Annotated in this window: 377 protein-coding genes, 1 tRNA gene and 11 pseudogenes (1 of these 389 cut by a window edge); 247 read left to right on the top strand and 142 right to left on the bottom strand. The window is 74.0% G+C overall.

The features are described from left to right. The 5 genes from T328_RS08935 to T328_RS08915 form a co-directional block, all read left to right on the top strand. Nucleotides 1–336, top strand: the 3' end of a protein-coding gene (locus T328_RS08935) for a serine hydrolase domain-containing protein (protein ID WP_496495358.1). 864 nt of this gene lie to the left of the window's left edge; 336 of the gene's 1200 nt are visible here — the last part of the coding sequence; its start codon lies off the left edge, out of view; the stop codon is at nt 334–336. 248 nt (nt 337–584) lie between these two features. Then, the gene (locus T328_RS08930) at nt 585–2405 is read left to right on the top strand and encodes a serine/threonine-protein kinase (protein ID WP_496495357.1); all 1821 of its coding nucleotides are present in this window, start codon (nt 585–587) and stop codon (nt 2403–2405) included. Further along, nucleotides 2402–4327, top strand: coding sequence for a serine/threonine-protein kinase (locus T328_RS08925; protein ID WP_496495356.1), 1926 nt, complete (start codon nt 2402–2404; stop codon nt 4325–4327). The genes T328_RS08930 and T328_RS08925 overlap by 4 nt, the downstream gene beginning before the upstream one ends. 71 nt (nt 4328–4398) lie before the next feature. Continuing rightward, nucleotides 4399–5868: a DUF2201 family putative metallopeptidase gene (locus T328_RS08920; protein WP_496495391.1), complete on the top strand. Its 1470-nt coding sequence runs from the start codon at nt 4399–4401 to the stop codon at nt 5866–5868. Further along, the gene (locus T328_RS08915; protein WP_496495355.1) at nt 5868–7817 is read left to right on the top strand and encodes an ATP-binding protein; all 1950 of its coding nucleotides are present in this window, start codon (nt 5868–5870) and stop codon (nt 7815–7817) included. Before T328_RS08920 ends, T328_RS08915 begins: the two co-directional genes overlap by 1 nt. Here T328_RS08915 and T328_RS08910 read toward each other — a convergent pair. Both T328_RS08910 and T328_RS08905 read right to left on the bottom strand, forming a co-directional pair. Then, nucleotides 7763–9640, bottom strand: a complete 1878-nt coding sequence (locus tag T328_RS08910; RefSeq protein ID WP_496495354.1) for a hypothetical protein — start codon at nt 9638–9640, stop codon at nt 7763–7765. The genes T328_RS08915 and T328_RS08910 overlap by 55 nt on opposite strands. Next, the gene (locus tag T328_RS08905; RefSeq protein WP_496495353.1) at nt 9637–10605 is read right to left on the bottom strand and encodes a hypothetical protein; all 969 of its coding nucleotides are present in this window, start codon (nt 10603–10605) and stop codon (nt 9637–9639) included. The genes T328_RS08910 and T328_RS08905 overlap by 4 nt, the downstream gene beginning before the upstream one ends. A 270-nt stretch (nt 10606–10875) precedes the next feature. Between T328_RS08905 and T328_RS08900 the strand changes: the two genes are divergently transcribed. The 4 genes from T328_RS08900 to T328_RS08885 all read left to right on the top strand — a co-directional run bounded on the left by T328_RS08900 (nt 10876) and on the right by T328_RS08885 (nt 22937). Continuing rightward, nucleotides 10876–18621, top strand: a complete 7746-nt coding sequence (locus T328_RS08900) for a non-ribosomal peptide synthetase (protein WP_496495352.1) — start codon at nt 10876–10878, stop codon at nt 18619–18621. A gap of 78 nt (nt 18622–18699) precedes the next feature. Continuing rightward, nucleotides 18700–21147, top strand: a complete 2448-nt coding sequence (locus T328_RS08895; protein WP_496495351.1) for an ABC transporter ATP-binding protein — start codon at nt 18700–18702, stop codon at nt 21145–21147. A 96-nt stretch (nt 21148–21243) separates the two neighbouring features. Continuing rightward, nucleotides 21244–21468, top strand: coding sequence for an MbtH family protein (locus T328_RS08890; protein WP_496495350.1), 225 nt, complete (start codon nt 21244–21246; stop codon nt 21466–21468). Beyond that, a complete protein-coding gene (locus T328_RS08885) occupies nt 21465–22937 on the top strand; it encodes an acyl-CoA dehydrogenase family protein (RefSeq protein ID WP_496495349.1) in 1473 nt (490 codons plus the stop codon). Before T328_RS08890 ends, T328_RS08885 begins: the two co-directional genes overlap by 4 nt. 7 nt (nt 22938–22944) lie before the next feature. On the opposite strand, the gene T328_RS08880 is transcribed toward T328_RS08885, so the two are convergent. Continuing rightward, nucleotides 22945–23130: a hypothetical protein gene (locus T328_RS08880; protein WP_496495348.1), complete on the bottom strand. Its 186-nt coding sequence runs from the start codon at nt 23128–23130 to the stop codon at nt 22945–22947. 243 nt (nt 23131–23373) lie between these two features. Between T328_RS08880 and T328_RS08875 the strand changes: the two genes are divergently transcribed. Continuing rightward, on the top strand, nt 23374–23583 hold the full coding sequence (locus T328_RS08875; protein WP_496495347.1) for a DUF5132 domain-containing protein: 210 nt from the start codon (nt 23374–23376) through the stop codon (nt 23581–23583). Nucleotides 23584–23656: 73 nt separating this feature from the next. After that, on the top strand, nt 23657–24739 hold the full coding sequence (locus tag T328_RS08870; RefSeq protein ID WP_496495346.1) for an NAD(P)/FAD-dependent oxidoreductase: 1083 nt from the start codon (nt 23657–23659) through the stop codon (nt 24737–24739). A 143-nt stretch (nt 24740–24882) separates the two neighbouring features. Here the strand turns inward: T328_RS08870 and bla are convergent, their stop codons facing one another. Further along, nucleotides 24883–25839, bottom strand: a complete 957-nt coding sequence (gene bla / locus T328_RS08865) for a class A beta-lactamase (RefSeq protein WP_496495345.1) — start codon at nt 25837–25839, stop codon at nt 24883–24885. A gap of 303 nt (nt 25840–26142) precedes the next feature. Between bla and T328_RS08860 the strand changes: the two genes are divergently transcribed. Further along, nucleotides 26143–27102: an NmrA family NAD(P)-binding protein gene (locus T328_RS08860; RefSeq protein WP_496495344.1), complete on the top strand. Its 960-nt coding sequence runs from the start codon at nt 26143–26145 to the stop codon at nt 27100–27102. A gap of 160 nt (nt 27103–27262) precedes the next feature. On the opposite strand, the gene T328_RS08855 is transcribed toward T328_RS08860, so the two are convergent. Continuing rightward, nucleotides 27263–28780, bottom strand: coding sequence for an MFS transporter (locus T328_RS08855; RefSeq protein ID WP_496495343.1), 1518 nt, complete (start codon nt 28778–28780; stop codon nt 27263–27265). 109 nt (nt 28781–28889) lie between these two features. Between T328_RS08855 and T328_RS08850 the strand changes: the two genes are divergently transcribed. From T328_RS08850 to T328_RS08825, 6 genes and pseudogenes are all read left to right on the top strand, one after another. Continuing rightward, nucleotides 28890–29759 carry a helix-turn-helix domain-containing protein gene (locus T328_RS08850; protein ID WP_496495342.1) on the top strand — a complete coding sequence of 290 codons (870 nt, stop codon included), beginning with the start codon at nt 28890–28892 and terminating at the stop codon, nt 29757–29759. Between the two features lies 1 nt (nt 29760). Further along, nucleotides 29761–30576: a class I SAM-dependent methyltransferase gene (locus tag T328_RS08845; RefSeq protein ID WP_496495341.1), complete on the top strand. Its 816-nt coding sequence runs from the start codon at nt 29761–29763 to the stop codon at nt 30574–30576. Between the two features lie 63 nt (nt 30577–30639). Next, complete coding sequence (locus tag T328_RS08840; protein WP_496495340.1) at nt 30640–31326, top strand: DUF899 domain-containing protein; 687 nt, start codon at nt 30640–30642, stop codon at nt 31324–31326. Between the two features lie 32 nt (nt 31327–31358). Next, a pseudogene (locus tag T328_RS08835) lies at nt 31359–31478 on the top strand (SDR family oxidoreductase); the annotation flags it as partial. A 141-nt stretch (nt 31479–31619) separates the two neighbouring features. Further along, nucleotides 31620–32531, top strand: coding sequence for a helix-turn-helix domain-containing protein (locus T328_RS08830; RefSeq protein ID WP_496495339.1), 912 nt, complete (start codon nt 31620–31622; stop codon nt 32529–32531). Nucleotides 32532–32641: 110 nt separating this feature from the next. Further along, a complete protein-coding gene (locus tag T328_RS08825) occupies nt 32642–34072 on the top strand; it encodes a dihydrolipoyl dehydrogenase family protein (protein ID WP_496495338.1) in 1431 nt (476 codons plus the stop codon). Nucleotides 34073–34262: 190 nt separating this feature from the next. On the opposite strand, the gene T328_RS08820 is transcribed toward T328_RS08825, so the two are convergent. Next, nucleotides 34263–34805, bottom strand: coding sequence for a tellurite resistance TerB family protein (locus T328_RS08820; protein ID WP_496495390.1), 543 nt, complete (start codon nt 34803–34805; stop codon nt 34263–34265). A gap of 196 nt (nt 34806–35001) precedes the next feature. On the opposite strand from T328_RS08820, the gene T328_RS08815 reads away from it, so the two are divergent. The 6 genes from T328_RS08815 (at nt 35002) to T328_RS08790 (ending at nt 42168) form a co-directional block, all read left to right on the top strand. Next, the gene (locus T328_RS08815) at nt 35002–35913 is read left to right on the top strand and encodes a hypothetical protein (RefSeq protein ID WP_496495337.1); all 912 of its coding nucleotides are present in this window, start codon (nt 35002–35004) and stop codon (nt 35911–35913) included. A gap of 138 nt (nt 35914–36051) precedes the next feature. Continuing rightward, nucleotides 36052–37344 (top strand): glucuronyl esterase domain-containing protein, encoded by a 1293-nt coding sequence (locus tag T328_RS08810; RefSeq protein WP_496495336.1) that lies wholly within the window; start codon nt 36052–36054, stop codon nt 37342–37344. Nucleotides 37345–37604: 260 nt separating this feature from the next. After that, nucleotides 37605–38723 (top strand): FUSC family protein, encoded by a 1119-nt coding sequence (locus T328_RS08805; RefSeq protein ID WP_496495389.1) that lies wholly within the window; start codon nt 37605–37607, stop codon nt 38721–38723. A 193-nt stretch (nt 38724–38916) separates the two neighbouring features. After that, on the top strand, nt 38917–40791 hold the full coding sequence (locus T328_RS08800) for a transketolase (RefSeq protein WP_496495335.1): 1875 nt from the start codon (nt 38917–38919) through the stop codon (nt 40789–40791). Between the two features lie 85 nt (nt 40792–40876). Next, the gene (locus T328_RS08795; RefSeq protein ID WP_496495334.1) at nt 40877–41530 is read left to right on the top strand and encodes an HhH-GDP family DNA glycosylase; all 654 of its coding nucleotides are present in this window, start codon (nt 40877–40879) and stop codon (nt 41528–41530) included. 65 nt (nt 41531–41595) lie between these two features. After that, on the top strand, nt 41596–42168 hold the full coding sequence (locus tag T328_RS08790) for a GNAT family N-acetyltransferase (RefSeq protein ID WP_496495333.1): 573 nt from the start codon (nt 41596–41598) through the stop codon (nt 42166–42168). 176 nt (nt 42169–42344) lie between these two features. On the opposite strand, the gene T328_RS08785 is transcribed toward T328_RS08790, so the two are convergent. Next, nucleotides 42345–42899 (bottom strand): DUF4360 domain-containing protein, encoded by a 555-nt coding sequence (locus T328_RS08785; RefSeq protein WP_496495388.1) that lies wholly within the window; start codon nt 42897–42899, stop codon nt 42345–42347. A 342-nt stretch (nt 42900–43241) separates the two neighbouring features. Then, nucleotides 43242–43889 (bottom strand): DUF4360 domain-containing protein, encoded by a 648-nt coding sequence (locus tag T328_RS08780; protein WP_496495332.1) that lies wholly within the window; start codon nt 43887–43889, stop codon nt 43242–43244. A 769-nt stretch (nt 43890–44658) separates the two neighbouring features. On the opposite strand from T328_RS08780, the gene T328_RS08775 reads away from it, so the two are divergent. After that, the gene (locus T328_RS08775; protein WP_496495331.1) at nt 44659–45195 is read left to right on the top strand and encodes a GAF domain-containing protein; all 537 of its coding nucleotides are present in this window, start codon (nt 44659–44661) and stop codon (nt 45193–45195) included. A gap of 56 nt (nt 45196–45251) precedes the next feature. Then, nucleotides 45252–46289, top strand: coding sequence for a Ppx/GppA family phosphatase (locus tag T328_RS08770; RefSeq protein WP_496495330.1), 1038 nt, complete (start codon nt 45252–45254; stop codon nt 46287–46289). 70 nt (nt 46290–46359) lie between these two features. Here T328_RS08770 and T328_RS08765 read toward each other — a convergent pair whose 3' ends face one another. Together T328_RS08765 and T328_RS08760 are read right to left on the bottom strand one after the other, a co-directional pair. Next, complete coding sequence (locus T328_RS08765; protein ID WP_496495329.1) at nt 46360–46938, bottom strand: dihydrofolate reductase family protein; 579 nt, start codon at nt 46936–46938, stop codon at nt 46360–46362. Between the two features lie 74 nt (nt 46939–47012). Then, nucleotides 47013–47414 carry an SseB family protein gene (locus T328_RS08760; RefSeq protein WP_496495328.1) on the bottom strand — a complete coding sequence of 134 codons (402 nt, stop codon included), beginning with the start codon at nt 47412–47414 and terminating at the stop codon, nt 47013–47015. Nucleotides 47415–47573: 159 nt separating this feature from the next. Between T328_RS08760 and T328_RS08755 the strand changes: the two genes are divergently transcribed. The 9 genes from T328_RS08755 (at nt 47574) to T328_RS08715 (ending at nt 56278) form a co-directional block, all read left to right on the top strand. Beyond that, nucleotides 47574–47897, top strand: coding sequence for a plasmid stabilization protein (locus T328_RS08755; RefSeq protein ID WP_496495327.1), 324 nt, complete (start codon nt 47574–47576; stop codon nt 47895–47897). Between the two features lie 255 nt (nt 47898–48152). Continuing rightward, nucleotides 48153–48830, top strand: a complete 678-nt coding sequence (locus T328_RS08750; RefSeq protein WP_496495326.1) for a lytic polysaccharide monooxygenase — start codon at nt 48153–48155, stop codon at nt 48828–48830. A 286-nt stretch (nt 48831–49116) separates the two neighbouring features. Next, nucleotides 49117–50310 (top strand): hypothetical protein, encoded by a 1194-nt coding sequence (locus T328_RS08745; protein ID WP_496495325.1) that lies wholly within the window; start codon nt 49117–49119, stop codon nt 50308–50310. 34 nt (nt 50311–50344) lie between these two features. Then, complete coding sequence (locus T328_RS08740) at nt 50345–51160, top strand: SAM-dependent methyltransferase (RefSeq protein ID WP_496495324.1); 816 nt, start codon at nt 50345–50347, stop codon at nt 51158–51160. A 350-nt stretch (nt 51161–51510) separates the two neighbouring features. Next, nucleotides 51511–52410, top strand: coding sequence for an aromatic prenyltransferase (locus T328_RS08735; RefSeq protein WP_496495323.1), 900 nt, complete (start codon nt 51511–51513; stop codon nt 52408–52410). Nucleotides 52411–52575: 165 nt separating this feature from the next. Next, entirely contained in the window at nt 52576–53802 is a 1227-nt protein-coding gene (locus T328_RS08730; RefSeq protein ID WP_496495322.1) for an FAD-dependent monooxygenase, read from the top strand. A 135-nt stretch (nt 53803–53937) separates the two neighbouring features. Further along, nucleotides 53938–54444 carry a PhzA/PhzB family protein gene (locus tag T328_RS08725; RefSeq protein WP_496495321.1) on the top strand — a complete coding sequence of 169 codons (507 nt, stop codon included), beginning with the start codon at nt 53938–53940 and terminating at the stop codon, nt 54442–54444. Between the two features lie 114 nt (nt 54445–54558). After that, nucleotides 54559–54915 (top strand): DUF1330 domain-containing protein, encoded by a 357-nt coding sequence (locus T328_RS08720; protein WP_496495320.1) that lies wholly within the window; start codon nt 54559–54561, stop codon nt 54913–54915. 214 nt (nt 54916–55129) lie between these two features. Continuing rightward, nucleotides 55130–56278, top strand: a complete 1149-nt coding sequence (locus T328_RS08715) for a methyltransferase (protein ID WP_496495319.1) — start codon at nt 55130–55132, stop codon at nt 56276–56278. Nucleotides 56279–56569: 291 nt separating this feature from the next. Here the strand turns inward: T328_RS08715 and T328_RS08710 are convergent, their stop codons facing one another. Next, nucleotides 56570–57466, bottom strand: coding sequence for a S1 family peptidase (locus T328_RS08710; RefSeq protein WP_496495318.1), 897 nt, complete (start codon nt 57464–57466; stop codon nt 56570–56572). Between the two features lie 759 nt (nt 57467–58225). Here T328_RS08710 and T328_RS08705 point away from each other — a divergent pair. The 7 genes from T328_RS08705 to phzG all read left to right on the top strand — a co-directional run bounded on the left by T328_RS08705 (nt 58226) and on the right by phzG (nt 64466). Continuing rightward, nucleotides 58226–58687, top strand: a complete 462-nt coding sequence (locus tag T328_RS08705) for a PhzA/PhzB family protein (protein WP_496495317.1) — start codon at nt 58226–58228, stop codon at nt 58685–58687. Between the two features lie 56 nt (nt 58688–58743). After that, entirely contained in the window at nt 58744–59913 is a 1170-nt protein-coding gene (locus T328_RS08700; protein ID WP_496495316.1) for a 3-deoxy-7-phosphoheptulonate synthase, read from the top strand. A gap of 92 nt (nt 59914–60005) precedes the next feature. Beyond that, entirely contained in the window at nt 60006–60629 is a 624-nt protein-coding gene (locus tag T328_RS08695; RefSeq protein ID WP_496495315.1) for an isochorismatase family protein, read from the top strand. Further along, the gene (locus T328_RS08690) at nt 60626–62587 is read left to right on the top strand and encodes an anthranilate synthase family protein (RefSeq protein WP_496495314.1); all 1962 of its coding nucleotides are present in this window, start codon (nt 60626–60628) and stop codon (nt 62585–62587) included. The genes T328_RS08695 and T328_RS08690 overlap by 4 nt, the downstream gene beginning before the upstream one ends. Next, nucleotides 62584–62919, top strand: a complete 336-nt coding sequence (locus tag T328_RS08685) for a hypothetical protein (protein WP_496495313.1) — start codon at nt 62584–62586, stop codon at nt 62917–62919. Before T328_RS08690 ends, T328_RS08685 begins: the two co-directional genes overlap by 4 nt. A 33-nt stretch (nt 62920–62952) precedes the next feature. Further along, nucleotides 62953–63792, top strand: coding sequence for a PhzF family phenazine biosynthesis protein (locus T328_RS08680; protein ID WP_496495312.1), 840 nt, complete (start codon nt 62953–62955; stop codon nt 63790–63792). A gap of 32 nt (nt 63793–63824) precedes the next feature. Further along, entirely contained in the window at nt 63825–64466 is a 642-nt protein-coding gene (gene phzG / locus T328_RS08675; protein WP_496495311.1) for a phenazine biosynthesis FMN-dependent oxidase PhzG, read from the top strand. Nucleotides 64467–64596: 130 nt separating this feature from the next. Here phzG and T328_RS08670 read toward each other — a convergent pair whose 3' ends face one another. After that, nucleotides 64597–65604, bottom strand: a complete 1008-nt coding sequence (locus T328_RS08670) for a methyltransferase (RefSeq protein WP_496495310.1) — start codon at nt 65602–65604, stop codon at nt 64597–64599. Between the two features lie 87 nt (nt 65605–65691). After that, nucleotides 65692–66630 (bottom strand): sigma-70 family RNA polymerase sigma factor, encoded by a 939-nt coding sequence (locus tag T328_RS08665; protein WP_496495309.1) that lies wholly within the window; start codon nt 66628–66630, stop codon nt 65692–65694. 193 nt (nt 66631–66823) lie between these two features. Between T328_RS08665 and T328_RS08660 the strand changes: the two genes are divergently transcribed. Further along, nucleotides 66824–67345: a pyridoxamine 5'-phosphate oxidase family protein gene (locus T328_RS08660; RefSeq protein ID WP_496495308.1), complete on the top strand. Its 522-nt coding sequence runs from the start codon at nt 66824–66826 to the stop codon at nt 67343–67345. Between the two features lie 51 nt (nt 67346–67396). On the opposite strand, the pseudogene T328_RS08655 reads toward T328_RS08660, so the two are convergent. Next, a pseudogene (locus tag T328_RS08655) lies at nt 67397–68263 on the bottom strand (TIGR03619 family F420-dependent LLM class oxidoreductase); the annotation flags it as partial. A gap of 246 nt (nt 68264–68509) precedes the next feature. Between T328_RS08655 and T328_RS08650 the strand changes: the two are divergent. Continuing rightward, a complete protein-coding gene (locus tag T328_RS08650) occupies nt 68510–68776 on the top strand; it encodes a winged helix-turn-helix transcriptional regulator (protein WP_496495307.1) in 267 nt (88 codons plus the stop codon). 128 nt (nt 68777–68904) lie between these two features. Continuing rightward, nucleotides 68905–69411 (top strand): lamin tail domain-containing protein, encoded by a 507-nt coding sequence (locus T328_RS08645; RefSeq protein WP_496495387.1) that lies wholly within the window; start codon nt 68905–68907, stop codon nt 69409–69411. Between the two features lie 388 nt (nt 69412–69799). Here T328_RS08645 and T328_RS08640 read toward each other — a convergent pair whose 3' ends face one another. After that, nucleotides 69800–71170 carry a hypothetical protein gene (locus tag T328_RS08640; protein ID WP_496495306.1) on the bottom strand — a complete coding sequence of 457 codons (1371 nt, stop codon included), beginning with the start codon at nt 71168–71170 and terminating at the stop codon, nt 69800–69802. A 110-nt stretch (nt 71171–71280) separates the two neighbouring features. Then, nucleotides 71281–71865: a dihydrofolate reductase family protein gene (locus tag T328_RS08635; RefSeq protein ID WP_496495305.1), complete on the bottom strand. Its 585-nt coding sequence runs from the start codon at nt 71863–71865 to the stop codon at nt 71281–71283. Nucleotides 71866–72092: 227 nt separating this feature from the next. On the opposite strand from T328_RS08635, the pseudogene T328_RS08630 reads away from it, so the two are divergent. After that, nucleotides 72093–72788: pseudogene (locus T328_RS08630) on the top strand (AfsR/SARP family transcriptional regulator); the annotation flags it as partial. Between the two features lie 847 nt (nt 72789–73635). Further along, entirely contained in the window at nt 73636–74436 is an 801-nt protein-coding gene (locus T328_RS08625) for a tetratricopeptide repeat protein (RefSeq protein WP_496495386.1), read from the top strand. A gap of 7 nt (nt 74437–74443) precedes the next feature. On the opposite strand, the gene T328_RS08620 is transcribed toward T328_RS08625, so the two are convergent. Continuing rightward, nucleotides 74444–74920: a DUF8820 family protein gene (locus T328_RS08620; RefSeq protein ID WP_496495304.1), complete on the bottom strand. Its 477-nt coding sequence runs from the start codon at nt 74918–74920 to the stop codon at nt 74444–74446. Nucleotides 74921–74977: 57 nt separating this feature from the next. Beyond that, the gene (locus tag T328_RS08615) at nt 74978–76234 is read right to left on the bottom strand and encodes a DUF6745 domain-containing protein (RefSeq protein WP_496495303.1); all 1257 of its coding nucleotides are present in this window, start codon (nt 76232–76234) and stop codon (nt 74978–74980) included. Between the two features lie 271 nt (nt 76235–76505). Here T328_RS08615 and T328_RS08610 point away from each other — a divergent pair, with 271 nt between their 5' ends. Further along, nucleotides 76506–77162: a maleylpyruvate isomerase N-terminal domain-containing protein gene (locus T328_RS08610; protein WP_496495302.1), complete on the top strand. Its 657-nt coding sequence runs from the start codon at nt 76506–76508 to the stop codon at nt 77160–77162. A 23-nt stretch (nt 77163–77185) separates the two neighbouring features. Here the strand turns inward: T328_RS08610 and T328_RS08605 are convergent, their stop codons facing one another. The 3 genes and pseudogenes from T328_RS08605 to T328_RS08595 form a co-directional block, all read right to left on the bottom strand. After that, on the bottom strand, nt 77186–77782 hold the full coding sequence (locus T328_RS08605) for a DUF4291 domain-containing protein (protein ID WP_496495301.1): 597 nt from the start codon (nt 77780–77782) through the stop codon (nt 77186–77188). Beyond that, nucleotides 77779–78648, bottom strand: coding sequence for an alpha/beta fold hydrolase (locus T328_RS08600; protein WP_496495300.1), 870 nt, complete (start codon nt 78646–78648; stop codon nt 77779–77781). Before T328_RS08600 ends, T328_RS08605 begins: the two co-directional genes overlap by 4 nt. A 101-nt stretch (nt 78649–78749) precedes the next feature. Next, nucleotides 78750–78839, bottom strand: a pseudogene (locus T328_RS08595) (TetR/AcrR family transcriptional regulator); the annotation flags it as partial. A gap of 213 nt (nt 78840–79052) precedes the next feature. On the opposite strand from T328_RS08595, the gene T328_RS08590 reads away from it, so the two are divergent. Together T328_RS08590 and T328_RS08585 are read left to right on the top strand one after the other, a co-directional pair. Beyond that, complete coding sequence (locus tag T328_RS08590) at nt 79053–80408, top strand: ABC transporter substrate-binding protein (RefSeq protein ID WP_496495299.1); 1356 nt, start codon at nt 79053–79055, stop codon at nt 80406–80408. A 224-nt stretch (nt 80409–80632) separates the two neighbouring features. Then, nucleotides 80633–81211 carry a TerD family protein gene (locus T328_RS08585; RefSeq protein WP_496495298.1) on the top strand — a complete coding sequence of 193 codons (579 nt, stop codon included), beginning with the start codon at nt 80633–80635 and terminating at the stop codon, nt 81209–81211. Here the strand turns inward: T328_RS08585 and T328_RS08580 are convergent. After that, nucleotides 81198–82499 (bottom strand): MFS transporter, encoded by a 1302-nt coding sequence (locus T328_RS08580; protein ID WP_496495297.1) that lies wholly within the window; start codon nt 82497–82499, stop codon nt 81198–81200. The genes T328_RS08585 and T328_RS08580 overlap by 14 nt on opposite strands. A 239-nt stretch (nt 82500–82738) precedes the next feature. Continuing rightward, complete coding sequence (locus tag T328_RS08575) at nt 82739–83527, bottom strand: MBL fold metallo-hydrolase (protein ID WP_496495296.1); 789 nt, start codon at nt 83525–83527, stop codon at nt 82739–82741. A gap of 85 nt (nt 83528–83612) precedes the next feature. Here T328_RS08575 and T328_RS08570 point away from each other — a divergent pair, with 85 nt between their 5' ends. Continuing rightward, nucleotides 83613–84212 carry a CGNR zinc finger domain-containing protein gene (locus T328_RS08570; RefSeq protein ID WP_496495295.1) on the top strand — a complete coding sequence of 200 codons (600 nt, stop codon included), beginning with the start codon at nt 83613–83615 and terminating at the stop codon, nt 84210–84212. Here T328_RS08570 and T328_RS08565 read toward each other — a convergent pair. Further along, nucleotides 84179–84724: a SigE family RNA polymerase sigma factor gene (locus tag T328_RS08565; protein ID WP_496495294.1), complete on the bottom strand. Its 546-nt coding sequence runs from the start codon at nt 84722–84724 to the stop codon at nt 84179–84181. The two genes, T328_RS08570 and T328_RS08565, sit on opposite strands and share 34 nt — an antisense overlap. 213 nt (nt 84725–84937) lie before the next feature. On the opposite strand from T328_RS08565, the pseudogene T328_RS08560 reads away from it, so the two are divergent. After that, a pseudogene (locus tag T328_RS08560) lies at nt 84938–85711 on the top strand (SGNH/GDSL hydrolase family protein); the annotation flags it as partial. 34 nt (nt 85712–85745) lie between these two features. Here T328_RS08560 and T328_RS08555 read toward each other — a convergent pair. Beyond that, entirely contained in the window at nt 85746–86630 is an 885-nt protein-coding gene (locus tag T328_RS08555; protein ID WP_496495293.1) for a peptidoglycan-binding domain-containing protein, read from the bottom strand. 593 nt (nt 86631–87223) lie between these two features. Between T328_RS08555 and T328_RS08550 the strand changes: the two genes are divergently transcribed. After that, entirely contained in the window at nt 87224–88306 is a 1083-nt protein-coding gene (locus tag T328_RS08550) for a glycoside hydrolase family 5 protein (RefSeq protein ID WP_496495292.1), read from the top strand. A 110-nt stretch (nt 88307–88416) separates the two neighbouring features. On the opposite strand, the gene T328_RS08545 is transcribed toward T328_RS08550, so the two are convergent. From T328_RS08545 to T328_RS08530, 4 genes are all read right to left on the bottom strand, one after another. Further along, on the bottom strand, nt 88417–89103 hold the full coding sequence (locus T328_RS08545; protein ID WP_496495291.1) for a glycoside hydrolase family 11 protein: 687 nt from the start codon (nt 89101–89103) through the stop codon (nt 88417–88419). Nucleotides 89104–89386: 283 nt separating this feature from the next. After that, a complete protein-coding gene (locus tag T328_RS08540) occupies nt 89387–92170 on the bottom strand; it encodes a protein kinase domain-containing protein (RefSeq protein ID WP_496495290.1) in 2784 nt (927 codons plus the stop codon). Nucleotides 92171–92185: 15 nt separating this feature from the next. Next, the gene (locus T328_RS08535; protein WP_496495289.1) at nt 92186–94429 is read right to left on the bottom strand and encodes a bifunctional serine/threonine-protein kinase/ABC transporter substrate-binding protein; all 2244 of its coding nucleotides are present in this window, start codon (nt 94427–94429) and stop codon (nt 92186–92188) included. After that, nucleotides 94429–95343 carry a hypothetical protein gene (locus tag T328_RS08530; protein ID WP_496495288.1) on the bottom strand — a complete coding sequence of 305 codons (915 nt, stop codon included), beginning with the start codon at nt 95341–95343 and terminating at the stop codon, nt 94429–94431. The genes T328_RS08535 and T328_RS08530 overlap by 1 nt, the downstream gene beginning before the upstream one ends. A 383-nt stretch (nt 95344–95726) precedes the next feature. Here T328_RS08530 and T328_RS08525 point away from each other — a divergent pair, with 383 nt between their 5' ends. Continuing rightward, nucleotides 95727–97001, top strand: a complete 1275-nt coding sequence (locus T328_RS08525) for a PP2C family protein-serine/threonine phosphatase (protein WP_496495287.1) — start codon at nt 95727–95729, stop codon at nt 96999–97001. Here T328_RS08525 and T328_RS08520 read toward each other — a convergent pair. From T328_RS08520 to T328_RS08510, 3 genes are all read right to left on the bottom strand, one after another. After that, entirely contained in the window at nt 96944–98341 is a 1398-nt protein-coding gene (locus T328_RS08520; RefSeq protein WP_496495286.1) for a cation:proton antiporter, read from the bottom strand. The two genes, T328_RS08525 and T328_RS08520, sit on opposite strands and share 58 nt — an antisense overlap. 4 nt (nt 98342–98345) lie before the next feature. Next, on the bottom strand, nt 98346–98819 hold the full coding sequence (locus tag T328_RS08515) for a cation:proton antiporter regulatory subunit (RefSeq protein WP_026276345.1): 474 nt from the start codon (nt 98817–98819) through the stop codon (nt 98346–98348). Between the two features lie 158 nt (nt 98820–98977). Then, complete coding sequence (locus tag T328_RS08510; protein ID WP_496495285.1) at nt 98978–100378, bottom strand: MFS transporter; 1401 nt, start codon at nt 100376–100378, stop codon at nt 98978–98980. Nucleotides 100379–100468: 90 nt separating this feature from the next. On the opposite strand from T328_RS08510, the gene T328_RS08505 reads away from it, so the two are divergent. Then, entirely contained in the window at nt 100469–101080 is a 612-nt protein-coding gene (locus T328_RS08505; protein ID WP_496495284.1) for a TetR/AcrR family transcriptional regulator, read from the top strand. A gap of 49 nt (nt 101081–101129) precedes the next feature. On the opposite strand, the gene T328_RS08500 is transcribed toward T328_RS08505, so the two are convergent. Continuing rightward, nucleotides 101130–102125 carry an extracellular catalytic domain type 1 short-chain-length polyhydroxyalkanoate depolymerase gene (locus tag T328_RS08500; RefSeq protein WP_496495283.1) on the bottom strand — a complete coding sequence of 332 codons (996 nt, stop codon included), beginning with the start codon at nt 102123–102125 and terminating at the stop codon, nt 101130–101132. A 26-nt stretch (nt 102126–102151) separates the two neighbouring features. On the opposite strand from T328_RS08500, the gene T328_RS08495 reads away from it, so the two are divergent. Then, nucleotides 102152–103492 (top strand): PucR family transcriptional regulator, encoded by a 1341-nt coding sequence (locus T328_RS08495; protein WP_496495282.1) that lies wholly within the window; start codon nt 102152–102154, stop codon nt 103490–103492. A 244-nt stretch (nt 103493–103736) separates the two neighbouring features. On the opposite strand, the pseudogene T328_RS08490 reads toward T328_RS08495, so the two are convergent. The 8 genes and pseudogenes from T328_RS08490 to T328_RS08455 form a co-directional block, all read right to left on the bottom strand. Then, nucleotides 103737–104702, bottom strand: a pseudogene (locus T328_RS08490) (alpha/beta hydrolase); the annotation flags it as partial. A gap of 563 nt (nt 104703–105265) precedes the next feature. After that, on the bottom strand, nt 105266–107653 hold the full coding sequence (locus T328_RS08485) for a phosphoinositide-specific phospholipase C-related protein (RefSeq protein ID WP_496495281.1): 2388 nt from the start codon (nt 107651–107653) through the stop codon (nt 105266–105268). A 272-nt stretch (nt 107654–107925) separates the two neighbouring features. Continuing rightward, a complete protein-coding gene (locus T328_RS08480; RefSeq protein WP_496495280.1) occupies nt 107926–108765 on the bottom strand; it encodes a carbohydrate ABC transporter permease in 840 nt (279 codons plus the stop codon). Further along, nucleotides 108755–109708, bottom strand: coding sequence for a carbohydrate ABC transporter permease (locus tag T328_RS08475; RefSeq protein WP_496495279.1), 954 nt, complete (start codon nt 109706–109708; stop codon nt 108755–108757). Before T328_RS08475 ends, T328_RS08480 begins: the two co-directional genes overlap by 11 nt. 10 nt (nt 109709–109718) lie before the next feature. Then, complete coding sequence (locus T328_RS08470) at nt 109719–111014, bottom strand: ABC transporter substrate-binding protein (RefSeq protein ID WP_496495278.1); 1296 nt, start codon at nt 111012–111014, stop codon at nt 109719–109721. Nucleotides 111015–111072: 58 nt separating this feature from the next. Then, a complete protein-coding gene (locus tag T328_RS08465) occupies nt 111073–112671 on the bottom strand; it encodes an FAD-dependent oxidoreductase (RefSeq protein ID WP_496495277.1) in 1599 nt (532 codons plus the stop codon). Between the two features lie 58 nt (nt 112672–112729). After that, nucleotides 112730–113752, bottom strand: a complete 1023-nt coding sequence (locus T328_RS08460; protein ID WP_496495276.1) for a LacI family DNA-binding transcriptional regulator — start codon at nt 113750–113752, stop codon at nt 112730–112732. A 337-nt stretch (nt 113753–114089) separates the two neighbouring features. Continuing rightward, nucleotides 114090–115193: a beta propeller lectin gene (locus T328_RS08455; RefSeq protein ID WP_496495275.1), complete on the bottom strand. Its 1104-nt coding sequence runs from the start codon at nt 115191–115193 to the stop codon at nt 114090–114092. Nucleotides 115194–115510: 317 nt separating this feature from the next. Here T328_RS08455 and T328_RS08450 point away from each other — a divergent pair, with 317 nt between their 5' ends. Then, entirely contained in the window at nt 115511–115936 is a 426-nt protein-coding gene (locus T328_RS08450) for an FAD-linked oxidase C-terminal domain-containing protein (RefSeq protein ID WP_496495274.1), read from the top strand. 24 nt (nt 115937–115960) lie between these two features. Here the strand turns inward: T328_RS08450 and T328_RS08445 are convergent, their stop codons facing one another. Further along, nucleotides 115961–117016: a hypothetical protein gene (locus T328_RS08445; RefSeq protein WP_496495273.1), complete on the bottom strand. Its 1056-nt coding sequence runs from the start codon at nt 117014–117016 to the stop codon at nt 115961–115963. Nucleotides 117017–117399: 383 nt separating this feature from the next. On the opposite strand from T328_RS08445, the gene T328_RS08440 reads away from it, so the two are divergent. Genes T328_RS08440 through T328_RS08425 form a run of 4 tightly spaced genes read left to right on the top strand, consistent with a single transcriptional unit; the run spans nt 117400 to nt 119781 of the window. After that, entirely contained in the window at nt 117400–117615 is a 216-nt protein-coding gene (locus T328_RS08440) for a hypothetical protein (RefSeq protein ID WP_281620537.1), read from the top strand. Next, nucleotides 117612–118073, top strand: coding sequence for a Clp protease N-terminal domain-containing protein (locus tag T328_RS08435; protein WP_496495272.1), 462 nt, complete (start codon nt 117612–117614; stop codon nt 118071–118073). The genes T328_RS08440 and T328_RS08435 overlap by 4 nt, the downstream gene beginning before the upstream one ends. A 38-nt stretch (nt 118074–118111) precedes the next feature. Continuing rightward, a complete protein-coding gene (locus T328_RS08430; protein ID WP_496495385.1) occupies nt 118112–118945 on the top strand; it encodes an ABC transporter ATP-binding protein in 834 nt (277 codons plus the stop codon). Beyond that, the gene (locus T328_RS08425) at nt 118942–119781 is read left to right on the top strand and encodes an ABC transporter permease (protein WP_496495271.1); all 840 of its coding nucleotides are present in this window, start codon (nt 118942–118944) and stop codon (nt 119779–119781) included. Before T328_RS08430 ends, T328_RS08425 begins: the two co-directional genes overlap by 4 nt. An 81-nt stretch (nt 119782–119862) precedes the next feature. Here T328_RS08425 and sigJ read toward each other — a convergent pair whose 3' ends face one another. The 3 genes from sigJ to T328_RS08410 form a co-directional block, all read right to left on the bottom strand. After that, nucleotides 119863–120810 carry an RNA polymerase sigma factor SigJ gene (gene sigJ / locus T328_RS08420; RefSeq protein ID WP_496495270.1) on the bottom strand — a complete coding sequence of 316 codons (948 nt, stop codon included), beginning with the start codon at nt 120808–120810 and terminating at the stop codon, nt 119863–119865. Nucleotides 120811–121038: 228 nt separating this feature from the next. Further along, nucleotides 121039–122922: an ABC transporter ATP-binding protein gene (locus tag T328_RS08415; RefSeq protein ID WP_496495269.1), complete on the bottom strand. Its 1884-nt coding sequence runs from the start codon at nt 122920–122922 to the stop codon at nt 121039–121041. After that, the gene (locus tag T328_RS08410) at nt 122919–124721 is read right to left on the bottom strand and encodes an ABC transporter ATP-binding protein (protein ID WP_496495268.1); all 1803 of its coding nucleotides are present in this window, start codon (nt 124719–124721) and stop codon (nt 122919–122921) included. Before T328_RS08410 ends, T328_RS08415 begins: the two co-directional genes overlap by 4 nt. 264 nt (nt 124722–124985) lie before the next feature. Between T328_RS08410 and T328_RS08405 the strand changes: the two genes are divergently transcribed. From T328_RS08405 to T328_RS08375, 7 genes are all read left to right on the top strand, one after another. Next, the gene (locus T328_RS08405) at nt 124986–126206 is read left to right on the top strand and encodes an FAD-dependent monooxygenase (protein ID WP_496495267.1); all 1221 of its coding nucleotides are present in this window, start codon (nt 124986–124988) and stop codon (nt 126204–126206) included. Nucleotides 126207–126498: 292 nt separating this feature from the next. Further along, complete coding sequence (locus tag T328_RS08400; protein WP_496495266.1) at nt 126499–129003, top strand: sensor histidine kinase; 2505 nt, start codon at nt 126499–126501, stop codon at nt 129001–129003. Next, the gene (locus T328_RS08395; RefSeq protein ID WP_496495265.1) at nt 129003–129407 is read left to right on the top strand and encodes a roadblock/LC7 domain-containing protein; all 405 of its coding nucleotides are present in this window, start codon (nt 129003–129005) and stop codon (nt 129405–129407) included. The genes T328_RS08400 and T328_RS08395 overlap by 1 nt, the downstream gene beginning before the upstream one ends. A gap of 213 nt (nt 129408–129620) precedes the next feature. Next, entirely contained in the window at nt 129621–130835 is a 1215-nt protein-coding gene (locus tag T328_RS08390) for an ABC transporter substrate-binding protein (protein WP_496495264.1), read from the top strand. 1 nt (nt 130836) lies between these two features. Then, entirely contained in the window at nt 130837–132969 is a 2133-nt protein-coding gene (locus T328_RS08385) for an ABC transporter permease (RefSeq protein ID WP_496495263.1), read from the top strand. Nucleotides 132970–133271: 302 nt separating this feature from the next. Continuing rightward, nucleotides 133272–134168, top strand: a complete 897-nt coding sequence (locus T328_RS08380) for an ABC transporter ATP-binding protein (protein WP_496495262.1) — start codon at nt 133272–133274, stop codon at nt 134166–134168. Between the two features lie 8 nt (nt 134169–134176). Next, the gene (locus tag T328_RS08375) at nt 134177–134902 is read left to right on the top strand and encodes an ABC transporter ATP-binding protein (RefSeq protein ID WP_496495261.1); all 726 of its coding nucleotides are present in this window, start codon (nt 134177–134179) and stop codon (nt 134900–134902) included. Nucleotides 134903–135086: 184 nt separating this feature from the next. Here the strand turns inward: T328_RS08375 and T328_RS08370 are convergent, their stop codons facing one another. Beyond that, nucleotides 135087–135614: a hypothetical protein gene (locus tag T328_RS08370; RefSeq protein WP_496495260.1), complete on the bottom strand. Its 528-nt coding sequence runs from the start codon at nt 135612–135614 to the stop codon at nt 135087–135089. 15 nt (nt 135615–135629) lie between these two features. Here T328_RS08370 and T328_RS08365 point away from each other — a divergent pair, with 15 nt between their 5' ends. Together T328_RS08365 and T328_RS08360 are read left to right on the top strand one after the other, a co-directional pair. After that, entirely contained in the window at nt 135630–136250 is a 621-nt protein-coding gene (locus tag T328_RS08365; protein WP_496495259.1) for a hypothetical protein, read from the top strand. Nucleotides 136251–136280: 30 nt separating this feature from the next. Beyond that, nucleotides 136281–136823, top strand: a complete 543-nt coding sequence (locus T328_RS08360; RefSeq protein WP_496495258.1) for a hypothetical protein — start codon at nt 136281–136283, stop codon at nt 136821–136823. A 10-nt stretch (nt 136824–136833) separates the two neighbouring features. Here T328_RS08360 and T328_RS08355 read toward each other — a convergent pair whose 3' ends face one another. Continuing rightward, entirely contained in the window at nt 136834–137460 is a 627-nt protein-coding gene (locus tag T328_RS08355; protein WP_496495257.1) for a hypothetical protein, read from the bottom strand. A 277-nt stretch (nt 137461–137737) separates the two neighbouring features. Here T328_RS08355 and T328_RS08350 point away from each other — a divergent pair, with 277 nt between their 5' ends. Together T328_RS08350 and T328_RS08345 are read left to right on the top strand one after the other, a co-directional pair. Then, on the top strand, nt 137738–138226 hold the full coding sequence (locus T328_RS08350) for a hypothetical protein (RefSeq protein WP_496495256.1): 489 nt from the start codon (nt 137738–137740) through the stop codon (nt 138224–138226). A gap of 12 nt (nt 138227–138238) precedes the next feature. Then, nucleotides 138239–138598 carry a hypothetical protein gene (locus T328_RS08345; protein WP_496495255.1) on the top strand — a complete coding sequence of 120 codons (360 nt, stop codon included), beginning with the start codon at nt 138239–138241 and terminating at the stop codon, nt 138596–138598. Nucleotides 138599–139291: 693 nt separating this feature from the next. Here T328_RS08345 and T328_RS08340 read toward each other — a convergent pair. Continuing rightward, nucleotides 139292–139882, bottom strand: a complete 591-nt coding sequence (locus T328_RS08340) for a TetR/AcrR family transcriptional regulator (protein ID WP_496495254.1) — start codon at nt 139880–139882, stop codon at nt 139292–139294. A 19-nt stretch (nt 139883–139901) separates the two neighbouring features. Next, nucleotides 139902–140033, bottom strand: coding sequence for a hypothetical protein (locus T328_RS08335; RefSeq protein ID WP_496495253.1), 132 nt, complete (start codon nt 140031–140033; stop codon nt 139902–139904). A gap of 161 nt (nt 140034–140194) precedes the next feature. Between T328_RS08335 and T328_RS08330 the strand changes: the two genes are divergently transcribed. After that, nucleotides 140195–141319, top strand: a complete 1125-nt coding sequence (locus T328_RS08330) for a M24 family metallopeptidase (protein ID WP_496495252.1) — start codon at nt 140195–140197, stop codon at nt 141317–141319. 84 nt (nt 141320–141403) lie between these two features. Here the strand turns inward: T328_RS08330 and T328_RS08325 are convergent, their stop codons facing one another. Beyond that, complete coding sequence (locus tag T328_RS08325) at nt 141404–142057, bottom strand: DUF427 domain-containing protein (RefSeq protein WP_496495251.1); 654 nt, start codon at nt 142055–142057, stop codon at nt 141404–141406. Nucleotides 142058–142367: 310 nt separating this feature from the next. Between T328_RS08325 and T328_RS08320 the strand changes: the two genes are divergently transcribed. The 7 genes from T328_RS08320 to T328_RS08290 all read left to right on the top strand — a co-directional run bounded on the left by T328_RS08320 (nt 142368) and on the right by T328_RS08290 (nt 150091). Further along, nucleotides 142368–143921 (top strand): glycoside hydrolase family 3 protein, encoded by a 1554-nt coding sequence (locus T328_RS08320; protein ID WP_496495250.1) that lies wholly within the window; start codon nt 142368–142370, stop codon nt 143919–143921. A gap of 38 nt (nt 143922–143959) precedes the next feature. Continuing rightward, a complete protein-coding gene (locus T328_RS08315) occupies nt 143960–145084 on the top strand; it encodes a phytanoyl-CoA dioxygenase family protein (RefSeq protein WP_496495249.1) in 1125 nt (374 codons plus the stop codon). Next, nucleotides 145066–146382: a DUF6271 family protein gene (locus T328_RS08310; RefSeq protein ID WP_496495248.1), complete on the top strand. Its 1317-nt coding sequence runs from the start codon at nt 145066–145068 to the stop codon at nt 146380–146382. The genes T328_RS08315 and T328_RS08310 overlap by 19 nt, the downstream gene beginning before the upstream one ends. Before the next feature lie 89 nt (nt 146383–146471). Continuing rightward, the gene (locus T328_RS08305) at nt 146472–147653 is read left to right on the top strand and encodes a type III PLP-dependent enzyme (protein ID WP_496495247.1); all 1182 of its coding nucleotides are present in this window, start codon (nt 146472–146474) and stop codon (nt 147651–147653) included. After that, entirely contained in the window at nt 147616–148158 is a 543-nt protein-coding gene (locus T328_RS08300; RefSeq protein ID WP_496495246.1) for a GNAT family N-acetyltransferase, read from the top strand. The genes T328_RS08305 and T328_RS08300 overlap by 38 nt, the downstream gene beginning before the upstream one ends. Nucleotides 148159–148163: 5 nt before the next feature. Continuing rightward, nucleotides 148164–149318, top strand: a complete 1155-nt coding sequence (locus tag T328_RS08295) for an MFS transporter (RefSeq protein WP_496495245.1) — start codon at nt 148164–148166, stop codon at nt 149316–149318. Between the two features lie 62 nt (nt 149319–149380). Next, nucleotides 149381–150091 (top strand): 4'-phosphopantetheinyl transferase family protein, encoded by a 711-nt coding sequence (locus tag T328_RS08290; RefSeq protein WP_496495244.1) that lies wholly within the window; start codon nt 149381–149383, stop codon nt 150089–150091. 28 nt (nt 150092–150119) lie between these two features. On the opposite strand, the gene T328_RS08285 is transcribed toward T328_RS08290, so the two are convergent. Further along, the gene (locus T328_RS08285; RefSeq protein WP_496495243.1) at nt 150120–150626 is read right to left on the bottom strand and encodes a DUF4188 domain-containing protein; all 507 of its coding nucleotides are present in this window, start codon (nt 150624–150626) and stop codon (nt 150120–150122) included. 442 nt (nt 150627–151068) lie between these two features. Between T328_RS08285 and T328_RS08280 the strand changes: the two genes are divergently transcribed. The 26 genes from T328_RS08280 to T328_RS08155 all read left to right on the top strand — a co-directional run bounded on the left by T328_RS08280 (nt 151069) and on the right by T328_RS08155 (nt 182532). Then, nucleotides 151069–151737: an HAD-IA family hydrolase gene (locus tag T328_RS08280; RefSeq protein WP_496495242.1), complete on the top strand. Its 669-nt coding sequence runs from the start codon at nt 151069–151071 to the stop codon at nt 151735–151737. A gap of 91 nt (nt 151738–151828) precedes the next feature. Next, nucleotides 151829–153436: an acyltransferase domain-containing protein gene (locus tag T328_RS08275; RefSeq protein ID WP_496495241.1), complete on the top strand. Its 1608-nt coding sequence runs from the start codon at nt 151829–151831 to the stop codon at nt 153434–153436. Beyond that, the gene (locus T328_RS08270; RefSeq protein WP_496495240.1) at nt 153429–158750 is read left to right on the top strand and encodes an SDR family NAD(P)-dependent oxidoreductase; all 5322 of its coding nucleotides are present in this window, start codon (nt 153429–153431) and stop codon (nt 158748–158750) included. Before T328_RS08275 ends, T328_RS08270 begins: the two co-directional genes overlap by 8 nt. Beyond that, nucleotides 158747–159676: a 3-oxoacyl-[acyl-carrier-protein] synthase III C-terminal domain-containing protein gene (locus T328_RS08265; RefSeq protein ID WP_496495239.1), complete on the top strand. Its 930-nt coding sequence runs from the start codon at nt 158747–158749 to the stop codon at nt 159674–159676. Before T328_RS08270 ends, T328_RS08265 begins: the two co-directional genes overlap by 4 nt. A gap of 61 nt (nt 159677–159737) precedes the next feature. Next, the gene (locus T328_RS08260; RefSeq protein ID WP_496495238.1) at nt 159738–161135 is read left to right on the top strand and encodes a preATP grasp domain-containing protein; all 1398 of its coding nucleotides are present in this window, start codon (nt 159738–159740) and stop codon (nt 161133–161135) included. Then, a complete protein-coding gene (locus T328_RS08255; RefSeq protein ID WP_496495237.1) occupies nt 161132–162445 on the top strand; it encodes a type III PLP-dependent enzyme in 1314 nt (437 codons plus the stop codon). The genes T328_RS08260 and T328_RS08255 overlap by 4 nt, the downstream gene beginning before the upstream one ends. A gap of 61 nt (nt 162446–162506) precedes the next feature. Continuing rightward, entirely contained in the window at nt 162507–162788 is a 282-nt protein-coding gene (locus T328_RS08250; RefSeq protein WP_496495236.1) for an acyl carrier protein, read from the top strand. 3 nt (nt 162789–162791) lie between these two features. After that, complete coding sequence (locus T328_RS08245; protein ID WP_496495235.1) at nt 162792–163778, top strand: hypothetical protein; 987 nt, start codon at nt 162792–162794, stop codon at nt 163776–163778. Then, on the top strand, nt 163775–164863 hold the full coding sequence (locus T328_RS08240; RefSeq protein WP_496495234.1) for an acyl-CoA dehydrogenase family protein: 1089 nt from the start codon (nt 163775–163777) through the stop codon (nt 164861–164863). Before T328_RS08245 ends, T328_RS08240 begins: the two co-directional genes overlap by 4 nt. Beyond that, nucleotides 164860–166083 carry an acyl-CoA dehydrogenase family protein gene (locus tag T328_RS08235; protein WP_496495233.1) on the top strand — a complete coding sequence of 408 codons (1224 nt, stop codon included), beginning with the start codon at nt 164860–164862 and terminating at the stop codon, nt 166081–166083. Before T328_RS08240 ends, T328_RS08235 begins: the two co-directional genes overlap by 4 nt. Then, a complete protein-coding gene (locus T328_RS08230) occupies nt 166076–167458 on the top strand; it encodes an MATE family efflux transporter (RefSeq protein ID WP_496495232.1) in 1383 nt (460 codons plus the stop codon). The genes T328_RS08235 and T328_RS08230 overlap by 8 nt, the downstream gene beginning before the upstream one ends. Further along, entirely contained in the window at nt 167459–168202 is a 744-nt protein-coding gene (locus T328_RS08225) for a 4'-phosphopantetheinyl transferase family protein (RefSeq protein ID WP_496495231.1), read from the top strand. Continuing rightward, the gene (locus T328_RS08220; protein ID WP_496495230.1) at nt 168187–169659 is read left to right on the top strand and encodes a condensation domain-containing protein; all 1473 of its coding nucleotides are present in this window, start codon (nt 168187–168189) and stop codon (nt 169657–169659) included. Before T328_RS08225 ends, T328_RS08220 begins: the two co-directional genes overlap by 16 nt. After that, nucleotides 169656–171413 (top strand): hypothetical protein, encoded by a 1758-nt coding sequence (locus tag T328_RS08215; RefSeq protein WP_496495229.1) that lies wholly within the window; start codon nt 169656–169658, stop codon nt 171411–171413. The genes T328_RS08220 and T328_RS08215 overlap by 4 nt, the downstream gene beginning before the upstream one ends. Nucleotides 171414–171453: 40 nt before the next feature. Then, nucleotides 171454–172755, top strand: a complete 1302-nt coding sequence (locus tag T328_RS08210; protein ID WP_496495228.1) for a PIG-L deacetylase family protein — start codon at nt 171454–171456, stop codon at nt 172753–172755. Between the two features lie 11 nt (nt 172756–172766). Then, complete coding sequence (locus T328_RS08205) at nt 172767–173645, top strand: methionyl-tRNA formyltransferase (RefSeq protein WP_496495227.1); 879 nt, start codon at nt 172767–172769, stop codon at nt 173643–173645. Between the two features lie 293 nt (nt 173646–173938). Next, nucleotides 173939–174682, top strand: coding sequence for an ABC transporter ATP-binding protein (locus tag T328_RS08200; RefSeq protein ID WP_496495226.1), 744 nt, complete (start codon nt 173939–173941; stop codon nt 174680–174682). Between the two features lies 1 nt (nt 174683). Beyond that, nucleotides 174684–175532: an ABC transporter permease gene (locus T328_RS08195; protein ID WP_496495225.1), complete on the top strand. Its 849-nt coding sequence runs from the start codon at nt 174684–174686 to the stop codon at nt 175530–175532. A 39-nt stretch (nt 175533–175571) separates the two neighbouring features. Beyond that, nucleotides 175572–176690 (top strand): ABC transporter substrate-binding protein, encoded by a 1119-nt coding sequence (locus T328_RS08190; RefSeq protein ID WP_496495224.1) that lies wholly within the window; start codon nt 175572–175574, stop codon nt 176688–176690. A 52-nt stretch (nt 176691–176742) separates the two neighbouring features. After that, nucleotides 176743–177894, top strand: coding sequence for an FAD-dependent oxidoreductase (locus T328_RS08185; protein WP_496495223.1), 1152 nt, complete (start codon nt 176743–176745; stop codon nt 177892–177894). Nucleotides 177895–177918: 24 nt separating this feature from the next. Further along, a complete protein-coding gene (locus T328_RS08180; RefSeq protein WP_496495222.1) occupies nt 177919–178530 on the top strand; it encodes an amino acid synthesis family protein in 612 nt (203 codons plus the stop codon). Between the two features lie 15 nt (nt 178531–178545). Then, the gene (locus T328_RS08175; RefSeq protein WP_496495221.1) at nt 178546–179286 is read left to right on the top strand and encodes a class II aldolase/adducin family protein; all 741 of its coding nucleotides are present in this window, start codon (nt 178546–178548) and stop codon (nt 179284–179286) included. A 59-nt stretch (nt 179287–179345) separates the two neighbouring features. Then, nucleotides 179346–180278 (top strand): 3-hydroxyacyl-CoA dehydrogenase NAD-binding domain-containing protein, encoded by a 933-nt coding sequence (locus tag T328_RS08170; RefSeq protein WP_496495220.1) that lies wholly within the window; start codon nt 179346–179348, stop codon nt 180276–180278. A gap of 137 nt (nt 180279–180415) precedes the next feature. Next, nucleotides 180416–181258, top strand: coding sequence for an alpha/beta fold hydrolase (locus T328_RS08165; RefSeq protein ID WP_496495219.1), 843 nt, complete (start codon nt 180416–180418; stop codon nt 181256–181258). 4 nt (nt 181259–181262) lie between these two features. Beyond that, a complete protein-coding gene (locus tag T328_RS08160; RefSeq protein ID WP_496495218.1) occupies nt 181263–181724 on the top strand; it encodes a YbhB/YbcL family Raf kinase inhibitor-like protein in 462 nt (153 codons plus the stop codon). A gap of 43 nt (nt 181725–181767) precedes the next feature. Continuing rightward, entirely contained in the window at nt 181768–182532 is a 765-nt protein-coding gene (locus T328_RS08155) for an IclR family transcriptional regulator (protein ID WP_496495217.1), read from the top strand. A gap of 5 nt (nt 182533–182537) precedes the next feature. Here the strand turns inward: T328_RS08155 and T328_RS08150 are convergent, their stop codons facing one another. Then, a complete protein-coding gene (locus T328_RS08150) occupies nt 182538–183071 on the bottom strand; it encodes a TerD family protein (protein ID WP_496495216.1) in 534 nt (177 codons plus the stop codon). A gap of 368 nt (nt 183072–183439) precedes the next feature. Then, nucleotides 183440–184570 carry an LLM class flavin-dependent oxidoreductase gene (locus tag T328_RS08145; RefSeq protein WP_496495215.1) on the bottom strand — a complete coding sequence of 377 codons (1131 nt, stop codon included), beginning with the start codon at nt 184568–184570 and terminating at the stop codon, nt 183440–183442. Between the two features lie 278 nt (nt 184571–184848). Here T328_RS08145 and T328_RS08140 point away from each other — a divergent pair, with 278 nt between their 5' ends. Then, the gene (locus T328_RS08140; RefSeq protein ID WP_496495214.1) at nt 184849–185763 is read left to right on the top strand and encodes a LysR family transcriptional regulator; all 915 of its coding nucleotides are present in this window, start codon (nt 184849–184851) and stop codon (nt 185761–185763) included. A 166-nt stretch (nt 185764–185929) separates the two neighbouring features. Here the strand turns inward: T328_RS08140 and T328_RS08135 are convergent, their stop codons facing one another. Further along, complete coding sequence (locus T328_RS08135; RefSeq protein WP_496495213.1) at nt 185930–188875, bottom strand: glycoside hydrolase family 2 TIM barrel-domain containing protein; 2946 nt, start codon at nt 188873–188875, stop codon at nt 185930–185932. A 337-nt stretch (nt 188876–189212) separates the two neighbouring features. Here T328_RS08135 and T328_RS08130 point away from each other — a divergent pair, with 337 nt between their 5' ends. From T328_RS08130 to nhaA, 7 genes are all read left to right on the top strand, one after another. Continuing rightward, the gene (locus T328_RS08130; protein ID WP_496495212.1) at nt 189213–189989 is read left to right on the top strand and encodes an ABC transporter ATP-binding protein; all 777 of its coding nucleotides are present in this window, start codon (nt 189213–189215) and stop codon (nt 189987–189989) included. Nucleotides 189990–190027: 38 nt separating this feature from the next. Continuing rightward, nucleotides 190028–191227: a hypothetical protein gene (locus tag T328_RS08125; RefSeq protein ID WP_496495211.1), complete on the top strand. Its 1200-nt coding sequence runs from the start codon at nt 190028–190030 to the stop codon at nt 191225–191227. Nucleotides 191228–191360: 133 nt separating this feature from the next. Further along, complete coding sequence (locus T328_RS08120; protein ID WP_496495210.1) at nt 191361–192179, top strand: SAM-dependent methyltransferase; 819 nt, start codon at nt 191361–191363, stop codon at nt 192177–192179. A gap of 11 nt (nt 192180–192190) precedes the next feature. Then, nucleotides 192191–192979 carry an ABC transporter permease gene (locus tag T328_RS08115; protein ID WP_496495209.1) on the top strand — a complete coding sequence of 263 codons (789 nt, stop codon included), beginning with the start codon at nt 192191–192193 and terminating at the stop codon, nt 192977–192979. Nucleotides 192980–193123: 144 nt separating this feature from the next. Further along, the gene (locus tag T328_RS08110) at nt 193124–194038 is read left to right on the top strand and encodes a DUF5753 domain-containing protein (protein ID WP_496495208.1); all 915 of its coding nucleotides are present in this window, start codon (nt 193124–193126) and stop codon (nt 194036–194038) included. Nucleotides 194039–194226: 188 nt separating this feature from the next. Next, entirely contained in the window at nt 194227–194481 is a 255-nt protein-coding gene (locus T328_RS08105) for a DUF397 domain-containing protein (protein ID WP_496495207.1), read from the top strand. A 291-nt stretch (nt 194482–194772) separates the two neighbouring features. Then, a complete protein-coding gene (nhaA, locus tag T328_RS08100) occupies nt 194773–196680 on the top strand; it encodes a Na+/H+ antiporter NhaA (RefSeq protein WP_496495206.1) in 1908 nt (635 codons plus the stop codon). Nucleotides 196681–196930: 250 nt separating this feature from the next. Here the strand turns inward: nhaA and T328_RS08095 are convergent, their stop codons facing one another. From T328_RS08095 to T328_RS08085, 3 genes are all read right to left on the bottom strand, one after another. Then, the gene (locus tag T328_RS08095; protein WP_496495205.1) at nt 196931–198457 is read right to left on the bottom strand and encodes an MGH1-like glycoside hydrolase domain-containing protein; all 1527 of its coding nucleotides are present in this window, start codon (nt 198455–198457) and stop codon (nt 196931–196933) included. Further along, nucleotides 198454–199254, bottom strand: coding sequence for a sugar phosphate isomerase/epimerase family protein (locus tag T328_RS08090; RefSeq protein WP_496495204.1), 801 nt, complete (start codon nt 199252–199254; stop codon nt 198454–198456). The genes T328_RS08095 and T328_RS08090 overlap by 4 nt, the downstream gene beginning before the upstream one ends. 88 nt (nt 199255–199342) lie before the next feature. Further along, on the bottom strand, nt 199343–200389 hold the full coding sequence (locus T328_RS08085) for a zinc-binding dehydrogenase (protein WP_496495203.1): 1047 nt from the start codon (nt 200387–200389) through the stop codon (nt 199343–199345). Nucleotides 200390–200545: 156 nt separating this feature from the next. Here T328_RS08085 and T328_RS08080 point away from each other — a divergent pair, with 156 nt between their 5' ends. From T328_RS08080 to T328_RS08045, 8 genes are all read left to right on the top strand, one after another. Beyond that, nucleotides 200546–201949 carry an ABC transporter substrate-binding protein gene (locus tag T328_RS08080; protein WP_496495202.1) on the top strand — a complete coding sequence of 468 codons (1404 nt, stop codon included), beginning with the start codon at nt 200546–200548 and terminating at the stop codon, nt 201947–201949. A gap of 48 nt (nt 201950–201997) precedes the next feature. Continuing rightward, a complete protein-coding gene (locus tag T328_RS08075; protein ID WP_496495201.1) occupies nt 201998–203014 on the top strand; it encodes a carbohydrate ABC transporter permease in 1017 nt (338 codons plus the stop codon). Further along, nucleotides 203014–203880, top strand: coding sequence for a carbohydrate ABC transporter permease (locus T328_RS08070; protein ID WP_496495200.1), 867 nt, complete (start codon nt 203014–203016; stop codon nt 203878–203880). Before T328_RS08075 ends, T328_RS08070 begins: the two co-directional genes overlap by 1 nt. 14 nt (nt 203881–203894) lie before the next feature. Continuing rightward, nucleotides 203895–205094, top strand: coding sequence for an ROK family transcriptional regulator (locus T328_RS08065; RefSeq protein WP_496495199.1), 1200 nt, complete (start codon nt 203895–203897; stop codon nt 205092–205094). An 88-nt stretch (nt 205095–205182) separates the two neighbouring features. Beyond that, nucleotides 205183–205953: an FHA domain-containing protein gene (locus T328_RS08060; RefSeq protein WP_496495198.1), complete on the top strand. Its 771-nt coding sequence runs from the start codon at nt 205183–205185 to the stop codon at nt 205951–205953. Nucleotides 205954–206070: 117 nt separating this feature from the next. After that, nucleotides 206071–207987 (top strand): serine/threonine-protein kinase, encoded by a 1917-nt coding sequence (locus tag T328_RS08055; RefSeq protein ID WP_496495197.1) that lies wholly within the window; start codon nt 206071–206073, stop codon nt 207985–207987. A gap of 134 nt (nt 207988–208121) precedes the next feature. Beyond that, the gene (locus T328_RS08050) at nt 208122–208910 is read left to right on the top strand and encodes an FHA domain-containing protein (RefSeq protein ID WP_496495196.1); all 789 of its coding nucleotides are present in this window, start codon (nt 208122–208124) and stop codon (nt 208908–208910) included. Nucleotides 208911–208972: 62 nt separating this feature from the next. Beyond that, nucleotides 208973–209482, top strand: a complete 510-nt coding sequence (locus T328_RS08045; protein ID WP_496495195.1) for a MarR family winged helix-turn-helix transcriptional regulator — start codon at nt 208973–208975, stop codon at nt 209480–209482. Nucleotides 209483–209538: 56 nt separating this feature from the next. Here T328_RS08045 and T328_RS08040 read toward each other — a convergent pair whose 3' ends face one another. Continuing rightward, nucleotides 209539–209934 carry a nuclear transport factor 2 family protein gene (locus tag T328_RS08040; protein WP_496495194.1) on the bottom strand — a complete coding sequence of 132 codons (396 nt, stop codon included), beginning with the start codon at nt 209932–209934 and terminating at the stop codon, nt 209539–209541. A gap of 280 nt (nt 209935–210214) precedes the next feature. Next, the gene (locus tag T328_RS08035) at nt 210215–210550 is read right to left on the bottom strand and encodes a winged helix-turn-helix transcriptional regulator (RefSeq protein WP_496495193.1); all 336 of its coding nucleotides are present in this window, start codon (nt 210548–210550) and stop codon (nt 210215–210217) included. Between the two features lie 64 nt (nt 210551–210614). On the opposite strand from T328_RS08035, the gene T328_RS08030 reads away from it, so the two are divergent. The 4 genes and pseudogenes from T328_RS08030 to T328_RS08015 all read left to right on the top strand — a co-directional run bounded on the left by T328_RS08030 (nt 210615) and on the right by T328_RS08015 (nt 213809). Next, complete coding sequence (locus T328_RS08030; protein ID WP_496495192.1) at nt 210615–211460, top strand: SDR family oxidoreductase; 846 nt, start codon at nt 210615–210617, stop codon at nt 211458–211460. Between the two features lie 132 nt (nt 211461–211592). Then, a pseudogene (locus tag T328_RS08025) lies at nt 211593–211956 on the top strand (ABC transporter permease family protein); the annotation flags it as partial. A gap of 130 nt (nt 211957–212086) precedes the next feature. Next, nucleotides 212087–212931 (top strand): annotated as a pseudogene (locus tag T328_RS08020) (glycoside hydrolase family 16 protein); the annotation flags it as partial. A gap of 296 nt (nt 212932–213227) precedes the next feature. Next, nucleotides 213228–213809 (top strand): hypothetical protein, encoded by a 582-nt coding sequence (locus tag T328_RS08015; protein WP_496495384.1) that lies wholly within the window; start codon nt 213228–213230, stop codon nt 213807–213809. Nucleotides 213810–213839: 30 nt separating this feature from the next. Here T328_RS08015 and T328_RS08010 read toward each other — a convergent pair whose 3' ends face one another. The 3 genes from T328_RS08010 to T328_RS08000 all read right to left on the bottom strand — a co-directional run bounded on the left by T328_RS08010 (nt 213840) and on the right by T328_RS08000 (nt 218489). Next, nucleotides 213840–215348 (bottom strand): arylsulfotransferase family protein, encoded by a 1509-nt coding sequence (locus tag T328_RS08010; RefSeq protein WP_496495191.1) that lies wholly within the window; start codon nt 215346–215348, stop codon nt 213840–213842. Between the two features lie 127 nt (nt 215349–215475). Then, on the bottom strand, nt 215476–216591 hold the full coding sequence (locus T328_RS08005; protein ID WP_496495190.1) for an isoaspartyl peptidase/L-asparaginase family protein: 1116 nt from the start codon (nt 216589–216591) through the stop codon (nt 215476–215478). 32 nt (nt 216592–216623) lie between these two features. Further along, nucleotides 216624–218489 (bottom strand): WD40 repeat domain-containing serine/threonine protein kinase, encoded by a 1866-nt coding sequence (locus T328_RS08000; RefSeq protein ID WP_496495189.1) that lies wholly within the window; start codon nt 218487–218489, stop codon nt 216624–216626. Between the two features lie 173 nt (nt 218490–218662). Between T328_RS08000 and T328_RS07995 the strand changes: the two genes are divergently transcribed. Continuing rightward, nucleotides 218663–220939 (top strand): S8 family serine peptidase, encoded by a 2277-nt coding sequence (locus tag T328_RS07995; protein ID WP_496495188.1) that lies wholly within the window; start codon nt 218663–218665, stop codon nt 220937–220939. Further along, a complete protein-coding gene (locus tag T328_RS07990; RefSeq protein ID WP_496495187.1) occupies nt 220936–222489 on the top strand; it encodes a hypothetical protein in 1554 nt (517 codons plus the stop codon). The genes T328_RS07995 and T328_RS07990 overlap by 4 nt, the downstream gene beginning before the upstream one ends. Nucleotides 222490–222602: 113 nt before the next feature. On the opposite strand, the gene T328_RS07985 is transcribed toward T328_RS07990, so the two are convergent. Beyond that, nucleotides 222603–223619: a helix-turn-helix domain-containing protein gene (locus tag T328_RS07985; protein WP_496495186.1), complete on the bottom strand. Its 1017-nt coding sequence runs from the start codon at nt 223617–223619 to the stop codon at nt 222603–222605. Between the two features lie 242 nt (nt 223620–223861). Between T328_RS07985 and T328_RS07980 the strand changes: the two genes are divergently transcribed. Further along, a complete protein-coding gene (locus T328_RS07980) occupies nt 223862–227191 on the top strand; it encodes a S8 family peptidase (protein ID WP_496495185.1) in 3330 nt (1109 codons plus the stop codon). Here the strand turns inward: T328_RS07980 and T328_RS07975 are convergent. Continuing rightward, complete coding sequence (locus tag T328_RS07975; protein WP_496495184.1) at nt 227176–229029, bottom strand: ABC transporter ATP-binding protein; 1854 nt, start codon at nt 229027–229029, stop codon at nt 227176–227178. The two genes, T328_RS07980 and T328_RS07975, sit on opposite strands and share 16 nt — an antisense overlap. 74 nt (nt 229030–229103) lie before the next feature. Between T328_RS07975 and T328_RS07970 the strand changes: the two genes are divergently transcribed. Beyond that, complete coding sequence (locus T328_RS07970) at nt 229104–229679, top strand: TetR/AcrR family transcriptional regulator (protein ID WP_496495183.1); 576 nt, start codon at nt 229104–229106, stop codon at nt 229677–229679. Between the two features lie 195 nt (nt 229680–229874). Beyond that, on the top strand, nt 229875–230636 hold the full coding sequence (locus T328_RS07965; RefSeq protein ID WP_496495182.1) for an SDR family NAD(P)-dependent oxidoreductase: 762 nt from the start codon (nt 229875–229877) through the stop codon (nt 230634–230636). A 54-nt stretch (nt 230637–230690) separates the two neighbouring features. Here the strand turns inward: T328_RS07965 and T328_RS07960 are convergent, their stop codons facing one another. Next, nucleotides 230691–230939, bottom strand: a complete 249-nt coding sequence (locus T328_RS07960; RefSeq protein ID WP_496495181.1) for a hypothetical protein — start codon at nt 230937–230939, stop codon at nt 230691–230693. A 276-nt stretch (nt 230940–231215) separates the two neighbouring features. On the opposite strand from T328_RS07960, the gene T328_RS07955 reads away from it, so the two are divergent. From T328_RS07955 to T328_RS07900, 12 genes are all read left to right on the top strand, one after another. Continuing rightward, nucleotides 231216–232085, top strand: a complete 870-nt coding sequence (locus tag T328_RS07955; RefSeq protein ID WP_496495180.1) for a Sco1979 family transcriptional regulator — start codon at nt 231216–231218, stop codon at nt 232083–232085. Nucleotides 232086–232088: 3 nt separating this feature from the next. Next, entirely contained in the window at nt 232089–232337 is a 249-nt protein-coding gene (locus tag T328_RS07950) for a DUF397 domain-containing protein (protein ID WP_496495179.1), read from the top strand. 168 nt (nt 232338–232505) lie between these two features. Further along, nucleotides 232506–233315 (top strand): SAM-dependent methyltransferase, encoded by an 810-nt coding sequence (locus T328_RS07945; RefSeq protein ID WP_496495178.1) that lies wholly within the window; start codon nt 232506–232508, stop codon nt 233313–233315. A gap of 399 nt (nt 233316–233714) precedes the next feature. Beyond that, nucleotides 233715–234722 carry a hypothetical protein gene (locus tag T328_RS07940; protein ID WP_496495177.1) on the top strand — a complete coding sequence of 336 codons (1008 nt, stop codon included), beginning with the start codon at nt 233715–233717 and terminating at the stop codon, nt 234720–234722. Between the two features lie 62 nt (nt 234723–234784). After that, complete coding sequence (locus T328_RS07935) at nt 234785–236308, top strand: amino acid permease (protein ID WP_496495176.1); 1524 nt, start codon at nt 234785–234787, stop codon at nt 236306–236308. A gap of 80 nt (nt 236309–236388) precedes the next feature. After that, entirely contained in the window at nt 236389–239049 is a 2661-nt protein-coding gene (locus T328_RS07930) for a nitrate- and nitrite sensing domain-containing protein (protein WP_496495175.1), read from the top strand. Then, complete coding sequence (locus tag T328_RS07925; protein WP_496495174.1) at nt 239046–239486, top strand: roadblock/LC7 domain-containing protein; 441 nt, start codon at nt 239046–239048, stop codon at nt 239484–239486. Before T328_RS07930 ends, T328_RS07925 begins: the two co-directional genes overlap by 4 nt. Further along, nucleotides 239486–239842 carry a DUF742 domain-containing protein gene (locus T328_RS07920; protein ID WP_496495173.1) on the top strand — a complete coding sequence of 119 codons (357 nt, stop codon included), beginning with the start codon at nt 239486–239488 and terminating at the stop codon, nt 239840–239842. The genes T328_RS07925 and T328_RS07920 overlap by 1 nt, the downstream gene beginning before the upstream one ends. Then, nucleotides 239829–240437 carry a GTP-binding protein gene (locus T328_RS07915; protein WP_496495172.1) on the top strand — a complete coding sequence of 203 codons (609 nt, stop codon included), beginning with the start codon at nt 239829–239831 and terminating at the stop codon, nt 240435–240437. The genes T328_RS07920 and T328_RS07915 overlap by 14 nt, the downstream gene beginning before the upstream one ends. Nucleotides 240438–240453: 16 nt before the next feature. Next, entirely contained in the window at nt 240454–241974 is a 1521-nt protein-coding gene (locus T328_RS07910) for an FGGY family carbohydrate kinase (RefSeq protein WP_496495171.1), read from the top strand. After that, nucleotides 241967–243349 carry an NAD(P)/FAD-dependent oxidoreductase gene (locus tag T328_RS07905; protein WP_496495170.1) on the top strand — a complete coding sequence of 461 codons (1383 nt, stop codon included), beginning with the start codon at nt 241967–241969 and terminating at the stop codon, nt 243347–243349. Before T328_RS07910 ends, T328_RS07905 begins: the two co-directional genes overlap by 8 nt. Before the next feature lie 76 nt (nt 243350–243425). Further along, nucleotides 243426–244673 (top strand): NAD(P)/FAD-dependent oxidoreductase, encoded by a 1248-nt coding sequence (locus tag T328_RS07900; protein WP_496495169.1) that lies wholly within the window; start codon nt 243426–243428, stop codon nt 244671–244673. 108 nt (nt 244674–244781) lie between these two features. Here the strand turns inward: T328_RS07900 and T328_RS07895 are convergent, their stop codons facing one another. Continuing rightward, nucleotides 244782–245960 (bottom strand): endonuclease/exonuclease/phosphatase family protein, encoded by a 1179-nt coding sequence (locus T328_RS07895; protein WP_496495168.1) that lies wholly within the window; start codon nt 245958–245960, stop codon nt 244782–244784. 190 nt (nt 245961–246150) lie between these two features. Here T328_RS07895 and T328_RS07890 point away from each other — a divergent pair, with 190 nt between their 5' ends. Together T328_RS07890 and T328_RS07885 are read left to right on the top strand one after the other, a co-directional pair. After that, nucleotides 246151–247002, top strand: coding sequence for a glycerophosphodiester phosphodiesterase (locus T328_RS07890; RefSeq protein WP_496495167.1), 852 nt, complete (start codon nt 246151–246153; stop codon nt 247000–247002). A 183-nt stretch (nt 247003–247185) separates the two neighbouring features. Further along, nucleotides 247186–248133 carry a beta-ketoacyl-ACP synthase III gene (locus tag T328_RS07885; protein WP_496495166.1) on the top strand — a complete coding sequence of 316 codons (948 nt, stop codon included), beginning with the start codon at nt 247186–247188 and terminating at the stop codon, nt 248131–248133. A gap of 116 nt (nt 248134–248249) precedes the next feature. Here T328_RS07885 and T328_RS07880 read toward each other — a convergent pair whose 3' ends face one another. Beyond that, entirely contained in the window at nt 248250–249014 is a 765-nt protein-coding gene (locus T328_RS07880) for a bestrophin-like domain (RefSeq protein ID WP_496495165.1), read from the bottom strand. A gap of 32 nt (nt 249015–249046) precedes the next feature. Beyond that, complete coding sequence (locus tag T328_RS07875) at nt 249047–249694, bottom strand: hypothetical protein (protein ID WP_496495164.1); 648 nt, start codon at nt 249692–249694, stop codon at nt 249047–249049. Between the two features lie 214 nt (nt 249695–249908). Here T328_RS07875 and T328_RS07870 point away from each other — a divergent pair, with 214 nt between their 5' ends. The 6 genes from T328_RS07870 (at nt 249909) to T328_RS07845 (ending at nt 258535) form a co-directional block, all read left to right on the top strand. Then, the gene (locus T328_RS07870) at nt 249909–251210 is read left to right on the top strand and encodes a sulfite oxidase (RefSeq protein ID WP_496495163.1); all 1302 of its coding nucleotides are present in this window, start codon (nt 249909–249911) and stop codon (nt 251208–251210) included. Between the two features lie 224 nt (nt 251211–251434). After that, a complete protein-coding gene (locus T328_RS07865; RefSeq protein WP_496495162.1) occupies nt 251435–252673 on the top strand; it encodes an ROK family transcriptional regulator in 1239 nt (412 codons plus the stop codon). Between the two features lie 56 nt (nt 252674–252729). Continuing rightward, the gene (locus tag T328_RS07860; RefSeq protein ID WP_496495161.1) at nt 252730–253323 is read left to right on the top strand and encodes a 3'-5' exonuclease; all 594 of its coding nucleotides are present in this window, start codon (nt 252730–252732) and stop codon (nt 253321–253323) included. 182 nt (nt 253324–253505) lie between these two features. Further along, a complete protein-coding gene (locus T328_RS07855; RefSeq protein ID WP_496495160.1) occupies nt 253506–254438 on the top strand; it encodes a dihydrodipicolinate synthase family protein in 933 nt (310 codons plus the stop codon). A gap of 99 nt (nt 254439–254537) precedes the next feature. Next, on the top strand, nt 254538–257570 hold the full coding sequence (locus T328_RS07850) for a 3-keto-alpha-glucoside-1,2-lyase-like domain-containing protein (protein WP_496495159.1): 3033 nt from the start codon (nt 254538–254540) through the stop codon (nt 257568–257570). A gap of 221 nt (nt 257571–257791) precedes the next feature. Further along, entirely contained in the window at nt 257792–258535 is a 744-nt protein-coding gene (locus tag T328_RS07845; RefSeq protein WP_496495158.1) for a YqeB family protein, read from the top strand. Nucleotides 258536–258625: 90 nt separating this feature from the next. Here the strand turns inward: T328_RS07845 and T328_RS07840 are convergent, their stop codons facing one another. From T328_RS07840 to T328_RS07805, 8 genes are all read right to left on the bottom strand, one after another. Further along, a complete protein-coding gene (locus tag T328_RS07840) occupies nt 258626–261367 on the bottom strand; it encodes an FAD/NAD(P)-binding protein (protein ID WP_496495383.1) in 2742 nt (913 codons plus the stop codon). A gap of 495 nt (nt 261368–261862) precedes the next feature. After that, nucleotides 261863–262792: an LLM class flavin-dependent oxidoreductase gene (locus tag T328_RS07835; RefSeq protein WP_496495157.1), complete on the bottom strand. Its 930-nt coding sequence runs from the start codon at nt 262790–262792 to the stop codon at nt 261863–261865. A gap of 68 nt (nt 262793–262860) precedes the next feature. Continuing rightward, nucleotides 262861–263391: a winged helix-turn-helix domain-containing protein gene (locus T328_RS07830; RefSeq protein ID WP_496495156.1), complete on the bottom strand. Its 531-nt coding sequence runs from the start codon at nt 263389–263391 to the stop codon at nt 262861–262863. A 42-nt stretch (nt 263392–263433) separates the two neighbouring features. Further along, nucleotides 263434–264840 carry a sulfatase family protein gene (locus T328_RS07825; RefSeq protein WP_496495155.1) on the bottom strand — a complete coding sequence of 469 codons (1407 nt, stop codon included), beginning with the start codon at nt 264838–264840 and terminating at the stop codon, nt 263434–263436. A 105-nt stretch (nt 264841–264945) separates the two neighbouring features. After that, nucleotides 264946–265473 carry a hypothetical protein gene (locus T328_RS07820; protein ID WP_496495154.1) on the bottom strand — a complete coding sequence of 176 codons (528 nt, stop codon included), beginning with the start codon at nt 265471–265473 and terminating at the stop codon, nt 264946–264948. Nucleotides 265474–265486: 13 nt separating this feature from the next. After that, on the bottom strand, nt 265487–266620 hold the full coding sequence (locus T328_RS07815; RefSeq protein WP_496495153.1) for a PQQ-dependent sugar dehydrogenase: 1134 nt from the start codon (nt 266618–266620) through the stop codon (nt 265487–265489). Between the two features lie 313 nt (nt 266621–266933). Next, on the bottom strand, nt 266934–267899 hold the full coding sequence (locus T328_RS07810; RefSeq protein ID WP_496495152.1) for a pectate lyase family protein: 966 nt from the start codon (nt 267897–267899) through the stop codon (nt 266934–266936). Nucleotides 267900–268115: 216 nt separating this feature from the next. Next, nucleotides 268116–269141: a LacI family DNA-binding transcriptional regulator gene (locus T328_RS07805; RefSeq protein WP_496495151.1), complete on the bottom strand. Its 1026-nt coding sequence runs from the start codon at nt 269139–269141 to the stop codon at nt 268116–268118. Between the two features lie 139 nt (nt 269142–269280). On the opposite strand from T328_RS07805, the gene T328_RS07800 reads away from it, so the two are divergent. From T328_RS07800 to T328_RS07785, 4 genes are read left to right on the top strand one after another with little or no spacing between them, the layout of a single operon-like run. Then, nucleotides 269281–270582, top strand: a complete 1302-nt coding sequence (locus T328_RS07800) for an ABC transporter substrate-binding protein (RefSeq protein WP_496495150.1) — start codon at nt 269281–269283, stop codon at nt 270580–270582. 7 nt (nt 270583–270589) lie between these two features. Beyond that, a complete protein-coding gene (locus T328_RS07795; RefSeq protein WP_496495149.1) occupies nt 270590–271537 on the top strand; it encodes a carbohydrate ABC transporter permease in 948 nt (315 codons plus the stop codon). Further along, nucleotides 271537–272355, top strand: a complete 819-nt coding sequence (locus tag T328_RS07790; protein ID WP_496495148.1) for a carbohydrate ABC transporter permease — start codon at nt 271537–271539, stop codon at nt 272353–272355. Before T328_RS07795 ends, T328_RS07790 begins: the two co-directional genes overlap by 1 nt. Continuing rightward, nucleotides 272352–274820, top strand: a complete 2469-nt coding sequence (locus T328_RS07785) for a beta-xylosidase/alpha-l-arabinosidase (protein WP_496495147.1) — start codon at nt 272352–272354, stop codon at nt 274818–274820. The genes T328_RS07790 and T328_RS07785 overlap by 4 nt, the downstream gene beginning before the upstream one ends. 256 nt (nt 274821–275076) lie before the next feature. Here the strand turns inward: T328_RS07785 and T328_RS07780 are convergent, their stop codons facing one another. Continuing rightward, nucleotides 275077–277326: a HelD family protein gene (locus T328_RS07780; RefSeq protein ID WP_496495382.1), complete on the bottom strand. Its 2250-nt coding sequence runs from the start codon at nt 277324–277326 to the stop codon at nt 275077–275079. A gap of 212 nt (nt 277327–277538) precedes the next feature. Between T328_RS07780 and T328_RS07775 the strand changes: the two genes are divergently transcribed. Further along, on the top strand, nt 277539–279200 hold the full coding sequence (locus T328_RS07775) for an acetolactate synthase large subunit (RefSeq protein ID WP_496495146.1): 1662 nt from the start codon (nt 277539–277541) through the stop codon (nt 279198–279200). 21 nt (nt 279201–279221) lie between these two features. On the opposite strand, the gene T328_RS07770 is transcribed toward T328_RS07775, so the two are convergent. Beyond that, entirely contained in the window at nt 279222–280109 is an 888-nt protein-coding gene (locus tag T328_RS07770) for an SIS domain-containing protein (RefSeq protein ID WP_496495381.1), read from the bottom strand. 98 nt (nt 280110–280207) lie between these two features. On the opposite strand from T328_RS07770, the gene T328_RS07765 reads away from it, so the two are divergent. The 3 genes from T328_RS07765 to T328_RS07755 are packed head-to-tail and all read left to right on the top strand — an operon-like array spanning nt 280208 to nt 284506. Next, on the top strand, nt 280208–281017 hold the full coding sequence (locus tag T328_RS07765; protein WP_496495145.1) for a DeoR/GlpR family DNA-binding transcription regulator: 810 nt from the start codon (nt 280208–280210) through the stop codon (nt 281015–281017). Beyond that, complete coding sequence (locus T328_RS07760; RefSeq protein ID WP_496495144.1) at nt 281014–282231, top strand: Gfo/Idh/MocA family protein; 1218 nt, start codon at nt 281014–281016, stop codon at nt 282229–282231. The genes T328_RS07765 and T328_RS07760 overlap by 4 nt, the downstream gene beginning before the upstream one ends. A gap of 31 nt (nt 282232–282262) precedes the next feature. Further along, nucleotides 282263–284506, top strand: coding sequence for an alpha-N-acetylglucosaminidase (locus T328_RS07755; protein WP_496495143.1), 2244 nt, complete (start codon nt 282263–282265; stop codon nt 284504–284506). A 61-nt stretch (nt 284507–284567) separates the two neighbouring features. Here the strand turns inward: T328_RS07755 and T328_RS07750 are convergent, their stop codons facing one another. Beyond that, a complete protein-coding gene (locus T328_RS07750) occupies nt 284568–286574 on the bottom strand; it encodes a GTP-binding protein (protein ID WP_496495142.1) in 2007 nt (668 codons plus the stop codon). A 292-nt stretch (nt 286575–286866) separates the two neighbouring features. Next, nucleotides 286867–288741 (bottom strand): family 20 glycosylhydrolase, encoded by a 1875-nt coding sequence (locus tag T328_RS07745; protein WP_496495141.1) that lies wholly within the window; start codon nt 288739–288741, stop codon nt 286867–286869. 535 nt (nt 288742–289276) lie between these two features. Here T328_RS07745 and T328_RS07740 point away from each other — a divergent pair. Together T328_RS07740 and T328_RS07735 are read left to right on the top strand one after the other, a co-directional pair. Further along, entirely contained in the window at nt 289277–289711 is a 435-nt protein-coding gene (locus T328_RS07740) for an STAS domain-containing protein (RefSeq protein WP_496495140.1), read from the top strand. A gap of 98 nt (nt 289712–289809) precedes the next feature. Continuing rightward, entirely contained in the window at nt 289810–292047 is a 2238-nt protein-coding gene (locus T328_RS07735; protein ID WP_496495380.1) for an ATP-binding cassette domain-containing protein, read from the top strand. A 48-nt stretch (nt 292048–292095) separates the two neighbouring features. Here the strand turns inward: T328_RS07735 and T328_RS07730 are convergent, their stop codons facing one another. Both T328_RS07730 and T328_RS07725 read right to left on the bottom strand, forming a co-directional pair. Continuing rightward, the gene (locus tag T328_RS07730; RefSeq protein WP_496495139.1) at nt 292096–293649 is read right to left on the bottom strand and encodes a sulfatase family protein; all 1554 of its coding nucleotides are present in this window, start codon (nt 293647–293649) and stop codon (nt 292096–292098) included. Further along, complete coding sequence (locus T328_RS07725) at nt 293639–293863, bottom strand: hypothetical protein (RefSeq protein WP_496495138.1); 225 nt, start codon at nt 293861–293863, stop codon at nt 293639–293641. Before T328_RS07725 ends, T328_RS07730 begins: the two co-directional genes overlap by 11 nt. 154 nt (nt 293864–294017) lie before the next feature. Here T328_RS07725 and T328_RS07720 point away from each other — a divergent pair, with 154 nt between their 5' ends. Next, a complete protein-coding gene (locus tag T328_RS07720; protein ID WP_496495137.1) occupies nt 294018–294926 on the top strand; it encodes a LysR family transcriptional regulator in 909 nt (302 codons plus the stop codon). Between the two features lie 189 nt (nt 294927–295115). On the opposite strand, the gene T328_RS07715 is transcribed toward T328_RS07720, so the two are convergent. From T328_RS07715 to T328_RS07675, 9 genes are all read right to left on the bottom strand, one after another. Then, a complete protein-coding gene (locus T328_RS07715; protein WP_496495136.1) occupies nt 295116–296756 on the bottom strand; it encodes a monocarboxylic acid transporter in 1641 nt (546 codons plus the stop codon). Further along, complete coding sequence (locus tag T328_RS07710) at nt 296753–297127, bottom strand: DUF485 domain-containing protein (RefSeq protein WP_496495135.1); 375 nt, start codon at nt 297125–297127, stop codon at nt 296753–296755. The genes T328_RS07715 and T328_RS07710 overlap by 4 nt, the downstream gene beginning before the upstream one ends. Nucleotides 297128–297390: 263 nt before the next feature. Beyond that, a complete protein-coding gene (locus tag T328_RS07705) occupies nt 297391–299196 on the bottom strand; it encodes a sodium/solute symporter (protein WP_496495134.1) in 1806 nt (601 codons plus the stop codon). 49 nt (nt 299197–299245) lie between these two features. Continuing rightward, entirely contained in the window at nt 299246–299641 is a 396-nt protein-coding gene (locus tag T328_RS07700) for a hypothetical protein (protein ID WP_496495133.1), read from the bottom strand. 1 nt (nt 299642) lies between these two features. After that, nucleotides 299643–300434 (bottom strand): LytR/AlgR family response regulator transcription factor, encoded by a 792-nt coding sequence (locus T328_RS07695; RefSeq protein WP_496495132.1) that lies wholly within the window; start codon nt 300432–300434, stop codon nt 299643–299645. 47 nt (nt 300435–300481) lie between these two features. Further along, nucleotides 300482–301732 carry a histidine kinase gene (locus tag T328_RS07690; RefSeq protein WP_496495379.1) on the bottom strand — a complete coding sequence of 417 codons (1251 nt, stop codon included), beginning with the start codon at nt 301730–301732 and terminating at the stop codon, nt 300482–300484. A gap of 80 nt (nt 301733–301812) precedes the next feature. Then, entirely contained in the window at nt 301813–303072 is a 1260-nt protein-coding gene (locus T328_RS07685; RefSeq protein ID WP_496495378.1) for a DUF4032 domain-containing protein, read from the bottom strand. Next, the gene (locus T328_RS07680) at nt 303072–304793 is read right to left on the bottom strand and encodes an ABC transporter ATP-binding protein (protein ID WP_496495377.1); all 1722 of its coding nucleotides are present in this window, start codon (nt 304791–304793) and stop codon (nt 303072–303074) included. Before T328_RS07680 ends, T328_RS07685 begins: the two co-directional genes overlap by 1 nt. Nucleotides 304794–304975: 182 nt before the next feature. Then, nucleotides 304976–306196 carry an NAD(P)/FAD-dependent oxidoreductase gene (locus T328_RS07675; protein WP_496495131.1) on the bottom strand — a complete coding sequence of 407 codons (1221 nt, stop codon included), beginning with the start codon at nt 306194–306196 and terminating at the stop codon, nt 304976–304978. Nucleotides 306197–306330: 134 nt separating this feature from the next. On the opposite strand from T328_RS07675, the gene T328_RS07670 reads away from it, so the two are divergent. The 10 genes from T328_RS07670 (at nt 306331) to T328_RS07625 (ending at nt 316239) form a co-directional block, all read left to right on the top strand. Then, nucleotides 306331–307410, top strand: a complete 1080-nt coding sequence (locus T328_RS07670) for a sigma-70 family RNA polymerase sigma factor (protein ID WP_496495130.1) — start codon at nt 306331–306333, stop codon at nt 307408–307410. Nucleotides 307411–307856: 446 nt separating this feature from the next. Next, nucleotides 307857–308510, top strand: a complete 654-nt coding sequence (locus T328_RS07665; RefSeq protein WP_496495129.1) for a response regulator transcription factor — start codon at nt 307857–307859, stop codon at nt 308508–308510. 9 nt (nt 308511–308519) lie between these two features. Next, a complete protein-coding gene (locus T328_RS07660; RefSeq protein WP_496495128.1) occupies nt 308520–309815 on the top strand; it encodes a sensor histidine kinase in 1296 nt (431 codons plus the stop codon). A 149-nt stretch (nt 309816–309964) separates the two neighbouring features. Next, nucleotides 309965–310168, top strand: a complete 204-nt coding sequence (locus T328_RS07655) for an MbtH family protein (RefSeq protein ID WP_496495127.1) — start codon at nt 309965–309967, stop codon at nt 310166–310168. 143 nt (nt 310169–310311) lie between these two features. Continuing rightward, nucleotides 310312–310863, top strand: a complete 552-nt coding sequence (locus T328_RS07650) for a hypothetical protein (protein WP_496495126.1) — start codon at nt 310312–310314, stop codon at nt 310861–310863. After that, nucleotides 310860–312242 carry a peptidoglycan-binding protein gene (locus T328_RS07645; RefSeq protein WP_496495125.1) on the top strand — a complete coding sequence of 461 codons (1383 nt, stop codon included), beginning with the start codon at nt 310860–310862 and terminating at the stop codon, nt 312240–312242. The genes T328_RS07650 and T328_RS07645 overlap by 4 nt, the downstream gene beginning before the upstream one ends. Beyond that, complete coding sequence (locus tag T328_RS07640) at nt 312239–312967, top strand: ABC transporter ATP-binding protein (RefSeq protein WP_496495124.1); 729 nt, start codon at nt 312239–312241, stop codon at nt 312965–312967. The genes T328_RS07645 and T328_RS07640 overlap by 4 nt, the downstream gene beginning before the upstream one ends. Then, complete coding sequence (locus tag T328_RS07635; RefSeq protein ID WP_496495123.1) at nt 312964–314220, top strand: ABC transporter permease; 1257 nt, start codon at nt 312964–312966, stop codon at nt 314218–314220. The genes T328_RS07640 and T328_RS07635 overlap by 4 nt, the downstream gene beginning before the upstream one ends. A gap of 215 nt (nt 314221–314435) precedes the next feature. Then, nucleotides 314436–315089 carry a response regulator transcription factor gene (locus T328_RS07630; protein ID WP_496495122.1) on the top strand — a complete coding sequence of 218 codons (654 nt, stop codon included), beginning with the start codon at nt 314436–314438 and terminating at the stop codon, nt 315087–315089. Then, entirely contained in the window at nt 315070–316239 is a 1170-nt protein-coding gene (locus tag T328_RS07625; RefSeq protein ID WP_496495121.1) for a HAMP domain-containing sensor histidine kinase, read from the top strand. The genes T328_RS07630 and T328_RS07625 overlap by 20 nt, the downstream gene beginning before the upstream one ends. A gap of 9 nt (nt 316240–316248) precedes the next feature. Here the strand turns inward: T328_RS07625 and T328_RS07620 are convergent, their stop codons facing one another. After that, entirely contained in the window at nt 316249–317280 is a 1032-nt protein-coding gene (locus T328_RS07620; RefSeq protein ID WP_496495120.1) for a DUF8094 domain-containing protein, read from the bottom strand. A gap of 231 nt (nt 317281–317511) precedes the next feature. Here T328_RS07620 and T328_RS07615 point away from each other — a divergent pair, with 231 nt between their 5' ends. Then, nucleotides 317512–318369, top strand: coding sequence for a phytanoyl-CoA dioxygenase family protein (locus T328_RS07615; protein WP_496495119.1), 858 nt, complete (start codon nt 317512–317514; stop codon nt 318367–318369). A 181-nt stretch (nt 318370–318550) separates the two neighbouring features. Here T328_RS07615 and T328_RS07610 read toward each other — a convergent pair whose 3' ends face one another. Together T328_RS07610 and ligD are read right to left on the bottom strand one after the other, a co-directional pair. Then, a complete protein-coding gene (locus T328_RS07610) occupies nt 318551–319450 on the bottom strand; it encodes a Gfo/Idh/MocA family protein (protein WP_496495118.1) in 900 nt (299 codons plus the stop codon). Nucleotides 319451–319542: 92 nt separating this feature from the next. Continuing rightward, nucleotides 319543–320553 (bottom strand): non-homologous end-joining DNA ligase, encoded by a 1011-nt coding sequence (gene ligD / locus T328_RS07605; RefSeq protein ID WP_496495117.1) that lies wholly within the window; start codon nt 320551–320553, stop codon nt 319543–319545. A 49-nt stretch (nt 320554–320602) separates the two neighbouring features. On the opposite strand from ligD, the gene T328_RS07600 reads away from it, so the two are divergent. Both T328_RS07600 and T328_RS07595 read left to right on the top strand, forming a co-directional pair. Continuing rightward, nucleotides 320603–321697 (top strand): ATP-dependent DNA ligase, encoded by a 1095-nt coding sequence (locus tag T328_RS07600; protein WP_496495116.1) that lies wholly within the window; start codon nt 320603–320605, stop codon nt 321695–321697. A gap of 128 nt (nt 321698–321825) precedes the next feature. Continuing rightward, a complete protein-coding gene (locus T328_RS07595; RefSeq protein WP_496495115.1) occupies nt 321826–322311 on the top strand; it encodes a hotdog family protein in 486 nt (161 codons plus the stop codon). Between the two features lie 43 nt (nt 322312–322354). On the opposite strand, the gene T328_RS07590 is transcribed toward T328_RS07595, so the two are convergent. After that, complete coding sequence (locus T328_RS07590; RefSeq protein WP_496495114.1) at nt 322355–322900, bottom strand: type 1 glutamine amidotransferase domain-containing protein; 546 nt, start codon at nt 322898–322900, stop codon at nt 322355–322357. A gap of 151 nt (nt 322901–323051) precedes the next feature. On the opposite strand from T328_RS07590, the gene T328_RS07585 reads away from it, so the two are divergent. Beyond that, complete coding sequence (locus tag T328_RS07585; RefSeq protein ID WP_496495113.1) at nt 323052–323546, top strand: Dps family protein; 495 nt, start codon at nt 323052–323054, stop codon at nt 323544–323546. Between the two features lie 170 nt (nt 323547–323716). After that, a complete protein-coding gene (locus tag T328_RS07580) occupies nt 323717–324706 on the top strand; it encodes a zinc-binding alcohol dehydrogenase family protein (RefSeq protein ID WP_496495376.1) in 990 nt (329 codons plus the stop codon). A 36-nt stretch (nt 324707–324742) separates the two neighbouring features. On the opposite strand, the gene T328_RS07575 is transcribed toward T328_RS07580, so the two are convergent. The 3 genes from T328_RS07575 to T328_RS07565 all read right to left on the bottom strand — a co-directional run bounded on the left by T328_RS07575 (nt 324743) and on the right by T328_RS07565 (nt 326888). Beyond that, a complete protein-coding gene (locus T328_RS07575; protein ID WP_496495112.1) occupies nt 324743–325756 on the bottom strand; it encodes a DUF3048 domain-containing protein in 1014 nt (337 codons plus the stop codon). A 68-nt stretch (nt 325757–325824) separates the two neighbouring features. After that, on the bottom strand, nt 325825–326265 hold the full coding sequence (locus tag T328_RS07570) for a hypothetical protein (protein WP_496495111.1): 441 nt from the start codon (nt 326263–326265) through the stop codon (nt 325825–325827). A gap of 140 nt (nt 326266–326405) precedes the next feature. Continuing rightward, nucleotides 326406–326888: a phosphatase domain-containing protein gene (locus T328_RS07565; protein ID WP_496495110.1), complete on the bottom strand. Its 483-nt coding sequence runs from the start codon at nt 326886–326888 to the stop codon at nt 326406–326408. A gap of 82 nt (nt 326889–326970) precedes the next feature. Between T328_RS07565 and T328_RS07560 the strand changes: the two genes are divergently transcribed. The 3 genes from T328_RS07560 (at nt 326971) to T328_RS07550 (ending at nt 332367) form a co-directional block, all read left to right on the top strand. Beyond that, the gene (locus T328_RS07560) at nt 326971–328269 is read left to right on the top strand and encodes a DUF5005 domain-containing protein (protein WP_496495109.1); all 1299 of its coding nucleotides are present in this window, start codon (nt 326971–326973) and stop codon (nt 328267–328269) included. Further along, on the top strand, nt 328269–328907 hold the full coding sequence (locus T328_RS07555; protein ID WP_496495108.1) for a mycothiol-dependent nitroreductase Rv2466c family protein: 639 nt from the start codon (nt 328269–328271) through the stop codon (nt 328905–328907). The genes T328_RS07560 and T328_RS07555 overlap by 1 nt, the downstream gene beginning before the upstream one ends. 70 nt (nt 328908–328977) lie before the next feature. Beyond that, on the top strand, nt 328978–332367 hold the full coding sequence (locus T328_RS07550) for a hypothetical protein (RefSeq protein ID WP_496495107.1): 3390 nt from the start codon (nt 328978–328980) through the stop codon (nt 332365–332367). A gap of 103 nt (nt 332368–332470) precedes the next feature. Here T328_RS07550 and T328_RS07545 read toward each other — a convergent pair whose 3' ends face one another. Then, nucleotides 332471–333667: a saccharopine dehydrogenase family protein gene (locus T328_RS07545; protein WP_496495106.1), complete on the bottom strand. Its 1197-nt coding sequence runs from the start codon at nt 333665–333667 to the stop codon at nt 332471–332473. 211 nt (nt 333668–333878) lie between these two features. On the opposite strand from T328_RS07545, the gene T328_RS07540 reads away from it, so the two are divergent. From T328_RS07540 to T328_RS07525, 4 genes are read left to right on the top strand one after another with little or no spacing between them, the layout of a single operon-like run. Next, nucleotides 333879–335018, top strand: coding sequence for a CaiB/BaiF CoA transferase family protein (locus T328_RS07540; protein WP_496495375.1), 1140 nt, complete (start codon nt 333879–333881; stop codon nt 335016–335018). Next, nucleotides 335015–336157, top strand: a complete 1143-nt coding sequence (locus tag T328_RS07535) for an acyl-CoA dehydrogenase family protein (protein WP_496495105.1) — start codon at nt 335015–335017, stop codon at nt 336155–336157. Before T328_RS07540 ends, T328_RS07535 begins: the two co-directional genes overlap by 4 nt. Nucleotides 336158–336171: 14 nt before the next feature. Beyond that, nucleotides 336172–337407, top strand: coding sequence for an acetyl-CoA C-acetyltransferase (locus tag T328_RS07530; protein ID WP_496495104.1), 1236 nt, complete (start codon nt 336172–336174; stop codon nt 337405–337407). 34 nt (nt 337408–337441) lie between these two features. Further along, nucleotides 337442–339631 (top strand): 3-hydroxyacyl-CoA dehydrogenase NAD-binding domain-containing protein, encoded by a 2190-nt coding sequence (locus T328_RS07525; protein ID WP_496495103.1) that lies wholly within the window; start codon nt 337442–337444, stop codon nt 339629–339631. Nucleotides 339632–339704: 73 nt separating this feature from the next. On the opposite strand, the gene T328_RS07520 is transcribed toward T328_RS07525, so the two are convergent. Both T328_RS07520 and T328_RS07515 read right to left on the bottom strand, forming a co-directional pair. Further along, on the bottom strand, nt 339705–340745 hold the full coding sequence (locus T328_RS07520) for an N-acetylmuramoyl-L-alanine amidase (protein WP_496495102.1): 1041 nt from the start codon (nt 340743–340745) through the stop codon (nt 339705–339707). Nucleotides 340746–340906: 161 nt separating this feature from the next. Next, nucleotides 340907–341704 (bottom strand): MerR family transcriptional regulator, encoded by a 798-nt coding sequence (locus T328_RS07515; RefSeq protein WP_496495101.1) that lies wholly within the window; start codon nt 341702–341704, stop codon nt 340907–340909. A 170-nt stretch (nt 341705–341874) separates the two neighbouring features. Between T328_RS07515 and T328_RS07510 the strand changes: the two genes are divergently transcribed. Next, nucleotides 341875–343203 (top strand): M14 family metallopeptidase, encoded by a 1329-nt coding sequence (locus tag T328_RS07510; RefSeq protein ID WP_496495100.1) that lies wholly within the window; start codon nt 341875–341877, stop codon nt 343201–343203. Between the two features lie 127 nt (nt 343204–343330). On the opposite strand, the gene T328_RS07505 is transcribed toward T328_RS07510, so the two are convergent. After that, nucleotides 343331–344293, bottom strand: coding sequence for an FAD-dependent oxidoreductase (locus T328_RS07505; RefSeq protein ID WP_496495099.1), 963 nt, complete (start codon nt 344291–344293; stop codon nt 343331–343333). 128 nt (nt 344294–344421) lie between these two features. Here T328_RS07505 and T328_RS07500 point away from each other — a divergent pair, with 128 nt between their 5' ends. Beyond that, the gene (locus T328_RS07500) at nt 344422–344976 is read left to right on the top strand and encodes a TrmH family RNA methyltransferase (protein WP_496495098.1); all 555 of its coding nucleotides are present in this window, start codon (nt 344422–344424) and stop codon (nt 344974–344976) included. Between the two features lie 17 nt (nt 344977–344993). Continuing rightward, nucleotides 344994–345695 (top strand): TSUP family transporter, encoded by a 702-nt coding sequence (locus tag T328_RS07495; protein ID WP_496495374.1) that lies wholly within the window; start codon nt 344994–344996, stop codon nt 345693–345695. Nucleotides 345696–345871: 176 nt separating this feature from the next. Here T328_RS07495 and T328_RS07490 read toward each other — a convergent pair whose 3' ends face one another. Continuing rightward, nucleotides 345872–348427: a Tex family protein gene (locus T328_RS07490; RefSeq protein ID WP_496495097.1), complete on the bottom strand. Its 2556-nt coding sequence runs from the start codon at nt 348425–348427 to the stop codon at nt 345872–345874. A 133-nt stretch (nt 348428–348560) separates the two neighbouring features. Further along, entirely contained in the window at nt 348561–349424 is an 864-nt protein-coding gene (locus T328_RS07485; RefSeq protein WP_496495096.1) for an SCO6745 family protein, read from the bottom strand. Between the two features lie 111 nt (nt 349425–349535). Between T328_RS07485 and T328_RS07480 the strand changes: the two genes are divergently transcribed. Both T328_RS07480 and T328_RS07475 read left to right on the top strand, forming a co-directional pair. Further along, nucleotides 349536–350486, top strand: coding sequence for a GlxA family transcriptional regulator (locus T328_RS07480; protein WP_496495095.1), 951 nt, complete (start codon nt 349536–349538; stop codon nt 350484–350486). Between the two features lie 85 nt (nt 350487–350571). Next, on the top strand, nt 350572–351219 hold the full coding sequence (locus T328_RS07475; RefSeq protein ID WP_496495094.1) for a DJ-1/PfpI family protein: 648 nt from the start codon (nt 350572–350574) through the stop codon (nt 351217–351219). A 39-nt stretch (nt 351220–351258) separates the two neighbouring features. Here T328_RS07475 and T328_RS07470 read toward each other — a convergent pair whose 3' ends face one another. Beyond that, nucleotides 351259–352047: an enoyl-CoA hydratase/isomerase family protein gene (locus T328_RS07470; protein WP_496495093.1), complete on the bottom strand. Its 789-nt coding sequence runs from the start codon at nt 352045–352047 to the stop codon at nt 351259–351261. Nucleotides 352048–352099: 52 nt separating this feature from the next. Further along, nucleotides 352100–353725: an ABC-F family ATP-binding cassette domain-containing protein gene (locus tag T328_RS07465; protein WP_496495092.1), complete on the bottom strand. Its 1626-nt coding sequence runs from the start codon at nt 353723–353725 to the stop codon at nt 352100–352102. A gap of 404 nt (nt 353726–354129) precedes the next feature. On the opposite strand from T328_RS07465, the gene T328_RS07460 reads away from it, so the two are divergent. Beyond that, nucleotides 354130–354660 (top strand): ATP-binding protein, encoded by a 531-nt coding sequence (locus tag T328_RS07460; RefSeq protein WP_496495091.1) that lies wholly within the window; start codon nt 354130–354132, stop codon nt 354658–354660. Here T328_RS07460 and idi read toward each other — a convergent pair. From idi to galE, 3 genes are all read right to left on the bottom strand, one after another. Next, entirely contained in the window at nt 354593–355153 is a 561-nt protein-coding gene (gene idi / locus T328_RS07455; protein WP_496495090.1) for an isopentenyl-diphosphate Delta-isomerase, read from the bottom strand. The genes T328_RS07460 and idi overlap by 68 nt on opposite strands. Nucleotides 355154–355261: 108 nt before the next feature. Then, entirely contained in the window at nt 355262–356191 is a 930-nt protein-coding gene (locus T328_RS07450) for a cation diffusion facilitator family transporter (RefSeq protein ID WP_496495089.1), read from the bottom strand. Between the two features lie 177 nt (nt 356192–356368). Then, complete coding sequence (gene galE, locus T328_RS07445) at nt 356369–357340, bottom strand: UDP-glucose 4-epimerase GalE (RefSeq protein ID WP_496495088.1); 972 nt, start codon at nt 357338–357340, stop codon at nt 356369–356371. 192 nt (nt 357341–357532) lie between these two features. On the opposite strand from galE, the gene T328_RS07440 reads away from it, so the two are divergent. From T328_RS07440 to T328_RS07410, 7 genes are read left to right on the top strand one after another with little or no spacing between them, the layout of a single operon-like run. Next, nucleotides 357533–359347 carry a DUF5941 domain-containing protein gene (locus tag T328_RS07440; protein WP_496495373.1) on the top strand — a complete coding sequence of 605 codons (1815 nt, stop codon included), beginning with the start codon at nt 357533–357535 and terminating at the stop codon, nt 359345–359347. Next, nucleotides 359344–360081 (top strand): phosphocholine cytidylyltransferase family protein, encoded by a 738-nt coding sequence (locus tag T328_RS07435; protein WP_496495087.1) that lies wholly within the window; start codon nt 359344–359346, stop codon nt 360079–360081. The genes T328_RS07440 and T328_RS07435 overlap by 4 nt, the downstream gene beginning before the upstream one ends. Further along, the gene (locus tag T328_RS07430) at nt 360069–361133 is read left to right on the top strand and encodes an iron-containing alcohol dehydrogenase family protein (protein WP_496495086.1); all 1065 of its coding nucleotides are present in this window, start codon (nt 360069–360071) and stop codon (nt 361131–361133) included. Before T328_RS07435 ends, T328_RS07430 begins: the two co-directional genes overlap by 13 nt. Continuing rightward, nucleotides 361111–361890, top strand: a complete 780-nt coding sequence (locus T328_RS07425; protein WP_496495085.1) for a CDP-alcohol phosphatidyltransferase family protein — start codon at nt 361111–361113, stop codon at nt 361888–361890. The genes T328_RS07430 and T328_RS07425 overlap by 23 nt, the downstream gene beginning before the upstream one ends. Nucleotides 361891–361895: 5 nt before the next feature. Further along, nucleotides 361896–362819 carry a glycosyltransferase family 2 protein gene (locus T328_RS07420; protein WP_496495084.1) on the top strand — a complete coding sequence of 308 codons (924 nt, stop codon included), beginning with the start codon at nt 361896–361898 and terminating at the stop codon, nt 362817–362819. Between the two features lie 58 nt (nt 362820–362877). Beyond that, nucleotides 362878–363789, top strand: a complete 912-nt coding sequence (locus tag T328_RS07415; protein ID WP_496495372.1) for an ABC transporter permease — start codon at nt 362878–362880, stop codon at nt 363787–363789. Further along, the gene (locus T328_RS07410; RefSeq protein WP_496495083.1) at nt 363776–364588 is read left to right on the top strand and encodes an ABC transporter ATP-binding protein; all 813 of its coding nucleotides are present in this window, start codon (nt 363776–363778) and stop codon (nt 364586–364588) included. The genes T328_RS07415 and T328_RS07410 overlap by 14 nt, the downstream gene beginning before the upstream one ends. 68 nt (nt 364589–364656) lie before the next feature. Here T328_RS07410 and T328_RS07405 read toward each other — a convergent pair whose 3' ends face one another. Beyond that, nucleotides 364657–366870 carry an MMPL family transporter gene (locus T328_RS07405; RefSeq protein ID WP_496495082.1) on the bottom strand — a complete coding sequence of 738 codons (2214 nt, stop codon included), beginning with the start codon at nt 366868–366870 and terminating at the stop codon, nt 364657–364659. An 85-nt stretch (nt 366871–366955) separates the two neighbouring features. Between T328_RS07405 and T328_RS07400 the strand changes: the two genes are divergently transcribed. The 9 genes from T328_RS07400 to T328_RS07360 all read left to right on the top strand — a co-directional run bounded on the left by T328_RS07400 (nt 366956) and on the right by T328_RS07360 (nt 377895). Next, nucleotides 366956–367615 carry a TetR/AcrR family transcriptional regulator gene (locus T328_RS07400; protein ID WP_496495081.1) on the top strand — a complete coding sequence of 220 codons (660 nt, stop codon included), beginning with the start codon at nt 366956–366958 and terminating at the stop codon, nt 367613–367615. 321 nt (nt 367616–367936) lie between these two features. Further along, nucleotides 367937–368866 carry a squalene synthase HpnC gene (gene hpnC, locus T328_RS07395; protein ID WP_496495080.1) on the top strand — a complete coding sequence of 310 codons (930 nt, stop codon included), beginning with the start codon at nt 367937–367939 and terminating at the stop codon, nt 368864–368866. Between the two features lie 7 nt (nt 368867–368873). After that, nucleotides 368874–369809, top strand: coding sequence for a presqualene diphosphate synthase HpnD (gene hpnD, locus T328_RS07390; RefSeq protein WP_496495079.1), 936 nt, complete (start codon nt 368874–368876; stop codon nt 369807–369809). A 252-nt stretch (nt 369810–370061) separates the two neighbouring features. Next, nucleotides 370062–371510, top strand: coding sequence for a hydroxysqualene dehydroxylase HpnE (gene hpnE / locus T328_RS07385; RefSeq protein WP_496495078.1), 1449 nt, complete (start codon nt 370062–370064; stop codon nt 371508–371510). 24 nt (nt 371511–371534) lie between these two features. Then, nucleotides 371535–372629 (top strand): polyprenyl synthetase family protein, encoded by a 1095-nt coding sequence (locus T328_RS07380; RefSeq protein WP_496495077.1) that lies wholly within the window; start codon nt 371535–371537, stop codon nt 372627–372629. 50 nt (nt 372630–372679) lie between these two features. Further along, nucleotides 372680–374737 carry a squalene--hopene cyclase gene (gene shc, locus T328_RS07375; RefSeq protein WP_496495076.1) on the top strand — a complete coding sequence of 686 codons (2058 nt, stop codon included), beginning with the start codon at nt 372680–372682 and terminating at the stop codon, nt 374735–374737. Continuing rightward, nucleotides 374737–375396 (top strand): phosphorylase family protein, encoded by a 660-nt coding sequence (locus T328_RS07370; RefSeq protein ID WP_496495075.1) that lies wholly within the window; start codon nt 374737–374739, stop codon nt 375394–375396. Before shc ends, T328_RS07370 begins: the two co-directional genes overlap by 1 nt. Nucleotides 375397–375401: 5 nt before the next feature. After that, the gene (gene hpnH, locus T328_RS07365) at nt 375402–376454 is read left to right on the top strand and encodes an adenosyl-hopene transferase HpnH (RefSeq protein WP_496495074.1); all 1053 of its coding nucleotides are present in this window, start codon (nt 375402–375404) and stop codon (nt 376452–376454) included. A gap of 61 nt (nt 376455–376515) precedes the next feature. After that, nucleotides 376516–377895 (top strand): aspartate aminotransferase family protein, encoded by a 1380-nt coding sequence (locus T328_RS07360; RefSeq protein WP_496495073.1) that lies wholly within the window; start codon nt 376516–376518, stop codon nt 377893–377895. Between the two features lie 49 nt (nt 377896–377944). Here the strand turns inward: T328_RS07360 and T328_RS07355 are convergent, their stop codons facing one another. Further along, entirely contained in the window at nt 377945–378736 is a 792-nt protein-coding gene (locus tag T328_RS07355; protein WP_496495072.1) for a tyrosine-protein phosphatase, read from the bottom strand. A 114-nt stretch (nt 378737–378850) separates the two neighbouring features. Between T328_RS07355 and T328_RS07350 the strand changes: the two genes are divergently transcribed. The 7 genes from T328_RS07350 (at nt 378851) to T328_RS07320 (ending at nt 386639) form a co-directional block, all read left to right on the top strand. After that, on the top strand, nt 378851–380977 hold the full coding sequence (locus tag T328_RS07350) for an alpha-galactosidase (protein WP_496495071.1): 2127 nt from the start codon (nt 378851–378853) through the stop codon (nt 380975–380977). A gap of 174 nt (nt 380978–381151) precedes the next feature. Beyond that, on the top strand, nt 381152–381829 hold the full coding sequence (locus T328_RS07345) for a phosphoribosyltransferase (protein WP_496495070.1): 678 nt from the start codon (nt 381152–381154) through the stop codon (nt 381827–381829). A 166-nt stretch (nt 381830–381995) separates the two neighbouring features. Then, on the top strand, nt 381996–383666 hold the full coding sequence (locus T328_RS07340; RefSeq protein ID WP_496495069.1) for an ATP-binding protein: 1671 nt from the start codon (nt 381996–381998) through the stop codon (nt 383664–383666). Between the two features lie 19 nt (nt 383667–383685). Continuing rightward, on the top strand, nt 383686–384072 hold the full coding sequence (locus T328_RS07335; protein ID WP_496495371.1) for a roadblock/LC7 domain-containing protein: 387 nt from the start codon (nt 383686–383688) through the stop codon (nt 384070–384072). Then, the gene (locus T328_RS07330) at nt 384069–384422 is read left to right on the top strand and encodes a DUF742 domain-containing protein (protein WP_496495068.1); all 354 of its coding nucleotides are present in this window, start codon (nt 384069–384071) and stop codon (nt 384420–384422) included. Before T328_RS07335 ends, T328_RS07330 begins: the two co-directional genes overlap by 4 nt. Beyond that, complete coding sequence (locus T328_RS07325) at nt 384403–385023, top strand: GTP-binding protein (protein ID WP_496495067.1); 621 nt, start codon at nt 384403–384405, stop codon at nt 385021–385023. The genes T328_RS07330 and T328_RS07325 overlap by 20 nt, the downstream gene beginning before the upstream one ends. Before the next feature lie 152 nt (nt 385024–385175). Then, the gene (locus tag T328_RS07320; protein ID WP_496495370.1) at nt 385176–386639 is read left to right on the top strand and encodes a cytochrome P450; all 1464 of its coding nucleotides are present in this window, start codon (nt 385176–385178) and stop codon (nt 386637–386639) included. Nucleotides 386640–386646: 7 nt separating this feature from the next. Here T328_RS07320 and T328_RS07315 read toward each other — a convergent pair whose 3' ends face one another. Continuing rightward, nucleotides 386647–387609 carry a terpene synthase family protein gene (locus T328_RS07315; protein WP_496495066.1) on the bottom strand — a complete coding sequence of 321 codons (963 nt, stop codon included), beginning with the start codon at nt 387607–387609 and terminating at the stop codon, nt 386647–386649. Nucleotides 387610–387965: 356 nt separating this feature from the next. Between T328_RS07315 and T328_RS07310 the strand changes: the two genes are divergently transcribed. From T328_RS07310 to T328_RS07295, 4 genes are all read left to right on the top strand, one after another. Then, nucleotides 387966–389570 carry an alkaline phosphatase D family protein gene (locus T328_RS07310; protein WP_496495065.1) on the top strand — a complete coding sequence of 535 codons (1605 nt, stop codon included), beginning with the start codon at nt 387966–387968 and terminating at the stop codon, nt 389568–389570. Between the two features lie 118 nt (nt 389571–389688). Further along, complete coding sequence (locus T328_RS07305; protein ID WP_496495064.1) at nt 389689–390537, top strand: GNAT family N-acetyltransferase; 849 nt, start codon at nt 389689–389691, stop codon at nt 390535–390537. Nucleotides 390538–390660: 123 nt separating this feature from the next. After that, nucleotides 390661–391590 carry an alpha/beta fold hydrolase gene (locus T328_RS07300; protein ID WP_496495063.1) on the top strand — a complete coding sequence of 310 codons (930 nt, stop codon included), beginning with the start codon at nt 390661–390663 and terminating at the stop codon, nt 391588–391590. Between the two features lie 21 nt (nt 391591–391611). Then, nucleotides 391612–391968: an MmcQ/YjbR family DNA-binding protein gene (locus T328_RS07295; protein WP_496495062.1), complete on the top strand. Its 357-nt coding sequence runs from the start codon at nt 391612–391614 to the stop codon at nt 391966–391968. 18 nt (nt 391969–391986) lie between these two features. Here T328_RS07295 and T328_RS07290 read toward each other — a convergent pair whose 3' ends face one another. The 8 genes from T328_RS07290 to T328_RS07255 all read right to left on the bottom strand — a co-directional run bounded on the left by T328_RS07290 (nt 391987) and on the right by T328_RS07255 (nt 400791). Then, complete coding sequence (locus T328_RS07290) at nt 391987–392913, bottom strand: transketolase family protein (RefSeq protein ID WP_496495061.1); 927 nt, start codon at nt 392911–392913, stop codon at nt 391987–391989. A 37-nt stretch (nt 392914–392950) separates the two neighbouring features. Further along, the gene (locus T328_RS07285) at nt 392951–393679 is read right to left on the bottom strand and encodes a thiamine pyrophosphate-binding protein (protein ID WP_496495060.1); all 729 of its coding nucleotides are present in this window, start codon (nt 393677–393679) and stop codon (nt 392951–392953) included. Nucleotides 393680–394050: 371 nt separating this feature from the next. Continuing rightward, the gene (locus tag T328_RS07280) at nt 394051–395448 is read right to left on the bottom strand and encodes a sulfatase family protein (protein ID WP_496495059.1); all 1398 of its coding nucleotides are present in this window, start codon (nt 395446–395448) and stop codon (nt 394051–394053) included. A gap of 32 nt (nt 395449–395480) precedes the next feature. Then, nucleotides 395481–396299: a carbohydrate ABC transporter permease gene (locus T328_RS07275; RefSeq protein ID WP_496495058.1), complete on the bottom strand. Its 819-nt coding sequence runs from the start codon at nt 396297–396299 to the stop codon at nt 395481–395483. Further along, nucleotides 396299–397237, bottom strand: coding sequence for a carbohydrate ABC transporter permease (locus T328_RS07270; protein ID WP_496495057.1), 939 nt, complete (start codon nt 397235–397237; stop codon nt 396299–396301). Before T328_RS07270 ends, T328_RS07275 begins: the two co-directional genes overlap by 1 nt. 6 nt (nt 397238–397243) lie before the next feature. After that, nucleotides 397244–398545, bottom strand: coding sequence for a sugar ABC transporter substrate-binding protein (locus tag T328_RS07265; RefSeq protein WP_496495056.1), 1302 nt, complete (start codon nt 398543–398545; stop codon nt 397244–397246). 59 nt (nt 398546–398604) lie between these two features. Continuing rightward, nucleotides 398605–399615 (bottom strand): LacI family DNA-binding transcriptional regulator, encoded by a 1011-nt coding sequence (locus T328_RS07260; RefSeq protein WP_496495055.1) that lies wholly within the window; start codon nt 399613–399615, stop codon nt 398605–398607. Between the two features lie 102 nt (nt 399616–399717). Beyond that, nucleotides 399718–400791 carry a M23 family metallopeptidase gene (locus tag T328_RS07255; protein WP_496495369.1) on the bottom strand — a complete coding sequence of 358 codons (1074 nt, stop codon included), beginning with the start codon at nt 400789–400791 and terminating at the stop codon, nt 399718–399720. A 219-nt stretch (nt 400792–401010) separates the two neighbouring features. Between T328_RS07255 and T328_RS07250 the strand changes: the two genes are divergently transcribed. Then, nucleotides 401011–401475: a Dps family protein gene (locus tag T328_RS07250; protein WP_496495054.1), complete on the top strand. Its 465-nt coding sequence runs from the start codon at nt 401011–401013 to the stop codon at nt 401473–401475. A 141-nt stretch (nt 401476–401616) separates the two neighbouring features. On the opposite strand, the gene ggt is transcribed toward T328_RS07250, so the two are convergent. Continuing rightward, nucleotides 401617–403422: a gamma-glutamyltransferase gene (gene ggt, locus T328_RS07245; protein WP_496495053.1), complete on the bottom strand. Its 1806-nt coding sequence runs from the start codon at nt 403420–403422 to the stop codon at nt 401617–401619. Between the two features lie 144 nt (nt 403423–403566). On the opposite strand from ggt, the gene T328_RS07240 reads away from it, so the two are divergent. From T328_RS07240 to T328_RS07225, 4 genes are all read left to right on the top strand, one after another. Next, a complete protein-coding gene (locus T328_RS07240) occupies nt 403567–404736 on the top strand; it encodes a threonine synthase (RefSeq protein ID WP_496495052.1) in 1170 nt (389 codons plus the stop codon). Next, a complete protein-coding gene (locus T328_RS07235; RefSeq protein ID WP_496495051.1) occupies nt 404733–405356 on the top strand; it encodes a helix-turn-helix transcriptional regulator in 624 nt (207 codons plus the stop codon). The genes T328_RS07240 and T328_RS07235 overlap by 4 nt, the downstream gene beginning before the upstream one ends. A 435-nt stretch (nt 405357–405791) precedes the next feature. Then, nucleotides 405792–406859, top strand: coding sequence for an NUDIX hydrolase (locus T328_RS07230; RefSeq protein WP_496495050.1), 1068 nt, complete (start codon nt 405792–405794; stop codon nt 406857–406859). Nucleotides 406860–406953: 94 nt separating this feature from the next. Further along, on the top strand, nt 406954–407715 hold the full coding sequence (locus tag T328_RS07225) for a crotonase/enoyl-CoA hydratase family protein (RefSeq protein WP_496495049.1): 762 nt from the start codon (nt 406954–406956) through the stop codon (nt 407713–407715). 55 nt (nt 407716–407770) lie between these two features. Here the strand turns inward: T328_RS07225 and T328_RS07220 are convergent, their stop codons facing one another. From T328_RS07220 to T328_RS07205, 4 genes and pseudogenes are all read right to left on the bottom strand, one after another. Next, nucleotides 407771–408820, bottom strand: a complete 1050-nt coding sequence (locus T328_RS07220; RefSeq protein ID WP_496495048.1) for an acyltransferase domain-containing protein — start codon at nt 408818–408820, stop codon at nt 407771–407773. 12 nt (nt 408821–408832) lie between these two features. Then, entirely contained in the window at nt 408833–409708 is an 876-nt protein-coding gene (locus T328_RS07215; RefSeq protein WP_496495392.1) for a hypothetical protein, read from the bottom strand. A gap of 193 nt (nt 409709–409901) precedes the next feature. Beyond that, nucleotides 409902–410219: pseudogene (locus tag T328_RS07210) on the bottom strand (protein kinase domain-containing protein); the annotation flags it as partial. 56 nt (nt 410220–410275) lie between these two features. Next, nucleotides 410276–410689 carry a protein kinase domain-containing protein gene (locus T328_RS07205; protein WP_496495047.1) on the bottom strand — a complete coding sequence of 138 codons (414 nt, stop codon included), beginning with the start codon at nt 410687–410689 and terminating at the stop codon, nt 410276–410278. Between the two features lie 256 nt (nt 410690–410945). Between T328_RS07205 and T328_RS07200 the strand changes: the two genes are divergently transcribed. Further along, nucleotides 410946–412043 (top strand): hypothetical protein, encoded by a 1098-nt coding sequence (locus tag T328_RS07200; protein ID WP_496495046.1) that lies wholly within the window; start codon nt 410946–410948, stop codon nt 412041–412043. Between the two features lie 248 nt (nt 412044–412291). Here T328_RS07200 and T328_RS07195 read toward each other — a convergent pair whose 3' ends face one another. The 3 genes from T328_RS07195 to T328_RS07185 all read right to left on the bottom strand — a co-directional run bounded on the left by T328_RS07195 (nt 412292) and on the right by T328_RS07185 (nt 416291). After that, nucleotides 412292–413827, bottom strand: a complete 1536-nt coding sequence (locus tag T328_RS07195; protein WP_496495045.1) for an ATP-dependent DNA ligase — start codon at nt 413825–413827, stop codon at nt 412292–412294. A gap of 129 nt (nt 413828–413956) precedes the next feature. Further along, a complete protein-coding gene (locus T328_RS07190) occupies nt 413957–415438 on the bottom strand; it encodes an LLM class flavin-dependent oxidoreductase (RefSeq protein ID WP_496495044.1) in 1482 nt (493 codons plus the stop codon). Then, a complete protein-coding gene (locus tag T328_RS07185; RefSeq protein WP_496495043.1) occupies nt 415431–416291 on the bottom strand; it encodes an LLM class flavin-dependent oxidoreductase in 861 nt (286 codons plus the stop codon). The genes T328_RS07190 and T328_RS07185 overlap by 8 nt, the downstream gene beginning before the upstream one ends. A gap of 105 nt (nt 416292–416396) precedes the next feature. Here T328_RS07185 and T328_RS07180 point away from each other — a divergent pair, with 105 nt between their 5' ends. The 4 genes from T328_RS07180 to T328_RS07165 all read left to right on the top strand — a co-directional run bounded on the left by T328_RS07180 (nt 416397) and on the right by T328_RS07165 (nt 421052). Next, nucleotides 416397–416888: a MarR family winged helix-turn-helix transcriptional regulator gene (locus T328_RS07180; protein ID WP_496495042.1), complete on the top strand. Its 492-nt coding sequence runs from the start codon at nt 416397–416399 to the stop codon at nt 416886–416888. 109 nt (nt 416889–416997) lie between these two features. Then, nucleotides 416998–418110, top strand: a complete 1113-nt coding sequence (locus T328_RS07175) for a WD40/YVTN/BNR-like repeat-containing protein (protein WP_496495041.1) — start codon at nt 416998–417000, stop codon at nt 418108–418110. A gap of 135 nt (nt 418111–418245) precedes the next feature. Then, nucleotides 418246–418319, top strand: a tRNA-Pro gene (locus T328_RS07170). A gap of 546 nt (nt 418320–418865) precedes the next feature. Further along, nucleotides 418866–421052, top strand: a complete 2187-nt coding sequence (locus T328_RS07165; protein ID WP_496495040.1) for a ThuA domain-containing protein — start codon at nt 418866–418868, stop codon at nt 421050–421052. 129 nt (nt 421053–421181) lie between these two features. On the opposite strand, the gene T328_RS07160 is transcribed toward T328_RS07165, so the two are convergent. Further along, a complete protein-coding gene (locus T328_RS07160) occupies nt 421182–422162 on the bottom strand; it encodes a helix-turn-helix transcriptional regulator (RefSeq protein WP_496495039.1) in 981 nt (326 codons plus the stop codon). Nucleotides 422163–422244: 82 nt separating this feature from the next. Between T328_RS07160 and T328_RS07155 the strand changes: the two genes are divergently transcribed. Continuing rightward, a complete protein-coding gene (locus T328_RS07155; protein WP_496495038.1) occupies nt 422245–423438 on the top strand; it encodes an epoxide hydrolase family protein in 1194 nt (397 codons plus the stop codon). Between the two features lie 143 nt (nt 423439–423581). Here the strand turns inward: T328_RS07155 and T328_RS07150 are convergent, their stop codons facing one another. Then, nucleotides 423582–427496: a S8 family serine peptidase gene (locus T328_RS07150; protein WP_496495037.1), complete on the bottom strand. Its 3915-nt coding sequence runs from the start codon at nt 427494–427496 to the stop codon at nt 423582–423584. 113 nt (nt 427497–427609) lie between these two features. Between T328_RS07150 and T328_RS07145 the strand changes: the two genes are divergently transcribed. Both T328_RS07145 and T328_RS07140 read left to right on the top strand, forming a co-directional pair. Further along, nucleotides 427610–428638: a helix-turn-helix domain-containing protein gene (locus T328_RS07145; RefSeq protein ID WP_496495036.1), complete on the top strand. Its 1029-nt coding sequence runs from the start codon at nt 427610–427612 to the stop codon at nt 428636–428638. After that, nucleotides 428635–429582, top strand: a complete 948-nt coding sequence (locus T328_RS07140; RefSeq protein WP_496495035.1) for a helix-turn-helix domain-containing protein — start codon at nt 428635–428637, stop codon at nt 429580–429582. Before T328_RS07145 ends, T328_RS07140 begins: the two co-directional genes overlap by 4 nt. A 114-nt stretch (nt 429583–429696) precedes the next feature. On the opposite strand, the gene T328_RS07135 is transcribed toward T328_RS07140, so the two are convergent. Next, nucleotides 429697–431676, bottom strand: coding sequence for an ATP-binding cassette domain-containing protein (locus T328_RS07135; RefSeq protein WP_496495034.1), 1980 nt, complete (start codon nt 431674–431676; stop codon nt 429697–429699). A 705-nt stretch (nt 431677–432381) separates the two neighbouring features. Beyond that, a complete protein-coding gene (locus tag T328_RS07130) occupies nt 432382–433170 on the bottom strand; it encodes a hypothetical protein (protein WP_496495033.1) in 789 nt (262 codons plus the stop codon). Nucleotides 433171–433397: 227 nt separating this feature from the next. Here T328_RS07130 and T328_RS07125 point away from each other — a divergent pair, with 227 nt between their 5' ends. Further along, a complete protein-coding gene (locus T328_RS07125) occupies nt 433398–433646 on the top strand; it encodes an SCO4226 family nickel-binding protein (protein WP_496495368.1) in 249 nt (82 codons plus the stop codon). Nucleotides 433647–433952: 306 nt separating this feature from the next. Here the strand turns inward: T328_RS07125 and T328_RS07120 are convergent, their stop codons facing one another. Further along, nucleotides 433953–434249, bottom strand: a complete 297-nt coding sequence (locus tag T328_RS07120; protein ID WP_496495032.1) for a hypothetical protein — start codon at nt 434247–434249, stop codon at nt 433953–433955. 437 nt (nt 434250–434686) lie between these two features. On the opposite strand from T328_RS07120, the gene T328_RS07115 reads away from it, so the two are divergent. From T328_RS07115 to T328_RS07105, 3 genes are read left to right on the top strand one after another with little or no spacing between them, the layout of a single operon-like run. Further along, complete coding sequence (locus T328_RS07115; RefSeq protein ID WP_496495031.1) at nt 434687–435046, top strand: UBP-type zinc finger domain-containing protein; 360 nt, start codon at nt 434687–434689, stop codon at nt 435044–435046. 19 nt (nt 435047–435065) lie between these two features. Beyond that, nucleotides 435066–435998, top strand: a complete 933-nt coding sequence (locus T328_RS07110; protein WP_496495030.1) for a DUF5996 family protein — start codon at nt 435066–435068, stop codon at nt 435996–435998. 12 nt (nt 435999–436010) lie between these two features. Continuing rightward, on the top strand, nt 436011–436490 hold the full coding sequence (locus T328_RS07105; protein WP_496495029.1) for a VOC family protein: 480 nt from the start codon (nt 436011–436013) through the stop codon (nt 436488–436490). 107 nt (nt 436491–436597) lie between these two features. Here the strand turns inward: T328_RS07105 and T328_RS07100 are convergent, their stop codons facing one another. Then, nucleotides 436598–437839, bottom strand: a complete 1242-nt coding sequence (locus tag T328_RS07100) for a PP2C family protein-serine/threonine phosphatase (RefSeq protein ID WP_496495028.1) — start codon at nt 437837–437839, stop codon at nt 436598–436600. Between the two features lie 756 nt (nt 437840–438595). Between T328_RS07100 and T328_RS07095 the strand changes: the two genes are divergently transcribed. The 6 genes from T328_RS07095 to T328_RS07070 are packed head-to-tail and all read left to right on the top strand — an operon-like array spanning nt 438596 to nt 445785. Continuing rightward, nucleotides 438596–439867 carry a choice-of-anchor M domain-containing protein gene (locus T328_RS07095; RefSeq protein WP_496495027.1) on the top strand — a complete coding sequence of 424 codons (1272 nt, stop codon included), beginning with the start codon at nt 438596–438598 and terminating at the stop codon, nt 439865–439867. A gap of 21 nt (nt 439868–439888) precedes the next feature. Next, nucleotides 439889–441568, top strand: a complete 1680-nt coding sequence (locus tag T328_RS07090) for a TIGR03773 family transporter-associated surface protein (protein ID WP_496495026.1) — start codon at nt 439889–439891, stop codon at nt 441566–441568. Next, nucleotides 441565–443154 (top strand): anchored repeat ABC transporter, substrate-binding protein, encoded by a 1590-nt coding sequence (locus T328_RS07085; protein WP_496495025.1) that lies wholly within the window; start codon nt 441565–441567, stop codon nt 443152–443154. Before T328_RS07090 ends, T328_RS07085 begins: the two co-directional genes overlap by 4 nt. Continuing rightward, nucleotides 443151–444095: a TIGR03773 family transporter-associated surface protein gene (locus T328_RS07080; RefSeq protein ID WP_496495024.1), complete on the top strand. Its 945-nt coding sequence runs from the start codon at nt 443151–443153 to the stop codon at nt 444093–444095. The genes T328_RS07085 and T328_RS07080 overlap by 4 nt, the downstream gene beginning before the upstream one ends. A gap of 5 nt (nt 444096–444100) precedes the next feature. Further along, complete coding sequence (locus T328_RS07075; protein ID WP_496495023.1) at nt 444101–444859, top strand: anchored repeat-type ABC transporter ATP-binding subunit; 759 nt, start codon at nt 444101–444103, stop codon at nt 444857–444859. Further along, entirely contained in the window at nt 444856–445785 is a 930-nt protein-coding gene (locus T328_RS07070; protein ID WP_496495022.1) for an anchored repeat-type ABC transporter permease subunit, read from the top strand. The genes T328_RS07075 and T328_RS07070 overlap by 4 nt, the downstream gene beginning before the upstream one ends. 70 nt (nt 445786–445855) lie before the next feature. Here the strand turns inward: T328_RS07070 and T328_RS07065 are convergent, their stop codons facing one another. Both T328_RS07065 and T328_RS07060 read right to left on the bottom strand, forming a co-directional pair. Further along, the gene (locus T328_RS07065; protein WP_496495021.1) at nt 445856–446500 is read right to left on the bottom strand and encodes a choice-of-anchor M domain-containing protein; all 645 of its coding nucleotides are present in this window, start codon (nt 446498–446500) and stop codon (nt 445856–445858) included. 58 nt (nt 446501–446558) lie between these two features. Beyond that, nucleotides 446559–447017 (bottom strand): MerR family transcriptional regulator, encoded by a 459-nt coding sequence (locus T328_RS07060; protein ID WP_496495020.1) that lies wholly within the window; start codon nt 447015–447017, stop codon nt 446559–446561. Nucleotides 447018–447081: 64 nt separating this feature from the next. Between T328_RS07060 and T328_RS07055 the strand changes: the two genes are divergently transcribed. Continuing rightward, nucleotides 447082–448512 (top strand): MFS transporter, encoded by a 1431-nt coding sequence (locus tag T328_RS07055; protein WP_496495019.1) that lies wholly within the window; start codon nt 447082–447084, stop codon nt 448510–448512. Between the two features lie 2 nt (nt 448513–448514). On the opposite strand, the gene T328_RS07050 is transcribed toward T328_RS07055, so the two are convergent. After that, nucleotides 448515–448937: an ArsR/SmtB family transcription factor gene (locus tag T328_RS07050; RefSeq protein ID WP_496495018.1), complete on the bottom strand. Its 423-nt coding sequence runs from the start codon at nt 448935–448937 to the stop codon at nt 448515–448517. 104 nt (nt 448938–449041) lie between these two features. On the opposite strand from T328_RS07050, the gene T328_RS07045 reads away from it, so the two are divergent. Next, complete coding sequence (locus T328_RS07045; RefSeq protein ID WP_496495017.1) at nt 449042–451075, top strand: heavy metal translocating P-type ATPase; 2034 nt, start codon at nt 449042–449044, stop codon at nt 451073–451075. Here the strand turns inward: T328_RS07045 and rpmF are convergent. Together rpmF and tnpA are read right to left on the bottom strand one after the other, a co-directional pair. After that, complete coding sequence (gene rpmF, locus T328_RS07040; protein ID WP_496495367.1) at nt 451042–451233, bottom strand: 50S ribosomal protein L32; 192 nt, start codon at nt 451231–451233, stop codon at nt 451042–451044. The genes T328_RS07045 and rpmF overlap by 34 nt on opposite strands. Nucleotides 451234–451325: 92 nt before the next feature. Next, nucleotides 451326–451731: pseudogene (gene tnpA / locus T328_RS07035) on the bottom strand (IS200/IS605 family transposase). A gap of 78 nt (nt 451732–451809) precedes the next feature. On the opposite strand from tnpA, the pseudogene T328_RS07030 reads away from it, so the two are divergent. From T328_RS07030 to T328_RS07015, 4 genes and pseudogenes are all read left to right on the top strand, one after another. Further along, nucleotides 451810–453010, top strand: a pseudogene (locus T328_RS07030) (RNA-guided endonuclease InsQ/TnpB family protein). A gap of 716 nt (nt 453011–453726) precedes the next feature. Beyond that, nucleotides 453727–453918 (top strand): hypothetical protein, encoded by a 192-nt coding sequence (locus tag T328_RS07025; RefSeq protein WP_496495016.1) that lies wholly within the window; start codon nt 453727–453729, stop codon nt 453916–453918. An 827-nt stretch (nt 453919–454745) separates the two neighbouring features. Next, nucleotides 454746–455675, top strand: coding sequence for a DUF6895 family protein (locus T328_RS07020; protein WP_496495366.1), 930 nt, complete (start codon nt 454746–454748; stop codon nt 455673–455675). A gap of 21 nt (nt 455676–455696) precedes the next feature. Continuing rightward, the gene (locus T328_RS07015) at nt 455697–456740 is read left to right on the top strand and encodes a serine hydrolase domain-containing protein (protein WP_496495015.1); all 1044 of its coding nucleotides are present in this window, start codon (nt 455697–455699) and stop codon (nt 456738–456740) included. 18 nt (nt 456741–456758) lie between these two features. On the opposite strand, the gene T328_RS07010 is transcribed toward T328_RS07015, so the two are convergent. Beyond that, a complete protein-coding gene (locus T328_RS07010; RefSeq protein WP_496495014.1) occupies nt 456759–457784 on the bottom strand; it encodes a helix-turn-helix transcriptional regulator in 1026 nt (341 codons plus the stop codon). A gap of 100 nt (nt 457785–457884) precedes the next feature. Here T328_RS07010 and T328_RS07005 point away from each other — a divergent pair, with 100 nt between their 5' ends. Then, nucleotides 457885–459159 carry an ATP-grasp domain-containing protein gene (locus T328_RS07005; protein ID WP_496495013.1) on the top strand — a complete coding sequence of 425 codons (1275 nt, stop codon included), beginning with the start codon at nt 457885–457887 and terminating at the stop codon, nt 459157–459159. 12 nt (nt 459160–459171) lie between these two features. On the opposite strand, the gene T328_RS07000 is transcribed toward T328_RS07005, so the two are convergent. Both T328_RS07000 and T328_RS06995 read right to left on the bottom strand, forming a co-directional pair. Then, nucleotides 459172–460617 (bottom strand): hypothetical protein, encoded by a 1446-nt coding sequence (locus tag T328_RS07000; protein ID WP_496495012.1) that lies wholly within the window; start codon nt 460615–460617, stop codon nt 459172–459174. Nucleotides 460618–460720: 103 nt separating this feature from the next. After that, complete coding sequence (locus T328_RS06995; RefSeq protein ID WP_496495011.1) at nt 460721–461209, bottom strand: glutathione peroxidase; 489 nt, start codon at nt 461207–461209, stop codon at nt 460721–460723. Nucleotides 461210–461373: the final 164 nt, after the last annotated feature.

The following is a 461373-nucleotide window of genomic DNA, read 5'->3' as shown; positions in this document are numbered from 1 at the left end:
TCCGCCACCCGCGACCTGAACCGCTTCTACCGCGCGCTGCTGCGCGGGGAACTGCTGCCCCGTGAGCAACTGGACGAGATGCTCACCACCGTGCCGATCGACGAGGAGGAGTCGGGTACGGGCGGCGTACCCACCGCCGCCTACGGCCTGGGCATCCGGTCCGACCGGCTCTCCTGCGGCGTCACGGTGTGGGGCCACGGCGGCCAGGTCCCCGGCTCCCTGTCCCGGGCGGCGGCCACCCGCGACGGCCACCACGTGCTCACCCTGAACCGCAACGGCGACTGGGGCGGCCAGGGCGGGGAGGACGCGGTGCTGGAGGCCGAGTTCTGCGGCTGAGGCAGCCGGCGGTTGCGGGGCCGTGACCGGCGGCCCGCAACCGGCGGTCGGCGCCCGGCGTCCGAGGTAGGTACGGACCGGGGGTGCCGCCCGCGTCCGTGTGGGTAGCCTGCTGCCGGCGGACGCCGGACGCCGGACGCCGGACGCCGGACACCGGACACCGGACACCGGACACCGGACACCGGGCGGCAGCGGCGGCGTGGCGGGGCGACTTGGGGGGAGTGCCGGGGATGGCGGGGGAGTCACCGGTGGGGATACCGGCGGCCGGGCCGGACGAGATCGGGCCGTACCGGATCGTCAGGCGGCTCGGCTCGGGCGGCATGGGGCAGGTGTATCTGGCGCGCTCCGCCGCCGGCCGCCCGGTGGCGGTCAAGACCGTCGACGCCGGCGGCCCGGTCACCGACGACGCGCGGCGCCGGTTCGCCCGCGAGGTCGACCTGGCGCGCCGGGTCGGCGGGGCATACACGGCGGCGGTCGTCGACGCCGACCCGGAGGCGCCGGTGCCGTGGATGGCGACCGAGTACGTCCCCGCCCCGTCGCTGGCCGAACTGGTCCGTACCCGCGGCCCGCTGCCCGTCGAAGCCGCGCTGTGGGTCGCGGCGGGCACGGCGGAGGCGCTGGCGGCGCTGCACGACCGGGGGATCGTGCACCGTGACCTGAAACCGTCGAACGTGCTACTGCCCGTCGACGGCCCGCGCCTCATCGACTTCGGCATCTCGCGCCCGGCCGACCTCACGCGCACCACGGTCAGCCTGGGCAGTGTGGCCTTCAGCGCCCCGGAGCAGGCGCGCGGCGAGGCCAGCTCGCCGGCCGCCGACCTGTACGCGCTCGGGGCCACCCTGTTCTACCTCGTCACCGGCCGCCCGCCGTACGCCGACACCGCCGACTTCTTCCGGCTGCTGCCCCGCGTGGCCCGGGCCGAGCAGGACCTGACCGGGCTGCCGCCGGAGCTGGCCGACGCGGTGCTGCCGTGTCTGCGTGCGGAGCCCGCGGAGCGGCCGGACGCGGCGGCGGTCGTCGCCGAGTTCGGCGGGCGGCTGGCGGCGCGGCCGGGTGCGGCGGGCGGTGGGGACTGGCTGCCGCCGGAGTGGCTGGCGGCGATCCGGGAGCGGGAGGCGCGGGAGCGGGTCGCGGTGGAAGAGCCGGGCGGTACGGAGACCGGCGGTCAGGAGCCGGGCGTGGCGGAGCCGGGCGGCGCCGGTGCGACACGGGCGGCCGGGGACGTGGCGCGTACCACGGTTCTACCGGCCGGCAGCGCCCCGGAGTCCACTCCCACCGCCCCGGACGCGGCGGTGCACGACCGTCCTCCGGCCGCCTCGCGCCGCCGGCGCAGGCTGACCTGGCTCGTCGCCTCCGCCGCGGTGGTCGCCGTCGCCGCCACCTCGATCACGCTCGCCGCGCTGGCACAGGACGACGGCGGGCAGAGCCCGCCGTCGTCCGCCGGTGACGGCGCCAACGGCAACGGCGCGGCGGACCGCGACCCGCCCGCCGACGACGCGGCCGACCCGGACGGCGAGGACAGCACCACCAAGGACCCCTACGCCGATCTGGAAACGGAAGAGGACGTGGCGAGCGCCAAGCTCATCGACTCCGTACGCAAAGGGGACTGCCTGACGGTCCACTACGACGTCGTCGGCTTCGCACCCGAGAAGGCCGCACCCGAGAAGGTGCCCTGCGACTCGGCGCGCGCCGCCACCCGCGTCACGGGCAAGTCCGAAGGCCTGTCGGACGACTGCCCGACGCGCCAGGACAGCCTGGAGTGGTCGCTGTACGGCTACGACACGGGGCTCTGCCTCGACCGCAACTTCCAGGTCGGCGACTGCTTCCCGGTCCGGGAGTACATCGGCGGGCAGCGCGACCGCGGCTACGCCGTCTCCTCCTCCCGCCGCTGGGTCGCCCAGCTCGCGTCCAAGACCGACTGCTCCGGCGGCAGTCCGTCGCGGATCTTCGAGCGGCTGGCCCGGGTGACCGCCGTGCACCCGGCGTCGGCCGCGGACGACGGCGTGTGCGCCGACGCCTGGACCGCGCAGAGCGGCACCAGGACCATCTGCACGGAGGTGATCGTGTGAGCGCGGGCGAAGTCGCCGGGCGGGGCGACCGGTTCGGCCCGTACGAGGTGCTGCGGCTCCTCGGCCGCGGCGGCATGGGCGAGGTGTACCTGGCCCGTTCGCCCGCCGGCCGGCCGGTCGCGGTGAAGACCCTGCTCTCGGAGACGGCGCCGCTGGGCGCGGAGGATCGCGCGCGGTTCGCCCGCGAGATCGCGCTCGCCCGCCGGGTCGGCGGCGCGCACACCGCCGCCGTCATCGCGGCGGACCCGGACGCGGCGGTGCCGTGGATGGCGACGGAGTACGTGGCCGCGCCGTCGCTCGGCGAACTGGTCCGCGACTGCGGGCCGCTGGACGATCCGGCGGCGGTGGCCTGGGTCGGCGCGGGCGTGGCGGAGGCGCTGCTCGCCCTGCACGCCGCGGGCGTCGTCCACCGGGACGTCAAGCCGTCGAACGTGCTGCTGCCCGTGGCCGGCCCGAAGGTCGTCGACTTCGGCATCGCGCACGCCGCCGACCTCACCCGGACGCAGGCGACGCTGGGCACCATCGCCTTCACCTCGCCGGAGCAGGCGCGCGGCGAGCCCAGCACGCCGGCGTCGGACGTGTACGCCCTGGGCGCCACGTTCTTCCACCTGGTCACCGGGCGGCCACCGTACGCCGAGAGCGAGCCGCTGCAGCTGCTGGTCCGGGTGGCGGAGGCGCGCGTCGAACTCGACGGGCTGCCCCCGCAGCTGGACGACGTCGTACGCCCCTGCCTCCGCCTGGCGCCGGCCGACCGGCCCACGGTGCCGGAGGTGCTCCGCGCCCTGACCGCCCGCGTCGCCGGCCGGCCGGACGCGGTCGGCGGCGCCGGCCTGCTGCCGGGGGAGTGGCTGGAGCGGATCGCGGGCTACGAGCGCGCGGGCGCCGCGGCGGCGGCGGAGGCGGAGACGGCCCCGGCGCTTCAGGATGCGCGCCCGGCGGAGCCGGATGAGTCGGCGGCGGCGCCCGGCGCCGTGGGGACGGGTGAACGGACCGGGCCGGCCGGGCCGGACGGCGCCGGGGCCACGGCCGCCGACGCCGCCGGGGGCACCGGAACGCTCCCCCTTGGCGCCGCAGGTTCCGACGCCGACGCCGAGCCCGACACCGACGCCGCCGACGACCCCGCCGTCGCGCCCACGGCGCCCACCGCGCCCACCCCGTCCCGTACCGCCGGCAAGCGGGCCGCCACCGCCCCGCCGCAGCCGTCGCGCGGACCGGCCTTGGTCGGTGCGCTCATGGTCCTGCTGTGCGTCGGCGTCGCCATCGCCCTTGTCGTCGACCGTCTGCCCGGCGACTCCCCCAGCGCGCGCGGCTCCGCCCCGCCGGCCTCCCCGGCCGACGGCACGCCCGCCGCGCAACCCCCGTCGCCGCCGCCCACCCCGACTCCCGGCCCCACCCCGCCCAAGGCCGAGATCGCCGGGGTGGACGAGGGCGACTGCCTGAACCTGCGCCATCCCCCCGACCCCAACCTGGCCATCTGGGACCCGTGGTACGGCGCGGCGGAGCTGGACCCCGTGTCCTGCTCGGCGGACAACGCGTACGTGAAGGTGACCGACCTGCGCTGGAGCGAGTCCTTCGCCGACCCGGTGTGCCCCCGCGGCGAGGGCCGCGACGAGTTCTCGGTCAACTACGACACGGAGGACGGCGTCGACAGCATCGCCGCCGTCGCCGTCTGCGTCGCGCGGGAGTTCCGGACGGGGCAGTGCTTCCCCGGTCTCCACGCTCCCGACAAGCCTTCGGACAGCCGCGCGAGCTTCCTGTCCGTGACGCGCTGCAGCAAGACCGAGATCCCCGAGGTCGACAACCGTATGTACCGCATCACCGGCGTGGAACCGCTCGTCGATCCGCAGACCTGCCCGCCCGGCACGACGAGCTACTGGTCCTTCGAGGACCGCGGCCTGGCGCTCTGCGCGACCACGCTCTGAACCCGCGTCACGTCCGCCGGGCGGCGGCGGGTAGCGTGCCTGCGAGCGGCGAGGGGAGATCACCGGTGCAGATGCGGTCGGGCACGCACGGTTCGCCGGACCTGCGCGGGCGACCCGGCGCGGACCCGGGAGCGGAGCCGGCCGACCCGGAGGTCGTGGCCGAGGCGCGGCGCCGCAAGGAGGCCGCGCTGCTGGACTTCGGGGTCGGGCAGAGCGTCGTGGCCTCCTGGCTGTACGCGAAGTGCCACCGCCACATCGCCACCACCGCCGTGCCGACCGCCGCGGTCACGGCCGGCGGCGACGGCCGCTGCGCGCTGCTCTACAACCCGTACTTCTTCGCGTCGCTGGACTTCGACGGCGTCAAGTTCGTGCTGTTCCACGAGGCGCGGCACCTGATGCACCGGCACCTGTACGTGGACGAGGAACTGCGCTCCGACCCGGTGTTCACGCTCGCCGCCGAGGTGGCGGTCAACCACGTCGCCCTGCGCCGGCTGGGCCGCTCCGGGCTGCCCGAGGCGGTGCCCGCCGGCGGCGGGGCGCCCGAGCCGGTGGGCGTCGACCCGGACGCGGTGTACGGCGCGTACCGGGACGACCTGCGGCGGCAGGGGCTCGCCCCGCTGCCGTACGACGAGTTCGTCCGCACCGACCTGACGGTGTACGGCGAACTGCGCCGCATGCAGGCGCACGAGACGCCCCGGTCCGCCGCCTACTGCGTCCACCTCGCCGGAGACGCCCCCGGCCCCGACGTCCCTCTGGACCCCGAGACCGTCGGGCAGTTGGGCGACGACGTGCTGCGCGAGGTGATGCAGTCCGCGCTGCGCGGCGGCCGGGCCGCGCGCGAGGAACTGCTCGGCCTCGCCGACCGCAGCGCCGACGGCGGCGAACGGCTCACCCGGCTCTGGGGCCGCCTGGGCCTGGACAAGCTGCGCGGCACCACGCCCCGCACCCGCCGGGTCGACTGGTGGCAGCGGTGGCTCACCGACGTACTCGCCTCCAAGCTGACCGAGAGCGAACGGCTGGTCTACCCGAAGAAGCACGGCGCGGTCGTGCTCGCGCTCGGCCACGAGCCGATGCTCACCCGCCGCGGCCCGGAGCGTACGAAGGTCGTCCTCGTCGCGTTCGACACCTCGGGGTCGATGCCCGACGCCGTCGTCGAGTGGCTCACCACCCTGGTCGGGCAGACGGACGGGGTGGAGAGCCACTGGCTCGCCTTCGACGGCGTCGTGGTGCCGTTCGTCCCCGGCGAGCGGGTGACGGGCGGTGGCGGCACGAACTTCCAGAACGTCGTCGACTACGCCGAAGGCCGGCTGGAGGTCGCCGGCAAGACCTTCGCGCACGAGCCGGACGCGGTCGTCGTCGTCACCGACGGCTACGCGCCGCACGTCACCCCCGCCGACCCCGATCGCTGGATCTGGCTGATCACCGACGGCGGCGACGACTGGCCGGAGCACCACCACCGTCCGATGGCCTGCCACCGGGTCACGTCACCGCGACAACCGAAGAGCCCGGAGAGCCCGGAGTACCCGAGGAGAAGCACATAGTGGCCGCCGCGACACCGTCCCGGGCGACGACGCCCGCACCACCGCCCGCGGACCGGCAGTGGAGGGCGAACGCCACCTACCCGGACCCGCCGCCGGAGGGCCCGACGGCCAAGCTGGAGAAGTTCATCGACGCGATGATCGCCACCGGCCAGACCGGTCAGATCTTCGGCGAGCACGGCATCGGCAAGACGTCCACCTTCGTGTCGTACGTGCCGAAGCGCTACCCCGGCACTCGGCTGGTGGTCCTGCCCGCGGCCAACCTCGCCCCGGACGACCTGTTGATCAACGCCCCCGTACGGGACGAGCGCAGCGGCGAACTGGCGCTGCGCCAGCTCGTGATGCGCCAGCTCGCCCCCGGCACGCCGTTCGTCCTGCTCGTCGACGACTCCCTGCAGGCGGGCAACACCGTGCAGTCGCAGCTCATGCAGATGGCCTGCAACTGGACGCTCGGCGAGTACGACCTGCGCGAGCTGGGCTGCGTCGGGGTGTTCCTCACCGACAACGAGTCGCTGGCCGAGACCAGCGTGCGCCGGTCCGACCTGGCCATCCTGGACCGGATGGTCACCCTCCGGTTGACCGCCAACGACACCGCGTGGCGGCACGCGCTGGCGGCCCGGTTCCCCGACTGGGACCTTCGCGAGGTGTTCCGGCAGTGGGCCGCCCTCGACCCGCACCTGCGCGGCCTGTTCTCGCCGCGCACCCTGCAGCACGTACTCGACTGCGCCCGCGCCGGCTTCCCGCTGGCCTGGGGGCTGCCGCTGCACAACGGCCGCCGGCTGGCGCTGGTCGAGCACGGCGCCGAGGGCACCGGCGGCGCGCCCGGCCGGGACCGTACGGAGGAGGTGCTCGACGCCGTCGCCGCGGCGGTCGGCGCGGCCAACCCCGCCACGGTGAGCGATCCGGTGCGCCGCATCCTCAAGGCCGCGGCGGCGCACCGCTGGGCGGTGCTGCTGCAGGGGCCGCCCGGCTGCGGCAAGACGGAGATCGCCAAGCAGGTGGCCAGGGAGGAGACCGGCCGCGAACCGGTGTACTTCTCGCTGCCGGTGACCAACGTCGAGGACCTGTGCGTGCCGGTGCCGACCGCGGACGGGGCGCTGGAGGCGATGCTCGCCAGGTCGCTGCTCGACCCGGAGCCGAAGGTGCTGATCTGGGACGAGTACAACCGGCCGAAGGACAAGGCGACGTACGCGAAGCTGATGGAGATCACCCAGGAGTGGACGCTCGCCGGCCGCCCGCTGCCCGGGCTGCGGGCGCAGGTCGCGCTGCAGAACCCGCCGTACCACCTCGGCCGCAAGATGCTGGTCAGCAGCAACAACGTCGCCCAGGCCAGCCGGTTCACGGTCAGCTACGAGGTGCGGCCGGAGGACATCCCGGCCAACGAATGGCTGATCTCGACCTACGGGGAGACGGCCGAGACCGTCCTCGAATGGTGGAAGAACGACATCGATGACGAGGGCCGGGACTGGGTCACCAAGCGCACCCTGGAACGGCTCATCAAGCTGCACCGCGCGGACATGCCGCTGGAGCAGGGGCTGATCTACCTCGGCGACGGCGAGTACGCGCCGGTGCCGCTGTCCGGGCTGGAGGCGCGCCTCGCGGAGCGGCCGCAGATCGGGCTGGCGGAGCTGGCCGCCGACCTGACGGGCTGGCAGGCCCGGCTGGCGGCGGCCGTCGAGACGTCCGCGGAGGGCACCAACGACACCGACCTGGTGCACCAGGTGTTCTCCAACGCGGAGGTGTCGCAACTGAAGCGGCACATCGACGTGGTGGCGCGGCTGCTGCCGCACCTGCCGCCCAAGCTGCGCGCCACCTACCTCGTGGGGCAGGCCAAGCCACGGCAGCGCTTCTGGATCGCCGCCCTGGCCCGGATGGGCGAGCTGGCCCCGGCGCCCTCCTACTCCTCCTCTTCTTCGTCCTCCTCTTCCTCCTCCTCGTCTTCTTCGTCGTAGTAGTCCTCCCAGTTCTCGTCGATGTCGTCCTCGCTGAACGGGCGGACCATCGGCACGGAGACGGTGGACTGCTCGTGGTCCACCGTCCAGGAGTTGCGGAAGAAGTCGAACTTCAGGTGGAAGAGGCCGTCGTGCTCCGCGAACAGGATCGGCGGCACGAGGAAGTGCGCCACCTCGACGGTGGCCGCGGTGGTGACGAAGTCCTTCGCCGGCGGTACCGGCGGACCGCCCTGGCAGGCCGCGAAGTTGACCGGCGCCGGCGCCTGCTTGCCCAGCACGTGGATGCGGTTGCCCTCGACGACGAACCGGTCCGGGTCGAGCACCACCTCTTCGCCGAGCATCATGACCGGCGCCGGGAGGACGTCCGCCTTTGCGGAGTCCTGCGCGCGCACGTAGTGCTCGATGATGTCGGCGTTGCGCGTGGTGTCGAAGCGCGGGCCGAGCACTCCGCCGTCGCAGATGCCGCACGCGCAGTCGGGCAGCTCGTGGGTGGCGGGCCGCTCGGGCTCCGGGAACAGCATGCTCTTGTCGAACGGGGCGATCGGTGACGCGCCGCCCCAGTCCGTCAGCAGTGCCGGTATCCAGTCGGTGCCCTCGGCCTCGACCACCGTCGTGTCGCACTCCGCGCGGAACGCGCTGTTGCCGACCTTGCAGTTGAAGTAGTCCAGCAGCGTGATCGCCGCGCACTCGGCCGGCGACAGGCCGCCGGCCGCGGGGAACCAGAAGTCGTGACCGTTGGCGACGAAGTCCAGCCCGCGGAACCGCTTGTGCAGGAACGGCTCGCCGGCCGTGCCCGCGCCGAGGTCGCCGCTCCAGTGCGCCGCGGCGACGCGGTTGTAGTAGTCGTCGGCGTGCCGGGCGAGTTCGGGGGCGAAGACGCTCTCGCCGGTCAGGTAGGTCGCCTTGGCGAACAGCGCGCCGATCTCCGGGTCGTGGGCGACGTCCGGTTCGGTGAAGACCAGCTCCGTACGGAGGAAGACCTTGCGCCCGTCGCGGTACGGGGCGCCTTCGTGCTCGTACCGCTGGTCGAAGACGATGCAGGTGAAGGGCTCGATCTCGGTGAGTCCGGCGCCGCCGGTCAGGTCGAGGACGGGCGCGCCGGAGCCGCCGGTGAGGTACAGCAGGAGGGTGTGGCGGGAGACGTGGCCGCGCGAGGGGTCGTAGTACGGCGTGTCGAGGTGGCGGTGGAAGTTGGCGTCGTCCGGCTTGAAGCGGTTGCACCGGAAGACGGGGTTGACGTGCGAGAAGCCGTCGCGTCGCGTCCCCGGCACGGCCTTGGCCACCGCCTCGGTGAGGGCCTCGGCGAGCAGGGCCGAGTGGAAGATGAAGCGGTCGCCGCCGCGGGAGCCGGCGTTGAGCGGCGGCACGTAGAGGTCCAGGGCGTCCAGGCTCTCCAGCCGTGCGCGCGCCGCCGCGGGCAGGCGGACCGAGAACGTGTACGCACCCTTCGCGAACTCCGTGCGGTCCGTCAGCTCGAACTCCAGCCCGGCGCCGGCGAAGTGCCGGTCGAGCGGGAGGATGTTCTCGTACGTGCGGAACGACAGCTCACGCGGGTCGGCGAAGACGGCCGCCAGATACGGCGCCGTCTCGCTGGGCCGCGCGAACAGCTCCCGCACGTCCGCGTCGATGCGCTCGGCGTCGACGAAGCGGACCGACTTGAACCGCGCCGTCGGATGCCAGGAGACCGCGAGCCCGTCAAGCACGGTGGTGGGCTCGGTGTCGGTGGCGTCGACCAGGGCGCGGTACCGGTCGACCTCCTCAGCGGGGGCCTGCCCGCCGGCGGCGGACAGGGCGAAGAACCGGTCGCGGAGCTCGGTGCTCACACGCTCCTCCAATAGCTGCGCAGTGCGGGCGGGAGTCGGGGTGCGGACGCGAGTCTGCGCGCGCCGGCGTCGCCGACATCGGCGGCGTAGAGCAGCAGCCGTGCGAGCGAGTCGAGGAACGGCGCCGCAAGCAGGGCCTCGGCGCCCTCCTCGCCGATCTCGTTGTAGCGCAGGTCGAGTTCGGTGAGATCGGCGAAGGCGTACAGCGCGCGCACGCCCTGCGCGGTGAGCTCGTTGCGCTGGAGGTGCAGCCGGCGGACGCCGGTGAAGAACGGGTTCGCGGCCAGGGCGGCCAGGCCGCTGTCCCCGACGTGGCAGTACCGCAGATCGAGCGAGTCGATCCGGCAGGCCGTCGACGGGGCCGGGGCCGCGAGGGTCTGGCCGTCGGCCGCTTCGCTGCGGAAGTACGGGGACACCGCCAGGGCCTTGGCGCCGAGGGCGCCGATGCGGAGGTAGGACAGGTCGACGGAGGTGAACGGGGCCAGGTCGAGCGTCGCGAGCTCACCGGCCTCGACGGAGGCGGACGGCAGCGGCTCACCGTCCTCGTCCGTGTCGTCGTCCCAGTGGTCGTACTCCTCGTCCTCGTCCCGCTCGGGCGGCGCGATCCGCAGCGCGGTGGCGAACGGCGCGGCGCGCAGGGCCCGTTCGACCAGCCTGGGCGTGTCGTCGTCCTCGTCCCAGGTGACGGCGATCCCCGTGGCGAACCCGTGCCGGCGCTCCGTGGCGGTGACCCCGTCCGGCAGCTCCGCGTCCCAGCTCTCCCGGTGCTCCGCCACCAGCGCGTCCATCTCCCGCTCGACGGCCTCCCGGCCGCCGCCCGGGGCGACCCGGGCGCGCCGCTCCGCCAGCCGGATCAGCTCCGCGCGGGGGTCGCCGCGCTCCCGTAGCCGGTCGCCGTACGCCACCCAGGACGCGAGGTCGTCCGGGCGCTCCCGCAGTGATCTTTCAAGGGCCCCTAAGGTCATGGCCGGAGGCTAACAGCGGCGACTGACACACCGGTTCGGGCCCAGGAACATCGCTTCGGCCCCGGGCTGTTGACGACCGACGGACGCGCTGCACCAACTGAAATCCACCTATCAGACTGGATATCCCTCCTTCGAGTGGTACATGCCTCCAGGTGCAGGAATGAGCCGTCACCGCTGGCACGATGATCCACATCTTCCTCCCCGGACCGCACGGGTCCGAAGCCACCGTTCTCCAGCAGAGATTTGCCGGCACCCGCAGGAGGTACCTCGTTGTCCCCTAGCCAGGTCTCCGCCGAGCACGGCAGCGGCGACGCACCACCCCGCGACCACCCGCCCGGTCCGACGTCCGACACCCTCCCGGTGACCGCCGGGCAGCGGGAGGTGTGGCTCGCCGAGCAGCACTCCCCGCGACACCGCTCGGCCCTGCGGCTCGGCGAGTACCTGGCGATCGACGGGCCGGTGGAGCCGGGTCTGTTCGAGGCGGCGCTGCGCCACGTCGTCGGCGAGGCCGACGCGCTGCGGGTGCGGCTGGTGCCGGGCGCGGACGGTCCCGTACAGGTGCTGGAGCGCGAGCTGCCGTGGACGCTCGCCTTCGCCGACCTGAGCGACGCCCCCGACCCCGAGGCGGCCGGGCGGGCGTGGGCCGACGCCGACGTGGCCCGGCCCATGGACCTCGCCGCGGGGCCGCTGTTCAGCTTCGCGCTGCTCAAGCTCGCGCCGGACCGGTTCTGGTGGTACCACACGTACCACCACGCGGCGGTCGACGCGTTCGGCTACGCGCTCGTGGCCCGCCGCGTCGCCGAGGTGTACACGGCGCTGGTCCACGGCCGGGACCCGGGCCCCTCGCCGTTCGGCCCGCTCGCGGCGCTGGCCCGGGCCGACCGGGAGTACCAGCGGTCCGCGGAGCGGGCCGCGGACCGCGCGTACTGGACCCGGCAGCTGGCCGGCTGGACGCCCGGCGCCGCGCCCGCCGCTGCCGCGGAGGCGGCGGATCCGATGGATGCGGGGGACGCGGCGGACGCACGGGACGGGTCCGACGAGGGTGCGCGGCTGCCGAAGCAGCGGCCCGCGGCCGAGGGCCGCGCGCCCGCGCACCGCCCCGTGCCGCGGACCGCGCTGCTGCCCCTGCCGCGCCCGCAGGCGCTCCGCGTCGCGGCCAGGCGCGCCGGGATCTCCCGCTTCCGCCTGGTTTTCGCCGCCGTCGCGCTCTACGAGCACCGCCGCACCGGCGCCCGCGACATCGTCGTCGGCCTGACCGTCGCCGGCCGGGTGGGCGAGGGCTCCCGCGCCACTCCGGGGATGCTGGCCAACAGCGTCCCGGTACGCCTGACCGTGCGGCCCGGCATGCCGCTGCGCGACCTGCTGGCCCAGGTCGACGAGCGGATGCGCAAAGCGGTGGAGCACCAGCGCTACCGCGCGGAGGACCTGCACCGCGACCTCGGCCTGTCCCGCGGCCCCGGCACCGCGTACGCGCCCATGGTCAACCTCATCGGCTTCGACTACGACATCTCCTTCGCCGGCCACCGCTGCACCGCCCACAACCTGTCGTTCCCGCTCGGCGCCGACCTGATGATCATGGTGTGGGACCGCCGGGACGGCACCGGCCCGCACATGCGGCTGCACGCGCCGCCCGGCGCACCCGGCGCCGCGGACCTCGCCGGCACCCAGCGCAGGCTCCTGGACTTCCTCGCGCGCGTCGCGGACGCCGACCCCGACCTCCCCGTCGGCAGGCTCGACGCCCTGCCCGCCGGCGAGCGGCGGCAGTTGCTCGCCCTCGGCGACGCGGCCCCGGCCGCCGCGCCGGCCGCGCCGGTGGGGGCGCTCTTCGAGGCGCAGGTGCGCCGGACCCCGGAGGCGCCCGCGCTGGTGTCCGGCGCCACCACCGTGTCGTACGCGGAGCTCAACGCCCGCGCCAACCGGCTCGCGCACGCGCTGGCGGCCCGCGACATCGGGGCGGAGGACGTCGTCGCCCTCGTCCTGCCGCGGTCCGTGGACCTGGTCGTCGCCGAACTCGCCGTGCTGAAGGCAGGCGCCGCCTACCTGCCCCTCGACCCCGGATACCCGCCCGCGCGGCGGGAGTTCATGCTCGCCGACGCCCGCCCCGCCCTGGTCCTGGACGACCCGCGCACCCTGGCGGGGATGGCCGCCGCACAGCCCGCCACCGACCCGGGTACCGCGGTGGACCCACTCCGCCCGGCGTACGTGATCTACACCTCGGGCTCCACCGGGCGCCCGAAGGGCGTCGTGGTGCCGCACACGGGCGTCGCGTCCCTCGTCGCGTTCCACACCGAGCGGCTGCGCATCACCCCCGGCAGCCGCTTCCCGCAGCTCGCCTCGCCCAGCTTCGACGCCTGCACCTGGGAGATGTGCGTCGCGCTGCTCACCGGCGCCGCGCTCGTGCTCGCCCCCGAGGACGACCCGCTCGCCGTCCTCACCGATCCCGGCTTCGGCATCACCCATGCCTTCGTGCCGCCGTCCGCCCTCGCCGTGGTGCCCGAGCCGGACAGCCGGGTGGGGACGCTCGTGACCGGCGGCGAGCCGGTGCCGGCGGGGCTGGTCGCGCGGTGGGCCCCCGGCCGGCGCATCATGAACGTCTACGGGCCGACGGAGACCACCGCGATGGTGACCACCAGCCGCCCGCTCACGGCCGACGGCACCGCTCCGCCGATCGGGCAGCCGCACTCCGGCACCCGCCTCTACGTCCTCGACGGCGCGCTGCAGCCGGTGCCCGTGGGCGCCGCCGGCGAGCTGTACATCGCCGGCGTGGCCCTCGCGCGCGGCTATCTGCGCCGGCCCGGGCTGACGGCGCTGCGGTTCGTGGCCGACCCGTACGGCCCGCCCGGGACGCGGATGTACCGGACCGGAGACGTGGTGCGCTGGCGCGACGACGGGCAGCTCGACTACCTCGGCCGCGCCGACCGCCAGGTCAAGATCCGCGGCTTCCGCATCGAGCAGGAGGAGGTCGAGGCGGCGCTGCACGCCTGCCCCGGGGTGGCCCGCGCCGCGGTCCTCGCCCGCCGCGACCCGCCGGGAGGCGACCTCCGGCTCGTCGCGTACGTCGTGGCGGCCGAGGACGGGCTGCGGGCGCCCGTGCTGCGCGAACGTCTGCGCGCGCGGCTGCCCGACTTCATGGTGCCCTCGGCGTTCGTCATCCTCGGCGACCTGCCGCTGAACGCCAACGGGAAGATCGACCGCGACGCGCTGCCGGCTCCCGAACCGGACCCCGGCGAGGCCGTGGGCGCGCCGCCGCGCACCCCGCGCGAGCGGCTGCTGTGCGAGCTGTTCGCCGACGTGCTCGGCGTGCCGCAGGTCGGCGCGGACACCGACTTCTTCGCCGCCGGCGGCCACTCGCTGCAGGCGATCCGCCTGGTGGCCCGGATCCGCACCGCCCTCGGCGCCGACCTCGCCCTCAGCGCGCTGTTCGAGGCGCCGACCGCCGCCCGGCTCGCGGCCCGGCTGGACGGTGCGGACCGGGCCCGGCCCGCGCTGACCGCGCAGCGGCGGGCGGAGGCCGTGCCGCTGTCGTACGCGCAGCAGCGGCTGTGGTACCTGCACCACGCGGAGGGCCCCGGCGCCACGTACAACATCCCGCTGGCGCAGCGGTTCACCGGCGAGGTCGACCCGGACGCGCTGGAACGGGCACTGGGCGACGTGGTGGCCCGGCACGAGAGCCTGCGCACCGTCTTCCCCGACCCCGACCCCGACCCCGACCCCGACCCCGACCCCGACCCCGACCCCGACCCCGACCCCGACCCCGGCACCGACGCAGACACCGGCACCGGCACCGGCGGTGCGCCGCGGCAGCGGATCCTCGGCGCCGCCGCGGCCCGGCCCGCGCTGCCCGTCACCGAGGTCGCCGGCGAGGCCGAGCTGCAACGGCGGCTGGCGGAGGCCGTACGGTACGCCTTCGACCTCGCCGTCGAACCGCCGCTGCGCGCCGAGCTGTTCGTCCTCGGCCCCGCCGAGTCCGTCCTGTGCCTCGTCATCCACCACATCGCCGCCGACGGCTGGTCCATGGCCCCGCTCACCCGCGACCTGGCGACCGCGTACGCCGCCCGCCGCCACGGCCGGGAGCCCGACTGGGAGCCGCTGCCGGCCCGCTACACCGACTACACCCTCTGGCAGCGCCGGCTCCTCGGCGCCCCCGACGACCCGGACGGGCTGCTGCACCGCCAGCTCGCCCACTGGACCTCGGCGCTCGCCGGTCTGCCCGACGAGATCGCGCTGCCCCGCGACCGCCCCCGGCCCGCCCTCGCCTCGTACCGCGGCGGCCGGGTCGAGCTGCACGTCGACGCCGAACTGCACGCGGCGCTGGCGGAGTTGGGGACCCGCTCGGGCGCCAGCCTCTTCATGGTGCTGCACGCGGGCCTGGCCGCGCTGCTGACCAAGCTCGGCGCGGGCACCGACCTGCCCGTCGGCAGCGTGATCGCCGGCCGCACCGACCAGGCCATGGACGACCTGGTGGGCTTCTTCGTCAACACCCTCGTGCTGCGCACCGACACCTCCGGCGACCCGGCTTTCGCGGAGCTGCTGGCGCGCGTACGGGACACCGCGCTGGCCGCGTACGCCCACCAGGACGTGCCCTTCGAGCGGCTCGTCGAGGCGCTGGCCCCGCCCCGGTCCCCGGGCCGCCACCCGCTGTTCCAGATCGCGCTGTCCGTCGACGCCGACGAGACCGCGGAGTTCACGCTCCCCGGGCTGCGGACCACCCGGCTCCGGGTGCCCACCCAGACCGCCAAGTTCGACCTGGACATCGGCATCGGCGAGCGGCGCTCCGCGACGGGCGAACGCCTCGGCCTGACCGGCACCCTCGACTACGCCACCGACCTGTTCGACCACGGCACGGTGCAGGACCTCGCCGACCGGTGGGTGCGCCTGCTGCGGGCGGCCGTCGCCGAACCCAAGCTGCCCCTCAGCCGTCTCGACGTGCTGTCCGCCGGCGAGCGCCGCCTGCTCACCGGCGGCGGCGCCGGCACCGCCGCGGCCCCGGCGCCGCCCGCGCGCACGCTCCCCGAGCTGTTCCGCGCGCGGGTACGCGCCACCCCCGGCGCGGTCGCCGTCGCGGCGGGCGGCACGGCGGGCACGTACACCGAGATCACGTACGCCGGGCTGAACGCCCGCGCCAACCGGCTCGCGCACGCCCTGGCCGCGCGCGGTGCCGGCGTCGAGGACGTCGTGGCCCTCGCCCTGCCGCGCTCGGCCGACCTCGTCGTGGCCCTGCTCGCCGTGCTCAAGGCCGGCGCCGCCTACCTGCCGCTCGACCCCGGCTACCCGGCCCCGCGCCTCGCCGCCGCGATCGCCGACGCCCGGCCCGTGCTGCTGCTCACGGACACCGCCACCGCCACCGTCACCGCCGCCGCCGGCGGCGCCCTCGGCGCCGGGATCCCGCGGCTGCTGCTCGACGCGCCCGAGACCACCGCGGAGCTGGCGGGCCTGCCCGACGCCGACCCCGAGCCCGCGCTGCGGCCCGACCACGCGGCGTACGTCATCCACACCTCCGGCTCGACGGGGGCGCCCAAGGGCGTCGTGGCCCGGCACGCGAGCGTCGCGGCGGTGGCCGAGCGGTACCGGGAGCGGGTGTTCGGCCCGGCCGCGCGGCGCGCCGGCGGCCGGCCCCTGCGGGTGGCGCTGACCGCCTCGGTGTCCTTCGACGCCTCCTGGGGGCAGCTCGCGGCCCTCGCCGGCGGCCACGAGCTGCACGTACCGGACGCCGCCACCTTCACGGACGCGGACCGCTTCGTGGCGTGGCTGATGGAACGGCGCATCGACGGCGTCGACGCCACGCCCTCGTACCTGCGGGTCCTCTGCGACCGCGGCCTGTTCACGAACGAACGCTGGCGGCCCGGCCTCGCCGTCCTCGGCGGCGAGGCGCTGCCGGAGGGGCTGTGGCGCGAGCTGCGCGCGGTGCCCGGACTGACCGCCCACAACATGTACGGGCCGACCGAGTGCACCGTCGACTGCGTGCAGGCGCGGCTCGACGACGCCGACACGCCCGTCCTCGGCCGGCCCGTCCCCGGCGCCCGCGCGTACGTCCTGGACACCGCGCTGCAGCCGGTGCCGCCCGGGGTGCCCGGTGAGCTGTACGTCGCCGGGGCCGGCCTGGCCCGCGGCTACCTGCGCCGCCCCGGCGAGACGGCCCGGCGGTTCGTGGCCGACCCGTACGGCCCGCCCGGTACGCGGATGTACCGCACCGGCGACCTCGCCCGCCGACGCCGCGACGGCCGGCTCGACTTCGCCGGGCGCGCCGACGACCAGGTCCAGGTCCGCGGCCACCGCGTCGAACCCGGCGAGGTCGAAGCCGCCCTCGCCGCCCACCCCGCGGTCGCCCACGCCGCCGTGACCGCCCGCGCCGACCGCCACGGCGACATCCGGCTGGTCGCCTGCACGGTGCCCGCCGCCGGCGGCGACCCCGACCCGGCGGCGCTGCGCGCCTTCCTCCGCGAGCGGCTGCCCGCGCCCGCCGTGCCGGCCGCGTTCGTGGCGCTGCCGGCGCTGCCGCTGACGCCGAACGGCAAGGTCGACCGCCGCGCGCTCCCCGCCCCGCCCACCGCCGCCACCGCCGGCCGCTCCCCGCGCACCCCGTACGAGAAGGCCCTGTGCGAGCTGTTCGCCGAAACGCTGGAGCTGCCCGCGGTTGGCGTCGACGACGACTTCTTCGAGCTGGGCGGCCACTCCCTGCTCGCCACCCGGCTCGCCGGCCGCATCGGCGAGCGGCTCGCCGTTCCCTTCCGCCTCTCCGCGCTCCTGGAGGCCCCCACCCCGGCCGGACTCGCCCGGCAGCTCGGTGCCGACGGGCCGCGGACCACCCCCGCATGGGTGCCGGACACGGAGGCGAAGCTCAGCCCCGCCTTGCGCTTCGCCGCCGCCCCGCCGCCGCCCGGCGGACCGCGCGAGGTGCTGCTCACCGGCGCCACGGGGTTCGTCGGCGCGTTCCTCCTCGCCGAGTTGCTGCGCGCCACGCCGGCCCGGGTGCACTGCCTCGTGCGGGCGCGCACCGCCGCCGAGGCGCGTGCGCGGCTGGCCGCGGCCCTGCGGTCGTACGACATCGACATCGACATCGAGACCGACATCGACGCCGACGTCTCTGCCGCCGACGACGCGCGGACCGTCGTCGTCCCGGGCGACCTCGGCGCCGTCGACCTCGGCGTCGGGCCGGAGACCTGGGCCCGGCTGCGCGACGGCGTCGACACGATCGTCCACGCCGGCGCGCGCGTCCACCACCTCTCGCCGTACGCCCGGCTGAAGCCGGCCAACGTCGAGGGCACCCGCACCCTGCTGGGGCTGGCGGGGGAGGGGCGGCCGAAGGCGTTCCACCACCTGTCGACGCTCGGGGTGTTCCGGGCGGACGGCCCGGACTCCCCGCCCGTCACCGAAGAGTCGCCGACCGGCGGCGAGCAACACCCCTATGGCAAGGGCTACTCCGCGAGCAAATGGGTCGCCGACCGGCTGGTGGAGCGGGCGTTCGACCGCGGCGCGAGCGGCGGCATCCACCGGCTCGGCCGTATCTGGGCGCACTCCGCGACCGGCGCCGTCAACCGCGACGACATGTTCTCCCGGCTCCTCGCGAGCTGTGCCGCCCTGGGCTGCCACCCCGCCGACCCGGCGCTCGACGAAGCGCTGCTGCCCGTCGACGTCCTCGCCCGCGCCCTCGTCGCGCTGGTGCTGCGGAACGACGGCGGCCCCGGCACCGTCCACCACCTCCACCACCCGCACCGCACCGCCCCCGGCGCCGTCATGGCCGGTCACGACCGGCTGCACGGCACGTGCTCCGCGGAGGTGCCGCTCGCCGGGTGGCTTGAGCGCCTGCGCGCGGCGGGCGAACGCGGCCGTGAGCTGCCGATCGAGCCGTACCGCGAATACCTGGAGGGCCTTGCCGGGACGGCGGCGGAGAAACGGCCGCCGCAGCCGGTGTTCGACAACGGCAGAACCGTCGGGCGGCTGCGGCGGTACGGGATCGACATCCCGGACGTCGACAAGACCGCCGTGGCCGCGTACTGGACCTTCATGAACCGGTAGCGCGCGCCCGTCGTACGAGTACCGATCGTCCGCGCCGCCGCGGCGGCGCACCGCTTGAGAGAACCGGTGGTTGACCCGATGACCTCGACCCTGGCCGCAGGCCCGCACGCCAACGGCGTGGCGGTGGCGGCACCGCGCACCGTCAGCCGTACCGGGCGGCGGGAGCGGGCCAGACCGCGCCCGCGCTCAATCCTGCCCGGCCGGCAGCGCTGGGAGGTCGACCTCTTCCGTGGCAGACCCGGGCTGGCCCGGGTGGCGGAGGCGTCGCTGCGCCAGGCCCCGGGCATCGAGGACGTACGCGTCAACCCGGTGACCGGCCGCGTGCTCCTGCGGCACGACCACACCCTCGGCCCGCGTGACGCCGCCCGGCTGCTGCACCTGGCCGTCGATCGTGTGCTCACCGCCCTACACACGCCCTCCGCGGACCTGCTGGGCCGCGACCCGGCCGCCCCGCCCGCCGCCCCGCCCGGCGGCGCCGGGGCAGGCTCGTACCTTCCCGAAGCACGCCCGCGCCGGGGTACCGAAGGCGTGTCCCGCCGGCTGCCCAGAATCCTGGGCCTCGGCTGCGCGGCGGCGGCCCTCGCCGGCGGGCCGCTCCTGCTGCGGCTCCTGCGGCGCCCCCTGCTCACCCTCGGCGCCGCCGCCGTCGCGACGACCGTCGTCGTCCGGCGCGCCTGGCGCAGAACCGACCGGGCCCGGGAGGGGCCCGACGGGGCCGGCCCACCGAGCCACGCCGTGCGGCGCATCGTCGGCCGGCACCGGCGCAAGTTCGGCCTGGCGGCGCTGCTTTCCGCGCTGTCCACGCTGGCGGAGATGGCGCTGTTCGCGCTCACGCCGTCGATCGTGCTGCTGGTCGCCCGCGGCGGCAGCGCCACCCTGACCCGGTACGGCATCGTCGGCATCTCCGCCCAGCTGGGCACCCTCGCCGCCGCCGGCGCGCTCGCCTGCGGCGTCATGGCCGGCACCGGCTACGCCGCCGGCGTCGCCTGGCGCGGGGTGGCCCAGGACGTCGAGGACGACTGGCGCACCCGGACCTACGCCCACGTCCAGAGCGTGGCACCGGCCGACCTGGAGAACGAGCGCGTCAGCCGCGTCAACGCGGTGCTGTCCGAGGACATCGGCCAACTCGGCACGTTCGTCGGCACGAACATGCACGACGTCGTGCAGATGGGCGCCGGACTGGCGCTGCTCGTGCCGATGTTCCTGCTGCTCGCCCCGCAGCTCGCCTGGATCGCGTTCGCGCCGATCCCGCTGGTGGCCTGGCTGTCGTTCCGCTTCCACGAGCGTGCGGTGGCCGACACCGCCGCCTGCGGCGAGCGCCGGGCGCAGCTGAACAGCCGGGTGACCGAGAACCTGTACGCCCACACCACCATCAAGTCCGCGACGACGGAGGCGCACGAGATCGCCCGCATCGGCGAGCTGAACGGCCGGTGCAGCGAGGCCAATCGGTCCGCCGGCCGCAGCGCCGCGCTGCCGCCGCAGATCCTGCGGCTGGCCGGCGGCTCGGCGCTGGTGGGCACGGTGCTGCTGGGCGGGCGGGCCGTGCTGCGGGGCGAGTTGGCGACGGCGGCGTTCGGCCCGTTGATCGAACTCCCGGGCATCGCCATGCTGAAGCTGTCCCGGGTGGGCAGCGCCTCCGACCACTACCAGCGCACCCTGGCCGCGCTGGACCGGATCGAGCGGCTGCACGAGCTGCCGGTGGAGCCGGTCGGGACGGCCACGGAACCGGTCGGGGCGGACGACCCGGCCGCGGCGGGCCGCGAGTTGCCGCCGCACCGTGTACGCGGGCGCATCGAGCTGCGGAAGGTGACCTTCGCCTACCCCGGCCGCCCGCCCGCGCTGCGCGACACCTCGCTGGTCATCCCGCCCGGCCGGACCACCGCCCTCGTCGGTACCACCGGCGCGGGCAAAACCACCGTCGCCAAGCTCCTCATGCGCTTCCGCCACCCCGAGCGGGGGCAGGTGCTGCTCGACGGCACCGACGTGCGCACCCTGGCCCTGCCCGAGCTGCGGAAGGCGATCGGGTACGTCACGCAGGAGCCGTTCCTCTTCGACGCCACGATCGCGGAGAACATCCGCTACGGCACCTTCCACGCCAGCGAGGACCAACTCGTCGCCGCCGCCCGGACGGCGGGAGCACACACCTTCATCGACAGCCTGCCCGACGGTTATGACACGAGGGTGGGGGAGCGCGGCGCGGCGCTCTCCGGCGGGCAGCGCCAGCGCGTCGCGCTGGCCCGTACCGTCCTGCGCGACCCGCCGGTCGTCATCCTCGACGAGGCCACGTCCGCCGTCGACAACGAGACCGAGGCCACCATCCAACGGGCCCTGCAGGTCTTCGGCATGGACCGCACGATGCTCGTCATCGCCCACCGGCTCTCCACCGTCCAGGGCGCGGACCGCATCTACGTCATGGGCGCCGGCGGAGTGGTCGCCGAGCGGGGCACGCACGACGAACTCGTCGCGTCCGGCGGCGTCTACAGCTCCCTGTGGAAGCTGCAGTCCGGCGGGCCGGCACCCGCATAACAGGTGGTCATTCCTTCGGGTGGTGACGACACGCGAGACCGACAGAAAGCCGCTGAACCGAGACAATGGATGTCCGTTGAGAACCAGGAGCGTGGAATGACGCACGCGACCACTCCGTTCGAGGACGACGAAGCCCGCTTCCTGGTGCTCGTCAACGTCGAGGGCGAGCATTCGCTCTGGCCGGCCTTCGCCGAGGTGCCGAAGGGCTGGACCGTCGCCCTTCCCGAGGACTCCCGGCAGGCGTGCCTGGAGTACGTCGAGAGGACGTGGACCGACATGCGGCCGCGCAGCCTCGCCGAGGCAGCGGACGGTGGCCGATGACGCCGCCGACCGCGCCGGCGCCGGCCGGCTCCGCGCCGGCCGGCGCCGAGCCCGAACTCCCCTCCGCCGGCACCCCGTACGCGGCCTCCCCGGAGTTCCGCGCCGTGCTGGCCCGCTATCCCGCGCTCGCCGGCTTCGCCGCCCGCGTCACCGACTTCCTCGACCGGCACCTGCCCGAGCCCGTCACCGAGGGCGCGGCCCGGCCGCCCTGGCTCGAACTGCGCGGGCACGCGGCCCGGGCCGGCCTGACGGGCTTCGACGTGGCGGGACCGGCGGGCGCCCGGGCCCGCGGGCGGGCCGGCGGCACGGACCGCGGCAACGGCCGTGCCGGCGCGGCCGGTCGGGGCGGGGACGCGGAGGTGCCCCCGGGACTGGAGCGGGTGGCGCAGGGGCTCGCGATGTTCCTGGCCGGACGGCGCGACTGCGACGCGCGCGAGGTCTTCAGCTCGGGCCACGGCGCGATGGCCCTGCGGTACGGCTCGCCCGCGGTCGCCCTCGCGGTACGCGACCGGGTGGTCGAGCGCGGCGAGTTGGCGGGCGTCGCCTCCAGCGAGCCGCACTCCGGCTCGGACCTGCGCGGCCTGCGCACCGTGGCCGTCGACCACGGCGACCACCTGGTGTTGTCGGGGACCAAGGGCCTGGTCAGCCGAGTCGAGGAGGCCGTCGGCTTCGTCGTCTTCTGCAAGGTGGTCGCGCCCGAACGGGCCACCGCCCTGGCGGTCGGCGGCGACGGCATCGACGGCGACGGCACCGACCGGGACGGCGCCGACGGCGCCGACCACGCCGACCGCGTCAACGGGGACGGCGCGGGGCTGCGCGAGGTGCCGCTGTCGGCTCTCTGGCTGCCGATGGACGCCCCCGGCGTCCGCACCCGGACCGCCGCCCCACTGGGCCTGCGCGGCTGGAGCCTGGGCCACCTGCACTTCGACGGCGTACGTGTCGAACGCGACCGGCTGCTCGGCGCCCCGGGCGACGGCCGCCGGATCTTCGACGCGCACTTCGCCGGCTGGCGCGTGATGATGGCGCTGGTCTGCCTCGGCGCGGCCACCGCCGCGATCGACGAGGCGATGGCCCGCACCCGCCGGCGGAGCGTCGGCAGGACGTCGCTGTCGACCATCCCGTCCGTGGCCTCCCGGCTCGGCACCGCGGCGGCAGAGCTGCAGGCGGCCACCGCCTGGTGCTTCTCGCTGCTGGAGAGCATCGACCGGGACGCGGACGCCGTGGACTTGGCGGCCTGTTCCGCCGCGAAGGCGCTGGCCACGGACGCGTCGTACCGCGCGGTCGACCTCGGGCTTCAGCTCCACGGCAGCGACGGGTACACGTGCCACACCCCGATGGAGAAGCGCCTCCGCGACATCCGCGGGCTCCGCATCGCCGACGGCCCGAACGACATCCTGTACAGCGTGCTGGCGCACTCGCTGCTCGAAGGCTCCCGGGCGGGCGCGCGCGTCGTGCGGCAGCGGGTGTGAGCGGCGCTCAGGGGAGCTTGCTCCGGAGCGCGGAAAGATAGAAAGGGATTCTCTTCACGGCCTTACGCGATACCGGGAAGACCTCGATCTGACCGCAGCGGTGGTCGTTGATAGTGAGCGTATATTCGCCGTCCGCGTGACGCAGTTCTGCGGAATAGATGATTCCGTCACGCCGGTTTTCTTGTCCGTCCACGCGGGAAACGATAGGCCACGTGGAGATGCGAAAGACCGACTCAATCCCGCGGCACTCGAAAGAGTGAATATTCGCAGGTCAGGATGGTGGTGAGTCCGCTTCATCCGCTAAACTCGAAAATGGCAGACGGGGAACGTGTAACGACATCGTGAACGAATTCGAGAGGGGCGGGCACCGACAATGCTTCCTGTGCTTCCCGTGTTTTTGGTCGGGGCGGCATCGGCGCCGCTTATCAAGAAAGTGGTGAGGCCGGTTGTTCGCGGCACCATCAAGACGTCCGTGAAGCTGGCGGTCGATGTGAAACGGGCCGCGCACGAGATCAACGAGGACATCAGCGACATCGCCGCCGAGGCGAGCGCGGAGGCGTTCGCCGCGGACGTCCGGGGCGACGCGGACGTGCCGCGCCAGGGCACCAAGAAGGCGCGCGCGGGCAAGGCGGTCGCGGCCGACTGAGGCGGGCCGGCCGACCCGACATCCCGGGCCCGCGCCCTGTTCCGGCGCTGGACCCGGATGCCACACTGCTGACGTGATCGCGTCGCCCGTGGAGCCGTCTCCGTTGCGGAAGGGCGTGGTCGTCGTCGGTGCCGGGGTCGTCGGCGCCTCCGTGACGTACCATCTGGCGCGCCTCGGTGTCCCGGTGGTGCTGCTCGACCGTGAACCGGCCCCGGCGTCCGGCGTGACCGGCGCCTCCTTCGCCTGGATCGGCGGCACCGGCGGGGACTGGCCCGGCGGCGCCGAGGACCTGCGCGGGTCCGTGCTCGCCGACCACCGGCGGCTGGAAGCCGAGGTGCCGGGCTACGCCGTCCGCTGGACGGGCTCGCTGACGTGGACCGGCGAGACCGCGCCCGACCCCCGGCCGGTGCCGGGCGGTCGCCGGGTCGTACGGGACGACATCGCGGCGCTGGAGCCCCACCTCCGCGACCCGCCCGCGCACGCCCTCCATATCCCGGGCGACGGGGGCCTCGACCCGGTGGCGATGACCCGCGCGCTCATCGCCGCCGCGTGTGCCCGCGGCGCGACGGTGATCGCCGGTACGGCCGTGACGTCGCTGGAGACGTCGGGCGGCCGGGTGGTGGGCGTGCGGTCGCCCACCCGTTTCCACGCCGCGGACACCGTGGTCCTCGCTGCCGGCACCGGCGTCGCCGCGCTGTGCGCACCGCTCCCCGCCGAGGTGCGCGTCCCGGTGTCGCCGGCGCTCCGGGTGCGGGTCGCGGCGCCACCCGGCCTGGTCAAGACCATCGTGTCGGCCCCGGAGTTCGAGGTCCGGGAGGTCCGCGACGGCGAACTGCTCATGACCCTCCCGCGCGTCGACGACCCGTCGCCACCGGCCCTGGAGCGGGCCGCCCGCGACGCGCTCCGCCTCCTCGAAAACGCCTTCCGCGGCGCCGGCACCTGCTGCCTCCTCGACCACCGGCTCGGCCACCGCCCGATGCCGGCCCACGGACCGCTCATCGGCCCCGTGGCACCCGACCGGTCCGCCTACGTCGCCGTCATGCACTCGGCCATCACCCTCGCCCCCACCGCCGGCCGCCTCGTCGCCGCCGAACTCACCACCGGCGAACCGGCGCCCGAGCTGCACCGCTGCCGCCCGCCCGGCGCCGCCCCGTAGCGCGCCACCCGGCGGGCGGGTCGGTGGGCAACGCGGTGGACGACGTGATCCCGATCGGCCAGATCCTGGGCTGGGTCGTCAACCTGGCGGTGGTGGAGGTGCTGATCAGACGGCGCCGAGCCGGTGACGCCGGCGCGCGCGGCTCATGAGGGGCCGTCGGCGGGCGGCAGGGCGGCGACGACTTCGGCGGCGGCCCCGGCGAGGAGTTCGTCGTCGGGAGCCGCGTCCCGTGCGGGACGGTGGGACGTGATCGCCATGACGAGGGGCGGGCGGTCCGGGGGCCAGACCACGGCGATGTCGTTGCGCGCGCCGTACGTGCCGCCCGTGCCGGTCTTGTCGCCGACCACCCACCCCTCCGGTACCCCGGCGCGGATCAGGGTGTCGCCGGTGGTGTTGGTGCGCAGCCACGTGGTGAGCTGCGCCCGGCCCGGCCCGTCGAGCGCGTCGCCGAGGACGAAGGCGCGCAGGTCGCGGGCCAGCGTGCGCGGCGTGGTCGTGTCCCGGGTGTCGCCCGGCGTCCAGCGGCTCAGTTCGGGTTCGTCGCGCACCATGCGGGTGACGTCGTCGCCGATGGCCGCCAGCTCGGCGTCCATGCCGGCGGGGCCGCCGAGTTCGGCGAGGATCAGGTTGGCGGCGGCGTTGTCGCTGAAGCGGACGGCGGCCGCGCAGAGTTCGCGGAGGGTCATGCCCGTCGCGACGTGCTCGGCGGTCACGGGGGAGTGGGCGACGAGGTCGTCCGCGGAGTACGTGATCACCTGGTCCAGCTCCCGCGCCCCGCGTGTGCGCAGCACCACACCCGCGGCCAGCGCCTTGAACGTGGAGGCGTACGGGAAGCGTTCGCCGGCGTGGTACGCGACCTCGCGCCCCGTGCCCGTGTCGACGGCGTAGACGCCGAGGCGGGCGTCGTACTCGCGCTCCAGGGCGGCCAGTTCGCGGACGTACGGCTCCGCGGACGGCGACGGAGACGGCGCGGGAGAGGACGCACGCGCCGCCGGCGGGGCCTTCGCGGCGGGGCCGTCGTCCCCGCAGGACGCCAGCGGTACGAGGACGAGCGCGCAGAGCGCGCCGACCGCGGCGCGGTGGGGGCGGGTGAGCCGCATGCTCCGGGACCTCCGGGGGTGATCTGTGCCGCCACCACCCTCACCCATCGGGCGATCACACGTCCACCGGTCACGCCGCGGCCCAGCTCGACCAGTTGGCCGCCATCGCGCACACCCTCGCCGCGGACCGCAGACCGCGCTGACGCCCGCGCCCGTCGGGCCGGACTTCACCGCGAGCCGGTCCGAGGACACGGAGAGCCGGCCGCCCGGCCCCGCGCCTCGCCGGCCGGGGAGAAAGAGGGCGGGAACTGTCCGCTTTCGCTTCTACGGTGACGGGGAGCCGACAAACGAGAGGCACCACCCATGACCATCGTCGTCACCACCCCCGCCGGCCGCGTCGGATCCCGCGTCGTCCGCCTCCTGCTGCAGGCCGGCGTACGCCCCCGGGTGCTCGTCCGCGACCTCGCGCGGCTGGACCGGGCGACCGGCGACCTCGTCGACGTACGGCGCGGCGACCTGACGGACACCGCGTTCGTCCGCGAAGCGGCGGCCGGCGCGCGGACCGTCTTCTGGGTCGACCCGACCCTGCCCATCGATGCCGACCCGGTCGCGGCCTCCGAGCGGACCGCAGCCGGCGTCGTCGAAGCCGCCCGCGCCGGCGATGTCGCGCGGGTCGTACTGCTCAGCAGCGTCGGGGCCGAACTGCGCCACGGCGCCGGGCACATCGATGCACTCGGCCGGATCGAGGAGAGCCTCGACGCCACCGGCGCCGACGTTCTCCACCTGCGCTGCGGCTACTTCTTCAGCAACCTCGTCATGTCCCTGGACGACCTGGCCCGCGGTGTGCTGCCCACGCAGTTCCACCCCGAGCGCCCCATGGCGTGGGTCGACCCGCGCGACATCGGCGACGTCGTCGCCGCGCGGCTGCTCGCCGAGGACTGGAGGGGGCGCGTGGTGCAGGGCGTGCACGGGCCCGAGGACCTGAGCTTCGTGCAGGTCGCGGAGATCCTCACCGGGGCGCTGGGCCGGCCGGTGCGGGTGCGGGCCGTCAGCGACGACGACGTACGCGCCGCGCTGACCGCGGCGGGGCTGCCGCCGGGCGCCGTGGAGGGCGTCGTCGGCATGGCCGCCGGCACCCGGGACTTCGTCCCCGAGCAGCCGCGCGACGTGGTCACCACCACGCCCACCACGCTGGCCGCCTGGGCGTACGGCCACCTGCGGCCGATGCTCGACGAGGTGGTGCGCGGCGCGGCGAAGGACGGCGGGTCGAAGGGCAGTGAGCCGAAGGGCAAGGAGCCGAAGGGTGGCGAGGCCGCGGACTGACCGACCGTTCTACCGCCCGGCCCGCCCCCGCACAGTGGCCGGCGGACGCGCGGGCCGCCGCCCGCGGCGCGGCGGAGGGGAGCGAGCGCGTACGGTGCGGCCGACCGGCCCGGCGCCGCCGGAGCGGGCGCGGGGCCACGGCCGCACCGCGCCCGACGCCTCACCTGACGGCCCCGGCCTCCGCCGCACCCCCGGCCGCCGCCCGGCCCCCGCCCCGCGGCAGGTGCCGGAGCGTGAACACCCCCAGCGCGGCGTGCAGCAGCGCCGCGACGAGCGCGGCGGCGTGCAGGCCGGTGACGAACGCGGACTCCGCGTCCCCGGCCGCCGCCGCCGTGATCCCAGGCACCTGCAGCGTCTCCGTGAGCGTGCCGGCCAGGTCCGGCCCCCGCAGGCGGAACACCAGCGCCGAGAGCGAGCCGAGCAGGGCGATGCCGAGGGCGTTGCCGATCTCGTTGCTCGTCTCGGCGATCGCCCCGGCCGACCCGGCGCGCTCCGGCGGCACCGCCGCGACGGCCGTGTCGGCGACCACGCTGAACGAGATCCCGTAGCCGACGCCGGTGACGACGGTGGCCGCGACGTACCAGCCGGTGCCCCCCGAGGCGCTCGTGGGCAGGATCAGCAACAGCCCCCCGGCGATGAGGAAGTGGCAGGTGAGCAGCGCGGCCCGGGTGCCGGTGCGCGCGACCACCGCCGGGGTGACGACGCAGGTGACGGTGAGCACCACGGCGCCGGGGAGCGCGACGAGGGCCGCATCGAAGACGTCCAGCCCGCGGACGGACTGCAGGTAGACGCCGCCGAGGTACGCCACCGCCGACCAGGCGGCCAGCGGCAGCAGCCCGGTGACGGCCGCGATCGCGAACACCCGGTCGCGGAAGAGCCGGAAGTCGATCAGCGGGTGCGCCAGCCGGAGCTGCCGGCGTACGAACCACCACAGCACGGCGACGCCCGTGGCGCCCGCGACGAGCGGAACGGCCGCCGGCCCTTCGGCCGCCGCCCGCTTGATCCCGTAGACGCTCAGCAGGATGCCCGCGGCGGAGAGCAGCACGCTCGGCGCGTCGACGCGGCCCGGTGCGCGAGCGCGTACCTCGCGCAGCAGCCGCGGGGCCAGCAGCAGGAACAGCGCGACGACCGGAAGGTTGATCAGGAACACCGACCCCCACCAGTAGCGGGCGAGCAACTGGCCGCCGACGACCGGGCCGATCGCGAAGCCGGCGGCGAAGGCAGCGGCGAAGATCCCGATCGCCTGCGCGCGCCGCCGCGCGTCGGTGAACAGCTCGCTCAGCACCGCCAGCGCCGACGGCAGCAGCGTGGCGCCGGCCACGCCCATCAGCGCCCGGAACGCGATCAGCGCCTCCGGCGACGGAGCGTACGCCGCACCCGCCGAGGCGGCGCCGAACACCGCCGCCCCGGTCATCAGCAGCCGGAGCCGGCCGTAGCGGTCGCCGAGGCCGCCGAACGCGATGAGCAGGGAGCCGACCGCGAACCCGTAGCCGTCGAGGATCCACAGCGCCTGGTCCGCGGACGGCGACAGCTCCGCGGAGACCTGGGGCATCGCCAGGAACAGCACCGAGCCGTCCATCGCGACCAGCAGCACCGGGCCGAGCACCACGAGCAGGCCGAGCCACGCCCGCGGTCCGGGGGCGGGAGGAGGGGAAGCACGCTGTACGTCCATGGCCACGACGGTGCTCCGCCGCGCGGCTGCCCAGCCATCCCCGCGTCGTGGGTACACCCGGCAGGGATACCCGGGGCCGCCGCGCCCCCGCCGGTCGCGACGTAGCCTCGGCACCATGGAACTGGAGAACCTCGGGGCGTACCTGAAGAGCCGCCGCGGCCGGGTCACGCCCGCCGCCGCCGGGCTCGGCACCTACGGCGCCGCCCGTCGCGTGCCCGGGCTGCGCCGCGAGGAGCTCGCGCAGCTCGCCGGGGTGAGCGCCGGCTACTACACGCGGCTGGAGCAGGGGCAGGCCGGCACCGCCTCCCGGCAGGTCCTCGACGCGCTCGCCCGGGTGCTGCGGCTGGACCCGGCCGAGACGGCCCACCTGCACAACCTCGCCCGCCGCCCCGCCGCGCCGCGGCTGGCCCGGCCCGCCCCCGAGCAGCCGCACCCCCGGGTGCTGGCGCTGCTGACGTCACTGGCCGAGACGACACCGGCCGTCGTGCTGGGCCGCCGCGGCGACGTGCTGGCCTGGAACCGCACCGGCCACGCGCTCGTCGCCGAGCACGTCGACTTCGACGCGCCCCGCGAGCCCGCGCGCCGGCCGTCCGTCCCCCGGATGTTCTTCCTCGACCCGCTCGTCCGGGACCAGCACGCCAACTGGGCGGAGCTGGCCCGCATCCACGTCGCGTACCTGCGGCTGACCGCGGGTCGGTACCCGGCCGACGCCCGCCTCGCCGAACTGATCGGCGAACTCGCCATGGGCAGCGCGGACTTCGCCCGGCTGTGGGCCACGGGCGACGTCGCCGACTGCACCGTGGGCACCATGAACCTGCGGCATCCCACCGTCGGCGCGTTCGACGTCGACTACCAGGTCTGGCTGCAGCCCGACAGCCCCGACCACCGGCTGGAGGTCTACACCCCCCACGACGCCGCCTCGGCCGACGCGCTGCGGCTGCTGGCCGCCCGCCCGCAGCGGGCGGACATCTGCCACGATGCCTGACATGACCTCGGCGAACGAGCAGGGTGAGCGGAACGGGCGGGAAGGGCGGGGCGAGCAGGGGGAGGAACGGGAGAAGAGCCGTCAGGCCGCCTCCTTCGGAGCCGCCGCCGACGCCTACGAGCGCGGTCGCCCGCCCTACCCGCCCGAGGCGGTGGACTGGCTGGTTCCCGACGCCGCCCGCGCGGTGGTCGACCTCGGCGCCGGCACCGGCAAGCTGACGCGCGCGCTGCGCGCCCCCGGTCGGGAACTCGTCGCCGTGGAGCCCTCCGCGGGCATGCGCGAGCAGTTCGCCCGCGCGCTCGCCGGCTCCCCCACAGCGCGCAGGGCGCGCGTGGGCGGCGCCCCCAGGCTCCTCGCGGGCACCGCCGAGGCGATCCCCCTGCCCGACGCGAGCGCGGACGCCGTCGTCTGTGCCCAGGCGTGGCACTGGGTCGATCCCGAACGCGCCGTCCCGGAGGCCGCCCGGGTGCTGCGCCCCGGCGGCCGGCTGGCGCTGGTGTGGAACAGCCGCGACGAGTCGGTGCCCTGGGTCGCGGAGCTGGGCCGCATCCTGCGGGACTACGCCGCGGCGCCCACCGAGGACCGCCAGACGGACCGGGTCGGCGAGCCGTTCGGCCCGGTCGAGCGGTGCGACTTCCGCTGGCGCCACCCGATGCCTGCCGCGGAGATGGTGGACATGATCGCGTCCCGCAGCTACGTGATCACGCTGGCGCCCGCGGTACGCGCCGGCCTGCTGGACCGGGTGCGCGCGCTGCTCGCTGAGGAGCGACCGGGTGAGATGCCGTACGTGACCGAGTGTCATCGCGCCCACCGATGAGTTTCGCGGGGCCGGGCGGTCTATCCAAAGGGAAAGGCAATTCCCGAACGCCGGAGGAGCACCATGACCGCCAAGGCACTACCGCCCGTCGTCGACGCCGAAACCTGGCGGCGCGAGCTGGACGACCTGCGCGTCCGGGAGAAGGCCGCGACCCGGGAGCTGGACGCCATCGCCGCGCGGCGGCGCCGGCTGCCGATGGTCGAGATGCCCGACTACACCCTGGAGGGTGAGGAGGGGCCGGTCCGGCTGGTCGACGTCTTCGACGGCAAGTCGCAGCTGATCGTCTACAACCACATGTGGTTCGAGGGCAAGGAGTGGCAGTGCGGGGGCTGCACGAGCCTCACCACGCAGTACACCCGGCTCGGCTTCCTCGACCCCTACGACGCGCGGTTCGTCATCGTCACGCAGGGGCCGATCGACGAGGCGCTCGCGTACAAGAAGCGCGTCGGTAACAAGATGACCTGGTATTCCACCGCGAACAGCGCGTTCGGCGCCGACGTCGACGCCCCGCCCGGCGGCGGCTTCGGGTTCAACGTCTTCCTGCGCGACGGCGACACCGTCTACCGCACCTGGCACACCACCGGCCGCGGCGCCGAGCAACTGAGCTACACCTTCCCGCTGGTCGACGTGCTGCCGTTCGGCCGCCAGGAGGAGTGGCAGGACTCGCCGGAGGGCTGGCCGCAGTCGCCCACGTACAGCGGGTGGCTGGACTCGCCGGACGTCGCGCGCCTCTACGGCGAGGACGCATAGCGCCGTAGTGCACGCGCCCCGCCGTCAGGGGCCGCGCGCCGGACGACGTCGCGGCGGCGGTGGCGTTCCTCGCCGCCCGCGACGCGGCGTGGGTCACCGGGGTCCGCCTCCCGGTGGACGGCGGGCTGCCGGCGGGCCACCTCGCGATGTCCGCGGCACGGCAGGCGGCGAGGCGTAGTCGGGCACCGGCTGTAACGTTCGGGCCAAGGTGCGATTCCGCCGCCCGCGTCCGGTTACGCTTCGCGGGGTAGCGTCAGTCTTGTTGGCGAGGGCCCCTCAGCTGCGGAGGACCGATGGCGGTGCCGAGGCCGGCAGCCTACGACCCGGATAACCGGCTCGGTGACGAGCACGAGCGCGGCGGCCGGCCCGTGTGCAGATCCGTCCTCGGCTCCCGGCTCCGCCGGCTCCGCCAGAACCGCGGCATCCAACTGCAGGAGGCCGCCCGCGCGATCGGTGCCTCCGTCGCCAAGCTCTGCCGGCTGGAGCGGGGCCAGGGCGGCTGCAAGGATCACGACGTCGCGGCGCTGCTGGACTTCTACGGCATCGTTGACGAGGACGAGCTGGACGAGTACGCCGCGCTGACCCGCGGCGCCAACGTGCCCAGCTGGTGGCAGGAGTACAGCGACCTGGTACCCAGTCAGGCGGAGACCCACCTGGGCCTGGAGGAGGCCGCCACCGTCATCCGCAGCTACCAGTCCCAGCGCATCCCGGACCTGCTGCAGACCCCCGCGTACGCCCGCGCCGTGATGAGGCTCGGCTTCCCGCGCGACCTGGTGCAGACGGTGGAGCGCCGCCTGCACCTCCTCGAACGCCGGCAGCAGGCACTCACCCGCACCGACCCGCCGCGCTGCTGGGTGCTGCTGGACGAGGCGGCGTTACGGCGCTCCGTCGGCGGCCCGGGCGTGATGGAAGAACAGCTGCGGCACCTGCTCCGGCTGCACGCCGAGCACCCGACGGTCACGCTGGACGTGGTGCCACTGGCCGAGGGCGGGCCGGCGGCGGTGTCGCAGCCGGTGACCATGCTGCGGTTCGCCGAGCCGGAACTGCCGGACGTGGTCTGCCTCGACCAGCTCTCCGACACGGTGCGCATCGACAAGCCGAGCGAGGTCGACCGCTACCGCCTGGCCATGGACGACCTCGCCGCGGCCACCAGCGCCGGCACCGACGCCGGGGAGTTCCTGACCCGCCTGCTGCACGGCCGCTGACGGTCCCGCACCGCCGTCGGCCTGCCGCCGACCTCGGGGTGCGGCACGGGCGACACACTCCACCGGCCCCGCTGTCCCGCCCCCGCGCGCCCACCGGCCACACTGGCCCCATGACGGAAACGGAAGCCTTCGCGTACGACGTGATCGTCCTCGGCGCCGGGCCGGTGGGCGAGAACGTCGCCGACCGCACCCGCGCCGCCGGGCTGTCCACCGCGATCGTCGAGAGCGAGCTGGTCGGCGGGGAATGCTCGTACTGGGCCTGCATGCCCAGCAAGGCCCTGCTGCGGCCGGTGATCGCGCGCGCCGACGCGCGCCGGGTCCCGGGGCTGAGCGGGCTGGTGGCGGGCGACCTCGACGCGCCGGCGGTCCTGGCCCACCGGGACGAGTACACCTCCCACTGGCAGGACGACGGCCAGGTCGGCTGGCTGGACTCCGTCGGCGCCGACCTCTACCGCGGCCGGGGCCGCCTCGCCGGGCCGCGCACCGTGACCGTGACCGACGCCGACGGCGTGGTACGCACCCTCACCGCCGGCCACGCCGTCGCCGTCTGCACCGGCAGCCGCGCCGTGGTGCCCGACCTGCCCGGGGTCGCCGACGTCGCGCCGTGGACCAGCCGGGAGGCCACCAGCTCCGCGGCCGTCCCCGGCCGGCTGATCGTGGTCGGTGGCGGCGTGGTCGGCGCCGAGATGGCCACCGCCTGGCAGGCCCTCGGCTCCCGGGTCACCGTCCTCGTCCGCGGCGACGGCCTGCTGGACCGCATGGAGCCCTTCGCCGGCGAGCTGGTCGCCGAGGCGCTGACCGAGGCCGGCGCAGAGATCCGTACCGGCACCTCCGTCACCTCCGTGACCCGCGAGAACGGCACCGTCGTCGCGACCACCGACGCCGGCGACACGGTCGAGGCCGACGAGATCCTCTTCGCCACCGGCCGCGCGCCGCGCACCGACGACCTCGGCCTGGAGACGGTGGACCTCGCGCCCGGCTCCTGGCTGGACGTGGACGACAGCCTGCGGGTCACGGGCAGCGAGTGGCTGTACGCGGTCGGGGACGTCAACCACCGTGCGCTGCTGACCCACCAGGGCAAGTACCAGGCCCGGATCGCGGGCGCCGCGATCGCCGCCCGGGCACAGGGCGTACCGCTGCTGGAGTCGGATCCGTGGGGTGCGCACGCCGCGACCGCCGACCACGGCGCCGTCCCGCAGGTCGTCTTCACCGACCCGGAGGCCGCGGCCGTCGGGCTGTCGCTGGCCGAGGCGGTACGGGCCGGCCACCGGGTGCGCGCGGTGGACGTCGAGCTGAGTTCGGTCGCGGGCGCGGGGCTGTACGCGGACGGCTACCGCGGGCGGGCGCGGATGGTCGTCGACCTGGACGACGAGATCCTGCGCGGCGTCACGTTCGTCGGGCCGGGGGTGGGCGAGCTGATCCACTCGGCGACGGTCGCGGTCGCCGGGCAGGTCCCGGTGAGCCGGCTGTGGCACGCGGTCCCCTCGTACCCGACGATCAGCGAGGTGTGGCTGCGGCTGCTGGAGGCGTACCGCGGCTGAGCACGCCGCTCGCGTACGGGGTACGGGAGACCACAGCCTCCCGCGGATCCCTTCGTGGCCGGGATCGCGCTCCTCCGCGACCTGTGGCGGGCCCGCTTCGGCGGGTCCTGGGAACCGCCGCCGGCCGGGGCGCGACGTGCCCCGTACGCCCGAAGGCGCACGGGGCACGCGGGCTCCGGACTCTCCGGACTCAGAGACCGAACTCCGTGGGCGACAGCCCGAGCGCCGTGCACGCCTCGCGGATCACCTGCTGCTCGGCCGGGTCGATGTGACCGTCGGCGCCCGCGATGACGAACCCGGTCTGGATCACCGCCCGCGCCTCCGCGGGCTTCTTCTGGGCCTTGGCGATCTCCTGCATCGCCTCCGCCTTGCCCTGCGGGAAGTTGACCGTCAGCCGGTCCAGATGCTTGGTGAAGCGCTGCCGCAGCTGCTCCGGCGGGAAGTTCTGCAGCACGTCGTTGCTCACGATCAGCGAGTCCATGCGCTCCCGCTCGGCCGGGTGCACGTGCCCGTCCGCGGCGGCCACGAGCGCGCAGATCGCCATGCTGGCGTCCCGGTACGCGCCGCTCTTCAGCTCCGTCTTCATCGAGCTGAGCTGCGTCTTGAACATGCTCACGAGCTGGGCCTTGGACCCGCCGCCCGAGCCCGCCCCGCCGGAGCCCTGGCCGCCGGGCCGCGCACCGCCCCGGGATTGCTGAAGCCCCTTGGCCTGGTCCTTGATCCGATCAAACATCGACACTGAATGCCACCTCGGGTTGCGGGCGTGCCGCCCGACTCGTCGGTTCCGGTCGTCGTACGGAAGACCGCGCTGTCGCGGTCAGTCACTTAACGCCCCCGCGGGACGTTGAGGTTCCGGATGCACCCGTCCGGGGGAACCGGCGGGGGCGCGGCGCCGTCGTAGCGGCGTACGGGGGAATCGAGGGGGACGTATGACGGGGGACTCGACCGTGGCGTGGCGGCGCCGCGGCGTGTGGACGGTGGCCGCGGCGGTCGTCGCGGGCGTGCTGCTCGTGGCGAGCGTGTGGTGGGCGGTGGGCAACTCGACGGGATCGACCGGGTCGCCGGGCTCCGGTCCGGGCGGCGACGGGGACGCGGTGGTGCCCGGGGCACAGACCGTGCACTTCGAGCAGGGGCACGGGCTCGCGGCGGTCAGCACGATGCTGCGTTCACCGGCGGACGTGAAGGTGTTCGCCGGCTGGTATCCGCAGGACGGCATCGGCGTCGAGCTGCGGGAGAAGCTGCTCGACCGCGATCTGGGCGCCGAGGCGCTGGTCGCCCTGGCGTGGAGCAGCGGCTGCACCAGCGCGGAGGGCGCGGTGCTGACGTACGCCGAAGGCACCGGCTACTCCGCGCGGCTGACCGGCACCACGACGTACCAGACGTGCGCGAGCCCGTGGGACGTGCTCGCGGTCTTCGCCGTCCCAGAGAAGGACGTCGGCGCGAACCCCGCCATCGGCGGCACCTCGCCCGACCCGCCGGGACCGGCCACACTCCTCGCCTACGCCCCGCTGGACGACCGCGCCGCGGCGGCGCGCGAGCCGCGGGCCGCCGAGGTCAGCCAGCCCGACCAGTTCGACACCTTCGTACGCCCGCTGCCCGGGGAGGCGGCGACGGTGCTGGCGGGCGAGCTGGGGAGCGGCTACGACTCGGAGCTGCCGGGCCCGGCGCGGCGGTTCGCCTTCGAGGGGCGCGGCTGCGGCGACGAGGTGCTGCTGGAGATCACGGCGGAGCGGCTGCGACCGCTGCCGGCCGGCGACTCGTGCCGGGACCCGGAGCCGTACGTCGCGGTGTTCTCGGTGCCGGCCGACCGGGTGCCGTCGAGCGCCGTGGTCGGCGGCTGAGGGACGGGCCACCGGGGCTGATGCTGGGCTTCGAAAGTTTCGCTCTACATCGCGAAAGTGACTGGAAATCACTGTTGTCATGTCCTGGACGTATACCTACCGTGTGGGAGCGCTCCCGCTCTGTTTGGAGGTCCTCCCATGCGCTTCCACCCGCTCCGCCGGCACCGGGCACTCACCTGGGCGGTGACCGCCGTCCTGGCCGTCGCGGCGATCCTCGCCGCGACCCTCGACGCGCGGCCGGGAGCCGCCGCCGAGCGCTTCGAGCCCGTCGCCGATCCCGTTGCCGAGGCCGATCCGCCGGTCGAGGACGACGGCGCCGACTGCCCCGTCCCCAGCCCGACCACGCCGAGCAACTCCCTGCTGCCCGACCCCTTCACCCGGCTGGACGGCACGCGGATCTCCACCACCGCCGACTGGCGCTGCCGCCGGGCCGAGATCAGGGAGCTGGCGGAGCGCACGATCTACGGCCAGAAGCCGGCGAAGCCGGCGAGCGTCACCGGCAGCGTTTCCTCGACCGGCATCACCGTGAACGTATCGGACCAGGGCCGCAGCGCGAGCTTCTCGGCCAGCGTCGACCTGCCGAGCGGCAGCGGCCCGTTCCCCGCCGTCATCGTCTACGGCGGGTTCGGCGCGGACACGGCCGCGATCAAGGCCGCGGGCGCCGCCGTCGTCAACTTCGACCCGTACGCCGTGGGCCGCGAGGGCACGCCGCGCGACAACAAGCAGGGCGCCTTCTACAGCGTCTACGGCTCCTCCAGCAGCACCGGGCTGCTCATGGCCTGGGCCTGGGGCGTGAGCCGGATCATCGACGTGATCGAGCAGTCCGACGGCGGCGTGCTGCGCGCGGAGGCGACCGGCGTCACCGGCTGCTCCCGCTTCGGCAAGGGCGCGTTCGTGGCCGGCGCGTTCGACCAGCGCATCGCGCTGACCATGCCGATCGAGTCGGGGACCGCCGGCGCGCCCGCCCTCCGCAGCGTCGCACGGGAGAGCGGCGCGCAGCCGCTGACCAGCGCGTACTCCGAACAGCCGTGGCTGGGCGACGAGTTCGGCTCGTACCAGGGCAACCCGGCGCAGCTGCCGGTGGACACCCACGAGATGGTCGGCATGGTCGCCCCGCGCGGGCTGTTCATCATGGAGAACCCGCACGTCGACTGGCTCGGCGCCACCTCCGGCAGCGTGGCGGCGCTCGGCGGGGCGGAGGTCTACAAGGCGCTCGGCGCGGGCCAGAACATCAGTTACTGGTCCGACGTGCAGGACGGTACGCACTGCGCGTCACGGTCCGAGTGGCGCGCGCCGCTGCAGCAGAGCATCGCGACGTTCCTGAAGGGTACGGGCAGCGCCCCCGGCGTGTTCCGGATCTCGCCGAAGAAGCCCGGCAACCTGGCCGAGTGGCGCAACTGGCAGACCCCGGTCCTCACCGCCGGCGGCTGACCCGGCGGGCCCGCCACGCCCCCGCCACCCCCTCGGCGTACGCCGAGGGGGTGGCCCTGCGCGGGAGAGGCGGCGGTCCCTGTGAGACGTTGTGGTTGACCATCGGTGCGCGGCGGGTCGCCGCGGCGCCCGGGGCGGCGACGTGACGAGGAGGAGCGCTGAGGTTCGACGTGGCCGACGCCGTCCGGCGGCGTCCGTTCCTGGCCGGCCTCGCCGAGCGCGTCCGCGCGCCCGCCGTGGGGCAGACGCTCCGCGCCACCATGGCCGCGACCATCGCGTACGTCGTCGCCCTCCCGCTCAGCAGCGGGCCCAAGCCGCTGACCGCGCCGCTCACCGCGCTCCTCGTCGTCCAGGTGACCTTCTACGCCACGCTCACCACCGGCATCCGGCGCGTCAACTCCGTCGTCCTCGGGGTGCTCATCGCCAGCGGCTTCAGCCTCCTGGTCGGGCTGAGCTGGTGGAGCCTCGGGCTGATCATCTTCGCCTCGCTGGTGGCCGGCCGCGTCGTGCGCGTGAACGAGTTCGTGCCCGAGGTCGCGATCAGCGCCATGCTCGTCCTCGGCGTCACCCACGTGGGCGACACGGCGTGGGCGCGGATCCTGGAGACGCTCGTCGGCGCCGCCGTGGGGCTGGCGTTCAACCTGGTGCTGGCGCCCCCGGTGTGGGTGGAGACCGCCGGCGAGGCGATCGAGGACCTGGCCCGCCGCATGCGCCGGCTGCTGCTGCGCAGCGCCGAGCAGCTGACCGTGGTCACGCCGCCCGCCGTGGCCGCCGACCGGCTGCGCGCGGCGCGCGAGCTGGACGACTCCATCGGCGAGGTCGACGCCTCGCTGCGCCGGGCCGAGGACAGCCTGCGGCTCAATCCCCGGGTGCGGGAGGCCCTGATGCACCGGGTGGTGCTGCGCACCGGGCTGGACGCGCTGGAGATCTGCGCGGTGGTGGTGCGCACCCTCACCCGGGGGCTCACGGACCTGGCGAAGGCGCGGGAGGGCGGTGAGCCGCTGTTCCCCCGCGACGTCGGCGCGGCGCTGGAGGACCTGTTCGGGTACGTCGGGGACGCGCTGGTGAGCTTCGCGCAGCTGGTGTCGACCGAGGTGTCCGCGAGTGCCGAGACGGCGGCCGGGCGACTGGAGGGCGACCTCGGGGCGGCCCGTGCCCTGCGCGACCGGGTGGAGGCGCTGCTGCTGGACAGCGTGGAGCGCGACGAGGAGAACTGGTTCCTGTACGGGGCGCTGCTCGCCGACCTCAACCGGATCCTCGACGAGCTGGACACCGAGCACCGCTCCGCGCGGTTGCTGGAGGGGCTGGACCGCAGCGGGCGCGACCTCCGCGAGCACCTGCCCCGACTGCCCCGGCTCCGGGCCTGGCTCACCCGCTGAGCGCGCCCCGGCGCCCGCGCCCCGGTCCCCGCCCCGGTCGCCGCGGCGGTACCCGAGATCGGCCGTTAGACCCCGCCCGGGCGTGGTACCCGCCCCCTGTGACCTGCACGAAGGCGACGCGTACGGGACCGGGCCGGCCCACCGCCGTTCCGGCGGTCCGCACACCGCGCCCAGCACGAGCAAGGAGAACGACATGACCGCCGCCGCCGTGGATCCGCGCCTCCCCGCCGCGCTCGGCCGCCGGCTGCGCGTCGACGCCGTACGGGCCGCCGACGCCGCCGGATCCGGCCACCCGACCTCGTCGATGTCCGCGGCCGACCTGATGGCCGTCCTGCTCGCCGGGCACCTGCGCTACGACGTCGACCGGCCCGACCACCCCGGGGCGGACCGGCTGGTCCTGTCCAAGGGGCACGCCTCGCCGCTGCTGTACGCGGCGCTCAAGGCGGTCGGCGCCGTCGACGACGAGGAGCTGCTGACGTTCCGGAAGCTGGGCAGCAGGCTCGAAGGCCATCCGACGCCGATGCTGCCGTGGGTGGCCGTGGCCACGGGGTCGCTCGGGCAGGGGCCGCCCATCGGCGTCGGCATGGCGCTGGCGGGCAAGCGGCTCGGGCACCTGCCGTACCGGGTGTGGGTGCTGTGCGGCGACAGCGAGATGGCCGAGGGATCGGTCTGGGAGGCGTTCGAGCACGCCGGGTACGAGCATCTGGGCAACCTCACCGTGATCGTCGACGTCAACCGGCTCGGCCAGCGCGGACCCACCCGGCACGGCTGGGACCTGGACGCGTATGCGCGCCGGGCGCGGGCGTTCGGCTGGCACACCGTCGAGGTCGACGGGCACGACGTCGCCGCCGTGGACGCCGCGTACACCGAGGCCGAGGCGGTGACCGACCGGCCGACCGCCGTGCTCGCCCGCACCGTCAAGGGCAGCGGGGTCGCGGCCGTCGCGAACCGCGAGGGCATGCACGGCAAGCCGCTGCCCGACGCCGAGGCGGCGATCGCCGAGCTGGGCGGCACCGGCGACGCCGTGCGCGTCGATCCGCAGGCCCCGCCGCCCGCCGCCGCTCCGCCGCCCGCGTCCGCGTCGCATCCGGCGCTGCCGCTCTACGACGTCGGGGACTCGGTGGCCACGCGCGACGCGTACGGGCAGGCGCTGGCGGCGCTCGGCACGGTGCGGCCGGACCTCGTCGCCCTGGACGGCGAGGTCGGCGACTCCACGCGGACCGAATTCTTCGCCAAGGAGCACCCCGACCGGTACTTCGAGTGCTACATCGCCGAGCAGCAGCTGGTCGCGGCGGCCGTGGGCATGCAGGCGTGCGGCTGGACGCCGTTCGCCGCGACCTTCGCCGCGTTCATGACCCGCGCCCACGACTTCGTGCGCATGGCCGCCATCGGCCGGGCGAACCTCAACCTGGTCGGCTCGCACGCCGGCGTCGCCATCGGCGAGGACGGCCCGTCGCAGATGGGGCTGGAGGACCTGGCGATGTTCCGCGCCGTGCACGGCAGCACGGTGCTGCACCCCTGCGACGCCAACCAGACCGCGCGGCTCGTCGCCGCCATGGCGGACGGCGACCTGACGGGTGTGCGCTACCTGCGCACGATGCGCGGCGCCCGGCCCGTCCTCTACGGGCCCGACGACGACTTCCCGGTCGGCGGCAGCAAGCTGCTGCGCGCGTCGCCCGGGGACCGCGTGACGATCGCCGCCGCCGGGGTCACCGTGCACGAGGCGCTGGCCGCCGCCGACCTGCTGGCCGCGGAGGGCATTGGGGCGCGCGTGCTGGACCTGTACTCGGTCAAGCCCCTCGACACCGACGCCGTACGCGCCGCGGCGGAGCTGACCGGCCGGGTGCTCACCGTCGAGGACCACCGCCCGCAGGGCGGTCTGGGCGACGCGGTGGCGGAGGCCTTCGCCGACGGCCGCCACGTCCCGCGGCTCGCCCGGCTGGCGGTACGCACCATGCCCGGCTCGGCGACCGGGACGCAGCAGCTCGCGGCGGCCGGCATCGACGCGGCGGCGGTCGCGGCGGCGGCCCGCGACCTCGTCGCGGCGGACGGCGCCCGGGGCGCCTGACAAGGCCGTGAACAGCACCGGACAACACCGGACAACACCGGACAGCACCGGACAGAACGGATTCCGAGCTGTGGAGGACGGACCCGTGACGAAGAACGAGAAGCGCACGGTGCACGCACTCCTCGACGCGTACGGACGCACGTACGCCGAGGACGCGGGCATTCGGCTCAAGGACACCCCCCAGCCCCTCTACCAGCTCCTCGTGCTCTCCTGCCTGCTCAGCACCCGGATCCGGGCGAGCGTGGCGGTCGCCGCGGCCCGCGCGCTGTTCGACGCCGGGCTGCGCGGCCCGCGCCGGATGGCCGACGCCACCTGGCAGCGGCGGGTCGACGCCCTCGGCGAGGGCGGCTACCGGCGCTACGACGAGAGCACCGCCACCCGGCTCGGGGACGGCGCCCGGCTGCTGCTGGACACCTACGGCGGCGACCTGCGCGAGCTGCGCCGCGAGGCGGACGGCGACGTCCGCCGACTCAGTGAGCTGCTGCAGCAGGTGCCCGGCCTCGGGCCCACGGGCGCGGCTATCTTCCTCCGCGAGGTCCAGGGGCTCTGGCCGGAGGCCGCCCCGTACGTCGACGCCAAGGTCGTGCAGGGCGCCGGCCGCGTGGACCTGCCGAAGGACCCGGCCCGGCTCGCCCGGCTGGTGGGCGAACCGGAACTGCCGCTGTTCACCGCGGCCCTGGTGCGCTGCGCGCTCGACAAGAGCGTGGCGGACGACGTCAGGGAGCACGCGCACGCGTGAGCGCACGCTGCGTACGGCCGGGCACCGGCCCGGGCTGGTGCCCGGCCGCATGGCACCCTCGTGGCATGAGCATCGACGTCCGCCCCGCCGACGTCTTCGAGGACGTCCGGGCCGTGCTCGGCCCGAAGTCCCCGGGGGCCAACGTCTGCTGGTGCCTGAGCTACCGGATCCCGTCCCGGCCCAACAACGAGCTGCGCGGCCCCGCCCGTGGCGAGTACGTCGCCGGGCTGTGCGCCGCCGAGCCGCCGCCCGGCGTGCTCGCCTACGACGGCGACGAGCCCGTCGGCTGGGCCGCCGTGGCGCCGCGCGCGGACACGACCTTCGCGCGCAACCGCAAGATCCCGCACGTGGACGACCTGCCGGTATGGTCGCTGTGGTGTGTCCGGGTACGCCCCGGCCACCGCAGGCAGGGCATCTCGCACGCCCTCATCGCCGGCGCGGTGGAGTTCGCCCGCGCCCACGGCGCCCCGGCGGTCGAGGCGTACCCGCTGGACAGCGGCTCCGCCAGGGTCGACCTGACGATGGCGTACGCCGGGATCCGGAAGAACTTCGAGCGCGCCGGCTTCACCCACGCCGCCGACACGACCTCGGTGCTCTCCGGGCACCCCCGGGTCCTGATGCGGCTCGACCTGCGCTGAGCGGCGGAGCGGGGCACCCACGCACCCGCACCCCCGCGCTCACGCACCCGCACCCACGCACCTCGGACCCGTGCCCCGCTGCCCACGGACCCCCGCGCCCGCGCCGGGAACCCGGGGCTGCGATGCCCCCGGGCTGCTCCCCCCGCCGCGGGGCGGGTGTCCCCGCTATCCGCGGATCAGTCCTCGCCCGGCAGGCACTCACGCCAGGCGACGTGGTACGTGGTCTCGATGTCTCCGTCCGTCGAGTCCATGGTCAGCATGCTGGTGGTCGTCGTGGGGTCCGAGGTGCCGGCGTTGACCCGCAGCTCCGTGTTGATGTTGAAGTTGCGGATCTCCCCGCACGGCGCCCAGACGAGCGACTCCAGGTCGGTCTCGTCCGTCGCGGTCCAGTTGTCGTCCATCGGCCCGGTGAAGTTGTGCGTGAAGGTGTCGGTGTCGGGCGAGCCCTGGAAGTAGTACGACGCCTTCTCCATGCCGGTCGCGCCGTCCTCCAGGTAGGCGTACCCCCGGTAGTCGACGCTGGCGATGGCGTAGGTGAAGCCCCCCGGCACCTTGACGGCCAGGTTGAGCTGGCAGTTCTTGCGGAAGTCCGTCGGCGTGGAGCCGACCCCGACCACGGCCGCGTAGTTGCTGTAGGTCACGGTGAACGCCTGGTTGTCCTCGGACACCGCGATGGCGGCGCTGCCCGGCTCACAGCCGGTGCCGTTGACGGTGAGCACCTCGATCGCCATCTGGTCGGGCGGTACGTCTTCGAAGGAGGGCGGCGTCGCGATATCGTTGGACGGCGACGCGATGGGGCTGCTGACGGTCGCGGCCAGTAGTGCTGCCAGGACACTGCCTGCGACAAGAGTCATGGTTCTCCAATCGGTCGGATGGGCCGTTTCCCGGGCACGGCAATGCCCAAGAGCGGGCCATGCGGGCGGAATCTGGCGAGCGGGCGGCAAAGGGGCCTGCTGGCCGGATTCCGTCAAGACACACCGGCGGCATACCGGCGCTCAACGCGGGACGGGCAGGAATTCCGCCGCCGTCTCCGAATGCGTACCGCGGGTAAGGTGCTTACCCGTCGCGGTATTTCAGCACTCCTTCCACGCCAGGTGGTATTTCGTGCTCACCGCGCTGTCGGTGGAGTCCATCGTCATCAGGCTCGTCGCCTGCTGGTCGGAGGAGCCCCGGTACACCCGGAGTTCGGTGTTGACGTTGAAGTTCCGCTGCTCGCCGCAGGGCGCCCACACCAGCTCGGCCCACTCCTTGGAGTCGGTCACCTGCCAGTTGTCGTCGTACGGGCCCTCGAAGCTCTGGCTGCTCGTGGCCGTCTCCGGCGAACCCATGTGGTAGTACGACGCCTGCTCCAGGCCCGACGCGCCGTCCGCCAGGTACGCGTAGCCGCGGTAGTCCACGCTCTGGATCGCGTACGTGAACCCGGAGGGGACGTCCAGCACCAGGCTGAGCTGGCAGTTCTTGCGGAAGTCGATCGGGCTGGCGCCGGCCCCCGCCGCCGCCAGGTAGTCGCTGTAGGTCACGGTGAACGCCGTGTTGTCGGCGTTGGCCGCCACCGCCGCCGTGCCGGCGGAGCACCCCGAGCCGTTGATGGTCTGGATGCTGACTCTTATCTGCTCGTCGGGTCCGTCGGCCGGATCCTCGTCCGCCGCCGCGGTCTGAGCGGAGAGGGTGGTGGCGACTAAGGCCGCCAGGGCTCCACCAGCAATCAACTTACCGGACATGTTTCTCCTATCCTTTGTCTCCGGGCCGGGCCGGGACGAAACCGGCGCCGACCGCACTGAATTGGGCACGGGAGAGCCGGATTGCGGCTCGTGAAAGCACATGCGCCGCAGGCGGGCCGAGACGGTGCGGCCGCTCCTGAGGGTGGCGCAGAGCATGGCGAAAGAGCTCCCTCACGTCCGAGCGGGCGCGAGGGTGAAGAAAGGGGAGAGCGGCTTCGGGGACTGGGAAGCATTCGTGCGGAACGCTGTGGGTGAGGGTGCCGTACCGAATGCGTCCCCGACCTCAGTGGAGCGTGAGGTGGGAGCGTTCTCATGCTAGGGCTATGTAAAGCTCGTGTGAAGAGGAATTTCACGAGGGGAACACGGAGTCCGAAAACGGGTTCTCGCCCGGGTTGGCATCATGGCGGCGACTGTCAAGTCTACGCGGGTAGCTGCTCGGAATACGCGACGGTAAGGAGACAACTTCTTCGGACGCCCGGTACGGGCCGCCGGAGTCCGGCCAGAATCGCGCGTATGCGGTGTGGACGGTTACCCGCGGAAAGGCCGTTCGGCCCACCCCGCAGGGCCGTCCGGCGGATGGCAGGACGGGGGCTGCCGGGCTGCCGCTTCCGGACGTACGGACCGAGGTGGTCGCGGCATGGACCGGGCGGGGGCGGCGCCCATCCCCGATCACGGAAGACGGCCCGGGCGCCACGGGTGTGACTGAATTCCGCACCCTGGGTACTTGTGCGGTGATCAGCCCCGTCTTCTTCGTATCGGGTGAGAGTGAATGGTCGACCGCTTCGCCGTTCGGCAGTCGGTGTTCGACACCGCGGCGGACAGCGGCCCGGGTGAGCTGCCCGGCCGGCTGTGCCGGCTCCTCCGCACGGAGCTGGGCCTGGACGCGGTGGCGATCTCGCTGTCCGGCCACACCCCGTACCGGCAGGTGTACGGCGCCTCCGACGCGATGGCGCTGCGCCTGGAGGAGCTGCAGTCCGAGACGGTGGAGGGGCCGTCCGTGCGCGCGTCCGCCCTGGGCCGCCCCGTTGTCGTCCACGACCTGCACGGCGACGAGCGGTGCTGGCCGGCGTTCGGCCCCCGTGCACGGGAGGAACTGCCCGACATCGGCGCCGTGTTCGCCTTCCCGATGCGGTTCCGGCAGCGTGTCCTGGGCGCCGTCTGCATGGTCAGACGCGCGTCAGGCGGCCTGACGGCGGCCGAGTACGAGCGGTGTGCCACGGCGGCCGACGCCGTGGCCCTCGCGGTGCTGGACGGCTTCCACCGCGTGCTCCACCACACCGTGCCCTTCCCGCGGCACCCGGCGTAACCGTTCCTTAAGAGGAAGGATGTCTAAAATGCCGCCAGTTGGGGTACGCGAGGCTGATGAGAGTCGGCGTGATCGATGCGGGTTCGAACACGGTGCGCCTGGTGGTCGCGGACGCGGACGGCCAGGTGCCGCTGCCCGTGCACACGGCCAAGCGGCAGCTGCGGCTGGCGGAGTTTGCGGACGCCGACGGGCGGCTCGGCGAGCGGGCGGTCGGGGAACTGGCCGCGGCCGTCGGCGCCGCGCGCGAGGAGGCCCGGCGCTGGGGGGTCGCGGAACCGTTCGCCTTCGCCACCGCGGTCGTCCGCGACGCCCCCAACTCCCGTGACATCTGCCGCGCCGTCCGCGAACGCACCGACGTGGCACTGCAGTTGCTGCCCGGCGAGAAGGAGGCGGAGCTGACGTTTCTGGCGGCCCGCCGGTGGATGGGCTGGCGGGCCGGGCCGATGGCCGTCCTCGACATCGGCGGCGGCTCGTTCGAGGTGGCCTGCGGCCGCAGCCGGCTGCCTGACTTCGCCATCGCGCTCCCGCTGGGCGCCGGCCGGCTGACCCGCGAGTTCTTCGGCAGGCACGACCCGCCGCCGCCCGCGGCGGTCAAGGCGGTACGCCGGCACGTCCGGCACCGGCTGCGCGACGTGGCCGCGCGCATCCGCTGGGAGGCGCCGCGCACCACCGTGGTCACCTCCCGCACCATGCAGCAGCTCGCCCGCCTCTGCGGCGCGGCGCCCGGCCGGCACGGCCCGTTCGTGGCGCGCACGATGGCACAGGAGGACCTCCGCCGGGCGGTCAAGCAGCTCCAGGGGCTGCCCGCGGCCGAGCGCGCCCGGCTGCCGGGCATCTCGCCGGCGCGTGCCCGGCAGTCGCTGGCCGGCGCGGTGGTCGCGCACACCGCGATGAAGCTGATGAGCATCGAGGTGGTCACGATCTGCCCCTGGGCGATCCGGGAGGGGATCCTGCTGCGCACCATCGAGGAGGGCAGCGTGAGCTGGTGGACGGCCCCGGCCGGCGACGAGCCGCGCGTACCGGGGCAGCGGAGGCCGCCGCACTCGGGCATCGGGCTCGACCAGATCCGGCAGCAGGTCAACTTGTCGAACTGAGCCGGGGAACCGGTACGCACCAAGCGCGGCGACCTAGCCTCCCGACGGCTGCCCGGGCACGGGGCCGGTGTCAGCCGTGCAGCGTCGGCCGGTAGACCAGCTCCTGGATGGAGCCGTCGAGGGTCCGGGTCTCGATCAGGTCGAGGTCGAAGTCGGCCGCACCCGCGAAGATCGGGGCCAGCCCGGTCCGGCCGGTGATCACGGGAAAGAGCGTCACGTGCACGCGGTCGACCAGACCGGCGGCCATCAGCGCCCGGTTCATCGACAGGCTGCCGTGCGAGCGCAGCGGCACGTCGGACTCCTCCTTGAGCCGGGCGACGACGTCGACGGCGTCGCCGCTCGCGACGGTCGCGTCCGGCCAGTCGAGGGGCTCCGTCAGCGTGGTCGACACCACGGTCGCCGGCAGCTGTGTCATCCGCGTGACCCACGGGTCGCGTACCTCGGACTCCTCGGTGCTCTCGGCCAGCATCTGCGAGAACATCCGGTAGGTCCCGGCCCCGAAGACCATCCGCTGGTCCTCCTCGTACAGGCCGAGGCGGCGATCGAGCAGCTCGGGTCCCTGCTTGCCCCAGTAGCCGGTCCAGTCGCCGCCGGCGGCGCCGAAGCCGTCGAGGCTGGTGAAGAAGTCGAAGGTGTAGGTAACGGTCATGGTGGTCTCCAGGGTGCGGCCCGTCGGTGTGCAGAGGGAGACGGCGTACCGCGGCGAAACTCATCGCCGCCGGCTCAGGCGGTCGCGAGCAGCTCACGCACCCCCTGGGCCGTCAGCGCCATCTCTTCCGGCGCGCCCGCGTCGATGACCAGCGACGGGCCGTCCGAAGGCCAGCCGCGGGCGAGGTCGCCGAGCGCCACCGCGTTGTAGTGCTCGATCTCCGGGAAGACCTGTTCGAGCCGGTCGGCGGAGGTGAAGACCGGCACCAGCCGGGTGCCGTCGCCCTGCTCCACAATCGGCAGACTGAGCGTCTGCGCCTGCTCGGGCCCGGCCGGTTCCCCGGCGGGGTCCGGGTCGGGCAGCAGCACGCGGCTCTCGGCGAGCGTGTGCAGCGCTTCCTGGTCCGGGCCGTTCTCGGCGACGGTGTGCAGCGCCTGCTGGGCGGCAGAGCGCCGGCCGTCCGGTTGGTACGTCATGGCTGTCCCTTCGCTGTGCGGCAGACCGGTCACGGACCGGGTGCCCCGGGCCGCCGGTCGGAAACCGGAGTGAAGAGTTGACTGATTTGCCCGTTTGATACGTAATTCAACATGGCCGACGATGAAGGCGTCCGACCGATCTACCCCCAGGGAGAAACCATGCCGAGCGGATCCAGCCCCAAAAGGGAGCGTCAGTACGAGCACATCAAGAAGGGTGCCCAGAAGCGCGGCGCCGGCAGCGCGCGGGCGAAGGAGATCGCCGCCCGCACCGTGAACAAGGAGCGCGCCCGGACCGGGGAGTCCCGCACCGCGAGCCGCACCTCCACCCGCGACATCTCCTCCGGCCGCCGGGGCGGGCTCCGCTCTCACCGGGGCGCCGAGGGCCCCACCTACGACCAGCTCTACGCCGAGGCCCGGCGCCGCGACATCCACGGCCGCTCGTCCATGAACAAGGCCCAGCTCAAGCGCAAGCTCGGGCGCTGAAGGACGGCGTACGGAGCCCCGCCGTCACCCGCTCGGGGGAGCCGGGCCCCTTCCGTCCGCGGAGCGGCGGGAGCGCGCCGAGCCTCGGCCGGCGTGCGATCGGGGCCGGGTCGGCCCTCCCCGGGGCGGTCGGATGGCGAGCCCCGGGTCTCGAAAGGTTTCGTGCGGCTGTGGCCGGGGGAGGGGTCGGTGGATTGGGAGCGCTCCCAATCTTCTGCACCTCTCATCCACCCCCCTCCCGGAGGAGGAGTCGCAGTGTCATCGCTACGGAACGATCGCACCGACGCGCGGAGCCTGCCCGTCCGCGCCCTCCTGGCGGTCCTGGCCGCCGCCGCGCTGCTGCTGACGCCCTGGACCGGCGGCACCGCCCAGGCCCACGGCTCGACCGCCGACCCGGTCTCCCGCAACTACGGTTGTTGGCAGCGCTGGGGAGACGATTTCCAGAACCCGGACATGCAGCAGCAGGACCCCATGTGCTGGCAGGCGTGGCAGCACGACACCAACGGCATGTGGAACTGGAACGGCCTCTACCGTGAGGGCACCGGCGGCGACTTCGAGGCCCACATCCCCGACAACCAGTTGTGCAGCGCCGGCCACACCCAGGACGGCCGCTACGACTCGATGGACACCCCCGGCCCGTGGCAGACCTCGGACCTCGGCACCGACTTCACCGTCGACGTCCTCGACCAGGCGAACCACGGCGCCGACTACCTCTACGTGTACGTGACCCGGCAGGGGTACGACGCGCAGACCGACGCACTCGACTGGGGCGACCTGGAGCGTGTCGCCACCGCCGGCCCGTACGGCCCCGCCAGCCACTACACGGCGGACGCCAGCGCGCCCGGCCGCAGCGGCCACCACATCGTCTACACCATCTGGAAGGCGTCGCACGCGGACCAGATCTACTTCTTCTGCAGCGACGTGACGTTCTGAGGGCCGAGGCGCCCCCGCCGCCGGCCGGCCGAGCCCGGCCGGCGGCGGTGCGCGCGAGCCACGGCACGGCATCGGCGACCGGTGGGGCTGACCGGCTCCACCCCACCCCCGCCCGTATGGAATCCGACGTTTCGGCCCTCCAACGCCCATGTTGCAAAAGGAACTCGACCGGCGAACGCGCTGAACGTATGCGCGGAAGGCATGTCTATGATCAGGCATCAGTCCGTCCGGCACTCCCGCCAGCCCGACCGGCCCACCTGGCCGCCTGATCGCCACTGGATCTCACATGCGTCTGCACCACGTGCGTAGAAAGGCGGTCCCCCTCGCCGCCGTAGCAATGCTGTCCGTGCTGGCAGCCTGCGGCGACGGCGGCGATGACGGCGGCGACGGCGGCGGAAGCAGCGCCTCCCCGGCCGCCGGGACCGGCGGCGCCACGGACCTCAGCAAGGAGTGCCCGGAGACGATCGTGGTCCAGACGGCGTGGTGGCCGGACATCACCTCCGCCGGCGCCATGTACCAACTCCTCGGCGACGACATGGACGTCGACGCGGGTGCCAAGAAGGTCACCGCCCCGCTCGTGGCCTCCGGCGGCAAGGACACCGGCGTCAAGCTGGAGTTGCGCTCCGGCGGCCCGGCGATCGGTTTCAACCCGACGTCCTCGCAGATGTACACGGACGACAGCATCCACCTCGGCATACCCCAGGGTTTCGACGAGGCGATCCAGAACTCCGAGAAGCAGCCGACGCTGGCCGTGATGTCGCTGCTGGCGAAGAACCCGCAGGTCATCATGTGGGACCCGGAGAAGCACCCGGACGTCGAGACGATCGAGGACATCGGCAGGACCGACACCACCGTCGTCTACGTCCCGACACCGTACATGGACTACCTGACCAGCACGGGCATCCTGAAGAAGGACCAGGTCGACAGCTCCGGCGACGGCTCCCCGGCGCGCTTCGTCGCGGCCGGCGGCGACGTCGCCACCTCGGGGTACGCCACCGAGGACCCGTACATCTACGAGAAGGAGCTGCCCGACTGGGGCAGGCCGGTCGCCTCGCAGCTCGCCTACGAGTACTACCCGAACCCCGGTCCCTCGCCGATGATCCGCCCGGCGGACAAGGGCGAGCTGGCGCCGTGCCTGAAGAAGCTGGTCCCGGTCATCCAGCAGGGCGCGGTCGACCTGATGGAGAACCCGGACCCGGTCATCGACAAGGTCATCGAACTGCGCGACGTCTTCAAGGCCGACCAGCCGTTCTCCAAGGGCGTGGGTGAATACTCCATCGAGCAGATGACCGCGCTCGACCTCGTCGCCGACCCCGGCAAGCCGGTGGGCGAGTTCGACACCGGGCGGGTGCAGGAGCTGATCGACGTCGCCGGGCCGGTCTTCGAGTCCCAGAAGAAGCCCATCAAGCACGGGCTGACGCCCGAGGACCTGGTGACCAACGAGTTCATCGACACCTCGATCACGCTCGGCGGCGAGTGAGACCATTTCCCGGGGTGCGGGTACGGAGGCACAGATGACGGGTGACGGGACCTCGGACGGGTGCGAGGGGAGACTGCCGCTGCCGGACGCGCGCAGGGCGCACCCCTCGCGGTTCTGGGACTACGCGCTGGGCGGCCGTGACAACGTGCACGCCGACCGCGACCTGCTGCAGGAGGCCGAGCAGATCATGCCCGACCTCAAGGTGCTCACGCGGGAGCAGCGGCTCTTCGTCGACCGCACCGTCGAGTTCTGGGTCGGCGAGGCCGGAATCCGGCAGATCCTCGACATCGGCGGCGGGATGCCCACGGACATCTACGACAACGTCCACGAGATCGCCCACCGCATCGCCCCCGAGACCCGGGTGGTGTACGTCGACAAGAACCCGGTCGCCGTGGCGCACATGGCGGCGCTGCAGGCCGACGGCGAGTACACCGTCGCCCTCGAAGGGGACGTGCGCGAACCGGACACCGTCCTGTTCGACGACGTCGTCAGGTCCACCCTGGACTTCACGATGCCCGTCGGCGTCCTCCTCTCGGGCATCCTGCACTTCCTCACCGACGCCGAGGACCCGGCCGGCATCGTCGCCCGGGTGCACGAGGCGGTCGTACCCGGCAGCTACCTGGCGGTGAACCACATCTCGTCCGACATCGACTCCCGCGTGCCGGCGGTCATCGAGGTGTTCGAGCAGGCCAGCGACCCGCTGATCGACCGGGGCCGGGCGGAGCTGGAGCGGATCCTCGACGGCTGGACGCCGGTGGAGCCGGGGCTCGTTCCGGTCAGCCAGTGGCGCCCGGCCGGCCCGGTGCAGAACGCGTGCGACGCCTACGGGGCGGTACTCCGCAAGGCGTGAGACGGGCCGCGCCGCCGGGCGCCGCTTTTCCGCCCTACCGCCGGTAAGGCGCCATCTCCAGGGAATTGACGAATAAGTAAACGCCGTCTGCCTTTTCGATGGTGGCGGGGCGGATGTCAAGCGATCACCAAGTGCGCGTAAAGTCAGCGCCAAGCGCGATCTGGGAGGATCCGGACGTGTCCCCAAGTCGATCGTGGCTTGTATCCCCTTGCCAACACCTGCGTCGGGCCGTCTGACAGTAATTTCTCGACGCGGATGTGGGCGCGGCCGGCGAACTGAACCGAATGCGGTCAGGGGTCACAGGATTTGCTGTTCCGATGAACACCGAGGTTGACCCCCTGGAGGGAAGAATGCCTGACGCCACCAAGCTGGAAACGGTCTACTCGGCAATTGAGGAAACCGCCCGGCTAGTGGACGCGCCGTGCTCCAGAGAGAAGGTCTGGCCGGCTCTGGACACCTTCGGCCGGTGGTTCGACGACTCCCACATCATCTTCAGTATGGGGACGGGCAAGAAGTACCGGGGCGAGCTGGCCTTCGACTTCACCGTGCCCACCGAGGCCGGTGACCCCTACGCCGCCGCCGTGGCCGACGGCCTGCTGGAGAAGGTCGACCACCCGATCACCGGGCTTTTCTCCGAGATCGCCGACCGGTTGCCCCTCGACGCCTACGCCGTGGACTTCGGCGTCGCCCGCGGATTCAAGAAGGCGTGCGTCTTCTTCCCACTCGCCCAGCCGGCCAGCATGAAGGCGCTCGCGGAACTGCCGTCCATTCCGCCGGCCCTCGCCGAGCACGCCGATTTCTTCGCCGCCGCCGGGCTCGACGGCAAGGTCTCGTGCATCGGCATCGACTACGGCAGCCGGACGTGGAATCTCTACGTCAGCGGGCTCACCCCCGAATTCACGCAGCGCGACGCCATCGGGGAAACCCTCCGCGGCATGGGGCTGCCGGAGCCGAGCGAGCAGATGGGCGAGTTCATCAGCACTTCGTTCGCCCTGTACCCGACGTTCGGCTGGGACACCACCCGGGTCGAGCGCATGTGCTTCTCCACGCGGACCTCGGACCCGAACCTGCTGCCGGCCCGCATAGAGCCCGATATCGCGAAGTTCGCCCGCGACATGCCGACCGTGCACAGCGGCGAACCCAGCTACGTTTACGCCGGCACGGTGGCGCGGGGCGGCGAATTCTTCAAGCTCGCCTCGTATTACCAGTTTTCATCTCAGGTTTCAGAGCGGGTTCGTCCTGCGGACTGAACTCCACCGAAAAACCAGTGAGGATCAAGTGCTGAGCATGACCGAGAGCCGAGAACGCACCGAACCCGACCCGGCCGCGCTGTCAGTCAACGTCCGCAACCACCCACTCGCCCCAGCCGGACACGCCTTCACCCGATCTCCCGGCACAGCCGAGGGGGGCGCCTGATGACCGCTCCCGTCCTCATCGCCGGCGGCGGGATCGGCGGGCTCACCACCGCGCTGAGCCTGCACGCCGCCGGAATCGACGCGCTGGTCGTCGAGAACGCCCGGCGCATCGAACCCATCGGCGTCGGCATCAACCTCCTCACCCACGGCGTCCGCGAACTGACCGAACTGGGCCTCGGCGACGAACTCGCCGAGATCGGCGTGGCCACCGCCGAGAACGTCTTCTGCGACAAGTCCGGCAACCCGCTCTTCACCCAGCCGCGCGGCGAGGGTTCCGGCTCCAAGTGGCCGCAGTACTCCATCCACCGCGGCGAGTTGCACCTGATGCTCCTGGAGCAGGTCCGGCGGCGGCTCGGCGCCGACGCCGTCCGCACCGGTACCCGGCTGCAGGACTTCACCCAGCACGACAACGCCGTCGAGGTCCGCGTGACGAACCGCGAGAGCGGCGCCGTCGAGACCCTTGAGGCCGCCGCGCTGATCGGAGCGGACGGGCTCAACTCCACGGTACGCGCCCGGCTGCACCCGGACGAGGGACCGCTGTCCTGGTCCGGCCAGCGGATGTGGCGCGGCGTGACCGAGGGCGTCCCGCCGTTCTTCACCGGCCGCTCGTGGGTCGGGGTGAGCGACGGAGACGTGACGCTCGTCGCGTACCCGATCGGCAAGGACCGCACCAACTGGGTCTGCCTGGTACGGGTCGCCCAGCCGGGCCCGCTGCCCGAGGGCGGCGACGTCCCGATCGACGACCATCGCGAAGGCCGGCTCCAGGAAGTGCTCGCGTACTACAAGGACTGGTCGATCGACTGGCTCGACGTGCCCGCCCTGCTGGCGGGCTCCGGGGCCATCCTGGAGTACCCCATGGTCGACCGCGACCCGCTGCCCGCCTGGGGCAGCGGCCGGGTCACGCTCCTCGGCGACGCCGCCCACCCCATGTACCCGGCTGGGGGTAACGGCGCGGCACAGGCCGTCCTGGACGCCCGCGTGCTCGCCTACGAGCTGGCCCGGGCGGACGGCGACGTGCCGGCGGGCCTGGCCGCGTACGAGCGCGCCCGCGTGGCGGAGACCGACGGCGTCGTCATGGCCGCCCGGGCCATGGAGCGGGCCACGGGCCCCGACTCCTGGGACCGCGAACAGGTCACCCAGATCATGGAGATGTACCGCAAGAAGGCCGAGAGCGAGGCAGCACAGCTCAACTCCCGCCCCTCCTACGCCCCGCCGGGCCGGGAGTAGACGGGAACACCGCGGAGTCGCGACCGAAGGGGCCCGTCAGCATCCGCTGACGGGCCCCGGGCGCGCTCTCCCCACGGCATGCACCACCCCACCCCCCCCAACCACCACATCCGTCCGCTTGCGCCAGGAGGCGCCATGACCTCGTCAGCGTCGCTCCGATCAGAGACCGTCGCTCCGGTGTTCACCGACCACCACGACCTGCGTTCCCGTAACCGCTCGGCCGTCGAGCAGTACATGCAGACCGGCGCCGAGGCCCGGCTGAGCCGCTACACCCTCTACACCGAGGACGGCTCCGCGTCGCTGTTCTACACCGACGTCGGCCGGCCCATCGTCGTCCGGGGGCGGGAGAAGCTGAAGCGGCACGGTGAGCTGTCGATGCAGGTGCTGCCCGACTGGCAGTGGATCGACGTGAACATCTACCAGACCCAGGACCCGTCCGTGATCTGGGTCGAGTGCCAGGGCGAGGGCACGATCCGCTTCCCGGGCTACCCCCAGGGTCGCTACCGCAACCACTTCATCCACGGCTTCACGCTCAGCGACGGGCACATCGTCGCCAGCCGCGAGTACACCAACCCGATCGAGCACATGCGGGCGCTGAGCATCGAGACGCCGCACATCGAGCGGGCCTGGATCCCCTCCTGACCCGCGCGGGTCCCCGCCGTGCCGGGGTGGACTACCTAGCGGGTAATCGACCCCGGCACGCCCTCCTGCCATGATCGGCAGCGTACGGACCCGCCACCGGCCAGGAGGAACGCCATGCCCGCCTACGTCATCGCCAGGCTGAAGGACGCCGCCCCGCACCCGGACATCGCCGACTACATCGAGCGGCTCCCGGGCACCTTCGAGCCGTTCGGCGGCCGTTACCTCGTGCACGCCAGCCAGCACGAGGTCATGGAGGGCAGTTGGCCCGGGAGCATCGTGATGATCGGCTTCCCCGGATTCGGCGAGGCGCGCGCCTGGTGGGACTCGCCGGCGTACCGGGAGCTGGCGCCGCTGCGCTCCCGCCACATCGAGGGCGACATCATCCTCATCGAGGGTGTACCCGAGGGCTACGTCCCGAACGCCGCGGCACGCTCGATCCGCGAGGCCGCCGCCGCCCGGGGCACCGGATAGCGACGCGGCGCCACCGCCGGCCCGGCCCGGGACCGGGCCGGGCCTTCGTGGCGTACCGGAACGCGGGCTTCTAGTCCCTGCCGTGAGCGGCGGTGTTTAGCCGACGCCAATTCAGCACCAATCCGAGATGTACTGATCTTTAAGACGCGAGGGTGAAAATGACTCAATCCGCAACTCGCGGGCTGAACTACCCACGTACTCACGAGGAGGACACTTGTCCAGCACTCCACAGGCGGCCGCGGCAGCGGCGGCCCCACCCGGAGCCGGGCGAACCGTTACCGGCGTCCGCGGCGAAGACGCCGGCACATCCGGTGCGTACTCGGTGCTCGACTTCCTGACCGAAGGCGAGAACGACGTCGCCGGACGCCAGGTGGCCCAGCTCTTCTCCGGCTACCTCTACACCCCCATCGCCGTCGCGATCGTCGAGTTGGGCATCCTCGGCCGGTTAGCCGGCAAGGCACTGACCGCGGACGAGATCGCGAAGGACGCGGGAACCGACCCCGACGCCACGGGCCGGCTGCTGCGTGCGGGCATGGCCGTCGGGCTGATCTCCGGCACCGACGACGGCCGGTTCCGGCTGACCGCGGCCGGCGAGCGGCTCGGCCCGGACGCCGGGCGGCTCGGCGAGATGGCCGTGCTGTGGCTGGAGCCGATCCGCGAGGCCATGGCCGGTCTCGCGGAGCACGTACGCACCGGTCCCCAGGTGGATCCGGCCGCCCCCGGCGGTTTCTGGGACTACCTGGGCAGCCACCCGGGCGAGGCCGTGAAGTTCGCCCGCGCCATGGGCTACGCCACGTCCCGGCTGCCCGGCGCCCTGGCCTCCGCCGGCTACCGGCCGCCGGCCGCCGCACGGCTCGTCGACGTCGGCGGCAACCGGGGCACGATGCTCGCCTGGCTCCTCACGGCACTGCCCGAGGCGGCCGGCGTGATCATCGACCGGCCCGAGGCCATGGCGACGGCACCGGACTTCCTCGGCGCCGCCGGCGTGAAGGACCGCACCGAGCTGGTGCCCGGCAGCTTCTTCAACGAGGTGCCCCCGGGCGATCTGCACCTGCTCAGCCGGGTGCTGCACAACTGGGACGACAAGACTGCGCGGCAGATCGTCGCCAACTGCGCCAAGGCGAGCAGCCGGGGCGGTTCGCTCGTCGTGATCGAGTACGTCCTGCCCTCCGTGCCGGAACCCACCGTCGGCCATCTCATGGACGTGATGATGATGGTCCTCTACGGGGGCCGGGAGCGGACCCTGGAGCAGCACCGGGCGCTCATCGAGCCCGCCGGGTACGAGCTGCGCCGGGACTTCCCGGTCGGGGCGGTGAACGGCGGTCAGCCGCCGCTGCGGGTGCTGGAGTTCGAACGCACCTGAGCCGCCCGGCCATGTCCCACACGTGCGAGTGCACGTGAGCGAGGCCCGCCGCACGGGGCGACGACCCGGTGGCGCGGCTGAATTCCCCATCGGTGACCGATAACGGACACCGGGCACGGTTCGTCGGCGTCAACGGCGTCGACCGCGCACGAACCGTGCCCGCCTCCCCGGAGCGACTCCGGGAGCGGACCGCGCCCCGCCCGGCCGACGACGGCGGCGGGAAGACGCGAACCCCGGCCGGCGGGAGGCCGACCGGGGCGAAGTGCCGTTCCTCGCGGATGCGCGCCGGGTCTAGAAGACGTCGACGCCGTACGCGTTCAGGGCCTCCACGACCGGCTGGTAGAACGTCGTGCCGCCGGAGGAGCAGTTGCCGCTGCCGCCGGACGTCAGCCCGAGGGCCGTGCTGCCGGAGAAGAGCGGGCCGCCGCTGTCGCCGGGCTCGGCACAGACGTTCGTCTGGATCATGCCGTACACGATGTCGCCGCCGCCGTAGTTGACGGTGGCGTTCAGGCCCGTGACGGACCCGCTGTGCAGACCGGTGGTGCTGCCGCTGCGCCGTACGGACTGGCCCACCGAGGGGTTGGCCGCGCTGGTGATGTCCTGGTACTGCCCGTTGTACAGCGAGACCCGGCCGTCCGCCGCGGAGGCGTTGGAGTGCCGGATGATGCCGTAGTCGTTCGTCGGGAAGCTGGTGCCGGCCCTGGTGCCGATGTTCCACGAGCTGCCGATGTTGGTGCAGTGGCCGGCGGTCACCGCGTACTTGGTGCCGTCCCCGCTCTCGACGTTGAAGCCGAGCGAGCAGCGGGACCCGCTGGTGGTGATGGCCTCGCCACCGGCGATGTACTTGGTGAACTTCCCGTTGGTGCGCTGGACGTCGACGGCTCCGGCGTGGTCGCCGGCCGCCTCGGCGATCCGGGCCACTTCGGCCGCGGAGACGGTGCTGTCGACGGTGACCACGACGGTGTCGCTGGCGCGGTCGACGTACCAGGCGGTGCCCGCGACGTCCGCTTCGCCGACCGCGAGGTCGACGGCCTGGAGTTCTGCCGCGCTGAACGAGGGTGAGGCTTCCTGTGCGTTCGCACCCGCGGGCAGCGCGAGCGCTGCCACGGCGGCGAGGCCGGCGGTTGCGGTGATCAGCCGCAATCTGCCGCGGGAAGCCCCGTCGGGGGTCGTGCGCGTGATCTTCACAGATGTCTCCTCCGGGTTGGGGGAACCCGGGGCTCGAGGTGACGAGCCCCGTGAGACACCGTCAGCGGCCCGGCTTGTTTTGCCGTGCCCCTGACACGTCGTAGGGGAGTCTTGGCCACGCGGCGGCGATGCGCAAGACCGCCCCGGCCCCCGGACCGCGCCGGGCCGCCCGCCCGCGCCGGCCGGACGGCGCCGCGCGGCGTGTCGTCAGCTGCCGGGTGAATCGGGTCGGCCGGCGCGGCGGCAGATATCGACCCGGCCCTTCATGGCGGCGCACATTCATCGCGGAGACGCCGCGGCGACCTATTGCACCGACGGCTGGAAACGGAGTGGCAATTCATTGCCAGCCGTCCCTAGGAAGCTGCTACCTCGGGCCGGACGGGGCCGGCAGGCGGATATGGTGCAGGAGCAGGTCCGGATCCGTACATAGGGACAAGGGAGGTTCAACTCGGTGGTACGCGTTTCAATCCGATCTTTCATCGTGGCCGCGCCTCCCGCGCGGCGGTTCTGCATCCCATGTGCCCCGCCTGCGTGGGCATTTGCCCGCGGCACCCCCTTGTCGGCCGGGAATTCCACACGGTCTCGCTGAGCCGCGCCGACCGGCCCTGCGCATTGACACGGAAATTCCACTGAACCGACCGGGCGCCCCGGACCCGTCGACGCCCAAGTCCCCGGCGGCCTTTGACCGTATTCAGGACGGCGAAGTCCGCACGGCATCCGCCCCACCCGCCACGTGAGTAAAGGGAAGTGAGTCCAGCTATGTCCGGCGACAATGAGGTACGCGACCACAACCGCGCCATCGTCGAGAAGTACATGCACTGCCGTGGCCAGGACCGGCTGGAGCGGCACCTGCTCTTCACCGAGGACGGCACCGGCGGCCTGTGGACCACCGAGACCGGCGAGCCCATCGTCATCAGCGGGCGCGACCGGCTCGGCGAGCACGCCGTCTGGTCCCTGAAGTGCTTCCCCGACTGGGCCTGGATCAATATCGAGATCTCCGACACCCAGGACCCCGACCGCTTCTGGGTGGAGTGCGACGGCGAAGGCAAGATCATTTTCCCCGGCTACGAGCCCGGCCACTACCGCAACCACTTCCTGCACTCCTTCCTCTTCGAGAACGGGAAGATCAAGCAGCAGCGCGAGTTCATGAACCCCTGCCAGCAGTTCCGCGCCCTGGGCATCGAGGTGCCCTCGGTACGCCGCGAAGGCATCCCGACCTGACGGCGACCGCTCCACGACCCTCGTACCTCGACACGCACACTCGGCAGGGGGAGAACGTGCCTACCTCAGTCCAGGAATTCCACGCGCCGCCGGCTCTACAGCAACCCGTGTGGGAGGACACCGGCCAGGTGCGGCGGGTACGGGAGGCGCTCGACGCCGCGCCGCCGCTCGTCACCGATGACGGTGCGGCACGGCTGCGGCGCCGGCTCGCCGAGGTCGCCGAGGGGCGCGCGCACCTGATCCAGGCAGGCGACTGCGCCGAAGACCCGGCGGAGTCGACCCCGTACCACGTGCGGCGCAAGAGCGCGCTCCTCGACGGCCTCGCCGACACCGCGGCCCAGATCACCGGCCGGCCCGTGTTACGGATCGGCCGTATCGCCGGGCAGTTCGCCAAGCCGCGCTCCAAGCCCGTCGAGCAGATCGGCAACGTCACGCTGCCCGTCTACCGCGGGCACATGGTCAACCGGCCCGAGCCCGACGCCGAGTCCCGCCGTCCCGACCCACGGCACATCCTGGAGTGCTTCCGGGCCGCCCAGGACGTCGTACGCGAACTCGACGCGGTCAACGCCGGGCGGCCGGACGCCGAACGGGTGTGGATCAGCCACGAGGCGCTGCTTCTCGACTACGAAACGCCGATGCTGCGGCGCACCGCAACCGGCGAGCAGTACCTCTCCTCCGCACACCTGCCGTGGGTGGGGGAGCGCACCCGCCGGCCCGACGGTGCCCACGTCGGGCTGCTCGCCGACGTCGTCAACCCGGTGGCGTGCAAGATCGGATCCGGCACCACGCCCGCGGACATCGCGGAGCTGACCGACCGGCTCGACCCGGCCCGGCAGCCCGGCCGGCTCGTGCTCATCGCCCGCATGGGCGCCGGCTTCGTCACCGGCCGGCTGCCGAGCCTGGTGCAGGCCGTCCACGCGGCCGGCCATCCCGCCGTGTGGATCTGCGACCCCATGCACGGCAACACCGTCACCGGTCCCGACGGGCAGAAGACCCGGCTGATGGACGCGATGCTCGCCGAGATCCGCGGCTTCTGCGACGTCCTGGACGCCACCGGCGGCGTCAACGGCGGGCTGCACCTGGAGACGACCCCGGACCTGGTGACGGAGTGCGCGGCCGACATGGCCACGATCGGCTCCGCGGGCCGGCGCACCACCTTCTGCGACCCCCGGCTCAACCCGGGCCAGGCCCACCAGCTCGTGGCCGCCTGGGCCGGAACCCGCTGAGAGCCGCCGCCGGGACCGGGCCCCACCCCGGTCCCGGCGGCGCGGCCGGCCGCCCCGGCCGTGTACCCCACCGCACCGAGAGGAGCCGAACCGTGGTCGGCATACCCGTCATCGACCCGTACGAGCTGCCTACGGCAGAGAACCTGCCGGCCAACCTGGCGGCGTGGACGCCCGACCCCGCTCGCGCGGCGCTGATCGTGCACGACATGCAGCGGTTCTTCCTGCGACCGGTGCCGGAGACGGTCCGCTCCCAGCTCGTCCACAACGCCGCGCTGCTGCGCAAGCGGGCCGCCGAACTCGGCGTGCCCGTCGCGTACTCGGCGCAGCCGGGCGGCATGAACCAGGAGGAGCGCGGCCTGCTCGTCGACTTCTGGGGACCCGGCATGCGCACCGCACCCGAGGACCGCGAGGTCGTACCCGAGCTGGCGCCCGCCGACGGCGACTGGCTGCTGACCAAGTGGCGCTACAGCGCCTTCTTCAAGTCCGGGCTGCTGGAGCGGCTGCGCGCCGAGGGCCGCGACCAGCTCGTGCTGTGCGGGGTCTACGCCCACGTCGGCGTGCTGGCCACGGCGATCGACGCCTTCACCCACGACATCCAGGTGTTCCTCGCCGCCGACGCGGTCGCCGACTTCACCGCCGACCGGCACCGGATGACGCTGGAGTACGTGGCCCAGCGCTGCGGGATGGTCGTCCCGAGCGCGGAGATCTTCGCATGAGCGCCGCCCGGGACGCCGGCGCCGGTCTGCTCGACCGGCTGCTGACCGGGCCCCTCCCGCCCGCGTTCGCCCTGCTGCACCGCCCGGAGAGCGGCACCCCCGGCACCGTCGACGTACTCCTCGGCGACGTCTCCCACCCCGACTCCCTGGCCGGCCTGCCGCTGCCCGACCCCGCCGTCCCGCCGGCCGCCACCGCCCACCGGACGCTGCTCGTGGTGCCCTACCGGCAGCTCACCGAACGGGGCTTCGCCGCCCCCGACGACGGTGCGCCGCTGATCGCCATGAACATCACCGAGCAGGCCGCGCTGCCGCTGGCCGACACTCTCGCCCGGCTGCCCGACACCCCCGCCGCGCTCAGCGGGCACCGCTTCGACCTGTCCGACGAGGAGTACGCCGACGTCGTACGGCGCGTGGTGACCGACGAGATCGGCACCGGAGAAGGCGCCAACTTCGTCATCAAGCGCACCCTGCTCGCCGACGTCGGCGGGGAGCCCGCGCGTGCGGCGCTGACCGTCTTCCGGCGGCTGATCGCCCTGGAGCCCAGCGCCTACTGGACGTTCGCCATCCACGTCGACGGCCGTACCTTCGTGGGCGCCACCCCCGAGCGGCACATCTCCGTCACCGAGGGCCGCGCCGTGATGAACCCCATCAGCGGCACGTACCGCTACCCAGCTGGCGGCCCCACCCTCGACGGCCTCACCGCGTTCCTGCGGGACCGCAAGGAGACCGACGAGCTGTACATGGTGCTGGACGAGGAACTGAAGATGATGTCCCGCATCTGCCCGGACGGCGGCCGGGTCACCGGGCCCGCGTTGAAGGAGATGGCGCGGCTCGCCCACACCGAGTACTTCATCGAGGGCCACACCGAGCGCGACGTACGGGACGTCCTGCGCGAGACGCTGTTCGCGCCGACCGTCACCGGCAGCCCGGTGGAGAGCGCCGCCCGCGTCATCGCCCGGCACGAGCCGCAGGGCCGCGGCTACTACAGCGGCGTCGCCGCGCTCGTCAGCGACGAGCCCACGGGCAGCCGCACGCTGGACTCCGCCATCCTCATCCGCACCGCCGACATCGCGGACGACGGGCGGCTCGCCCTCGCCGTCGGGGCCACCCTCGTACGCCACTCCTCGCCGGAGGGCGAGTCCGCCGAGACCCGCGTCAAGGCCGCCGCCCTGCTCGACGCCCTGGGCGCGGACCCCGCCGCCGGGACCGCGGACCCCGCCGAAGCCGCCGTGACCACCGAAGCCGCCGGGGCCGCCAACCCTGCCCCGCGCTTCTCCGACCACCCCGCCGTCCGCGACGTGCTGCGCGGCCGCAACACCGGCATCGCCGACTTCTGGCTCGCCGCCACCGGCACCCGCCCGCTGACCGTGCCCGCGCTGGAGGGCATGAAGGTCCTCGTCGTCGACGCAGAGGACACCTTCACCGCGATGATGGTGCAGCAGCTGGAGGCCCTCGGCCCCACCGCCGAAGTACGGCGCTTCGACGAGCCGTACGACGTCGACGGCTTCGACCTCGTCGTCATGGGCCCCGGCCCCGGCGACCCCCGCGCCACCGCCGACCCGAAGATCGCCGCGCTGAACAAGGCCGTCGCGGGACTGCTCGACAACCGCACGCCCTTCCTCGCCGTCTGCCTCAGCCACCAGGTCCTCAGCCTCCGGCTCGACCTCGACCTGGTCCGCCGCGACCGGCCCAACCAGGGCGTCCAGCGCGCCATCGACCTCTTCGGCCGCCCCGAACACGTCGGCTACTACAACACGTTCGCCGCCGTCAGCCCCGCCGACGACTTCGACGTGCCCGACGTCGGCCGGGTCCGCGTCAGCCGCGACGCGGCCACCGGCCAGATCGACGCGCTGCGCGGCCCGCACTTCGCCTCCTTCCAGTTCCACGCCGAATCCGTCCTCACCGTCGACGGCCCCCGGCTCATCGGCGACGCCCTGCTCGGGGTGATCGGCCCGTGAGGTGCGAGATCACCCTGTGGGACCTCGACGGATCCCCGCAGAGCGTCGACTCGCTGCGCGAGACCCTGCGCGCCGGGGCCGCCGACGAATGGGCCGACGTGCCGGGGCTGCGCGCGAAGTTCTGGATCGCCGACCGGGAGAGCAACCGCTGGGGCGCCGTCATGGTCTGGGAGCACGACCGGCCCGCGGACCTCCCGCTGCCACCCAACCGGGCCGCCGAGCTGATCGGGACGCCCCCCGTCCACCACCTGAGCTTCGACGTCGAGGCCGTCGCCGAGGGCGTGCACGAGCTGCCCGTGCTGCACGGACTCGGCGCCGCCCTCACCGACTGAAGACCTCGTATCCGCCCGTCAGGAGTGCCGTACATGCCCGATCTCGACTACATGCTGGTGGACGCCTTCTCCCGCAGGCCGCTGTACGGCAACCCCGTCGCCGTCTTCCTCGACGCCGAGGAGCTGACGCCCGATCTGATGCAGCGCATCGCCCGGGAGATGAACCTCTCCGAGACCACCTTCGTGCTGCCCCCCGGCGAAGGCGGCGACGCCCGCATCCGCATCTTCACTCCCGTCAACGAACTGCCCTTCGCCGGCCATCCGCTGCTCGGCACCGCCGTCGCCCTCGGCGAGACGCGCAAGCAGGACCGGCTGCGGCTGGAGACGGCGATGGGCGTCATCCCCGTCCGCCTCACCGACGACGAGGGCGCGGTGAAGGTCAGCATGCGCCAGCCGCACCCCGTGTGGGAGCCCTACGCCGAGGCCGACGAACTCCTGGCCGCCCTCGGCGCCGACGCCTCCGTCGCGCCCGTCGAGGTCTACCGCAACGGCCCCCGGCACGTCTTCGTCGGCCTGGAGAGCGTCCCCGCGCTGTCCGCGCTGCGGCCCGACCACCGCGCGCTGTCCGCGTTCCCCGACATGGCCGCCAACTGCTTCGCCGGCGAGGGCCGGCAATGGCGCGCCCGGATGTTCTCGCCCGCGTACGGAGTCGTCGAGGACGCGGCGACCGGCTCGGCGGCCGGCCCGCTCGCCATCCACCTCGCCCGGCACGGCCTGGCCGCGTACGGCGACCAGGTGGAGATACTCCAGGGCGTCGAGATGGGCCGGCCCTCCCTGATGCTCGCCACCGCCGAGGGCGACGGCGAACAGATCAACTCCGTCCACGTCGGCGGCCACGGGGTCACCGTGGGGCGCGGCACCCTCTTCCTCTAGACGCCCTGCGGGCGGCCACCGTAGAAAGGCACATGATGCAGACGAGCAAGTTCGAGAGCCTCACGGTCGAGAACGACCCGGACTTCCCCGAGTACGACAACCCGCCGGCCGACCCCGTGGGCCTCATGCAGCGCTGGCTCGACCGGGCCGTCGAGCTTCAGGTCCGCGAGCCCAAGGCGCTCGCGCTGGCCACCGCGGACAAGCGCGGCCGGCCGTCCGCGCGCATCGTCCTGGTCAGCGCCATCGACGAGCGCGGCGTGCTGTTCACCAGCCACGCCTCCAGCCGCAAGGGCCGCGAGATCGAGGAGAACAACTGGGCTGCCGGGCTGCTCTACTGGCGCGAGACCGGCCAGCAGATCAAGCTCTCCGGAACCGTCGAACCGGTCCCGGTGGCCGAGTCCGAGTCCCTGTGGCAGGCCCGGGCCATTCCGCTGCACGCCATGTCGGTGGCGTCCCGGCAGAGCGAGCCGCTCGCCGACCCGAAGGCGCTGCGCGCCGAGGCCGAACGCCTCGGCGAGGGCGGCAAGGCGCTGGACCGCCCGGAGCGCTTCTACGGCTACCGGCTGCAGCCGCAGGACGTGGAGTTCTGGGCCCACCGCCCGGACCGGCTCCACCTGCGGTTGCGCTACGACCGGGACGGCGACGGCTGGATCTCCGTCCGCCTCCAGCCTTAAAGCACACGGTGTCCGCGAGGGCCGTGGCCGTACGACGGTGAACGGCGCGGGCGGCCGGCGGACCGGATCTCTCCGGACCGCCGGCCGCCCGCGCCGTCATCGGCTCCGCGCGGTCGCGAGGGCCGAGGGTTCAGCCCTTCGTCGCCTCGATGATCGCGGCGTGCGGCGAGACGTGATGCACCTTCCCCGGCGCCAGCCCCGCCTTGCGCATCAGCTCCTCGTACTCCGCCTGCGTCCGGCCCTTGCCGTTCAGCACGGTGAGCATCGTCATGTCCACGGTCTTGCTCGGATGCGGCTCGTTCCCCTCCGGCACCAGCGCATTGACCATGAGCAGCCGCGCGTCGTCCGGCATGGCCCGCCGGCACACCTCCAGGATCTCCACGCACTTGTCGTCGGGCCAGCTCGCGAGCACGTGCTTCAGGATGTAGACGTCGCCGCCCTCCGGCACCGCCGAGAAGAAGTCGCCGCCCACCGCGCGCCACCGGCCCGACAGCTCCGGCACGTCCAGCACATGCCCGGCCACCACCGGCTCGAGATCCATCAGGGTGCCCTCAAGATGCGCGTTGCGCCGCAGAATCGCCCGCAACTGCCCGCCGCGACCGCCGCCCACGTCCACGACCGTGCGCGCGGAAGCGAAGTCGTATGCCCCGGCGACCTGGTCGCTCAACGCCTCCGAGAACGACGCCATGCTTACGTCGAACTGCTGGCCCAGCTCACGGTTGGCGAACAGGTACTGGTAGAAGGGCATCCCGTACTCGTCCTCGAACGGGTTCCCGCCGGTGCGGACCGCCTCGCTCAACCCGGCCGCGGACCGCCAGAAGATCTCGTTGCCGTGCACGTCCACGTACGCGCGCATCGACACCGGGACGTCCTCGCGCAGCAACTGCGCCATCGGCGTGAGGGCGAAGCGGCCGTCCTCCTCCTGCCGGAAGACGCCGTGCGCGGCGAGATAGCGGAGCAGCCGCGCCAGGTGCGGGCCGTTGAGTCCGGCCTCCGCCGCCATGTCGTCCGCGCTGCGGGGACCGTCGGCCAGCAGGTCGGCGAGCCGCAGGTGCGCGGCCGCGTGCAGCGCGGCAGACCGCAGATAGCCGGTCGACAAGTCGATCAACTGCTCGATGGGATTGGTGGGTGTGTCCATGCGGACACACTAGGTCGCAGGCCCGACATCGAACAGGCAGCCGGATACGGCAGGTATCTGCTACCGGCGGTATCCGGAAGAAGCGCGTCAGTAGAGCTCGATGTCCAGTCCGGTGAGGTCCGCCTTGATGTCGATCGTGGTGATGCGGCCGTTCGCCGTGCCGAAGCAGAACGCCATGTGCGGACGTCCGTTCTGGACCCAGACCAGCGCCGCCTCGCCGTCGATCAGCGCGGGCGCCGGCTTCCAGGTACGCCCCGCGAACACCCGGGTAACGGCGTCCGCGCCGTGGATCTCGGCGACGTTCGTGATCGGGTTCTCCCCGCGCAGCTCCGCCTCCAGGCTGATCCGCACCGCCGCCGCGTCCGTACGCAGCACGATGTCCGGGTCGAGCATCGCCAGCAGCGCCTCGAAGTTGCCCTCCCGGGACGCGGCGAGAAACGCGGTCGCCAGATCTGACTTGCCGGACGCGAAGGAGACGGCGGCGGAGTCGTCGTACACACCGAAGCTCTCGCCGCGCCGCGCGCGGGGCGTGGAGCGGTGCACCCGGCGCCGCGCCCGGCTGGCGAGCTGCCGGGCCGCGGCGGGGGAGCGGTCGACGATGGCGGCGATCTCCTCGAAGGGCACGGCGAACATGTCGTGCAGCACGAACGCCAGCCGCTCGGCCGGCGTCAGCGCGTCCAGCACGACGAGCAGCGCCAGCCCCACGGAGTCGGCGATCACCGCCTCCTCCTCCGGGTCGTCCGGCGACGGCTCGTCGTGCGGTTCGCCCTGCTCCGCCGTGTCCACCAGCACTTCGGGCCGGGACTTGCGGGACTGCAGCATGTTGAGCGACACCCGGGCGACGATCGTCGTGACCCAGCCGCTGAGGTTCTCCACCTCGCTGGTGTCCGAGCGGCTGAGCCGGATCCACGCCTCCTGGACGGCGTCGTCGGCTTCCGGGACCGAGCCCAGCATCCGGTACGCGACCGCGCGCAGCCGGGGCCGGTCGTTCTCGAAACGCTCGGCCAGCCAGTCGTGTTCACTCATGGGTGCTCTCGGTCCTCTCCCCTTTGCCAGTCATGTAACTGACCGGCGAGAACGCGCCGATGTGACGAGCCACCGGAGAAACCCGCCAGAAGGACGCCGACGGCCGGAAGGCCACACCGCACCGCCGACTTCCCGCCACCCGCCCGCGGGCCGTCCGTGGCCCGGCCGTGAACCGTCCGGCTACCGTGGCCGGATGCGTGAAACCACCGAAGACCTGCGGCGGCTCCAGGAGCTTCTCGACGCCTCCCTGGCCCGCTCCACCGGCCACCTCCGCTCCATCATCAACACCGAGCGCACGCTGACCGCGGAGCAGCTCACCCGCGTCCTCACCGGCATGTGCACGCTCTCGCTCGCCACGGTGACCGCCAAGGGCGAGCCCCGCATCAGCGGCGTCGACGGCCACTTCCTCCACGGCACCTGGTACTTCGGCACCGCCCGCACCGCGGCCAAGGCCCGGCACCTGGCCGCCCGCCCCGCGGTGAGCCTGGCGCACATGCGCGGCGAGGAGCTGGGCGTGTTCACCCACGGCGACGCGGTCACCCTCAACCCCGAGCACGGGGAGCCCGACCCCGAGTGGCCGGAGATGCTGGCGTACTTCAAGGACTGCTACGGCGAGGACGCCTTCCGCTGGGACGAGGAGGTCGTCTTCTACCGGCTCCGCCCGCACTGGATGACGGTCTTCGCCCCCGACGCCGACCGGCTGGGCGTCGCGTAGCGCCGTCGGCCCCCGCGGGCGGAGCGTACGGAATCCGCCGCCGCCCGGCGGTCAGGACGCGGCATCGGCGTACGCGACGGAGAGCCGGGACAGCACCTCGATCTGCTCGTCCTGGTCGATCATCGCCCAGAACACGTGATCCGCCCCCAGCCGGTCCAGCTCCAGCAGGTCCGCCGCGACCTGCTCCACCGAGCCGGTCAGGGGGCCCCGTCCGTCGACCGCCGGGCCCGCCGTCACGCCGCCGTTGACCTGCACCACCAGCGGCAGCGACGCCGCGTCGTGGCCCGCCGCGGCGGCGCTCGCGCGGAACGCGCCGACCGTCGCCCGCAGCGCGTCCCAGTCGAAGACGACGAGGCTCAGCCCCAGACCCAGCCGCCCCGCACGGTCCACCGCCGCCGGGCTCCCGGCGCCGACGAGCACCGCCGGCCCTCCGGCCCGTACCGGCTTCGGCCCGATCTCCGACTCCGGCACCCGGTAGAACCGCCCCTCGACCAGCACCGGCTCCGGGCCCCAGACCGCACGCATCACGCCCAGGTGCTCCTCGAACCCCGCCCCGCGCCGCGCCAGCGGTACACCCGCCGCCGTGAACTCCTGCTCCATCCAGCCCTGGCCCACCCCGGCCAGCAGCCGGCCGCGGGAGAGCCGGTCCACGGTGGCCAGCCGGCGGGCGAGCAGCACGGGGTTGTGCAGCAGCGCGGGGATGACGCTGGTGCCCAGCAGGACGCGCTCCGTCTTCGCCGCGACGTACGCCAGCGTCTCCAGCGGGTCGTGGGCGTCGGCCCACACCTCGGGCCCGGTCATCTCCGGTCCGCCAGGACCGCCCATCGGGATCGGCTTCGTGGGCCGCAGCCACCGCTCGTACGTCCACACGCTGCCGAGCCCCGTCTCCTCCGCCCGCCGCGCGACGCCGGCCAGGACGTCGGGCGCCCGGGGCGCCCGGCCAGGACGTCGGGCGCCGCCCCCGGACCGGACTGGGGCAGGGCCGCACCGATCTGCACCATGATGTGCTCCTCGTGTCTCGGATGAACCGTCGCCGGAAGAGACCCGCCCGCGGCCGGAAACTCATCGCCGCGGTACGCGACCACGGCGCCGGGGCGGGGGATCACTGACCGATCAGGCGGCGCAGCAAGTCGATGAGCTGGTCGCACTCCTCGGCGCTCGCTGATGCGCGCCATCCACGGGATCAGCCGGCGGATGCTGACGGCCACGCTGCGCGACCTGGAACGGGAAGGGCTCCTCACCCGCACCGTGTATCCCGTCGTGCCGCCGCGCGTGGACTACGAGCTGACGCCGCTCGGGCACAGCCTGCTCAGCGTCTCCTGGCGGCTGATCGACTGGGCAGAGGAGCACCGAGAGGACATCGACGAGGCCCGAGACGCGTACGACGCGGCGGCCCCGGCCCTACGCGAGCCGGCGGCCCCGGCGCGCTAGCGGCCCTCCGCTGGCGGGCGCCGTGCCGAAAGGGCCGAACAGCCCGCTCTGTATGCCCTCTCGGCACGCCCGCGGGCGGCGTTACGCGCATAACCTCCTGCTGAATCGAGACATGGGGGGTCATGCACATGCGCAACCACATGGTCGTCACCGTCACCGTCGCCGCCGCCGGCGGCGCGCTGGCGATGCTCGCCGTCACCGCCGGCCCGGCACAGGCCGCCGAGTACAGCTCACCGCTGAAGATCCGCGGCATCCAGTACGACGCGCCCGGCCGCGACTCCAACAGATGCTCCGGAGGGAACACCCACAAGGAATACCTCGCGATCAAGAACTACTGGTCGAGCCGGACCGTGAACTTGAAGGGCTGGGTCGTCAAGGACGCCGCCGGCAACCGGTTCGAGTTCCGCGCCAGCCACTACCTCCAGCCCGGCGACCACGTGAAGCTGCGCGGCGGCAACGGCGCCGACTCCGACGCGGGCAACGTCGTCTACCGCGACAACTGCAACTTCATGTGGAACAACGACCGGGACACCATCTACCTGGTCAAGTCCAGCGGCAGCCGGGGCGACGTGCACAAGTACACCAAGAGCCGCAACGACCGGGACGGCAACGGCTACATCACGTACCACGGCTGAGGAAGGGGCGCCGGGCGCCCGCCGCCGGGGGGCGGCCGGGCGCCCGGCGATATGCCCCGGATCCCGCCCGTCGGGCGCCGGGTTACGTCCCGGGCGCCGCGGCCGGCGGCCGGGGGACGCCGTCGACCGCCGCCGCGAAGCGGCGGGTGAGCGTACGCCGCCGTATCGCGGCGAGCCGCGAGGCCGGCGCGGATGCAGACCCCGGCGCCGGTGGCGGCGAGGGCGCTGCGAACCCCTGAACTCGCGGGCCGCTGCGCCGCCTGCGGTACCTCCACTTCGGGGCGGAGGCATCGGACATCAGACGTCCGGAATGCAAGGGCTGCGGTACGGGCCGTCAACGCCCCGCGTACGACCGCGCCAGGCGGGAACTCGCCGAACGCCCGCCCGGCTAGCGGCGCTTGAACCTGCGGGCCAGCCGCCCCCACCTGCCCAGCCGCAGCGCCTCGTACCTGGCGAACCGCTCCCGGTCCGCCGGCTCGGCGACATCGTCGAAGACGGCCCGCGACTCCGCCCGGACCGCCGGGTCCTGGTGCAGCATCAGAACGAACAGCCCGGTGTCGCGGCGCAGGGCGCGCAGCGCACCGGCGCGGGCCGGCGCGTACGAGGTGAGCCTCTGCAGGGCGCGGAGCAGCACCAGGTGCTCCGCCGCCCGGGGTTTCAGCCGCGGGGCCAGCCGTAGCGCGAGGTCCAGCTCCTCGTCGGACGACCGCGGCTCGCGGGTGAGAACGGCGGTGACGGCCCGGGTCGCGGACGGGGCCTCCTCGGCCATGTGCCGCAGTCGGCGCCGCAACTCGCGGTCGTGGCCCGGCGCTTTGCCCTTCGCGGCCAGCACCATGGCGGCGCGGACGACCCCGGCGGGAGGCGGCGCGTCCATGCCGCCGCCGAAGTCCGTGTCCCACGGGTCCCCCGCAGCTTCTACGTCCCCTGAGTCCTCGGCGTCCAGCGGGTCTCCCGCATCCTGCGGCGATGCGCCCAGCTCCGCCAGCGCCTGGAGCGGCCCGTACCTGTCGGAGGCCTCCCGGGCCATCGCGAGGAAGACGAGCGCGTCCCTGATCTCCTCGTCCGGCGGCCGGCCGGCGCCGTCACCGGGCAACTGCTTCATCACGCGCATCAGGCTGACCCGGGCCTGCGGCCCGGACTCGGCCTCGTACCGCGCCCGCACTTCCGCCATCGTGGCGCCGTAGTGCTCCAGTGCGCTCAGCACCGCCGGGAACGCCAGGTCGTCGGGCTCGGTGCGGGCGGCGGCGTCGAGCAACGCCGGCACGGCGCCGTCGAGGTGGATTCCGCGCAGCGCCGTCGCGGCGTAGTGGACGCAGGCCCGGTCGCCGAGCGCGCGGCCCAGGACGGGTGCGGCGCGGTCGTCGCCGATGCGGCGCAGGGCTTCGACGATGCCCTGCTTGAGGTCGTACGGGTCCTCGTAGTGCTCGTCCCGGGGCTCGCGCTGGGGGAGGCCGTCGCTGGGGTGGGTGCGGTACCGCTCCAGCTCGAACACCGCGCCCAGCCCGTGCTCGTCGACGAGCGCGTCGCCCTCCTCGTACCAGGCGTCCCACGCCGCCGTGACGGCCCCGACCCGCTCCAGGTGCGCGGCGTGGTCGGTGAGGAGGGTGTCCAGCCGCTCGATGAGTGCGGGGACCGCCTCCGCCCGCCGCTCCCGCAGGGCGACGATCGCGCGTTCCCGGAGGCTGTCCTCGTCGTAGCCGCCGTCCCCGGTACGCCACAGGGCCAGCCGCTCGATCAGCTCGCCGACGTCGTCCGCCACCGTCCACCCCTGCGCTACCGGCCTTTTCGGAGCCAGGACGGTACCGGATGGCGACGGGGGCGGGTCCCGAACGACGAAAACGGTCGGCTGTGGTCACGCGCGGTCGGCGTTCACCTCACGATGTCGTAGAGGAGGTGGGTGGCCTGCGGGGTGTCGGTCACCCGCGCCACCCGCAGCTGGACGTGCTCGTCCCCGAGGTGCTCCAGCAGCCGGGAGCCGCCGCCGAACAGCACGGGCACCAGGTGGATCCCGATCTGGTCGACCAGCCCGGCGCGGACGAACTGGCCGCCGACGTCCGGCCCGCCCATGATGAAGACGTCCTTGCCGCCGGCGGTCTCCTTCGCCTGCCGCAGGGCGCTCTCGACGCCGTCGGTGACGAACGTGTAGACGCCGTTCTCCGGCACCTCCGCGGGTGCCCGGTGCGTCACGACGAACAGCGGCAGCCGGGCGGGGCCGGTGGGCCCGTCCGCACCCCACCAGCGCAGCGAGTCGTCGTACGTCCGCCGCCCTCCGATCAAGGCGCCCGCCTCCGCGACCGGGCCCGCCGGCGGCTCGCCGCCCGCGGCGTCGCTGCCGCCCAGCGCCCAGTCGTGCAGGCGCTCGCCGCCCTTGCCCAGCGGCTCGTCGGGTGTCGCGCCGGCCGCCTTGACGTAGCCGTCGAGCGACATGCTGATGTCGTAGATCACTTTGCTCATGGCACTTCCTCGCCGATCGTGCGGGTGCGGAACGACCCACAGCATGGCGCACGGCGAGTGGCACAGTGGTGTCACGGCGGTGAAACACGCCGCGGGGCGGGGGACCGGGGAAGGGGTGCGATCCGTGTGCTGAGCGTCGAGGTGCTCGGGGCGCTGCGCGTCACGGTGGCGGGACGGCCGGTGGAGCTGCCGGCCGGCGGCTGCGCGCGCTGCTGGCGGTCCTGGCGATGTCGGCGGGCCGCACGGTGCCCACGGAGAAGCTGGCCGACGCCGTGTGGGGCGCGGAGCTGCGCGGCGATCCGCGCACCAACGTCCGTACGAACGTCATGCGGCTGCGCCGCGCCCTCGGCGGCGCCGCCGACCGCCTGATCGCCGCCCGGCCCGGCGGCTACGTGCTGCTGGCCGAGCCGGATCAGGTGGACGCCCTGCGCTTCGCCCGGATCCTGGCCGCCGCGGCGGCGGAACGGGGCGGGCCGGCGGAGCGGGATCGGCTGGCGGCGGCGCTGGCGCTGTGCCGGGGGCGGCCGTTCGACGGGATCCGCGCGGACGGGTGGGAGGGGAGGGAGGCGCGGGCGCTGGAGGAGCGGTATCTGACGGCGGTGGAGCGGTGCGTGGACCTGGGCTGGGGCTCGGTCTCGGGGCCGGAGCCGGTACGGGACGGGGTGCGGGCGCCGGCCGGTCCGGCGGACGTGGAGGTCTGGGCGGACCCCGCCGGCCGTCCCCGCGCGGCCGGCCCCACCGGCCCTGCGCACCACGGCGGTTGCAGCGACCAGACCGCCCTCGCCGCCCTCGCCGCCCTCGCCGCGCTGGCCGAGCGCCATCCGCTGCGCGAGTCGCTGTGGGCGCGGCTGCTGCGCGTCCTCGACGCCGTCGGGCGGCCCGCCGAGGCGCTGGAGCGTTACGAGACGATCCGCCGCCGCCTCGCCGCCGAACTCGGCGCCGACCCCAGCCCCGACCTGCGACGGATCCATGCCGGCCTCCTCGCCGCGGAGACGACGCCGGCGGACCGGCCCGTGCCCCGCCCACCGGTGCCCCGCCAACTTCCCGCCGCCACGACGGCGTTCGCGGCCCGGGAGGCGGAGTCGGCAGCACTGGAGGCCCTCCTGGACCGATCGCCGGAACCGGGGTCCGTGGCGCCCGCATCCGGCACGGGGCACAAGCGATGCCCTCCGCGCCCGACGTTGGCTCCACGATGTCCGGCGGCGGCGCGACCGTCGGACTCCCGCCTCGGGGAGCCGTCTACGGCGTGGCGTCGGACGGCCGTGCATCGGCTGCGGAAGCGTCGTCCTCCGTGCCCGACCTCGGCGGCGGACTGCCGCACGAGACCCGTCCAGGCCGAGCGGCGCACCCCGGACTCCGGCCCACCGGGGACACCCGTCGCGGCCCGGCCGCGGCACTCTCCCCCCGCGCACCCGGCTTCGCCCCGACCGCACCGCCGCAGGCCGTCGCGGCCCCCGAACCGCCGCACCACCGCCCCGCCCCGGCGCCACGCGCCCGTGATCGCGCTCGTCTCCGGCACCGCCGGCGTCGGCAAGACCACCCTCGCCGTCCACTGGGCGCACCGCGTCGCCGACCGGTTCCCCGACGGGCAGCTCTACCTCGACCTGCGCGGCTGCGAACCCTCCGGCGACGCCGTCCAACCCGCCGCGGCGGTACGCGAGTTCCTCGGCGCCCTCGGCGTGCCGCCGCACGGCGTACCCGACGGGCCCGCCGCCCAGGCCGGCCTCTACCGCAGCCTGATCGCCGGCCGCCGCGTGCTCGTGCTGCGCGCTGTTCCTCTTCCTCCACCGGCACGGCCGCTGGCACGACCGGGCCGAGGTCCAGCGCGCCGCCGTCGCCGCCGCCCGGCGGCTGGGCGACCCGGCGGAGGAGAGCCACGCGCGGCGCGACCTCGGCTGGGCGGTTGCCGACCTGGGCCGCTTCGACGACGCCCACCGCCACCTCGACGCCGCGCTGGAGCTGGCCGTCGACGACCTCGCCGGCCAGGCGTGGACGCGCTGCCGGCGCGGCGTCGTGTACGTCGTCGAGGGCCGGGAGGCCGGCGCGCTCGACGCCGCCCGCCGGGCCCACGACCTCTTCGAGCGACTCGGCCACCAGGCCGGGCAGGCCGTCGCGCTCACCGACCTCGGCTGGTACCACGGCCGCGCCGGCGACCACGACCGGGCCCTCGACCTCCTGCCGCGGGCGCTCGTGCTGCACCAGAAGCTCGGCAACCGCCCGTACGAGGCGCACACCTGGTCCTGCCTCGCCGACGTCCGGCTGCGCCGGGGCGAGCCCGCCGAGGCCGTCGCCTGCTACGCCCAGGCGCTCGACGCCTTCCGCGCGGTCGGCGACGTGCACGGCCAGGCCAGCACCCTCGCGCACCTCGGCGCGGGCCACCGGCTCGCCGGTGATCCCGGTGCCGCGGACGGGCCCTGGCGGCGCGCCCACGCGCTCCTCGCGGGGCTCGACCCGGCCGCCGTCGGGCAGATCCACGACCAGCTGACGGCCTTCGACGGTCCCGCCGCCGACGCCTTTCTGGCCGCGCAGGCAGCCCCCACGGCGCCGACGGCACCGGGTCCAGCGGACTGACGGCCCGTCAGTCGGCGATGAAGCGGCTGCCGAAGCGCCCCGTGCTCTCGCTCCGTTCGCGCTGGCGCCGGATGACGTACCTGCCGGGAGCGATGCCCGTGCCGCCGTGTTCCGGGTGGATGAGGTACGCGACCGCCGTGGCGTCGAGGACCCCGAGGGCGAGGCCCTGGCGGTCGCCGACCCGCCGCGTCCAGCGGCAGGTGCCCGGGTCGGCGACGAGCGTGTGCGGGTTGCCGCCGGCGGCGCCGCGCAGCAGCTCGACGCCGCCCGCGGGGACGGGCTGCCAGGGCGCGCGCGGCGGCACGGTCACGTCGTCGAGGAGCGCCAGCGGAACGACGATCAGGTCGCCCTGGGCCTGCGGGCCGGCGACGACGGGGATGGTCACCTCGCGCTCCAGGTGGGCGAGGACGTCGAGGCCGGTCCTGGCGGTCAGGTCGGCGAGGGTCACGCGGGCGGACGCGGGGGCGGACGTGGACGTGGTCATGTGCATCACCTTGGGTGAGAGAAGGGAAGTGGGGCGAAGGAGAGCGGCGCGCGGGGGTCAGGTGCGGCGGGCCAGCCGCGCGTACTGCGCGCCGGTGAGCCCGTACGACCAGCCGGCCGCGGCGACGGGATCGTCGATGTCGGCGGGCACGCTCAGCCCGTACCGGCGCCGCCCGCCGTCGGGTTCGACGGAGCCGTTGACGGCGAGCAGGACCCGCCCCGGGGTGCCCCACACGCGCCGCGGCACGTGGTAGAGGTGCAGGTCGGAGCCGGGGTTCCCGGGGTCGGGAGCCTGGGCGAGCAGGAGCAGGCCGGCCTCGTCGATGTACGTGTCCCAGCCGATGCGCTCGATGGCGCAGCGGCGCACCTCGACGTTCGGCTCGGCGTGGATCCGCGCCACCGTCGGGTCCGCGACGACCCACCGCGGCACGGCGGTGCCGTGCAGCGCGTACACCTCGGCGCCGTCGGCGTACCGGACGGCCGGACGCTCGGGGTGGTGCAGGCGCAGCTCGCCGTGGCGGGCGCCGGGCAGCGGCTCGGTGTGCACCTCGACGGGCCGCTCCGCGACGACGCACACCCCGCCACCCGGCCACCACCAGCCCGCGGAGCGGGCCAGGGCGGCCCACAGGGCGAGCTGGCGGGCGTCGCCCGCGGGGTACGACGCGAGGCCGAGGCGGGCCTGGACGTCGTAGTGCCCGATCCAGTGCGCGTCGTGCTGGCCGTGGAAGGTGAGCCCGAACGGCTCGGTGTCGGTGGCGGGCATCAGCGCGGTGCGGATCGCGGGCCGTGGCCCGTCGAGCAGCGAGGTGTTGAGCGGGTCGTGCACGGTGGTCCACAGGATGTCGCGCAGCGTGTACCCGTCGTCCAGCCCGTCCTCGGCCGCCGTGGTGAGCGCGGCCAGGGACCACGGGGGGCGCCCTCTGCGCCACAGGTGCGAGGGGCGCTCGACGTTCCGCTTCAGCCGGGTCCGCAGCGCGGACTCCAGGGACGCCAGCCGGGACGCGACGGGCCAGTCGACCCAGCGCGCCGGCGCCTCGGCCGCCCGCAGCCGCGGGCGGGTGAAGGCAGGTTGCTCCTCGCGCAGCGCCGGCTGCGCCGCCGCGGGGGAGGGGATCCAGCGAAACCGCGGCGGCGGTGCGCCGGCGAGACGGTAGAGCCCGGTGAGGGCGGCTTCGGCCGCCGGCCGGTCCGCGGGCAGGGTGGAGAGGGCGTGCCCCAGCCAGTCGTCGCGCAGCGCGACGGCGAAGGACAGGCATGCGTGGGAAGAGGAAAGTGAGCCTTCGAAGCGGGGAGAGGCCCCGCGCGGAGTCGTCACCGCGGTCACCAGAGGGAGGCGGTGTTCGCCTTTCCGTGAGTCATGTGGGCCAGCGTGACACCGGTGGCGGCCGGATGCAAGGGAGTTGCGGGGCGAGGGCGCGTACTTCGCTGCGGCGCGACGGGGACGACCTCGATTGCCACCGGCGCCGGATGGAGGCGTTCGCCCGGCTCCGGTCCTGAAGGAATCCGGCCCTGAAGGAATCCGGCCCTCAAGGAATCCGGCCCGAATCGAGTTGTCCGGCCGCGCGCCGCCGCACTACGTTGCCGGGGTGGATGGATTCGTACCCTCCTGGGCGGCGCTGCGCGCGGCGGTCGCCGACCTGGCGGACGAGGACTTCGCACAACCCTCCGGCTGCACCGGCTGGCTCGTCCGCGACCTCGTCTGCCACCTGATCATCGACGCGCAGGACGTGCTCATCACCCTGGCCACCCCGGCGGACGGCGAGCCCACGGCCGACGCCGCGCGCTACTGGCACCTGAGCGACGAGCCGCCGACCGGCGAGGACCCCCTCGACGCGCTCACCGTCCGGATGGCCGCCGCGTACGAAGACCCCGCGCTGCTGAAGTTCCACCTCGACGACGTCGGCTCCGCCGCCGGCCGCGCCGCCGAACTCGCCGATCCGGCGCTGCGGGTGGCCACCCAGGACATGGTCCTCACCGCGGGCGACTACCTCGCGGCATACGTCCTGGAGTGGACCCTGCACCACCTCGACCTGACCGCGCACCTCCCGCACGTCCCAGGCCCGCCCGCGGCGGGCCTCGCGGACGCACGGGCGCTGCTGGAGGAGATCGCGGGCGCGGCGTTCCCGGAATCCTTCACCGACACCGACGCCCTGCTCGTCGTCACGGGCCGCCGGGCACCGACGGAAGCCGAGCGGACGGAACTCGGCCCGCGGGCGGCGAAGTTCCCCCTGTTCCTCGGCTGACTCCCGGGGCCCGCAACCGCCGCCTACGTGGCGCCGATACGCTCCCGGACGTCCTCCGGCAGCGGACAGGGCTCCTCCCGCGGCAGCAGCGCGGCGGCATCCTGGCGCCTCTTCTCCCGCACCAGAGAGCGGACTTCTTTCGCGAGCGGCGTCACGTCCTCGATTCCGCGGATCCACTCGTCGACGTAGCCCTCGACCGCGGGACCGGAGAGCCCGATTTGAATCGACCGCCGCTCCAGCGGCAGCAGGGACAGGTCCCGCTCCGGATCCCACTGGATACGCACCGGGCTGGCCGCCTTCGCCGCCAGCCACTCGGCGTACGTCGCGTACATCCGGCCGTCGTGGTGGCTCAGGCAGGAGTGCCGCAGCGCCCACTCGAACCCCCGCCGCGTGATCTCCACGGCCAGCACCCGCTCCTGGCCGGGCTTCTCGGCCCAGCCGCAGCGGTACATCATCCACAGGAACGACGGCTTGATCCACGTCATCCGGGTGCGCTTGAACGGCGCCACGAACGTGCCCGCGCGCAGCGCCGGTTCCGCGATGGCGGGCGCGTACGCCTGGTAGACGGTGACCGTGTCCTCGGTCTGTTTCGCGTGGACCCTTCTCAGTTCCGGTGTCACCCGGGGGACTCCTCCGCATGTCCGGGGGAATCGGTCAGGAACGCCGCCGTGGCCGCCGTGAACAGGGCCGGGTCGTCCACCCAGGGGTGGTGGCCGGCGGCCGGCTGGACCACGTACCGCGCGTGGGCGAACAGCCCGGCGTACTCGGCCATAGCCGGGGGCGGTGAGTTGAGGTCGACCTCGCCGGCGAGGACCAGCGCCGGGGCGGGCAGGCGGCCCAGCGCCGTGCGGGTGGCCTCGGGGGTGTAGGCGCCGGCCGCGCCGTAGGCGGCGGCGGCCTCGTCGTTGCGGTCCCTGTCGAAGGCCGCGTCCAGCGCGCGTGCGGCGTCGTCCCAACGGCCGTGGAAGAACGGCGCGATGGCCTTCCGGCTGCCGCCGTGGCCGGCGGTCAGCTCCTCCAGGGCCGCGTACGCCTCGGGGAACCACGGCTCCCCGGCGCGCAGCCGGGCCGTCGCCAGCCGCACCTCCGCGGTGACGGGGATGCCGACCGCCGCGACGCTCGGCGTGATGAGTGCGAGCCGGCCGACGCGGACGGGGTGGCGGGTCGCGTAGAGCACCGCGAGGTTCGCCCCGGCGCAGTGGGCGAGCAGGTCCAGCCGGTCGAGGCCGAGGTGTGCGCGCAGCGCGTCGACGTCCGCGACGAGCCGGTCGCAGCGGTACGAGCCGGGGTCGGCCGGGGTCGCGGAGGCGCCGGTGCCGCGGGGGTCGAGGCGGATCAGCCGACGGTGCGCGGACAGGCCGCCGAGGTCGCCGAGGTAGCCGGCGGGCTGCATGGGGCCGCCGGGCAGGCAGACGACGGGTGCCCCGGGGCCGCCGGAGTCGCGGTAGGCGAGCGCGGTCCCGTCGGGGGCGGAGAAGGTCGGCATGGCCACGACCCTGTCAGCGGGTTCCCCGCGCGGCAACCGCATTCCCACCCGCCGAACGGGCGGTCACGTACCCGATCGGGCGGGCCGCCGGGGAAGTGGTGGCAGATCGAGCCCTGCCGCGCGCCTCCGGCCGCGATCACGTCGTTGAGGCCCGTGCCGTGGTAGCCTCGCGCCTCCATGAGCGTGCGCGCGGCGTCGACGAGCCGCGTCCGGTCTGTTCCCCCTTGACCGACATACCCGGCAGGCTAGACACCGGTCTGCATAGTAGGTCTAGAGCGTGACCGCCTCGTGATGACCGTAATGCGCAGAAGAGATGTGTACGGGAGCGCTCCCAGGCTACGCTCCCAAACCCAGGCCGCGCCTCGTCATCGTGGAGGGGGTGCGGCAGCTCCCGGGGGAGTCCCATGCGCACAAGCACACGCACGATCCGGCAACTGACAATCCGCAGACACACGTTCCGCGCCCTCGCCGCCGCGCTGGCCGCCGGCCTCCTCGCCGGCTGCGGCCTGCTCGACGGCGGCTCGTCGGCGGCGGCACCGGACGGTGACGACGGCGGCGACGACGGCGGGCCGGTCACGCTGACCGTCGGCGTCTTCGGCGTCTTCGGCTTCAAGGAGGCCGGGCTCTACGACGAGTACGAGAAGCTGCACCCGGACGTCACCATCAAGGAGACCGCCGCGGCCAACAACGAGGAGTACTACCCGGCCCTGCGCGACGCCCTCGACTCCGGCCGCGGCCTGGCCGACATCCAGGCGGTCGAGGTCGGCAACATCAGCGAGGTCGTCGGCACCCGGTCCGACCGGCTGATGGACCTCGGCACGGCGACCGGCGTCGACGAGGGCGCGTTCCTGCCCTGGAAGTGGGACCAGGCCACGACCGACGACAACAAGACCATCGGCCTGGGCACCGACATCGGCCCCATGGCCGTCTGCTACCGCAAGGACCTGTTCGCCGCGGCCGGGCTGCCGACCGACCGCGAGGAGGTCGCGTCGCTGTGGTTCTCCGACTGGAACAAGTACCTCGGCGTCGGCGCGGACTACATGGAGAACGCCCCCGACGGCACCGCCTTCGTCGACTCGGCCGCCGGCGTCTACAACGGCTCGATCAGCAGCTTCCCCGTCCGCTACTTCGGCCGGGAGGGCGAGCTGATCTACCAGGACAGCCCGGCCGTCGACGCCTCCTGGGACCTGGCGATGCAGGCGGCGCAGGGGGAGATGACCGCCCGGCTCAAGCAGTTCACCCCGGAGTGGGACGAGGGCTTCGCCGAGGGCGGCTTCGCCACCGTCATCTGCCCGTCCTGGATGCTGGGTTACATACAGGAGAAGGCCGGCCCCGGCGCCGCGGACAAGTGGGACATCGCCACCGCGCCCAAGCCCGCCAACTGGGGCGGTTCGTTCCTGACCGTCCCCGAGGCCGGCGAGCACAAGGAGGAGGCGGCCCGGCTCGCGGCCTGGCTGACCGCGCCCGAGCAGCAGGCCCGGCTGTTCGAGAAGCGGGCGAGCTTCCCCAGCTCGCAGGCGGCGTACGAGCTGCCGCAGGTCGCAAAAGCCACGCACCCGTACTTCAACGACGCGCCGACCGGCGAGATCTTCTCCATCGCGGCCAAGAGCATCCCGACGCTCGAACTCGGCGCGAAGGACCAGCCGATCCAGCAGCAGATCACCGACGCGGGCATCCTGCCGGTCGAGCAGGGGGAGCTGACGCCCGCGCAGGCGTGGCAGGCCGCGGAGGCGAAGATCGACGAGCTGCTGGACCGCTGACGACCTCGACGCCCTGACACCGCTGCCGGCTGGGGCCTTCGGTGCACGTGCGCCGCGGGTCCTGCCGGCAGACGCGGTCTGCCGGCAGCGAGTCGCCGGTCACTCCGCAGAGCACGCCCGCGACGTCGCCGTGCGCGTCCCGTACGGCCTACGACCGAAGCCCTCCGGACCTCCGCCGACCGCCTGTAGGGTGGCGGCGGGACACGAGAGGTGGAGGGGTGATCGTGGGAGTTTCCCTGGCCAAGGGCGGTAACGTCTCGCTGAGCAAAGAGGCGCCGGGTTTGACGGCCGTGACCGTGGGGCTCGGCTGGGACGTGCGCACCACGACGGGCGCGCCCCACGACCTGGACGCCTCGGCGCTGATGTGCGGCGCGTCCGGGAAGGTGCTGTCCGACCTGCACTTCGTCTTCTACAACAACCTCACCAGCCCGGACGGTTCGGTCGAGCACACCGGCGACAACCTCACCGGCGAGGGCGACGGCGACGACGAGTCCCTCAACGTGGACCTCAGCCTGGTCCCGCCGGAGGTCGCCAAGATCGTCTTCCCGGTCTCCATCCACGACGCGGACCTGCGCGGGCAGAACTTCGGCCAGGTCAGCAACGCGTTCATCCGGGTCGTCAACCAGAGCGACGGCGTCGAGCTGGTCCGCTTCGACCTGACCGAGGACGCCTCGACCGAGACCGCGATGGTCTTCGGCGAGCTGTACCGGCGCGGCGGCGAGTGGAAGTTCCGCGCCGTCGGCCAGGGTTACGCGTCGGGGCTGCACGGCATCGCCACCGACTACGGCGTCAACGTCGGCTGACCGCGCTGGCCGTCGTGCCCGCGGCGACGGCCGCGGGCACGACGGCCAGCGCGAGGATGCCGCCGCCTATCGTCAGCAGCGGATAGCCGGCGGTGGCGACCACCGCGCCCGAGGCCAGGCCGCCCCCGGCGCCCGCGGCCGAGACCGCGACGTCGACCAGGCCCTGCGTACGGGCCCGGGTGGCCGGCGGTACGGCGCGGGTGACCATCGCCGTACCGCTGACGAGCCCCAGGCTCCAGCCCATCCCCAGGAGCGCGAGGGCCACCGCGAACACCGCGGCGGACTCCGCGGTGGTGGCGGCGACCACCCCCGCGGCCAGCATGGCCAGCCCCGCGGCGACCGCGACCGGGAGCGCGCCGCGGCGGTCCACCAGCCAGCCGGACAGCGGCGCCGGCAGGTACATCGCGCCGACGTGGACGGCGATGACCAGGCCGGAGGCGGCGGTGCCGTGGCCGTGGCCGTGCATGTGGACCGGCGTCATCGTCATGATCGCCACCATGACCAGCTGGGTGACGACCATGACCAGCGCCCCCGGCAGCACGCCCGGACCGCGCCGCCCACCCGGCCGCGGCGCCCCGGGGTCCGGCGCGGACGCCCCGGCGGCGGCCGGCTCCGCCTCGTCGAGTTCGCGGTCGGGTTCGCGGTCGAGTTCGCGCGCCAGCAGCAGCGGGTCGGGACGCAGCCACACCGCCAGCACCAGGGCGGCGGCCCCGTACGCGGCGGCCGAGACGAGGAACAGCCCGGACAGCCGGGGAACGCCGAGCGCCGCGCCCAGGTCGCCCGCGGGCACGGCGAGGCCGGGGCCGGCCACCCCGCCCAGCGTGGTGGCGACCAGCACGGTGGACACGGCGCGGGCACGGTACGCGGGCGCCGCCAGATCGGCGCCCGCGTAGCGGGCCAGCAGGTTCGTGGCGGTGCCCGCGCCATAGACGACCATGGCCGCGAAGAGCAGCGCGGAGCTGCCGGCGACCGCGGCGGCGACGACGCCCGCGCTGCCGACGGCGCCGGTCAGATATCCGGCGGCCAGGCCGGGGCGGCGGCCGTACGCGTCGGAGATCCGGCCGACGACGGCGGCGGCCAGCGCGGCCCCGGCGGTGGCCAGCGCGCCGAGCAGGCCGGCCAGGCTCGTGGAGCCGAGCATGTCCTGCGCGAGCAGGGCGCCGTTGGCCACGCCGGCCGCCAGGCCTGCGCCGCTGAGGACCTGGGCGGCGAACATGACGGTCAGGACGCGGCGTTGCGCGCGGGCCCGCGGGAGGCGGGCGGAGCGGCCGGGCGCGGTCGTCGTCACGAAGGTTCCTTCGGCTCAGGGGGCGCGGTACGGGCCGTCCGGCCGGACGGCGGCGAGGGGGCGGCGGGCCGCGGCCGGAGGCCGACCGGCAGGTCAGCGCCCCGGCCCGGCGGGCGTGGTGCGGCCCGTAGGCGATCGGCAGACCGCGTCCCGCAGCCGGGCGGGTCCGGCCGGGCCCCCGCGCGCGACCGGCAAGCTATCTCCGGCCGCGGGGGCGTCCAGCCGTACGGGCCGTGTGGTCAGCCCCGCAGGCCCCAGTCGAGCCGGTCCGGCACCCCCGCCGCCGCGAAGGCGGCGGCCAACTCGTCGCGGCCCTCGGTGAAGTGCGCCCAGCCCTCGTAGTGGACGGGCACCACCCGGCGGGCACCGAGGATCCGGGCGGCGTCGGCCGCCTGCGCGCTGTCCAGGACGATCGGCTCGCCGTCGAAGAGAACGGGGATGCGCGGGGCGCCGGCGAACAGGATCGCGGTGTCCACCGGGCCGAACCGCTCGGCGATCTGCGCGACCGCCGCCGTGGCGGCGTTGTCGCCGCTGACGTAGACGACGGGCAGCCCCGCCCCGGTCAGCACGAACCCGACGACCTCGCCGAGCGCCGCCTCGACGTCCGCGCGGGGGGCCGGCCCGTGCACGGCGGGCACGCCGGTGACCGTGACCGTGCCGCCGCCCGGCCGGTCCAGCTCGGCCGCCTCCCAGTCGGCCAGCCCCCGGGCCCCCGCGCCCAGCCGCTTTCCGCCGCCGGGCGTGGTCAGCGTCAGCGGGACGTCCGCGAGCAGCGCCCGGCCGGACTCGTCGAGGTTGTCGGGGTGTTCGTCGTGGGAGAGCAGGACCACGTCGATACGGCCCAGGTCCGCCGGCGCCGCCGCGGGCGGCGCGGTCTTGGTCAGCGAACCGCCCGGCACCGCGTAGTCGCGGGGCTGGTCGAAGGTCGGATCGGTCAGGAAGCGCAGGCCGCCGTACTCGAAGAGGGCGGTGGGGCCGCCCAGGACGCGTACGGGGAACTGCTCGGCGGTCGTGCCGGCACCGGCCATGAGAACCTCACGGATGACTAGGTGATTATCCGTGATGGACCATAACTGTGCCTCACGGATGACGGCAACCCTTACCATGAGACACATGCCCGAGAGCCCGACCGGAGACTTCGCCGCCACCCCCGCGCCCGGGGCGGCGGACTACCCCTCCCTCGACTTCGTCAACAGCGCCATGGCGCTGCCCGGAGGGCACTTCACCGACCTCCTCGGCACCCCCGCCGGCGCGAACCGCTGGCTCGCCGACCACGGCCTCGCGCCGCCCGACGCCGGGGTACGGGAGATGTGCGCGGCGCAGCTGCGCTCGCTGCGTGAGCACCTGCGGGCGCTGTTCGCCGCCCGGGTCGACGGGTTGCCCGCCCTGCCGGCGGCGCTGGCCGCCGTCAACGACGCGCTGAGCCGCGCCCCCACGGCCGCGCTGCTGTACTGGGATGAGCGGAACGGCCCGTACCGCGCGGCGCCGTGCCCCACCAACGAGATCCTCGACCGCGCGCTGGCGGTCCTCGCCGCCGACGCCGCCGACCTGCTGACCGGCCCGGACGCCGACCGCCTCACCCCGTGCGGCTCCAGCCCCTGCAACCGCTACCTGCTGCGCCACGGCCGGCGCCACTGGTGCTCGACCCGCTGCGGCGACCGCGCCCGGGCCGCCCGCGCCTACGCCCGGCGCACCCGGCCGAGCGCCCGCTGAGCACCGGTGCCCAGCGCCTCTTCCAGCTGGGCCACGCCCTTGGCGGTCTGGCTCTTGACGGTGCCCACCGAGATGCCGAGCGTGTGCGCGGTGTCGCGCTCGGAGAGGTCGAAGGCGTGCCGCAGGACGACGCAGGCGCGCTTGCGGAACGTCAGGCTGCGCAGCGCCTCCCGTACGTCCACGACCGCCGGCACGTCCGGGTCGTCGACGTGTTCGTGGTTGTCCGTCCAGTACAGCGCGATGCGGCGGCGCTCGCGTACGGCGCTGCGGATGCGGCTGCGTACGAGGTTGGCGACGACCCCGCGGGCGTACGCGGCCGGGTGCTCGGCGGCGCGTACCCGGTCCCAGCGGTGCCAGAGCGCGACCAGCGCGTCGGCGGCCAGGTCGTCCGCGCCGTCCGCCTCGCCGCTCAACGAGTTCGCCAGACGGGCGAGTTCTGCATAATGGTGCTCGAAGAACTCACGGAACTCCGCGGTCGCCGCGGCGTCGTGGCCGGCGCTGGGTATGCCCACGGCTCGCCTCTCCTCGCCCTCGCGTGCGCTGGCCCCGTTATCGCTTCGAGTTCACGCATTGAGCCATCGTTCAAGATGGTGAACGCAATCTAAGGCAGGGCGACTGCGGCGGCAACCCCTTCGGCTCCGCCGCCGCGCCCGCCGGCACCTCCGGCAGGCTACGCCGCGCGGGGTTGTTGACATGTGCGTAACAGGCGTGCGTTCATGGGGAGGATGGGAGCGCTCCCATATCTTCGGGGGTGCCCGGACCGACGAGGAGGACCGGCGGTGCGACACTCGACGAGAGCACGGATCCTGTGGCCGCTCGTGGCCGCGCTCGCGCTGGCCACCGGGCTCCTCCTCGGCCGCCCGCCCGGTGCCGCGGCGGCCGATCCGGTGCGGGTCATGCCACTCGGCGACTCCATCACCGGCTCGCCCGGCTGCTGGCGCTCGGTGCTGTGGAACCGGCTGCAGGACGAGGGCCACACCGCCGTCGACTTCGTCGGCACGCTCGGCCCGCAGGGCTGCGGGCAGGACCACGACGGCGACAACGAGGGCCACGGCGGTTTCCTGGTCACCAACGTCGCGGCGCAGAACCAGCTCCCCGGCTGGCTCGACGCCACCCACCCCGACGTCGTCCTCATGCACTTCGGCACCAACGACGTGTGGAGCAGCATCCCGCCCGAGCGGATCCTGGACGCGTACACCACGCTCGTGACGCAGATGCGCGCGGACAACCCGCGGATGACGGTGCTGGTCGCGCAGATCATCCCGCTGAACCCGCCGTCGTGCGGGGAGTGCGGCGCCCGGGCGGAGGCGCTGAACGCGCTGATCCCGGGCTGGGCGGCGGACGTCGGCACGGCCGAGTCGCCGGTCGTCGCGGTCGACCAGTGGACCGGGTTCGACACGGCGGCCGACACCTACGACGGGGTGCACCCCAACGCCGCGGGCGACCAGAAGATCGCGGACCGCTGGTACCCCGCGCTCACCGCGTACCTCACCCCGGGCGGGTAGGCGGGTGCGCCGGCCGGTGCCGGCGGGCTCACGGCTCGTCCGTACGCGACTCCAACTCGCGCCGGGTCTCCGGGCCGTAGACGCCGCGCTCGTCCTCGTCCAGGCCGTTGACCGACTGGAAGGTGCGCACGCTGGTGCGTACGCCGTCGTCGTACGAGCCGTCCGCCTCCTCCAGCAGCCCCAGCCCGACCTGCCGCAGCCGGAGCTGCAACTCGGTCACCTCGGGACCCGAGTTGCCCGGGTGCAGCACCGGCGGGCCGGCCGGGGCGGGGGCGTCGGTGGGGGAGGGGGACGCGGGGTTCGACGCCCTGTCGGCGGGCGGGTCCGTGGGGTCGATCGAGCCGATCTGCCCGTCCGTGCGGCCCGGCGCGGAGGCCGCGGCGTCGCCGCCGGCCGTCCGGCGCCCGTCCGGGGGCGCGTCTCCGTCGCCGCCGCGGTCGCGGCCCGCGCGCTCGTCGGGCCCCGCACCCTCGCCGTCGCCCGGAGCGCCTCCCTCACCGTCGCCGGCGAGCGGGCCGCCGTCCGCCTCGCCGCCGCCGGACGGGCCCGCGCTGACTCCGGCCGGTCCGCGGCCGGCGTCGTCCGACTCCGAACCGCCGGTCAGCAGCCCGGCGGTGACGATCAGCCCGGCGATCACCGCGGCCGCGCCGCCGCCCGCGAGGAGCAGCCCGGCGGGGCGTACCCGCCGTCCGGTGCCGCCCGCGGCCGACCCCGAAGCGCCGGGCTCCGGCGCCGGCTCAGTCTCCGTGCCGGGTCTCTCGACGCGCGCGACCACGCCCTTCCGCGGCACCTGCGGCAGATAGGCGGCACGGGGCACGGGCAACAGCGCCGTCCCCGGCGCCGGTTCGCGCCCGGGTCCGGCGTCCGGATCCGTCCCGGCGTCCGTCTCGCTCCGGGCCGCGGGCGCGCGCATGACGTACGGTCTGATCAGCCGCGGCTCGGACCGCCTGCCGGCCGTCGGCGTGTCCGATTCCTGCGCCGCGTCCCCCGCGCACGCACAACTCGGTCTGCCGTCCTCCTTGAGCGGTGCGAAGCACCGTGGGCATCCGTCGGATGGCACTGGCGTTCCCCTCCAGTTCGATGTCGACGATTATGCAAGCCGGTTGCGGTTCTCGCGGCCGATTCGACCCCGGTCCGTTGTCGACGGGGTCGGTCGAATCACCCCACGGCCCACGCAATCAGTGCATACTGGCGTCGCCCCCCTCTCGGCCGAGACTCTCGGCTGCACTCGGGAGGCCCACGTGGACAACGACCGCATCTTCGGTGTCACGGCTTGGATCATCACGTTGGCCATCGCGGTGGTCGCCCCGCTGGCGGTGGTGCTCTACCTCCTGCTGTAGCTCCACCTGCCGCACGCCCGCCGGGGGCCACCCATGGCCAAACAGTTAGGAAAGCTTCCTTCCAGTCTTGACGACGTCCGGGCGGGGCCTTAAGTTTTCCCGCCACGCCCATCTGCGCTCCGGATGGCATGACCATGGCATGACCCCCAAAAACTGGAGACCCCCCATGCGAAGGACCAAGCCCCTCCTGCTCGGTTCCGCCAGCGCCGCGACCGCGGCGCTGCTGCTCGCCCTCACCCCGCAGCTCAGCGCCGGAGCCGGCGAGGACTCCGGCGCGAAGGCCCGCGACTCCCGCGGCACGACGACCGCCGCGCAGGCCGCCGCCCCGGCCGGCTCGCCCGTCGCCGAGAACGGCCGCCTCCAGGTCTGCGACACGACGCTGTGCAACCAGCAGGGCCAGGCCGTCCAGTTGAACGGCATGAGTTCGCACGGCACCCAGTGGTACGAGCAGTGCCTCACCGGCGGCTCCCTCGACGCGCTGGCGCAGGATTGGGACGCGGACGTGCTGCGCGTCTCCACGTACGTCCAGGAAGAGGGCTACGAGACCGACCCCGAGAAGTTCACGGAGATCGCGCAGCGCGTCGTCGACCAGGCGATCGAGCGCGGCATGTACGCCGTCATCGACTGGCACATGCTCAGTCCCGGCGACCCGAACGCCAATACCGAGCTCGCGAAGCGCTTCTTCACCGACATGGCGACCAGGTACGCCGACCAGCCCAACGTGTTCTACGAGATAGCCAACGAGCCCAACGGCGTCGGCTGGTCGTCGGTCAAGTCGTACGCCGAGGAGATCATCCCCGTCGTCCGGCAGCACGACCCGGACGGCGTCGTCCTCGTCGGCACCCGCGCGTGGTCCTCCTTCGGCGTCTCCGACGGCGCGGACGAGCGCGAGGTGATAGAGAACCCGGTCGACGCCGAGAACGTCATGTACACCTTCCACTTCTACGCCGCCTCGCACGGGGACGAGTACCTGCAGACGCTCTCCCGCGCCGCCGACGAACTCCCGGTGTTCGTCACCGAGTTCGGCACCCAGGACTACTCGGGCGACGGTGCGAACGACTTCACGATGGCGCAGCGGTACCTGGACCTCATGAAGGAGAAGGGCATCTCCTGGACCAACTGGAACTTCTCCGACGACCACCGCTCGGGCGCGGTGTTCAAGGAGGGCGCCTGCAACGGGAGCGAGTGGGCGGGCACCGGCGTGCTGAAGGAGGCCGGCGTCTGGATCCGGGAGCGCATCAAGGAGTGACGGCGCGGGCGCGCGAACACCGCGGGACCGGCCCGGAGCGGGCCGGTCCCGCGGTCGTTCCCCCACCTGGTCGGACGAGCTGTCCCGCCCCGCTGCTCCGCCCGCCCCCGTCAGCCGACGCTGATGTTGGAGTTGCCGCTGCTCTGGTAGCCCTCGGTGGCCATGATCATGTAGTACCTGAAATCGCCCAGGGTCATCCCGGCCCCGGACCAGGCGTCGAAGTGCGTGCCGGTGTTGATCGAACCGCCCACCCGCTTGGACCGGTTGACGCTCCAGAACTGCGGGAAGGTCTTGGTGCCCTCGACCGACGGCGCGTTGTAGCGCATCGTGTGGTAGATGTCGTACGTGACGCCGTCGCTGGTGACCGAGCCCCGGTTCTCGCCGGTGGGCCGGTAGGTGCCGTAGCTGTCGACGATGTAGTACTCGACGAGCGGGTTCGAGGTCCAGCCGTAGAGGCAGAGGTAGCCGTTGCCGGACGGGTTGAAGCTGCCGGAGTAGCCGACGGTGCGGCGGCTGCCGTTGCTCCAGCCCTTGCCGCAGACGAAGTTGCCGGTGTTGCCCCATGAGGTGCTGTAGTTGCCGCCGCTGTTCAGGTCCATCGAGACCGTGCCCTGCGAGTCGGTCCAGAACGAGTAGTAGAACCCGTTGTGGGTGCCCTCCTGGTTGGTCGTGATGGTCTCCGCGTGTGCGACTCCGGCGGGCAGGAGCGTCGCCGCGGACGCGCCGAGGACGACTGCGCCTGCGCCGCCGACGAAGTGTCGGCGGCTCACGCCGTGGGGGGTGCCGTTCGTTTTCATTCTTCCTCCTCGTGACGGCAGGCGGGAGAGCCTGCCGCTGGGCCAGGGTGGCGCCGAACGGGTCGTGCGCCAGTGTTGGACCGCCACGAGGGGGTGTCAACAGTTTCGACAGTGATTCCGAAACATTACTAAGCAGGGAACCAGGATCCGGTGCTCGTTCTTGCAGTTCACATGGTCGTCTTGGGATCCAGGGGGCGGATGTCTCGGTGATATCTCCGCAGTGAGATCAAATGTGCTGCCGAAAGGAGGCGAAAGTTTCGTAAATGGGTTCGGGATCAGCCGGTCAGTCGACCTGGTCGTGCCGGCCGAGGTAGCGGAACGCGCCGTCCCGGACCTCGTAGAGGAAGGCCGCCCTCTCCGGGTTGAGGAGGTGCAGCAGACCGCCGACGAAGCTGAGCGGCTTGGCGACCCCCGCGTGTTTCAGCTCGACGATCCGCTCGGCGACCTGGCCGGGCACGATGTCGGCGCTGCCGCCCAGCGCGTCGAGCGCGGCGGCGATCAGGTTCACGGCGTCGTACGCCTCGGCGGCCCACCGGGGCGGCGTTCCGTCGTAGCGCTCGCGGTACGCGGCCGTGAAGGCGCGGGCCGCCTCGGTCTTCTCCTGCCCCGCCGCCGTATACGGCGCGCCGAAGACCCAGCCCTCGGCCGCCTCGCCCGCCTCGCGCAGGAACGCCGGCCGCATCACCGGCTCGTACGACGTGCGCGGGCCGGCGAAGCCCGCTTCCGCGACCGCACGCGCGCACGCCCCCGCGCGCTCCGGGGAGGTGCCGGCGTAGACGACGGCCTCCGGCCGCGTCGCCACCGCCGCGGCGACGGCCGCGTCGAAGCCGGCCGAGGCGGCCACCGGGTGAAAGCCGATCTCGCCCTCCCCGGGCGGCGTTTCGCGCAGGGATTTCACGATCCCCCGGACCGTCTCGCCCCCGTCCCGGTCCTCCACCACGGCGGTGCGCACCACACCGCGCACCCGGGTCAGGTAGTCGAGAATCGGATGGTGGTGGTACGCACCCGGCAGCCTGGTGACGACGAGCGACCGGACATCGCTCGTGGACACCCCGGCCTCGTCGGTGTCGACCGACACGTCCACGGCCGGCATCGACTCCTCCCCGTACAGCGGCACCGCGGCGCGCAGGCTCTCGACCGTCGTCGGGCCGAGCACCGCGCTGACGGAGCGCTCGTCCAGCACCTGGCGCGCCACGTCCCGCGCCCGGCCTGCCTCGCCGCCGTCGTCGTACGGGACGAGGGAGAGCCGGAAGCGGGCGTCGTTACGGGCGTTGTGCCGGGCCACGGCCACCCGGGCGCCGCGCTCCTGGGCGACGCCGTCCGCTTTCTGCTCGCCCGTCAGGGCGGCGTGCAGGGCGATGGCGTGGGTGGGCAGCCCCGGTGCGGCGCCGCCGCCGTCGTCGTCGTCGGAGGAGCTGCCGCGGGTGGCGAAGAGCACGGCCGCGCCGGTGCCCGAGGCGGCCAGGGCGGCCGACGCGGAACCGCCGACGACGAGAAAGCGGCGGCGGGAAGGCGCGCTCCGGCCGGGCGCGGGGGCCGGGGTGGTCCCCTCCGGCGCCGGCGGCACGGCGTCGGCGCGGGCGGCGGGCTGCCGGGGCGGCGGGTCGAGCGCACGAGCGGACCGCTCGGCGACGAGCCGCAGCACGGGGGAGGGCAGCCAGTCACGCGGGTCCGCGGGCGGTACGGCGAAGGGTGCGGGGGCCGGGGCGGCCGGGGCGCCTGATGCGCGGTCGGCCGGAGCCCGGTCGCCGGGCCCGTCGTTGCCGGGGTGGGCGTCGTCGGGGTCGGCGTCGTCGGGCGCGGCGCCGTCCGGGTCGGCGTGGTCCGGCCCGGCGTCATCGGGGTGGTCCTCGGCGCGTACACCGGGTGGCCGCGGATCGCCGGTGCCGGCCGCCGCGCGGGAATCCGCGCCGGGCCGGTCCGCCGCGGATCCGTCCCCGCGGGCCGGCGCATCCCCCGTGCCGCCGCCCAGGGCCACGGCGGAGCGGTCTCCCGCGAGTTCGCCGGCCCCGCTCCGCCCGTCCGCGCCGCCGCCTCCGGGGGATCCAGCCGGGTCGTACGGCAGTGTCTCCGCGGACCCGGCGCCTTCGTCCCGTAGAACGCGGGTGGCGGCGTCCGGCGGCGGCGGTGTCGGAACGCGCGGGTCGACGGGCCCCGCGTCCGGTGGCGGCCCTGCGCCCAACCGGCCGTCCGCATCCGGCGCCGGCCCGGTCTCCGCCGGCGGTCTCGTGGCCGCCGGCGCGCCCGCGGCGCCCGTCTCCGCGGCCAGCGCCCTCGTCAACTCCGCCGCCGTGGGCCGGTCGTCGGGGTCCCTCGCCAGACAGTCCGCGACCGCCGTCCGCAGCCCCCGCGGCAGCCGATCCAGACCGGCCAGGTCCGGAGCCTCGTGCACCGTGCGGTACAGGACCGCGGCCGGGTTGCCCCTGCCGTACGGGCGCCGGCCCGTGGCCGCGTACGCCAGCACGCACCCCAGTGCGAACACGTCGCTCGCCGGCCCCGCCCGGCCGCGCGCGCGGATCTGCTCGGGCGCCAGGTAGCCGGGCGTGCCGACCACCGCGTCCGGCGCGGTCAGCGCCGTCGCCCCGGCGTCGTGCGCGATGCCGAAGTCGATGAGGCGCGGCCCGTCGAGGGTGAGCAGGACGTTACCCGGCTTGACGTCCCGGTGGACCAGCCCCGCCGCGTGCACCTCCGCGAGCGCTTCCGCCAGCCGCATGCCGAGCGCGGCGACGGCGTACCGCGGCAGCGGCCCGTACCCGTCCACCGCCTCCAGCAGCGCGGGACCGGGCACGAACGCCGTGGCCAGCCACGGCGCCCGGGCCTCGGTGTCGGCCGCGGTCACCGGCACCACCCAGCGGCCCGTCAGCCCCGTCGCCAGCCGCACCTCGCGCCGGAACCGGGCGCGGAAGGCCGGGTTCGCCGCGTGCTCGGGCCGGATGACCTTCAGCGCCACCAGCGTGCCGTCGCCGGTGCGGGCGAGGTAGACCACGCCCATGCCGCCCGCGCCGAGCCGGGCGAGCAGCCTGTGCCCGCCCAGCTCTTCCGGGTCGTCCGCGCGCAGCGGCCGCATCGTCCGTCCCTCCCGTCAGGAGTCGGGGAGCGACACCGGGCCGACGTAGCCGAACCGGCCGCCCTCAACCCGGTAGTGGTGGTACTTCCCCTGCTCGATCTGCTTGCTGTCGTCGAAGCTGTACGTGGTCGTCAGCCCCTCGAACCGGGCCGCCGCCAGGGACTCGGCCAGCGCGTCGCGCGTGGGTCTGCGCCCGCCCTTCCGGGCGAGGGCGGCCAGCCGGTCGGCGATCAGCCGGGTGACGTCGTACGCCTCCGCAGCCCCCGGCTCCGGCGCGGCGTCGAACCGCTTGCGGTACGCGGCGGCGAAGTCGCGTACGGGATCGGCGTCCGCGCCGACGTACGGGGTCACCGCCTGCCAGCCCTCCGCGGCGTCGGCCGCCGCGGTCGTGAACGGGCCGGTGGCCGCGGGCTCGTCGAGGAACCGGGGCCCGTCGAAGCCCCGCTCCGCCAGTTCGCGCGCGACCGCCGCGGCCCGCTCGGCCGTGCCGGTGTAGTAGAAGCTGTCGACGCCGTGGTCGAGGATGTCCGCCACGACCGGGCCGAGGGCGTCGGCGTCCGCGGCGGCGGGCACGACGCGCAGGTACAGCTCCAGCTGCATGTTGGCGGCCCCGTTGTGCGCGATGGCGCTGTGTTCCCAGCCGCGGACCGCGCCGGCCCGGTCGGCCAGCAGCCCCACATGCGTCGCACCCTGTTCGATGAGCGTGAACAAGGTGGTGAAGGAGGCTTCCGCGCCGAGGGCGGTGGTGTGGAAGTACGACTTCGGCGCCCCGGCCAGCGCCGCCTGCGGGGCGCTGAACGAGCCCTCGGAGACCGTGAGCAGCGGCATCCCCGCGCCCTCGTAGACGTCCAGCGCCGCCTGGGTGGAGGCGTACCCGGTGGGCCCGAGGACGGCGAGCACCGCACGGTCGCCGGTCAGCCGCCGGGCCACGCTCAGCGCCCGGGCCGGTTCGCCACGGTCGTCGGCGACCGCCAGCTCCAGCGTGAACGGCTTCTTCTCCCGGGCGTTGAACTGCTCCACCGCGAGCCGGGCCGCCTGCTCCTGCGCCGTGCCGGCGGTCCGCTGCGGGCCCGTCAGGTCCGCGTGCAGGCCGATGGTCCGGCGCGGTCCCTCGGCCTTCGCGGGCGGATCGCCGTCGTCACGCAGCGCCGCCCACAGCCCGGCACCGCCGCCGGCGGCGAGGAGCACCGCTCCGCCGCCGGCCAGCGCGAGGACCCGGCGGCGGCCGGGGCCGCCCGGGCCGGCGGCGCCGCCGGGCACGGTGGTGTCCGTGCCGCCGGCGGACCCGGCGGTGTCCGCGTCGCCGGCGCCCTCCGTGCCGTCCGCCTTCCCGTCCGGCGCCTCTGTGACCACGGTGGGCTCGACGCCGGGCAGCCGCAGCATCTCCGCCGACCGCTCGGCGACCATCCGTACCACCGCGTCCGGCAGCCAGTCGATGTCGCCCTCGGGCGCCTCCTCGGCCAGCTCCGCGTCCACCCCGGCCGCGGTGGGCCGCTCACCGGGCTCCTTGGCCAGGCACCGGACGAGCAGCGCCCGCAGCCCCACGTCCGCGACGCCGTCCAGGTCCGGCTCGTCGTGCACCGTGCGGTACAGCAGCGCGTCCGCGGCGCCGGTGCCGAACGGCGGCCGGCCGGTGGCCGCGTACGCCAGCACGCAGCCCAGCGAGAAGACGTCGCTCGCCGGCCCGACCTGCCCCGCCCGCGCCTGCTCGGGGGAGAGGAAGCCGGGCGTGCCGACGACCATGCTGTCCGACGTCAGCTCCGTCTCCTCGGCCGCCGTGGGCCGGGCGATGCCGAAGTCGATGAGCCGCGGCCCGTCGAGCGCGAGCAGGACGTTGCCGGGCTTGAGGTCGCGGTGGACCAGGCCGGCGTCGTGCACCGCGGCCACGGCGCGCGCGAGCACCTTGCCCAGCACCTGCACGCCGTGGTCCGGCAGTGGGCCGCACGCGGTGACCGCCTCGGCCAGCGACGGGCCCGGCACGAACGCCGTCGCCAGCCACGGCGCCTCGGCCTCGGTGTCGGCGCCGAGCACGGGCACCACGTACGGGCTGGTGACCCGGCGGGCGGACGCCGCCTCGCGGCGGAAGCGGGCCCGGAATTCGGGCTGTTCGGCGTACTCGGGCTGGATGACCTTCACCGCGGCCGGCGCCCCGGCCCCGGTGCGGGCGAGGTAGACCACGCCCATGCCGCCGGCGCCGAGGCGGCCCAGCAGCCGGTTCCCGCCCAGGTGCGCGGGGTCGGAGGGCAGCAACCGCTCCATCACGCGCCCCCGTTCCGACCGGCGGCCACGGGGCTGCGGCCCGCGGAGCCGTCTGGGTCGGCGGTGTTTCCGTCGCCGTCCCCGCCGCCGTCGCCCTCAGGGGCGATGCCGTCCTCGGCCGCCAGCATCATCCTGATCAGGGGCTCGGTGGTCAGCTCGCGCACTTCCTCGGCGGAGTGCTTCTCCCCGCCGCAAGCGGACACGGCGACGACCACCGGGCCGAACGTCGACTGGTCCCACGAGTACGGGTACGGCCCGCCCCGGCTGTCGCTGACGCACTCGCCGATCTCGGTAAGCGAATCGTCGCTGGTCTCGTTGGCGCCCTCGCCGCGCGCGAGCGCCATCGACGTCAGGCCCGTCAGCCGCTCACCCGCCCGCAGCGTCTGCTCCGGGCAGCCGACGGCCTCCTCCAGCATCCGCGCCTGCTCCCACGCCGCGTCCAGCGTCGTGCGGTGCACGGTCACCGTGGCGGACATCTCGATGGACCCCTTGCCGTCCGCCGCGGGCACCTCAAGGTAGCGGGTGCGGGTGGCCAGCACGTCGTCCGGCAGGTCCTCCGTACGCCAGGAGCAGTTCTCGCCGAGCACGGTCCAGCGCGCCGGGTCGCTCTCGTACGGCGTCGCCCGCACCGCCTCCGGCCCGAACTGCTCCGGCCCGGCGATGATGTCGGCGATCAGCTGCCGCGCCTGCGCCGCGGTGCGCGGGACCCGCTCCGGGTCCGGCGTCGGCGCCTTCGACGGCGCCGCGCCGCCGCCGTCCCCCGCGTTCGCGCTCGCGCTCGGGTCCGCGGTCCCCTTCGCCCCCGGCTCACTCCCACTGTCACAAGCCGTCGCGCCGCCCGCGAGCAGCATTCCGAGCAACGCCGCCGGGACACCCCAGCCGCGTACTCGACTTCCGTACGCCACGAACCCCACCCCAGTCCTCCCCGGCCAACCCGTGTCCGACGACCGAGCGTCACGAGGCGGCCACCCCCGACGTCGACCCGAACTCTACAAGGGGCGCGGGCTACCGGCCCCGCCCACAATGACGTCGCCGTTTCCGGGAGGGGTCCCGAACGTTGGCCGTACGGGAACGCTGTGACCACCGCCGGGCGCACGACCGCATAGAGCCACGCTCCGCCGCCGTCGCGCCCGTCCACGCCGGCGTGACACTCACCGTCCGCCCCGGCACCCCGCACCCACCGCCCCCGGCCGGGTGACGCGCCCCCGCACCCTGCGACCCCGCCGCGTCCCGCCCCCGGGGGTAACCGTCGGCGGGCCGCCTCCGTGGCGGGGCACGTCCCGCGCATGCTGGGGGGATGCCCGTCGCCACGTTCGTCTCGTCCCGGTGGTTCGTGGCGACCCTCTTCGTCGTCATCACGCTCGCCGACCTCGTGACCACCGAGGGGGAGTCGCTCGGCGCGCTGTTCTCCGTCATCCCCGTGCTGGTCGCGGTGAACGGCGGGCGGGTCGCCGTCATCGCCGCCGGGGCCCTCGGGGTGACCCTGGCCGGGCTGCTCAGCTGGTACGACGACGACTTCGCGACCGCCCAGTTCTTCGCCCGGTTCATCGCCGTCATCGGCGCCACCGTGCTCGGGCTCGTCGTCCAGGCCGTGCGTGTCGACCGCGAAACACGGCTCGCGCGGGCGCAGCGGATCGCGGACGTGGTGCAGCGGGTGCTGCTGCCGGTGCCGCCCACCCGCGTCGGGCCCTTCGCCGTCGCCGCCAGCTACGCGTCCGCCGCGCGCGACGCGCAGGTCGGCGGTGACCTGTACGACGTCGTGGACACCGGCTCGGGCGTGCGGGCCGTGATCGGTGACGTACGCGGCAAGGGGCTGCCGGCCGTACGCATCAGCGGCAGGGCGCTCGGCGTCTTCCGCGCCGTCGCGTACGACGAGCGGGATCTGCCGCGGATCGCCCGCCGGATGGAGTACAGCGTGCTGCGCGAGGCGGGGCCGGAGGACTTCGTGACGGCGCTGCTGGTGGAGGTCACCCTGCAGGGCCGCTGCACCCTGCTGTCGTTCGGACATCCGCCGCCGCTGGTGCGTACCGCCGCGGGGGAGGTGCGCGAGGCCCCGCTCGCCTCCCACCCGCCGCTGGGCCTCGGCCTGGCACGTCCCGCGGCACCCGGGGCCGCCGGGGCGGCGGAACCGGCCGGCGGCGACTCGGCACCCCGCGACGACGGCGCCCCGGACGACCCCGACGGCCCCGGCGCTTCCGGCGGACCCCGAAACCCCGGCGCCGTCGCGCCCGCCACCGACCCCGCCGTCGACCCCCTCGCCGCCGCACCCGGCGGCGCCCGCGTGCGGACCACCGAGCTGACCCTCGCACCCGGCGACGAACTGCTCCTCGTCACCGACGGCGCCCTGGAGGCCCGCAACGCCGCCGGCGAGTTCTACCCCCTGGCCCCGCGCTACGCCGCCTGCCCCGGCCCCGCCGACGACCCGCCCGTCGTCGTGCTCGCGGCGCTCGCCGCCGACATGCGCGCCTACAGCGGCGGGGCACTCGACGACGACTCCGCGCTCGTGCTGCTGCGCTACGCGCCGCCGCCGGGCGACCGCTCATCCTCCGCCGGCGCCGTCCCGCCCCGCTGAGCCGACAGCCGCGGCACCTCGGCCGCCGCGCCCTCCCGGCTCGCGTCCGGCTCCGCCTCGTTCGCGTACGTCTCCGCGCCCGGGTCCGCGCCCGAGTCCTCGCCCGCACCGCCTGCCGCGTCGTCCTGCTCCGCTCCACCTGCCGCCGCCGGTGCCGCCTTCCGCTCCGCCCGCCTGGCCTCCCGCCACTCCGTCACCCGCAGCGCGATCGGTTCCGTGTAGCGGGCCGCCAGCGGCCCGACGACCACCAGCACCAGCACGTACGCGGTGGCCAGCGGCCCCAGGTCCGGTTCGACGCCGGCGGTGACCGCGATCCCCGCGATGACGATGGAGAACTCGCCGCGCGCCACGAGTGCGCCGCCCGCCCGCCAGCGGCCCTTCACCGAGATCCCGGCGCGCTTCGCCGCCCAGTACCCCGTCGCGATCTTCGTCAGCGCCGTCACGATCGCCAGCGCCAGCGCCGGCAGGATCACCGGCGGGATCGACTCGGGGTCGGTGTGCAGGCCGAAGAAGACGAAGAACACCGCGGCGAAGAGGTCCCGCAGCGGACTGAGCAGGCTGTGCGCGCCCTCGGCGACCTCGCCCGACAGGGCGATGCCCACCAGGAACGCGCCCACCGCCGCCGACACCTGGAGCTGCTGCGCCAGTCCGGCGACCAGCAGTGTCAGGCCGAGGACGACGAGCAGCAGCTTCTCGGGGTCGTCGCTGGAGACGAAGCGGGATATCAGCCGCCCGTAGCGGACCGCGGCGAACAGCACCGCCCCCGCCACCCCGAGCGCGATGGCCAGCGTGGCGCTGCCCTGCGCGACGCCGACCCCGGCGACCAGCGCCGTGACGATCGGCAGGTACACCGCCATCGCCAGGTCCTCCAGGACCAGCACGCTCAGGATCACCGGCGTCTCGCGGTTGCCGAGCCGGCCGAGGTCGCCGAGGACCTTGGCGATGACGCCGGAGGAGGAGATCCAGGTGACGCCGGCCAGCACCACGGCGGCGACCGGGCCCCAGCCGAGCAGCAGCGCCATCACCGCACCCGGCAGCGCGTTGCACGTGAAGTCGACCAGCCCGGCCGGGTACTGGGTCTTGAGGTTCGAGACCAGGTCGCTGGCCGTGTACTCCAGGCCGAGCATGAGCAGCAGCAGGATGACGCCGATCTCGGCGCCGATCGCCACGAAGTCCTCGCTGGCGCCGAGCGGCAGCAGCCCGCCCTCGCCGAAGGCGAGTCCGGCCAGGAGGTACAGGGGGATGGGGGAGAACTGGAAGCGGCCCGCGAACCGCCCGAGCAGACCGAGTCCGAGGATGATCGCACCGAACTCGATGAGGAAGACCGCGTAGGAGTGCAAGCGCTCACTCCCGCCCGAGCAGCGCCGCTGCCGCCTCGATGCCCTCGCGGGTGCCGATGACGATCAGCGTGTCGCCGCCGGCGAACCGGAAGTCCGGTGTGGGTGACGGGATGGCCTCCGCGCGCCGCAGCACGGCCACGATCGACGCCCCCGTCTCGGTACGTATCCGCGTCTCGCCCAGCACCCGGCCGTTCCAGTACGACGTGGCCGACAGCTCGACGCGCTCGGCGACCAGCCCCAGGTCGGTGGTGTGCAGCAGGTTCGGGCTGTGGTGCGAGGGCATCAGCGCGTCGATCAGTGCCGCCGTCTCGGCCCCGTTCAGGTGCAGCGACTGCGCGCACGCGTCCGGGTCGTCGGAGCGGTAGACGTTGATCGACCGGGTGCCGTCCCGGTGGGCGATCACCGACAGGTGCTTCTTCTGTGCACGCGTGGTGAGGTCGTATTTCACGCCGATACCCGGCAGCGGCGTGGTGCTCATCCGTGGAGCAGGCACGGCCTGTCCCCCTTTCCGGCTTCCGGCTTGTGTGTCGCGCGTCCGCGGTCCCGGGTTCGGGCAGCCGATCCTCCGCGCGGTCCAGCTGACATCGTGCCATCCCGGCGTACGGCGAGAACGCGGGTGTCAGCCCGCCCCCGGAGTCAGGCCGTCGCCGGCGCCGCGCGCCCCGGCGTCAGGGCCCCCGCGACCGCCGCCGATACCGCCGCCGTGACGGCCGCCACGGCGAACGCCTCCGTAAACCCCTCCAGCGTGCTGCCGACGAGGCTCGCCGCCGCCACGCTGGAGACCACCGCGGCGCCCAGCGAGGCGCCGAACTCGTGGAAGGTGCTCACGATGCCGGACGCGATCCCCGCCTCGTGCGGCGCCACCCGCCCCAGCGCCGTCGCCGAGGCGACCACGAACATCGCGCCCGTGCCCAGCGCCGCGACGGTCACCCCGACCGCGACCGTCACCGGCCGCATCGAGATCGCCGGCACCGCGAGTCCGGCCGCCGCGGCGGTCAGCGCGGCGATGGCCGGCGTCCGCGCACCCGTCCGCCCGATCAGCCGGCCCGTCAGGTCGGCGCCCACCATGGCGGCGAACGCGACCGGCAGGAACAGCAGCCCGGTGTGCAGCGCCCCGTACCCCCGGGCGTGCTGGTAGTAGAACGTGCCCAGGAAGAACACCGCCACCATCAGCGCCGTCGCCATGAGGATGAGGAACGCGCCGGTGGCCACCGGCCGCCGGGCCAGCAGCCGCACGTCTATCAGCGGGGAGCGGGCGCGCCGCTGCCAGACCGTGAACAGCAGGTAGCCGACGGCCGCGAGCAGCACGAGCCCGGCGGTACGGGCCGTGAGCCAGCCGCGTTCGCCGGCGTCGATGAGCCCGTAGATCAGCGTTGCCGTCGACGCGGTCACCAGCGCCGCGCCCAGCAGGTCCAGCCGCGTCCGCTCCGCGGGCGCGGGTCGGGCCGGGAGCAGCACGGCGAGCACGGCGACGATGACGAGCCCGATGGGCACGTTGACGTAGAAGACCCATGGCCAGCCGGGGCCCGCGGTCAGTAGCCCGCCGAGGAGGACGCCGAGCGCCGCCCCGCCGCCGCCGAGTGCGGACCAGATGCCCAGGGCCTTGTTCCGCTCCTCGCCCTCGAAGAGCGTCACCACCAGCGACAGGGCCGCGGGCGACAGCAGCGCCGCACCGGCGCCCTGCGCGATGCGCCCGCCGACCAGCGTGCCGCCCGACTCCGCGAGCCCGGTCGTGAGGGACGCCGCGGTGAAGACCAGCAGCCCGGCGAGCACCACGCGCTTCGGCCCCACCAGGTCCGCGATCCGCCCGCCGAGCAGCATCAGCCCGCCGAACGTCAGCGTGTACGCGCTGACCGTCCACGTCAGCGCCTCGCGGCCGAGCCCGAGGTCGGCCCCGATGTGCGGGAGCGCGATGGCCACCACCGTGACGTCGAGGATCAGCATGAGCTGCGCGATCCCGAGGAAGCCGAGGATGCGCCAGCGGGCGGGGTGCCGCCCTTCCTTCGTCGGTTGCCCGACCTCGTCGTGCGAAGCCATCAGTGCCCTTCCGATATCTCGTACGTTGATGTACGAGGTCTAACGGAGGACTGTAACGCAAACATTCCCGTACGAGTTAGGCTGGGGACCGTGACCGCCTCCCCCCGCCCCGGCGCGCGCCCGCGCCGCCGGGCCGACGCCGAGCGCAGCATCGCCCGCATCGTCGCCGCCGCCCGCGAGCGGCTGTGCGCCGATCCGAGCGCGACGACCGACGACATCGCCAAGGCGGCGGGCGTGGGGCGGATGACCCTCTACGGGCACTTCAAGACCCGGGTCGAGTTGGTCGACGCCGCGCTCCGGGACGCGGTCGAGGACGGCGACCGGACCCTGGCCGCCGTGGACCTGACGGGCGACGCGTACGAGGCGATGCACCGGCTGCTGGTCTCCAGCTGGGGGCTCGTCGCCGAGTCCGCCGCGCTGCTGACCGCCGCCCAGGGCGTGCTGCCGGCCGGGCGGGTACGGGAACTGCACGCCGGCCCGGCCGCGCGCGTCGACGAACTCGTGCGCCGCGGCCAGGACCAGGGCGTCTTCCGTGTCGACATGCCGACCGCCTGGCTAGTCGGCGTCGCACAGCACATCCTGCACGGCGCCGCCGAGGAGATCCGCGCCGGTCGGCTGGAGATGGCGCCGGACGGGGTCTCCGACGTGGTCACGAAGTCGGTGCTGGCGGTGCTGGCGGCACCACCCGCGGCCGGCCCGTAGCCTGCGAAGACCCCGCCGCGCATAGCGGGTGGCCCCTGCTACCCGGCGCTTACTGGGTGTTGAGGCCGAAGAACGCGATGGCGCGCTCAGCCATGCCGGACATCGGCAGCGAGTGGCCCACGCCCTGCAGGCTGACCGCCTCCACCGGTGCCTGCTCGCCCGTGCCGCCGTAGCGGGTGCGGGTCCAGCCGGACTGCGGGCTGTCGGTCATGGACGGGGTCTGGCTCACGCCGTGGACGTCGGTCCACTGCTTGATCTCCTCCTGGAAGTTGGGGTAGCGCAAGGTGCTGTCCTCGGTGCCGTGCCACACCTGCATGCGTGGGCGCGGGCCGCTGTAGCCCGGGTAGGCGCCGCGCACCAGGTCGCCCCACTCCTGGGGGCTGCGGACGATCTGGCCGTCGGCGCAGGCGCTGTTCCAGCCCGAGCCGTCGGTGGTGGCGAAGCAGCCGAACGGCACGCCGCTGAACGCCGAGCCCGCCCGGAACACGTCGGGGTAGTTGCCGAGCAGGACGTTGGTCATCATCGCGCCGGACGAGGCGCCGGTGACGAACGTCCGGTTCGGGTCGGCGCCGTGGTTGGTGCGCACGTACTGCACCATCGAGTGGATGCCGACCGGGTCGCTGCCGCCGTCGCGGCGCAGCGCCTGCGGCGAGGAGACGTCGAAGCACTGGCCGCTGCGGGTGGCGGACGGGTAGACGACGATGAAGCCGTAGCGGTCGGCCAGCTGGGCGAACTCGGTGCCCGAGTAGAACGCGGGGCCCGAGCCCGTGCAGTAGTGGACGGCCACGAGCACGGCGGGCTGCGGCCGCACGTTGTCCGGAACGTAGAGGTGCATGCGCAGGTTGCTGGGGTTGCTGCCGAAGTTCGTCACCTCCTGGAGGGTCGCCGCGGACGCCCGGGGCGGCGCGCTGAGCGACAGCGCGGCGAGGAGCGCGAGAACGCAGCCGAGGAGCGCGGCGTGCAGCGGGCGCGCCCGGCGGCGGGTGGGGGGTGGTGGTGCGGCTGCGGCTTGGGTTTCGGCTTGGGTTGCGGCTCTGGTGAACATGTCCATGCCCTTTCTAGACTGCGTGCGTGAAGGGTCTGCTGGTGCGGCTTTCGTCGCTGGACGCGGACGCCGCCGCGGCGGTGCGCGTGATCGCCCACTTCCACGCGTTGCTGGGCGGCGGGGGCGTCGCCCCCGAGGTGCTGGTGCGGTCGACGGCGGCGCTGGCGGGCTGTCCGGCGGGGCTGAGGGGCGGCGGAGACGGCCCGGCTGTGCGCTTCGGGCCGCGGGGCGCGGAGTTGCCCGCCGACGGGGAAGAGGGCTCCGGCGCGTCCACCCGGGTTTCGGGGCGGCGGCAGCTGGCCCACGGGGGTTCCGTGTGGCTCGAACGGGACGGCGGGCCGGGCCCGTTGGACGACCTGGTCCTCGAATGGATGGCGCTGGCCGCCGGCATGAGCCCGCCGCGGCCCGGACCGCCTCCGCACGTCGCCGACCCCGCGCTGGTGGAGACCGTGCTCTCCGAACGGGAGGCCGTCGAGGACCGCATGCGCGCCCTGCGGCTGCTGGGCCTCGGCCCCGAACGGCCGCTGCGGGTGGTCGCGGTGGCCGGCGGGCGGGAGACCGACGCGGGGGTGGCGGCGGTCGCGCTGCTGGCGCGATCCGTACCGGGCGCGACGGTACGGATCGCGACGATGGACGCGCTGGCGGCGGTGCTGGTGCAGGCCGCGGAGGGCGGCGCGGACGCGGCGGGGGAGCTGGCGCGGGACCTGTCGTTCGCGGCGGCGGAGCGGGTACGGGGCCGGGGGCGGGGGCTGGTTCCGAGCCGGACGGGCACGGGTGGGGGAACGCCGAGCGCGCGGGCGGGCGGGGCGCAGAGTGAGGGAGCGCAGGGTGGGGGAGCGCAGGGTGGGGGCACGTCGGCCGGGGGTGCGCCGGGTGGGGACGCGCAGGGTGGCGAGGGCGGCGCGACGGCCGCCCCGCCGCCGGTGCGTGGCGCGCGGTTCGGGGTCGGCGGCGGGGTGGCCCCCGTACGGGCCCACGTCTCCTGGGCGCAGGCCAGGACCGCGCTGCGGTTCGCCGGCGCGGGCGGCCCGGGGGAGACGGTGGTCGACCATGACGCGCTCGGCCCGCTGGCGCTGCTCGCCGACGTACCCGCCGAGCGGCTGCGCGCCGACCCCGGCGTACGGGCGCTGACCGCGCTCGCCGCGCGGGAGGGCGGCGAGTCGGGCATCGAGGCGCTGGACGCCTTCTGCCGCACCGGCTCGCTCCGCCGGGCCGCCGCCGAACTGCACCTGCACCACAGCTCGGTGGCGGCCCGGCTGGCCCGCGCCGAGACGGCGCTCGGCGCCCGGCTGCGCGAGCCGGACGACCGGCTGCGGGCCCGGCTCGCGCTGTACGCCTGGCGGTTGGCGGCGACCGCCGACGAGTGACGTCGCGTGGTGGGGGTCACGGGCGTCACCGACGTCATCCCCCGCGAACGTCCGGCGGTTCACCGCCGGGCCGCTCGGCCGGTTCCCCGGGGCGTACGGTCCGCACGCCGGCCACGCCGGCCACGCCGGCCACGCCGGCCACGTCGGCCACGCCGGCCACGTCGGCCACGCCGGCCACGCCGGCCACGCCGGCCACGCCGGCCACGCCGGCCACGTCGGCCGTGCTCGTGGTGGTGCGCCTGGCCGGGCCCTTCTCTCCCGCGGCCAGCCCCGCCCGGAGGGCATCCCGCGCGTCGTCGAGGATCCGCCCGGCCACCGCCGCGTGCGTCACCCCCACCGCGCCGTGGAACGTGCCCCGGTAGAAGCACAGTTGCACCGGCACGCCTGCCGCGCTCAGCCCCTCCGCGTACGCCACGGCCTCGTCGCGCAGCGGGTCGAACTCCATCACCGCCACACACGTCGGCGGCAGCCCCGCCAGGTCCGTGGCCCGGGCCGGCGCCGCGTACGGCGGAACGGCGGGCGAGCCCGGCACGCCGGGCCCGAGGTACGCCTCCCAGCTCAGCCGGGCGTTGCGGCGGTTCCACACCGGCGTGTCGGTGAACGTCCGGGCGCTCGGCGTGGTCAGCCGGTCGTCCAGAGCCGGGCTCTGCAGGTGCTGGCAGCGGACCGGCGGCCCGCCCCGGTCGCGGGTCAGCAGCGCGAGCCCCGCCGCGAGCCCGGCGCCCGCGCTGTCGCCCCACAGCCCGATACGGGCCGGGTCGACGCCCAGTTCGGCGGCGTTCTCGACCAGCCACCACAGCCCGGCGTGGCAGTCGCCGAGCGCGGCGGGGTAGGGGTGTTCGGGCGCGAGGCGGTAGTCGGCGGCGACGACCACGGCGGGCAGCTCCCGGCAGAGCCGCAGGTGGGTGTCGTGGTCGACCTGCGGCGAGCCGAGGACGAAGCCGCCGCCGTGCAGCGCGTACACGGCGGGCAGCGGCGGCTCGGCCGTCGTCGGCGCCGCGGGGCGGTAGACCCGTAGCGGTACCTTCGGTGCGCCCCGCGCCAGGCCGGGCGCGAACACGTCCCGGACGACGACGCCCGACTCGTCGGCCGCGGGCGCCGCGGCCAGCTCGGCCGCCTGGGCGGCGCGCGCGGCGGCGAGGTCGGAGATGTCGACCTCGGCCATCAGCGCGACCGCCGCGGCGAGTTCGGGATCGAAGGCGTAGCGCATGCGTGCGTCCCCGTCCGTGCGGAGGTCTGCGGGTGCCGGTGCGCTTCGCAGCGTGTCACGGGATGGGGGCGGCTGACATCAGACACCCGTCGGGAAATCCACGCCCCCGCGCCCGACGACCGCGCGTGAAGCCGCGGCGCCGGCGACCGCGACGGCACGGTACGGCGCCCCCGCACGGCCTCCGGAACCGGGTGCCGACGCGGTCCGGCAGCCGCGGAACGCCGGTGGGCGCGACACGGGGCGGGGCCGCCGGACGGCGGCCCGGGCCCGCCGGCCGCACGGCGATGGGCCGGTCCGGACCCGCCGTTCGACCCCGTACGTGCTCACCGTGCCGAGCGCGAGGCGCGCCCGCGGCGGGACGCCGGGCGCCGGGCCGGCCCCCCCGTCCGCCGTGCGGCGGCGGCCGAAACCGACTCGCCGCTCGAACCGGCCCTGCTCGCCGCACCGGAATCCGGGCGCACCCGCGGCGGGGCGCCGGCCGAGGCGCTCGACGTGCGCCGTACGGAGCCGCCGCGGGCGGGCGCCGGCACGCCGGCCGTACGCGGGTCGGCTCCCGGGGGCACTCAGCCCTCGTGGCGGGCGACGCGCTCGTCGTTGAGTACGTTCACGGCGCCGCGGGCGTCGCCGATCGTGGCGTAGTCGACCGCCACCAGGTTCACCGGCCGGCCGCGCGCCTGCTCGCACGCGCGGGCCCGGTCGAGCACGAAGTCGCGGGCGTTGATCCGGCCGGCGTCCAGGCGGCTGCCGCCGCTGTTGGTGATGAAGTGGTTCATGAGGAAGAGCCGCTTGCCGTCCCCGCCGCGGTTCGGCTCGCACGTCATGTCGGCCGGGGTGCGGAACGCGAACGGGGTCTCCATGCCGTAGCGGTAGAAGTTGCGGTACCAGGGCGCCGGGCCGTCGGCCTTCTCCGCGAACACGACGAGCCGCCGGTCCTCGTCGATCATCTCGCCGAGCGTCGGCCACGCCTTGTCCGGGTCCTCGTCCGGTGTGAACGCCAGGTCCGCCAGCCCGGCGCGGCGCATCGCGGTGCGGGTGTCGGCGCCGCTGATGCCGTCCTGGACCACCAGCGTGACCACGTCGGAGGGGTTCTGCTCCAGCCAGTCCCCGATCTTCTCCAGCTCCGGGACCAGCGGCAGCGCACCGCCGCGGCAGACGGCGTGGCACAGCCAGACGCCCTTGCGGGGCGGGTCGACGGTGTCGAGCACGGAACGGATCTGCCGCTGCATGGCCGGGGTGAAGTCGGAGTCCGCCAGCCGCTCGGTGATCTGCGGCGGCGTCTCCCAGCGGTGGGTGTCGAGGAGCAGGGCGCGGACGCCCTCGTTGAGCTGGCCGGTGACGGACGGGTCCTGCAGCGGGGCGATGAAGCGGTCCTGGGAGGTGGCCATCGCGTTGTGCGAGGCGAGCTGGGCCACCTCGTCGTAGCGCAGCTCGCACAGTTCCTCGCGCCCGTTGCAGCGGCGGTCGTCCTCGCCGCCGAAGGCGTTCGGTACGAAGACGGCGCCGGCCAGCGCGGCGGCGACGACGCCGACGGCGCCCCAGCGGACGCGCGGCGGTATGGGCGGCGCGGGTTCGGCTGCGCCGGGCACGGCGGGGGCGGGTGTCTCGGCGCCGGGTCCTCCGGCGTCCGGCTCTCCGTTCTGGGGTTCGCCGGTCGCCGCGGTCTCCCCGGCGGCCGGTTCACCGGCCTCCGCGGTCGCCCGTGCCGCGGCGATCGCCGCCGCCCGGCGGTGCCATAGCCATCCCCCGGCCGCCAGCAGCACCCCCGCCGTCAGCGGTACCGCGGCCGTCGTCAGCGCCACCGCGTAGAGCCGCTCCAGCGCCGTGCGCTGCACGTCGTCCAGCAGCCGGGCGGCGGAGTCCGGCCAGTTCCCCGGCGCGGCGGCGACGCTGCCGCCGGTCATCCCGTGCACCACCAGCGCCAGCGCGAACGTCAGCGCGCCCCCGCACGCCAGTGCCCCGCCGATGCGCAGCAGCCGCCGGCCCGGGGCGCGCGGCCCGTACCGCCACAGCACGGCCAGCGAGGCGAGCCCGAGCAGTACGGCGCCGGTCTGCACCCAGCCGAGGCCCAGCCGGGTGAAGGAGCGGGCCTCGCGCACCGGGCCCAGTGAGTCGCCGGCGGAGTCGAACTCGGCGGCCAGGTCCCAGGACACCCCGTCCGCGGTGTTGCGCAGCGCCGACGCGGCGCTGTCCTCCCGCCCGGCGAAGAGCGCGGGCCCCACCTCCGCGAGCGCCGTGGCCAGGTCGCCGCTGCCGAGCGCGGCGAGCAGCCGCGGGCGCAGCTCCGCCCGCTGGTCCCGCGGCACGGCCCGCAGCACCGTGTCGGCGGCGGTCCTCGCCTGCGCCTCGGTGAGGTCGAGCGTCGGCAGCCCCCCGGGGCGCTCACCGTCGGCGATGCGGTCCACGGCGTCGCCCAGGCCGGACTGGAAGGCGGCGTAGTCGGGGGCGGGCCTGTCCTGGAGGTTCGCGACGACGTCGGCGAAGTGGACGTTGCCCACGGCGCCCAGGTTGTCGAGCACCGGCCGCAGGTCGAACTCCAGCGTCGGTTCGTCACGGTCCCCGCGCAGGTACGCCACCGCGTCCCCGATGACGCCGTCGGCCATGGCCCGCGCGGTGGTCGGCGGCAGAACCGTCTTGAGGTTGGAGGTGACGACGGCCTCGGGCACCGGCAGCCGGGCGAGCAGGTCGCGGGTGACGTCCGACGCCTCGGGGTCGACCAGCACCTGGTCGTAGAGCCGGTCGTAGGCGTGCTCCCGGTCCAGCGCGGAGCGGTAGAAGGCCGCGTCCGCGACGGTGGAGCGGGCCGTACCGGCGACGACGAGCACCGCCGTCGCGAGCACCGCGACCACGAAGGCGAGCCACCGCAGGACGACGGCGTCCCGCGGCGGTGCGGCCTCGCCGACCCGTCGCACCGTACGTGCGAACCGGGCCCTGAGCTTGTCGAACGGGGTCATACCTTTCCTGCCTGCGCGTGCCCTACGAGCGTACGGGCTGCGTGCAGGAAACGCCCCGACCGTGCTCGCGAACACGGATCACCGCAGGTCAGGGCCCCGCAGTTCAGGCGCCGCCCGGGCTGAGGAAGTCCCGCGGGGACAGCGCCGCGGCCACGACGCCGGGCCCGCCGCGAAGGACCGCGCGGGGGGCCGGCGGGCGGGCGGTGTACGTCGAGCCGAAGCGGGTCGGGTCCCACGACGGCCCGCCGGCCGGCGCGGCGGCACCGGTGGCGTCACTTCAGGCCCGTGTGCGCGAGGCCCTCCACGAACTGGCGCTGCGCGAAGACGAACACCGCCAGTACGGGCAGCGCGGTCAGTGACGCCGCGGCGAGCTGCACGTCCCACATCGGGCCGCCGTAGTTGTCGGTGTACTGCGTCAGCGCCTGCGGCAGCGTGAACTTCTCCGACGTGGTGAGGTACACGGTCGGCTCCAGATACAGGTTCCAGCTGTGCAGGAACGTGAAGATCCCCACCGCCGCCAGCGCCGGCCGCGCCAGCGGCAGCGCGATGCGCCAGTAGATCGCGAAGCGGCCCAGGCCGTCCATCCGCGCCGCCTCCTCCAGCTCGTTCGGCAGGATGATGAAGAACTGCCGCATGATGAACGTCGCCAGCACGCTCGGCGCGCCGAGCATCGGTACGAGGACCAGCGGCCAGTGCGTGTCCGTCATCCCCCAGTCGTTGAACATCTGGAACAGCGGCACGATGGTGACCTCGCTGGGGATCAGCAGGCCCGTGAGCACCACCAGGAACAGCGCGTTCTGACCGCGGAAGCGGATGCGCGCGAAGGCGTAGCCGGCCATCGACGACACCGCGAGGGTGCCGATCGTCACCACCACCGCGATGTACATGCTGTTCCAGTACTGCTGCGCGAACGGCTGCAGGTCGAAGACCCGCTCGTACGCGCCGAACCCGGGGTTCTCCGGCCAGAGCGACGGCGGGAACGCGAAGATGTCGCTCGCCGGCTTCAGCGACGAGGTCGCCATCCACCACGTCGGGAAGACGAACGGGACGAGCAGCACCAGCAGCACTCCGTAGAGCACGAGCCTGGCGCGCCGCGACAGCTTATGACTCATGGAAGACCCACTTCTTGCGCATCTGCCACTGCACGACGGTCAGCACGAGCACGATGAGGAAGAGCAGCACGGAGAGCGTCGCGCCGTAGCCGAAGTGGTGGAACTCGAATGCCTGCTGGTAGAGGTAGTAGACGAGGACCGTGGTGGAGTTGCCCGGGCCGCCCTGGGTGAGGACCGCGATCTGGGCGAACACCTGCAGCGAGCCGACCACCGTGATGATCGAGGTCAGCAGGATCGTCGGGCTGATCAGCGGCACGGTGATCCGCAGGAACTGCCGCCACCGCCCGGCGCCGTCCACGGTGGCGGCCTCGTACAGCTCCCGCGGCACTCCCTGCAGCGCGGCCAGGAACAGCACCATGTTCAGGCCCACGTTCTTGAAGACCTGCACCACGATCACCGAGATCATCGACGAGGTCTCGCCGCGCAGCCAGTTGGGCCCCTCGACGCCGATCAGGTCGAGCCCGGCGTTGATGCCGCCGTTCTTCTGCAGCAGGAAGCCCCACACGATCGTCCAGGCGACCAGCGAGACCACCACGGGCGAGAAGAACAGGGTGCGGAAGACGATGCTGCCGCGCAGCTTCTGGTTCAGCAGTACCGCCAGCGCCAGCGCGAGGCTGAGGTTCAGCACCACCAGACCGACGGAGAAGAACGCGGTGGCGCGCAGCACGCCCGGCAGCTTGGGGTCGTCGGCCAGCGCCCGGTAGTTGTCCGCGCCCACCCCGTGGAAGCTGCCTGCCAGCACGTTCCATTCGTGGAAGCTGTACCAGAAGACCAGGACGAGCGGGATCAGGACGAACAGGACGCTGCCCAGCAGCTGCGGGGCGATGAACAGGTAGCCGGCCAGCTGGTCCCGGCGGCGGGCGGTCCAGAAGGGCCGCCGGGAGCCGCCCCCGCCGGGGTGCGGGGCGGGGGCCTTGGCGCGGGCACGTTCCAGGGTCGCCATGGCTGCGCCGTCACTTCTCCAGCTGGGGCTGGATGGCCGAGCAGACGTCCTGGAGCGTCTTCGCCACGTCGGCGTCGGGCTTCCACAGCGGGTCGAGCGCGGCGCGTACGGCCTCGAACAACTCGGCCTGGTTGGTGTGCGTGGGCTTGACCTTGCCGTTCTCGATGCCGCCGATGACGACCTCTTCGAGCTGCGCGGGCTTGAGCTGCGGGTTGCTCTTGGCGAGGGTGTCCGCGTCCAGCTGGGAGCTGCGGGCCTGCGGGAAGTAGCGGCCGAGGGCGGCGGAGTTCTTCTCGTTCGTCATGAACGTCAGGAAGTCGACGGCCTCCTCGACGTTGTCGCCGTTGCCGAGCACCCCGAGGCCGGCCTGCCCGATCACGTCGTACGAGCCCGCGGGGCCCTCCGGCAGCGGCACGAAGTCCCAGGCGAAGCTGTCGTCCAGCAGCGAGGCCCGGCTGATCTGGGTGACGGTCATCGCCGCCTCCCCGGAGAAGAAGTCCGCGGTGGTGCCCGGCTCGGGCATCGCCTCCTCGGCGAAGATCGCGTCGTGCAGGAACGTCATCGCCTCGGTCATCTCCGGGGCGTCGAACGCGCAGGTCTTGCCGTCCTCGCTCCAGGGCTCGGCGCCCCAGCCGTCCCAGACGGTGGCCAGGTTGTCCCACAGCTTGTAGTCGAAGTCACCGATGACCATGCCGGCCTCGCCGGTCTCGTCCCGTACCGCGCCGCCGACCTTCGCGACCTCCTCCCAGGTCCACTTCCCCTGCTCGATCAGCTCGGCCGGGGCGGGCTGGCCGGCGTCCTTCAGCATGTCGGTGTTGACGAAGACGCCGAACGGGGAGGTGGAGAAGGGGTAGGCGTAGAGCTTGCCCTCGTGCTGCCACAGCTTCTTCGCCGACGGCAGCACGTCCTCGTCGTCCTCGATCTCGGCGAGCGCGCCGGAGGTGACGAAGTCGGGGGCCGCGTTCTCGAAGATCCAGGCCAGGTCCGGGGCCTTGCCGCCGGCTATCTGGGTGGTCAGCGTGGTGGTGTAGGTCTCGACCGGGAGGGTGTCGAACTTGATCTCCTTCACCTCCGGGTGCTGCTTCGTGTAGTCCGCGGCGATCCCGTTGAGCAGCTTCAGATGCTCCTCGTTGCCGGTCCAGATGGTCATGCGCAGCGTGACCGGACCGCCGTCGGAGCCGGAGCCGCCGTCGGAGCCGCCGCACGCGGTGAGCGCGAGCAGGCCGGCGGCGGCGAGCGCGACGGGCTTTGCGTGGACGAGTGTTCCTCTGCTGGACCGGGTGCTGAGCCGTGCTGGCGAAGACATGCGGGCGCCTCCTCGGATGTCGGGTCGGGTCGGGTCGGGTCGGTCGGTGGCCTTGCGATCAGTAACCGCTGATGTCGGGCCAGCGCAGCTCGACACCGTGGGCGGCCAGGGCGCGCTGGAAGTCCTGGAGCAGACCGGGGGTGTTGCGTACGGCACGGGGGGTGAGGCCGTGCTCGACGCAGTGGGCCGCGAGCAGCCCGGCGGCCTCGCCGATGTTCCACTCGACGGGGTGCAGGCGGTAGCAGCCGTTGGTGATGTGGGTGGTGCCGAGGTTCTTGCCGGCGGGCAGCAGGTTCTCCGTACGCCGCGGGACCAGCGCGCCGAGGGGGATCTCGAACGGGCTGGACGGCACGTCGATGTAGGTGTCCCGGCCGGTGGAGGGGTGCAGGTCGATGCGGTACATGCCGATGCCGACGGAGTCGGCGTAGCTCACCGCACCCTTGCCGCCGCGCGCGTCGAGCGAGAGGTCCTGCTCCACCACCGTGTACTCGGCCCGGATACGCCGCGACTCGCGGATGTACGGGGCCATCGCCAGCCCGTCCGCGCCGTCGCCGGTGACGTCGCCGCGCAGCCGCAGCCCGGGGAAGCCGGTGCCGCCGTCGGGGCGCGGCGCCTCGGTCTGCATCCAGTACAGCATCGACAGCGACAGCCCTCGGGCCTCCCTGAGCTGCGCCGCGGCGTCCGGCACGTCGATGACGGGGGCCTCGAAGTAGTCGATCATCGGCCAGTTGACGAGCGTGATGTCGCTGGCGTACGCGCCGGGGGCGAACTGGTCGCGGGCGGCGATCCGGCGGAACGTCCACAGGTTGGTGTCCCCGCCGCTGCGCCGCTGGTCCGCGACGACGGCGAGCGGGTCGTCGCCCGGGTTCGGGGTGAACTCGCGCTCGACCAGCTCCAGCGTCCGCGGGTGCGGGGCCCGCCAGGACAGCAGCGGGGCGCCCCAGAACTCGGGCTCGTAGTCGCGCCAGAAGCCGTAGGCGGCGGGTCGGTCGATGGTGTGGTCGCCGTCGACGTGGTCGACGGCGAAGCAGTACGAGACGGCCTGCATGTTGAGCGGCTGGGCCTCGTCGGGGGCGCTGGGCTCGCCGGTCTCGGCGCCGGACTCGAAGCCGGTGACGTACTCGGTGCCGGTCAGCGGCAGCAGCTCGCCGGTCTCGGTGGCGTCCAGCACGTACGGCGCGGTGAGCACCAGCGGCTCGCCGCCGCCGGGGCGTTCGACGGTCACGGAGGTGACGCGGTCGCCGTCGGTCTCCGCGGCCACGGGGCGGTAGGGCTGCAGCACGGTCAGCCGGCCGGCGCCGCGGTACGGGGCCAGCAGCGTCTCGATCACCGCGACGGCCACCCGCGGCTCGTGGCAGAGCCGGCTGACGTGCCCGGCGCCGGGGTTGAGGTCCGGCTTGGCGCGGGCGGCGGCGGTCAGCGGGTAGTGGCGGCGGTAGTAGTCGCGGATGCCGTCGCGCAGCGCCCGGTACGAGGCGGTGGCGCCGAACTGCTCGATCCAGGTGTGCTCGTCGGGCGGCACGGCCTGGCTCGTGAGCTGGCCGCCCAGCCAGTCGTACTCCTCGGTGAGGATCACCGAGCGGCCGGCGCGCAGCGCACCGAGCGCGGCGGCGAGGCCTCCGGTGCCGCCGCCGACGACGAGGACGTCCGCGTGCATGGGTCTCCTTGGGGGTGCTGGATCGTGGGGCATGAGTGGAGCGTGGGCACGGGCCCGGTCAGCGGGCGGGGGCGGCGAGGGTGACGCCCTCGACGAGGCGGCAGTCCAGTAGCCGGCGGGTGTGTTCTGCTCGGCCGTGCAGCATGCCGGTGAGCAGGTCGACGGCCTGCCGGCCCATCTCGGTGCGGCGCAGCCGGAAGCCGGTGAAGTCCACGGGCGGGTCCACCGGCGTGGTGGGGTCGCCCAGCGCCAGCATCGACAGGTCCCGCGGTACGTCCAGACCGTGGGCCGCCGCCGCCGCGTACAGCTCGACGGCGTCGTGCAGGAACTCCACGAACACCGCCGTCACTCCCGCGTCGAGCAACTGCTCCAGCTGCTCCGCGGTCGGCTCTCCCGACGCGCCCAGGTGCGGCGCCTCCGGCCCGGCCACCTGCCGGAACCCGCTGAGCCGGTCGGTGGACGACTCCGCCCCCGCACCCGGCCCGGCGAACGCCAGCCGCCGGTGCCCCAGCCCTCGCACCCGCTCCACGAGCCGGGCGGTGGCGGTGACGTAGTCGGCGCCGATGTACGGCACGGGCCCGCCGTCGGCGTCGTCGCGGCGGCCCACGCAGACGAAGGGATAGCCCTCGTCGACCAGCCGGCTCAGCTCCTCGTGCGGGATCTCCCGGCCGAGCAACACGCAGCCGTCGGCCACGCGCAGCCGGTTGTTCTCGTGGAAGATGCGCCGCTGGCCGTCGGTCACCGGTGCGGAGGTGAACAGCAGCAGATCGCAGCCGCTGCGCTCGGCGCTCTCCTCGATGCCGCGCAGGAAGGGGTGGTAGAAGTCGGCGCTGGTGCTGGGGAAGACGGGCTCGTAGGTGAAGACCCCGAGGATCTGGTTGAGCTGCTTGGTCAGCCGGCGGGCCACGGGATCGGCGGCGTAGCCGGTCTCGCGGATCACCCGCAGGACGCGCTCGCGGGTCCCGGGGGCGATCCGGGCGGCGTCGGGGCGGTCGTTGAGCACGAGCGAGACCGTGGTCTGGCTGACGCCGGCCAGTCGGGCTATGTCGCGCTGGGTAAGCCTGCCGGGGGCTTCTGGCATGGGAGGTTGAGCCTTCACAGTGGGTAGCTAATGCGTATTGCCTGGTTGCTGTGCGAGGAACCTAGAGCTGGGTGCGGGAGGCCGTCAAGGGGTGTTGCGGCAGTGGTAATGCGAATTAGCAAATTACCGGGGAAGGTTGGTGTCCGGTTGTGCAGTGTTCATGTCGTACGCGGTGAAATAGTCCCCCGCGCAAAAGGTGATCCCCGGCGGCGGACCGCGGCGGACCGCGGCGCGCTGGGCATCCTGCCGGCGACGGTCGTGGCCGCGGCCGGCCTCGGGTACCCCGGCGATCCCGGCGGGCCCGACCGCAGGGGGCGCCGGCGAGCGGTCGCGCGCCTCAGCCCCCGGGCGCCGGACCCCGGTGCGTGAGCGCGACGCCTGACCCGCGCGCCGCCGACCCCGGCGGCGCGATCTCCACCGGCTCGTGCCAACCGCCGTCCCGTAGCGCCCACATGACCCGCACCGACCCGTCCGCGCCCGCGAACACCGCGTCGAGCGGGCAGGGCGCCGTCCGGTGCCCGAGGCCGATCCCCGCCCCCGGCGCGCACGTCCCCGGCGGGGCCGCGGCCACGGGCCCGCGCCAGCCCTCCTCGCCGGCCAGCGACAGGGTCAGCACGGAGCCGTCGGCGCCGGCGACCACCGCGTCCAGCCGGTGCGCGGACTTCTCGTACGCGAGCGCCACCGGCGACCCCGGCGCGCAGCCGCCCGCGGGCGCGACGGTCACGGGCGGGGTCCACGGGGCGCCGCCGCCCGCCCGCATCGCCCGCACCGCGCCGTCCGCGCCGGTGAACAGGGCGTCGAGCCGGTCGACGGGGTCCTGGGGCGCGAGCGTCACGGCCGAGCCCGGCGTGCACGTGCCGGGCGGGGCGAGGACCGCGGGTCCCTGCCATGGGTGGTCGACGTCCGCCCACAGCGCCTGGACGGATCCGTCCGCGCCGGCGTACACCGCCTCCAGCCGCTCGGCCGACAGCCGCCGGCCCAGCCCGACCGGGGTGCCCGGCGTGCAGGTGCCGGGCGGGGCGAGGACCGCGGGCCCTTGCCACGGCCCGCCGCCGGTGGCCCACATCACCTGCACCGAGCCGTCGGCTCCGGTGAAGAGCAGGTCGAGCTGGTCCATCGTCCGCTGGTGCGCGAGCGTGACCGCGGCGCCGGGCGCGCAGGTCCCCGGCGAGGCGACGGCCTCGGGGGCGTACCAACCGCCGCCCCGCGGGGACCACATGACCTGAATCGAGCCATCCGCGCCCGCCCACGCGGCGTCCAGGCGACCGGCCGAGGTCCGGTGCGCCAGCCCGACCGGGGTGCCCGGCCGGCAGCTCCCGGCGGGGGCCGCGACCGCGGGTCCGTGCCACTTGGCACCGTCGGGCGCCCAGACCGAACGCACCGATCCGTCCGGTCCGGTGAAGAGCGCGCGCGACTGCGCGAGGGCGTCGGTCAGTGCCATCGTGGCCTCCGGGTCAGCCGCCGCCGGCCCCGGAAAGGGGGCGTCCGACCAGGTGCGGACCGGGGCACGGGGCGGCCGTCGCCGTGGCGTGCGGCGGCCGGTGCGTGACCGCGGACTCGCGGTCGTGTCCCACATGCGTCATGCCGTCCCCCTTCGGTGGCACGATGCCGTCGCCGTGCCGTGCCCCTCACTGATAGCACCCCGCCCCTCAGCCGTCGATCGTCGTTTGAGGCTATGCGGTCCGGTGGCGGTGGGGCCGGTGTCAAGACCGCGGAAACGCCTGAAGGGGTGATCGGTTGGGGGGATTTCCGGCCATCATGGGGTCGGATTCGGCCTGGGGACGACCGGGCCCACGCACGCGCACGGCAAGGCGTTGCGCGACGTCGTACGCAACCTGCACGCCGACCTGCGCCACCCGGGCGTCGGTGCGCTTCGCGGACTTCGCCACGGCGGTGGCGGCAAACCGGGAGGTCGCAGAGAGCGGGCTGCCCCCGGCGAACTGCCGGCTGCTCGACCCGGCCGAGGCACTGGTTCAACGCGGGGGTGAGCGGTCGGCGTGCTCGGCCCGCACCTGGGACCACTTCGACGCGGCTCCACCACGCCGTCACCGACGCGGCGGACCGCGCCGTCCGCGCGGTCACCGGGGCGTGGGCGGACCCGTTCGCCATGGCACTCACGGCCGCGAAGCACGCGCTCGACCCGCCCGGCGTCCTCACCCCGGGGTACTCGTCCCCGGACGGTGACCCCGCCGGACCCCCTCCGGGGGCTTACTGCCCCGGGTGCTGCCGCCGGGGCTGCCGCTCCGGCTGCTGCGGCGCCGGCGGCGGGTGCTGCTGCGGCTGCCTGGGCACGGACTGCTGCGGCTGCTGCGGTGCTGCCTGCTGCTGCCGTACCTGCCCGTGAGCTTGCCCGGACTGCCGGGGTGCCTGCGGCTGCTGCGGTCCCGGCCGGCGGCCGGCCGGGTTGGCGATCGCGACCACGGACTGCTGCGCCTCCGCCAGCCGCGTGCGCGCCTCCTCGATGCGCGCGGCGTAGCGCTCCTGCTCCAGCGCCGCCCGGATCTCGATCCGCTCCGCTGCCTGCCAGGCCCGGTCGCGCAGGTCGGCCGCCTCCAGCTCCGCCTCCCGCATCAGCCGGGTCGCGTACGTGGCGTTGCCGTCCCGGCGCCGCAGATACTCCGAGCGCACCGCCTCGGCCTGCCCCTCCGCCCCACCCAGCGCCGCCTCCAGGTCCGCCAGCAGCGCCCCCGCCTCGCCGGCCAGCTTCCCCTCACGCTCGGCCTGCGCCGCCTGCTGCGCGCCGATGTGCGCGGCGGCCTCCAGCGTCACCTGCTGCGCGCGCTGCCGCGCCTCCTCGCGGGTCCCGTCCGCCTGCCGCTGCGCCTCGGCGACGAGCTGCCCCGCCGTCTCGTGCGCCTGCTTGATCCGCTGCCGGGCCCGCTGGTCGGCGTCGGCGCGTATCTGCCCGGCCTGCCGCTCCGCGTCCTCGCCGCGCTCCTCCGCGGCGGCGCGAGCGGCCTCCTTCAGCTTCCGGCACTCGTCCTCGGCCCGGGCGAGGATCCGGTCCGCCTCGGCCCTGGCGTCCTGATAGAGCTTGCGGGCGGTCTCGCCGAGGGATTCGTATGTCTGCGGCCCGAGCGCCGCGGCCTGTTCGAGCAGCCCGGCGAGCTGCCGTCCGCTCGCCTCCACCTGCGTTTCCAGGTCTCTGGCGTGGCGTACGGCGGCCTCCCGCTCGGCGAGCAGGTCGCCGACGACGCGGTCGACCTGCTGCGGCGAGTAGCCGCGATTCTTGGTGGCCATCATGAAATCGCCGGGTTGCATCATCTCGCCTATCGTGCCCTGTCGTCTCGGCTACGCACTTCACCCCATGATGCTGCATCCGCGCCCGGCTCCGGAGGCCGGTCCCGGGGGGTCCACAGGCGGGTAGCGTGGCGCCGCCGGCGCGCTCGCGCAAGTCCCGTGGCAGGGGCGTTCGGTGGCGTCGATCTCGGCCGGGACCACGCCGCGCGCGATCTTGTCCACGCTGGACTGCGGCAGCCCCCGGTAGGGCGCGGGTGGGTGGTGCCGTGGGGGATCGCGAGCCGGAGGGAGCTCTCCCTCGGGTGCGGATGGCGGGCGGTTGTCAGAAGGAGAGACGCGTCCTCGTCTCCCCGCCCGCTAAGCAACCGGGGTTGACTATCCAGCATTGGTCAACCTAAGTTGCTTCCATGGCAGACGACGATCCGGCAGACGCCCTGGCGGCCGTGGCGGCCCTGCGCCGCCTCGCCGACCGGCTGGAGGACGCCGCCGTGGAGCAGGCGATGCGTACCGGCTGGAGCTGGCCGCAGGTTGCCGAGGCGCTCGGCGTCACCCGCCAGGCCGTGCACAAGAAGCACGCCAAGCGGCTCATCGCCGCCGGCGTGACGCTGAGGAGGCGGGGATGAGCGCGTTCGACAAGTACTTGCAGGCGGTGCTCCTCGCCGCCCAGGCCGAGGCTCGCGAGGACGGCTCCGCGGCGATGGAGGCGCGGCACGCGCTGCTCGCCGTGGCCGCCCAGGACGGCACCGAGCCGCAGCGCTTCCTCGCCGCCGCCGGCCTCGGCCGCGTGGAGCTGAAGGCCGCGCTGGACCGGGAGTTCGCGCACAGCCTCGGCGCCGCCGGCGTCGCGCCCGGCGCGTTCGACCTGCACTCCACGCCCGACCCCGACCGCCGCCCGCAGCTCGGCGCCTCGCTCAGACTCGCCCTGGAGCGGATGGCGGGCTCCTCCCGCAAGAAGGACCTGACGCCGCTCCACGTGCTCCACGCCCTCCTGCAGGCCGAGGTCGGCACCGTGCCCCGCGCGCTGGACCTCGCGGGCGTCGACCGGGCCGCCCTCGCCGCCCGCGTACGGGAGGGGCTGTGAACCCCGGCGCGGCGGCCGTGACGGTCGCGGGACTGCGCATGCGCTACGGCACCACGGACGTCCTGCACGGCGTCGACCTGCGCGTACGGCACGGCGAAACCGTGGCCCTCCTCGGCCCCAACGGCGCCGGCAAGACCACCACGATCGAGATCCTCGAAGGCTTCCGCAGCCGCTCCGCCGGCGAGGTCACCGTCCTCGGCGCCGACCCCGCGCACGGCGACGAGCACTGGCGCGCCCGCGTCGGCGTCGTGCTGCAGTCGTGGCGCGACCACGGCAAGTGGCGGGTGCGCGAGCTGCTCGCCCACCTCGCCTCGTACTACGCCTGCCTCGGCCGCACCCCCTGGGACGCCGGCGAACTCGCCGACGCCGTCGGCCTCGGCGGGCGGGGCGAGCAGAAGATCCGTACCCTCTCCGGCGGCCAGCGCCGCCGCCTCGACGTCGCCATCGGCATCGTCGGCCGCCCCGACCTCCTCTTCCTCGACGAGCCGACCACCGGCTTCGACCCGCAGGCCCGGCGCGGCTTCCACGACCTCGTCCGGGACCTGCGCACCGCCGGCACCACCGTCCTCGTCACCACCCACGACCTGCACGAGGCCGAGCGGCTCGCCGACCGCATCGTCATCCTCGACGCGGGCCGCGTCATCGCCGACGGCACCCCCGCGGAACTCGCCCGCCGCATCGCCGGCGCGGACCGCGTCCGCTGGCGCCACCGCGGCCGGACCCGCGTCCACGCCACCGACGACTCGACCGCCTTCGTCCGCGGGCTGTTCGAGCGCCACGGCACGGAGATCGCCGACCTGGAGGTGCACCGGGCGTCGCTGGAGCAGACCTACCTCGCCCTCGTCCACGCGGCGGAGGGAGCCGGCCTGTGAACGTCTGCGTCCTGCGCGCCGGGCTGCGGCGCGGCGCGATCGAGCTGCGGCAGTCGTTCACCAACGGCGCCGAGCTGTTCAGCCACCTGTTCTGGCCGCTGCTCATGCTGGCCGTCCTGTGGTTCATGCGCGGGCGGGAGTTCGACTCCACCGGCTTCATGCTCGGTGCGCTGACCCTTCCCGGCATCCTCGGCATGAACGTGTCCTTCGGCATGGTCACGATGAGCCAACTGCTCACCGCGGAACGGGAGGACGGCACCCTGCTGCGCGCCAAGGCCACCCCGAACGGCGTGGCCGGCTACCTCGTCGGCAAGGTCGTCGCCGTCGCCGGCGGCCTGCTCGCCGACCTCGCGCTCTTCCTCGTCCCCGCGCTGCTCCTCGTCGACGGCCTGCGTCTCGACGCCGCCGCCTGGCCCCGGTTGGCGTGGGTCGTCGTGCTCGGGATGGTGGCGACGCTGCCCATCGGGGCGGTGCTCGGCTCGGTGTTCGGCGACGCCCGCGCGCAGGGCCTGATCCAGCTCCCGGTGCTCGCGCTGATCGGGATCTCCGGCATCTTCTACCCGATCACCGCGCTGCCGGAGTGGCTGCAGTGGATCGCGCAGGTCTTCCCCCTCTACTGGCTCGGTCTCGGCATGCGGGCGGCGATGCTGCCCGACGCGGCGGTGGCGGTGGAGATCGGCGAGTCCTGGCGGCAGGCCGAGACGGTCGGCGTGCTCGGCGCGTGGGCGGTGCTGGGGCTGGCGGTGGCGCCGGTGGTGCTGCGCCGGATGGCGCGCCGGGAGTCGGGCTCGAAGGTGGCGGCCCGCCGCGAGCGCGCGCTGCAGCGGGTGGTGTGAGCGCGGGCCCGGGCCGCCCCCTCCGCGGGCCGCCCTTCCGCGGGCCGGCCCCTCCGCGGGCCGCCCCCTCCGCGGGGCCGCTCAGGCCGCCGCCCACGCCCCGAGCTTCTCCGGGTTGCGCATCGCCCAGATGTGCGTGATCCTCTCGTCCGCCACGTCGAACGCGAGCACCGTCACCGTGACCCCGTCCACCCGCGCCACCACGCCGAGCTGCCCGTTGACCGTACGCTCCACCAGCTCCAGGCCGGGCTCCCGCGCCATCAGCTCCGCGAACGCCCGCGCGATCTGCTCGCCGCCGACGATCGGCCGCAGCACCGCCGGGACGAGCCCGCCGCTGTCCGGGGTGGACGTCGCCCCGGGGTCCAGCAGGCCGACCAGCGCGCCGATGTCCTTCGCGGCCCAGGCCCGCCGGAACTCCCGTACGACGACCGCGTGCTGCTGCTCCGCCGCCGCCGGCCGCCGCGCCGTACGGACCCGGCGGCGGGCGGACGACGCCAGTTGCCGGCACGCCGCGGGCGACCGGCCGAGGATCTCGGCAACCTCGCCGAAGGGATAGCGGAAGACGTCGTGCAGGACGAACGCCACCCGCTCGGCCGGGGTCATCGACTCCAGCACCACGAGGAACGCCATGTGCACCGACTCGTCCAGCGTCACGCGGTCCGCCGGATCCGCGGCGTCGCCCGCCGACCCGCCGCCCACCGGGCCGCCGGCCAGCTCCGCGCGGTCCGGCAGCGGCTCCGGCAGCCACTCGCCCACGTACCGCTCCCGCCGCGCCCGCGCCGAGCCGAGCAGGTCCAGGCAGACGCGGCCGGTGACCTTCGTCAGCCAGCCGCCGGGGGAGACGACGGCTGCCCGCCGCTCCGCGGACATCGCGTACCAGCGGGCGTACGTCTCCTGCACCACGTCCTCGGCGTCGGCCAGGGAGCCGAGCAGCCGGTAGGCGAGGTTCGTCAGCCGGCGCCGTTCGCTCGCGATCCCGGCGGGCCCCGGGTCGAGGCGGCCGTGCTGCGGTGCGGACGGTGTGGTCATGGTGCCGATGCTCCCTCGGTCGCGTGACAGCTCTCGCCGGTACGACGAAACGGGGCGCGGGAATGTGAGGCCGCGCGGTACCAGGCGTGGCGGGCCGTCACGACCGCCGGCGCGCTCGACGAGGCCGGCCGCCGGCACCCCCCGTCTGAGAGCCGGCGGTACGGGGCGGGGCCGGTCCGTACCCGCGCCCGCGCCCGCCACCCGGGCCCCAACAGGGAGCAAGAGCCGCTACTCAGCCGGCCGCCCGGCGCCGGACGCGGCCTCCTCCGCGCCCGCCGCGCGGCCCGCCGACCACGCCCGCCACAGCGCGGCGTACGGGCCGTCCGCCGCGCGCAGCTCGTCGTGCGTGCCGCTCTCCGCCACCCGGCCCTCCTCCATCACCACGACCCGGTCGGCCGCCGCCGCCTGGCTGAGCCGGTGGGCGACGACCAGCGCCGTGCGCCCGTCGAGCGCGCGCTCGGCCGCCTCCTCCAGCCGCCGGGCGCCGAGGCTGCCGGCCTCCGCGGTGGCCTCGTCGAGGACCGCGACCGGCGGGTCGGCCAGCACCAGCCGGGCCAGGGCGAGCTGCTGGGCCCGGTCCGCCGTCAGCCGGTGGCCGCCCTCGCCCACGACCGTGTCCAGGCCCTCCGGCAGCGCCTCGGCCCAGCCGAGCGCGCCGACCCGGTCCAGCGCCTCGCGCAGCTCCTCGTCGCCGGCGCCGGGGCGGGCCAGCCGCAGGTCGTCGGCGAGCCGGCCGGCGAAGACGTGCACCTCCTGGGTGACCAGCGCGACCGTACGGCCCGCCTCGTCCGGCTCCGCGCCGCCCACGTCGATGCGCCCGGCGGTCGGGATGTGGATGCCGGCCAGCAGCTTGGCGAGCGTGCTCTTGCCCGCCCCGCTCGCGCCCACCAGCGCCACCTTCTCCTTCGGCCGCAGCTCCAGGTCCACGTCGTGCAGCACCGGCCGCCCCGGCTCGTACGCGTGCGACACCCCGGCGACGGACACGCCCACCGCCGGCCGCGCCCCCGCCGCGGCAGGCCCCGCAGCCGCGGGCCCCGCCGCGGCGGAACCCGTCTGCTCGCGCGCGTCCACGACGCCGACCAGCCGCGCCAGCCCCGCCGTCGCCGCCTGGGCGTCGTCGAGCAGCACCAGCGCCACGTTCACCGGCCCGAAGAGCGAGTGGAAGTACAGCGCCGCGGCCGTCGCCGTGCCGATCGACGCGGAGCCGTCGCGCACCAGGACGTAGCCCGCCACCAGCACCGCGGACAGCCCGAGGTACTCCGCCACGTGCAGCCGGTTGTAGAAGCCCATCACCAGCTTCACCCCGCGCAGCCTGAGGGCCACCGCGGCCCGCGAGCGCGCCTCGACCCGTCCGGCGTGCGGCGCCTCCAGCCGGTGCGCGCGCACGGTGGCCGCGCCGCTGACGGTGTCGAGGAGCTGCTGCTGCTGTGCGCCGGTGGCGATGCGCTCGCGCGCGTACAGCGGCACCGCGCGGCGCACGTACCAGCGGGCCGTGTACGCCTGCACGGGCACCGCGAGCAGCGCGGCGAGCAGGAAGCGCCAGTCGAGGACGGCCAGCGCGCCAAGCGTGAGCACGATGGCCAGCACGGCGGACGCCAGCTCGGGGAGCGCGCCGCGCACCGCCTCGGCGACCCGCGAGACGTCCCGGGTGACGCGGGCGGTCAGGTCGCCGGAGCCGGCCTTCTCCAGCCGGTCCAGCGGCAGGTGCAGCGCGCGCTCGACGAACCGTTCGCGCAGCTCGGCGAGCACGGTCTCGCCGAGCCGGGAGACCATCGTGCGGCCGATCGCGGTCAGCACTCCCTGGCCGACGGCCACGGCCACCAGCAGCACCACGGGCAGCGTCAGGGCCCCGGCGTCGCGCTCGTCGGTGACCAGGTCGACGATGTGGCCCAGCAGCGGCTGGGTGAGCAGCCCGACGGCGGTGGCCGCGGCCATCGTCGCGAACGCCGTCCACGCCAGCGCCCGGCGCGGGCGCAGCAGCTCGCGCACGGCGGCGCGGGTGCGGACCGGGGTGGCGGTGGGCAGCAGTTCGCGGGCGCCGTCGGCGCCCTGTGCTTCGTACGCGTCCGGCTCCTCCGGCGCGTCGTCGTACGCTCCGGCCGCCCCGGTCATGCGAGCACCGCCGTCCGGTAGGCCGCCTCGTCGCGTACGAGGTCGGCGTGCGTTCCCATGGCGGCGACCCGGCCGGCGTCGACGAACACGACCCGGTCGGCGACGGCGAGCAGGGCCGGGCTGTTGGTGACCAGCAGGGTGGTCCGTCCGGTACGGAAGGCGCGCAGGCCCTCGGCTATCCGGGCCTCGGTGACCACGTCCACGGCGGTGGTCGGGTCGTGGACGACGAGGACCGGCCGGTCGGCGTGCAGCGCGCGGGCCAGGGCGACGCGCTGGCGCTGGCCGCCGGAGAGCGCCCGGCCGGCCTCGCCGACCTCGGTGCGAGCGCCGCGGGGCAGCGCGCGGGCGACCTCGTCGGCCGCCGCGGCGGCCATCGCCGGGCGGGGGTCGCGGCCGTGCCCGGGGCCACCGCCGCCGTCACCGAGGGCGTCACCGAGGCGGGCGCCGCCGGGGTCGTGGCCGGGCGGCTCGGGCCCGCCGCGGGCGGGGCCCGCGACCGCGGGCACCGGGTCCGCCGCCGTGACGTTCTCGCCCACCGTCCCCGCGAACAGGTCCGCGTCGTGCGCCGCCACCAGCACCGCCGTCCGCAGCTCCGCCGGATCGAGACCGGTCAGCGGCACCCCGTCCAGCTCCACCGTCCCGGCCTCCGGGTCCTCGACCCGGCCGAGGCACCGCAGCAGCGCCTCCGCGGCGGCCGGTTCCGTCGTCGCCACCCCGACCAGCTCCCCGGCCGCGACCACCAGGTCCACCTCCACGAGCGCGCCGAGCCCCACCCCGCGCAGCCGCAGCTCGCCGCGCACCGGCTCCGGCAGCCGCCGGTCGCCGGGGACGACGGCCGGCTCCGTGGCCAGCACCTCCGCCACGCGCGCCGCCGACGCCCGCGCCTGGGCGAACTCGGCGTTGACGTACGCGAACACCTGCAGCGGCGTCAGCAGGAACTGCGCGAGCCCGACCGCGGCGACGAGCTGCCCCAGCGTGATGTCCCCGCGCAGCGCCAGCCGGCCGCCGACCAGCGCCACCAGCGCGATGAAGCCGCCGGTCAGCGCGAGCACGACGCCGTTCTGCCAGCCCTCGGCGCGGGCGGCGCGCAGCGTGGCGGCCAGCGAGTCGCGGCTGGTGCGCCGGTAGCGCTCGACGGCGGCGTCCTGCGCGCCGATCCCCTTGAGCACCCGCAGCCCGGCGATCAGGTCGGCGGCGACGCCGGAGGCGTTCGCGGCCTGCTCCTGCTCGGCCGCGCTGCGGTGCTCCAGCGGCTTGCTCAGCAGGTGTCCCAGCCAGAGCAGCACGGGGGTGCCGGCCAGCACGAGCAGGCCGAGGGGTACGGAGATGAGCAGCAGCGCCACCGCGCTGACCGCCGCACCCGCCAGCCCGGAGACGCCGACGGTCACCACCATCGCGATGTGGCCGACCCGCCGGGCGTCCTCGGTGGCGATGTTCGCCATCGCGCCGGGCAGCCGGCCGCGCTCGGCGCCGCCGCGCGGGTCGAGCACGCGCTCCACCAGCTCCAGCCGCACCTGGTGCGCGGCGAGTTCGGCGGCGCGCTCGGCCGCCCTGAACCCCACGCGGAAGCTCAGCGCGAGCACGACGTACACCGCGGCGAGCACGAGGAGCCAGCGCACCAGCGCGCCCGCGTCGTCCCCGGCGACGGCGTCGTCGATGACCATGCCGATGAGCACCGGCACCAGCGCCTCGCCCAGCTGGTGCCCGACGGCCAGCGTCGCGCCGATCGCGACACCGCGCCGCTGTCCCGCGATCGCCTTTCTCAGGACGTTCCGCCCCGAGGGTCCCTGCGCAGCCACCCGCCACCCCTTTGCACACCCGTCCCGACCAGGTAAGTAAGGCTAGCCTAAGTCCTTGCCGGGCGGTCCCGGTCCCGGGGGTGTACGCGCCCGCCGGCGGGCCTGACTGGCCTGCACGCAGGGGCAGTTGGCGCCCCGCCCCTCCGCTGTCCCTCCCTTGACGCGGTGATCGCGTTGGGGAAGGTTGTTGCTCCTCAAGGTGCGGGGAACGCCGGGGAGCCCGGAGAGCCGGGTGCCGGCCCGAGGAGCAGAGAGGAGACCGTGGTGAACGAGGACTCCGTCGCCGTGGTGGGCGGGAGCATCGCGGGGTGCGCCACGGCGCAGGCGGTGGCGCGGGCGGGGGCAGGGCGGGTCACCGTCTTCGAGCGGGCCGGTGGCGAGCTGCGCGACCGCGGGGTGGGCATTGCCCTGCACGACGACCGGTTCGCGGAGCTGGAGGCCGCGGGGTACGTGGACTCGGCGATGCCGTGGTCCGGCATGAACCGCCGGGTGTGGACGATCCGCGACGGGGACGTGGAGCTGGGCCGCGCGCTCGCCGACCAGCACTTCCCGTTCCGCGCGTACAACTGGGGCTCCCTGTGGCACGAGTTGCGCAGCCGGGTGCCCGGGTCGGTCACCTATCACACGGGCGCGGCCGTCACCGCGGTCGAGCCGGACGCCGACGGCGTCGCCCTCCGGCTCGCCGACGGCCGCCGGGAGCGCTTCGACGCGGTGATCGGCGCGGACGGGTACCGCTCGGTGGTCCGGGAGGCGATGTTCCCCGGGCTCGCCCCCGACTACGCCGGCTACCTCGGCTGGCGCGGTACCTCAGCGCCCGTGCCGGGCGACCCGGAGATGGACGGCGCCGTGGCGCGCACGATCGTCTTCCCCGGCGGCCACTGCGTCATATACCTCATCCCCGCCGCGGGCGGCGGCCTCCGCGTCAACTGGGTGCTCTACACCGTCCCGCCGGAGGACCCCGAGCTGCTGCTCGATCTGCGCACCCCCACCTCGCTGCCCCCGGGCCGGGTCGCCGCGAAGCTCACGGCGTACCTGCGCGACCTGGTCGCGGAGCACTTCCCGCCGTACTGGGGCCGCTGCGTGCTGCGTACCGCCCCCGAGGACTCCTTCATCCAGCCGATCTACGACCTCCAGGTGCCGCGGCTCGCCGTCGGCCGGCTGCTGCTCGCCGGCGACGCCGCCACCGTCGTACGGCCGCACACCGGCGGCGGCAGCGTCAAGGCGCTGCAGGACGCCACCGCGCTGGAGGCCGCCTGCCGCGCGAACGGCAGCTGGCCGGAGACCGCCGCCGCGTACGACGCCGACCGCACCGCCGTCGGCGCCGCGATGGTCGCGCTCGGCCGCCGGCTGGGCCGCGCCCAGGTCGAACAGACCCCGGACTGGCAGAAGATGGGGCAGCCGGAGTTCGACGCCTGGTGGCAGGAGCAGAACCAGGGCTCGGACCGCAGCAGCGGCTTCGGCGGCCACGCTCTCAAACGCGGCTGAGCCACGGCGACTTGGCCGTCGCGGGGCCCCTTCCGTCTGCCGATCCATGAAATTTCTGACGGAATCTGACCGAATCGGATTGGCCAGGGGTGGAGATTGCATCTCCCTCCTGCATATTTTGATGTTCTACCCGCCCGTAACTTAGACTTCCGACTTAGCATCAGACCCGTCGCTCAGCCCACCCTCAGCAGGAGCGATGGTTAGCCTGCCCCCCACACGTCACGCCCTCCCCATCGCAAGGTAATCCCGTGTCAGCTTTACGGTGTCATGGCCCCGACGTAGGGGTTACGCAGTGAAGATCAACCGTCGACTCGTCCTCCTGGTCGCCGTACCCCTCTTGGTGGCCATCGCCTTTTCCATACGCGCGCTCGCGCCCGCGACCACTCAGGCGTTCCAGGCCAACCGGCTGGCGCAGATGGTCGAGGCGGCCGATTCCGCCGCGGAGTTGACCGCCCGGCTGCAGCACGAGCGTGCTACCGCGACCGCGCTGGTCGCCTCCCAAGGCGATGCCGCCGCCTTCCGCAAGGCGACCGACGCCACGGACGCAGGCGTCACGGCCTACACCGAGAAACGCAGGAAGCTCGACTCCCTGCCGCCCAACGCCGAACTCGCGGTGCAGCGGATCGACCGGTCGCTGGCCGAGCTGCCGTCGCTGCGCGCCCAGGTGCGCTCCGGCAGCGGCACGCTGTCCGCGCTCGCCTTCGGGTACCGGATCCCGATCGCCGACCTCATCGACTACCGGGACGGCATTTCCCAGGCCGACGGCGTCGACGCCGACATCGCCGACAGCATCCGGGCCTCCGCCTCGTTCTCGCGCGGGCTGGAGCACTCGGCGCAGCAACAGGTCGTGGTGCTCCGGGCGTTGGCCGGCGGCGGCTTCACCTCGGCCTCCCGGCGCTCGTTCGACGCCACCGAGATCGGCTACTTCGACACGCTCAACACCTTCGTCGCCCTTGGTCAGCCGGAGTGGCGCGGCTGGCTGGAGCACGCGCTCTCCGCTCCGGGCACGCTGCCCGCGCAGCGGATGCAGGACCAGGTCAGCCGCACCCCGGTCGGAGCGGATCTCGGACTCTCCGCCGCCGAGTGGCAGGAGGCCACGGCCGACCGGCAGGCGGAGCTGCGCTCGGTGGAGCGTCGCGTCGACCAGGCGGTGCACGACGACGTCACCCAGGAGCGGTCCACGCTCATCTGGTGGGCGGTCATCGAGATCGCCGTGGTGCTGGTGACGCTGATCGGCGCGCTGCTCTTCGCGTTCCGGATCGGCCGCGTGATCATCCGCCGGCTGCGCGACCTGCGCAACGCGGCGCGTTCGGTGGCCACCGAACGGCTGCCGCAGATCGTCTCGGACCTCTCCCAGCCCGGTGCCCTCGGCGGCGCCACGCCACGGCAGGTCGCCGACAGCTCCGGCAGCCCGGTGGAGACCACCGGTGATGACGAGATCGGCGAGGTCGGCGAGGCGTTCAACTCCGTGCACCACGAGGCGGTACGGCTCGCGGCCCAGCAGGCGCACGCGTACGAGCAGTTCGCGGAGACCCTGGTCGGCGTCGCCCGCCGGGGCGCGCAGCTGACCTCCGTCATGGTCTCCGAACTGGACGCGGTGCAGCGCGACGAGGCCGACCCGGAGCGGATGAAGATCCTCTTCGCGCTCGACCACCTCGCCATCCGCATGGAGCGCAACACCAACAACCTGCTCGTGATGGGCGGTTACGGGCACGCGAGGGTACGGGAGAGCGACGCGCCCTGCGTCACCGTGGTCGTCGCCGCCGCCCAGCAGATCGAGCGGTTCGAGCGCGTCGCCATGGGGATCGTGGAGCAGGGCATCGGCATCGCCGCCCGTGCGGTGCACGACCTCGCGCACATCCTCGCCGAACTCCTCGACAACGCCACCCGCTTCTCGGCCCCCGACAAGCAGGTGGGCGTGGCGGTCTGGCGGCTGTGGGACCGCGCGGTGGTGCAGATCGTCGACGAGGGCGTCGGCATGACCCCCGAGCGCCGCGAGGAGCTGAACGCCCGCCTCGGCAGCCCGCAGACCGGCGTCGGCGCCGTGCGGTCGATGGGCCTGCACGTCGTGGCCCGGCTCGCCGCCCGCCACGGCATCGTCGTCGAGCTGCGTTCCTCCGCGGGACCCGGCACCATCGCCGAGGTCACCCTCCCGGCGTCGGTCCTCGTGGCCGTCGAGGAGGAGACCATGGCCGAGGGTGAACGGCCTCTGGTGGAAGGGGAGGCGAGCGTCTTCGCCGCCCGGTCCCGGGGCCTGCCGTCCCCGCGCAAGCCGCTGGACGAGCCCGTCGCCGCGGCCTCCGGGCCCGGCGCGGCCACCGCGGGCGGAGCCGGCGCACCGGACACACAGCAGTCCGAGACCCGCGACGGCGGTGGCCAGAGGCGTAACCCACCGCTCGGCCCGGATTACGATCCGGCCGACCGCGTCGCCGGCATCAGCCCCTCGGGGCTGCCCGTGCGGATGCGTCAGTCGGATGACCAGTGGCCGCGGTTCCCCAAGCGCGACGGTGGCGGCAAGCCCGGCAGGAGCGAGCGGAAGGCGGCGCCCGCCAAGCGCCGGGACTCCCGGCAGATCTCCGACGTGCTGGCCGCGTACACCCAGGGCATCAGCAGGAGCGCCGGTCGTCGCGAGGGAGACGGAGGCGCCGCCGACCGCGGCCGTCCCGCCGGCACGGGCGGTGGCGGCGGCAACCGCAACGGCCGCTCCGGCAACGACGACGGAGGCCGAGCCCGTACCGCCAGGAACAGCGGTCGCACCCGGACCGCACCCGACGACGACTCGCAACGGAGCACGTGATGACGACCCCATCCACCGCCGACCTGAGCTGGCTGCTGAGTGACTTCGCCCGTCGCATCCCCGAGGTCACCCAGGTCATCGCCGTCTCCGTGGACGGCCTCGCCCTGGCCTACACGGGGGTGGACCAGGACGACGCGGACCGGCTGGCCGCCATCGCCTCCGGCATCGTCAACCTGCTCTCCGGCGCCGCGCAGCTGATCGAGAGCGACCCGGTCGAGCACAGCCTGACCGCCATGGAGGGCGGCTACATGTTCTCCATGGCTGTGTCCAGCGGGGCGTCCCTCCTCGTCACCACCAACCGGGACGCGGACATCGGCGAGGTCAGCTACATGATGTCCGAGCTGATCAACCAGGTCGGCGACGCGCTCAGCCCGCAGCTGCGCGACTCCCAGCCCGCCACCTGACGGCCGTCGCACGGGCGGGCCCCCCTCAACCCGCCCGCGCCCGGCCCGGGGCGGCGGCCCGTCGTCCGTCGGTCGCCCTGCCGGAGCAGGCGTTTGCCGTCCGCCGTGCCGTCGTCGCCCCACACCCGCCCCCACACCCCCCCCACATCCCCCACATCCTCGACCCCCCGGACCAACCCCAGCCCATCACTCATTTTTCCCTCGGGAGCCTCCGTGTTCGTCAACGCATCCATACCGCGCCGCCCGCGCCGCAGCAGAGCCCGGGCCTCCGCCGCCGCCGCAGTCGCCGTCTCGCTGGCCGTCGCCGGCTGCAGCGGCGGCGACAGCGCCTCCGGCGACGAGACAGTGAAGGTGGGCCTGCTGGTCGCCCTCTCGGGTACGTACGAGCCGATAGGCACCGACATGCGCAACGGCTTCCAGCTCTACCTGGACACGCACGACGGCAAGCTGGGCGGGCGCGAGGTCGAGCTGTCGGTGGGCGATGAGGGGGAGGGCCCGCCCACCGCCGTGCCGGCCGTCACCAAGCTGGTGAAGAAGGACCGGATCGACGTGATGTCCGGCATCGTCGCCAACGGCACGTACAACGCGGTGTTGCCGATGCTTGAGCAGAACAAGATCCCGCTGGTCAGCACCGGCGGCCGGCCGGCTCTGAAGGACGTCAGCCGCGTCTGGCACACCAGCTTCCTGTCGAAGGACTACGGCACCGCCATCGCCGAGTACGTCAAGGACGAGGTCGACGGGCCGGTCTACGCGATCGGCCCGGACTACCAGGGCGGCTACGACCAGATCGGAGGCTTCACCGACACCTTCGCCGAGGTCGGCGGCGAACTGGCCAACCCCGACGGCGAGGCCACCTGGACGCCGTTCCCCGACACCACCAACTTCACCCCGTACTTCGCCGACATCGCCCAGTCCGACGCCAAGGCGGTGTACACCTTCTACGCCGGTAAGGCCGCCATCGACTTCGTCAAGCAGTATGCCCAGTCGGACATCGCCGACCTGCCGCTGTACGCCTCCGGCACCCTGACCGAGGGCAGCGTCGTCCAGGCCCAGGGCGACGGGGCCGAGGGCATTCAGTCCGTCTCCAACTACGTGTCCGACCTGGACAACGACGCCAACCGGAAGTTCGTCGCCGACTGGACCGCCAAATACGACACTCCGCCCACCGGGTACGCCGTGGCCACGTACGACGCCGCCGCCGCGCTCGACACGGCCATCGGCGACGCCGCCGAGAAGGGTGAGGTGAACTCGGAGACGATCAACGAGGCCCTTGGCAACCTCGGCCAGATCGAAAGCCCGCGCGGCACCTGGGCGTTCGGCAAGAAGTCGCACGCGCCGGTACAGAAGTGGTACCTGCGCGAGGTCCGCAAGGACGGCGAGCGACTCGCCAACGTCACGGTCCAGGACCTGGCCACGCTCGGCGACTGACGTGGGGTCGCTCGATGCCCAGCTCGTGCCGGCGGTCGACGGCGTCGCCTACGGGCTGCTGCTGTTCGTCGTCGCCGCCGGCCTGAGCCTGGCGTTCGGCACCGCCGGCGTGCTCAACCTGGCGCACGGCACGCTGTACGCGGTCGGCGCCTACACCGGCGCCGAGCTGAGCGACGGCACCTGGGGCGGCCTCGTCCTCGGCCTCGTCGCCGGCACCGCGGCCGCCTGCGCGGCGGGCGCTGCGCTGTCGGCGGCGACGGCGCCGCTCGCCCGCCGCGGACATCTCGACCAGGCGCTGCTGACGTTCGGGCTCGCGCTGATCGGCGGCAATCTGCTCGTCGAGTGGTTCGGCGCGGACGAGATGCCGGTACGCATCCCGGACGCGCTGGACACCTCCGTCGACCTCCTCGGCCACCGCTACCCGGCCTACCGGCTCGGCTTCATCGTGATGGCGGTGGTCCTCGCGGCGGCCGGCACCTGGGTCCTCACCCGCACCCGCGCGGGCGCCGCGGTCCGAGCGGCGGCCGACGACCCGGAGATGCTGGCCACCACGGGCCTCAGCCCCCGGGTCGTGCACACCGGGGTACTCGCCGCGGCGGGCGCCCTGGCCGGCGCCGCGGGCGTACTCGGCGCGCCGATCATCGGCCCCGGGCCGAGCACCGGGGACACCGTGCTGATGCTCTCCCTCGTGGTCGTGGTCCTCGGCGGGCTCCGTTCGCTGTGGGCGACGCTGGTGGCCGCTGTCGGGGTCGGCGAGGTGCAGACCCTGGGGGTGTCGGTCGCCCCGGACTGGGCGCCGTACCTGCTCTTCGCCGCCATGGCGGTGGTGCTGATCCTGCGCTCCGGGCGCGGGCTGGCCGAGCCGCACGGCCCGGAGCGCGACGCGGACCCGCCGCCCGACCCGGCCGAGCGGCTGCGCCGCCGGCTGGCGCGGGTGCCGTGGCCGTGGCGCGGGGCGCTGGCGGCGCGCCGGGCGAAGGCGGCGGTGCGTACGGCGGGCGCGGGGGAGACCGATGTGCGGACCGGCGCCGGGCGCGTCGCCGCGGCGGCTCGCGGCGCCGCCCCGCTGGGCGCCCTGATCGCCGTGCTGGCGTTCCTGCCGATGTTCCTCGACGCCTACTCCCTCTCCCTCGCCGGCTACGCCCTGTCCCTCGGCCTGCTCGCGGTCAGCGTCACGGTGGTCACCGGCTACACCGGGCTGCCCACGCTGGGGCAGGCGGCGCCGTTCGCGGTCGGCGCGTACACCACCGCCAAACTCGCCGAGAACGACTGGACGGTCGGGCCGGTGCAGGTGGTGATCTCCGCCGTCGCCGCCGCCGCGTTCTGCGCGGTGACGGGGCCGGCGGTGATCCGCGCCCGCGGCACCACCGTGCTCATGATCACCGTCTCGGTCGGCGAGCTGACGGCCATCGCCATCGGCCAGTGGAAGTCCGTGACGGGCGGCACTGACGGCCTCGCGGGATTCCCCTCCACGCAGGCGTTCTGGGGCGGCGAGCCGCTCTTCGAGGAGCTGGCCATCTACCAGTACGCCGCGATCGTCGTCGTCTGCGTCGTCGCCGTGGCGCTGGTGATGCTGCGCTCGCCGGCCGGCAAGCTGCTGACCGGCTCGCGGGAGGCGGAGGAGCGGATGCGCGCCTCGGGCCACCCCGTGACGCGATACCTGCTGGTGGCGTACGTCGGCGCGGGCGCGCTCGCGGGCGTCGGCGGGTCGCTGCTCATCGCCGTGCAGAGCTACGTCTCCCCGGCCGACGTCGGCTTCGAGATCGCCGCGCTCGCGATGCTCGCGGCCGTCATCGGCGGCATCACGTCGGTGATCGGCGCGCTGGTGGGCGCCGGGCTCATCGTCTACACCCGCGACTGGCTCGCCGGGTCCTGGCCCGGCCACGGGCCGCTGCTGCTCGGCGTGCTCTTCGTCGCGGCCGTCTATCTGCTGCCCCGCGGCCTCGCCGGGCTGGTGTCCGGGACTCCCCGCGTCCCCGCCGCCGACGGCGAGGACGGGGGCGCCGACGGTGGCCGGGCCGGACGGCCGGGCGGCGCGGGTCGGTTGCCCTCGCCGCGAAGCCCGGCTGACTCCGGCGCGCCGCAGTCCGCGGACACCGGCCCCTCGGTCCGCGTACGGAAGGGGGCCACTTGAACCCTCCCCCAGCTCCAGCAGGGGGATTCCTGGCTCAGGAAGCCTTGCAGGTCAGCGACCAGCAAGGTCTTACTCCCTCAACGCCAGCCGGGTTGGAACCAGCCCGGGGTCGTGAAGCACGTTCACGCTGGCTGCGCTGGCTTGGTTCTCGCTCAGCGCGTCGCGCGCACTTGGTTCTCGTTACGCACGGTGGTCAGCGTACCCCATTGCGTGGGCGGTCTTCCGCCCTGGAGTCCATCCCCCGTTCCGCAGGGGCGAATCCTCCCTGGCCTGAACGCCGGGGAATCCTCGAAGGAGGTTCGGTGCCCCCGTCCGCCGCTCCCGCCTCGGCCGCTCCCGCCCTCGAACTCACCGGCCTCACCCGCCGCTTCGGCAGCCTCACCGCCGTCGACGAGGTCTCCCTGGACCTGCCCGTCGGCGCCCGGCACGCCCTCATCGGGCCCAACGGCGCCGGCAAGACCACCCTGCTCAACCTCATCGCCGGCACCGAGCGCCCCGACCAGGGCGCCATCGCCTTCCTCGGCCGCGACGTGACCCGTACCGCACCCGCGCGGCGCAGCCGCCTCGGCATCGCCCGCAGCTTCCAGCAGCCCACCGTCATCCCGGACCTGACCGTGCTGGACAACGTGCTGCTGGCCTCCTGGCGGCACCACCCCGAGCGCCGCGGCGCCTGGCGGCGGACCGCCCGCCGGGAGCGGCTGGCCGCGGCCGCCGCCGAACGGCTCGCGGACGTCGGCCTCGCCGGGGTGGCGGACCGGCCGGCGGGCTCGCTCTCGCACGGCCAGCGCCGGCTGCTGGACCTGGCCGCGGCGCTCGTCGCCCGGCCGCGGGTGCTGCTGCTCGACGAGCCCGCGGCCGGGCTCACCGACCGGGACGTGGTCCGGCTGCTCGACGTGCTCGGCGCGCTGGACGACGCCGTCGCCGTGCTGCTGGTGGAGCACAACACGGAGGTGGTCGCGCGGCTGGCCCGTACGGTCACGGTGCTGGTGACGGGGCGGGTGCTGGCCTCCGGGCCGGTACGGGAGGTCTTCGAGCTGCCCGAGGTGCGCAGCGCGTACCTGGACGCGGCCACGACGGCGGATGCCCCGGCCGGCCCCGGCGCCCTTGCCGACGCCGGCTCAGTTGCCGATCCTGGCTCTCTTGCCGACCCCGGCGCTCCGGGCGCCGACCGGGCCCACGACACCGGCGCCGAGAGGTGACCCGCCCCATGCTCCGCATCTCCGGACTGTCCGCCGGCTACCACGGCGGCACCGTGCTCCACGACCTCGACCTCGACGTCCCCGAGGGCAGCGTGCACGCCATCGTCGGCCACAACGGCGCCGGCAAGACCACCCTCGTCCACACCGTCGCCGGCCTGCTGCGCCCGGCCACCGGCACGGTCGAGGTCGCCGGCCGCGACGTCACCGGCCGCCCGGCGCACCGCATCGCCCGCGCCGGCGTCGGGCTCGTCCCGCAGGGCCGCCGGGTCTTCGCGCGGTTGACGGTCGCCGAGCACATCCGGCTCGCCCACCGCCCGCCCCGTGGCCCCCGCGCAACCGGCGGCGCCCGGCCCTGGACACCGGAGCGGGTGCTCGACCTGCTGCCCCGGCTCGCCGAGCGCAGCACCCACCGCGGCACCGACCTCTCCGGCGGCGAGCAGCAGATGCTCGCGCTGGCCCGTGCGCTGCTGGGCTCGCCGCGCGTGCTGCTGCTGGACGAGCCGACGGAGGGCCTGGCGCCGGTGCTGGTGGGCCAGATCCTCGACCTGGTCGGCACGCTGGCGGGGGAGGGGCTCGCGGTGCTGCTCGTCTCGCCCAGCCCCGCGTCGGCCGCGCGGTGCGCCGACATGGTGACGGTGCTGACCTCGGGCCGGGTCACCGCACGGCTGGAGGGACCGGCGGTGCGGAGAGACCCCGCGGAGCTGCACGAGGCGCTGGCGCTGACGGCGCACTGACGGGACCCGTCCCGTACGGCGTCTCCGGGCCGGTGGCGTAGCTCCACCCCTCACCGGCCCACCCGCTCACCTTCCGACGGCCGGCTGGACCTGTCGATGAAGCGCCCTTCTGCGAGCAGGCCCGAACACCGGCGGCAGTTGCCGCCGCGTGCAAGACAACGAGCCACCACCGGTCAGAATCCCGCTACCTGACCCGCCGCAGCAGCGCGACCGCGACCGCGCCACCCAGCGCGACCACGGTGAGCCCGCCGACGAGGGCGCTGGACATCCCGGAGTTGAACGCCTCCCGCGCCGCGCCGGCGAACTCGGCGCCCCGGGCGCCCCCGACCTCGTCGGCGACGTGCAGCGCGCCGGCCAGCGAGTCCCGGGCGGTGTCGGAGGCCCCCTGGGGGAGCCCCGCGGGCAGCTCTTCGGCGGCCCGGCCGACGTCCTCCCGGTACGTGGAGTTGAAGACGCTGCCGAGGACCGCGATACCGAGGACGCCGCCCAGTTCGCGGGTGAGGTCGTTGAGCGCGGAGGCGACGCCCTGCTTCTCGGGTGGGAGCGCGGCGACGATCGCCTCGGTCGCCGGGGTGGCGGCGAAGGCGACGCCGGCGCCGAGGAGCGCCGTGGCGGCGAGGAAGCCCCGGATCCCGGAGCCGTCGACGACGGTCGCCAGCACCAGCAGCCCGGCGGCGATCATCGCCATCCCGAGTCCTATGACGGCGGCCATCAGCGGCTCGTCGTGGTGTGCTCGACCTGGGGGCCGGCGTCGCTGCTCGGCCAGGGCTGGGAGGTGCTGAACCGGCTGGTGCGGGAGTTGCCCCGGGACGAGTTCCGGGTGGCCGCGCTGCTGCACCCGCACGTGTGGAACGGCCACAGCGAGTGGCAGATACACAGCTGGCTGGCCGAACTCGGCCGCGCCGGGCTCGCCGTGGTCGGCCAGCACTCGGAGTGGGTCGGCCCGCTGGTCGCCGCGGACGTGATCGTCGGCGACCACGGTTCGGCGACCTTGTACGGTACGGCCACGGGCGCGCCGGTGCTGCTCGCCGAACTCACCGGCGACGATCTGGACCCGGACTCGCCCGGGGCGGAACTTGCCTCTTTCGCCCCCCGGTTGCGCACCGACCGGCAGCTGGCGCGGCAGCTGTCCCGCGATGCGCGTGCGTCGGTCCGACCGCGCTACGAACACGTCGCCGGCCGCATCACCTCGGAGCCGGGACGCTTCGCGCGGTTGATGCGGGGGCTGCTCTACCGGAAGCTGCGGCTCCGGCCGCCCGGCGGCCTGCCGGGCGCGCCGGTCACCGAACGCGCGGCGCTGCCGCGGCTGGTGCCGCATGAAGAGCCGAGCAGCCTGGTGGTGCCGTAATGGCCGCGGCGGGCCTCGGAGGTGTGCGTGGTGACGCTGGCGGAGCTGAAGGCTGCCGTGTGGGACGCACCGGTGTACGTGGGCGCCCCGTCGGCGGGCCCGCGGTTGCGGCGGCACGGGCGACCGCGCTCGCGGTCGTTACCGGGTCCGGTGCACCGCGTGCGGGTCGAGGTGCGGCGCGGCGGCACCGGAGTGCCGTGGGTCGACGAGCACGTGCGGGCGGGGCTGCACGCACCGGGTCCGTGGCCCCGACTGGCCGACGTGCTCCTGGCGCCGGGTGGCGGCCCGGCGGACGTGCAGGCGGCCGCGGTGCGCCACCCCGGGGCGCTGGTGGTGGCGGTCTACCGGGGCGGACGGTGCTGGCTGCGCTGCGGCAGCCGGGTCCTCTCCCTTCGGGTCGCCGACCCCGACGGCCCCGGCTCCGGGTGGCGTTGGCGTGCCGTGGCCTCCGCGGTCCACGCCTGGCTGACCGCCGGGCTGCTCACGGACCCGCTCCCCGGGCCCGTACTGCTGCGGACCGCGCCACCGCCCGCGGGGCGGGACACCCCGTTGCCCGCCGTACCCCCGGGGTGACCCGGCGCGGTCAGCCGTCCTCAAGCCGCCGCAGCCGCTCCCGTACCGCCTCGGCCTCGGGCGAGTCGGGGCCGGTTGCGGCGGCGTAGAGGTCCAGCGCCTCCCGGTAGCGGACCAGGGCGGGATCCCGCGCGCCGCGGTACTCGGCGAGGGCCGCCGTACCTTCCACCGCGCGGGCCGTCTCGTAGTCGGCGCCGCACGCGCGGAGTTCGGTCAGCGCGGTGGCCAGGTGGTCCTCGGCGCGGTCCGGCAGGCCGCGTTCGAGGAGTGTGCCGGCGCGGGCGGCGTTGTATGCGTCGCCCGCGTCCCGCAACACGGCGAGCGCCGCCTCGGCATGCTCGGTGGCCGCGTCGGGGTGCCCGCGGGCGAGCGCGACGTCGGCGAGGTTGAGGCGAGCGAGTCCGCCCGCGCGTACGTCGCCGACGGCGGGCAGTTCGTCGGCGGCACGGCCGAACAGCGTGGCCGCCCGCTCCGCGTCGCCGAGCCGCTGGTGGGCGAGGCCGCGGTAGTTGAGCGTACGGGCGTGGCCGAGGGCGTCCCCGGCGCCGCGGAACAGCCGGGCGGCCTCCTCGAACATCCTGAGGGCGGATGCGTGCCCGCCCGCGTCCAGCTCGACCAGCCCGCCCGAGGTGAGCATGCGGCACTGCGCGGCGACGTCCCAGTTCGCGGGCCGCGGTCAGTCCCTCCGCGTGCGCGGCCCGACCGTGCTCGTACGACTTCCGACGGAGGAAAAGGGGCCATAACGCGTCGGCCGTCTGCCAGGCGGCGGTGGGCACGTCGGCCGGGCGCGCACCGCGGATGACCGCCATCAGGTCGGCGAGTTCGCGGTCCATCCAGTCCAGCGCGGCGGCGGAGTCGTCGCCGACGTACGGCGCGAAGCACGGGCCGGGCCCGTAGTCGCGCGGGAGGGTGCGGTGCTGCGGGTCGACGATCTCTTCTGCGCGGGTGGCGCCGGCGAGGTAGTGGTCGGTGACCCGGCGCAGTGCGGCGGCCAGTTCCGCTCCCGGCTCGCGGGCCGCGGCGGTGTCCGAGGCGTGCAGGCGCACCAGGTCGTGCAGCCGGTGCCGGTCCTCGCCGACCTCGCTGAGGAGGTTGGCGTCGAGGAGTTCGTCGAGAGGGCCCTCGGCCTCTTCGCCGAGGGCGGCGGACGCCGCGGCGCCGCTGAACTCCGGGCCCGGGTGCACGCCCAGCAGCCGGTAGAGCCGGGCGGCGCGGGGTGGCAGTCCGCGGTACGAGATGTCGAGGCTGGCCCGTACGTCGTGGTCGTCTCCGGGGATCGACAGCGCCGCCAGCCGGGTGCGCTCCTCCGCGAGCGCGCGCTGCATCGTGGCGAGCCCGCGTCGCGGCCGGGCGGCCAGCCGGGCGCCGATCACGCGTACCGCCAATGGCAGCCCGGCGCATAACTCGACCAGGGAGTGTGCGGCTTCGGGCTGGTCGGAGACCCGGTCGTCCGCGAGGGTGGCGCCCAGAAGTTCGACGGCGGCGTCGCCGGCGAGGGGTTCGAGGTTGAGCGCGGTGCCGCCGTCGACGACCAGGCCGGCGAGCCGGTTCCGGCTGGTCACGACCACCAGGCTCGGCCCGGTGCCCTGCAGCGACCGCACCTGCCCGGCGCTGACGGCGTCGTCGAGGAGGACGACGAGGCGTCGCTCGCCCGTCAACAACCGGCAGAGCGCCACCCGTTCCGCGAACGTCGACGGCACGCGCTCCGGCGCCACGCCGAGTGCGCGCAGGAAGCCGGCGATGACCTCTTCCGGGTCGACCGGCCCCGCCGGTGAGTAGGCACCGAGGTCGGCGTACAACTGGCCGTCGGGGTACTCCCGCCGCAGCCCGTGCAGCCAGGACAGCGCGACCGCCGTCTTGCCGACGCCGCCCAGCCCGCTGACCGCCGCCAGCGTGCCCCGCCCGGCTCGCAACCCGCGCACCCGGTACGCCTCCAGCGCAGCCACCTCCGCGGCTCGGCCGATGATCCGCGCGGCGGGCGGGAGCTGCCACGGCACGGCGCGCGCGGGGGCGTGGGCGTGGACATGGACGTCGCCGTGTACGGCTCCGGCCTGAACGACGGGACCGTGGACGGTCCCCCCGACTTCATTGCGGCTGACGTGCCCCGCATCCCCGTGCACGCGTCCTCCCGACCCGTCCGCCATTCATTTCGACCCCCGGCGCCGTCATTCCGGAGAGTGACGTGCCCTTGCGGGGAGTATGCATGACGAGGGGAATCCGCCAACCCCGCTCGGTGCCTGGGAAGGACCGGTCCCTGCCCCCGGAGCCCCGCGCCGTTGCGGGTTGACCTGCGCCTTCGGGGAGTCGGCGCACTGGTGTCCGTCATCAGCCGTACGGCCGGGTCACCCGGTTACATTCCCGTCTGTGCCGGCCCTCGGACTACAGCGTGTCACACGTGTTGCCGCGGGTCAGCCCCGCCCCGGTGCTCGTGAAGGACGCGTACCGTCGGATGCGCCGGGGCGCCGCGGTCAGGCGCCGATGCCCGCGAGGAGCAGGTCCACCGTGCCCTCCAGAAAGGCCTCGTCCAGCGGTTCCCGGGTCAGTAGCACGCGGGTGTGGAGGGGGCCCAGCAGGGCTTCGAAGGCCAGGTGGCGGTCGACGCCGGGGCGGAGTTCGCCGCGGGACTCGGCGCGGTCGAGGACCGTCGCGCCGACCGCGAAGCGGGCGGTCCAGAACTGGTCGCGGGCCGCCTCGTACTCCGCGAGGTCCTCCTGCACCGCCATCCGCAGCAGCAGCCCGCCCACCGGAGTGCGGACGAAGACGGCGACGTCGTGCAGCAGGGCGAGGAGGTCGCCGCGGAGGGTGCCGGTGTCGGGGGTGGGGAGCTCGGTGCGGGTGCGGTCGAGGACGGCGTCGAGGGCGAGGGCGGACTTGGTGCCCCAGCGGCGGTAGATCGACGTCTCGTGCACGCCGGCGCGCTGGGCGACCTCGGCGATGGACAGGGCGTCGGTGCCGTGCTCCAGGACGACGTCGAGCGTCGCCTGCAGCACGGCGGCGCGTACGCGGGCGCTGCGGCCGCCCGTTCTGCGGGTGGGTGGCTGGCGGCTGCTCTCCGGCATCCCGCCAACCTAGCGCAGGTCAGTGCGGCGTCGGCCGTTCCGCGTGGGAGCGGGGGAGGGCGGCGACGAGCGCGGCGGTCACGGCGGTGAGCCCCATGCCGCCGGCGGCGAAGACGGTGATCAGCGTCCAGAAGTCCGGGGTGAGAACCATTGGTTGTGCCTCCTGCCAGTTAACGCAGTATTTCTTGCTTTAAAGTTACGCCCACCTCGACTGCTAATGCAAGTTGACTTGCGTTACGTGCGGGGAAAGCGGAGGGGGTACGTTCGTTACGGATCCGGCCCACCCTGCCGACGAGCACCGAGGAGCCCCGCATGACCGGCGACTTCACCCCGTTCACCGCCGACGACTACCGCGCCCGCATGCGGCACGCCGCCCGCTCCGCCGCCGCCGCCGGGCTCGCCGGGCTGCTCGTCGCCCCCGGCCCCGACCTCGTCTGGCTCACCGGCTACGCGCCGCCCGCCGCCACCGAGCGGCTCACCCTGCTCGTGCTCGCCTCCGGCCGGGACCCGGTGCTGGTGGTGCCGAAGCTGGAGGCCGGGGACGCCGCCAAGGCGGCCGGCGGACCGGCCCTCGACCTGCGTGACTGGACCGACGGCCAGAGTCCGTACGCCGTGACCGCCCCGCTGCTCGACGCCCGCGGCCGGTTCGCCGTCAGCGACGGCGCCTGGGCATTGCACCTGCTCGGGCTGCAGCGCGAGCTGCCGGACTCCTCGTACGTCGCCGTCTCAGATGGGCTGCCGATGCTGCGGGCCGTCAAGGACGCCGCCGAGCTGGCGCGGCTGGCCGCGGCGGGCACCGCTGCCGACGCCGCGTACGAGGAGATCAGGAAGGTCCGCTTCGCCGGTCGTACGGAGTCCGAGGTCGCCGCCGACCTCGCGGCGCTGCTACGCCGGTTCGGGCACTCCCAGGTCGACTTCACCGTCGTCGGCTCGGGGCCGAACGGCGCCGACCCGCACCACGAGGCCGACGAGCGCGTCATCCGCGACGGCGACATGGTCGTCCTCGACTTCGGCGGTCTCGTGCACGGCTACGGTTCCGACACCACCCGCACCGTGCACGTGGGCGCACCGACGGCCGAGGAGCGGGAGGTCCACGACATCGTGCGCGCGGCGCAGGAGGCCGGCTTCCGGGCCGTGCGGCCGGGCGTCGCCTGCCAGGAGGTCGACCGGGCGGCGCGCCGTGTCATCGACGACGCCGGCTACGGCGAGTACTTCATCCACCGCACCGGGCACGGCATCGGCACGACCACGCACGAGCCGCCGTACATGATCGAGGGCGAGGAGCGGCCGCTTGTGCCCGGGATGTGCTTCTCCGTCGAGCCCGGCATCTATCTGCCCGGCCGGTTCGGCGTCCGCATCGAGGACATCGTGACCGTGACCGAGACCGGCGGCCGGCGGCTCAACGACACCGCCCGCGAGATGGCGATCGTCTCCTAGTCTGCTGCGTCTCCTAGCCGACGGCGCCTCCTAGCCTGCGGTGCTTCCCAGTCGACGGCCCGGCCCCGCTTCGTCCGTGCCGCTTCAGCCGCCCCGCTTCACCCCGTCGACCACCACGTCCGCCACGGAGTCGTAGAACGCGAGATGCCCGGCGATCGGCCCCACCTCGCGCAGCGGGTCGTTGTACGCCCACGCCACGTCCGCGCGGTCCGGCACGCTGCCGCCGCCGCGGTAGGTCCAGTACGACGCGAAGCCCTTGTACGGGCACCCCGTCCGGGTCGGCGTCGGCTCGAACAGCTCCAGGTCCACGTCCTCCGGCGGCAGGTAGAACACCGCCGGCAGCCCCGTCTCGAACACCGCCAGCGGGCTGCGCGACTCCGCCACCGGCCGACCGTCGATCTCCACCCGCACATGCCGTGCGCTGCGCAGGACGTCCACCCGGTGGTACGGGTCCCGCGGCCCCACCGGCAGCTCCTCGTCCTCCTCGTACCAGCGGTCCAGCGCCGACCACCGCACGGACACGTGCTCCGCCAACTCGGCGTCCCCCTCGTACGCCCGCACCGCGTCGGGCACGAGGTCGACGCGCACGTCGCGCCGCGGGAAGGCGTACCGCACGTGCGGACTGCCCGCCTCCCGCACCAGCAGCGCGTCCTCGCTGTCGACGACCAGGTCGCCGCCCAGCCTGCCGCGCACCCGCCGTTCGCTGCGCTCCCAGGTCCTGGTGTCGAGCCTCAGCATCGGTCATACCTCCTGGCGGTCGGGGGTCTTCTCGGCCGCGACAGGTGCAACGCCGGCGACCGCCCGGGGCTTCCCGAGCGCGCGGGCGACCGTTTCGCGTGCGGAGCAGATCGTTCCGTGACGTCGCATGGTCGACCTCCTTGACACCTTCGATTGGTATAGGCCAGGATCCCGAATTGGTCTGTACCAAGTCTTCTCGTGCCACGTCAGCCCGTTCCGACAACCCTTCCACCTCACCCGCACCCGTCGCGCGCCCGGCCCCGCAGTCCGCCGCGGCCGCCGCCCCGCCCCTGCTCCCGCGGAGGTCTCCATGGCAGCCAACAGCCACCCCGAACTCGTCCGGCTGGCCAACTCGGTTCTGCAGCCCGGGTTCGTGGGTACCACCGCGCCCGACTGGCTGCGCCGCAGAATCGGCGACGGCCTGGCGTCCGTGGTGCTGTTCGGCCGCAACATCGTCGACCCCGAGCAGGTGGCCGTCCTCACCGCGGCGCTGCGCGCCGAGAACCCCGACCTCATCATCGCCATCGACGAGGAGGCCGGCGACGTCACCCGGATCGAGGCCGGCACCGGCGCCACCCGCCCCGGCAACCTCGCCCTCGGCGCCGTCGACGACGTCGAGCTGACCGAGCAGGTCGCGTACGACATCGGCCGCCAGCTGCACGCCATGGGCGTCTCCCTGAACTACGCCCCCTCCGCCGACGTCAACTCCAACCCCAAGAACCCCGTCATCGGCGTCCGCTCCTTCGGCGCCCGCACCGACCTCGTCTGCCGGCACACGGCCGCCTGGATCCGCGGCCTGCAGTCCGCCGGCGTCGCCGCCTGCGCCAAGCACTTCCCCGGCCACGGCGACACCAGCGTCGACTCCCACCACGGCCTCCCGCACGTCGCCGCCGACGCCCGCGAGATCGCCCGCACCGCGCTGCCGCCGTTCACCGCCGCCATGGAGGCCGGCGTACGCACCGTCATGACCGCGCACATGCTCATCCCCGCCTACGACGACCGCCTCCCCGCCACCCTCAGCCCACGCGTCATCGGCGACCTGCTCCGCGGCGAACTCGGCTTCACCGGCCTGGTCGTCACCGACGGCATCGAGATGGGCGCCGTCTCCGACCTGTACGGCATCGCCGGCGCCACCGTCCGCGCGCTCGCCGGCGGCGTCGACGCCGTGTGCGTCGGCGGCGAGAGCGCCGAGGAGGCCGTCACCGCCGGCCTGACCGACGCCATCGTCGCCGCCGTGCGCGACGGCGGCCTGCCCGAGGAGCGGCTCGCCGAAGCCGCCGCCCGGGTAGGGGAGTTCGCCGACTGGTCCGCCGCGCTGACCCGCAGCGTCCCGCCCGGCGACCCCCGCGGCGGCGCCGGCACCGGTCACGAGATCGGCCTCGTCGCCGCCCGCCGCGCCGTCCGGGTGCACCGCGCCGATCAGGACCTCCGCGGCACCGCGCAGTTCCCGCTCGTCGGCGACCCGCACGTCGTCGAGTTCGCACCCGTCACCAGCCTCGCCATCGACGGCCGTACGCCCTGGGGCGTCGCCGACCCGCTGCGCGCGCTGCGCCCCGGCACCACGTCGGTGCGCATCGCCGAGTCCGAGCTGACCGGCGCCGCAGGCGCCGCCGGGGACGTGCTCGACGGACGGGCGCTGCGCCCGGCCGACGGCCGGGCGCTGGTCGTCGTCGTACGCGACGCCGCCCGCCACCCGTGGATGTCGCAGGCCCTCGCCGACCTGGTACGCCGGCGGCCCGACGCGCTCGTCGTCGAGATGGGCCTGCCCGCCGAGGACCGGCCCGGCGCCGTGCACCTGTCGACCCACGGTGCGACGCGCGTCTCCGGCATCGCCGCGGCGGAGGTCCTGACCGGCGCGGTGTGACGGCAGCACGAAAGAAAGTCACCTCTGGAGGACCTTCCATGCCCGAATCCGCCCCCTACCTTTTCCGTGCCGCTTCCGACGCCCCGTACTTCAGCGCCGACGGCGAGTCCTACCTCGCCCGCACGCCGTTGCGGGACATCCGCAAGTCCCGGCCGCTGCGCGTGCTGTCCGAGGAGGACTACGCCTTCTGGCAGACCTACGGCTACGTCGTGGTCAAGGAGGCGATACCCGCCGAAGCCGCCGCGCTGCTGCTCGACTTCGCCTGGGACTTCCAGGGTCTGGATCCCGACCGCCCCGAGACCTGGTACGAGGACCGCGAGTTCCGCTCCGACCTCGACCGCGACCTGCACGTCTACGGCTTCGTCGAGGCGTACCAGCACCAGCTGATCTGGGACAGCCGGCATACCCGCCGCGTCTACGACGCCTTCGCCGACGTGTGGGACTGCGACGAGCTGTGGGTGACCCTCGACCGCCTCAACCTCAACCCGCCCAACGTCGGCAACCGCAGCCGCACCCTGATCGAGCCCACCGACACCGGCTTCGACATCGAGCTGCACTGGGACGTCGACACCACCCTCGCCGTGCTCCCGCAGCGCGTCCAGGGGATCATCGCCCTCAACGACACCCGCCCCGGCCACGGCGGCTTCCAGTGCGCGCCCGGGCTGTTCCGCGACTTCGAGAAGTGGAGGCTCGCGCAGCCCGCCGATCGCGACCCGATCCGGCCGAACGCCGACCGGGCCGAGTTCCCCGTCGTACGGCCCGAACTGGCCGCCGGCGACCTGCTCATCTGGAACGGGCTGCTGGCGCACGGCGTCGCCGCGAACACCTCGGACAGCGGCGTACGCGCCGTGCAGTACCTCGCGATGATGCCCGCCCTTGAGGAGCACGAACGGCTGCGGCGCTCGCGCGTCGAGTCCTGGCGCACCCTCAGCACCCCCGACTGGAACGCCACCCTGCTCGGTGACGCCCGGCGGCACGAGTCCGAGCGGTACGGGCCGGCCACGCTGACCGGCCTCGGCCGCAAGCTGCTCGGGCTCGACTCCTGGCGCACGCCGGAGCCGGACGCCGCGCCGGACACCGGGCCAGCGGTGACGGCCGCGGGGACGGCGGCGGGGAAGACCGAGCGGCGGACCGGGGAGCCGGCGTGGCACGTATCTGCCTGACGCTGCCCACGAACCGCGCGTGTGCGGCCACCATCGCGGCCGTGCACGAGGAAGCCGCATACGCCGCCGCCCACTTCGGCGCCGAGGTCCACTTCCTGATCCTCGACTCCGCCGCCGAGCGGGACCGCGCCGGCCACACCGCCGCCGTCGCCGGGCTGCCCCGCGTGCCCGGCGTCGTCGTCCACCACCTCGGCGAGGCGGAGCAGCGCGCGTTCCTCACCGCCGCGCTCCGCCGCGCCGGGGTGGCCGGCGCCGAGCGGCTGCTGCGGCTGCTGCTGCCGGACACCGTCTCGTACGGCGCCTGCACCGACCGCGCGTTCCTGCTCGCCGCCGCCCTCGGCTGCCGCTCGGTGCACCGCCGGGACTCCGACAGCCGCTACCAGACCGCCGCCGGCCGGCCCGTCTTCCCCGTCCACCACGAACTCGCCACCCTCGGCCTGCCCGCCGCCGACGCGGCCCGGCGGGTGGCCGCCGACGCGCTGAACCCGCCGCCGCACGCCCACAAGCCCGTCTCGCTCGTCGGCGCCTCCTTCGTCGGCGAGATGTCCGTCGACATCGCCGAGATCCACGACCTCGACCCCGCCGTCTACCACGACGTCGTCAGCCTGTGGGCGCCCGTGCACTGGCCTCAGGAGCGCAAGCGGGCGCTGGTCGAGGAGTCCTTCAAGGGCGCGGGCACCGAGCCGTTCGGCGGCGACCACGCCGTCCTCGGCGCCGTCGACCCCATGCGCGTCGACATGTGCAACATCGCGTTCCACCGCGGCGTGTACGAGGCCGTCCCGCTGCCGCCCGCCACCGACACGATCGGCAGCGACTACTTCCTCCTCCACCTCGTGCACGACGCCACCCTGCCCGGCGTCCTGCACAACCGGCACATCGTCAACTACCACACCGACGAGCGGAAGACCGGCGCCGGCTTCACCGCCTACCAGCTGCGGTTCGCCAAGTTCCTGCTGTCGATGCTGTACTTCAACTTCCTCTACGACGAACTGGCCGCGGCCGGCGCCGCGCTCCTGGACGACCGGCACCGCATCCGCGCCGCGGCGGTCGGCGAGCTGGTCGCGCGCAGCACCCGGCTGGACCGCGACGAGAACGTCATGCGGCTGACGACACTGGAGATCGCGTACCGCAAGCTCGGCGGCAGATACGCGGAGTTCGCCGCCGTGCTGGCCGCCCGCGGCCCGGACCTGCTGGACGAGGCCCGCCGCGACATGGCCGACTTCGCGCTCCTCATCGCCGCCTGGGAGCCACTGGTACGGGCGAGCGCGGCGACGGACGTGCCGGGGGCCGCGTGGTGACCGCGGTGGTGCGGCCCCTGCCGTCGGCCCCGTCGGCCCTACCCGCCCTACCCGCCCTACCCGCCCTACCGGCCCCGCCCGCGCCTCCGATGACGGCGACCGCCGTGACCGCGCGGCTGCGCGCCGCCCTCGCCGCCGCCGAGGACGACCGGATCATCTACGACCTGCCCGGCATCGAGGAGCGCTACGACGAACTGCTCCGCCGGCTGCCCGGCGTCGACGTGAGCTTCGCGATGAAGGCGTGCCCGGTGGACGACGTGCTGGCCCGGCTGGCGTGGAAGGGCGCCGGCTTCGACGCCGCCAGCCCCGGCGAGATCGAACAGGCGCTCCGCGCCGGCGCGTCCGCGGCCCGTATCCACTTCGGCAACACCGTCAAATCCGACGTCGGCATCCTCGCCGCCCACCGCCTCGGCATCCGCGACTTCGCGACCGACAGCCCCGAGGACGTCACGGCCATCGCGGCGCTTGCCCCCGGCGCCCGGGTGTTCTGCCGGCTGGCCACCACCGGCGAGGGCGCGCTGTGGGGGCTCAGCCGGAAGTTCGGCTGCACGCCGGAGGAGGCGGTGCGGGTGCTCGCGGGCGCGCGCGACGCGGGGCTCACCCCGGCGGGCCTGTCGGTGCACGTCGGTTCGCAGCAGATGACGGCCGCGGCGTGGCGCCGCGCCTTCGACACGTTCGCGGACGTGCTGGCGGCCCTCGCCGCCCGCGGCATCCACCTCGACCACGTCAACCTCGGCGGCGGCCTGCCCGCGCTCGGCTACCGCGACCTGAGCGGCCGGCCGCTGGTGCCCGACCTGGACGAGACGTTCGCGACGATGCGCGCGGGGATGGCCCGGCTGCGCGCCGCGGCCCGCGGCCCCCTGCGTTTCGTCGTCGAGCCGGGCCGGCACCTGGTCGCCGACCACGGCGCCATCCGGGCGCACGTCGTGCGGCTCGCCTCGCGGCGGCACGCGGACGGCCGGCCCGGCCACTGGCTCTTCCTCAGCTGCGGCAAGTTCAACGGCCTGTACGAGGTGGACCAGCTGCAGTACCCGCTGGTGTTCCCCTCCCACGGCGCCGCCGCGGAGCTGGTGCCGGCCGTGGTCGCCGGCCCCACCTGCGACAGCGACGACGTCGTGGCGGAGGGCCGCGTACCGGTGCAGGTGCCCAGGGCGGCCGCGTCCGGGGATCCGGTGTGGATCCTCTCCAGCGGCGCGTACGCCGTCAGTTACACGACCCGGGGGTTCAACGGCTATGGTCCGCTACCGCACACCTGCCTGCGCGCCGGCTGACGTGCGCGTCCGGCACATCGCCGGACACGACTGGGGCGCCATCGCCGCCCTGGAGGAGCGCGCGTACGCCGACCGGGCGCTCACCGAGGGGCGGGAGGCGCTCCAGGCACGCGGCCGGGCCTCGCCCGGCACCTGCTTCGTGCTGGACGCCGGCGGCGCGCCGGAGGGCTACCTGCTCGCGCTGCCCTACCCGCTGTTCCGCTGCCCGGAGCTGCGCGGGGCCGAGGAGACCGGACACGCCTCGGCCAACCTGCACCTGCACGACATCGTCGTCGCCGAGCACCTGCGCGGCGCCGGGCTCGCGGGGCGCCTCCTCGCCCGGCTCACCGCCACGGCCCGCGCCCGCCGGTGCGAGCGGATCTCCCTCGTCGCGGTCGCCGGCAGCGCGGGCTTCTGGTCGCGCCGCGGCTACCGCCCGTACCCCGGCGTCGCGCCGCCGGCGGGCTACGGCCCGGGGGCGGTCTACATGTCCCAGGCGGCTTTCCTGTCCAGGGGAGCGGGCTGATCACGGTGCTGCCGATACGCTGCGACTTCCGGCGGGCCCAGGTGGCCATCGCGGCGCTCTTCTGCTTCCTGGGTTTCCAGTACGTCACGTGGGTGTCCCGGCTGCCGCTCGTCAAGGACGAACTCGACCTGACGGCCACCGAGCTGGGGCTGCTGCTCATGGCCTGCGGCGCGGGCGCGGCGGCCTCCTTCCCGCTGGTCGCCCACCTGATGAAGGCGATGGGCGCCAGGCGCCTGGCGTTCGCCGCGGCCGGCGCGCTGCTGCTGTTCCTGCCGGCGTTCGCCGTCGCGCCCGACTACCCGGTCGCGCTGCTGGTCGTGGCCGCCGACGGTGTGGCCGTGGGCTGCCTGAACGTGGCGATGAACGCGCAGGGCGCCGCGCTGGAGGAGATCCACGAGCGCACCGCCATGGCGAAGATGCACGCCACCTTCAGCGCCGGGTCGCTGGCCGCCGCGCTGCTGGCGTCCCTCGTACAGACGGTGACCGCGGCGCTGGCCGCGCACTTCGTGGTGGCCGCCGTGCTGCTCCTGGCCATGCTCGGCGCCGCCCGCACCGGGCTGCCGGCCGAGGACCGCGTCCGGCAGCCGGAGAGGGAGCGCCGCCGGTGGCGGCTGCCGTCCCGGCTCACGCTGTGGATGGGGTGCGCGATGGCGTTCGGCACGATCACCGAGGGCGCCATGAACGACTGGTCGACGCTCTACCTGGAGGACGTCGCGGACGCGGCGCCCGAGGTGGCGCCGCTGGGTATCGCGGTGGTCTCCGTGATGATGGTCGTCGCCCGCCTCTTCGCCGACGGCTGGCGCACCCGCTGGGGCGACGGGCCGGTGGTCCGGCTCGGCAGCGTGCTGGCGGGCACCGGGCTGGCCGTCGCCGTGCTGGCGGGCGGGGTGGTGCCGGCGCTGCTCGGGTTCGCGTGCGTCGGCCTGGGCGTCGCGGCCGTGACGCCGTGCGTGTACGTCGCGGCGGCCCGCGCGAGTCCGGACGCGCTGTCCCTGGTGGCGTCGATGGGCACCACGGGGCTGCTGGGCGGGCCCGCCGCGATCGGCTTCCTCGCCGGCGCCGCCGGGCTGGCGTGGGGAATGGCCGCCGTCGCCGCGTCCGCGCTGCTCGTCTCGCTGTGTACGACGCGTATACGCTGGCCTGCGCTGAGCAGCCCCTGAGCGCCCGCGGGCGGGAACGGGGCACGGTGGAGCGGCTGTTGGAGACGGGGGGGTGCGACGGCGTGGCGGACTACGTGCGGGAACAGTCGCCGGAGCCGGCCGGGTTGCCGGCGGGAGCGCGGCTGTGGACGTTCGACGCCGGTCCCGGCGCGGCGCCGGACCTGTCGGCGCTCGACGACGAGGAGCGGCGGCGGCACGCGGGCTTCCTGCGCCCGGCCGACCGGATCCGCTACGGCGTCGCGCACGGCGCGCTGCGTCGCCTCCTCGGCGAGCTGACCGGCACCCCGCCCGCGGATCTGCGCTTCGGGCGCCGGGCGTGCCCCCGGTGCGGCGGTCCGCACGGCCGGCCGGTGCTGGAACGGCCCGCCGGCGGCCCGGAGTTCTCCCTCTCGCACGGCGGCGAGTTGGTGCTCGTCGCGGTCGCACCCCGGCGGGTGGGCGTCGACGTGGAGCCGGTCAGGGACACGCCGCCCGAGCCGGGTCTGGTGGGGTGGCTGCACCCGGCGGAGCGCGCGGTGGTGCGGGCGGCGCCGGAGGCGGGGCGGTCCGCCGCGTTCGCGCGGCTGTGGACGCGCAAGGAGGCGTACCTCAAAGGTCTCGGTGTGGGCCTCGGCCGCGCGCTCGACGCGGACGACGTCTCCACCGCCGTGCCCGGCTGGCAGCTGGTCGACCTGGCGCCCGGGAAGGGCCACGCGGGGGCGCTGGCCGTGGAGTCGGCGGGCGTCCGGGAGACAATCCGGGAAATCCACGAAGGCGGCGGCGACTTTCCCTGAGCCGGGGGTGTACGCGGCCCGCCGCGGCTCATTCCGGTTCCGCCCGGCGGCCCGGTTCCCCGCCGAAGGCGTCGCCGAGCCCGAATACCGGCATATTGATATAGCGGGCCTCGTAGGAGCCCGGCTGTATGTGGTACAGCTCATGCCAGATGCCGACGTCTCCGCCGCTGCCGACGGCGCGGTTGAACCACTTCCAGTACGCTCGGTGGCCGCGCTCCCGGGATTTCGAGAAGTCCATGATGTGCTCGGCCGACCGCCAGTACTGCACGACCGTGATCGTACGTCCCCGGCGGCTCATTCTGCTACCCAGCAGCCCCAGTTCCGGATCCTCCCCGAGTTCGACCAGCATCTTCGGCATCGCGGTGAACGCCGGCCACCACTTGTGCACCTTCCAGAGGCGATTGATCCGCATTCCCACCAGGAAGAGCACGAATCCGTGGCCGGTGTCGACATTTACCCTGCCCTGTTCTATCCGCGGCATGTCATCCGGGTCCTTTCCGGGGTCGTCGCGCTCGCCGGTCCGGTCGCCCGTCATCGTAGAGCGTCCACTGTGTCGGCAACATCGCTTGTGCCGGGGGTAATGAGGACCCATAGGGGCAGCATCCACCGTTGTCCCTTGAGTAGTGACATGTCCGGCAAAGGTTTTGCGAAAAAAGAATGGTTCACGCCAACCAATTGCATGTACGATGACGCTCGCTCGACCGCCGAACCGAACGTGTGATGGCTTCCTGTCACCACACGACTACTCATCGTATCCCCTGAACATGCACCACATAACCCTCGTTGCACGGCCTGAAGTTCATCTTTCACCGAACGGACAGCTGCTTATGTGGAAGGCGGCACGCGTGGAGATTCCGGTGGACTCCGCGCAACAGCCGGGACGAAGCAACGACGAACTCGACGAAGGCGGGGCGAGGTTGCCCCTACGGGGGCGTACCGCTACCGACGAGTTGTTCACAGAATCCCCCAAGACGGGCGTGAGCGGGACGCATTCCCCGCTGAATGTAGGATTCCGCGACCTCGGCGACCCCGGCCGCCCGCGCTCGCTCGACGTCCACGCCGTGCTGTTCGACATGGACGGCACACTCGTGGAATCCGCGGCCGTAATGGACCGCCATACCCGCATGTGGGCCAGGCGCCATTCCCTGGACCCCGAGACGGTCATACGCGCCTCACACGGGCGCCGCGACATCGACTTCATCCGCGAGCTGGCCCCGTACGCCGACCCGCACGCCGAACTGGCCTGGTTCGACCACCTGTCCTGCACCGACACCGACGGCGTACACGCCGCTCCCGGCGCCCCGGGGCTGCTCGCCACCCTGCCCCCGCGCCGCTGGGGACTGGTGACCTCCGCGACCCGGAGGGTCGCCCGCAGCCGGATTGCCGCCGCGGGGCTGCCGCTGCCCGACGTCGTCGTCTGCGCCGAGGACGTCACCACCGGCAAGCCCAGCCCGGAGGGGTACCTCGCCGCCGCCGCTCGCGTCGGCGCACCCCCGTCGCGCTGCCTCGTCATCGAGGACGCCGAAGTCGGCCTGCGCGCCGCCCGGGCCGCGGGCATGCCCGCGCTCGCGGTCGCCGGGCCGCCGGGCCCCGTCCACGGCCACCGGATCGCGGGCCTCGACGCCCTCTCCGTCACCGCCGACTGAACCACCACCCGGCCGTTCGCGCCGCACCCGCCCGCACGGCGGGGCCGCGGCCGAGGCTGCCGTTCTCACGCCACGCGAAGGGGAGGCGGAGATGGACCTGAGAACCGCACTGCTGCTGCCCGGCCAGGGCGCCTACCGGCCCGGCGCGTTCGCCGGACCGGTGAGCGCCCCGGTCGCCGACCTGCTGGACGTCGTCGACGCGGTCGCCGCCGAGTTCGGCCACGGCCCGGTCTCGCCGCTGCTCACCGACGCCGAGGCGGCCGACGGCCGGCGGCTGTCCGAGACCGACCCGTTCGCGCTCCAACTGGCGATCTACGCCGCCGCGCTCGTCCACGCCCGGGAGGTCGACCTGCGGGAGCCCGCCGACGTCGTACTCGGCCACAGCATGGGCGAGATGGCCGCCGCCGCCCACGCCGGCTGCTTCACCCCCGCCGACGGCGCCCGCATCGCCGCGCACCGCGCCCGCGCCCTGGAGCACACCGCCGCCGGCGCCGGCGGCATGCTCGCGCTCACGCTGCCGGCCCGCCGCGCCGCCGCGCTGCTCACTGCCGCGGAGCTGCCCGGCGCCCGGCTCGCCGTCGTCAACGCGCCGCGGCACGTCGTGGCCTCCGGCCCGGAGGACACCCTCGGCCGGCTCGCCGCGCTCGCCGACGTGCTCGGCGTACGGGCCGTCCGGCTCACCGCGCCGTACCCCTTCCACAACCCGCTGCTGGCCACCGCGCAGGCCGAGTTCGCGGCGGCGATCGAGGGCATCGCCGAGCCGCCGGCGCACCGCCGGCTGTACTCGCCGGCTCTCGGCGGGCTGGTCACGGAGGACACCGACGTCAAGGCGTCGCTGGTCGCGCAGCTCACCCGCCCCGTCGACTTCCTCGCCGCGCTGCGCGACCTGCAGACGTACGGGCTGGAGTCGGTGGTGGAGTGCGGGCGCGCCGGCCTCGGCGAGCTGGTGCGGCAGGCGGTGGGGTGCGGGGCGCAGACGGCGGAGCGGTGGCTCGCGGAGCGCACGGGGGAGCGGCCCACTGGCACGCCGAGCGCCGGGGCTGCCGCGGCAACGGCGGGACCGGCGGCGACGGCATCCGCGGTGCCCGCGGTGCCCGCGGCACCCGCGGCACCCGCGGTGACCATGGCACCCGCGGCGACGGCGGCACACATGGCGCCTTCGGCGACCGCGGCGACCGCGGCGACCGCCGTGCCGGCCCCGCCGGACGCCGGTGCGGCGGCGCCGGGCCCGGCGCTTGCGGCGCGGGCCGTGCCCGGGGCGCCGATGCCGGTGGCGGCCCCCACTCCCGCTCCCGTACCTGCAACGGCGCCCGTGGCGCCGGATCCTCCGGCGGCCGTACCCGGACCCGTACCCGCGACCGGGTCCGCTGCCCACGCCGCTGCCACGGATCCCGTACCCGCGTCCGCACCCGCGGCGCCCGCGGCAGGCGAACGCGTGCTCGCGACCCTCCAGCAGGTCTACGCCGACCGCCTCGGCTACCCCGTCGAGGCCATGGACCCCGACGCCGACCTCGAAGGCGACCTCGGCATCGACTCGCTCAAGCGCATGGAGGTGCTCAGCACGCTGATCGACCGCTTCGGCCTGCACCACGTCGCCGACGACACCCGCTTCGCCCTCCAGTCCACCCTGGGCGGCCTCGCCCGGCTCATCGACGAGACCGGCAGCACCACCACCACCGGCGTACGGACCGATGGCTGACGGCGCCGAGGGCGGCGCCCCCCGCCCGCTCCGCTACCGCGTCGAGGCCGGCGCGGCCGACCGCGCCGCCGCCGAGGCCGCCGCGGCGGCGCTGCGCGCGCAGGGCCTGGCCGCCGCCGTACACACCGCTGGGTCGCTCCCGTCGCTCCCGTCGCTCGCGGCGGCCCCCGGCGCCGACGACCCCGGGCACGCCGCCCGCGACGCGATCGTAGCCGTCGGCATGGGCCTCGCCGTGCCGGGCGCCGGCTCGCCCGACGACCTGTGGCACCTGCTGCGCGACCGCGAACCGCAGTTCAGCGAGCCCGGGGAGCGGATGGACATCGACGCGCTGTGGTCCGCGGACCCGGCCGCGCCGGACAAGACGTACACCCGCACCTCCGGCTTCATCCACGACCTGCGCCCCCACCCACGGCTGCGCGCCGAACTCGCCGCCGGCCGCGCGCCGCAGCGCGAGCCGAGCGGCCGGTGGCTGCGCCACAGCGTCCTCCAGGCGCTCGACGGGGTCCGGTCCGACGCCGGAACGCGCACCTTCGCCGCCGTCGGCATGACAGCCGACGGCGGCCACGCCGCCGAGCACAGCCTGCTCCGGCACGGTGCCCGGCTGCTGGCCGGTTCGGGCGCCGGCCGTGCGGCCGGCGCGGCGGCCGGTACGGGGGACGCGGGCGCCGATCCGCTGGCCGCGCTCTACCCGGCCGGCTCGCCCGACCTGGCCGACACCGCGCCGTACCGCGTCGTGCGCGAGGCGCTGGCCGGGCTCGCCGACCCGGTGGAGACCGTCGTCGTCGACACGGCCTGCTCCTCGTCCCTCTACAGCTTCGACTTCGGCATGCGCGCGCTGCGCGAGGGCCGCGCCGACCTCGCCCTGTGCGGCGGCACGTACGCCGTCAACGCCCAGACCATGGTGCTGTTCGCCAAGCTCGACGGGCTGGCCAGGGGCGACCGCGTGCGCTCGCTCGACCGCGGCGCCGACGGCGTGCTCTTCGCCGACGGCGCCGCCGTCGTGGCGCTCAAGACGTACGCGCGCGCCCTGGCGGACGGCGATCCGGTCCTCGGCTTCGTACGCGGCTTCGGCGGCTCGTCCGACGGACGCGGCAAGGCGGTGTACGCGCCGAACCCCGCCGGGCAGCGGATCGCCCTCGAACGGGCCTGGGCGGCGGCCGGCGTCACCCCGGACGACGTCGACTGGGTCGTCGCCCACGCCACCGGCACCGCCGCCGGCGACCAGGCGGAGCTGCAGGCGCTGGCCGCCGCCGCGCCGGGGAAGCGGTGGACGCTGACGTCGAACAAGTCCCTGATCGGGCACACGGGCTGGGCCGCCGGCGCGGTGAACGTCATCCACGCGCTGCTCGCGCTGCGCCACGAGGCGATCCCCGCCCAGCACCTCTACACCGAACCGGTCGCGGGCGCGGCCACCGTTCCGGTACGCACCCTGCCGTGGCGCCCCGCGCCGGGCGGCAGGGCCCGTACCGCCGGCGTCTCGGCGATGGGGTTCGGCGGCACCAACGCGCACCTGATCGTCAGCGACCGCCCGGCGCCGCCGCCTCCGGCGCCCGGCCCCGAGCCGGTGGTGGTCGTCGCGACCACCACCCTGGAGCCGGAGTCGGGCCCGGTCTTCGGCGCGGCGTTCCCGGCGCCGGCACCGCTGGAGGTGCGGCTGCCGCCGGCGGTGCTGGAGCGGCTGGACCGCAGCCAGCTGATGGCGCTACGGTGCGCGCTGGCGCTGCGCGACGCGTGGGGCGGGACGGATGCCGGACTCCTTGCCCGTACGGGGGTGTTCGTCGGGCACAGCGGCCAGGTGCGGCAGGCGCTGGTGTGCACGCTGCGCGCGTACCTGGACGACATCGCGGGGCGGGCGGGGGCGGAGGTCGACGTGGCCGCGCTGACCGCGGGCGTACGGGCGCTGGCGCCGGCGAGCAACAGCGACTCGCTGCCGGGCCTGATGCCCAACATCATCGCGTCCCGGGTGGCCCAACTCCTGGACCTGCACGGCCCGAACATGACGCTCGACGCCGGCCCGGACTCCTCCCACGCCGCCCTGGCGGCGGCCTGCCGCCACCTCGCGACGGGCGAGCTGGACGCGGCGGTGGTGATCGGCGCGACGGCGGCGGCGGAGCTGGTGGCACCGCCGCCGGGCGGGGTGACGACGGAGGCGGCGGCAGCGGCGGTGTTGATGCGCCGCGGCGAGGCGGAGGCCCGGGGGCTGCGGATACTGGGGGAGCTGGGTGTGGCGGAGCCGCCGGGGGCGGTGCCGGGCGCGGATGCCCCTCCGGGCGCGGTGGCGGCGGGAGCGCGGCCGGCGGACTTCGGGACGGACGTTCCCGGCGGTGCCGCCGTGGACGCAGGGGCACAGCCGGGAACGCTGCCCGCGGGGGAGGCTCGTCACGGCGCACGTGGCGGTGCCGCCGCGGACGCGGCGCCGTCGTCGCCGGAGGCCGCCGGCGGGGTCGGCGCGTGGCCGTATTTCCACGCCGCCGAAGGGCTCGTCGCCCTGCACCGCGCCGTCCGCGCCAACGACACGGCGGCGGAGCTGACCCCGGTGGCACCCGGTACCCCCGCGCTCACCTACGCGCCGGAGTCGCCCGAGGCCCCGGACCGGCTCGGCGAACTCCGCCCGCACGTGCTGCGCCTGAAGCGGCTGGACCGCCCCGCGGTACGCGCCCCGCTGCCCGCACTGCCGCCGGACACCCTGGTACTGACGAACGCGCCCGCGGGGCTGGCCGGTATCCCGCTGCCGCGCGGCTGCGTGGTCGCGGTCCCGCGCGCGGGGTGCGCGGAGGCCGCCCCGGACGTGCACGTACTCGACACCGCGGAGGAGCTGGCAGCCGTCCTGACGGGCCGCGGACTCCGCCACATACGCGTCCTCTTCGACACGACGCACGCCCCGCCGGACGCGGCGCTGACGCGCGCGTCCGAGCCTGCCTCGGGGCAGGCACGGCCGCCACTCGCGGGGAACGCCGACGCCGACGTCGCGCGCCCGTCTACGCCTGGCCGCGCGGACGGTGACGTCCGACCGCCGGCGGGCGCCGCAGGCGCACCCGCCGCCGGCGAGGCCGCCGCCCTCCCCACCGCCGCCCTGGAACTGCACGAGCTGGCGTTCACCGCCGCGCACCTGCTCGCCGACACCGTCGACGGCGGCGGGTCCTTCGCCGTGCTCGTCCTCGACCCCGGTGTGCCCGCGCCCGGCCCCGCCACCGGGCTCTTCACCGGGCTGGTACGCGCGCTCGCCGCCGACCTCCCCGGCGGGCTCGTCTACGCGGTCGTGGCCGACGCCGCCGACTTCGCCGACGGCCTCGAAGCGCTGGCCCGGGAGTCCGCCGTCGAGCGGCATCTGGCCGTCGCCCACCATCGCCGCGGCGTACGCGCCGAACCCGTGCTCGCCCCCGCCGGGGAACGCCCGCCGCCCGGGCCGCCGCTCCGGGCGCCCGTCGTCGTCGCCACCGGCGGCGGGCGCGGGATCACCGCCGAACTCGTCGACCAGGTCGCCGGGCTGACCCGCCCCGCCGCGATCTGGCTCCTCGGCTCCGGCCCCGCCCCCGACCCCGCAGCCCCCGCCCCCGCAGCCGCCGGTGACGCCCTCCCCGCCGACCGGCCCGCCGCCCTGCGGCGGTTGATGGCCGAGCATCCCGGTGCCAAGCTCGCCGAGCTGAACCGGCGCTACAACCGCGCCGTGCACGCCGCCGAGCGGGCCCGTACCCTCGGCCGGCTCGCCGCCCGCTACGGCGCCGACCGCGTGCACTACCGGCGGTGCGACGTGCTCGACCCGGCCGCGCTGCGGGCCGTGGCCGAAGAGATCGGCGCGGCCGGCGGCGCCGACGTCGTCGTGCACGGCGCCGGCGTCGAGCGGGCCACCGCGCTGCGCCGCAAGACGCCCGCGGAGTTCCGTGCCGTACGGGACGTCAAGGTCCGCGGCTGGCTCAACCTCCGTACCGCCTTCGCCGCCCACGACCCCGCCCTCTGGCTGGCGATCAGCTCGGTCACCACCGTCGTGGCCCGCCCCGGCGAGGCCGACTACATCTCCGCCAACGAGTTCCTCACCCACGCCGCCGCCCACTCCCGCGCGGCCACCGGCGCCGACGTGCACGCCCTGGTCTCCGGCCTCTGGACCGAGAGCGGGATGGTGACGCACACCCAGGTCCAAGACGCGTACCTCGCCCGCGAGGACAACTTCACCCACCTCGACGACGCCCTCGGCCGCCGCTACTTCCGCACCGAGTTGCTGCACCGCCGCCGCGACCCGCTGACCTCCGTGTGGCTCGGCGAGACCGAATGGCGCATGCTCGGCGCCACGGCGCCGGAGCTGCGCGCCGCCGGCGAACGGCAGGCCGCCCCGGCCGGGGCGTTCGTCCGCGGTCCCGGCGCGCCCGCCGAAGGCGGCGGCACGGCCTGGGAGATACGGCTCGGCCTCGACGACCACGGGTACGTGCGCGACCACCGGGTCGACGAACGGCCCACGCTGCCCGGGACGTTCATCATGGAGATCGCCGCGGAGGCCGCCGCCGCGGCCGGGGCGGGGCGGCCGGTGGCGATCACGGACGCCGTGTTCGCGCGGTTCGTACGCGCGGCGGAGGAGCAGTGGCCGCGGCGGCTCGTGGTCACCGCGCGCGCGGAGCGGCCCGGCCGGGTCGGGGTGGTGATCGCCAGTCCGCCGCGAGGCCCCATCCCGGCGCAGGAGTACAGCCGGATGACGGTCCTCCTCGACGGTTCGTACGCGCCGCCGCCCGACCCCGAGGCCGTCGCGGGCCACCTGGTCGCCGCCCGCGACGCCTACGCCCTCCCCGGCTCCCCGGTCCGGCTCGGCGGGATCTTCGACTCGCTCCGCGAGCTGCGTACGGCCCCCGCCGGCGGCGCCGCCCGGCTGCACCTGCCGCCGCCCGGACAGCTCGGTCCGCTACGGGACTTCCTCCTCCCCGCGCTGGCCCTGGACAGCCTGCTCCGGGCGACCGCCGCCACCGCCGCCACCGCCGCCACCGGCGCCACCAGCGACACCGCCGCCACCGGCGACCCGCCGGTCCCGGTGCCGGTCCGCATCGACCGGCTCGACCTCTACGCCCCCGGCAACGACGCCGCGCTCGCCGAGGCCCCCGCGCCGGTGGACCTGCGCCACCGGACCGCGCCCGACGGGACCGTGGCCCGCTGCGAGGGGGTCGGCGACGGCGGCCGGGTGCTGTTCGCGGTCACCGGGCTCACGACCCGCGACAAGCGGGAGGCCGCCCGGCTCGCCGCCCGGCCCGCCGCCCCGGGGCGGCGAACCCCGGCCCCGGCGGAGCCGGTGCCCCCGCCCCGTACCGCCAGCACCGGAAGGAACGCCCGATGACCGCACTGTACGACGTCGCCGCCCACGTCGCGCCCGTGTCGGTGCCCATCGCCGACCTCGCCCCCCGCCTCGGCATCGGCGACCGCGACCTCGCCCTGTTCCACCGCTACTTCGGCCTCCGCGACGTCCGCATGTCACCCGGCGCCGGACTGCGCGAGATGACCGTGGCCGCCGGCCGCGAGCTGACCGCACTGAAGGGCAACGAGCACCGCGTCTCGTACGTCGTCAGCGCCCGCACCATCCCCATCGGCTCCCGCGCCTCGCGGAACCCGGTGCACGACGCCGCCGACGAACTCGGTCTCGGCCACGCCGCCGTGTTCACCGTCACCCAGCAGGCGTGCTCCTCCGGGCTCGCCGCCGTGGACCTGGCCGGGCGGCTCCTCGCCGAGGACGGCGACCCCGACGCGCTGGCGCTCGTCGTCGCGGGGGAGAAGGCCGACTGGCCCACCGCCCAGCTCATCCCCGGCACCACCGTGATGGGCGAGTCGTCGGCCGCCTGCCTGGTCTCCGCCGGCGGTGGCGGCGACGTGCTGCGCAGCTACGTCACCCGCACGTTCGGCGAGTACCACGACGTGAAGCTCCCGCCGCCGCGCGGCGAGGAGTTCGAGCGGCGCTACGCGGAGCGGCTGACGACCGTGATCCGCGATGCGGTGGCCGCGGCCGGGATCGGCATGGACGACCTGGCGTGGATCCTGCCGCACAACGTCAACCGCATCTCCTGGGCGAAGGCCGCGCAGCTGCTGGACTTCCCGCGCTCGCGCATCTGCCTCGACAACGTGGCCGTGCTCGGGCACTGCTTCGGCGCCGACTCCTTCATCAACTACGTGACCCTGCGCGACGCCGGCCGGCTGCGCCGGGGCGACTGCTACCTGATGGCCGCGGTGGGGCTCGGCGCCACCTTCGCGGCCGCGGTGTTCCGCCATTGACCGCGGGCGCACGGGCACACACAGCCGACGAACGCCAGAACGCCAGGAGAAGGGGGACGACATGACCGGCAACCCGCCGGCCGAGGACTTCATGAGCGGCGTCCGGCGCGCCTGCACCGGCGACCCGGGGACACCGCTCGTGCTGCTCGGCAACATCGAGGTCGAGCGCGACTGGGCGCGCGGCGAGCCCGGCGTGCCGGCCGTCGGGGACAACGCGCCCTCCGCGGTCGTCGCGCGCATGGACGAGTTCGCGCTGCTGCTCGGCGGCGCGGACGACCAGGTGATCCTCAAGTCCGCGCCCGACCCCGGCTATCTGGACTACCTGCGCGGCCTCGGACTCGACCTGCCGCACGTGCAGCTCACCGACCGCTGCCGGCCGGCCGTTCCCGTCACCGAGGAGGCGCTGGACTCGCCCGCACTGCTCGCCCGGCTGCGCGCGCTGGGCGACGCCCCGCTGCTGCCGCACGGGATCTCCGCCGCTGAGGAGGAGCTGTGCCGGCGGGCGGGGCTCGCCGCGGCGCTGCCGGCCGCGGCGCTCGCCAAGCGGGTCAACAGCAAGATCTACAGCCGCCGCGTCACCGCCGAGCTGGGCGTGCCGCTGGCCGAGGGCTGGGAGTGCGAGTCGGTCGCGGAGTTCGAGGCCGTCGTGGAGAAGGCGGCGGCCCGGATCGCGGACGGCGCCGTCGTCGGCGTGAAGGACGCGTACGGCGTCTCCGGCAAGGGCATCGTCGTCGCCGACCGCGCCCGGCGGCTGGAGCAGCTGGTACGGATGGTGCGGCGGCGCGCGGAACGTACCGGGGACGACCGGCTCGCCGTGGTCGTCGAGGTGTGGGCCGACAAGGCCGCCGACCTCAACTACCACCTCACCGTGGGCCGGGACGGCTCCGTGCGCTTCGACTTCGTCAAGGAGGCGCTGACCGCCGGCGGCGTCCACAAGGGCCACCGCTTCCCCGCCCGGCTCACCCCCGGGCAGCGCGCGGTCGTCGAGGACACCGCGCGGCTGATCGGCCGGCGGCTCGCCGCGGACGGCTACCACGGGCCCGTGGGCGTCGACGCCCTCGTACGGACCGACGGCTCGCTGCTGCCCGTGCTGGAGATCAACGCCCGCAACAACATGTCCACTTACCAGACCCGGCTGCAGGAGCGCTGCGTCCCGGCGGGCGCGGTCGTCGTCGCCCGGCAGTACGACGTGCGGCTGCCCGCCCCCGTCCCGTTCGACCGGCTCGCCGCCGCCCTCGGCCCGCTCCTGTTCGACCCCGCCGCCGGCGGCGGCGCGCTCCCCGACAACCACGCGACCGTGAACGCCGCCCTTGCCGCCCCTGGCGCACCTCCGGCCGCCCCGGCGGACGGCCGCTTCTACTTCATGCTCGTCGCCCCCGGCCAGGACGGGGCGGACGGCGTGGACGCCCTGGACGCCGAAGTGGCCGAGCGCCTGACCGAGTTCGGAGACGTACGATGACCGACGACACGCCCGCCACCCACTGCCAGGGCCTCGCGCTCACCGACCTGGCCGCCGAGTTCGGCACGCCGCTGTACCTCTACGACGGCGACCTGCTGCGCACGCAGTACGCGGGCCTGCGGGAGCGGCTGCACCCGGCGCTGCGCATCTTCTACTCCCTCAAGGCCAACCCCAACCTCGCCGTGACCCGCACCATGCGCGAGCTGGGCGCCGGTCTCGAACTGTCGTCGCTCGCCGAACTGGCCACCGCGCAGCGCGCCGGCGCCGCGGGGGAGGAGATGCTGTTCCTCGGCCCCGGCAAGAGCCGCGACGAGATCGCCGCCTGTCTCAAGGCCGGCGCCCGGCTCATCGCCGAGTCCCTGCCCGAGCTGGCCGTCATCGACGAGGAGGCCCGCCACCGCGGCGGCACCGCCGAGGTGCTGCTCCGCGTCAACCCGGCCTTCGCGCTGAAGGGCGGCGGGCTGACCATGGGCGGCAAGCCGCGGCAGTTCGGCATCGACGAGGAGACGCTCGCCGCCCTCGACCCCGCCGACCTGCGGCGGTACGGGAACGTACGGGTGACCGGCGTGCACGCGTACATGGGCACCCGGATACTCGCCGCCGCCGCGATCGTGGAGAACACCCGGCGCATCCTGGAACTGGCGGAACGGCTCGCCGGGCGGCTCGGGTTCGAGCTGGGCACGGTCGACGTCGGCGGTGGGCTCGGCGTGGCGTACCACGCGGCCGAGAGCGACCTCGACGTGGACGAGCTGACCGCGGGGATCAACGCCGCCGTCGCCGGCTTCCACGCCGCGCACCCGGACACCCGGCTGGTGATGGAGCTGGGCCGCTACCTCGCCGCGCCCGCCGGCACGTACCTGACCCGGGTCCGGTACATCAAGGAATCGCGCGGCGAGCGCTTCGCCGTCTGCGACGGCGGCACCAACCACCACATGGCCGCCGTCGGGATCGGCTCGCCCTTCCGCCGCAACTTCCCCATGTACCGCGTCGGCGGCGGCGGCCCCGCCGTCCCGTGGAACGTCACCGGGCCGCTGTGCACCCCCAACGACACCCTCGGCAAGGCCACGGACCTGCCCGCGGACCTCGCGCCCGGCGACCTCGTCGCCGTCACCCGCTCCGGCGCGTACGGGCCGAGCGCCTCGCCCGTGCTGTTCCTCAGCCACGGGCACCCCGCCGAGGTGCTGGTCCGCGACGGCCGCGCCCACCTTGTCCGGCGCCGCGACACCGTCGACGACCTGCTGGAGCGGCAGTCCGACATCCAGGCCGCGGCACCCGCGGCGTCCGTGGCACCCGCCGGCCCGGTCCCGTAGCCCCGCCCCCCGACCATCTCCCGACCGCACCACCGCACCGCACCGCACAGGAGGCAAGAGCATGACCACGCACGTCGACGAGGCCCGGTCCGACCTTCAGACCAAGGTGATCAAGTCGCTGGAGGCCGTGCTGCGCAAGGACCTCGGCGAGGCCACCGCGCAGACGAAGCTCTTCGAGGAACTGGGTCTGGACTCCACCAGCGTCCTCGAACTGCTCATGACGCTGGAGGACGACCACGGCATCGAGATCGACCCCGAGACCCTGGAGCCCGAGCACCTGGAGACGGTCGGCGCGGTGTGCGCGTTCATCGAGGTGTCCGCCGCCTCCGGTGCGGAGGGCTAGCCGATGGCCCGGCCCGTCAGACTGGAGCGGCTCGCCGCCGTCGGCCCGCCGCCGCCCGGCCACGGCGGCACCACCGCCGCGGACCTCGAGGAGTACGCCGACGACCTGGAGACGGTCTACGGCCCGCTGCCCGACCGCACCTGGCTGGAGCGCGGCGAGCGCGTCTCGTACGCGGACCTCGGCACGGCCGTCGCCGAGGCGCTCGGCGGCGCGAACAGCGGCGTGGACCTGCTGCTCACCGTCACCCCGGTCCCGGACTGCCAGGCCCGGGTGCTGCCCGGCTGCCAGCTGGCCGAGCTGCTGGGCGGCCGGCCGCAGGTCATCGGCGTCAACGACCAGGGCGCGGCGGGGGCGTTCACCGCGCTGCGCCTGGCGCGCGGCCGGATCGCGGGCGGCGAGGCCCGCCGGGCGGCGATCGTCGTGATGGAGCAGTCCACGTTGCCGCCGGAGCCCGGGTACGCGCTGCCGCCGGGCACCGGCGCGGCGGTGCTGGTCGTCGGGGCGGACTCCGGCGGGGGGCGCGGCGCGGACTCCGGCCCGGGCCCCGGCCGCCGCGCCGGTGCCGGTCTCGGGACCGGGCTCGGGACCGGGCTCAGGCTCGCGGAGCTGACGGTACGCCGGCTGCCGGCCGCGGACCGGCGCCCGGGGCAGCCGCGGCCGGGCGGCTGGCTGCGGCCGTGGTACGAGGCCGCCGTGCGGCACGCCGCCGACCCCGGCGCCGAACTCGCCGTCGCCGACCGGGACGACGCCCTGGGCTACGCCTGCCGGGTGCTGTTCACCCCGGTCGTGGCCGCGCCGCGGGCCCCGGCGGGGACGGCGCCCGCGCCGAGCGGCGCCGCGGACGGGCACGTACGCCGGTACGAAGAACCGCAGCCCGCCGCCGCCACCGTCGCCGAGCGGGCAGCGGCCCCGGCGCCCGCGCCGGCCGCCGGACCCGGCCGGCTCACCACCCCGTTCCCGCAGCAGACCGCACTGGAGGCGCGGACGTGACCGTACGCCCACCCCGGCCCCCCGCCCCGGCCCCCGCCGACCCGGCCTCCGGCGCACCGGCACCCGCCGGCCCGGCCCAGGGCGGCCCGGCACCCGCCGCCCCGGCACCCGCAGGCACCGCGCCCATCCACCCGGCGCCAGCCGACGCGGCCCCCGCAGGCCCCGCGCCCGCCCGCCCGGCACCCGCCGACCCGGCCCATGGCGGCCCGGAACCTGCGGGCGCGGCGTCCGCCGGCCACGTAACCGCAGGCCCGGCACTCGGCGGCCCGCCGCCCGCAGGCGCGGCATCCCCCGGCCCGCCGCCCGGCGAACTCGCGCCCGGCCCGGTGCTCGACACCGCGCTCGGGCTGCGCTGCCGCGCCCGTGCCAAGGCCGAAGGCCCCGCCCCCGCCCTCGCCGAACTCCGCGCCGGGCTCGGACCGGACGCCCGCGCCTGGGGGCCCGGCGGGCACGCCCTGCTGCCGCTGGCCGCCGCCGAGGCGCCCGGCGGCGCGCCGGTCCTCACCCTGGAGTTCGCCTCCGGCGACCTCGGGGTGTGGCGCGACGAGAGCCGCCGCGACGGCGCCACCGGGCCCTGGACCGCGGGGGTGCTGTGGATCCGGCTCGGCCTCACGGAGCACCTGCTGCGCACCGCGGCCGACTACCTGGCGGGCCGCCGGGTGGGCGGCGAGGTGCTGGCCGAGGTGTCGTCGGTACGCACCATGCTCGGCGAGGCCGCCGCGGACCTCGTGGAGGCCCGGCTGCTACTGGAACACGGCGCGGCCTGCGGCGGGTTCGGCGGCGAAGCGCAGGACGGTCCGGCCGCCGGGATCCGACCCGCGGACGCCGGCGGCACCGAGGCGTTCGCGCCCGCCGCGGCCGACGGCCCCGCGGAACCCGTCCACTTCATCCCGCCCGGCTCCGCCGCACTCGCGGCTGACGTGCTCGTCCGTGCGCAGCGCACCGCGCTGCGGCTGCTCGGCGCCTCCGGCTATCTCGACGACGGCCCCGGCCGGCTCGCCCGCGCCGTCGACCTGCTGGCCGACGTCCACCCCGTCACCGCCGACCCGGCGACCGGCCGCCACGCCATCGAGGTGAGCCCATGACCACCACCCCGACCCGCACCGCAGCACCGGCCACGCACCGGCCACCGGCGCCCCGCACGCCGCCCCCCGACCCCGCGCGCCTGCGCGCCGCCGTCGAGGAGTACGCGCGGGCCTTCCGTGCCACCGCGCTGGCCATGGACCGGCCCGGCGCCGATCCCAGGACCCTCAACCCCGTCGTCCACGACGCCTACTTCCCCGTCCTCCTCGGCCTGCCGCCCGCGTACAACCCCGACCCGCTGATCGTCGACGGCCGCCCCTGCCACCTGCACAGCTGCGTCGAGCGCGTCGTCGTCTACGAGCGCCTCGCCTGGGGCGACGCCGCGCTGATGGTCGCCGCCCCCGGCCCCTCCCTCTCCGGCGTGCTCACCGAGGAACTGGGCGACGACGACCAGAAGGAGCGCTACTACACCACCCTCGCCGCCCGCCCCACCTGGACGTTCTTCGCGCTCACCGAGCCGCACGCCGGCTCCGACGCCACCGCGCTGACCACCGCACTGACCGAGACCGGCGCCGACGGGCCCGGCTCGTACCGGCTGAGCGGCGTCAAGAAGTACATCGGCAACGCCGTCCGCGCCGACCTCGGGGTCGTCTTCGCCCGCATCAAGCCCGGCCCCGTCGGTGTCGTCGCCGTGCTCGTCGAGCCCACCCGGCCGGGGTTCACGGCCACCGCGCTGCCGACCACCGGGATGCGCGCCGTCGGGCTGAGCGAAGTCCGCCTCGACGACGTGCCCGTGGCCCGCTCCGACATCCTCGGCATGCACCTGTCCGCCACCCGCCGCGGCATCGTCGGCGCGATGCGCACCTTCAACCGAGCCCGCCCCGTCGTCGCCGCCATGGCCCTGGGCATCGCCCAGGCCGCCTGGGACTACGCGGCCACCCACCGCCGCGCCCTGCGCGCCGACGAGTCGTACGCCCTGGAAGGGCTGCGGCGGCGGCTGGCCGGCACTCGGCGGCTGGTGCTGGCCGCCGCCGAGCAGGCCGACCGCGACCCGGTCGACGGCACGGTCGCCTCGGCCGCCAAGTACCGGGCCGCCGAACTGGCGCTGGAGACCGCCGAGTACGCCCTCGGGCTCTTCGGGCCCGGCGCCCGGCTGGAGCACCCGCTGCTGGACAAGCTGCACCGGGACGCCCGGGCCTTCGAGTTCATGGAGGGCACCGGCACCATGCAGCGGCTCAACCTCGCCCTGGGCCACCGGAAAGGCAGGATCCTCGATGACTGACGTCAAGGAGCACGGCGACCCGGCCCCCGACCCGGCCCCGCACCCGGCCACCGATCCCGCCCCGGCTCCGCCCGACGACCTGCGCGTACGGCTGCGCGGGCTGGCCGTCCCCATCTGCCTCGGCGTCGTCACCGGCCTCGGCGCCCAGTTCGCCATCTCGGCGCTGCTGGGCAACATGGGCGGCGACGCGCTGTACATCCGGGCCCTGTTCATCCCCATCTCGTTCTTCTTCCTGGCGCTGGAGGAGGGCATCGAGATCAGCAGCCAGGTCGTCTCCGCCCGCCGCCGCGGCGCGGACGCCGGCGACGCCTCGCAGCCGCCGCTGGTACGCATCGGGGCCATCGCGCTCGGCTGCTTCGCCGTCGCCGCGGCGGTCATCGCTCTGGCCGCGCCGCAGATGGCCGACACGCTCGACGTGGACGCCGCGTCGCACGACGACTTCGTGCTCTTCGCCCGGCTGGTGGCCGCCTCCTTCCTGCTGGCCGTCCTCACCTCCGTGGTCGCGGGCACGCTGCGCGGCTGGGGCAGCGCGCGGTCGGCGTCGGTCATCACCATCGCCGTCGCCGCGATGCAGGTACTCGGCGTGTGGCTGCTCGGCTTCTACGCCGGCATGGGGGTCTTCGCCGTGCCGGCGTCCATCGCCGGCGCCTCGGTGGTGGGCCTCGCGTCGGGGCTGGTCCTGCTGGCGCGCACCGGGCTGCTGCGCCTCGGCGGGCCGGCGGAGCCGCTGCGGCAGACCGCGGCGATCCTGGTCACGGTCGGGGTGCCGGTGGCCGTGTCGTACCTCTTCATCGCCGGCATGAACTACACCTCGCTGTGGGTGCTGTCGGACTTCGGCCCGGACGCCGTCGCCGGCTACGGCGGCGCCCACGCCGTCCAGGTGCTCTCCCTGTCGCCCGCGATCGCGCTCGGCTCGGCCGTGGCCATCACCATGAACCAGTCCCTCGGCGCCGGCGAGAGCCACCTGCTGCGGCCCGTCCTGCGCGAGGGCGTGCGGTACGTGCTGGCGGTGTACGCGCTCCTGGCCGTCGCCGGCTTCGCACTGGCCGGGCCGCTCGGCAGGCTGATGAGCGACGACGCCGGCACCGCCGCGTTCACCGACGACTACCTGACGATCGTCGCGCCGAGCTGGCTGGCGTTCGGGCTGCTCAACATGGTGACGATGAGCCTGCAGCAGGTGCGCAACGGGCACATCACCATCGCCTCCGACATCGTCTACCTCGGTGCCGTCAACGTCGGGGGCGGCCTGCTCGCCCGCGCCGTGGACCACGCGGAGGCGTACTTCGTCGCCCTGGCCGTCGGCAACGTCGTCATCGGCGCGCTGCTGCTGGCCACGGCCTGGCGGCGCTTCGGCCGCGCGGCGGAGGCGGCCTAGGTGCCCGGGAACGCGGCCGGGGACGAGGGTGGCGGCGCGGTACGCGTCTGGGACGTCGACCTGTCCGGGGCCGCCGGCGCGGCCGGGGAGGCGGTGGCGGGCCCCGCCGCCGGGCTGCTCACCGACGCCGAACGGGCACGCGCGGCGCGGCTCGCCGACCCCGTACGCCGGACCGCGCTGCTCCGCTCGCACGCCGCCGCCCGGCGGCTGCTCGCCGACCATCTGCGGCTGCCGCCCCAGCGGATCGGCTGGACCCCCGGTCCGTACGGCAAGCCGGCGCTGACCGGCGCGGGCCGCGGCTGCGAGTGGAACCTGTCCCGCTCCGGGCTGCGCGCCCTCGTCGCCGTCGGCGGCACCGTGCCCGTCGGCGTCGACCTGCAGGCCGAACACCCGCACGGCGACCCGCTGGCGCTGGCCCGGCGGTTCTTCGCCCCGGCCGAGGCGGCGCAGCTCGCCGCGCTGCCCGCGGGGCGGGCCCGGACGTGCCGGCTGTGCCTGCTGCTGGCGCGCAAGGAGGCGTGGGCCAAGGCCGCCGGCGGCCGGCTGCTGGACTTCCTGCGCCGCGACGCCGGCGGCGACCCGGCGCCGTACGGAACGCCCCGCCGACTCGACGGCGTCGACTACGCCGTCGCCGACCTGACGATCGGACCGGGCTACGCCGCCGCGGTCGCCACCACCGGCCGCACACCCGGCCGCATCGACTACCGCAGCTGTGACTGGAGGGACCTGTGCATAGGGAACTGAGCGAGGTGGCGGGCCACACCGCCCGCGTGGTCACCGTCGGCATCGCCGGCGCGCCCGCGGGGGAGGGACCCGTGACCTGGGGCCAGTGGGCGATCCGGCGGGCCATGCTCGACACCGAGCCCGACGACCACGGCACCAACGTCAAGGTGGTGCTGCCCGTCGCCCCCGCCCTGCCGACGGCCCGCGCGGTCGAGGCCGTACGCGGGCTGCTCACCGTGTACGACTCGCTGCGTACCCGCATCCATGTGGGCGCGGGGGGCGCGATGCGCCAGGAGCTGGACGGCGACGGCACGTTCGACGTGTACCTCTTCGACGCCGCGGACGACTCGGCGGCGGCCGTGCTCGCGGACGCCGTCGAACGCCACTGGCGCGCCGTGCGGTTCGCGTACGACCGCGAGTGGCCGGTGCGCGCCGCGTTCGTACGCGTCGACGGAAAGGTCGTGCGGGCCGTGCTCGTGCTCGCGCACGTCGCCACCGACGCGATGGGCCTGACCCTGCTGTACCGCACCCTGGCCGAGCTGCTGCGCGGCGCCGATCCCGCGGCGCTGCGCGCCGCGAGCCGCGGCCACCAGCCGCTGGCGGAGGCCGCGTACCAGGCGTCGGAGAAGGGCCGCAAGCGGGACCGGGCGGCGCGGCGGCACTGGGTGGAGTCGCTGCGCGACGTCCCCGAGCGGCTGTTCACCCCCCGGCCGGGCGCGCGGCCGGCGTACCGGCAGGCGGTGCTCGCCTCGCCGAGCCTGCCGGGGGCGCTGCGCACGCTCGACGAGCGCTGGCGGATCAGCTCCTCGGCGATCCTGCTCGCCGCCGCGTCGGCGGTGGTGGCCCGGCATTCGCGGCACGACCGCGCCGTGTTCCAGGTGATGGTGAGCAACCGGTTCCAGCCCGCGCTGCGGGAGGCGGTGAGCACGGTGACGCTGGAGGGGCTGTTCACGCTCGACGCGGGGCTCGAACCCGACGCCGGGCCCGCGGCGTTCGAGGCGCTGGCCCGGCGCGCGGCGCAGGCGGCGATGAAGACGTACTACCACGCGTACTACGACAAGTCCGCGCTGCTGGACGACCTGCGCGGGCTGGACGAGCGGCGCGGCCGGCCGATGGACAGGACGTGCTGGTACAACGATCTGCGCGACATGATCACGGAGGCGCGGTCGGTGGACCGGCGGGAACACGCGGGCGTACGGCCAGAGAAGTCGGTCATCGAGTGGCAGACGCTCGGCCGGCAGTCGGAGACGTCGGTGGCCTGGCATGTCTACAGCAGCAGGCACTTCATGCCGGTGTCGCTGACCGTGGACACCGGTCTGATCGACGAGCCGGCCGCGGAGGCGATGCTGAGGGGGTTCGAGGCGCTGATCGTCGACGCGGCACGGGCGGCGCAGGCCGCGGAACCGGCGGCGGGGGACAGCGCGGGACGTTCCGCGGACGCGGGCGCCACGGGCCGTAGCCGGGCGGCGCTCGCATGACCCGGTCGCCCGTGCGGCTCAGCACCGTCGTCATGTGCCACCCCGCCCGCCTCGCCGGTGCCGAGCGGGTCGCCGCCGAGTGCGCCCCGCTGCCCGCCCGTATCGTCCGGGACCCCGACCCCGACGGCGTCCCCAGCCCGCTGCGCACCGCGAAGGTCGCGTGGGCGGCGATTGAACCCGGGGCCACCCACCACCTGGTGGTGCAGGATGACGTCCACCTCGACCGCGACTTCGCCCGGCACGTCACCGCGCTGCTCGAACGGCACCCGGACCGCGCCGTGTCGCTGGGCGTGCTGTGGGTGTCGCCGTACAACTCCTACCGGGTGCGGCAGGCGGCGGTCGGCGGCTACGCCGCGGTGCGGCTGGCGCCGTGGGAGTGGGTGCCGTCGCTGGGCCTGGCGCTGCCCGTCGACAGGGCCCGCGAACTCGCGGCGTTTCTCGCGGGGTTCCCCGACGTCACCCGCGACGACGACGAGCACATCGCGGTGTTCTGCGCCGAGCGCGGCATTCCCGTCGTGGCGCCGGTGCCGCACGTGCTCGACCACAGCACCGGGCCGTCCGTCGCGGGCAACGACCACCACGGCGTGCGCCTCGCCGTCGCCCCCGCGGACGGGCCCGTCGGCACCGCCCACTGGTCGGGCCCGGAGCTGGCCGACCCCGCACGCCACGGCGGCCTCGGCTACGCCGTCGAACTCGTCGCCTCCCGCTGCCACGTCCGGATCCGGCGCAGCGGCGCACAGGAGGCCGCCGAGCAGCCGTTCACCTGGCCGTGGCGGCCCTGGTCGGCGCTGCTCGGCGTGGCGCACGGGACCATCAGCGCCGCCGCCCGTGCGGCCGGACCGCCGCCGCGGGCGCTGCCCGCGGACGCGGCCGGCGAGGTGTGGGCCGCGGGCTACCTGCTCGGGGCGCTCACCCCGGACAGCGGGGACGAGCGCGGCGGGCACCTGCGCGTACGGGAGGACGCCCGCATGGCGGCGCTGCGGAGCTGGATCACCGCCGGACTGCGGCCCGACGACCGCGCGGAGCTGGGCGGGCAGGGGTGCGCGGCGGCGGCGGAGTGGGCCGCGCGTGCGGTCGCCGCCGGGCAGGAGTCCCGCGGTGCGGACGGGCCGCCGACGGCGTACGGAACGGGCGCACCGGCGCGGCACGAGAGCGTACCCGCGTCGTACGAGGGCGGGCCCGCGTCGTACGAGAAGGCGGACGGCGACGGCACCGCCCGACGTGCCGCCCTGGAACGCATGGCGCACCGTGAGGCCCGCCTCCTGCTGGGCCGCGCGCCCGAGGAACTGCCCGACATCCGGCTCAAGGTCGTGCCCTGCCCCGAGCATCCCGCCGCCGACCCGGCGCTGCCCACCCGCGACCTGCCGGTGCGCTGGCTCGGCGAGCACCTCAGCGAGGTGGCCGGCGACTCCACCCTCGTCGTCCTCGCCTGCGAACGCCTCGAACCCCGCCCGCTGGGCGGCCTCGCCGCGCTCATCGACGGCGGCTGGAAGGGCACCGTCGAGACCCGCGCCGCCACCGCCGCGCGGCTGCGCGTCGCCGGACTGCGCGGCGCGGCGCTGACGGCGGCGGTGGACGACGCCGAGCGCCGGTTCGAGTCCGGCGACGGCGCCACCGTCACCCTCCCCGCGGCCTGCCGCGGGGCGGGCGGCGAACCGCGCCAGCTCTGGCCGCACGACGACCCGGAGTTCTCCGCAGGCGACGACGTGTACGCGCGTCTGCGGCTGCGGTACGTACGCGAGATCGCGCTGTAGCCCGACGCGCGGCAACGAACGGACAGAAGGTGGTGCGGCCTTGGCCGAATCCCTGGGTAAGGCGGCCCGCGGCGGCCGGCTGCGGATGCTTGCCGTCGGGGCCCACCCCGACGACATCGAGCTGGGCGCGGGCGGCCTGGTCGCCAAGGCCCACGAACTGGGCCACCGGGTGGCGTTCCTGATCCTCACCGACGAGGGCGCGCACGGCCCGCGGCGGCGCCGCGAGGCGGTACGGGCCGCGGGGGCGCTGGGCGTCGCGCCCGGTGACGTGCACTTCGCGGGCTTCCCGGACGGCCGGTTGCGGGCCGACGGCCCCTCGGTCGGCCGGGTACGGCAGCTCATGCGGCGGCACGGCGTCCGCCCCGACGTGGTCGTCACGCACACCCAGGCGGACAGCCACAACGACCACGCCGAGGCCGGCCGCATCGCGCACGCGGCCTTCCGTGACACCGCGTACCTGCACTTCTCCATCCACATCTCCGCTGAGATCGACCGCTTCTCGCCGCGCGTCTTCATCCGCCTCACGCCCGAGCGGCTGCGCGCGAAGAGTCGCGCGCTGGCCTGCTACGGCTCGCAGACGCGCCGGATCGGGCGGCTGGAGCTGGCGAAGTACGAGGAGAAGCTGGGGCAGTCGGCCCGGCTGGGGCGGGCGGAGGGCTTCGAGGTCGCCGTGCAGTACGGCACGCCCGACGCGCTCCGCCGGACGGTGGGCATCAGCGACTCGGCGTTCCACCGGTTCTGGCAGCCGGTCGTCGCCGACGGCACGGTCACGCTGCTCTACGGCGTCCCGGACCGCCGGGACCATGACGCGCTGGTGCACCGGCACGCCGCGCAGGACCGGCTGCGCCGGGCGTTCATCGACTACTGGCCGCCGCCGTACCCGCTGCGCGAGCAGTTCGCCGACACCGACGAGGCGCAGACCGTCGCCGCGGCCGGCAGTGTCGTCACCACCTGCGGGCCCGAGGACAACCGGATCGCCGGCCGGCTGCGCGCCTCCGGACGACTGGCCTGGGTGGCGGAGACCGACGGTGCCGGCCGCGGCGGGCTGCGCGACCTGCGCACCGGCCGTCTCCTGCACGACGGCGCCCGCCGCCATCTCGGCTGCGTCGCCCGCATCGAGAGCCCGTTCCGGCGCGGCGCGTACGCCGTGGTCACCGGCGGCGCCACGGAACCGGCCACCCGGGCCGGCCTGGAGCTGCTGGCCGACCCCGGCCGCTGCCCCGGGCTGCTCGACGTCTTCGACCGGGAGCCCGTCGCGCACGTCGCGTACGCGGTGGACCCGGTGACCGGCGGGCTGACCCTCGTCGGAGTACGGCACGGCAGCGACACGTCACCCCTGTGAGGAGCCCGACGATGACCGCACGACTGGTCCTGATCACCGGCCACACCTTCGGCCGGCGCGCGTACGAAGGGGTGTTCGCCTCGTCCGCCTGCCTCGAAGGGCGGATCGAGGTGCCGCTGATGATCGGGCTGCCTGAGGAGCGGGCCGCCGGCACCGTGGGCTACGCGCAGGTCGCCGGCCTCGCGCGGGAGCAGGGTGCGGAGTTCGCCGCCGCGAAGGACGGCACGCTGCGGGAGCTGGCACCGGCGATACGGGCGTGCGAGCCGGACTACCTGCTGGTCGTCGGCTGGTCGCGGCTGGTGCACCCGGAGGTGGTGGACATCGCCCCGTACGGCGGCATCGGCATGCACCCCACGAAGCTGCCGCTGGGCCGCGGGCAGGCGCCGATCCCGTGGACGGTCATCAAAGGGCTGCGCAGTACGGCGCTTTCGGTGTTCTTCCTGGAACCGGCGGCGGACACCGGGCCGGTGATCGCGCAGTACGACATGGAGGTACGGGCCCGGGAGACGGCGTCGTCGCTGTTCCACCGGATGGCGCAGACGCACTTCACCGCCGGTCTTGAGCTGGCCCCCGCGCTCGCGGAGCGCCGGGTGCGCGGCGCGGTGCAGGACCCGGCGGCGGCGACGCGCTGGCCCAGGCGGCGCCCGGCGGACGGGCGGCTGGACCACGCGATGACCGCCGACGAGGCCGACGCCCTGGTACGCGCCCTTCTCGGCCCGTACCCGCGCGCCTTCGTCTCCGTGGGCGACACGGACTACCCCGTACGCGCCGCCCGCCTGCTCCCCGGCCCGGCGGACCCGGCCGACGCGCGGCGCGCGGAGGTGCACGCGACACACATCCTCTTCGGCTGCCGCGGCGGCGTTCTGGAGCTGATCCGCGACCTGCCCTGACCACCTGACCACCTGACCCACCCGCGCCCGAGCGCGGCCGTCCGCACCCCGCAGGGGCGGTCGGAGCACCGGTTGACCACCGGCGCTCCGGCCGCCCCTGCGTGTGTCCGCGCTGGGTCGTCCGGGGGAAATCCATGTTTCCTCCCTTGACGGCCTCGGGGTGACGTGCCTAGCGTGCTTGATAACACATTCTCAGACAGTGATAACCCGATCGGCCAACTCCGGTGTCGTCCCGATGCGCGGAGAGGAGCTTTTCCATGGAATCCATGGGGATTTCAGCGCAGGGTATCGCAATGCGTTTCGCTCGGCGCGAGCAGGAACAGACGGTCCTGGAAGACCTGGACCTCGACATCACCCCCGGTAGCTTTGTCACGCTGCTCGGCCCCTCCGGATGCGGCAAGAGCACACTGCTGAAAATTCTGGGCGGCATTCTCGAACCCACCGAGGGCGCGGTGCGGATCGGCGGGCAGCCGGCCGCGGACGCGGTCAAGGGCCGCGGCATCGGCCTCGTTCCGCAGCGGCCCGCGCTGCTGCCGTGGAAGTCCGCGCTGCAGAACGCGAGCATGCTGCGGCAGATCGCCGCCGGCGAGCGCGCCGCAGACGCCGCCCCCGCGGCGCGGCGGGCGCTGGAGCTGGTCGGCCTCGGTGCGGCGGAGGACAAGCTGCCGCACGAGCTGTCCGGCGGCATGGCGCAGCGCGTGTCCATCGCCCGGGCGCTGGCCATGGACCCGGCCATCCTGCTGATGGACGAGCCCTTCGGCGCGCTGGACGCCATCACCCGGGACGAGATGAACCTGAAACTCGCCGAGATCTGGGCGACGACCGGCAAGACCGTCGTCTTCGTCACCCACTCCATCGCCGAGGCGGTCTTCCTCTCCGACACCGTGCACGTGATGGGCCTGGACCGGGGCCGCTTCCTGGAGAGCCTCGACGTCGCCCTGCCCCGGCCGCGCACCCGCGAGGTGCTCGACGACCCGGTGTTCACCGAGTACACGGGGCGGCTGCGCGGCCACCTGGAACCGAAAGCGACGGTCTGACATGGTGCTTGCACAGGACGACGTGAAGAAGCCGGCCGGGCGGCGCCCGGCCGGCGGTCCGGCCCGCGGCGGCGTGGTGCGCTCCTGGCTCTGGCGCGTCTGGCCCAGCTTCGCTGTGTTCGTCGCCGGCTTCGTGCTCTGGGAGCTGGCCGTCGAGGTCTTCGGCATCTCCAGCTTCGAGCTGGCCAAGCCGAGCGAGTTCCTCGCGGAGATGTGGCACTCGCGCGACATGCTGTGGGACGCCACCTGGGTCACCACCCAGGAGATCGTCTACGGCTTCGTCCTCAGCTTCGCCATAGGCGTCCTGATCGCCGTGCTCATCGTCCGCTTCGGCTGGCTGGAGCGGGCCCTGTATCCGCTGATCGTGCTCTTCCAGGTCGTCCCCAAGATCGCCCTGGCGCCGATCTTCATCCTCTGGTTCGGCTACGGCCTCGCGCCCAAGCTGCTGCTCATCGTGGTGATCACGTTCTTCCCGATCACCCTCAACATGATCGTCGGCCTCAAGGCCATCGACCAGGACCTGCTGCTGCTCATGCGGTCGGTGGGCTCGTCGCGGAACCAGATCCTCACCCGCATCCAGATCCCCACCTCACTGCCGTACCTCTTCGCCGGCATGCGCATCGCGATCACCCTCGCCGTCATCGGTGCGGTGGTCGCGGAGTTCTCCGGCGCGGAGAACGGCCTCGGCTATCTCATCCAGTTCGCTTCGACGCAGCTGGACACCCCGCTCATGTTTGCGGCCCTGACCCTCGTGTCCCTGCTCGGCCTGATCCTCTATTACGGGATGTCGCTGCTGGAGTTCGTACTCGGCAAACGCTTCCCGCACATCACGGCCGACACCACCCGTTGATCCGGCTTTGCATTCTCCCTCCTGCACTAGGAGCCCTTCATGTACCCCTCGGGAAAGAAAATCAGGCAGAGTAGGAAAACCGTCGCCGGTATCGCGGGTGCCACCACCGCGGCGCTGATTCTCGCCGGCTGTGGCGGCGACTCCGGCGGCGACTCCGCCGACGGCGGACTCGACAAGGTCAGCGTGCAGCTCGACTTCCAACTCCGCGGCAACCACGGCATGTTCTACGTCGCCGACGAACTCGGCTACTTCGAGGACGAGGGCATCGACGTCGAGGACATCAAGACCGGCACCGGCTCGCCCGACGCGCTGCGCATCGTCGGCACCGGCCGCGCCGACTTCGGCTTCGGCGACCTGCCGTCGCTCGTCACCGCACGCTCCCAGGACGTGCCCGTCACCACCCTGGCCGCCGTCAACCAGACCTCGCCGCTGGCCATGTGCACGGTCAAGGACGAGAACCGGCTGGAGTCCATCGACGACCTCGAGGGCATGACCGTCGGCATCCACGCCGCCGGCTCGACGTTCATCTTCTACCAGGCGCTGCTCGCGGCCAACGGCCTGGAGCGCGGCGACCTCAAGGAGGTCAGCGTCACCCCGCCGTACGAGAACTACCTGATCCAGGGCAAGGTCGACACCGTCCCCTGCTACATCGACGCCGAGGTGCCGCTGCTGGAGGAGGCCGCCGGCGGCCCGGGCTCGCTCGACGTGCTGCTCGGCTCCGACCACGGCTACGAGGGCTACGGCTCCGGCCTGTTCACCAGCGACGACATGGTCGAGAACAACCCTGACCTGGTGCAGCGCTTCACCAACGCCTTCCTCAAGGCATTCGACTACGTGGCGAAGAACCCGGACAAGACCGCCGAGATCCTCGCCGATTCCTCCCCGGAGCTGCGCGACCAGGCCGACCTGTTCGAGCAGCAGCTGCAGGCCGACATCGACCACACCTTCACCAGCGACGTCACCGAGAAGCAGGGCCTCGGGGCGATGGACCCGCAGGTGTGGCAGGCGACCATCGACACCCTCGCCGACCAGGACGTGCTCAAGGGCGACACCCCCGAGGTCAAGGACGTCTACCAGGAGAAGTTCGTCGAGAAGGCCGCGAAGTCCGGGGCGGCGTCCGGCAGCGGGGACGGCGCCGGGGACGACGCCGACAACTGAAGCGGCAGCCGGCCGCCCCCGGACGGCCGGCCCGACGAGTGAGAGCGGAGCTATGGAAACCACGGTTGACAGGCGCGGGCGCCACGCGGAGGTGTCCGGCGCGGGGTTCGCGGGGCTGACCGCCGCCGCGGCGCTCGCCCAGCGCGGGTGGTCGGTGCGGGTGCACGAGAAGGGGACGGAGCTGCGCGAGCAGGGGGCCGGCATCGTCCTGTGGCACAACAGCCTCAAGGTACTCAAGGCGATCGGCGCGTACGAGGCGGTGCTGGCGGACTCGATGACGCCGCCGTACTACGAGACCCGCTTCCAGCACGCGACCGTGTCCCACGAGGACTTCGGCGGCCTGCCCTGGCGCACCATGACCCGGCCGTACCTGCACCAGTGCCTGCTGGACGCCGCGCTCGCGGCCGGCGTGGAGATCCGTACCGGCTCCGAGGTGGTGGCCGCCGACCCGCGCGGCCGGGTCACCCTCGCCTCCGGCGAGACCCGGTACGCCGACCTCGTCGTCGGCGCCGACGGGGTGAAGTCGAAGGTCCGCGACTCCATAGGATTCGAGCAGGAGCGCTGGAAGTCCCGCGACGGGATCACCCGCTTCCTGGTGCCGCGCCACCGGGCCGAACTCGGGCCCGGCGAGTGGGACAACGTCATCGACTTCTGGAACCTCGAACCCCGCTACCTGCGGGTGCTCTACGTGCCTTGCAACGACCGCGAGCTGTACATCGCCCTCGGCGCGCCCCGCGCCGACGAGGAGGGCAGCCGTACCCCCATCGACCTGGACCTGTGGACGTCGGCGTACCCCGAGCTGACCCCCGTCCTGCAGGCCGCCGCGACCGCCGCGGACCCCCGCTACTACGGCTACGAGACCACCGCCGTCGCCGAGTGGCGCCGCGGCGCCGTCGCCCTCGTCGGCGACGCCGCCCACGCCATGCCCCCCGCCCTCGCCCAGGGCGCCGGCTGCGCGATGGCCAACGCCTACACCCTCGCGGTCGCCGCCACCGAGGCCGCCGACGGCGAGATCGACGAGGCCCTGGCCCGCTGGGAGGAGCTGGAGCGGCCCTTCACCGACCGCTGCCAGCGCCGCTCCGCCGACTTCGCCGCCACCCGCGCGATGTCCGAGGGCAACCAGTTCACCCTGGAGAACCTCGAAACCGCCCTGTACGACCCGACCAACCCCAACCGCCACGCCCTGTCCGTCGTGCGGAGCTAGAAGGACGAGAAGGAGACCACCCTGATGACCCCCGAGGAACAGGTGACGAAGGACTACCGGGTGCGGCGCTGGGTCGGCCTGGTCGAGGAGACGCTGCACGAGAACGGCCCGGTCGCCGCACGGCCGTTGGTCAAGGCGGTCTGCGGCGTCGTCATCGAGAACCCATTCGCCGGACGGTACGCCGACGACCTGTCGGCGCTCACCGCGCCGAGCGCCGCGCTGGGGACGGCGCTCGGCCGGCGGGCCGCGGCCCTCCTCGGCGACGCGCCGGTGGAGAGCTACGGCAAGGGCGGCCTGGCGGGGCTGGCCGGCGAGCAGGAGCACGTCGTCGCCTGCGTCACCACCGTCTTCGGCAACGCGCTGCGCGAGGCCGTCGGCGGCGGGGCGGCGTGGATCTCCTCGGCGACCAAGACCGCGTCCGCCGGCGCGAGCCTGGACATCCCGCTGGCGTACAAGGACGAGGTGTACGTCCGCTCTCACTACGACGCCGTCACCGTCTCCGTACCCGACGTGCCACGCCCCGACGAGCTGTTCGTCTGCGTGGCCGTCGCCAGCCGCGGCCGGGTGCACGAGCGCGTCGGCGGCCTGACCGTGGCCGAGGCGCGCGCGCAGGCCGCGTCCGGGTCCGCCCGGTGAGCAGGAGGTAATCCGATGCAGACCAGCGATGCCCTGTACTCCCAGGACGACTCCGTCGCCAACGTGCTCGACGACCTCGCCAGGGCCCACCGGATCCTGGAGATGGAGGGCCACGGCGACATGTCCATGGGCCACCTGTCGTACCGCGACCCGCACGGCCGCGGGCTGTGGCTCAAGCGCGGCAACCTCGGCATGGAGGAGGTACGCGCCGGCGACTACATCCTCATCGACTTCGACGGCAACGTCCTCGAAGGCCAGGGGCTGCGCCACCTCGAATGGCCGCTGCACGCCGAGATCATGCTCGCCCGGCCCGACGTGAACGTCGTCGGCCACTCGCACCCGTTCCAGGCCACGGTCTTCGGCGCCGGCCGGGCGCGGATCGAGCCGGTGAACAACCACGGCGTGTGGTTCGCCGAACACGGTGTCCCGCGCTTCGACGCGACCAGCCACATCATCACCACCCAGGAGCTGGGCAGGGACCTCGCCCGGGTCCTCGGCCCGGCCGACGCCGTGCTCCAGGCCAACCACGGCGCCTCGTTCACCGGCCGCAACGTCCGCGACGCGACGCTCGCCGGGATCTTCCTGGAGAAGGCGTCCGCCTTCCAGCTCGCGCTGGCCGCCTCCGGGCTGCCGTACGACCCGCCGGACGCGGACGAGAGCGTCGAGAAGAACCGCCGCATCTACCCGGAGCGCGCCCGCGACAACTACTGGATGTACTTCAACCGCAAGCTCGACCGGCTCGAAGCCGCCCGCTGAGCCCACCGCCGCAGCCTCAGCGCCACAGCACAGCACAGCACCGCACGAGAGGAACCACCGTGAGCATTCCCACCACCAGCGCCGTCCTCGGTTCGGGGAGCATGGGGCCCGGCATCGCCGCGCTGCTCGCCCGCTACGGATCCGACGTACGGCTCTACGACGTCAGCGAGGAGGCCCTGGCGCGGGCGGAGGGGATCTGCGCCGGCGTCGTCGCGCACCTCGACCGCCTCGACGTGCCGGTGACGCCCGGCGGCTCCGTCAGCTTCGAACGCGACCAGGCGAAGGCGCTCGACGGCGCCGACCTCGTCATCGAGGCGGTGCCGGAGCAACTGGAGCTGAAGAAGACGGTGCTCGGCCAGGTCGAGGCCGTGGTGCGCGACGACGCGGTCATCGCGACCAACACCTCCGGCATCCCGATCTCCGACATGGCGGTGGACATGGCCCACCCCGAGCGCCTCATCGGCATGCACTGGTCCAACCCGCCGCATCTCATCCCGATGATCGAGGTCGTCAGGGGCGAGCGCACCGACGCCGCCGTCGAGGACCGGCTCGTCGGCATCGTCAAGGCGTTCGGCTACGAGGCGGTGGTCGAGAAGGAGGTGCCCGGCTTCGTCGAGAACCGCGTGCTGTACGCCGTGCTGCGCGAGTGCATGGCCCTCGTCGAGGAGGGAGTGGTCTCCCAGCGCGACCTGGACACCGTCGTGAAGTGGGGCGTCGGCTACAAGCTCGCCGTCATCGGCCCCATGCGGCTGGTCGACATGGCGGGCCTGGACATCTACCAGGCCGTCGGCTCCTACCTCAACCGCGACCTGTCCGCCGAGTCCGGCGTCTCCTCCCTGGTCACCGAGCTGACCGCCGAGGGCAGGCTCGGCATGAAGACCGGCGGCGGCCTGTACGAGTACGGGGAGGGCGAAGTCGCCGCCAAGCGCGCCGACATCGTCGACGGGCTGGTGAGCGTCCGCAAGGCGCTCTCCGCGATCAAGCCGGTGTGAGCGGGGCGGAGCCGACCGTGAACCGCCAGCCGCAGCCGGCAGAACCGGCGCCGCACGTACCGTCCGCGACACACCCCGCGGCACATCCCGCGGCACATCCCGCGGCGCGGCCTGTCGTGCCGCCGGGCCTGCGGCGCGTGCGCGCCGGGGAGGTCGAGCTGTGCGTACGCGACGCCGGAGCCGGCCCGGCGGTCGTGCTGCTGCACGGCACCTCCGCCAGCCTCGGCGTCTGGGACGCGGTCGTCGAGCGGCTCGGCGCCGCGGTCCGGACCGTCGCCGTCGACCAGCGCGGCCACGGCCGCAGCGGCAAGCCCGCCACCGGCTACGACGCCGCCGCGTACACCGCCGACGTGCTCGCGCTGGTCCGCGCGCTGGACTGCGGCCCGGTGGTGGCCGTCGGCCACTCCCTCGGTGCCCGCAACGCCGTGGTGCTCGCCGCCGGGCACCCCGACGTGGTCGCGGGCGTCGTCGCCGTGGACTACACCCCGTACGTCGAGCCCGCCGTGCTCGACGCCCTGGAGACGCGGGTGCGCGGCGGCGACCGCGCGTTCGCCTCGGGGGCCGACGTGGAGACGTACCTGCGCGAGCGCTACCCGCTCCTGCCCGCCGACGCCGTCCGCCGCCGGCACCGCTACGGCTACGCGCCGGCCGGCACCGGCACCGGCGCGGTGCTGCGCCCGCTCGCTGACCCCGGGGCCATGGTCCGCACCGTCGACGGCCTGCGGCGCGACTTCGCCGCGCAGGCCCGCGCCGTCCGCGTCCCCGTCACCCTGCTACGCGGCGAGCACAGCGCGATCGTCTCCCCGCGCGCCTTCGCCGCCACCCGCGAACTGCGCCCCGACTTCCGCGCCGTGGAACTCCCCGGGCTCGACCACTACGTGCCCGAGGAGGACCCGAAGACCGTCGCGGACGAGATCGTCCGCATGCTCGACCTGACGACGGGCCGGACCGGCCCGCGGCCCGCCACCGAGAGGACGTAGAGCCATGCCCCTCAACATCAAGGACCTCGCCGTCGCCGCCCGCGGCTTCGGCCCCGGCGAGCGGATCCCGGACCGGCACGCCGCCGGCCACGGCAACGCCGCCCCCGAGGTCGAGATCACCGGAGTCCCCGCCGGCACGGCCGAACTCGCGCTGATCGTCCACGACCCGGACGCGCCGCTGCCGCACGGCTTCACCCACTGGGTGGTCTACGGCATCGACCCGGCCGCGCCCGCCGTGTCCGCCGCGGGGCGGGGCCACACCGTCCGCGAGGGCCCGAACTCCCTCGGGGACAAGGCGTATTCGGGACCCCAGCCGCCGCCGGGGCACGGCACCCATCACTACTATTTCTGGGTGTACGCCCTCGACACCCCGGTCGCGGGCGAGCCGTCGCGCGAGGAGTTCCTGAGCGCGTACGGCGACCGCGTCATCGAGCAGAACCGGCTCGTCGGCACGTACTCCGCCTGACGCACCCGGGGCCACACCACGAGCACAGAAGGGCGAGCACATCGTGTCAGAAGGGCGGGAGCGGACCCCCGGCGTGGACAGCGCCAGGAGGGTGCTGAAGATCCTTCTTCTCTTCACCGAGAAGGGGCCGGAGCTGAGCGTGGAGGAGATCGCGCACTCCGTCGGGATCTCGGTCCCCTCCGCCTACCGGTTCGTCTCGCTGCTGCGCGAGATGGACATGGTGGAGGACAACGGCGGTGGCACGTACGTGCTCTCCCCGCGGATCTTCCTGCTCGCCCGCAGCGCGGAGCAGGCGTTCCCGGTCTCCCGGGTGCTCCGCCCGTTCGTCGAGCGGCTGTCGAAGGACACAGGCGAGGCCGCGCTGGTGATCCGGCGCGTGGGCGACTTCGCGACCTGCGTGGAGATGAGCCACCCCGAGCACACGATCCGGCTGTCGTTCGAGCCGGGGCAGATCATGAGCCTGCACCGCGGCGCCGGGCCCAAGGTGCTGCTGGCGTCGATGGGCGAGGCGTGGGCCCAGCGCTACTTCGAGCGGCTGCGCCCCGCGCCGTCGCCCGCGGAGCGGGACGCGGTGCTGGCGGAGGTGCAGGCCGTGGCCGCGCAGGGGTGGTCCAAGAGCGAGGCGGAGGTCGACGAGGGCGTGTGGGCGGTCGCGGCGCCGATCGGGGTGGGCGAGAAGGTGGTCGCCGCGGTCACGGTCGCCGGGCCGCACTTCCGTATCGACGACGAGCGCGCCGAGCACATCACGGAGCGGGTCGTGGCCGCCGCGGCGGAGCTGTCCGACTCGCTCAGCACCTGGCGGCGCTAGCGCCGTCAGCCGCCGGGTACGGTCCCCATGAGGGCCGCGAAGGCCGCCGGGTCGGCGTCGAAGCCGTGCACGACGGGGCGGAAGCGCCAGGTCCCCGACTCCTCGCGGACGAACTCCGCGACGGTGGCGGCGGTGGCTTCCGCGACCCCCGCGAAGTCGTCGGCGGCCAGCTCGGCATGGCCCTCGCGGACCTGCACGGCGGTGCCCGCCACCGCGCCGAAGGTCAGCCGCCCGGCGCCCTGCTGGATCGCGACACCGACGACGACGCGGGCGTACGCGGCGGACAGGCGCGCGAACTCCAGGGTCAGCACCTCGTCGGCGCCGAAGCCCTGGCCGGTCTGGCTGTGCCGCTGCAGGGTGATCGTGCCGTCGGGGGAGCGGCTGTCGAAGTGCACCAGGTAGGCCGGCTCGCCGCGCGGGTCGTCGGCGGAGTACGTCGCCGCGATCAGGTCCAGGTCGTGGGGCGGTGCGCCGAGGGGACTGGGGTCCCACTTCAGCGCGATCTCGACCTTGCCGACACCCCTGTTGAGACCGGTCACCGGGCTCCCCTCTCCCGTACTTCTGTGCGCTCCTGACACATGACACAACTGCCCGGCTCGGTAGGCCGGTTGCCCCTATCGTGTCACGTCCCGCCGGGCGCGGGAGCGGCGTGCGGGGGCGTGGGGCGGCACGCGGACGGCGGGAGCGCCCGGCTGCCGCGGGGGAGCGCCAGCGGCCGTACGGACCGCCTTGCGCCGCGGTTACACCAGAGGACCGGTCCACTGGCGGCGCGGCGCCCGTTTGACCGTGCGTGGGCGGCACGTCACGCTCGGGCCGTCCGCCACGCGTGTCCCCCGGCGGGCTCTCGGCACCCGTACACCACCCCCACATGGCACTTCGGACCGGGCTCCGGGCACAGTCTCGGCTCCTACTCGCCCGCCCCGGCGCCGGCCGGCATGCCGTAGGCGTCCGCGATCAGTTCGTACGAGCGCAGCCGCGCCTGCGGCCCGTGCACGTTCGTGGTGAGCATCAGCTCGTCGGCGCCCGTGCGCTTCTGCAGGTCGCCCAGGCCGGTGCAGACCTCGTCCGGGGTGCCGTGCACCACGTTGCCGATCCAGGAGTCGGCGAACTCCCGCTCCAGGGGGCTGAACTCGTAGCGCTCCGCCTCCTCGGGCGAGGGCACCAGACCGGGCCGGCCGGTGCGCAGCCGCAGCATGCTCAGCGCTCCGGCGGCGACCTGCCGTCGCGCCTCCCGCGCGTCCTCGGCGGCCAGCACCGAGACGCCGATCAGGGCGTACGGGGCCGAGAGCACGGCCGACGGCCGGAACGCCTCGCGGTACAGCTCCAGCGCGGGGCCGGTGTGCTGCCCGGCGAAGTGATGGGCGAAGGCGAACGGCAGGCCCAGCTCCGCGGCGAGCCGGGCGCTGAACATCGACGAGCCCAGCAGCCACACCGGCGGCCGGTGCAGGGACTGCACCCCGCCGGCCGCCGTGCCCTGCACCGGGCCCGGCACGGCGTGGATCCCGCGGTACGGGTGGCCGTCGGGGAAGTCGTCGTCGAGGAAGCGGATCAGCTCCGCGAGCGCTTGCGGGAACTCCTCGGCGCCCTCGTGCAGCCGCTCGGTGCGGCGCAGCGCCGCCGCGGTCGCGCCGTCCGTGCCGGGCGCCCGGCCCAGGCCCAGGTCGACGCGGCCCGGGGCCAGCGCCTCCAGCGTGCCGAACTGCTCGGCGACGACGAGCGGCGCGTGGTTGGGCAGCATCACGCCGCCGGAGCCGAGCCGGATGGTCCCGGTGTGCGCGGCCAAGTGCGCCAGGATCACGGCGGGGGAGGAGGAGGCGACGCCGGGCATCGAGTGGTGCTCGGCCACCCAGTAGCGGGTGAAGCCGCGGGCCTCGGCGAGCCGGGCCAGCGCGACCCCGGTGCGCAGCGCGTCGGTCGCGGTGTACCCGGCGCCCACGGTCGCCAGGTCCAGCACGGACAGCGGCACGGGGGCCGAGCCGCGCACCCGGCCCCGTATCTCGTCCTGCGCGTTGGGTGCCGTCACGTCCGGTGCCGCCACGTGTTTCTCCTCGTCGTCCGGTGCCTGCGGGCCTTCCCCATGCGGACAACATGAGGAGGGCTCCGTATTCCCGGGCTCCCGTGCCCCCGTGTTCCCGGGACTTACACAGACCCGAAATGCTGCGTTCACAAACCTTCGTGACAAGGCATTTCCTCTTCCCACGGGGGCGTTTCCGACGTGCCTGTCACCGATTTCCGGTCGCGGTGCCCGCCGCGGCTCGAACTCCTGCCCGCCGCCCGCGCTAGGGTGTTCGACCTGCGGCGGAGCAGGGAGTCGGGGTGCGCATACAGCAGCTGGAATACGTGGCCGCGGTGACCCGTTTGGGCTCTCTGCGGCGCGCCGCGGAATCGCTGCACCTCTCGCAGCCGGCGCTCAGCGAGACCGTACGGAACCTGGAGCGCGAACTCGGCGTCGACCTGCTGGACCGGCGCCGCTCCGGCGCCCGGATCAGCGACGCGGGCCGCGAGCTGCTACCGCACATCGCCGCCGTCCTCGACGCCGTCGACCGGCTCCGCCGGGCCGCGGACGAGCAGCACCGGGTCAGCCGGTCGATACGGATCGGCACCTGCGGCGCGGTGGCCGCGCCACTGCTCGCGCCGGCCGTACGGGAGTTCCGCGCCGCCCATCCGCAGACCGGGGTGGAGATCGTCGCCGGGCCCGAGGAGGCCGTGCACCGCGGGCTGGTCGAGGGCGGGCTCGACCTGGGCCTCGTCGTCCGGCTCGCGGGCGACGACCCGTACCCCGACCTGCACGCCGCCGAACTGCTGCGCGGCCGGCCGGTGGTGTGCCTGGGCCCCGGCAGCCCGCTGGCGGAGCTGGACGAGATCGGCGTCGTCGAGCTGCTCGCCGAGCCGCTGATCGGTGTGCGGTCCGGCTGTCTCGTACGCCGGCTGCCGCACCGCCTCGGCGCCGCCCTGCCGCCGGTCCCCGCGTACGTGGCCGACACCCCCGAGTCGGCGAAGCAGCTGGTCGCCGAGGGGCTGGGGGTGACGGTGCTGCCGGACTTCGGGGTCGTCGGCGATCCGCTGGACCGGCACGGCGCGCTCACCTGGCGATCCCTGGCCGGTGCCGCGGTCCCCGACGTCCACCTGATGCTCTGGCGCAGCCGTACCCGGGTGGCGCCGCCGGCCGCCCGCGAGCTGCACGACGCCCTCGCCGCAGGCGTCGCGGCGGCCCGGCCCGTCCCGACCTGAGACACGTCAGCCGCGGACGGACCCGCGCACCGGTTCGCCGAACCGGCTGCTCTGCTCGCTGTTCTGACCGCCGAGTCGATGTTCTGAACGCCGAGCCGATACCGCCGAAAGACCCGCGCACCGGCCCGCCCCGCCCGGAACCGTCCGGGCGGGGCGGGCCCGCGCGTCAGCGCCCGTCCGCAGCGGCGAAGACGAACGTGAACGCCGCCGGGCGCGCCGCCAGTTCGTACTGCGGCAGCACACCGGGGCCGCAGGACGCGGACCCGATGCCGTGGCGGGCGTGGTCCAGCGTGACGTGCACCCGGTCGCCCGGCACCAGGTCCGGCCGGTGCGTCGCGGCGTCCAGTTCCGCGGTGGTCCAGCGCCGCGCCGTCAGCGCGAACTCCGGCTCGCCCTCCACCCGCAGCCCGGCGTCGGCGCCGGCGTCGGCGTCGGACAACTCAGCCCAGCGCACCCGGGCGCGCGCCCCGTTCTCCTGCGGGCGCACGTACGGCGTCTGCAGCTCGTCCACGCTCGCCGACCAGCGGCCGAGCAGCGCCGCGGCGCCCGTGTCCGGGTACGCCTCGCCGGGCCCGCCGCCGTACCAGCGCACCGCGCCGTACCCGGCGGGCAGCGCGAAGCCGATCCCGAGCCGCGGCAGCGGCAGGTCTCCCCAGTCGCCCTCCGGCGTCACCGACACCGTCAGCGCCACCCGGTCCGCGTCCGCGGTCCACCGGTACTCGGCGGCCAGCCCCAGGCCGGTGGCCGCGGGCGCCACCCGGGTACGGACCGTCAGCACGCCGTCCGCCGACTCCACCGCTTCCGGCCCGTAACGCAGCCGGTGCCGCAGCCGGTGCAGCCCGGCCTCGCGCCAGCGCCGCGCCAGGTCGGTCCCGGGCTGCCACTCGGCGCCGTGGTCGTTGTCGGTCGGCGCCCGCCACACCTCCAGCCGCAGCCCCTCCACGGGCACCCCGGCGAGCCGCCGCGGCTCGCCCGTCAGCCCGTCGAACGTCGCCGGCCCGAGCCGGACCAGCGCACCGTCGCGTACGGGAGACGCCCCCGCGGGCCGGGGCAGCGGCGGGCGCGGCGCGGCGGTCCACTGCCCGCGCGCCACGACGTGCCCCGCCTGCGCCCAGGGGGTGTCCGCGGCGAGCCGGGCGGTGACGGTCCACTGCGCCTCGCCGGCCGCCGACACCGGTGGCGCGGTCAGCTCGACCTTCGCGCTCTCGCCCGGCGCCAGCGGCGGCACCGCCGCCGAGCCGCCCTCGGTCTGCGCGCCGTCGACGGCGTACGACCAGGTGAACGCGAGGTGGTCCAGACCGGCGAAGTCGTGCAGGTTGGTGACGACCGCCTGGCCCGGGGAGTCACCGCCCTCGATGCGCACCGGCTGGATCACGTGGCCGAACTCGGTGAGCCCCGGCGAGGGCGTGCGGTCCGGGAAGAGCAGCCCGTCGCAGACGAAGTTGCCGTCGTGCAGCTCCTCGCCGAAGTCCCCGCCGTAGGCGAAGCCCAGCTCGGGGTGGGCGATCCCGTGGTCGATCCACTCCCAGACGAAGCCGCCCTGGCAGCGCTCGTACGACTCGAACAGCCGCTGGTAGTCGGCGAGGCCGCCGGGGCCGTTGCCCATGGCGTGGGCGTACTCGCAGAGCACGAACGGCTGCGCCCGCCGGTGCGCGTCCAGCGCCGCGTCGTCGAGCGGGTCCTCGGCGCGCTCGCCGATGCGGCGGACCTCGTCGTGGTCGGCGTACATCCGCGAATAGACGTCGGCGTCGCGGCTGGTGCGGTCGCCCTCGTAGTGCAGGAGCCGGCCGGGGTCCCGGCCGCGGATCCAGTCGGCCATCGCGGTCAGGCCGGCGCCGGAGTCGCACTCGTTGCCGAGCGACCACAGGATGACCGACGGGTGGTTCTTGTCCCGCTCGACCATGCGCTCGGCGCGGTCCAGCAGCGCCGGGGTCCAGCGCTCGTCGGCCACCGGGTTGCCGCGCCAGTCGAGGGCGTGGAAGCCGTGCGTCTCCAGGTCGCACTCGTCGATCACCCACAGCCCCAGCTCGTCGCAGAGGTCGAGGAACGCGGGGTGCGGCGGGTAGTGGCTGGTGCGTACGGCGTTGATGTTGTGCCGCTTCATCAGCAGCACGTCGGCCCGCATCGTCGACTCGTCGAGGGCGCGGCCGTGCTCGGGGTGGAACTCGTGCCGGTTCACGCCGCGAAACAGGATGCGGCGGCCGTTGACCTTGAGCACGCCGTCCTCGACGGCCACGGTGCGAAAGCCCACGCGCAGCTTGATCCGCTCGCCCGCGGTGGCCAGCTCCGCCGCGTACAGCCGCGGGACCTCCGCGGTCCACGGCTCGACCGGCAGCGTCACGGACTCGCCGGTGGCGATGTCGACGCCCAGCTCCGGCACGGTGACCCGGCCGCCGGGCGCGCAGTCCACGCGCAGCGTGCCGGCGCCGGTCAGGTGGTCGTACGAGGCGTGCACGAAGAAGTCGCGCACGGCGCCCGCGGGCCGGTGCAGCAGCGTGACGTCGCGGAAGATGCCGGGCAGCCACCACTGGTCCTGGTCCTCCAGATAGCTGCCGGAGGACCACTGGTGGACGCGGACGGCGAGCACGTTGCCCGCGGGGCGCAGCAGCGCGCCGACGGCGAACTCGTGCGGCAGCCGCGAGCCCTTGAACTCGCCCAGCTCCGTGCCGTTCAGCCACACCCGCGCGTGCGACTCCACCCCGTCGAAGCGCAGCACCGCCGCGGTGTCCGGGAGCGGGGCGGCGGGCCAGCCGGCGGGCAGGTCGAAGGTGCGCACGTGGTCGCCGGTCGGGTTCTCGGCCGGCACCCGCGGCGGGTCGACCGGGAAGGGGTACAGCGTGTTGGTGTACGCGGGCGCGCCGTACCGGCCGCCGCCCTGCAGCACCCAGTGGCCGGGCACCGCGATCTCGTCCCAGCCGGCGGTGTCGTGGCCGGGCTCGGCGAAGGACGTGTCGTGGGTGGTCGCGGTGGGGGAGAGGCGGAAGCGCCAGGCTCCGTTCAGCGGCAGCCGGGCGGCGTCGGAGTGGGCGTACCAGGCGCGCGGCGGCAGGGTGCCGGTGCCCGGTGCGGGGTCTTCGTGGGCGGGGAGTGCCGGATCGTGCATGCGATCCATCTGATCTCGCCCGGGGGCGTGGCACAACAGCCGCCGCGCCCCAATCCATTGGACTTTTCGGACACCGGTTGGACTTCCGTGCCGGACGCCCTGCCGTCTATGACACCGGTCACCGCCGGCGTGCTGTCCGGCCGACGCGTCCGCCCGCCGGCGGCGCACGACGCGCTCGCCGTACGGGTCCGGGCGGCCGTCCGCGGGCCCGGGGGCACCCCGCCTACCGGCCCGTAGCCCCATCCCGTAGCCTCTGTGGCCCCGGAACCTGCGGCACCCGCCGCGGCACAGGAACTCACCCGGCGGCGCGCCCCCCCCGCCGGGGCGCACACGGGAGGTGGGGCCGATGACCGTCGCGGACACCGACAAGGCCGCGCCCGTGCCCGATACCGGGCCGGTCCTCTCCCTCGGCGCCGTACGGAAGCGCTTCCCCGACGGCACCCGTGCCCTCGACCCCGTCGACCTCGACGTCGCGGCCGGCGAGTTCGTCTCCGTCGTCGGCCCCTCCGGCTGCGGCAAGACCACCCTGCTGCGCATCGCCGCCGGGCTCGTCGAGCCCTCCGCGGGCGCGGTGGCCGCGCGCGCCGACCGCCTCGGCTACGTCTTCCAGGACCCGACGCTGCTGCCCTGGCGCTCGGTCCGTACCAACGTCGAGCTCTTCGGCGAGCTGCGCGGCGTCCCGCGCGCCGAGCGGCGCAAGCGCGCCGACGACGCGCTGGAGCTGGTGGGCCTCACCGACTTCGCCGGCCACCGGCCGCGCGCGCTGTCCGGCGGGATGCGCATGCGCGTCTCGCTGGCCCGCTCCCTCAGCCTGCGCCCGGAGCTGTTCCTGCTGGACGAGCCGTTCGGCAGCCTGGACGAGATCACCCGCGAGCGGCTGGACGACGACCTGCTCCGGCTGTTCGCCGCCGAGCGGTTCGCCGCACTCTTCGTCACGCACTCCGTTCTGGAGGCGGTCTACCTGTCCACCCGGGTCGTGGTGATGTCCCCCCGCCCCGGGCGCGTCTGCGGCGAGTTCACCGTGCCGTTCGGCTATCCGCGGACCGAGGGCCTGCGCTACGACCCCGAGCTGAACCGCATCGCGGCCGACGTCTCCGCCTGCATGCGCGAGGCGGCCCGATGACGTCCGACCACCCCGACCCCCACCCGGAGGAACCCCCCATGACCCCGAAGAGCCGCCCCCGCTCCTTAGCCGTGCCGCTCGTCGCCGCGATGCTGCTGACCGCCGCCGCCTGCGGAGACGACGGAGCCGGCGGCGGCGCCGACGACAAGTCGTCGGCGCCCGCGGCGAAGAGCGGCGCGGTCGCCCTGGCCGGCGTGTGCCCCGAGACGGTGACCGTGCAGACCTCGTGGCTGCCGAACGCCACGTCCTTCGGCCCGCTGTACGCACTCCTCGGCGAGAACCCCGAGGTGGACGCGAACCGCAAACGGGCCTCCGCACCGCTGGTCGCCGACGGCAAGGACACCGGCGTCTCGCTGGAACTGCGCGCCGGCGGCCCGGCGATCGGCTTCGCCTCGACGACCGCGCAGATGTACGCGGACGAGGACATCGACCTCGGCGTGGCCGGCGGGTTCGACGAGATCGTCCAGAACTCCGCCAAGCAGCCCACGACCGCGGTGCTGGCACTGCTGGAGAAGGACCCGACGATGATCTACTGGGACCCGGAGACCTACCCGGAGTTCGAGACGATCGAGGACGTCGGCGAGACGGACACCACCGTGCTGTACTTCGGCGGCGACACCTACATGGAGTACCTGACCGGCGCCGGCATCCTCGACAAGGACCAGGTGGACGGCTCCTTCGACGGCTCACCCGCGCGCTTCGTGGCGGCCGGCGGCGAGCTGGCCTCCTCCGGGTACGCGGCCGAGGACCCGTACATGTACGAGCACGAGATCGACGACTGGAAGAAGCCCATCAGGGGTCAGCTCGTCTACGAGGCCGGCTACCCGATCTACGGGCCCTCCCTGGTCATCCGCCCCGAACGGAAGGACGAACTGGCCCCCTGCCTGGAGAAGCTGGTGCCGATCGTCCAGCAGGCGCAGGTCGACTACCTCCGCGACCCGGACGCGACCATCGCCACCATCGTCGACATCGCCGAGCAGTACAAGGGCGGCGACGTGCTCACCGAAGGCATCGCCCGGTACGGCATCGGCGAGATGAAGAAGCTCGGGATCGCCTCGGACGACGCCGAGGGTGAGGACGCCACCGTGGGGAACTTCGAGGCCGCGCGCGTCCAGGAGATCATCGACATCGACAAGCCCATCTTCGACAAGCAGAAGAAACCGGTCAAGGACGGCCTGAAGCCGGCCGACGTGGTGACCAACGAGTTCGTCGACCCCGGGATCGGACACGGCCGATGACCGGCCGCCCGCCCGCCGGGGCCGCGCACCGCGCGCACCGGCGGCCCCGCGGTGGAGTAATCTCGCCTGTCAGTCCCTACACCGGTACGCCGGAGCACAGCCGCAGCGGCGGGCGGCCGACGCGGAGAGGTTCATGAGCGACAACGGCATAGCCGACGGGCCCCACGGCACGTCGCCGCTGCCCGACCCCACGGCGCCCCACGCCTCCCGCACGTACGACTACCACCTCGGCGGCAACGACCACCTCGGCCCGGACCGCGCGCTGGTGGACGAGGTCGAGTCCACCTTCATGCCGGACGTGAAGATGCGGGTGCGCGCCCAGCGGCTCTTCCTGGAGCGGGCCGTGCGCTACCTGGTCGAGGAGGCGGGCATCCGCCAGATCCTCGACATCGGCTGCGGCCTGCCGCAGCGGCGCATGCCCAACGTCCACGAGATCGCGCACCACGTCGCCCCCGACACCCGGGTCGTCTACGTCGACTACAACCCCGTCGCCGTGGCACACATGCAGGCCCTGCAGACCGACGGGCACCTGACCGTCGCCTTCACCGGCGACGTACGGCAGCCGGAGCACATCCTCACCCACCCGCAGGCGCACGCCGTGCTGGACTTCGATCGGCCCGTGGGCGTGCTCATGGTCGGGCTGCTGCACTTCCTCCCCGATTCGGTCGAGCCGGCCGACCTGGTGGCGCGGATCCGCCGCGGGGTGCCGCCGGGCAGCCACCTCGTCGCTTCCCAGGTCTCCGCCGACCTCGACCCCCGGGTCCACCGGCTCACCGAGGTCTGGGCGCGCGGGGCCACGCCGATGGTGCAGCGTGGCCGCGCCGAACTGGAGCGGATCATCGACGGCTGGGAACCGGTCGACCCCGGCATGGTGGTCGCGCACGAGTGGCGGCCCCGCGACGGGGACCGTACCGAGGGGAACGCCTACGCCGTGGTGGCCGTCAGACCATGAACCTGCGGCCGTTGACCCGGAGGCTGCCGGCCCTGCTGGTGGCCGGCGCCGCCGTGGGGGTGTGGTACCTGATCAGCATGGTGGCGCTGGCCGAGGACCGGCGCTTCCTGTTCCCGCCGCCGCACGACGTGGTGCGCGTGGGGTTCCTCGACGGCGACAACCGGGCCGAACTCCTCGACGCCCTGCTGCTGTCCGCGCAGGTCGCCTCGCTGGGCCTGCTCATCTCGGCGGCGGGGGCGATCGCCATGGCGATCCTCATGAGCCAGGCCCGGTGGCTGGAGCGCTCCCTCTTCCCGTACTTCGTCGTCCTCCAGGTCACCCCGATCCTCGCCCTGGTCCCGCTGTTCGGCTTCTGGTGGGGCTACGGGTTCGGTACCAGGGTGCTCGTCTGCGTCATCATCGCCTTCTTCCCGATCCTGACCAGCACGCTCTTCGGCATTCGCTCCGCCGACGCGTCGTACCACGATCTCTTCCGGCTCCAGAACGCCGGCCGGCTGACCCGGCTGTGGAAGCTCCAGCTGCCGGCCGCGCTGCCGAGCATCTTCACCGGGCTGCGCATCGCCGCGGGGATGTCCGTCGTCGGTGCCATCGTCGGCGACTTCTTCTTCCGTCAGGGCCAGCCGGGCGTCGGCGTGCTCATCGACCTCTACCAGTCGCGGCTGCAGTCCGAGCAGTTGCTCGCCGCGGTGATCCTCTCCTCGCTCTTCGGCGTGCTGGTCTTCTGGTTCTTCGGCTGGCTCGCCCGGATCGTGGTCGGGAGCTGGCACGAGTCGGTGGACGAACCCGGCGTCAACGCCTGATATCGGGCGGGGGCGCGGCGGGCGCCCCGACCGGTCCGGAAACCGGTCGTCAGACGAATCCGGACGAAGGTTCGGAAGCGGTCCCGACGGGGTATGATTCCGCGCTGGCGGCGGGATGGTGAACTGACCGGCGGGGGAGGGGAGATGGCGGCGTCAGTACCGGTGGCCGGCGGGCGGCGCCTGCCCGGCAGCCCGGACCTCCCCCGGGGCGGGCCGACGATACGGCGGATCGTTCTCGGCTCCCGGCTGCGCAGGCTCCGGGCCCGGCGCGGCGTCGGACTCGACGCGGCGGCCCAGGCCATCAGGGCGTCGGTGCCCAAGATGAGCCGGCTGGAGCGGGGTCAGGGCGGCTGCAAGGAGCGCGACATCGCGGACCTGCTGACGCTCTACGGGGTGACGGACGCCCGGGACCGCGAGGCGTACCTCGCGCTCGCCCGCGGCGCCAACACCCCCGGCTGGTGGCAGCGGTACGGCGACCTCACGCCCCGCTGGCTGGAGACGTACCTCGGCCTGGAGGAGGGTGCGACCCTCATCCGCGGCTACCAGTCGCACCGCGTGCCCGACCTGCTGCAGACCCCCGCGTACGCGGCCGGGCTGGCGCGGCTGACGTACCCGGACGACAGCGCGGACTCCGTCGCCCGCCGCGTCGACCTGCTGGAGCGCCGCCAGCAGGTCCTCACCCGGCCCGACCCGCCGCGCTGCTGGCAGCTGATCGACGAGGGCGCGCTGCGCCGCAGCGTGGGCGGGCCCGCGGTGATGCGTGAGCAGCTCCGCCATCTGATCCGGCTGCACAGCCCGGAGTTCCCCGAGATCGCGGTGCACGTCGTACCGCTGCAGACGTCCGCCGCGACGGCTCTCGCCGGCTCGGTGACGCTGCTGCGCTTCGCCGAGGCGGACCTGCCGGACATCGCGTACCTGGAGCAGCTCACCGGCGCGCTCTACCTCGACGACCCCGACGACGTCGAGCGGCACCGCCTGGCCGTCGACCGGCTGGCCGCGCCGGTCGCGGCGCGGGTGAGCACCGACGCGTTCCTGCGCCGGCTGCTGCACGCCACCTGACGGCGCGGCCCGCGCCCTCCCGCCCGGGGCTTCTCCCTGCGCCCGTACGGCACTTCGGCCCGAATCGATCACCGTGCGCCAACGCTTTCTGAGCGCTCGGTGATAGCTCGATGAAATTTCATCTGTAATTGCATTCGCAAGCACAGACGCAAGTACAGTACGCAAAAGATCAGTTGGAGGGAGCTGCCATGCAGGTCGACAACGGTGTGCCCGCGGGCCGGTTGGGGAGCGTCGAGTGGCGTAAGAGCCACCACAGCAACCCGAACGGCGAGTGCGTGGAACTGGCCGGGCTTTCCGGCGGGCAGGTCGCGGTCCGCAACTCGCGGGATCCGCACGGGCCCGCGCTGGTCTACGAGCCCGCCGGGCTGGCCGCGTTCCTCCGGGCCGCCAAGGAGGGGGACTTCGACGACCTCATCACGGACCGCGGCGCCGCCGGCGGTTGACGGGCGGCACCGCAGGCGCGGCCCGCCGGACTCGCCGGCCAGCGCACCCACGCGGGCCGCGCTGCCCATGGACGCCGAAACCCGCGCGCGCGAACACAAAGACTGGCTCAAAGCCGTCCAGCGCACCGTGGGCTGGATCGAGCACACCCGGCCCCCGGCCAGCGTTGACCCCGGCGCCGTGCCGGTGCGTCGCGGACCCCCGGCAGCGCGGGCGCGGCGCGTACCATCGGGCCACGGCGGCGCCCCTCGTCCTCGCGCCGACCACGGTTCGCGAGACGACGGAGACCGAGCATGCCCCAGCCGCCCGCCGAACCGCCCGCCGAACCGCCCGCCGACCGGACGATGTGCGACCGTCCGACCACCTCGGCCCGGTGGACGTTCATCCGCACCGAGACCGGCAGCGCCGCCTTCCTCGTCACCGCCGCGGTCGCCGCACTCGTCTGGGCCAACGCCGCCCCCGGCAGCTACACGGACCTCTGGCACACCCACCTGTCCGTCGAGCTGGGCGACCACGGCCTCGCCATGGACCTGCGGGAGTGGGTCAACACCGGGCTGATGACGCTGTTCTTCCTGGTCGTCGGGCTGGAGGCGCGGCGCGAGTTCGACATGGGGGAGCTGCGCGAGCGGCACCGGATGACGCTGCCGTTCGTCGCCGGCGTCGCCGGCATGCTCGTACCGGTGCTCATCTACCTGGGCATCAACGCCGGCGACTCCTCCGCCTCCGGCTGGGGCGTCGCCATGTCCACCGACACCGCCTTCGCGCTCGGCATGCTGGCGCTGCTGGGCAAGCGGTTCCCCCGGCGCTTGCACACCTTCGTCCTCACCATCACCGTTGTCGACGACTTCGTCGCCCTGGCCGTCATCGCCCTCGTCTACAGCGACTCCGTGAACTGGACGGCGCTGCTGGTCGGCGTCGCGTTCTTCGCGGCCATCGTGGTCCTGCGCAACGCCGGCAGCCGCCGCGGCCCCGTCTACGCGCTGCTCGGCGTCGCCATGTGGGTCGCCTTCGTCAAGTCCGGCATCGACCCGGTCGTCGTCGGGCTGGTCATCGGGCTCGCCACGTACGCCTACCCCGCGCCCCGCAGCGAGCTGGAGCGGGCCAGCGGGCTCTTCCGCTCGTTCCGCGAGCAGCCCACCCCGCAGCTGGAGCGGGAGGCGCGGCTGGGCATCGCCTCGGCGATCTCCCCGAACGAGCGGCTGCAGCGGATGTACCACCCCTGGAGCAGCTATCTGATCGTGCCGCTGTTCGCCCTGGCCAACACCGGCATCCAGCTCGACGGCGGCCTGCTGTCCCGGGCGTTCACCTCACCCGTGACGCTGGGCATCCTCGTGGCGTACGTGGTCGGCAAGCCGATCGGCATCGTCGGCGCCACCGCGCTGACGGCGCGGCTGAGCCGCGGCCGGATGCGCCCGCCGGTCGGCTGGGCCGCCGTCGCCGGCGGCGGCACCATCGCCGGCGTCGGGTTCACCGTCGCGCTGCTGATCGCCACGAAGGCGTTCGAAGGCGGCGAGCAGCTCGCGCAGGCGAAGATCGGTATCCTCGCCGCCGTCGTCTGCTCCGGAGCCGTCACCGCGATCGTCGCCTTCGCCACGGCCCGGCTGCCGCAGCCGCGGCGCACCCGGGCGCTCCTCGGCACCGCACCCGTCATCGTCGACCTGGCCGTCCCGGTGGACCCCGACCGCGACCACATCCGCGGCCCGCTGGATGCGCCCGTCACGGTCGTCGAGTACGGCGACTTCGAGTGCCCGTACTGTGGCAAGGCCGAGCCCGTCGTGCGCAACCTCCTCGCCGACTTCGGCGACGTCCGCTACGTCTGGCGCCACCTGCCGCTCACCGACGTGCACCCGCGGGCCCAGCTCGCCGCCGAGGCCGGCGAGGCGGCGGCCGAGCAGGACGCGTTCTGGCCCATGCACGACCGGCTGCTGACCAGCCAGGACCGACTGACACCGCGCGACCTGCTGCGGCACGCGGAGGAGCTGGGGCTCGACGTCGAGCGGTTCCGCCGGTCGCTGTACGCCCACGAGGGCGTCGCGCGGGTCACCGAGGACATGGAGTCCGCGGACCTCAGCGGGGTCGCGGGCACGCCGACGTTCTTCGTCAACGGGCGCCGGCACCACGGCGCGTACGACACCGGCAGTCTGTCGGCGGCGGTGCGGGCGGCGCGCGACCGGGTGACCCTGGACGAGCAGGAGGCGTGAGCGCGGGCGGGGGACCGGGGGCGGCGGGCGTCAGGTTCCGCCGCCCCCGGAGACTGCGGTGAGCAGCGCCAGCGGCGTGGCAGCTGCCCACGCCTGCGGGGAGCAGGCGTGTGGACACGGTACGGGTGCCGGGTGGTCGCTGCGTGCGTAACCGGCCAGCGGCTCCCGCGACGGTACGACAGCGGGTGGTACGACACGTGACCGGCCCCCGTCGTGCGCACCGCCCACCCCGAGAGTAAGTCGTCGCCGCTCATCGCACCCCGGCCCCGGTCCCGGCCCCGGCTGCTGCCCCGGCCTCCGGCCACCCCCCGGCGCCCGCCGCCAGGTCCAGCGCCAGCGCCGCCGTCCAGCTGAAGTCCCGCGCCCCCCGGCCCGCCCCGGTCAGCGGGTCCACGTACTCCGCGAAGCCCGACGCCGCCGCCCCCGCCGGCACCGCCCGCCGCAGCGCGTCCGCCGTCCCGTACGCCCCGTGCCGCCGCAGGCCGCGCTCCAGCAGCCAGGCGGTGTTGAACCACGCCGGACCGCGCCAGTACCGGGTGCGGTCGAACGCCCGCCCCTTCAGGTCGTACGACGCGACCAGCGGCAGCTCCCCGAGGCGGAAGTGCTCGCCCGCCAGGGTGTCCCGCAGCGCCCGCACCACCGCCGGCGGGAGGCCGGAGGCCAGCAGCGGGGTCAGCCCGGCCACGCCGTACTCGTCGATCGGCCGGTCCGTGCGCAGGTCGCGGCTGCGGAAGATGCCCGCCCCGGCGTCCCAGAGCCGGGCCACCAGCGCCTCCGTCAGCCGTGCGGCCCGCTCGCGGTGCACTCCCGGATCTGCTCCCAGCTCCGCCGCGATCTCCGCCATCGCCTCCTCCGAGGCGATCAGCAGCGCGTTCACGCACGGGTCCTCGACGGCGAAGCCGTGCCGCACCCCCGCGTCCGCGTAGCCCGCGTCGCGGTAGTCGGCGGCGAGTCGCACGTAGCGCCCGTAGTCGAGATCGGTCGGCCGGTCCGCCGGGTCACCGTGGTCGAGGTCGGCCCGGTGGAACGCCGCCGCCGCCGGCTCGATGCGGGCCAGCGGGCCGTCCCAGGAGGGGCTGTTGTCCATCCCGGACTCCCAGGGGTGGACGATCGCGGCCAGCCCGGCGCCGCCGAGGTCGCGGTCCGCGGTGAGGTAGCGGTGCCAGGCCAGGAGCCGCGGGTGGACCCGGCGCAGGAACCCGCGGCGCGCGGAGGCCGCCGGGTCCGCCCGGTGCACCAGCAGCGCGGCGAGCGCGTGCACCGGCGGCTGCACGATGCCGGAGGTCTGGAGGTGCGCCGGGGCGCCGGCTCGCGCGCCCGCGCCCGTACCGCGGCCCGTTCCGCGGCCCGTTCCGCGGCCCGTTCCGCGGCCCGTTCCGCGGCCCGGGTCGCCCCTCGTGCCGCCCGCCGCCGAGCGCCAGAAGTCCGGCCCCGGGAAGTACGCGGCGTGCGGCACGGCCGGGTTGAAGACGATGTGCGGGATACGGCCGTCGCCCCACTGGGCGCCGAGCAGCATCTCCAGCTCGCGCTGCGCGCGCCGCGGCGACAGGTGCCGCAGCCCGATGGCGACGAACGCCGAGTCCCAGCTCCACTGGTGCGGGTACAGGGTGCGCGACGGCACGGTGGAGGTGCCGGTCCAGTTGCCGAGCAGCACCGCCGCGGCGGCACGCCACGGGTCGTCCGGCCGTACCCGCTCAGGGCGGCCGGCGGTCGCCCGGTCGCCCGGCGACGCGGTCAGCGCCGTCGCGCCCCGCCGCTCGGCGGGCACCGCCGTCATGCGCCGGCCCTGCGCAGGAAGCCGGGCACGGTGGCGACCGCCGCCGCCGGGTCGCCGGTCAGCCGGCACTCGGCGGCGAGCCAGCCGGTGTAGCCGGCGGCGTGGAGCGCGCCGAGCCAGGCGGGCCAGTCGAGGTGGCCGGCGCCGGGCTGGAAGCGGTTGGAGTCGGAGACCTGTGCGTGGCCGATCCAGGGCGCGTTGTCGAGGATGGCGGCGGCCGGGTCGGCCTCCTCGATGTTCATGTGGTAGCTGTCGATGCCGATCCGCACGCTGTCCAGGCCGGTGGCGCGGATCAGTTCGGTGGCCTGCTCCAGCCGGTTGACCATGTGGTCCTCGTAGCGGTTCAGCGGCTCCAGGAAGAGCGTGACGCCCTCGCGGCGCGCGTGCTCGCCCAGCTCCGCCAGCCCGTCGAGCAGCACGGCGCGGTCCCCGGCCTCGTCGCGCGGCGGGGTGAAGGGCGGCAGCCGGCGCGAGAACATCCCGTACGACGCGGGGGTCTGCGCGCCGCTGCCGCCGATCTCGGCGATGACCGACAGCTGGGACTTCAGCTGCGCCACCGCGTCGCGGCGCTGGTCCGCGTCGAAGGCGCCGAAGAAGTGCGGCATCTCCACGCAGACGGTGGGCATGACGACGCCGTCGGCGAGGGCCCGCTTCAGCTCGGGCAGCCGGGCGGCGAAGCGCAGGTCGCCCTGGGCGCGCAGCTCGATGCCGGCGTAGCCGGCGGCCTGCGCAAACTTCCACTTCTGCTGGAGGGTGTCGCCGGGCAGCAGCTGTTCCTGGGCCGCGAGGGAGAACATGGCGGGGCGGGTGGCCTTTCTGCGCGGGGTTGTGCGCGGGGTTGTGCGCGGACGCGGGTGGCGGAATCCGGGCTCGGGCACGGCGTCCTCAGAACTCCAGGACGATCTGCAGGGCGGCTTCGGGGTGCTCGTCGAGCAGGGCGTACGCGCCCGCCGCCTCGGCCGCCGGCACCACATGGCTGACCAGCGGGAGCACTTCGACCCGCCCCTCGGCGACGAGCCGCAGGAACGTCTGCTGCAGCCGCTGCTGGTCCCACCGCCCGGCCAGCTGTGGCGGGACGCCGCCGATCTGGGAGGAGACGAGCTGCACGCGGTTGTGGTGGAACTCGTCGCCGAGCCGCAGCCCGACGGCGTCGCCCTGGTAGAAGCCGGCGGCCACGACCCGGCCGTCGGCGACGACGGAGCGCAGCGCCTCGTGCAGGGCCGGGTACGCGCCGCTGATCTCGATCGCGGCGTCGGCGCCGCGGCCGTCGGTCGCCGCCCGGATCCCCTCGGCGACCGCGTCGGCGCGGGCGTTGAGCGTACGGGCCGCACCGTGCTCCCGGGCCCGTTCCAGCCGGGCGTCGAGGGCGTCCACGGCGGTGACCGTGGCGCCGCTGAGCGCGGCCAGCCGGGTGGCGAGCAGCCCGATGACGCCCTGGCCGAAGACGGCGACGTCCTCGCCGACGTGGATCCCGGCGGCGAGGACCGCGTTGTACGCAATCGCCCCGACCCGGGCGAACGCCGCCGCGAGCGGGTCGAGGCCGGCGGGCAGCGTGTGCCCGGCCAGCCGCTCGGCGGGGACGACGCCCTCGCTGCGGTGCCCCCAGATGCCCCAGACCAGGTCGCCGACCGCGGGCAGAGCGGGAGCGCCGGCCAGCTCGGGGGAGACCTCGGTGACCTCGCCGACCTCGGAGTAGCCCCAGCCGGCGACGGGATACGACAGCCCGGCCGCGTCCTCGCGGAACAGCCGGGCCCCGGGGTCCCAGGAGCGGGTCAGATACGGGTTCGTGCCGCGGTAGGCGGTGAGTTCGGTGCCGGCGGAGATGCCGGAGTACCGGGTGCGGACCCGCAGGTGGCCGGGGGGCAGCGGGGCGCGCTCGTGCTCGGCGACCTCGACCTGGCGGGGGGCGGTGAACTGGACGACGCGTTCCACGGTGGGTGCTCCGGTTGGGCTGATCGGGGGCGCGGCTGTTAAGGACTTGCGTCGAAGATATCTCGAACTTATGTCTTGTCAACAAGAAAAAGTAGTGGTGTGATGCAGTCCGCCAACGCTTAAGTCGATCCAGGGAACAGTCAAAGGAACCGGAACATGCGCACGTGGACCCGGCGGTCGAGGACCTCGGCCCTGCTCGCGGGCACCCTCGCCATGGGTGTGCTCGCCGGCTGCGCCACCGACGCCTCCGGTCCGGGCAGGCCCGACCGGAAGATCACCGTGTGGTCGGAGGAGAGCCTCCCCGACCGCATCGCCCACACCGAGAAGGTCATCGACCGCTTCGAGGACGAGACCGGCGTCGAGGTCGAGCTGGTCGGGGTGGACGAGAACCAGCTTCCGCAGCTCATCATGTCGGCCGCCGCGGCCGGCGACCTGCCGGACGTGATCGGCGCCGTACCGCTCGGCCAGGCGTGGCAGATGTACAGCAACGAGCTGCTGAACACCCGCGTCCCCGCCGAGGTCGTCGACCGGCTCGGCGAGGACACCTTCGACGCCAACGGGCTCCGCCTGACCGCCGACGGCGGCACCCGGCTCGGGGTGCCCTCCGACGCCTGGGTGCAGATCGTCGCGTACCGCGAGGACCTGTTCCGTGAGGCCGGGCTGCCCGTCCCCGACGACTACGCGAGCCTGCTGAAGGCCGCCGAGCGGCTGGACGTCGAGGGCCGCGACGGGATCTCCGTCGCCACCGACCCCGCCGACGTCTTCACCCAGCAGAGCTTCGAGGACCTCGCCCTGGCCAACGGCTGCGACCTGGTGGACGGCGCCGGCGACATCGCCCTGGACTCCGGGGAGTGCCGCACCGCCTTCGAGGCGTACGGCTCCCTCGCCCGCGACTACGGGCCGCCCGGGCTGCAGACCGTCGACACCACCCGGGCCACCTACTTCGCCGGCCGGTCCAGCATGATCATCTGGTCCTCGTTCCTGCTGGACGAGCTGGCCGGGCTGCGCAACGACGCCCTGCCGAGCTGCCCCGAGTGCAAGGACGACCCCGGGTTCCTGTCGTCCCACAGCGGCATCGTCACCGCGCTGCAGGGCCCCGGCGGCACCGAGCCCGCCCAGTTCGGCGAGATCACCTCGTGGCTCGCCACGAAGACCGCCGAGACCGAGGCGTCCACCCGGTTCATTGAGTACATGATGAGCTCCGGCTACGAGGACTGGTTCGGCATGGCGCCCGAGGGCAAGATCCCGGTCCGTACCGGCACGCCCGAGGAGCCCGAGCGCTACCTGGCCGCCTGGCGCGCCAGCGACATGGGCGTCGACACCCGGAAGTCCATGGCGGACGTCTTCCCCCCGGAGCTGCTCGACCAGCTCGTCGCCGGCGTCGGCGACATGAAGCGCTGGGGCATCGACCAGGGCGAGGGGGCGCTCGTCGGCGCCACCAACGGCGAACTCCCCGTCGCGAAGGCGGTCGGCGCCATGACCTCCGGACAGACGAGCCCCGAGGAGGCGGCGCGCGAGGCGTACGAGGAAGTCGACGCGCTGAAGACCTCCCTTGAGTAACCGGCCGGCCCCTCTGCCCGCAAGGAACCTTCACCGAGGTAACCGCACATGACCACGATCCGCAGCCGCGGCACGGCGAACTCCACCGGCCCGCGCCCGCCCGCGGGCGGCCGGCCCCGCGCCCGCCGCCCCCTGACCGCGAGCCGCCGCGAGAACCGCGCCGGCCTGGCCTTCGTCAGCCCCACCTTCCTGGTGGTGCTGGTCGTCGTGATCGTCCCGATCCTCTGGACGGTCCTGCTGGCCTTCCAGGACGCCAAGCTCGTCGACATCCAGGGCATGGGCCTGTTCGGCAACTGGTCGCTGGAGAACTTCACCGACGTCTTCGCCTCGGCCGGCTTCTGGTCCAGCCTCGGCACCACCCTCGTCTACACCGTCGGCGCCACCGCCGGCTCCGTGCTGCTGGGCCTCGTCGCCGCCCTCGCGCTGCGCCGCCCGTTCCGCGGTCGCGGCCTGCTGCGCGGCTCGATGCTCCTGCCGTACGTCGCCCCGGTCGTCGCCGTCGCGTTCGTCTGGGAGGTGGCGCTGAGCCCGCAGTACGGTGTCGTCAACGAGTGGGGCCGGGACGTCTTCGGCTGGGACGATCCCGTAGCGTTCCTGTCCACCCGGCAGTACGAAGTCAGCCTGCTGGGCTGGCACTTCGACATCCCGCTCGCCCTGCTCACCGTCATCGCCTTCGAGATCTGGCGCTACTTCCCCTTCGCCTTCCTCTTCCTGCTCGCCCGGCTGCAGGCCGTGCCGGACACCCTGGAGGAGGCCGCGACCGTGGACGGAGCCACGATCTCGCAGCGCTTCCGGCACGTCCTGCTGCCGCAGCTGATGCCCGTGATCGCGCTGCTGTGCGTGCTGCGCTTCATCATGACGTTCAACAAGTTCGACGACGTCTACCTGCTCACCGGCGGCGGCGCCGGTACCGACGTCGCCGCCGTGCGCGTCTACGACTTCCTCACCTCGCGCTTCGACGTGGGCGCCGCCGCGGCCCAGGCGCTCGTCCTCGCCGTCGTGCTGACGGTGCTGCTGGGCGTCTACTTCAAGTTCTTCGCCAAGCGGGTCCAGGAGGAGGCGTGATGACGCGCGCGCAGTTCGAGGAGTATCTCTTCGGCACGCTCCGCTGGGTGGTGATCGCGTTCCTGGCGCTGATCACCCTGGTCCCCTTCTACTACATGGTCATGCTGTCGCTGAAGCCCATCGACGCGCTGCTGGTGGACCCCGGGTCGATGTGGGTGTCGGCGAAGGACCTCACCACCGCGACGTACCGGGACGTGCTCAAGCCCACCGAGGACGGCGGCCAGGGCTTCCTGAAGCTCATGCTCAACTCGGCGCTGGTCTCGCTGGGCACCGTCGCCCTCACCCTCGCCGCGGCCGTGCCCGGTTCGTACGCCGTCAGCAGGCTGCGGTTCTTCGGCAGCCGTCAGGTCAGCGCGGTGTTCCTGGCCGTCTACCTGTTCCCGGCGACGCTGCTGGCGGTCCCGCTGTTCGTGATGTTCGCGCGAATAGGTCTGTCCGGCAGCCTCGTGGGCCTGGCGATCGTGTACGTGGCGCAGACCGTGCCGGTCTCCATCTACATGCTGAAGAACTACCTCGTCACCATCCCGTACTCGATCGAGGAGGCGGCGGCGCTCGACGGCTGCAGCAGGGTGCAGACGCTGCGCAAGGTGGTGCTGCCGCTGGCCGCGCCCTCGCTGATGGCCACCGGGCTGTACGTCTTCATGATCGCCTGGAACGAGTTCCTCTTCGCCCTGCTCTTCCTCGCCGCGGACCCGGAGAGCTGGACCGTCTCGCTGGGCCTGGCACAGCTGTCCAACGGCATCGAGGTCTCCAAGACCGTACTCATGGCCGGGTCCGTGGTCCTCACCATCCCCGTGGTACTGCTGTTCTTCGCCGCCGAACGACTGCTCACCGAGGGCCTGACCAGCGGCGCCGACAAGAGCTGACCGGAGAGACACACATGCGCAACCAGGCCAGCGCGGGGCAGCTGCTCCAGCTCATCCGCACCGGCGAGGCCACCACCCGCGCCGAACTGCAGGACGCCACCGGCCTGTCCCGCTCCACCGTCGCGGGCCGGCTCGACGCGCTGACGGCCGCCGGCTGGCTGCGCGGCGCCGCCGGCGTCTCCACCGGCGGCCGGCCCTCCGTGCGGCTGGAGTTCGACACCGCACACGCCGTCGTGCTCGCCGCCGACCTGCAGACCCGGCACGGCCGTGCCGCCGTGCTCGACCTCGCCGGCCGGCCGCTCGCCGAGCACACCGGCGCGCTGCGCGTCGGCGACGGGCCCGAGACGGTCCTCGACAAGCTGGGCCGCTGGTTCGGCCCGCTGCTGGCGGAGGTCGGACGGGGCGCCGCCGAGGTCTGCGGCATCGGCATCTCGGTGCCGGGGCCGGTGGACTTCGGCACCGGGGTCGTCGTGCAGCCGCCGATCATGCCCGGCTGGGACGGCTACCCGATCCAGGACCACATGCGCCGGTCCTTCGCCGCCCACGCGGACGGCCCCGCGGACGTGCCGGTGCTCGTGGACAACGATGCCAACCTCCTGGCGTACGCGGAGCAGCGCGCCGGCTTCGCCGACTGCGCCGCCTTCGTGCTCGTCAAGGTCTCCACCGGCATCGGCGCCGGCGTCGTCGTCGACGGGCGCATCTACCGCGGTATCGACGGCGGCGCGGGCGACATCGGGCACGTACGCCTGCCCGACGGGATGGACGCCCTCTGCGCCTGCGGCTCGTACGGCTGCCTCGCCGCCGTCGCCAGCGGGCGCGCGCTGGCCGGCCGCCTCACCGAGCTGGGTGTGCCCGCCACCTCCGGCTCCGACGTGCGCGACCTGCTGGCCGCGGGGCAGCCGGACGCGGTGCGGCTTGCGCGCGAGGCGGGGATGCGGGTGGGCGAGGTGCTGGCCACGGTCGTCACGCTGCTGAACCCGGGCGTGCTCATGATCGTCGGAGACCTCGCCGGCACGCCGTTCCTCACCGGCGTACGGGAGTTGCTGTACCAACGCGCGATGCCGCGCACCACCGCGCACCTGCAGGTCGTCACCTCCCGCCTCGGCGAGGGCGCGGGGCTCGCGGGCGCCGGGGCGCTGGTGGTGGAGCACCTGTACGCGCCCGGCCGCGCGGACGAGCGGCTGGCGGCCCGGACGGCGAGCGGGACCCGATAACGAAAGCCGGGGACGGGTTGGGGACCGGTCCCCGGACGACGCGGGACACTGTCGGGGTACGTACCGTCCGCGAACCCGGAGGCCGGCGATGTCCCTGCGAGAGAGCCTGGCGCGCGGCACCGCGCCGTCGCCGCCCGGCACCCTGCACGCCCGCAGCGTCGCCGGCGGCATCCGGGTGCCGCCCGGCGCCGCGCGCGTCGTGAGCTTCGGACGGGACAAGGACGAGGTCGACCTGTGCGTCGGCGAGGACGACCTGCGCGTCAGCCGCCGGCACGGCGAGCTGTCGTACCAGCGCAGCACCTGGTGGCTGCGCAACACCGGGCAGCAGCTCGTCCGGCTGCCCCGCGGCCGGCTGATGCACCTGACCACCGAGCCGATCCCGCTCGCCCCCGGCTACACCCCGCTGTTCGTCAAGGGCTCCGGGCACCGCGAACATCTCGTCGAGCTGTACGTCGCCGACGCCGACGAGGCCGGCCGGGTGCCGCGGCACCGCGCCGAGACGCTGCCGCCGAAGCGCTGGCGGCTCAGCGATGAGGAGCGGCTGCTGCTCGTCGTCCTCGGGCAGCAGTACCTGCAGTACGAGTCGGAGCCGCGCCCGCTGTCGTACCGGCAGGCGGCCGAGCGGCTGGCGTACCTGCCCGGTGGCGACGCGTGGACCAAGCGCATCATCGAGCACAGGATCGAGGACGTCCGCCGGCGGCTGACGCGCGGCGGCTTCCCGTACCAGGTGATCCGCGGCGACGACGGCAGCGGACCGTCCGATAACGACCTGAAGCACAACTTGCTGCGCGGACTGGTGGAATCCACCACGCTGGTGCCGCCGGATCTCGAACTCCTGGACGACGATTTTTCGAGCTGAGCGCCGTTTTCGGCCCTTAAGCGCGGCTGCGGCGGGGAAGTCGTGAAGACGCCGTGCCCTCGGTACTCGCACCCGATAAGTTTCGCCCTGCAGACGGCGAAAGGAGTCGCGGTGCGCGTGGGTCAGCTGGTCGGCGACCTCTACCGGCTCGAAGAGCTGATCGATGAAGAAGGCCGCGGCGAGGTGTGGCTCGCCGAGGACCGCCAACTGGGCCGCAGAGTCGTGCTCAAACGCGGCGGCGGCAGCGGCGACCGCCCCCGGCTCCTCGGCGTCGCGCGGGCCCAGGCCAAGGCCACCCACCCGCACGTGGTCACGCTCTACGGCGTGGAGTTCGTCGACTCCGGCCCGGACTCCGGCTGCTGGCTGGTCATGGAGCACGTCACCGGCGGCAGCCTGGAGCGGCAGCCCCCGATGGCGCCCGAGAGGGCGGCCCGGATCGGGGCGCAGATCGCCCGGGCGCTGGAGGCACTGCACGCCAACGGCGTGGTGCACTGCGACGTCAAGCCCGCCAACGTCGTCATCACCGACGACGGCACCCCCAAGCTCACCGACTTCGACTCCGCCCAGCGCACCGGCAGCAGCGAGACCATCTCGCCGGACCGCCCGCTGAGTTACACCCCCGACTACGCCGCCCCCGAGGTCGTCAACGGCTCGCCCGTGCCCCGCTCGGACGTGTACTCCCTCGCGGCGACGCTCTACAAGGCCGTCACCGGCGTGCCCCACGACGAGGGGGACGGCGACGGCCAGGAGGACGACGGCCAGGAGGACGACGGCCAGGAGGACGACGCCACCCTGCGCGAGTGGAAGGTCAGCCACGGCGTGCTGCGCCGCGAGCGCGACACCGGACCGCTCGCCGGGGCGCTCGACGCGATGCTCCGCCCCCGTCCCGACCAGCGCCCCGACGCCGCCGCCGCCCGGCGCCTGCTGGAGGAGGCCGCCGGACAGCGCGGCCGGCTGCGGCGGCTGACCCAGCCCGCCGCGCTCGCCGCGCCGCGCCGCTACCCGCGGGCAACGGCCGCCGCCGGCACGGCGCTCGTCACGGCGGCGGCGCTGACGGCCGCCTGGTTCCTGTGGCTCGCCCCCGGCGACGACGGCCCCGGCGGCCCGCCCGGGGACGCCCCGGGCGACGGCAGGCCGCGCGACGGCTCCGTCATCGGCGACCGGCGCACCATGGACCCGTGCTCGCTGACCGACCCCGGAGATTTCGCCCGGTTCGGCGAGAGCGTGGAACGGGACCGCGACTACGGCAACTTCGACCGCTGCGACGTGCTGGTCTACCCGCAGGGCGACGACGGCGAACACATCGATGTCCAGGTCGAGTTCGACTCGGGTCCCGCGCCCGAGTCGCCGGCGCCGGTGCGTACGTTCGGTGGCATCGGCGTCATCGAGGAGCCGCCGGAGGGCGACGAGTGCGCGCGTGCCCTCGTCCTGCCGGACGAGGCGGACCGCGACGTCAGCATCTGGATCTACGTCGACGGCGGCGACGCCCGGTACTCCGGCGGCGCGGACACCCTGTGCGCGATGGCCGACATCGCCGCCAGGACCGCCGGCGAGACGCTGGGCCGGGCGCGCGCCGAGAACCGCACCGTCCCGCGCCGCAAGCCGCCGGCGCCGGAGACGTCGCTGCTGTGGCAGGACGCCTGCCGGCTGCTCGACGCGCGGGCCCTGGAGGTCGTCCCCGGCGTCGACGCCGGCGACCCCGACGTGGGCTTCGGCAACTGGGACTGCGACTGGTACAGCACCACCCGCGACATAGAGATCCTGCTGCGCTACGACCGCGACCAGCCGCTCAGCGCCGACGAGGGCACGGTGACCCGGCTGGCGGGCCGCGATGCCGTCGTCTCCCCGGAGTACGACGGCGAGGACACCTGCACCGTACGCGTCGAGTACCGCGAGTACCCCGACGAGAACGGCCAGAAGGCCGTCGAACTGCTCTACCTCACCCTCTACGGCGACGACGAGCCGCAGGACCAGCTGTGCGCGACGGCCACGCAACTCGCGGAGACCGCCGCCGGCGAGCTGCCGAAGCTCTGAACCGCCCGGTCCGCAGGTGCCCGTGACCGGCGGCGGGGAGGGGTCCCCGGGGGCAGGGAGCACGGTGAGGCGGTCGGCAGCAGCCGGCCGCGGCCGAGGGGACCTGCGATGGACCGTATCCGAGGACACCGGGGATGAGCGGGCGCGACAGCCTGGCCCGTGGCGTGGCGTCCGCGCAGCCGGGCACGCTGCACGCGCGCTCGGCCACGGACGGCATCCAGGTGGCACCGCTGCCCGGGCTGACCGTCCGGTTCGGGCGCGGGCCGGGTGACGACGGCGACGGCGGGGACGTCGAGTTGTACGTCGGCCGGCACGACCAGGGCGTCAGCCGCCGGCACGGCGAGCTGACGTACCTGGAGGGCGGCTGGGCGCTGCGCAACACCGGCCAGCAGGCGCTGCGGCTGTCGCACGGCCGGCTGCTGGAGCCCGGCTCGGGCCGCACGCCGCTGGCCGCGGGCTACACGCCGGTCTTCGTCAAGGGCTCCGGCTTCCAGGAGCACCTGGTGGAGCTGTACGTGGTCCGCCCCGAAGCGCCGCGCCCGGGCGGCCCTGCCGACGCCGCGGGCCGGCCGCTGCCGGCGGCGTGGTCGCTGTCGGACGACGAGCGGCTGGTGCTGGTCGTGCTGGGGCAGCGGTATCTGCGCCACGAGCCGGATCCGCGGCCGGTGCCGTACCGGCAGGCGGCGGAGGTGCTGGCGTTTCTGCGACCGGGGGAGCGGTGGGGCGCGCAGGAGGTCGGACGGCGGGTGGAGGACGTCCGCCGCCGGCTGGCGAGCGACGGCGCGTACCTGTCGGCGCTACGCGACGAGCGGCCGCCGGAGGCCCCGGACTGCACCCCGGACCACCGCCTGCTGACGGTGCTGGTGGCGACGACGGCGCTGGTGCCGCCGGACCTGGGGCTGCTGGACGGCGTCGGCGGCTGACGGCCGCGGGAGCCGCACTATAATTATTCATCTATGGAAGATAATTCTTCGGAAGATGAGTGATGGCTGATCTGAAGCTGCTGTATCGGGAGCTGGTCTCGCTGGAGATCGAGCTGTGGAACGGCATCGAGGGACGGTTGCGGGCGGAGTACGACCTGCCGCTCACGTCGTTCGAGGTGCTGCACCTGCTGTTGCGTCGGCCGGGGCGGCGGATCCAGGACATCGCCGAGGAGTTCTCGATCACGGTGGGCGGCACGAGCAAGGCGGTCGACCGGCTGGAGGCGGCGGGCCTGTGTGAGCGCCGCGCGAATCCGCACGACCGGCGTTCGTCGATCGTCGAACTGACGGCCGAGGGGCGGAGGCTCGCGGAGGGGGCGGTGAAGGTGTTCGAGGACGAGTTGGAGCTGCGGATCGGGTCGGTGATTCCCGAGCAGTCCGTACGGGAGGTGACCGCGGTCCTCAGTACGCTGCGGGCGGCCGGACGTGCTCTGGAGGCGGAGCGGAAGGCCGCGGGTCAGACGCCGGCGCCGGCGGCGCGGGCGCCGAAGCCGCCCGGTCGGTCGGCCTCGTGAGCCAGTGCGCCGTCGTGTGCCCCGAGGCAGGGTCGGTCTCGGGGCACACGCGGGTTTCAGCGGCCCCAGAAGGCGTCTTCGGCGCTCTGGTCGCCGGAGAAGAGCCACATCTCGGTGATCTTGCCGTTGTGGACGCGCAGGAGGTCCATGCCGTCCATGGCCATGGACGTGTCGCCCCTGCGGCCGGTGAAGTGGATGTAGGCGGCGACCAGGTCGCGGTTGCCCATCAGGGAATAGATCTTGTCGATGGCAAAGGTGCCCTGGCTGGTCTCCATCATGCCGCCGAGCATCTGGAAGACGGCGCCCTGGCCCACGTGGTCGCCGGAGAACTGGTTGGCACCGGGCTGGTGCCAGACGATCTGCTCGTCGAGGAGGCCGCCGAGGCCGGCCATGTCTCCGGTCTGCACGGCCTGGAAGTAGGCGCGGGCCAGGTCGAGGTTGGCAGTGGTCATCGTGCTCTCCTCGGGTTCGGTCGGGGTCAGCGGGCGAAGTCGAGGCGGTCGGCGAGGCCGGCCTCGGTGAAGACGGCAAAGGGGGAAATGTGCTCTCTGCGGCAGGCTAAGTCCAGGTGGTGACTACCGCACCGCGAAGGGGCTCACGGGGGCCCGGCGGGGATGGCGGGTAGGGCCGGCCCGGCCCTCAGTCAAGCATTTCCATTCCATGGAAGCAACTTCCATAGATTATTGTTCCGTGGGGTTCGGTGTGGCCCTTCGGCCGGCCGACCTTCGTACGTCAGGCGGTGACGCCGGACTCGGGATCCGGCACCGCCGTGGCCCACGTCCCCATGGCCTCCAGGACCTCGCGCAGCCCCTCGCCGAGAGGGGTCAGCGCGTACTCGACGCGCGGCGGGATCTCCGCGTATGTCGTGCGGGTGACGATGCCGTGCCGCTCGAACTGGCGCAGCCGGCTGGTCAGGGTATGCGGGCTGATGCCCGGCAGGGCCTCGCGCAGCTGATTGAACCGGTGAGGGCGCTGCAGCAACTCGCGCACGATCAGGGTGGCCCACGGCCCGTTGAGCAGCGTGAGGAACCGGGCGACACCGCACTCGGGCAGACAGGGATCAGTCACAATTTTCACCGTACCCTATTAGTGCAGTTGATGTAGCTGGTGCACCTCATGCACTAATAGCGGCATGACCTACGTGATTCATGGCGCCACCGGCGCCCAGGGTGCCCCCGTCGTCGCCGCTCTCGCCGCCGCGGGCAAGTCTGTGACCGCTCTGACCCGCAACCCCGACGCCGTCGTGCCCGGCGCGCAGCGCGTCGTGGCCGCCGGCTACTCCTCCGCCCCCGACCTGACCGACGCCTACCGAGGTGCCGAGGGGGTCTTCGTCCACCTGCCGGTGGCCTCGGAAGAGGACCGCCAGACCTACGCGCACAACATCCTCACGGCGCTCCGCGGGGCCGGGCCGGGCCGCGTCGTGTTCTCCACCAGCGGCTTCCCCATCGATCCCGCCATCGGCGGTGCCGCCGCCACCCTGGCCGCCGGCCTGGCTGACAGCGGCTTGTCCCATGCAGTCGTGGCGCCCGAGCTGTACCTGGAGAACCTGCTCATGCCGCACGTCATCGGCTCGGTCCGCGAGCGTGGCGTACTGCCCTACCCGATCCGGGCCGACTTCCCCGTCTCCTGGGCCTCCCACCTGGACATCGCCGACGCCGTCGTCGCCCTGCTCGGCCGCGGGGACGTCACCGGCGTGGTCTCCGTCGGACAGTACCCGGCCATCACGGGGCCGGAGCTGGCCGAGGCGTTCGGCGCCCGGCTCGGACGGGACGTGGCCTTCGACCAGATCACCACCGAGGAGCTCCGAACCTCATTGGCGCCGCTGATCGGGGAGAGCGCCGCCGCTGACGTCGCAGGGGCCTATCAGGCGATGAGCGCCATGCCCGGCCGGCCGATCACGCCGGAGACCTCCGCCCAGAAGCTGCTCGGCGTCACCCCCCGGACCACAGGCCAGTGGCTGGCCGACATCGGCCTCTGACCACCGCCACCGGCGGCTCCGGCCGAGTTCGTCAGGGCCTGCCAAGCCCTCAAGTGCTGCCGGCCGCCCACGCCGAAGACCGCACCCAGCTTCCACACGCTGAAATTGACGGGGAAGCCGTTCGTCGCCCGCACGCTGGAACACGTGCGCACGGCCGTCGCCGACGGCTTCGCGCAGTTCTGGCGCAACAGCCTGCTGGTGACCGTGAGCGCCGTGCCGCTCTCGCCGCTCGTCGCGCTCGGCGCCGCGTTCGCCGTCGCCCGCATGCGCCGGCGCGGCCGGCGCGCCTTCGTGCTGATGCTCTTCGTCGCCCAGATGGCGCCCTGGGAGGCGATGCACATCGCCGTCTACGTCATCGCCCGGGACGCCGGTATGCTCGACCGGCTCGCTCCTCGCCGGCGTGCCCGTCGAGTTGGAGGAGGCGGCGCAGGCCGACGGCTGCACGCGGGCCGGGCCGTTCCGCCGCGTGACGTTCCTGCTCGCCCCCGGGCTGCTCACGAATCCCCCCCACCAAGGAGGAACGACCGTGACACGAACACCGCGCAGGGCCACGCGGCCGCGCACCCCCTCCGCGCTCCTCGCCGCCGCCGGACTGCTGGCGGGCGGGGCGGTCATCGTCCCCGCCGCCTCCGGCTCGCCCGCCGCCTCCGGCTCGTCCACCGCCGAAGGGCCCGCGCTCTTCGACGACTTCGACTACACCGATCACACCGACGCCCGTCTCGGCCAGCGCGGCTGGACCGTACGGTCCGGTTCCGGCGGCCCCGGCGCGCCCGGCGCCGGCTGGGCGCCCGAGCAGGTCACCTTCCCCGGCGACGGTGCCGACTCCGTGCTCAGCCTGCGCACCTCGACCGACGGCACGGCCGCCGGCACGAAGCAGACGGAGCTGTACCACCAGCGCAAGTTCCAGCAGGGCACGTACGCCGCCCGGGTGCACTTCAGCGACGCCCCCGTCTCCGGCCCGGACGGCGACCAGATGGTGCAGACGTTCTTCACCATCACCCCGCTCGACGCGCCGATGGATCCGGACTACGGCGAGCTGGACTTCGAGTACCTGCCCAACGGCGGCTGGGGCGAGCCGTCGAACACCCTCTTCGCCACGTCCTGGGAGACTTACCGGCCCGACCCCTGGGAGGCCGTCAACACCCACACAGAGGCGCGGCAGAGCTACTCCGGCTGGCACGACCTCGTGATCACCGTCGACGGCGACTCCGTCGACTACTACGTGGACGGGCAGCCGTTCGCCGTGCACGGCGATCCTTACCTGCCCGAGACGCCGATGTCGATCAACCTCAACCACTGGATCATCTCCGGCGGCCTCGCCGGCGGCAGCTCCCCGCGGGCGTACGACCAGCAGGTCGACTACGTCTACTTCGCCAAGGACCAGACGCTGACCGCCGCCCAGGTGGACGAGCAGGTCGCGGCGTACCGCGCGGCCGGCGTGAGCCACGAGGACACCGTCCCGGGCGGCTGACCGAATCCAGAGCCTTGTCCGGTACGCCGCCGCCGCGCCCCGCGGCGGCGGCGTACCCCTGCGGGCTCCCCTCGAAGCCGCCGCCGTACGGCCCTTCGGCGATCACCGCCGGGTTGCGCGGCGTTCATCTTGCGGCCGGACCCTCGGCAGCAGCCGCCGCGTCAGGACTCGGCACCCGGCAGGACTGGGAAGGGCGTCATGGGCCAGCGACTCCGTCACCACGACCACCACCACCGGCACGGCGGCGTCCCCGGCGCCGCGCACCCCGCCGCCCGTACCGCGACCCGCCGCCGCGCATGAGCGGCGGCTACGTCCTCGGCGCCGACTCCGGCCTGACCGAGCTGCGCGAGGCCGACCACCTGCTGCACGCGCTCGCCGGCGAACTGCGGCTGCCGCGGACCGCGTACGGCTGCACCCACCTCGTGGCGGGGGAGCGGCCCCGCATCGCCGTCTCCCTCGCCCTCGCCGGCGCCACCGACGCGGCCGCCGCCTGGCGGTGGCTCACCGCCCGCGGGCACGCCGTCGCGGGGCTGCCGGGCGGCACCCGCCACGGCCCCGGCGAGGCCGCCGCGGCGGCGGCCCGCGCCGCCGCCGAGCACGCCTCGCGCAGCGTCGGCCGGGCGGTGCTGTACCCCGGGGCCGACGCGCTGACCGGGACCATGACGGTGGGGGACCTGCTGGCCGCCTCGGCGATCGAGCAGGTCGTGCTGCTCGGCGCGCCGCACGGCCCGCCGTGGGAGGCCAGGATGGTCACCCGCGGGCACGTGCGCCCGCAGTGGCTCGACGGGCGGCTGGTCCTCGCGGTGATCCCGGCGGCGGCGGAGACCCTGATCCCCTTCGAGGCGCCGGCCCCGACGCCCTGCCGTACGAGCCGCTGACCGCCGCGGGCCCCTGGCCGCCGCCGGTCGTCACCTGCCCGTGCCGTCCGGGTCCAGCGTCCGGCTCGCCAGCACCTCCCCGTCCGCGTCCACGGCGCTGACCCGCACCACCTCGGCGCCGTCCGGCACCGCGACGTCCGCCGTCGTGACGAAGCCGCGCCTGCCGACCGTGTCCGCCTCCGTCAGCGTCCGGCGCGACGCGCCGGTCTCGATCCGCCAGGCGTCGACCTCCGTGGCGCCGTTCCAGCTCATCGCGACCGTATCCGGATCACGCCACTCCACCTTCGGCTTGGTCGCGGGCGTGCCCGTCCAGTCCGTGCGTATCGCCCGGTAGCTGTACGTGCCCTGCGGGAACGTCCCCGTGAACACCGGCTCCCCGCCGGCGAACTCCGCCATCCGCCCCGCGCTGCCGTAGCCGAGCAGGACGTTGCCGTTGTCCGTCTGCCGCGCCGACCCCGCGAAGAGCGTGAAGACCGGCTCCGGGGTCTGCACGTCCTCGGCGAGCCTGGCTGTCATCGCCTGCTCGTCCAGCTCGTAGACGGCGCCGCGGGAGCGCTGCGGGCTGTTCTTGTTGCCGTTGTCGAAGAGCATCAGCCGCCCGTCCGGCAGCCGCTGGGCGTCGTGCTGGTAGCTGGGCCGCTGCGCGGGGTCGGCGAAGGCGAAGTCGCTCGCCGCGCCGCCGAGGCGCCACCGCACGTCGCCGGTCTCCCGGTCGATCTTGTAGACGGTGCTGGTGTGCCGGGCGCTCATGAGCAGGTCGCCGTCCGCGTCGTACGCCAGGGAGTTGGCGTGGACCGGATCCACCATCGCCTCGGTGAGCGGCTCCTGGGTCTCCGTCAGCGGGATGTGGTCCAGCGCGCTCCACTCGAAGAGCACCTCGCCGGTGGCCGCGTCCTGCTCCTGGATGACGGCGTCGATGACCTGCGCGTCCGCCTTCCCGCCGTACTCGGTGAGATCGCGGGTGACGAAGGAGAAGCCGAGCAGCAGCACGCGGGAGCCATCGGGGCTGATCTCGAACTCGTGGCTGTCGGTGTAGTGGCCGTTCATCCGGTACGAGGCGATCTCCTGGTAAGAGGAGTTCAGCAGGAGGTACTCGCCGCCGATGTCGGTGTTGTCGTACATGCTCAGCGCCGGCTCGCCGCGGAAGGTGACGGGCTCCAGGTTCATGTACGGGCCCTCCTTCCACCACACCACCTCGCCGGCGTTGTCGTAGATCGCCGCGCCCGCGAGGTCGCCGCCGACCGGCGCCGGGGTGGTGAGGAGCACGCCGTCGTCCTCGCGGCCGGTGGTGGTCGTGGTGAGCGCGGGCGGCTCCGCGGCGGCGTCCGGACGGGACGCGGTGCCGCCGAGGGGCGGGACGGCGCCGTCCGGAGCGGCGGCGTCGGGCGGCGGTGCCGGGGCCGCCGGTGCGGAGGCGGCGCCGCCGGCGAGGGTGACGGGGACGCACAGCGCCGTGGCGGCGCCGAGCACCCCGGCTCGTAACAGCCGCGGACGGGGAAGGGAACGGGTCTGCGGTATCCGGTGCTTGCCCTGACGCACGAGAATCTCCTTGACGGTGGGGGGTGGCCTGCCGTCCGGCCCTTCGCGGGGGCCGGGCGCGGCCGGTACGGCGGGCACCAGGCTGGTGCAGCCGGCGGCGGGAGACAAGCCCCCCGCCGCCGGGTCGTCACTCGTCGGCGAAGATCTTGACCACGATCTCGCCGTCGGCGGTGGCGTAACCGCGGTACATGCCGGAGGTGTTGAAGGTGAACGCGAGGTTCTTGCGGGAGTCCAGCGCGATCACCCCGCCGGTGTCGTCGCCGCCGAGCGTCTCGGTCTTGTCGATCGCCGCCCCGGCCGCCCTGGACACCGACCGGCCCAGGTACTCGACCTGCGCGGAGATGGTGTGCGTGACGGCCTCGCGGATGAACAGCTCGCCCGTACCCGTCGCGGACGCCGCGATGTTGCCGTTCTTCGCGTACGTGCCGGCGCCGACGATCGGCGAGTCCCCGATGCGGCCGACGGGCTTGTTCGTCAGCCCTCCCGTCGACGTGCCGGCGGCCAGGTCGCCGTCGTCGTCGATGCCGACGGCGCCGACCGTGCCGGTCTCGCCGAAGTCGAAGTCCGACTCGCCGCCCTTGGCGGCCATCAGCGACTCCCAGCGCCGCTCGGTGAAGAAGTAGTCCTGGGTAACCAGGTCGATGCCGCGGTGCTGGGCGAAGCGCTCGGCGCCCTCGCCGCTCATCAGCACGTGCCGGGAGTGCTCCATCATCTCCCGCGCCAGTGAGATCGGGTTCTTGACGTGGGTCACCCCGGTCACCGCGCCGGTGTCGAGGGTCGCGCCGTCCATGATGGACGCGTCCAGCTCGTTCTCCGCGTCCGTGGTGAACACCGCGCCCTTGCCGGCGTTGAACAGCGGCGAGTCCTCCAGCACGTTGATCGCGGCCTCGACGGCCGCGGTGCTGGACTTCCCGTCCGCCAGCCCCTGCTGGCCGGTGCGCACCGCCTCGGTGAGCTTGGCACGGTACTCCCGCTCCAGCTCGGGGGACATGTCCTCGCGCCTGAGCGTGCCGGCGCCGCCGTGGATGGCGAAGACGACGTCGCGCGCCTGCTCGCTGGTGTTGGGGTCGCCGGACTCCCCGGGGTCCTGGGTGGTACGGGTGCCGGACGTCGCGGCCGGGGCGCGTTCGGCCGCGGTGCCCTGCTGCGGCGCGGCTGCGGCGCCGAGGGCGGTGACGGGGGTGATCACGACCGCGGCGGCGAGCAGTGCGGTGCGTGCGAGCGTCGATGTCCTGCGAAACATGTGCCGCTCCTTCGCTGGTGCTGGTGCGTACGTCATCCGGCGAGCCGCCAGAGCTGTACGTGCCTCTTGCTGGTGCTGACGAGCGTCCCGCCGTCCGGGCTGAACGCCAGGACGGACACCCTGGTGCGGTACGAGATGTGGAACAGCTCCACACCGGTGGCCGCGGCCCACACCTGACCGACGTTGCCCCGCCCGCCGGTGGCGACCATGGCGCCGTCCGGACTGAAGCGCACGTGACTCGCGCCCTTGAGCGTCGGCAGCGGCCGTAGCTGCTCGCCCGACCTCGCACCCCAGATGAGGGGGTGGCCCGTGCTCTGGGCGGTGACGAGCATCGTCCCGTCCGGGCTGAAGTCCGCGTCGAGGGCGGCCTTCGTCGGCGGTATGGCGATCGTCAGCGGCTCCTGTGCCTGTCCCCGCACCGGGATCAGGACGACGTTGCCGACGCTCGTGACGGCCACCCGGGCTCCGTCCGGGCTGAGCACGGCGCCGTAGAAGGGCCGGTGCAGGGTGGGCGGCTTCTCCGGCTCCGCCACGGTCTCGCCGGTGCGGGCGTCGCGCAGCCGGACCTTGTCGTACTGTCCCGCAAGGGCGAGCAGGCTGCCGTCGGGGCTGAACGACAACGGACCCTGCTGGTGAGCCTGGCCGAGCCGGCGCAGCAGGCGGCCGGTGGCGGCGTCCCAGAACTGCAGGGAGTCGTCGGTGGTGAGCGTCACCAGCCGGCTGCCGTCCGGGCTGAACGCCGCGACGGCAGGCAAGCCGTACAGCGTCCGGCGGGAGAGCTGAATCCGTAACCGCTCCCGCCCCGTGAGGTCCGTCACGAGCAGGATCCCCTTGGCGAGGACGAGGGCGAGGCGCTCGCCGTCCGGGGCGAAGGACACGCCGAGCACGGGCCGTTCCACCATGAAGCCGGTGACCAGGTCGGGGGTGAACGGCTCCGGAGGCGCCGCGGCGGCCCGCGGTCCGCCGCCGGACGTGCGCGGTTCGGCCCCGGCGGCCGCCGGGGCGGCGGTGTCGACGGCGGTGGGGGTGTAGCCGGGTATGCCGGCGGGGCGGCCCGGCTCCGCCAGCGCGCGCAGCGCCTCGGCCACGGCGGCGGCCGAGGCGTAGCGCTCCGCGGGGTCCTTCCGCAGCAGGGTGAGCACCAGGTCGTCCCAGCCCGGCGGGATCCCCGAGGCCACGGAGCCGGGCGCCGGGGGCGGCTCCGTCAGGTGGGCCGAGAGGTGGCTCATCGCGTCGGTCCCCTCGAAGGGCAGCCGGCCGGTGAGCATCTCGAAGAGCACGCAGCCGAGCGCGTACAGGTCGCTCGCCGGCTCCGCCCGCTCGCGGGCCTGCTCGGGAGCCATGTACTGCGGCGTGCCCACCACGAACCCGGTCTGCGTCACCCGGTCGTCCGCCGCCGACGGATCGGCGGCGCGGGCGATGCCGAAGTCGAGCACCTTGAGCGCGCCGGAGGACGTGAGGAAGATGTTGGCCGGCTTGATGTCCCGGTGCAGCACCCCGCCGGCGTGCGCTTCGCCGAGCGCCGCGCAGATCTGGGCGCCCCAGGGGGCCGCGTCCGCCGGCGCCACGGGCCCGCGGCGCAGTACCGCGTCCAGACCCTCACCGCGCAGCAATTCCATCACCAGGAACGGCGTGTCGCCCTCCGCGGCCCGCGCGGAGCCGAGGTCGTGGAGCGTGACGATGGCGGGGTGCTGGAGCCTGGCGGTCAGCCGCGCCTCGCGCAGGAAGCGGGCGCGGATCTCGTCGCCCCGGCTGCCGCCCCCGGCGAGCGTCGAGATCAGCTTGACCGCGACGGGCCGCTCCAGCGTCTCGTCGCGGCCCTCCCACACCTCGCCCATGCCGCCCTCGCCGAGCCGCCGGACGAGCCGGTAGCGGTCCGCAAGGATCTCGTCCGGCATGGTGCAGCCCCCTCGCCCGAACCGGCCCGATGCCAGCGACGCATCATAGGGCGGCCCGCGGCGGCGCGGACAGGGGGCGCCCCGGCCGGACACCGTTGTCGTACAGGCGACATGTCGCAAGCCCGGCACGGCGGAGTCGTGACAGCAGGCCCGCGGGCACGAATGCTTTGCCCGTGCATCTACGACGAATACAGCTGCCGGCGCTCGCCACCGCGGGCGCGCTCCTGGTCACCCTGGCGCCCTCCGCGACCCACGTCGCCGCCGCACCCGGTGGCGCGACGGCCGCGGATCCGGCGTCCGCCTCCTCGCTCAGCGTCGTCACGCTCGTCACCGGCGACCGCGTACGGCTTGAGCGCTTCCCCGACGGCCGGCAGGCCGCCACCGTGACGCCGCGCGACGGCGATGCCGACGGCGACGACACAGCCGGCGGCTTCGAGCAGCTGGAGATCGACGGCGACCTGCACGTCATCCCCTCCGACGCGGTGCCGTACGTGGGCTCCGGCGCCGTGGACCGCGACCTGTTCAACATCACGGAACTGGTCGGGCAGGGCTACGGCGACGGGCGCAGCAAGCGGATCCCGCTGATCGTGTCGTACGCGAAGGGGGCGCGCGCCGCCGACGCCGCGCGGCTGCCCGGGGTGACGCCCGGCGCCGCGCTGCCGAGCCTCGACGCCCGGGCCGTCGAGACCGGCAAGGACGCGGCGGACCGGTTCTGGGAGGCCGTCGACGACGACGGGAGCGTCCGGACGGCGGCGGAGCCGCGGCTCGCCGGCGGCATCGAGCGCATCTGGCTGGACCGGAAGGTCAGCGCCTCGCTCGACCGCAGCGTGCCGCAGATCGGCGCGCCCGAGGTCTGGCAGGGCGGCCACGACGGCACCGGCGTCACCGTCGCCGTGCTGGACACCGGCGTCGACGCCGAGCACCCCGACCTCGCGGGCCAGATCGACGAGGCCCGCAACTTCTCCGACAGCCCCACCACCGGCGACGCCTTCGGCCACGGCACGCACGTCGCGGCCACCGTCGCCGGCACCGGTGTGGGCTCAGGCGGCTCAGGCGGCTCCCGCAAGGGCGTCGCCCCCGGCGCCCGGCTGCTCGTCGGCAAGGTGCTCGGCGACGACGGCTTCGGCTCCGAGTCGCAGGTGCTCGCCGGCATGGAGTGGGCCGCGGGCGCCGGCGCCGACGTGGTCAACATGAGCCTCGGCACCGACGCGCCCACCGACGGCACCGACGCGCTGAGCCTCGGCCTGAACCGGCTGACCGCCGAGACCGGCACGCTCTTCGTCGCCTCGGCCGGCAACTCCGGCCCGGGCTCGGCCACCGTCGGCTCGCCCGGCGCCGCCGACGCCGCGCTCACCGTCGGCGCCGTCGACCGCGACGAGTCGCTGGCCGACTTCTCCAGCCGCGGCCCGCGCGTCGGCGACCTCGCGGTCAAGCCCGACATCACCGCGCCCGGCGTGGACATCGTCGCCGCCCGCGCGGCGGGCACCGCCATGGGCACGCCCGTGGACGACCTGTACACCGCCGCCTCCGGCACCTCCATGGCCGCGCCGCACGTCGCCGGCGCCGCCGCGCTGATCGCCCAGCGCCACCCCGACCTCAGCGCGCAGCAGCTCAAGGACGCGCTGGTCAGCACCGCGCGGCGGCACGACGACCTCACGGTCTACGAGCAGGGCGGCGGGCGCGTGGACGCCGCCCGCGCCGCCGCGCAGCAGGTGTACGCCACCGGCACCCTCGCCTTCGGCGGCGTCGACGAGGGCGGCGAGCCGGTGCGGCGCGAGATCACGTACTCCAACGCCTCCGACGCGCCCGTGACGCTGCAACTCGACGCCTCCCTGCGGGCGTCCAGCGGCGAGCCGGTCCCGGCCGACGCCGTCGGGCTGCCGGACGGCGGCACCGTGGAGATCGCCGCGGGCGGCACCGCGACCGTCCCGGTCACCCTCGACCCCGCGGGGCTGCGCCCCGGCCGCTACGGCGGGTACGTCACCGCCACCACCGGCGAGACCGTCGCCCACACCACCATCGGCGCCGTCCGCGAGGCCCCCAAGCGCACCGTCACGCTGCGCGGTGTCGACCGCTCCGGGGAGCCCGCGTTCGTCAACCCCGTCACGCTCTTCGGCCAGGACGACCGCTACGACGTCGTCACCTACATCCCCGGCGGCAGGTCGCTGACCGTCGAGGTGCCCGAGGGCGACTACTTCCTGCACGCCGTGATCTCCGACAAGGTTGTGAACGGCAGCGTCGACAGCCTCGTCGTCGACCCGCAGCTGACGGTGGACCGCGACATGGAGGTGGTCCTCGACGCCCGCGAGGCGAACGAGGTCAGGATCGAGACCCCGAAGCCGGCGGTGCAGGAAGCCGTCATGAGCTTCTACAGCCACCGCGAGGTCGGCGGCCGCAGCATCTCGCACGGGCACATGGAGTTCAGCGTCGACGGCGCAAGCTCTACGTGACGCCGACCAGCAGGGCCCGCGAGGGCGTATTCGAGGTCTCCTCCCGCTGGCAGCTGGAGGCGCCGATGCTGACGGGCACCGTGAGCTGGCCGGGCGGGCGTGAACCCGTCGACGCCGTACGGCTGATGGGCCGCTCCCCGGCCCTGGACGGCACCCGGCGGCTGCCGCTGGTCGACGCCGGCACCGGTACGCAGGCGGAGTTCGCGGCCCTCGCCGACGACGGCGTCGACATCTCCCGCGCCGCCGTGCTGGTCGACGGCGAGAGCCCGCAGGACGAGAACGCGGTACGCGCCGCCGCGGCGGCCGGGGCCGAGTACGTCATCGTCGCCGGCCCGGAGGGCTCACCCGCGTGGAGCGTGTGGCGGCCCGGTGGCACCCGGCTGCCGGCGGTCGGCGCGATGGTCCGGCATGACGTCGGCGTGCGGCTGCGCGCGGCGCTGGCCGCGGGCCGGACGGCCGTCGAACTGCGCGGCACGCCGGCGAGCCCGTACCTGTACGACGTGATGCAGGTGGCGAAGCAGCAGGTGCCGGAGCGCGTGGTGCACCGGGTGAGCGACGCGAACACCGCCACCGTCCAGACGAGTTACCGCGACACCGGCGGCGACCCCTGGGCCAAGGAGCAGCGTTTCGGCTGGCGGCCGTGGATGGGGACGGCCATCAACCAGTACCAGCGACACGTGCCCACCCCGCACGAGCGCACCGAGTACGTGAGCGCCGGCGACACCCTCTGGCGCCACAACGTCCACCACCGCTACACCTACGACACCATGAACCCGCTGGCGGGCGGCATGATCCAGGACGCCCGTAGCTACCGGCCGGGGGAGCGGGTCACGGAGAGCTGGTTCGCGCCCGTGGTGCGGCCCGCGATCCCGCGCGGCGTGGCGGGGCTGACCTCGTACCGCGAAGGCGACCGGCTCACCGTCCGTATCCCGGAGTTCGCGGACGCCCAGAAGGGGCACTACAGCCGCCCGGACGGCGGCGACCTGGGTGGCGTACCGGGGGACACGACGTCGGCGGCGCTGTACCGCGACGGCGAGAAGCTCGCCGAAGCGCGCACCGCGTGGGGCGCGTTCCCCGCGGGCGGCGACGGCGGGGAGGGCGAGTACCGGCTCGACCTCGCGGTCGACCGGACCACCCCGGAGTGGCGCACGTCGGTGAGCACGCGCACCAGCTGGTCGTTCACGGCCGACCGCCCGGTGGTGGGCGAGCGGGAGCTGCTGCCGCTGGTCCAGCTGGACTACGACGTGCCGGCCGACGCGCGGGGCGCGGTGCCCGGCGGGCGGCTCGCGTCGTTCGACGTCACGGCGCGGCACCAGGACGGCATCGACGGGCGGCGCATCAAGGAGATGGAGGTCTCCGCCTCCTTCGACGACGGCGCCAGTTGGCAGGACGCCGTGGTGACGCGCTGGTGGGACGGCGGCTACCGCGTCTGGCTGCGGCACCCCGACGTCGGTGACGCCGGCGGCTTCGTCTCGCTGCGCGTGCAGGCGTGGGACGACGCCGGCAACAGCGTCGACCAGACGGTGAAGCGGGCATACGCGCTGAAGTGACGTCCTCCGTCACCGGTGCGGCCGGAGCGGTCCGGCCGCACCGGTGCGGGTGCCGCCGTGCCCTGGCGGGACCCGCCCGTACGGTCGCCGCGCCCGGCCGCGCACCGTCGCCCTCACGGCAGCCAGTCGCGGCGGGCCGCCTGCCACACCAGCTGTGCCCGGGTGTCCGCGCCCACCCGGCCCATCATGTCCCGCAGCCGGCGCTGCACCGTGCGCTGGCTGATGCCCAGCTGCGTCGCGATCGCCTTGTCCGCCAGCCCGGCCACCACCAGCGACAGCAGATAGCGCTCGTCCTCCGCGAGGGCCGGCCCTGCCGCTCCGGCGCCGTCTCCGAGCCCGGCCAGCTCGCCCGCGCCGGTGACGTGCAGCGGGGAGGCCGCCGCCCACTGGCTCTCGAAGAGCGCGATCAGCGCGTCCAGCAGTGCGCTGCTGCGTACCACCGCCACCGTCGGCTCGCCGAACCGGCTGTCCGCGCTCGGCACCAGCGGGCACAGCGCCAGCGCTCCGTCCGCGATCATCAGCCGCACCGGCAGCGTGCTGGCCGCCCGCGCCGCCTCGCCGGCGCGCACGCCGAGCGCGACGTTGCCCAGCATCCCGGGCTCCTCCAGCAGCGCGCGCTCGTAGATCACGCGGTAGCGCACGCCCCTGGCGAGCATCTCGAACTCCTCGTCGTTGTCCTCCGATGGCATCGCCACGTGCCCCGCCTTGCAGAGCGCCAGCACCTCCCCGCGCGCGCCGTACGCGAGATCGCGTATCTGCTGCCGGATCGCCGCCACGCCCGTGACCACCTCGACGAGCAGCCGCCCGTCCCGTCGCCGGACGCCCGCCCGGAACTCCTCGGCCAGCTCCGTCACTCCGCGCCGGGCCCGCTCCAGCGCCTCCTGGCCGCGCAGCAGCCTCGGCCCGAGCGCGACGTCCGGCGCCACGGGCACGAAGTGCCCCGATCCGCCCGGGCGTTGCTCGGGCCCGCTGACCAGTCCCTTCTCGTGCAGCGACGCCAGCAGCGACTCCGCCCGCCGCCGGTCGAGGCCCAACTCCGCGGCCACGGTCCCCGCGTCCGCGCCGTGCAGCCCGACCAGCAGCCGGTACACCCGTTCCTCCGTCGGTTCCACGCCCGCCGGCTCCAGCACCGTCTATCACTCTCCTTCGCCCGGGCCGCCGCCGTACGCCGGACGCCCGTCTGACCAATAGCCGACATGGCGACAAGTCGCCAACAGAAACCGCTTCCTGGGCGACGGACGAGCGGGTTACAACCCCAGTCATGCATCCTTCGCTCCGGCGTTACCGGCCCGTTCGCGCCGCCGTGCTCGGCTGCCTCGCCTCGTTGCTGGCCACCGTGCCCTCTCTAGCCACAGCGCTGCCGGAATCGTCTGTGTCACACCCGACGGAGTTCGCCACCGCAACCACCGCCGCCCCGGGCGCCTCTGGCGACCCCGCTTCCGGCCGGAACGGCGGCGCCACGGCGGGTGCCGAGCCGGGCACCGAGGTCACTCTGGTGACCGGCGACACCGTCACCCTCGGCCCCGTCGTCGACGGCCGTCCGGCCGTCACCGTGGCGCCCGCCGAAGGCGCCGCCGGGGGTACGTCCTTCACGACCCTGCACGAGGACGGCGACGTGTACGTCGTCCCCGACGACGTCGCCCGCCTGGTGCCCCGCGTACTGGACATCGAGCTGTTCAACGTCAGCGCGCTCGCCGCGATGGACTACCACGACGACGCCACCGACACCCTCCCGCTGATCGTCCGCGGCCCCCGCCCGCTGGCCGCGCTGGACGAGGCCGCCGGCGCCCGCAGGCTGTCCAGCATCGACGCCACCGCCGTCGACGTGCCCAAGGAAGCCGCCACCTCCTTCGCCGAGCGGCTCACCGCCCCCGCCGGGCCCCGGGCCGCGGCCGGGGTGACGAAGGTCTGGCTCGACCGCCGGGTCCGGGCTGCCGAACTCGACTGGAACCTCGGCATGGTCGGCGCCCCCGAGGCGTGGGAGGGCGGACTCAGCGGCGCGGGCGTCGACGTCGCCGTGCTCGACTCCGGCATCGACGCCGACCACCCCGATCTGCGCGGCCAGGTGACCGCCGCCGAGGACTTCACCGGCAGCGGCTCCACCGGCGACCCGAACGGCCACGGCACGCACGTCGCTTCCGTCGTCGCCGGCACCGGCGCGGCGGCCGACGGCGCCCGGCGGGGCGTCGCCCACGGCGCCCGGCTGCTGAACGCCCGGGTGCTGGACGACGAGGGCAGGGGGCAGTCGTCCTGGGTCATCGCGGGCATGGAGTGGGCCACGGGGCAGGGCGCCGAGGTCGCCAACCTCAGCCTCGGCGCGCAGCCGGGGAGGGGCGACGACCTGGTCTCGCTGGCGCTGGACGCGCTCACCGCCGACACTGGCACCCTGTTCGTCGCGGCGGCCGGCAACTCCGGCCCGTTCGGCGGCACCGTCCAGTCGCCGGGCATCGCGGGCAGCGCGCTGACCGTCGGCGCCGCGGTCCCGACGGGCAGGCCGGCGCACTTCTCCAGCGTCGGGCCGACCCTCGGTACGTACCGCGCCAAGCCCGACCTCATGGCGCCGGGCTCCGGCATCACCGGCGCCCGCGCCGGCGGCGGCACGGCCGATCCGTACACGACGATGGACGGCACCTCGCAGGCCACGCCGCACGTCGCCGGCGCCGCCGCGCTGCTGCTGGAGAAGCACCCCGACTGGAGCTGGCAGCGGGTGAAGACCGCGCTCATGACCACCGCGGACGGCGACCCCGACCGGACGGTGTCGCACATCGCCGGCGCCGGGATGCTCGACCTGCCCGGTGCCGCCTCCGACACCCTCGAATTCGACCGCGGCAACGTCGACTTCGGCTACCTGCGCTATCCCGAGGGCGCCGAGCCGCAGTCCGTCGAGTTCTCCGTCACCAACCACGGCGCCCAGGCCGAGCACCTGGACATCTCCGACAACGCCCGCGACGTCTACGACGACGCGGCGCCCGACGACCTCGTCACCGTGAGCCCCGCCCAGGTCACCGTCGAGCCCGGCGAGACCCGGCGGATCACCGCCACCATCGTCCCCTCCGCGGCGCAGCCGCGCGTCTACCACGGCGGCGTGGTGGTGAAACGCGACGGCCGCGACACCGTCACCCTGCCACTCAACGTCTACCTCGAACCGCCCCGGCACGACATCCGGCTGACCGTGCTCGACCGGAACGGCGAGCCCTGGGCGGGCGGCACCGTGTGGGTCGCCAACATGGACGACTACCGCCCGGTGAGCGGCGGTGGCTCCCAGGCCGTACACCTGGACGAGAACGGACAGGGCACCGGCCGGCTGCTGCCCGGATCGCTCAGCCTGATGGCGAAGGTGGAGACCCCGGCGCGCGACGGCTCCCCGGCCACGGTCGCGTTCGCCGGATCGCCCGAGGTCATGCTCGACGGGGACATGGAATACACCATCGACGCCCGGAGGGCGAAGCAACTGCGGCCCGCCCGGGTCGCGGGCGCCGACACCCGCGTCGGGCACGTCTCCGTCCACTACCAGCGCCGCGACGCCAGGAAGGGCATCGGCATCGGTGACGGCATCTACGCCACCGGCGAAGAGGTCGAGAGCGGGCGGGTGTTCCTGCAGCCGACCGGGCCGGTCCAGCGGGGCACCGTGGCGTTCGAGACCCGCTGGCGGCTGGCCGCCACCGGACCGGAGCGCGGCCGGCAGGCCGACGTGTACGACCTGGTGCTCGGCGGTGAGACGGTCTCCGACCCGCCCGCCTACGACGTCTCCCGTGCCGAGGTCCGCGACCTCGCCCGCCTGACGTCCGATTACCGATCGCTGCTCGGCCGCCCCGACCGGTACGTCGAGAGCCGGACCGCCTACTCCTCCCGGGTCTCCGCCGGATACACCATGAGCGACCCGCTGGACGTGCCGCGGCGACGGACCGAACTGGTCACCGCCGACCCGGGGGTGAGCTGGCGGCACTGTGTGGTGGCGCCGGCGGCGGCGGGCACCTCGCTGTGCGAGGGGACGACGACGTACGAGCACGGGGAGCGGCGCGCGCCCGTGTGGTTCCGCGGCGCGGCGCCGGCGGTGGTCTCGGGCGTCCACTACGACGACAGCATCTCGCTGCCCTTCCGGCACCTGAGCGACGGTGAACACCACGGCGAGGTGAGGGACAGCGACGCGCTGGGCACCGGGAGCCGGCGGCTGTACCGCGACGGCGTCGAGGTGCAGCCGCGCGGGCCCGCCAGCCCGTACTACGACGTCCCGCCGGAGCCGGCGATGTTCCGCCTGGAGCACGCCTCGCGGCCGGACACCGCGCGGCTCCCGATCGGCACCCGGACGGAGACCAGCTGGACCTTCCCCTCCCGCGGGCCCGACGCCGGCGGCCCGTCCACCCGTCCGCGGCTGCTGGCCGTGGACTACCGGCCGCCGACCCGCGACGACGGCTCCCTGCGCGCCGGTGTCCCGCTGGTGTTCGGGGCGCGGATGGTGTCCTCCGACAGCCCGACCGACTGGCGCGAGGAGAACGGCAGGCTGCGGCTGTGGGTCTCCACCGACTCCGGTGGCAGCTGGCACCGCATGGTGGCCCTGCCGTTCCCCGACGGCTCCGTGCTGGCCGCCGCGCCGGGAGTGCGGCTGCGCGCGGGCGACACCCTCTCCGTACGAGCCGAGGGCACGGCCGCCGAAGGCCGGGCCGTCGACCAGACCATCGTCGACGCCTACCCCGTGCGCTGAGACGCACCGGGGGCGGAGACGGTGGCGGGGGCCGCTGCGTGACCGGCGGGCGCAGCGGCCCCTGACGCCGCCGTGGCGATGCGCAGGGCCTCCACCAGGTCGCGGTAGAGCACGTCGCCGGCGAGCAGTTCGCCGTGCGTGCCGCGGGCGCGGATACGGCCGGACTCCATCACCGCGATCGTGTCCGCGTCGATGACGGTCGACAGCCGGTGGGCGATCGTGACGACGGCGCCGTGCCGCGCCCGGGTGCGTATGCACTCGTGGACCGCGGCCTCGGTGAGCGCGTCGAGCTGGGCGGTGGCCTCGTCCAGTAGCAGCACGTCGGGCTCGCGCAGCAACGCGCGGGCCAGCGCGATGCGCTGGCGCTCGCCGCCGGAGACGGCGGTCGAGGACAGCTCGGTGTCCAGTCCGTCGTCGAGGCCGGCGACCTTCTCCGTCAGCCGTACGTCCCGCAGGACGCGGCGCAGCTCCTCCTCGCCGGCGTCGGGCCGGGAGAACAGCAGGTTGTCCCGGATGGTGCCCGGCACGACCGGGGTGTCCTGCTCCACGTATGCCAGCCGGGAGCGGATCGCGGAGTGGCTCAGCTCGCGGTACGGCCGCCCGTCGAGGGCCACTTCACCCTCCTGCGGCTCCAGGAACCGCAGGACGAGCGACAGGAGCGTCGTCTTGCCGGCGCCGGACGGGCCCACGATCGCCATGTGCCCCCGGCGCGGGACGGCGAGGTCGATGCCGCGCACCGCGGGCTCGCGGCCCTGCCCGTACCCGGCGGTGACGCCCCGCAGTTCGAGCACGGCCCCGCCGTCGTCACCGCCGTCGTCTCCGCCGCCACCCCGGCCGGGACCCCGGCGCCCGTCCCCGCCGGCCGCCGCGCCGGCCGACTCCTCCTCGGTGGCCAGCTCGTCCACCGCACGGATGCGCTTGGCCGCCGCGACGCCGGACTGCAGCTCCGACAGATGCTGGCTCAGCTCGGTGACCGGCCCCATCAGCCCGAAGGCGTAGAGCAGGAAGGCGATGAGACCGGAGACCTCCAGGGAGCCGGCGTCGACGCGCCACGCGCCGATGCCGAGCACCAGGATGATCGCCAGCTCGATGCCCGTCCAGGCGATCACCCAGACCGTCGCCTGCAGCCGGGTCGCCCGCAGCCCGTGGTCGGCCGCGGACCGGGCGTCCTCCGCTATCCGGTCGGCCTGGCGCTGCTCCGCGCCGGCGGCCTTGACCGTACGCACGGCGCGCAGCGCGCCCTCGAGCCGCCCGCCCAGCCTGCCGACGTGCTCCTGCGCCCGCTCCTCCGCGCGTGCGATGGCGGGCATCAGCAGGGCGAAGAGCGCGACGACGACGATCACCGACGCGACCGTGGTCGCCAGCAGCACGAGATCCAGCACGGCCATCATCACCAGCGTGCCGACCAGCATCACCACGCCGTTGACCAGTCCGACGAACGCGCCCGACGTCGACCCGTGCAGCAGCACCGTGTCGGAGACGGCCCGGGAGACCAGCTCGCCGGGCGGGCGGGCGGTCACGCCAGGGACCGTGGCCCCAAAGAAGCGCCGCACCATCGACTCGCGCGCCTCCAGCACCACGCGCTCGCCGACCGCGCCGAGGATCACCCACTGCCGGTGCCCCACCACCGCGCCGACGACCATCAGCACCAGGAGCGTGGAGACCGGGCCGGCGAGCGAGGCGTCGTCGGCGAGGGTGTCCAGCACCCACTTCGTCACCATCGGGGACGCCAGACCCAGGGCGGAGCCGGCCAGGGCCAGCAGCAGGCCGAGGGCCAGGATCCGCCGGTGGGGCCTGGCGAACGACCAGAGGGCGCGCACGCTTTCCGGAACACTCATGCCCGGCAGTAGAACATTGCTGTTCCATTTTCGTCAAGCAGGTTCCATTCTGGGGAGGGCGGTACGGTATGGGCATGGACACCGCAGTGAGCAGCACCGGAGCCCGGGCCCGGACACGGCGCGCCATCCTCGACGCCGGCACGAGCGTGCTCGCCCAGAACCCGGCGGCCTCGCTCGCCGACGTGGCCGCGGCGGCGGGCGTCGGGCGCACCACGGTCCACCGTTACTTCGCCGAGCGCTCCGACCTGGTCGCCGCCATCGGCGAGGACGTCCTCGACAAGATCGGCTCGGCGACCGGCCGCGCCCGCCCCGGCGACGGCCCCGCGCTCACCGCACTGGAGCGGGTCTGCCAGGAGTACTTCGAGCTGGGCGAGAGCCTCGGGATCATCTTCGACGAGTCGCTGGCCGCGACCTGGAACTGGGAGAGCTGGGCGGAGGAGACCGAGGCCGACCGCGCGCTGACCCGGCTCGTCGACCGCGGCCGCGAGGAGGGCTCGCTGGACAGCCGGCTGGACACCGACTGGATCGTCCAGCTGCTCTGGTCCCTGCTCTACGTCGCCTGGCAGCGCAGCCGCGGCGGCGACACCAAGCACAACGCGCTCAGCGTGTGCCTGTACACCCTCAGAAAGTCCGTGGGCGCCCCTTCCTGAACCGTCGTGGGCTGACGCAACCCGGCCAGAGATCCGATCAATTGCCTCCGAAGTGCCGGATCTTCACTCTGTGGGGTGTCGAAGGCGGCGATCGATCTGGTAAATATGCAGTTCGTGCTACGTGCCCACGTGTGCTGTGCCTGAGGGATCCGCGCACGTCGGGGGAGTCGTCGGATGACAGGAGGCCGGTCAAGGATGAAGGATTTCGACGGACTCAAGGCCGTCGTGACCGGCGGGGCTTCGGGGATCGGGCTGGCCACCGCGCGGCTGCTGGCCGAGCGCGGCGCCCAGGTCGCCGTCCTCGACCTCGATGCCGACGGCGTGCCGCAACCCCTGCGCGGCTACACCGCGGACGTCTCCGACGACGCCTCCGTCACCGCCGCCGTCAGCGACGCGGCCGGCGCCCTGCGCGGCATCGACGTCCTGGTCAACAACGCCGGCATCGGCGCCGTCGGCACCGTCGAGGACAACGACGACGCCGAGTGGCACCGCGTCCTCGACGTCAACCTGCTCGGCATCGTGCGCACCACCCGCGCCGCTCTCCGGCACCTCCGCCGCTCCGCCCACCCCGCGATCGTCAACACCTGCTCCGTCGCCGCCACCGCCGGCCTCCCGCAGCGCGCGCTGTACTCCGCCACCAAGGGCGCCGTGCTGTCGCTGACGCTGGCCATGGCCGCCGACCACGTACGCGAGGGGATCCGGGTCAACTGCGTGAACCCCGGGACCGCGGACACCCCTTGGGTGAGCCGGCTGCTGGACCGGGCGCCCGACCCCGCCGCCGAGCGCGCCGCGCTCCACGCCAGGCAGCCGATGGGCCGGCTGGTCACCGCAGACGAGGTCGCCGCGGCCATCGCCTACCTGGCGAGCCCCGCCGCCGCCTCCGTCACCGGCACGGCGCTGGCCGTCGACGGCGGCATGCAGGGCCTGCGGCTGCGTGCACCGGAGCCGGGCCGGTGAGGTCCGTCGTCTGGGAGCTCTGACCGCGACTCCACCCGCCGTCAGGGCCCGCCCTCAGGCGTGTGCCTCCTCGATGGCGTCCGGCGTCGTCGTCCACTCGACCCCGCCCCCCACCGGCACCAGCCACGCCATCCGCGGCCCCGCCGCCTGGCGCAGCTCGGGAGTCGACCACACCGAGTGGGTCTCGGGCTCGGGGCAGATGGCGCGGAGCAAGCCGGTGCGGCCGGAGATCCGGTCCAGCACGAGCTTGCCCAGCAACGGATGGCGTTCGTGCCCCAGGCCGAGGCCCAGTCTGCTGCTCACGATCCGCTCCTCGGAGGTTCGTACGCGGTCGAGGATGTGCCCGCTCCCGGCAGTGGTCGCCGACCGGGTCCCGGAGTCGCCAACTGCCGTGCAACCGGGCCGCGGTGGGGTCCGTGGGCGCGGTCGGCGTGACAGGCAGGTCACCTCACTATGGCGGTCGACAACGGCAGCCCGCAAGCATCGGCCTGATAATTTCAGAATGTATGCGGACCCCCTGTCACACTCAGGCAGGCCGTGGCACACTCCCGGGTAGCAGCCGTGCCGGGAGGTAGGGACGTGAGCGAAACACGCTCGGGTGGCGGCAGCGCCCCGACCGTGCTGCGCATGGTCCTGGGCAAACGGCTACGGCACCTGCGCGAACAGGCGAAGGTCAGCTTCGAGCAGGCCGCGGAGGCCATCGATGTCACGCCGCTGACGGTGCGGCGGATGGAGAAGGCGGAAGTCGGCCTGCGCATCCCGTACGTGCGGGAGCTGCTGCGCACCTACGGCGTCTCCAGCGCCGAGACCGACGACTTCCTGAGGCTGGCCAAGGAAGCCAATCAGCCAGGGTGGTGGTACAAGTACCGCAACGTTCTCCCCGACTGGTTCCGCGCGTACGTGAGCCTGGAGAGCGACGCCACCGTCATCCGTATCTACGAGCCGCACTACGTACCCGGCCTCCTGCAGACCCCCGACTACGCCCGCACGCTGTTCCGCATCGGCTTTCCCAACGAGTCGGAGGAGGACATCGAGCGGCGGGTGACGTTGCGCATCACCCGCGCGGACCTGCTGACCACGCCGAAGGCGCCCGCGATGTGGGCCGTGCTGGAGGAGTCGGTGCTGCGCCGGCCGGTCGGCGGACGGGACGTGATGCGGGCGCAGATAGACCGGCTGATCGAGGCGATCGACCTGCCGAACGTGAGGATGCAGATCATGCCGTTCTCGGCTGGACCGCACCCGGGCGCGTTCGGCCCCTTCCACTACTTCCGCTTCGGCTTCACCGAACTGCCCGACATCGTCTACACGGAGAACCTCACCGGCGCGGTCTACGTGGACCAAGCCGACGACGTCGTCGGGTATCTGGAAACACTCGACCGGATGGCCGTCCAGGCCGATCCGGTGGACCGGACCAGGTCACTCCTGGTGGACATGCGTAAGGAGTACTGAACCATGCGAGCCGACCCCCCGAACTTCCGCACCGGCGTCCCGGCAACCGAACTCGGCACCGAGGGCTGGCAGAAGCCCTGGAGCGGCACCAACGGCGGAAGCTGTGTCGAGGCCAAGCGCCTGCCCGACGGCAGCGTCGCGCTGCGCCAGTCCACCGACCCGACCGGCCCGGCCCTCGTCTACACCCGCGAAGAGATGGTCGCCTTCCTCGATGGCGCCAAGGCGGGCCAGGCCGACTACCTCATCGCCTGACGAACCGGCCGCACGCCGGCTTCAGACCGGGGGAGCGGACCGGGGCGGACACTATCTCCCGTCCGCCTCGGTCCACCCCCCGCCAAGCCGCTCGAAACGGCCTCGTACGACCGCGAAGTGACAGTACGTTAGACCGCAGCAAGCGCGCCGCAGGGCAGGAGATTCCCGATGGCAGAAGGCCAGTCCACCCCCGCCGAGGGGGCCCTCTCCAAGATCGACACATCCGTGCCGCACTCGGCCCGGATCTGGAACTACTGGATGGGCGGGAAAGACAACTACGCCGTCGACCGCCGGGCGGGCGACGAGTACCGCGAGATCGCTCCGAACATCGAGACGATGGCCCGGGCCTCGCGCGACTACCTGATCCGCACGGTGACCCACGTGGCCGGCGAGGCCGGCATCCGCCAGTTCCTCGACATCGGCACCGGCCTGCCGACGTACGACAACACCCACCAGGTCGCGCAGCGGCTGGCCCCCGAGTCGCGCATCGTCTACGTCGACAACGACCCGTTAGTGCTTCGGCACGCCCAGGCGCTGCTGACCAGCACCCGCGAGGGTGTGACGACTTACGTCGACGCCGATCTGCACAAGCCCGAGGCGATCCTGGAGCAGGCGGGGAAGACGCTCGACTTCTCGCGGCCGGTGGCGCTGATGCTCATGGGCATCTTCGGCCACATCCAGGACTACGAGGAGGCCAAGTCCATCGCCCGCCGCCTGCTGGCCGCGCTTCCCTCCGGCAGCTACTTCGTGCACTACGACAGCACGGCCACCGACAAGGCGCTCCAGGAGGCCCAGCAGGGGTACGACGACACCGGCGCCGTCCCGTACGTGCTGCGCACTCCGGACGAGATCAGCGCGTTCTACGACGGCCTGGAGCTGATCGAGCCGGGGATAGTCTCCTGCCCGCTGTGGCGGCCCGAGGCCGGCACGGAACCGGAGCCCACCGACGTCTACGGCGGGGTCGCGCGAAAGTCCTGACCCCGGCCCGGAGTCCGGCCACGGACGCCGGCCGCCCGGCTCGTACGACCCGGAGACCGGCGCGATCACCGCCGTGCTCGGCGGGCGGCCCTCCCACCTGCCTGTACGAGGGGTCGGACGGCGATTGGCGGTTCAGACCTTGCGTTGCTAGTCGGCAACAATATTCGGTTGATTACACAGAAGGCCCTCGTGTCGCTACGATCCCCTGGACCCCATCACGAACGTCCGTTGGAAAGCCGCGCACCAGAGCCACGTACCAACTCGCGTGCGCGTGCCCGAGGTTTCGATGAACATCGCATGGCAGTCGCCGAGGCGCGTCCGCTCAGCCGGTCCGTCCCGTCCCCTGTCGTCCCGCCCCACCCGTAGCGCGCGCTGCCGCGCGCCCCGCGGGGGGTGGTGATGGCACGCGGCGGTGCTTCCGGTCGTGGCGGGGTCTTCCGACCCGTCTACCATCTCGCCGGTCTCGACGACGACCTACGGACCGTCGTCGACGACCTGCGCGTCGGCCGGTGGATGTCGATGCGCGCGCTGCTCGCCCGTACCGGCGCCGACTGGGCGGGGCGTACCGCGCGGTCGCAGGTGCTCGGGGTGGTGGCCGCCAAGTCGGCGGTGGTGCAGATCTGGCTGGACGAGGAGCCGGAGAGCGCCGACGCGCGGATGATGCTGGCCCGCGTCGCCGTCGGGCGGGCTGTGCAGGCGCACCGGCAGCGGCATCCCAGCGCCGGGCAGTTGGAAGAGGACGCCCGGCAGGCGTGCCGGGAGGCGGCGCTGCTGCATCCCGGCGATCCGGTGCCGTGGGTGTGCCTGCTGGCGCTGGCGCAGACGGACGCGCGGCAGCAGCGGCCCGAGCACCGGGTGGCCCCGCCGGAGAACCTGCTGCCCCCCGGGCCGTGGGGGCTGCTGGACGAGGTCGTCAAGCGGGACCGGTACAACCGCGAGGCGTACCACCGCGTGCTGCAGCTCTGCGCGGCGGCGGGCGGCTCGCAGGCGTACGCGATGGACTTCGCCCGCTGGGTGGGCTCCTGGGCCCCGACCGCCTCCCCGCTCCTCGCGCTGCCGCTCTTCGCGCACGCCGAGCACTACCACTTCGAACGCCGCCGCGGTCGCGGCGACGCGCTCGTGCACCGCCAGTGGTCCCGCGAGGACATCCTGCGGGACACGCTGCGCGCGCTCGACGGCTGGTTCGACGTCACGAACGCCGACGTGCGCTCCGTGCTGGACCTCAACCACCTGGCCCACGCGCTCAGCGCCGCCCGCGAGTTCACCGAGGCCGCCCGCGTCTTCACCGCCCTGGGCCCGTACGCCACCCTGCTGCCCTGGGCCTACGTGACCGAGGATCCCGACCGGCAGGACCTGGCCGAGGCCGAGTTCTTACGCGCCCGCTCGATGGCCCTCGGTAGCGGGTGACCGGGCGCACCTGCCCCTTTTGGACTGTCATGCCCCTGCCACTCCCCATCGGAGGTCACTCCATGTCACAAGCGCCGGTCAGCACCGCCGGCACGTCCCGGCGCAAGGACGACGACGCCCACCTCCGCGATCTCGGCTACGAGCCGGAACTCGCGCGCCGCATGGGCCCGTTCGGGAACTTCGCCATCTCCTTCTCGGTCATCTCGATCCTCTCCGGCTGCATGACCCTGTACGGCTTCGGGCTCAGCACCGGCGGACCGGCCGTCATGATGTGGGGCTGGGTGGCCGTCGGGCTCTTCGTGCTCTGCGTCGGCATGGGCCTGGCCGAGGTCACCAGCGCGTACCCCACCTCCGGCGCGCTCTACTACATGGCCCACCAGCTCGGCGGCCCCCGCTGGGGCTGGTACACCGGCTGGCTCAACCTCCTCGGCCTGCTCGGCGCCATCGCCGGCATCGACTACGGCTGCGCGCTGTTCGTCGGCGCGTTCTTCAACCTCCAGTGGGGCTTCGAGCCCACCGCGGAGAAGACGCTGCTGATCTTCGCGGTCATCCTGGTGCTGCACTTGACGCTGAACCTGCTGCGGGTGCGCGTCGTCAGCATCCTCAACTCCGTCAGCGTCTGGTGGCACCTGACCGGCGTCGCGATCATCGTCGGCGTCCTGATCATCGTGCCCGACCACCACCAGTCGGCCGGCTTCGTCTTCGGCGAGTTCAACAACGACACCGGCTGGAACAACCCGTTCTTCGTCACCGCCATCGGACTGCTGCTCGCCCAGTACACCTTCTCCGGCTACGACGCCTCCGCCCACCTCTCCGAGGAGACCACCCAGGCGCAGGTCAGCTCCGCCAAGGGCATCGTCCGCGCGATCTGGGTCTCCTGGGTCGCCGGCTTCGTCCTGCTCGCCGGACTGACCTTCGCCATCCAGGACTACGTCGGCACCCAGGACTCCGCAACCGGCGTGCCACCCGCGCAGATCTTCATCGACGCCATCGGCGAGGGCGGCGCCAAGGCCCTCCTGCTGATCGTCATCTGCGCCCAGCTCTTCTGCGGCAACGCCGAGACCGCCGCCACCGCGCGGATGGTCTTCGCCTTCTCCCGCGACGGCGCGCTGCCCGGCTCCAAGCTGTGGCGCCGCGTCTCGCCGCGCACCGGCGTGCCCACCCGGGCGGTCATGCTGTCGGTCGCCGTCGCGTTCTGCTTGGCGCTGCCGTCGCTGTACTCGGCGACCGCGTACGGCGCGGTCACGGCCATCAACGTCATCGGCATCACCCCGGCCTACGCCATCCCCATCTACCTGCGGCTGCGCGCGAAGAACCGCTTCGTGCCGGGGCCGTGGAACCTGGGCAGGTGGAGTTCGCCGATCGGCTGGGTCGCGGTCTGCTGGGTGGCCGTGATCACGGTGATCTTCTGCCTGCCGCAGAAGTCGCCGGTCACCGTGGACACGTTCAACTACGCCTCGGTGGCCCTGGCCGCCGTTCTGCTGCTGGCCACCGTCTCGTGGTGGGTGGCCGGCCGGCGTTCGTACCAGGCACCCGTCTACACCGCCGACCCCGAGATGGCAGAGCTCGGCAAGGACCTGGTGTGACGCGCGCCGGGCCGCCGCACCCCCGGCGGCGGCCCGGCGCACCGCCCCGACCGAAACCGACCAGCGCTCCGTGAGGTCCGATGTCCGCAACCACTCCCACCGCCCACGGCCGGCGTCCCATGCGCCTGCGTACGCTCCTTCGCTTCCTGGCCGCGGTCGTCGCCGCGTCGCTGGCGGCCCTGGCCGCGGCCGGCGCCGTCCGGGAACTGGACCGGGCCGGGGCCGTGCAGGACTACGCCGACACCCTCGACCGGCTCCGGGAACCGTCGTTCGCGCTCGTCGCCGAGCTGCAGGCCGAGCGCCGGATGACCGCGCTGCACTGGGCCCGCGGCCCGGTCAACGCCGCCCAGCTCGGCAATCAGCAGGCCCTGACCGACGAGGCCGCCGTCGAACTCCGCGAGCTGGCCGAGGAGGCCCCCGACGCCGCCGCCCGCCCACCGCTGGCCGCCGCGCTGCGCCACGTCGACGCGCTCGACGCGGTACGCGAGCGGGCCGCCGGGCGCTCCGGGGACCGCGACGAGGTGCTGGAGGTGTACACCCGCGCCATCGAGCAGACCATCGGCGTGCACGTCCGGCTGCGTGCCCACAACGGCGGCCTCGCGCAGGGCGCCCGCCCGCTGACCGCCCTGCTGCAGGCCGGCGAGTCGCTGGCCCTCCAAGACACCCTGCTGGCCGGCGCGCGGGACGGCCGGCTGTCGGCCGCGGACCACGCCCGCTTCGCCGAGGCCGTCGGCGTGCAGCGCTTTGCGTACGGGACGCTGGCCGGACCGCTGCTGCCCAGCGGCGAGAAGGGCCGCTACGACGCCATCACCACCTCCGCGGAGTGGGCCGAGAAGTCCCGTATCGAGGACGCGGTGATCGGCGCGAGCCGCGACTCCGGCGGCGCGGTGACGCTGCCCGCCGAGACCGCCGGCTGGGAGGAGGCGTACGAGCGCCTCGCCCCGAGCCTCGCGGGCCTGGCCACCGCCCGGATCCAGGCGCTGGCCGACGACGCCGGGGACCGGGCCGGCGAACTGCGCGTGACGGCGTACGCCATCGCCGCCGGCGGCGTCGTGCTGGTCGCGACCGTGCTCGGCGTCGTGCTGTGGATCAGCCGCACCATCGTGCGGCGGGCCGAGGAGGTGCGCTCCAGCGCGCTGGCCGTCGCCCGCCGGCAGCTGCCGCAGATGATCGTCCGGCTGCAGCGCGGCGAGGACGTCGACCTGTCGGCGCTGCCCGCGCAGATCGCCGCCGCCGACGAGTTCGGCGAGATCTCCAACGTCGTCGCCCGGCTCGCGGAGGAGGTGGTCGAGGCGGCGCGGCTCGTGCACGAGGAGCGGTTCGGCTTCGAGAAGTTCGCCGAGGGCGTCACCATGCGGGCCGTCACCCTCATCGTCGCCGTCCTGCGCACGCTGGACGAGCTGCAGCACCGCTACGCCGACACCGACCCCGCGCTGCTGGCCGAGCTGTACGAGCTGGACCACCTCACCGTGCGGGTGCGCCGCCAGCTGGAGAACCTGCTGGTGCTCTCCGGCGGCGCCGTCGTGGGTCCGCACACCGAGCCCGTGCACATCGCCAACCTGATCGTCGACGCGGCCGGCGAGTCCCGCGGCTTCGCCCAGGTCACCAAGGAGTTCCGGGCCGAGGCGTGGGTGGTGCCGGAGGTGGCCGGGGAGCTGACCCACCTGATCGCCGAGCTGATCGAGAACGCCACCACCTACTCGCCCAGCGGCTACGAGGTCTTCGTCCGCGCCACCGACACCGCCACCGGCGTCGCGATCGAGGTCGAGGACAAGGGGCGGGCGCCGGAGAGCTGGTACTTCGAGGCGCTCAACGGACGGCTGCTGGACGTGCCGCCGTACGCGGTGCTCGCCAAGTCCTCCGACCAGCTGGGCCTGTTCGTGGTCGGGCAGCTCGCGCAGCGGCACGGGATCCGGGTCACGCTGCAGCAGGGGCGCTTCGGCGGCGTGCTGGCGGTGGTGCTGGTGCCCTCCGCGCTGCTCACCGGCGCGCCGGAGCAACTGGCGGACCGCACCCCGGTACGCAGGCCGCTGCCGGGCCGCACGGGCCCGCGGCCCGCGAAGCGGCGCGAGCCGACGGCGGCCGGTCTGGTACGCCGCGAGCCGGCGCGCGCCGGCGGTCCCACCGGTCCCGTACGCCCCATCGACCCGGCGCCGGGGGTGGCACCGGCCCGTCCCGCCCCCGCCGACGACGCGCCGGCCCCCGCGCGGCACGGCCTCCCCGCCCGCCGGCCGGGCCCGCCCGCGCCCCCGGCCACACCCGCGGCACCCTTGCCCCCCGCCCCGGCCGCACCCGCGGAGCCGGCCGCCCCCGAGCACGTACGGGCCGAGGAACCGCTGCCGGTACGTACCAAGAAGCCCCACCCCGAGCCGGGCCCCGGGTCCCACCCCGAACCGGCCCGTGAACCGGCCGCTGAGCCGGCCCGCGAGCCCGCCCATGAACCGACAGAGGAAGTGTCCCTGCCCGTCCCCGCCGCCCCCGAGACCGAAGCCGGCCCGCCGCGCACGGCCGAGCCCGAGCCCCAGGCCGAACCCCAGGCCGGGCCGGAGCCCGACCGCCCCGCCGCCCGTGCCTCCAGGCTGCCCCAGCGCGTGCCCGGCTCCAACATGGCCGGCCAACTGCGCGACGGCAGGCGCCGGCCCGCCACCGCCATGGACCGACGTCCGCTCGACACCATCGAGTCGGCGTTCACCCAGCTTCAGGAAGCCCTGACCGACCCCGAGGAAGACAGCGACCGATGAGCAGCCTCAGGCACGTGAAGAACGTCATCCCCGCGAGCCCGGAGGACGCGGCCGTCTTCGACAACCTCCGCGACAACCTGCAACTGGTCCCGGACCTCACCGGCTTCGTGCTGCTCGCCGACGACGGCCTGGCCCTGTGCGGCTACGGCCTGGACTGGACCCGCGACGACGTCCAGACCATCGCCGCCGCCTGCTCCGGCCTCGCCAGCCTCGCCGACGGCCTGTCGATGCCCGTCGACGGCGGCTCCGTACTGCACCTGAACATCACCATGGAGCGCAGCCACCTGATCCTCACCGCCTGCGGCAACGGCAGCACCCTCGTCGCCTACACCTCAGGCCCGGAGTCCATCGGCCTCGCCATGCGCGAGACCGTCCGCGTCGCCCGCGCCTTCAAGCACCAGCTCGGCGTCGGGGCCCGCCGGGACCGCATCCGGTAATGAGCGCGCCACGGGGAACGCGCAGAACGCGGACGTTCGCGCTCACCGGATCACGCACCGACCGGGCGCCCGGTGAACAGTTCACGATGCACTCCACGGTCCGCGCCGCCGTACGGGCCGACGACGCGCGCAGCATCCCCGAGGAGTGGCAGACGATCCTGCGGCTGTGCGCCGGTCCCGGCATCGCCGTGGCCGAGCTGGCGGCCCGTATCGAGATGCGGCTCACCCCCGCCGCCGTCCTCCTCGCCCAGCTGCTGGAGCAGGGGCTCATCGAACACAGACCGCCGATGAGCGACCCGGACGCCATGAACATCGACTTCCTCCGACGCATCAGGAGCGGCCTTGAACGAGCCTGACACCCGGGCCCCGGACGCCGTCTGGGACACCTATCTCCCACCCGTCAAGATCCTTGTGGCCGGCGGGTTCGGGGTCGGCAAGACCACGGCGGTCGGCGCCGTCAGCGAGATCACGCCGCTGCGCACGGAGGAGCGGCTGAGCGCGGCCGGGATGGGCGTGGACGACCTGTCCGGCATCGAGCAGAAGTCCGCCACCACCGTGGCCATGGACTTCGGCCGGATCACCCTCGATGTGGCGGTGCTGATGCTGTTCGGCACGCCGGGCCAGGAGCGGTTCTGGTTCATGTGGGACGACCTGCTGCGCGGCGCGCTGGGTGCCGTGGTGCTCGTCGACACCCGGCGGCTGGACCGCTCGTTCGCCGCCGTCGACTTCTTCGAGAGCCGCGACCTGCCGTTCGTCGTGGCCGCCAACTGCTTCTACGGCGAGCAGGACTACGATCCGGAGGAGATCCGCGACGCGCTCACCCTGAAGGAGCCCACCACCCCGATCGTCCTGTTCGACGCCCGCGAGCGCGAGTCGGTACGCGGCGTGCTGCTCGCCCTGATGGACCATCTGATCGCGTCCGCGGAACCCGCCCACGCCCAGCGAACGTAGGAAGGCCCGCCCCGCCATGACGACCGTGCTCGCCATCGACCAGGGCACCTCCGGCACCAAGGCCCTCGTCGTCGACCCGGCGGCGCCGGCCGGCGGCGGGGGCGCGGGCAGCGGCGGGGGCAGCGGGAGCGGCGGCATACTGGCTCTCGCCGAGGTGCCGGTGACACCCGACTACCTGCCCGGCGGCGGGGTGGAGCAGGACCCGGCGCAGCTGCTGTCCTCGGTGCTGGCCGCCGGCCGGCAGGCCGTGGCCGCCGCCGGCCGGCCGGTGGACGTGGTGGCGCTCGCCAACCAAGGCGAGACGGTGCTCGCCTGGGACCGCGCCACCGGCAAGCCGCTCTCCCGGGCCGTCAGCTGGCAGGACTCCAGGTCGCAGCGGCAGTGCGACGAGCGCGCGGACGCCGCCGAGTGGGTGGCCCGGCGCACCGGGCTGGTGCTCAACCCGTACTTCTCCGCGCCGAAGATGACCTGGCTGCGCGAGAACGGCACCCGCGAGGGCGTCGTCACCACCACCGACACCTGGCTGCTGCACCACCTCACCGGCGCGTACGTCACCGACGCCGCCACCGCCAGCCGCTCGCTGCTGCTCGACCTCGACGCCGTCGACTGGGACCCCGAGCTGGTCGCCCTCTTCGGTCTCGACCCCGCGGCGCTGCCGCGGATCGTGGCCTGCGACGAGGTGGCCGGCACCACCGCCGCCTTCGGCGCCGAGGTCCCGGTGGCCGGGCTCGTGGTCGACCAGCAGGCGGCGCTGTTCGGCGAGGGCTGTCTGACGGCGGGCACCGCCAAGTGCACGTACGGGACCGGGGCGTTCCTGCTCGCCAACACCGGCGAGGCGGCGGTGCGCTCCGGCTCCGGGCTGACCACGTCGGTCGCCTGGCGGGCCCGCGGCGCCACCCCGTACTGCGTGGACGGCCAGGTGTACACCGCGGCCTCCGCGGTGCGCTGGCTCACCGAACTGGGCCTGGTCGGCTCGGCCGCGGAGCTGGACGAGGCGGCGGCGGAGGACGCCGCGGGGGTGGTGTGCGTGCCGTCGTTCGCGGGGCTCGCCGCGCCCTGGTGGCGCTCGGAGGCCACCGCCTCGTTCGCCGGGCTGACCCTGGCCAGCCGCCGCGAGCACCTGGTGCTCGCCGTGCTGCAGGGGGTCGCCGCCCAGGTCGCGGAGGTGACGGGGCTGGTCGCCGCCGACCTCGGCGGCCCGCTGACCCGGCTGCGCGTCGACGGCGGGCTGACCCGCAGCCGCACGCTGATGCAGGCGCAGGCCGATCTCTCCCAGGTACCCGTCGACGTCTACCCCTCGCCGCACGCCACCGCGCTGGGTGCCGCCGCGCTCGCCCGGATGGCGCTGGAGCCGGGGCTGCCAGCCGCGGACGCGGTGCCGCGGTGGACGCCGGGCAGGACGTACGAGCCGCGCTGGCCGCGGGCGCGGGCGGCGGAGTTCCTGGACCGCTGGCGTACGGCCGCGGGCGCGGCGCTGCCGCGCCAGGACGCGGCCGGGCAGTCCCGGGCCGCGGCGCCGGAGGACGGGCGTGGCTGAGCCGCCAGGACCGTACGACGTGGCGGTGATCGGCGCCGGTGTCGTCGGCTCCGCCGTCGCCCGCGAACTGGCCGGCCACGAGCTGTCGGTCGCGCTCCTCGACGCCCGCGACGACGTCGGCGAGGGCACCAGCAAGGCCAACACCGCGATCCTCCACACCGGCTTCGACGCCACCCCCGGCACCCTCGAATCCCGCCTGGTGCGCCGCGGCTACGCGCTGCTGTCCGGGTACGCCGACGCCACCGGCATCCCCGTCGAGCGCACCGGCGCCCTCCTCGTCGCCTGGACCGACGAGGAACTCGCCGCCCTGCCACGGCTGCACGGCAAGGCCGTCGCCAACGGCTACGACCACTGCGTCCCGCTCACCGCCGACGAGGTCTACGCCGAGGTCCCCGCGCTCGGCCCCGGCGCCCTCGGCGGGCTCGCCGTCCCCGGCGAGTCCGTGATCTGCTCCTGGACCACCACCCTGGCGCTGGCCACCGAGGCGCGGGCACGCGGCGCCGCCGTCCTGCTCGGCCACCGCGTCGAGGCCGCCGGGCCCGGCCCGGCGGCCACCGTGCTGCGCACCACCGCCGGCGACGTCACCGCCCGCTGGGTCGTCAACGCCGCCGGTCTCGCCGCCGACACCGTCGACGGCCTCTTCGGCCACGACCGCTTCACCGTCACCCCGCGCCGCGGCGAACTCCTCGTCTACGACAAGCTCGCCCGCCCCCTCGCGCCCCGCATCGTGCTGCCCGTGCCGACCGCACGCGGCAAGGGCGTGCTCATCAGCCCCACCATCTACGGCAACGTCATGCTCGGCCCCACCGCCGAGGACGTCGCCGACCGCGGCGACACCGCCACCACCGCCGCCGGGTACGACTTCCTGCTGGCCAAGGGGGAGCGGCTGATGCCCCGGCTGCTCCAGGAGGAGGTGACGGCCGCGTACGCGGGGCTGCGCGCGGCGATCGACCGCGACGACTACCTCATCGAGGCGGACCCCGGGCGGCGCTACGTCCTCGTCGGCGGCATCCGCTCCACCGGCCTGTCCGCGTCGCTCGCGATCGCCGAGCACGTCCGCGACCTGCTCGGCGCCGCCGGCCTCGTGCTCGTGCCGCGCACCGGGCTGCCCGCGCCGCCGCGGATGCCGAACCTCGGCGAGGCGACGCCGCGCCCGTACCGCGACGAGGAGCTGATCGCCCGGGACGGTGCGTACGGCCGGGTCGTCTGCTTCTGCGAGCGCGTCACCGAGGGCGAGATCTGCGACGTGCTGCGCTCCCCGCTGCCGCCCGCCGGGACCGACGGGCTGCGCCGCCGCACCCGCGCCATGAACGGCCGCTGCCAGGGCTTCTACTGCGCCGGCGAGGTCGAAGCCCTGCTGGCGGCCGGCCGGTGAGCGCCGGCCCGCCCCGGCCGCGCGCCGCCGCCCCCGAACCCGCCCCCGCCCCCGCCCCCGGAGCGGAGCCCGGCCGATGAGCACCATCCTCACCCCCGACGTCGTCGTGGTCGGCGCCGGCCCCGCGGGACTGACCGCCGCCGCCCGGCTGGCCCCGCGGCTGCCGCCCGGCCGGGTCCTCGTCCTCGACCGCGAGCGCGCCCCCGGCGGCATCCCCCGGCACAGCGACCACACCGGCTACGGCCTGCGCGACCTGCACCGCGTCCTCGACGGCCCCGCGTACGCCCGCGCGCTGACCGAACGCGCCGTCGCCGCCGGCGCCGAGATCCGCACCGAGGCCACCGTGACCGGCTGGGCCGGCGACCGCGCCCTGGACGTCACCACGCCGCGCGGGCTGCTGCGCGTCGACGCCCGCGCCGTGGTGCTCGCCACCGGCGCCCGCGAGCGGCCCCGCCCCGCCCGGCTCATCCCCGGCGACCGGCCGCCGGGCGTGCTGACCACCGGCCGGCTGCAGCACCTGGTCCACCTGCACGGCCGGTCACCCGGCCGGCGCGCGGTGGTCGTCGGCGCCGAGCCGGTCAGCTGGTCGGCGGTGCTCACGCTGAGGGCGGCGGGCTGCCGCACGGCGCTGATGACGACGGAGCACGCCGTGCCCGAGTCGTACGCCGCGTTCACCCGTCCCGGGCGGCTGCTGCTCGGCGTGCCCGTCGCCACCCGCACCCGCGTGGTGCGCATCATCGGCCGCGGCCGGCTCACCGGCGTCGAGATCGAGCACCTGGACACCGGGCGCCGGCGCACCGTGGACTGCGACACCCTCGTCCTCACCGGCGACTGGGTCCCCGACCACGAACTGGCCCGCACCGCCGGCCTCGACCTCGCCCCCGGCAGCGCCGCGCCGCTCACCGACACCGCCCTGCGCACCAGCGCGCCGGGGGTCTTCGCGGCGGGCAACCTGCTGCACCCCGCCGACACCGCGGACGTCGCCGCACTCGACGGACGGCACGTCGCGCACCAGGTGCTCCGCGCGCTCGCCGGGCAGGAGCCGGCGCCGGGGCCGGGCGTGCCGCTGGTCGCCGACGCCCCGTTCCGGTGGGTCGCCCCCGGGCTGCTGCGTCCCGGCGACCCGCCGCCGCCCCGCGGCCGGCTGCTGCTGTGGTCCGGCGAACTGGTCCGCGTGCCCCGGGTGACGGTACGTCAGGACGGCCGGGTCCTCGGCCGCCGCACCCTGCCGTGGCCCGCCTCGCCCGGCCGGGTCTTCCGGGTCCCGTGGCGCCTGGCCGCCGGTGCCGACCGGCGCGGCGGGCCGGTGCACATCGGCCTGTGACGGCCCGGCGCCCGCACCGCCGCACGCAGCCGCGGCGGGGTCCCGTCGTACGGCCGGGGAGGCCGTCGGCTCGCCTTCCGGGCGTGACCGCCGGGTCCGCCGGGTTCACTACCGCCCGGCGCCGAGGCGGAGTTCGGTGACCACGCCGGCGTGGTCGGACGGCCAGTAGCCGGTCGGCTTCGAGCGGTCGGCGTCCTCGGCGCCGACCACCTCCGCCGCGAGGGCCCGAGGTCCGCCCGGCCCGTACAGGATGTGGTCGATGCGGTGGGAGAGTTCGTTCCCGTCCCGCAGCGAGCCGCTCTGGCCCGCCGTCCAGCCGCCGTCCGGGTCGCCGCCCGCGGCGGTCCAGGCGTCGGTGTAGCCCGCCTCGGCGAGGATCCCGTAGGCGCCGGCGGCGTCGGTGGGGCGGGAGTTGAAGTCGCCGGCGAGGACGACGGGGTGGGGCGAGCCGGCGAGGGCGGCGGCCAGCTCGCGGGCCTGGGCGGCGCGCACCTCCGGGGTGCCGAACGCCTCCAGGTGGGTGTTGGCGAAGCGGAAGGTCTCGCCCCGCACCGTGACGTCGACGGCCGACCAGCCGCGCGGCACCTCGAAGGAGAGCCCGGGGATCTCGGAGGGCAGGGTGACCCTGGCGTCGTACGACGTGGAGCTGACGTGCGCCGTTCGCAGCCGGGAGGCGGGCAGCCCGTCCCGTACGACGATCACGTCCCGGTCGGTGAACCGTGCCTCCTCGGTGGCCGAGACGGGCATCCGGCCGGTGAAGTTGTCGTTCGTGGCGACGGCCCGGTAGGGGGTGCCGCGGGCGGCCAGTTCGTCGAGCAGCAGCCGCAGGAAGTCGTAGCGGACCGCCGGCTCCCCGCCCAGCGGCCCCTTCTCCCAGCGGGCCACCTCCTGCAGCCCCACCACCTCGGGCTCGCGCGCCGCCAGCAGGTCCGCGATCGCCGACGCCCGCTCGCGGAAGTCGGTCGCCTCCATCGCCGCGTACACCTCGCCCGCGCGTTCGGTCAGCTCCGCCTGGCTGCCCGCGGCGAACAGGGGCTGCAGGTCGGCGCCGAGGTAGACGTTGTACGTGGCCACGCCGACGGCGGGCGCCCCGCGCCCGTCCCGGTCGTCGCGCGCCTCCCGGGTCTCCCGCGCCCGCTCCGTATCCTGCACCTCGTGCTCCCGCTGTCCGCCGTCCCGGTCGGGCTCCTGCCGGCCCGCCGCACCGCACCCCGACGCCAGCGCCGTGACCAGCACAGTCAGCGCCACCATCCCGCCCAGCCGCCCGCCGCGCCGTATGCCCCGCATCGCTCCGCCTCTCCGGCGCGCCGCCGTCCGCCCGGGCCCGTACGCGCACACCGCATCCCAGCATCCGGGACCCCGCCGGGCAAGCATGTCATGTCATGACCACGGCCTCTTTACGTGATCGTCCGTCTTGTTTAACGTCACGTCTTCAGCCTCGGCAGCACCACCAACACCACGAGAGTGAAGGTCAATTGTGAAGCTCGTGAGATCCCTGCTGCGGGCGGCGCCCGTCCTCGCGGCCCTGACGGCCGCCGGCGTCCTCGCCGGCGCGTCCGGCGCCCAGGCCGCCGCCACCGGGCCCGACGTCATCGCCCACCGCGGTTCCTCCGGCGTGGCACCCGAGAACACCGCCGTCGCCACCCGGCTGGCGGTCCGTCAGGACGCCGACTTCGTCGAGATCGACGTGCAGCGGACCAAGGACGGCAAGCTCGTCAACTTCCACGACTGCACGATGGAGCGGACCACCGACATCGAGGAGGTGTACCCGGGCCGCCCGAGCTACCGTGTCTCCGACTTCACCTGGGCCGAGCTGAGCGTTCTGGACGCCGGCTCCTGGTTCTCCGCCAGGTTCGCCGGCGAGCCGATCATCACCGTCGACCGCGTCATCGACCTCATCGAGGGGAAGTCGGGCCTGCTGGCCGAGATCAGCCCCTGCGCGCACTACGACGCGAGCCTGCCCGCCGACTTCGCCGCGCTGCTGCAGTCCAGGCCGGACTACGTGCAGAGCGCGCTCGCCGAGGACCAGCTGGCCGCGCAGTCCTTCGAGCTGGACGACGCACAGGGCTTCAAGAACCTCATGCCCGAGGTGCCCATCGGCTTCCTCGACGCCGACCGCCCCACCGAGGCCGAACTGCTCGCGCTGAGCGCGTGGGCGGACCAGGTCAACCCGCAGTACACCATCACCGACCAGGCGCTGGTCGACCGCGTCCACGAACTGGGCATGGACATCAACGTCTGGACCGTCGACGAGCCCGGCGCGATGCGCAAGATGGCGGGTCTCGGTGTCGACGGCATCATCACCGACTACCCGCAGTCCCTCACCTGAGGACCGACGGACCGTGCGGCGGCGGCGCGGCAATGGCTCACCCCGCCAAAGACCCGCGCCGCCGCTTTGATGGATCTCCACTGCCCAACCCCGGGCAGACCCGGCAGACTCGGAGGCAACGTACGACGGGCCCCAACAAGGCCACGGCAAAGGCCACGAAAAAGCGCTGATGCGGAGGCGCCCATGACCGGATCCCGGATCCTCGCCCTCGGTCACTACCAGCCGGGGAAGGTGCTGACCAACGACGAGCTGGCCCGGTTCGTCGACACCAGCGACGAGTGGATCCGCAGCCGGGTCGGCATCCGCGCCCGGCACGTCGCCGGCGACGACGAGACCGTGGACATGATGGCCGCGCACGCCGCCGCCAAGGCGCTGGCCGGCGCCGGCACGAAGGCCGAGGACGTCGACCTCGTCATGGTCGCCACCTGCACCGCCGAGAACCGGGTGCCGAACATGGCGGCCCGGGTCGCCGAGCGGCTCGCCATCCCCACGCCCGCCGCCATCGACGTCAACGTCGCCTGCTCCGGCTTCTCCCACGCCCTCGCCCAGGCCGACCACGCCATCCGGGCTGGCGCCGCGAGCCGCGCACTGGTCATCGCCGCGGAGAAGCTGACCGGCGTCACCGACTGGAACGACCGCTCGACCGCCGTCCTCACCGGCGACGGCGCCGGCGCCGCCGTGGTCGCCCCCGCGGCCACCCCCGCCGAGGCGGGCATCGGCCCCGTCGTCTGGGGCTCCGCGCCCGAGATGGGCCCGGCGGTACGGATCGAGGGCACGCCCCCGGTCTTCGCACAGGAGGGCCAGGCCGTCTACCGCTGGGCCATCAAGGAGCTGCCGCCGATCGCCCGCGGCGTCTGCGAGCGCGGCGGCGTGGCGCCGGGCGACCTGGCCGCGATCGTGCTGCACCAGGCGAACCTGCGGATCATCGAGCCGCTCGCCCGCAGCCTCGGCGCGCCGCAGTCCGTCGTCGCCACCGACGTCACCGAGTCGGGCAACACCTCGGCGGCGAGCGTGCCGTTGGCGTTCTCGAAGCTGGTGGCGCGCGGCGAGGTGGAGTCCGGCGCGCCGGTGCTGCTCTTCGGCTTCGGCGGCAACCTGTCGTACGCGGGCCAGGTCGTGCGCTGCCCGTAGCCCCGTACCCCGCGCCGGCCGCCCGGCGCGGGGGCTCCCAGAAGACGGCCGCGAACGGCGGGATGCCGGGGTGGTCGGTGAGCGGCATCGTGCCGTAGCCGATGCGGTCGGCCCGCTCAGCCGGCGGCCTCGGGGAAGAGCGTGGTGAAGGGCTCCAGCATGCCGGCGGAGTCGCGGACGTAGGGCTGGTCCAGGTACCAGACCAGGAAGAGCAGGAACGCCAGGAGCCCGCTGTGCAGTCCCGCGAGGACCAACTCGCGCGCCGAGCGCTGGATCTGCAGGGCGAAGACCATCCCCATGGCCACCAGCCCGCCGGTGATCAGCCCGAACCACACCAGCGACGGCATCGTCGGCCCCGTGTTCAACGCCCGCTCGTTACGGGCCTCCTCGGCCGCCGCGATCTGGTCGCCCAGCGCGTAGGCCGCCCGGTTCTCGGCGTCGGTCTCCGGGACGTACGCGAGGATGCCGCGGCGCACCTCGTCCAGCAGCGCGTCGCCGCGCTCGTCGAGGTCCTCGCCGTCCTGTATCCGCGGCCACTCCTCATGCACGGCGTAGTCGACGTACGCCGCCACGTCGGCCCGGATCTCCTCGCGCACCGGGGCGGGGTACTCGGCGAGCCGCTCGCCGGTCTCGTGCAGCGCGAACGCCTCCCGCCGCACCGCGTCCTCCGCGCTGCCCTTGGCCTCCCAGACGCCGGCGATCGCCAGGCCCAGCACGATCGCGTACACCACCCCGATCATCATCGTCATGTACTCGATGACGTCCGGGGTCTCGTCGGGGTCGAAGTCCTCGTCGGGGCGGCGGTGTCTGAGGACGGTGATGAGCACGACGACCGCGATCGCCGCGGCCATCGCGAGGGTGAGCATGAGGAATTCGGACACGGGCTGCCTCCGGCGGGCGGGCTGCGGGGCGGTCAGGAGCGGTTGCGGGCCGCCGCGCCCGAGCCGCCGAGTGCGGCGGCGGCGAGGATCGCGGGGGCGACGAACAGCAGCGTTCTGGTGACGGGTGAGGTGCCCTCGTCGACGTCCCGGGGCGGCGGCCCGTGGTACAGGGGCCGCAGCGACGGCGACGGAGCCGGCGAAGGCGTGGGGGAGGGTTCGGGGCCAGGCGGGCGGCTGGGCGAGGGCGTCGGCTGTACGGGCGCGGAGGCCGGCGGCGCGGCCGGCTCCGGCGGGGCGGGCGCGGGCGCCCGGGGCGTCGGCGTGCGGGGCGGCGGGGGCGGCTCGGGCGTCGGCGTCGGCGGCGGTGATGGAGTCGGCGCGGGGGGCACGGGCGGGGGTGCCTCCCGATCGCACCCCCGCCGCACCGCCTCCCCGACGCCCTCCTCCCGCGCGATCCGCCCCAACTCCTCCAGCGGCAGGTCCCCGCCGACGCGCACGCACCCGTCGCCGGGCACGGCGAGACCCCGTACGGCGGTCCGCGGCGTGTCCGCGGCGACCGGTGCCGCGGCGGCCACCCCGGCCACCCCGGCCGCGGCCGGTCCGACGGCGGCGAGCGCCGCGAGCACCGCGGCGGCACGTACGGCGGGCCGCGCGGCGCGCGGTGTGTTCTCCCGGGTCACGGCCGGAAGTTGCTCGACGCCGCGCCGGACTACGCCTCCCGCGCCCGTAATCCACCCGTGGGCGCGAGCCCTCGCGCGCTCCCGTCGCACGAGCACTCGTCCGTCGCCTCCGAGTGCGCCGCCGGGGGAGCGGTCCGGCGGCCCTTACGCCCCTCCGGGTGGATTCACGAGTTCTTGACAATCGGGCAATGGAGTTCTGCGTGCGGGCGATCGCATGATCGGCGTCATGCCGTATTCGCAGCCGTCCGACGAGACCTCGTACGACCGCCGCCGCCTGCGCCAGTGGCTCGACGGCGACGCCCGCACCCCGGGCGTCGCCCGGCGCGACATGCTGCGGCTCTTCGCCGCCGCCGGCGGGGCCGGCGCCCTGGGCGCGCTCGGCGCGTCACCGGCGGGAGCGGCGCCCGCCGCGCCGTCCGCCCCCCGGGCGGCCGGTGCGGCGGGTATCGTCAAGCCGCTGCCGCCGGAGCTGTTCACGGTCCGCGGCACCAATGCCGAGACCAACTGGGCCGCCCTGAAGGACACCGGCTACCACACGCCCGCCGACCGGTTCTTCGTCCGCAACCACACCGCCACCCCCGTGCTCGACGCCGCCGACTGGAGCCTGCGTGTCTGGGGCGACGGGCTGCGCGGCGGTGCGGCGGAATTCGGGCTCGACGACCTCAGGGCACTGCCCGCCGCCACCCGCTCCGCGTTCGTGGAGTGCGCGGGCAACGGCCGCAGCTTCTTCACCAGCCAGCAGGGCGGGACCGTCACCGGCACCGCCTGGACCCTCGGCGCCGTCGGCGTCGCCCGCTGGCGCGGCGTACGCCTCGGCGAGGTGCTCCGGCGGGCCGGCCTCACGCGGCGCGCCGTCGACGTGATGCCGCGCGGTCTGGACGCCGAGTACGTGACGGACGGCGTGAACCTCGGCCGGGTGCGCCGCCCGCTGCCGGTGGCCAAGGCGCTGGACGACGTGATCCTCGCGTACGAGATGAACGGCGAGCCGCTGCCGGCCGACCACGGGCACCCGGTGCGCGTGCTCGTGCCGTCCTGGGTCGGCATCTCCTCGGTCAAGTGGGTCGGGGACGTGCAGGTGTCCGCCGAGCCGCTGTACTCCCCGTGGAACACCGACTTCTACCGCCTCTTCGGCCCCGCCTACCCGCCCGGGGGCAGCGAGCCGCTCACCCGGCAGACCCTCAAGAGCGCCTTCGAACTGCCCTGGTACGCCACCCTCGCCGCCGGCGAGACGCACCGGCTCACCGGCCGCTCCTGGTCCGGCGCCGGAGGCGTACACACCGTGGAGGTCAGCACCGACGGCGGCGCGACCTGGCGCCCGGCCGAACTGGCGGACGCCCCCCGCGCCGACGGCTGGGTGCGCTGGTCGGCGACCTGGCGGCCGGAGCGGCCGGGCCCCGCCGACGTACGCGCCCGCGCCACCGACGTACGCGGCCGGACCCAGCCCGCCGAGACCGTCCATAACGACCAGGGCTACCTCTTCGACGCGGTCGTCCGCCACCCGGTGACCGTCGCCTGAACCCCGGCGCTCAGCCGGCGTCCGGGGCGTCGAAACGCACCGAGCGGAGTTCCAGGGCGTCCCTGGCCGCCGCGCCCCGCTCGGCGGTTGCCGGCCGCACGTGGTACTCCTGTTCTCCGGGGGAGCGCGCCGACGCGGAGGGCCGCGGGTGGCGCGCGCGGACCGGCCGACCAGCCGGCGCGCACCGGTGGTCCGGCGTGCCGACGAGGAGGGACAGGGGGACGATGGCGGCGAACCCGGCCAGCGCGGGCCGCCTACTGCGCCTCATCCGCACCGGCGAGGCGCCCACCCGCGGCGAGCTGCAGCAGGTCACCGGGCTGTCCCGGTCCACCGTGGGACTCCGACTCGACCAGCTGTTCCGCGCCGGCTGGATCCGCGAGGTGGCCGGCACGTCCACCGGCGGACGACCCTCCGCCCGGCTGGAGTTCGACGACCGGCACGCCGTCGTGCTCGCCGCCGACCTGGAGACCCGGCACGGCCGCGCCGCGGTGCTCGACCTCGCGGGCACCGTGCTCGCCGAGCGGACCGGGCCGCTGGTGATCGGCGACGGTCCGGAGCCGGTGCTGGACGAGGTGTGCCGCTGGTTCGGCCCGCTGCTGGCGGAGGCGGGCGAGACCGCGGCGCGGGTGTGCGGCATCGGGCTGTCCGTGCCCGGGCCCGTGGACGTCGCCGCCGGTCGGGTCGTGGAGCCGCCGATCATGCCGGGCTGGGACGGCTACGCCATCCCCGCGTACCTGCGGCGCACGTTCGCCGCCCGGCTGGGCGGCGCGCCCGACGTCCCCGTGCTCGTCGACAACGACGCCAACCTCATGGCCTACGGAGAACAGCGCGCCGGCTTCCCCGACTGCACCGCCTTCCTGCTCGTCAAGGCGTCCACCGGGATAGGCGCCGGGGTCGTCGTGGGCGGGGGCATCTACCGCGGCATCGACGGCGGCGCCGGCGACATCGGCCACATCCGCCTGTACGACGGCCGGGAGGCGCTGTGCCGCTGCGGCTCGTACGGCTGCCTCGCCGCCGTCGCCAGCGGGCACGCGCTCGCCGCCCGGCTCGACGGGCTCGGCGTGCCGGCGACGTCCGGCTCCGACGTGCGCGACCACCTGGCCGCCGGGCACCCGGACGCGGTGCGGCTGGCCCGGGAGGCGGGGCAGCGGGTGGGCGAGGTGCTGGTCACGGTCGTCACGCTGCTCAACCCCGGGGTGCTGATGATCGCCGGCGAGCTGGCCTCCGTGCCCTTCCTCACCGGCGTGCGCGAGCTGCTCTACCGGCGGGCGATGCCGCGGACCACGGCCCACCTCGACGTCGTCACCGCCCGGCTCGGCGACCGCTCCGCCCTGATCGGCGCCGCCGCCATGGTCGTGGACGACCTCTACGCCCCCGACCGCGCCGACGCCCGCCTCGCCGCCGCCGCTCCCGGCGCGGCAGGCGCGGCGGCCGACGACACGACCGCCGACCACCCCGGTTGATGGTTCTCCGCCGCCGCGGTCGTACGCTGGCTGCCGCCACACCGGAGGAGGGTCACTTGTCGACACTCGTCGTGTTCGACCTTGAGTACACCGCGTGGCCGGGAGCACAGGAGCGGGACTGGGGAGCCCCGGGCGAGCTGCGGGAGATCGTGCAGATCGGCGCCCTGCGGCTGGACCGGGACCTCGCGGTGGTCGAGGAGTTCGAGACCCTGGTCCGGCCCCTCGTCAACCCGCGGCTGTCGCCGTACTTCACCGAGCTGACCGGCATCGACCAGGAGACGGTCGACCGCGAGGGCCGCGAACCGGCGGCGGCGCTCGGCGACTTCCTCGGCTTCTGCAAGGGCTGCTCCGTGCTCTCCTACGGAAACGACATGATCGTGCTCGGCGAGAACGTCGGCTGGGCCCGGGCCCGCGGCGAGCAGGTCGCGCACGGGTTCCTCCACAACGGCTTCCTCAACGTCCGACCCTGGCTCAACACCCTCGCCCCGCAGACCTCGACGGCCAACTCTGGCCGGCTGTGGCAGGTCCTCGGCCTGCCGAAGCCCGCTTCGGGCGCCGAACACTCGGCGCTCTTCGACTGCCACTCCTTCGCCGCCGCGCTCAGATACCTCCACGCCGCGGGCGCCACGCTCCCCGCGGGCTGTCTCTAGGATCGCCGTTCGGCGACCTGGCCCGGCTGCGCGAGGTGTGCGTGGCCGCCGGCGACGATGGCGCTGCTCGACCGGCGCGCCTGGACCGCCCGGAGCCACCCGCCCGCCCGGCCGCACTGCCGCATCGGCCTCGCCGAGGAGCCGCCACCGGCGCCGCCGCGGCCGGCTCGTACGCTCCACCCATGAAACCGATGAGAGCGAAGGACATCACCGGGGTCTGGGGGACGCTGCTGCTGCCCCTGGACGCCGGCGACGCGATCGACCGGTCCCGGCTGGCCGCGCAGTTGGACGCGCTGCTGGACGCGGGCCTGCACGGGATCTACGCGCACGGCACGGCCGGCGAGTTCCACACGCTGGCCGAGGACGAGTTCGACCGCATCAACGAGCTGCTCGCCGAGCGCTGCACCGCCGCGGGCGTGCCGTTCCAGATCGGTGCCTCGCACCCGGTGGCGCAGACCGCGCTGGCGCGGGCGCGCCGGGCCCGCGAACTGGCCCCCGGCGCGCTGCAGGTGATCCTGCCGGACTGGCTGCCGCTCGCCGACGACGAGGCCGTCGCCTTCCTCACCCGTATCGCCGAGGCCGCCGACCCGGTGCCGCTGGTGCTCTACAACCCGCCGCACGCCAAGACCCCGGTGTCGCCCGAGCTGCTCGGCCGGCTGCTGGCCGAGGTGCCCGCGCTCGTCGGGCTGAAGACCGCGGGCGGCGACGACGCCTGGTACGAGGCCGTGCGCCCGCACACCGCCCGCTGCTCCGTCTTCGTGCCGGGCCACCTGCTGGCCTCCGGCGTCGCCCGCGGCGCGCACGGCAGCTACTCCAACGTCGCCGCGCTCGCGCCGGCCGGCTCGGTCCGCTGGTACGAGTCGATGCACTCCGACCCGGCCGCCGCGCTCGACGTACAGCGCCGGCTGGCCGAGCTGTTCCGCCGGCACATCGCGCCGCTCCAGGCCCGCGGCCTGTCGAATCCGGCGCTCGACAAGTTCCTGGCCGCCGTGGGCGGTTGGGCCGACACCGGCGTCCGCACCCGCTGGCCGGCCACCCCCGCCCCGGAGGCGGCCGTGCTCCCCGCCCGCCGCGACGCCCACGAGCTGGTTCCGGAGCTTTTTTCTCTGGGATGACAAAGTCTGGACAGGCCCGGACGAAGTCTTTAGGCTCAGCGCCGCACCCGCCCGGATTCCGCAAGTTCTTCCCGCCCTCTTTCGCGTCTGGAGGAACGAATGTCCGCACGGCTGTATCAGCGCGTCCGCAGACGGATGACCACGGTGCTCGCGGCGGCCTTCCTCGTCGGCGGCGTCTGGGCCCCACCCGCCGGCGCCGAGCCCGACCCCGAACGGCCCCCCGGCCCGCGGAGCCAGCCCTTCGCCGAACTCCCGCCCCAGGAGCCCGGCGTGACGCTGCGCACGTTCGACGTTCAGGTCCCGCTCGACGAGATCTGCACGCTCAAGCCCGCGCAGACCCCGAACGCCGACAAGCTCATGCCGCAGATCGACTTCTCGACCGCCGAGGACTTCGGCTTCGAGGACAACTTCGTCTCGCACACCATCGCCAACGTCAACGTGCCCCAGGACGGCACGTACACCTTCCGCCTCACCAGCGACGACGGCTCGCGGCTGCTCATCGACAACGAGGTCGTCATCGACCACGACGGGCTGCACGGCACCGATCCCCCCAAGGACGGCACGGTCGAGCTGACCGCCGGCTACCACTCGCTGTTCATCGAGCACTTCGAGCGCGGCGGCGGCCAGCAGGTCACCCTGGCCTGGCAGCCGCCGGGCGCCGACGGCTTCAGCACCGTGCCGAACTCGGTCCTCAGCACCGACGCGGGCGTCGTGCGCGTCACCGCGCCGGGCCGCAAGGAGTGCGAGGGCTTCACCGACTCGCCCGGCGACGGCCTGCCGCTGGACGCCGTCCACCCGGACTTCAAGCTGACCGACCTGCGCCCCGAGGGCTTCGAGCCGCAGGTCTCCGCGATGGACTGGCTGCCCGACGGGCGGCTCGCGGTGGCCACCTGGGGCGGCACCGACAACGTGACCGGCGAGGTCTACCTCCTGGACAACGTCACCGGCGACACCTCGCCCGGGCAGGTGACGGTGGAGAAGGTCGCCGAGGGCCTGAAGGAGCCGCAGGGCATCAAGTACGTCGACGGCTCCCTCTACGTCTCGCAGAAGCACGAGCTGACGCGGCTGAAGGACGACGACGGCGACGACGTCACCGACGCGTACGAGACCGTCGCCACCTGGCCGTTCAGCGACAACTTCCACGAGTTCGCCTTCGGCCTGCTCTACCGGGACGGGTACTTCTACCTGAACCTCTCGGTCGCCATCAACCTCGGCGGCGCCACCACCGACCCGCAGCCCTCCGCGAACCGCGGCACGACCATCAAGGTCAGCCGCAAGACCGGCGAGGTCAGCTATGTCGCGGGCGGCCTGCGCACTCCCAACGGCATCGGCTGGGGCCCGAACGACGACCTGTTCGTCCTGGACAACCAGGGCGGCTGGCTGCCGTCGTCGAAGCTCCTGCACGTCAAGCAGGACCGCTTCTTCAACCACTACACCAACCCCGACGGGCCGTTCGAGGACCGCCCCGTCACCGAGCCCGTGCTCTGGCTGCCGCAGAACGAGATAGCCAACTCGCCCAGCACGCCGCTGTACCTTCAGGAGGGCACCTTCGCGGGCCAGCTCCTCTTCGGCGACGTCACCTACGGCGGTATCCAGCGGGCCGACCTGGAGAAGGTCGACGGCGACTACCAGGGCGCGGTCTTCCGCATGACCCAGGGCCTGGAAGCCGGTGTCAACCGCATCAGCATGGGGCCCGACGGCGCCATCTACGCCGGTGGCCTGGGCGCCGGCGGCAACTGGGGCCAGACCGGCAAGCTGACCCACGGTCTGCAGAAGCTGACGCCCGGCGGGAACGACGCCTTCGACATCGTCTCGATGGACGCCACCCGGACCGGCTTCGAGATGCGCTACACCAAGCCGGTGTCGCAGGAGACCGCCGACGCCCTCGCCGAGAAGTACTCGGTCACCCAGTGGCGCTACGTCCCCACCGCCGACTACGGCGGCCCCAAGGTGGACGAGGAGGTGCTGCCGGTCACCTCCGCGGAGCTGTCGGACGACCGCAAGACCGTCACCCTCCAGATCCCCGGCCTGAAGCCCGGTCACGTGGTGCACGTGCGCTCCCCGCGCCCGTTCACCGCCGAGGGCGGCCAGGAACTGTGGAGCACCGAGGCGTGGTACACGCTGAACAACATCCCCGGTGCCGAGGACAGCGTGCCCACCGCGTACGAGGCCGAGGAGGCGCGGCTGGAGGGCGGCGCCAACCTCGCCACCGACCACGCCGCCTACTCCGGCCGCGGCTTCGTCGCCGGCTACGGCACCAAGGGCGCGTCCACCACGTTCGACGTCACGACCCGGCAGGGCGGCACCTACGACGTCGGACTGCGCTACTCCAACGGCCCGAACCCCGCCGAGGGCACCAAGACGGTCAGCATGTACGTCAACGGCGAGAAGGTGAAGCAGATCCCGCTGGCGTCCACGGGCACCTGGGAGGAGTGGACGACCCAGACCGAGAAGGTCCCGCTGCGCGCGGGCGGCAACACCATCCGCTACGTCAACGAGGAGGACGACACCGGCCACGTCAACCTCGACATGATCACCGTCCACCGCAGCGGCGATCCCGTCACGCTCTTCGACGGCGCGGACCGCTCCGCCTTCCAGCACGTGGACGGCAGAACGCCGGAGTGGCCGCTGCTCGACGGCGAGGCGATGGAGGTCTGCTGCGGCGACATCCGCACCAAGCACGCGTACCAGGACTTCAAGGTGCACGTGGAGTTCTGGCTGCCCGAGCTGCCGCCGGACGTCACCGGGCAGGACCGCGCCAACAGCGGCGTGTACCTGCAGGAGCGGTACGAGGTCCAGATCCTCGACTCGTACGGCAAGGATCCGCTGGCGAACGACGACGCCGCCGCCATCTACAAGAAGAAGGCGGCCGACGTCAACGCGGCGAAGCCCCCGGGGACCTGGCAGACGTACGACATCACCTTCCGTGCGGCCCGCTTCGACGCCGACGGCAACAAGACCGAGGACGCGCGCATCTCGGTGGTGTGGAACGGCGTCACGGTCCAGGACGACGTCGCCGTCGACGGCCCCACCGGGGCGGGGAAGCCGGAGACGCCGGTCGCCGGCGCCATCCGGCTGCAGGACCACGGCAACGCGGTCCGCTACCGCAACATCACCGTCCAGCCCTTGTGATCCGGCGCTGAGTCCCACCGGCCCCGGAGCCCCCTTGGCTCCGGGGCCGGTTCGCGTCCGGGCCGGACCCGTCGGCCGCCGTCGCCGGCCGGTGGGTGCCGTTGCGGTCCGGCCGGCGACCAAAGTCGTACCCGGCGCCGGATCCCGCAGACCTTCGGCCGATCCCTGCCGCGTCCCCGCGTCCGTAGCGTCGTCGGGAACGGCAGGAAGGACGACCGACGATGGATTCCGGAGCACCCGCGATGTCCCGTGACGACCGCCACGCCAAACCCTCTGCCGCCACGGTGGGCCCCGGCCTGGTGTACCGCCTGCTGCTGCTCGGCGGCCTCCCCGCGCTCGGCGTGCTCCTCGGGTGGCTCGTCCCGCGCGTCGCGGACTGGGTCGCCGGACTGCGATGGGCGCCCATGCAGGGCCCGTTCGAGCTGGTGGCCTCCTTCGACGACGGGTGGACGGCGGTCGCCGGCCCCGTGGTCGGCCTGGTGCTGGGCCTGGGCGGCGGGCTCTTCGCGTACGCGATGGCGATGCGCGTGACCTTCGAGGACGACACCGTACGGGTCTACAAGGACGGCGAGTCCCGCATCCTGGCCCGCGCCGAGGTCGCCGCCGCCTTCCTCGACAAGGACCGGCTGGTGATCCTCGACGCCGCCTCCCGCCAACTGCTGCGCAGAACCTCCGACCTGGAGCCCGAGGACCTCGACCGGGGCTTTACCGCGCACGGCTACCGGTGGCTGCACGAGGACCCGTACGCCGGCTGCTACCACCGCTGGGTACGGGACTCCGCGGAACTGTCCGCGGCGGCGAACGCCGTGCTGAGGGCCCGGGAGCACGCGCTCAAGAAGAAGAACGCCACCGACGTGGAGGAACTGTGCGACGAGGCGCAGCGCCTCGGCTACGTGCTGCGCGAGGAGGGCACGCGCCAGTACTGGCGCCCGCTGCGGTCCGCGGCGGGAGCGGCGGAGGACTGAGCGCGCCGCCCGCGCGCGCGGCGCCGTCCGCCGGACGGCGCCGGCGTGTGGCGTCGCGCGTCAGTCCGCGTCAGTCCGCGTCAGTCGGCGTCAGTCGAGGCCGGGCAGGGCCGCGAGGCGGCGGTGGTCGGCGGGGGAGTCGCGGCGGTCGAGCCGGGTCTCCAGCAGCCGCCGGGCCGCCTCGCACCGGCCGCCCGACACCAGCGCGAACAGCAGCGTCTCCTCCACCACCTCGCGCTGCGCCGCGCTGCCGCCGACCTTGCGCAGCACCGGCCGGATGGCCTCCAGCCGCGCCACCGCGTCCGGCCAGCGCTCCTCCAGCACCGCCTCCAGCGCCTCGCACAGCGGCGCTACGACCTCGCGCTGCACCGGGTCCGCGCCCGCCGCGTGCGTACGCAGCCGGCGCAGCGCCTGCAGGTCGCCCGCGGCCGTCAGCGCCACCGCGCTGTGCATCGCGGTGAACGGCGTCGCCGGCCGCTCCACGACCTCCCTCTCGACCGCCGCCAGCACGCCCTCCACGGGCTGCTCGCCGGTCCAGCACCCCGACATCCGGGCCCGCCACAGCAGCGACCCCGAGTCCACCAGCGCCCGTACCCCGTTCACCCGGCCCGGCGCCAGCTGCGCGAACCAGCGCCGCCGCACCGCGTCCGGGTCGTCGAGCGCCAGCTCGTGCAGGGCGACGTGCCAGGAGAAGTGCGCGCGGTGGGTGGCGCCGCGGCCCTGGTCGCCGATCCAGTCGTCCAGCCAGTCGCGCCCGTGCTCGTGGGCCCCGGTCTCGTAGTGGACGTGGGCGAGCGCGTGCACGGCGTGGCCCGCGGCCGGCTCCACGGCCAGGGCCCGGCGGGCCAGTTCCGCGGCCTCGTCGAAGCGGCCGTCGTCCTGGCGCATGAAGGCCAGCAGCGAGGTGTGGAACCAGTGCCCCTCGTACGCGGGCGTGGTGCGCTCCACCAGCCGCCGGGCCATCGCGCCGTCGAGGTCGGTGACGCCGGAGAACGCGATGGTCGGCACGGCGACGCTGAGCGCCAGCGCGTCGCCGGGGTACGCGGCCAGGTGCCGGGTCAGCGCCGCGTCCCCGGCGGCGCCGCCGGAGCCGGCGATCCGGCGGGTGACGACCTCCACGAAGGCCCGCTCGCGGTCGTCCGCGCGCTCCCGCGCGGCCCGCTGGGCGTCGGCCAGCGCGCGCGGCACGTCGACCTCGGCGCCGCACTCGTGCCCGACGAGCGCGAGCGCGGCGTGCCCGAGCGCGAAGCCGGGGTCCAGCTCAACGGCACGGGCGAAGGCGGCCTCGGCGCCGGCGCGGACCTTCAGCAGCCGTTCCAGGCCCGCGCGGTACGAGGCGGCGGCGGCCGCGTGCGTGGACACGGGCAGGCCGTTGACGTCGGTGGGCCGGCGCCGGCCGCGTACCGGCTCGCGCAGCGGCTCCAGCACGGCGGCGGCCACCTCGGCGGCCTGGGCGCGGATCTCCGGCACGGCGGTGGTCTCCCACAGCTCGCCGCGGCGGGCGGAGCCGAGGGTGAACAGCGGCGGAGGAGCTGCTGCGGGGTGGGTCGCGGCGGGGTGGGTTGCGGCGGCGCCGGACCGTGTCGCCGGGGTGCGGCCGGCGGCCGGGCGCAGCCGGCCGGCGTCGGTGGCGACGCCGATGCCCAGCGGGCCCGGGACGGCCGTGCCGTCGGCCAGCAGGCCCTGCCACAGCGGGTCGGCGCACTCCGCCACGCGCAGGCCGGGACCGGTGCAGTCGACGACCCAGCCGACGGCCAGCGTCCGGCCGCCGCTCAGCGTGACGTCCAGGCCCCCGTCCGGCCGCTCGGCGACGTCCCGCACCTGCCCCGTGTGCAGCCGCAGCCGCCGGGCCGCCAGCGCCCGCCGCACGGCCTCCGCGGTGGCCGGGGGCATGCGGTGGCGGTGGACGTTCCAGCGGGCGGCGTCGCGGGCCAGGAAGTCCGCCCGGTCGGCGTCGGAGAGGCGGGCCCACATCGCCTGCGTCAGCGGGCGCAGCCCGTCCACGGCGGGGCGCCAGTCGCCGTGGGCGCGCGCGGAGGCGGCGACGTGCCGGCGTACCGCGGCGCGCAGCTCCGCGAGCGGCAGGCCGGGCAGGTCGGCGGTCGGCTGGAGCGGCGGCAGCGCGGTCAGCGCGTGCGGGCGGGGCAGCTCGCCGCCGCGGGAGACGGCGTGCACCCGGCGGCCGGGGCCCTGGAGCGTCAGCGCCACGTCCACGGCGGTGAGGCCGGTGCCGACGAGCAGAACGTCGGGGGCTGTACCGGCCGGGGCGCCGGCGGCGAGTGCGTCGAGGGCACCGCGCGCCCAGGGGTCGGGGACGAAGCGGTCGCTCGCGCGCAGGGTCTCCGGGGCCCAGGCGCGGGGGCCGGGCGCGGGGCCGGTGGCGATGACGACGCTGTCGGCCCGCTGGGTACGACCGTCGGCGAGGCGCAGGGTGGCGGGCCCGCCGGCGGTCCACGTACAGCCGGTCGCCTCCGTACGCAGCCGGCGCACCGCGACGGTGCCGTGGGCGCGGATGACGGCCTGGCCGAGGGAGTCGGCGAGGTAGGCGCCGTAGCGGTGCCGGGAGACGAAGTCACAGGCGGAGGCGGTCGGCTCGCCGTGGGCGTGGAGCCAGCGTACGAAGTGCGTGGGGTCGTCCGGGTAGCAGCTCATGCCGCCGGCCGGAACGTTCAGCCGGTGCCGCGGGTCGGGCGTGGCGTACGCGACGCCGCGGCCCGCCTCGGGCGCCGGGTCGATCAGCACCAGCTCCAGCGGCGTGCTGCGCCGGATCGCGGTCTCGCAGAGCTGCATGGCGGTGAGGGCGCCCGCGGCACCCGCACCGACGACGGCCACGACGTGGCGGGTGGGACCCGCGGCGGTGGGGGACGGGGGCGCGGCCACGGTACCTCCAGCTGAGCCGGCAACGATGCGTCCATGATCTCGCGTCTTCGGGACCGGTCCATCCCCGGGCACCTGTTGACGCGACGAGGCTACTGCTTCCATAATTCCTAGCACACCGATGGGAATACTAGGAATCGGTGGGAGCCGGCGCCCGAACCGCGGGTGCGCGGGGTGCGCCGGGCTCCACACAGACGGGCAGGGCCCTTCGCGAACCCGGAGGAGTGCGAAGGGCCCTGCTCCCTGTCCCGCCGCCGGTCGCCGCCGGTGGCGCCGATCGTCCGGGTTCGCGACCGCACGCGTACGCGACCGGCGTACGCCCCCGAAAGCCCTCCGGCCGGCGCCAGCACCGTCGGCCGGAGGCGGCACGGCAACGGCCCCGTACGGCTGCGTAAGCCGTACGGAGCCGCTGCGATACCGGCGCCCCGGTCCTCCCGCGGGGGCCGGCGGTCAGGCGGTCGGCGCCAGGTGCTCGCGGAGCGTGCGCCCGCGGTAGCCGGACCGGAACACCCCGCGCTCGCGCAGCCGCGGCACCAGCCCGTGCACCACCGCGAGCAGGTCGGTGGCCGCGTGCGCCGGCAGCAGGTGGAACCCGTCGGCCACCCCCTCCGCGTGCCACTCCGCCAGCAGCCCGGCCAGCTCGGCCGGCGCCCCGGTGAAGTGCATCGTCTCCGCCCGGGGCCGCAGCCCGTGCCCGCCGCCGCGGCCGAGGCCGACCCCGAGGCGCAGGAGCACCCGCAGGGTGTTCGGGTCCCGGCCGGCGTCGGCGGCCTGGTGCTTCAGCGCCGCGCGGCAGACCTGGGCGGCGGCCGGGTGCTCGGCGTCCAGGAGCACCACGTCGGCGTGCCGGGCGGCCTGCAGCCAGCGCCGGTCGGGCCCGTGCACGTCGAGCACCACCGCCACCGGCGGCCGGGGCGGCCGGCGCCGCCGGGCGCCGGGACGGGGCCGGCGGGTGGCGAGGTGCCGGACGGTCGCGGCGTCCGGGCCGGCGGCGGGCGGCGCGGTGCCGAACGGGCCGTCGCCGGGCAGCGCGGTCCGTACCAGCCAGCCGGTCCGTCCGTCGACGGCGATGCGGGCCGCGGCCGACGTCAGCGGCGCGAACCGGCCGGGGGGCAGCGCCGCCACGGCGGAGACGAGACCGATGCGGCTGGTCGAACCGGCGGCGTGGGCGAGCACCGCGGGTACGTCGAGCCCTCCCGGGCTGTCCTGCCCGGCCGTGCCGTCGAGCGTGACGAAGTCCAGCCCGCCCTGCTCGGCGAGGCGCACCAGCCGGGTCCAGCGCGCGTACGGCGGCGGGGGGCACGCGCCGTCGGCGCCGGTGGGGCGGTAGCCGGCGGTCGCGTCGTCGAGTGCTGCGGAGAGGTGGAGTTGGGCGGCCATGGCGTAGCTCGGCTTTCGGTGTCGGGGGAGTGCGGGGGCGTCGCGGGTGGGAGCCGGGAGCGGGTGCGTCAGGGCTCGATCGGCTCGTACTTGTAGCCCATGCGCCGGACCGTCACGATCCGGTGCCGGTGGGCGCCGCCGAGCTTGCGGCGCAGCCGTGCGACGTGCACGTCGACCGTGCGGCCGTCGCCGATGTGGTGGTAGCCCCAGACGGTGGTCACCAGCGACTCGCGCGAGTGCACCCGCCTGGGGTGGGCGACGAGATGGGCCAGCAACTCGAACTCCAGGAACGTCAGGTCCAGTTCACGGCCGTCCACCTGGGCCACCCGGCGCTCGACGTCGATGCGTACGGGCCCGCGGTCGGGCGGCGTGTCCGGCGGGCCGACGGTATGCGGCGCCCGCTGCAGCGTGGTGGCGTCGGCGCCCTCGGCCAGCAGATCTGCGGGGTCGAGGCCCGGCGGCACCAGCACGACGTAGCCGACGAGCGGCTTGCCGTCGGCGGCGAGCTCGCCGTGCGGGGCGGGCTCGCGCACCAGGCGCAGATGGCGGACCGCGGCGGGCTCGGAGCCGGCGGCCGGGGCGGAGAGGGAGTGGGTCATCGGTCGGTCTCCTTCGAAGTGGTCGGAGCGGGAGCGGGCGGGTCAGCCGGCGGCCTGCGCGGGGTACGGCAGCAGGCCGGCGTCCGTCTCCTCCCACGCGGTACGCAGCCGGTCCAGCAACTCCGGGTGTACGGACGCCTTGTCGGCCTGCTCGCGCGGGTCGTGGGCGAGGTCGAACAGCCGGTCCGCGCCGTCCTTGCCGCGGTGGTACTTCCAGTCGCCGCGGCGCAGGGCCCGCTCGCCGCGCACCCGCCAGAACAGGTCGCGCTCGGGTGGGTCCTCGCCGCGCAGCAGGTAGCCGGCCAGGCTGCGGCCGTCCAGCGGGTGAGAGGCCGCCGGGCGGGCGCCGCCCAGCTCCAGCAGCGTCGCGGTCCAGTCGGGGGAGTACAGCGGCGCGTGGCTGACCTGGCCGCCGTCGAGCCGCGCGGGCCAGCGGGCGATCTGCGGTACGCGTATCCCGCCCTCCTGCAGCGACGCCTTCTCGCCGGACAGCGGCCACTGGTGGGACCAGCGCTCGCCGCCGTTGTCGCTGGCGAAGACGACCAGGGTGTCCCGCTCCCGGCCGCTCGCGCGCAGCGCGGCGAGCACCTGGCCGACGGAGCGGTCGAGGTCCTCGACCATCTCGCGGTACGTCTCCAGCGAGCCGCCGTCGGCGTGCCACAGGGCGCGGCCGTCGCCGGCCTTGATCCGGTGGACGATCTCGGCGCTCGCCGCCTCGTCGCCGTCGGCGATCCACGGCCAGTGCGGGGTGGTGAAGTTGAGGTTCAGCAGCCACGGCCGCTCGCCGCGGGTGCGTATGTGCCGCACGGCCCGCTCGGTGAGCACCCTCGTGTAGTAGCGCAGGTCGCGATACGCGACCTCGCCCTCGTACAGGTCGTACTCGCCGCCGGAGCCGAGCTTGGAGTAGTACTCCAGGGCGCCGCCGAAGTTGCCGAAGAAGCTGTCCCACCCGGAGCGCGTGGGGCTGTAGTCGGGCAGGTAGCCGCAGTGCCACTTGCCGATGAGCGCCGTGTCGTACCCGGCGTCGCGCAGCAGCGACGCCAGCGTCGGGTGGCCGGGCTCCAGGCCGGCCGACTTGTCGGCGATCGGCTCGGCGAGCCCGCCCTTCGTCCGCCCGGGGTACCGGCCGGTGTAGAGCGAGAAGCGGGTCGGCGAGCAGGTCGCGGAGCCCGCGTATGCCTGGGTGAACCGCACGCCCTGGCGGGCGAGCCGGTCCAGGTGCGGGGTGCGGATGTGCGGGGAGCCGTAGCTGGTCAGGTCGGCCCAGCCGAGGTCGTCGGCGAGGATGAAGAGGATGTCGGGCTGCCGCGACGTGCGCTCGGGCGCGGCGCGGAACGGGGTTTCTGCGGGCTGGCCGGCGGCGGGGGACGCGGCGGTGCCGAGGGCGGCCGCGGTGGCGGCGGAGCCCACGAGCCCGCCGAAGGCGCGGCGGGACGGCGAGGAGGACATGAGTCTCCCGTAGGACGGAGGGCGGAGAGGGACCGGCCCACCGGTGCGCGGACGGCGACGACCGCGGCGCGGCGGGTCACGAGTGCGGAGAAGCCGGCCGGCGGCTCAGCCGTGACGGCAGACGGCGCTGGCCACGTGACAGAAGTCGACGTGCCGGCGGCGAAAGAGAAGCGCCCGCGTCAAAGACATGCCCACCATCCTGCGTACCGCGCTGGCCTGCGTCAATGGTTTCCATAGAAAATTGGTCGGAAAACTGTGGAATGACGGAACGCGGGCCCCCGCGCGGGGGTACGGAGAGGCTGGTGCGGCGGGCGCGCGCCAGCGGGGCGGGTCCGGTGACAGGCGCGGCACGGTGCGGGTCGTGGCGAGCGCCGGCGGCTCGATGGCCGCCTTCTCGTCCGGGTGGGTACGCAGCCGCCGCCGGGCGGCGTCGTGCATGTCCCGGTGGTGGTGCGGCGCGTCGTCGGCGGCGGGGAGCGTGCGCTCCCGGTCCGTCCAGCCGTCCGCGCCGGGGCCGGCCTCGGCCCGTTCGACGTCGGCGGGGGTCAGCGCGGCCCGGCGGCCGGGCCCGCGGTGGCCGGGCCCGCGGTGGTGCCGGGTGCCGCGGGCCGCGCTGCGGCGGCCCGCGGGCACCGGTCGTACGGTGCTACCCGGCCGCGTCCAGCCGCTGGATCGGGCCGCCGATGTCGAGCACGTACAGCTCGTTGTCGCCGCCCTGGACGAAGGAGGTCACCTCGCCGCCGCTCACGCCGAGGTCGGTCTCGCCGGTGACCTCGCCGTTCTCGACCTGCAGGGCGCGGACGGTGCCGTCGCAGTAGTCGCTGAACAGGTACTGGCCGGCCAGGTCCGGGATCGCCGTGCCGCGGTAGACGAAGCCGCCGGTGACCGAGCAGCCGAGGCCGTCGCGGCCGTACTCGTGGACCGGCGGCACGTGGTTCGCCGGCTCCTCGCCGTCGAAGACCTCGGAGCCCTCCATCCGGCCCCAGCCGTAGTTCTCGCCGCCGGTGCTGCTCCCCGGGGCGTAGTCGATCTCCTCGACCCGGTTCTGCCCGACGTCGCCGATCCACAGGTCGCCGGTCTCGGCGTCGAAGGAGAACCGCCACGGGTTGCGCAGCCCGTACGCCCAGATCTCGCCGCGCGCCTGCTCGTCGCCGACGAAGGGGTTGTCCTCGGGGATCGCGTACGGGTCGCCGCCGGACGGGTCGATCCGCAGCAGCTTGCCGAGCAGGGTGCCGAGGCTCTGGCCGTAGTCGTGCGGGTCGCCGCCCCCGCCGCCGTCGCCGAGGCCGATGTACAGCATCCCGTCGGGGCCGAAGGCTATCTGGCCGCCGTTGTGGTTGGAGTACGGCTGCTCCTGGGTGAGGACGGTGCGCCGGGAGGCCGGGTCGAGCGCACCGTCGGCGACGGCGAACTCGTCGATCGTGCTGGTGCCCTCCGGGTCGGTGAAGGAGATGTAGAAGTGCTCGAAGGCCGGGTCGAAGGCGATGCCGAGCAGCCCGCGCTCGGCGCCGACCGTGGTCTCGTCCGAGATGTCGAGCACGGGCTCGCCGAGGCCGGAGTCGTCCAGGACCCGGACCGTGCCGGCGCGTTCGGCGATCCAGACGGTGTCGCCGGGGCCCGCGGTGCCCGCGGTCGGGCTCTGGGCCTCGGCCACGGTCGTCAGCTCGACCGCCGCCTGGGCGGAGTCGGCCGGCGGGTCCGCGTTGGCCGCGGACAGCGCGACGCCGGAGACGGCGAGGCAGAACCCGGCGGCGATCGCCGAGATGGTGCGCACTCTCATGGTGACCCTCCTGGAGTGGGGTTGAGGGCGTCGTGGGGGAACGGTCGTGCGCTCGCAATGGTCGGGGGATGCCCCTGGTGCGCAGGAGGATATCCCGCGCGCCGTTCCCGATGAATACCGCAACCCCGGCCCGGGAGGGCCCTTGTCCGGGTGGTGTGTCCGCAATGCCGGCTGTATGCCGGGGAGTCGAACGCCGGCGGTGCCGGCGGGGGTGCCGTACGCCGGTGAAGCGCCGCGCGCCGCGGGGGACGTCGTGCCGCGGGAAGGGCAGGAGGTGTTCCCGTGGCCCGGCCGCGGCGCGCAGCGCCGCCTGTCAGAGGTTGCCGACCCCGGCGCCCCCGGTCACGGTGCCTTTGACGCTCTCGGCCGACTGCACGTCGTAGCTGTACGGGATGTCCGCGACGGAGCCGCCGGCCTGGCCCGAGCCGGAGTTCTCGAAGTGGTTGTCGCGGGCCTCGATCGTGCCGGGTCCGGAGCTGCCCTCGCCGAGGTGGAACGGGTCTTCGGTGTTCTCGAAGTAGTTGCCCTCGATCAGCACGCCGGCGTCCTGGGTGGAGGCGACGCCGTAGGAGCCGACGTCGTTGTAGTAGTTGTTGAGCACGTGCACCGGGTTGCCGAAGCGGACCCGCGGGTTGCGCTGGTTGGTGCCGTCGAACCAGTTGAAGGCGTACGTCACGTGCAGGGCGTTGGCGTCCTCGCCGCCGTTGTCGTCGCTGTGGCCGATCAGCGCGTTCTTGTCCTGGTCGTGGAAGTGGTTCCACGAGACCGTGATGTTGTCCGACGCGCGCTTGATGTCCAGGTTGCCGTCGCTGGCGCCCGTCAGCGTGTTGTGGTCCAGCCAGACGTCGGTGGCGTACTGGACGTTGACGTTGTCGTCGCTGCTGCCGGAGATGGTGAGGTTCTGGACGATGACGTTGCTGACCTCGCTGATGTTCAGCCCGCCGCCGCCGCTGATGCGGCCGTTCGTGCCCACGCCGACGATGGTCTTGTCGGACGCGACCTTGGTCATGTCGCCGAGCTGGACGTTGCCGTCGACCTCGACGACGCGCGGGCCGTCGCTCTGCACCGCGTCGATGAACGCGTCCGCGCTCGACACTCTCACGGTCTCGCCGCCGGCCCCGCCGGTGGTGCCGGCGCCGAAGCCGAGGGGCGACGCCGCCTCCGGGGCGGCCTCGTCGGCCATCGCGCCCGGGACCAGCAGGGCGGCGGTGGCCGCGGCGGTGGTCGTCGCGGCGGCGACGACGAGCTTGGTGCGGAGTTTTCTCCGGTGCGTGCGCATGTGTTGTTCTCCGTCCGGTACGTGCGCGGGTGGGGGGATGCGCGCCCGCCTGGCGGCGGCGCGCTCCGGCCGTGGGTTGCCGCCGGACGGCGAGAGGTTGCCGGTTGACGTGTCCGTATCACTGTTTGAGGGGCCGTGCTCGACGATGTCCGGAACCACGAATGGTGCACGGTACATCGGCCGGCCCGGAAGGAGGGGGCCGGCGAGCCCGCCGCCCTACGGCCGGGCCGCGGGCTCCGCGGTGCTCTGCCGCACCACCAGCCGGGTGGCCAGCTCCATGCGCAGCGCCCCCTTGCCCGGCTCGCGCGGGCGCAGCAGCATCTCTGCCGCCTCCTCCGCCATCTGCCGAAGCGGCTGGTGGACGGTGGTGAGCGCGGGGCTGGACCACTGCGCGAGGGGCACGTCGTCGTAGCCGACGACCGACAGCTCGGCCGGCACGCTCAGCCCCTTCAGCCGGGCGGCCTCCAGTACCCCGAGCGCCTGGAGGTCGCTGCCGGCGAACACGGCGGTGGGCCGGTCGGGTCCGTCGAGCAGTTCCCTCGCGTGGTCGAAGCCGCCCTGCACGTGGAAGTCGCCGTAGCGGATGTGGCCGGGATCGACCTGGAGGCCGGCCATGGCCATCGCCGAGCGGTAGCCGTCGAGCCGCGCGAGGGAGCACATCATGTCCTCGGGGCCGGTGATGATGGCGATCCGCCGGTGGCCGCGTTCGATGAGGTGGCGGGTGGCGGCCATGCCGCCGGACCAGTTGGCGGAGCCGACGGAGGGCACGTCGGGCTCGGGGTCGCCCGCCGGGTCGACGATGACGAACGGGATGGCGCGCGAGCGCAGCTGCTTCTTCACCCGGTCGGGCAGGGTGGAGAAGACCAGCACCACGCCCAGCGGGCGGCGCCGCAGGACGCCCTCGATCCAGTCGGGGTCCGGCGCGTGCCGCGTACCGCTCTCGGTGAGCACGACGCTCGCGTGGTTCTGCTTCGCGACGTTCTCCACGCCGCGGATCAGCTCCATCGCCCAGACGCTCTCCAGCTCGTGGAAGACCAGCTCGATGAGCGGCGCCTGCGGGGCCGCCTGTGCCCGGCGGCGGTAGCCGTGCGTTTCCAGCAGCCGCTCGACTTTTGTGCGCGTAGGCCGAGAGACGTCGGAGCGTCCGTTGAGAACTTTCGAAACCGTCGAGAGTGACACCCCGGCCTGAGTCGCTACCTCGGCCAGGGTCACACGGCCGTCCACGTCGTCGTCATCACGCATGGTTCGAAGGATAAGGCACGGTCAGCGGTAACGGTTTGGTCGCACGGCCGCAGGCCCGTTGACCGTCCGCGGTGCCTCGCCTACTGTCCAGCCACATCGACTTTCGGTGTTTGGGACGAAAATTTCGAGAGGCATACGTATGAAGACGCGAAGGCGGATGCCCCGCATACTCGCCGGCGGCTGGGCGCTGGGGCTCGCGCTGACCCTGGCGGCCTGCGGCGACGACGGCGGATCGGCTTCCGGCGAGAACGAGTTCACCGTCCTCGTCTACGGCGACGCCACCAACGAGGTGGAGAAGGAACTCGTCGCCGAGTTCAACAAGACCTCCAAGGTCAAGGCCCGCCTGGACACCATCCCGGGCGCCGACTACCAGCAGAAGCTGCAGACGATCATCAGCACCCCGCAGGCCCCCGACGTCTTCTTCCACTGGGGCGGCGGCAGCATCAAGCCGTTCGTCGACGCCGACCTGCTGCTGCCGCTGGACGACTTCATCAAGAAGGACCCGGGCCTGAAGGACAACTTCCTGCCCTCGGTCTTCGACGCCTCGGTCGTGGACGGCAAGGCGTACGGCATCCCCATGCGCGGCACGCAGCCCGTCATGCTCTTCCACAACAAGAAGGTGCTGGACGAGGCCGGGGTGCAGCCGCCCGAGACCTGGGACGACCTGCTGGCCGCGGTGGAGAAGCTCAAGGACACCGGCGTCACCCCGATCGCGCTCGGCGGCGGCGACATGTGGCCCACGCAGATGTGGTTCCAGTACCTCTACGACCGCATCGCCGGCCCCGAGCTGTTCCAGCGGGCGCTGGACGGCGACAAGGAGGCGTGGGAGAGCGACGAGAGCCGGCGGGCGCTCGGCATGATCCGCGAACTCGTCGAAACCGGCGCCTTCGGCGACGCGTACGACTCGGTGAAGTTCACCAACAACGGCTCCCCGCAGCTCGTCGCGTCCGGCAAGGCGGGCTTCGAGCTCATGGGCTCCTGGTACTACTCCACCCAGCAGAGCCTGGACGAGACGTTCGCCGCCGAGGACCTCGGCTACAGCGCCTTCCCGACCGTCGACGGCGGGAAGGGCGACCCGACGAACCTCGCGGGCAACACCAACAACTACTACTCGGTGATGAAGAAGGCCGAGCACCCCGAGGCCATCGCGGAGTTCCTGAAGTTCATGTACTCCGACAAGTTCGTGAAGGACCAGCTGTCCATCGGCAACCTGCCGACCACGACTAACACCTCGGACTTCCTCGACGAGGCGGCCAGCCCCGAGTACTCGAAGTTCCAGTACGACCTGGTCGAGAAGGCGCCGCACTTCCAGCTCTCCTGGGACCAGGCGTACCCGCAGTCCGCCGCCACCGACATGCACAAGGCCGTCCAGCAGTTCTTCAACGGAGGGCTGGACGAGGACGGCTTCATCTCGGCCATGCAGGCCCTGCCGACCTCCTGACGCCTCCATGACCACACAGATGAAGCTCGCCCGCCCCGCCGCTCCGCCCGTGAAGCGGCAGCGGGCGCGGACCACGAACGTGGCCGACGTGGGCCGCCCGGGATTCCTCTGGGCGGCCCCCGCCACGCTGTTCTTCGCCGCCTTCGCCGTCGTACCGCTGCTCATGGTCGTGGTGCTGTCGTTCATGACCTGGGACGGCATCGGCGATCCGGAGTTCGCCGGGTTCGACAACTGGCGGCAGGTCTTCGACGACCCAGTGATGATCAAGAGCATCTGGCTGAGCCTGCTGCTCACCGGGCTCGGCGTGGCGATCCAGACGCCGCTGAGCATCATGCTCGGCGTCTGGGCGGCGGGCAGCCAGCGGAACCGCGCGGTGCTCTCGGCCATCTACTTCGTCCCGCTGGTTCTCTCCGCCACCGCCGTCTCCGTCGTCTGGCGCGCCCTGCTGGACCCGAACTTCGGCGTGCCGGCCGAGGCCACGTGGCTCTTCGGGGACGGCAACCTCTTCGGCGAGCAGGCGTCCGCGATCGGCGTCCTGGCCTTCGTCAGCACCTGGCAGTTCACCCCGTTCCACACCCTGATCTACCAGGGCGCGGCGCGAGCCGTCCCGCCTGTGCTCTACCAGGCCGCCGAGATCGACGGGGCCGGGCGCTACCGGCAGTTCTTCCACGTCACGCTGCCGCAGCTGCGCAACGCGATCATGACGTCGATGATCCTCATGGTCGTCGGCGGGCTCACCACCTTCGAGACCGTTCTGATCCTCACCCAGGGCGGCCCGGGCACCGATACCACCATCAGCGCGTACTACATGTACGAACGGGCCTTCAAGAGCTACCAGTACGGCACCGGCGCGACCATCGCGCTCGTCCTGGTCCTGGCGGCGACGCTCATCTCGCTGATCATGGTGCGGCTGTCCGGCTACGACAAGATGCGCAGCACCACGGAGGGCCTGTGATGAGGCGACGTCCCAACTACCTCGCCGGCGCGGGCTCCCTGGTCTGGCTCTTCCTCGTCGGGCTGCCGCTGTACGTGATGATCTCGGCGACGCTGAAGACCCAGTCGGACTTCGCCCAGAGCGGCCCGCTCGGCCTCCCCGGCGACGTCACCTTCGACAACTTCACCGGCGCCTTCGACACCGGCTTCGGCCGGTACTTCCTCAACACCCTGCTCGTCACCGTCTGCGTCGTCGGCATCGTGCTGCTGCTGGTGCCGCCGCTGTCGTACGCCATCGTGCGCAGCCGCGGCCCCGTCACCACCGGCGTCTTCCGGCTCTTCCTGCTCGGCCTCGCCGTCCCGCTGCAGGCCGTGATCGTCCCGATGTTCTACCTCATCAGCGAGGCCGGGCTCTACGACAACCTCATCGGCGTCATCCTGCCCACGGCCGCCTTCTGCCTGCCGGTCTCCGCACTCATCCTCAGCGGCGTGATGCGCGACATCTCCCGGGAGCTGTTCGAGGCCATGGCCATGGACGGCGCCACTCCCCGGCGGATGTTCTTCCAGCTGGTGCTCCCGCTCTCCCGGGGCGGGCTCGCCACCATCGTGGTCTTCTCCGCCCTCCAGGCGTGGAACGGCTTCCTCTTCCCGCTCGTTCTGACTCAGTCCGACAGCACCAAGGTCATCACGCTCGGCCTCTACAACTTCCAGACCGAGCGCGGGATCGACGCGCCCGGGCTGCTGGCCGCCGTGGTCCTGTCGATGATTCCCGTCCTGCTCGTCTACCTGTTCGCCCGCCGGGCCCTGGTCCAGGGCCTCATGGGCGTCGGAGGAAAGTGACCGCGAACGTGGCAGTTGAGACATCCCGGGCAGACGCCCCGGACACGGCCACCCCCGTGTGGAACGACCCCGCACACGACGTCGACACCCGCGTCTCGGCGCTGATCGCCGCCATGACCGTGGAGGAGAAGGTCGCCCAGCTCTTCGGCATCTGGGTCGGCGCCTCCGCGGAGGGCGGCGAAGTGGCGCCGTACCAGCACGAGATGGAGGACGCCGTCGACTTCGACGCGCTGCTGCCGGCCGGACTCGGGCAGCTGACGCGGCCGTTCGGCACCGCGCCTGTCGACCCCGCCCTCGGCGCGCTGTCGCTGATGCGCACGCAGGCGCGGGTCGTGGCCGCGGGCCGCTTCGGCATCCCGGCCCTCGCCCACGAGGAGTGCCTCGCCGGCTTCGCCACCTGGGGCGCGACCGCGTACCCCGTGCCGCTGTCCTGGGGCGCGACGTTCGATCCGGCGCTGGTACGGCGGATGGCCGCGGCCATCGGCCGGGACATGCGCGCCGTGGGCGTGCACCAGGGGCTCGCGCCGGTGCTGGACGTGGTACGGGACGTGCGCTGGGGGCGGGTGGAGGAGACCATCGGCGAGGACCCGTACCTCGTCGGCACGGTCGCCACCGCCTACGTCCAGGGTCTGGAGTCGGCCGGCGTCCTCGCCACGCTCAAGCACTTCGTCGGCTACTCCGCCTCCCGCGGCGGGCGCAACCTCGCCCCCGCCGCCGTGGGTGAGCGTGAGCGCGCGGACGTGCTGCTGCCGCCGTTCGAGATGGCGCTGCGGGAGAGCGGCGTGGGGTCGGTGATGAGTTCGTACACCGACACCGACGGCGTACCGTCGGCGGCCGACGAGCCCCTGCTCACCGGGCTGCTCCGGGAGACCTGGGGCTTCGAGGGCACCGTCGTGGCCGACTACTTCGGCATCTCCTTCCTGCGCACGCTGCACGGCGTGGCGGGCGACTGGGCCGAAGCCGCCGGCGCCGCGCTGGCGGCCGGGGTGGACGTGGAGCTGCCCACGGTCAAGACCTTCGGGCCGCCGCTGCTGGCGGCGATCGCCGACGGCCGCGTCCAGGAGAGCCTGGTCGACCGCGCGCTGCGCCGGGTGCTGACGCAGAAGGTCCGGCTGGGGCTGCTGGACGCCGACTGGTCACCGGTGCCGGAGGCGCTCGCCGCCGCCGGCGTGGAGAGCGCCGGCGCGGCGGCCGATCCGGACGAACTGCGCGGCACCGTCGACCTGGACCCGGTCGCCAACCGCAAGCTGGCGCGCGAGGTCGCCGAGCAGGCCGTGGTGCTGCTCGCCAACGACGGCACGCTGCCGCTTCTCCGGCCGCGCCGTATCGCGCTCGTCGGGCCCAACGCCGAGGACCCGCACGCCGTGCTCGGCTGCTACTCCTTCCCCGTCCACGTCGGCGTCAAGCACCCCGAGACCCCCGTCGGGATCGGACTGCCCACGCTCCACGAGGCGCTGCGCCGGGAGTTCCCCGCCGCCACCGTCACCATCGCCGCCGGCTGCTCGGTCGACGGGCCGGAGACGGACGGCTTCGCCGAGGCCGTACGGCTCGCCCGCGAGGCCGACGTCGTGATCGCGGCGCTCGGCGACCGCGCGGGGCTCTTCGGCCGCGGCACCAGCGGCGAGGGCTGCGACGCCGAGTCGCTGGCGCTGCCGGGCGTCCAGCAGGCGCTGCTCGACGCCCTGCTGGACAGCGGCACGCCCGTGGTGCCCGTGCTGCTGGCCGGGCGGCCGTACGCGCTGGGCCGGGCGGCGGGCGAGGCGGCGGCGATCGTGCAGTCGTTCTTCCCGGGCGTGGAGGGCACGACGGCGGTTGCCGACGTGCTCAGCGGCCGGACGAACCCGTCGGGGCGGCTGCCCGTCAGCGTGCCGCGCGGCGCGGGGGCGCAGCCGACGACGTATCTGGCGCCCCGGCTGGGCCAGGCCACGGAGGTGTCCAACGTCGACCCGACCGCCGCCTTCGCGTTCGGCCACGGGCTGTCGTACACGACGTTCGCCTGGTCCGGCCTGGAGGTCGCGGCCGACGAGGCCGCCACGGACGGCGAGTTCGTGCTGTCGTTCCTCCTCCGCAACACCGGCGACCGGGACGGCACCGAGGTCGTGCAGCTGTACCTGCACGACCCCGTCGCCTCCGTCGTGCAGCCGGTGCAGCGCCTCGTCGGCTACGCCCGGGTGGCGCTGCGCGCGGGGGGCGAGCGCCGGATACGGGTCGTCGTGCCGGCCGACGTGGCCGCGTTCACCGGCCGCGACGGGCGCCGGGTGGTGGAGCCGGGCGCGCTGGAGCTGCGGCTGTCGGCGTCGAGCGTGGCGCCGCGGCTCACCGCGGCGGTGACGCTGACCGGCCCGCCGCGGTACGTGGACCACACCCGCCGGCTGCACGCGGAGTTCGACCCGCACCGGGACCCGGGCACGCGGGCCGCCGAGCCCGCCGAGCCCGCCGCCCCGGACGCCGCACCCGGCGGATGAGACCCGCCTGACGGCCCGGCCGCCGGCCGGGCAGGCGCGCCGCACCGGACTCCTCCCGGTCCGGTGCGGCGCGCGCCGGCCTCACGGCCGCGGCATCCCGCGGGGCGGCTGGAGCCCGCCGTCGGTCTTCCGTCGTTCGCCCGCAGGGCGGGCTCCCCGCAGCGCGCGGTCGCAAGGCGAAAGGCGTCTGCGGAATGGGCGTATGCCGGTGATTCCGAGAACGTGGCCCGGGGGTACCGTCCACGCGCGCGCGGCGCTACGCGAGGCCGCCGAGCGCCTCCGGCAGCGCGCCGGCGTACACCACGCCGAGACGCTGCGTCGCCCGGGTCAGCGCCACGTACAGGTCGCTGCCCCCGAAGAGCGCCGGCTCCGCCACGATCACCGTGTCGAACTCCAGCCCCTTCGCCTGCCGCGGCCCCAGCAGCACCACCGGCCGCGTCAGGTCCGGCGCCGCGCCCGCCGCCGCGTCGGGCAGCGCCGCCGCCAGCGCCGGCAGCAGCGGGCCCGGCGCGATCACCGCCAGCCGCCCCGCACCGCCCGACTCCCGGGCCACGGCCGCCGCGACCGCCGCCGGCACGGCGCCGGGCGAGTCGCCGGCGCGCTCCGCCCAGGGCCGTACCCCCGTGGCACGCACCGAGCGCGGCGGCGTGTACCCCGGGTCCGCCGCCCGCGCCACCTCGGCCGCGACGTCCATGATCTCGGCGGGCGTACGGTAGTTGACGCCCAGCGTGATGTGCTCGAAGCGCTTGTCCACGTACGGGCCGAGGATCGCCTCCCACGCCCCGCACGCCCCCGGCTCCGCCGTCTGCGCCGGGTCCCCGACCAGCGTCATCGACCGGGTCGGGCAGCGCCGCATCAGCAGCCGCCATGCCATCGGCGACAACTCCTGGGCCTCGTCGACGATGATGTGCCCGAAGGCCCAGTCGCGGTCCGCCGCCGCCCGCTCGGCCGCCGTCCGGTGGTCGGCCTCCTCCTGACGCTCCGCCAGCCGCTCGGCGTCGATGAGGTCGTGCGCCGCCAGCACCTCCGCCGCGTCGTCGTCGCGGTCCTCGAACTCCTGGGTGCGCGAGCCGTACGACATCTCCAGCACGCCCTGCGCGTACGCGATCCGCTCCTGCCGCTCCGCCTCCGCGCGGGCCCGCGCCGCCGCCTGTGCCGGCCCGTCGTCCCCGAGCAGCTCCGCCGCCTCGTCCAGCAACGGCACGTCGGCCGGCGTCCACGGCCCGCCGGCGCGGCGGATCAACTCCGCGTCCGCCGCGGGCAGATGCACCGGCTCGGCGAGGAAGTCCGCGACCAGTTCCTCGGGCGTCAGCAGCGGCCACAGCTCCGCGATGGCCGCGTGCACGTCCTCGTTCGCGGCGACCGCCTTGCCGAGCTGGGCGATGTCGTCCGGGCCGAGCAGGTTCTCGTCGCCGAACGGGTCGTCGCCGAGACGCTCGGCGAGCTGCCGGGTCAGCCCGTCGATGACGTTGAACGCGAAGTGCGGCTGGGCCGCGTTGTGCGGCAGCTCGGTGTCCCGGGCGCGCTTGCGCGCCGCGTTGGCCAGCCAGTAGTCGAGGTGCAGCGCACCGTCCTCGTGCGGGATGACGAGCGTCTCCTCCGGCAGCCGCTGCCGGTCCGTGAGGTACGCGGCGAGCGCGTCCGCCATCGCCGTGCCGCCCTTGACCGCCGCGGCCGCGGGGGTGTCGGTGCCGGTGGCGCTCACGCCCGGGAACAGCTCGCCGGGGGTGGCCAGCAGCACGCCGGTCTCGCCGAGCGCCGGCAGCACCTCGGAGATGTAGCCGAGGAAGGCGGGGCCCGGGCCGACGATGAGCACGGCGCGGCGGGCGAGCTGCTCGCGGTGCGCGTAGAGCAGATAGGCGGCGCGGTGCAGGGCCACGGCGGTCTTGCCGGTGCCGGGCCCGCCCTCGACGACGAGGACGCCCGAGCGCGGGGCGCGGATGATGCGGTCCTGGTCGGCCTGGATGGTCTGCACGATGTCGTGCATCCGGCCGGTGCGGGCGGCGTCGAGGGCGGCGAGCAGCACCGCGTCGGCGTCGGCGCCCTCCAGCCCGGTGCGCTCGGGGTCGGTGAGGTCGAGGATCTCGTCGTGCAGGGCCGTGACCCGCTGGCCGCCGGCCCCGCCCTCGGTGGAGATGTGCCGCCGCCGGCGCAGCCCCATGGGGGTGTGGCCGGTGGCGAGATAGAAGGGGCGCGCCACGTCGGCCCGCCAGTCGACGACGAGCGGCGTGCGCTCCTCGTCGTCGGCGCGCATGCCGATGCGGCCGATGTGGTGGTCGCGGCCGTCGCGGAAGCTCAGCCGGCCGAAGCACAGACCGTGCTCACCGGCGTTGAACGCGGCCAGCAGACCGGACTGTTCGGCCACCAGCACGTCCCGCTCCAGTCTGGCCTGCAGGGTGTTCCCCCCGTCCCGGGCCAAGGCCGCCCGTACCCCCGCCTCCGCGCCTTCGCGCAGCTCGGCGAGGCGCTGATGGAGCAGGTCAAGGAATTCCTGCTCGCGCCGCATTTCCTCGTTCGGCACCTCGTTTGACAATTCAGCTCCCCCACGGATAGAATGCCCGCATCGCACTTTCCTCCAGCGCTAGTTCACGGTTCACGAATGAGCAGTTCGCGAAAGCTCCATGAATGAGCGCAGAGAATTCCCACAATAGCAGTGCCGAGGCTCCGATCCGAATGCGGCGGAGCCTTTTTCGTGCGCGTGCGGGTTACGCTCGGAGCATGAGCACTGCAGACACCCCCGAAGACGTGGCGCACCTGCTGGTGCGCTGCCTGGAGGCCGAGGGCGTGACGCACGTCTTCGGCGTGCCGGGCGAGGAGAACATCCGCTTTGTCGACGCCGTCAACGCCTCCCCGGCCATCGAGTACGTCCTCGTACGCCACGAGCAGGGCGCGTCCTTCATGGCCGAGATGTACGGCCGTATCACCGGCCGCGCGGGGGTGTGCTCCGCGACCCTCGGCCCGGGGGCCATCAACCTGCTGCTCGGCGTCGCCGACGCGCACACCAACAGCACTCCCGTGGTCGCGCTCGCCGCGCAGGGCGGGCTCGACCGGGTGCACAAGGAGTCGCACCAGGTCATCGACCTGCCCGCGATGTTCGCCCCGGTCACGGACTGGTCGCAGCAGGTACGGGCCGCCGGCGCGGTGCCGGAGATGGTGCGGCAGGCGTTCAAGACCGCGCAGAGCGAGCGGCCCGGCGCGGTGTTCCTCGCGCTGCCCGAGGACATCGAGGGCGCCGTCCCCGACCCGCCGCTGAACCCGCTGCCCATCAACCGCCCGCGCCCCGAAGCCCCGTCCCCCGCGCAGCTGGAGCGGGCCGCCGAGGTGCTGGCGGGCGCCGCGCGCCCCATCCTGCTGGCCGGCCACGGCGCCACCCGGTCCGGCGCCACCGACGCCCTGGTCCGCTTCTCCGAGCGGCTCGACATCCCGGTGGCGACCACCTTCAACGGCAAGGGCGTCTTCCCCGACGACCACCCCAACGCCCTCGGCGCCGTCGGCTTCATGCGCCACGACTACACCAACTTCGGCTTCGACAACGCCGACGTGCTCATCTGCGTCGGGTACGAGCTGCAGGAGTTCGACCCCGTCAAGATCAACCCGCAGGGCGACAAGAAGATCCTGCACCTGCACCACTTCCCGGCCGAGGTCGACTCCCACTACCCGGTCGCGGTCGGCGTGCTCGGCGACCCCTCCGCCGCGCTCGACGGCCTCGCGGACGCCGTCGGCCGCACGTTCAGCGGCGACGGCCGGCTCATCCGCGGCCTGCTCGCCGAGGAACTGGCGCACGGCCGCCGCAACTCCGCCTTCCCGCTCGCGCCGCAGCGCGTCGTCGCCGACGTCCGCGAGGCGCTCGGCCGCGAGGACGTGGTGCTGGTCGACACCGGCGCCGGCAAGATGTGGATGGCGCGGCTCTACCCCACGTACGAGCCCAACACCTGCCTGATCTCCAACGGCCTGTCCACCATGGGCTTCGCGGTGCCCGGCGCGATCGGCGCCAAGCTCGCCCGGCCCGACGCGCAGGTGCTGGCGATGACCGGCGACGGCGCGTTCCTCATGAACTCCCAGGAGCTGGAGACCGCCGTCCGCGAGGGCATCCCGATGACCGTGCTCGTCCTCGTCGACGACGAGTACGGGCTGATCACCTGGAAGATGGAGCTGGAGATGGGGCGCCACTCCCACACCCGCTTCGCCAACCCCGACCTGGTGACGTACGCGGAGAGCTTCGGCGCCCGCGGGCACGCGGTGAAGTCCGCCGACGAGTTGCTGCCCACCCTGCGCGACGCCCTCTCCCACGACGGCGTGGACGTCATCTCCTGCCCCGTCGACTACACCGAGAACCTGCGCCTGACCGACCGGCTCGGCGCCCTCCAGGGCCCGTTCTGAAGCACGCCTCCCTGGTGATCCTCAGCCCGCCGGGCTGAGGATCACCGAGCGGGTCAGGTGGCGCGGCTCGTCCGGGTCCAGCCCGCGGGCGCCGGCCAGCGACACCGCCAGCCGCTGCGCCCGGACCAGCTCGGCCACCGGGTCGAGCCCGCCGGTGACCCACAGCGCGCCGGTGGCGTGCACCTCGTCCTCCAGCCCCTTGGGCGCGTCGCCGATCATCCAGGTGGCGGTGCCCGCGGTGGTGATGCTGATCGGCCCGTGCCGGTACTCCATCGCCGGGTACGACTCGGTCCACGCCAGCGCCGCCTCGCGCATCTTCAGCGCCGCCTCGTTCGCCAGGCCCACGGTCCAGCCGGCGCCGAGGAAGGTGAACTGCCGGGCGCCGAGCAGCCCCTGCGGCAGCGGCTCGACGAGCGCCAGCTCGGCGTCCTCCATGGCCGTCGCCGGCTGCACTCCGAGGTGGGCGCGGAGCAGGGTCAGCGCGGTGGTGGCGAACCGCGTCTGTATCACGGAGCGCTCGTCGGCGAAGTCCAGCACGACGGTGTCGTCCGCCGCCCCGGCCACAGGCGTGGCCCCGTCCGCGACGATCGCGGTGGTACGCACCGAGCCGCCCAGCGCGGACAGCAGCCGCAGTACCTCGGTGGTGGTCCCGGAGCGGGTCAGCGCCAGCACGCGGTCGTACGCCCGGCCGGCCGGGAAGCCGGAGGCGGGGAAGGCGTCCGTCTCGCCGTGGCCCACCTCCTCGCGCAGCGCGGCGATCGCCTGCGCCATGAAGTAGGAGGTGCCGCAGCCGACGACGGCGACCCGCTCGCCGGCCTGCGGCAGCAGGGCCCCGTGCACCCCCGCCAGCTCCGTCGCCCGGCGCCAGCACGCGGGCTGATCGGCCAGCTCAGCGGCTACATACGTCATCTCCATCGCCCCGCCCTGTGTGAGAATCATTGTTCAATCGTGCATGCTAGGGCAGAATTTCAAGCATCTTCAAGCATCGTTGGGTGGGAGGATACGGGTTGAACCAGCACGAACGGCACGGCGCGCTGCTGCGGCTCCTGGCCGAGCGCGGGCGGCTCGACGTGGAGGCCGTGGCCGTCGAGGTGGCGGTGTCCGCGGCAACCATCAGGCGCGATCTGGACCAGCTGGCCGAGCAGCAGCTGCTCGTCCGCACCCGCGGCGGCGCCGTGCCGAACGACGTGGCGTACGACCTGCCGCTGCGCCACCGCGCCGGGCGGGACGCCGCGGAGAAGGAGCGCATCGGCCGGGCGGCGGCCGGGATGGTCGAGCGCGGCATGGTGGTCGGCCTCAACGGCGGCACCACCACCGCCGCCGTGGCCCGTGCGCTCGCCGCCCGCGCCGACTGGGGTGACGGCGAGGCGGAGCGCGACGGCGGCCGCGGTGACGGGCAGCCGGTCGTCACCGTCGTCACCAACGCCCTCAACATCGCCGCCGAGCTGGCCGTGCGGCGCAGCGTGAAGGTCGTCGTCTCCGGCGGGGTCGCCATGCCCTCCTCGTACGAACTCGTCGGTCCGCTCGCCGGTCACATCCTCCGCGAGATCCGCCTCGACATCGCCTTCGTCGGCGCCGACGCCGTCGACGCCGAGCACGGCGCCAGCGCCCGCGACGAGCACGAGGCGAGCATCAACGCGCTGCTGGCCGCGCAGGCCGCCAAACTGGTCGTGGTCGCCGACTCCACCAAGCTGGGGGTGCGCACCTTCGCCCGGATCTGCCCGCCCGCGGACATCGACGTGCTCGTCACGGACGACCGGGCGGCGGACAGGGCGCGGGAGTTCGAGGACAAGGGCATGACCGTGGTGCGGGCGTGAGCGGGCGCGGCGGCTTCGTGACCGACCTCCGGCTGGGGGTCGTCGGCCTCGGGCTGCGCGGCGACCTCGCCGACGCCGCCCACCGCCCCGGCGTGGGCTCCGTCGTCGCCGCCGTCGCCGACACCGATCCGGCCGTGCGGGCGGGCGTCGCCGCGCGCTTCCCCGGCGCCGTCGCGCATCCCGACCACCGCCGCCTGCTCGACGCCGCGGACGCCGACGGCGTGGACGCGATCGTCGTCGCCACCCCCGACGACACCCACGCGACCGTCGCCCGCGCCGCGCTCGAAGCGGGCAAGCCGGTCTTCGTGGAGAAGCCGCTCGGCATCACCGTCGAGCAGTGTGACGCCATCCTGCGCACGGCGTACGAGACGGGCACACCGCTGTACGTCGGGGACAGCATGCGGCACTCCGGCGTCGTCCGGCTGATGCGCGACATCGTCGCGCGCGGCGACATCGGCGCGCCGCGCACCGTGTGGGTGCGGCACTTCGTCGCGTACGGCGGCGACTACTACTTCAAGGACTGGCACGCCGAACGCCGCCGCACCACCGGGCTGCTGGTGCAGAAGGCCGCCCACGACATCGACGTCGTGCACTGGCTCGCCGGCGGCTACACCAGCCGCGTGCACGCCCTCGGGGCCCTCATGCTCTACGGCGACCTGCCCCGCCGTCCGCCCGGCACCCCGCGCCCCGCCGGCCGGCACCGGGACGACACCTGGCCGCCCGCGGCCCGCCGCGACCTGAACCCGGTGGTGGACGTCGAGGACGTCTCCGTGATGAACATGCGCCTCGACAACGGCGTCATCGCGGCGTACCAGCAGTGCCACTTCAGCCCCGACCACTGGCGCAGCTACACGGTCATCGGCACCGAGGGCCGGCTGGAGAACTTCGGCGACCGCCCCGGCGACGAGGTCCGCGTCTGGCACACCGGCCCCTCCGGCTACCGCCCCGGCGCCGACGCCATCCACCGCGTGCCCGCCGCCGACGGCGCGCACGGCCGGGCCGACGACCGGGTCGTCGCCGAGTTCTGCCGCTTCGTCCGCCTCGGCGGCGCCACCGACACCTCGCCCCTGGCCGCCCGGATGAGCGTCGCCGCGGGCGTGCTCGCGACCCGTTCGCTGCGCTCCGGCGGCATGGCGTACGACGTACCGCCGCCCGACCCCGCGCTGGCGGCGTACTTCGCGGCCGGCCAGCCCAGGCCCGCGCACCAGCACTGAGGACCGATCACCGCCTTCCCGGAGGGAACCGATGAGCGTCAACCGCAGGCACTTCCTGGCAGGGACGTCGATCGCCGGCGGCGCGGTGGTGCTGCCGGCCCTCGGCCTCGCGGCGCCGGCGTCGGCGCGCGGCGGCGGAGCCGGAGACGGCACGTACGGCGACGGGACCGCGGGCGCCCGCCGGGCGCTGGCCCGGCTGCTGCCCCGCCACCACCGGCAGTTCGAGCTGTCGCTGCTCCCCGGCGGCGGCCCCGACCGCTACCGCGTGACCGGCACCACCGGCCGCATCGCCGTCGCCGCCACCGGCACCGGCCCCCTGCTCACCGGCGCCGGCGCGTACCTCAAGCGCACCGCCCGCGCGCACATCTCCTGGAACGGCGACCAACTCGACCTGCCCGCACGGCTGCCCGCCCCGGACGCCCCGCTGGCCGGCGAGGCGCACGTGCCGCACCGCTTCGCGTACAACGACACCAACGAGGGCTACACCGGCGCCTACCGCGACTTCGCCGCCTGGGAGCGCGCCCTCGACGTACTCGCGCTGCACGGCGTCAACGAGGTGCTGATCTGCACCGGCACCGACGCCGTCTACTACGAGACCTTCCGCGCCTTCGGCTTCTCCGACGCCGAACTGCGCGCCTGGATCCCCGCCCCCGCGCACCAGCCCTGGTGGCTGCTGCAGAACATGGCGTACTTCGGCGGCCCCGTCTCCGCCCGGCTGCTGCGCCTGCGCGCCGAGCTGGGCGCCCGCCTCACCGAGCGCGTGCGCGAGCTGGGCATGACGCCCGTCCTCCCCGGCTACTTCGGCACCGTCCCGGACGGCTTCGCGGAGAAGAACCCCGGCGCCCACGTCGTCCCGCAGGGCGGCTGGGTCGGCTTCGACCGGCCCGGCTGGCTCGACCCCCGTGACCCGCACTTCGCCGACGTCGCCGCCGCGTTCTACGGCCACCAGCGCGACCTCCTCGGCCCGGCCGGCCTGTACAAGATGGACCTGCTGCACGAGGGCGGCGACCCCGGCGACGTACCGGTCGGCGACGCCGCCCGCGCCGTGGAGGCGGCGCTCCGCCGCGCCCACCCCGACGCCCTCTGGGCGATCCTCGGCTGGCAGCACAACCCGCGCCGGGAGATCCTCGACGCCGTCGACCGCGACCGCATGCTCATCCTCGACGGCCTCTCCGACCGCTTCCCGACCGTCACCGACCGCGAGACCGACTGGCTCGGCACCCCCTACGCCTTCGGCTCGATCTGGAACTTCGGCGGCCACACCCCCCTCGGCGCCAACACCCCCGACTGGGCCGACCTCTACCCCGCCTGGCGCGACAAGCCGGGCAGCGCGCTCGCCGGCATCGCCGTGATGCCCGAGGGCGCCGACAACAACGCCGCCGCGATGTCCCTGCTCACCGAACTGGCCTGGACCCCCGGCCGGATCGATCTCGACGCCTGGTTCCGCGAGTACGCCACCGCCCGCTACGGCGCCGACGACCCGCACGCGACCGCCGCGTGGCAGGTGCTGCGCGAGACCGCGTACGGCACCACGCGCGCCGACTCCTGGAGCGAGGGCGCCGACAGCGTCTTCTGTGCCCGCCCGGATCTGAACGTACGGAGCGCCGCCGCCTGGAGCCCGCAGGAGGACCGCTACGACACCGCCGCCTTCGACCGCGCGCTCACCGAACTCCTCGCCGTCGCCCCCGGGCTGCGCGGCTCCGCCGCGTACCGCTACGACCTGATGGACGTCGCCAGACAGGCGCTGGCCAACCGCAGCCGCCCGCTGCTGGCGCGGATCAAGGAGGCGTACGGGGTCGGCGACCGGGACCGGCTGCGCGAGCTGACGTCCGCCTGGCTTGAGCTCATCCGGCTGCTGGACCGGGTGGTGGGCACCGACCCGCAGCACCTGCTCGGCCGGTACCTCGCCGAGGCCCGCGCCTGGGGCGCCGACCGCGCCGAGCGCGAGCAGTTGGAGTATGACGCGCGTTCGCTGATCACCACCTGGGGACCGCGCGCCGGCAGCGAGGCCGGACTGCACGACTACGCGAACCGCGAATGGCAGGGGTTGCTCGGGGACTTCTACCACGGCCGCTGGCAGACCTACTTCGCCACGCTCGACACCGCGCTGGCGACCGGCGCGGAGCCGGCCGCCGTCGACTGGTTCGCGTACGAGGACGCCTGGGCACGCCGCCGCGACCGCTACCCCGAGCAGCCGCGCGGCGACATCCGCCTGCTGGCCGAGGAGGCCGTGGCCGTCCTCGTGCGCCACCCGTTCGCCGCGCCCGCGAGCTGAGCTGAGCGGGACCGGACCGGCGGTACGGGTACGGGAGCCACCCCCGTGCCCGTACCGCCTCTCACACCCGCCGCTGGACGTGCAGCAGGTACTCCTTGCGGTCCAGCGGGTTGTGGTCGGTCCGCGGCCGGGCCGGGGCCGGTCCGCGCACCGCCCGGTAGCGGCCGAAGGCGCTCTCCAGCACGCCCTCGCCCCGCGTCAGCCCGGGCAGCCGCCGCTCCAGCCCGTGCACCCGCGCCGCCGGCACCTCGCCCTCCAGCACCGCGACCCCGCCGCGCACCTCCTGCCCGTCCACCACCGCGTCCAGCGCCGCGAACACCGGCCACAGCGCCGGCACCGCGTCCTCCGGCGCCTCCAGCCGGAACCGCTGCACCGGTTCGTGCACCCGGGTACCGGCCTGCTTCAGCGCGTCCGCCAGCACCAGTGGCGTGATGCCGCGGAAGTCGGCGCCGGTGCTCGACATGGCCTTGCTGAAGCCCTGGTGGGCGTGGCTCTGCCGGGGCCAGTAGCCGGCGTGCGTCATCGTCACCCGTATGTCCGGGATCTCCCAGCCGCACAGGCCCTGGTGCAGGGTCGCGCGGACGGTGTCCTCGACGGCCTTGAAGAACGCGTACGGCATCGAGCCCAGCTCCACCGCCAGCGCGAAGACCACGCCCGTGCCGGGCGGCGCCGGCTCGACACGCAGCCCCACGGTGGCCAGGAACGGGTTCGTGTCCGTGTCGCCCTTCTCGTACGCCGCGCCCTCGCCGGCCAGCAGCTCGACGTGGATCACGGACGACTCGCGGAACGAGACCGGCAGGCCGTACTCCTCCGCGAGCGTGGCCTCGATGACCTCCTTCTGTACCTCGCCGTAGAGCGAGACGTACAGCTCCTGCCGGATGTCGTCCTGGCGCAGCGCGATCAGCGGGTCCTGCTCGGCGAGCTGGAAGAGCGCCGCGTGCAGCGGACCCCGGTCGGCGGCCCGGTCCGGCACCACCACCGTCTCCAGCGTGGGCGGTGCGAAGTGGTGCCGCCGTGCCTCCTCGGCCCGGCCGACGGCCGCGCCGACCGCGTCGCCGATGCGCACGCCGGCCAGCCCCCGCACCAGCCCGATGCGGCCGGCCGGCACTCCGGCCGCGGGCACCGCCGCGCCCTGCTCGAAGACCTCGACACCGGTGACCTTCTCCGTCGCCGGGGCGCGGTCGCCGTCGCCGTACACGAGTTCCTGGCGGGTGCGTACGGTGCCGGCGAGCATCCGCACGTACGCGACCTTCTCGCCGCCCGGTCCGCGCTCGACCTTGAACACCGTGCCCGCGGCCGGCGCGTCCGGGTCCCCGGCGGGCGCCGGGAGCAGTTCCTCGATGCCCGCGGTCAGCTCCGCAACCCCCGCGCCGGTGGCGGCGGAGCCGAAGTACACCGGGTGCACGAGCGCGCCGGCGGTCTGCTCGGCGAGGATCTTGCGCAGCCGGCGGTACGTCACCGCCGCCTCGTCGGCGACGTAGTCCGCGAGCAGCGCGTCGTCGTGGACCGCGAGGACGTCGGCCAGCCGGCCGGCGAAGCCCGTGTCCTCGCGGCCGTACGGGGTGAAGGCGGCGGCGCGGGTGCCGAGTTCGCGGACGGCGCCCATGGCGACGGCGCCCGGCGCGAGCTTCGCGGCGATGTCGCGTACGAGCGCGTCGTCGCGCGCGCCGCGCCGGTCGGTCTTGTTGACGAAGACCAGGGTGGGGATGGCCAGACGGCGCAGGGCGCGCATCAGCACGCGGGTCTGTGCCTGGACGCCCTCCACGGCGGAGACCACGAGCACCGCCCCGTCGAGCACGTGCAGCACCCGCTCCACCTCGGCGATGAAGTCGGGGTGACCCGGTGTGTCGATGAGGTTGACGGTGACGCCGTCGAGCGCGAAGGAGACGACGGCGGACTTGATGGTGATGCCGCGCCGGCGCTCCAGCGCGAGCGAGTCGGTGCGGGTGCTGCCGTCGTCGACGCTCCCGACCTCCTCGACGACCCCGGCGGCGTGCAGCAGCCGTTCGGTCAGACTGGTCTTACCGGCGTCGACGTGGGCCAGGATTCCCAGGTTCAGCGTGTGCACGAAGCGTCATGTCCCTTGTGTGGATGGCGATGGCCTGCTGGGTGGACATGAACGCTGCGCGCATGCGCGTTTCCTTTCGGTTCGGGTGACTCGGTTCGGGTGCCTCGGCGCGGGGTGGGGGCCCGCCGTGCCCGGCCAGTGCAGCAGCGGCCGGCCGGGCACGGCAACCGAATTAACGCCTCGGCGGCGGCCGAGGCGCCCCCGGTGTTGTCCGGGTATTTCGGCTATGTCAGTACGTCATCCGGGGGGCGTGGCGAGATCACCGGGCGTTCACCCGGTGTTCCCGCTGGGCTCACCGGGCGCGTACGGCGTCCAGTTCGGCCACCGAGGCGAAGGTGTCCGACGCACCGTGCTCACTGAGCACCTTCAGCGCGATGTGCCGGGCCTTCACCTCCGGGAACGGAACGGTGAACTCCGTGCGGTCCTCCGGGAAGGCGCCGGCGGCCACGGTCCGCCAGTGTTCGCCGTCGGCGGAGACCAGCACCTCGTAGTCCTTCACCCGGCCGTTGACACCGCCGTCCTGCCGCGGCATGTAGCGCACCCCGGCCAGCCGCCGCTCCGCGCCGGTGTCGACGGACAGCTGCTGCGGCAGCGCGGCGCCGTAGTCGCTGTGCCAGTGCGTGTACGGGTCGTTGTCGACGGCGCCCGCGGCCCGGCCCGGTTCGCCGGCGCTCTCCTCGCTGGTGGCCGTCGCGGTCCAGCCGTCCTGGCCGTACAGACCGGGGTTGGCGCCGATCTGCGACTCGGGGTCGGCCGGGTCGGAGGCCGTAACCGGCAGCGCGTCGCCGACGCGGTCGTAGGCGTCGAGGAACGGCTGCACGGGGGAGCCGGCCGGCTTCGCCCAGGTGCGGTCGGCGACGACGGCGAGCGGGCGGCGGGCGAAGTAGTCGACCCAGCCCATCGAGTACTCGTAGGTGCGGTCGGACCAGCGGGCCATCCGGTAGCCGAGGATGCCGGGCGCGGACTCGAAGGGGTAGTCGCGGTAGACGCTGCGTACGTCGAAGAACGCGTAGTCACCGGGCGTGGCGCCGAATCCGGGGCTCACGTACAGATTGCTCTCCTCCATGCCGACCGTGGGATAGCCCTGGGCGGCCCGGCCACTGGGGGGCGAGAGCCACTCGGTGACCGCGGTGCGCTTGTCCGGGGCGACGCTGGTGGGCTGCTGGAAGTCCCACCACTGCCAGACCTGCGCCGTCTTGCCCTCGGCGCGGATGGCCGCGGCCACGTCGTCGATGAACTCCACCAGCACGTCGCCGGGGTAGGGGTAGCCCTGCTTCTGCTGGTACGCGACGAGTTCGGGGCACGCCTCCTGCGCGGGGCGCAGCGGGACCTCGTCGGTGCCGATGTGGAGGTAGGGGCTGTCGAAGATGTCCGCGACCTCGGCGACCAGTTCGCGGGCGAAGCGCCGCGTCTCCGGCTTGGTGTAGTCCAGCGTCCAGTGGCCGCGGTCGGAGCCCTCCCAGCCGTTGCTCGGCCGCGACATCGACTCGCAGGCGAACGCCAGGTCGGGGCGGGCGTCGCCGATGGCGACGGCGTGTCCGGGCAGGTCGATCTCCGGCACCAGCGTCACGCCGTAGCTCGCCGCGTAGTCTTCCAGGTCGCGCAACTGGCGCTTGGTGTAGTGCTCGTCGGCGACGATCTCGGGAAACCGGTCGCTCTCGATGCGGTAGCCGTTCCAGTCCGACAGGTGCAGGTGGAAGGTGTTGAGCTTGTACCAGGCGAGCTGGCGGATCTGCTGCTTGAGGTAGTCCACCGGGAAGTACCTGCGGCCCGCGTCGAGCATCACGCCGCGCTCGCCGTGGGCGGGGTGGTCGCGCGCTGTGCCGCGGGCGATGGCGTGCGGCTCCGGGCTGGTGCGCAGGGCCTGCAGGAGGGTGCGGGTGCCGTAGAGCACGCCGCGGCGGTCGGGGGCGGTGATCCGGGCGGAGTCGGCGAGGTCCAGCTCGTAGCCCTCGGGGGAGGGGGCGGAGCCGCCGAGGGACAGGCCGATGTCGCCGCTGCCGGGGCGGCCGGTGACGATCTGCGGGCGCATCCCCTCCTGCAGGTCCAGCTCGCGGGCGAGTGTCGCCGCGGTGGGTGCCAGTTTCCCGGCGGCGCCGCCGTCCACCACGATCCGGCTGTGCCTGGTCAGCTCCCAGGTGCCCTGGCCGCCCTCCCACGAGCGCACCGACGGGACTGTGACCGGCGCGGGGTTGGGCTCGGCGGCCTGACTCGCTGGCACGCCGGGGGCGAGGGAGAGCAGCATCCCGGCGGCGGCGGCGAGCCACAGCGCGCGGGTGCGGGGGCGTCGATTCCCGCGGCGCGCGTACGGTCTGACCTGCGGCCTCGTACGCGTGAACGATCTGTGCGGTGCTGGCGCTGGGGTTTCCTGCGGCATGGCGGCTCCCTCGGACGACGGCAACTGACCAGGCGTACCAGCCCGTCTGCGGCAGCGGCCATGGACGGAAGCGCGGCGCGGGGTGGACTTCCGCACCGGCGCAGGAAGTTATGATGACCTATTCCCATACCGTGTGGGAATCGGTCAAGCTGTTTGTGAATTAATCGCCCGGTCGAGGGAATCTCGACCGGTCGGTTTGCGCCAACCTTGCCCCTGTCCCGACATGCCGCTATACGGTTGGCGGTCCACCCAGGACCCCGGTGACTATGACCTTGGCTGCCCGCCCTCCGGCTGGGCAGAACGGGCCCCGTGGGGGGAGCACGTGGTGTACACAGACGACGTGAGCGGAGCTTCGTGGCGTGCCGACGGCGACGACCACGCGGACAGCGTGGAGTCGCGCTTCGCGCGGAGCTACCGGCTGCACGGATTCACCGTGCTGGAGCTGCACGGCGAGATCGACCTCGCCGCCCAGCTCGATGTCGAGCCGTACCTCGACGTGATCACCGGCGCGCCCGTGCCGCGGGTGGTCGTCGACCTGCGCCGGACGGACTTCCTGGACTGCTCCGGTCTGCGGCTGCTGGTACGTGCCCGGTTACGCACCGGCGACCGCGGCGGTGAGCTGCGGCTGGTCTGCCCCGAGAGCGTCGCGGCGCACCGGATCCTGCGGCACGGCGGGCTGCTCGGCGCGCTGGGGCCGGTGCCGACGCTGGCCGACGCTCTGTCCGACGACTACCCGGGAGCGGTCGCTAGTCAAGTTTGATTAGGATGTCGCTCATGTGTTCAGCGGAAGCAGCAGAGAACGATCCCCCGCGCCCGGGGCCCGCCGCCGGTGCGGCGAGCCCCGCCGACAGCCACGATGTGATCAAGGTGCGCGGCGCCCGGGTGAACAACCTGGCAGGCGTCTCGCTCGACATCCCCAAGCGTCGGCTCTCGGTCTTCACCGGCGTCTCCGGCTCCGGCAAGTCCTCACTCGTCTTCGGCACCATCGCCGCGGAGTCGCAGCGGCTGATCAACGAGACGTACAGCGCCTTCGTCCAGTCCTTCATGCCGAACCTGCCCCGGCCGGACGCCGACGGGCTGCACAACCTCTCCGCCGCCATCGTCATCGACCAGGAGCGGATGGGCGCCAACTCGCGCTCCACGGTGGGCACGGCCACCGACGCGTACGCGATGCTGCGCATCCTCTTCAGCCGGCTCGGCGAGCCGCACGTGGGCACCTCCGGCGCCTTCAGCTTCAACACCCCGGAGGGCATGTGCCCGGGCTGCGAGGGCCTCGGGGAGGTCTCCCGGATCGACGCCGACCAGCTCGTCGACCGGCGGCTCTCGCTCAACGAGGGCGCCGTCACCGTCCCGAACTTCGCCGTCGGCAACTGGTACTGGGAGGTCCTGGCCTCCTCCGGCTTCTACGACCCGGACAAGAAGCTCGCGGACTTCACCGAGCAGGAGTGGCACGACCTCCTGCACAAGGAGATCGTGAAGATCAAGGTCGGCAACCACAACATCACGTACGAGGGGCTCATCCCCAAGATCACGCGGATGTGGCTGGTGAAGGAGCGCGACGCGCTGCAGGGCCAGATCCGGGCCTTCGTCGACCGGGCCGTCGTCTTCGCCGAGTGCCCCGACTGCGGCGGCACCCGGCTCTCCGCCGCCGCGCTCTCCTCGAAGATCCACGGCCGGAACATCGCCGAGTGCGCCGCCCTGCAGATCACCGACCTCGCCAAGTTCGTCCGCGCGATCGAGGACGAGTCGGTGGGGCCGCTGCTGGACAACCTGCGCGGCCTGCTGGACTCGCTGGTCGAGATCGGCCTCGGCTACCTCAGCCTCGACCGCCCCTCCGCGACCCTCTCCGGCGGCGAGGCGCAGCGCGTGAAGATGGTCCGCCACCTCGGCTCCAGCCTCACCGACGTCACGTACGTCTTCGACGAACCCACCGTCGGACTGCACCCGCACGACATCCGGCGGATGAACGACCTGCTGCTGCGGCTGCGGGACAAGGGCAACACCGTGCTCGTCGTCGAGCACAAGCCGGAGGTCGTCGCCATCGCCGACCACGTCGTGGACCTCGGCCCCGGCGCCGGCAGCGACGGCGGGCACGTCACCTTCAGCGGCGACGTCCCGGGGCTGCGCGCCTCCGGTACGCTGACCGGCCGGTATCTGGAGCACCGGGTACGGCTGCGGGAGCGGCCCCGGCAGCCGCGCGGGCACCTGCTCGTCGAGGGCGCCGACCTGCACAACCTCCGGGACGTCAGGGTGGAGGTGCCGCTCGGCGTGCTCACCGTCGTCACCGGCGTCGCCGGGTCCGGCAAGTCCTCGCTCGTGCACGGCTACCTCGCCGGCCGGGACGGCGTCGTGGTCGCCGACCAGTCGCCGATCCGCGGCTCGCGGCGCTCCAACCCGGCCACGTACACCGGGCTGCTGGGCCCGATGCGTACCGCCTTCGCCAAGGCCAACGGCGTCAGGGCCGCGCTGTTCTCGGCCAACTCCGCGGGCGCGTGCCCCAGGTGCAAGGGCATCGGGCTGATCTACACCGACCTGGCGATGATGGCCGGCGTCGCCTCCGTGTGCGAGGAGTGCGAGGGCAGGCGCTACACGCCCGAGGTGCTCACGTACACGCTGCGCGGCAAGAACATCAGCGAGGTGCTGGGGATGTCGGTCGCCGAGGCGCACGACTTCTTCCCGTCCGGCCAGGCGCACGCCGTCCTCGGCCGGCTCGCCGACGTGGGCCTGGGCTACCTGCGCCTCGGCCAGCCGCTCAACACCCTCTCGGGCGGCGAGCGGCAGCGGCTGAAGCTGGCCATCCACATGGCCGAGAAGGCGGCCACGTACATCCTCGACGAGCCGACGACCGGGCTGCACATGGCCGACGTCGACAAGCTCCTCGCGCTGCTGGACCGGCTGGTCGACGACGGCAACTCGGTGGTGGTCATCGAGCACCACCAGGCGGTCATGGCCCACGCCGACTGGCTGATCGACCTCGGCCCGGGCGGCGGTCACGACGGTGGCCGGGTGGTGTTCACCGGCACGCCGGCCGAGCTGGTCGCGGACGCGGACACGCTCACGGCGCAGCACCTGCGCGAGTACGTCGACCGGGACTGACCCGGCCTCCCCGGACCGCGGCCCGGCGGGGCCGCGGTCCGGGAGCGGCTACGCCCCCGCCACGCGCGGCATCCACATCGGCTCCTTGCCCAGCTCCGCCCAGATGTACTTCAGCAGCAGCCCGGACTTCAGCTCCGCACTCCCCGGGTCGTCCCACAGGTTGCGCGTCTCGCCCGGATCGGCGCGCAGGTCGAACAGCTCGCCGTACGTCCGTCCCTGATAGACCGTCAGCTTGTAGCGGTCGTCGACGTACGTGCGCAGGCTCACGGCCGTCGGCTCGTGCCGGAACTCGCAGATGACGTGGTCCCGCGCGCTGACCTCGCGACCCGTCCAGACCGCGGCCTGGCCGACCCCGGTCATCTCCCGCGGCACCGGCACCCCGGCCAGCTCCAGGAAGGTCGGCGCCAGGTCGACGGTCGACAGCAGCGCGGAGGAGGCGCGCCCCGCGGGCACCCGGCCCGGCCAGCGGACGAGGAACGGCACCCGCAGCAGGTCCTCGTAGTGGAACGCGCCCTTGGCCTGCAGCCCGTGCTGGCCGAAGAAGTGCCCGTGGTCGGTGGTGAACACCACGATCGTGTCCTCGGCCAGGCCCAGCGCGTCGAGCCGGTCAAGGATCCGGCCGACGTACTCGTCCAGCATGCTGACCATGCCGTAGTACGTCGCCACCAGCCGCCGCCGCTCCGCGGCCGGCAGCCGGTGGGAGTGGAAGCCGTGGACGTAGTGCCCCGACTCCTGCCACGGCGAGAAGTCCGGCCGGTCCTGCTGGGTGAGGCCGAAGTGCGGCGGGTTGCCGTCGTGTTCGCCCGCGACGGCCTCCGGCACGGTCAGCGCGTCCGGGTCGTACATCCGGTCCCAGGGCTCGGGCACCAGGTACGGCGGGTGCGGGTCGAAGAAGCTGGCCCAGCACATAAACGATTCACCGCGCTCGGCGTAGCCTTCGAGCAGCGCGCCGGTGCGCTCGGCGATCCAGGCGTTGTAGTGCAGTTCCTCGGGGATCGGCCAGGTGTGCCGCACGTCCCGGTCGAGGGTGCCGGTCGGCGGCTGGAAGTAGCGCCGCCAGTCCGTGCACCCCTGCTGCTCCAGCCAGAGCGCGTAGTGCTGTCCCGCGTGCGCCTCCGCGGTGTGGTTGCGGGCCAGCTCCACGTGGTCGAAGCCGTAGTACGGGCCGTGGAAGTCCCGCCAGAAGTCCAGGTCCTGCAGCAGCGGGTACGACTCGATCGAGGGGTGCTCCGCGGTGCTCGCGAGCGGCTGGAAGTGCGCCTTGCCGACCAGTGACGTGGCGTAGCCCGCGGCGCCCAGGTGCCCGCCGAGCGTGGGCTGGTCCTCGGGCAGCTTGGTGCCGAGCGTCCACGCGCCGTGCTGGCTGGGGTACTTGCCGGTGATCATCGAGGCGCGGGTGGGGGTGCACGTCGGGTTGGGGCAGTACGCGCGCTCGAAGGCGGTGCCCTGGGCGGCGAGCCGGTCGAGGTGCGGGGTGCGGATCTCGGGGTTGCCGCGGCCCAGGGTGTTCCAGTGCTGCTGGTCGCTGGTGATGAGCAGGATGTTGGGGCGGCGGGTGCTCAGCATCTCGGCCGCCGTGGGCGCCGGTTCGTCAGCAGTCATGGCACCTTTCTACCTGCGGGACGCCGGCCGCGTCCGGGGCCGGGCGCCCCCGGGTGACGATGCGGCCGCCGGCGGCGTCGATCGTGCGCATCTGCAGAGAGCCGCACTGGCACCGGGTCCAGATCGTCATCCCGCCGGCCGTGCGGTTACGCGAGACCGTGTGGAACGGTGTGCTGTCCGCCCAGCCGCAGTGGGGGCAGTGACCCTCGAACATGCGGATGTCCTCTCCCCGCCGCGTTCACCGGCGGTTTCTCCTGGAATCGCGGCCCGTTGGCCCGGGCCTGATCTTCCCTTTCTCTTCAGCATGGACGCTTCGTTCGTTCAGGTCTACGTTGGATTTATGGACGGCATTGTGAAGGAGGGCCTACATGATTGATCTGCGCCGGCTCCGCGTGCTGCGCGCGGTCGCGTACTACGGCACCGTGACCGCCGCCGCCGAATCCCTCCACCTCACCACTTCCGCCGCCTCCCAGCAGATCCGGCAGCTGGCCCGGGAACTGGACGTCCGGCTGCTGGAGCCGCAAGGCCGCCGGGTGCGGCTCACGCCCGTGGCGCGCGGGCTGCTCACGCACGCCGACGTCATCGAGGCCCAGTGGGAGCTGGCCGCGGCGGAGCTGCACGCGCTCGACGGGGAGCCGGCGGGGGAGTTGCGCATGGCGGGGTTCCCGAGCGCCATGTGCCGGCTGCTGGCGCCGGTGGCCGGCGCGCTGCAGGCGGAGCACCCCCGCCTCGACGTACGGCTGCGCGAGGCCGAGCCCGAGGACTGCTACGACCTGCTGTTCAACGGCGAGACCGACCTCGCCGTCGTCGAGGCGTCGGCGGATGCCCCGGCCCACGGGGACCAGCGCTTCGAGCAGCAGACGCTCATAGAGGACCCGTTCGATCTGGTGGTGCACGCGGACCATCCGCTGGCCGGGCGCGACGACGTCCGGCTGGCGGAGGCGGCGGGGGAGCGGTGGGTCATCGGCACCGGCAGATGGTCGCGGCAGCACGTCCTCGCCGCCTGTAGCGCGGCGGGCTTCGGGCCGAACGTGGTCCACGGGGCGTGCGAGTGGAGCGTGGTGGCGGTGATGGTGTCGCACGGCCTCGGCGTGGCGCTGGTGCCCCGGCTGGCGCTGCTCACCGGCGTGCCGTCGATCCGCCGGCTGCGGTTGACCGGAGCGCCGGCGCCGTCCCGTACGTTCCTGACGGTCACCCGGCGCGGCGCGACCGGCAGCCCCGCGGTGCGGGCCGCGCTCGACGCGCTGCGCATACGGGCGAAGGAGGCGGCCGGGTAGCCGACCGGCCGGGGTTGGGGGAGGGGGCGGGGCGGAGGAGGGTGCCCCGCCCCCCGGGAGGGGGGTTGGTGACGACCGGACGGCAGGCGCTCGGGCACCGCCTGCCGGCCGCCGCTCGGATACCGCCGGCGAACCGGCGTGGCCGGGCGGGCCGCGTTGCCGCGACCCGCGCCGGCGCGGCGGCGGCGCCTAGTGGGCGCCGGCGCCGGTGAGGGAGCGGACCTCCAGTTCGGCGTACTTCTTGCCGGTGGCGTCCTCGTCCTTGGACAGGATCGAGCCGAGCCAGCCGAGGATGAAGCCGGCCGGGATGGAGATCAGACCCGGGTTCTCCAGCGGGAACCACTGGAAGTCGACCCCGGGCCACATGCTCGTCTCCTTGCCCGAGACCACCGGAGAGAAAAGCACCAGGAACACTGAGGTGAAAAGGCCGCCGTAGATCGACCACAGCGCGCCCTGGGTGGTGAACCGCTTCCAGAACAGGCTGAAGAGGATCGTCGGCAGGTTCGCCGACGCCGCCACGGCGAAGGCCAGCGCCACCAGGCCGGCGACGTTGAGGTTGCCCGCGAAGACGCCCAGCAGGATGGCGACCCCGCCGATCGCGATGGCGGAGATCCGGGCCGCGGCGACCTCCTCCTTCTCGGTGGCCTGACCCTTGCGGATGACGTTGGCGTACAGGTCGTGCGCGAACGACGACGACGACGCCAGGGTGAGTCCGGCGACGACCGCGAGGATGGTGGCGAACGCGACCGCGGAGATCATCGCCAGCAGGATCGCGCCTCCGGTGGATCCGGCTCCGCCGCCGACTTCCTCTGCCAGTAGTGGTGCCGCCGTATTGCCCGCCGGGTTGGACTCGATGATCGTCTCTTGTTTGATCAGCGCGGCGGCGCCGAAGCCCAGCGCGATGGTCATCAGGTAGAAGCCGCCGATGATGCCGATCGCCCAGAGCACGGATTTACGCGCGGTCTGCGCCGTGGGCACGGTGTAGAAGCGGATCAGGATGTGCGGCAGACCGGCGGTGCCCAGCACCAGCGCGATGCCCAGCGAGATGAAGTCGATCTTCGAGGTGTCCGTCACCCCGTACTTCAGCCCCGGTTCCAGGAACGCCGCGCCCTTGCCGGAGTTGTCCGCGGCGGCGCCCAGCAGCTGGGAGATGTTGAAGTCGAACTTCGCCAGCACCAGTATCGTGATCAGCAGGGTGCCCAGGATCAGCAGCACGGCCTTGATGATCTGTACCCAGGTGGTGCCCTTCATGCCGCCGATGGTCACGTACAGGATCATCACCAGGCCGACGAGGACCACGATGAGGTTCTTGCCCGCATCGCCGGTGATCCCCAGCAGCAGGGCGACCAGCGCGCCGGCGCCGACCATCTGCGCCAGCAGGTAGAAGATCGACACGACGATCGTCGACACCCCGGCCGCGGTGCGTACGGGACGCTGGCGCATCCGGTACGCCAGCACGTCGCCCATGGTGAACCGGCCGGAGTTGCGCAGCGGTTCGGCGACCAGCAGCAGCGCGACCAGCCAGGCGACCAGGAAGCCGATGGAGTACAGGAACCCGTCGTAACCCGCCAGCGAGATGGCGCCGGCGATGCCGAGGAAGGAGGCCGCGGACATGTAGTCCCCGGAGATCGCCAGCCCGTTCTGGAAGCCGGTGAACGAACGGCCGCCCGCGTAGAAGTCGGTGGCGTCCTTCGTCTTGCGCCCCGCCCACACCGTCACCGCCAGGGTGAACGCCACGAACACCGAGAAGAGCGTGACGATCAGCGTCCGGTGTTCACCCGGTTCGGACTGGGCGACCATGGTCAGCGCGCTCGTGGTGGCGCCCGTCATTTTGCGTCCTCCGTGCTGTTGTCGGCCACCCGGCCCTCGACCTCGGCCTTGAGCTGCTCGGACCTGGGGTCGAGCTTCGCGGCGGCGTGCCGCGCGTACCACCACGCGATGGCGAACGTGGTGACGAACTGCAGGATGCCCAGCACGAACGCCACGTTGATGTTGCCGACGACCTCACTGCCCATGAAGCCGCCCGCGTAGTTCGACAGCAGCACGTACAGCAGGTACCAGGAAATGAATCCGATGGTCAGCGGAAACGCGAACGAACGGTGCGTGCGCCGCAGCTCCCCGAACTCCTCGCTCTGCTGCACTTCCTCGTACACATCCGGCGACCTGCCGGTCGGGGGTGTGCTGCTCATCGCGGCCTCCATGGGCGCCTTGGGGGACGGGGGTGTCCGGACGGGCCGGGCGCGGCAACGGTAGAAGCGGGCGCGCCGCCGCGCGAGCCGCCGCGCGACGGCGGTGCCGTGAACGGCCGCGTGGATGCGCCGAGCGGTAGCGAAGGCACGACGAGCGGTCGGTCAGCCGGCGGGACAGCCGGCCGGGGCCGCCGACGGGACCGCCGCCGGGACTCCCGGTCGGGTCGGTCCGCCGGCCCGGCCGGTCGTGTCTGCCGGTACGGCCGCCGGTCGCGTCAGCCGGTCGTACGTCCCGGGCGGCGCGGCAGGTCCAGCGACTCCGGCGCGTGCAGCCGCAGCAGGGCGTGCGCCGTGCCGCTGGGCACGTTGCGCCTCGTCAGCCACGACACCCCCACCATCACCGCGAACGCCAGCGGCACCGTCCACGCCGCCGGCCGTGCCAGCAACGCCCCCGGCCAGCCGCCGAGCCGCACGCCGAACATCGTCGCCGCCACCGTCACCAGCGCCGCCCCGCCGCCGGCGAGCAGCCCGGCCGCGGCGCCCTGCGGCGTCAGCCCGCGCCACCAGATGCCGAGCAGCAGCAGCGGGCAGAACGAGGAGGCCGCGACCGCGAACGCCAGCCCCACCACGTCCGCGACCGGGCGCTCCACCACCACCAGCGACGCCACGCACGGCACCGCCGCCGCGGCCACCCCGGCCAGCCGCAGCCGCAGCACGGTCGCCCGCACCTCCGCCCGCGCGTCCGCCCGCGCGTCGGCCGCCTTGCCCGGCGGGCCGGTCGACCGCCGCGCCCGTCTGCGCTCCAACTCCTGCCCCAGCACCCCCGCCACCGACATGGTCAGCCCGGAGGCGGTGGACAGGAACGCCGCGAACGCGCCGGCGGTCAGCAGCGTGCCGAGGACCGCGGCCCCCGGGCCGCCGCCGAGCAGCCGGTCGGGGAGCAGCAGCAGCGTGGCGTCCGTGCGGCCGGTCATGAGGAGTTCGGGGGTGTAGAGGCGGCCGAGGGCGCCGTAGAGCGGTGGTAGGAGATAGAAGGCGGCCAGCAGCCACAGCACGGTCCAGGTGGTGCGGCGGGCGGCCGGGCCATCGGGGTTGGTGTAGAAGCGGACGATGACGTGCGGCAGCCCCATGGTGCCCAGGAGGGTGGCGATGAGCAGCGAGTACGTGCCGTAGCCGGGGTGCTCCGTACCGGACAGCGGGCGCGTCCAGTGGAGACCGTCGACCGGCTCCTCGTCCACCGGGTGCGGCACGTCGGCGCCGGCGGGGAACGTCACCCGGGTCTCCTCGCCGATCGCGTGCACGCCGGGGCCGACGCGTACCCGCTCGCCGTCCAGCCAGCGGCCGTCGAGCCGGCCGCGCACCGTGACCCCCACCGGATCCTCGACCCGTACGTCGATCGCCTGGTGCACGGTCACCGTCGTCGTGTCGCGGAACCGCGGCGGCGCGTCGGCGTCCGGCCACGGGGCGCCGTCCGCGCGCCAGGCCAGCAGCAGGAAGATCACCGGCACCGCCAGCGCCGTCAGCTTCAGCCAGTACTGGAACGCCTGCACCGCCGTGACGCTGCGCATCCCGCCGGAGGCGACGGTGGTCATCACCACCGCCGCGACGGCCACCGGGCCGACCCACAGCGGCGCGCCCGTGACGGTGCGCAGGGTCAGCCCGGCGCCCTGCAGCTGCGGCAGCAGGTACAGCCAGCCGATGAGGACGACGAGCACCGAGGCGAGCTGCCGTACCCGCGTGGACTGCAGCCGCGCCTCGGCGAAGTCCGGGACGGTGTACGCGCCGGAGCGGCGCATCGGCGCGGCGACGAAGGCGAGCAGCACCAGATAGCCGGCCGTGTAGCCGACGCCGTACCAGAGCATGTCGGCGCCGTATGCGAGCACCAGGCCGGCGATGCCGAGGAAGGACGCGGCCGACAGGTACTCGCCGCCGATGGCGGAGGCGTTCCGCAGCGGGGTCACGGCGCGGGAGGCGACGTAGAAGTCGGAGGTGGCGCGGCCGGGGCGCAGCCCGTACACGCTGAACAAGGCCGTGGCGACGCAGACGACGGTCACGGCGACGGCGGGCTGGACGGTGTTCACGTGCTGTGCCCCGTCACGACTGCCGACACGACCGCCGTCACGACCGCGGTCACGACCGCTCGACCAGGTCCGCGAACTCGGCCTCGTTCTTGCGCGCCTGGCGCTGGTACACCCACGCCAGCGCGAGGATCACCGGGTGCACCGCGACCCCGATCACCAGCCAGGGCACGGGCACGCCGGCCAGCGTGGAGTCGCGCACGCTCGGCACCGTCGCCAGCAGCACCGGCAGCAGGCCGAGCACGGCGGCGAGCGTGCCGACGACGAGGGCCGCGAGGCGCAGTTGGGTGCGCATCAGGGAGCGCAGGTAGACGTCGCCCAGCGGGGTCTGCCGGCCCAGGTCGTCGGCGACGAGGGCGCGGCTGCCGGGCGGGGGCTGGGAGCTGCGGGCGGCGAGGGTGCGCGGGTGCGCGACGGTCACGCGGGGCGGGGCGCCGGCGGTTTCCACCTCACACCGCCGCCGTCGGCGGATGTCGGACCAGCATCTCGCGTACCTGCCGGGTGTGCCGCCGGCTGACCGGCAGCACGTGCCCGCCGAGGACGACGTACGTACGCCCCGCCTCCATGCGCAGCTCGCGCACGTGATGCAGGGCGACGAGGTGGCTGCGGTGGATGCGTACGAACCCGGCGGCGCCCCACCGCTCCTCCAGCGTCGCGAGCGGGATGCGGACGAGGTGGCTGCCGCCGCCGGTGTGCAGCCGCGCGTAGTCGCCCTGGGCTTCGGCGTAGAGCACCTCGCGACGCTGGACGAACCGGGTGACGCCGGCGAGCTCGACGCTGATGACCTCGTCCGGCACCGCCGCGCGCTCCGACGGCGCGTCGCCCGGCTCCGGCGGTTCGGCAGGCTCCTCCGCCACCGGCCCCCCGGCCGACTCGGCGCACCGCCGCACCGCTTCCGCGAGCCGCTCCGGCGCCACCGGCTTCAGCACGTAGTCCTCGGCGCGCAGCGCGAACGCCTCCACCGCGTGGTCCTCGTGCGCGGTGACGAACACCACCCGCGGCGGGTGCGCGAACCGGGAGACCAGCCGGGCCAGCGCCAGCCCGTCCAGACCCGGCATGCCTATGTCCAGGAACACGGCGTCCACCGAGCGGCCCGCGGCCAGCGCCCGGTCGAGGGCCAGCAGCGCCTGCTGCCCGTCGCCGGCCGTCTGCACCTCGGCCACCCGCGGGTCGCGGCGCAGCAGGTACGCCAGCTCCGCCAGGGCGGGCTCCTCGTCGTCGACGGCGAGAGTGTGCAGCATGCGGGCACCCTATGCGGGGCGCGGCGGCAGCGAAACCCGTCTATCGCTCACAGCCCGCCGGGGCCGCTCTGCACCGCGTCCGGATGGAACTTCGGCACCCGGACGTGCACCGTCGTGCCGGCGCCGGGAGCGGTCTCGATGACGAGCCCGTAGGCGTCGCCGTAGACCTGTCGCAGCCGCTCGTCGACGTTCCGCAGCCCGATGCCGGGCGCCCGCGGCGCGTCCCCCGCCAGCTCGGCCAGCTCCGCCAGGTCCCCGGCGAGGGTGCGGGCCAGCGTCTCCGGCTCCATCCCGGCGCCGTCGTCCTCGACGCTGATCAGCGCCTCACTGCCGCCGTCCGCCGCCGTGATCGTGAGCCGCCCCGGGCCCGGCTTCTTCTCCAGCCCGTGCCGTACGGCGTTCTCCACCAGCGGCTGCAGGCACAGGAACGGCACCACCACGCTCAGCACCTCCGGCGCCACGCGCAGCGACACCTCCAGCCGGCCGCCGAAGCGGGCGCGCTCCAGCAGCAGGTAGCGGTCGATGCAGCGCAGCTCTTCGGAGAGCGACGTGAAGTCGCCGTGGCGGCGGAAGGAGTAGCGGGTGAACTCGGCGAACTCCACGATCAGCTCGCGGGCCCGCTCCGGGTCCGTGCGCACGAAGGAGGCGACGGTGGAGAGGGAGTTGTAGATGAAGTGCGGGGAGATCTGCGCGCGCAGCGCGCGCAGCTCCGCCTCGCTGGCCGCGGCCCGGGAGCTGTCCAGCTCGGCCAGTTCCAGCTGCGCGGAGACCCACCGGGCCACCTCGGAGGCGGCGCGTACCAGGCCCGCGGAGGGCTGGGAGGTGAAGACGGCGAGGACGCCGTCGATCCGGCCGGCGACCGTCAGCGGCACGGCCACCGCGTGCCGCAGTGGGCAGTCCGGCCAGGTGCAGGCCACCTCGCGGGGGCCGATGACCTGCGTTCGACCGCTGTCCGTCACCTGTGCGGCGGCCCCGGGGACGGCCTCGGAGTGGTCGTGGCCGGGCTTGCCCTCGGGGCCGTCCCAGGCCAGCAGCTCGCCTTTGCCGTCGGCCAGCGCGAGCGCGGGCGTGCCGAGCAGGGCGCGCAGGTGCGGGGCGGCCCGGCGGGCGCTGTCGTCGGTGAGTCCGGCGCGCAGCGGGGGAGCGGCGAGGGAGGCGGTGTGCAGCGTCTCGTACGCGGCGCGCTCCTGCGGCGTGCCGTACTGCCGGTTGCGCGCGACGTACACGCCGATGAGCGCCGCGGCGGCGCAGAGCACCACGACGGCGCCGAGCAGCAGCGCGGCGGTCGCGGCCGACATCCCGGGCATGCACGGACGCTACCGCGCCGGGGGCGGTCGGCGGCAGCGGGCGTCGCCGACCCGCGCGGTCGGCCGGGTCGTCAGCCGGAGGTGCCGGCGGCGGAGCGCGGCAGCACGTTCGCGACGTAGTCGGCGACCGCGGCCTCCAGCCCCACGTCCTGCTGTGCCTGCTCGGCCAGGAGCCAGCGGTGCTCCAGCACCTCGTGGTAGACCTGCGCCGGATCGAGCTGACCGCGCAGCTCCAGCGGCACCGCACGGACGGTCGGCCGGAACACCTCCCGCACCCAGCGGTGCGCCAGCACCTCCGGCCGGGCCCCGAGGGGGTCGCCGGGCGCGTAGTCGTCCTGGGTGGCCATCCAGCTCTCCAGGTCGTTCAGCAGCCGGCGGGCCTGGTTCTCCTCGGTGTCCATGCCGGTCAGCCGCAGCAGCTGGCGCTGGTGGTGCCCGGCGTCGACGACCTTCGGTACGAACGAGACGGTGTCGCCGGCCGGCGAGTGCGTGATCTGCATCTCGGCGACGTCGAAGCCGAGGTCGTGCAGGCGGCGTATGCGGCGCTCGATGTAGTGCCGTTTGTCGGCGGGGTAGACCGACTCGCGCGTCAGCTCGTGCCACAGGTCGCCGTACCGCTCGGCGATGGCCGCGCCGAACGGGATCGGGTCGATCGACGGGTGCAGCGCCCCGGAGGCCTCCAGGTCCATCAGCTCGCCCGAGATGTTCATGCGGGCCAGCTCGATGTCGTACTCCCGCTGGCCGTGGCTCAGCCGCGGCTGGATCTGCCCGGTCTCGGCGTCCACCAGGTACGCGGCGTACGCGCCGGCGTCCCGGCGGAAGAGCGTGTTGGACAGCGAGCAGTCGCCCCAGGCGAAACCCGCCAGGTGCAGCCGCACGAGCAGCACGGCCAGCGCGTCCATCAGCCGGTTCACCGTGCTCGGGCGCAGCGTGGTCTCGAACATCGCCCGGTACGGGCGGGAGCCCACCAGATGGCGGGTGACCAGCGCCGGCTCCAGCTGCTCGCCGTCGGCTCCGGTGCGCCCGGTGACGACCGCGAGGGCGTCCACGGCGGGGATGCCGAGCCGGTCGAGGTCGCGCAGCAGCTCGTACTCCTGGCGGGCGGCCCGCTCCGGGACCTCCTTGATCGCCACGACCTCGGCACCGGCCTCGGCGAAGCGCACCACGTGCCGCGAGATACCGCGCGGCAGGTCGACCAGGCAGTCCTCCGGCCAGGCGTCCAGCGGCAGCTCCCAGGGCAGGTCGAGCAGCGCGGCGGGATGCTCCGGGTTGGTGGCGCTGATCTGCAGCTCCGGGCGCACGGCGGTCCTCCTTCGTCGTCCGCTGTCCATCATGCGGTGCCGGCCGCGGCGGCGAGGAACTGGGTGGTGGCCAGCTCGGCGTAGAGCGAATCGCCGGCGACCAGTTCGGCGTGCGTGCCCACGGCCCGCACCCGGCCGGCGTCCATCACCACGATCCGATCGGCGGTGGTGACGGTCGAGAGCCGGTGGGCGACGACGAGCACGGTGGTGCTGCGGGCGGCCTCCGCGACGGTGTCGCGCAGGGCCGCCTCGTTGACCGCGTCAAGCTGCGACGTGGCCTCGTCGAGCAGGAGCAGCCGGGGCCGGCGCAGCAGCGCACGGGCGATCGCGACGCGCTGGCGCTCGCCGCCGGACAGCTTGGTGCCGCGGTGCCCGACCAGGGTGTCCAGGCCCTGCGGCAGCCGGGCCACCAGATCGTCGAGCCGGGTGGTCTTGAGCATCGCACGCACGTCGTCCTCGCCGGCCGCCGCGTTGCCGAGCAGCAGGTTGTCGCCGAGCGAGCCGGAGAGCACGGGTGCGTCCTGCTCCACGTACCCGATCGCGGCGCGCAGCGCGGGTATTGGGTACCGGGTGACGTCGGTGCCGTCGAGGAGTATCCGCCCGGCGGTCGGCTCGTAGAACCGCTCGATCAGCGAGAAGACGGTCGTCTTGCCCGCCCCCGATGGTCCGACGAAGGCCGTCATCCCACGCGGCGGCACGTGGAAGCTGACGCCGTGGTGCACATACGGCAGGTCGTCGGCGTACCGGAAGCGGACGTCCTCGAACACCAGCGCCGCCGGCTCGGCGCCCGGCTCCGGCAGCGCCGCGGGCGCCGCGACGGGCTCGGCCGGCAACTGCTGCGCCTCGCGGATGCGCTGCAGCGCGGCGGCTCCCGACTGGTACTGCGCGATCGCGCCCACCACCTGCTGGATCGGCGACATCAGATAGAAGACGTAGAGCAGGAAGGCGACCAGCGTGCCGACGTCGATCGACCCGGTGGCCACCCGCGCGCCGCCCACCGCCAGCACGGTGATGAACGCGACCTGCATGGACAGCCCCGCCGTGTTCCCGGCCAGCGCCGACCACTTGGCGGCCCGCACGCTCTGCCGCCACGACTCCTCCGCCGCGGCGTGCACGGCCCGTTCCTCGCGGTGCTCGGCGCCCGACGCCTTCACGGTGCGCAGCGCGCCGAGCACCCGCTCCAGCGCCGCGCCCATCAGGCCCACGGACTCGGCCGCCTGCTTCGCCGCCCGGTTGATGCGCGGCACGATGACGCCGATGACCGTGCCGGCGGCAGCGATCACGGCCGCGGTTACCGCGAGCAGCACGGGGTCGACGACGCCCATCAGCACCAGCGTCGCCACGGCGGTCAGCCCGCCCGTGCCGAGCCCGACGAGGGTGTCGGTGGTGACCTCGCGCAGCAGCGTGGAGTCGGATGTCACCCGGGCCATCAGGTCCCCGGGCTCCGTTCGGTCCACGGCCGCTATGCGCAGCCGCAGCAGGTACGAGCTGAGCCGGCGCCGCGCCGTCAGCACCACCGACTCGGCGGTGCGCCGCAGCACGTACGAACCCAGCGCCCCGACCCCCGCGTTGGCGGCCACCAGCACCGACATCACCACCAGCGCGCCGGCGATGGACCGGTCCTCGGACAGATCGTCGATCAGCGACCGCGCCACCAGCGGCAGCGCGAGCCCGGTGGCACCCGTCGCCAGCGACAGCAGCGCCCCGGCGAGCAGCGCCCAGCGGTGCGGACGCGCGTAGCCGAGCAGCATCCGCCAGGGCGGCGTGCCTGCTTCGGGGGTCTTGTCCACGGCCACTCCCCACCTCCCGCGATCTCACGGAGATCCTACGGCGCTGGCACGACGGCGCCGGGAGTTATCCACAGCCCCCCGCGGCGGGCCCGCCACCCACCGTTTTGTACCCCCGACTCGGGCCCCGCCTGGCCGTCGGCGTTTCAGCCCGTGGCGTAGATGCCGTTGTAGTGGCGCAGCGCCCGGCGCCGCAGGTCCTCGGCCGGCAAGCCGGCGAAGCGGTCCGGTGACAGCGCCGCCAGCTCCGCGCCCGGCTCGCCGCCGTCCATGGCCTCCGCGAGTGCCGCCGCCGCGCCCGCGGCGTGCGTGACCCAGATCGCCGTCGCCGACCACAGCCCGGGCAGCCCCTCGAACGGGCCGAGCAGCGGCATGTTGTCCGGGGTGACCGAGAACACCCCGTTGAGGCGGACGGCGGGCGCGAAGCGGTGCGCGGGCGGCAGCAGGGCGAACGCGGCGGCCACGGCGCCGTCGAACGGCCTGCCCGGCCAGGGCTCCTCGGCCCGCACCCCGAGGTCCGCGGGCGCCACCGCACGCGGTTCGTGGGCGTACGTTCCGATGCCGTCCCGGTCGCCGTGGTCGCGGGCGTAGACCTGGTGCTCGGGCCATCGCACGAACGGTCCGCGCGGGTGCCGCGCCGGGTGCGGCCCCCCGTAGACGTACGGGTGGGACACCGGCGTCAACGGCAGCCGCACGCCCGCCTGCGCGGCGAGCAGCGGGCCCCAGATGCCCGAGGCGAGCACCGTGTCGTCGGCGGGCACGAGCGTGCCGTCGGCCAGCCACACGCCGTGCACCCGCCCGGCGCGTATCTCCAGGCCCGTCGCCTCCGCGCCGTCGGCGAACTCCGCGCCCTCCGCCTCGGCACGGCGCCGCTGCGCCGCGGTGAGCAGCCCGGCACGTGCGGTGCCGTCGCCGGGGAAGTGCAGCCCGGCCACGGCCGTCTCCGGGTCGACGAGCCGCGGCGCCAGCGCGGCGGCCTCCTCGGGTCCCACCAGCCGCGCGGCCAGGCCGGCGTCGTCGGCGCGGGCGGCGCGCCGGCGCAGCGTCTCGTACGCCGCGGGCGAGGTGGCGACCTCCAGGCAGCCGGTCTGCACGAAGCCGGCGCCGCCGCCCGGACGGGCGGGGCCGGTCGCGTCGTCATCTGTGAGGCGGCGGTAGATCCGTACGGTGGCGCGGGTCAGCTCGGTGAGGACGGGTGCCTCGCCGAGCACGCCGACGTAGCCGGGTGCGTGTCCCGTGGACCCGTAGAGCCGGCCGGCGGGGGAGCGGTCGAGGACCGTGACCTCGCAGCCGTCCCTCCCGGCCAGCTCCCGGGCCAGCGACGAGCCCACGATGCCGGCCCCGACGATCACGATGCGGCGAGTCATGCGGCGATCGGACCACGGCCCCCGCGCAGACGGCAACGCCGTCTCACTACCCGGTCACCGCGGCGGCCGTGTTGTCACATCGGGCGCGCCCCGCTGGTCACGGTGGTGACGCGGTGGAACGGAGGAAGGACCCGATGGACGAGCACGATTTCCTGGCCCGGCGCTTCGAGGAGCAGCGCGCGCACCTGCGCGCGGTCGCCCACCGGGTGCTGGGCTCGGCCGGTCAGGCCGAGGACGCCGTCCAGGAGGCTTGGTTGCGGGTGAGCCGCGCGGGACCGGACGGGGTGGAGAGTTTCGGCGGCTGGATGCGCACGGTTGTGGGCCAGGTCTCCCTGGACATCCTCCGGGCCCGGGCGGCGCGGGGGGAGGATCCGCTGGACCCGCCCGAGCCGTGGGAGCCCTCGCCGGGGTCCGAGGAGATGGCGTGGTGGCCCGAGCCGAGCGGGTCGAAAGCCGTCAATGCATCAAATGATCACCAACGGCCGGTAGAAGGATCTGAGGCGGAGGGAGCGGAGGAAGCGGACGGGGCCGACCGGGACCAGGAGGTGTTCCGCGGTGACTCCGTGGGGATCGCGCTGCTCGCCGTGCTCGACTCGATGGCGCCCGCGGAACGGCTGGCGTTCGTGATGCACGACCTGTTCGCGGTTCCCTACGACGAGATCGCGCCGATCGTACGGCGCTCGCCGGCCGCGACCCGGCAACTGGCCCTCCGCGCCCGGCGGCGCACGCAGGGCAGCGGGGCCGACGGCGCGGAAGAAAGCCGGTGGGCCGCGGACGCGCCCGGCGTACGCGCTGCCGTCCCCTGCACCCCAAGCGCCGCTGCGGTCACAGCCGTGCTGGCGGACGGGGGCGCCACCGCGCGCTGGAGCGCGATCGCCAGCGCGTTCCTCACTGCTTCGCGCGGGGAGGACTTCAATGCGCTCCTCGCCCTGCTCGACCCCGACGTGGTGCTCCGCGCGGACGCCACCGCGGTAGCCGCCGGCGCCGCGGCGGAGGTCCGCGGCGCGGTGGCGGTCGCCGACGTCTTCACGGGGCGACTGAGAGCCGCCCGCCCGGCGCTCGTGGACGGGTCGCCCGGGCTGGTATGGATGCACCAGGGGCGGCCGAAGATCGCGTTCACGCTCGACGTCGCCGACGGCACGATCGTCGGCATCGAGGTGATCGCCGACCCGGAGCACCTCTGCCGGCTGGAGCTGCAGCCTCTCGACGGCTGAAGAACTGCCGCACGGCAACACCCGCCGTACGGCGGGCTGCTCAGCCGCGGTCCGCCGCGAAGACCCTCGTACGCGACTCCTCGCCGGTCACCCCGGCGTCGTCCTCGACCGGGACGACTAGGTTCACCACCGTGAGCTGCTGTCCGCACCGGGGGCACGCGTGTGCCGTGTCGAGGGTCGACGGCACCGCCGCTCGCGGCGCCTGTCCCTCTGTCCGCCGGGACCGTCACCATCCGGCCGGCCCCGGCCGGAACACGACCGGTAACCGCGGGCTTATGCCCTCCCGCGATAATCTGGGGCGGCTCGAACCAAGCACGAGGACACGACGTAGTGAAGCGCTGTGACCGCAGTGTGACGCAAGGTGGGGGATCGTCAGCCATCATGCTTGAACGCCCATCCGCCACGCCCTCGCCCTGGGCCTGCGCGACCGCCGGCAGGTGCCGCTGATGAGGGTTCTGGTGGTCGAGGACCACGCCGAACTCGCCGACTCGGTGGCGCGGGTGCTGCGCAGGGAGGGCATGGCCGTCGATGTCGTGTACGACGGATCCGAGGCGCTGGAGCGCACGATGACCGTTGCCTACGACGTCGTCGTCCTCGACCGCGACCTCCCCGGTGTCCACGGCGACGACGTGTGCAGGGACCTGGTCTCCCAGCCCCACCATGCCCGCGTGCTGATGCTCACCGCCTCCGGGACCATCGTCGACCGCGTCGAGGGACTGAACCTCGGCGCCGACGACTACCTGCCGAAGCCCTTCGCCTACGCCGAGCTGGTCGCCCGGCTCCGGGCCCTCGCCCGCCGCGCCCAGCCCGCCGTGCCCCCGGTCCTGGAGCACGGCGACCTCCGGCTCGACCCCGCCCAGCGCGTCGCCACCCGCGCAGGCGAGCGGCTGACACTCACCCCCAAGGAACTCGCCGTCCTGGAGTGCCTGCTCTCCGCCCAGGGACGGGTGGTGTCGGCGGAGGAGCTGCTCGAACGAGTCTGGGACGAGGCGGCCGACCCGTTCACCACCACGGTGAAGACCACGATCAACCGCCTGCGCTCCAAGCTCGGTCTGCCCCCGGTGATCGAGACGGTGCCGCGGGGCGGCTACCGGATCTGAGGTACGCCCATGGGGCTGTCGAGACTGCACCTGGCCGTCCTGAAACGCGTCGGCGCCCTGTCGGCGCAGCTCACGCCCCGCCGGGTCCGGGCACGCCTCACCCTCCTCTACGGCTCGCTGTTCGTCCTCTCCGGCGCCGTGCTCCTGGCGATCACCTACCTGCTCGTCGCCCGCCCCTCGGGCGGGCTCGTCACGTTCAAGGAACAGTACGGCTCCGCCGAGTCCGCCCAGGCGGACACCCGCACCTACCGGCTGGACGAGGACCTCGGCAGCCAGGAGGAAGGCATCATCGAGGAGATGCGCCAGCAGGCGGTGCACCAGCGGGAGGCGATGCTCGACCGGCTGCTCATGCAGTCCGGGCTCGCCCTCGCCATCATGTCCGTGATCGCCATCGGCCTCGGCTGGGTGGTCGCCGGCCGCGTCCTGCGCCCGCTGCGCACCATGACCAGCACCATCCGCCACATCTCCGCCCGCAACCTGCACGAGCGCCTGGCCACCGGTGGACCGTCCGACGAGCTGAAGGACCTCGCCGGCACCGTCAACGGGCTGCTCGGCCGGCTGGAGACGGCGCTGGAGTCGCAGCAGAGATTCGTCGCCAACGCCGCCCACGAGTTGCGCACCCCCCTCACCATCGAGCACGCGCTGCTGGAGGAGACGCTCATCGACCGAGACGCCACAGTCGAGTCGTTCCGAGCCAACTTCGAACGGCTGCTGACGATCAGCAAGCAGCAGGCCACCCTCCTGGAGTCGCTGCTCACCCTCTCCAGCAGCGACCGCGGCCTGGACGACTCCGAACCGCTCGACCTCGCCTCGCTCACCGACGAGGTCCTGCCCGCGTTCCGGTCCGAGATCGGCCGGTGCGAGCTGGCCGTCGTCGCCGCCATAGAACCGGCCCTCATCTCCGGCGACTCCGCCCTCATCCACCGCCTGGTGGCCAACCTTCTCGACAACGCCATCGACTACAACGTCCCGGGCGGCAGCGTCGAGATCGCCACCGGCGTACGGGACGGGGGTGCGTTCCTCTCCGTCTGCAACACCGGCGCCACCGTGCCCCCGGACCAGGTCGAGCGCCTCTTCAACCCCTTCCAGCGACTCCGGCGCACCGCCGGCGACGGCCACCACGGACTGGGGTTGTCGATCGTCCGCTCCATCGCGACCGCCCACGACGCCACGCTCACCGCCGAGGCCAGAGCCGGGGGCGGGCTCGCCGTGACCGTCGCCTTCCCGCTGCGCACCGACGGGCCCGGCACAGACGGCCTGGCGGCCGGGCTTGCGGAGCACGGCACGGCTCCGGCCAACTTCTGAGACGGCGCTTTCCGTTTACTTCGAACAACGCCCGCCCAACTGCTGAGAATAAGCAGTTGGTCACCGTCCGGTTGTCCAACCTTGTCGCCCTCTGCCGGCCTGGTCGGTGTGTGTGCCGACTTGAGTAAACCCCAGCGACGGGAGCGGTCATGGCGAATCCGTTCGACAAAGCAGGCGGTGCTTTCCTGGTTTTGGTCAACGACGAGAACCAGCATTCACTCCGGCCCGCCTTCGCCGAAGTCCCCGCTGGCCGGAGGACCGTTTCCGGCGAGGAAAGCCGCAAGGCTGCATTGTGCCGCCGACTGGGAGGAGCGCACCACCGGTTCGGGCACTCTTCCCTGAAGTTCTCCTGAGGATAAAGCGCGCCCCTGCGGCGCGCTGAGCACCGCCGACAGAAGCCCATTCATGGAATTCTCATGAAAGCCGTCGTCGCCGGCCTTCGCCGACGGCGTTCTGTATCCGCCCTGTGACCGCCGTTCGCGTAGAACTTGGGCCCATGTTCACCACACGCAAACGGAAACGCGCATTCGCGCAGACCCTGCTCGCCTCGTCCGCTCTCGTGGTCAGCGTCGTGCTGGCGGGGTGCTCCGACGATTCCGAGGCCGCCTCCTCCGACGGCGGCACCGCCGCCTCTCCGAGCGGCCCGTTCGACCAGGCGGTCGAGTACGCGCAGTGCATGCGTGACAACGGCGTACCGGAGTTCCAGGACCCGCAGCAGGAGAGCGGCGGCGTCATGTTCAGGCAGCAGGGGGGCATCGATCCGAACTCCGCCGAGTTCAAGGCCGCCGAGGAGGCCTGCCGCGACAAGCAGCCCCAGATGCAGGGCGGCGCCAACGGCGGCGAGCCGCTGGACTCCGAGAAGGTCGCGGAGTGGGCGGAGTGCATCCGGCAGAACGGGGTCCCCGACTTCCCCGACCCGGAGATCGAGGGCAGCAGTATGGTCGTCGACCTGGGCGCCGCCGACCCGGAGTCGTTCGAGCCGGCCCGGCAGGCCTGCCAGGACAAGTACCCCGGTGGCGGCATGCGCGTCGGCGGGGGCATGCGGTGACCAACCGTGAGGAGACAGAGGAACTGAATCGGGGGCAACGGGCACCGGGCGCGCTGGAGGTCCGCTCGCCCAGTCCGCTCGCCGCCGGCGGCCCCGAAGCCAACGGACACCCCGGCGGACTCGCCCCCGCCACCACCGCCACCGCCCCGCATGTCGAAGGCGACGGCGCGCCACACGGCCCCGAGCCGGCGCGCAAGAGCCGCAAGCTGCGCATGGCGCTGATCGTGGTGATAGCGATCGGCGTCGCCGCGGCCGCGGGGCTCGCCGCCACCGGAGCACTCGGCGGCGAGGACTCGGCGGAGCCCGCCTCCGGCCCGTCCGGCCCGGCCGCGACGGCCGAGGTGGCGCGTACGACGCTCACCAGCAGCGAGACCGTGCAGGGCACCCTGGGCTACGGTGACGCCGCCACGGTCCAGGCCATCGGACCGTCGGGCGGCGGCGGCGCGGACACCGGCGCCGGCCAGCTGGCCCAGGACGGCGCTCCCGCGCAGGACGCCGGCGGTGACGCCGCCGACGAGGGCGCCGGCATCGTCACCTGGACGCCCAACGAGGGCTCCACGATCAAGCGCGGCGACACCGTGTACAGCGTGGACGGCGCGAAGGTCCCGCTGTTCTACGGCGACACGCCGCTGTACCGCACGCTGTCGGACGGCAGCGAGGGCGGCGACGTCGAGATGCTCGAACGCAACCTCGACAAGCTCGGCTACACCGGGTTCACCGTCGACGAGACGTACAGCACGGACACCGCGGACGCGGTGTCCGCCTGGCAGGAGGACATGGGCCGGGAGGAGACCGGCGTCGTCGAGGCCGGCGACGCCGTGACCGCCGAGAGCGCCCGGCGCGTCGCCGCGCTGCAGACCTGGCCGGGCGCCTCCGCCGAGGGCGCGATACTCGACTGGACCGGCACCGAGCGGGTCGTCACCGTGGAGCTGGACGCGCAGTTCGAGGACCTCGTACGGATCGGCACCAAGGCCGAGATCGAGCTGCCCAACGGCACCACCGTGGACGGCAAGGTGACCGACATCGGCACCCCGCCCAGCGCCGAGGACCCCGCCGCCAGCGGCGCCGGCGCCGAGGGCGAGGAGGACGAGGAGGCCGCCCTGCCGCTGCAGCTGGAGGTCGATCAGCAGGACGAGCTCGGCCGCTACCAGGCCGCGCCCGTCGACGTGGTGCTCAAGGCGGACACCCGCGAGAACGTGCTCGCGGTGCCCGTGAACGCGCTCGTCGCCCGGCAGGGCGGCGGCTACGCGGTGCAGGCTGTGACCGCCGGCGGGAGCACGGAGTACGTGCCCGTCGAGCTGGGCATGTTCGCGAACGGGCTGGTCGAGGTCACGGGCGACGGCATCGAGGAAGGCATGTCCGTGGGGGTTCCGAGGTGACCGTCCTGTCCCATCCGGTGGTCGAGCTGACCGGGGTCACCAAGACCTACGGGGACGTCGTCGCGCTCCGCGCCGCCGATGTCGTCATCCGGCGCGGCGAACTGCTGGCCGTCGTCGGCCCCTCCGGCTCGGGCAAGTCCACCATGCTCAACATCATGGGGACGCTCGACCGCCCCTCCGCGGGCACCGTCCGCATCGACGGACACGATGTCGACCGGCTCAGCGACCGCGAGCTGTCGGCGCTGCGGGCGGGCACCATCGGCTTCGTCTTCCAGCAGTTCCACCTCGCGCCCGGTGTCCCCGCGCTGGACAACGTCGCCGACGGGCTGCTCTACAGCGGCCGGACCCGCGCCGAGCGGCGCCGGCTCGCCGAGCGGGCGATGCGCCGCGTCGGCCTGGGCCATCGCCTCTACCACGAGCCGCACCAGCTCTCCGGCGGCGAGAAACAGCGCGTCGCCATCGCCCGCGCGGTCCTGGGCGATCCGCCCCTGCTGCTGGCCGACGAGCCCACCGGCGCGCTCGACTCCCGCTCCGGGGCGATCGTGATGGAGCTGCTGCACCAGCTCCATGAGGCCGGCACCACCGTGGTCGTCATCACGCACGACCGTGACATCGCCGCCTCCCTGCCCCGCGAAGTCCGCCTCAAGGACGGTGGCATCGAGCACGACTCCGCCCCCGGCGCCGCCCTCCCGGCCGCCCGGCTGCCCGAGGAGGCCGTCCGATGACCGCGCCGCAGGCGACGCGGGAGATCGACCGCGCGCGGCCGCCCGCACCGCCGCCGCCCGCCGCGCCGAAGCCCGCCCGGATGGCCGTCGCGGACGTGCTGCGGGTCGGGGGCTCCGGGCTGCGCTCGCGGCCCATGCGGGTGTTCCTCTCCGCGCTCGGCATCGCCATCGGCATCGCCGCGATGATCGGTGTCGTCGGCATCTCCACGTCCTCCACGGAGGACCTGGACCGCCGGCTGAGCGCGCTGGGCACGAACCTGCTCACCGTCACCCCCGGGCAGTCGTTCTCGGGCTCCGAGGCCAGCCTGCCGGAGGAGTCCGTGGGCATGATCGGGGCCGTCCCGGAGGTCGAGAACGTGTCTGCCGTCGGGCGCACCGACGCGAACATCTTCCGCAACGACCGGATCCCGGAAGAGGAGACCGGCGGCCTGACCGTGAACGCGGCCCGCGTCGACCTGCCGGCGTCCGTCGGGCTGCAGATCACCGACGGCCGCTGGCTGAACGCGGCCAACAGCCGCTACCCCGCCGTCGTCCTCGGCCCCAAGGCCGCCGAGCAGCTCGGCGTCTACGAGGCGGGGCCCGACTCGCAGGTGTGGCTGGGCGGCAGGTGGTTCACGGTCGTGGGCCTCACGGCGTACAACGAGCTGGTGCCCGAGCTGGACTCGGCCGCGCTGATCGGCTGGGACGTCGCCGAGGACGAGCTGGACTTCGCGGGCAACCCCTCGACGATCTACACCCGCACCGAGGACGCGGCGGTGGAGGACGTGCAGTCCGTCCTCGGCGCCACCGCCAACCCGGAGAACCCCAACGAGGTCACCGTCTCCCGCCCCTCCGACGCCCTGGAGGCCAAGGAGGCCACCGACGAGACGCTCAGCGGCCTGCTGCTGGGCCTCGGCGGGGTGGCGCTGATCGTCGGCGGTGTCGGCGTGGCCAACACCATGGTCATCTCCGTACTCGAACGCCGCTCCGAGATCGGCCTGCGCCGCTCCCTCGGCGCCACCCGCGGCCAGATCCGCAGCCAGTTCCTCTGCGAGGCGCTGCTGCTGTCCGCGCTCGGCGGCCTCGGCGGCGTGGTGCTGGGCATCGGCGTGACCGTCGGCTACGCCACCTCCCAGGACTGGGCGACCGTGGTGCCGATATGGGCGATGGCCGGCGGCATCGGCGCGACGCTCCTCATCGGCGGACTCGCCGGGTTCTACCCGGCCGTGCGCGCCGCCCGGCTGCCTCCCACCGAGGCGCTGGCCACCACCTGACGTACCGGTGGCCCGGGTGAGGCGACACAACTGAATCGACGCAACTGAATCAACACAGAGACATATCCACGGAGACCGCGGTGCCCCTGCTGCCCCCGAGCAGTGGGGGCTCCGCTCCTGGTGTCCGGTCGGCGGGGCGAGCCGCGCCGGGCCGCGGCAGCCCTGTGGCCTCGGCTGTTACCGCGGGCTTACGCGGCCTCCGGCACGCTGGCGGCATGCGTGTGCTCATCGTGGAGGATCACCGGGAGCTCGCCGAGACGGTCGCCACCGGACTGCGCGAGGACGGCATGGACACGGACCTCGCGTACGACGGACAGGAGGCGATAGACCGGACCACGACCTGTGAGTACGACGTGGTCGTCCTCGACCGCGACCTGCCCAGGCTGCACGGCGACGAGGTGTGCCGCGCGCTGACCAGGCACGGCAGCCGTACCCGGGTGCTGATGCTCACCGCCTCCACCACCGTCGCCGACCGCGTCGACGGCCTCGGCCTCGGCGCCGACGACTACCTCACCAAGCCCTTCGCGTTCGCCGAGCTGATCGCCCGCATCCGGGCGCTCGTCCGGCGCCCGCCGAACGCCGTGCCCCCGGTGCTCACCCGCGGCGACCTGACCCTCGTCCCCGCCCAGCACCTCGCCAGCCGCGGCGGTCGCCGGCTCGACCTGTCGCGCAAGGAACTCGCCGTGCTGGAGCTACTGCTGTCCGCGCAGGGCGCGGTGGTCTCCGCCGAGGAACTCCTCGAACGCGCCTGGGACGCCGGCGCGGACCCGTTCACCAACGCCGTGAAGGTCACCGTCAGCAGGCTGCGCCGCAAGCTGGGCGACCCACCGGTGATCGAGACCGTGCCCCATGCCGGGTACCGCATCTGAGCCCGCCCGCCGCGCCGGCAGCCGCGTCCGCTGGACCGTCCGGCTCCGGCTGACGCTGCTGTACGGCGCGCTGTTCCTGGTCTCCGGCGTCGCGCTGCTCGCCATCACGCTCGCGCTCGTCGCCCGCGGCAACGTCACCAAGGGCACCGTCGTCATGTTCTCCTCCCATCACGAAGGAGGCCGTGAGCCGGTGGACATGCGGCACGTGGCCACCGAGCGCCACGAGGCCGCGGTGCAGGCCCTCGTCGCCCAGGCCGGCATCGCGCTGGCCCTGATGACCGCCGTGTCCGTCGCACTGGGCTGGGTGATGGCCGGGCGGGTGCTGCGGCCGGTACGGATCATGGCCGGCCGGGCCCGGCGGATCTCCGAGCACAACCTGCACGCACGGCTGGCCATAGCGGGCCCGGACGACGAGCTGAAGGACCTCGGCGACACCTTCGACGGGCTGCTGGCCCGGCTGGACGCCGCGTTCGAGGCCCAGCGGCGGTTCGTCGCCAACGCCTCCCACGAGCTGCGCACCCCGCTGACGCTGCAGCGCGCGATGGTCGAGGTGGTGCTCTCCCGCCCGGGCGCGGACGCCGCGTCGCTCCGTGCGGTGTGCGAGCGGGTCATCGCGGCGGGGGAGGAGCAGGAGCGGCTGATCGAGGCGCTGCTGACGCTGGCCGGCAGCCAGAGCGGGCTGGTGTGCAGCCAGCCCGTCGACCTCGCCACCGTCACCCGCGAGGTGCTGCACGAAAGGGCCCGTACCCGGCCCGGCGAGCTGGACGTACACCCCTCGCTGCGCCCCGCGGTCGCCACGGGCGACGAGCGGCTGATGGCGCGGCTCGTGGGCAACCTGGTGGAGAACGCGCTGCGTTACACCCCGGCAGGCGGCTGGGTGCGGGTGGCCACGGGCGTGCAGGAGACGGGCTATCCGACGCTGCGGGTGGTCAACAGCGGCCCGCGGATCCCCGCGGAGCGCATCCCGGACCTGTACGAGCCGTTCCAGCGGCTGCAGCCGCGGGCGGTCGGCGGCGGCCACGGCCTGGGGCTGTCCATCGTCGGCGCCGTCGCCGCCGCGCACCGCGCCGAGGTGACCACGGTGCCGGGGCCGGAGGGCGGGCTGGCGATCACCGTGGAGTTCCCGCCGCCGGACCCGGCGGACTCGTGAGCGGGGCGGTCAGCTGGCGCCGATCATCTCGACCTCGCCGCCGAGCTGCTCGACCTTGCCGCCGTCGGGGACGTACGCCGCGTTCTGCACCGCGTAGTACTCCCGGATGCCCAGCGGCTCCTTCTCCTTGACGTACAGCTCGGCGACGTCGCCCGGGATGACGTGGAAGCCCGGCCGGGTCGCGAAGTCCACGCGCGCGTCGTAGGAGTTGAAGACCGTCAGCGCGCCACCGTCGGCTGTGCGCAGCGCGTAGACGTCCGGGAAGGCGGGCTTGTACGCCTCGTCCCACTTGCGGTTCTCGGACTCGAACTCGGTCTCGAAGTAGCTGTCGTGCTCGGGCCTGATCCAGTCCCGGCGGGTGGTGTAGTCCTCGACCATGTTCTTGCGCACCTTGCTGTCCGCGAGGAGCTTGCCGTCCTTCTTGCCGCCCGAGGCGTACAGGTCGTTGACCGCGTCGTCGAGGCCGTCGAGCGCGGTGGTGCCGACCTCGGCGTCGGCGGGCAGCGCGGTCGGCAGGCCGCCCCGGCCGCGGGCGACCTCGGGGAGCCGGCCCTGGATGCCGACGGAGGCGACGTTCTTCCACGTGTCACCGGCGCGCTCGAAGACCAGCAGGCTGCGGTCGCCTTCGTCGTAGCCGGAGCCGTCGACGGGAGCATCGACCATGTACCAGTCGCCGTCGGCGGGGATGTAGTACTCGGCCTTGTCGGCGAGGTAGCGGAAGGGCTTCTTGTAGAGCTTCTGGTACTTCTTCTCGTACGTCGGGAAGTGCCGGTACTGCGCCTGGCTCTGCTGGTACAGAGCGCCGCCCTCGACCTCGCCGAGCGTCTCGGGGTCGAGTTCGGCGTTGGCCGCGTTGTTGCCCTCGACGTAGTTCTCCAGCACCGTGCGCGCCCGGGCCTCGCTGATCACCGGGCTGGGCTTGGCCGCTTCGTCGCCCGGGTCGTCCGCGTCGTCGTCCGAACCGCCGCTGCACGCCGTGGCCAGCAGAAGCGCGGCCAGTCCGGTGGCGGCGGTGGATATGGCGGTCTTTGTCGTGGCCATGGGCGGATTCCCCCCGGTGCGGTCAAGATCTGTGGTCGTGGCGAGTCTAGGCACTGGCCTCACCGGCCTCCGCGCCCACCCCCGCAGCGCCGAACGCCATGGCTGACGGCGGACCCACGCGGTTAGGGTGAGGTCATGCGAACCGGATTCATTTGACGCTGACGGGCCCGTGGCCCTCCTCACGTCCGATGCGCGAGACGACCTGCCATCGAGACGAGAGGAGACGACGTCGTGACGTCGTTGTTCAGCCACCAACAGATCGAGCACTTCCGCGCCTTCGGGTACGTGGTGCTGCGCGGCCTGCTGAGCCGCGAGGAGACCGACCGGCTCACCGCCGAGGTGACCGCCGGCCTCACCGACGCGTACGGCGGCCTCGGCACCGACACCGACCCGTACGACGAGGGCGGCATCCGCGGTGACTACCTGCCGCTGGCCGCCGACCGGACGCCCTTCAGCCAGTCGCTGATCGCCGACGACCCGAGGCTGTTCCAGGGCTCCGCCGAGCTGTGCGGGCGGATGACCGTGCCCACGGTGCCCAGCGCGGTGTGCTTCACCACGAACTCCGGATGGCACACGGACGTCGGCCCGGACGTGCCCGGGGTGACCTTCCTGGCCCATCTGGAGCCCCGTACGGCGCAAACCGGCGCACTGCGGGTGCTGCCCGGGTCGCACGACCCGGCGTACGCCCGCCGGCTCGCCGCCTACACCGCGGCGGACCCCGCTAACCAGGGGTTCCCCGGCCGGCCGATGCCGGAGACCGTGCTGCCGACCGAACCGGGCGACGTGCTGGCGTTCGACGTCCACCTGCTGCACCGTTCCGTCGGCGGCGCGAGCCGGCTGGCGTGGCGCACCGAGTATCTGGGGTGGCCCGGGCTCGGTGACGCCGAGGGTATGCGCGTGGTGGGCGGGTTGCTCGCGGAGGACGCCTACGAGGACGAGGCGTTCGACCGGGAGCGCTGGCAGGAGTGGGACGAGTGGGCCGCCGGGGCCGCGGGGATCGCCTCGCGGCAGACCGCGCTGGACCGGCTGCGCCTGCTGGGCGTCGTACCCGAGGCCCGTGCCGCCGGTGGGGCCCCCGCCGGGGCCTGACGGAGGAACGGAGACGAAACCGTGGCTCCCGCCGCTCCGGCGGGGCCACGGCCCTCGTCCCGACGTGAAGTCGCGGGCCCTGCGGGGCCCTTGCGGCGCCGGTTACCGGCGGAACCGGCGGGAGCGCCGGCCACCGCCGTCCGGGCGGGCGGAGAGGCGGGCGGCGAGGAGGGCGGAGAGGTCACTCTCCTGCGGACATCTGCTTCTCGGCGGCTGCGAGGATCTCGGTCACGCGCAGCCCGAGGCGCACGTCGCGGGAATCGGGCCGGCCGCTGCCGGCCGCCTCCAGCAGCGCGTCCACGGCACGTACGAACGCGGGCACGGGCCCGTCGTCCCGCTCCGGCGCCGTCTGCACGCCCGGCGTGCCGTACAGCTGCACGGTGACCCCGGACGCCTGCGGCGGGATGGTGTGGCTGAGCGTGCATGCGCTGGACGCGCCGGAGTCGTGCCGCAGCACGAGGTGCACGGTGTCGCCCGGGCCGCGCGCCGACGTGATGGCGCCGGGCGCCGCCGGGTCCACGTCGCCGAGGACCGGCAGCAGCATCGACAGGGCGTGCGGCCCGACGTCCCACAGCGCGCCCTTCTCCCCACGCCAGGGCGAGGCCGCGTAGGGGCTGTCCGAGCCCGCGAAGACCGGCGAGAGCCAGTCGGCGCGGCCCAGCAGCCAGCCCTCCTCGCCGCTCCGCTCCGCCAGCCAGCCGGCGGTCTCCTCACGGAAGCGCAGCGTGAAGAAGACGACGGAGGCCACCCCGGCGCGCTCGACCGCGTCCACCACCCGCCGGGCGGCGGCCACGTCGGTGGCGACGGGCTTGTCCAGCAGCAGATGGCAGCCCGCCGCGGCGGCGCGCTCCGCGAGCGGTGCCTGCACGTCCGGCGGTAGCGCCACCGCCACCGCGTCGCAGTCGGCGAAGAGGGCGTCCACGTCGTCGTACGCGCGCGTGGAGAAGCGGTCGGCGAGCGCCTGCGCCGCCTCGGGCCGCCGGCCCCACACCCCGGCGATCTCCGCCCGCGGGTGTGCCTGGAGTCCGGGGCCGTGCGCGCGCTCCGCCCAGGGGCCGGTACCGAGGAGTCCGAATCGCATGCGCCGAGTTTACGATCACCCCGTACGCCGCATGTCGGGCGCCCTCGCCGACGTGCCCCGGGCCGGGGCGGCCGGCCCAGGGGCACGAGGGCTCACTCCTCCGGGCGCGCCCGGCTGGGTTGCACGCGCTTCGGCTCGCCCGCCATCTTCGGGTGGTCCGGCGGGTAGGGCATGTCGCCGTGGCCGTGGTCCCGCTCCTGCCGCTCGGACAGCTCCAGCAGCGACGTGATGTCGAAGGCGTGCCCGTCCATGTCCGCGTGCACGTCGCCGACCTCGGCGAAGCGTTTCGGCATGGTGACGAGGTCGAAGTCGTCCGGCTCGGCGTCGTCCACCTCCTCCCACGTCAGCGGCGCGGAGACGGGCGCGTTGGGGTGGGGCCGTACGGAGTAGGCGGAGGCGATGGTGCGGTCGCGGGCCATCTGGTTGTAGTCGACGAAGACCTTCTCGCCGCGCTCCTCCTTCCACCACGCGGTGGTGACCTGCTCCGGCATCCGCCGCTCCAGCTCCCGCCCGGCGGCGATCACCGCGCGGCGTACCTGCACGAACGTCCAGCGCGGCGCGATCGGCACGAACAGGTGCATCCCGCGCCCGCCGGAGGTCTTCGGCCAGCCGGTGAGCCCGTGTTCGCCGAGGACGGCGCGCATCTCGTGCGCGGCGCGCACCGCGTCGCCGTAGTCCGTGCCGGGCTGCGGGTCGAGGTCGATGCGCAGTTCGTCGGGGTGTTCGGTGTCGCCGCGCCGCACCGGCCAGGGGTGGAACGTCAGCGTGCCGTACTGGGCCGCCCACACGACCGCCGCCGGCTCGGTGGGGCACATCTCGTCCGCGTACCGGCCGCTGGGGAACGTGATGCGGGCGGTGGGGATCCAGTCGGGCGTGTTCTTCGGCGCGCGCTTCTGGAAGAAGGACTCGCCGCCCATCCCCTCGGGGTAGCGCTCAAGGGTCGTCGGCCGGTCCCGCAGAGCCCGTACGATGCCGTCGCCGACGGCGATGTAGTACCGCGCGAGGTCGAGCTTGGTGTAGCCCTTCGCCGGGAAGAACACCCGGTCCGGACTCGACAGCCGCACGGTCCTGTCGCCCGCCTGGAGCTGAATCGCTGCACCCATGTGCGCAACGGTAAGGCGGATGTCCGGATCTCGCCTTACCGTTGCGCACATGGATCTGCCGGTGATGCCCCCCGTGAAGCCGATGCTCGCCAAGCCGCAGAAGAAACTCCCGCCCGGGATGCTCTACGAGGCCAAGTGGGACGGCTTCCGCGCCATCGTCTTCCGCGACGGCTCCACCGACGACGAACTGGAGATCGGCAGCCGCACCGGCAAGCCGCTCACGCGCTACTTCCCGGAGCTGGTGGAGGCGCTGAAGGCCAACCTGCCCGAGCGGTGCGTCGTCGACGGCGAGATCGTCATCGTCCGCGGCGACCGGCTGGACTTCGACGCGCTCACCGAGCGCATCCACCCCGCCGCCTCCCGGGTGCGGCTGCTCGCCGAGCAGACGCCGGCGAGCTTCGTCGCGTTCGACCTGCTGGCCCTCGGCGACGACGCGCTGCTGGACACCCCGCAGTCACAACGGCGCGCGACGCTGCTGCGCGCGCTGGCGGACGCCGCGGCGCCGGTGCACATCGCTCCGGCGACGCTGGACCTGGCGGTCGCCGAGTCGTGGTTCGAGCAGTACGAGGGCGCCGGGCTCGACGGGATAATCGCGAAGCCGACCGACCTGCCGTACCGGCAGAACGAGCGGGTGCTCGTCAAGGTCAAGCACGAGCGCACGGCCGACGTCGTGCTCGCGGGCTTCCGCTGGCACAAGTCGGGGCCCGTCGTCGGCTCGCTGCTGCTCGGCATCAACGACGACAAGGGCGTGCTGCAGCACGTGGGCGTGTGCGCGGCGTTCTCGATGAAGCGCCGGGCCGAGCTGGTCGAGGAGCTGGCGCCGCTGCGGATGGAGACGCCGGAGGAGCAGGCGGAGCACCCGTGGGCGGACTGGACGAAGGAGGACGCCCACGAGTCGGCGCGGCTGCCGGGGGCGCCGAGCCGGTGGAGCGGGCAGAAGGACCTGTCGTGGGTGCCGCTGCGGCCGGAGCGGGTGCTGGAGGTGGCGTACGACCACATGGAGAACGGGGCCCGCTTCCGGCACACCGCGCAGTTCCGCCGCTGGCGGCCGGACCGTACGCCGGCGAGCTGCACGTACGAGCAGCTGGAGGAGCCCGTGAGGTACGACCTCAACGAGGTGCTGACCGCCCGTCCGCAGGAGTGAGCAGAGGGCGCCGGGCGGCGCCGCCCACGCCGCTCCCGGCGTCGGAAGCGGCGTAACGGAACCTGTCGGTCAGCCGGAGTTGGCCTCCCGGACCCGCCGCCTTCGCCGGCCGCCGACACCATGTCTCCATGGATGCCACTGCCCTGGCACGCTCGCTGTTAGAGCCCGTTTCCGCCCACCGCACCGCCGGCCTGATGGTGCTGCGCGCCATCGACGGCGCCGCCGAGGTCGCCGTCGAGGCCCCCGGCGTGCTCGGGAACGTCATCGGCTCGCTGCACTCCAGCGGCCTCGCCACCCTCGTCGACGCCGCCGGACTGGCCGCCATCCTCTCCGCCGGCGACGCGCCCGGCGAACTGGAAGGCGTGCTGCCGCTCGGCGCCTCCGCCTCGTTCGAGTACCTGGCGCCCGCCCGCGGCCGGCTCATCGCGTCCTGCAAGCTCAGCTCGTCGACCGTCCAGGTGCTGCGTCCCGTCCTCACCGGCACCGCCGACCGCGCCCGTATCAGCACGGAGGCCGTCGTGACCGACGAGCGGCACACCGTCATCTGCCGCGGCGGCTTCGAGTGGAGCGTCCGCCGCGTCACGCGCACCGCCGCCAGCCGCCCCCGGCGCTGAGCGGACTCGCGGGCGGCGGGGCCGAGGCCCCGGCCGCTCGTGCTCAGCCGATCGCGGCCGTGGCGAACTCGGTCAGGAACGCGTCACAGAACGCCTTGAGGTCGTCCGGCCTGCGGCTGGTGACCAGCGTGGCGGGTCCGTCGCCGCAGACCTGCACCTGTGCGTCGACCCAGGTGCCGCCGGCGTTGCGGATGTCCGTCCGCAGGCTCGGCCACGAGGTGAGCGTGCGCCCGCGGACGACGTCCGCCTCGACCAGCAGCCACGGCGCGTGGCAGATCGCCGCCACCGGCTTCCCGGCCCGGAAGAACTCCCGCACGAACGACACGGCGCCGGCGTCCATGCGCAGGAAGTCCGGGTTGGCGACGCCGCCCGGCAGCACGAGGGCCTCGTACTCGTCGGTGGTCGCCTCGGAGACGACCTGGTCGACCTCGAAGGTGTCCGCCTTGTCCAGATGATCGAACCCCTGCACCCGGCCGGGCCGGGTGGAGACCAGCCGGGGGGTGTCGCCGGAGTCCACGACTGCCTGCCACGGCTCGCTCAGCTCGACCTGCTCGACCCCCGCGGGGGCGACGAGGAATGCGATGCGCATGCGGCACATCCTTTCGGTGATCACAGTGCGTGACGGCTCACCGGACGCGCTGCCGATGAACCCCCTCCGGTCCTGTTCCGGAGCGCCACCTGCGGGTACCCGGCGCGGCGTAGTCGGACACACCTCGTGTCGAGAGCCGAGGAGGAACCACATGACCACCACGCCGAGCCCGACGGCCACGGTGCGCAGCCCGCTGCCGGAGACCTCCGGCAGGGCGACCGCCGCCGCGCTGCAGGGCGCCCTCGTGGACCTGCTGGACCTGTCTCTGGTCGCCAAACAGGCGCACTGGACGGTCGTCGGCCCCCGGTTCCGCTCGATCCACCTGCAGCTGGACGAGGTGGTGGCCATCGCCCGCGGCCACGCCGACACCGTGGCCGAGCGCTCCGCCACCCTCGGCCGGCCCCCCTCCGGCATGGCCCGTACGATCGCCGACACCTCCGCGCTCCCGCAGCCCGAGCACGACTGGGCACGCGACACCGCCGTCGTGGAGCTGATGATCCGGCTGCTCGCCGACCTGATCGGCAGGATGCGCGAGCGCATCGACCTGACCGAGAAGACCGATCCGGTCACGCAGGACGTGTTCCTGAACCTGACGGCGGAGCTGGAGAAGCAGTACTGGATGTTCCAGGCCGAGCACGTCGGCTGAGTGCGGACAGGTCGGACCCGCGGGCGGGGCGGCCAGGCGCGGGTCGACCCGCTCGTACGGGTCGCCCGAGTGCACCCGAGGTCGCACGGGAGCGCGCCGCCGGCGCGTCGTGGACCGGGGCGACCGGTGGCCGCGAGGATGGGGGCATGGGAGCCACGCCGCCGATCGTCATGCGGGCCTGGGCCGTCACCGGGAAGGGCCGGCTGGAGCCGGTGGAGCTGCCGGTGCCCGTGCCCGGCCCCGACGAACTGCTGGTCCGGGTGGAGGCCTGCGCGGTCTGCCGGACGGACCTGCACGTGCGCGACCACGACCTCCCGCCGCACAGGACGCCGGTCGTGCCCGGCCACGAGGCGGTGGGGGAGGTCGTCGCGGCCGGGGCCGCGGCGGAGCGGCGCGTCGGGTCCCGGGTCGGCGTCCCCTGGCTGCGCCGCACCTGCGGCCGCTGCCGCTGGTGCGAGCGGGGCCGGGAGAACCTGTGCCCCGAGTCGCGCTACACCGGCTGGGACGCCGACGGCGGGTACGCCGAGTACGCCGTGGTGCCCGCTCCGTACGCGTACGCGCTGCCCAAGGAGCCCGCGGCCGAGGACCTGGCGCCGCTGTTGTGCGCCGGGATCATCGGCTACCGGGCGCTGCGGCTGGCGGACCTGCCGGCCGGTGGCCGGCTCGGTGTCTACGGCTTCGGCGGCTCCGCCCATCTGACCACGCAGCTCGCCGTCGCCCAGGGCGCCGAGGTGCACGTGCGCACCCGCTCCCGCGCCGCGCAGCGGCTCGCGCGGGAGCTGGGCGCCGCGACGGCCGCGGGCGTCGACGAGCCGGCGCCGGAGCCGTTCGACTCGGCGGTGCTGTTCGCGCCGGCCGGCGAGCTGGTGCCGGTCGCGCTGGCGGCACTGGACGCCGGGGGCACGCTCAGCGTGGCGGGCATCCACGTCACCGCGATCCCGGAGCTGTCGTACGACCGGCACCTGTTCCGCGAGCGCGTGCTGCGCAGCGTCACCGCCAACACCCGTGCGGACGGCCGGGACTTCCTCGCCGCCGCGACCGCGCACGGCGTGCGCCCGACCGTGACCCCGTACCCCTTCGACCGGGCGGACGCCGCGCTGGACGACCTCGCGGCGGGGCGGGTCAGGGGCGCGGCGGTGCTGCGGATGCCGGCGGGGTGAGGGCGCGTACGGGGCGGGAAGCGCCCCGCGCCGCGGTCAGCCGCGCGGCACGTACACCACCCACGCCTGCCCCTTCGCCAGCGGCATCGCCTCGCCGTCCGGCGTGGTGAACACCGTGCGGTCCGCCGCCGTCGGCCGGTCCCACTCCGCCGCGTAGGCCCGGCCGTCCCGCAGCACCGTGGCCTCGCCGGAGCCGACGGTCTCGGTGAACGGCGAGTTGTTGCCCCACCGGTCGCCGAACGCGCCCTTGCGGATCGTCGTCTCCTGCAGCACCACCGTCGGCGGCGCGAGCCGCTCGCCGCCGCTGGTGGCCGGCGTGCCGTCCATGGAGACCTCCCAACCGCGCCGCGCGCCCGACCAGTCGAAGGTGAAGTTCGCGGCCGGCATCTCCACCGTGCGCTCGCCGGTCTTCCGGCCGCCGGCCGGAGCCTCGCCGGTCTCGTAGAGCGACGCCGCGGCCATGCCGGCGAGTTCGGGGGCGGCGTCGGAGACGCGGTCGGGGCGCAGGTAGAGGTTGTGCGGGATGGGCCGGTCGGTGCCGCGGAAGTACGCGCCGGGCAGCTGCTCGGGCGGCACCGGGCGTAGCGGGGCGCGGTTGATGTACGGCTTGAGCCTGCCCTGCGCGCCGGAGTACGCGAGCACCGGGTCGTCGTACTGCGCCAGCAGCTCCAGGTCCGTCTCGCGGGCGCTCCGCACCGGCCCGACGACGTCCGGGAGCCCGGAGGCGTAGACGGCGAGGAAGCGGCAGATGCCGGCCTCGACCCGCTCCACGTGCACGACGTCGGCCTGCTCCAGGCCCGTGTGCGGGCGCGCGGGCGCGGCGTTGTCCAGCTTCACGCCCAGCACCGGGCCCTCGGGCGCCGACGGCTCCTCCGCGGGGGTGGGCGGGGGCGGTTCGGACGCGGGCGGGGAGGCGGGGGAGGAGCGCGCCTGGGGGCGGTGCTGCGCCGGCTCGTCCGTGCCGTCGTGCGACCGGGCGACGAGCACCGCGGCGACGGCGACCGCGGGCACCAGGAACGCTGCCGCCGCGGCCGTGTGCTTCCTGTTCAACGAACCCCCCCACTGAGCCGGGCTGCCGATGACCTACCCGCCCCGGCGGCCCGCTACCGTGGCGATTCCTAGCGCAGCAGCTGGTCGGCGACCACGAACGCGAAGCCGGCCGCCAGCACCGCCATGGCGACCCGGGTGCGGCCCGCCCGGCTGAGCATGATCGCGGTGCCGGAGAGGATGAGCGCACCGCCGTAGAGCGCGAACGTCAGCAGCGACGGCTCGCTGCGGAACTGCACCACCATGGCCACGCCCACCGCCACCATCACACCGGCGGAGGTCAGGGCCCGAACGCGGCGTGCCTGCCGGGGAGTCAGGCGGGGCGGCGGCGGCTCGTCGCCGTCCTGCGGGTCGAGCGGGTCGAGCGAGTCGCCCGGGTCGCCGGCGCCGGGCGTGTGGGGGCCGCCCGCGTCGGTGCCGGCCCGGTTGGCCGCGCCCGTTCCGGTCATTCCGGTCTTTTCGGCTTGGTCGAGGTCCGTGTCGTCGATGTCGGTGTCGTCGCGGGAGGTCATGTGCGCCGAGCGTAGTCGCCAGGCCGCGCGACGGGAGGGCCGGGACGGGGATCCGGCCCGGGAATCGGGGCCGGCTCCGCGCCCCGGCGGAGTCGGCCGGGACCCCGCGCCCTCCTCGCACCGGAGCCGGCGTACCGGCCCTACGTGCGGCCCTCGTCCTCCTGCGCCGTGCGCAGCGTTTCGGCGGGCGGCATCCAGTCGGCCCGTACGACCCGGAAGCCCGCCTTCTCGTACGCCGTGCAGACCGGCTCGTCGTCGTCCACGACCACCGCCACGGTGCGCCCGCGGGCCACCCGGCGCAGCAGCTCCGGCTTCGCCAACCGGGCCGGCCGCCGGTCGCCGGCGCGGCGCATCCACAGCGGGCCCTCGGGCAGGCCGTGTGCGGCGAGCCAGACCACGGTGTCCCGCCGGGTGCGCTCCGGGCGGCCGGTCACGTAGCAGACCTCGCACGTCTCGGCCCACTGAAGGACCAGCGCCAGACCCTCGGGCAGCGGCGGGTCGAGGGGGGCCGCGCGGAAGAAGGCGTCCCAGTCCTTGGGGGAGGACTCGACATGGTGCAGCCGGTGCCGGGTGTCGGTGAGGGTGCCGTCCAGGTCGAACACCGCAAGGTCTCGCTGCGCCACGCCGCCAGCTTATGGGCGGCGGCCGGACCGCGTCCCACCGGGTGCCTTACGGACCACCGGCCCCGCCCGTTACCGTGCCCCGATGGATCGACGCCAGACCACCGGCGCCGGGATGGCCCTCGCGCTGCTGCTCGTCGTGGGCCTCGTCGTCGTGCTCACCGCCACCAACGAAGATGCAGACGACGGCGAAGCCGGCGCCTGCACCGGCCTTGCCGTCTCCGGCTGGACCGCGGACGCCGAGACGACGGACGAGTTCGAGCGCTACGGCAACGACGGCGCGCGCACCGACGACTGGACCGGTGGCGACGGCAACCACTCGGTCCGGCTGCCCGACGGCCGCACGCTGTGGCTGGCCTCCGACCCGTACCTCGGCCAGGTGCGGCAGCCGCCCAACCGGCAGGGCCAGCCGCACGCCTGGCGCGACACCTCGCTCGGCACCCCCGCCTGGACGCGCAACGCCGCCCTCGTCATGTCCGAGGACGGCCGCCTCGAACGCACCCTCCTCGGCGGCCCCCCCGGCGCGCCCGCCTCGCTCTTCCCCGAGCCTGGCGCCCCGGTGCGGCAGTGGCGCTGGCCGGTGCACGCCGTGGTGGAGCCGCGCGCGCCCGGCTCGTCCGAGCAGGTGCTGCGGGTGCTGCTGTGGCACCGGCAGGAGGCGCAGCAGCCGTGGATCTACGGCGTGCCGCTGGCCACCGAGGTCGCCACGCTCTCGCTGCCGGACCTGCGGCTGGAGGGCATCACCCAGGTCGACGACCAGTCCCGGGTCGCCGACCCCGCCGACCGCCTCGTCTACGGCGCGGCGGCCGTCCGGCAGGGCGACTGGACGTACGTCTGGGGCGGTACCGACGGCCGCACCCCCGACCAGGCCGAGCGCAGCTCCCGCGCGCACCTCGCGCGCGTGCCCGCCGGGCGGCTCGCGGACCGGTCGGCGTGGCGGTTCTGGGACGGCGAGCGCTGGGGCCGGGATGCCGCCCGCTCGAAGCCCGTGCTGGGCGACGGCGGGCGCAAGGGCGTCGGCAGCGCGTTCAGCGTGGTGCGCCGGGACGGCACGTGGGTGCTGTTCACGATGGACGCGGGCGGGCCCGGCGGGAGCGGGCTGACGACGGTCGCGTCGTACTGGGCGTGCCGGCCCGAGGGCCCGTGGCACGGGCCGGACGAGGCGTTCGTCGCGCCGCTGCCGGACGACGCCGGCGGCGGCTCCGCCGCCGCCGCGTACAACCCGCAGGTCCATCCCGGCGTCGGTGACGGCGACGGGCTGCTGGTCGGCTACGACGTCAACTGGCTGGACGCCTCCGCGGACACCGTCTCCGCCCACGTGCACCGCAACGTCGCCCTGTACCGCCCGCGGTTCGTACGCCTGCACCTCGATACGGTGGAGTGATGACGGACGAGGCACCACCGGAAGGCCCCGCGGTCGACTTCTGGTTCGACCCCGTGTGCCCGTGGACGTGGACCACCGCGCGCTGGCTGACGGAGGTGCGGCGGCTGACCGGCATCCGGGTGCACTGGCGGGTCATGAGCCTGGAAGTCCTCAACGAGGGCCGAGCGGTCAACCCCGAGGACCCGCAGGGGGAGTGGGGCGCGTACCTGTGGATGCCGGTGCGGGTGTGCGCCGCTGTCGCGGAGCACCACGGCCCGGAGGCGCTCGGCCGGTACTACGCCGCGCTCGCCGTGCGGCTGCACGAGCGCGGCGAGTGGGACGGCCCGGCCCGCGCGCTCGACGACGCCGGGCTCCCCGGGGAACTGGCCGCCGCCGCCGAGTCGGAGGCGTACGACGCGGCGATACGCGCCTCGCATGCCGAGGGCATCGCGCTGGTCGGCGAGGACGTCGGCAGCCCGGTCCTCGCCGTGACACCGCCCGGCGGCGCCCGCTTCGCCTTCTTCGGCCCGGTCGTCTCACCCGCGCCGCGCGGCGCGGACGCGCTGCGGCTGTGGGACGGGCTGCTGACGCTGGGCGGCGTGCCCGGCCTGTACGAGATCAAGCGCACCCGCACCGACGAGACGCCGTCGTTCGCGTAACCGCCGCCCCGGGCCCGTAGCGGGGGATTCGCCGCCCGGGCGCCGCACGGACACGGAACAATGCCGTCCCATGCAGCCTCACGCCGACGACCTCATCCGCGCCCTCGACCCCCTCCCGTACCGGCAGCGCCTGCACGAGCTGGCCGTCGCCGCCCGCCGGGCCGCCGGGCGCGGCGAGCTGGCCGCCCTCCTCGACGGGCTGGAGGGGCACGGCGTCCACGGCCGTCGGCTCGCGGCGTTCGCCGCCCTCGTCGGGCGCGACACCGGTCACCTCGCCGCCCGGCTGGCCGACCCCGACCCCGCGGTGCGCGCCCAGGGCGCGAAGGCCGTACGGCGCGGGCTGCTGCCCGACGACGCGGTCGTCGCCGCCTTCGACGACGCGCCCGCCGTCGTCCGCGGGCAGCTCACCCGCGCCGTGGTCCGTGGCCGGCGCACGTCCGTCGCGGAGGCGCTGATCGGGCCCGTCGGCGAGCAGTGGGGCGACGCCGACGCCGCGCGGCTGCTGCCCGCCTGCACGGCTGAGACCGTACGCCGCCTGCTGCCGGCGCTCTGGCCCGCGCTGAGCGGCCCGGCCACCCTCGCCGCCCGGCATCCCGCGGCCGTGCTGGACGAGGCGGAGCGGCAGTTGGAGCTGCTGGCCCCCGGCGGCCGGGCGGACTGGTGGTACCGGTACGAAGGCGTCGTCGCCCCGCTCGCCGACCGCGCCCCGGACCGCGTGCTGGACCTGCTGGAGCGGTACTGCCACGGCGGGCTGGAGCCGCTCGTGCAGCAGCGGCTGAACCGCCTCGTGGCCGCCGACCCCGGCCGCACCCTGCGCCTGCTGCTCGCCCCGGAACGCCGCCGCGCGACCGCCGCCGGCCGGCTCCCGCGCACCGTGCTGCACCGCCTCGTCGTCGCCGCGCCGCCGGAGCTGCCCGAACTCGCCCGGCTGTGGCAGGAGAACACCATCTCGCTCACCGACCTGCTGCGCCGTACCGCGCCGTCCCGCCGCGAGGCGCTCTTCGACGCCGCCATGGCCGAACGGGACACCGCCCACGACGACTTCCCGTCCGACCTGCTCGACGCGCTGCCCCGGGAACGCCGGGCGGCGGAGGCACGCCGCATGGCGGCGCAGGCCCGCGAGCGCGACGCGCACCGGTCGACGGTGCTCCGCGCGGTGGCCTGCCTGCCCGTCGCCGAGGCCCGCGGCGACCTGCTCGCCGCGCTGCGCCGCCCCGACGCCGATGAGCGGGCCGAGGCGTACCGCCTGCTCGTCGCCAACGCCGCCCGCTCCGGGCACCCCGAGGACGTCACCAGCGCCGTCCGGCTGCTCGCTGAGCGACTGCGCAACGACCAGGACCCGGTACGCGCCACCGCCCTGCGGCAGCTCGCCGAGACCCACCCCGCGCTGTTCAACGACGCCGCCGCCGACCACCTCCACCGCATAGCCGCCGACGCGGTCGACTCCCGCGACTCCTCCCCGGCCACCCGCGGCGCGCTGCGCACGCTGGCCGTCGCCCTGCTCCGCGAACACGCCGCGGGCGGCCGGCGCGAGCTGGTGAGCTTCTCGCTGCGTACGATCACCCGGCTCACCGGGCACACCGGCGGCGCCGACCTCGGCCGGCTGGACACCTCGCTGCGCCGCGGCCAGGAGCACGCGGTCTTCGACGCCCTCGAACCGTGGCTGGAGGCGGGCGCGGACAAGGTCGACCACGGGCTGACGTTCGCGCTCGCGCGGGCGCTCGGGCGGCGCGCCTGGGGGATGCCCAAGCTGCAGGAGTACCTGTGGCAGGCCGTGCAGTTCGGCACCGACGCGACCGTGCGCACCGCCGTGTCGCTGTGGCTGCGGCCGCGCGCGGGCCGTGACGAGCGCGTCGCCCGGGTGCTGGCGCTGGAGCCGTCCGCGGCGGTGCTCCCGGCGGTGTACACGGTGCTCGCCCGCAGCCGTACGGACCTGCTGGGCGCCGTGCTCGGCGACACCCCGCCGTGGGGCCGGTTCCTGCCCCGGGGCGCCTCCTGGACGCCGCCCGTCGTCACACCCGAGCGCTGGACGCCGGCCCAGCAGGCCGCCGCCGCCCGGCTGCTGGCCCGGGCCGCGGGCGACACCGGGCTCCCGCAGCACGCGCGCGTCCGCGCCCTCGCCGAGGCCGCCCGCATCCCCGGCCACGGCCTCGACGTCGTCTTCCGCTACACCGGCTCGGAGGACGTCGCCCTCGCGGAGGCGGCGCTCGCCGCCCTGGTGTGGACCGAGCGGCCCGAGGAGGCGCTGCCGCTGCTGCTCGCGCACGCCGGCGGCGACCGCGCACGCGTCGCCGTGTACGCCGCCACCCGCGCCACCCGGCACGCGGCGCCCTCGCGCGTCGAGGCGGCCCTGCGCCCGCTGCTGCTGCCCGACCCCGAAGGGCCGGGCGGCGGCGCGAAGGTCACCAGCCGCAAGGAGGCCGTCCGGCTCGCCGCCACCCGGCTGCCGGCCGAGCGGGCGGCGGAGCTGGTGGTCGGCGCGTACGAGCTGCCGGGGCAGCACCGCGACGTGCGCGCGGCGTGCGTGGCGTTCGCCGGCGCGCTGCTCGGCCGGCCGGAGGTCTGGCGGATGCTGGAAGCCGCCGCGGCCGACGTACCGGACGTCCGGCTCGCGCTGCTCTCGCCGCAGCCGCGCGACCTGCGCGAGGAACACCGGCCGCGGTACGCCGGGCTGGTGGAGGCCGCGGGCCGCACCGCCGACCCGGACATCGCCTGGGCCGCGTACGCGAGCCTCGCCGACTGGGCGCCCTGGTCGCCGGGCGCCGCGGACGTGCTGTGCGAGGCGGTCACCGACCTCGGCAACCGCGCGACGTGGGAGCCCGCCGCCCAGGCCCTCGTCACCCTGGCCACCCGCGCCCCGGCGGACGACCCGGCGCGCGAGCCCGTCGTACGCGCCGCACGTGAACTCCGCGTCCGCGCCCCCGGCCAGCCCGACGCCGAGCGGGACCGCGACCTGCCCGCGCGCCGGCGCGTCGTCTCCCTCGTACGGCGGCTGACCGGCTGGATACCGGACCACCACCGCAGCCAGCTGCGGCCCACGCTGCACGCCCTCGCGGACGTGCTCGCGGCGGACGCCGACTTCGTGCCCGAGGCGGCGGTGCTGCGCACGGAGGCCGTCGACTTCCAGGCCGGGGCGGCGGAGCTGACGGCGGCGCTCCGCGACCTCGCGGCGCTGCACGAGGACCGCCCGGTGCTCGCGCGGACCACGGCGACCGGGCTGCACAGCCGGCTGGACCGGGCCGCGAGGGCGGGCGCGCCGGACGCCTGGGCGGAGACGGCCCGCGCACTGGCGGCGGCAGGCGGGCACGCGGAGGGCCTGTTCGCGGTCGCCCTCACGGACGTCACCGGCGAGCGCGCGGGCTGGCCGGAGCCGTGGCGTGCCACGCTGCGGACGCTGCGCGCGCACCCGCGGCGCGAGGTGCGGGACGCGGCGCTGGCGGTGGAGACGGCGGAGGAGTAGGGCGTACGGACCGGGCGGCCGGTACGCGCACGCACCCGGACGCCGAAGGTGGGGCGGACGCGGGGCGGACGCGGGGCGGACGCGGAGAACGGCCGTGGCGCCGTTACGAGGCCGACGGCGCCGACGTGCTCCGCACCCGGAAGCCCATCCCCGCCGCCACCAGCCGCTCCGTCAGCGCCTCGCCCATCGCCTGCGCCGTCGTGACCTGCCCCGACGTCTCCGGCAGCGGGTCGTACGCCAGACACATCGCCGCCTCCGCCAGGATCTTCGCCGTCTCGTCGTACCCGGGATCGCCGCCGCTGACCTCCGTCACCACCCGCCGGCCGCCGCCCGTGCCCACGAAGCGCGCGGAGAACCAACTGCGCGCCCGCCGCTCCTCGCTCGGCCCGGTACCCGGTGCCAGCCGGGAGGCCATCAGCTGGCGCAGCGGCGGCAGTTGCGCCGCCGCGGCGAAGGCGCCGGCGCCCAGCACGCTGCCAGCGGCGACCGGCAGCCGCTTGACGGCGGCGTAGTGGCGGTAGCGGAAGTCCGGCCCGTACCGCGGCAGCGCCGCCGCCGAACGCGCCACCACGTGCGACTCCAGCGTCGGCAGCGGCAGCCCCCAGGTGCGCAGCGCGCTGCTGCGGGTCGGCGCGCCCAGCGGCGCGCGCACCCGGCGCTCCGTTACCCGCGGCTCCGCCCTGCGGCGGGCCCGCGCCGCGCGCGCCCCCGGCAGCGGCCGGGAGACGACCCCGAGCGCCGACGCCAGCGTGCCGCCGGAGATCTGGCCGGACGCGCGCACGAAGCCGTCGATCCGCAGCGGCACGTCCTCCGGCAGCTGCTCGACGGTGTAGCGCACGCCGAGGTCGGACGGCGTGCAGTCGAACCCGCAGGCGTGCACCAGCCGGGCCCCCGTCTCCCGGGCCCGCTCGTGGTGGCGTACGTAGACGCGGTCGACGAACTCCCGCTCGCCGGACAGGTCGGCGTAGTCCGTGCCGGCCGCGGCGCACGCGGCGGCCAGCGCATCGCCGTGGCGCAGGAAGGGCCCGACCGTCGTGGCCACCACCCGGGTCTGCTCGGCCAGCCCGCGCAGCGACTCCGGATCCGTCGCGTCGGCGGCGAGCAGCGGCAGGCCGCCCCACTCCGGCCGGACCGCGGCCAGCCGGTCGCGGACGTCCGCCAGCCTGTCGGTGTCCCGCCCGGCCAGCGCCCAGCGGCAGTCGGGCGGCGCGTGGCGGGCCAGGTACTCGGCGGTGAGCCCGCCGGTGAAGCCCGTGGCGCCGAACAGGATGAGGTCGTGCGGTCGGGACTCGTCTGCCATGGGTTCCAGGGTGGTTCATCGGCGCCGTTCCGTCGACGCGGCGGACGGCGGCGGACGGCGGATTCCGCCCCGCGCGCCCGCGGGGGGCGCGCGGCGGGGCGCGTGCCGGGTGTCCGACCCGCGCGCGGGTTCCCCGCCCTTGTGCCCACTGAAACGTGTTCTTATCATCTCTGGTGTTACACAGTTGGTGTCACACTGCGCTGGGGGCTTGATGGGGAGCACGGGGCACGGCCCGCTGCACGGCGTCCGCGTGGTCGAGCTGGCCGGCATCGGCCCCGGTCCGTTCGCCGCCATGCTCCTCGCGGACCTCGGTGCCGACGTCGTCCGCGTCGACCGGCCCGGCGGCCCGGAACTCGGCATCGACCCCGCGCACGACCTCACCAACCGCAACAAGCGCTCCGTCGTCCTCGACCTCAAGTCCGCCGCGGGCGCCGCCGCCGCGCTGGCCCTCGCCGAGCGCGCCGACATCCTCGTCGAGGGCTATCGCCCCGGCGTCGCCGAGCGCCTCGGCGTCGGCCCGGAGGAGTGCCTCGCCCGCAACCCCCGGCTGGTGTACGGCCGGATGACCGGCTGGGGCCAGGACGGCCCGCTGGCGCGGACCGCCGGCCACGACATCGGCTACGTCGCCGTCACCGGCGCGCTCGGCATGATCGGCCCGGCCGACGGCCCGCCCGCCATCCCCGCCAACCTCCTCGGCGACTACGCCGGCGGCTCCCTCTACCTCGTCGTCGGCGTGCTGTCCGCACTGCAGCACGCCCGTACCACCGGGGAGGGGCAGGTCGTCGACGCGGCCATCGTGGACGGCACCGCGCACCTCACCTCGATGATCCACGCCATGGTCGCGGCCGGCTCCTGGCAGGACCGCCGCGGCGCCAACCTCCTCGACGGCGGCGCGCCCTTCTACGGTGTCTACGAGACCGCGGACGGCCGGTACATGGCCGTCGGCGCGCTGGAGCCCGCGTTCTACGAGGAGTTCGTCCGGCTCCTCGGCGTCACGGGCACCCTCCCCGACCGTACCGACCCCGCCGACTGGGAGGAGCTGCGCCAGCGGCTCGCCGCCCGCTTCAAGGAGCGTACGTGCGCGGAGTGGACGGAGGTCTTCGCCGGCTCCGACGCCTGCGTCGCCCCCGTGCTGTCCCTGCGCGAGGCCCGCGACCACCCGCACCTCGCCGCCCGCGGCACGCTCACCGAGAGCCATGGCACCGTCCAGCCCGCCCCCGCGCCCCGGTTCTCCGCCACCCCCGGCGCCGTACGCCGTCCGCCCCCGCGCCCGGGCGCCGACGCGGCGGACGTCGCCCGCGACTGGAACGTCCCCGACCTGACCCCCGCCCCCACCCAGGAGGAGCGTTGAAGCGCCGGCTGTACGGGCCCGAGCACGAGGCCTTCCGCGACACCGTGCGGACCTTCCTGGCCAAGGAGGCCACTCCGCACTACGAGAAGTGGGAGGCCGACGGCGTCGTCTCCCGTGACGCCTGGCTCGCCGCCGGGCGGCAGGGCCTGCTCGGCCTCGCCGTCCCCGAGGAGTACGGCGGCGGGGGCCACGACGACTACCGCTTCGCGGCCGTGCTCGCCGAGGAGTTCGCCCGCGCCGGCGTCGCCGGCCTCGCCGTCGGGCTGCACAACGACGTCATCGGCCCGTACCTGACCTCCCTGGCCACCGACGAGCAGAAGCGGCGCTGGCTGCCCGGCTTCTGCTCCGGCGAGCTGATCACCGCCATCGCCATGACCGAGCCCGGCGCCGGCTCCGACCTGCAGGGCATCCGCACCACCGCCGAGGACCGCGGCGACCACTGGCTGCTCAACGGCGCCAAGACGTTCATCTCCAACGGCATCCTCGCCGACCTCGTCGTCGTGGTCGCCAGGACCACCCCCGAAGGCGGCGCGCACGGGCTGAGCCTGCTGGTCGTCGAGCGCGGCGCGGCGGGCTTCGCGCGCGGCCGCAACCTCGACAAGATCGGCCAGAAGGCCCAGGACACCGCCGAGTTGTTCTTCACCGACGTACGGGTCCCGAAGGAGAACCTGCTCGGCGCACGTGACGGGGCGTTCGGCCACCTCATGGCCAACCTGCCGCAGGAGCGGATGGTCATCGCCGTCTCCGCGGTCGCCGCCGCCGAGCACCTGGTCGAGGCCACGACGGCGTACGTCAAGGAGCGCGAGGCGTTCGGCCGCCCGATCGCCCGCTTCCAGCACATCCGCTTCGAGATGGCCGAGATGGCCACCGAGTGCGCCGTGACCCGGGCGTTCGTCGACCGCTGCATCGAGGACCTCGCGGCCGGCGAGTTGGACACGGTGCACGCCTCGATGGCCAAGTGGTGGGCGACGGAGCTGCAGAAGCGCACCGCCGACCGCTGCCTGCAGCTGCACGGCGGCTACGGCTACATGAACGAGTACCCCGTGGCCCGCGCCTTCACCGACGGGCGTGTCCAGACCATCTACGGCGGCACCACCGAGATCATGAAAGAGATCATCGGCCGCTCCCTGCTCTCCTGAGAGGCTGACCCACCGTGACCACAACCGCCAGCCCGTCCGCCACCGACGCGTACGTGTACGACGCGATCCGCACCCCGCGCGGGCGCGGGAAGGCGAACGGCGCCCTGCACGGGACCAAGCCGATCGACCTCGTCGTCGGCCTCGTCCACGAGCTGCGCCGCCGCTTCCCCGACCTCGACCCGGCCGCCGTCGACGACGTCGTGCTCGGCGTCGTCAGCCCGCACGGCGACCAGGGCTCCGACATCGCCAAGATCGCGGCCATCGCCGCCGGGCTGCCCGACAGCGTCGCCGGCGTGCAAGAGAACCGCTTCTGTGCCTCCGGTCTCGAAGCCGTCAACATCGCCGCGGCGAAGATCCGCTCCGGGTGGGAGGACCTGATCCTCGCCGGCGGCGTCGAGTCGATGTCGCGGGTGCCGATCGGCTCGGACGGCGGTGCCTGGTTCAACGACCCGATGACCAACATGGAGGTCGGCTTCGTACCGCAGGGCATCGGCGCCGACCTGATCGCCACGATCGGGGACTACAGCCGCCGGGACGTGGACGAGTTCGCCGCGTTGTCGCAGGAGCGGGCTGTCCAGGCGTGGAAGGAGGGCCGCTTCGAGCGCTCCGTGGTGCCGGTCGTGGACCGCGCCGGGCTCACCGTCCTGGACCGGGACGAGCACATCAGGCCGGGCACGACGGCCGACGGCCTGGCCAAGCTGAAGCCGGCGTTCGCGGACATCGGCGAGCTGGGCGGCTTCGACGCCGTGGCACTGCAGAAGTACCACTGGGTGGAGAAGATCGACCACGTCCACCACGCCGGCAACTCCTCCGGCATCGTCGACGGCGCCGCCCTCGTCGCCGTCGGCTCCGCCGAGGTGGGCCGCCGCTACGGGCTCACCCCCCGGGCCCGTATCGTCTCCGCCGCCGTCACCGGCTCCGAACCCACCATCATGCTCACCGGGCCCGCGCCCGCCACCCGTAAGGCGCTCGCCAAGGCCGGCCTGGGCATCGACGACATCGACCTGATCGAGATCAACGAGGCGTTCGCCGCCGTCGTGCTGCGCTTCATCGACGACATGGGCGTCAGCCTGGACAAGGTCAACGTCAACGGCGGCGCCATCGCGATGGGCCACCCCCTCGGGGCCACCGGGGCCATGATCCTCGGCACCCTCGTCGACGAACTGGAGCGCCGCGACCTGCGCTACGGCCTCGCAACCCTCTGCGTCGGTGGCGGCATGGGCATCGCCACCGTCGTCGAGCGCCTCTGACCCCGTCCCGCCCCCGCCACCCGGAGACTCCCGTATGAGCACCGCCACGAGCCACACGAACACGATCCGCTGGGAGCAGGACGACACCGGTGTCGTCACCCTCGTCCTGGACGACCCGAACCAGTCCGCCAACACCATGAACGCGGACTTCATCCAGTCGCTCACCGCCGTCGCCGACCGGCTGGAGGCCGAACGGGACAGCGTGCGCGGCGTCGTCTTCGCCTCCGCCAAGAAGACCTTCTTCGCCGGGGGCGACCTGCACGACCTCATCCGCATCGACCGCGAGCACGCGCGCGAGGCGTTCGACACCGGCCTGGCCGTCAAGCGCGCGCTGCGCCGCATCGAGACGCTCGGCGTGCCCGTCGTCGCCGCCCTCAACGGCGCGGCCCTCGGCGGCGGCTACGAGATCGCGCTCGCCTGCCACCACCGTGTCGCCCTCGACGCGCCCGGCTCGAAGATCGGGCTGCCCGAGGTCACCCTCGGTCTGCTGCCCGCGGGTGGCGGCGTCACCCGCACCGTACGGCTGATGGGCATCACCGACGCGCTGCTGAAGGTGCTGCTGCAGGGCACCCAGTACCGGCCGCGGCGGGCGCTGGAGAACGGCCTCGTGCACGAGGTCGTCGAGACCGAGGAGGACATGCGCGCCGCGGCCCGCGCGTTCGTCGACGCCCACCCGGAGTCCCGGCAGCCCTGGGACGAGCCCGGATACAAGATCCCGGGCGGTACGCCGGCGAACCCGAAGTTCGCCGCCAACCTCCCCGCGTTCCCCGCCAACCTGCGGAAGCAGCTGAACGGCGCCCCGTTCCCCGCCCCGCGCGCCATCATGGCCGCCGCCGTCGAGGGCTCCCAGGTCGACTTCGAGAACGCCCAGGTCATCGAGGCCCGCTACTTCGTCGACCTGGCCGTCGGGCAGACCGCCAAGAACATGATCCAGGCGTTCTTCTTCGACCTGCAGGCCGTCAACGCCGGCCGCTCACGCCCGGACGGGATCGCCGAGCGGCGCGTGTCGAAGGTCGCCGTGCTGGGCGCCGGGATGATGGGTGCCGGCATCGCGTACGCCTGCGCCCGCGCGGGCATCGAGGTGGTGCTGAAGGACGTGTCGGTCGAGGCGGCCGAGAAGGGCAGGGCGTACTCGGCCGGGCTGCTCGACAAGCAGCTCGCCAAGGGCCGTACGACCGAGGAGAAGCGGGACGCGCTGCTGGCCCGCATCACCCCGGTCGCGGACCCGGCGGAGCTGGCCGGCTGCGACGCCGTCATCGAGGCCGTCTTCGAGGACCCGGCGCTCAAGCACAAGGTGTTCCAGGAGATCCAGGACGTCGTCGCCCCCGGCGCCCTGCTGTGCTCGAACACCTCCACCCTGCCCATCACGCTGCTCGCCGAAGGCGTCGACCGCCCGGGAAACTTCGTCGGGCTGCACTTCTTCTCGCCCGTCGACAAGATGCCGCTGGTCGAGATCGTCAGGGGCGAGCGGACCGGCGACGAGGCGCTGGCCCGCGCCTTCGACCTCGTGCGGCAGATCTCCAAGACCCCGATCGTCGTGAACGACTCGCGCGGCTTCTTCACCTCCCGCGTGATCGGGCACTTCATCAATGAGGGCGTGGCGATGGTCGGCGAGGGCGTCGAGCCCGCGACCGTCGAGCAGGCCGCCGCCCAGGCCGGCTACCCGGCCAAGGTGCTGTCCCTGCTGGACGAGCTGACCCTCACGCTGCCGCGGAAGATCCGCAACGAGACGCGGGCCGCGGTCGAGGCCGCCGGCGGCAGCTACCCCGTACACCCGGCGGAGGCGGTCATCGACCGTATGGTCGACGAGTTCGGCCGCACCGGGCGGGCCGGGGGAGCGGGCTTCTACGACTACGAGGACGGCAGGCGGACCCGGCTGTGGCCGGGGCTGCGGGAGCACTTCTCGAAGCCGGACCAGGCCCCGCCGGCGCTGCGCGACCTGCAGGAGCGGATGCTGTTCGCGGAGGCCCTGGACACCGTGCGGCTGGTCGAGGAGGGCGTGCTGACGTCCGTCGCGGACGCGAACATCGGCTCCCTCTTCGGCATCGGCTTCCCGGCCTGGACGGGCGGCGTCCTGCAGTACGTCAACGGCTACGAGGGCGGGCTGCCCGGCTTCGTGGCGCGGGCCCGGGAGCTGGCGGCGGCGTACGGCGAGCGCTTCGAACCGCCCACGCTGCTGCTGGAGAAGGCGGCGAAGGGCGAGCGGTTCACCGACGGCGCCTGAGCCGGCCCGGCCCCCGCCCGCCGGCTTGCGGCCGGCGGCGGGGCGGGGGCCGCGGCGGGGGGTGGGCCCGTACTCAGCCGACCCGCAGGGTGCGGATCGTGCCGATCTTGGCGTAGAGCTTCGCACCCGGGCAGGCGGTCGGGTAGAGCCGGCGGTGCGACGTGACGCGGTGGACGGTGGTGCGGTCGCCCTTGTCGTACTTGCCGTTGGACTTCCCGGCGGTCAGCCTGACCTCGCCGGTGCGCTTGTGGCCGGCCACGTCCAGCCGCCACTTGGACAGCCGGGCCAGTGCCTTGGTGACCTTCGCGGGGACGGACGCGGAGCCGTAGCTGCCGATGACCGCGGCACCGCTGGTGTTCTTGTTGAAGCCGAGGGTGTGCGCGCCGGTCACCGGCTTGGTCACCCCGCCGTGGCGGCCCTCGTAGATCCGGCCGCACTTGTCGACGAGGAAGTTGTAGCCGATGTCGTTCCAGTCGTTGGTGCGGGTGTGGTAGCGGTAGATCGCGCGGATGATCGACGGGGCCTTGGCACAGGAGTAGCGGTTGCTGTCCACGGTGTGGTGGACGATGAACGCCTTGGTGTTGCTGCCGTAGTCGGGCCGGTGGTCCCGCCACGACTCGTTCGCGCCCCACTGCTTGCGCGAGATGATCGACGGCCGGCTCGCGGTCGTCGAGTACGCGGGCTCCTCGGGGACCCCGGGCCCGTCGGCGGGGTCGACCAGCTCCAGCCGGGCGCGGCCGGGCAGCGGCGCCGTGCCGCCGCCGGTGCGGAGCAGCCGGCCCCGGGCGGCGTCGGAGTCGCCCACCCACAGCGGCTCGGTGGCGGCCCGCGCCGGCGCGGGGGAGCCGGGCTCGGTCTGCCGGGGCTGGATCTCCAGCGACCGCCACGCCGTCCACCGGCCGGTGCCGGCGTCCCGGGTCCGTACCTGCGGCGTGCCGTCGAGCGCGCCGTCGCGGGCCGGCCAGGAGACGCCGACGAGGCTGAAGCGGTCGTCCGGGGCCGGCTCCGGCTCGGGGCTGGCGAGGGCGCCGGGCAGGGTGAGACCCGCGGCGACGAGCAGGACGGCGAGTGCGGGGAAGGCCCAGCGGCGTCCCCGTAAGGGGCTTGCGCTCATGCTCGAACTCCTAGGCGCGGACGGCGGTTTGCGACTGCGACGCGGGATGAGCATGACAACACAGTCGGGCGCCGGGCAAGAGCGGCCACGGACTTTGCGCATCTCGTTGCGCAAAGACCGCCGGTGGGAGGCGCACCCGCACCGGGCGTACGTGCGCAAGGTCACTCAGCGGGGAAGGACTCCCGCAACTCCGCCTTCATCGACCGCTGGAAGGCCGTCACGAGCGCCTGCACCACCATCGGCTGCATGTGCGCCGACAGCGACTTCATCGTCTCCACCTGCTCCGGGTCGGGGCCCGCCTCGTCGAACGGCTCCCACACCTCGTCGCGGAAGAGCCGGGTCAGCTCTCGGGCCACGGCGCGGGAGTGCTCCTGCACGACGTTCCGGGCGGTGAGGATGGTCTCCAGCCGGATGGGCACGTCGAGCAGCCGTACGCCGAGGTGGAGGACGGCCGGGTCGACCCGGAAGGCATCGCCGTCACCCCGGCCGTCACCGTCACCCCCGCCGTCGCCGGGGCCGGTTTCCGCGTCGTACGAACCGCCGCCTCCGGGCGTACGCTCCAGCACGCCCATCGCGGCCAGCCGGGCCACGTCGTCGTCGGTCAGCGACCGACCCGCGCGCCGCTCCAGCTCCGCCCGGCTCACCTCCGCCGCCGCGTCCGGCACCCACGTGGCCACCAGCGCGCGGTGCAGCGCGTGGTCCTCGGCGCTCAGGCCGGACGGCAGCTGCTGCACGTACCGCTCGATCGCCGCCAGCGTCAGACCCTGATGCTGCAACTCCTCGATCAGCGCAAGCCGGGACAGGTGCTCCGGGCCGTAGCGCCCGACGCGCCGCGGCCCGATGACGGGCGGGGGGAGCAGCCCGCGGGTGGAGTAGAAGCGGACCGTGCGCACGGTGACGCCCGCGCGCGCGGCCAGCCCGTCCACGGTCAGGCCGGCCGCCTCCGTCTGCTGCGTCATGGTCCAACAATATTGCTGTCTCACCGGTCCTGTGAAAGAGCGCGGTGCCGCCGGGCGCCGACGACGGCGGAGACGCGGCGGAGACTTCGCGCGCGGAGGCTTCTGCGGCGCGTCACGCTCCGCTATCTTCTGGCCACCTTCTTTCGCGCTCCGCCTCCGGGAGACCGCCCATGCGCCCACGCGCCCCCCGCGTCACCGTGCTCCGCACGGTCACCCTCGCGGCCTGCGCCGCGGCCGTCGTGCTGGCGCCGGTCACCGGCCCGCCCGCGGAGGCGGCCGACCCGCCGCGTACCGGCTTCGAGGAGAGCGGCGGCGACCGCTGGACCAGCGAGCGCGAGGAGGCGGAGTTCCTGGCCACCGTGGCCGAGGACAGCGGGCGCGTCGCCGTCGACCGTATCGGCACCACCGAGCAGGGCCGCCCCCTCAACCTCGTACGCATCGGAGCCCCGGGCCCGCCCACTCCGTCGCAGGCCGCCCGCGGCAGCGTCGTCCTGCTCATCTGCGGCCAGCACGGCGACGAGCCGGCCGGCCGCGAGGCGTGTCTGACCGGCCTGCGCGACCTGGCGTACGCCAAGGACGCCGAGACCCGCCGCTTCCTGGCCCGCAACCGGGTCCTCGTCGTCCCCAACGCCAACCCCGACGGCCGCGCCGCCGACACCCGCGGCAACTCCGACGGCGTCGACGTCAACCGCGACCACATCGCCCTGGAGACCGCCGAGGGCCGCGCGCTGGCCGCCGTCATCCGCGACCACCGCCCCGACGTCATCCACGACCTGCACGAGTACGAGGCCACCGAGCCGTACTACGTCAAGGACGTGCTCGCGCTCTGGCCGCGCAACCTCAACACCCACGACGGCGTCCACGGCGAGGCCCGCCACCTGACCGAGGACCACGTCCGCGCCGGCGTCGAGGACGCCGGCTACTCGAGCGGCGTCTACGGCATCTGGACCGACCCGCAGACCGGCGAGCCGATCCGCCAGGTCGCCGGCGACGGCCAGGAGCGCATCCTGCGCAACACCGCGGGCGTCAAACACGCGGCCGGGCTGCTGGTCGAGACGCGGATCACCGCGCTCACCGACGACGAGCGCGACGACCCCGCCGCCAACCACCGCCGCCGCGTCACCTCCCAGCTCGCCGCGCTGGACGCCACGTTCGACTACGCCGCCGACCACCGCGGCCGGCTGGCCACCGCCACCGCCGCGGCCCGCCACCGCGGGCTCGCCGACACCGGCCCCGTCTTCCTCGGCGGCGCCGACAACGAACCGGCCGACCCGGGCCAGGTCATCGACGACCCGCCCTGCGGCTACGCGCTCGACGCCGAGCAGTACGACGCCGTCGGCGACGAACTCGCCCTGCACGGCGTCGAGGTCCGCGAACGTGCGGGCGGCGGCGCGCTGGTGCGGCTGCGGCAGCCGCTGCGCGCGCTGGTGCCGCTGCTGCTGGACCAGCGCGCGGTGTACGAGCTGACGGACGGCAGGCCCGTGGAACGCTGCCGTTGAGGGGGCAGGGGCGGTCCGCGCCCGGCAGTGGCCGGGCTGCGGCCTACTCGGCTCGTACGACGGCTGCCGTGCGTACGGGACTCGGCTGTCGGCGGGGCTGCCTACCCTGGGGCGGGTGTGCGGGGTGCTACGAGGGCTGCGCCCGCAGCAGCCCCGCCGCCTCCTCGGCGCAGCCCCACGCCACCGTCACCCCGGCGCCCCCGTGCCCGTAGTTGTGCACGCACAGCGCCCCGCCCGGCAGCCGCTCCGCCTCCAGCCGCACCGCCGGCCGGGCCGGACGCAGTCCGGCGCGGTGGGCGACGACGCGGGCGTCGGCGACCTCGGGGAGGACGCGCGCGCAGCGCGCCACGATGCCCGCGGCCACGTCCGGGTCCGGCTCGGTGCTCCAGGCGTCCTCGACGGCCGTGCCGCCGAGGACGAGCCCGTACGGCTGCGGGAGCGCGTACAGGGTGGCGGTCGCGTCCTTGTACGCCGAGACCACCCACTCCGTCACGCCCGGGTTCTCCACCACGACGAGCTGCCCCTGCACCGGGCGCACGCTCGCGTCCGGCACCAGTGCGCGGGCGCCGAGGCCGGTGCAGTTGACGACGTACGGGGCCGCGTGTCCGGCCCCGGCCAGCGAGACCGCGGTGCGCCGCTCGACCCGGCCGCCGGCCGCGGCCAGCCGGTCGTGCAGGTGGGCCAGGTGCGTGGCCGTGTCGATGATCGGCACCGTCGCGCGCACGCCCGTGGCGTACTCCCCGGGCAACTCCCCGGGCTCCGCGGCCCGCACCTCGCGCAGCGCACGCCGCCACGGCCCGAGGCCGGCGACCTCGGCGCCGAGCTGCAGCCCCGTCCGCATCCGCACGCCCGTCACCGCCGCGCGCTCCGCCTGCCCCGCGTACACCTCGAACGACCGCACCGACCAGTCCGCGACCCGGTGTTCGGGCTCGATCCGGTACGGCCACCACAGCCCGCCCGCGAGCGCGGACGTCGTCTCCTCCGCCGTCTCCCGCGCCCACACCGTGACCCGCCGGCCGCCCTCGGCGAGGACGACCGCACTGGTCAGGCCGATGATGCCGCTGCCGAGCACGATGACTTCCGATTCCATCCCAGCAGTCTGCCGCACCGTCCGGGAGCACGCGGGGGGTGGTGGACGGCCGGCGGTGATCGCTACCCTGTTTGCATGTCGAATCACGTGAGTACCGCAAGCGTTCGGGGGGCGCACGCCCCGCGCCGATGAGCGCCCGCCCGGGGACCCGCCAGCCCGCGAGGGACGCCCCGGCCATCCGCACCCGCACCCCCCGCGAGCTGAGGCGCAGCCGCCGCCCCCGCGCCCACTCCTGTTGGGACCACCTCTACGCCGCCCCGCTGTGGCCGCTCCACGGCGCCAACCTCGGCACGCTGCTGCGCACCTGTGACGCCGTCGGCGCCTGCCTCGCCGTCCCCCGGTTCTCCTGGGTGCCGGAGGCGCTGGCCCGCGGCAACACGCTGCGCCGCCCCGTCTGCGTGCACTGGACCGGCGACCCGCTGGGCTGGCTGGAGCGGCAGCGCACCGCGGGCAAGAGCGTCCTCGGCGTCGAACTCGCCGACGAGGCCGTACGCCTCGCCGACCTGCCGGCCGCGCGCCGCGCCACAGTGATGGTCCTGGGCCACGAGCAGCACGGCATCCCGCCGGACGCGCTCGACCTGCTCGACGAGGCCGTCGAGATACCGATGGTCGGCACCGGCGCCAGCCTCAACGTCGCCGTGGCCGGCTCCCTCGTCCTCTACCGGCTGGCCGGGCTGCTGTGACCGGCGAAGTCCTGCTGATGGCCGGAGTCCTGCTGCTCGGCGCGTCCGTGCAGCGGCTCGCGGGCATCGGCCTCGCGCTGGTCGCCGGCCCGGCGCTGGCGCTGGTACTCGGCCCCGCCGAGGGCGTCCGGCTGTCCAACTGCGCCGCCGGCGCCATCTGCGCGTTCGGACTGGCCACCGTCTGGCGGCAGGTCCGGCCCGCCGCCATGGTGCCGCTGCTGGCCGCCGCGGTCTGCACGGTGCCGATCGGCGCCGTCACGGCCGCGCAACTGCCCGCGCCCGTGCTGCTGACCGGCATGGGCGCGATGGTCTGTGGCGCCGTCGGGCTCGTCATGGCCGGGGCCCGCGCCGAGTCGCTGCGCGGCACCGGCGGGGCCGTCACGGCCGGCGCGGTGAGCGGCTTCATGAACTCCTCCGCGGGCATCGGCGGCCCCGCCGTCTCGCTGTACGCCATGAACGCGGGCTGGACGGTGCGGGAGTTCGTGCCGAACGCGCTGTTCTACGGCGTCGTCATCAACATCTTCTCGGTCGCCGCGAAGGGCCCGCCGGACCTGGCGGCCGACGCCTGGCTGCTGTGCGCGGCCGCGGTCGCGGCGGGCGCGCTCATCGGCCGCGCCCTGAGCGACCGGGTGCCCGAGGCGCCCGCGCGCCGGCTCGTGCTGCTCCTCGGGCTGGCCGGCGGCGCGGCCACGCTGACGAAGGGCCTGCTGGGGCTGTGACCCGGTGCCGGCGGCTGCGGCCGGCACCGCAGCCCCTGGCGCCGGCCGGCGCCGTGACCCGCCTCCGCCGACGGGGCGAAGACCCGGCGCGCGCCGGATCCCGCTCACCGGTCCCGGCGTACGCCGGAGCGTACGCCGGACCGGTGGGTCTTCGTGCCATCCCGCCCGCGGAGCGATCAGCGCTTGCCGCGGCGGCCGTTGCCGCCCCCGCCCCCGCCCCCGCCGCGGTTGCCCCCGCCGCCGAGCAGGCCCGCGCGGCGCAGCGCGTCCGCCATCTCGCTGTTCTCCGGCTGCGTCTCGCGGCGCCGGCCCCCGCCGCCGCGCTGCCGCCCGCCGCCACCGCCCTGACCGCCGGAATCCTGGCCGCCGCCGCCCTGACCGCGACCGCCCTGGCCGCCACCCTGGCCGCCGCCGCCCTGGCCGCCGGCGCGACCGCCGCCGGGGCCCCCGCCCCGCTGCCGCGGCGGACCCTGGCGGTCGCGGTCGCGCCCGCCGCCCCGGCCACCGCCGCCCGCCGGTCTGCCCGGCTCGTCGTCCAGCCGCAGCGTCAGCGAGATCCGCTTCCGCGGCACGTCCACGTCCAGCACCTTCACCTTGACGATGTCGCCGGGCTTGGCCACCTCGCGCGGATCCTTCACGAACGTCTTCGACATCGCCGACACGTGCACGAGCCCGTCCTGGTGCACGCCCACGTCCACGAACGCCCCGAACGCGGCCACGTTCGTCACCACGCCCTCCAGCACCATCCCCTGCTGCAGGTCGCCGATCTTCTCCACGCCCTCCTTGAACACCGCCGTCCGGAACGCCGGCCGCGGGTCGCGCCCCGGCTTCTCCAGCTCCTTCAGGATGTCCGTCACCGTCGGCAGCCCGAACCGCTCGTCGGTGAAGTCCTGCGGCTTCAGCGACCGCAGCGTCCTCGTGTCGCCGATCAGCGCCGCCACATCTGAGCCGCCCGACTTCACCATCTGCCGCACCACGGGGTACGCCTCGGGGTGCACGCCGGAGGCGTCCAGCGGGTCGTCCCCGCCGCGGATGCGCAGGAAGCCCGCGCACTGCTCGAACGCCTTCGGCCCCAGCCGCGGCACGTCCTTGAGCGCCGCCCGGCTGCGGAACGGCCCGTGGGAGTCGCGGTGCGCCACGATGTTCTCCGCGAGCCCCGTGCCGATGCCGGAGACGCGCGCCAGCAGCGGCGCGGAGGCGGTGTTGAGGTCGACGCCCACGCCGTTGACGCAGTCCTCCACGACCGCGTCCAGGGAGCGCGACAGCTTCGCCTCCGACAGATCGTGCTGGTACTGGCCGACGCCGATCGACTTCGGGTCGATCTTCACCAGCTCGGCCAGCGGGTCCTGCAGCCGGCGGGCGATGGACACCGCGCCGCGCAGCGACACGTCCAGCTCGGGCAGCTCCTGCGAGGCGAACGCGGACGCCGAGTACACCGAGGCACCGGCCTCCGAGACCATCACCTTCGTCAGCTTCAGCGCGGGCTGCGCGGCGATCAGTTCGGCGGCGAGCTTGTCGGTCTCGCGCGAGCCGGTGCCGTTGCCGATCGCGACCAGCTCCACCTCGTGCACGCGGGCCAGCTCGGCGAGGACGGCCAGCGCCTCGGCCCACTTGCGGTGCGGCGGGTGCGGGTAGACGGTCGCGGTGGCGGCGACCTTGCCGGTGGCGTCCACGACGGCGACCTTCACGCCCGTACGCAGCCCGGGGTCGAGGCCCAGCGTGGCGCGCGTGCCCGCGGGGGCGGCCAGCAAGAGGTCCCGCAGGTTGGCGGCGAAGACGTCCACCGACTGGTCCTCGGCGGTCGTACGCAGCCGCAGCCTGAGGTCGATGCCGAGGTGGACCAGGATGCGGGTGCGCCAGGCCCAGCGCACCGTGTCGGCGAGCCAGGGGTCGGCGGGCCGGCCCCGGTTCTCCACGCCGAACCTGGCCGCGATGGCGCGCTCGTACGCCGACGGGCCCTCCTGCTCCGTCTCCCCGGGCGCGTCGGGCTCCAGGGCGAGGTCGAGGATCTCCTCCTTCTCGCCGCGGAAGAGGGCGAGGATGCGGTGCGACGGCAGGTCGGTCAGCGGCTCGGCGAAGTCGAAGTAGTCCGAGAACTTCGCGCCCGCCTCCTCCTTGCCCTCGCGCACCTTCGACGCCGCGCGGCCGTGCGTCCACATCCGCTCGCGCAGCTCCCCGATCAGGTCGGCGTCCTCGCCGAACCGCTCGGTGAGGATGGCCCGGGCACCCTCCAGGGCCGCGGCCTGGTCCGCCACGCCCTTCTCCGCGTCCACGAACGCGGTGGCCGCGGCGAGCGGCGCCACCGACGGGTCGGCGAGCAGCCCCTCCGCCAGCGGTTCGAGACCGGCCTCGCGGGCGATCTGCGCCTTGGTGCGCCGCTTCGGCTTGTACGGCAGGTACACGTCCTCCAGCCGGGCCTTGGAGTCGGCGGCGCGGATCTGCGCCTCCAGCTCCTCGGTCAGCTTGCCCTGCCCGCGCACGGACTCCAGGATCGCCGCCCGCCGTTCCTCCAGCTCCCGCAGATACCGCAGCCGCTCCTCGGCGGTCCGCAGCTGGGCGTCGTCGAGCATCTCCGTCGCCTCTTTGCGGTAGCGGGCGATGAACGGCACGGTGGCACCGCCGTCGAGCAGCTGCACCGCCGCCGTGATCTGCCGCTCGCGTACGCCGAGCTCCTCGGCGATCCTGGCCTCAATCGATACCGACGCCGTCACGTCCGCCCCGCTTTCTGTCATCTGTGGCGGAGTGCATTGTGGCAGGTCCGGCTGACAGCCGGGCGACCGGCGGGAGCGGCGCCGGTCGCCCGGCGGGTCGGAACGGCCCGGGGCGCGTCCCGGACCGGCCCGGCAGCGGGTCCGGGCCGGGCCCTCAGCCCTTGCCGAAGATGTCCTTGGGCATCGCGCCCGCCGCCAGCGCGGTGGTGGTGTAGCCGGTGGCCAGCTCGGTCAGCCGGGCCACGCCCTCGGCGCCCAGGTGCTCGTACGGGGCGAGGTCCACCCGGTCCGTCTCGTCCTCCAGCCCCTTGCGCAGCGCCGTGCCCGCCTCCGTCAGCTCCCCGTCGGCGGTCAGCAGCCCGCGCGCCCGCAGCCGGTCCTGCGCCGCCGCCCACTCCCCGGCCTCCCAGCCGCGGGAGTACCGGGCGAACTCCGGGGTGAAGCCGAAGCCGGAGGCGGTGTGGGTGACCTGGGACTCCAGGCCGTCGAGCCCGGCGTGGGCCAGCAGCGCGTTGTGGCTGTCGCCGCGGTGCTCGCGCAGCTGGGTGGCGGCGTGCCAGAGCGCCAGGTGCGGGGCGTCCGGCACCGGCTGTCCGGCCTCGGCCGCGTACAGCGCCCGCCCGGCGCGCCCGCCGCCCGCCGCCGCCCGCTGCGCCAGCTCCGCCGCCTCGGCCAGCTCCGGCGAGGCGATCGTCTCCTCGCCGAGCAGCCGCCGCAGCATGGCGTCGGCGACGCGCAGCCGGGCCGCCAGCACGGTGGCCGGGTCCGCGGCCGACCAGGCGGCGGGCAGGTGCTTCGCGGCCAGCCGGTGGCTGTAGTTGTAGAAGGCGGCGGTGACCACGCCGGGTCCGACGGGGCCCATGGCGGCGGACCGCGCGGTGAAGTACGCGGCGTGCCAGCCGTCGATGCCGATGCCGGCGAACTCCTCGGTGAACTCCGGCGCGAAGTAGACGGCCGAGTGCAGCGGGTTGAGGACCTGGTGGCAGCGGCGGACGGTGCGCGGCGGGAGTGAAGTCATGCGGTCAGGCTACTGAGCGGACGCTTAGCCGCGGAAGGGTCGGACAGGCATGGCAGGAATGGTGGGATCTTCGTCATTGCTGCCGTCGCCGCCGGGGCCCACGATGGAGTCATGGCAGCCCGCACCGTCCTCTTCGTCCTCTTCGACGACATGCAGAGCCTCGACCTCACCGGCCCGCTGGAGGTGTTCGCCGGAGCCGAGCGGGCCGCCCCCGGCACGTACGAGATCCGCACGGCCGCCGTACGCGTCCGGCCGGTACGCACCTCCTCCGGGCTCACACTGACGCCGGACGGTCCGCTGGCGGACGCTCCCGCGCCGCACACGCTCGTCGTGCCCGGCGGACACGGCACCCGCCGCCCGCAGCCGCAGATCACCGCCTGGCTGCGCGACCGGGCACCCGGCACCCGGCGGGTGGTCTCCGTCTGCACCGGTGCCGAACTGCTCGCCGGCGCCGGGCTGCTGGACGGCCGCCGGGCCACGACCCACTGGTCGTACAGCGCCGAACTCGCCCGCCGCCACCCGGCCGTCGAGGTCGACCCCGACCCGATCTTCGTCCGCGACGGCGGCGTGGCCACCTCCGCCGGGGTGACCTCCGGTATCGACCTCGCCCTCGCCCTCGTTGAGGAGGACCTGGGCCGCGACCTCGCGCTGCGCATCGCCCGCCACCTGGTGGTGTTCCTGCGCCGCCCGGGCAACCAGGCGCAGTTCAGCGCCCAGCTCGCCGCCCAGACCGCGCAGCGGGAGCCGCTGCGCGAGGTGCAGCAGTGGATCGACGAGCATCCCGGCGGCGACCTATCCGTGGACGCGCTCGCCGGCCGCGCCGGCCTCTCGCCGCGCCACTTCGCCCGGGCCTTCCGGGCCGAGACGGGCGTGCCGCCCGGGCGGTACGTCGACGGGGTGCGGCTGGAGGCGGCCCGCCGGCTGCTGGAGGACAGCGCGTACGGCGTCGAGGAGGTCGCCCGGCACTGCGGCTACGGCACCCCGGAGGCGATGCGGCGCGCCTTCGTACGGGCCCTCGGCGCCTCGCCCGCCGAGTACCGCCGCCGCTTCGCCGCCGCCTGAGCGTCCCGTACCGCCCACGAGGCACCCGCACCCGCCCGCAAGACCGACCGAAAGACCGGAAGACCGGAAAACCGGAAGAGGAGCCATGCAGATAGCGATCCTGCTCTACGACCGCCTCACCGCCCTCGACGCCGTCGGCCCGTACGAGATCCTCGCGCGGCTCGGCGGCGCCGAGGTCGTCACCGTCGCCGAGGCCCGCGGCCCGGTGCGCAACGACGTCGGCAGCCTCACCATGGTCGCCGACGCCGCGCTGGACGAGGTCGAACGCCCCGGGATCATCGTCGTCCCCGGCGGGCCGGGCCAGTCGCAGCAGATGGCCGACGGGCCGCTGCACGAGTGGCTGCGGGCCGTGGACGAGCACACTCTGTGGACCACGTCGGTGTGCACCGGCTCGCTGGTCCTCGCCGCCGCCGGCCTGCTGCGCGGGCGCCGTGCCACCTCGCACTGGCTCGCCCTCGACCAGCTCCGCGCCCACGCCGCCGAGCCGACCGGCGAACGGGTCGTCTTCGACGGCAAGTACGTCACCGCCGCCGGGGTCTCCGCCGGCATCGACATGGCCCTGACCCTGGTCGGGCGGATCCAGGGGGACACGATGGGACAGGTCGTGCAGCTCGCCACCGAGTACGACCCGCAGCCGCCCTACGACGCGGGTGCACCGGACAAGGCGCCGGCGGAGGTCGTCCGACTGCTGCGCTCCCGCAGCAGGTTCGTCCTCGAAGGCGCACGGGACTGACCGCACAGCGTGGCCCGCAGCCGCGGGCGCCCGCTGCCGTCAGACGGTCCAGGTGAAGCGCGGCTCGCGGCGCTCCAGGAAGGCGGCGACGCCCTCCGCGGCGTCGCCGGCCGCGCGCGCCTGCCGGGCCCAGTGCGCGATACGCGCCACGTCCGCCCCGCCCCCGGTTCCGTCGCCCTCCCCGTGGACACCGGCCGTGTCGGCGAACTCCTTCGCGGCCACCTGCGTCAGCTGCGAGCGCGCCGCCAGCACGCCGGTGAACTCCGCCACCCGCGTGCCCAGCTCCGCCGCCGGCAGCACCTCGTCCACCAGTCCGGTGCGCAGTGCCCGCGCCGGATCGATCAACTCGGCCGAGTACAGCAGGTACTTCGCCGTCGCCGGACCCACCAGCCGCACCAGCCGCCGGGTCGCGCCGGCCGGGTAGACGATGCCCAGCTTCGCCGGGGTGACCCCGAACAGCGCGTCCTCGGCGGCGAACCGCAGGTCGCAGGCCGCCGCCAGCTGGCAGCCGCCGCCGACGCAGTGGCCCCGTACCGCCGCCAGCGTCGGCTTGGGGAAGGCGGCGAGCGCTTCCTCCGCGGCTTCGGCCAGCCGCTGCGTGTCCTCGCTGCCCGCCCGCAGCGAGCCGATGTCCGCACCGGCGCAGAACGTGCCGCCCGCGCCGGTGAGCACCACCGCGCGCACCGCCCGGTCGGCCGCGAGCCCCGCCAGCAGCCCGGGCAGCGCCCGCCACATCCGGGGCGTCATCGCATTGCGCTTGGCGGGGTTGCTGATGACCACGGTCGCCACGCCGCCGTCGGTGCCGCACCGCAGCTCGCCTTCGCTCATGGACGGGAGCCTTTCACGGCGGGCCGCGAACCCGGAATCGGCCCCGAACGGCCTACAGCGGCTCGATGTCGCCCAACTCCTCGGCCAGCGCCAGCCAGCGCGTGAGCCCGATGTCGCGCAGGAACGGCACGTCGTGGCCGGCGACCACGAGCGCCCCCTCGTACGACTCCAGCGCCTTCACCAGCTGCTTCACGCTGGCCATGTCGAGGTTGTTCGTCGGCTCGTCCAGCATCAGCAGCTGCGGTGCCGGCTCGGCCAGCATCAGGGCCGCCAGGGTGGCGCGGAACCGCTCCCCGCCCGACAGCGTGCCCACGATCTGGTCCGCCCTGCCCTGCCGGAACAGGAAGCGGGCCAGCCGGGAGCGGATCTGCTGGTTGGACGCCGCGGGCGCGAGGCGGGCGACGTTCTCGACGATGCTCAGGCCGTCGTCCAGCACGTCGAGCCGCTGCGGCAGGTAGCGCAGCGGCACGTGCGCCACCGCCTCGCCCGCGACCGGCGCCAGCTGCCCGGCGATCGTCCGCAGCAGCGTCGACTTGCCGGCGCCGTTGCGCCCGGTCAGCGCGATCCGCTCCGGACCGCGTACCTGCAGCGCCTCGACCCGCGCGCCGTAGCGCAGTTCCAGGTCGCGCAGCAGGAGCACGTCCCGGCCGGCGGGCACGGCGGTGTACGACAGGTCGACGCGGATCTCGTCGTCGTCCCGTACCGCCGCCTCCGCCTCGTCGAGCCGCTCCCTGGCGTCCTTCAGCCGCTCCTCGTGCATGATGCGGTGCTTGCCGGCGGAGACCTGGGCCTCCCGCTTGCGCGCGTTCATGATGATCTTCGGCTCGCGCTTGTTCGCGAACTGCTTGTCGGCGTACCGCTTGCGCTTGCTCAGCTTCTCGTGCGCGTCGGCCAGCTCGCGCTTCTGCCGCTTGAGGTCCGCCTCCGCCGCGCGCACCGTCCGCTCGGCCGCCTCCTGCTCGACGGCCAGCGCGTCCTCGTACGCCGTGAAGTTGCCGCCGTACCAGGTGACTTCGCCGTCCCGCAGGTCGGCGACCTGGTCGACGCGGTCGAGCAGCTCGCGGTCGTGGCTGACGAGCACCAGCACGCCCGGCCAGCCCTCCACGGCCGCGTACAGCCGGCGGCGGGCCTTGAGGTCGAGGTTGTTCGTCGGCTCGTCCAGCAGCAGCACGTCCGGCCGCCGCATCAGCAGCGCGGCCAGCCGCAGCAGCACCGACTCGCCGCCGGAGACCTCGCCGATGGTGCGGTCGAGGCCGACGTGCGCGAGGCCGAGCTGGTCGAGGGTGGCGCGGGCGCGCTCCTCGACGTCCCAGTCGTCGCCGACGGCCGCGAAGTGCTCGTCGGCGACGTCGCCCGACTCGATGGCATGCAGCGCGTGCCGTACGCCGTCGATGCCCAGCACGGTGTCGACCCGCGCGGCGGTGTCGAGGACCAGGTTCTGCGGCAGGTGGCCGACCGTGCCCCCGGCCTTGACCGCGCCGGCGGCCGGAGTCAGCTCTCCGGCCATCAGCCGCAACAGCGTGGACTTGCCGGTGCCGTTACGGCCGATCAGCCCGGTGCGGCCGGGGCCGACCGCGAGGTCGAAGCCGTCGAAGACGACCGTGCCGTCGGGCCAGGCGAAGGTCAGACCGGTGCAGATGACGGAGGCGGAGGTGTGCGGGGTGGAGGGAAATGACATGGCTTCTCCCGGTGGGTCGTCAGGGGTGCGACGGGGCGGCGCCGGCACCGGACGGCGACCTGGGAGAGCCGGGTGGAACGGAAGCGGGGCTGGGTGCCCTGCAGGAGAGGAAGGTGGCTCAAGCCATGAGGTCGCACGTGCCGCACGCGGGATATTCCGCGGGCACGGTGCCATCGAGACCTCAGACGAGCAACACCTTCTCCAATCGTCGACTGCAGGGCACTGTGAAGGTATGACGGTGCTCAGGGCGTCGGCAACTGATTTTTCGATCTCAACACTGGCCGGTGAGTGCGCAGCCGGTCGGAAGGTGACGAAAGCCAGTCAAGTTCTGCTCGATGGGGGCTTGAGCCGAAGGTGATTGCCAACACTCGGAGTGTGAGTGGTGGTGAAAGCAGGTGCCGGCGGTGAACGACGGCGGAAACCTGAGGCCCGAGCCCGGCCAGGTGGTCCCGGCGGCGTACGAGGGGACCTGGAAGTTCGACGCCCCGGCGCTCGACTCCTCCGTGCCCCAGTCCCGGCACGCCGTACGCGACCTCCTCGTCCGGCAGCGCGTGCCGATCGGCGACGACCTGCTGCAGGGCGTGCTGCTGATCGTCTCGGAGCTGGTGACGAACGCGGTCCGGCACGCCGGCGTGCTCTCCCCGACGATCGGCGTCGAGCTGTCGGTCAGCGCCGGCTGGGTCCGCGTCGCCGTCCAGGACCAGCACCCGTACCGCCCGAAGGCCCTGCAGGCGGACGACGACGAGACGGGCGGCCGGGGACTGCTGCTGGTCAAGACGATCACGAACGAGGCGGGCGGCACCTGCGACGTGCAGCACACCGTCGACGGCGGGAAGGTGATCTGGGCCTCCTTCCCGCTCGCCGGGGTCACCAGCCGGACGCCGGCCCCGTCAGCTCCCGGATGGCCGGCCTGGCCGCGTCCAGCACCGTCATGAACCACGCCGAGAACGGGTCCTCGGCGTGCCGCTTCACCAGCTCGTCCGCCGTGACGAACGCCACCGCGCCCACCTCGTCGGCGTCCGGCCGCGGCGCGGCCCGCAGCAGTCCGGCGAAGAGGTGGTTGTACTCGTGCTCCACCAGCCCCGAGGCCGGGTCTGGGTGGCGGTACGTCACGGTGCCGGCCTCGGCGAGCAGCGCGGGCGAAACTCCCAGCTCCTCGAAGGTGCGGCGGGCCGCGGCGGCGAGCGGCGACTCGCCGGGGTAGGGGTGGCCGCAGCAGGAGTTGGACCAGACGCCGGGGGAGTGGTATTTGCCCGGCGCCCGCTGCTGGAGCAGCATCCGGCCGGCGGTGTCGAAGAGGAAGACGGAGAACGCCCGGTGCAGCCGGCCGGGCTCGCGGTGCGCGGACAGCTTCTCGGCGGTGCCGATCGTGTTGCCGTCCTCGTCGACGAGTTCCAGCATGATCTCTTCGGTGGTAGCGGCCGGCATGACCATCCTTTGCGTCCGATCTACGGCGTCCGGTGCAGCAGCGCCCCGGTCTCCGCGGCGGGCGGACACGACGGGACGCCGCACTCAGTCTGCCCCACGGGTGACGGCTCAATGACAGAGATGTGCCTCGTGATCGGCGTGTCCGACGGGCTCGATCTGGAATGTGCAATGGTCGACGTCGAAATGATCGCCGAGGCACCCCTGCAGATCGTGCAGCAACCTCTCCTGACCCACGGCCTGCAGCACGTCGCTCTTGACCACGACGTGCGCCGATATCACCGGCATCCCCGAGGTGATCGTCCACACGTGCAGGTCGTGCAGCTCCACCACGCCCGGCAGCGCGAGGATGTGCGACCGCACCTCGGCCACGTCCACGTCCTTCGGCGCCGCCTCCAGCAGCACGTCCAGCGCCTCGTGCAGCAGCCGGAACGTCCGCGGGATGATCATCGCGCCGATGGCGAGCGAGGCCACCGGGTCCGCGTACTGCCAGCCGGTGGTGACGATGACCAGCGCCGAGATGATGACCGCGACCGACCCCAGCGCGTCCGCCAGCACCTCCAGAAAGGCGCCGCGTACGTTGAGGCTCTCCTGCCGGCCGCCCATCAGCAGGGCCAGCGAGACGAGGTTGACCACCAGGCCCGCGGCACCGAACGCCAAGGTCAGCCCGCCCTCGATCTCCGGCGGGTCCATGAAGCGGCGCACCGCCTGGTACAGGATGTAGCCGCCGACGCCGACGAGCAGCAGGCAGTTGGCCAGCGCCGCCAGGATCTCGGCGCGCGCGAAGCCGAAGGTGCGGCGCTCGCTCGTCGGCCGGTTCGCGAAGTGGATCGCCAGCAGCGCCATGGACAGCCCGACCACGTCGGTCGCCATGTGCCCGGCGTCCGCGACGAGCGCCAGCGAACCGGTGATCACCCCGCCGACCACCTGCAGGCCCAGCACCGACAGCGTGAGGGCCAGGGCGACGCGCAGCCGGCCGCGGTGCGCGGCGGAGGCCGTACCGCCGGCCGGTCCGTGGGAGTGGTCGTGCCCTGCGCCCATGCCGCGTGCCCTCCGGTTCCCGACGACGGTCGCGGACAGGCCTTCGTACCCGCCCGGTGATCTCAGTGAACTACGGGCCGGGGGTATTCGCCAAACCTTGACATGAAGTCGGTTTTCATCGTCTGACCTGCGGAAACGCTCCTTCGGGCGTCTCGGCTGGTCAGCCGCGCCGGGCCGCTAGGGGTGGCTGTGCAGCCAGCCCGCCCAGGCGGACTCGACCATTGCGCGTACGTCCAGCCGGGGGAGCCAGCCCAGCTCCTTGGCCGCCAGGTCGTACGACGCGACCACCCGGGCCGGGTCGCCGGGCCGGCGCGGGTGGACCACCGGGGGGTGCTCGCGCCGCCCGGTGACGTCGGCGACGACCTCGGTCAGCTCGCGCACGGACACCCCCGTGCCGCTGCCGAGGTTCACCGTCAGGTCGCCCGAGACCGCGGGGGCGGCGACGCGACGGGCCGCCGCGAGGTGGGCGTCGGCGAGGTCGACGACGTGGACGTAGTCGCGGATGCAGGTGCCGTCGGGGGTGGGGTAGTCGTCGCCGAAGATCCGCATGGGCTCGTGTGCGGTCAGCCGCTCGAAGAACATCGGGACCACGTTGAACACACCGGTGTCCGCCAGCTCCGGTGCGGCGGCGCCGGCGACGTTGAAGTACCGCAGGCAGGCGGTGGCCAGCCCGTGCGCGCGGCCGGTGGCCCGCAACAGCCACTCGCCGGCCAGCTTGGTCTCACCGTACGGGTTGATCGGCCGGCAGGGCGTGTCCTCCGTGACGAGGTCGACGTCCGGCGCGCCGTAGACGGCGGCGGAGGAGGAGAGGACGAAGCGGCGGACGCCCGCGGACACGACGGCCTCCAGCAGCACCCCCAGGCCGTGCACGTTCTCCCGGTAGTACGTGAGCGGCTGCTCCACGGACTCGCCGACCTGCTTCTTCGCCGCCAGGTGCACCACACCCGTGACGTCGTACTCAGCGAAGGCGCGGTTGAGCAGCAGCCGGTCCAGAAACGTGCCGCGCACCAGCGGCACGTCCGCGGGCAGCCGGACCGGGTTCCCGGTGGACACGTCGTCCAGCACGACGACCCGCTCCCCGGCACCCACCATGGCCCGCACGACATGCGCGCCGATGTAACCGGCCCCGCCGGTGATCAACCACGTCATGGCGGAACACTACCGCCCCGGTTTGGAGCACGGATACGGGCTGCGAAATGATGATCGCCACCCGGTCGAGGCGAACGGGCGGTGAACCCACGGTTCCAGGGATCCGCTAACCTCTGCCGACAGCCGCCCGGCCGGACGGGGGAGGGGCGGCCCCGCCTGCCGCCCCGCTGCGCTGCCAAGGAGTGAGTTCGTCTGCGGACCGCAATCCTGATCGGCCCGCCCGTCCCCGGGTCACCCCTGGAGAGCGACCTCGAGTCGCTGGGCTACGACGACGTGCGTACCGCCGCGGACGTGGCCGACGCCGCCACCGTCCTCGCGCTGCTGCCCGGGGACGGCCGGGTCGCCCTCGTCGACAGCCGCTTCGTCGGCCACCGGCACAGCCTGCGCCTGACGCTCACCGACCCCCGCTGGCCCGCCGCCGCCGCGCCCGGCGTGGTCGCCGTGCAGACGCCCGCGGCCCGCACCGCGCTCTCCCGTGCGGTGATGCGCAGCCGCACCCTCGACGGCGTGGCCGAGGAGACGGCCGCGCAGCTCGCGGAGGGCGGCTCCGGCAAGGGTGACCTGGCCCGGCCGGAGCTGGGCGTGCTGGTGGCCGCCGTACCCGAGGACGCGCTGGCGCGGGCGAAGGCGACGGACGCGGTCGCCGCCGTGGACGAGGAGAAAGCCCGGCTGCGGGCCGCGGTCAAGAGCCGCGACGGCTTCTTCACCACCTTCTTCATCAGCCCCTACTCGCGCTACCTGGCCCGCTGGTGCGCCCGCCGCGGCCTCACCCCGAACCAGGTCACCACCGCCTCCCTGGCCACCGCCGTGCTCGCCGCCGGCTGCGCGGCCACCGGCACCCGCGGCGGCTTCGTCGCCGCCGGCGCGCTGCTGCTCCTGTCCTTCGTGCTCGACTGCACCGACGGCCAGCTCGCCCGCTACTCGCTGCAGTACTCCACGATGGGCGCCTGGCTCGACGCCACCTTCGACCGCGCCAAGGAGTACGCCTACTACGCGGGCCTCGCCCTCGGCGCCGCCAACGCCGACGGCGACGACGTGTGGGCCCTCGCCCTGAGCGCCATGGTGCTGCAGACCTGCAGGCACGTCGTGGACTTCGCCTTCAACGAGTCCATCGCCGGCCCCGCCGCCGCGGCAGGCAACACCAGCCCCACCGCCGCGCTCTCCGAGCGGCTCGACCGGCTCGGCTGGACGGTGTGGCTGCGCCGCATGGTCGTGCTGCCGATCGGCGAGCGCTGGGCGCTGATCGCGGTGCTCACCGCGGTCACCACCCCCCGCGTCGTCTTCGTCGTCCTGCTTGTCGGCATGGGGCTGGCCGCCTGCTACACCACCGCGGGCCGCGTGCTGCGCTCCCTCAAGCGCCGCGTCCCCCGCAGCGAGCAGGCCCTGAAGGCGCTGGACGAGCTGACCGACACCGGCCCGCTCGCCGAGGCCACCGCCCCCTCCCTGCGCGCGTCCGCACGCTCCCTGCCGTCGTACGCGCCTCCCGCCGTCGCCGCCGGCGGCGCCACGCTGCTCGTGGCGCTGGCGCTCTTCACCCCGTACGGCACCTGGTGGCCGGTGATCGGCGCCGTCGGCTACGTCCTGACCTCGGCGTTCGCCATATCCCGCCCGCTCGCGGGCCCGCTGGACTGGCTCGTGCCGCCGGTCTTCCGGGCCGCCGAGTACTTCGCCGTCCTCGTGCTCGCCGCCCGCGCCGAGGTGAACGGAGCCCTTCCCGCGGCTTTCGGCCTGGTTGCCGCGGTCGCCTACCATCACTACGACACCGTGTACCGCATCCGCGGCGGCACGGGTGCGCCCCCGCGCCTCCTGGTGCGGGCGATCGGCGGGCACGAGGGACGGACGCTGGCGGTCACGCTGGCGGCAGCCCTGCTGACCGGCACACGCTTCACGTTCGCGCTCGCGGCCATCGCCGTGGCCGTGGCGCTGGTGGTGCTCACCGAGAGCATCCGCTTCTGGGTCTCCTCCGGAGCCCCCGCTGTACACGACGAAACAGGAGAACCCGCATGATCGGCCTCGTGCTGGCGGCCGGCGCCGGAAGGCGTCTGCGCCCCTACACCGACACCCTGCCGAAGGCCCTGGTGCCTGTCGACGGGGAGACCACCGTCCTCGACCTCACTCTCGGCAACTTCGCCGAGATCGGGCTCACCGAGGCGGCGATCATCGTCGGCTACCGCAAGGAGGCCGTGTACGAGCGCAAGGAGGCCCTGGAGAGCAGGTACGGGCTGAAGCTCACCCTGATCGACAACGACAAGGCCGAGGAGTGGAACAACGCCTACTCCCTGTGGTGCGGCCGGGACTCGGTCAGGCACGACGTGATCCTCGCCAACGGCGACACCGTCCACCCCGTCTCCGTCGAGAAGACCCTGCTCGCCGCCCGCGGCGGCGGCAAGAAGATCATCCTCGCCCTCGACACGGTCAAGCAGCTCGCCGACGAGGAGATGAAGGTCGTCGCCGACCCCGACAAGGGCGTCCAGAGGATCACCAAGCTGATGGATCCGGCGACGGCCACCGGCGAGTACATCGGCGTCACCCTCATCGAGGGCTCGGCCGCGGACGAGCTGGCCGACGCGCTGAAGACCACCTTCGAGCGCGACCCCGACCTCTATTACGAGGACGGTTACCAGGAGCTGGTCAACCGCGGCTTCAAGATCGACTTCGCGCCGATCGGGGACGTCGCCTGGGTCGAGATCGACAACCACGACGACCTCGCCAAGGGCAGGGAGATCGCGTGCCGGTACTGACCCGCCTGATCCCGTCGCCGCTGACGGTCGACATCCGGGCCGGGGCGCTGGACGACCTCGCGGACCTCCTCTCGGACCAGCGCGTCGCGCCGTCCGGCCGGCTCGCCTTCGCCATCAGCCCGCGCTCCGGGCAGGCGCTGCGCGACCGCTTCGCGCCGGCGCTGCCCGGCGCCGACTGGTTCGCGGACGCCGACGGCACCATCGACGGCGCCGTCCGGCTCGCCGACTCCATCAAGAGCACCGGCCGCTACGACGCCGTCGTCGGCCTGGGCGGTGGCAAGGTCATCGACTCCGCGAAGTACGCCGCCGCGCGCGTCGGCCTGCCGATGGTCGCCGTGGCCACCAACCTCGCCAACGACGGCCTCTGCTCGCCGGTCTCCACGCTCGACAACGACGCCGGCCGCGGCTCGTACGGCGTGCCCAACCCCATCGCGATGGTCATCGACCTCGACGTCATCCGCGAGGCCCCGGCCCGCTTCGTCCGCGCCGGCATCGGCGACGTGACGTGCAAGATCTCCGCCGTCGCCGACTGGGAGCTGTCCCACCGCGAGACCGGCGAGCCCATCGACGGGCTGGCCGCCGCGATGGCCCGCAGCGCCGGCGACTCGGTGCTGCGCCACCCCGGCGGAATCGGCGACGACGACTTTCTCGTCATCCTCGCCGAGGCGCTGGTGCTCTGCGGCATCGCGATGTCGGTGGCCGGCGACAGCCGCCCGGCCTCCGGCGCGTGCCACGAGATCAGCCACGCCTTCGACCTGCTCTACCCGCGGCGCTGCGCGCTCCACGGCGAGCAGTGCGGCCTCGGCGGGACGTTCGCCACGTTCCTGCGCGGCGACCGGGAGACGGCGCTGCTCATGGCGCAGGTGCTCCGCCGGCACGAACTGCCCGTGCTGGCCGACGACATCGGCTTCACGGACGACGAGTTCGTGAAGGCCGTCGAGTTCGCGCCGCAGACCCGGCCCGGCCGGTACACGATCCTCGAGCACCTCGACCTGTCCACCGACCAGATCAGAGACGCCTACGCCGACTATGCCAAAGCCATCGGTAGCTGAGCTACGGCCCGTGGTCCACCCCGCGGGGGTGAAGGACCGGCGCAGCGGGGAGCACTGGGCCGGCCGCCTGTACATGCGCGAGATCTCGCTGCGCGTGGACCGGCACCTGGTGACCACCCGGGTGACGCCCAACCAGCTCACGTACGTGATGACCGTCGCCGGCGTCCTCGCCGCCCCGGCGCTGCTCGTCCCCGGGATCCCGGGCGCCCTGCTGGGCGTGCTCATGGTCCAGCTGTACCTGCTCCTCGACTGCGTCGACGGGGAGGTCGCCCGCTGGAAGCAGCAGTTCTCCATCGGCGGCGTGTACCTCGACCGGGTCGGCGCGTACCTCTGCGACGCCGCCGTGCTCGTCGGCTTCGGCCTGCGCGCCGCCGACCCGTGGGGCGACGGATCCGTGGACTGGCTGTGGGCCTTCCTCGGCACCCTCGCCGCGCTCGGCGCCGTGCTGATCAAGGCGGAGACCGACCTCGTCGGCGTGGCGCGCCACCAGCAGGGGCTGCCGCCGGTCAAGGAGTCCGCCGCGGAGCCGCGTTCGTCGGGAGTCGCCGTGGCCCGCAAGGCGGCCGCGGCACTGAAGTTCCACCGGCTGATCCTGGGGATCGAGGCGTCACTCGTCATCCTCCTGCTGGCGATCCTCGACCTGATCAAGGGGGACCTGTACTTCTCCCGGCTCGGTGTCGCCGTGCTCGCCGCGATAGCAATGCTGCAGACCCTTCTCCACCTGGTCAGCATTCTGGCCTCCAGTAGGTTGCGGTGAGCCGAATGACATATGAACACCAGCCCCGGCCGCGGGAGGCGACGCGCCCGGAGGACGTCCGCCTCGGCGCGGTCGTGATCACGATGGGGCAGCGCCCCGGCGAGCTGCGCGCGCTGCTGGAGTCGATCGCCAAGCAGGACGGCGCCCCCGTCGAGGTGGTCGTCGTCGCCCAGGGCGTCACCGTGCCGAACATCCCGCAGGGCGTACGGGTCGTGGAACTGCCCGAGAACCTGGGCATCCCCGGCGGGCGAAACGTCGGCGTCGAGGCGTTCGGCGACGGCGGCGGCGACGTCGACGTGCTGCTCTTCCTCGACGACGACGGTCTTCTGCCACAACAGGACACCGCCGCTCTGGTGCGCGAGGCGTTCGCCGCCGACCCGCGGCTCGGCATCGTCAGCTTCCGCATCGCCGACCCCGAGACGGGGGTCACACAGCGCCGGCACGTGCCCCGCCTGCGCGCCTCCGACCCGATGCGCTCCTCCCGCGTCACCACGTTCCTGGGCGGCGCCAACGCCGTGCGTACGGAGGTGTTCCAGGAGGTCGGCGGGCTGCCGGACGACTTCTTCTACGCTCACGAGGAGACCGACCTCGCCTGGCGGGCGCTCGACGCGGGCTGGCACATCGACTACCGCGCCGACATGGTGCTGCACCATCCGACGATGCCGCCCAGCCGGCATGCCTCGTACCACCACAACGTGGCCCGCAACCGCGTCTGGCTGGCGCGCCGGAACCTCCCCGCGCCGCTCGTCCCGGTCTATCTCGGTGTCTGGTTCCTTCTCACAGTGGCACGCAGCCCCTCGCGAGCTGTGCTGAAATCATGGCTCGTAGGCTTCCGAGAGGGCTGGCGCGCACCGTGCGGGCCGCGCCGGCCCATGAAGTGGCGTACGGTGTGGCGGCTGACCCGGCTGGGACGACCGCCCGTGATCTGACAAGCTCGTACCGTTGAGTGTCTGAGGACGAAAGTTACCGACTGTGAGCGATACGGCAGTGGGCGCTCCGCCCAAGCGCCATCCCGACGACGGGCTGTCCCCGGCCGAGCTGGCCGCCAAGTACAGCCTGACGGTGAGCGGCGCGCGCCCCGGACTGCCCGAGTACGTGCGGCAGCTCTGGGCGCGCCGCCATTTCATACTGACTTTCTCGCGCGCCAAGCTCACCGCGCAGTACAGCAAGGCGAAGCTGGGCCAGTTGTGGCAGGTGCTGACGCCGCTGCTGAACGCCACGGTGTTCTTCTTCATCTTCGGCATCCTGCTGGGCGGCCGCGGCAACATGTCGAAGAGCGAGTACATCCCGTTCCTGGTGATCGGGGTGTTCGTGTGGACGTTCACGCAGCAGTCGGTGATGTCGGGCGTGAAGTCGATCTCCGGGAACCTCGGACTGGTGCGGGCGCTGCACTTCCCGCGCGCCGCGCTGCCGATCTCCTTCTCGCTGCAGCAGCTCCAGCAGCTGCTCTACTCGATGATCGTGATGGCCGGGTTCCTGCTGGGCTTCGGCTTCTACCCCCGCTGGACCTGGCTGCTGGTCCCGGTGATCCTTGCGCTGCAGTACCTCTTCAACGCCGGGCTGGCGATGATCTTCGCCAGGCTGGGCAGCGACTCGCCGGACCTCGCCCAGGTGATGCCGTTCATCCTGCGCACCTGGATGTACGCGTCCGGGGTGATGTTCCCGCTGCACTACATGCTGGTGGACCGGGCGGACGCCCCGCAGTGGGCCGCCGACCTCATCGCGATGAACCCGGCCGCGGTGTACATGGACCTCATGAGGTACGTCCTCATGGGGGACTACCCGGCGAACAACATGCCGCCGCTCGTCTGGCTGCTGGCGCTGGGCTGGGCCGTCGTGATCGGGCTGCTCGGGTTCGTGTTCTTCTGGAAGGCTGAGGAGCGTTATGGCCGTGGCTGAACATCCGACGAGCCGGTCCGAGGCTGACGCCCCCGACGACGGGCGGGTGCCGACGGTCATCGCGGAGGACCTGCACATCGTCTACCGGGTGCAGGGCGGGGGGCGCAGCAAGGGCAGCGGCGCCGCCGCCCTGAACCGCCTCGTGCGCCGGGAGCGGAAGAACCGGGTGCGCGAGGTGCACGCGGTGCGCGGGGTGAGCTTCACGGCGTACCGGGGCCAGGCCATCGGCCTGATCGGCTCCAACGGCTCCGGCAAGTCGACGCTGCTGAAGGCCATCGCCGGCGTGCTGCCGGCGCACAGCGGCAAGGTGTACACCAACGGCCAGCCCTCGCTGCTCGGCGTGAACGCGGCGCTGATGAACGACCTCACCGGCGAGCGGAACGTGATGCTCGGCGGGCTGGCGATGGGCATGACCCGGGAGCAGATCCGCGAGCGGTACCAGGGCATCGTCGACTTCTCCGGCATCAACGAGAAGGGCGACTTCATCACCCTGCCCATGCGGACGTACTCGTCCGGCATGGCGGCGCGGCTGCGGTTCTCCATCGCCGCGGCCAAGGACCACGAGGTGCTGATGGTCGACGAGGCGCTGGCCACCGGCGACCTGCGGTTCCGCAAGCGCTCCGAGGCCCGGCTGCGCGAGCTGCGCAAGCAGGCCGGCACGGTGTTCCTGGTCAGCCACACCAACAAGTCCATCCGCGACACCTGCGACCGGGTGCTGTGGCTGGAGAAGGGCGAGTTGGTGATGGACGGCCCGACGGACGAGGTGCTGAAGGCGTATCAGGAGTTCGCCAAGCGATAGCCGCGCGCGTGCGTACGTGACGAAGGGCCCCGCCGCCGGCGGGGCCCTTCGTCGTGCGTGCCGAGCGTTCAGACCCCGGCCGGTGTGCGCTCGGGCTCCCGCACGGGCGCGGCGCCGGGCCCGGCCTCGCTCAGGCCCACCCGGCGGTGGACCCGGCGCAGCCAGCGCGGCGCGTACCACGCGCGCCCGCCCAGCAGCCGCATCGCGGCCGGCACCAGCACGCCGCGCACAGCGATCGCGTCGATGAGGATGGCGAGCCCGGCGCCGAGGCCGAACATCTGCAGGAAGCTGACCTCGCCGGTGCCGAAGGCGAAGAAGCTGACGGCCAGCAGCCCGGCGGCCATCGTCACGATCCGGCCGGTGCGGGCCAGCCCGTTCGTCACCGCCGTGGCCGGGTCCGCGCCCGCGTCGTGCAGCTCCTTGATCCGGCTGGTGAGGAAGACCTCGTAGTCCATCGACAGGCCGAAGGCGATGCAGAACATCAGCACCGTCATCGCCGTGTCCATCGGCTGCGGCGTGAAGCCCAGCAGCCCGCTGAGGTGGCCGTCCTGGAAGATCCACACCATCGCGCCCATGGCCGCGGCCAGGCTGACGGCGTTGAGGGCGATCGCGCGCAGCGGCTGGACGACGCTACCGGTGAAGAGGAACAGCAGCACGAACGTCGTGACCAGGATCATCCCGACGGCCAGCGGCAGCCGGCTGCCGATGCTGTCCTTGGCGTCGACCAGCACCGCGTCGGTGCCGCCGACGAGGGTCTCCACGCCGTCCGGCGCGGGCACCGCGCGCACGTCCCCGACCAGCTCCTGCGCCGCGCCCGACTTGGGCGCCGGCTCGACGGAGACCGTCAGCCGCTGGGCGTCGGGGCGGCCGAGGCCGTCGGCGGCCGGACTTGCGGGGCCGGCCGCGCCGTCGGCGTACGAGCCGTTGCTCGCGTCCACCCGGGCGACGCCGTCCAGCCGGGACAGCTCGGTGGCGTAACGAGCGAGGTCGGGCCCGGTCACGGCGCCCGTGGTGACGACGTTGATCGCGGTGCTGTCGTCGGCCGCGAATTCCTCCCGCAGCACGGTGGCCACCTGCCGGCTCTGCGCGCTCTCCGGGAGCACCCGCTCGTCCGGCGTGCCGAAGCTGACGCCCAGCAGCGGGCTCGCGGCGAGCAGCAGCACGCCGAGTACCGGCAGCGCGGTGAGCGCGGGCCGGCGCATCACGGCCCCCGCGACCCGGCCCCACAGCGGCGCGTCGGTGCGGCGCATGGCGCGGGCCCCCGGCACCCGGCCGCGGTTGACGCGGTGGCCGAGGACGACGAGCAGTGCGGGGATGATCACCAGTGCGCTGACCGCGGCGATGGCCACGACGCCGATGCCGGCGTAGGCGAAGGAGCGCAGGAAGTACAGCGGGAAGACCAGCAGCGCGGCGAGCGCGGCGACGATCGTCGCGGAGGAGAACGCGATCGTACGGCCCGCGGTCGCCACCGTGCGCCGGATCGCCGCCGGCACCTCGTCGCCCGCGGCCAGCTGCTCGCGGAAGCGGCTGACCAGCAACAGCCCGTAGTCGATGCCGAGCCCGAGGCCGAGCGCGATGGTGAGGTTGACCGAGAACACCGAGACGTCGGTGAGACTGCCCAGCACCCACAGCTCGGCGAACGTGCCGAAGATCGCCACCAGGCCGATCGCCAGCGGCAGCAGCGCCGCGACGACGCTGCCGAAGGCGAGGACGAGCAGCACGAGGGTGGCGGGCAGGGCGATCGACTCGGCCAGTGCCAGGTCAGCGGCGACCTGCGAGGACGCGTCGCCGTTCACCGCGGCACCGCCGCCGGCCCGGACGTTGACGCCGTCGCGGGTGCCGGTGTATTCGTCGGTCAGCTCCTCGGCGTTCTCGGGCTCCTTCGCGTCGCCGCCCGTGACGTGGGCGAGGATGAGGGCCCGGCTCCCGTCCTGCGACACCAGCCCGTCGCCGCCGCGGTCCCAGTACGACATCACGTTGGTGACGGTGGACTCGCCCCGCAGCGCCTCTGTGACCTCCCGCCCGCGTTCGCGGGCCGCGGCCCCGTCCGGCCCGCCGGACTCGGCGTCCACCAGCAGGACCAGGTTCGTATCGCCGCCGAATCGCTCGTCGATCACCTCCTGGGCCTGGCTGGACGGCGAGGCCGGGTCAGTGAAGCCGCCGGCGCTGAGCTTGCCGAAGGCGCCGAAGCCGAGCGCGGCCATGCCGACCACGGCCACGACGGCGAGCACGAGCACGAGCCGGGTCCTGCGCAGTACGAGCTCCGCGATGCGTGTCAGCACGGTCGCTCCTCTCCTAATGTTTATAGCGTTAACATCGAGCCTGTCAGGGGATGTTAATGCTGTCAACTTCAGGCATGATGCGCGTATGAGTGAGGTCAGGGGCGGCAAGGCCGGATACCATCACGGCGATCTGCGCAACGCGCTGGTCGAGGCGGCTTCGGAGCTGGCCCGCGGCGGCGGGCCCGAAGCGGTGGTCCTGCGCGAGGCGGCGCGCCGCGTCGGCGTGTCGCCGACGGCCGCGTACCGCCACTTCGCCAACCAGGCCGATCTGCTGCAGGCCGTGAAGGACGACGGTCAGCGGCGGCTGGCGGACTCCATGGAGTCGGTGCTCGCCGAGACCGGGCTGCCCGCCGGCGGCGATCCGGCCGCGGCCGCCAAGGCCCGGCTGCTGGCCATGGGCCTCGGCTACATCCGCTTCGCGGTCGCCGAGCCCGGCATGTACCGCACCGCCTTCTGCCGGGTCGAGGCGCACCCGGAGAAGTGGACCGGCGGTGACGGGGCCGGGGAGCCCCGGCCGGGCGACGCGCGCTCCTTCCAGATGCTCGTCGACGCCATGGACGCCCTCGACGCGGCCGGCGTGCTGCGTCCGGGCGTGCGGGCGGGCGCGGAGTTCGCCGCCTGGTCCTCGGTGCACGGGCTGGCCATGCTGATCCTCGACGGGCCGCTGCAGGACCTGCCGCCCCTCAAGCGGGACGCGATCGTCACCCGCACGACCGCCATGATCTTGGACGGCCTCACCGTGTGACCGGCAAACCCCTTGCGCAGGACGGCGTTTCACGCTTCTCCGGACGCGCGGGGATTGAGGTGACCACAGCATGCCGCGTCTTTGTCCTGTACGGCGTACGCTGGACTGATGCTGTTTGGCGGCATGTGGGCGATAAGGGAGCTTGGGGGTCGCCCCGGACCTGGTCGGGGTCACGACGCCGGCGGCGGCGTGTCCGGAATGGGCACATCTGGGTCCGCGGTGTAGAACGGGAGGCGTGACGGCTATGGCGAAGACGAAACCCCAGCTCGAAGGAGCGCCCGCCGTCTGCGCCCCGGGGGCGGCAGCCCAGGGCAGTCGACGGTGACCGCTGCGGACGACGCTCCGTCGCGCGCCGTACTCGGCCAGGCCGCCGACGAGAACTTCCCCGTGGCGCCGTTCTTCCTGCCCCGTGCCTGGCGCGCCGACCTCATGGCGCTCTACGGCTACGCCCGGCTCGTCGACGACATCGGCGACGGCGATCTCGCCCCCGGCGGCGCCGACGCCGCCGCGCTCGGCCTGGGCCCGGACGAGGCGGACGATCCGCTCGCGCTCCTCGACGCGCTGGAGGCCGACCTGGACCGTGTTTTCGCCGACGGCGCCGATGTAGCCGACAACAGCGCCGCCGAAGGCACCGGCCCCGGCCATCCCCTGCTGCGCCGGCTGCGCCCCACCGTCCGCCGCCACCGGCTGTCCCCAGAGCCGTTCCTCGGCCTGCTCCAGGCCAACCGGCAGGACCAGAAGGTGCGGCGCTACGAGACGTACGCCGAGCTGGCGGGGTACTGCGAACTGTCCGCCAACCCGGTCGGCCGGCTCGTCCTCGCCGTGACCGGCACCGAGAGCCCCGAGCGCATCCGGCGCTCGGACGCGATCTGCACCGCGCTGCAGATCGTCGAGCACATCCAGGACGTGGCCGAGGACCTGGGCCGGGACCGCGTCTACCTCCCGGCCGAGGACATGCGCCGCTTCGGCGTCACCGAAGCCGACCTCGCCCGCGCGCACGGCGGCGAGCCGGTGCGCGCCCTGATCCGGTACGAGGCCGACCGCGCCGCCCGCCTCCTCGACGAGGGCGCGCCCCTCGTCGGCAGCGTGCGCGGCCGGCTGCGGCTGCTGCTCGCCGGCTTCGTGGCGGGCGGGCGCGCGGCGCTGGCCGCCGTCGCCGCCGCCGGCCACGACGTGCTCTCCGGACCCCCGAAGCCCACCCGGCGCAGGCTGCTGCGCGAGGTGGGGTCGACCCTGCGACGAGAGGGGTGACCGCACCGTGACCACACCGTCGCGCGCGGCCTACGCATCCGCACCGGTGCTCAGCGCGTACCGGTACTGCGAGGCCGTCACCGGCCAGCAGGCCCGGAACTTCGCGTACGGCATCAGACTCCTGCCGTACGACAAGCGGCTCGCGATGTCCGCGCTGTACGCCTTCTCGCGCCGCGTGGACGACATCGGCGACGGCGAGCTGGCGCCCGAGGAGAAGCGCGCCCGGCTGGCGGACACCCGGCGGCAGCTCGACCGGATCCGGGCCGGCCGGGTGGCCGAGGACGACACCGACCCCGTCGCCGTCGCGCTCGCCCACGCCGCGCGCCGGTTCCCGATTCCGCTGGGCGGGCTCGACGAGGTGATCGACGGCGTCCTCGCGGACGTCCGCGGCGAGGAGTACGAGACCTGGGAGGATCTCAAGGACTACTGCCGGTGCGTCGCCGGCGCCATCGGGCGGCTCTCCCTGGGCGTGTTCGGCACCGTGCCCGGCGTGCGCCGCTCCGAGCGCGCTCCTGCCTACGCCGACACGCTCGGGCTCGCCCTGCAGCTGACGAACATCCTGCGGGATCTGCGCGAGGACGCCGCCGAGGGCCGCAGCTATCTGCCGTCCGTCGACCTGGCCAAGTTCGGCTGCTCCGCGGGCTTCCACGGCGACACGGCGCCACCCGGCTCGGACTTCCCGGGCCTGGTGCAGTTCGAGGTGCGCCGCGCCCGCGCGCTGTTCGCCGACGGCTACCGGCTGCTGCCCATGCTGGACCGACGCAGCGGCGCCTGTGTCGCCGCGATGGCCGGCATCTACCACCGGCTGCTGGAGCGGATCGCCGCGGACCCCGACGCCGTGCTGCGCGGCCGGGTGTCGCTGCCGGGCCGGGAGAAGGCGTACGTCGCGGTCCGCGGCCTCGCCGGCGTCGACGCGCGGCAGGCGAGTCGGAGGGCCCGGTGAGCCCCGCGCCCGCCGCCCCCGTGACCACCTCCGTGGCTGTCCCCGTGACTGTGCCCGCGACTGCGTCGTACGTACGCGTGGACGGGCCGGCAAACGCCGCGCGCGGGGCGGGTCGGGGGCGCCCGGTGGCGCCCGGGGTGTGCGCCCCGGCGTACGGGGCGCGGCGGTGTGCGTCGCGCTGCGGCAAGGTGTGCGGCCCCGCCCCGCGGGCCAGACATAGTGGGGGGCGCTACGGGTGGGAGGTGGTCGGTGATGGCTGACTCCGGCCCCGACCGGACGCCGCGGGCCGTGGTCGTCGGCGGCGGACTCGCCGGGATGACCGCCGCGATGGGACTCGCTGACGCCGGGCTCGACGTGACGCTCCTCGAAGGCCGGCCGCGCCTGGGCGGGCTCGCGTTCTCCTTCCGCCGCGGCGACCTCACCGTCGACAACGGCCAGCACGTCTACCTGCGTTGCTGCGCCGCGTACCGGTGGTTCCTCGACGAGGTCGGCGGCAGCGGGCTGGCGCCGCTGCAGGACCGCCTCGACGTACCCGTGCTCGACGCCGCCACGCCGGCCCGCAGGGGCGCGGGACCGCGCACCGGCCGGCTCGGCCGTGCCGACCTGCCCGTGCCGCTGCACCTCGCCGCCAGCCTCGCCCGCTACCCGCACCTGTCGCTCGCCGAGCGCGCGAGCGTGGGCCGCGCCGCGCTGGCCATGAAGCGGCTCGACCCGGCCGACCCCGCCCTGGACGGCGTGGACTTCGCCGGCTGGCTGCACCGGCACGGACAGTCGCCGCGTGCCGTCGAGGCGCTGTGGGACCTGGTCGGCGTCGCCACCCTCAACGCCTTCGCCCCGGACGCCTCCCTGGGGCTGGCCGCGATGGTGTTCCGGACCGGGCTGCTCACCGAGCGTGGCGGCGCCGACATCGGCTGGGCGCACGTACCCCTGGGCGAGCTGCACGACACCCTCGCCCGCCGCCGGCTCAAGCGGGCCGGCGTCCGCATCCTGCTGCGCACCCGCGCCACCGAGCTGCGCCGTACGCCGGACGGCGGCTGGCAGGTCGGCGTGGCGGCCGGACCCGAACGCGCGGACCGGACCGGCGCGACGACCCTCGACGCCCACACCGTGGTCCTCGCCGTACCGCAGCGCGAGACGCACGGGCTGCTGCCGGCCGGCGCGCTCGACCACAAGGACCGGCTGCTGCAGATCGGCACCGCGCCGATCCTCAACCTGCACGTCGTGTACGACCGCAAGGTGCTGCACTCCCCGTTCGTCGCCGCGATCGGCACGCCGGTGCAGTGGATCTTCGACCGCACGGATGCCTCCGGCCTCGCCGGCACCCCCGACGGCCGGGGCTGTCAGTACGTGGCCGTGTCCCAGTCCGCCGCGCAGGACGACATCGAACGGCCCGTCGCCGAGCTGCGCGAGCGTTACCTCCCCGAGCTGGTGAAGCTGCTCCCCGCCGCCCGCGGCGCCGGGGTACGCGACTTCTTCGTCACCCGCGAGCGCACCGCGACCTTCGCCCCCGCTCCCGGCGTCGGCCGGCTGCGCCCGGGGCCCCGAACCCACGTGCCCGGCCTTGTACTTGCCGGGGCGTGGACCGCCACCGGATGGCCCGCGACCATGGAGAGCGCCGTTCTCAGCGGCCTCGCCGCGGTCCGCGAGACCCTCGGTGGCCTGGGCCGCGAAGTGCCGCGGAACCTGCTGGAAGCAGTGTGAGATCCGTCATCGCAAGGAGAGAACGTGCCCCGTCCTGAACCGGACACCGACAGCGCGGCCGACCCCGGCGCCGCCGCCGTGCTGGCCCTGCTGGACCACGCCCGGGCGTTGACGAACCCCGTGCTGCGGTCCGTGGTCGACCGGCTCGTCCCCCCCATGGACACCGTCGCCGCCTACCACTTCGGCTGGATCGACGCAGGGGGCAACCCCGCGGAGGCGGACGGCGGCAAGGCCGTACGGCCCGCGCTCGCGCTGCTCGCCGCCGAGGCCGCCGGCGCCTCCGCCGAGACCGGGGTCCCGGGCGCCGTCGCCGTCGAGCTGGTGCACAACTTCTCCCTCCTGCACGACGACCTGATGGACGGCGACGAGCAGCGGCGCCACCGGGACACGGTGTGGAAGGTGCACGGCCCCGCGCAGGCCATCCTCGTCGGCGACGCGCTCTTCGCGCTCGCCGGCGAACTCCTGCTGGAGCCGGGCACGCCCGAGTCGGCGCGCGCCGCCCGGCGGCTCAACACCGCCACCCGCAAGCTCATCGACGGCCAGGCGCAGGACATCGCGTACGAGCACCGCGAGAGCGTCTCGGTCGCCGAGTGCCTGGAGATGGAGGGCAACAAGACCGGGGCGCTGCTCGCGTGCGCCTGCTCCGTCGGCGCCGTGCTCGGCGGTGCGGGCGACGAGGCGGCCGACGCGTTCGAGCGCTACGGCCTCCATGTGGGCCTGGCCTTCCAGGCCGTCGACGACGTGCTGGGCATCTGGGGCGAGCCCGCCGTCACCGGCAAGCAGACCTGGAGCGACCTGCGCCAGCGCAAGAAGTCGCTGCCGGTGTGCGCGGCGCTCGCCGCCGGCGGCCCGGCCTCCGCCGAGCTGGCGTCGGTGCTCGCCGCCGACGCGAAACGCGCCGACGACCGGAATACCGATGCGGAAAACGGTTTCGACGAGGAAGAATTCGCGGCCCGGGCCGCATTGATCGAAGAAGCCGGGGGACGCCGGTGGACTCAGGAGGAGGCACAAAGGCAGCATGAGAGCGCTCTCGCCTCGCTGGACGGGGTGAAGATGCCCGACGAGATCCGCGAGCGCTTCGTCGCCCTCGCCGACTTCGTCGTCGTACGCCGGCACTGACACCGACGCCCGGGCCCCGCGTCCGGACGTCCCTTCGAAAAGGGGTGTGCATGAAAGCCACTGCCGATGGCGGCCACGCAGCCGACACCGCCCCCCAAGGGGCGGCGGCCTTACTGGCCGTGAAGCAGGCGGTCGAGCGGGCGAGCGCCAACCTCCTCGGCCGGCAGGCCGTCGAAGGCTGGTGGAAGGGAGACCTGGAGACCAACGTCACCATGGACGCCGAGGACCTGCTGCTCCGCGAGTTCCTGGGCGTACGTGACGAGCACACCACCCGGGCCGCCGCCCGCTTCGTCCGCGGCCGGCAGGGCCCGGACGGCGCCTGGGCGACGTTCCACGGCGGCCCCGGCGACCTGTCCGCCACCGTCGAGGCGTACGTCGCGCTGCGGCTCGCCGGCGACGCGCCCGACGAGCCCCACATGGCGCAGGCCGCCGCCTGGGTGCGCGCACACGGCGGCGTCGCCGCCACCCGGGTCTTCACCCGCATCTGGCTCGCGCTGTTCGGCTGGTGGCGCTGGGAGGACCTGCCGGAGCTGCCGCCCGAGCTGATCTACCTGCCGTCCTGGTTCCCGCTGAACATCTACGACTTCGCCTGCTGGGCCCGGCAGACGATCGTGCCGCTCACCGTCGTCTCCGCCAAGCGCCCCGTGCGCCCCCGCCCGTTCACCCTCGACGAGCTGCACGCCGACCCCGCGGACCCCAGCCCGCCGCGGCCGCGGGCGTCGCCCGCGACCTGGGACGGCGTCTTCCAGCGGCTGGACCGGGCGCTGCACGCGTACCGCAAGGTCGCGCTGCGCCCGCTGCGCAAGGCGGCGCTGCGCAGCTGCGCCCGCTGGATCATCGAGCGGCAGGAGAGCGACGGCTGCTGGGGCGGCATCCAGCCGCCCGCCGTCTACTCCGTCATCGCCCTGCACCTGCTCGGCTACGACCTCGACCATCCGGTGCTGAAGGCCGGGCTGGAGTCGCTGGACCGCTTCGCGGTCTGGTCCGACGGCACCGGCACGGCGGTGGGGACGGGAGCGGCGAAGCCGGCGGCGGCGGACACCGACGGCGCGAGTGATACGGGAGACACTCGCGACGACGGCCCGGTCCGCATGATCGAGGCGTGCCAGTCCCCGGTCTGGGACACCTGCCTGGCGACCATCGCGCTGGCCGACGCCGGGGTGCCCGCCGACCACCCCCAGCTCGTCAGGGCCGCCGACTGGATGCTCGCCGAACAGGTGCTGGCCACCGGCGACTGGTCCGTACGGCGCCCCGGACTCACCCCCGGCGGCTGGGCGTTCGAGTTCCACAACGACAACTACCCCGACACCGACGACACCGCCGAGGTCGTGCTCGCCCTGCGCCGCGTCGCACATCCCGACCAGGCGCGCGTCGACGCCGCCGTGGAGCGCGCCGTCCGCTGGCTGGCGGGCATGCAGTCGAAGGACGGCGCGTGGGGCGCGTTCGACGTGGACAACACCTCGATCCTCCCCAACAAGCTGCCCTTCTGCGACTTCGGCGAGGTCATCGACCCGCCGTCGGCCGACGTCACCGCGCACGTCGTGGAGATGCTCGCCGGCGAGAAGCTCGGCCAGGACCCGCACGCTCGCCGCGGCGTCGCCTGGCTGCTCGCCGAGCAGGAGGCCGCCGGCGGCTGGTTCGGCCGCTGGGGCGTCAACTACGTGTACGGCACGGGGTCGGCGGTGCCCGCGCTCGTCGCCGCCGGGCTGCCCACGGCGCACCCGGCGATCCGGCGGGCCGTCACCTGGCTGGAGAGCGTGCAGAACGAGGACGGCGGCTGGGGCGAGGACCTGCGCTCCTACCCCGACCCGAAGTGGATCGCCCGCGGCGACTCCACCGCCTCGCAGACCGGCTGGGCGCTGCTCGCGCTGCTGGCCGCCGGTGAGCACGAGAGCGAGGCCGTCGAGCGCGGGGTGGCCTGGCTGGCGCGTACCCAGCAGCCCGACGGGTCCTGGGACGAGCCGCAGTTCACCGGCACCGGCTTCCCGTGGGACTTCTCCATCAACTACCACCTGTACCGGATGGTCTTCCCGCTCACCGCACTCGGCCGCTACCTGTCCGCGACCACCGGCCGGGCGCCGGGCGCCGGTGACGGCCGGGAGGTCTGATGCCCGACTCACCCGCGCCGCTGCTCGTCGTCTGCGCGCTCGGCATCGAACGCCGGGCGCTCAGGTCGGGCACCGGCCCCGCCGAGGGCGCGGCCGGTGGCGCGGGTCCGGTCGCCGTACTGCGCACCGGAATGGGTCCCGAGCGGGCGGAGCGTGCGGTGGCCCGCCGGCTCGCGGACGACGCGTTCCACGGCACGCCCGTGATCGCCGCCGGCTTCTGCGCCGGGCTACTGCCGGACATGCGCCCGGGCGACGTCGTCGTCGCCGACGCCGTCCGGGCGGACCGGGAGGGCGCCGAGGCCACCGGCTGTCCGGACAACGGGCCGCTCCTCGACGCCCTCGCGCTCCTCGACGCCCGGGTGCACACCGGGCTGCTGCTGGGCACCGACCACGTCGTACGCGGCGCCGCCCGCCGGGCCCGGCTGCGCGAGCGCGGCGCGGTCGCCGTCGACATGGAGTCCGCCGCCACCCTGCGCACGGCCGCCAGGGCGGCGGGGCCGCGGCCCGTCGCCGCCGTCCGGGTGGTGGTCGACGCGCCCGAGCATGAACTCGTCCGATTCGGAACGCTGCGCGGTGGCATCACCGCGTACCGCGTGCTCAGCTCTCTTCTTCCTGCTTTTTTCGAATGGCACCGCAATGTGAAGCTCCCCTGGAGGTGAGCCTGATGGTCATGCCACTCCGTCAGTCAGCCAAGGTCGCCAGCTATCTCTTCACCCAGAAGGTGATCAAGAGGCGGGAGAAGTTCCCGCTGATCGTGGAGCTCGAACCGCTTTTCGCCTGCAACCTCAAGTGCGAGGGATGCGGGAAGATCCAGCATCCGGCGGGCGTGCTCAAGCAGCGTATGCCGGTTGCCCAGGCGGTCGGAGCGGTGCTGGAGTCGGGCGCGCCGATGGTCTCGATCGCGGGCGGCGAGCCCCTGATGCACCCGCAGATCGACGAGATCGTGCGACAGCTCGTGGCCCGCAAGAAGTATGTCTTCCTGTGCACCAACGCCATGCTGCTGCGCAAGAAGCTCGACAAGTTCAAGCCCTCGCCCTACTTCGCCTTCGCCGTGCACATCGACGGGCTGCGCGAGCGGCACGACGAGTCGGTGGCCAAGGAAGGCGTCTTCGACGAGGCCGTCGAGGCGATGAAGGAGGCCAAGAAGCGCGGATTCCGGGTCACCACGAACTCCACCTTCTTCAATACCGACACCCCGCAGACCATCGTCGAGGTGCTCAACTTCCTCAACGACGACCTCCAGGTCGACGAGATGATGATCTCCCCCGCGTACGCCTACGAGAAGGCTCCCGACCAGGAGCACTTCCTCGGTGTCGAGCAGACGCGCGAGCTGTTCAAGAAGGCCTTCTCCGACGGCAACCGCAAGCGCTGGCGGCTCAACCACAGCCCGCTGTTCCTCGACTTCCTGGAGGGCAAGGTCGATTTCCAGTGCACGGCCTGGGCCATCCCCAACTACTCGCTCTTCGGCTGGCAGCGCCCCTGCTACCTGATGAGCGACGGCTACGTGCCGACCTATCAGGAACTGATCGACGAGACCGACTGGGAGAAGTACGGGCGCGGCAAGGACCCCCGGTGCGCCAACTGCATGGCCCACTGCGGATACGAGCCGACCTCGATCCTTGCCACCACGACCTCGCTGAAGGAGTCGCTGCGCGCTGCCAAGGAGACGGTCGCGGGCAATCGCACCCGGGGCGGAGTGCGAGGGGGAGGAGAATGAGAGGTCGCTAGCCCGGGCCGGGGAGCCGGCCCGTACCCGAACAGAGGGAAGAAAGCACCCGATGAGCTTCGACATCGGGGCGCTGCTGGCCGAGCGCGGGGGAGAGCGCTACGACCTGCACGCCCGGTACCTCAACCACCAGCTGCCGCGAATGCTGCACACGCTGGGCTTCGACAAGACGTACGTACGCGGCCAGGGAGCGTACTTCTACGACGAGGAGGGCCGGGACTACCTCGACCTCCTCGCCGGCTTCGGCGTCATGGGCCTCGGCCGCAACCACCCGGTGGTCCGCAAGGCCCTGCACGACGTGCTGGACCTGGACCTCGCCGACCTCACCCGCTTCGACTGCCAGCCGCTGCCCGGGCTGCTGGCGGAGAAGCTGCTGGCGCAGGCGCCGCACCTGGACCGGGTGTTCTTCTCCAACAGCGGCACCGAGGCCGTCGAGACGGCGCTGAAGTTCGCCCGCTACGCCACCGGCAAGCCGCGCGTCCTCTACTGCGACCAGGCGTTCCACGGGCTGACCACCGGCTCGCTCTCCGTCAACGGCGTCGATGCCTTCCGCGACGGCTTCGCGCCGCTGCTGCCGGACACCGCGATCCCGCTCGGCGACCTCGACGCGCTGGAGCGGGAGCTGCGCGCCGGCGACGTCGCGGCGCTCGTGGTCGAGCCGATCCAGGGCAAGGGCGTACACGCGCCGCCGCCCGGGTACCTGCGCGCGGCGCGGGAGCTGCTGCACAAGCACGGCGGGCTGCTGGTCGCCGACGAGGTGCAGACGGGCATGGGGCGTACCGGCGAGTTCTTCGCGTACCAGCACGAGGAGGGCGTCGAGCCCGACCTCGTCTGCCTCGCCAAGGCGCTGTCCGGCGGCTACGTGCCCGTCGGCGCCACCCTCGGCCGCGAGTGGATCTTCAAGAAGGTCTACTCCTCGATGGACCGCGTGCTGGTCCACTCGGCGAGCTTCGGCACCAACGCGCCCGCCATGGCCGCCGGGCTCGCCACCCTGCACGTGCTGGCGGACGACAAGCTCGTCGAGAACGCCCGGCACACCGGCGACATGCTGCGCGGCAAGCTCGCCGGGCTGATCGACCGGTACGAGCTGCTGCACGACGTGCGTGGCCGCGGGCTGATGATCGGCATCGAGTTCGGCAAGCCCGCGTCACTGAAGCTGCGTGGCCGCTGGACACTGCTCCAGGCCGCCCGCAAGGGGCTGTTCGCGCAGCTGATCGTGGTACCGCTGCTGCAGCGCCACCGCATCCTCACCCAGGTCTCGGGCGACCGGCAGGAGGTCATCAAGCTGCTTCCGCCGCTGGTGATCGGGGAGGCGGAGGTGCGGCGGTTCCTGGACGCGTTCACGGCCCTGATGGACGAGGCGCACGCGGGCGGCGGGCTGATCTGGGAGTTCGGCAGGACCCTGGCCAAGCAGGCGGTCTCCGGCCGCTGAGCGGGCCGGCCGCGGGGCGTCGTTGTTACGCCGCCCGCAGCCGCGGCCCTCAGGAGGTCACCAGGCGCTTGCGCAGCCGCTCGCGGGTCGCGTCGCTGAGCGCCAGCCCCTCGCGGAGGTAGCGCTCGACGCCGCCCCAGCGTCCGGCGATCGTGTCGAACGCCGCGCCCAGGTAGCTCGCCCGGGCGTCGAACAGCGGGCTCAGCAGCTCCATCACCTCCGGCGACGTGCCGCCCTGGGCCCGCTCGCCGCGCCGGACCCGGTAGCGCCGGTGCTGCGCGTTGGACTCCAGGTAGTCCGACTCGATCGCCTCCCGCTCGACGCCCACGGCGAGCAGCGCGAGCGCGATGGTCAGCCCGGCCCGGTCCTTGCCCGCGGCGCAGTGGAGCAGGGCGGGCGTGGCGCCGTCGGCCAGGGTGTGCAGCACCCTGGAGTGCTCCGCGTTGCGGCCCAGGATCATGTCGCGGTACGAGTCCTCCATGAGGGCCGCGCCCTTGCCGTCGCCGAGCAGCGAGCGGAGCGTCGGTATGTCGCCGTCGCGGACCAGCTTCCAGAACTCCTTGCCCTCGGCCGGGTCGTTGAGCGGCAGGTTGACGTTCCGTACGCCGGGCAGGTCGACGTCGGGGCCGTCGAGGCGGATGTCGGCGTCGTTGCGGAAGTCGAAGACCGTGTGCAGGCCGAGCGAGCCGAGGAAGGCGGTGTCCTCGGCGGTGGCGTGGGCCAGGTGCCCGCTGCGGTAGAGCCGGCCGTGCCGGGTCCGTCCGCCGCCGGCGGTGGGCAGCCCGCCGACGTCGCGGAAGTTGCGGACACCGGTCAGCTCGGGCTCCGTGGTCTGCGTCATCGGATCTCCCTGGCATGGCGTGGGACAACCCTTCGACAGTACGACACACGCACGCTGGACAAGCACCCTCCCGGCTGCGATGTTGTGTATCTCTGTTGAGTTATGGGAGACGAGATGGTCGAGGTCGGTGGGAACGGTCGGATCTGGCTGCTGTCGGGTCCGGAGAGCAGCTACGCCCTGCGGTTGACCCGGCATGACGAGTTGCTGCACCTCCACTGGGGCCCGCGGCTCACGCTCGCCGACGCCGAGGCGCTGGCCGCCGAGAAGCTGCCGCGCACCCGCTCCTTCGAGTCCCGCCTGGACGGCCGTGAGGAGTATCCCGTCGAGGGCGGCGCCCGCTTCGTACGGCCCGCGCTGTCCGTACGCGCCGTGGCCGGCGCCTCCGGACCGGGCAGCCGCGGCAGCGAGTGGGAGTTCCGCGGCGCCGAAACCGCCGGCGACGAGCTGCGCCTCGCCTTCCACGACCCCGTGCACCGCCTCGCCGTCACCCTGCACTACCGCATGCGCGCCGGTGCCGACGTGCTGGAGCGCTGGGCCACCGCCGTCCACGAGGGCGGCCCGGACGACCCCGCGCTGGACCTGCTGCGGCTCGACTCCGCGGCCTGGACCCTGCCGCGCGCCGACCGCCGCCGGCTGTCCCACCTGCACGGCCGCTGGGGCGCCGAGAGCCTGCTCGCCCGCGCCGAGCTGACCCCCGGCGAGACCGTCATCGGCAGCCGCCGCGGTCACACCTCGCACCGCCACCTGCCCTGGATCGCCCTCGACGACGGCACCGCGGACGAGGAACACGGCGAGGTCTACGGCTGCGCGCTGGCGTGGTCCGGGTCCTGGCGCATCGCCGTGCAGCAGCTCCCCGACGGCGTCGTGCAGGCCGTCGGCGGCGCCGGGCACGACGACTCCGGGCTGGTCCGGATCGCGCCCGGCGAGTCGTACACCGCGCCCGTCTTCGCCGGGCTCTACGCCGCGGGCGGCTTCGGCGCCGCGTCCCGCGCCTGGCACGCCTGGCAGCTCGCGCACGTCGTACCGGACGCGCACATCCCCAGGCCCGTCCTCTACAACTCCTGGGAGGCCACCGGGTTCGACGTCGAGCAGGGCCACCAGCGCGAGCTGGCGCGCCGGGCCGCGGCGATGGGCGTCGAGCTGTTCGTCATCGACGACGGCTGGTTCGGCGCACGCACCCACGACCGGGCCGGGCTCGGCGACTGGACGCCCAACCCCGACCGCTTCCCCGACGGGCTGAAGCCACTCGCCGACGAGGTCCACGGCCTCGGCATGCACTTCGGCATCTGGGTCGAGCCGGAGATGGTCAACCCCGACAGCGACCTCTACCGCGCCCACCCTGACTGGGTGCACCACCGGCCGGGCCGCCGGCGCACCGAGTTCCGCCATCAGCTGATGCTCGACCTCGGCCGGCGCGAGGTCCGGGCATATCTGTGGGAGCAGCTCGACGGGCTGCTGCGCTCCGCGCCCATCGACTACGTCAAGTGGGACTTCAACCGCTCCCTCACCGAGCCGGGCGCCCCCACCGACCCCTCCGTCCCGCACGTGCACGGGCTCTACGACCTGCTGGACCAGCTGCGCGCCGCGCACCCGCACGTCGCCTTCGAGTCCTGCTCGGGCGGCGGCGGCCGGATCGACCTCGGCATCCTGTCCCGTACGGACCAGGTGTGGACCTCCGACAACACCGACCCGCTCGACCGGCTGCCGATCCAGCACGGCATCGGCCAGATCCACCCCGCCCGGGTCACGGCCGCCTGGGTCACCGACAGCCCCAACGAGCAGATGCAGGGCCGCGTCAGCAGCCTGCGCTACCGCTTCGTCAGCTCCATGGCCGGGGTGCTCGGCGTTGGCGGCGACCTCGCGCGGTGGAGTGCGGAGGAGCTGGCCGAGGCCGGGCGGTGGGTGGAGCTGTACAAGCGCATCCGCCCCGCCGTGCAGCTCGGCCGGCTGTACCGGCTGCGCGCGCCGCAGGAGGGCCTGACCGCGGTGCAGTACGTCCTCGGCGACGACCCCGGGCGTGCGGAGGAAGTCGTCGTCCTCGCCTGGCTGCAGGCGCAGCGCTACAACGAGCCGCTGCCGCCGCTGCGCCTCGCCGCGCTCGACACCGGTGCGGAGTACGAGGTGCTGGCCGGCGGCGAGCCGGGCTCGGTGCTGCGGGGCGCGGTGCTCGCGCACCGCGGGCTGCACACGGGGCTGGCCGGCGACCTCGACGCCACGGTGGTGCACCTGCGCCGCCGCTGACGGCGAGCCCGCTGACGGCGAGCCCGCCGCCCGCCGCCCCCGGCCCCCCGTCCACCGCCCCCGTCCGCGGCGTGGGCCGCCCCCGGGCCCCGTACGAGCGCCGCGCGAGGTGCGTACCCGCCCGGGGCGTCGCACAATATGACGTGACCGGGGGGACCCCGACGGAGCGGGATCATGCGCTTTGAGGACCGCACGGAGGCGGGCCGCGCGCTCGCCCGGCGGCTGCGGGACGGCCGGCCCGCGGCCGGCCCTGTGCCCGTCGGCCCGCCGCCCGCCGCCGGCTCTCCGCCGGCGGCCGTGGTGCTCGCGCTGCCGCGCGGCGGTGTGCCCGTCGCGTACGAGGTCGCGCGTGCCCTCGGCGCCCCGCTCGACGTCCTGCTCGTCCGCAAGATCGGCCATCCGCGCCGCCCGGAGTACGGGCTCGGCGCGGTGGCCGGCGACGCCCCGCCGCTCTACGACCCGGACGCGCTCGCCGCCGCCGGGCTCACCGCCGGTGATCTGGCGCCCACCGTCGAGCGGGAGCGCGCCGAGCTGCGCCGCCGCGAGGAGGTCTACCGGGGCGGCCGGCCGGCGCCCGCGCTCGCCGGGCGCTGGGTCGTCGTCGTGGACGACGGGCTCGCCACCGGCGCGACCGCCCGCGCGGCGCTGCGCGCGGTGCGGGCGGCGGGGCCCGCCCGCCTCACGCTGGCGGTGCCCGTGGCGTCCGCGGACGGGCTGCGGGCCGTACGGAGCGAGGCGGACGACGTGACGTGTCTGTACACGCCGGCGGGGTTCGGCGCGGTCGGCCTCTGGTACGACGACTTCGAGCAGCTGTCGGACGCCGATGTGCTCGAACTGCTCGGTAAGAGCTGAAAAGCGGTCGGAACCGGTTTGCTGAGTGGCCGTCAACTAATGTCAAACGGGCGTTAGTTGGACATGCTGCGAACCTATGCCCGCGGCAAGCGGAGCGCACTAAGCTGCTTGCGATGCTCAGCGTGATCGCTTGGCGTCACACAGTCGTTCGACCCTGAGGATGCTGATGGATCCAGCGGGACCCGCCTCCGGCGCCCGGCGCACGGGCTTCGTCCGCTGGTGGCTGATACCCACCGCCGTCGTGGTCGTGAGCACGGCCATCGCCCTGCCGCTCGTCCCCGCGGACGCGCGCACCCCCGTCGCCGTGTGCGGCGTCGTCGCCGCCCTCGTCGTCGCGCTCGCCGCCGCGGCGGCCGAGCGCCGCGGACGGGCCGCCAGCGAGCTGTACGCGAGACACGCCGAGCACCAGGCGGCGTGGGAGCGCCGGCTCGCCGCCCAGGAAGCCGAGATGGTGCGGCTCGCGGGGCTGCTGCCCCAGGCCGTCGCCCGGCTGCAGCGGGGCGAGTACGCCGAGGAAGTGCTGACGGACGCAGAGGCGGAGAAGTCGCTGAGCCCGCAGGTGCGCGCCGCCCACGCGACCGCGCTGCGCTCCGTCGTCGAGGCGGTGCAGAACGCCGAGGACCTGCGCGTCTCCGCCGAGCGCGGATTCGTCAACATCGCCCGCCGGGTGCAGGCCATCATCCACCAGCAGGCGCGCAGCCTGCGGGAGATGGAGGACCGGCACGGCCGGCGGCACGAGTTCTTCGCCGACCTGCTCAAGCTGGACCACGGCACGGCCCTGGTCGGCCGGCTCGCCGACAGCATCGCCGTGCTCGGCGGAGACCGCCCCGGCCGTCAGTGGGGCAAGGCCATCGCCCTCTACAGCGTGCTGCGCGGCGGCATGTCCCGCATCATCGACTACCAGCGGGTCGAGCTGCACCCGGTGGCCGAGGTCGCCGTCGTGGGCTCGGCCGTCGAGCCGCTGATCCACGCCGTCGCCGAACTCCTCGACAACGCCACCCGCTACTCGCCGCCGCACGCCAAGGTCCATCTGTCCGCCACCGAGGTCCAGTCCGGTGTCGCCATCGAGATCGAGGACGGCGGCGTGGGTCTCAGCGAGGAGGCGCGCGAGCGCGCCGAGCGCATGCTCGCCGAGGCCCAGGCCGGCATCGACCTCAACGACCTCGGCGAGACGCCGCGGCTCGGGCTCGCGGTCGTCGGCCGGCTGGCGCAGACGTACGACTTCCGCGTCTCGCTGCGCCCGTCCGCGTACGGCGGCGTCCGCGCGGTGCTCGTCGTGCCGCAGGTCCTGCTCACCACCACGCCCGCCACCGGCGCCGCCCACGGCATCGGCGCCACCTCCGGGCCGCGGCCACTGCGCACCGCGGGGGTCGCGGGGAGCACCGGCACCCGCGAAGGCGTCCGGCACGGTACGGACCGGGTGCCGCCCTCGCGGCAGGCGGGCCCGCAGCCCTCGCCGCCCGCGCACGCCGGGCCGGTCTCCGGCAACCTGCCGCAGCGCCGCCGCCGGGCCCCGGCAGCGCCGCCGGCCACCCCCGCGGCCGGCGGAGTGGCCGGCCGGCGTACGGCCACCGCGTACCCGGCCGGGACCGAGAACGGCCGCGCGGAGAGCGGCGCCGTCGAGCCGGGCCTGTGGCTCGGCGAGTTCACCCGCGGACTCGAGGGCGAGGGCCCGGCCGAGGACGCCGGGCCCACCCCCGTCGGCGGGGAGGCGCGGGAACCGGGGAGACCCGCCCCCGGCGAGGGCGCGGAGATACGCCCGGAACGCTCCGCCCGCCCATCGCGCGGCGACGGAGCAGCGGAACCGTCGAATCCATCATCGGGCGAGGAGGGCTGACGTGGCGCAGCGAGCGGACATGGACTGGATGCTCCGGGATCTGGCCGAGAGCGTCCCCGAGACCCGGCACGTCGTGGTCCTGTCCTCCGACGGGCTGCGAATGGCACAGCACGGCACGGAGCCGGACACCGCCGACCGGCTTGCGGCCGCCTGTGCCGGGCTGCAGAGCCTGGCGAAGTCGATCGCCAGCGTGTTCCCGGACAGCAACGGCAAGATGCGGATGCTGGTCATCGAGGTCAGCGGCGGCTTCTTCTATCTCATGGCCGCGGGTGCCGGAGCGTATCTGGCGGTCGCGGCCGACGAAGGGGTCGACGCCGGCCTGATGGGCCAGCGCATGCGCGATCTCGTCGCACGCATCGGGGCACACCTGACAAGTCCTCCGCGGAGCGACGGACAGGCCTTATGAACGATGCGGACCACGAGTGGCCCGACGACGGTCCCGAACGGCTCTACGTCATCACCGGAGGGCGCAGCGGCACCGCCGCCGAGGGGGCACTCGACCTGGTCACCCTCGTCATCTCGCGGGCGCAGCCGGCGCCCGGGATGCAACACGAGCGCGCGGCCATCGTCCGGCTGTGCCGCGCGCCGCTGTCCGTCGCCGAGCTGACCGCCTATCTGCGCCTGCCCTTCAGCGCGGTGGCGGTGCTCGTAGCGGACCTGATGGCGGAGGGTGCGGTCGAGATCCGCTCTTCCGTGCCGCCCGTGGCAGACCTGCGACTCCTCGAGGAAGTAATGGATGGACTCGAACAGCTTTGACGCCGTCGTGGGTCCGCGCAGCGAGGACCTCCTGCCGGCCTCGGCGACGACGTCGGTGAAGGTCGTGGTCGTCGGCGGCTTCGGCGTCGGGAAGACGACCATGGTCGGCGCGGTGAGCGAGATCGAGCCGATGACGACCGAGGAGACGATGACCCGGGCCGGCGAGGGCGTGGACCACCTCGCCGGCGTGCCGGACAAGAGCGAGACGACCGTGGCCATGGACTTCGGCCGGATCAGCCTCAACGACCGGCTGGTGCTCTACCTGTTCGGTGCGCCCGGCCAGCAGCGCTTCTGGTTCCTGTGGCAGGGGCTCTTCGAGGGCGCCCTGGGCGCCGTGGTCCTGGTCGACACCCGCCGCCTCGAAGCCTGCTTCGACGTGCTCGGCCGGCTGGAGGAGGGCGGCGTGCCCTTCCTCGTCGCGGTCAACCGCTTCCCGGACGCCCCCCACCACTCCCTCGACGAGATACGCGCCGCGCTCGACCTCCCCGCGCACGTACCGCTCATCACCTGCGACGCGCGCGACCGGGAGTCCTCCCGCAGCGTCCTCAAGTCCCTGGTGCGCTTCCTGCACTCCATCGCTCTGACCACGGAGGCGTCGTGACGACCGATTCCGACCCCGTACCGCACGCCGGGCCACCCGATCCGGCCGCCGCCCCGGCTGCTCCGGCCCCCGACACCGCTCCCGCCGACACCGCTCCCGCCGCGCCGCCGGGCTGCCCCGCGCACGCCGGCGGGGCGGGCGGCCCGGCCCGTATGCACGGCCCCGAGGCGGCCTCGAACCCGTACGGCCTGTACGAGGAGCTGCGCGCCGAGCACGGCGCGGTCGCCCCCGTCCTGGTCAACGGCGATCTGCCCGCGTGGCTGGTCCTCGGCTACCGCGAGCTGCTGGACGTCACCCGCAACCCGACGCGCTTCTCCCGCGACTCCCGCAACTGGCGCTTCCTGCGGGACGGCCAGGTCGGGCCCGACAACCCGCTGCTGCCGCTGGTGACCTGGGTGCCGATGTGCTCCTTCGTCGACGGCGCCGAGCACCGGCGGCTGCGCTCCGCGGTCACCGACAGCATGAAGCGCTTCGACCGGCACGGCATCCGACGCTACGTCACCCGTTTCGCCGGCCAGCTCATCGACGAGTTCGCGCCCACCGGCCGGGCGGACCTGGTGGGCCAGTTCGCGGAGCACCTGCCGATGCTGGTGATGACGAAGGCCCTCGGCATGGCCGAGTCGTACGGCCCGCAGCTGGTCGAGGCCGCACGGGACATGGTCAAGGGCTCCGAGACCGCCATCGCGAGCAACGAACACATCGTGCGGACGCTGCGCGACCTGGTGGCGCGCAAGCAGGCGGCGCCCGGGCACGACTTCGCCTCCTGGCTGGTGGCGCACGACTCGGGGCTCGGCGACGACGAGCTGGTCGAGCACCTGCGGCTGGTGCTGATCGCCGGGTACTCCACCACCGCCAACCTGATCGCGAACACGCTGCGCATGGTGCTCACCGACACCCGCTTCCGCGGCAACCTGGCCGGCGGCCACATGACGCTGCCGGACGCGCTGGAACAGGTGCTCTGGGACGAGCCGCCGTTCTCCGCCGTCTACGGGCGGTACGCCACCGGGGACACGGAGCTGGCCGGCCAGCAGATCAAGGCCGGGGACCTGCTGATCCTGGGCCTGGCCGCGGGCAACCTCGACCCCGAGATCCGCCCCGACCTCGCCCTGCCGGTGCACGGCAACCGCTCGCACCTGGCGTTCAGCGGCGGCCCGCACGAGTGCCCCGGCCAGGACATCGGCCGGGCCATCGCCGACACCGGGATCGACACGCTGCTGGCGCGGCTGCCGGACCTGAGCCTGGCGGTGGCGGAGCAGGAGCTGAAGCACCGTACGTCGCTGCTCTCCCGCGAGCTGGTCGAGCTGCCCGTGGAGTTCACCCCGGTCAAGCCGGGCGCGCGGGCGACCGCCGGCGCGCCGGTGGCCGCGGTCGTCCCGGGGCCGTCCGTGCCCGCGAACGGGGTACCGGCGGCGGGGGAGCGGGTGCCGGCCGCGGTGGCGAGCGCGTCCGCGCCGGGTCCCGGGGCCCAGGCCCCCGCCCCCGAGTCACAGGCGCACGCGCAGCCGCACGCGCAGCCGCACTCCAACGGCCACCCGGCCGGGCCGCGCACGGCGGCCGGCAGGCGGCGGCGGCCGTCGCTGTGGCGGACACTGGTCGCGTGGTGGCGCGGGTACTGAGGCGCCGCTAGACGAGGTGCGGCTCTATGTACGCGGGCGCGGTGCCGACCCTCGTGGCGACCACCTCCCGGTAGCGCGGCGACCAGCCGTGCCACTGGAGGCTGCCGGCGATCCAGTGGCCCAGATCGGCGAGCGACGCGTCGACCACCGCCCACCGTTCGGCGTCGAGGCCGGACAGCGGCCGCATGGCGCGTACGTCCCGGCAGGCGGACACGAAGTCCTCGGTACGCTCCTCGACCCTGGCCGCCGCCTCGTCGAGGGCCTCCTGCCAGGTGCCGCCGCAGAGGCGCCGGAGCACGGCGGCTAGGTGGTCGTGATCGCCGCGGGCGATCTCCTTGTGCACCGAGTAGATGTCGTTGGTCCAGGAGATGACGTCGTTCGCGGCGACCCGGACGGCCCGGTACGCGTCGCTGACGGCGACGACGGCGGGCAGCTCGGTGAGGTTCGCGGGCTCGATCAGGTCGAAGCTCATCTCGCAGCCGGAGTTGAGCCGCCGGCGGCGCTGGAAGTCGGCGAGCGACTGGTGGGCGATCCGGCCCGGTTCGGTGTGCGGGAGGATCGTGAACGCGAGGAAGTCGCGGTAGTGCGCGGCGAACCGCTCGCGCCAAGCGTGGGAGAGGGGCTTGGCCGTACGCTCCCACAGATCGGCGAGCGCGGCGGCGAGGGGGCCGGCCGGCGCCGGCGCGTCGAGGTCGGGGTCGAGCTGGGCGCTCAGCGCGTCGGCGGTGTGCTGCCGCTGGGCGGTGGTGCGGGCGACGTGGCCCTCGTCCAGCTGGTCGTCCACGATCCAGTTGTAGAGCTGCCACTCGGCGACCAGCTCCAGCTGGCCGGCGCGGGGGTAGACGGTGGCGGCGAACCGGCCGAAACCGGCGCGGTGGAAGCGGGCGGCGGCCATTCCGTCGCGGATCAGGTCGGCGCGCCGGGCCCAGGCGATGATGTGGTCGTCCAGGCCCGCCGCCTCGGCGTGCAACAGGGCCGGAATCCGACACGAGATCGGCGGAAAAGTGACCTCCATTGGGGTCGTTTCGTCAAACCTTGCGCCACTCCTGTTCTTCCTGGATGTCATGTTCTGTCTCCTCGGGGCCAGGAATCGACAGTGACGGGCCGTACCTGCCCGTGCGCATGCCTGCGGCAACCTGTTCGCATCTTCTTTGGCTATACCTACGACGGAATGTGCCGAGCGATATGAGACAGAGCGTCACCGCGCCGCGCGTGGTCCATCCGTGTCCGCCGCAGAGGTGCACAACTGTGCCCGCGCGCCCCTATGTTGGTGTGGCCCCCCATGCGTCGCTCAGGACACAAGGCACCGCTCACTGGGAGGCCCCCTTGTCTCGTTTCCCCAGCACTCCGGGATTCAGCCGCCGCCGGTTCCTCGCGCTCTCGTCCGGGATGTCGCTCGCCGCCGCGCTGCCGATCGCCGCCCTGTCCGCCGCCCCCGCGTGGGCCGATCCCCGCTTCCGCGGCGACCCGTTCGCCCTCGGCGTCGCCTCCGGCGACCCGGCGCCCGACGGGATCGTGCTGTGGACCCGGCTCGCGCCCGATCCGCTGGCGGAGGACGGCCGGGGCGGCATGCCCGGGGCCAAGGTGCCGGTGTACTGGCAGGTCGCCGAGGACCCCGGCTTCCGGCGGATCCGGCGCTCCGGGGTCGAGCAGGCCGTGCCGGAGCTGGGCCACTCCGTACACGCCGAGGTCCGGGGGCTGGAGCCGGACCGGGAGTACTGGTACCGCTTCCGTGCCGGCGGCGAGGTCAGCGCCGTCGGGCGCACCAGGACCGCGCCCGCCGCCGGCGCCGCCATCGCCTCGATGGCCTTCGCCTTCATCAGTTGCCAGAACTACCCCGACGGTCACTTCACCGCCTTCCGCCACCTCGCCGAGGAGAACGTCGACGTCGTCGTCCACCTCGGCGACTACATCTACGAGGGCAGCGGCCAGGGCACCATCGGCCGCGGCCACCTGCCCGCCCGCGAGATCCACTCGCTCGCCGACTACCGGGTGCGCTACGGCCAGTACAAGCTCGACCCCGACCTGCAGGCCGAGCACGCCGCCCACCCGTGGATCGTCGTGCTCGACGACCACGAGGTCGACAACAACTGGGCCGACGGCCTCGACGGCGACGACGTCGGCGGCGCCGAGTTCGCGGCCCGGCGCGCGGCGGCCTTCCAGGCGTACTACGAGAACCTGCCGCTGCGCCGCTCCTCCCTGCCCGCCGGACCGCACATGCAGCTCTACCGCCGGCTGCCCTACGGCACCCTCGCCCAGTTCCACGTCGTCGACACTCGCCAGTTCCGCGACAACCAGGCGTGCGGCGACGGCCGGCAGTTCGACTGCGACGACCGGCTCGACCCGGAGCGCACCATGCTCGGCGCCGAGCAGGAGGCCTGGCTGCTCGACGGGCTCACCCGGTCGCGTACCACCTGGGACGTGATGGCCAACCAGATCATGACCATGCAGGGCGACTCCGCCGAGGGCATCGAGCAGGCGTTCGGCATGGACACCTGGGACGGCTACGCCGCCGCGCGGCAGCGCCTCTTCGACGGCGTCGAGAAGCGCGGCATCGGCAACTTCGTCGTCGTCACCGGCGACGCCCACCGCAGCGTCGCCGCCGACCTCAAGCACGACTTCGACGACCCCGCCTCCGCCACCGTCGGCGTCGAGTTCCTCGGCACCTCCGTGAGCTCCGGCGGCAACGGCTCGGACCAGGACGAGTGGGGCCGGGTCTGGCTGCAGGAGAACCCGCACATGAAGTTCCACAACGTCCAGCGCGGCTACGGCGTCTGCGAGGTGACCCGCGAGCACTGGCGCACCGACTACCGCGTCGTCCCGTACGTCTCCACCCCCGGCGCGCCCGTCCTCACCCGCGCCCGGATCCACGTGGCGGCGGGCACGCCGGGCATCCAGGAGGTGGAGCAGCCGGGCGTCCCGCAGCCCTGAGCCGGGGCCGGAACGGCGGGGCGGCTTCACGCCCTCCGGTCCGGGCGTGCGCTCAACACCCGGACCGGGGCGCGGAAATGCACGTGCGCCGGCACGCGGCGGCGGTGCAGGGTGGGGCATGAGCTGGACGATGACGCACGACCTCGACGCCTTCACCGCCGCCGCCGGCCCGTTCCTGCGCGCCGACCCCGCCCCGCACACCGTCCTGCTGACGGCGACCGCCTCGCTCACCGCCGCGGGCCTCGACCGGTACGGCGACGAGCCGCCGGAGTTCGGCTGGTGGCGTGCCCCGGACGGCCGGGTGGCCGGGGCGTACCTCGGTACCCCGCCGATGCCGCTGCTGCTGGCCCGTATGCCCCCGTCCGCCGCGGCCGAGCTGGCGGAGCTGCGCGCCGCCGCCGGGCTGCCGACCTCGGGCGTCAACGCCGGGCAGGCGGCGGCCGAGGCGTTCGCCGCGGCCTGGACCGGGCGCACCGGCGCGGCCGGCACCGTCGAGGACCGGCACCGGCTGTACCGGCTGGGGGAGTTGGTGCCCCCGGACCCGGCGCCGTCCGGGCGCTCCAGGCCCGCCACCGGGGACGCCCGGGACCTGCTGGTGGACTGGACCCGGGAGTTCGGCGTGGAGTCCGGCGGCGGCGCCGGCGACGCGGCCCGCGCCGTGGCCGACCGGCTCGCGTACGGCGGGGCGACGCTCTGGGAGGACGGCGGCCGGCCCGTGTCGTACGCCGGCATCACCCGTACCGTCGCCGGCATGGCCCGTGTCGCGCCCGTCTACACCCCGCCGCCGCTGCGCCGCCGCGGCTACGCGGCCGCCGCCACCGCCGCCGTGAGCCGCGCGGCGCTGGCCGCCGGCGTCCGCGACGTACTCCTCTTCACCGACCTCGCCAACCCCACCAGCAACGCCCTGTACCGGCGGCTCGGCTACGTACCCGTGGAAGACCACCTTGTGATCTCCTTCGGCGACTGACATCCATAAGAGCATCATGGTGCCCGGCGCCCCACCGGGAGAGGCTGGAGCCGGAAGCTCCCGCACCCCGCCGCACCCCGCCGCACCGAACCGCACCGATCGACCGCGAGGAAGGCGAGCCGCATGCACTCCGACACCCTTGAGGCCGGGGACGGCACCCCCGTCTCCACGTACACCTGGCTGCCCGGCGGCGGCCGGCCGCGGGCGCTGGTGCAGATCGTGCACGGCGCCGCGGAGCACGGCCTGCGCTACGACCGGTTCGCCCGCTTCCTCACCGCCCACGGCTACGGCGTCGTCGCCTCCGACCACCGCGGCCACGGCGCCACCGCCACCGCCGCCGCCACCGGCGGCTACGGCGTCACCGGCACGGGCGACGCGGACCCCTGGCGCGCCGTCGTCGGCGACCTCACCGCCGTCGGCGACCGGCTGCGCGCGGACCACCCCGGGCTGCCCTTCGTCCTCCTCGGCCACAGCATGGGCTCGATGCTCGCCCGCGACTACGCCCAGGAGCACGGCGAGGGACTGGCCGGCCTCGTGCTGACCGGCATCCTGCGCAGCCTGCCCGGCGTGGAGACCGAGACCGCGGTGCGCCGGCTGGCGGGGGAGGCCGCCGGGCGCGGGCGCGGCGGGCGCTCGGACTTCGTCCCGGAGATCTTCGCGTCGTTCAACGACCCGTACGAGCACCGCACCGGCTTCGAATGGCTCTCCCGCGACGCGGCAGAGGTCGACGCCTACGTCGCCGACGAGCGCTGCGGCTTCCCGTTCGACGTCGCGCTGTCGCTGGGCTGGGTGCTCGGTACCCGGAAGGTCAACGACCCGTACAACGTGGCCCGGATCCCGGTCGACCTGCCCGTGCACATCGCCGTCGGCGAGCAGGACCCGTGCAACCAGGGCCTCACGCACGTCGCCGAGCTGCTGGAGGACTTCCGCTACGCGGGGCTGCGCGAGCCGACCTGGCGCGCGTACCCCGGGGCCCGCCATGAGATCCTCAACGAGACGAACCGCGACGAGGTCCAGGCCGACCTGCTCGGCTGGCTCGACAAGCACGTGTGAGACGACGACGGGGTAGCACCGATGACCCTCACCGCCGAGGACGTACGCGAGACCGCCCTGGCGCTGCCGCAGACCGCGGAGAAGATGGCGTGGGGCATGCCCACGTTCCGGGTGAAGGGCAAGATGTTCCTCACCCTGCCGGAGGACGAGACGTCGTTCGCGGTGCGCTGTCCCAAGGCGGAGCGGGACGAGCTGGCGCTGGCGGAGCCGGAGAAGTTCTGGATCGCCGACCACGAGGCGTCGTTCGCCTGGGTACGGGTGCGGATCGCGGCCCTGGACGACCGTGACGAGCTGCAGATCATCGTCGCCGACTCCTGGCGCCAGGCGGCCCCGCCCCGGCTGCTCGCGGAGCACCCGGAGCTGGCCGGGGAGTCCTGAGGCGCCGGGGCCCGCGGCTCATGCCGCCGCCGGTACGCCGCCGGGCGCCTCCGTGAACGCCGCGATCCGCTCGCGCAGCGACGCCGCGTCCAGCCCGTGGGCGCGCACGTGCTCGGGGACCGTGCCGTAGCGCCGCAGCTCGCGCCGCGCGGTGCCCAGCCCCAGCACCCGGTGCGGCACGTCGGCCAGCGCGTCGTTCGCGTACGCCGTGGAGGTGCCGGCGAGGTACGGCTCGACCAGGACGACGTCCGCGGCGCGCCCCGTGCCCACCGCGGCCCGCAGCGCGGCGGCGTCGAAGGGGCGCACGGTCGTGGCGTACAGCACCGTCACGTCCAGGCCCTCGGTCGCGGCGAGCACGTCGTCGAGCACCGGGCCGACCGCCACGACCACGCCCCCGCGGCCCTCGCGCACGGTCAGAAACCCCGCGCCGGTGACGGGCCGGCCCGCGGCGTTCGTCTGCTCGGACAGCCGTACGTATACCTTGTCGTCGCCCGCGGCGACCGCGTGCCGCAGCAGCGTCCCGGCCTCGTCCGGGTGGCCGGGCACGTGCACCGTCCAGCCGTCGAGGGTGTCCAGCAGCGCCACGTCCCCGGGCGCCATGTGCGTGTAGCCGCCGGCCGGCCAGTCGTACGAGCCGTAGGCGCTGACCAGCACCGCGCCCGCGTCCTGGTGCCCGAGGTCGAGCTTGACCTGCTCGAAGGGGCGCTCCACGAGGAAGCTGGCGAAGGTGTGCAGGACCGGGCGCATCCCGGCCAGGGCGAGCCCGCCGCCGACGCCGACGAGCAACTGCTCGCGGATGCCGACGTTGATCACGCGGTCCGGGTGCCGCCGGCCCGCGGCGGCGAAGCCGTCGGTGCCGATCTCGGCGAGCACGACGGCCAGCCGGGGGTCCTCGTCCAGCAGCCGGGAGGTGACGGAGGCGAAGCGCTCGCGCATCGTGTCCATGGTCGGGAGTCCTTTCCAAGCGGTGGTGGCGGGGCGGTCAGGCGTACGCGGGCTCGACGCGGGCGACGACCGCGCGGGCCCGCCCGGGGTGCGGGGCGGTGAAAGCGGCGTACAGCTCCTCGTGGTCGCGGCCGTCGACGGTGGCGGTGGACCAGCCGGCGGCCTCGAAGCGGGCGGCGATGCGGCCGGGGAGCGCGTAGGTCGCGGAGGCGTTGTCGATGACGAGGGTGTGCAGCGGGTCCAGGCCCGCGGCGCCCGCGTAGGCGAGGGCCTCGTGGTTGCTGCCCTCGTCCAGCTCCGCGTCGCCGACGAGCACCCACACGCGCGGGTCTTGGCTCGGCCGGCCGTACAGCCCCCGGGCGCGCAGCCCCAGCGCGGTGCCGACGGCCAGCGGCAGGCCGTGGCCCAGCGAGCCGCTGCCGATCTCGACGCCGGGCAGCAGCGTGCGGTCGGGGTGGTGGCCGAGGGGCGAGTCGTACGAGCCGAAGCCGGGCAGCCAGTCGACGGGCAGGAAGCCCTTGGCGGCGAGCACGGCGTAGTACGCCATCGGGCCGTGGCCCTTGGACAGCAGGAACCGGTCCCGGTCGGGGGCCTCGGCGGTCTCGGGGGTCACCCGCAGCACGCGATCGTAGAGGACCCACAGGGCGTCGAGGGTGGAGGTGGCGGCGGGGCCGTGCTTCTCGTCGCCGGTCATCAGTGCCATGAGCCGCGGCAGATCGTGGTATCCCGCGGGCGGCCGCTGCGTTGCTGAGGCTGTCGTGGTCATGTGGCCCACCGTGCAACTTGAAGAAAAGTTCAAGTCAACAACGGCCGGTCACCGGGGGGGCCGCGGGGTGATCTGCGCCACTTCGCGGGCTACCCGGCGGTACGGCTCACCGTCCCAAAACAGGCCCTTCGCGGCATAGCGTTCGTCCCAGGCGCGGCTGCCCATAAACCTGATTGCTCCCCGCTGCGTCTAACGACTAGGAGATCACGTTCTCACAGCCGGGCGGAGGATCCGAGATGACCAGTCAGAAACCCCCCACGCAGCGCGCCACCGCGTCGGTGCCCGTGTGCCCGCGCTGCGGTCGTGTCCGCTGCATCTGCCCGCCCATGGCGGCCGCCTGAGCGGCCGCCATGGGCTCGCCCCACCGGGGTTCAGGGGTGCTTGCGCTGGTGCCCGAAGCGCATGCCGTCCAGCTTGAATCCGTGCACGGTGGGATCGACCCGGCGCTGCGTCGCGCGGCGCTCTTCCGCCGCCTCGATCACCGGCTCCGGCTCGCCCGCCGCGGTGATCCGCGCCAGCAGCCGGGCGCGCAGCCCGTCGGCGAGCGCGCGGTGCGAGGTGAGCCCGACAAGGTTGTCGAGCTCGTACGGGTCGTGGGCCAGGTCGTACAGCGCCGTCTCGACGTACCTGCTGCCGGAGCAGGTGCGCCAGCCGTCGGCCGCGGGGTCGACGACGTAGTACTTCCACCGTGAGGTGCGCAGCGCCCGTCCGCACTCGGACTCGCTGACCTGGACGAAGACGTCCTCCGGCCAGTCGGCGTTCGAGTCGCGGACCAGCGGCAGGAATGAGCGTCCGTGCATCTCCTCCGGGACGTCGAGGCCCGCGGCGTCCAGGAGGGTCGGCGGCAGGTCCAGGGTGCTGACGGGGGCGTCGAGCACCCGGCCGCCGTCGAAGCCGGGGCCGCGCAGGGCCAGCGGCACCCGGATCGAACCGTCGTGGCAGGAGCGTTTGTACTCGAAGTTGCGGGTACGGAAGTGGCTGCCGTGATCGGAGGTGAACGCCACGATCGTGTCGTCGAGCAGGTCCATGCTGCGCAGCGCGTCCAGCAGCCGGCCCAGCCCCTCGTCGACGCGCCGGACCTGGCCGCAGTAACCGGCGATGTGCCGGTGCGCCGTGCCGCCCTCCGCGGACAGCGCGGCCAGGTCCGGCGGCATCCAGCGGCCGGTGTAGCGCTCCTCGTAGCCGTCGGGGGCGGGGTAGTCGTCGACCTCGTTCTGGTGGTGCGGCTCGATGAGGGAGAGGAAGAGGAAGAACGGCTCCTCGTGGTGGTCGGCGGCGAACCGGATCGCCGCGTCGAACAGCGCGTCGGAGCGGTAGCCGGGCAGCCGCACCGGGTCGCCGTCCTCGTCGTACATGACCGTGCGGTACGCGTCGGAGGTGAACTCCAGGACGTTGGCGGCCAGCCAGTGCTGGTAGCCGCCCCGGTCCTCCGGCGGCACCGGGTCCTCCGCGGCCAGGTGCCACTTGCCGATGTACCCGGTGGTGTAGCCCGCGTCGCCGAAGTGGTGCGCGAGCGTGCGGGCGTCGCGCGGCAGCGTGATGCCGTTGCGGAAGCAGCCGGTGTCGGTGGGCCACCGGCCCGTCTGCAGCGCCGCCCGGGCCGGCGCGCAGACGGGCTGCGGGGTGATCGCCGTCGACGCGTACGTGCCCGAGCGGGCCATCCGGTCGAACGCGGGCGTCAGGCCGAGCGGGTTGCCGCCCGCGCCCGTCGTGTCCCAGCGCTGCTGGTCGGTGAACACGACGATGACATGGGGACGCCGGTCGGGCATCGGGGTCCTTTCCAGGGCGGTGGGGTGGGGGGTCATTTCAGGCCGGTCAGGGTGATGCCGCGGACGAAGTAGCGCTGGCTGAAGATCAGCAGCAGGGCCGTCGGCACGAACATGATGACCGAACCGGCGGCGGTGAGGTGCCACAGCTGGAACTGCTCCTGGCTGAACTGGGTGAGCCCCACCGGGATCGTGCGCATCTTCTCCGAGGTCGTCGCCACCAGCGGCCAGAGGAACTCGTTCCACTGGAAGACGAAGGTGAACAGCCCCAGCACGGCCAGCGCGGGCTTGCACTGCGGCAGGATGATCCGCCAGTAGATGGTGAACTCGTTCGCGCCGTCCACCCGGGCGGCGTGGATGAGGTCGTCCGGGATCGGCTGGATGAACTGCCGCATGAGGAAGATGCCGAAGCCGTCCATCAGGAACGGCACGATGAGCCCCTGGTAGCTGTCCAGCCAGCCGAGGTCCGACATCATCACGTACAGCGGGATCATGCGGACGAAGAGCGGGATCATCAGGGTGGCGAGGATGGCGATGAACAGCGTGTTCTTGAACGGGAAGTCGAACTTCGCGAACACGTAGCCCACCAGCGGGTCGAAGATCAGGTGGGAGACCGCGATCGCGCCCGCCACCACCAGGCTGTTGATGATGAAGTTGCCGAACGGCGCCTCCTCGAACAGCGTGCTGTAGTTGCCCCACTGCGGCGAGTCCGGCCACAGCACCGACTCCGCGGACAGCATCTCCGTCTCGGTCTGCAGCGACAGCGAGACCATGTAGACCAGCGGCACGATGGTGATCAGGCTGGCGATGGTGAGCAGCAGGTAGGCGATCGCCTTGGACGTCCTGGCGGTCATCAGTACTGCACCTCCCGCTTCCGGCCGATGCGCAGCTGCAGCAGCGTGAACGCCACGATGACGAACAGCAGGAGCACCGAGAGCGCGGACGCGTAGCCGAAGTCGCGAGAGCGGAACGCCAACTCGTAGACGTGGAAGACGAACAGGTCGGACGCCTCTCCGGGGCCGCCGCGGGTGATGATGTACGCCTGCCCGAACGCCTGCAGTCCGGTGATCACGGCCATCACGGAGACGAAGAGCGTGGTCGGGGTGAGCAGCGGCACCGTGATCCGCCGGAACTGCTGCCAGCGGTTGGCGCCGTCGACCTTGGCGGCCTCGTAGTACACGTCGGGGATGCCCTGCAGCCCGGCCAGGAAGAGGATCATCGTGTGGCCCGTGGTCATCCAGAGCGTCACCGCGACGATGGTGGCCACCGGGTGGGTGTTCAGCCACTCCTGGGTGGGCAGGCCGAGGTCCGACAGGATCCGGTTGAGGATGCCGAGTTCGGGGTCGAGGATGTTGCGCCACATGAGGCCCACCACGGCGATCGAGGTGAGGTACGGCACCAGCAGCGCGAGCTTGAACGCCAGGCTGCCGCGCAGCCGCTGGTTGATGAGCACCGCCAGGCCCATGCCGAGCACGATGGCGCCGATCGTCGTGCCGACGGCGAACTGGAGCGTGACCTTGAAGGCGTTGCGCGCCTGCGGATCCTCGAAGGCGTTGGTGTAGTTGTCGATCCCGGCGAACTCGTCCGTCCGCTGGCCCGTCAGCATGCTGGTGTTGAGGATGTCGGCGATCGGGTAGTAGAAGAAAATCCCGAAGAAGATGATCGCCGGCGTCAGGAACAGATACGCGGTCCGCGCCTGGCGCCGGGCGATCGGTGAGCGCTTGGAGCGCTTGGTGCGCTTCGGCAGCTCCATGGGCTCCGTGCGCTTCGTGAGTTCTGCCGGCGTTGCCATGTGCGCTTAGCCCTTGAGGATGTTCTTGGCCGCGTCGTCGTACGTGGCGAACGCCTCCTCGGCGTCGGCGCCCTCGATCAGCATGCTCTCGTAGAGCGTCTTGTAGATGTCCTCCAGCTCGCCCGCCTTGCCGGTGGTGTAGACGCCGGTGCGGAACTCCTCGGCGTACGGCAGCCCCTCCGTGAAGGGCTTGACGTCCGGGTTCTCCTGGACGACCGATTCCTTCGCCCAGGACTTGCGCGGCATCAGCATGCTGGATTCCTCGGTCGCCGCGGTCTCCGTCTTCAGCGCCGTGATCCGCTTGATGAAGTCCCAGGACAGGTCGGGGCGTTTGGCCTTCGCGGGGATGAACAGGGTGGTGCCGCCGGCGATCGTCGACTGCCGCTCGCCCGTCAGCGCCTGCGCGATCCCGTAGTCCAGGTCGGGGTTGGACTCCTTGATGATCGGGATGTCCCAGGGGCCGGTGAGGATCATGGCGGTGCGCCCGGCGGCGAAGAACTTCGCCGAGCGGGTCACGTCGAGGGCGGTCGTCGGCTTGGGGGAGACCTTGTGCTTGTGCACCAGGTCCCGCTGGAACTGCATCGCCTCCATGGCGGCGGCGCGCGGCTGCAGCAGCTCGCCGCTGTCCGCGTCGTACTCGTGCACGCCGTTCTGCAGCATCCACGGGTAGGAGTAGCTGAGCCCGTCGTTGAGCACGGTGCCGCTGACGTCGCCGGAGGTCAGCTCGCGGGCCGCGGCGAGGAAGTCGTCCCAGGTGGTGGGCGGTTCGATGCCCGCGTCGTCGAGCATCTTGCGGTTGTAGAACAGCAGCGTGCAGGTGTAGTGCATCTGGATGCCGTACACCTGGCCGTCGTGGGTGTTGTCGGCGACGGCGACCTCCAGCCAGTCGTCCGGGAAGCCGATCTTCGTGCCGTCCTTGCCGAGGTACTTCTGCAGTGACAGCGCGTCCCCGCTGAGCGCGAACTCCTGCACCCAGCTCCCCGGCTCCTCCACCACGTCCGGCACGTTCCCGGACTGGAAGTCGGAGACGAGCTTGGTGCGCAGGTCCTCCCACAGGAACTTCTGCAGCTCCACGGTGACCCCGTGGTCCTTCTCGAACTGCGCGACGACGTCCTTGTACGCCTCGTACTCGTGCGCGTTGTTCCAGTAGGCGCGGAACGTGCCGCCCCCGCCGTCGCCGCCGGACTCGGCCTCGGGCGCGCCCGAGCCGCAGGCTGCCAGGGGGAACGCCGCGGCGATACCGCCGGCGACGCCCAGCATCCTGCGCCGGGTCATCCACTGACCGTTGATGGCTGGCCTTGTTGACATGCGGGTGCTCCTCTCGCCGTGCTTTCGGTTGGTCACGCGCTCGTCGATCACGCGCTCGTTCACGTCGACTCCCTGGGTATGAAGGACCAGGGCAGGACGATCTCGCGGGCGGCCGGCGGCTCCGCCGCCGCCAGCCGTTCGAACAGCAGCCGGGCGACGCGGCTGAAGTCGACGTGCCGCTGCCCCACCGTGCTCAGCGCGGGGCGGATCACCGAGCCCTCCTCCAGGTTGCCGACGCCGAGGACCGCCACGTCGTCCGGCACCGTGCGGCCGGTGTCGCGGACGGCCCATATCGCGCTGATGGCCGCCCGGTCGGAGGCCACGAACAGCGCGTCCGGCGGGTCGGACAGGGTCATCAGCGTGGTGGTGGCGCGGTAGCCCTCGACGCGGCTGTCGGCGCCGGCGCGGACGAACCGGTCGTCCGGCTTGAGGCCGTGCCGCCGCAGCGCGTCCCGGTACGCCGTCAGCCGCGCGGAGCGGTCGCCCAGCTCCAGGTCGTGCCGGTGGCCGAGGAACGCGACGCGCCGGCGGCCCGCGGCCAGCAGGTGGTCCAGCGCCTCGCCGCACGCCTCGTACTCAGGGGTGCGGACCGCGTCGAAGCCGTCGGGCGCCACGGAGTTGTCGACGACGACCATCGCCAGCCGCCCGCGGGCCAGCTCGCCGAGGTCGCCGAAGTGCCGCGCGGAGTCGAAGAAGACGGCGCCGTCGGCCAGGCCCTGGCGGAGCAGCCTGGTGGCGTGCGCGGCGTGCGCCGGGGAGTCCACGATGAGCGTGAGGACGCCGTAGCCGTCGTCGTCGGCCGCCGCGTGCAGTTCGCGTACCAGCTGCTCCTGCACGGGGCTGCCCAGCGAGCCGATCACCAGGCAGACCCGCTCGGTGCGGCGCTTGCGCAGTCCGCGCGCGGAGCTGTTCGGCGCGTAGCCGAGGTCCCGGACGGCGGCCAGCACCCGTTCCCGGGTGTCCGCGCCGATCCGGTTGTCCCGCCCGTTGACCACATAGCTCACCGTCGCGACGGACACCCCGGCGAGGGCGGCGACGTCGCGGACCGTGGGACGTGTCTTCTTCGGCATGATGATACGTTTAAGCACCTGGGGCGCGGCACGGTCAAGCGTTCGCACATGAAGTCTCGTGACGAATCGTCAAGTCGCAGGTCAGCGCGGTGCGCGTGTGGGCTAGATGCGCACCCCGTGCGAGCGCAGATAGCGCAACGGGTCGACGTCGGACCCGTAGCCCGGCCCGGTGCGGACCTCGAAGTGCAGATGCGGACCGGTGGAGTTCCCGGTGGATCCGGAGCGGCCGACGCGCTGCCCGGCGTTGACCGGCCGGCCGGCGCTCACGGTGATCGCGGAGAGATGTGCGTACTGGCTGTAGCGGCCGTCGCGGTGCCGGATCACCACCTCGTAGCCGTACGCGCCCGCCCAGCCGGCGCTGACGACCTCGCCGTCGGCGACGGAGCGCACGCCGGTGCCGACGGAGACGGGGAAGTCGACCCCGGTGTGGTAGCCGCTGGACCAGCTGCTGCCGCTGACGCCGTACGCGGTGCCGATGGCGGCGCCGGCGAGCGGCGAGGTGTAGTCGGGGGAGTCCTTGGGCTCGGCCTTCGGCTTCGGCCTGGGCTTCGACTCGGCCTGGGGCGCGGGGGTGCGCTTCTTCGCGGCCGGCTTCGTGCGCTCCGGCGTGGTCTTCTGCGGCTTGGCCTTGCGCTGCTTGGCCTGCTCGGGCTTCGACGTACCCGACGTGGCGTTGCCGTCAGCCGTCGGCTTCGCCTCGTCGGTCCGGGGCCTCTTCGCCCCGGCCGCGGGGGAGTCGCCGCGGGGCCGGGGCGGCGCCGCCGCGCCGCCGCGGAGGGTGAGGCGCTGGCCGGGGAGTATGAGGTCGGGGTCGGGGCCGACGACGCCGCGGTTGCGCTCGTACAGGGCGGGCCAGCCGCCGCGTATGCGGTGCTGACCGGCGATGCCGGAGAGGGTCTCCCCGGCGGCCACCTCGTGGTGCGCGGGCTTCTCGCCGACGGTGCCGGCCCGGCCGCCCTGCGGCGCGGCGGCGCTGCCGCCGGCGGCGGTCTCCGTATCGGCGCGGTCGGATATCGCACCGTCGGACGGCGCCGTCCGGCCCTCCTGCGCCCGGCCCTCGGCCGGGCTGTGTACGGAGTCCGCGGGCGCGCCCGCGGCCGGCGTGGCGGCGCCGGCGACCAGGGGCAGCGCGAGACCCGCGCCGCTCGCGGTGACGGTGAGGGAGGCCCGCGACACCGGGCCGGGGCGGTAGCGGCGGTGCCGTCCGCGCCCTGTGCGCTCTGACATGGCTGAGTCACTTTCCGTGCGCCGAGACCTGAGCGAACGATAGAAGTGCGCATGCCGATGGACAAGAGGGCGTACCCCGCGCCCCGAACGGCGTAGCCCGACAAGATATTAGACAAAGTCTAAGGTAGGATGGGATCCATAAAGTACGGAGCAAGGAGGCGCCCACACATGACCACGATCCTCGACAAGAAGGCCCTGGACGTCACCGGCGAGGCGCTGCAGGGCGCGCTGGTCGATCTGCTGGATCTGTCCCTGCAGGCCAAGCAGGCGCACTGGAACCTGACCGGGCCCCTCTTCCGCGAGCTGCACCTGCAGCTCGACGAGGTGGTCGAGCTGTCCCGGGGGCACGCCGACACCGTCGCCGAGCGGGCCGCGGCCCTGGGTGTGAGCCCGGACGGCCGGGCGAAGACCATCGCCACGGGCAGCCCGCTGCCCGACATCGGCCCGGGGAAGATCTCCGACCAGAAGGTGATCGACGACGTCACCGACATCCTGGAGAAGGTGTCCGCGCGCATGCGGCAGCGGGTGACGGACACCGACGACACCGACCTGGTCACCCAGGACCTGTTCATCACCGCGACGCAGGACCTGGAGAAGCAGGCCTGGTTCTTCCGCTCGCACCGCATCAGCTGACGCGGATCCCTCCCGGCCCGCCCGCGCTGTCCGCGCGGGCGGGCCGGTGGGACGTCAGGCCGGGTTCTCCGCGTGGCTCAGCGTCTGCCAGGCCACGAACGGGTTGTTCGCCCCGGCGGGCTGCCGGATCCGGTCCCTGATTCAGCCCTGCCCGGCCGGCCGCACCACCGCCGCCGCGCCCCCGCCGCGGCGCTCCGGCTCCGCCGCCGCGACCCAGCGTCCGTCGGGCAGCCGCTCCACGCCGGTCGCCGCGCCGATCTCGCCGCCGTCGACGAAGTCGTGCCCCAGCGCCGTGAGTTCCGCGCTCTCCGGCAGGTCGAGGAACGCCGGCTCCGCCGACGTCGAGGCGGTGTTGCGCTGGCTCGCCCGCGGCGCCGCGATGGCCTCCGGCAGGCTCAGCCCGCGGTCCAGGCGCCCGGTCAGCACCTGCAGCACGGTGGTGATGATGGTCGAGCCGCCCGGCGAGCCCGTCGCCAGCAGCGGCTCGCCGTCGTCGAGGACGATCGTCGGCGACATCGAGGACCGGGGCCGCTTGCCCGGCCCCGGCAGGTTCGGGTCGGGCACGCCGGGCACGGACGGGGTGAAGGAGAAGTCCGTCAGCTCGTTGTTGAGCAGGAAGCCGCGGCCGGGCACGGTGATGCCGCTGCCGCCGGTCTGCTCGATCGAGAGGGTGTACGCGACGACGTTCCCCCACTTGTCGGCGGTCGTCAGGTGCGTGGTGCTCGGCCCCTCGTACGACGTCCCCTCCGGCACGCGCTCCGCCTCGCAGCCGGCGTCCGGGTGGCGCGGGTCGCCCGGGGCGAGCGGGCTGGTGAGCACCGCGTCGGGGGAGATGAGGCAGGCGCGGGAGTCCGCGTACGACTGGGAGAGCAGCTCCCGCGTCGGCACCTTCGAGAAGCGCGGGTCGCCCACCCAGCGACCGCGGTCGGCGAAGGAGACGCGGGACGCCTCCAGGAAGCGGTGGAGGTACTGAGCCTGGGACAGCTCGCCGAGGTCGGTGCCCTCCAGGATGTTCAGCGCCTCGCCGACGGTGGTGCCGCCGGACGACGACGGCGCCATGCCGTAGACGTCGAGCCCGCGGTAGCCGACGTGGGTCGGCTGCTGCGGCGCGACGCGGTACGCGCGCAGGTCGGCAGGGCGCAGGTCGCCGGCGCGTACGACCCGGTCGGCGGCCGGGTCGACGGGCGGGCGGCGCACGGTCTCCGACACGGCCGCGCCCAGGTCGCCGCGGTACATCGCCCGGACGCCGTCGTCGGCCAGCTGCGCGTAGGTGCCGGCCAGGTCGGGGTTGCGGAGCGTGCTGCCCACCTCGGGCAGCTCGCCGCCCGGCAGGAACAGCTCCCGGGTGGCGGGGAAGTCGCGGAAGCGCGCCTCGTTGGCCGCGGTCTGCGCGCGGAACGTCTCGTCGACCGTGAAGCCCTCCGCCGCCAGCCGCGTCGCCGGCGCCAGCGTCTCGCCGAGCGAGGAGGTGCCCCACTCCCGCAGCGCCTGCTCCCAGGTCGCGGGCGTGCCGGGCACGCCGACGGACAGGCCGCTGGTCACCGCCTGGTCGAACGGGACGGCCTCGCCGTCCTCGACGAAGAGGTCTTCGTCCGCGGTGCGCGGGGCGGTCTCGCGGCCGTCGAGGGTGGCGACCCGGCCGCTCTCCGCGTCGTAGTACACGAAGTAGCCGCCGCCCCCGATGCCCGACGAGTACGGCTCGGTGACGCCGAGCGCCGCGGCCGTGGCGACCGCGGCGTCGACCGCGTTGCCGCCGTCGCGCAGCACCTCGATGCCGGCGGCGGTGGCGTCGGGGTCGACGCTGGCCACGGCGCCGCCGTAGCCGGTCGCCACCGGCGACTTCGGCGGCGCGGGGACGTCCGGCCGGGCGGCCGTCGGCGGTGCGGCGGCCACGGCGGTGGCGAGGACCGCGGCGAGGGCGAGGGGAACGGTGGGGCTGGGCCGCACAGGTGCCTCCCGGACGGATGGGCGTCACGACCCGGCCCATTGTCGTGACCGCGGCGGGTGCCGTCACCGGGGCGTGCCGGTCCTTCCCGGATCGGCCGGCCCGGCGGACGGACGCCTTAGACGGATCGTCTAGAGTTGGACACTATGACTCATCTGGTAGACGAGCGAACCGGCCGTACGTACCCCTGCGACCCCCTCCGCTGGCGAGCCGACGACGGCACCCCGCTGCAGGTCGCCGGCGTGCCCGGGATCGGCAGGGACGACATCGAGACCGGCGAGCGATCCCTGTGGCGCTACCGCGCCGCCCTGCCCTTCGGTATCGACGCGCCCGTCTCCCTCGGCGAGGGCCGCACCCCCCTGCTCGCCCGCAGCTGGAACGGCACGGACGTGCTCTTCAAGCCGGAGTGGTTCGGCCCCACGGGCAGCTTCAAGGACCGCGGCGCCACCGTGATGATCTCCGCACTCGCCCACCACGGCGTTCGCGAGGTCATCGAGGACAGCTCCGGCAACGGCGGCGCCGCCGTCTCCGCCTACTGCGCCGCCGCCGGCATCCGGGCCCGCATCCTCGCCCCCGAGGGCACCTCCCCGGCGAAGGTGCTGCAGGCCCGCGCGTACGGCGCCGAGGTCGAGCTGGTGCCCGGCGGCCGGGACGCCACCGCCGCGGAGGCCGTGCGCCGGTCCGCCGACGTCCCGTACGCCGGACACAACTGGCACCCGCTCTTCCTCCAGGGCACCAAGACCCTCGCCTACGAACTGTGGGAGGACCTCGGCTTCGCCGCGCCCGACTGCGTCGTCACCGTCGCCGGCGCCGGCAGCACCGTCCTCGGCCTCGACGCCGGCTTCGGCGAACTCCTCGCCGCCGGCCAGATCCGCCGCCGCCCCCGGATCCTCGCCGCCCAGCCCGCCAACTGCGCCCCGGTCCACGCGAGCTTCCGGGCCGGCGCCGACGGGCCCGTACCCACCGACTTCGCGCCCACCATCGCCGAGGGCACCGCCATCCGCGAGCCCGTCCGGCTGCCGGAGGTGCTGCGCGCCGTGCGCCGCTCCGGCGGCGACATGGCGGCGATCGGCGAGGACGGCATCCGCGCCGCCGTCGCCGGCCTCGCCGCCCTCGGGCTCTACGCCGAGCCGACCAGCGCCACCGCCGCCGCGGCCGTCGACGTCTTCCGCGCCCGCGGCGCCGTCCGGCCCGGAGAGACCACGGCCGTGCTGCTCACCGGCACCGGGCTGAAGGCGGCGCCGGTGCTGGCCGAGGTGTTCGGGGGCGGGGCGTTCGAGGGCGGGGCGGCCGAGGGCTTCGGAGGCGGGGCATGAGCGCCGAGGACGAACTGCTGCTGCGCGAGGCCGAGAAGATCGTCACCGCCCTCGGCCGGATGTTCCCCGGCGTCTGCGAGGTCGTCCTGCACGACCTGCGCGACCCGCGGCACGCGGTCCGTACGATCGAGAACCCCCTCTCCGGCCGCGCCCCCGGCGACCCCGCCACCGAACTGGGCCTCGCCCGCATCGAGGACCCGGACTACCCCGAGGTCATCCAGAACTACCCGAACCGCTTCCCCGACGGCCGCCCCGCGAAGAGCACGTCGATCGGCATCCGGAACTCGGCCGGCGCATACGTCGCCGCCCTCTGCCTCAACCTCGACGTCTCCGTCCTCGACCGCGCCGCCCGCACCCTCCAGACGCTGACCGCTGTCGACGACCCCGGACTGCCGCTGACCGAGACCCTGCGGGCGCGTACAGCCGGCGAACTGCGCGCGGCGGTGGAGGAGTTCGCCGCCGTGCGCGGGCAGACGCCGCGGGCGCTGGGCTCCGCCGACCGCCGCGAGCTGGTCCGCGACCTGCGCGACCGCGGCCTGCTAGAGGTCAAGAACGCGGTCCGGCTGGTCACCGAACTGCTGGGCGTGTCGCGCGCGACGGTCTACAACTACCTGCGGTGAAGCGGGCCCGCACGGCGGGCCGCGCCCCGCCGCGGGCCGAACGGGGCCCGGCGGCGGCCCCCGTTCGGCCCCGCTCTGGACGCGGTACGGACAGCGGGCGTTCGAGGCTGACGGTGGCGGACCGCCGCGCTGGACCTGCACGCCCGCCACCGGCTCGGCGAGCGGGTGCCCGCATCGCTGTGCGGGGGCCGCGTGGAGCGCACCACGGGCCCGGACCCGGAGGTGGCGCCGCACCACCACCGCGACCGGCCCGGGACCGGCCTGCCGTAGACCACGAAGCCGGTGACGCGCCAGCGGCCCGCGGGCACGGACGATCTGTTCGTCGCCTGGGAGACACTGACCCACGCGGCCGGCCCCGGCTGACGCCGCCTGTCCAGGGTCGCCCGCCTTCCGCCGCCGCCGTTCCGCCGCCCGCCCCGATCCGAGGAGCCGCCCATGCTCACGACCGCCGGCACCACCGCAGAACAGGACAGCCCGCCCCCGCACGGCGACGCGGCGCACGGGCCCGCGGTGACCGCGACCGCGGTGGTGCAGGACCCCGCCGGCCGGGTGCTCGTCCTGCTGCCCGCCGAGCCGGGCGCGGACCCGGCCACGCCCCTCCTGCCCGGCGCCGCCGTCTCCGGCCGCGAGACCCCGGAGGAGGCGCTGACCCGTGTGCTGCGCGCCGTGCTCGACGCCGACCTGCCCGCCGGCCGGCTCCTCGCCGTGGACTCCGTCCCGCCCGCCGCCGGCGCCCCCTCCGGCCTCGTACACCTCTACGCCGCCACCGCGCCGTCCGCCGTCCGGAGTGCCGCGACCGCCGGCGCCGGCGCCCCGGGCGACGGCAGGGCCGTCCGCTGGCTGGACCGCGACGCCGCCCTCGCCGCCCTGCCCACGCCCGCGGCACGCCGGCTGCGCGCGGCGCTCGACGCCTGGGACACCGGCGCCGTCGCCCACCTCGTCGGCGGCGAGCCGCAGCCCGGTTCGTCGGCCGCGCTCCCCGCGGGGCGCCGCGCCGAGTTGGAGCACGCCGCCGCGCTGGACCCCTCCTCGTACCTCGCCGTGCGCCCGCGCGTGCTCGTCGGCGCCGGCGCGCTCGTGCGCGACGGCTCCGGCCGGGTGCTGGTCGTACGCGCCGGATACCGCGACGACGGCCGCTGGCAGCTGCCGGGCGGCGGCGTGGACAGCGACCTGGGCGAGACCCCGCGGCCGGCGGCCCGGCGGGAGTTGCGCGAGGAGACCGGGCTCGACCGGCCGCTCGGCCGGCTGCTCGCCGTCGACTTCGCCGTGCGCCGGCCGGTGCCCGCGCTCGTGCTGTACCTCTACGACGGCGGGGTGCTGGGCACCGCCGACCTCGCCGGCGTCCGCGTCGACGGCACCGAGATCGTCGACTGGCGGCTGGCCGGCCCCGACGAACTCGACGGCCTGCTCTCGCCCCGCGGCGCCGCCCTCGCCCGCGCCGGCCTCAGCGCGCTCGCGGAGGGCGCGGGACCGCTCGACCTCGTCGCGGGCCGGCCGGCCTGAGCGGCGGCGCCGGTCCGTACCGTACGGGCCGGGCGCACGGCGGCGCGTCAACGGCCCGTACCAGGGCGGCGCTACGCGCTGGTAACGTCCGGTCATGAGCGGACACGTACGCACCGAGCGCACCGGCCCCGTGACCACCGTCGTCCTCGCCTGCCCCGAGGTCCGCAACGCCGTCGACGGCCCCACCGCCGCCGGACTCGCCGCCGCCTTCCGGGCCTTCGAGGCCGACCCCGACGCCCGCGTGGCCGTGCTGTGGGGCGAGGGCGGCACGTTCTGCGCGGGCGCCGACCTCAAGGCGATCGGGACCCCCGGCGGCAACCGCGTCGCGCCCGACGGCGACGGCCCGATGGGCCCCACCCGGATGCGTCTGACCAAGCCCGTCATCGCCGCCGTCAGCGGCCACGCCGTCGCCGGCGGGCTGGAGCTGGCGCTCTGGTGCGACCTGCGGGTCGCCGACGAGGACGCGGTCTTCGGCGTCTTCTGCCGCCGCTGGGGCGTGCCGCTGATCGACGGCGGCACCGTCCGGCTGCCCCGCCTGATCGGCACCGGCCGCGCCCTCGACCTCATCCTCACCGGCCGCCCCGTCCCGGCCCGCGAGGCGTACGGGATGGGCCTCGCCGACCGCCTCGTGCCGCCCGGCCGGGCGCGCGCCTCGGCGGAAGAACTGGCCGCGGACATCGCCCGTTTCCCGCAGACCTGCCTGCGCGCCGACCGCGCCTCGGTGCTGGAGCAGCACGGCCTGCCGGAGGCGGAGGCGATGGCGGCCGAACTGCGGCGCGGCTCCGCGGCGCTGGAAGAGGCGCGGGCCGGCGCCGGGCGCTTCGCCGCGGGGGAGGGGCGGCACGGGGCGTTCTGACGCGCGGCCGTGGCGCTGCGCCGTGCGGCTGTGCCGTCGGCTGCTGTGGGGCTGCTCAGCCGGGGACCGGGAGCGTGAACGACCCGCGCGGCGCGCCCCAGTGCCGGCCCGCGGCGAGGTGCGACACGACCGCCCGCTCCAGCGTCGTACGCACCGGCAGCGCGGCGACGTCCGCGGGCGTACGCACCACCCGCCGGAACACGAACTCCACGATGCCGCGGTCGGGCGTCGCCAGCCCGTGCTCGTCCGGCTCCGGCACGTGCTCCGCCTCTCCCGGATCGAGCGTGAACCGGCGCTGGAAGCGCATGATGTTGCTCCCGTCCGGCAGGTACTCGCCGAGCTGCGGGTCCAGCAGCCACGACGCGCAGTTCACCCGCAGCTCGCCGCCCGCCGCGGCGGCGCCGAGGAACGCCCGGAAGCGGTGCGGGAAGAACTCCGCGGCCCGCGCGTACGACTCCTCGCACTCCCGCGGGGTCAGCGGGCCGGCCTCCGGGATGTGCACCTCCAGCCCGCGGCCGGCGTCCGGATCCCGGTCGAGGTTGAACTGCAGCCGGCCGAGCCGGTACAGGATGCCGCCGTACGGCAGCGTCATCCACCGCTGGTTGGTCATGCCGCCGGCGCCGTGCAGGCGGCGGTGGACGCCCACCTTGTTGCCCAGGTCGGCGAGCGTCGCCCAGGACACGTCGTCCGGCACGTCGAGGCGCGCGTGGTACGCCCGTACCGCCGGCACGGCGGCGAGGAACACCGCGGCGTGGAACCAGCGCCCCGGCGCGCCCAGCGCCGTCGGCAGCGTCGGCCCGCTCCCCGGGCCGCCCCGGTCGTCGCCGACCGACCCCAGGTCGGCGGTCAGCGCGGCGACGGCACGGTCCAGCAGCCACCCGTACGGCGAGCCGTCCGCGGTCAGCTCCGCCAGCGCGGCGGCCAGCTCGCCGTCCTCACGCTCCGGGACGCCGACGGCGCGCAGCAGCGCGGTCAGCTCCGCGCCCCGGGGCGCGGCGGCGGGCGGCGGCGCGGGGTGGGCGGCTTCGAGGGCGTCGGTCCACGGGGCGTACGTGGCGTCGAGGCCGAGCCACTCACGGACGGCGGCGGCGTTCAGGTCGGTCACGCGACGATCATCTCAGCAGACCGGCAGGCCGGGCACGGGGGCGTCGTTGGCGCCCCCCTTGATGTAGACGACGCTGACCCAGACGTCGACGTTGCCGTTGTCGTCGTCCGTCCTGCCCCACCACACGTTCGTCCACTCGCCGGACGTCTCGCGGTAGGACGTCTTCTGCTGGCAGTAGAAGTAGTTGGTGCCGGCGTAGAGCGTGCCGACCTGCCGGTGCGCCGAGTCGTACGACGAGGCGGTGCGCCACACCTGGCAGTTGTACTTCCCGCCGCCGATCGGCGTGCACGACGGCGCGGGGTCCGTGCCGCCGCCGGTGCCGCCGCCGTCCGACGTGCTCCCGCCGTCGTCACCGGCGCCGCTCCCGCCGGTGCTGCTGCCGCCGCTGCCGCTGTCGCCGCCGTCGCCGTCCGAGCCGGAGCCGTCTTCCTCGCCGGCCTCGTCCGTATCGCCGCCGGCGCCGCCCGCCGCAGCGCCCTCCTCCTCCGCGGGGGAGGCGCCGCCGTCCGGTGACGGCTCGTGCTCCGCGTCCTGGTCCCCTTGGTCCTTCTCGGCCGTGCCGTCCCCGTCGTCCTGCTTCTTGCCCTCGGCCTTCCCGGGCGACGGCGGTGCGGACTCCGCGGCCGGATCCTCCGTCTCCTCGCTCGCGGTGGTCTTCCCGTCGTCGCCCCCCGCGAGGGCGAACGTCACGCCGCCGCCGACGAGCAGCACCGCCACCGCCGTCGCGGCGACCGGGATCCACCGGCGCCCCGACCGCCGCCGCCGCGGCGCCGTCTGCTCGGCGGTGCGCGACTCCGCGTCGGGTGCACCGAGCTGCGGCGGACCGAACTGCCCCTGCGGGGCGGGGTGGCCCGGGCGTCGCCCCGGGCCCTTCCGGCCCGTACGCACCGGGCGTGCCGGGCGTGCCGGGCGTGCCGGGCGGCGGCGCGGCCGGGGCCCGGCTCAGCCGCATCGTGTCCGGCCCCCGCGCCGCCGCCGGCCCCGCCGTCACGGCGATCGGCTCCAGCAGGGCGCGGGCCCGTTCGACGTCGGCTCGCCCGGCCGGGTCCTTGGCCATCAGCTCCCGCAGCACGGGCGCGAGCGGTCCGGCCCGGTGCGGCTCCGGCAGCGGGTCCACGATGATCGCGGTGATCGTCGACCACGTCGACGTACGGCGGAACGGCGAGACGCCCTCCACCGCCGCGTACAGCGTCGCGCCCAGCGACCACAGGTCGGACGGCGGACCGGGCTGCTCGCCGCGCGCCCGCTCCGGCGCCAGGTAGTCGAGGGAGCCGACCAGCTCGCCGCTGCGCGTCAGATGCGTGCTGTTGCCGTCGGCCGGCTCCTCCATGGCGGCGATGCCGAAGTCGGTGAGTACGATCCGCCCGCCGCGCTCCAGCAGGATGTTGCCCGGCTTCACGTCCCGGTGCAGCACCCCCGCGCGGTGCGCGGCGTCGTGGGGGTACCCCCACGCCCTCAGGGCGTAGGGGGAGCGTCGACCACCTTCAGCCCGATCTGCGCGGCCTCGGCGGGCGTGACCCCGCCGCGCTCGCGCAGCACGTCGTCCAACGACGGCCCGTCGACCAGCTCCATCACGATGACGGGCCGGCCCTCGTGCTCCGTCACGTCGTGCACGGCGACGACGCCCGGATGCCGGACGCGCGCCGCGGCGCGCGCCTCCCGCTCCGTACGCAGTCGCATCTCGGCCAGGTCGCGCGCGTCCGCATCGCTGAACGCGCGCAGCTCCTTGACCGCGACCTCGCGCCCCAGCCGCTCGTCGACGGCCCGCCAGACGGTGCCCATGCCGCCGCGTCCGAGCTGCGCCAGTACCCGGTAGCGTCCGGCGAGCAGCCGCCCGGGCCCTTCCGCCCCGTTGTCCCCCAGTTGCATGCCCTGCCTGCCCCGTATCACGTGTCCGGAAGCGGCAGCTTACGTCTCATGGGGCGGGCGGGACGGGTGACTGGTCAGTAGTGCACCAAGACGTGATCAGCCGGCGGTGACCTGGGCCCCGTCGGCGGATTCGCCGGGTGCGGCGCCGCGGGGCGGGCCGCAGCTTGTTTGCGTTCTGGTGCAATCCCCGCCGCCGGCGCGCCGCGCGGGGCGATCCTGCCGTGACCGATCGGAACGCCGGAACACAGGGGGACAGATGAACTCGTGGCAGTACCGAACTCTCCTGGGCGTCGCCGCACTGGCGGCGCCCTTCGTCCTCGCCTCTCCGTCCCCCGCCTCGGGGTCCGCGGACGGCAGCGGCGCGGGCACGGGCACGCGGGGCGCCGCGGAGGCGGTGCCGAACAACGACCCGTCGTTCCTCCAGGTCTACGACGCCAACGTGGAGAACCTGCCGACCACGACGGAGTCCTGCCCCGGCGACTGGCACGACCTCATGTACTACATGCGCCTTCAGCAGTACCGGCCGGACATCTATCTGGTGCAGCAGATCAGCAACCGCGAGCAGCTCGACCTGCTGCTGCAGCGGATGGAGGAGCACTTCGGCGAGACTTACGCCGGTGTCCTCGCGGAGAACGAGCCCGCCGAGTACGACAACGGCTGCTCCGGGAAGGTGCGGCAGACCAACGGCGTCATCTGGCGCACCGACCGGCTGTCGCTGAAGCTGTCCGCCTCCCCGGACAACCGGTGGCAGGCGCAGCGCGAGTACCCGGCCGGCTCCGAGACCTGCGTGAACAACGACCAGCCGCGGACCAAGGGCGTCAAGGCCCTGCTGGCGGACGAGCTCTCCGGCAAGACGGTCACCGCGGCGTCCTTCCACTGGCCGACGCAGGAGCACGGCGGCACGTACTGCAACGTCTCCAACGCCGGTGAGCTGAGCAACGAGCTGACCGAGGACGGCTACGGCGTCGCGGACGTCTTCGTCGCCGGCGGTGACACCAACCACTCCGCCAGCGGCACCAACGGCCAGGACAACTGGACCACCTGGTACCGGGCGACCAACGGCGACATCGGTGGCGCGCACCGCTTCCGCGACGCCGTCTACGCCGGCTGCGCCGACGCGGGCGGCTCGATCCCGGACTGCCTGGCCGACAAGTGGACGCTGCACACGACCGGTCCGCGCCGCGTCGACTTCCTCCTCGCCCGCAACCCGGCCGGCGCGCCGCCGCGGACGAGCCACCCGGTCGTCCCGACCTTCGACGAGGGCGACGCGGCGGACCTGGAGCTGACCGGGAACGACGACCGGGACATGGACTACTCCGACCACCGGTCGGTGGGGGCGCGCATCTACTACTGACCCGCTACAGGCCCGCGGTCTGCCCCGGGCAGGGGACACGCGCCGGCGCGCTGCTGAGGAGCCGGCGCGCGTGGCCGGGGCGGCCGGAGCCGGGACGACCCGGCTCCGGCAGGGGACCGGGGTCGGCGGCTCGCACGGGGCCGCTGGCCCCGGTCCCGTACACCCGCCGACTCCGACGGGGCGCCCGCCCCGCGCCCCATCCGGCGCGGGGCGGGCGACGGGGGTTGACGGGCCGACGCCGGACGGCGTCAGCGCAGCAGCTCCAGGACCGCCGCCACCGTGTCGGCCTCCGCGGCCGTCTTGTCCTCGCGGTAGCGCAGCACGCGCGCGAACCGCAGCGTGACCCCCTCCGGATAGCGCGGCGAGCGCTGCACCCCGTCGAACGCGATCTCGACCACCAGCTCCGGCCGCACCACCACCCCCCAGTCCTGCTGCGCCACCGCCAGCTCCTGCAGCCGCTCCGTCTGCCACACCAGCAGCGCGTCCGTCATCCCCTTGAACGTCTTGCCGAGCATCGCGAACGAGCCGTCGTCCCGGCGGGCTCCGAGGTGCAGGTTCGACAGCGTGCCCGTACGCCGCCCGTGGCCCCACTCCGCCGCCAGCACCACCAGGTCCAGCGTGTGCACCGGCTTGACCTTCAGCCAGGCCGCGCCGCGGCGGCCCGCGCTGTACTCCGAGTCCAGGGCCTTGGCGACGACGCCCTCGTGGCCGCGTGCCAGCGTCGCCGCGGTGAACTCCCGTGCCGCCGCCCGCTGCCCGGGGTCCTCCGGGTCGGCGACCTCGATCCGGCGCACCCGGCGCGGCGCGGGGGTGATCCGGGCCAGCGCGGCGTGGCGCTCGCGCACCGGCGCGGTCAGCAGGTCGCGGCCGTCGACGGCGAGCAGGTCGAAGAAGACCGGGTACACCGGCAGGGTCTCGCGCGCGCCCGCCACGTCGACCCGCGAACCCACGCGGCCGGCGACCTCCTGGAAGGGACGCGGGCTCCCGTCCTCGCCGAGGGCGATCACCTCGCCGTCGAGCACGGCCGTCGCCGCGCCCAGCTCGCGGGCGGCGGCGACGACCTCGGGGAGCCGGCCGGTGATCTCGTCGAGCGTGCGGGTGTAGATCCGTACGTCGTCGCCGTCCCGGTGCACCTGCACCCGGATGCCGTCGAGCTTCTCCTCCACCGCGCTCGGCCCGAGCCGGCCGATCGCCTCGTCCACGTCCTTCGCGGACTGCGCCAGCATCGGCTGTACGGGACTGCCGACCGACAGCCGGAAGTCCGCCAGCGCGTCCGGACCGCGGGCGAGCACCGCCTCGGCGACCGTCCCCACCGAGCCGGCGAGCATCACCGCGCGCCGCACGCCGGCCGGCTCGGTGCCCACCGCGGCCGCCAGGCCCTCGGCCGCGAGTGCGTCGAGCGCGCCCTGCCGCAGCTCGCCGCCGATCAGCCCGGCGAGGAAGCGCTGCTCCTCCATCGTGGCGGCGCCCAGCAGCCTGTGCAGCAGCCGGCGGCGCTCGGCCTGCGCGCCCTTGCCGGCGACGGCGGCGATGGCGTCGAACGTCTCGTGCACCTCGCGCACGGTCAGCCGCGGCTGCCGGACGGGCGCCGGCGCGTCCTTCAGCGCCGTCCAGCCCACGCCGGTCCTGCGCTGCGGCAGCCGTCCCGCGAGATACGTGACCACGAGCGGCGCCTCGGCGGGCTCTGCCTCCCGGAACAACGCGGCGAGCAGCGCGGTCTTCTCCGAGCGGGCCCGGGTGGCGGCGATCTCCCGCGAGGTACGGGCGAGGTCGGCGAACAGCATGTCCCCATCGTCGCCCACGCCACCGACATCCGCCCCGCGGCGACCGGCGACGGGTGGCCGGCGACCTCCGACGGGTGGCCGGCGACCGGCGACCGGTGGCCCCGCCCACCGCTGTCCTCGCCGCCGGGGTCAGCCGCCGCCCGCGAACCTCGCCAGCGGCGCGACCAGCTCGTGCTCCTCGTACGACAGGTGCGACAGCAGCGCCTCGGTGAGCAGGTCGACCGCGGCCCGCAGCTCCGCGTTCCCCTCCGGCCCCGCGACGAAGGCGACCAGCGCGCGGTCGACACGCTCCAGCACGTCGTGGATGACCAGGTGCTCCTCCGACAGCCGGTCGAGCACGGGCGCGAGCCGCGGGTCGAACCGCCGCAGCTGGGGGAACAGCTGCTGGTCCTCGAGGGTGTGGTGGAGGGTGACGACCCGGCAGTACGCGGCGCAGTGGGCGCCGAGGGACCAGCTGTTCTGCCGCAGCGTCATCGTCGCGATGTGCGAGCGGGCGGCGGCGGCCGTGAGCGCGCCGCCGGCGACCTGGACGACCAGCTCGCGCAGCTGCTCCAGCTCCCCGCGCAGGTGGTCGTGGACCTCGACGAGGTGGTGGCCGGCGGAGACGTCCTCGCCGGGGCGGGCGGTGTGCGCCTCGGGCACGGTGGGACGGGTGCTCTCGTTCCAGAGCGCCGCTCTCGAAGCGGGGCGCCGCTCGCGGCCGGTCGTACGCGACGCACCCCCGCCGCCCCCCGGCCGCTCCGGCACCCGGTCGTCACCACGTTCCGCGGCGACCGACTCCCGTACCGCCGGCGCCACCTCCGCCGCGAAGCGCTCGACCGCGGCGGGGGAGTCGACGGCCAGCAGGAAGCCGCTGACGCCGTGGACGAGCGCCAGTTCGGCCAGCCGCTCCGCCTGCTCGGCGGGACCGCGGCCGGGGAGCCCGGCGAGGTTGTACAGCCGGCGCACCGCCGCCGGCCCCCGCCCCGCCGCGAGCGCGGCCTCGTCGATCAGCTTCATCCCCGCCGCCAGCGACTCCGGCTGCACCCGCGCCGCGCTGGCCAGCCAGCCGTCCGCGACCGCGCCGGTCAGCCGCAGCATCCGGGGCCCGTTCGCGCCGATCCAGATGCCCATGTCGTGCGCCGGGTACGGGCCCGGGGCCGCCCCGCGCAGCGCGTAGTGCCCGCCCTCCACGTGCACGTCCGGCCCCGGCGTCCAGCGGGCCCGGATGATCCGTATCGCCTCCGCCAGCGCCTCGACGGCCTCGCCCGGCGTGCGGCGCGGGCCGCCCGCGGCTTTGATCTCGTCCGGATAGCCGCCGGCGCCGAGACCCAGCTCGACCCGGCCGCCGCTCAGCCGGTCCAGGCTCGCCGCGGCCCCGGCGAGGACCGCGGGCTGGCGCAGCGGCAGCGCGACGACGTCGGGCAGGACCCGTATCCGCGTGGTCCCCGCGGCGACCGCCGCCAGCAGCGTCCACGCCTCCAGCAGCGCCGGTCGCGGATGGTCGGGTACGGCGAGCAGGTCGAGCCCCGCGTCGTCGGCCGCCCGCGCCAGCCCCAGCGTCTCCCGCGGCCGGTCGGCGTACGGGGTGATCAGGGCGCCGAACAGCAGGTCGTGTCCGTAGTCAGGCACTGCGGCTCCGCTCCTTGGCGACGAATTCGCGTACGGCCGGGGCGACCTCGCCGGTGAAGCGTTCGACCTGCCGCGGGTCGCCGGTCATCAGGAGGAATGTGCCGGTGCCGGACGAGAGCGCGAACTCCGCGAGCTGCTCCGACGGGTGCTCCTCCACGAGGTTGAGCAGCCGCCGCACGTCCCCGGGCGCGCGCCCGGCCTCCGCCGCCGCCTCGTCGATGACGGCGTTGCCCGCGGCGAGCGCGGCGGGGCCGTCGAGGGACGGCAGGGACGGCAGCCATCCGTCGGCGGCCCGGCCGACGAGGCGGAGCATCTTGGGCTTGTACGCGCCGAGCCAGATCTCCATGTCGTGCGCCGGCCGCGGCCCGCGCTTGGCGCCCCGCACCTGGTAGTGCCGCCCGTCGAAGCGGATCCCGCCGCGGGCGTCGGTGTCCCACGTCTCGCGGATGATCCGGATCCCCTCGTCCAGCGCCTCGACGGCCTCACCCGGCGTGCGCCGCGGCCCGCCGAGCGCCGCGATGGCGTCCCAGAACCCGCCGGCGCCGAGCGCCAGCTCGAACCGGCCGCCGCTGAGGATGTCCAGGCTCGCCGCGCTACGCGCCAGCAGGGCCGGCGGGCGCAGCGGGATCGGGTGGACGTTGCCGGACAGGGCGATCGAGTCGGTGCGGGCGGCGACGTAGGAGAGCAGTGTCCAGGTGTCGAGGAACGCCGGCTGGTACGGGTGGTCCTGGAAGGTGAGCAGGTCGGCACCGGCGCGCTCGGAGAGCTGCGCGAGCGCGACGACCGCCTCCGGCTCCTGGCTGGTGGGAATGAGGTTGATGCCGAAGCGGAGATCGTGGCCGTAGTCGGACATGGCGGCTTCCTCAGCGGGAGAAATTGGTTCGTGCTACGAACCAGATTATTTCGTGCCACGAACTAGTGTCAAACTGGACCCGAGTCCCGGGAGGTGGTGGTGGCCATGGGGCGCACGGACCCGGTGGCGCAGGTCGATGTCGACGCCGGCGCGGCCGGGCTGGCGAGCGCGCTGGTGCGGCTGACGCACGTGGTGCAGCACGTCTTCGCCGAGGTCGGGCGCGAGCACGGCCTCACGCCGCAGCAGATCCAGCTGCTGTGCGCGCTCAGTGGCGGCCCGGTGGGGATGAGCGAGCTGAGCCGCTGGCTGCACCTGGGCAAGTCGGGGCTGACCGGGCTGGTGGACCGGGTCGAGCGGCGCGGGCTGGTGGCCCGTACACCGGACGCCGACGACGGCCGCGCGTGCCGTATCGCGCTGAGTGCGGCGGGGGAGGGGTTTGCGACCCGTACGCACGCCGAGGTGACGGCCCGGGTCGCGGCCATGGCCGCGGGACTGGACGCCGGCGAGCGTGCCACACTGACGGACGCGGTGACGCGCCTCCTCGACGCGGCCTCCTGCCCGTCCCCGTCGCCGGAGGCGTGGCCTGAGCGGGCCTGAGCGGGCCTGAGCGGGCCTGAGCCCGGCCCGTGCGGGCGCCGGTGCCCGGCCCGCGCCGCCGTCCCGGCGCCCTCGTCAAGCGGTGCGGCGGCTGCTACGTTCCTCCGCCATGACGCTGCGGGGAACTCTGAGTCGTACAGCCGTCGCCTGCCTCAGCGCGGCGGCGCTCGCCGCCGGCCTCTGCCTCGCCGGCGGCCCGGCGTACGCGGACACCGCCGCCGACGCCGGCCGTCTGGCGGCGCGCGGTGACCTGCCCGGCTGGAAGTTGAAGGACACCGGCAGCGAGGCGCGGCTGCGCGGGCTGTCGGCGGTCAGCCGCGACGTCGCCTGGGCGTCCGGCTCCGGCGGCACGGTCCTGCGTACGGCGGACGGCGGGCGGAGCTGGCGGGACGTGTCGCCGCCGGAGACCGAGGCGCTGGAGTTCCGCGACGTCGAGGCGCTCGGCGCGCGGAGCGCGGTCGTCCTGTCCATCGGCCCGGGCGAGGACTCCCGCATCTACCGCACCGACGACGCCGGCGCGACCTGGACCGAGACCTTCCGCAACGACCACCCCGCCGCCTTCTACGACTGCGTCACCTTCTTCGCCGACGGCCGCAACGGGCTCGCGCTGAGCGACCCGGTGGACGGCCGGTTCCGCATCCTGTCGACCTCCGACGGGGGCCGCTCCTGGAAGGTGCTGCCCGACGACGGCATGCCGCCGGCGCAGCCGGGCGACGCGGCGTTCGCGGCGAGCGGGCAGTGCCTGGTCAGCGCGGGCCGCTCCGACGCCTGGTTCGCCACCGGCGGCGGCGCGACCGCGCGCGTCCTGCACTCCGCCGACCGCGGCCGTACCTGGACCGAGGCCGAGTCCGGCATCCCGGCCGGTGACCCCGCGCGCGGCGTCTTCGCCCTGGCCTTCCGCGATGCCCGCCACGGCCTCGCGGTCGGTGGCGACTTCCAGCCCGGCAACCCCTCGCCGGACGCGGCGGCCCGCACGGGCGACGGCGGCGCGAGCTGGACGGCCGCACGCAAGCCGCCGCCCGAGTACCGCTCCGGCGTGACCTGGCTGCCGCACAGCCACTCCGTCGCCCTGGCCGTGGGCCCGACCGGCTCGGACGTCACCTTCGACGCCGGGCGCACGTGGCACGGCTTCGACTCCGGTTCGTACGACACCGTGGACTGCACCGCCGACCTCGGCTGCTGGGCGGCGGGGGAGCAGGGCCGGGTGGCGCGCCTGGAGTAGCCGGGGCAGTCACGGCCCGCTGACTCTTCTGACCCCGGGGGCCGGCGGGCTATCGGCTTTGCGGCACACGGGGGTGGATGCGGTATGGTTCTCGTGCGCGATCGGCCGGGGCGAAACCCCAGGTCGTCCGGGCACCGGGACGTGGCGCAGTTTGGTAGCGCACTTGACTGGGGGTCAAGGGGTCGTGGGTTCAAATCCCGCCGTCCCGACGGTGCGAAAGAGGCCCTTTGCCGGGAGAAATCCCAGGTCAGGGGGCCTTTTGCTATTTACTGACACGCCATCAGTCTGGGGCCAAGATCACGTCCGTTTTCGCGGCGGACTGTGCGGTTCCTACAAAGACCGGAGTGGGTCGGTGCACCCGACAGGTGGGCGCTGAGCGACTGTCCCGCTCGCGTCAGGGCCTGGAGGTCGGGGCGCACTGCCCGGCCGCCGGGGCTGCCATCGTGCGCGGTCCGCGTCCGCACTTGGTCCCGTCAGTGGAAAATGTCTGGCAAGAAAATGCCGCACTTCTGCTTGACGACCGTCAAAAGTGTCTTTAGCTTCCGATCCGATGACGATTGGGCCCGTCACCCTCCCCCACCCCCCACGGCCCGAGTAGGTGATGCACGGCTGATGTCGTTCAGCCCCGTCTCGCACCGTCACCGCCCGGCGCCGACACGCCGTACGGACATCCACGACTCGTAGCTCGTCGGTCCAGGAGGTTCCGGAACATGAAGTTAGGACTGCGCCCACTCAGGGGACGGTCACCCGCGGCGGTGACGGTCGCTCTCGCGACCGCCCTCGCCGTCACGCAGCTCGCCGCCACGCCCGGCACGGCGAACGCACAGCCCGAGGAGCGGCACGTACTGATCTTCACCGAGACGACCGGGTATCGGCACACTGACGCGATCGAGCAAGGCGTGCCGATACTGCAGTCGGCCTTCGAGGACGCCGGGATGACCTCGGAGCACACCGAGGACTCCACCATCTTCAACCCCGACGACCTGGCGCGGTTCGACGCGCTGGTGATGTTCCAGACCTCGGGCGACCCCTGGACGGGACCGGGCGAGAAGGCGGCGCTGGAGGCGTACCAGCAGGCCGGGGGCGGAATCGCCGCCATCCACAACGCCGCGGACATGCGCGGCGGTTACCAGTGGTGGGACGACCTGATCGGGTCGCAGATGCCCGGACACGCCGACACCGCCCCGCCCCTGGGGCAGCAGGCGACGGTGCACGTGGAGGACACCGAGCACCCGTCCACGGCGCATCTGTCGCCGGAGTGGGTACGCCCCGACGAGTGGTACAACTTCGACACCAACGTCCGCGGCGACGCGCATGTGCTGGCCACGGTGGACGAGTCGACGTACGACCCGGGCGGGAACGCCATGGGCGAGGACCATCCCATCTCGTGGTGCAAGCCGTACGACGGCGGCCGGGCCTGGGTGACCGCGATGGGCCACTTCGGCGCCCACTACCAGGAGCCGGACCTGGTCCAGCACATCGTCGGCGGCGTGCAGTACGCCTCCGGCCAGGTCGAGGGCGACTGCGGCGAGGCGCCCGCCGCCCAGGAGCAGTTCACCAAGGTCGCGCTGGACCAGAACACCGAGGCGCCGTTCGCGATGGATGTGGCCCCGGACGGGCGGGTGTTCTACACCGAGCTGCTGACCGGCGAGATCCGGGTCTACGATCCCGCCACGCAGACCACGGGCACCGCGGTTCAACTGGACGTGTACTCAGGCGGCGAGGACGGGCTCCTCGGCCTCGCCCTCGCACCCGACTTCGCCGACAGCGGGCACCTGTACGTCTACTGGTCACCCGCCAGCGACGACGACACCAACCCGGCGAACTTCACGAGCCGGGTCTCGCGCTTCACCGTCGGCGACGGCTCGGCCATCGACCCCGGCAGCGAGCAGCTCGTCATCGAGGTCCCGGCCAGCCGGCTGCCCGACGAGCCGGGCCACACCGGCGGCAACCTCGACTTCGACCTGGACGGCAACCTGCTGCTCGGCGTCGGCGACGACGTCAACCCGCACTCGGAGCCGTCCGGCGGATACGCCCCGCTGTCCGAGCGGGAGGGCACGTTCCACGACGCCCGCGCGACCGCGGCGAACACCAACGACCTGCGCGGCAAGCTGCTGCGCATCACGCCGCAGCCGGACGGCGGCTACACCGTCCCCGAGGGCAACCTGTTCGACGAGGCACAGGACACCGACGACAAGACACGGCCCGAGATCTACGCCATGGGCTTCCGCAACCCGTTCCGCTTCACCGTCGACCCTGCCACGGGCTGGATCGGCCTGGCCGACTACGCCCCGGACGCGTCCCAGAACGCGCCGGACACCCGGGGCCCCGCCGGGATCGTCGAGTGGAACGTGCTCAAGGAGCCGGGCAACTACGGCTGGCCGCTGTGCATCGGCGCCAACGTTCCGTACCGCGACGTCGACTACACCACGGACCCGGTGACCGTGGGCGGGAACTTCGACTGCGACCGGCCGGTCAACGACTCGGTCCGCAACACCGGGCTGACGGAGCTGCCGCCGGTGCAGCAGCCGGAGATGTACTACGGCACGCAGACGTCGTCCGTACCCGACGCCATCCCCGCCGGCGGCGGACTGGCCCCGATGGGCGGCCCGTTCTACGACTTCGACCCCGACCTGCAGTCGGACACCAAGTTCCCGGAGTCCTACGACGGCAAGCCGTTCTTCTACGAGTGGGCGCGCAACGCCGTCTACTCGCTCACCCTCGACGGTGCGGGCGGGGTGTCCCAGGTGTCCGCGTTCATGCCGGACACACAGTTCCTCGCGCCGATCGACATGGAGTTCGGCCCCGACGGGTCGCTGTACGTCCTGGAGTGGGGCGGCGGGTATGACCCGCCGAACGACAATTCGGGTCTGTACCGGATCGACCACACCGGGACCGCCTCTGCGCCGGCGAAGGCGCCCACCGCCGGCTCCGGAGGCTGACACAGACGCGGGACGGGTGTCGGACCGTCCCGCAGACCGCCGGTGGCGGGACACATGCCCAGCATCCCGCCACCGGCGCGCCCCGCCGCCCGCACCCCTGCGGTGCGGCCGGAGCCCGGCGGCCGGACGCTAGCGCGAAGGGGTGCCGGACCCGGCCGGGCCCGACCGGAGGTACCGGTGGCCGAGCGCCTGCAGGTGTGCGACCAGCTCGCGCGGCTCATCGACGTGGAAGTCGAGGCCGAGCATGCCGATCCAGACCGCGACGGTCTCCAGGCTGTCGGCGCCGGTGACGAGGACCGAGTGGGAGTCGTCGACGGTTTCGACCACGCCCACGGCCAGGTTGATCCGGGCGAGCACCTCGGTAGCCGGCGCGTCGACGGCGATGCGGGCGTGCACCTTCCACCCCGTCGAGGCGACGTCGCGCAGCACGAACGCGGCGTAGTCGCCGCCGTCGAGCGGCACCGGGACGAAGTGGCCGCCGCCGGGGGTGCGGAGGGTGATCCAGTCGGCGCGGTAGGCTCGCCACTCGCCCGCCGGGCGGTGCCGCGCCACCACGTACCAGCGCTGCTGCCAGCTCACCAGGCGGTACGGCTCGGCCTCGGTCGGCTCCTGGTCGTCACCGTAGAAGAACCTGAGGGCCCGGTGGTCGCGGACGGCTGCCGCCAGTTCTGCCAGCAGGTCGGTGTCGACCGGCGGCGCCTCGACGTTGGTGGTGGTGTTCGCGGGGCCGACATCGGTGTTGTCGTGCAGGGCCCGCACCCGGCGCCGCAGCCGGTCGGGCAGGACGTGCTCCAGCTTGGCCAGTGCGAGCGTGCTCGCCTCCTCGATTCCGCGCACCGTACGCACCGTCCCGAGACCGACGGCGACGGCCACGGCTTCCTGGTCGTCGAGCAGCAGCGGTGGCAGCCTTCCGTGGTCACCGAGGCGGTAGCCGCCGGCCGGACCGCGGACCGAGTCGATCGGATAGCCGAGCTCGCGCAGCCGCTCGATGTCCTTGCGCAGCGTCCGCTCACCCACGTCGACCCGTGCGGCGAGATCCGCACCCGACCACGTGCCGCGCGTCTGCAGCAGCCCGAGGACCGCCAGCAGGCGGGCCGACGTTTCGAGCATCGGGCACCCCCGGAGAAATAAAGTCAGAAGACCGAAGAAATTCCGGAACGAACCCGGCCGGAACCCTTCCTACCTTAGCCACATGACCTTCAACGAAGCCCGGACCAGCAAGAACGTCGAGATCACCGAGATCGCCGCCGCGGAGAGCGCCGTCCGCCCGTTCGAGATCGCCATCTCCCAGGAGGCGATCGACGACCTCGACCGCCGCCTCGCGGGCACCCGCTTCGCGACCGAGGCTCCCGGCGACGACTGGGCGCTGGGGACCCCGGTGGCGTACCTCCGCGACATGGTCGAGTACTGGCGCACGTCGTTCGACTGGCGGGCGCAGGAGGAGCGGATGAACGCCTTCCCGCACTTCCTCACCGAAATCGACGGGCAGACCATCCACTTCCTGCACGTCCGCTCGGCGCACGAGGACGCGACGCCGCTGCTGCTCACGCACACCTATCCGGGTTCGTTCGCCGACTTCCTCGATGTGATCGGCCCGCTCACCGACCCCGAGGCGCACGGCGGCCGTGCCGACCCGGCGTTCCACGTCGTGATCCCGAGCCTGCCCGGGATGGGCTTCAGCACCCCCGTGGCTTGGGGCGGCTGGACCACGGGGCGGGTGGCGCGCACCTTCGACACCCTGATGCGCGCGCTGGGCTACCGGTCGTACGGTGCCCACGGCTCGGACATCGGCGCCATGGTCTCCCGCGAGCTGGCCGTGCTGAACCCCGAGGGCTTCCTCGGCGCCCACGTCCTGCAGCTCTTCTCCTTCCCCTCGGGCGATCCCGCCGAGTTCGAGAAGATGACCCCGGCCGACCACGCGGCGCTGGAGTTCGCCGGCTGGTCCAGCACCGTCAACGGCTACGCGCAGATGAACGCCTCCCGGCCGCAGACCATCGCGGCGGCGCTCAGCGACTCACCGGTGGGCCAGCTCGCCTCCAACGAGCTGTTCGAGAACTTCGGCAATGGCACCTCCCTTCTCACCCGGGACCAGGTACTCACCCACGTCAGCCTCTACTGGCTGACCAACACCTCCGCAGGCGCGGTCCGCTACCACCACGCCGAGAAGGCCGTCGAGCCGCGTGTCAACGACGGCCCGATCGGCGTCACGGTCTTCGCCGACGACTTCAGGTCCATGCGGCCCTTCGCGGAGCGCGACAACACCGACATCGTCTCCTGGACCGAGCAACCGCGCGGCGGCCACTTCGCCGCGATGGAGGTCCCCGACGTCCTGACCGCCGAGATCCAGGCGTTCTACGCCTCCGACCACCGCCGCGATGCTTCCTGAGCCAATCGCGAGCGACGGTGTCCCGGGTCACGGACCCGGGACACCGTTCGGGTTCGGAGCCCGCCGATGCCCCGCTTGGCACCATGCCACCGGTGCACAGCGGGAGGCCGGGGCGCACGGCGCAACGACCACGTGCTGACGGATCAGCGGATGTCGTATCCCCGCAGCACGGTCTGCTCGATGGTGTGGCCCTCGGTGTCGGCGGCCTTCACCCGGTAGCTGACCGAACCGCCCGTGCTGTCGCTCGGGGGGACGATGCGAGCGGCGAATCCCGCCGGCCCCACCCGGCGCACGGGTTCGGTGCTCCAGTGCTCGCCGCCGTCGAAGCTCACCTCCAGCGAGAGCGTGTCGAGCCGCGCCGGTGAGGTGTTGTCCACCGGGTGGTAGCCGGTGATCGTCAGCGTGCGCGGACGGCCGGCGGGGACGGTGTTGTCCAGATCGACGCTCGCGTCATAACGCAGGTCGAGCAGTCGCAGCGGGGCGCATGGCCCGGCGCCGAAGCTGAGCGTCCCCGCAAAACATCCGTCGTACGCGTGCCCGGACGTGGGTTGGGCCGACGTGAACGTCCACGCCGTGTCCACGCGTTGCGGGTGGGTCAGCGAGTCCCACGGCGGTGGCGTGCTCATCGTCATCCGGTAATCCGCGGAATCCGGCCCCAGCCGGAAGGCGGGAAACGGGATGCGGAGCCACACGGCCACGAAGTCGAGGGTCTCCAGCGGAACCTCGGCCCCGTCACGGTAGAGGTGGTAGTCGACCTTGACCGGGCTGTCCTCGAAGCTGAACCGGTTGTTGATGTGGGCCGTCGGATCCGCGCCGACGAGCGCGGAGTACGGCACGAGCAGGTCGCCCGAGCGGCACTGCGCGTTGCAGACCGTCGCCGCGGAACCGCTGGACAGCTCTGCCGAGGTATACACCGGCGCGCCCGGCGCGAGCGGTGCCGCCATCCACTTCTGCGTACGGCGACCAGGCCGGTCGAAGATGTTCTGGGAGGTCATTGTGGGCACCAGCCCAGGGCCGAAGTTGTGGAGGTCGACCAGATCGCGCTGCCAGCCGGTGTCCGCGGAGACCGGTCCTATGTACTCGGTCAGCGTGCTGCGCGTCGGGACGTGCAGCACGTTGCTGAACGGTGTGGACATGCCGGCGGAGTACTGCGGGCTCCAGCTGAGGCTCGCGGTGCTCTCATGCTCGGAATAGATCCGGTCGTCGACCTGTGCCAGCTCGTCCCTGGCAACCTTGTTGCGCCAGGGGGGTGTGCCCTGGGAGTCGAAGGCGAGTGGATAGACGTAGCGCGCGGTGTCGTGGGCGTCGACGTGCAGGCGCACGGCGCCGCGTCGCGCCAGCCGGCTGAGCCGAGCCCCCTCGTCCGCGCTCAGCCCGAGCGTCGGGATCGGGTACGACGCCCACGACGTGCGGCGTTCGAGGCCGAGGAACTCGGCGCCGGTTGAGCCGTATCCGAGGACCGCCGCGGCGCCTGCCGCTTCGGCCCGTTGCACGCGATCCAGGGCATTTTCGGTGCAGCCGTCGGACTGGCAGATGTCGCTGAGGTCCAACAGGACGATCCTGCCGCGAGCGTCGACGCCCTCGAAGTCGGCGGCCAGGCCGTGGCCCGCCGCGACGACCCGGTAGGTCTGTTCGCCGTCGAGCATCCGCGGCGTGCCGTCGGTGCGGTAGCCGCTACCGCTGTAGGCCTGGTACCAGGGGTGTACAGCGCCGCCCCTGTTGCCGATCCTCATGGTGACGAGGGGCGAGCCGAGCAGGGTGCTGGTGAAGCCCGAGACCGTGCCCAGTGACGGCTTGTCGACCTGGGACACCCACAGGTGCTGGTTCGGGTAGCTCGCCGTGGCGACCGGGAGGGCGTAGCCGATGTTGTCCTGGCGGATCTGCAGATAGCCGGAACCCACGATGACCGGGTCGGCCGGCTTCGGCGTCGAGGTGGTGACCTCCTTCGCTTCGCCCATGTCGATCGTCAGACTCGTGCGGTCGGTGGCCGAGAACTGGGAAATGGTGGCGAGTCCGGTGTTCCACTGCCCGTTCTCGTCGACCCATCCGACGGTCGCGTGCACGCTCCACGGACCGGCGGCCGGCAGTTGCGTGGTGGTGTCGAGCGCCTGCTGACCGTACGCGGCGAACCCCAGGTCGTCGCGGTTGTCGACCCGCATGTACGCAACCGTTCCCACACGTACTTCGCGCGCACCTTCCGGCGGGATGATGCTCAGGTCGACCGAGACCGGCTTGGCGGCGATGGTCGCACCGACCGCGACCCCTGCCTCGACCGAACCCGTCGCGTCCGTGGCCTCGACCCGGCCTTGGTACCGGCCCTCGCCGGCGCCGGCCGTGCGATCGAAGCGGACCGGAACGGTGGCCGTTGCCCGCGCGGGGACCGTGACCGACTCGGGCACCGTCAGCGTTCCCTCCGGCGGGACGCTGCCGCCATGAGCGGACACCTGCGCTTTCAGGCTCAGCGTCACGTCCTCGTCGGTGTCGTTGACGTAGCCGAGCTGCTTGGTGATCGGGCCGCCGTCCGCCGGGATCTGACGGAAGTCGACGTTGCCCGTCGCGTACACGCCCTGGGAAACGGCGCGAGCGACGTCGACCCGGCCCGAGCCCAGCTCGTACGCCCCGTGGCCGACGTCCTCGGCGGTGCTGACGAGCGCCGCCTTGAGTCGTTCCCCGCTCCAGTTCGGATGCTGCTCGGCGAGGATCGCGGCGGCACCGGCAACGTGCGGGGTCGCCATGGAGGTCCCGGACAGGCGGGCGTACGTGTCGCCGACCCGGGGCCCTATGTCCGTACCGGCGGCGCGCGCGGCGGTGATGTCGACGCCCGGAGCGGCGATGTCGGGCTTGAGCGCGTACGTGCCCCTGCGCGGTCCGCGGCTGGAGAACGAGGCCGGCTCGTCCGACTCGTCCACCGCGGCAACGGTCAGGGCCGCGTCGGCGGAGCCCGGCGAGGTCACCGTCGACGCCCTCGGCCCGCTGTTGCCGGCCGCGACGACGAACAGGGTCTCGTATCGCGCGGACAGGTCGTCGAGAGCCACGTCGACCGGATCGTCGGCCCCGTCATCCGGGCCACCAAGGCTCACGTTGACCAGGCGGGCGCCGCTCTCGGCGGCCCACTGCATCCCCGCGATGACCTGGGAGTCGGAGCCCGCCCCGGCGTCGTTGAGTACCTTGCCGACAAGGAGATCGGCGCCCGGCGCGACGCCTTGGTACGTGCCGTCGGACGCGGCGCCGGAGCCCGCGATGATGGATGCCACGTGCGTGCCGTGCCCGTAGCCGTCCTGGACGGACTCCTCACCCGTGAAGACCTTCGTCGCCGCGATCCTGCCGGCGAAGTCGGGGTGGTCGAGATCGATCCCGGTGTCCAGCACCGCGACGTCGACGCCGGATCCGTCGAACCCGGCCGCCTGCGCCTCCGGGGCCCTGATCTGCGACACGCTCTCGTCGAGCGACGCCCGTACGCGACCGTCGAGCCAGATCTTGGACAATCCGGATCCGAGCCGGGTGCGGCCGTCTCGTAGGGGCGCCGCCACCCGGTTCCAGAACGCCGGGGCCCGGTCCTTGGCGACGTTGACCGCGGCGCCGTCGACGCTGGCGAGCGCGCGGGGCGCGGAAGTCGCCGGCAGCGCGTCCGCCTCCGGCGCGAGTCGGCTCCGCGGTGTGGACGAGGCGTACCGCACGATCACCGGGATGTCACCCTTGGCGCCGCTGTAGCCGTTCTCGGCAAGGTAGGCCACGTCGAACAGCCGCCTGTCGAGCAGGCCGGCTTGTACCAGCGGCTGTGCATCCGACGGTATGACGGTGACCTCGTCGCCGCGGCCCGTGGTGAAGAAGGTGACCGGATGCCCATCCGGCCGCGGTGCGGTCGAGATGACCTTGGCCATCGGCCGTCCGTCCGCGTGGTAGTAGCCGATGACGTCACCGGTGAGCAAGGTGACCCGGGCCTCCGGCTCGGGCGTGCCCGAAGTCCCGGGCGAAGCGGTGTCGACGGTGCCGGCCGCCGGAGCGTCGCCGACGCTGCTCGGCGACACCGCTTGCGCCGGACCGAGCAGACCGACCACACACACCGCGGATACGGCTGCCGACACAAGGCGGGTGCACATCCTGCGGCGTATGCCCATCGTTACTCCTGCTCGCGCTTGATCGTCGGAAGCCACCTGGGCACAATTGCACGGTGGCCGACGACCCGGTAGAAAGCGACGGAGCCGGTTCGCGCCATGACGGGTATAGGACAGCGCCAAGTACCGTCGGCGTCCGGGCCGAACTACAGGTCGCGTACGCGGCGTTGCTGGCACACTCGCCGGCCACTGCCGAGAGTCTTGCTGCCGCAGTGGGGGTCTCGGTCGGTCAAGCGGCCGACCGGCTCGGTGAACTCGTCGCGGCCGGACTCGCCGTCGCCTCCGAAGCCACCCCCGGCAGCTACGCGGCGGCGGCACCGCACGACGTACTCCTGCCCGCGCTGCTGGCACGCGAAATGCAGTTGGCACAGGCACGCCATCGCCTCGTCCGGCTGGCGAGCCGACACGCGTCCCGGACCGCCAACGGGTCCGCGTACACCGGCGTCCGGGTGGCGGACGGAGGGGCCGAGACTCTCAAGCTCTACCAGACGCTTCTCGAGTCCGCCGAGGGGACGATCGCCGGCGTCGATGCCCCGCCGTACGTGGGCGACCCCCTTGAGGGCGATCCGGCGATCTTCGCCGCGCTGGGCAGGGGTGTGCGGATCCGGACGCTCTACGATCGGCAGGCGCTCGATGTGCCGGTCCGGCTGGCCGACCTCGAAGAGGGGGTGCGGGCGGGCGAAGAGGCGCGCGTCGGAGACGCCCCGGCCAAGTTCGCCATCGCGGACGGACGAACCGCGTTGCTCCTGTCCTACCGCGACGACAGCACCCCGTACGCCGTGCTCATCAGCGAGCCCGTGCTCGTCGCGGGTGTGGTCGCGTTGTTCGAGGTCTGCTGGGACGCCGCCACCCCACTGCGCATCACCGGCCGCGATTCGTCCCTGGACGGCCGGCCGGACGCCACGGACAAGCGGCTGCTGACGATGCTCGCCGCGGGATACACCGACGCGGAGATCGGTGCGAGCCTCGGGTGGCCGGATCGCCGCGTGCGGCGGCGTATCGCCGCCTTGTACGAGCGGCTCGACGCGACGAGCCGGTTCCAGGCCGGCTATCAGGCGTACGTACGCGGCTGGCTCAGCGCGTGATCGAGTTCGACGACCGGGCCGAAGCCGCGTACGAGCTCGTTCTCGACCACCCGGGCTGCTCGCTCGCCGAGCTGACCGCCCACTGGACCGGCGAGGATCTCGCCGACGTACTGCGCCGCCTCGTCACCCACGGTTTCGTCCTCCGCGACGATGACGGCCGGCATTCGGCGCTGCCGCCGGACATCGCCGCCGATGTGCTGTTCGGGGAGCACGAGCTGGAACTGCGCCGGATGCGCGAGTACATCGCCCGGCTCACGGCAGGACCAGGGCACGGGCCGCATGCCCGGACGCCGTTCGTCGAGCTCGTCACCGGCTTGCCCGAGGTACGCCGGCGGCTGCTCCATGCGCGTCACGCGGCTCAGCACCGAGTGCGCTGCCTCGACTGGCGATTCCCCGCCGGCACAGCACCACACGTCGAGCTGTTTGCCCGCGGGGTGGAATGCTTCGCGCTCTACGACCACGGCAGCGTCAACGTGCCCGGCGTCGTCGCCGAGATCTCCGCGCGCGCCGACGCGGGCGAGCAGGCGCGCGCCCTGCCCAGCCTCCCCCTGCGGGCGTACCTGGTCGATGACCACACCGCCATGATTCCCCTGCGGCGCGGCACCGCGTCGCTCGACTCCGCGGTCTTCCTGCGACCGTCCGTGCTGCTGGATGTGCTGCACAAGCTTTTCGACACTCTCTGGCAGCGAGCCATCCCGCTGCGTCTGGCCAGCGGACCGGCCTCCGTCGAGAGCGCCGAGCCCAACGATCCGGAGAACCAAAGGCTGGTCAGTCTCATGCTGTCCGGCCTCACGACGGCCGCGATCGCCCGGCAGCTGCGCGTCAGCGAGCGCACCGCGCAGCGCCGGGTCACCGCGCTCATGGCGGACCTGGGCGCCACGACGCGCTTCCAGGCAGGCGTGCAGGCAGCCCTGCGCGGCCTCGCTCCGCCGCCGAGCCGGTGAGGGTATGTGCCTCGGCGCCGGTGTCGTTCATGGAGAGACTCCGTAGCGGGCTGAGGGACGGGAGGGGTGGGGCGGGGCCGCTTCGTGGGCGGCCCCGCCGGGGGTGGTGAGGGGTCAGCGGTCCTGGGCGAGCGCGTACAGCTCGCCCAGGAGGCTTCCCTCGGTGGCGACGAGGGAGTCGAAGGTGCCCTGTTCGCGAATGCGCCCTTGGTCGAGGACGATGACGCGGTCGGCCATCCGCACGTTGTCCAGGCGGTGGGTGACGATCACGGTGATCCGGTCGTCCGTCTCGCGGAGTCGGCGGAAGATCAGGTGCTCGCCGCGGGCGTCCATCTCACTCGTCGGCTCGTCCAGGACGAGCACGGCCGGCTCCCGGTACATCGCCCGCGCGCAGGCCAGGCGCTGCCACTGCCCGCCGGACAGTTCGTGCCCGCCCCATACCGAGCGGGCCAGGAGGGTGTCGAGCCGGTCCGGGAGCGCCTGGAGGGACTGGGTCATGCCGACGCGTTCGGCGGCGTCCCAGATGCGGTCGTCGGTGTGCTCGCGGGGCTGGCCGAGGGTGATGTTCTCGCGGGCGGCGAGCGGCCAGTGTCCGTTCTTCTGGGGGACGAGGCCGACGTGCCGCCAGACCGATTCCGCGTCGGCGGTGGCGAGATCGGTGTCGTCCCAGTGGACGGTTCCGCCGGTCGGCACCGTCAGTCCGGTGAGCAGGCGGATCAGGGTCGACTTGCCGGCGCCGTTCTCGCCCACGAGGGCGACGACCTCGCCGCGGTTGAGGGTGAGGGTGATCGGGTGCAGCGCAGGGGTGTCCTTGCCCGGGTAGGTGAACTCGGCCCCGCACAGGCGGATCTGCCGCGGCGCGGTGGCCTGGGTGGTGCCCCGGGCGGTGGCCATGGCTCGGACCTCGTCGGTGAAGGTGTGGTAATCGTGCAGGTAGAGGCCGTGGTGGAACATGATCGCGCCGTACCTGATGATGGAGTTGAGGGCGCGTCCGGCGGTCTGCGAGGCGACGATGGCGGTGCCGGCGATCGCGGTGGACATGGCTCCGGAGAGGGCGAGCGCGGCCAGCGCCGCCCACATGCCGAGCGTGAACAGGCCCGCCAGGGACGCCGCGAGGAGCGTCACGAGCAGATAGGGGCGCGCGCCTTGAAGCTCGCGGCCCTCGACCCTGTCGCACATCACCCGGTACCACGAGTGCAGGTAGGGCCGCATGGTGTTGGCGCGCAGTTCGTCGGCGAGGTCGGGGGTGGTCAGCCACCAGCGCATCATGCCGCGTACGTTCCGGGCGGAGATGGTGCGGTCGTGCACGCGGTAGTCGATGCGCGCGGCGATCACCCCACCCATGCCTCGGGGGATGACCGACAGCAGCAGCACGCCCAGGAGCAGGGGATGGAGGGTGGTGAGGACGGTCGCGGCGGACACGAGCTGGACGAGGCCGTTGGTCAGCGTTTTGGCGTCGTCCGCGAGGCCGACCGCGCGCAGCGCGCCGATCTCCGCGGCCCGGCTGCGGTCGGTGAACCCTTCGGTGTCGTAGGCGGACAGCTCGGCCTTCATGTGGAGGTCGACCAGGGTGAGATCGACGGCGGAGGCGATCTGCGGGTTCAGGCGGCGGGTGGCCCAGTCCGCGAGGATCCACATCCCGGCGCCGAGCGCCATCGCGACGACCGCAACCGTCAGCGCCGGCCAAGCCCGTCCCAGCCCGGTGCGGGCGTCGGAGGTGGCGAGGTGGGGCATCGCCTTGGCGACCGCGGTGAGCATGACGGCGGTGCCCAGGCCGGACAGCACCTGGCACACGAGGATCGTGAGCGTCATGCGGCGGTCGACCGACCACGCCAGCCGGGCCGACTGGGCCAGCGCCGTCGGGATCCGGCGGGCCATGTCCCACAAGGTGGCGTCATCCATGGCCCGGCGGTGCTTGCGCCCGTTGTAGTCCAGTTCGGGCGGGGCCGAGGGCTGAGGATCCGACGTGCGCGCGGCGGGAACGGCCGCCGGGTCCTGCACCGCGGGCGGGCCTTGCGGCACGGCGGTTGCCGCCTGCCGGGCGGTGACGCGGGGGCGCCTCACGCGACCACCCCCGCCTTTCGCGTCGCTCATGCACCCCACCTCGGCGACGGTCGTGATGCGGATGCGAACGGAGCACGGCGGGCGGCTGCGGGGTGCTGGAGCGCCGTGGGGCGGACGGGGTGAGCGGGAGGGTTTTCGAAGGCAGGGCGGGCGGTGGGGCACGGGCGCGCAGGATTCACGGTTTGCTCCTCAGGTAGGGATCGGCTTGGGCACCCCGGACAACGTGGATGGTCACGGGGCCGACACGGGGCGGTCCGGGCGACGCGTCGAGCGCAAGTTCGAGCTGGGGCGCGGCGGGCAGGCGTGGTCGGCGCTCCCCTACGTTCGATTCACTCGTGGAGGGGATGGCGGCGAGGGCGTGACCCGGGTGGGGGATTGCGTGAGGGTGTGGAAAGCACCGGTCTCCTCGGTGGGCGTGACAGGGTCTGCGGGAGGGAACCATCGCCCACGCCACCGACAACCAGGCGGCGGCGGTGCCGGGATCCGGACAATCCGAGCCTCCCGTCCGGCGTCGGGAAGCGAGCATCGAACCGGCCGCTGGCCTGGTACGGAATGGGGAGAAACGGTTCTCGAACCGGTTGCCGGATCCGCGGCGTTGAGCGGTCGGTGAGTTGGCTGGAACTGCCCGGACCGTGTCGCCCGTCAGAGCGGATTCCGAAGCGGCCGACCACATCCGCTCACCGCACCGCTCTCCGCGCGACCGAACAGGGCATCAACGGCATGTCCCACCGTGGATCACCCGGGCGGCGGAGGCGAGCCGTCCCGGTCCCTGCCCTGCTGCCGGGGCTGGCTGGGGGCGCCGGCGATGACGTTCTCGAAGCGGGTGCGCAGACTGCTCCAGCGGGCGTCGTGACGGGCCGCGCGGCGGGTGGCGCGGGCGAGCTTGTGCGGCCTGCGGGTGTAGAAGCGGTGCGCCCAGGGCGATTGGGGACGGGCCAGGCGGATCGCGCCGACCGCTCCGACCAGGGGGATGACCACGCCGAGCACGCCCATGCGGAACTTGCCCTTGGCGAAGGAGACCACGGCGATGAGGGAGCCGACGACGAGGTTGACCGACCACAGAAGCATCCCCTGCTCCTGCGGCCCCCCTCGGTCGTCCACGTCGAAGGGGGACGAGCCGATCAGCACCATGCCGACGACCACGACCGTCAGCACGGTGACCTCGACCGAGGCGCGGCCCTGCTCGGTCCAGTAGACGTCGTGCAGGTGGACGATCAGGGCGAACTCGTCGAGCACCAGACCCGTGCCCATGCCGAACACGACGGCGACCACGGACTCGGCGACCACGCCTCCCTCCACGAAGACCGCGCCGAAGCCCCCGATCACCATGAGAACGACCCCCGGCACCACGTGGTGGATGTGCATCCCGCCAGGGTCGACGTTCCGGAACGGTCCCCGGCCGGCGCGGATCATGCGGGTGATGCCGCGGGTGACGAGGAAGGTGACCACCAGGGCCGCCAGGGCCAGCAGCGGGGGCACCCGCTCGGTGTCGACCATGGTGAGGGTGAGCCGGCCGTCGACCATGCCGCGTCTACACCTTTCGCCTGGACTCAGATGTCTTCTGGATTATTGTCGCGAAGCGCGCGGCGGAGCGATCGCCGCCTCGCCGGGCGGCGGGCGAACCCGGGTCCGACCGGCCTCTCGGTTTCGACCACCCTGGATGACCGATCAGTGACGCTTAGTCGCTCATCAGGTGCGCTTCCGATGCCGGGTGCACCATGGAGGTACCGGCGATCAGGAGGTGCATGACCATGGCCGAGTTCATGGACGTTCACCACGGGATGAAGGGGATCACGAGCGAGCAACTGCAGGAAGCGCACCGCGCGGACCGGGCCATCGAGACCGAGGAGCGGGTGCACTTCAAGCAAACGTGGGCGGACCCACAGTCCGGCGAGGTCTACTGCCTGTCGGAGGCGCCGTCGGCGGAGGCGGTGATGCGCATTCACGAGCGCGCCGGCCACCCGGCGGACGAGATCCATCCGGTGCCGCTCACGGCGTGACACCGTTCCCGGTGCGGAGATATGCGCACAGCCCCCGGCCCGGCCGGCTGAGATCGATGCCGGCCGGGCCGGGCGTGACGCGGGCGCCAGGACCCTCGTGCGCACGCCGCCTCAGTCGCCGCCGCCCGGCGCGGAGTCGCTCGCGCCCACCCGGAACGCCGCATGTCGTTGTCGCTGAGGATCCGCTCAAGGTTCGTCAGCGCCTCCTCGGGGACGCAGTCGTATTGTGACAGACAGTGATCACAAACGTCATCACAGAGGGCGAAGGGCGCCCGAGTGCGACGAGCGGGCCGAACGCTTCAGCGGTCAGCTCGATCCGTACTTCTGCAGACCGGCCCGAACGTCGTCGAAGTTCATCACGGGCATGACGGTCACGTTGGCACCGAGTTCCTGGAAGAGCGGTTCGGCGACTGAGGGCATGTCGGACGGCTCCTTCAGGTCGAAGACGATGAATGCGGTACGCACCCCGTCCTTCGCTCCGAAGAACGCGCTCTCCGGCTTGACTTGCTCAAGCAGCGACGACATCGTCTTGGCGAGCGTATTGTGCGTGATCGCCTGGTTCGCCTTCTCGGTGTCCATCTGGGCGGTCAGCAACACCCTCATGGTCTATCCACCTCTCGTTGGCCTCTGGGCACGCCCGGTGCCCACCTGTCGATCGTCATCGCGATCCCGGGGTTTCGCATCCCGAGTGGGCCAGTGGGAGTACGCGCGGGAATCGGGCCGCCTCCTTCCCGAGGCCGACGTGCCTTCCCCGGCCGCCGCGTTTCCTCGGCACCATGATCCGGATCCCGACATGAGCGACCGGCGTCGGTGCGAGGAATGCGTCGCTGACGCCGTGGACCAACGTGACCCCGCCTGTGGCGGTCTGCGCTCGCGGCATGCCGACCGCGAAGGTGCACGGCTGCCAGGGCGCACGGTGGCGGACGTGCCGGTGGACGGCCGGCGGGTGGTGGTCTTGCTGCGGGTACGGCGAACGCCCGACGGCACCTGAACGGCCTCGTCGGCGGGCTCATCCGGCCCGCGCTGCGCAAGATGGAGCCATGGAAGCCGAACGGACACCTGGCATCGACCCCACCTCCACGCCAAGCGGGGAGGGCTGTGCCGAGTGTCTGGCGGGTGAGGCGCCGGGGTGGTGGTTTCATCTACGGCGCTGCGCCGCCTGCGGGCACATCGGCTGCTGCGATTCCTCGCCGGCACAGCACGCGAGCCGGCATGCACGTCAGAGTGGGCATCCGGTGCTCACCAGCTTCGAGCCCGGGGAGGACTGGTTCTGGAACGCGGACACGAACGAATTCCTGGACGGACCGGTGATGAGCCCGCCGGCCGCGCGTCCTGCCACCCAGCCGGTGCCGGGCCCTGCGGGGAAGGTCCCGCCGGACTGGCAGCAGCGCCTCAACTGACGACGTCCGGGAGCTGCTGGTGACGAGTGCGCTTCCCGCCGCCGACCCGTGGCCGGCGCTACGCGTCGGGGACTGGTCGAAGACCCGCGAGACCCTGCACATGTGGACCCAGATCGTCGGCAAGGTCCGGCTGGCGCTGGCGCCGATGGTCAACCACTGGTGGCAGGTGCCGCTCTACGTCTCCGCCCGCGGTCTGACGACGTCGGCGATCCCGGGCCGGCGCACGTTCGACATGGAGTTTGATTTCATCGACCACCGGCTGCGGCTGCGGACGACGGCCGGTGCCGTGGAGACGGTCGTGCTGGAGGCGAAGCCGGTTGCCGACTTCTACCGCGAGACGATGGACGCCCTGACACGGGCGGGGATCGACGTCGCCATTCTCGCCCGCCCGGTCGAGGTGGAGGAGGCGATCCCGTTCGCCGAGGACCGTACCCACACCTCCTACGACCCCGCGCACGCGCACGCCTTCTGGGGCCAGCTGGTCCAGGCTGCCCGGGTGCTGACCGAGTTCCGCTCGCGCTTCATCGGCAAGGTCAGCCCCGTGCACTTCTTCTGGGGCGCCATGGATCTGGCCGTCACCCGGTTCTCCGGGCGTACCGCGCCCACCCACGCCGGCGGCGCCCCGAACTGCGCGGACTGGGTGATGACCGAGGGCTACTCCCACGAACTCAGCAGCGCCGGCTTCTGGCCGGGCGGCGACGGCGAGGGCATGTTCTACGCCTACGCCTATCCGGAGCCCCCGGGCTTCCGCGACCACCCCGTACCGGCCGGAGGCTACTCGCAGGAGTGGAGCCAGTACCTCCTGCCGTACGAGACGGTGCGTACGGCTGCGGACCCGGACACCCTGCTGCTGGATTTTCTGCAGTCCACCTACGAGGCAGCCGCCATCCACGGCACCTGGGACCGCGCCGCCCTGGAGGACGACCCCGCCCGCCGCGCCGCCCCGCGCTGACAGGAGAAGCCCGTGCCCGAACCGCAGCCCGCCATCGACCTGCAGAACCTGCCCGTACCCGACAGCGGGATGCTCGTGACGCTCTTCCTGACCGTCAGAAAAATCGCCCGCTCCCGGGCCTTCTACTGCGAGGTCCTGGGCGGACAGGTCGTCCTCGAAGAGAACCCCTGCATCGTCAAGCTCGCCAACTCATGGGTGATCATGAATCCGGGTGGCGGCCCGACCCCCGACAAGCCGGATATCTCAGTAGTGGATTACGAGCCCGGCGACACCGTCTCCAGCTTCATGAACCTCCGCGTCGCCGACATCGACGCCGCCTACCGGGAGTGGAGCGCGAAGGGGGCCCGCTTCGTCACCCCGCCCATCGAACGCGGGCCGGAGAAGCGCTGCTACCTGCGCGACCCCGACGGCTACCTGATCGAGGTGGGCCAGGCCACCGGCCTGCTCGAAGGCAGACTCGCGCGGAAACGCCCCGAAGACCTACCCGGCTGAACCTGCTGCCAGACGGCCGCCCTATACCCCTTCCGACCTTGGGCTTTGCTGTTGCCCGGGCATGTGTCACCCACGTCGGCTCCGTCAGTGGTGGTGCAGGTGTCGGTTCACTCCAGGACGGCGAGGTGATCGGCGGCGCCGCCGCGCCACTCGATCAGGAACAGCGTCGCGTCGTCGCTGGTCATCCCGCCCCGTTCCTGCTTCAGGACGTGGGAGAGGGAGCGCACCACCGCGCGCACTCCTTCCTCGGTGTGCTCGATGCGGTTGACCCAGTCGATGAGTTGTTCCTCGCCGAACTGCTGGCCACCGGCTCCGCGCTCTTCGATGAGGCCGTCGGTGAAGCACAGCACCCGGTCGCCGCGTTGGAGTGTCTGCTCGCTGAGCTGGGGCTCGTCGCCGCCGACGCCGACCGGCAAGGTGGTCGGGGTGTGCAGTTGCTGGACGACCTCGTGATCGCGGATCAGCAGCGGCGCCGGGTGGCCCGCGTTGACCCAGTGCAGCTGGCCCGTCGTGGTGTTCAGGCGCATCATCTGCGCGGTGACGAAGTGGTCGGGCCCGAACTGCTCGGCGATCGCCCGGTCCATGAACGTGTAGATCTCGGTCAGGCCGATGCCGGCGCGTCGGGCGTGCCGGTAGGCGCCGATCGCGACGGTCGCCATCGTGGCGGCGTCCAGACCGTGGCCCATCGCGTCGACCATGGCCACATGCAGGATGTCGTCGTTGAGGGCGTAGTCGAAGCTGTCGCCCGCGACGTTGTAGGCGGGCTCCAGGACGCCGGCGACCGCGGCCTGCGGGACGGACATCGCCAGCGGAGGCAGCAGGGACCACTGGATCTCCGCGGCCACGCTCATCGGTTCGCTGCGCCGGGCCAGGAAGAACTGGTCCGTGTAGTGATGCTTGGTGACCAGCATGTCGGCGACCAGGCCGGCCAGCCTGCGTAGCAGCCGCCGGTCGTCGTCATCGATGTCATCCAGGGTGAGGGCGAGCACGCCCACCTGGTCGCTTCCGTCCAGCAACGGCAGGAACATCCGGACGCCGCCGGCCTGCGGCACCTCGACGGGGGTCGCACGCAGGAAGGCCGTGCCGGCGTGGGAGTCACCGATCGGCTCGGGCTCACCGACGACCAGCCTCCTGCCGGGCAGCGGCACCAGATACAGCTGCCCGTAGTCCTGCAAGAGGATCGAGAGATCCCGGCCACCGATCCTGCGCACCTCCTCCGCGATCAGTGGGGCGATCAGCTGCGGCGGCATTTCGTGCGCGCGGTCCAGCAGCACCCCCAGCAGCCGCTCACCGAAGCCTTCCGACCGGTCCACCACACCCTTGTCCGGACGCCGCTCACCTTCCGTCATGGCCATGTCCTTTCCATCGGGCCGGCCTCATCTCGCCTGAAAGAGGGGGGTTTCACCGGGTGGTGTGGTGTTCGGCCGCTGTGGCCTGGAGCCGGCAGGACTCGGTGCTGGTCTGGATGCGGGTGCGGCGGAAGGTGATCCGGTCGGCGATGGCCCGGGGAGCCGGGGCTCGTTGAAGATCGCCTCCCAGTCGTTGAACGGGGAGACTGTGGCGACCGCATCTTGTCCAGGTTGAGATAGCGAACTCGTCCGGACGCAAGAGGCCGACCTTGCTGTAGCGCGGGCGATTACGTCTGTGCACGAAAGCGTCTCCTGATACGACCTTGATCAACGGGCACAGCGTGACCGGCTGAACGGCCCAAGACCCCCATTACGCCGAAAGCGGCATGTCACACACCCGTGCTGCTCGTCTACGCCGCCCTGCGCGGCCCGAAACGCAGAGCCCCGCCGTCGCGGGCAGGAGCGAGACCGGGGAGACCGTCACCGCCCGGTGATCGCGTCGCGCCGCGGCCGGTGAAACCTGAAACAGATCCCGGGTCCGGTGGGCGTACGGCCGGGAGCGGTGACGCCGGGGCGTACGGCGTCCGCCTGGGGCTGGGCCCGCCGTGCGGGCCGCGTCGCTCGAAATAGTAATTGAAAATGATTACCATCACGACTACGGTGTGCCGCACGGTCCGCGCAACTGTGTGCGGCGCCATGGGGTTTGACGTTTCGCTGCCCGAACGCGCGGGCGGCCACAACCGCAGATGAGGGGCGATGGGAGCAGTCAATCGGCCGGCCCGGCTGCTGGGGGCGCTGGGTCTGGCGGTGGCCGGGCTGGTGTCGGCCGGCGCCGCGGGCGGTGGTGACGGGGATGCTGTCCCCGGAGCGCCGCCCGCGGCGCCCGCCGCCGTGTCGGCGGCCGGTGATGTGGTGGACGAGCGCACCGTCATCGACAAGGGGCACGTGGACGCGGTCGCGCCGCGTCTGGTGGACGGTGAGTTCCGCACCCTGCTGAAGGACAGCCGTGAGTCCGGCAACGTGGTCTGGCGGGAGCCGACCTCGGTGATCATGCATCTCACTCCGGCGGGCAGGCAGACGGTTCCCGATCCGGCCGGAGGGCTGGAGTACATCGGTGAGCCGGGCGATGTCTTCCACCTGATCCCGCAGGTGCAGGACCCGGAGGTGGTGTGGGCGGGCTGGAACACTGAGGAGTTCGCCCCCGCCGATATGGAGGGCCGCCTGCAGCTGTCCCTGGACGAGGTGGAAGGGCCGGGAGAGCTGGCCGTCTGGGCGTGGTCGACCTTCGGTGAGCCGCTGCCGAGGTTCGACACCCGTGACGGTCTGCGTGACTCTTACATCGTGATGGCCGGTACGCATGAACACGCCAACTGGGCCTTCACGGAGGAGGGCGTGTACCGGATGACGTTCACCTTCTCGGCCACGCTTGCCTCGGGCGAGGAGGTCTCCGACAGCCAGGTCTTCACCATGGCGGTCGGCGACGTCGACCCGGACGAGGTGTCTCTCCCGGGGGACGACGGCGGTTCTGCCGGCGGCGGCACCTCCGACGGCGGCACCACCGACGGTGGCGGCACAGGCGGCGGCGACACGGACGGTGGCTCGGACGACGGCGGCACCTCTGACGGCGGGTCCGGCGGCGACGGCGGTGCCTCCGACGGTGGCACGGACCACGGCGGCACCACTGACGGGGACTCGGGCGGCACGACGGACGCCGGTGGCGGCGCAGGCGGCTCCCCCTCCACCGGCGGCGGCGCGACCGGGAGTGCGGGCGGCGACACGTCGGCCGGCGGTAGCTCCTCCGGTGGTGACACGGACGGCGCGGGTGTGGTCGGCGGCGGCGCCGACGGGGCTGCCAAGGGCGGCGGGCTCGCCGGCACCGGCTCGGCGGGGGTGCTTCCCCTGGCCGTGGCCAGCGCGGCGCTGATCGCCGCGGGCGCCGGTGGCTTCGTCTACGCCAACCGCAGAAAGGCGCGCGCAGCTGGCCACCCCGACGTGGACACGACCGGTGCCCGACCCCGAGCCAGCTGAACTCGAAGGAGCCTTCGTCCCATGGCAACAAGGAAGAACGCCCGCTGGACGGCCGCCGGCATCGTCGGTTCCGTCGCCCTGGCGGCGGCGGGCACTCCCGCGGCCGTCGCCGGCCCCGCGAGCCCCACCGGGGCCGGCGGCGCCGACGTCGTGCTGTCCCTCGACGACGGCACGCTGGCCCTGGACCTCGGCCCCGGGACGTCGGACGCCGGCGACGGCGGAACGGCGGACCTCGACGTCGGTCCCGAGGCCCGCACCCGCGTGCCCGAGGGCGGCGGTTACGGCTTCCTGGGCAGGCCGGGCACTCCGGTGTGGGTCCTGGGCGGTGCGGCGGCCGGGAACGGCGCGCCGCGCTGGGACACCTCCGGCATATCGGCGGACAGCCTCGCGGACGGTGCCGACGGCGCCGTGGAGTGGGCGTTGACCGGGGTGGAGGGGCCAGGGAACGTGGCCGTTTTCGAGCCGCCTGCGGCCGGTTCCGCGGGAGACGCCCAGCGTCCGCGGGTGCTGTTCGACAGCAGTGACGGGCTGCCGGACGGCCAGGCGTTGCCCGCCGCCGAGAGCGGGGAGCTGGCCTGGGCGTTCGACGAGCCGGGGGAGTACCGCATCACCTCGGAGGCCGGTGCCGACCTCGCCTCGGGAACGGCCGCGACGGCCAGCACGGAGTGGACCGTACGGGTCGCACCGCAAGACACCGGTTCCGCCTCCCCGCCTCCTGCCTCCCCCGATCCGGCCCCGCCCGCGGATGACGGCGCAAGCCCGGGCGCGGCCACCGGCGGTGCGGGAGCTGCCCCCAACTCCGGCAGCTCCCGCACCGCCGATTCTCCCGCGGCGCGCAGCGGGGACATCGCGAGCGAGAAGGTGGTGATCGACGACGGGCACGTCGACGCGATCGCCGGCCGGATGGTGAACGGCAGGCTGCGCACGCTGTTCAAGGACAGCCGCAATCCGGGGGACGTCGTTTGGCGTGAGCCGTCCTCGGTGGTCATGCACGTGGTGCCGGAGGCCGGGGAAAAGGTGCCGGCCGGCGGTGACTACGACTTCCTGGGCGCGCCGGGCAGCGACTTCTGGCTCGTCCCGCAGGTGCAGAAGAGCGGGGTGATCTGGGCGGGGTGGAACACCGAGTCGCTGGCCGGCGGTGACCTGAACGGTCCGGTCGACATGGCGCTGACCAAGGTCAGCGGGCCGGGGGAGCTGGCGATCTGGTCGGCCGCGGGGCTGGGCGGAGCGGAGGTGCTGTACAACTCGCGGGACGGCGTGCCCGACGCCGGGAAGGTCGACCTCGGGGTGCACGCCCACGCCAACTGGGGCTTCAGCGAACAGGGCGTCTACAAGGTCACGTTCCGGCTGAGCGGTGAGAAGCCGAACGGCCAGACGACCTCGGACACCCGCACGTACACCTTCGCCGTCGGGGACGTCGACCCGGGCACGGTCACGCCGGGCGGCGGTGGCGACGACGGGAGCGGAACCGGCGGGCCCGGGGGTGGTTCCGGTCCCGGTGGCGACGGAGACGGCGGCGGCTCCCCGGGCCCGGGCTCCTCCGACGGCGGTGACGGCAGCATGGCGCACACCGGCGGTGCCCCCGTCGGTCCACTGGCCGCCGGCGCCGCCGCGCTGGTGCTCGGCGGCGCGACAGCCGTCGCCCTCGGCCGGACACGCCGCCGTACGGAGTCCGCGGCCGGCGGTGACGCCGCCTCATGACGACCCGCACCGCGCGCCGTCGAGGTGCGCCGCGAACCCTGACCGCCGCCGTCACCGCCGCCTTCGCGCTGGTGCTGGCCGGGTGCGAGGGCCACGCCCGGCCCTACGCGGCGGAGGAGAACCCGGACGCGGAGCTGAAGGTGGTCACCACCACGGAGATCCTCGCCGACCTGGTCCGCCAGGCCGGCGGGGACCGGGTGCAGGCCGACTCGATCGTGCCGCCCGGCGGCGATCCGCACTCCTACGAGCCCACCCCCGCGGATGCGGAGAGGGTCACGGAGGCCGACGTCACCTTCACCAACCATCTGCTGTTGGAGGAGCACGCCCTGATCAAGACCGTCGATGCCAACGCCCGCAAGGGCACGCCGAACGTCTCGCTCGCCGAGGCGTCGGAGACGTACGGCGCGAACGTCATCCCGCTGGTCGAGGACGTCGGCCTGGACGTGCTCTGGCTGGGCCTGCGGGTGCGCGGCGACGGCGAGGCCCGCGGCGCGACCCGGTCCTCCGACATCCTGCTGTCGGCCACCGGCGTGACGGGTCCGGGCGAGCTGGTGGCGTACCTGACCGAGTCCCTGGGGAAGCCGAAGAAGTACTTCGACTCCACGGACGGCTTCTCCGCCGCCGACACCACCTCCCTGCCGCCGGCCGCGCACACCCATCTCAACTGGGCCTTCACCGAGCCCGGGGTGTACGAACTGGCCCTTGAGGCCCGGCTGCGGAACGGCGGCGCCGAGCCGCGCCCGGTGGGGGAGGGCACCTTCCGTTTCGCGGTCGGCGTCGACCCGCACACGGTGGCGGACGAGGGCGACACCGTCCTCGACGGGGGGCACACGGACCTGACGGTCAACATCGACACCGGGCGGATGTCCGCGTACACCGACCTGCGCTCCGGCGGGGAGGAGCAGGAGGAGATACCGCCGGGCGACGTCGTGATCGACGTGCCCAACCGCGCCCTCGACGAGGTGCCCGAGGAGAGTGAGTTCTCCTTCCTCGGCCCGCCGGGCGCGCAGATCCACCAGCTTCCGCAGGCCGTTCTCGGCAAGCACGTGCACGGGGAGATCGACCCGCACCTGTGGCAAGACGTGCAGAACGCCAAGGCGTACACGCAGTTGATCCGCGACACGCTGAAGAAGGCGGACCCGCGGGGCGCCCGCACGTACGACAGCCGCAGCCGAGCGTACGGACGCGAGCTGGACCGGCTCGACGCCTATCTGCAGCAGCAGGTCGACCGGATTCCGGCGGACCGGCGGCAGTTGATCACCACGCACGACGCGTTCGGCTATCTCGCCGACGCCTACGGCATGACCGTCGCGGGGTTCGTCGTTCCCAACCCGGCCCAGGAACCCAGCGCGGACGACGTCGAGAAGCTCACCCGCACCATCGACAACCTCGGCGTCCCGGCGGTGTTCATGGAGCCCAATCTCGCCCGGCGCGCCTCGGTGCTCACGCAGGTGGCCGAGGACCAGGACGTGGAGGTGTGCAAGCTGTTCGGTGACGCCTTCGACGAGAAGACCCGGCATTACACGGACATGATGCGGCACAACGCCGACGAGCTGCGCCGCTGCCTCGGAGGCCCGGACACGTGACCACCACCCTCATCCGCCGCCGCGCCCTACCGCCGGCCGGCGCGCTGCTGGCCGCCCTGCTCGTCGCCGCCCCGGCCGCGGCGCAGTCGCCCGCCCAGGGTGACGAGTCCGGGGCCGCGCCCACGACCGGCACCGGACGCGTCGTCGTCGGGGACGGCCACGTTGACATCGGGCCGCGCTTCGACGACGGCGCCTGGACCGTGCAGATCCGCGACGACACCGTGGAGCCGCCGACGTGGCGCAACACCGACGACGTCGTCCTGCACGTCACCGACGCGGCCGGGGCGGAGGTGCCGGAGGGGACGGAGTTCTCCTTCCTCGGCGAGCCGGGCTCCCGGGTGTGGCTGCTGCCGCAGGCTCAGCGGGACGGCGTGCTGTGGCCGGGCTGGAACAGCCAGGAGCCGGAGGTCGCCGCCCGCGTGGAGCGGGAGGTGACCTGGCAGCTGACGGGCGTCGCAGGCCCCGGCGACTTCGTGCTCTTCCTGAACGGCAGCTTCGGCGCCCCGCAGATCCTCTTCGACGGGCGCAAGCCGCTGCCGCAGGAGACCGGCGTCGAGATCAACAGCCACGTGCACGGCAACTGGGCCTTCACCGAACCCGGAACGTACGCGCTGGACGTGCGGATGAGCGCGACGACCAAGGACGGCACCGCACACGAGGACAGCAGGACCCTGCGGTTCTCCGTCGGCCCCCAGGACCCGCGGAAAGCCTTCACCGCGGCCGGCGCGGCACGGGACGAGAACTCCCCCGGCGCGTCCGCGGGCGAGGAGCCGCGGGACGGCGCCGCGCCGGACGCCGCCGCGTCCTCGGGCGAGGGCACCGACGACTCCACGGCGCCGCGGTGGTGGGGCACCGGAGCCGCCGCGCTGGTGGCGGCCGTGGCCGCCACCGTCGTCTGGCGCCGCGGCCGGGGCCCCCGCCCGAGCGGGGGCGAGCGGTGACCGCCGTGGCAACGGAGCCGCCCCTGCTGGACGTACGCGGCCTCGGCGTGGCCCTCGGCGGGCGGATGGCACTGCAGGACGTCGACCTGGCCGTACGGGCCGGGGAGCTGGTCGGGCTGATCGGGCCGAACGGGGCCGGCAAGACCACCCTGCTGCGCGCGGTCCTCGGCCTGCTGCCCCCCGCGGCGGGCACGATCGACCTGCAGGGCGAACCCGCGGCCCGCGGCCGGGGCGGCATCGGCTACGTACCGCAACGCCACGAGTTCGCCTGGGACTTCCCGCTGCCGGTGCACAAGGCCGTCATGACCGGCCGTACGCACCGCATCGGCTGGCTGCGCCGGCCGGGCCGCGCCGACCGCGAGGCCGTCGACCACGCCCTGGAGCGAGTGGCCATGACCCCCTTGCGCGACCGACCCATCGCCGAGCTGTCCGGCGGGCAGCGCCAGCGCGTCCTGGTCGCCCGCGCCCTCGCCGTACGCCCCCGGCTGCTGCTTCTCGACGAGCCGTTCACCGGACTCGACGTACCCACGCAGGAGTTGCTGACCGACCTCTTCGCCGGCCTGCGGGCGGAGGGAAAGGCGCTGCTGATGACCACGCACGACCTGCCCCAGGCCGCCGATATCGCCACCCGGCTGTGCCTGCTGAACCGCACCGTCGTCGCCGACGGCGAACCTGCCACGCTGCGCGACCCCGCGGTCTGGCTGCGCGCCTTCGGCGTCACCAGATCCGAGGCCCTGCTCACCTCCCTGGGCGTGACCCCATGAGTGCATTCGCCGACTTCCTCACCGACCCGTGGCAGCACGTGTTCATGCAGCGCGCCTTCGCCGTCGCCGTCATGTGCAGCGTCGTCTCCGGCGTGGTCGGCTGCCATGTGGTGCTCCGCGGCATGGCGTTCATCGGCGACGCCGTCTCCCACGCGGTCTTTCCCGGGGTGGCGATCGCCTTCGTGCTGGAGTTCAACCTCGTCGTCGGCGGCGCGGCGGCCGGGCTGCTCACCACGCTCGCCGTCGCGGTGTTCTCCCAGAACCGGCGGCTGAAGGAGGACAGCGTCATCGGCGTGTTCTTCGCCGCGGCGTTCGGCCTGGGCATCGTCATCCTCAGCACCGCCCCCGGCTACGGCGGCTCGCTGGAGTCCTTCCTCTTCGGGCAGATCCTCGGCATCAGCGACGGCGACGTGCGCACCGTGGCCGTGATGGGGACGGTCGTGCTGCTCGCCGCCGCGGCGGTGCACAAGGAGCTGGTGACCGTCAGCCTGGACCGGGAGACCGCGAGGGCCGCGGGTCTGCCGGTCTTCGGCCTGGACATCCTGCTCTACGCGCTCGTCACGATCACGGTGGTCATCGCGCTCCAGGCGGTCGGGAACATCCTCGTCCTCGCGCTGCTCATCACCCCGGCCGCGTGCGCGCGGCTGCTGACCGACCGCATCGGCGTGATGATGGTCCTGGCGCCCGCCGTCGGCGCCGGCTCCGCGGTCGTCGGCCTGTACGTGTCGTACCACCGCAACCTCGCCGCCGGCGGCCTCATCGTCCTCGTGGCCACCGGCGCGTTCGTCCTGTGCTGGCTCTTCGCCCCCCGCCACGGCCTCCTCGCCGGCCACCGCAAGCGCGACGTGCGCCGGGAGGACGGCGCCGAATCCCCGGCGGGGGAGGGGCAGGACGTTCCGGCGCCGGCCGGGCCGGCCGCGGGCTGACCCGACCACCGCGACCGAACGGCCATATGCCTCGGCCCCGGGGGATCTTCCCCGGGGCCGTGCGCGCGGGTCAGCCCACAGTGAAGTGGTAGTCCACCGCGTCCGACGTGACGGTCGTGCCGTCGGTCAGTTGGCCGCTCGCCTGGAAGGTGAGGGTGTACGTCCCCTCGGCCACGAACGCCCAGTTGGTGTGGTGGTGGGCGCCGGCGGAGACGGCGACGGAGTCGGGCAGCCCGTCGCCGCTGTCGAACCGCTTGGCCGGTCCGCTCGTCCCGGTGTCGAAGACGCTGACGTCGGCCGGGCCGCTGACGGCGGTCAGCCGCAGCTGCACCGAGTCGCCCTGGAAGGCGCCGGCCGGCAGCTCGTGCGCGGACCAGCCGGCGAAGAGGAGTTCCGGGTCCTGGCTCTGCGGCAGGATCCACACCGGGTCGCCGGGGTCGCCGAGGAACCCGTACGCGGAGTCGCCGGGCACCGCGGTCTCGGCCTCCGGCTTGACGTGCAGGGTGACTTCGGCCGGGTCGCGCTCCACCGGCGTTCCGGTGGTCCCGTCGTGCAGGCTGAGCTCGAGCGTGCCCGCCTCGTAGCCGATGTCGACGACATCGACGTGCCCCTCGGAGAGGGTGACCGGCTCCGCGAGAGCCGGTGCAGCCGCCAGGCCGAGCGCGGCCAGGGTCGTGCCGGAGACGAGCAGGGCGCGGTTCAGGGTGGTGGACATCGAACCTCCGGTCAGGAGAAGTTGAGTACCTCCACCCTAAATAAAATGACAATCATATTCAATAACTCGGGCCTCGATGATCTGGCACGGCCGCCAGGTAGGCGTTGATCTCCTCGGCCAGATAAGGGCACGTGTCCACCGGGTGATCGCTCGGGCAGGTGAGCATGTGTTCCAGGTAGGCGCGAGCCGAGGCGAGCCGGGCCAACTGCTCGTCGCACGATGCCAGCCGCCGGCCCACCGCCGCGCGCCAGTCGCGGTCGGCGGTACCGCCCGCGAGAAGGGTGGCGATCTCGGGCAGGCTCATCATCGCCGTGCCCTGCAGGAGCTGGATCAGTGCGATGCGGCGGAGGTCGGCGTCGCCGTACACGCGCCGCCCCGCGCGGCGCGCCGGCGTGAGGAGCCCCTGCTTCTCCCACCAGTGCAGGGTGGAGGCGGCGACGCCGAAGCGGGCCGCCACCTCGCCCACGCCGTACGCCGCCGATCCGCCCCCGCTGCCGTTGCTGTCGCCGTTTGACATCAAGTCGACTTTAGGTCGCACCGTGGTCCCCTCGCAATGAAAATCGTTGTCGAAAGGACCGCTCATGCCCACACGCCCCGGTTGGCGGCTGCCCCTCGGGCTGATGCTCGGCGCGTTCATCGCCCTGCTCGACGTCTCGATCGTGACCGTCGCCCTGCCTGACATCGGGGGTGACCTGGACACCGGGACGTCGGGTATGCAGTGGATCGTCGATGCCTACACCCTGCCGTTGTCTGCGCTGCTGCTGTCGGGAGGCATGCTCGGCGACCGCTGGGGGCGTAAGCGCGCCTACCTCGTGGGTGTGGCGCTCTTCACCCTCGCCTCGCTCGCCTGTGCCGCCGCGCCCACCGTCGGAGGGCTGATCACCGCGCGGGCGGTGCAAGGGGCGAGCGCGGCCCTGATGTTCACCGGAACGCTGTCCAACCTCGTCCAGGCGTACCCGGAGCCGCGGGCGCGGGCTCGGATGCTCGGGCTCAACGGCGCGGTCGCCGGGGCTGCGATCGTCGCGGGGCCGTTGCTCGGCGGCGTACTGGTGGACACCGTGGGATGGCGCGGCATCTTCCTCATCAACCTGCCGGTGGGCCTGGCCGCGTTGTGGCTCGGCGTGCGCGCCATTCCCGAGAGCTCCGACCCGGAGCACGCCGCGTTCGACCCCGCGGGGCAGGTCCTCGGGCTGGTGATGCTCGGCACGCTCACGTACGCGCTGATCGAGAGCCGGGAGTACGGCTGGTCCTCGGTGCAGACCCTCGCCTCGCTGGCCGTGGCGGCGCTCGCCGCTGCCGGGTTCGTGCTGGCCGAACGGCGCGGCGCCCGGCCGATGCTGCCGCTGCGCCTCTTCCGCGACTCCCGGTTCACGGTGCCCAACGTCGCCTCGTTCGTCCTGGGCTTCGGCACCAGCGCCGTGTTCTTCCTGCTCTCCCTCTACCTGCAGCAGGTCCAGGGGCATTCCGCCATGTCCACCGGGCTGCGATTCCTGCCGCTGACCCTCAGCCTCAGCGCCGTCTCACCGTTCGCCACCAGGCTGTGCGCCCGCTTCCGTACGTCGACCGTGATGACGGTCGGGTACGCGATCTCCGGCGCGGCGCTCGCCGGTCTGGCGCTGCTTGCCACGGACACCGGCTTCTGGGCGTTCGCCGCCCTGTCGATCCTGCTCGGCGCCGGCATGGGTGCGTCCATCGGTCCCACCCAGCTGGCCGGGGTCGCGGCGCTGGCGGTCCAGCGCTCCGGCCTCGCCGCGGCCTGCATCAGCACGACGCGCCAGGTGGGCACGGCGCTGGGCGTGGCCGTACTGGGGCTGATCGTCGCGACCCAGGCCGGCTCCGGCGTGGGCGGCGAGCAGTACGCCCACGGCTTCGTCCGCGGGCTGCACATCGCCGGTCTGGCCACCGGAGCGGCAACTCTCGCCGCCGCGGGCCTGATCGCCGCCTCGGCCCGCCGGCAGCACGATCGGGCAGCGGACCACACCGCCCCCGCACCCCGCGCGGCCGGCGTGTGATGTCAGCGTGCGGGGCCGGGGGAGGCGTCTTTCCGCCCGGTCTCCGCCGGTTCCGCGGCCTCCGCTCCGGTGGCGTCGCTCAGGCCGAGGCGCAGGTGGTCGATGTGGTAGACGGCCTGGTCGAGGAGTTCGGCGACGTGGTTGTCGTAGAGGGCGTACACCACGGAGCGACCCTTGCGGGTGCCGGTGACCAGGCCGAGGTTGCGCAGCAGCCGCAGCTGGTGGGAGCAGGCGGACTGCTCCATGTCGACCGCGTGCGCCAACTCGGTGACCGTGCAGGGGCCCTCCCGCAGCCGAGCGAGGATCAGCAGTCGGGAGGGGGTGGCCAGGGCCTGGAGCGTCGTGGCCACTTTCGCCGCGTCGGCCGCGTCCAAGCGCGCACGTGGGACGGCGTTCTCTGCGGGGGAAACGGCTCCGTGGCCCATGCGCCCATCCTACCCATGGCAAATAATTGAAGAGGTGTTCATATGTTCCTGTATGGTGGGCCGGTCGGCACGCTTCCGGTCCGAGTGAAGGAGCCACCCCGGTCATGTCGCCCACCACGCTGACCCCGCACCCCGCGTCCGCGGCCACCGAACCGTCCCGGGGCGTTCCCCGGCGGCGTACGAGGGTGCTCGCGCTCCCCGAGGCACGCTGGGCCACCGCCGCGCTGGCGCTGTTCCTCCCGGCGCTGGCGCTGCAGCTGGCCGGTGGGCCGGCGTGGTCGTGGGGGCCGCTGTACGCGGCGGTCTACGTCACCGGCGGCTGGGCGCCGGGCCTGGCCGGGGTGAAGGCGCTCGCGGACAGGACTCTCGACGTCGATCTGCTGATGGTGGTCGCCGCACTCGGCGCGGCGTCCATCGGGCAGGTGATGGACGGCGCGCTGCTGATCGTCATCTTCGCCGCCTCCGGCGGGCTGGAGGCCGTCGCGACCGCGCGGACCGCCGATTCCGTGCGCGGCCTGCTCGACCTGACCCCCGCCACCGCCACCCGTCTGACCCCGAACGGTGGTGAGGAGCAGGTGGCCGTCGAGGATCTGGCGGTCGGCGACCTCGTTCTGGTGCGGCCGGGGGAGCGGGTCGGCGCCGACGGGCGGGTACTGGACGGGGCCGGAGAGGTCGATCAGGCCACCATCACCGGTGAGCCGCTGCCGGTGGCCAAGCAGGCCGGCGACGAGGTCTTCGCCGGCACCCTCAACGGCACCGGTGCGCTGCGGGTACGAGTGGAGCGGGACGCGGCCGACTTCGTCATCGCCCGCATCGTCGCCATGGTTGAGGAGGCATCCGAGACCAAGGCGCCGACCCAGTTGTTCATCGAGAAGGTCGAGCAGCGCTACTCGGCGGGGATGGTCGTCGCCACCCTGGCCGTCTTCCTCGTCCCGCTCGCCTTCGGCGCCCAGCTGACCGATGCGTTGCTGCGGGCGATGACCTTCATGATCGTGGCGTCGCCGTGCGCGGTGGTGCTGGCCACCATGCCACCGCTGCTGTCCGCCATCGCCAACGCCGGCCGCCACGGTGTACTGGTCAAGTCCGCCGTGGTCATGGAGCGCCTCGGCCAGGTCGACGCGGCCGCGCTGGACAAGACCGGCACCCTGACCGAGGGCATCCCGTACGTCACCGACGTCCGCCCGCTGCCCGGGGCCGGCCCGGACGAGGACACTCTGCTCACCCTGGCCGCCGCGGCGGAACACCCCGCCGAGCACCCGCTGGCCCGGGCGGTGGTCGACGCCGCCCGCACCCGCGACCTGGCCGTCCCGGCCGTGGACGGCTTCACCTCCACCCCCGGCCTCGGGGTGGCCGCCACCGTCGACGGGGTGCGGGTCGCCGTCGGCAGCCCGGCCCGGCTCCTTACCGACCTGACCGGACCTCGGGCGAAGACCGCCGTCGACGAGGTGGCCGCCCTGGAGGCCGACGGCCGCACCGCCGTGGCCGTCACCGTCGACGGCGAACCGGTCGGTGTGCTGGGCGTCGCCGACCGGCTGCGCCCCGACGCCGTCGCCACCGTCAGCGCCCTGACGGCGCTGACCGGCGCCACGCCGACACTGCTCACCGGCGACAACGAGCGCGCCGCCGCCCGTCTGGCCGGCCGGGTCGGGATCACCGACGTCCGCGCGGGTCTCCTGCCCCAGGACAAGGTGGCGGCCGTACGGGAACGGGAGCAGGCCGGGCGGCGGGTGCTGGTCGTCGGCGACGGCGTCAACGACGCCCCGGCGCTGGCCGCCGCGCACGTCGGCGTCGCCATGGGCAGAGCCGGTTCCGACCTGGCGCTGGAGACCGCGGACGCCGTCGTCGTACGCGACGAACTCGCCGCCGTTCCCGCCGTCATGGCACTGTCCCGTCGCGCCCGCCGGCTCGTGGTGCAGAACCTGGCCATCGCCGGGACGTTCATCACCGCGCTGGTCGTCTGGGACCTGGCCGGGTACCTTCCCCTGCCGCTCGGCGTGGCCGGCCACGAGGGCTCCACCGTCCTCGTGGGGCTGAACGGCCTGCGGCTGCTGCGCGAGAAGGCGTGGCGTGACGCCGCGGGCGGTGCGACCGCCGTGCGCCCGCGTCAGCCCGGCGGTGGGAGCAGGCCGCGCCGGTAGGCGCGGACGAGGCGGCGTGGCACGAGGTGCACCGTGCCGTCGATGGCGACCGGGACCAGGTCGGGTCGGGTGGCCTTCCACCGGGCGCGGCGGTGGCGGGTGTTGCTGCGGGACAGCTTCCGCGTGGTGTACTGCCATCCCTCTTCTTCGGAGGGAATCCCCGCCTTCAGGCGGGGAGGGAATCCGATCCGGGCTCTGTGGCGCGGAGCGCCGCGGCATCGCTCCGGAGTGCCCCACGGGTGTCGCGCGGTCAGTCGGGCCGCTTCTGGTTTTCGATGTAGTCCTTGAGGACTTGGAGTGGTGCACCGCCGCAGGGTCCGGCGAAGTAGGAGCCAGATCAGAAGCGGCCGTGCGTGATCGCGCGGTTGGTGCGGCCGGTGAACTGCTGGCGCAGTCGGCGTGAGCTGACGCCCTTGAGGGAGTTGACGGGGTGGGAGAGGGTGACCTTGGGCGGGTAGTGGATCAGTAGGTGTACGTGGTCCTCTTCGCCGTTGAACTCGATCAGGTCGGCCTCGAAGTCTTCGCAGACCTTCCGCATGAACTCTTCGCATCGGGTGAGCATGGCGTCGTTGAAGACGTTCCGCCGGTACGTAGTGACGAACACCAAGTGTGCGCGCAGGGTGGTAGACGACGTGACGGGCCGCGCCGTATATCAGGGTTTCATTTCCCAGCGAGGTGACATAAGCCAATGCTATGGTCTCGGCGTTCCGAGACTATGAGAGGGGGTGGGCCAGTTGATCCGTGCGTACAAGTTTCTGATGCGGCCCACCCTGTGGCAGGAACAGGCGCTTGGTGAGATACTGCGCGATCACTGCTCGCTCTACAACGGAGCCCTCCAAGAGCGCCGCGACGCCTTCCGGCATACATCGAAGAGGACCGTGCGGTACGGGCAGTAGTCCGCGCAGCTCAAGGAGATCCGGGCGTGCGACCCGGAGCGTCAGGGCCGGTGGTCGTTCTCCTCGCAACAGGCTACCTTGCGGCGTCTGGACAAGGCGTTCGCCGCGTTCTTCCGGCGCATCAAGGCCGGAGACAAACCGGGCTATCCGCGGTTCCGTGGGGTGGGCCGGTTCGACACCGTGGACTTTCCCAAGGACGGCGACGGCTGCCGCTGGAACTCCACCCCCCGCGATCGGGTCACCCGCGTCCGCTTCCAAAGCGTCGGACACGTCAAGGTGCACCAGCACCGGCCGGTGGCCGGCAAGGTCAAGACGGTCTCGGTGAAACGCGAAGGAAAACGCTGGTACGTGATCCTGACCGCCGAACAAGCCAAGCCCGAACCACTTCCCGCAACGGGGTCCGTGGTCGGCATCGACATGGGCATAGCCAACTTCCTCGCCGACTCCAACGGCGGCTTCGTACAGAACCCACGCCACGGCCGCAAGGCCGCCAGGAGACTCGAAGAGGCCCAGCGGGCTCTCACCCGGTGTAAGCGACGCTCGAAGCGGCGCCGCAAGGCCGTGGAGACCGTGGCGAAGCTGCACCGCAAGGTACGGCGCCAGCGTCTCGACCACGCGCACAAGACCGCACTCGACCTCGTACGCGAACACGACTTCATCGCGCACGAAGACCTCAAGATCCGCAACATGAGCAAGACCCCCGAGCCGAAGCCGGACCCCGACAACCCGGGTGCGTTCCTGCCCAACGGGGCAAGCGCGAAGGCCGGGCTGAACCGCTCGATCGCTGATGCCGGATGGGGGGTGTTCCTCCAGATCCTCACCGCCAAGGCTGAAAGCGCCGGACGGGAAGTGATGGCCGTGGACCCCCGCAACACCTCCCGGCGGTGCCCCCCCATGCGAGCACACCGCCAAGGAGAACCGGCCCACGCAAGACACGTTCCACTGCGTCGCGTGCGGCCACACCGTGCACGCTGACACCGTGGGCGCTGTGAACGTTCTACGGGCCGGGCTGGTCCGTCGCGAAGCCCAACCGGCATAGCGAGAAGCCACCCCGTACACGGGATGGAGGAGTCACGGAGTCCTCCGGACCAGTGGCTTTCTTGAGCTTGGATACGTACTCCGGCAGTGCGGCCAGCCACGGTCCGGCGTCTTCGATGCACAGCGGCCTGGGCTACCGCAGCCCCACCGAGTACGAAGCCGTCCACGCGGCCTGACCGACACAACCACCGTGTCCGTCAAACCAGAGCAAGCTCACCCTGTGTCATGCGCGGCGAACCGGCTGTGTGCTCGGTCGCTGCAGAACAGGACGACGGCGACGTGCCGGTCGAGTGCGGTGCGCCGCTGGTTGAGCCTGTCGTGCGCCGGTGTGCGCTTCGCTGTGGAGTGTCCGTGGTGGCTGCGAAGATGCGGGGATGACGACGCCTCGGCTCCGCCCACCGGAGAGGACATGTTCGGCGGCGACGTGCGATTGCGGGGCGGGCCGGCCATCGACGGGCGGTATGTCCTGATAGGCCGGGTGTGACCGGACCGCCGGAGGCGGCCTCACCGGCGTGCCAAACCCCAGTGCGCCTGGGTGCACCCATCGTGTGATGTCCGTGCTTGTGGGATCTAAGTGGCGGGCGGGGAGGGGACATCGTCGTTAGTGCGGTGAGCCGGATGGGTGAACCACCGGCCGCACCCGTCGCGCTCGTCTCTGCGCGGCGCAGTCACTCCCTCCCCGTCGCAATACGCGAGGGGACGACTCTTGGAGGCAAGATGTCCGTACAGACGACACCGGCTCTCTCCCCCGTCCGGGCCGGCACGGCCGAGAGGGCCGCGTTCACGGCGCTGGTCGACGAGCCGGAGGCCCCGTTCAGCGACGCGCCCGTGTACACCCCGCAGGGCGCCGGGGTCGAGCTGCTCGCGCTCGCGTCCCCGAAGCTCCCGAAGGAGCCGCGCCCCTCCTGATGACAGTCGCCGGGTCCCGGCCCGAAGAACCACGTCCGTGACCGACAGCAGAAGGTGAGCGCCCGATGTCGAATGCCGCACTGCGGGCCGACTACGCCCAGGCGGTGGAGCAACTGGCCGGGCGCGTCCTGGGTGTCCTTCGGGACACCCAGGCTCCGCTGCCGGCCGTGTCCGGGGCGGACGGGCCGGTGGACACCGCGGCGCTGGCCGCCGTGCGTGTGCTGGGGCCCGACCTCTTCGCACCGGCCCTCTTCGGCCGGCAGCCGTTACCGCAGCCCGACCGGGAGACCCTCGGCTCGGCCCTGCGGGTCTTCCCGCCCCGCCCGGGCGACAGCGCCGAGGCGCGCTGGCGCGACCACACCACCGCCGCGCTGCTCGCCCGCGGGACGGACGCCGTGCCGGCCGTGCCGTACCCGCCCGATGACCCCGAGTGGGCCACGGCCGCCGAGGTGGCCGATGTCGCCGGGAGCACCGAAGACGCCGAAGACGCCGAAGACGCCGAACTGTCCTGGCAGGAACGGTCGCGGCGCATGGCGCGGCTTGCCCCGCTGGCGCTTCCGGAGGTGGACGGGCCCGTCCAGCAGCGGGCCTGTCGGCACGTTCGGGCGCTCAGCCGCGGCACCACCCGCTCCCTGCTCCGCCGCGACTACCCCACCGCCGCCCGGCTCGTGCGCTGGCTCGCCCTGGCAGAGAGCCGCGGCGCGGCGCCTGCCCTCGACGTGCCGTCGGTGCTGGACCACCTTCGCCTGGGGCGCGGGCGGCGCCCGTACCGCGCTCGACCTCGCCATCGCCCGAAGGCTCCTGACCGGTGCGGAAGGGACACTGTGATGACGGCCGACAAGACGGCCCGCGAGCCGGCGGAGCCGGTGCGTGCCACCGCGCTCCGCATGGGCACCCGGGCGCTGGGCTGGCTGCACCGCAACCGTGAACAGACCGCGTTCGCCGAGGGCACCACGGCCGAACTGGCCGAGCCCGACAGCGCGTACAAGCCGCTGAGCGAGCTGGTGCTGGCCGCGTCCCTGGTGCTGCGCGACGAGTCGTTCCCCGCCGCCGACCGGCGTACGGCCCGCGACCTGCTCGACTTCGCCTGGGACCAGCTCCGCGGCGGCGACTTGCTCTACGAGCGGCAGTTGCGGTTCCCGGCCATGACCGACCCGCTGGAGACGTACGTCCACTTCCACCGCGCCGGCCACCGCCATGAGCGGCTGGAGCTGCTGGCCCACCTGACCACCCTCACGTCGTACCGCGAGTACGACCACGTGCCCAACCGCCGCATGGCGGTGGCCAACGCGACCCGCGTGATCGGGGTCGTCGACCGGACCGACTGGTCCGCGCGCACCGCGGCCACCTGGCTCGGGGCCACACCCGAGCCGTGGACCATGGACTGGATGACGGCGTACCACATGACCCACACCGTCTTCCATCTCACCGACTGGGGCGCCCGGCCGCACGCCCTGCCGCCCCGCCTGCGGGACTACCTGGCCACCTGGCTGCCGGTGTGGACGGACGTGTGGCTGGAGATCGAGGAGTGGGACCTCGTCGCCGAACTCCTCGTCGTCGACGCCTGCATGCCCGAGCCGGCCCGCGAACCGGCCGACTGGCGGCGGCTGGCCGCCGCGCAGCACGAGGACGGGCTGCTGCCGCGCGACGGCCGGACCGGCACCGGGGACCCGGACCGGCGGTTCGACGACCACTACCACTCCGCCGTGGTCGCCACGATCGCCGCCACTCTCGTGCTCTCGCGCATCGGTGCCTAGCCGGGCGGCGACGACGACGACATGAGACTCCGCGACGAACCCCTCAAGGCGGTGGCCGCCACCGCGGAACCGCGGGCCGCGGTGGCCGTCGCGGTGTCCGTGACCGGCGAGTACCGCACGCTGTGCCGCGGCGGCATCGACCGCGCGGGCACCGCGTCGGCCACCGACCGCACCCGCTTCGAAGTCGGCTCGGTGACCAAGACCTTCACCGCACTGCTGCTCGCTGACACCGCGGCGCGCGGCGAGGTCAGTCTGACCGGCCGGATCGCCGAACACCTCCCGTACGCCGCCCTCCCACGCGGCCACGGCCGCGCCATCACCTACGAGCACCTGGCGACCCACACCTCCGGCCTGCCCCGGCTGCCGCCGGGGCTGCTGCTCCACGGCCTGCCGTTCTGGTTCGCCAACCCGTACCGGTCCTTCACTCCCGAGATGCTGCTGCCGGCGCTCGGCCGCGCCGTCGTGCACCATCCGCCCGGGACCCTCATGCGGTACTCCAACTTCGGCGTCGGGCTGCTCGGCCGGCTGCTGGCCGACGGCGCCGGCACCGACTACGGGCCGCTGCTCCGCGAGCGCGTGCTCGACCCGCTGGAACTGACCGACACCGGCACCGCGGCCCCGGACGACCCCGACCCCGCGTACGCCGTCGGCTACTGGCACGGCCGCCGCCGCCCGCCCTGGGTCATCCCGGCGCTCCCCGGCGCCGCCGCGGTGCGCTCCAGCGCCCGTGACCTGATCCGCTTCCTGCGTGCCCACCTCGACCCGGGCGGCTCCGACGTGCCCCCGCCGCTGCGGATTCCGCTGAAGGAGGTCGTACGGGTCCGTGAACTTCCGGGGGAGACCGAGGAGAAGTCGGGGCTGGCGTGGAGCGTACGCACCCTCGCGGGGGCGACGCTGTACTTCCACAGCGGCGCCACCCGCGGCTGCACCGCGTTCGTGGGGCTCAGCCCGGAGCGGGAGGTGTGCGTCGCCGCGCTCACCAACTCCGGGCTCACGCTGCGCAGTCGGTTCGTGCAGTCGGCGTACCTGCTGCTGCGGGCGCTGGCGCTCGGCGAGGCGAAGTGACTCGGCGGGCGGTGGCGGTCAGGGAGTTCGGGGGCGGGGGGTCCGGGTGACGGTGCCTTCGGGGAAGTGCTCGACGCCGGTGACGGTGGTGGCCTTGTTGAGGGGGATGGAGGCCGTCGCCGACGTCAGCCGCGCCGCCAGCTCCGCGACCGCCGCCCGCAGCTCCGGGCCGCCCTCGACGCGGAAGGCGAACGGCAGCCGGGCCAGCCAGTCCCGCGCGTACATCGTCGGCGTGCTCGTGCTGCCGGTCAGCACGCAGCCGTCGCCCGCCGCCGCCAGGCGGCCCATCGGCGGCCGCACCCACCGTGCGACCTCCGCCACCGGCGCGTCGAACACCACGCGGGTGGGGTACTCCCAGCCCGTGCCCAGGTTCTCCTCCAGGACCGCGACCGGGTCGAGGTCGTCGGGCGGGGTGAACGCGCGGGTCGTCCGGTGGACCTCGCCGATGCGGTCGACGCGGTACGTGCGGATCGCGTCCGCGCGGTGCGAGCGGCACAGCAGGTACCAGCGCCCGTGGCGTACGACCACCGCCCACGGGTCGACGAGCCCCTCCGACTCCCGCCCCGACTCGCTGCGGTACGTCACCCGCACGCTCCGCCGCACCGCGCACGCCGCCACGAGCGCGCCGGTGGTGGCCGGGTCCGGGCGGGCCGCGTGCGGGTCGGGCGCCGCCGCGGCGTGGTCGCGCAGCGTCGCCGCCTGCCGGCCGACGTCCTCCGGCAGCACCCGGATCACCTTGTTCAGCGCCTTGCCCACGAGCGCGTCGGCGTCGTCGAGCGCCGCCATGACCAGCGCCAGCGCCTCGGCCTCGGTGAAGACCACCGGCGGCAGTCGCGCGCCGCGCCCCAGCCGGTAGCCGCCGTACCGGCCCCGGGCCGACTCCACCGGCACGCCCGCCTCCCGCAGGATCCCGACGTACCGGCGCGCCGCCCGCTCCGTGACGCCCAGCGCCGCGGCGAGTTCGTCCGCCGTCGCGCCGGGGCGGCTCCGGAGGATCTCCATGGTGCGCAGCGCCCGCGCGGTGGGGCTGAGGTCGGTCGGCACACGCGCAGACTAGGGGCCGGCCCGCTATTCCGGAAGCAGAACGTCCGGAATGCGCCGTAGCGTGTCGGGTGCACCCACCGCACGGAAGAGGGAATCGACCATGAACAGCCCACGGTCATCGGCGACCCCCGCCGCACGGCCCCGCGTCCTGGTCGTCGGCGGCAGGCTCGCGCATGTGCGGAAGGCCCGGGACCTCGGCCTGGACGTGGTGCTCGTCCAGTTCCCGGACGCGTACGACCGCGAGCTGTGGCCGTACGTCGCCCAGGCGCTGCTGCTCGATTACGGGGACACGGACCGGCTCCTGCCGCTGGTGCGGGCGCTGCACGCGGCGTACCCGATACGGGCGGCGGTCTCGCTGTTCGAGCTGGGGCTGCTGCCGGCGGCGCGGATCAACGAGGCGCTCGGGCTGGGCGGCGAGTCCGTCGAGACCGTGGAACTGCTGCTGGACAAGGGGCGGATGCGCCGCCGCCTGGCCGCGCGCGGCGTCAGCCCGGTGGCCTCCGCGATCGGCCGCTCCGCGGGGGACGTGCGGGAGTTCGTGGCGGCGCACGGGCTCCCGGTCATCGTCAAGCCGGTCCGGGAGTCGGGCAGCCTGGGGGTGTTCCACGTCCGCGACCGGGCGGACGTGGATGCCGTGGCCGAACGGTTCCGGGCGCTCGACGGCGCGTGGACCGCGCGCGACCTGACCGACGCCGGCGCCTTCGAGGAGTTCCTGATGGAGGAGTACCTCGACGGCCCGGAGATCAGCGTGGAGACCCTGAGCTTCGACGGCCGGCACGTGGTGGTCGCGGTGACCGACAAGGAGACCGGCGGCGCCGGCTTCGTCGAGATCGGGCACGCGCAGCCCAGCGGCGTCCCGGCCGGCACGCTGCGCGACGTCACGCGGCTGGTGGCGGACTTCCTCGACGCGGTCGGGCTGCGCAACGGCCCCGGGCACACCGAGGTCAAGCTGACCTCCCGCGGCCCGCGGATCGTCGAGTCGCACAACCGCGTCGGCGGCGACCGGATCAACGAGCTGACCGAGATCGCCTACGGCGTCGACATGGAGCGGTACGCCCTGGCCGCCGGGCTCGGCCGTGTGGCTCCGGCGCCGCTGTCCGCGGCGCCGGAGCCGCGCGGCGGTGCGGCCGTACGGTTCCTCACGCCGGAGCCCGGCCGGGTGGTGGAGGTGACCGGCGCCGACGAGGTACGCGCGGACCCGGCGTGCGTCGAACTCCGGCTCGACGTGCGGCCCGGCGTCGTGGTGTCCCCGCTGACCTGGAACGAGGACAAGGCCGGCCACGTCCTCACCCGCGGCGCCACCGCCGCCGAGGCCGTCGCGCACGGCCGCCGCCTCGCCGCGGCCGTGCAGGTGCGCACCGAGCCCGTCCCGTGACCGGCGGCGGGGTCAGGAGGGGCCGGGCGCGAACTCCGTCGTGGTGAAGGTCGCCGCGTCCCGCGACGAGGTGCCGGCGGTGATCCACCAGTACGTGGGATTCTCCCCGTACAGTGCGAAGAGCGAATCGGGCGCCCAGTTGAGAACCAGCTCGTCCTTGCCGTCGCCGTCGAAGTCCGCGGCGCCCACCGGCCGGGCGTTCAGCTCGTCCGCGGGTGTCTTCGTGCCGTCCGCGGTCCGCGCCGGTCCTTCGCGCAGGACGGACACGCGCTCGTCGCCGTCGATGAGCGTGGCGTCCTCGTACGTCGAGACCAGCAGGGCGTCGCGGCCGTCGCCGTCCGGGTCGGCGGCGGAGAAGTGGCCGGGGCCGTAGTCCGAGGCCTCGCCGGCGGGCGGTTCCGGCAGTGTGCGGAGGACCGGCTCGTCGCCGTTGCCTGGGTAGACGGTGGCCTTGCCGTCGACCTCCGGCTTCTCCGTCTCGTAGCCCGGCTCGTTGTTCCGGCCGCCGTCGTCGCCCACGGCGACGTCGCGCTGACCGTCGCCGTCGAAGTCCCCGAAGGCGTGGGCGCTGCCGAGCTGCAGCTCGCGGACGTCGCCGGACAGTCCGGTGCCGGGGCGGGCGGGGTAGAGGGTGTTGGTGGCCTGCTCGCCGTCCGTCATCCCGCGCCGCAGCAGCGCCGTCGCCCGCGGCTCACCGGTGGGGTCGATCTCGTCCGCGACGAGCGTGCCCTCGTCGACCGGCAGGCTGGTGTCGACGCGCGCGGGCTCGCCGGCCCGGGTGAAGGGGCCGTACATCACCACCAGTGCCCCGCCCGAGACGCCCTGCTGCTGCTGTGCCGCCAGGTCGTGGTGGCCGTCGGCGTCGAAGTCCCCGCGCACCAGCGTGCCCCAGCTCACGTCGGTCACGCCCGCGGGCAGCCGCAGGGCGGTCGTCTCGGGGTCCGGGACGGGTTGCCGCGGGCCGCCGAAGCTCACGTAGGGCATGGACCCGCCGTCTTCGCCCGCCAGTGCGGTCGTGACGAAGTCGGGGAACCCGTCGTCGTCCAGATCGGCGGTGACCACGTCGCTCACCGAGAGGTGGGCGGCTCCGGGGACATCGGCGGGGCCGTCCGGCAGACCGAGGTCGCCGCGCCTGTGGACGGTGTGCGTGGCCGGGTCGAGGCCGTCGGCCGAACCGTACACGACGCCCACGCACTCCTCGGCGGTCTCGGGATCGTCGCCGAGGAACACGGGCACGAGGAGGTCGCGGTGCCCGTCGCCGTTGATGTCGTCAGGATCCTGCGAGCCCTCGCCGGGCGCCGGCGCCCGGCTCGCGGTCGGCGGCGCGGGGACGCCGGGCTTCGACGCCCCGTCCGCCGAGGGGGTCGGCCCGCCGTCCGCGGCGTCGTCGCCGCAGGCGGCTGCCAGCACGAGCAGCGGGGACAGCGCGAGCGCGGCGAGCCTGGTACCACGGATCATGCGCGTCACTGTCGCAGCGCGCGGGCGCCGGACGCCGGGTCGAACGGGCGATCGTTGCACAGTCGTTGGCATCCGCCTCCCGGACCCACCCGAGTCGGTCGCGTCAGCCCGGCAGGACGGACTCGACCGCCGCGATCAGCGCGGGGTCGTCCGGCGCGGTCCGCGAGCGGAACCGGGCGACCGGCCTGCCCGCGGCGTCCAGCAGGAACTTCTCGAAGTTCCACTGCACGTCGCCGGCCGCCCCGTCGGTGTCCGCCGTCTGCACCAGCTCCTGGTAAAGCGGGTGCCGGCCCGGGCCGTTCACCTCGACCTTCTCGAACATCGGGAAGGTCACCCCGTACGTCGCCGAGCAGAACGTCGCGATCTCCTCGGCCGTACCCGGCTCCTGGCCGCCGAACTGATTGCACGGGAAGCCCGCGACCGCGAACCCCCGGGCCGCGTACTGCTCGTGCAGCTTCTCCAGGCCGGCGTACTGGGGCGTCAGCCCGCACTGCGACGCCACGTTGACCGCGAGCACCGCGGTCCCCCGGAATCGCCCCAGCGAGGCGGGCTCACCGGCCAGGGTGCGCAGCTCGACGTCGTAGACGCTCATGGGCAAGCAGGTCCTCTCCGCGTTCGGTCGTCGTCTCGGGTACGGGCGGCCCCCGCCCCCTGCGCCAGTCTGCCACCGACGGGTGAACGGGACGCGCCCGGTGGGCCTACGCTTCGGCTGGTCGGTGCGGTGCGGCGGACCGGGTGCGGAAGGGAGGCGGCGCG

It is taken from the genome of Streptomyces sp. CNX435, assembly GCF_059570575.1.
Note: the sequence above shows the minus strand (reverse complement) of the source record. Positions and strands in the feature narration are given on the sequence as shown.

Bases quoted from the DNA above. Each gene is read 5' to 3' on its own strand.
- T328_RS08515 (WP_026276345.1), bottom strand. From the start codon at position 98,819: ATGAGCACCACGCCGCTGCCGGGTATCGGCGTGAAATACGACCTCACC.
- T328_RS07600 (WP_496495116.1), top strand. From the start codon at position 320,603: ATGGATCTGCCGGTGATGCCCCCCGTGAAGCCGATGCTCGCCAAGCCG.
- T328_RS08090 (WP_496495204.1), bottom strand. From the start codon at position 199,254: ATGTTCTCCCTCGCGGCCCAGGAACAGCTGCTGCCCGGCGACACCCTC.
- T328_RS07835 (WP_496495157.1), bottom strand. From the start codon at position 262,792: ATGGCCGCCCAACTCCACCTCTCCGCAGCACTCGACGACGCGACCGCC.
- T328_RS08065 (WP_496495199.1), top strand. From the start codon at position 203,895: ATGCGCAACCAGGCCAGCGCGGGGCAGCTGCTCCAGCTCATCCGCACC.
- T328_RS08230 (WP_496495232.1), top strand. From the start codon at position 166,076: ATGACTGACGTCAAGGAGCACGGCGACCCGGCCCCCGACCCGGCCCCG.
- T328_RS08130 (WP_496495212.1), top strand. From the start codon at position 189,213: ATGACCGTCGCGGACACCGACAAGGCCGCGCCCGTGCCCGATACCGGG.
- T328_RS08430 (WP_496495385.1), top strand. From the start codon at position 118,112: ATGCGCTACGGCACCACGGACGTCCTGCACGGCGTCGACCTGCGCGTA.
- T328_RS08045 (WP_496495195.1), top strand. From the start codon at position 208,973: ATGGCTGATCTGAAGCTGCTGTATCGGGAGCTGGTCTCGCTGGAGATC.
- T328_RS08135 (WP_496495213.1), bottom strand. From the start codon at position 188,875: ATGGATCGCATGCACGATCCGGCACTCCCCGCCCACGAAGACCCCGCA.
- T328_RS08550 (WP_496495292.1), top strand. From the start codon at position 87,224: ATGCGAAGGACCAAGCCCCTCCTGCTCGGTTCCGCCAGCGCCGCGACC.
- T328_RS08050 (WP_496495196.1), top strand. From the start codon at position 208,122: ATGAGCGGGCGCGACAGCCTGGCCCGTGGCGTGGCGTCCGCGCAGCCG.
- T328_RS07475 (WP_496495094.1), top strand. From the start codon at position 350,572: ATGCAGATAGCGATCCTGCTCTACGACCGCCTCACCGCCCTCGACGCC.
- T328_RS08270 (WP_496495240.1), top strand. From the start codon at position 153,429: ATGGCTGACGGCGCCGAGGGCGGCGCCCCCCGCCCGCTCCGCTACCGC.
- T328_RS07650 (WP_496495126.1), top strand. From the start codon at position 310,312: ATGTTCACCACACGCAAACGGAAACGCGCATTCGCGCAGACCCTGCTC.
- T328_RS08260 (WP_496495238.1), top strand. From the start codon at position 159,738: ATGACCGGCAACCCGCCGGCCGAGGACTTCATGAGCGGCGTCCGGCGC.
- T328_RS07425 (WP_496495085.1), top strand. From the start codon at position 361,111: ATGCCAAAGCCATCGGTAGCTGAGCTACGGCCCGTGGTCCACCCCGCG.
- T328_RS08800 (WP_496495335.1), top strand. From the start codon at position 38,917: ATGACCGCCGCCGCCGTGGATCCGCGCCTCCCCGCCGCGCTCGGCCGC.
- T328_RS07295 (WP_496495062.1), top strand. From the start codon at position 391,612: ATGACCCTCACCGCCGAGGACGTACGCGAGACCGCCCTGGCGCTGCCG.
- T328_RS07525 (WP_496495103.1), top strand. From the start codon at position 337,442: ATGAGCACCGCCACGAGCCACACGAACACGATCCGCTGGGAGCAGGAC.
- T328_RS07540 (WP_496495375.1), top strand. From the start codon at position 333,879: ATGGGGAGCACGGGGCACGGCCCGCTGCACGGCGTCCGCGTGGTCGAG.
- T328_RS08300 (WP_496495246.1), top strand. From the start codon at position 147,616: ATGGTCCGCTACCGCACACCTGCCTGCGCGCCGGCTGACGTGCGCGTC.
- T328_RS08825 (WP_496495338.1), top strand. From the start codon at position 32,642: ATGACGGAAACGGAAGCCTTCGCGTACGACGTGATCGTCCTCGGCGCC.
- T328_RS08650 (WP_496495307.1), top strand. From the start codon at position 68,510: ATGCGCGCCATCCACGGGATCAGCCGGCGGATGCTGACGGCCACGCTG.
- T328_RS08255 (WP_496495237.1), top strand. From the start codon at position 161,132: ATGACCGACGACACGCCCGCCACCCACTGCCAGGGCCTCGCGCTCACC.
- T328_RS08330 (WP_496495252.1), top strand. From the start codon at position 140,195: ATGACCGGCGACTTCACCCCGTTCACCGCCGACGACTACCGCGCCCGC.
- T328_RS08105 (WP_496495207.1), top strand. From the start codon at position 194,227: ATGCAGGTCGACAACGGTGTGCCCGCGGGCCGGTTGGGGAGCGTCGAG.
- T328_RS07795 (WP_496495149.1), top strand. From the start codon at position 270,590: ATGACCACACAGATGAAGCTCGCCCGCCCCGCCGCTCCGCCCGTGAAG.
- T328_RS07585 (WP_496495113.1), top strand. From the start codon at position 323,052: ATGACCACCACGCCGAGCCCGACGGCCACGGTGCGCAGCCCGCTGCCG.
- T328_RS07500 (WP_496495098.1), top strand. From the start codon at position 344,422: ATGAGCGCCCGCCCGGGGACCCGCCAGCCCGCGAGGGACGCCCCGGCC.
- T328_RS08160 (WP_496495218.1), top strand. From the start codon at position 181,263: ATGCCCCTCAACATCAAGGACCTCGCCGTCGCCGCCCGCGGCTTCGGC.
- T328_RS08620 (WP_496495304.1), bottom strand. From the start codon at position 74,920: ATGACCACGTCCACGTCCGCCCCCGCGTCCGCCCGCGTGACCCTCGCC.
- T328_RS07350 (WP_496495071.1), top strand. From the start codon at position 378,851: ATGGTCGAGGTCGGTGGGAACGGTCGGATCTGGCTGCTGTCGGGTCCG.
- T328_RS07115 (WP_496495031.1), top strand. From the start codon at position 434,687: ATGGAAGCCGAACGGACACCTGGCATCGACCCCACCTCCACGCCAAGC.
- T328_RS07730 (WP_496495139.1), bottom strand. From the start codon at position 293,649: ATGACTGCTGACGAACCGGCGCCCACGGCGGCCGAGATGCTGAGCACC.
- T328_RS07495 (WP_496495374.1), top strand. From the start codon at position 344,994: ATGGCCGGAGTCCTGCTGCTCGGCGCGTCCGTGCAGCGGCTCGCGGGC.
- shc (WP_496495076.1), top strand. From the start codon at position 372,680: ATGAAAGCCACTGCCGATGGCGGCCACGCAGCCGACACCGCCCCCCAA.
- T328_RS08830 (WP_496495339.1), top strand. From the start codon at position 31,620: ATGGCGGTGCCGAGGCCGGCAGCCTACGACCCGGATAACCGGCTCGGT.
- T328_RS08125 (WP_496495211.1), top strand. From the start codon at position 190,028: ATGACCCCGAAGAGCCGCCCCCGCTCCTTAGCCGTGCCGCTCGTCGCC.
- T328_RS07065 (WP_496495021.1), bottom strand. From the start codon at position 446,500: ATGTCCACCACCCTGAACCGCGCCCTGCTCGTCTCCGGCACGACCCTG.
- T328_RS08465 (WP_496495277.1), bottom strand. From the start codon at position 112,671: ATGCACGCGGACGTCCTCGTCGTCGGCGGCGGCACCGGAGGCCTCGCC.
- T328_RS08070 (WP_496495200.1), top strand. From the start codon at position 203,014: ATGACGCGCGCGCAGTTCGAGGAGTATCTCTTCGGCACGCTCCGCTGG.
- T328_RS07285 (WP_496495060.1), bottom strand. From the start codon at position 393,679: ATGACCACGACAGCCTCAGCAACGCAGCGGCCGCCCGCGGGATACCAC.
- T328_RS07290 (WP_496495061.1), bottom strand. From the start codon at position 392,913: ATGGACACGATGCGCGAGCGCTTCGCCTCCGTCACCTCCCGGCTGCTG.
- T328_RS07095 (WP_496495027.1), top strand. From the start codon at position 438,596: ATGGGAGCAGTCAATCGGCCGGCCCGGCTGCTGGGGGCGCTGGGTCTG.
- T328_RS08760 (WP_496495328.1), bottom strand. From the start codon at position 47,414: ATGACGTACCAACCGGACGGCCGGCGCTCTGCCGCCCAGCAGGCGCTG.
- T328_RS08000 (WP_496495189.1), bottom strand. From the start codon at position 218,489: ATGCCGGACGAGATCCTTGCGGACCGCTACCGGCTCGTCCGGCGGCTC.
- T328_RS08265 (WP_496495239.1), top strand. From the start codon at position 158,747: ATGACCGCACTGTACGACGTCGCCGCCCACGTCGCGCCCGTGTCGGTG.
- T328_RS08245 (WP_496495235.1), top strand. From the start codon at position 162,792: ATGGCCCGGCCCGTCAGACTGGAGCGGCTCGCCGCCGTCGGCCCGCCG.
- T328_RS08635 (WP_496495305.1), bottom strand. From the start codon at position 71,865: ATGAGCAAAGTGATCTACGACATCAGCATGTCGCTCGACGGCTACGTC.
- T328_RS08705 (WP_496495317.1), top strand. From the start codon at position 58,226: ATGTCCGGCGACAATGAGGTACGCGACCACAACCGCGCCATCGTCGAG.
- T328_RS07000 (WP_496495012.1), bottom strand. From the start codon at position 460,617: ATGATCCGTGGTACCAGGCTCGCCGCGCTCGCGCTGTCCCCGCTGCTC.
- T328_RS07250 (WP_496495054.1), top strand. From the start codon at position 401,011: ATGACCACGATCCTCGACAAGAAGGCCCTGGACGTCACCGGCGAGGCG.
- T328_RS07070 (WP_496495022.1), top strand. From the start codon at position 444,856: ATGAGTGCATTCGCCGACTTCCTCACCGACCCGTGGCAGCACGTGTTC.
- T328_RS07045 (WP_496495017.1), top strand. From the start codon at position 449,042: ATGTCGCCCACCACGCTGACCCCGCACCCCGCGTCCGCGGCCACCGAA.
- hpnE (WP_496495078.1), top strand. From the start codon at position 370,062: ATGGCTGACTCCGGCCCCGACCGGACGCCGCGGGCCGTGGTCGTCGGC.
- T328_RS07270 (WP_496495057.1), bottom strand. From the start codon at position 397,237: ATGGCAACGCCGGCAGAACTCACGAAGCGCACGGAGCCCATGGAGCTG.
- T328_RS07355 (WP_496495072.1), bottom strand. From the start codon at position 378,736: ATGACGCAGACCACGGAGCCCGAGCTGACCGGTGTCCGCAACTTCCGC.
- T328_RS08235 (WP_496495233.1), top strand. From the start codon at position 164,860: ATGACCACCACCCCGACCCGCACCGCAGCACCGGCCACGCACCGGCCA.
- T328_RS08480 (WP_496495280.1), bottom strand. From the start codon at position 108,765: ATGAGTCATAAGCTGTCGCGGCGCGCCAGGCTCGTGCTCTACGGAGTG.
- T328_RS07775 (WP_496495146.1), top strand. From the start codon at position 277,539: ATGAGCACTGCAGACACCCCCGAAGACGTGGCGCACCTGCTGGTGCGC.
- T328_RS08200 (WP_496495226.1), top strand. From the start codon at position 173,939: ATGCGTTTCGCTCGGCGCGAGCAGGAACAGACGGTCCTGGAAGACCTG.
- T328_RS08415 (WP_496495269.1), bottom strand. From the start codon at position 122,922: ATGACCGGGGCGGCCGGAGCGTACGACGACGCGCCGGAGGAGCCGGAC.
- T328_RS07665 (WP_496495129.1), top strand. From the start codon at position 307,857: ATGAGGGTTCTGGTGGTCGAGGACCACGCCGAACTCGCCGACTCGGTG.
- T328_RS07805 (WP_496495151.1), bottom strand. From the start codon at position 269,141: ATGCGTGATGACGACGACGTGGACGGCCGTGTGACCCTGGCCGAGGTA.
- T328_RS07470 (WP_496495093.1), bottom strand. From the start codon at position 352,047: ATGAGCGAAGGCGAGCTGCGGTGCGGCACCGACGGCGGCGTGGCGACC.
- T328_RS08510 (WP_496495285.1), bottom strand. From the start codon at position 100,378: ATGGCTTCGCACGACGAGGTCGGGCAACCGACGAAGGAAGGGCGGCAC.
- T328_RS07910 (WP_496495171.1), top strand. From the start codon at position 240,454: ATGACGACCGTGCTCGCCATCGACCAGGGCACCTCCGGCACCAAGGCC.
- T328_RS07420 (WP_496495084.1), top strand. From the start codon at position 361,896: ATGACATATGAACACCAGCCCCGGCCGCGGGAGGCGACGCGCCCGGAG.
- T328_RS07325 (WP_496495067.1), top strand. From the start codon at position 384,403: ATGGACTCGAACAGCTTTGACGCCGTCGTGGGTCCGCGCAGCGAGGAC.
- T328_RS07810 (WP_496495152.1), bottom strand. From the start codon at position 267,899: ATGCGCACGCACCGGAGAAAACTCCGCACCAAGCTCGTCGTCGCCGCC.
- T328_RS08355 (WP_496495257.1), bottom strand. From the start codon at position 137,460: ATGCTCACCTCGGGCGGGCTGGTCGAGCTGGACGCGGGCGGGCACGCA.
- T328_RS08395 (WP_496495265.1), top strand. From the start codon at position 129,003: ATGACGACCCCATCCACCGCCGACCTGAGCTGGCTGCTGAGTGACTTC.
- T328_RS07630 (WP_496495122.1), top strand. From the start codon at position 314,436: ATGCGTGTGCTCATCGTGGAGGATCACCGGGAGCTCGCCGAGACGGTC.
- phzG (WP_496495311.1), top strand. From the start codon at position 63,825: ATGATGCAGACGAGCAAGTTCGAGAGCCTCACGGTCGAGAACGACCCG.
- T328_RS07855 (WP_496495160.1), top strand. From the start codon at position 253,506: ATGAAACCGATGAGAGCGAAGGACATCACCGGGGTCTGGGGGACGCTG.
- T328_RS07005 (WP_496495013.1), top strand. From the start codon at position 457,885: ATGAACAGCCCACGGTCATCGGCGACCCCCGCCGCACGGCCCCGCGTC.
- T328_RS07485 (WP_496495096.1), bottom strand. From the start codon at position 349,424: ATGACTTCACTCCCGCCGCGCACCGTCCGCCGCTGCCACCAGGTCCTC.
- T328_RS08920 (WP_496495391.1), top strand. From the start codon at position 4,399: ATGCGGTCGGGCACGCACGGTTCGCCGGACCTGCGCGGGCGACCCGGC.
- T328_RS08890 (WP_496495350.1), top strand. From the start codon at position 21,244: ATGACGCACGCGACCACTCCGTTCGAGGACGACGAAGCCCGCTTCCTG.
- ligD (WP_496495117.1), bottom strand. From the start codon at position 320,553: ATGGGTGCAGCGATTCAGCTCCAGGCGGGCGACAGGACCGTGCGGCTG.
- T328_RS07345 (WP_496495070.1), top strand. From the start codon at position 381,152: ATGCGCTTTGAGGACCGCACGGAGGCGGGCCGCGCGCTCGCCCGGCGG.
- T328_RS08120 (WP_496495210.1), top strand. From the start codon at position 191,361: ATGAGCGACAACGGCATAGCCGACGGGCCCCACGGCACGTCGCCGCTG.
- T328_RS07560 (WP_496495109.1), top strand. From the start codon at position 326,971: ATGGATCGACGCCAGACCACCGGCGCCGGGATGGCCCTCGCGCTGCTG.
- T328_RS08645 (WP_496495387.1), top strand. From the start codon at position 68,905: ATGCGCAACCACATGGTCGTCACCGTCACCGTCGCCGCCGCCGGCGGC.
- T328_RS08250 (WP_496495236.1), top strand. From the start codon at position 162,507: ATGACCACGCACGTCGACGAGGCCCGGTCCGACCTTCAGACCAAGGTG.
- T328_RS07870 (WP_496495163.1), top strand. From the start codon at position 249,909: ATGATCGGCGTCATGCCGTATTCGCAGCCGTCCGACGAGACCTCGTAC.
- T328_RS08765 (WP_496495329.1), bottom strand. From the start codon at position 46,938: ATGACCGTTACCTACACCTTCGACTTCTTCACCAGCCTCGACGGCTTC.
- T328_RS07520 (WP_496495102.1), bottom strand. From the start codon at position 340,745: ATGAGCGCAAGCCCCTTACGGGGACGCCGCTGGGCCTTCCCCGCACTC.
- T328_RS07300 (WP_496495063.1), top strand. From the start codon at position 390,661: ATGCACTCCGACACCCTTGAGGCCGGGGACGGCACCCCCGTCTCCACG.
- T328_RS08470 (WP_496495278.1), bottom strand. From the start codon at position 111,014: ATGTCTTCGCCAGCACGGCTCAGCACCCGGTCCAGCAGAGGAACACTC.
- T328_RS08305 (WP_496495247.1), top strand. From the start codon at position 146,472: ATGACGGCGACCGCCGTGACCGCGCGGCTGCGCGCCGCCCTCGCCGCC.
- T328_RS07480 (WP_496495095.1), top strand. From the start codon at position 349,536: ATGGCAGCCCGCACCGTCCTCTTCGTCCTCTTCGACGACATGCAGAGC.
- T328_RS07920 (WP_496495173.1), top strand. From the start codon at position 239,486: ATGAGCGCGCCACGGGGAACGCGCAGAACGCGGACGTTCGCGCTCACC.
- T328_RS08005 (WP_496495190.1), bottom strand. From the start codon at position 216,591: ATGTTTCGCAGGACATCGACGCTCGCACGCACCGCACTGCTCGCCGCC.
- T328_RS08375 (WP_496495261.1), top strand. From the start codon at position 134,177: ATGCTCCGCATCTCCGGACTGTCCGCCGGCTACCACGGCGGCACCGTG.
- T328_RS07225 (WP_496495049.1), top strand. From the start codon at position 406,954: ATGAGCGGACACGTACGCACCGAGCGCACCGGCCCCGTGACCACCGTC.
- T328_RS07675 (WP_496495131.1), bottom strand. From the start codon at position 306,196: ATGACTCGCCGCATCGTGATCGTCGGGGCCGGCATCGTGGGCTCGTCG.
- T328_RS08545 (WP_496495291.1), bottom strand. From the start codon at position 89,103: ATGAAAACGAACGGCACCCCCCACGGCGTGAGCCGCCGACACTTCGTC.
- T328_RS07180 (WP_496495042.1), top strand. From the start codon at position 416,397: ATGGGGCGCACGGACCCGGTGGCGCAGGTCGATGTCGACGCCGGCGCG.
- T328_RS07205 (WP_496495047.1), bottom strand. From the start codon at position 410,689: ATGCAACTGGGGGACAACGGGGCGGAAGGGCCCGGGCGGCTGCTCGCC.
- T328_RS08535 (WP_496495289.1), bottom strand. From the start codon at position 94,429: ATGGAGCGGTTGCTGCCCTCCGACCCCGCGCACCTGGGCGGGAACCGG.
- T328_RS07125 (WP_496495368.1), top strand. From the start codon at position 433,398: ATGGCCGAGTTCATGGACGTTCACCACGGGATGAAGGGGATCACGAGC.
- T328_RS08745 (WP_496495325.1), top strand. From the start codon at position 49,117: ATGCGTCTGCACCACGTGCGTAGAAAGGCGGTCCCCCTCGCCGCCGTA.
- T328_RS07275 (WP_496495058.1), bottom strand. From the start codon at position 396,299: ATGACCGCCAGGACGTCCAAGGCGATCGCCTACCTGCTGCTCACCATC.
- T328_RS07655 (WP_496495127.1), top strand. From the start codon at position 309,965: ATGGCGAATCCGTTCGACAAAGCAGGCGGTGCTTTCCTGGTTTTGGTC.
- T328_RS07790 (WP_496495148.1), top strand. From the start codon at position 271,537: ATGAGGCGACGTCCCAACTACCTCGCCGGCGCGGGCTCCCTGGTCTGG.
- T328_RS07120 (WP_496495032.1), bottom strand. From the start codon at position 434,249: ATGAGGGTGTTGCTGACCGCCCAGATGGACACCGAGAAGGCGAACCAG.
- T328_RS07570 (WP_496495111.1), bottom strand. From the start codon at position 326,265: ATGACCTCCCGCGACGACACCGACATCGACGACACGGACCTCGACCAA.
- T328_RS07160 (WP_496495039.1), bottom strand. From the start codon at position 422,162: ATGCTCGAAACGTCGGCCCGCCTGCTGGCGGTCCTCGGGCTGCTGCAG.
- T328_RS07025 (WP_496495016.1), top strand. From the start codon at position 453,727: ATGTCCGTACAGACGACACCGGCTCTCTCCCCCGTCCGGGCCGGCACG.
- T328_RS07135 (WP_496495034.1), bottom strand. From the start codon at position 431,676: ATGAGCGACGCGAAAGGCGGGGGTGGTCGCGTGAGGCGCCCCCGCGTC.
- T328_RS07945 (WP_496495178.1), top strand. From the start codon at position 232,506: ATGGCAGAAGGCCAGTCCACCCCCGCCGAGGGGGCCCTCTCCAAGATC.
- T328_RS07695 (WP_496495132.1), bottom strand. From the start codon at position 300,434: ATGCTGCACACTCTCGCCGTCGACGACGAGGAGCCCGCCCTGGCGGAG.
- T328_RS07175 (WP_496495041.1), top strand. From the start codon at position 416,998: ATGACGCTGCGGGGAACTCTGAGTCGTACAGCCGTCGCCTGCCTCAGC.
- T328_RS08525 (WP_496495287.1), top strand. From the start codon at position 95,727: ATGCCCGTCGCCACGTTCGTCTCGTCCCGGTGGTTCGTGGCGACCCTC.
- T328_RS08755 (WP_496495327.1), top strand. From the start codon at position 47,574: ATGCCGAGCGGATCCAGCCCCAAAAGGGAGCGTCAGTACGAGCACATC.
- T328_RS07510 (WP_496495100.1), top strand. From the start codon at position 341,875: ATGCGCCCACGCGCCCCCCGCGTCACCGTGCTCCGCACGGTCACCCTC.
- T328_RS08205 (WP_496495227.1), top strand. From the start codon at position 172,767: ATGACCGCACGACTGGTCCTGATCACCGGCCACACCTTCGGCCGGCGC.
- T328_RS07555 (WP_496495108.1), top strand. From the start codon at position 328,269: ATGACGGACGAGGCACCACCGGAAGGCCCCGCGGTCGACTTCTGGTTC.
- T328_RS07845 (WP_496495158.1), top strand. From the start codon at position 257,792: ATGGATTCCGGAGCACCCGCGATGTCCCGTGACGACCGCCACGCCAAA.
- T328_RS08485 (WP_496495281.1), bottom strand. From the start codon at position 107,653: ATGACCCCGTTCGACAAGCTCAGGGCCCGGTTCGCACGTACGGTGCGA.
- T328_RS07925 (WP_496495174.1), top strand. From the start codon at position 239,046: ATGAGCAGCCTCAGGCACGTGAAGAACGTCATCCCCGCGAGCCCGGAG.
- T328_RS07780 (WP_496495382.1), bottom strand. From the start codon at position 277,326: ATGCGGCGCGAGCAGGAATTCCTTGACCTGCTCCATCAGCGCCTCGCC.
- T328_RS07580 (WP_496495376.1), top strand. From the start codon at position 323,717: ATGCGGGCCTGGGCCGTCACCGGGAAGGGCCGGCTGGAGCCGGTGGAG.
- T328_RS07620 (WP_496495120.1), bottom strand. From the start codon at position 317,280: ATGGCCACGACAAAGACCGCCATATCCACCGCCGCCACCGGACTGGCC.
- T328_RS07850 (WP_496495159.1), top strand. From the start codon at position 254,538: ATGTCCGCACGGCTGTATCAGCGCGTCCGCAGACGGATGACCACGGTG.
- T328_RS07185 (WP_496495043.1), bottom strand. From the start codon at position 416,291: ATGTCCGACTACGGCCACGATCTCCGCTTCGGCATCAACCTCATTCCC.
- T328_RS08905 (WP_496495353.1), bottom strand. From the start codon at position 10,605: ATGACCTTAGGGGCCCTTGAAAGATCACTGCGGGAGCGCCCGGACGAC.
- T328_RS08095 (WP_496495205.1), bottom strand. From the start codon at position 198,457: ATGACGGCGGTGCCCGCCGAGCGGCGGGGCGCGACGGCGCTGACCGCG.
- T328_RS07055 (WP_496495019.1), top strand. From the start codon at position 447,082: ATGCCCACACGCCCCGGTTGGCGGCTGCCCCTCGGGCTGATGCTCGGC.
- T328_RS07800 (WP_496495150.1), top strand. From the start codon at position 269,281: ATGAAGACGCGAAGGCGGATGCCCCGCATACTCGCCGGCGGCTGGGCG.
- T328_RS08885 (WP_496495349.1), top strand. From the start codon at position 21,465: ATGACGCCGCCGACCGCGCCGGCGCCGGCCGGCTCCGCGCCGGCCGGC.
- T328_RS08175 (WP_496495221.1), top strand. From the start codon at position 178,546: ATGCAGACCAGCGATGCCCTGTACTCCCAGGACGACTCCGTCGCCAAC.
- sigJ (WP_496495270.1), bottom strand. From the start codon at position 120,810: ATGACCACACCGTCCGCACCGCAGCACGGCCGCCTCGACCCGGGGCCC.
- T328_RS07465 (WP_496495092.1), bottom strand. From the start codon at position 353,725: ATGTCATTTCCCTCCACCCCGCACACCTCCGCCTCCGTCATCTGCACC.
- T328_RS07725 (WP_496495138.1), bottom strand. From the start codon at position 293,863: ATGTTCGAGGGTCACTGCCCCCACTGCGGCTGGGCGGACAGCACACCG.
- T328_RS07015 (WP_496495015.1), top strand. From the start codon at position 455,697: ATGAGACTCCGCGACGAACCCCTCAAGGCGGTGGCCGCCACCGCGGAA.
- T328_RS07930 (WP_496495175.1), top strand. From the start codon at position 236,389: ATGTCCGCAACCACTCCCACCGCCCACGGCCGGCGTCCCATGCGCCTG.
- T328_RS07060 (WP_496495020.1), bottom strand. From the start codon at position 447,017: ATGTCAAACGGCGACAGCAACGGCAGCGGGGGCGGATCGGCGGCGTAC.
- T328_RS08190 (WP_496495224.1), top strand. From the start codon at position 175,572: ATGTACCCCTCGGGAAAGAAAATCAGGCAGAGTAGGAAAACCGTCGCC.
- T328_RS07265 (WP_496495056.1), bottom strand. From the start codon at position 398,545: ATGTCAACAAGGCCAGCCATCAACGGTCAGTGGATGACCCGGCGCAGG.
- T328_RS07155 (WP_496495038.1), top strand. From the start codon at position 422,245: ATGACCTTCAACGAAGCCCGGACCAGCAAGAACGTCGAGATCACCGAG.
- T328_RS07865 (WP_496495162.1), top strand. From the start codon at position 251,435: ATGGCGGCGAACCCGGCCAGCGCGGGCCGCCTACTGCGCCTCATCCGC.
- T328_RS07515 (WP_496495101.1), bottom strand. From the start codon at position 341,704: ATGACGCAGCAGACGGAGGCGGCCGGCCTGACCGTGGACGGGCTGGCC.
- T328_RS07545 (WP_496495106.1), bottom strand. From the start codon at position 333,667: ATGGCAGACGAGTCCCGACCGCACGACCTCATCCTGTTCGGCGCCACG.
- T328_RS08500 (WP_496495283.1), bottom strand. From the start codon at position 102,125: ATGTTCACCAGAGCCGCAACCCAAGCCGAAACCCAAGCCGCAGCCGCA.
- T328_RS08370 (WP_496495260.1), bottom strand. From the start codon at position 135,614: ATGGCCGCCGTCATAGGACTCGGGATGGCGATGATCGCCGCCGGGCTG.
- T328_RS08740 (WP_496495324.1), top strand. From the start codon at position 50,345: ATGACGGGTGACGGGACCTCGGACGGGTGCGAGGGGAGACTGCCGCTG.
- T328_RS07235 (WP_496495051.1), top strand. From the start codon at position 404,733: ATGAGCGCCGAGGACGAACTGCTGCTGCGCGAGGCCGAGAAGATCGTC.
- T328_RS07660 (WP_496495128.1), top strand. From the start codon at position 308,520: ATGGGGCTGTCGAGACTGCACCTGGCCGTCCTGAAACGCGTCGGCGCC.
- T328_RS07830 (WP_496495156.1), bottom strand. From the start codon at position 263,391: ATGACCCACTCCCTCTCCGCCCCGGCCGCCGGCTCCGAGCCCGCCGCG.
- T328_RS07230 (WP_496495050.1), top strand. From the start codon at position 405,792: ATGCTCACGACCGCCGGCACCACCGCAGAACAGGACAGCCCGCCCCCG.
- T328_RS08660 (WP_496495308.1), top strand. From the start codon at position 66,824: ATGCGTGAAACCACCGAAGACCTGCGGCGGCTCCAGGAGCTTCTCGAC.
- T328_RS07950 (WP_496495179.1), top strand. From the start codon at position 232,089: ATGCGAGCCGACCCCCCGAACTTCCGCACCGGCGTCCCGGCAACCGAA.
- T328_RS07975 (WP_496495184.1), bottom strand. From the start codon at position 229,029: ATGAGTGTTCCGGAAAGCGTGCGCGCCCTCTGGTCGTTCGCCAGGCCC.
- T328_RS08840 (WP_496495340.1), top strand. From the start codon at position 30,640: ATGACCGCCAAGGCACTACCGCCCGTCGTCGACGCCGAAACCTGGCGG.
- T328_RS08185 (WP_496495223.1), top strand. From the start codon at position 176,743: ATGGAAACCACGGTTGACAGGCGCGGGCGCCACGCGGAGGTGTCCGGC.
- T328_RS07370 (WP_496495075.1), top strand. From the start codon at position 374,737: ATGCCCGACTCACCCGCGCCGCTGCTCGTCGTCTGCGCGCTCGGCATC.
- T328_RS07715 (WP_496495136.1), bottom strand. From the start codon at position 296,756: ATGACGGGCGCCACCACGAGCGCGCTGACCATGGTCGCCCAGTCCGAA.
- T328_RS07940 (WP_496495177.1), top strand. From the start codon at position 233,715: ATGGCACGCGGCGGTGCTTCCGGTCGTGGCGGGGTCTTCCGACCCGTC.
- T328_RS07900 (WP_496495169.1), top strand. From the start codon at position 243,426: ATGAGCACCATCCTCACCCCCGACGTCGTCGTGGTCGGCGCCGGCCCC.
- T328_RS08665 (WP_496495309.1), bottom strand. From the start codon at position 66,630: ATGAGTGAACACGACTGGCTGGCCGAGCGTTTCGAGAACGACCGGCCC.
- T328_RS08340 (WP_496495254.1), bottom strand. From the start codon at position 139,882: ATGCCGGAGAGCAGCCGCCAGCCACCCACCCGCAGAACGGGCGGCCGC.
- T328_RS08680 (WP_496495312.1), top strand. From the start codon at position 62,953: ATGCCCGATCTCGACTACATGCTGGTGGACGCCTTCTCCCGCAGGCCG.
- T328_RS07335 (WP_496495371.1), top strand. From the start codon at position 383,686: ATGGACTGGATGCTCCGGGATCTGGCCGAGAGCGTCCCCGAGACCCGG.
- T328_RS07590 (WP_496495114.1), bottom strand. From the start codon at position 322,900: ATGCGCATCGCATTCCTCGTCGCCCCCGCGGGGGTCGAGCAGGTCGAG.
- T328_RS08805 (WP_496495389.1), top strand. From the start codon at position 37,605: ATGGCCGCGACCATCGCGTACGTCGTCGCCCTCCCGCTCAGCAGCGGG.
- T328_RS08435 (WP_496495272.1), top strand. From the start codon at position 117,612: ATGAGCGCGTTCGACAAGTACTTGCAGGCGGTGCTCCTCGCCGCCCAG.
- T328_RS08690 (WP_496495314.1), top strand. From the start codon at position 60,626: ATGAGCGCCGCCCGGGACGCCGGCGCCGGTCTGCTCGACCGGCTGCTG.
- T328_RS07970 (WP_496495183.1), top strand. From the start codon at position 229,104: ATGGACACCGCAGTGAGCAGCACCGGAGCCCGGGCCCGGACACGGCGC.
- T328_RS07720 (WP_496495137.1), top strand. From the start codon at position 294,018: ATGATTGATCTGCGCCGGCTCCGCGTGCTGCGCGCGGTCGCGTACTAC.
- T328_RS08775 (WP_496495331.1), top strand. From the start codon at position 44,659: ATGGTCGACCGCTTCGCCGTTCGGCAGTCGGTGTTCGACACCGCGGCG.
- T328_RS08845 (WP_496495341.1), top strand. From the start codon at position 29,761: ATGACCTCGGCGAACGAGCAGGGTGAGCGGAACGGGCGGGAAGGGCGG.
- T328_RS08335 (WP_496495253.1), bottom strand. From the start codon at position 140,033: ATGGTTCTCACCCCGGACTTCTGGACGCTGATCACCGTCTTCGCCGCC.
- T328_RS08810 (WP_496495336.1), top strand. From the start codon at position 36,052: ATGCGCTTCCACCCGCTCCGCCGGCACCGGGCACTCACCTGGGCGGTG.
- T328_RS07130 (WP_496495033.1), bottom strand. From the start codon at position 433,170: ATGGTCGACGGCCGGCTCACCCTCACCATGGTCGACACCGAGCGGGTG.
- T328_RS08850 (WP_496495342.1), top strand. From the start codon at position 28,890: ATGGAACTGGAGAACCTCGGGGCGTACCTGAAGAGCCGCCGCGGCCGG.
- T328_RS08735 (WP_496495323.1), top strand. From the start codon at position 51,511: ATGCCTGACGCCACCAAGCTGGAAACGGTCTACTCGGCAATTGAGGAA.
- T328_RS08285 (WP_496495243.1), bottom strand. From the start codon at position 150,626: ATGACGGGCGACCGGACCGGCGAGCGCGACGACCCCGGAAAGGACCCG.
- T328_RS07635 (WP_496495123.1), top strand. From the start codon at position 312,964: ATGACCGCGCCGCAGGCGACGCGGGAGATCGACCGCGCGCGGCCGCCC.
- T328_RS08590 (WP_496495299.1), top strand. From the start codon at position 79,053: ATGCGCACAAGCACACGCACGATCCGGCAACTGACAATCCGCAGACAC.
- T328_RS07710 (WP_496495135.1), bottom strand. From the start codon at position 297,127: ATGGAGGCCGCGATGAGCAGCACACCCCCGACCGGCAGGTCGCCGGAT.
- T328_RS07305 (WP_496495064.1), top strand. From the start codon at position 389,689: ATGAGCTGGACGATGACGCACGACCTCGACGCCTTCACCGCCGCCGCC.
- T328_RS08075 (WP_496495201.1), top strand. From the start codon at position 201,998: ATGACCACGATCCGCAGCCGCGGCACGGCGAACTCCACCGGCCCGCGC.
- T328_RS08555 (WP_496495293.1), bottom strand. From the start codon at position 86,630: ATGCGCGCGCCCGCGGCCCGGAGCGAGACGGACGCCGGGACGGATCCG.
- T328_RS08320 (WP_496495250.1), top strand. From the start codon at position 142,368: ATGGCAGCCAACAGCCACCCCGAACTCGTCCGGCTGGCCAACTCGGTT.
- T328_RS08600 (WP_496495300.1), bottom strand. From the start codon at position 78,648: ATGCCGACCTTCTCCGCCCCCGACGGGACCGCGCTCGCCTACCGCGAC.
- T328_RS07815 (WP_496495153.1), bottom strand. From the start codon at position 266,620: ATGAGAGTGCGCACCATCTCGGCGATCGCCGCCGGGTTCTGCCTCGCC.
- T328_RS08815 (WP_496495337.1), top strand. From the start codon at position 35,002: ATGACGGGGGACTCGACCGTGGCGTGGCGGCGCCGCGGCGTGTGGACG.
- T328_RS07360 (WP_496495073.1), top strand. From the start codon at position 376,516: ATGAGCTTCGACATCGGGGCGCTGCTGGCCGAGCGCGGGGGAGAGCGC.
- T328_RS08475 (WP_496495279.1), bottom strand. From the start codon at position 109,708: ATGGCGACCCTGGAACGTGCCCGCGCCAAGGCCCCCGCCCCGCACCCC.
- T328_RS07410 (WP_496495083.1), top strand. From the start codon at position 363,776: ATGGCCGTGGCTGAACATCCGACGAGCCGGTCCGAGGCTGACGCCCCC.
- T328_RS08820 (WP_496495390.1), bottom strand. From the start codon at position 34,805: ATGTTTGATCGGATCAAGGACCAGGCCAAGGGGCTTCAGCAATCCCGG.
- T328_RS07020 (WP_496495366.1), top strand. From the start codon at position 454,746: ATGACGGCCGACAAGACGGCCCGCGAGCCGGCGGAGCCGGTGCGTGCC.
- hpnH (WP_496495074.1), top strand. From the start codon at position 375,402: ATGGTCATGCCACTCCGTCAGTCAGCCAAGGTCGCCAGCTATCTCTTC.
- T328_RS07895 (WP_496495168.1), bottom strand. From the start codon at position 245,960: ATGCGGGGCATACGGCGCGGCGGGCGGCTGGGCGGGATGGTGGCGCTG.
- T328_RS06995 (WP_496495011.1), bottom strand. From the start codon at position 461,209: ATGAGCGTCTACGACGTCGAGCTGCGCACCCTGGCCGGTGAGCCCGCC.
- T328_RS08770 (WP_496495330.1), top strand. From the start codon at position 45,252: ATGAGAGTCGGCGTGATCGATGCGGGTTCGAACACGGTGCGCCTGGTG.
- T328_RS07280 (WP_496495059.1), bottom strand. From the start codon at position 395,448: ATGCCCGACCGGCGTCCCCATGTCATCGTCGTGTTCACCGACCAGCAG.
- T328_RS07320 (WP_496495370.1), top strand. From the start codon at position 385,176: ATGCACGGCCCCGAGGCGGCCTCGAACCCGTACGGCCTGTACGAGGAG.
- T328_RS08080 (WP_496495202.1), top strand. From the start codon at position 200,546: ATGCGCACGTGGACCCGGCGGTCGAGGACCTCGGCCCTGCTCGCGGGC.
- T328_RS07340 (WP_496495069.1), top strand. From the start codon at position 381,996: ATGGATCCAGCGGGACCCGCCTCCGGCGCCCGGCGCACGGGCTTCGTC.
- T328_RS07400 (WP_496495081.1), top strand. From the start codon at position 366,956: ATGAGTGAGGTCAGGGGCGGCAAGGCCGGATACCATCACGGCGATCTG.
- T328_RS07670 (WP_496495130.1), top strand. From the start codon at position 306,331: ATGGACGAGCACGATTTCCTGGCCCGGCGCTTCGAGGAGCAGCGCGCG.
- T328_RS08720 (WP_496495320.1), top strand. From the start codon at position 54,559: ATGCCCGCCTACGTCATCGCCAGGCTGAAGGACGCCGCCCCGCACCCG.
- T328_RS08060 (WP_496495198.1), top strand. From the start codon at position 205,183: ATGTCCCTGCGAGAGAGCCTGGCGCGCGGCACCGCGCCGTCGCCGCCC.
- T328_RS08030 (WP_496495192.1), top strand. From the start codon at position 210,615: ATGACCTACGTGATTCATGGCGCCACCGGCGCCCAGGGTGCCCCCGTC.
- T328_RS07085 (WP_496495025.1), top strand. From the start codon at position 441,565: ATGACGACCCGCACCGCGCGCCGTCGAGGTGCGCCGCGAACCCTGACC.
- T328_RS08445 (WP_496495273.1), bottom strand. From the start codon at position 117,016: ATGATGCAACCCGGCGATTTCATGATGGCCACCAAGAATCGCGGCTAC.
- T328_RS08780 (WP_496495332.1), bottom strand. From the start codon at position 43,889: ATGTCCGGTAAGTTGATTGCTGGTGGAGCCCTGGCGGCCTTAGTCGCC.
- T328_RS08860 (WP_496495344.1), top strand. From the start codon at position 26,143: ATGACCATCGTCGTCACCACCCCCGCCGGCCGCGTCGGATCCCGCGTC.
- T328_RS07100 (WP_496495028.1), bottom strand. From the start codon at position 437,839: ATGACGGAAGGTGAGCGGCGTCCGGACAAGGGTGTGGTGGACCGGTCG.
- T328_RS07050 (WP_496495018.1), bottom strand. From the start codon at position 448,937: ATGGGCCACGGAGCCGTTTCCCCCGCAGAGAACGCCGTCCCACGTGCG.
- galE (WP_496495088.1), bottom strand. From the start codon at position 357,340: ATGACGTGGTTGATCACCGGCGGGGCCGGTTACATCGGCGCGCATGTC.
- T328_RS07330 (WP_496495068.1), top strand. From the start codon at position 384,069: ATGAACGATGCGGACCACGAGTGGCCCGACGACGGTCCCGAACGGCTC.
- T328_RS08450 (WP_496495274.1), top strand. From the start codon at position 115,511: ATGGGGTCGGATTCGGCCTGGGGACGACCGGGCCCACGCACGCGCACG.
- bla (WP_496495345.1), bottom strand. From the start codon at position 25,839: ATGCGGCTCACCCGCCCCCACCGCGCCGCGGTCGGCGCGCTCTGCGCG.
- T328_RS07505 (WP_496495099.1), bottom strand. From the start codon at position 344,293: ATGGAATCGGAAGTCATCGTGCTCGGCAGCGGCATCATCGGCCTGACC.
- T328_RS08540 (WP_496495290.1), bottom strand. From the start codon at position 92,170: ATGCGGCCGCTGCGCGCGGACGACCCGGAAGAGCTGGGCGGGCACAGG.
- T328_RS07965 (WP_496495182.1), top strand. From the start codon at position 229,875: ATGAAGGATTTCGACGGACTCAAGGCCGTCGTGACCGGCGGGGCTTCG.
- T328_RS07240 (WP_496495052.1), top strand. From the start codon at position 403,567: ATGACTCATCTGGTAGACGAGCGAACCGGCCGTACGTACCCCTGCGAC.
- T328_RS08315 (WP_496495249.1), top strand. From the start codon at position 143,960: ATGCCCGAATCCGCCCCCTACCTTTTCCGTGCCGCTTCCGACGCCCCG.
- T328_RS07490 (WP_496495097.1), bottom strand. From the start codon at position 348,427: ATGACAGAAAGCGGGGCGGACGTGACGGCGTCGGTATCGATTGAGGCC.
- T328_RS07690 (WP_496495379.1), bottom strand. From the start codon at position 301,732: ATGTCGGCCGCGACCGCCGCGCTGCTGCTCGGCGCCGTCGTGGTGCTC.
- T328_RS07625 (WP_496495121.1), top strand. From the start codon at position 315,070: ATGCCGGGTACCGCATCTGAGCCCGCCCGCCGCGCCGGCAGCCGCGTC.
- T328_RS07755 (WP_496495143.1), top strand. From the start codon at position 282,263: ATGAGCGTCAACCGCAGGCACTTCCTGGCAGGGACGTCGATCGCCGGC.
- T328_RS07550 (WP_496495107.1), top strand. From the start codon at position 328,978: ATGCAGCCTCACGCCGACGACCTCATCCGCGCCCTCGACCCCCTCCCG.
- T328_RS08790 (WP_496495333.1), top strand. From the start codon at position 41,596: ATGAGCATCGACGTCCGCCCCGCCGACGTCTTCGAGGACGTCCGGGCC.
- T328_RS07435 (WP_496495087.1), top strand. From the start codon at position 359,344: ATGATCGGCCTCGTGCTGGCGGCCGGCGCCGGAAGGCGTCTGCGCCCC.
- T328_RS08015 (WP_496495384.1), top strand. From the start codon at position 213,228: ATGAGCGGCGGCTACGTCCTCGGCGCCGACTCCGGCCTGACCGAGCTG.
- T328_RS07770 (WP_496495381.1), bottom strand. From the start codon at position 280,109: ATGACGTATGTAGCCGCTGAGCTGGCCGATCAGCCCGCGTGCTGGCGC.
- T328_RS07595 (WP_496495115.1), top strand. From the start codon at position 321,826: ATGGATGCCACTGCCCTGGCACGCTCGCTGTTAGAGCCCGTTTCCGCC.
- T328_RS08110 (WP_496495208.1), top strand. From the start codon at position 193,124: ATGGCGGCGTCAGTACCGGTGGCCGGCGGGCGGCGCCTGCCCGGCAGC.
- T328_RS08570 (WP_496495295.1), top strand. From the start codon at position 83,613: ATGCCCGAGAGCCCGACCGGAGACTTCGCCGCCACCCCCGCGCCCGGG.
- T328_RS08670 (WP_496495310.1), bottom strand. From the start codon at position 65,604: ATGGACACACCCACCAATCCCATCGAGCAGTTGATCGACTTGTCGACC.
- T328_RS08785 (WP_496495388.1), bottom strand. From the start codon at position 42,899: ATGGCGATCGAGGTGCTCACCGTCAACGGCACCGGCTGTGAGCCGGGC.
- T328_RS07885 (WP_496495166.1), top strand. From the start codon at position 247,186: ATGACCGGATCCCGGATCCTCGCCCTCGGTCACTACCAGCCGGGGAAG.
- T328_RS07195 (WP_496495045.1), bottom strand. From the start codon at position 413,827: ATGCTGTTCGCCGACCTCGCCCGTACCTCGCGGGAGATCGCCGCCACC.
- T328_RS08575 (WP_496495296.1), bottom strand. From the start codon at position 83,527: ATGGCCGGTGCCGGCACGACCGCCGAGCAGTTCCCCGTACGCGTCCTG.
- idi (WP_496495090.1), bottom strand. From the start codon at position 355,153: ATGCCGGCCGCTACCACCGAAGAGATCATGCTGGAACTCGTCGACGAG.
- T328_RS07680 (WP_496495377.1), bottom strand. From the start codon at position 304,793: ATGCTGCTCGGCTACGCGCGTCCGCACCGCTGGGCGCTGCTCGCCGGG.
- T328_RS08215 (WP_496495229.1), top strand. From the start codon at position 169,656: ATGACCCGGTCGCCCGTGCGGCTCAGCACCGTCGTCATGTGCCACCCC.
- T328_RS07450 (WP_496495089.1), bottom strand. From the start codon at position 356,191: ATGGGCGCAGGGCACGACCACTCCCACGGACCGGCCGGCGGTACGGCC.
- T328_RS07935 (WP_496495176.1), top strand. From the start codon at position 234,785: ATGTCACAAGCGCCGGTCAGCACCGCCGGCACGTCCCGGCGCAAGGAC.
- T328_RS08040 (WP_496495194.1), bottom strand. From the start codon at position 209,934: ATGACCACTGCCAACCTCGACCTGGCCCGCGCCTACTTCCAGGCCGTG.
- T328_RS08275 (WP_496495241.1), top strand. From the start codon at position 151,829: ATGGACCTGAGAACCGCACTGCTGCTGCCCGGCCAGGGCGCCTACCGG.
- T328_RS08895 (WP_496495351.1), top strand. From the start codon at position 18,700: ATGACCTCGACCCTGGCCGCAGGCCCGCACGCCAACGGCGTGGCGGTG.
- T328_RS07260 (WP_496495055.1), bottom strand. From the start codon at position 399,615: ATGCCGAAGAAGACACGTCCCACGGTCCGCGACGTCGCCGCCCTCGCC.
- T328_RS08460 (WP_496495276.1), bottom strand. From the start codon at position 113,752: ATGCCAGAAGCCCCCGGCAGGCTTACCCAGCGCGACATAGCCCGACTG.
- T328_RS07200 (WP_496495046.1), top strand. From the start codon at position 410,946: ATGAACTCGTGGCAGTACCGAACTCTCCTGGGCGTCGCCGCACTGGCG.
- nhaA (WP_496495206.1), top strand. From the start codon at position 194,773: ATGCCCCAGCCGCCCGCCGAACCGCCCGCCGAACCGCCCGCCGACCGG.
- T328_RS08440 (WP_281620537.1), top strand. From the start codon at position 117,400: ATGGCAGACGACGATCCGGCAGACGCCCTGGCGGCCGTGGCGGCCCTG.
- T328_RS07685 (WP_496495378.1), bottom strand. From the start codon at position 303,072: ATGGACAGCGGACGACGAAGGAGGACCGCCGTGCGCCCGGAGCTGCAG.
- T328_RS08455 (WP_496495275.1), bottom strand. From the start codon at position 115,193: ATGGCACTGACCGACGCCCTCGCGCAGTCGCGCGCGCTCTTCACCGGA.
- T328_RS08725 (WP_496495321.1), top strand. From the start codon at position 53,938: ATGACCTCGTCAGCGTCGCTCCGATCAGAGACCGTCGCTCCGGTGTTC.
- T328_RS07610 (WP_496495118.1), bottom strand. From the start codon at position 319,450: ATGCGATTCGGACTCCTCGGTACCGGCCCCTGGGCGGAGCGCGCGCAC.
- T328_RS07825 (WP_496495155.1), bottom strand. From the start codon at position 264,840: ATGTCCTCCTCGCCGTCCCGCCGCGCCTTCGGCGGGCTCGTGGGCTCC.
- T328_RS08180 (WP_496495222.1), top strand. From the start codon at position 177,919: ATGACCCCCGAGGAACAGGTGACGAAGGACTACCGGGTGCGGCGCTGG.
- T328_RS07090 (WP_496495026.1), top strand. From the start codon at position 439,889: ATGGCAACAAGGAAGAACGCCCGCTGGACGGCCGCCGGCATCGTCGGT.
- T328_RS08325 (WP_496495251.1), bottom strand. From the start codon at position 142,057: ATGCTGAGGCTCGACACCAGGACCTGGGAGCGCAGCGAACGGCGGGTG.
- T328_RS08195 (WP_496495225.1), top strand. From the start codon at position 174,684: ATGGTGCTTGCACAGGACGACGTGAAGAAGCCGGCCGGGCGGCGCCCG.
- T328_RS08730 (WP_496495322.1), top strand. From the start codon at position 52,576: ATGACCGCTCCCGTCCTCATCGCCGGCGGCGGGATCGGCGGGCTCACC.